Here is a 453326-nt window from a genome sequence, read left to right on the forward strand (position 1 = left end):
GCATCAAGTACGACCAGGACCTCGTGTTCGGCCACGGCGACCTCTACAACGCGTTCGCCCTCGTCGACCTGCTCGAGAACGGCAGCCCCCAGGGCGGCCCGACGTACGAGGGCCCGCGCCACTTCGACTACAAGCCCTCGCGCACTGAAGACGAGACCGGCGTGTGGGACTCGGCCAAGGCGAACATGGCGAACTACCTGATCCTCAAGGAGCGGGCGGCGGCATTCCGCGCAGACCCCGAGGTGCAGGAGGCGCTCGAGTCCGCGAAGGTGAACGAGCTCGGGCAGCCGACGCTCAACGAGGGCGAGAGCTACGACGACCTGCTCGCCGACCGCTCGGCGTTCGAGGACTTCGACGCCGACTCGTACCTGGGCGGCCACGGCTTCGGCTTCGTGCGCCTGCAGCAGCTCGCGACCGGGCACCTCCTCGGCGCTCGCAGTTAGCCGCATGACGCTCGTCGCCGGCGTCGACTCGTCGACGCAGTCCTGCAAGGTCGTGATCCGGGATGCCGCGACCGGAGCGCTCGTACGCTCCGGCCGCGCTGCCCACCCCGACGGCACCGAGGTCGACCCCGCCGCCTGGTGGGGAGCGCTGCTCTCGGCGCTCGCCGACGCGGGCGGGCTCGACGGGGTGGCGGCGATCTCGGTCGCCGGTCAGCAGCACGGCATGGTCGTGCTCGACGCCGAGGGTCGGGTCATCCGCGATGCCCTGCTCTGGAACGACACGCGTTCGGCGCAGGCGGCGCGCGACCTGATCGACGAGGTGGGCGCGGCCGAGTACGCGCGGCGCACTGGCGTGGTGCCGGTCGCGTCGTTCACGGCGACCAAGCTTCGGTGGCTGCGCGATGTCGAGCCGGATGCCGCCACGCGCGTCGCGGCGGTCGCCCTGCCGCACGACTGGCTCACGTGGCGGCTGCGCGGGTACGGCCCGGCGGGCGAGTCGCTGCTCGGCCCCGCGCTCGACGAGCTCACGACCGACCGCTCCGACGCGAGCGGCACGGCGTACTGGGGCGCGAGGGGCTACGACCGCGAGCTCCTCGTGCGCGCGCTCGGCCACGATGCGGTGCTGCCGCGGGTGCTCGAGCCCGGCGAGGCGGCGGGTCGCACGCCCGACGGCATCGTCGTGGGCCCCGGTGCGGGCGACAATGCGGGGGCGGCGCTCGGCCTCGATGCGGCATCCGGCGACGTCGTCGTCTCGATCGGCACGAGCGGCACGGTCTTCGCCGTGACGGATGCCCCCACCGCCGATGCCTCAGGCACGGTCGCGGGCTTCGCCGATGCCACGGGCCGCTACCTCCCGCTCATCGCGACGCTCAACGCCGCACGCGTGCTCGACGCGACCGCGGGCCTGCTCGGCGTCGACCACGCCGAGCTCGGCCGGCTCGCGCTCGAGGCCGAGCCCGGGGCATCCGGTGCCGTGCTCGTGCCGTACTTCGAGGGCGAGCGCACCCCGAACCTGCCCGACGCGACCGCCTCGTTCACCGGACTCACGCTCGCGAACACCACGCGACCCTCGATCGCCCGCGCGGCAATCGAGGGGATGCTGTGCGGCCTCGCCGACGGGCTCGATGCCGTGCGCGGCCAGGGCGTCGCGGCGCGGCGCCTGCTGCTCATCGGCGGGGCGGCGCTGAATCCGGCGGTGCAGGCCGTCGCGGCGCAGGTGTTCGACGTGCCCGTCACCGTGCCCGCGCCCGGCGAGTACGTCGCCGACGGCGCCGCGCGCCAGGCCGCGTGGGTACTCAGCGGCGAGCGGCCGACGTGGCCCGTCGACGCCGGGGCGCCGCTGGACGTCGACACCCGCCCGGAGATCCGCCGACAATACGCCGAGCGCGCGCGGGGTGCCTCCGCCTGAGACACCGCGGTTTCCGCGGTGTTCGCAATCAGGTGCGGAGGTGTGTCGCGGTCCACAGCAGCGGGCGAACTCGGCGACACGCCGGCGCGGTCCTGAATTGCTGACGGGGGCGGTGGCGGCAGGACCGCGGCCGGCGCACGACGAGCGCCGGCGAACCGCCGCGATCTCAGGGGCGTGGTGCACACTGGGAAGGTGATCGCGGACCAGGCACTCAGCTGGCGCCCGCGGCATCCGACCGATCTTCGACAGACGCTCTCGATGCTGCGGCGCGGACCGGGCGACCCGACGTTCCACGTCGACGCCGCCGGCGCGATCTGGCGCACGACGCTCACCGTCGAGGGCGCGGCCACCCTGCGGTTCGAGCATCGCTCGGCCGACGAGCTGCGCTGCAGCGGGTGGGGCCCGGGCGCGGCAACCGCTGTCGCGCAGGCGCCCGAGACGGCGGGCGAGCTCGATGACGCATCGCGATTCGAGCCCGGCCTGCAGCTGCTCGACGAGGCCCACCGCCGCAATCCCGGCCTGCGCATCCCGCGCACGGCGCGCGTGTTCGAGGCGCTCGTGCCCGCGATTCTCGAGCAGAAGGTCATCTCGCTGCAGGCGCACGCGTCGTGGCGGCACCTCGTGCGCGGGTTCGGCGCCCCGGCACCGGGGCCGACACCCGTGCCGATGCACGTGGTGCCGTCGCCCGACGGCTGGGCGTCGATCCCCACGTGGGAGTGGCACAAGTCAGGGGTCGATCCGCGGCGGGCGCGCACCATCGTGAACGCGGCCCGCTTCGCGCCGCGCCTCGAAGAAGCGGTCGGCATGAGCCCGACGGATGCCGCGGCTCGCCTCACCCTCATGCCCGGCGTCGGCGCCTGGACGGCGGCCGAGGTGGCGCAGCGCGCGCTCGGCGACGCCGACGCCCTCTCGGTCGGCGACTACCACCTCTCGAATTACGTCGGCCATGCCCTCGCCGGTCGAGACATGACCGACGACGAGATGCTCGAGACCCTCGCACCCTGGGCGGGGCACCGGTACCGGGTCGTGCGGCTGCTCGAGGCAGCCGGTGCCAAGGGTCGACCACGCCGTGGTCCTCGCATGTCGTTCGTCGACCATCGCGCGATCTGAGCGGGGTCCGCTCACGCCATTCCGTAACGTCGGCTGCGCGCCGTGACGCGAGTGGGATACTGTGGCCCGATCCATTGCGATCGCACAGCGAATCCATGAGATTGGTCGGTAGCGTCGCCGAGACGCGGCAGACGGCCGCCCCGAACCCCGAAGGAACCCATGTCGCAGTCCTCTCCCGCACGCCCCGCCATCAACCTGGCCCTCATCGGGCTCTGGGTCGTCACGGCCGTGGTCCTCGCCGTCGGCATCTGGCTCCTGCTGTCCTCCAACGGGCGCCAGGTCGAGCTCTACACCGGCCAGTCCGACGACTACGCGGCCTACCTCTCGGCTCAGGGCGGCACGACGCTCGGCGGGCTCCTCATCGGCGTCGGCGCGCTCGGCCTCCTCCTGTCGCTCGCGACGCAGGCCGTCATCAGCGCCGCCGCCCACCGCAACGCCGCCGTGCCGGCCGCGTACCACTTCGTCGACACCGACGAGTACGGCGATGACTTCGCCGACGAGTCGGTCGAGGTGCCCGCGCGAGCGGATGCCACGGCCGCCGTGCCGGCCGCGTCCGCCGCGCCGGTCGTGACTGAGGCGCCCGTTGCCGAAGCCCCCGCAAGCGAGCCCGTCGCGGCCCCGGCCGTCGACGGCGAGCCCGACGAGAAGTCGGCCCCCTCGAAGTAACAGCCCCGCGCTGACCGCGGCCGCGGTGCTCGCCATATCGGTGCGCACCGCGGCCGTTGTCGTCGGGGCGAGCGCCGAACCGCTGCGTCAGACCGCGCGGCGCCCGCGCCCCGCATCGTGCGCATGGCCCCACTCGACGAGCGGCTGCAGCAGTTCGATGAGCTGGAGTCCCTCGGTGCTCGGCGTGTAGGTGATCGTCACGGGCGTCGTGGCGCGCACGTGCCGCTCGATCACGCCCTCGTCTTCGAGCTCCTTGAGTCGTGCGGCGAGCAGGCGGTCGGAGATGCCCGTCACGGCGGCCCGGTACTCCGAGAAGCGCCGGGCACCGCGCACCCCGGCCAGCAGGATCGCCGCATTCCACTTGCGCCCCGCGAACTCGACGGTCGACTGGAACCGACGGCACGCGGCCTCATCGATGTGCCCGAGCTCGAGCAGCCGGGCGCGGTGCCGCTCGAGGTCGTCGGGCTGGTATTCACTCACCATGAGTAAGTAGCTTACCCGACACCGGCGTTCGCGGCATCCGTGCGTCACGATGGAGGCAACCCCCAACGAGCGATCGGAGCAGGATGTACTACGGCCACGAGCTGCAGTTCGGCACCTTCATCACGCCGAGGAACGACCCGCCGCAGGCGGCCGTGCGCCTGGCCGAACTCTCCGAGGCATCCGGCTACGACCTCGTGACGTTCCAGGACCACCCGTACCAGCCGGCGTTCCACGACACGCAGACGCTGCTCACGTGGGTCGCGGCGCGCACCGAGCGCATCCACCTCTCGGCGAACGTCGCGAACCTGCCGCTGCGGCCGCCGGCCGTGCTCGCACGTGCGGCCGCGAGCCTCGACCTGCTCTCGGGCGGCCGGTTCGAGCTCGGACTCGGAGCCGGCGGCTTCTGGGACGCGATCGACGCGATGGGCGGGCGGCGCCTCACTCCGGGCCAGGCGGTCGACGCGCTCTCAGAGGCCATCGACATCATTCGCGGCATCTGGAACCAGGGGGAGCGGGCGCGGTTCGAGGTCGACGGCGAGTACTACCGGGTCAGCGGCGCGAAGCGCGGGCCGGCGCCGGCGCACAACATCCCCATCTGGCTGGGGGCCTACAAGCCTCGCATGCTTCGGCTCACGGGCCGCAAGGCCGACGGGTGGCTGCCGTCGCTCGGATACATGAAGCCGGGCCAGTTCGCCGAGTCGAACGCGACGATCGATGAGGCCGCCGTTGCCGCCGGTCGCGACCCGCGCGAGATCCGGCGCATCGTGAACATCGGCGGGCGGTTCTCGGCGGGAGGCGGAGGCGGCGGATTCCTCGACGGCCCCGCCGCGCAGTGGGTCGAGCAGCTACTGCCGTACGTGCTCGACGACGGCGTCGGCACGTTCATCCTCGCGAGCGACGACCCAGGCACGATCCAGCACTTCGCCGAGGAGGTCGCGCCGGCCCTTCGTGAGGCGGTCGCCGGCGAGCTCAGGGGCACGGATGCCGCGGCATCCGCCGTACTGACCTACGCGGCGCCCGTTCGCAACACCGCGGTGCGGGCGAAGCGCCGCGACGGCATCGACTACGACGGGGTGCCCGCCGCACTCGCCACGGACGCGATCGAGCCGGGCGACGCCGGCTACGCGCGCGTGAAGTCGACCTACCTGCGGGGCGGTTGCCCCTGGGCTCGTGCTGCGGCCGGGAGACCCGGCCGAGGTCGCCGAGGCGGTCGCGTTCGCCCGTGCGCACCCCGGCTTGCCACTCGGCGTGCGCAGCGGCGGCCACGGCATCAGCGGCCGCTCGACGAACGACGGCGGCCTCGTGATCGACTTGTCGCGGCTGAACGCGATGCGCGTGCTCGACGAGCACCGCCGGCTCGTGCGCATCGAGGCCGGCGCGCGCTGGAAGGACGTCGCCGCGTTCCTCGCGCCGCACGGCTGGGCGCTCTCGTCGGGCGACTACGGCGGCGTCGGGGTCGGCGGCCTCGCGACGGCGGGTGGTGTCGGCTGGCTCGTGCGCGAGCACGGCCTGACGATCGACCATGTGCGCGCCGTCGAGCTCGTGCTGGCCGACGGCAGCATCGTGCGAGCGGATGCCACGGAGCATCCGGAGCTCTTCTGGGCCGTCCGCGGCGCCGGCGCCAACGTCGGCATCGTGACGGCGTTCGAGTTCGAGGTCGACGAGGTCGGTGACGTCGGATTCGCGCAGCTCGCCTTCGACGCGAGCGACACCGCCGGGTTCCTGCAGGCCTGGGGCGACTGGGTGGTCGATGCGCCGCGGGACCTCACGAGCTTCCTGATCCTCGGCGGCTCGCGGCCGGGTGAGCCGCCGGTCGCGCAGGTGATGGCGGTCATCGACTCGGATGACCCCGAGACGGTACTCGCACGACTGCAGCCGCTCGCCGAGGCGGCGCCGCTCGTCGCGCAGGACGTGCGCCTCATGAGCTACCGGGCGGTCATGGCGAACTCGGATGACGCGACCCACGCGGGCGATGGCGAGCCGACGTCGCGGTCAGGACTCATCGGTCGCATCACGCCCGAGTTCGCCCGCGACGCCGTGCGCTTCCTCGAGAGCGGCGCGACCTACTTCTTCCAGCTGCGCGCCATCGGCGGGGCGGTGCACGACGTGCGGGCGGATGCCACGGCCTTCGCCCACCGCGACGCGGAGTTCTCGGTGGTGGCGTTCGGCGCGAGCCGCCTGCGCACGAGTGCCCGCTGGGACGAGCTCATCGCCCCGCACACCGACGGCGCGTACCTGAGCTTCGACACCGAGCAGGGACCGGCGCAACTCGCCGCAGCGTTCCCGACGGCGACGCTCGAGCGGCTGCGCGCACTCAAGGCGGAGGTCGATCCCGGCAACCTGTTCCGCGACAACGCGAACATCGCGCCCGCGTAGCGCTCGCGTTTCGGCCCTGATCTCCGTTCGCCCCGCGGCCTACTGGTCAGTAGCGCACGGAATCGGGGTCGCTTTGCACGCACTACTGACCAGGTGAGGGCTGGCGCGGGTGAACAGGCGATGAGTTCCGCGTCTGCCGGGTATCGAAATCGCACGCGCACGCGTTGCATCGGGCATGACGAACCTCGCCCCCACCCACATCGGAATCATCGGCGCCGGCAACATCGGCGGCACGCTCGCACGGCAGCTCGTGGCGCTCGGTCACCAGGTGACGATCAGCAACTCGCGCGGCCCCGAAACGCTCGAGAGCCTCGTGGCCGAGCTCGGCCCGAACGCGACGGCCGGCACGCCGGAGGAGGCCGCCGAGGCGGGCGAGTTCGTCATCGTGTCGGTGCCCTTCGGCGCCTACCGCGACATCCCGGTCGCACCGCTCGCCGGCAAGGTCGTGATCGACACGAACAACTACTACTGGGAGCGCGACGGCCACGTCGCGGAGCTCGACGCGGGCCACGCGACGGTCTCAGGACTCCTGCAGGCGCACCTCCCCGAGTCGAAGGTCGCGAAGGGGTTCAACCACATCGCGGCGCCGGCGATCCTCACGGACGGCGCGCCCGCGGGCACGCCGAACCGCCGCGCGCTCGCCACGGCGAGCGACTTCGACGAGGCCAGTGCCCTCGTCTCGGCACTCTACGGCGACCTGGGCTTCGACGCGGTGAACATCGGGCCGCTGTCGGAGAGCTGGCGCGTCGAGCGCGACCAGCCCGCGTACGTCGTGGCGCAGACTCGACCCGAGCTCGAGGCGAACCTCGCGCGGGCCGAGCGCTCCGCTGCAGCCGCGTAGCGGCCAGCCGCAGCCGCAGCCGCAGCTACTCGAGCCACTCCGTCACGAACGTCGCGTTCGCGTGGATGTTCGTCGACACGAACGGCTCGGGACCGACGACCTCGAACTTGTGCGGCGTCAGTGCCGGCACCACGAGGATCTGGCCGCCGACCGCCTCGAGTCGCTCGTCGGCGACCGTGAAGATCGCGCGACCGTGGCGCACGACGAAGGTCTCGGAGTACGGATGCCGGTGCAGTCGCGGCCCCGCGCCCGTGCGCGATTCGTACTCGAGGATGATCGAGACGTCGGAGCCGATCTCGACGCCCTCGATGTTCTCGTTCCAGTCGACGTCGTCGCCGACCACCCCGGCGCGTTCATGCATCAAGACCATGTCGAAGCATCCTCCTCGTCGCGAACGCGGCAACGGTACCGCGCGACACGCGATGTGTCCACGGGGCGGCTCGGCGTTCGGCTCAGACCCCGGCGTCGAGCACGCCGTCGAGCACCGGGTGCAGGTGGCGAGTCGTGAGCACGGTCGCGGCGTGGCGGGCTCCGGCCGCGAGCGCGTCGGGCAGCGCCGCGCCGCCGAGGTGCGCGTCGAGCACGCCCGCCATGAACGCGTCGCCCGCGCCGTTCGTGTCGAGCACCTCGACGGGCTCGGCGGCGACCTCGACGCGCAGCATCCGCTCATCGATCGCGATCGCGCCGCGCTCGCCGAGAGTGCAGACGACGACGGATGCCCCGCCGTGCACGCACTCCTCCATGAAGGGCCACGGGTCGGCGCCGATGCGGTCGGCGTTCATGAAGATCCAGTCGGCCGCCTCGATGAACGGGCGGTGGAACTCGGCGCTCCCGTCGTAGTCGTGGATGTCGGTCCAGATGGGCCGCCCGACGGCGCGCGCCGCGGGGATGAGCCCGCGCGAACGCTCCGACAGGTCGAGCACGATCGCCGGGGCATCCGCCATCGCCTGCGACAGCTCGGGTGACGGCGGCGTGCCCGGGTCGGCGGCGGTCGAGAGGTACAGCGAGACGCGCTCGCCGGCCCGCGTCATGAGGTTCAGGTGGCGCTCGGTGCGGTCGGTGGGCGACTCGGAGAGGTCGATTCCGGATGCCTCGAGCGCGCGCCGCACGAGACGGCCGTCGGCGTCGTCGCCGAGCAGCGTGTGCAGCAGCACCGGTCGCCCCAGGCCGGCGAGCCCGAGTGCCTTGCCCGCGGAGGTGCCGCCGATCGTGTCGTAGTCGTCGAGCGCGAACTGCATATGCGGCACCGGCTCGGGGAGCCGGTCGAGGTAGATGATGCGGTTCCAGGTCGCCGGGCCGGAGATGACGATGTGCGAGGTCATGGTTCGCCAGCGTAGCGGCGACCGGCGACGACCGTTCCGGGTGGGCACTGATGCCGAGGCATCCATCACCGAGGAGACTGAGGGTGAGGAAAACTCAGGAAAGGGGTGCGCCATGTCGGTGACCATCGGCGGCGTCGACCTGTACATGGGGCCCACCTCGGTCGGCGGGCCCGACGACCTCGACCAGGCGATCCGCGACTTCATCGACGAGGCCGAGCACAGCCTCGCGATCGCGGTGCAGGAGATCGACTCCCGGGCGATCGCGAAGTCGATACTCGCGGCGAAGCTGCGCGGTGTGCGGGTGCGCGTCATCCTTGAGGGCGACTACCTCACCGAGGAGAAGGCGCTCGTCGACCCGTGGACGAGCCTCGGCGCACACGAGGAGAACCGCATCATCCAGGGCGCGCTGCTGAAGGCGAGGGTCGACGTCATCGCCGACCTGAATCCCAAGATCTTCCACCAGAAGTTCATCGTGCGCGACTCGGGCAAGCCGGGCGCCGCAGTGCTCACCGGGTCGACCAACTTCACGCTCACCGACACCGGCACCAACGCGACCACGGGCATCGGCGCGGGCCAGAACCTCAACCACGTCGTCGTGCTGCACGGCCAGCGCGCCGCCACCGAGTACCTGCGTGAGTTCGAGCGCATGCGCTCGGGCACCTTCGGCGACCTGCACGAGCGCGTCGAGCCGAAGCCGAAGGAGTTCGGCCTGCCAGAGGTGCGCGTGAAGCCGCTGTTCGCTCCGCGCCATGGCCCCGAGATGGAGATCATGAAGCAGATGCTGAAGGCGAAGGAGTCGATCGACTTCGCGATGTTCACGTTCGCCCAGTCATCCGGCATCGACGACACGATGATCCGCCTGCGCCCGCTCGTGCAGCGCATCCGCGGCGTGCTCGACCGCGACCAGGGCGCCGCGAAGTGGGCCGCCACCACCGACCTCGGCAACGGCGACGTCGAGCTCTTCGCCAACAAGCGCAACACCGGGGTGCGCAAGCTCCACCACAAGCTCATGGTGGTCGACGAGCGACTGCTCATCGTCGGCAGCTTCAACTACACCGCACCCGCGAACACCCTCAACGACGAGAACATCATCGTCATCGGCGACCTCGAGGAACCGGCCGGCAGCCCGGCGGATGTCGCGCAGCGGGCGCTCGCCGCCTACGCCCTCACCGAGATCGACCGCATCATCGCCGACCTCGCGTCGCCCGTGCCGGCTTGACCGCTGCGCCGCCCGTCGGAGTACGCTGAGCGCCTGTGCGCCCGCACGCCCCCGCCGAGCAGAAAGTCGCGCCGTGCCCCGTTTCGATGCCCCCGCCGCCGAAGTCCGCGAGTATCGACCGGAGGTGGCCGAGCCGGCCGACTTCGACGCGTTCTGGCGCTCGACCCTCGCCGAGTCCCGCGCGCTCGCCGCAGCCCCGCGGCTGACCCGGGTCGAGTCGCCGCTGACCTCGGTCGAGGTCTACGATGTCGAGTTCAGCGGGTTCGCCGGCGACCCCGTGCGGGGCTGGTTCATGGTGCCGGTCGGCACCGACGGGCCGTTGCCGACGATCGTGGAGTTCATCGGGTACGGCGGCGGGCGGGGCCTCCCGCACGAGCGGCTCCCGTGGGTGTCATCCGGCTACGCGTACTTCCTCATGGACACGCGCGGCCAGGGCAGCGCCTGGGGCACGGGCGGCGGCACGCCCGACCCCCACGGCACCGGCCCGTCGTTCCCGGGCTTCATGACGCGCGGCATCGAGCACCACGACGGCTACTACTACCGCCGGGTCTTCACCGACGCGGCGCTCGCGATCGACGCCCTGCGCTCGCTCGACCGGGTCGACGCCGACCGGGTCGCGGTGTGCGGCGGCAGCCAGGGCGGCGGCATCGCGATCGCCGCGGCCGGGCTCTCCAAGGGGCTCGTCGGGGTGATGCCCGACGTGCCGTTCCTCTGCAACTTCGAGCGAGCGGTCGGCATGACCGATCGCGACCCGTACTTCGAGATCGTGCGCTACCTGTCGGTGCACCGGGATGCCGCGGAGCGCGTGTTCGAGACGCTGTCGTACTTCGACGGGGTGAACTTCGCGAAGCGCGCCGTGGCGCCGGCCTTCTTCTCCGTCGCCATGATGGACCCGGTGTGCCCGCCGTCGACGGTCTACGCGGCGCGCAATCACTGGGGCGCATCCGCTGACATCGTCGAATACGCGTTCAACGAGCACGAGGGGGGCGCCGGCGTGCACTGGCCGCAGCAGGCGGCGTGGCTAGCCGAGCGGCTCGTGCCGCAGGCCGCCTGAGCGCTGAGCGCACGCGCTTCCGCAGGATGAGCGACCGCTCGGCCCCTCTGGGAGGTCATCGCGGCGCTCATCCTGCGGAACCGAGGCGGCTCAGCGCGCCTCGCGCACCAGGTAGGCCTCGAGGCGGTCGAAGCCGCCCACCCAGGCCATCGTCTCGAAGAAGTCGCGCACCTCGGGCGTCGGGAAGCCGGTCTGCTCGACCGTGACGAGGGTGCCGCCGTCGTTGGCCTCGAACGTGATGACGACGTGGGTCGTCATCGTGTTGCCGTCGGGCTCGCTGCCGATCGACTCGCTGACGAGCCGGTGCGGGCGGTCGATCTCGAGGAACGTCTGCTCCTCGCGGAAGAGCGTCTCGCGGTTCGGCCCCCACACGGCGAGCTGCTTGCCGCCGACCCGCAGATCGACCTCGATCTCGACGATGCCGGGCTCCTCGTCGAGGATCGAGAACCAGATCTTCTGCTTCTCGGCATCGGTGTAGGCGTCGAAGACCTCTTCGGGGGTGGCGGGCAACTGCCGCGTCAGCCGCAGTCCGATGGTCTCGTTCGTGTCGGTGTCGCTCATGATTCGGTGCCTTTCTTGAGAGTGAAGTAGGCCTCGAGACCGTCGAGCCGACGCTCCCAGAGCCGTTGATAGAAGGTGATCCATGCCATCGCGTCGTCCAAACGCTCGGTACCGAGCTGGACCTGCCGCACACGGCCGACCTTCTCGGTGGTGACGAGGCCGGCGGCCTCGAGCACGTCGACGTGCTTGCGGATGCCGGTGAGCGTCATGCCCGACGGCTCCGCGAGCTCGGTGATCGTCGCCGGCCCGTCGCCGAGCCGGGTCAGGATGCCGCGACGCGTCTCATCGGAGAGGGCCGCGAACGCCCGATCGAGTGCTTGTTGCTGAACCATGTGGTTCAGTGTATGACACTGAACCGAAAAGTTCAATAACCTCGTGCCCGAATTCGCGCGGCCATCGCAGTTCGGCAGTGCCGCATGAATAGACTTCGCGGATGGTGAGCACATGGAACGAGCGGGCCGCGCGGTATCTGCTCGCCACGACGATCTGTCCGCGGTGCGATGCCGAACTCGGCATCGCGTTGGTCTGCCCCGTGTGCGCAGCCGACTTGCGCGGGCCGGCCGGCGCGCTCGTGTGGCGCGCCTCGCAGCGGGCAGCCGACGCAGTGCTCGAGCGCGAGCGCGTGATCGCGGCGCTGCCGACGGCGGTCGCCGTGGCGAGTGCGCAGGCGGGCTCCGCTGCGGCGACGAGCGTGGCTCCCGCCGCCTCGTCGCCGGCATCCACCACGGCGGCGGTGCACGCGGATGCCGCATCCGACGCCACCTCTCAGGTCAGCGTGCAGTCGGTGCTCGCGGTCGCGGGTGCCGCGCTCTTCGCGATCGCCGCGATCGTGTTCACGTTCCTCAACCCCGACATCGACTTCGGCACGCGCACGACGGTGATCGCGGTCGTGACCGCGCTGTTCCTCGGTGGCGCGTGGATGCTGCGCCGGCGCGGCGTGCGGTTCTCGGCCGAGGCGATCGGCGCGCTCGGCATGGTGTTCCTCGCCCTCGATGTCTGGGCCCTTTCGGAGGCGGCGCCGGCCGCGGTGAGCGGCTGGGTCGTCGCGGCGGCCGGCACGCTCCTCGCCTCGCTCGCGATGCTGGCCGTCGCATGGGCGGCGCGCATCCGCACCTGGCTCTGGGCCTCGCTCGTCGGACTCGCGGTCGTTCCCGCGTTCCTCGGCTACGCGGGTGACGCGTGGGGTGCCATCTGGGGGCACGTCGGCGTCGCCGCGGTCGCGTTGGCCGGGCATGAGGTGGTGCGCCGCGCCACCGGCCGCTTCGAGAGCGACCTTCGCGCCGATCGCGTGACGCTCGCCGTGCTGCAGGTGCTGGCGACCGTCGTGGTGCTCGGGCAGCTGCTGTTCCTGCAGGTCACCGGTGCGTGGTCGTCGAACTCGGGCGAAGTGCTCGCGCGCGTCGCGATCCTCATCGTGCTCGCGGCGCTCGCCACCCTGTCGACGCGCAACGGGATGCCGCGGTTCTGGAGCTTCAGCGCCGGCGCCCTCGGCGTGACCGCGCTCGCGGTGCTTCCGCTCGCGTCGCCTGCCCTCGACCCGGCCTGGCTCGCCACCCTCCTGCCGCTCATGGCGGCGATCGGCGTCGCCGCGACCGGACTCGTCGGCGCTCGCGGCCTGCTGCGCGCCCGGCCGGTGCAGGCCGGCGCGCTCGTCGTCGCACTCGGCGTCACGCTGCCCGCCGTGATGATCGCGCTCGGCACACTCCTCGGCATCCTGATGGAGTTCGTCGCCGTCACCGCTCTCGCTGCACGCAACCTCGACGCCGAGCAGAGCGCGTTCAACCTCCCCATCGAGGCGGAACTCGCCGGCGTGCTCGGGCTGTTCGCCGCCGCGCTCGGTCTCGCGGCGCTCGCCGCAGCGACCCGTCGAGTGTCGTCGCCCGAGACACGAGGCGGCTTCCCCGTCGGTGTGCTCGGACTCGCGCTCTGGGTGAGCGCACTGGGCGCACTCGCCGCGATCGGGTGGAGCGGCATCGTGCCGCTCGCGCAGACGGGGATCGGCATCGCGGCAGCGCTGGCCGCGGGCGCCGCGGTGCTCGTGCCGTCGTCGCGCTTCACCCGGGCGCGCGGGAGCATCCGTGCCCCTTTCATCGTGTTCGCGCACGTCGCCCTCGTCGAGACCGCCTTCATCAGCTGGACGGATGCCGCGATCACCGTGCCGGTCGGTGCCGTGATCGTCGCCGCGGTGCTCGCGCTCGCGGCCACGGCACCAGCGGCCGCCCGCGCCGTCTACGTGGCCGCCGCCTACGCGTACGCCCTCGTGCTGTTCGCGACGGCGCTCGACCGCACGACGATCCTCGACACGATCGCGGTGCTCTGCCTCACGACCACGCTCGCGGCGCTGATCGCGCTCGCCGCGACGCTCGTTCGGCAGGTGAGCGCGCGTGCCTGGTACGCGATCCTCATCGTGACGGCCGTGCCGTTCCTGATCGGCATCGCCTCGGTGCTCAGCGAGCGCAGCGGCTGGACGGCGCTCTCGACCGGCGTCATCTTCCTGCTCGCCCTCGCGCTCGTGCTCACCCGACGGCCGGGACTGAACCGGCTCGTGCGCTCGGCCGCCGCCGCGCTGCTCGTGCCGGCGCTCGCCGTGGTCGTCGTGTGCCTCGGCGCGGAGCTCCTCGACGTGAGCGGCTCGCCGGTCGTGCTCCCGATCATCGCCGTGATCGTCGCGGTCGTGCTGCCATCGACGAAGCTCATCGAGGCGGCGTTGCTCGCTCGGGGACTGGGCACCGGCGACGCGGCATCCGTGCGCCTCTGGGTCGAGATCTCGTCGCTCGTGACGGCCGCCATCGCGGTCGTGCTCGCGCTCGTGCGTGACGCCGCCGGCCTCGGCACGGCGATCGCGGTGCTCGTCATCCTCGGCCTCGGCGCCGCAGCGACGAGCGTCTTCGCCGGTCGCCGCTACGGCTGGCCGCTCGCAGGCGCGACCTGGACCGGCGCGCTCTGGTGCGTGTGGGCGATGCTCGGGATCGAGGTCGTCGAGCCGTACACCCTGCCGCCCGCGCTCGGCGCGGCCGTGGTGGCGGCGATCCTCGTCGCGCGCGGTGGCCGCGGCGTGGCGCTCTTCACGAGCGGCCTCGCGTGCGCCATCGTGCCGTCGCTCGTGCTCCTCGCCGCCTGGGGGCCGGGCGACGTGGTGGCGTGGCGTACGACGGCGCTGCTCGCGGCATCCGCGGTGCTGCTCGCGCTCGGCTGGCTGCTCACCCGGCGCGGCCGCGACACGGGCACGAGCACGGGCATCCGAATGCTCCGCGCGCCGCTGCTCGCGGGCGCCCTCGTCGCGGCATCCGCCGGTCCCATCCAAGCGGTGCGCTACGGCCTCGAGCGCGACCCGCTCGCGCTCGCCGACCCCGATCTCGTGATACTCCCCGTGCTCGGCCTCACGCTCGTGAGCGTCGTGCTCGCTGGCGTCGCGGCGTCGTTGCTTCGCCGTGGCGCACGGGACGCCGCCGAGCCTTCGACGCTCGATCGGTGGCTCCTCGGCTCCCGGTGGCTGTACGCCCCGGCGCTGGTCTTCCTCGTGGTCGGCCCGATCGCCGCGATCCGCCGGGACTGGTTCGCGATCTGGACGCTCTGGGCCCTCATGGCGCTGCTCCTCGCGCTCGCACTCGCGATGGTGGCTCGCGCGCGCAGCACGAAGCCGGTGCTGCCGCCGTTCTGGTTCATCTACGCGCTCGCGTGGGTGACCGGCGTCGCGGGGTGGAGTGAGCGCGACCTTCGCGTCGAGGTGTTCTCGTTGCCGCTCGGCCTCGCGGTGCTCGCCGCCGGCATCATCGCGCTGCGCCCGGGCTCGCTGCCGACGCGGGCGACGCTCAACTCGTGGCCAATCGGGTTCCGCGGCTCGTGGCGGCTACTCGCACCGGGCATCGTGCTCACGTTCCTGCCGTCGGTGCTCGCGACGGGAACCGACCCCCAGCTCTACCGGCCGATCCTGGTCATCGGGCTGGCGCTCGTCGCGATCCTCGTCGGGTCGTCGCGCAAGCTCGCCGCCCCGTTCATCCTCGGGCTCGCCGTGCTGCCCATCGAGAACATCGTGGTCTTCTCCGCGCAGGTCGACCGCGCGGTCGGGGCGATGCCGTGGTGGATCACGCTCTCGACGGCCGGGGCGGTGCTGCTCGCGATCGCGGTCGGCTCCGAACGGCGCACCAACCAGGGGAGGGGCGTCGCCGCGCGACTGCGCGAGCTCGAGTGAGGCCGCCCGCCCCGATCACATCGTGTCGAGGATCCCCACGAGCTGCTCGAACGTCGTCTTCGGGTTGATGATCGCGAAGCGCGTGTTGGGTCGGCCCGCGTGCGAGCTCGGCGTCACGAACGCGCGCTGCTCGTCGAGCAGCCGGCTCGACCAGGCGGCGTAGTCATCGCGGGTCCAGCCCTCGTGCTCGAACACGACGACCGACAACTGCGGCTCGCGCACCAGGCTGAGGCGCGGACGGGACTCGATCTCGCGCGCAATGTCCTGTGCGAGCTGGATCGAGCTCGAGATCGCCTCACGGTAGGCGTTGCCGCCGTAGGTCGCGAGCGAGAACCAGAACGGCAGGCCGCGCGCACGCCGGGTGAGGTGCGCGGCGTAGTCGGACGGGCTCCACTCCGAGGTCTCGGTGAGCGTGTCGAGGTACTCGGCGTGCTGCGTGTGCGCGCGGCGTCCGGTCTCGGGGTCGCGGTAGATGAGGGCGCAAGCGTCGAACGGCGCGAAGAGCCACTTGTGCGGGTCGACGATCACCGAGTCGGCGTGCTCCACGCCCGCGAAGCGGTGCCGGGCGAGCGGCGAGAGCATCGCGGCGAGGCCGTAGGCGCCGTCGACGTGCAGCCAGAAGTCGAACTCGCTCTTCAATGCGGCGATCGAGGCCACGTCGTCGACGATGCCGAAGTTCGTCGAGCCGGCGGTCGCGACGACGGCGAAGACGGATGCCCCGTGCTCGTCGAGCGCCGCGCGCACGTCGGCGCCGCGCAGCATCCCGTCGTCGGCCGGGTGCACCGGCACGACCTCGACGTCCATGACTCGTGCCGCCGACGCGATGGACGAGTGCGCCTCGGCGCTGCAGACGACCTTCCACCTCGCCGGGGCATCCGTCCCCGACTGCTTCACCGCGAGGCGGGCGTGCTCGCGGGCCGCGACGAGCGCCGAGAGGTTGCCGAGCGTGCCGCCCTGCACGAAGACGCCGCCGGCCGTCGCCGGCAGCCCGAACTCACGGGAGAGCCAGGACAGCACCTCGTTCTCGGCGTAGACCGCGCCCGCGCCCTCGAGCCAGGAGCCGCCGTAGAGCGCGCTCGCCGAGACGACGAGGTCGAACGCGGTGGCCGCCTTCGTGGGCGCCGTCGGGATGAAAGAGAGGTACTGCGGGTGGTCGGTCGTGATGCAGGCCGGGGCGAGCACGTGCTCGAAGAGGGCCAGGGCCTTCGCCGCCCCGATGCCCTGCTCGTCGATCGTGCGGCCGGCGAGGCGTGCGAGCTCGAGCTCCGACAGCGGCTTGTCAAGCGGGGTGTCGTCGCTGAGGATCCGTCGGCGGGAGTACTCGAGCACGAGGTCGACGAGCTTCGTCGTCTCGTCTGAGGTCGAGTGCATGCGCGTTGCGGGCATGACGATTTCGTCGGGTGAATCCATAGGGGCATCCTCTCAGGCGGCGCACTGCTGCGGCGGTGGGCCTCAAGCAGGGTCGCACAGTACGGCGGATCCGCCAAAATCGCGCGCGCATCCACCATCCTGCGCAGGAATCGAGCGCCAGATCCCTCAGCCGCGCACGAACTCCCGCACGACGGCCTCGTCGACCGTGACCCCGAGGCCCGGACCGCTCGGCACCACGAACCCGCCGTCGGGCCGCACCTCGAGCGGTGTCGTGAGGATGCGGTTCGCGACGGGCAGCGTTAACGGCTGGTACTCGAACGCGAGCAGCGAGGGGGAGCTCGCGGCGACGTGCACGCCCGCGGCCATCGCGATGCCGAACGCCGCCGAGTGGTGCGGTGCGACCTGGGCGTGGAACGCGTCGGCGAGGGCGGCGATGGCGAGCCCCTCGGTGATGCCGGTGCGGCCGATGTCGGGCTGCGTCACGGATACGGCCCGCCGCGCCAGCCAGTCGGCGAACTCGAAGCGGCTGCGCATCGCCTCGCCGACCGCGACCGGCGTGTCGATCGCGGCGGCGAGGTCGTGGTGCCCCCCGACGTCTTCGGGCGCGAGCGGCGCCTCGAAGAACCAGGCGCGTCGCTCGTCGAGCTCGCGGCCCAGTGTCTTGGCCTGGCCGAGCCGATAGGTCCAGTGCGCGTCGAGCGCGAGGTCGAGGTCGGGATGCACGGCGGCGATCGCGTCGAAGGTCGCGAGGTCGGTCGCGACATCCGTGCCCAGGTGCAGCTTGATGCGCCGCACGCCGGCTTCGACGAGCTCGGCGGCGCGCTCGGCACGCTCGGCGTCATCGGCCCCGCGGATGCCCGAGACGTAGGCGGGGAGCACCTCTGCGTAGCGTCCGCCGGCGAGCTCGGACACCGAGAGGCCGGTGGTGTGCCCCCAGAGGTCCCAGAGTGCGATGTCGACGGCGGCCATCGCGTCGGCCTGGTGACCGGTGAGGTGCCCGCGTTCACGCATCGACTCCGACATCCGGTGCCAGAGCGTGCGAACCGACCTGGGATCCTCGCCGACGATGAGCGGGGTCAGCAGACGGTCGACGATCGCGGCGGCGACCTCTGGGGCGACCGGCGCGAGCGCCTCGCCCCAGCCGACGACCCCGTCATCGGTCTCGACCTTCACGATGAGCGTCTCGTAGCCGGGGGAGTACAGGCTCCGCCACGGCGGCTTCACCATGTACCCGCGGTGCTCCACGGCGGATTCACCCGCGTAGGAGTTGTCGGCGTCCTCCTTACTCAGGAACAGCGGGAAGGTCTGGACGCGCGCGATTCTCACAGGGGTCTCCAGTGACTGGTCGAGAGCAGAACCGCGACGGATGCCGCGGCAGGGGTCAGAGCGCGGCGAAGGCCGACGCGCTGTGCGACGGGCTGTACCCGAGCGAGACCGAGATCTCGTCGGCGGCCTCGATGACCTGGAGCGCGAGCTCCTGGTGCGGGGCCTGCAGGTCGAGCACGGAGAGCGGCCCGCTCGCCGAGAGGCCCGCGACGATGTCGCCGCCGCGGTTGCGGATGGGCGCGGCGATGCAGGCGCGTCCGAAGGCGAGCTCTTCGATCTCGGTCGCGTACCCGCGGCTCCGGGTCTCCTCGAGGGCGACCTCCATGGCGTCGCGGTCGACGATGGTGTGCGGGGTGAACCGCTGCGGGGCGTTGGCGAAGTACTCGTCGATGCGTTCTGACGGCATGCCCGACAGCAGGGCCTTGCCGAGCCCGGTCGCGTGCAGTGGGCCCGACCGGCCGGCCATCGAGAACGACTTCGGTGCGAGCGGTCCCTCGAAGTTGCAGAGGTAATAAAGGGTGAAGCCGCTGAGCTCGGCGACGTTCACGCCGATGCCGAGCTTCTGGGCGAGATTCTGGGCGATCTGGCGAGAGGCCCGGAAGGTGGGGGAGCCGTTGAGCGCGATGGTGCCGAGCGAGACGGCGGCCGGGCCGAGGCGGTAGAGGCCCGTGCGCTCGTCTTGGATGACGAACTTCATGCGGTCGAGCGCCGACATCATGCGCGACACCGTCGACTGGCCGAGCCCGGTCAGCGTGCACAGCTCCGAGACCCGCAGCTCACCGGACTCCTCGGTGAAGCACGCGAGGAGCGACATCGCCCGCTCGACCGTCTGGGTTCCCCCGACCGATTCCGATGCCATCTGGTGCTCCTTCTGCGTGCTGCCGCCGCGTTGCGCGGCAGGGTGGTCGTCGTCGCCCACTGCCGTCATCCTAATGAGGCGATTGCACACCGGCAACACAAATATGGGTGAGTTATGCATTTTGTGGATTTCGAATCCGCATTGTGGTTTACTCGTGGCACGTCAGCGTTGACGACTGTTACGACGACGTACGGTGCCCTCGGGCTGACACGACTCGGGAAGTGAACGCAATGCAGCAAGCCATCCTCGACCGGCCCCCGGCCTCGCCCCCGGTCGAGCCCGACCCGCCACGGCGATCGGGGCGTCGATCGACGCTCGGCGCGAAGGATCGCACCTTCGGTTTCATGATCGCACTCCCAGCGATCCTGCTCTTCCTCGTGATCGCGATCTTCCCGCTCGTCTCGAGCATCGGCACGAGCCTCTACGACCAGTCGCTCCTGCGACCCGAGCGGACCTTCGTCGGATTCGAGAACTACCTCGACGTGTGGGACGAATTCGTCGCCCGCGTCGGCACCACCCTCACCTTCGCGACGCTCGCGACGATCTTCCCGGTCGTGCTCGGGGTGAGCCTCGCGATCCTGCTCAACGCGCGCATTCGCGGCCGCAACCTCCTCCGCGGCGCCCTGATGCTGCCGTGGCTGCTGCCGGGTGTCGTGGTGTCGTTCCTCTGGGCGTGGATCTTCAACGACAGCTACGGCGTGCTGAACCACCTGCTGACCATGGTGGGCCTACCGGAAGTCAGCATGCTCGGCAATCCGACCGGTGCGATGGCCGCCGTCGTGATCGCGAAGACCTGGAACTCGTTCCCCTGGATCATGGTCGTCGCGCTCGCGGTGCTGCAGACGCTGCCGGCCGAGCAGATCGAAGCGGCCACGATCGACGGCGCGACGCGCTCGCAGCGGTTCCGCTACATCTCACTGCCGCACATCGTCGGCCCGGTCGCCCTCGTCGCGGTGCTCGAGTTCATCTACAACTTCGGCAACTTCGACACGATCTTCGTGATGACCGGAGGAGGGCCGGGCGACTCGACGACGACCCTGGCCGTGAGCCTCTACCAGCTCGCGTTCGGCAGCTACGAGCTCGGCAAGGCCTCCGCCATGGGTGTGCTCTGGCTCATCCTGCTCGCGATCATCTCGAGCGCCTACCTGCTCCTCAACCGACGACTGGAGAAGCGATGAGCCGCGGCCGCGACATCGGCGAGGCGATCGTCCGCCCGCGCCTGACCATCCCCGGGCGCATCACGCTCACGCTGCTCGCGCTCTTCGGCCTGCTCCCCGTGTACTGGCTCACCGCGACCGCGTTCATGAAGAAGGAGGACGTGTTCGCGGTCGACCGCCCCCTCTTCCCGGTCGACCCCACCCTCGAGAACATCACGGGCTTCTTCCAGAACCCGCTGCTGCTGCAGAACCTCGCGAACAGCGTCATCGTGTCGACCGGCACGGCAGTGCTCGCGGTGATCGTGGGCTCGCTCATGGCGTACTCGCTCTCGAAGTTCCGCTACCGCGGGCGCAGCCCGATCATGTTCATGTTCCTCATCGGACAGCTGATCCCGGGCGCGCTCCTGCTCATCTCGCTCTACCTGATGCTGAGCTCGGCCGGCCTCCTCTACACCTACACCGGGTTGATCATCTCGTTCACGACCTTCACGCTGCCGCTCACGGTGTTCCTCCTGAAGGGCATCATCGACGGGCTGCCCGACGACATCCTCGAGGCGGCGAAGGTCGACGGTCTCTCGCGGCTGAAGACGATGTTCCAGATCGTGTTCCCGCTCATCGTGCCCGGGCTCATCACGGCCGCCATGTTCGCCTTCATGCGCGGCTGGAGCGACCTCCTCTTCGCGCTCACGCTCGCCGGACCCGCCAAGCAGACCCTGCCCGCCGGCCTCACCCAGGCCTTCATCCACGAGGGCACCGCCGACTGGCCGGCGCTCATGGCGGCCTCGCTCATCACGTCGCTGCCGCTCGCGATCATCTTCATCCTCCTCCAGCGCTACTTCGTCTCCGGCCTCGCGTCGGGGGCGGTCAAGGGATAGCGCGACAGCTCCACCGAACCTCTCGAACCCAACGCCTCGACGAAGGAGCACTCCGATGAACACCCCCTCCCCGCAGCTCAGCCGCCGTGCCTTCCTCGGCGGCGGCACCGCCCTCGCCGCATTCGGTGCGCTCGCGCTCGCCGGCTGCGCCACCCCCGCTCCTCCCGGCGCCAGCGCGGGCGCGAACGGCGCCACCAAGGCGAAGACGATCAACTTCTACGGCAACTCCCTCGGCGAAGACGCCCAGAAGGTGGCCTGGCAGGCCGTCGTCGACGGGTACTCCGAAGAGTCGGGCGTGCAGGTCGCCCCCGTCATCTACCCCTACGACCAGGCGGCGACCCAGCTCGCACTGACCGGTCGCTCCGGCAACCTCATGGGCGTCGGCCAGTCGGGCGGATGGCAGGTGCTCACGCCGATGGACGTGCTCGCCGACCTCAGCGAACTCGCCGAAGGGCTCGGCATCCCGCAGGGCGTGCTCGACTCCTACACGATGGACGGCAAGCTCCTCGTGCTTCCGCTCACGGCCGCCGGCATCGGCATCATCGCGAACGGCGAGATCGCGAAGAGCGTCGGCATCAAGTCGGGCATGACGGTCGAGCAGTTCGCGACCGCCCTCGAGAAGATCAAGTCGCAGGATGCCTCGCTCATCCCCTACGCGGCCGTGACGAAGAACCCCGACCTGAAGGACGGCGCCCACTGGATGTGGGGCTTCGGCAGCGAGGTCGTGACCGACGACTTCGAGTGCACGATCGGCGACGCCGAGAGCGTCGAGGCGATCACCTGGTACAAGTCGCTGCAGGACGCCGGACTCACCCAGGCGAACGTCGCACGCAGCGACGCGCGCATCCTCTTCGCGAGCGGCCGCACCGCGCTCTACGACGACGCGCCCCTCGCGTCGACCTTCGTGAAGACGAACGGCGCCGCCCAGAACGTCATCGACAACATCAACGCGATCGCGCGACCGACCGCCAACGGCAACCCTTCCTACAACCGGGCGTGGGGCGGCGGCCTGTTCGCGACGGCCGGCGAGGGAGAGCTCTCGAGCCGTGACTTCATCACGTACGCGGCCACGAACGTCGAGGCTGCCACGGCGCTCTACGAGCAATCGGCGGTCGCACCCGCGGCGAAGTCGGTCGCCGACCAGATCCCGGCGCTCGCCGCCGACACGTTCCAGACCGCGTTCCGCACCGAGGTGTCGGAGCACGCGCGGGGCGCCGCATGGGACCGAGTCCCCGTCACCGCGCAGATCGACACGGCGATCGGCGCGGGTGTCGCGAACATCCTCGCCGGCCAGGTCGACGTGCAATCGGGCCTCAACTCGCTGAAGAAGGAAGTCCAGGACCTGCTGGACTCGAACTCGTAACGCCTCGGCGCCGACCGCCCGGACGGGACAGCCGGGCGGCCGGTGACCGGGGTGCCCTGAAGCATCCGCTGCACTGCAAGGAGGCAATGCCATGGCACTGAATCGATCGCTCCAGCCCACCCGTTCGCTCCGTCTCGGCGCGGCCACCGTCTTCGTGGCGGTCGGCGCCATGACCCTCGCCGCACCGGGCGTCGGGCACGCAGAGCCGGCGGATGCCCCAGCAGCCGCGGCGGACTTCCCGTCGAACGTGCCACCCGGCTACGAGCTCGCGTGGGCGGAGGAGTTCGGCGGCGTGAACGCCGACGGCACGGGCCTCGACGAGAGCGAGTGGTTCTACCGCGAGGGCGAGAAGGCGGTCTGCTCGAACCAGCCCGACAACGTCAGCGTCGGCGACGGGCTGCTGCACATCGCGATCAGGGCCGAGCAGGCCGAGGGCGAGGACTACACGTGCGGCGGCGTCGTCTCGAAGCGCTGGTTCGGCTACGGGTACTACGAGACCCGCGCGAAGCTCTGGGGTGACCAGGGCTTCCACTCCGCGTTCTGGACGACCGGACTGTCGGCGTACATCCCCGACGTCCCCGACTACCGGGGACCGCACAACCGCATCAACGAGATCGACGGCTTCGAGGTCGACTCGCACGCTCCCGACAAGCTCGCCTACCACTCGCACTGGTTCGTGCCCGAGCACGTCGGCAACCAGGGCAGCCTCGTGACGCAGGCCGACTCGTCGGCCGAGTACCACAACTACGGGTTCGAGTGGACGCCGACCGAGGTGCGCTTCTACACCGACGGCGTGCTCATGCGCACCCTGCCCAAGGCGGGGCCGCACGGCATCCAGAACATCTGGCTCACGACGCTCGGCTACACCTCGCCGGTCGACGAGACGAACCTGCCGGGCGAGACGACGTGGGACCACTTCCGCTACTTCGCCCCGATCGAGAGCGGTGCGGATGCCGCTGCCGCACAGGTCGTCGTCGACAACGGCGACCCCGGCTACGTCGAGCACGGCGCCTGGGCACCCGAGCTCACCGACGATCGGCGCGTGGCATTCGGCTTCCAGGACAAGGAGGTACGTCGCAGCGATGACCCCGGGGCCACCGCGAGCTGGAAGCCAAAGCTCAGGGCGGCGGGTTCGTACGAGGTGTACGTGTGGAACGCCAACGTGCTCCAGACCGGGCACTCGGCCGCACGCTACACGGTGCAGCACGACGGCGGGAGCACCGACGTCGTCATCGACCAGCGCAAGGCGGGGCAGCAGTGGGTGAGCCTCGGCGCGTTCGAGCTGACGCCGGACTCGGGCCAGCGGGTCACGATGGCCGGCGATGCCGCCGGCGCGGGCGTGCTGCGTGCCGACGCGGTGAAGTTCGTGCCAGCGATCGTCGTCGACAACGGCCAGCCGGGCTACACGGAGTCGGGTGCGTGGTCGGGTTCGGCGAGTATCACCGGCTGGCGCGGCGGTGACACGCGCTATGCGAGCGCGTCGAGCGCGAAGGCACGCTGGACCCCTGAGCTGACGGATGCCGGCACCTACGACGTCTACGCCTGGATCCCGCCGCGCGACGCGAACTCCGCCGCCGCGAGCTACACGGTCGTGTCGGCCGATGGCACCCACGAGGTGGCGGTCGACGCGTCGACGCCGACCGGCGAGTGGCTCCGCCTCGGCAACTTCGCGTTCGACGCCGGCACCGCCGGCCACGTCGAGCTCGGGAAGAAGTTCGGCGTGGTCGGCCTCCTGCGCGCCGACGCGGTCAAGTTCATCGCCGCCGACGCCGAGGCGGGCGCGCCGTCGGTGCCCGAGGGCCTCGAGGTCGAGGTCGAGCGCACGCCGCCGACGGGCGACGCCTGGTTCACCGCCGAGTGGGAGCGGGTCGCCGATGCCGACGTCGTGGGCTACCACGTCTACCTCGATGGGCAGCGCCTGACGTGGCAGCCGGTGCAGCGCGACACCTTCGACTTCCACGAGCTGCTCGGGGGTGAGACCTACGCGATCCAGGTGAGCGCCGTCGACCGGCTCGGCAACGAGTCGGCGCTCTCCTCGCCCGTCGACGCCGTGACCCCGGCCGACACCCGGGCGCCGCGGGCGCCGACCGGCCTGGTCGGCGAGGCCGCCAACGGTGAGGCGGTGCTCTACTGGGACCAGAGTCCCGAGCTCGACCTCGGCGGCTACAACGTCTACGCCGACGGCCGGCTGATCACGCCCGAGCCCTTCGGCAACACGAACGACCGGCACAACCGCGACCTCGGCTTCGAGGTGCCCGGGCTCGAGAACGGGGTGGCGCACACGCTCGAGGTCGCCGCGGTGGACTTCGTGGGCAACGAGTCCGATCGCTCGGCGGTGAGCGTGACGCCGCTGCCGATGTCGATCATCGGCGTCGAGGATGCCGGCTACACCGAGGTGGGCGCCTGGGCGCCCTCGAGCGTGGCCGGCTGGCTCGCGACGAAGACGCGCACGAGCAATCTCCGGGCCGCGAGCGCGGAGTGGCGCCCCGACCTTGCGACGGCGGGGACGTACGACGTGTACGCGTGGGTCCCGAACAACGCGAACTCCACGCCGGTGGCGCGCTATACGATCGCCTCGGCGAGCGGCACGACGGTCACCGAGCTCGACCAGCGCAGCGGCGGATCGAAGTGGGTGCTCCTCGGCACGGCGCAGTTCGACGCGGGTACCGCGGGCGCCGTCACCATCACGAACGGAGCGAGCGGATACCTCCGCACGAATGCGGTGAAGTTCGTGCCGACGGGCGGCTGACGGCCACCAGGGTGAACCTCCGGGAGCATGCCGCTTCGCACGACTGCGGCGTATGTCCCGATCCCTTCCCGCCCGGAATCGAGATGGCGGCGGGGAGACTGGCGTGCAATCCCGTTGACGCCGAAACTGATGTGTGACAAGGATGCATGATGGTCGTATCGGATTCCCGTGCTGAGTTGGCCCAGGCACGCTTGAGTGGTTCCAAGATCGCCGTGTCGTTGGTACTCGGTGTCGTCACGGGCGTCGTTGTCTACTACGTCATCGCGGTGGTCGCGACGGCGCAAGCCCCTGGGAACTTCACGGTCAATCCTCTGACCCTGGCGTTGATCGCCCTCGTCGGCGCCCTCGTGGTCGCCATTGCGTGGCGCTGGCCCGTAGTAGGCCTGACGGCCGGCGTTGTCATCGTCCTCGTGGTCGCCGCCGTTGTGGCAGCACGAATCGGATCGTCGGGGTTGGGTTCGGATTGGCTGAATCCGTTCAATGCGGTGGCCTTCGGCGCAGCGAGCGGCTACCCGGTACTCGTCGGCGCCGTGATGGCCAGCGTGTCCGCGTTGAGACTGCGCTCCCGACCCGCGTAACACCGAGCCACAGATCCTCAACATGGCCCCCGGTCGCCATGGGCGACCGGGGGCTACCATTTTGCCGTCGGCAGCGCCAAGGCCGGCGTGTGGGCCGAACGCCTCGAGCGGGTGCAATCCCTCGCCGCGGCGACCGATGACTTGGCGTGGGTCGCTTCGATCGACTCGACGATCGTGCCACGATCCCCGAACGCGCCGACCAGATCGCCCACCGCCGCAAGCGCCCGGGGCCGGCCCATCGATTTCGGTGACGAGCAACGCGAACGCTACCGAGGCCGCAACGTCGTCGAGCGCTGCTTCAACAGGCTCAAGCAGTGGCGCGGATCGCGATGCGCTCAGACAAGACCGCACGCAACGACCACTCCGCACTCTGCCTCGCCGCCGCCCTCCACTGGGTACAGACAGGGTTAGCAACACGCCCTAGTCCCGCGCGCCCTGCAGGAAGCCGGCGAAGTCGACGTGAGCTGGCCGACCTCGCCGCCCCCGTCGCTGATGGGGCGGCCCCAGTGGCACAGCACACCGTCGGCTGCCATGGACGCACGAGCCTCAGAGCCAGCGGCTGCGCAGCTCGGGCTTCAGCCAGGCCGCGGGGGAGGCGATCGAAAGCCCGCCGTCAACGGCGATCGTGACGCCGGTGACGAACGAGGCCGCGTCGGAGCCGAGGAACGCGACGACCGCGGCGACCTCGTCGGGTCGTCCGATGCGGCCGAGCGGATAGCCTTCGGACTCGCCGGTGTCGGTCGCCGAGATGCTCCCGGGCTCGACGGCGTTCACGCGGATGCCTCGTGGCCCGTACTCGAGGGCGAGCTGTCGCACGAGTCCTTCGACGCCGGCCTTCGCGGCCGCGTAGGCCGGGAGGCCGGGTGCGGCGAGCGACGCGTTGACGGAGGTGACCGCCACGATCGAGGAGCCGGACGCGAGTCGCGGCAACGCGGAACGCGCGACGAAGAACGCCGAGTCGAGGGTCGCGCCGAGTGCGGCCCGCCACTCGTCGTCGGTGGTCGAGGTCGCCGGCGCGACCGGCATGCGGGCGGCGGCGAGCACGACGACGTCGAGTCGCCCCAGCGTCGACGCCGCGTCGGCGACCGCGAGCTCCGCGGCATCCGCTCGGCTGCAGTCGGCGACGAGGTACCGTTCGAACACGGGGTCGTCGGATGCCTCGAGCCCGACCCCCACCACGGCGTCGCCGCGCGCGACGAAAGCCCGAGCGATCGCCACCCCGATGTCGGAGCTGCCGCCGATGAGGAGCACGCCGCGCCGGCTCATGCGCGCACCACCGTGGGAAGGCGAGGCACCTGGGGAAGCTCGAGTTCCGCGATCACGAGGTCGACCGCGGCGCGACTGCCCGCGTCGAGGCGCGCGGCGGGGTAACGCACGGTGGGGTGGTCGATGATGCCGCGTGCCACGAGCACCTCCTTGTGCACCGCCCAGGCGATGCCGCCCTGCAGACCGACGAGCACGAGGGGGAGCATACGGCGGAATCCGGCGCGCGCCTCCTCGACGCGCCCCTCGCCGAATTGCGCGAGCACGGGCGCGAGCAGGTCGGCGAACTCGCACGCGGGCATCGTGCCGACAGCGCCGCGCGCGTACTCCTCGAGGCAGAACTGCGCGTTCTGGCCGCCGAGCACGGCGAAGTCCGTGTCGCCGATCGCCTCGACGACCGCGCCCACCTTGGGGGCGGTCGGGGGTGCCTCGATCTTCACGGAGTCGACGCCGTCGAGCCGGGCGAGCTCGGCGATGAGCGTCGGAGGCATGGCGATGCCAGTGACGCCCGGGGCATCCTGCACCATGACCGAGAGCGACGTGGCTACTGCCACCTCGGCGTAGAAGTCGACCAGGGTCGCTGGCGGCGGCTTCACCATGAACGGCGGCAGCACCATGAGCGCGTCGGCGCCGCCCGCTTCGGCGGCGAGCGATTGCTCGATGGCGGTCGCGGTCGAGGTGCCGTTGACCCCCGCGATGACGGGCACGCGGCCGTCGACGAGCTCGACCACGTCGGCGAGGATGATGCGTCGCTCGGCGGTCGTGAGCGCGAACCCCTCGCTCGCCATGCCGAAGACCGCCACGCCGTCGACCCCCGAAGCGAGCTCGAACTCGACGAGCCGCCGCAGGCTCGGGCGGTCGAGCGCGCCGCCCTCGTCGAAGGGCGTGGCCAGGATCGGCATCAAGCCGTGGAGCGTCGCGGCCATCGGCCAGTCCTCACTTCAGCGTCGTTGCTCACGCACTCGCATTCGCAAGTGGCATTCATATTGTGAGACAGCCTGCCATATATCGGGTGACGCCACCACTCGATTCCGCCTCGGGACCCGAACACGCGTCAGAGATCCGTCGCGCGGCGGAGTCGCGGACCCCGCCCATCCGCCAGTCTTGCGTGGTGGATCTCGAACTCCTGACCGATGCCACCCTCACGGGGCCCGCCCTCCTCGGCGCCCTCGCACTGCTGGCACTCGTCGACTCGACGAGCTTCGGAACCCTGCTCATCCCGACCTGGCTCCTGCTCGCACCCGGCCGGCTGCGCCCTGGCCGGATCATCGCCTACCTCGCGACGGTCGCGGGCTTCTACCTCGTGATCGGCGTCGTGCTCCTCTCGATCGCCGCCGCGGCCCTGCCACAGCTCATGACGCTGGCGGCGACGCCCGCCTTCCTCTGGGCGCAACTCGTGGTCGGCGCCGCGCTCCTCGTCGGCTCCTTCTTCATCGGCGGCCGGCGTCGGCGCACCGGGCCCGGCCGATTCGCGCGCTGGCGCGAGCGGGCCGTCACCGATGTCGCCGACGAGGGCGGCAGCCTCCTGCCGCTCATGGGCCTCGCCGTCGCGGCTGCGGCCGTGGAGGTGGCCTCGATGCTCCCGTACCTCGTGGGCATCGGCCTGCTCTCGACCTCGGAGTTCGATCCTGGGGCCCGGCTGCTCGTGCTCGCCGGCTATTGCGTCGTGATGGTGCTGCCGGCGCTCGTGCTGCTCGCGTTGCGCGTCGCCGGCGCACGAACCATGGAGCGACCACTGGCCCGGCTTGGCGCATGGATGGAGCGCAACGCGGCCGAGACCACAGGCTGGATCGTCGGCATCCTCGGCTTCCTGCTCGCGCGCGCCGGCGCCGTCGAGCTCGGCGTCTTCGACGCCCTCGACGCCCTCGGGTAGCGCGGTGTCAGCCGGTCGTGGTCGACTCGGGGACATGGGTTTCGATGCGCTGTTCCTGGGGGTGGCGGCGCCGATGCCGCGAGTGGGCGAAGCGGATGCCGCGACATCCGCCGAGCACGACGCCGTCGTCTGCCTCGATTACGTGCATTTCTCGGTCGTGCTCGACACCGTGCGGCGCCTCGCGCGCGTCACCGGGGTGAACGTCGATGGCGCCGCGCTCCTCGAACTCGAGCGCGGCGACGACTGGCGTCTCGACGATCGAATCCCCGCCGACTGGCAGGCCGGCCCCGAGATCTACGCCGCGAACGACCTCGACCGCGGACACCTCGTGCGACGGCGCGACCCCGTCTGGGGCACCCGCGAGGTCGCGGCGCGCGCCAACGCCGACACGTTCCGCTATCCGAACGCGGCGCCGCAGGCATCCGACTTCAACCAGTCGACCGAACTCTGGCTCGGGCTCGAAGACCACGTGCTCGAGCACGCGCGGGCGCACGAGCAGCGGCTCAGCGTGTTCACCGCGCCGGTGCTCGCCCCCGGCGATCCGCCGTACCGCGGCATCCGCGTGCCCCTCCGCTTCTGGAAGGTGGTCGCGTGGCGCTCGGGCGACGGGCTGGCCACCACGGCCTTCGTCGTCGATCAGGCGCCGCTCGTCGACGTGAGCGAGGTGGTGGCTCCCGCGCCGGGCGAGGCGCCGCCGCTCGGCCCGTTCCGCACGTTCCAGGTGCCGGTGTCGGATGTCGCGGGGCTCACGGGCCTCGCGATGCCCGAGCTCGTCGCCGCCGACGTGCTGCCGCCCACGATCGCGGCGGGCGGATGGCGCCGGCTCGAGGCATCCGCCCAGATCATGCTCTGACGACCGCGAGATGCTCGGCTGACGCCGACCGGGGTTCTTCAGCCCTCGTCGGCGACGGCGGCCGCAGGGGCCGGGGCCGGCTTCGCACGCTGCGCCTTGCGGGCGGCCTTGTCGGCCTTGATCTCGGCGTCGTCTGCGGCCATCAAGACCTTCGTCTCGTCGAGATCGCCGAGGATCGGTCTCACCCAGAGCATCGACGGATGCGAATCGACGAGGAGCGCCCGCACGAGCAGTGTGAGCGGGATGGCGAGGATCGCCCCGATCGGCCCGATGATCACCGCCCAGAAGAGCACCGAGAAGAACGTGATCGTCTGGCTCAGTGACACGGCGTTGCCGACCACGCGGGGCTGCACGACCGACTGGGTGCCGGCGTTCACGATGCCGTAGACGACGATGACGGCGATGACGGTCGGCCAGCCGCCCACGAGGAAGCCGAAGATGATCGGCGGGATGATCGCGATGAAGTAGCCGACGTTCGGGATGAAGCTGCAGAGGAACGACAGCACTCCCCAGATGAATGCACCGGGCACGCCGAGCAGCACGAGGGCGAACCAGTTGATGAGGCCCTGTGCGAGTCCCAGCACGGTCGTGACGACCATGTAACGCCGCACGTTCGAACCGTAGTTCGAGAGGGCGTTGACGAGTAGCGGGCGGTAGGGCCGCATCTGCCGCAGCAGGGTGGGCAGGAACGCGGCGTCCATCGCCATGAGCAGCAGCATCGTGAAGATGATGACGCCCGCCGTGATCCAGCCTCCGACACTGCCGAGGAGACTGCCGAGGAAGGTGGCGAACGAGCTCGGGTCGATGTCGGAGGCAGCCTGCGAGATCTCGTTGGAGGTGATGCCGATCGAGTTGAGCCACGAGGCGATGTTCGTCGCTCCCGACTGGAGCTGGGACTCGTAGTCCGTGAGCAACGCCCCGAACTGCCCGAGCGCGACGAGCCCGAGGTACCCGAAGATGAGCAGCAGCAGGAACACGGCCACGATCACGGAGCCGGTGGCGAGTCCTCGCGAGATGCCCCTGCGCTCCATGGCCACGCGCAGCGGGTGCACGCAGATCGTGAGCACGAGTGCGAAGAAGACCGGAGCGAAGATCGAGGCGATCCCCATGAGTCCGACCGCCGCGAGCACCGCGCCGCCGATGCCCATGAGGATGAAGGCATTGCGATGCTCGCGGTCGGAGGCCTCGGGCGGTACCACGGTCGCCGGGTCCTTCACGGCGATCGGTGCCTGCTTCGGTCGTTTCCTGAACCACCCCATGAGGGACTCCCCGATCCGACGGGCCGGCCACGGCCCGAGTCATGCTCACCATAGCGAGCGGAACGGCACCAGCGCACCTACGACGCGAACATGATTCGCGCGCTGGATTCCGCCCGCTCGCAGTGCGACAGTGGAGCGGTGAGCGGTGCCGCCGGGACTCCCGCGACGATCAGCACCGACGTCCTCGTCGTGGGCGCCGGGCCGAGCGGGCTCATGCTCGCCGTCTGCCTCGCGAAGCTCGGCGTCGACGTCGTGATCGTCGACGGCAAGGAGGGCCCGACCCGCGAGTCCCGCGCGCTCGCGGTGCAGGCGCGCTCGATGGAGCTCTACGACCAGCTCGGGCTCGTCGACCGGGTGCTCGCGGAGCGCTCGTCGGCGACGGCGGTCGTGCCGGGGGCCGGAAGCCGCCCGTTCGGGCGAGTCGAGCTCCGCGGTCTCGGCGAGGGGGTGAGCCCCTTCATGGAGATCACGGTGTTCGAGCAGAGCCGGAACGAGCGGATGCTCGTCGCCGCGCTCGGCGACCTCGGCCGCGACGTGCGGTGGGGACACCGGCTCGAACGGCTGGAGGTGCTCGGGGCGACGTCGGGCGCAGGGGCATCCGTCATGGCGACGCTCACCGGACCCGACGGCAACGTCACCGCGCAGGCCCGGTACTGCGTCGGCGCCGACGGCTCGCACTCGCCCGTGCGCGAGTCGCTCGGCATCCCGTTCGAGGGCGTCACGAACGAGGCGAGCTTCTACGTCGCGGATGCCTCGGGGGTGACCGGCTTGGTCGAGGGCGCCGTGAACATCCGCGTGACCGCCGAGCACTTCCTGCTCGCGTTCCCCATGGGGCCGGCGCGGATGCGCCTGCTCGGGGTCGTGCGCGATCGCGATCGCGACGCCGACGGCGAACTCCGCGAGGCGAGCGTTCGCGCGCTCGTGCGACGAGAGTTCGGCGTCGAGTACACGGACTCGGGGTGGTTCGCGACCTACCGCCTGCATCACCGGCTCGCCGCGCGCTTTCGCGACGGGCCGTGCTTCCTCGTCGGCGACGCCGCGCACATCCACTCGCCGGTGGGTGCGCAAGGCATGAACACCGGGCTGCAGGAGGCGCACAACCTCGCGTGCGCGCTCGCCGACGTGCTCGTCGGCGGCATGCCCGATACGCGGCTCGACCGGTACCAGGCGGAGCGGCGACCGGTCGGCGAGACGCTGGTGGCGACCACCGACCGGGCGTTCGGCGTCGTCACGGCGGACTCCGCGCTCGCCCGGTTCATCCGTGGCCGCGTCGTGCCCGTGATCGGCCCGCTCGCGATCCGCCTGCTGCCGCGCGTCGTCGGCGGCCGGCGGGTGTTCGGCTACCTCTCGCAGACGCGCATCCACTACCGGATGTCGCGGCGCGAGTCGGCCGGTCGCCGCCGTGACCCGGTGGTCGGCCGCCGCCTGCCGTGGACGGGCGCCAACTTCGACGTGCTCCGTTCGATGACGTGGCAGGTGCACGGCTATGGCGTCTTCGAGCCGGAGGTGCAGGCGATCGCCGAGTCACTCGGCCTCGAGGCGCACGCCTTTCCGCCCGACCCGCACCGCAGGCTCCAACCCGGGCTCGTCTACCTCGTGCGGCCCGACGGGTTCGTCGCGGCCGCGGCATCCGCCCGCGCCGTGCCCGGGGGACCACCCGCCTTCCGCGAGCAGCTCGCCGGCTGAGGGGCGGACCGAGCGCGCAGACCGCGTATCGTCGAACGGTGACCCATGAGACCCCAGCGCAGACGGCGACAGAGGTCGCCGATCGTCGTCGCCGCTTCACGGGCGCCGCGACACAGCTCGGCACCGAGGTGTCGATCAACCTCGGCTCCTCGCTCGCCGGACTCGTGATCCCGATCGTGGGCTCGTTCGTCGTGGTCACCGTGCGGCAGCTCGTGATGCTCGTCGCGGTGCTCCCGTTCTACCGGCCGAAGCGCGCCGAGCTCACGTGGCGCCGGCTGTGGCCGGCACTCGCGCTCGGTGTCGTGCTCGCGGTCATGAACCTCGCGTTCTACGAGTCGGTGCACCTGCTCGGGCTGGGCATCGCGGCGACGATCGAGTTCCTCGGGCCGCTCGGCCTCGCGCTCGCGACGTCGCGGCGCCTGCTCGACGTGGTGTGTGCGCTCGCGGCGGGTGCCGGTGTCGTGCTGCTCATCGGTCCCGGGTCATCGGATGCCTCGGCCATCGACCCGTGGGGAGTGGCCCTCGCCCTCACGGCCGCCGTCGCGTGGGCGGCCTACATCGTGCTCACCCGGCGAGTCGCCGTGGGACTGCCGGGGCTCGAGGGCCTCACGGTCGCGAGCATCGTGAGCCTCGTGCTGCTCCTGCCGTTCGCGATCGCGACGTTCGACGCCGACGCGCTCGACTGGCGCGTGGTCTGGCTGCTCCTCGGCATCGGCGTGCTCTGCTCGGCCCTGCCCTACAGCCTCGACACGTTCATCCTGCGTCGCATCACGCCGAGGCTGTTCGCGGTCATCACGAGCTTCGGACCGGTGATCGCCGCGGTCTTCGGGTTCCTCGTGCTGTCGGAGACGTTCACGCCGACCGAGGTCATCGCGATCGCGATCGTGTGCGGCGCCGCCGGCACGGCCATCGCCACGCAGCGCGAGCGCCCGAAGTCCGACCTCGAGCACACTGCCGAGGGCATGGCGTAACGAGCCGCCGGCCATTCATTGCCGCCCGAATGCAACGACCGTATCGTTGGAGCACGCGGCACGCCGTCCTCGACGGCGGCCGTCGCAGCGCACGTCGACGACGTCGGGAGGGGCCATGGCCACCATCGCGTGGATCGGTCTGGGCAACATGGGCGGCCCGATGTCGGGCCACCTCGTCGCGGCGGGCCACGAGGTGCGGGGCGTCGACCCCGTGCCGGCGGCGCGGGAAGCCGCGGCCGAGCGGGGAGTGATCGTCGTGGCATCGGTCGCCGAAGCGGTCGCGGGCGCCGATGCGGTCTTCACGTCGTTGCCGCGCAACGAACACGTGCGCGAGGTGTACGGCGGCGAGGGCGGCATCTGGGCGACGGCGCCGAGCGCTGCGCTGCTGCTCGACACGTCGACCGTCGACGTCGCGACCTCGACGTTCTGCCACGAGGCATCCGCCGACCGTGGCTTCCGCTTCGTCGACTCGCCGGTGTCGGGGGGCATCGCCGGTGCCGAGGCGGGCACGCTCACGTTCATGCTCGGTGGCGGCGCGGCCGCGGTGCGCGAGGCGGCGGCGCTCGTCAAGCCGATGGCTGGGCACGTGTTCGAACTCGGCGGCCCGACGATGGGCATCGCCGCCAAGCTCGCGAACAACCTCATGCTCTTCGTGTCCCTGCTCGGGCTCGCCGAGGGGTCGCAGCTCGCCGCCGAACTCGGGCTCGACGCCGAGACGTTCTGGAAGGTGGCATCCGTCTCGTCGGGCGATTCGTGGCCGCTGCGGACCTGGTACCCGGTGCCGGGCGTGGTGCCGACGAGCCCGGCGAACCGGAACTTCGACGCGACCTTCACGACCGTGCTCGCCGAGAAGGACCTCTCGTTCGCGCTCGCCGCGGGCGAGGAGGCAGGCTTGCGGATGCCGGCGGCGCGCATCGCGCTCGAACAGTTCGGGCAGCTCATCGAGGAGGGCTACGGCGGCAAGGACTGCAGCCTCATCGTGAAGTACACGGCCCCCGACGGTCGCATCGCGGGCTTCGACCCCGAGGCGTGAAGCGCGCCTCGACGGGTCGGCTCAGCTCGAGCGCTGCACCGCCGCGATCACCTCGGTGAGGCGGTCGCGCAGCGCGCCCAGCTCGTCGAGGCTCATGCCGAGCCGGTCGACGACCTGCGGGGGGATCGCGAGCGCCTTCGCGCGCAGGGCGGTGCCGGCATCCGTCAGCGCGACATCGAGGGCGCGTTCGTCGCGGCTGCTGCGCTCGCGGGTGAGGTAGCCCTGCGTCTCGAGCCGCTTGAGCAACGGTGAGAGGGTCGCCGGCTCGAGCTGCAGTGCCTCGCCGAGGTCGCGCACGGTGCGCGGGCTGCGCTGCCAGAGGGCGAGCATCACAAGGTACTGGGGATGCGTGAGCCCGAGGGGCTCGAGGATCGGGCGATACATGCCGATGACCCCGCGCGCGGCGACGGCGAGGGCGAAGCAGACTTGGTTCTCGAGGGCGAGCAGGTCGACGGATGCCCCAGCGGATGCCTCGACCTCGGTGGATGTGGGAGCGCTCATGATGGTTCCAGTCTGTGGTGCTGGCTAATAGTTAGTACACTAATGATTATGACACGAAGAAAGCCGCTCGCCCAGACCGGCGCCCAGCGCGGGTACGCGGGCTTCATCGACCGGCTGAATGCGCGCCTGCTGCCGCTCATCGGCCCGCCCCCGCTCGGCCCGTACGACGAGGAGGCCGTTCCGGCGAAGCCGCCCACCTGCCCGCTGTGCGGCTCGCCGATGTCGGAGCACCGTATCGACCGCTCGGGGGAGCGCACGCAACTGCACTGCCCGTGAGCGCGTCAACCCCCTGGCTGCCGGGCCGGGAGGGCCATACCGTCGGGGTATGCAACCAGAGATGCGAGACGACGAGGACCCGATCCGCTCGGAGCCCGTGCGCATGGGACTGTACGTGGTCCTCGGCGCGGTGCTGACCGTGGTCGGACTCATCGGCATCGGCATCTACGCCTTCACGCCGCGCAACACTCCCGTCGAGGGCGATGGGCCCGCGGATGCCGCTTGGCAGTCGGCCGTGATCCTCGGCGCAGCCGTGTGCACGGGTGTCGGCGTGCTCCTGCTGCTGCTCGCCCTCGTGGCCTCGATGCACGCCCGCCGAGCGCAGCGCGAGCACCTCGAGCACTGACCCGGCCGCCGCCTCCGTCTCGACTCAGCTCCGGAGCGCGACCTGCCGGCTCACCCAACGGTCGTACTGCGCCCACGGATCGCTCACGCCCGCGCTGAGCGCGGCGATGTGCTCGAGCAGCGCATCGTGCACGGCGAACCACTCGGTACCGGGGAACCGGTGGGCTGCGAACTGGACGTGCCGTCGCTGCTCGAGCAGGCGGTCGCCGCGCTCGAAGGCGAGGACTTCGTCGTGCGGCAGGCTCGCGACCCGCACGCGCGGATTCGCGGAGGTGCCGATCTTGATCTGGTCGCGATAGCGAAGGTAGTAGACGACATCGACGCCGAGGTCGGCGACCGCGAGGTCTGGGATGTCGCCGACCCGCCACTCGCAGCGGGCGCAGATCGTGCCCGACGGGTAGCTCACGCCGACGCGTGAGCCGCAGGCCAGGCACGGATCGGGCAGCACGTCGGTGACTCCGACCTCGCGCGCCATCCAGTCGTAGGCGACGAGCAGGTGCGTGGTGCAGAGGTTGACGGGCGCACCATCGGCGGATGCCTCGGCACAGCGGCGTCGGTCAGCGAGCACGATGCCGCACTGCGGCGGGTCGGCCGCTCCGGCGCCCTCGGGAACGGCGTGCTCGCCGACGCCCACCCCGAACTCACCCGCCATCATGCAGGCATGCTACCCGGGGCATCCGACACCGTTCAGAGCCCCGCGCTAGGCTCGATCTCCGACGCCGAACGGCGGTGGACGGCGAGGTTCGGAGGCGAGACGACATGCCCTTCTGGCGCCGCAAGCGGGCGCGACGGCGATTCAAGCCGTTCGATCGCACCCTGCTGCCCCAACCGCCGGAGTCGACGTTCGAGCAGACCTTCGCCGAGGGCCTGCTGGTGTCGGAGTCCGCCGGTCGCATGGCGCTGAAGAACCGCATCATCGTCATGGCGCTCCGCGGTGAGGAGCCGTATGACGCCGACCGAGCCGCCGCGGCGGCTCGCGAGGTGCTCTTCGAGCTCACTCGGGAGATGGACCAGGTGGCCGAGTGGTCGGCGAGCGAGCGAGAGTCCGCCGCCCAGCGTGAGGGTCGTGCCGTCAACCAGCACGACTACCACCGCGCCGACACCCGTAACCTGCGCCTCCGCGAGCGAGTCAACGCCGCCGTCGCGAAGCGGCTCTGGGAGCTCCGCGACGACTCCGACTACCTCGCCGAGTTCGCCGAGCGTGCCCGCGAGGACGCCTGGGGCGAGATCGCAGCGGCGATCGACGCGCGACTCGACCGCGACTGGCCCCAGATCGAGGTCGACGAAACCTACGAGCGCGAACGCGACGAGCGGCTCCGCAACCTCTCGCTCGATCTCGATCGTGACCTCCGCGAGGCGGCGCGACGCCGCGAGGAGCGCGACGAGCTCGACGACGCGTTCGGGGCGTGGCCGGGCTGAGGCAGCCGCCGCCACGGCGGCGGCACCGTCGAGCCGACACAGCACCTGCCGGCCGCGCTAGCGTGGATCGATGAGCCAACCCGTTCGCGCCGATGCCGGCCCGTCGACGCGCCTGCGGCTCGCAGCCCTCTCCATCGGCCAGGTCGTCAGCTGGGGCATCCTCTACTACGCGATGATCGTCGCCGCACCCGAGGTCGCGCGCGAGACCGGTTGGCCGCTCGTCGCCATCACGGCCGCGTTCTCGGCGGGACTCGTCGTCTCGGCGCTCGCGGGCGTGGTGGCCGGCAGGCTGCTCGATCAACGCGGACCACGGGTCGTGATGACGGTCGGCTCCGCGGTCGGCGCCTCGGGCCTCGTGGTCGTCGCGCTCGCCCCGAACCTCATCGTGTTCGCCTCCGGCTGGCTCGTCTGCGGCCTCGCGCAGGCGGCGGTGCTCTACCAGGCCGCGTTCACCGTGATCACTCGCAGGTACGGCGAGCGGCGGCACACTCCGCTCACGGTGCTCACGCTCGCCGGCGGCTTCGCCTCGACGGTGTTCGCGCCCATCGTCGCCGTGCTGCTCACGGCCCTCGACTGGCGCTCGACCTTCCTCGTGCTCGCCGCGGTGCTCGCCGCCATCACGATTCCGCTGCATTGGGCGACGCTCGAGCGGTCGTGGCCGCAGGCGGACGAGCACCACCCGCACCCCGAGCACACCGTCTCGAGCGTCATCCGGACCCGCCGGTTCTGGATGCTCGAAATCACCATGATCGCGCTCACGGTGGCCCTCTTCAGCGCGACGCTCGCAGCCGTGCCGCTCTACATGGAGAAGGGCCTGACGTTCGAGTTCGCAGCCCTCGCGCTCGGGCTCATCGGCGCCGGGCAGGTCGTCGGGCGGGTGCTGTTCCTCGTGCTTCCGCACGGAACGCGGCCGTGGGTGCCGGTGGCGCTCGTCTGCGCGCTGGCCGCGATCACGCTCGCGCTCCTCGCGGTCGTGCCGGGTCCGCCGTGGCTGCTCGTCCTGATCGGCGTCGTCGCAGGAGCGGTGCGCGGCGCGCAGACGCTCGTGCAGGCATCCGCCGTCGCCGATCGCTGGGGCACCCGCAATTACGGGTCGATCAACGGCGCCTTCGCGGCGCCCATCACCATTGCGGCGGCGCTCACCCCGGCGATCGGCCCCGCCGTCGCGGCCGGCGCCGGTTCATTCGCGGCGATGGCCGCGATCATGGCCGGGCTGGCGTCCGTCGCCGCGTTCACGGCGCGGGCGACGTAGCGCTCATCGTCAGCCGCGCGGCGGCGTGGCGGGGACGAGCTCGGCGAGGAGTGCCTCGACACGGCCGCGGATGTCGTCGCGCACATGGCGCACGGTCTCGAGGTCCTTGCCGGCGGGGTCTTCGAGCTCCCAGTCCTCGTAGCGCTTGCCGGGGAAGATCGGGCAGGCATCGCCGCAGCCCATGGTGATCACGACGTCGGACTCGCGCACCGCGTCGATCGTGAGGATCTTCGGGGCGTTGCCCGCGATGTCGATGCCCTCTTCGGCCATCGCCTCGATCGCGACGGGGTTGATCCGGTCTTTCGGCTCGGAGCCGGCGGAGAGCACGTCGACGCGGCCGCCCGCCAGGTGGCGCAGGTAGCCGGCGGCCATCTGCGAACGGCCCGCGTTGTGCACGCAGACGAACAGGACGGAGGGCTTCTCGGACATGGTGCCTCCCTTTCGACACCGCTAAGCATAGATCATGATCTATGGATTGACGAGCGGTGTCACGCCGTCTTCTCGGTGAGCTCGCCGAGCAGCTCCCGCACACGCCCCTCGATGTCGTCGCGGATCTCGCGCACCCGCGCGATCGGCAACCCTGCAGGGTCGTCGAGCTCCCAGTCGAGGTACCGTCGCCCCGGATAGACGGGGCACGCGTCGCCGCAGCCCATGGTGATCACGACATCGGCTGCCCGCACCACTTCGTCGGTGAGCGGCTTGGGGAACTCACCGCCGATCGGCACGCCGATCTCGTCGAGCGCCGTGACGATGGTCGACCTGACCGAGCTCGCCGGCTCCGAGCCCGCCGTGCGCACCCGTACGCGATCACCCGCGAGGTGCTTGAGGATCGCCGCCGCGATCTGCGAGCGTCCCGCATTCTGCACACAGACGAAGAGGACCTCGGGCGCACCGCCGGCCGCCGTCGATCCCTGCTTCGCGAGCGCGTCGAGCCGCTCGGCGGCGAACCGTCCAGTGAGCGACGGCAGGTGGCGCGTGGTGCCCGAGCGCTCGGCGAGCAGGTCATGGCTCTCGCGCACGTAGCGGCCGACGGTCTCGGGCGAGAACACTCCGGCGAAGCGGTCGGCGAGGTCGGATGCCACGCGCGCGAGCACCTCTTCGGACGCGTGGGTCGGGGCATCCGCCTGCAGCACGTCGGCGACCCGGTCGGCCGCGGGCGGCGCGATCGAGTACCAGACCTGCCGCCCCTCGCGCTCGCGCTCGAGCACCCCGTCATCGAGGAGCGCCTTCACGTGGTGGCTCACCGTGGGCTGGGTGAGCCCGAGCTCGGTCGCGAGGCGGCCGACGAGCGCGCGACCGTCGGGGCTCTGCTCGATGAGCCGCAGAATGCGCAGCCGCGTCGGATCGGTGAGCAGCCGGATGCTTCGTGCGGCGTCGACCCCATCCATAGACCCGAGTCTATTCGGGACGCCTGGCCACGCGGCGGTGCTGCCTTGGGCCACCGCGGTTCTCGCCGGCGTTCTCGTCGCGGTCAGGAATCGGTTCCCAGATTCGATATGCCAGTTCCCCCTCATCGCTGAGGGGGAACTGGCATGCCCGATTCGAAGACTCGATGCGGTTGCGTGCTGACGCCGGGCCGGCAGGGCGCAGGGATCAGCTGCAGCAGCTCGCTCCACCGGCCGGCGCGGCATCCGTCGAGCACACGCCAGTGGCCGGCAGCACCAGCTCGACGTTGCGCGCCGAGGCCGAATCGCCCGCGAGCCACGCCGACACCGAGCGCACCTGCTCGTAGCCGGTGGCGAGCAGGAACGTCGGCGCACGGCCGTAGCTCTTCATGCCCACGATGAAGAAGTCGCGCTCGGGCTGGGTGAGCTCGGCGAACCCGTGCGGCTCGACCGTGCCGCACGAGTGCACGTTCGGGTCGATGAGCGGCGCGAGCCGGCGGGGCGCCTCGACGATGTCGTCGAGCTCGAGGCGGATCTCGCGGAGCATGTCGAGGTTCGGCCGGAATCCGGTGGCGTTCACGATGCGGTCGGCGGTGAGGGTCTCGAGCCCGTCGCCGCGGCGACCGGTGACGTGCACCGCGGATGCCTCGGCTCCGCCGGTGCGCGCGAGCCGCACGATCTCGAAGCGGTCGACGAGCTCGATGCGCCCCGCGGCGACGAGCGCGTCGACGCGGGTGCCGATGGATGCCCGCGCTCGGAGCTCGTCGTCGGGCGAGGTCGAGACGCGTGCGGCGGTGGCATTGCGGATGACCCAGGTGATACGGGTACCGGGCTCCTGCTCGGCGAGTGCCGCGAGGTTGAGCAGCGTGTTCGCGGCCGAGTGCCCCGCGCCGACGACGAGGGTGTGCCGGCCCGCGAACAGTGCGCGGTCACGGCCGAGCACATCGGGGAGCGCATGGCTCACGAGGTCGGCCACCTCGGGCAGGCCGAGCGGGTCGAGCCCCGACGAGCCGAGGCTGTTCGGGCTGCGGTAGGTGCCCGACGCGTCGACGACGGCACGGGCCGTGAGCTCCTCGATGCCGTCGGCGGTGCGGACCCGCAGCAGGAAGGGCGTCTGGGCGCGACCCTTGGTGCGGGTGCGGTCCATGCCTTCGCGCGTGACATCCGTGACCGTGACGCCGAGCCGCGTGCGGGTCGCGATGGCCGGCAGCGCGGCGAGCGGAGCGAGGAACGCCTCGACGAGCTCGCCGCCGGTCGGCAGCGAGTCGGCCGGCGGCGCCACCCAGCCGGTCTCGGCGAGGAGGCGCTGCGAGGCGGGGTCGACGAGGTGCTTCCAGGGTGAGAACAGCCGGATATGCCCCCATGCCTCGATGCTCGCCCCGACCCGGTCGCCCGATTCGAGGAGCACGAAGTCGATGCCGCGTTCGGCGAGGTTCGCGGCGGTCGCGAGCCCGATCGGGCCGGCGCCGATGATGGCGACCGGCAGGCCCTGCAGCCGGGCGGGGAGCGTCGTGGGGGCGGTGAGATCGATGAGGGTCATCCGGAGTCCTTCTTCATTCATTGAAGATTGTCGATATAGCGAGTGTGGCGACTATATCGACAGGTGTCAATATACGGCTAGACTCGTGCTGTGACCATCACCGACCTGCCGCTGCTCACCCGCGACGCGGCCGAAGCCGACGCCGTGGGAGCCGCGGGCGCTGCTCCGGCTGCGTGCTGCGGGCCGCTCACCCGCGAGACCATCACCACGGCCGACGCCGAGGTCTTCGCGCGCCGGCTCAAGGCGCTCGCCGATCCGGTGCGTCTGCGGCTCGTGTCGATCGTCGCGGCGTCCGAGGGGCAGGAGGCGTGCGTGTGCGACCTCACCGAACCCGTCGGGCTCAGCCAGCCCACCGTGTCGCACCACCTGAAGATCCTCACCGAGGCGGGCTACCTCTCGCGCTCGAAGCGCGGCACCTGGGCCTACTATCGCCTCGTGCCCGGCGCCCTCGAGGCGGTCGCCGCCCCACTCGTCTCCGTCTGACGCGGGGTCTGGCGCACCATCCACGTACTGTTGTAAGTATGTCCGAACTTAGTTACCCTTGACCGCGGAGGCGCATAGGAGCGCTCCACACGGTTGAGAGGACTTCTCGGTGATCCGAACTGCGAATGCGCCAGTGAGCTACGGCGTCTTCGGCCTGTCCCGTCCAGATCTCGTCCCATTGCCCGACGGCGAGCAACTCGCCGCCTGGGTTGCCGAGGCCGGCTACGAGGGCATCGATCTCGGACCGATCGGCCTCTTCGGCGATCGCGTCGAGCTGCCGCGCCTCCTCGAACGCCATGGACTCGCCCTCGCCGGTGGTTGGGTCGATTTTCCCTTCGCCGGCACCGACGAGCAGTTCGACCGGGCTCTCGCGGGGTACGCGCCAACGCTCGAACTGTTCGCAGCGGCCGGTGCCATCGCCCCCGATCGTGCTCCGAAGCCGACCCTCGCCGACTCCGGCTCGCCCGAGCGATCGGCGAGCCCCGGTGGTGCGCCCGAGCTCGAGCTCGACGACGCCCGCTGGGCGACCTTCGCCGCACGCGTGCAACGGGTGGCCGACGTCACTCGGGCGGCGGGACTCGAGCCCACATTCCACCACCACGCCAGCACCTACGTCGAGACGCCGCGGGAGATCGAGCGGTTCCTCGCCGACACCGACGTCGGCCTCACCTTCGACACCGGGCACCTCCTCGTCGGCGGCGGCGACCCGGTCTCCGACTTCCCCCGATGGGCCGACCGCATCAACCACGTGCACCTCAAGGACGCCGACCGTTCGGTGCTCGCCTCGGCGCGCGACTCGGCCGACCCCATGCGCGACATCTGGGAACGGCGCGTGTTCGTCGCCTTGGGCGAGGGCGACCTCGACGTCGACCGCATCGTCGACACGATCGTCGACTCGGGCTACGACGGCTGGATCGTCGTCGAGCAAGACGTGATCCTGCAGGACGCCGACGACGTCGCCAGGGCGCGCGCTGACCAGGTCGCGAACCGCGAGCGACTGCGGCGCTGGTTCGCGTGAGCGCGGACTCGAGCGCTCGAGAGCGCGTCCGGCTCGCGGTCATCGGCCTCGGCGCGATCAGCCAGAGCGTGCACCTCCCGCTCATCCGTCGCAACGCCGACCTCGTCGAGCTCACGGCCGTCGTCGACCTCTCTGCTTCACGGGCACGCCAGATCGCCGAGGCATCCGGTACCGGCGTCATCGCCTTCGACTCGATCGAGGCGATGATCGCCGCTGTCGCCGCCGGCGAGCTCCGCGTCGACGGTGCCGTGCTCGCGACATCCGGTTCCCATGCGCCCGACGTCGCGCGGCTGATCGATGCGGGCATTCGCGTGCTCGCCGAGAAGCCGCTCGCCTTCTCGGTCGCAGACATCGACGCACTTCGCGAGGTCGCCGCCGCACGGAAGGTGGACCTCGCCGACTGGGTGCGCGTCGGGTACATGAAAGAGCACGACCCCGCGTCGGCCGCCGCGAAGTCGCTGCTCGAGGGCGTCGAGGTTCGAGCCGTGAGCGTCGAGGTGCTGCATCCGGCCGACGGTGCGCAACTCGCCTTCGCGAACCTCCAGGCGGCACCGACGGATGTCCCAGCCGACCTGGTCTCGAGTCTGGTCGCAGCGACCGACGCGACGGTCGCCGCGGCGATCGGGCCCGTACCCGCCCCGCTCCCGAAGCTGTACACGAACGTCGTGCTCGGATCGATCGTGCATGACATCGGACTGCTCAGGCATCTCGTCGGCGGCATCGGCACCGTCGACCGTGCCCGTCACTGGGGTCACGAGTTCCCCGGCTCGCTGAGCCTCGGCGGTCACCTCGCCGAGCGCACCGAGGTTCCGTGGTCGATCGACTGGCATTTCATCCCCCGGTATCCCCAATACCGCGAGACAGTGACCTTCCACCACGAAACGGGCACGATCGCCCTCACGTTCGCGGTGCCCTACGTGCTCAACGCTCCGACCGTGCTCACCGTCATCGAGAACGCCGAACCCCTCGGGGCGCGGCGGTCGGAGACGCGATGGATGCAGGAGGAGGCGTTCGAGCAGGAGCTCCGGTCGTTCGCGGCACTGGCCGCGGGGCATCCGGAGCCCGGCCCCTCAGTCGACGAGGGGGCCGCCGACATCGTCGTCGGGCAACGGATGCTGCGCACCCTCGCCGACGCGATCGGCTCACCGATCGGCGCATCGACGGAGGCCGGAGCCTCCGAAGGTCGACCGGTCGCCGTTCCACCGCACCACGATCACCTATAGCTGGACCCCGTCGGCGTCACGCCCGGCGGGTGAATCGAGAGAGAGGTCGAAGATGATCAACCACAGCAGGCGCAGGACGCTGGCGGCGTTCGCCATCGCAACCGCCGGGGCGCTCGTCTTCGCCGGATGCGCCGGCGAAGCGCCAGAGGAGACGGAGGAGTCGGGTCCCGTCACCCTCACCATCACGGCCAACGCCATCACCGGTGGCAAGAACGCCGCAGAAGCCGACTGGATCACGGACTGGGTCATCCCCGAGTTCGAGGCGGCGATGGAGGAGGACGGCAAGGACGTCACCGTCGAGTTCGAGCCGCAGGGCGTCGACGACGAGAACTACAAGACGAAGATCGCGCTCGACCTGCAGTCAGGCGAAGGTGCCGACATCATCGGCATGGACGGCATCTGGGTGGGCGAGTTCGCCGAGGCCGGCTACATCAAGCCACTCTCCGAGGTCGGCGGCGACGCGGTCGACGACTGGGAGGGCTGGGAGCAGATCCCCGAGGCCGTGCAAGCGGCGCTGTCGTTCGATGACGCACGCTATGGCGTGCCCCAGGGCGCCGACGGCCGCGTGCTCTACTTCAACAAGGATCTCTTCGAGCAGGCCGGGCTCCCCGCCGACTGGCAGCCCGAGAGTTGGGACGACGTGCTCGACGCCGCTCGCGAGCTGAAGAAGCTCGACGGCGTCACGCCCATCCAACTCAACGCCGGCACGGCGATGGGCGAGGCGACCACGATGCAGGGCCTGCTGCCGATGCTCGTCGGCACCGGCGAGCAGGTCTACGAAGAGGAGCAGTGGGTCGGCGACACCGACGGCCTGAACGACGTGCTCGACCTCTACAAGACCATCTACGTCGACGAGGGCCTCGGCGACGCCGTGCTCCAGCAGGAGGCCGCTGGTCGCGACACCTCGTTCCAGCTGTTCGCGTCGAACCAGATCGGCATCCTCCTCGAGGGCGACTACTTCTGGCGCAGCGTCATCAACCCCGCCGAGGGTGTCGGCACGGCGCCGATGGCGAACCGTGACGAGGTCGTCGGGTACACGAAGATCCCCGCGATGGAGCCGGGCTCCGGCATCAACGGCCAGAACTTCGTGTCGATGTCGGGTGGCACGGGCCGGGTGCTGAACCCGAACAGCGACCACCCCGAGGTCGCGTGGGAGCTGCTCGCCTTCATGAACTCCGCCGACGCATACGAGGCACGGAACGCGGGCACGCTCGCCATCACGCCGCGCACCGACGTGAACGACGAGATGCTGGCCGATGACCCGATGCTCACCTATGTGAGCGAAGAGGTGCTGCCGATCACCGCCTACCGCCCACCGCTCGCCGCCTACCCGCAGGTGTCGACCGCGCTGCAGCAGGCCACACTCGACGTGGTCTCCGGCATGAGCGTCGCCGATGCGGCATCGGCGTACGCCGACGCCGTGAAGGACATCGCCGGAGACGACGCGGTCTCGGGCGGCTAAGTCATGACGACCGGCACCACCACGGCGCCGGCGGGGAGCGCGATCGCTCCCCGCCGGCGGCGGGCCGATGACGTTGCGGGTCTGGGCACCGCCCGCGCCGGGCTGTTCGTCGCTCCCGCACTCATCATCATCGGGCTGTTCCTGCTCTTCCCGGCCGTCTGGACCATCTGGCTCGGAATGACGGACTACCGGCTGACGGGGCTCCAGGCCGCGTCGCCCGAGTTCGTCGGGTTCGACAACTACACCGACGCGCTCACCGACCCGTCGTTCTGGAACTCGCTCTGGCTGACCCTCATCTTCGTGCTCTTCTCCGGAATCATCGGGCAGACGCTGATCGGGTTCGCGCTCGCGTGGTCGGTGCGCAACATCCACGGCTGGGCGAAGGCGCTCATCGAAGGCCTCGTGCTCGCGGCATGGGTCATCCCGGCATCCGTCGCGTCATTCCTCTGGCTCGTGCTGCTCGACCGCCGGTCGGGCACCGTCAACGGGCTGCTCGGCACCGAGGGAACGGCCTGGCTGATCGACCACCCCATGGAGTCGATCATCGTCTTCAACATCTGGGTCGGTACCGCCTTCTCGATGCAGCTGTTCTCCTCGGCCCTGAGCGCCGTTCCGCCATCGCAGATCGAGAGCGCCAAGATGGTCGGCGCCTCGGGCTGGCAGCAGCTGCGGGATGTGATCGTCCCGAACATCAAGGGCCACATCCTCACGAATACGCTGCTCATCACCCTGTGGACCTTCAACACGTTCACGCCGTACCTCGTGACGGCGGGCGGGCCGAACGGCAAGACGGAGATCCTCTCGGTCTACATCTACGAGACGGCGATCCCCGGTGGCCAGCTCGGCCTCGGCGCGGCGATCTCGCTCATCATGCTGCTCATCAATCTCGTCATCGCGCTCGGCTACGTGCGCGTCTCGAGGGGACGGAAGAAGCGATGACCACGACCTCGACTCCACCCTCGACCGAGACCTCCACGGCGCACGTGCAGAAGGTCGCCGCGAATGCCACCCTGCGCCACTACCTCTCGCGCGTCGCGTTCGCGATCATCATGACGCTCGTCGGCGTGCTCTTCGCGCTGCCGATGGTCTGGCTCGTGCTCGCGCCGTTCGATGCGACCCCGTCGCTCACGCTGTCGTGGCCCGACTGGACGCTCGACAACTTCGCGCGCCTGGCTGAGAACCCGTACGCGTTGCGATCGATCGGCAACTCGCTGCTGCTCGGCATCGGCACGATGATGATCGTCGTGGTGCTCGGCGCCCTGGCCGCCTACGCCATGTCGCGCATCCGCATCCCGGGGCGCGACGGCATCCTGTACGGGCTCCTGCTGCTCTCGTCGATCGTGACCGGCACGGCGGCCATGGTGCCGACCTTCCAGATCATCACACAGCTCGGCCTCATCAACTCCTACACCGGCGTGCTGCTCGTCATGGCCGGCGGCATCCTGCCGACCGTGATCTTCATCCTGAAGGACTTCATGGACTCGATCCCGAAGTCGTACGAGGAGTCGGCGCGGTTGTACGGGGCCGGCCCGTTCCGGATCCTCCGCGACGTCGTCGCACCCATCGCGAGGCCCGGCCTCGCGTTCATCGCGATCTGGACGGTCGTACAGGTGTGGGGCAACTTCCTCGTCCCGTTCATCCTGCTCCGGAGCCCCGACCTGCAACCCGCCGCCGTCGTGATGTACACCTTCTACACCGAGAGCGGACAGGCCGACCTCCGGTTGATCTCCGCGTTCGCACTGCTGTTCTCCGCCCCCGTCCTCATCATCTACTTCATCGTGAACCGTCGATACGGCTTCCGATTCCATGGAGGTATCAAGTCCTGATGGCCGGCATCACCGCCACGCAACTCGTCAAGGAGTACCCCGGAGGGGTGCGAGGCGTCGACGAGGTCGACGTCGAGATCATCGACGGCGAGTTCTTCGCCCTCCTCGGCCCGTCCGGCTGCGGCAAGACGACGCTCCTCCGCTCCATCGCCGGCCTCGAGGCGATCACCTCGGGATCGCTCGTCATCGGCGATCGCGACGTCACGAACGCCGAACCGGGGGTGCGCGGGGTCGCGATGGTCTTCCAGGACTACGCGCTGTTCCCGCACATGGACGTTGGCGACAACATCGCCTACCCGCTGCGCATCAAGCGCGTGAAGCGCGACGAGCGCCGGAGCACCGCCGAGCGCGTCGGCGACGGGCTCTCGCTCCACGGGCTCATCGAGCGCCGTCCCGGCCAGCTCTCGGGCGGACAGCAGCAGCGCGTGGCCCTGGCCCGGGCCGTGGCCACGCGGCCCGACGTGCTGCTCCTCGACGAGCCGCTCTCGAACCTCGACGCGCGCCTCCGGCTCGAGGCTCGCACGTTCCTGAAAGAGTTGCAGCGCGACCTCGGCGTCACGACCGTCTTCGTCACCCACGACCAGGCCGAGGCGCTCGCGCTCGCCGACCGCATCGCGGTGATGCGCGCGGGCAAGCTCCAGCAGATCGGCACCCCCCGCGAGGTCTTCCAGCGACCCAACAACACCTTCGTGGCCGGGTTCATCGGGTCGAACCCGATGAACCTCGTTCCGGCCACCGTCGACGCCGGCACGATCGGCATCGACCATGCGCGCGTGCCCGTGCCCGCCGGCACCGAGCAGCTCGTGCGCGATGGGCAGCAGGTCGTCTGGGGCATCCGGCCTGAGTACCTGAAGTGGGCCTCGACTCAGGAGCCGGGTAGCATCCCCGCCGAGGTGAGCGTGGTCGAGAACCTCGGTGCGAGCGTGCTCATCGCGGTCAACGCCGGCGGCCACAAGTTCCAGATCGTGGTGCCCGAGGACCGTGAGCCCGCCCCGGGCGACCACGGCTGGATCGTGCCGCAGGCGGCCAAGACCCTCCTCTTCGACGCTGAATCGACCGAGCGCATCGGTTGACGCGATGACGACGATCCGCCGCCGCATTCCCGTCACCGTCGACACGCAGAACGAGCACCGCTTCCTCCTCGTGCCCTTCGACGTGCCGACGGGGAGCGAATCCCTCGAGGTCGTGATCCGGTTCGACGGCTCGAACGCGGGCATCGACCTCGGTTGCGAGGGGCCCGACGGATGGCGCGGCTGGTCGGGCGGGGCGCGAACCGAGTACCTCATCCTTGCCGACGACGCGACGCCGGGCTACCTGCCGGGCGCGCCCGAGGCGGGCGAGTGGAACGTCGTGCTGGGCCTGCACCGCGTTCCTGCCGAGGGGGTCGAGGTCGAGATCGAGATCACGGTGCCTGCCTCGCGCGCGGTGCCGCCGGTTCCGGATGCCGCGCCGACGACCCGAATCGTGCGCGGGAGCGACCGGATGCTCCCGGCCGAGCCGGGGCTGACCTGGTTCGCCGGTGACTTCCATGCGCACACGATCCACTCCGACGGACGTCTGCCGATCGGTGGGCTCGCCGCACTCGGCGTCGCCTCGGGGCTCGACTTCATGGCGGTCACCGACCACAACACCGTGAGTCATCACGCGCACCTGCCCGCTGTTGGTGCCGAGCACGGCATCACGCTCCTCCCGGGTCAGGAGGTGACGACGCATCGGGGTCACGCGAACGCCTTCGGCGACATCGGCTGGATCGACTTCCGCGAGCCGGCGCAGCACTGGGTCGACGAGGTCGACCGCCGCGGCGGCATCCTGAGCATCAATCACCCGATCTCCGGCGACTGCAGCTGGGTGCAGCCGCTCGAGCGCCGACCCGCCGCGGTCGAGCTCTGGCATTCGACCTGGTTCGCCGAGCTCATCTCGACCGCGCCCTTCGCCTGGTTCCGCACGTGGCCGGTCGGCGCGACGCTGCTGGGTGGCAGCGACACGCACATGCTCGAGGAGCCGCAGCGACCGGGAACGCCCACGACCTGGGTCGCCGCCACCGACGACTCCGCCGAGGCCATCCTCGACGGCGTTCGCACCGGCCGTACCGCGATCACGGGCAGCGGCAGCTTCGACGGTACGACGCTGCGGCCCGAACTCATGCACGCCCCAGCGGTCGTCCGCGTCGGCGACGAGGTCGTCGCGGTCGACGCCGAGGGACTCATCCTCATCGACGGGTTGGGCCGGCGTCGGTCCGTGCGGTCGGCACGCGAGGCATTCCCGGCCGACCCGGCCGGCGGGCCGTTCCACCTCGTGCTCGCCGACCGCCGCATCATGGCGCTCTGCGCATAGACACCGACCATCACGACCGAACATCGAACACCGAACCGCCGAACCACCCGCTTTGGAGTGACCATGGATGCCCCCGACGAACTCGTGATCGTGCCGCACACGCACTGGGATCGCGAGTGGTACGAGCCGCGCGACGTCTTCCGGTTGCGCCTCGTGCACATGGTCGACCGGCTGCTCGACACCCTCGAAGCGAATCCAGGCTACCGGTTCACCCTCGATGGTCAGGCCGCGGCGATCGACGACTACCTCGAGATCAGGCCCGAGCAGCGTGAACGCGTCGTCGCGGCGGTCGGCCGCGGCCAGCTCGCGATCGGGCCGTTCCTGATCCTCCTCGACGAGTTCCTGTGCGACGGCGAGACGATCGTGCGCAACCTCGAGCTCGGACTGCGCTCGAGCCGGCGGGTCGGGCCCGAGATGCGGATCGGCTACCTTCCCGACATGTTCGGGCATGCGGCCCAGATGCCGCAGATCCTGAGGGGCTTCGGCCTGCGCGACGCCGCGCTCTGGCGAGGCGTCCCCGCGCGCGTCGAACGTCACGCCTTCGCCTGGACGGCGCCCGACGGGTCCACCGTGCGCACCGAATACCTGCTCGACGGCTACGGCAACGCCCTCGACCTCTTCGCCCTGCCGGGCCAGCTCGAGGCGCTCGTCGCCGAGTACGGGCGGTCGATCGCGAGCTGGTTCGGCTCCGACCCGATCCTCGGCATGCTCGGCACCGACCACAGTGCCCCGCCGGCCGATCTCATGCCTCTCGTCGACGCCGCGAACGCCGCAGCCGGCCACATCGGGCTCACCGTCGACACGATCGAGGGGTACGTGCGCCGGGCCGCACCGGAGTGGGCGGCGGGTGACGACGGGGCGCTCACCGAGCTGCCCGAGGTCATCGGCGAGCTGCGCTCGCACGCCCGCGGCAACCTGCTGCCCGGCGTCTTCTCCATCCGCACGAACCTCAAGCGCGCCATGTCCGACGCCGAGCGTCGACTCTCCACCGCCGAGCGGCTCGACGCGGCGTTCGGCGCCGACGACCACCGCGCCTTCTTCGATTCCGCCTGGTACCGGCTGGTCGAGAGCACGGCGCACGATTCCGTCACGGGGTGCGGCGTGGACGCCACCGCCGTCGAGGTCGAGGGCCGTCTCGCGACGGCGGGCCATGTCGCGCGCGGCGTGATCCTGCGCACGATGGAGCGGCTCGCGGCATCCGTCACGCCCGACAGCCATGTGGTCGCGAATCCCGCCGGGTTCGCCCGGCGCGCACACGTCGAGATCCGCCTCCACGATCCCGAGCGGCTCGAGCTCGGCGACGGCGTTCAGTTGCTCGATGCGTTGCCCGAGGTGCTCGGCGACGAGCAGCTCACGACGGCCGAGCTGCCGAAGCTGCTGAACCGCATCCACGGCCGCGAGCTGTTCGGCCAGCTGATCAATTCGTGGCGGTTCACCGACGACGGGTTGCGCTTCGAGGTGGCCGAGGCGCCGGTGGGCGAGTTCGACCTCGCCGCCTTCACCGAGGAGCTCGAGCGCCGCATCGCCGCGGATCCGTCGGGGGCGCGCCGATGGCACGTCGAGATCATCGCCGACCCCCGGCGGCGGGCCGTCGTCGGGGTCGACGTGGGCGGCCTCGGCGTCGCCTCCCTCGATCCGGCAACAGCCCGGGCGACGGATGACCCGGTCACGGTGTCGGGCCGAATGCTCACGAACCGCCAGCTCACCGTGACGGTCGACGACCACGGCGCCGTGCGCATCGAAGCCGCCGATGGAACGGTGCTCACCGACGTGCTGCGACTGGTCGACGAGGGCGATCGCGGTGACTCGTACAATTACGGGCCGGTCGACGCGACGACGGCGGTGACCGAACCGGCCTCGGTCGAGGTGTCGGTGATCGAGCCCGGGCCGATCCGCGGCCGGCTGCACGTGCGCCGCACGTACGTGGTACCCGGCGGGCTCGACTCCGCGGACCGCAACCGGCGGTTGTCGCCGGCTGTCGAGCTCGTCGTCGACACCGTGCTCGAGCTTCGCGAGGGCGAACCGATCCTCCGGGTGCGAATGGACCTCGTGAACCCGGCCACCGATCACCGACTGCGGGTGCTCGTGCCCACCGGCGTGGCCGACCTCGACGGCTCATCGGCGGCCGGGCAGTACGCCGTCACGAGGCGCGGGCGCATGGGCGAGGGCGGGCCGGTGGGCGAGTTCCCACTGCCCACCTACCCCGTCGCCCGATTCGTGCACGCCGGGCAGGCGAGCGTCATCGTCACGAAGCACTCGGAGTACGAGATCGTCGCCGACTCGCAGTCGGGCGTCGACGCGATCGCGCTCACCCTCGTGCGCGCCGTCGGCCTGATGAGCGTGAACGTGCATCCGCTGCGCGATGAGCCGGCGGGCGGCGAGTTCCCGGTTCCCGGAGCGCAGTACCTCGGCACACCGGTGGCCACCGAGTTCGCGATCCTCCCGTCGGCATCGGGCTGGGCGGCGTCTGGCACCGCGCGCTGGGCCGAACTCGTGAGGGTGGAGCCCGAGGTCGCCCGCGGTACGCAAGGCGGGCCGACGGTGGTCGGCGGGGTCGCCGGCGCCGGTGGTGCCGCTGAAGCCGCAGCGCTCTCCACGGCACCCGCCCTCGAAGTGGCGAGCGATGTCGTGCTGGAGTCGCTCCGCAGCGTGACGGATGCCGCGGGGCTCCCGGTGTCCGAGGCGCGGTTCGTGAACTACCGGGGCGAATCGCAGCGACTCCGCGCCGCGGCATCCGGAATCTGGGACCGCACCGACTTCGCCGGCGACGTGCTCGAGCCGGCGGTCGACCTCGAGTCCTACGTGATCGGAGCGGCGCGCATCGAGACGTTCCGCCGGCGCAACGACGACACGCCCTCCGATCTCGGGTAGGGCTGCGCCCCGCGACCAACGTCTACTGTCGGTACAACGAACAACTGGAGAAACCATGGCGCAGCTGGAGCAACGCCTCCCCGTCGAGTTGTTCCTCGACCTCGACCGATCGGGCCCGGTGCCCCTCTACTACCAGATCGCGAGTCGGCTCGAGCAGGCGATCATGGATCAGACGCTGCCTGCAGGCGCCCGGCTCGAGAACGAGGTGGCGCTCGCCACGCGTCTTGGGCTCTCACGCCCGACCATCCGGCGGGCGATCCAGGATCTCGTCGACAAGGGCCTGCTCGTGCGGCGACGAGGCATCGGCACGCAGGTCGTCCATGGCAAGGTGACGCGCAACGTCGAGCTCACGAGCCTCTACGAGGACCTCGAGCGCTCGGGGCAGAAGCCCGAGACGCGGGTGCTGTCGGTGGAGGTCGTGCCTGCCGACGAGACGGCTGCAGAAGCACTCGGGCTTCCGCTCGGCAGCTCGGTGCTGCACATGCAGCGCCTGCGCAGTGCCGACGGCGTGCCGCTCGCGATCCTCGACAACGTGCTGCCCGGACAGTTCGCCGACCTCGACCGCGAAGCGCTCGAGAAGCACGGGCTCTACCAACTGCTTCGTGCGCGCGGCGTCACCATGCGGGTCGCGAAGCAGCGCATCGGCGCACGAGCCGCCACGGCACACGAGGCCGAACTGCTCGACCTGTCGCGCGGCGCCCCCGTGCTCACGATGTCGCGCACCGCATTCGACAACTCGGGCGTCGCGGTGGAGTTCGGCCAGCACTGCTACCGCCCCGACCGCTATTCCTTCGAGGTCACGCTCGTCGATCGCTGAGCGCCTACCCGAGCAGCGGTCGCTGCCGCTCGCGCGCCGCGTCGTACTGCGAACGGGCGAGCCGCACACTCGGCGTCGCGGAGGTCTCGGCGACGGGCACATCCCACCAGCCGCCGCCATCCGGCCCGGGCAGCAGGGGGTCGCTCTCGATGTGGATGAGCGTCGAGGTCGGCGAGGCCTTCGCGGTCGCGACCGCGCGGCCGAGATCGGCGATCGCGTCGGGGCCGGGGGAGATCTCGATCACGTCGACCCCGTAGCTGCGTGCGTTGGCCGCGAGATCGACCGGCAGCGGGTCGCCGCCCTGGAAGTTGCGCGTGGCCGGGTCGTAGCGGCGATACCTGGTGCCGAAGCGCTGCCCGCCGACCGACTCGGAGAGATTGCCGATCGAGGCGTAGCCGTGGTTCTGCACGAGCACGACGATGAGCTTGTGCCCTTCGGCGACCGCCGTCACGAGTTCGGTGTGCAGCATCAGGTACGAGCCGTCTCCGACCATCACGATGACGTCGCGATCGGGCGAGGCGCGGCGCACGCCCAGGCCGCCCGCGATCTCGTAGCCCATGCACGAGAAGGCGTACTCGACGTGGTAGCCGAGCGGATCGCGCACCCGCCAGAGCCGGTGCAGGTCACCCGGCAACGAGCCGGCCGCCTGCACGACGACATCGCGGGGGGCGCTCGCCGCCTGCACGGCCCCGATGATCTCCGACTGCGCGGGGCGGTCGCGCCCAGACGGCAGGAACGCGGCATCGACGACGGCGTTCCACGACCGTCGCTCCGACGCGACCCGGTCGACGTGCTCCCGTGAAACGCGGTGTCCGGCGAGCTCGGCCTCGAGTGCCTCCAATGCGGTGCGCGCGTCGGCCACCACCGGCACGGGCGTCCCGTGCTTGTGCGCATCGATGGCGGCGACGTTGATGTTCACGAATGCGACATCGGGATGCTGGAACGCACTGCGGCTCGCGGTCGTGAAGTCGCTGTAGCGCGTACCGATGCCGATCACGACGTCGGCCTCCGCCGCGAGCCGATTCGCGGCGGTGGAGCCAGTGGCACCGACCCCGCCGAGCGAGGCTGGATGGTCCCAGGGGATCGATCCGCCGCCCGCCTGCGTCGTGGCGACCGGGATGCCGGTGGCGTCGGCGAAACGGCGCAGCGCCTCCTCGGCCCCCGAATAGATCACGCCGCCGCCGGCGATGATGACCGGCGCCCGTGCACCGCGAATGGCGGCCACAGCGCGGGCGAGCGGGCCGGGTTCGGGGAGCGGGCGGCGCACGTGCCACTCGCGATCGGCGAGGAATGCGAGCGGCACGTCGAGTGCCTCGGCCTGCACGTCTTCGGGGAGGGCGATGGTCACCGCCCCCGTCTCGACCGGATCCGTGAGCACGCGCATGGCGGACAAGGCGATGGAGAAGAACTGCTCCGGCCGCTCGACGCGTGCGAAGAACCGGGACAACGGGCGGAACGCGTCGGTGACCTGCAAGCTCGGGTCGTGCGGCAGCTCGAGTTGCTGCAGCACCGGGTCGGCGACGCGGGTCGCGAAGGTGTCGCTCGGCAGGAGCAGGGCCGGCAGTCGGTTGCTCGTCGCGAGCGCGGCTCCCGTGAGCATGTTCGCCGCCCCCGGACCGACCGACGCGGCGCTCGCGAAGGTCGCGCGGCGCCGGCGCATGCGGGCGAAGCCGACCGACTGGTGCACCATCGCCTGCTCATTGCGAGCCTGGTAGTAGGGCATGCGCTCAGGGTCGTCCGCGTTCGATTCCATGAGCGCCTGCCCGAGTCCCGCGACATTGCCGTGGCCGAAGATGCCGAACACCCCGGGGATCGTGCGCTCCCGGACCTCACCGTCGACGGTCCATTGGCAGGCGAGGAACTCGACGAGGGCCTGGCCGACGGTCATGCGCTTCGTTGCTTCGGTGCTCGAGGTCACGGTCGAGGTCCTTTCGTGTCGCCGGTGTACGGGAGGCGGGGGTCGACTGGTTCGGTCTCCCACGACGATCGCACCCAGGCGTGCCCCGGCTCGTCGGTGATGTGCCACACGCGTTCGCCCGGGCCCGCCATCACGTTGAGGTAGTACAGGTCGTTGCCCGGCGGCGCGACCGCGGGTCCGTGGTAGCCGCCCGGGATGAGCGCGACGTCGCCGCTCTGCACTCGTTCATCGAGGTCGATCTCGCTGACGGCCGACGATGAGGCGCTGAAGAGAGCGTAGGGCGACGACGCACTCGCCTCCCCCTCCGCCTCTGCGGCTGTGGGTTCCGCCACCTCGAAGTAGTAGATCTCCTCGAGCCGTGACTCCTCGCCCGCGCGCTCCTCGTCGTGCTTGTGCGGCGGATACGACGACCAGTTGCCCGCGGGGGTGATCACCTCGCACACGATCAAGCGCTCGGCGTCGAGCACCGCGGGGGTGCCGAGGTCGTGCACCTGCCGGCTCGCACGCCCACGCCCGCGAAGCTCGACAGGCGCCTCGTCTCGTCGGATGCGCCGAAGTGGATGCCGCGTGGTCGCCGGCGCCTCGGCCACGGCGATGCGCCCCGTGCCGGTGAGGGTCGCGCTCGTTCCCGGCGGGAGGAAGAGCGTGTCGGTGGGGCCGTCGAACACGGAGGCCCGCCCCTCGAGCTCGAGCACCTGCGGCGTGCCGCCTTCCTCGCGCACGTGCACGAGGCATCCACCGGTCAACGGCACGATGAGCCGTTCGACCGCGCCCGCCGGCAGCCGGAGCTCGCGCCCACCGAGTTCGGCGACGCGGAGGCCCGTGTACCGCCAGCCCCGGATCGAGGCGTCGACCACGACGTTCCAGCCGTCGCGGGAGAGGCTCGCCCGGGGGTGGAACCAGGGATCGGCGCCCGGATCGTTCCGGCTCGTGGTCGGGCGTTCGGTCACGGATGTCCCTTCGACTCGTCGCTGCCGCGAATCACTGCTCATGAACGAGGGCGGAGGCGGTGTCGACGGCGCGCTGCACGTTGCCGTCAGGAGGATAGATGAGCGCGCGCCCGACGACGAGACCGCGTACGCCGGGGAGCGTGAGCGCATGCTGCCAACTGGCGTACATCGCGTCGGAGTCGTCGGACCGTTCGCCGCCGAGGAGCAGCGTCGGCAGGGTCGTCGCCTCCATGACGCGTTCCATTCCGTCGACGACCGGCAGCTTCATCCAGGTGTACGCCGAGGTCGTGCCCAGACCGGAGGCGATCGCGACCGCGGTGATGACGGCATCGGCGGTGAGGTCATTGACGATGGCGCCGCCCCGATGCGAGCTCATGAACGGCTCGATCATGATCGGCACTCCGGCGGCGGCGGCGGCACTGACGGCGGCGGCGCAGGCCTCGATGGTCGCCGCCGATCTCGGGTCCTGCAGATTGATGCGCAACAGGGCCTTCGCGAAGTCGAGGCGGTCGCGCACGATGCCGTCGATGTCGTAACTCGTGAAGCGGTCGTCCATCTCGAAACTGGATCCCCGCAGCCCGCCGCGGTTCATCGAGCCGACGACGACCTTGTCGTCGAGCGCGCCGAGGAGCGCGAGATCGTCGATGATGTCGGGTGTCGCGAGCACGCCGTCGACGCCCGGGCGGCTGAGGGCGAGGGCGAGCCGATCGAGCAGTTCGTATCGGTGGGCCATCGCCATGGGCTCGTCGCCCACGCCGAGCGCGCCTCGCGCCGGATGGTCGGCGGCGATGATGAACAGCCGGCCGTTCTCGCCCAGCAGCGGCCGTCTCGTGCGGGCGGCGAGCGCGCCGGCGATGGCGCCGGGGTCATGGGCGCGCCGATCGCGTATGGCGGCGAAGCCATCGGCGTCGATGAATCGTCCGTTCGTCTCAGGATGCACCGGCGGCTCCTTCGTCACGCGCGCGCTCCGCTTCGGCGGCGAGCTCGGGTTCCGCGCTGCCGCGGCCGAGCTGCTCGACCTCTGCGGTCGTCGGCATCGCGGTCGAGCATTCCCGACGCGAGGCCACGATCGCGCCGGCGACGTTCGCGAAGGCGATCGTGCGCTCGAGGGTCCATCCGGCGAGCAGGCCGTGACAGAGGGCACCGCCGAATCCGTCGCCGGCACCGAGGCCGTTGACCACCTGTACGGGGAAGCTGGGCGATTCGATCGTCTCGTCGCGCGTCTTCGCAAGCACGCCGTGCGGCCCGCGCTTGACGACCGCGAGCTCGAGCCCACGGTCGAGCAGCGCGTCGGCTGCGCGATGCGGATCGCGCTCGCCGACGGCGACCTCGCACTCGTCGATGTTGCCGACGGCTATGGTCACCCCCTCGAGCGCCGTGGCGATCTCGTCGCGCGCCGCAGCGGCGGAGTCCCAGAACATCGGACGGTAGTCGAGGTCGAGCACTGTATGGCCCCGTCGGCCGCGTGCCGCCCAGGCTGCGTGATGGGCGGCACGGCTCGGCTCCTCGCTGAGCCCGGTCGTCGTCGACCAGTAGATGGCTGCAGAACGGATGTCGTCGAGCGGCAGTTCCGCAGGGGAGATCTCGAGGTCCGGTGCCTTCGGCTCGCGGTAGAAGGTCAGCGGGAAGTCGTCGGGCGGGAAGATCTCGCAGAACGTCAGCGGCGTCAGCAACTCGGGCACCACTTCGACGAAGCGCGGGTCGACGCCGAATCCCATGAGCTGCCGCCGGATGTATCGCCCGAACGCATCGTCGCCGGTGCGGGTGATCACGGCGCTGCGTCGCCCGTGACGTGCCGCGGCGATCGCGACGTTCGTCGGGCTCCCGCCGACCGACTTGCCGAACAGCTCGGCCTCGTCGAGGTGGACGCCGTTGCGCGTCGGATAGAGGTCGATGCCGACGCGACCGATCGTGATGAGGTCGAAGGGCGGTGCTGTCGATGTGGTCATACTGCGTCGTACAACTTTCTGCCGGTGCCGCGAACGGTACAAGCAGTCTACACAGAATGTCCTTACAAAGTGCGCTGATCACATCGCCCGCGCCGGTAGCGTGGAGCGCATGGAACGACAGCGCATCGACTGGGCAGCAGGGGTATGGACGCGGGAGCCCGCCACCACTCGTCTCGGCGACGACCTGGTGGCCGGGGCATCCGAGGGCAGTGACTTCTGGCGAACCACCCACTACGGGTTCATCCACGACGACGGCCATGCCCTGCTGGCCGAGTGGCCGACGGATGCCGCGGTCGAGGTGACCTTCGACGCGTCGAGCCTCACCGCGCTCTACGACCAGGCCGGCATCATGCTCTGGGCCGGACCCGAGCGGTGGATCAAGACGGGGCTGGAGCTCTCCGACGGCGTGCTGCACCTCGGTGCGGTCGTCACGAACGGCGTCTCCGACTGGTCGCTCGCGCCGGTGCCGGAGTGGGCCGGACAGCTCGTCACCGTGCGCGCGAGCCGCGGCGGGGTGGCGGGCGACTCGGTCGTGCTGCGGGCCCGCACCGCGACGAGCGGATGGCGCACGCTTCGCGTCGCCCCGTTCACGGCCGGCGAGGCATCGGCGGGACCGTTGATCTGCGCACCCATGCGCGGCGACCTGGAAGTGCGGTTCACCCGCTGGGAGCTGACGCCCGCCGACGTCGACCTGCACGAGGACCCGCCGCTCGCCTGAGGCTCCGAGCAGCCTCGACCGCGAGCTGCTCAGCTCGCCGGCCCGGTCCCGTCGGTTTCCGGATCCGGCGGCAGCAGGTGACGCGCGGTCGCGATCGCGACCGCCTGCTCCCGGTTCGACGCGCCGAGCTTGCGGTACAGGCTCTTGAGCTGGGTCTTCACCGTGTTCGTCGACACCGACAGCTCCGCGGCGATGGCAGAGGTGGAGGTCGAGCGCGCAAGCGCTCGTAGCACCACTTGCTCCCGCGGCGTGAGTGCCTGGGCGGCGGCACCATGCCGAATCACCGACACCAGTGGCCGCGGCGTGCACAATGCGGGGATCGCCTCGGTGAGTCGCTCGAGGTCCGCCGCTGGGATCAGTGTGAGCGGGAGCAACTGGCCCCGGTCGACGAGCAGCGCGGAGGCACGGTCGACCGCGGGCTTGGAATGGACCTCGCCGACGGTCCGGAGGAGCGCGACCGCCTCGAGTACCGCCGCTTCAGCGCTCACCTGCGACGACGGTGCCGATCGCCCCGCCTCCCGGGTCAACCGGAGTGCCTCAGCCGCTTGACCGGTGACGAGCGCGAGCCGTGCGCGGTCGACCATCGTGCGCGCGTCCGCGTCCGCGGCATCCCGGTGCAAGACGTCTCGCGCTGCCTCCACGTTGCCGAGCGCCAGATGGAGGAGCATGCGAACCGTGCTCAGCGCACGCCGCGCCCTCGGAGCGTGCCCGGAGCGACCGTGTTCGGCCACGGTCGAGTCCAGTCTCACGAGTCCGGTCGCCGCGGCTCCCGCCTGCAGCTCCACCATCGCCTCGACGCATGCCATGACGAGCCAATGCTCGCTCGTCGCCCGGTGCGGTGCGAAGACCTCCACATGACGCTGCGCCGCCTCCACATCGAGCTCCTCGAGGGCGATCACCGCCTCGGCGACGCGGTAGAAGGTGCCCTGGTACCCGTCGAGCAGCTCGTCTGGCCAACCGCCGGCGCGAACGAGTTCGACGAATCGACGGGCTTCGGGGATGTCGCCGTCCAGCGCATGGATGCCGGCGAGCATCGCAAGGCAGCTGAACCCCGCATCGCGCTGGCCGCTCTCCGCCAGCGCGAGCCCCATGCCCAGGACCTCGAGCGCGAGCGCGAGCTCACCGCCGTAGTAGAAGGTGATCCCGAGTTGCGCGTAGATGCGCGGCAATTGCTCGCGGTACTGCTCGGCCTCCTCGGTGGAGAGCCGGTCGACGGCCTCGAGCGCTCGCTGGGCCGGAGGGATGGCGCGCGTGTGGAATCCCAGCACGCGCAGGGCAGAACTCTCGGCGGCGCAGAGGAACACGCGGTCGCTCTGGGATATCTCGCCATTCGTCGACTTCGTGGCAGCGGCGGCGATCGCGAACAACTGCAGCCCGCGCACCCGTCGAACCCCCACTGCGTTGTAGCAGATCGCGAGCAACATGACGAGCAGTGGGTACGGGCGGAGCCGGCCGAGCGGCACCGAGCCGAGGATCTCGCGGACGCGCTCCCCGTGCTGCCTCAGCAGGGTGAACCAGCTGGACTTCACGACGTGGCTCGCGAGCATCAGGTCGCCGGTGACGACGGCGGATTCGAGCGCCGCGACCGGCATGCCGTTCTGCAGGCGCCAGTCTGCGACCGCGCGGTTCAGGCGGGGCAGTTCCTCGGGAAAGCGGCGGTGGAGCTCTCGTCGCAGCAGCTCTCGCGCGAGGGGGATGAACGTGAACACGCGGCTGCCCTCTTCGGACCAGCTGCCGAAACCGTAGTGGGCGGCAGCATCGAGGATGCCCCGCGCTTCGGCGCCTGGTGCGAGGTCTCGAGCCAGCTCCACGGTCAGCTCATCGGCGAGGCTCATTCGTGCCAGTGCATCGATGCTGCGCGGGTCGTATTCGGCCGCCTCGATTCGCACGCGCATGAATGCCTCCATGGCATCCGTCGCGACGGCCAGGAGGTCCGAGCGCGCAATGCCGGTGTTCGCGCGCGCCAGGGCGTGAGCGACGAGGGGAAGTCCGCCGGACAGCCGATGCACCTCTCTCGCCGTCGCCGGGTCGACCTGCAGCGCCGCTCCGAGCTCCTCCTCAGTGAACATGAGATCGATCGATGAGACCGTGACCCGGTCGACCAGGAATGCGAGGCCGGGCTCGTCGAGCCGGGTGGCCTCGTTCGCGGCGGCGATGACCCGAAGCGAGGGATGTCCGACCAGCACGTCGACGATGCCCCTGAGCGTCGAGTCATCCGCTCCGGCTGCCTTGTCGACGATGATCACGAGGGATTCGTCGATGGTCGAGAGCACGCCGGTCAATGTCTGCCACGGCTCACCGCCCGGCTGCGCCCCGTCGATCGCCGCCCGCGCCCGGTCGTCCGAGAGAAGCCCGCTCCGGGCGAGCCGCTGGAGCACCACCACGGTGAATCCCTCGGGCGACGACGCCTGCCGATCGATGTCGACCCAGATCACGTGCCGATCCGCATGATCGGCCCATTGTCTGAGCAACACGGTCTTCCCCGAACCGCCGATGCCGCGAACGACGGTCAGCGGTGCACCCGAATCGAGCAGGGAATACAGCCGGGGCCGTTCGAGCAACCCCGACGGAATGCGCGGAGCACCCGCGATCGTCGTCGACGATTCAGCGTCCCCCTGGCGCGTACTGCGCATGAGTCCCCAAACACCTCAGTACACGGTGCGGGTTGCGCAGTCCCCGACACCTCACCGGCCCAGCATGGCCTCGGTCCCACCCGATTGGGGCCACGCTACCCGAGAACTCCGGCCGAAGCCGTGGTTGTCGCCCGGTTCGACCGAAATGGGGTTCGCGTTCAGTCGACGCGCCGACGCCGCGGGTGCCCCTGAATCCCCGATGTCGTGAGTCGGTGTGCGAGCAGACCGGCGACGAGCACCGCGCCGATCTCACTCACGACCCGGGCGAGCAGTGTCAGGGCGACCATCGTGACAGTGAGATGCTCTGGCGAGAACACCGGCAGTGACACAGCGAAGAGGCCGACGCCGGCGAGTGCGGCAGCCGCGATGCGCGCGACGCGGGGTCGCCACCTTCCGAGCGCCCAGAGACCGGTGTCGAACACCAGTCCGCCGACCGTCAAGGGCACGATGACGAGAAACCCGACGACGCTGAACGATCCGGCGATGACCCCGGCGAAGAACCCGGTGAGGCTCGCGGTGCCGAAGGAGCCGAGCATCAGTCGAGCTGTGAAGGGCATGATGCTGTGGAACCCTGCAATGAGGGCATAGACGGGGGGTGCGAGCGCTGCGATGCCGGGCGTGATCGGCGACAACGAGATCACCATGAGCGCCTGCACCGCGCCGAACGCCGCGCAGATGAGCAGTGTGCGAGTGCTCAGCGTTTGCCGGCGGCTGGGCGGCATCGGCTCGGTCGGGACGGTCGGGGGCACGTCGGCAGCCTAGGCGGTCGAAGCGGCGCGGCCGTGTACGACATCGCCGGGCCCGTGATCCTCCGGGTCTGGAACGGGCCCGGCGATGGCTTTATCGCGCGCTGCCGGGTCGGCTGCGGCGGCGAGCGGCGAGCAGCAGCAGGCCGAGCAGCATGGCCAGCGCCGTGATCGCGAGCAGCGGCATGATGCCGTCGACGCCGGTCGTCGCCAGCGACAGCACGGATACCGCCGCGCACGAGGCATCCGAACCGTCGGTGCACGCGTGCTGCGCCTCGACCGCACGCCACGGACCGCCCGGGTTCGTGACGGTGGCCGTGTTGACGTACTCGCCGGTGGCCGCGTAGCGCACCGTGATCGTGAACGCAGCCGTGCCGCCGACCGGCAGCTCCGCGAGCAGCCACTCGGCGCGGGCGCCGTCGACCTTCGCGGCGGGGCCTGCACGCACGAAGCTCGCACCGGCCGGCAGGGTGTCGGTGACCGTGAGGTCTCTCGCATCGATCTGTCCCGTGTTGCGCACGGTCACCGTGTACGTCACGTCGTCGCCGATCGTCACCGTGCCGCGGTCGACGGTCTTGTCGAGGCTCAACTGACCGACATCGAAGCGGTTCGTGATCACCACGGTTGCCGGCTCCTGCTCGAGGACGGGATCGAGGATCGTCACGATGCCGCCGTCGGGATCGAGCGTCGTGTGCGTGGCGAGCCCGGCATCCGTCTCGGTGACCGTGCACTCTGCGCCGACGATGATGCCGGCGATGGCCGCACGGTAGTCGGAATCCTCGGAGAGGGCGACGAATCCGCCATCGGCGAGCGGAACCGTGAGGGTCTCGCCGTCTTTCTGCCAGGTGCAGACGACCTGCGCCTCGAACGGTCCGGTGCCGAATTCCTCCACGCCGTCGCCGATGCGCTCCTTGATGAGCTCGAGTCCGCCGACGCGGAAGTCGTTCGCCACGAGCGCGGTCACCGCGCCCACGGATTCGTCACCCTCGGGCCCGGCGATCACGATCGCCGGCGGGTTCTCGTGCTCGGTGGCGCCGCCCGTGAGTACCTCGTTCACCTCGCACACCGTGCCGACGGGGAAGACCTCGTCGACGAGTGTCGGCACATCAGGCACGATCGCAAGGCCGTCGTGGCGGTACACGGGCTGGTCGCCGTAGGTGCACTGCACCGCGGCGGTGAAGGGTCCGTCGCCGTAGTCGGCCGCGCCCTCGCCGGTCACCGTCTTGAGGATCGAGAGCGTGCCCGCCTCGAAGCGGTTCGTCACGGTGACCGCCGTCGCCGGTGCCACCGTGGCGAATGCGCTGCCCTCGCCGGCATCCGTCACGCCGTCGCCGGCATACGTGGTCGAGTCGGCTCCATCAGCGTCGGTCTCGTCGACGGTGCACTCCGCTCCGACCGGCAGGGTTCCGGGCGTCACGGTGTGGGTGGCACCCTCGACGAGGGTGAAGGTGCGGTCGGATGCCGCGAGCGCGACCTCCTCGCCCAGCAGCGTGGTGCACTGCAGCGTGAACGCGAACGGGCCGAACTCGCCGACGGTCGCCGCGGTGTCGACCGCCTTGGTGACGCTGAGCGAACCGAAGTCGTACACGTTGGTGACGACCGCGGTCTGGGCGGCGGGCACGGTGCCGCCGGCAGTCGTCTGCCGGATCTCGATGGTCGCCGGCGAGCCGGTGCGGGAGGTCTCGCCGAACTCGCCGACGGGGCCCTGCTCGGTGATCGTGCAGTCCGCGCCGAGCGGGATGCCCTCGACCGACGCGGTCCAGTCGCCCGACTCGGTCAGCGTCAGCGTGGCGCTGTCGCCGAGATCGAGGGTCTCGCCCGCGACCACGCAGACGAGGTCGATGAGCACCTCGTCGGGCGCGTACGCGATGGCGTCACCGGTGATGGCCTTGCGCACCTCGAGCGGTCCGCCGACGAGCGTGACGCCCGCCTTGACCGGCGCCCGCCGCAGTGTCGTGCGGTCGGTGAGCACGGCCTGGGTGCCGAACTGGTTCCACGCGAAGTTCCCCGTCACGGGCACATCCACGGGCGCCAACCCCGGGTCGGCATCGCTGGCCGGCGTGTTCACCGTCTGGTACCGCACCGTGACGTTGCCGCCGGGGGCGAGGGCGCCGCCCGCGGTGGTGCTGAAGTCGACGAGCACGCGCAGGCCCGTGACGTCCGCCCAGTCGCCGGTGAACGCCGTGCTGTCGGACCAGCTGTTGCCGGTGCAGGTCGGGTCCGCCGACCAGGTGCTCGATCCACCGCCGGTGCAGACTGCGGCATCGGTCGATACCTGCCAGCGCACGGTGGCGCCGTCGGGTGCGGCGATGTCGAGCCCGGCCGACCCGTCGAGGATGGGTCGGTACGTCGAACCCCGCGAACCACCGGTCGCGAGCATGCGGTCGCCCGTGAAGGGCAACGGCTCGACGAGCGTCATGGAGGTGTAGGGCAACGTCCCGCTGTTGATGGCTTCGAGCTTCCACGCGTCCGTCGCGCCGATGACGGTGTTCGCGGCGCACGGCGAGCGGTAGTAGCCCTCGGTGTCGGTGATGCAGGGCCCGCCCGGAGTCACGACGTTCACCGCGCCGTCGACGAGGCTGCCGTCGATCTCGCCCTTCACGCCCTTGAACGTCGCCAGCGAGGCGCCGGGGATCGGCTCGACGAAGTTCGTGGTGCCGCACTGGCTGGCGCCGAGGCCGGCGAGCACGCCTTGGCCGTTGCCCGAGGTGTTGGTGCAGGCTGCGAGCTGCTGCACGGTGGTCACGACGAACTGGTTCGTCGCCCGCTGGCCCTGCGAGAGGCCCGGCTTCAGCACGATTCCGAGGGTGATCTCGAAGGTCTCGCCGGGCGCCATTCGTCGGCCGCCATCCGGCCATGTGAAGGCGACGGCCCGCGTTTGCGAGTCGTAGCTGAAGTCCACATCCGTCGCGAGCGTTCCGCCGTTCGAGGTGCGGTACGCGGGCTCGACCCCGAAGTCGGGTTCGAGGCTCGTCGGCAGCGTGTCGACGAGCCGGTCGATCGTGAGGTAGCCGCTTCCCGAGTTGGTGAAGCGGAGGGTCCACGGCACGGTGGTGGCCGCTTCGACCGTGTGCACGTTGTCGGCCGGTGCCTTGGCGACGTCGAGTGCGTAGGTGCCGGTGCGCAGTTCCAGGTCGTCGGATGCGTCGGCCGTCGCCGCGGCGTACAGCTCGGCGTCGTCGCGCGACGACGTGGTGTCGATCGCGTTGTCGACGGAGCCGGGGAAGGGAACAGCGTCGCCGGTGCCACGCACGGCGTCGAGCAGCTGCACCGTGAACTCGGCAGTCGCCTGCCAGCCTGCGGGCGGCGCAGTGGTCGAGAAGACCGCTCCGTCGGCCCGGGCGAACACGAAGCGCAGGCCCGTGATCTCGGCGACATCGACGGCCGGCAGCGCGGCCGCCGGCGCCGGGGTGCCCTCGATCCACTCGTCTGCACCGCCGAGCTGCACGTCGACCCGCACGCGATCCGACCCGGCAGGCAGGTCCACCTGGCCGAGCGTGGTCAGCCGGAAACGGCTCCAGAACCCCGGGTCGGCGTCTTCGACGGTGACCTGCTGGGCCGCGACCGTCGCCTCGCCGTCGGTCGCCTCGAGGCGCACGGCGACGGGAGTCAGGCGGTCCTTCTCGAGGAGCGAGCCCGGAGTGATGGTCTTCTTCGCGGTCACGTCGAGCACGCCGTCGACGAGTTCGAGGTCCGCGTCGGCGTCGTCGTACGGCGCGTTCCCGGGGAACAGCACAGGATCGTACGACTGGGCGAAGGCGCCGTTCGCAACCACGACCGGCTCGATCACCGTCTGGGCGGAGCTGCGTTCGGTCACCCGCAGCTGCGCGCGCAGCGTCATGGCGAGCTTAGCACCGGTGCGGATCGTGCCACCGGTCGACGCCGGGTCGGCGCCCTGGTAGCGCACGCTCACGCCGACGACGTCGGCCAGCTGGGCCGCGGTGAATCCGTCGACCGCAGCGAGGCTCGCGACATCCGTCGTCATGGTGCCGTCAGACGCGAGACGCCAGAGCGTGACGAGGGATGCGTCGCGGTCGACGCCGGCGTTGGCGGGGATGCCGAACGTCACGTCGGTGAGGTTCATCCGTTCGAACGGGTTGGTGTCGGGATCGTACGTCGCTTCGGCGAACGGATCGGCGCCCCAGCCCGAGGGTGCGCTCGCGCACTCGGCGATGGTCGCGTCGGAGCACGGCATCGGATCGGTGACCCGCAGGTAGGAGGCGCGCGACGCGGAGTCGTTCACGGCCGTGACCCGGTAGTCGACCGACGGGTAGCCGTCGGCGGGGACCTCGCCCGCCACGGGGATCGGGACGACGGTGCGACTCACCTGCTTCTGCACCTTCACCGCAGGCTGCTGGTCGACGAGCGTGAGATCGTCGCGGTCGGTCGCGGGGCCCACGGGCGTGCCGCGAAGCACGCCGGAGACGCCGACCGTGTTCCAGATGGTCGCGGGGTCCGCGTCGTTGTAGCCGTGGGTCGCGGTGGCCCAGCGGCCGGCGGCGTCGGGAACCCGCACCGTGTTGCGCAGCTGCCAGACGAGATCGACCGTGCGCAGCTGACCGGCGGCGCTCGGGGCGACGCCGGATCCGGGCTGGGGGCGCAGCGGGTCCGAGCTCGCAGCGCGAGCCGCGTCGTTCGGCACGACGGTGATGCGCACGCCCGTCGTTGCGGCCGACTGCGCCGGGTTGAGCGTGTAGCCGGCGAAGCGGTCGCCGGTCATCCAGCTCCCGCCGGGCGCGGCGAGCTGCTGCCAGGTGCCGGCGGCGTACAGCTCGATGGAGGTGACGGTGTCCCATTTCCACTTGGCGTCGCTCGAGGCGGAGATGCGCTGCAGGTCGAACGCCTGGAAGACGGTCTCCTCGGGTGCCGACTCGCCGCCGTTCGGGTCGGCGATCGTCACGGAGTCATAGCCGCTGGTCATGACACCCCAGCCGAGGGTGCTCGTCGCGGTGGTGCCCGACTGCGAGCTCAGCACCGACGGGTTCCACGTCTTGCCGGCCACGAGGGAGCCGTCGCCCGCGTACGCGATGACGCGGGCGTCGGCGACATCCTGCACGTCATCGCTCGTGACGGGCGTGCCGCCGGCGACGACGCCGGTGGCACCGGCGACCGCGAGGTTCTCGTAGTCGCGTGCCGCGGCGTCGGCAACCGCCGTCGGGCCGCTGCCGTCACGCAGTTCGCTGCGGGCCTGGAAGACGGTGTTCGGGCTGACGGTCGTGCCGGCTGCGAAGCCGGTGGGGTGCTCGAAGGTGTAGCGGAGGCCGGTGATCGACGTGCCGTCGACGCCCGGAGCGAGATCGGCGAGATCGCCGGAGAACACCTCGGTCGGGCCGGCCGGCGCGAAGTGAGCGATCTGCTCCCAGTCGCCGTCGACGAGTGCTTCGACGGTCAGCGTCGAACCCGACAGCACCTGCGTGGGCGCGATCGCGACCGGGTTGAACGCGTTCCAGAAGTCGCCGGGCTCGTCGTCGCGCCAGGTGTCCTCGATCACGATGCGGTTCGGGGAGACGTAGGCCGAATCGGTTCCGGTGGTCGTCGGCAACTGCGCCACGACGGTACCGCCGGCGGTCACGGGCTGCGCCGGCGAGAGCTTCTTGTCGATGGCGAGCGAGATGTCGGGGATGAACACGTCGAGGGGTGCGGATGCCTCGGCGGACGCCGCTCCTGCCGGGTTCGTGCCCGTGACGTCGACGGTGTTCGTGGTGCGCTCGGGGCTGCCACTCTCGGACTCGACCAGGTCGGGGGCCGTGTCGATGGCGAACGACAGGTTCACGATCGCGCCCGGGGCGATGCTTCCGCCGTACTCGACCGCGAAGCCGGTGAGGTGGGCGCCGTCGGGCGCTGTCGGTGCGCCAGGTGTCTCGCCGGCGGCGACGGGCGCCTCGAGGCGTGTTCCGTCGCTGAACGTCCAGGTGAGGCTGGCATCGGTGGCGCCCTCGGGGAAGCTCAGCGGCGCGGTGAACCCGCCGAAGCGCAGGTCCTCGGTGAAGTAGTCGTCGTCGGCGACGACGAGTGAGGAGAGCGGGCCGTTCGAGGTGTTCTTCGCACCGACGGTCGCGGTCGCGGTCGTGCCCGCCGGGATGCGCGCGGGTGTGATCGACTTCGTCGCCTGGACCTGGACGTCGAGGCCGGTGATCGCATACGGGGCGGTGGCGGACTTCGTCACGGGGTCGGCACCGGAGACGTGCACGGTCGCATCGACCTCGTTGAGCGCCTGAGCCCCGAGCACGAGCGGTGCGTCGCTCACCCGATCGGTGGCGCGTTGCACGACTTCGAACGGCACGAGACCGGCGGTGCCGTCGGCCGTGATGGCGTCACCATCGGTGCTCGTGAAGGTCAGGCGCAGGCCGCCGACGTTCGCAGTATCAACGCCGTCGGGCAGCGCGATCTCGCCGGCGGGCGAGGGCGCACCGGAGATCCAGGTCCACGAACCCGCGTTGTAGACGTAGGCGTCGACGGTGACCGTGTCGGAGCCTGCGGGGGCGGTCACGTCGCCGAAGCCGGTGAAGTCGACGATGCGGAACGGGTTCGAGGCCTCGAGTTCGGTGGCGCCCTCGATGGCGGTGGCAGGGTCCTGGAGCACGAGCGACGCGGCGTGGACGTTGCTCGCGTTCCGCACGGCGAGTTCCACAGTCGACGGTACGCCCGGCTGGAACTGCTGGGCAGCGGGCGTCCAGGTCTTGCTGATCTCGACGTCGACCTGCCTCGCGATGTCGATCGTCACCTCGGCCGCGTCGGTGACCGTGTCGGCGGTGGTGGCCGTGGCCGTCGCCGTGTTCGGCACGGGTTGTCCATTGAATGCCCACGTCGGGGCCAGGTCCTGCGGCACCTTCAGGGTGAGCGTCAGCTGGTACGTGTCACCCGCGCGGATGCCGACGCCGCCGGCGTCGAGCGGCTGCTCGAACGTTGCACGGAGGGTGCAGTCGGCGCTCGCGACACCGTCGCAGCCATCGAGCTCGACCGTTGCGGGCTGGGAGCTCGGCCGCACCGAGGTGCCGAGGATCTCGAATCCCTCGAACGCGGCCGGCACCTCGTCGACGAGCTCGGCGTCGACGCAGTCGGTGTCGTCGCAGCCCACCGTGATCGTGTAGGTGAACTCGTCGCCGGGCACGTGGGTTGCAGTCTCGGCGCCGTCGACGACCTTCTGCACCGTGAGCGCGGCCTCCGCGGCGACGGCCGGAGTGGCGGTCATGAGACCGGCGAGGAGCGCGAGCACGATCGCGACGGCGACCGCACCGAGCCGCTGGTACCACGGCGCGCTGCGAGTGGTGCCCGAGCGAGCGGAAGCGAGATGCCGGGCACGGTGGGCGCGCGAATGACGTCGAGCAGATGTGAACACGGTGTAGCCCCCCGGATACACGAGCGCGGCCGCCGGCCTCGGATTCGGGCTCGGCAGCGCTTCGCGTGAGAAATTGACATGGATCGGCCGCGGTTCCGCCGAATGGGCGGCGCACAGCGCGACTCTTCGAACCTATGCGAGCTCGGTCGGCATTTTGGGGGACCGGGGCGTTAATTCACCCTCGAATTCACCCTCCGGCGTGCCGGACATTCAGCCGCAAATCGGAATCGTCTCAGCGCGAAACTCTCGAGGACCAGACAGCTGAGCGGATGCCCCACCGCCGGGGCATCCGCTCACCGTTGCTCAGTCGGTCGCCGGCGTGATGTTGTGGTTCTGCCGGAACACGTTGCCCGGGTCGAGCTGCGCCTTCACCCGGCGAAGCCGCTCGAGCGTGGCCGGCGGATACATCGCGGCGATGACCTCGTCGCCGCGTTCCATCGAGAAGTTGCCGTAGACGCCGCTCGTGAACGCGAGGGCCGCGTCGCTCGTGGCCTTGGCGGCTGCCAGCTGCTCGGGAGTCGAATCGGCCGGCAGCACGCCGTTGACGATCAGGAACGCCTCGGCATCGCGGTGGGCGATCGCCGTCGCGTCGGGTGCGATGCGCGAGAACTCGCCGCCGAGCCCGCGCAGCATGATCATCGTGGGGACCTCACGGGCGTAGGCCGCCGCGGCGGCATCGAGCGCCTCGTCGGAGAGTTCGGGCACGAAGCCGTTGCCGCCGACGAACAGGAATGGCGGCCGGCCGGGCGGCGCGTCTTCGAGCAGGTCGCCGTACTCGACCGGAGCGAGCGACACCTCGGTCACCGACGCGAGCGAGAGCAGCGGCTCGAGCAGTTCGCGCAGCTGCTGCTCGGTGCCCTGCAGCGCGACGCCGAGCTGGAGGCCGGCCGGCATCTCGGGTCCGAATGCCGGCATGGCCATGAGGGTCGAGTTGAGCTCGTCGGGGCCGGCGCGCATCACGTCGCGCCAGGCGCGCATGACGGCGGGCACGTCGGAGATGTCGAAACGCACGTGTCCGCCGACGAGGCCATCGGCAGGCGCCGCCTGGAAGACGAACCGAGTCACGACGCCGAAGTTGCCGTTGCCGCCGCGGAGCGCCCAGAACACCTCGGGGTGCTGCTCGGCGTTGACCGTGAGCACGTCGCCAGACGCGGTGACGAGCTCGGCCTCGCGGAGCCGGTCGATGGCGAGGCCCTGCCCGCGCACGAGCCAGCCGATGCCGCCGCCGAGCGCGAGGCCGCCGACCCCGACGTCGCGCGTGTCGCCGGAGCTGACGCCGAGAGCGTGCGGCGCGAGCGCGGCGGCGACGTCGCGCCAGCGTGCGCCGCCGCCGACGGCGACGAGGCCGTCGTCGCCGACCTCGACGGCGTTGAACTCCGCGAGGTCGATCACGAGGCCGTCTTCGACGGGGATGAGTCCGTGCCCGCCGCTGCGGACGGCGATCGGCAGGCCGGCCGCGGCCGCGAGGCGGACGGCGACCGCGACCTCGCCGATGGTGTGCGGGCGCACGACCGCTTCGGGGTCGCCGACCCCCGCGAAGACCGTGCGGCCGGCGTCGTATTCGGATGCACCGGGACCATGCGCCCGGCCTGGAACGAGTTCAGTCAGCTCGGAGAGGATCGACATTTCGCCAGTCTGGCAGCGGCTGCCGACATGCGGGACGTTGCTCGCTCAGCGCTGAATCGCTGCGTTTGCATACGTCTCGGCCGGATTCACTCGCCGCTCGGATGCGCTCCCGCCGCGTCGATCACCCATGCGTACGCGAACGCCCGCTCGCGCCACGCCGAGTATCGCCCCGAGACGCCGCCGTGCCCGGCCGCCATCTCGATCTTCAGCAGCGGGTCGGCGCCGACCTCGCGCAGGCGGGCCACCCACTTCGCCGGCTCCACGTAGAGCACCCGGGTGTCGTTGAGCGAGGTCACCGCCAAGATGCGCGGGTAGTGGTTCACGTGCACGTTCTCGAGGGGCGAGTACGACTTGATGTAGGAGTACACCTCCTCGTCGTCGAGCGGGTTGCCCCACTCGTCCCACTCGATGACCGTGAGCGGCAGCGACGGGTCGAGGATCGACGTGAGCGGGTCGACGAACGGCACTTCGGCGAGGAACCCCGAGAAGTACCTCGGCGCGAGGTTCGCGACGGCCCCGACGAGCAGGCCCCCGGCGCTCCCGCCCTGCGCGACGAGCCGGTCGGGGGAGGTGATGTCGTTGTCGATGAGATGGCGGGCCACCGCGATGAAGTCGGTGAAGGTGTTGCGCTTCTCGAGCTTCTTGCCATGCTCGTACCAGAGCCGGCCCATCTCGCCGCCTCCTCGCACGTGCGCCACCGCGAAGATCATCCCGCGGTCGAGGAGCGACAGCCGGGGGATGCCGAAGCCCGGGTCGATCGAGTGCTCGTACGACCCGTAGCCGTAGAGCACGGTCGGCGCCGGCTCGCCGAGGTTCACGAGGTCGTGCCGGTACACGAGCGAGACGGGAACCCGGGTGCCGTCGTCGGCCACCGCCCATTCGCGTCGCTGCGCATAGCGGGTGGCGTCGTAGTCGCCGAGTACCGGCTGGCGCTTGCGCAGCCGCCGCTCGCCCGTGGCGACCACGACGTCGTACACCGTCGAGGGCGTCACGAAGCTCGTGTACCCGATTCGCAGGGTCGGCTGCTGCCAGTCGGGATTGCTGCCCACGCCCACCGAGAAGAGTGCCTCATCGAACGCGAGCTCGTGCAGGGTGTCGTCGGGCGTCGCATCGGCGGGGATGCCCGCCGGCGGCACCTTCGCGATCGCGACCCGCGGCAGCCCCTCGCGTCGGTACTCGACGGCGACGAAGTCGCGGAACGCGTCGACGCCCTCGAGGCGCACATCGGGATTGTGGGGGAGGAGCATCCGTCGCGGGCCTTGCGGGTCGGATGCCGCGACGCTCACGAGCTCGAAGTTCACGGCGCCGTCGTTGTGCACGATCAGCAGCCGGTCCTTGCCGCCCGCGATCACGTGATCGACGTCGTACTCGACCCCGTCCTTGCGCGGCCACACGACGCGGAACTCGCCGGTCGGCTCGGCGGTGTCGAGCAGCCAGGTCTCGCTCGTGACGTTCGAGCCGGCCTCGACGAGCAGGAACCTGCGGCTGCGGGTGAGGCCCACGCCGAGCCAGAACCGCTCGTCGGGCTCGTGAAAGACCGAGACGTCGTCGGATGCCGCGGTGCCGACCTCGTGCCGCCAGATCGTGTCGGGCCGCCACGCCTCGTCGACCGTCGCATAGAAGAGGTATCGTCCGCTCGGGTCGAACACGGCGCCCGCCGCGGTGCCCACGATGACGTCGTCGTACTCGCGGCCCGAGCCGTCGATCGAGCGCAGGCGCAGGGTGTAGCGCTCGTCGCCCTCGACATCGGTGGCATAGAGCAGGGTGGAGCCGTCGGCGGTGACGTCGAAGCTGCCGAGCGAATAGAAGTCATGCCCCTCGGCCTCGGCGTTGTCGTCGAGCAGCACCTGCTCGCCGGGCAGTGTCTCGTGGGAGGCATCCGTCAGCTCGTCGCCCGTGGTCTCGGGCAGCACCGGCGGCTCCCAGTCGTCGGGGTCGGCCGGCACTCGGCAGTGGATGCCGTACTGCTTGCCCTCGACGGTGCGGGTGAAGTACCACCAGTCGCCCTCGCGGGTCGGCACACTGAGGTCGGTCTCCTTCGTGCGTGCCTTGATCTCCTCGAAGAGCTGCTCCTGCAGGATCGTGAGGTGCTCGGTCTTCGCCCTCGTGTACGCGTTCTCCTCATGGAGGTGGGCGATGACGGCCGGATCGTCCTTCTCGCGGAGCCACTCGTAGTCGTCGATCACCACGTCGCCGTGGTGCACGCGTTCGGTCGGTCGCTTCTCGGTCTTCGGAGGAGTCAGCACGTGTCCACGCTACGCCTACCGTTGGATCTCGCGGATCTCCCATTCGTCGCCGCCGAGGTGCCGCAACACGCCGCGCACCCGCTCGCCGTCGCGCACCGCCGTGAAGCTCAGCGGCTGCAGCTCACCGCCGGAGATCCCCAGGCTGCCCTCGAAGGTCGGCGACTCGTAGCCGAGCTCGGCGAACACCGCGGCGCGCTGCTGCGTGTCCCAGATGCCCGAGAGCGTCCAGGTCATGGCGAGGCCCGTCAGCGCGGCGAACACGAACGCGACGTACCCGGCTTCACGCACGCGATCGGCGCCGCGCTGGCCGCCGTCGATGAGCAGCACGATGCCGACCGTGAGGACCATCGCGGGGAACGCGAGCGGCCACGGGTTCCATGCCGGGATCGTGACGATCGCCGTCGCGGGATCCATGGGTCAGCCCGTCTTGGTCCAGTCGAGGTTGATGACGTCTCCGATGTAGACCGTCTCGCCGAAGTCGTGGATCTGCGGATTCATTCGCAGCAACTGCTGCTGCGGCAGCTCGAAGCGCTGCGCGATGTCGAAGAAGTGGTCGCCCTCGACCACCGTGTAGCTCGACGGCACGCCGGCGCCGTCGAGCACGGGCGTGCCGGTCGCGCCCTCGCGCGGACCGGTGTCGTACGCGGGGCCCCACTCGACGACGGGTGCGGGCGCGTTCGGCACGGCTGGCGGCGGCGCGGGCTCGGCGGCGGGCGGCGCCGGCGGCGTCGACACCGGCGCGGGGGTCGGCGTTGCCGTGACCGTGGCGGTGATGGTCACGGGCGGCGGCGGGGGTGCGGCCTCGGGCACGCACCCGCTGAGCAGCAACGCTGCAAGTCCGACGGATGCCGCTGCCGCACCGCTGCTTCGCCTCACCGGGCCTCCTCACCGCCGAACGGCGCTCCGCTTCGGGCGCCGATCGGATCACCCTATCCGGTGAGCGTGGCCGGATCGAGGATCGCGGTACGGATGCGCGCGAGTCCCTCGGCCAACAGGGTGTCGCTCGTGCCGGCGTAGCCGAGCACGATGCCCGGCTCCTCCTCGCCGGGCACCGCCGAGTAGTCGGCGAGCGGTGCGACCGCGATGCCGTCAGCGGCGAGCCGGTCGACGAGCGCAGCGGATGCCTCGTGGCTCGGCAGCCGCACCACGGCGTGCAGCCCGCCGTCGAGTCCCGAGAGCGGCGCGCTCGGTATGCCGTCGAGGGCGTCGACCACGAGCCGTCGGCGGTGGGCGTAGTCGCGCCGGGTGACGGCGATGTGCCGGCGCACGGCGCCGCTCGCGAGCAGGGCGGCCGCGGCATCCTGTGCGACGCCCGGAACCGGGCAGCGCTCATCGGTGCGGATGAGCGCCATCGCCTCGCGCAGCCGCGGATTCGCGGGCAGCACGAGGTAGCCGAGCCGTAGCCACGGCGTGAGCACCTTCGAGAAGCTGCCGACGAGCACGACCCGTCCGTGGCCCGACGCGGGGTCGTCGAGTGAGGCGAATGCCGGCAGGGGCGGCCCGAGGTGACGGTACTCGCTGTCGTAGTCGTCTTCGAGCACGATCGCGTCGGCCGTGCGCGCCCAGTCGAGCAGCTCGAGGCGGGCCGCGACGGGCAGCCGTCCCCCGAGCGGGTACTGGTGGCTCGGCGTGACCATGACGGCGTCGGGCGGCCGGGGCATCCGTCGCAGTGCCTCGACGATGAGTCCATCGGCGTCGACCGGGGTCGGCACCGTGCGCACGCCGCGACGCTCGAGGGTGCGCCTCGCCGCGGGATAGCCCGGGTGCTCCACCGCGACGACCGCCTCGCGGCCGGTGAGCAGGGCGAGGGCGGATGCCGCGAGTGCGAGCGCCTCGCTCGTGCCCGCGGTGACCACCACGTCGTCGGCGGTGCAGGCGATGCCGCGGGCCTGGCGCAGGTGGTCGGCGATCTCGGAGCGCAGGCGCTCGACGCCGAACAGCGGCGGCGACTCCGACGGGATCTCGAGGGACGCTGCGTGGCGCCAGGCCGCGCGCCACGCGCGGGTGTCGATGCGCGCCGTCGAGGGTCGCCCCGGCAGCAGGTCGATGCGCGGTGGCGTCTGCTCTTCAGCCGCTCCGTCGAGTGGGCGATGTTGGCGGTCACCGCCGGCGCCGTCGCGCCAATTTCGCCCATTCGACGTGTATTGTCCAGTCGCGCCGCGTGGCTCGTTGAGCTCGGCGACACGGGTGGGCGCGCCCTGGCGCATCTCGAGGTAGCCCTCGCCCGCGAGTTGCTCGTAGGCCGCGACGACCGCGCTGCGTGAGACGCCGAGCTCCGACGCGAGCGCGCGAGTCGACGGCACCGTGTCGCCCGCCCGCAGCCTGCCGCCGAGGATGCCGCCACGCAGCCCTTCGACGAGCTGCACGCCCACGGGACCGCCGGCGTCGCGGTCGATGACGAGGATCGGGCCGTCCATGCGCACCTCCGCCGTGCTCAACTGGATTGCCGAGAATAGCAGGAACTGGACTGCGCGGCGAACCAGTGTTGTCGCGAGACTCTGAGTGTGACCCTGACGAACGCCACTTCCACCCGCCGGATCCGTCGCCTCGCCGAACGGCAGACGACCGATCGCGACGCCCTCTTCGAGCTCCTCGACGGCGAGCTCGTCGGCCACCTCGCCGCCGTCGTCGACGGCGCGCCCGTCGTCGTGCCCATGGGGTACGCGCGAGACGGCGAGCACGTGCTCGTGCACGGCTCGACCGGCGGCGGGTTCGCCCTGCGGGCGGCATCCGACCGCTCGACCGTGGCCTTCGCCGTCACGGCGCTCGACGGCCTCGTGTACGCACGCTCGCTCTTCGACAGTTCGATGAACTACCGCAGCGCGGTCGTCTACGGCGTGCTCGAGCCGGTGGAGGCGGAGGCGACGGATGCCGCGCTGCTCGCCCTCTCCGAGCGGCTCATGCCAGGCCGCGCCGCCGAGGTGCGACCGACGACGCGCAAGGAGGCCTCCGCGACCCGCGTGCTCCGGCTCGCACTCGACGACGTCGTGATGAAGCAGCGTGCGGCCGGGGCATCCGAAGCGCCCGATGACGGCGAGGACCACTCCACGTGGGCCGGCGTCGTGCCCCTCACCCGCACGTGGGGCACGCCGCAGGCGTCGCCCCTCACCCCAGCGCAGGCACCGGTGCCCGAATCGGTGGTCGCCCTGACGACACGCCCCGCGCCGAACCGCAGACTTCATTGAGGAAAGGGGGTGCCCCATGTTCGCAATGCTCGTTCTCGGCCTGCTGGCCGCATCGGCCGTCGCCGCTGCCGCCGTGCAGTTCACGCGCGACGGCTACCGCCGCACGCCGACGCTCCGGTTCTGAATTCTCGCCGACGTGACCGTCCCACGCTCGCGTCTGAGGTGCCCGGTGCCCGCGTCTGAGGTGCCCGGCTCGCGGACCCCGCCGAAATACGGCGATCGCCCGATGAGCCTGAGGTGCCTTAGCGAGCACGCTAGAGGCATCCGGTCGGAAGGGTCGGACGAATCCCAGGAGGAATCATGCAGTTCTCGGCAGACTTCGTGGCGATGCACTCGCACGAGGCGGACGTGCTCCGCGCCGAGCGGGAACTCGGCCTGCGGGCCGAGTCGAGGGAGCGTGGTTCGGGCGGCGAGGGACCGTCGCCCGAACCCGTCACCCGCCGGCATCACCGGGGCCACCGCGCCCTGCGCCTCGCGCTGCGGTGATCGCGGCGCTGTCCGCGTCGGCGGCGCACGCCAGGGCGATTCCGCCCGTGGCGATCACGGATGCCTCGACCGGCGCCGCTGTCGGTGGGGCGTGGCACGATGAGATCGTGACCATGTCAGCGCCGGCCATGATCGGCCGCGACGCAGACCTCGCGCGGCTCACTGAGCGACTCGACGAGGTGCGCGCCGGCGCGCCCTTCACCGTCATCGTCGGCGGCGAGGCGGGCATCGGCAAGACCCGTCTCATCCGCGAGTTCCAGCGTGGGCTGCCGAGCGATGTGCGACTCCTCGCGGGGCAGTGCGTCGACCTCGGCAGTGTTGCGGCCCCGTACGCGCCCGTGAAGGCAGCCCTGCGCACGCTCGTGGCAGACGTCGGGGCCGAACGCGTGCTCGAGGCCGCCGGCCCCGGGCGATCGGCGCTCGCCGCGCTGCTGCCCGAGCTCGCGGCATCCGATCACGACACCCCCACGGCCGCGCCCGCGGGCGTCGGCGCGGCCACCGGGCAGTTGCACGAGGGCATCGCGGTGCTCCTCGAGACCTTCTCGCGTGAGCGGCCCATCGTCTTCGTCATCGAAGACCTGCACTGGGTCGACGCGGCGACCCTCGCGCTGCTCCGCTTCCTCATGCGCGCGCTCGGGTCGAGCCGCGTGCTGACGGTGCTCACCTATCGCAGCGAAGACGTCACACGGGGGCATCCGCTTCGGGCGTTCCTCTCCGAGGCCGAGCGCGACCGGTGGGTCGAGCGCCGCGACCTCTCACGACTCTCGCGGGCGCAGGTGCGCAAGCTCACCAAGCTGCTCACGGGCGAGCCGCCCACCGACCAGGTCATCGAGACCGTCTTCCGTCGCAGCGACGGTGTGCCGTTCTTCGTCGAAGAGCTCGTCGGGCTCGACGGATGCCGCGACGAGAGCGACCTGCCCGACACGCTCCGCGAACTGCTGCTCGCCCGCTACGAGCGGCTCTCCGAAGGCGCCCAAGAGCTGCTTCGCGTCGTGTCGGTCGGCGGCGTGCGCATCTCGCACGGGCTGCTCGAGGCGGTGTTCGCCGGCACGCCCGACGAGCTCGACCTCGCGGCGCGCGAGAGCGTGCTCGCCGGAGTGCTGAACATCGACGGCGACGACTACGCCTTCCGGCACGCCCTCGTGCGCGAGGCGATCCTCGCCGACCTGCTGCCCGGCGAGCGGGCGCGGTTCCACGCGCGGTACGCCGAGGCGTACGAGGCGGCCGCCGAATCGGGCACCCGTCGGCTGGCCGCCGAGATCTCCTACCACTGGCTCGGCGCGCACGACGCGAGTCGCGCGTTCCCCGCGACGATCCAGGCAATGCGCGAGGCGCGCGCCGCCGCGGCCTACGCCACGGCCGCACAGCTGGGCGAACGCGCGCTCGGGCTCTGGGACGTCGTGCCCGACCCCGCCGGCGCGGCCGGCATGGGCAAGCTCGAGCTCATGGGCCGCACCGCCTCGCACCTGCGCAACGCCGGCGAGGGCGAGCGCGGGCTGGCCCTCGTCAAGGCCGCGCTCGCCGAGTGCCCTCGAGATGATCCGCAGTACCCGCGATTCCTCCGCGACAAGGCGATGTACCTCGCGAACGTCGGCCGGCCCGGGTCGATCCCCGTGCTCGAAGAGGCGCTCGAGGTGCTCGGTGACGACGGGTCGAGCGAGCTGCGCATGACCACGCTCACCGGGCTCGCCGGGCGGCTCATGATCGAGGGCCGGCTCGACGAGTCGGTCGAACGCGCACAGGCCGCGCTCGCCGTGGCGCTCGAGATCGACTCGCCGCGATACGCCTCGATCGCCACCAACATCGAGGCCGTCAGCCGTGCCAGCCGTGGCGAGGTCGAGCACGGGCTCGCCGGGCTGGAGCGTGCCCGCGAACTGTCCGAGGGCGACGGCGCCGCGATGCTGCGCTACTGGGTCAACGCGTCCGACCTCTACTACCTCGTGGGCGACCACCGTGAAGCCGTGCGCCTCGCCGAAGAGGGCCTCGAGCAGTCGCGCGCCCAGGGAGTCGAGCGCAGTTCCGGCGTCATCCTCGCATCGAATGCGGTCGACCCGCTCTTCGCGCTCGGCGAGTGGGATCGCGCGGCTGCGCTCATCGAGCGCGCCCTCGCCCTCGATCCGCCTGCCCCCTTCGCCGTCTACCTGCAGCGTGCACGCATCTGGGCCATCCTCTGGCTCGGCGAGCCGGCCCGTGCGGCAGAGGCCTTGCGCGGTGTCCGCTCGGCGATGGCCGACATCATGGAGGTCGAGACCCAGACACGACTCGGGGTGAGCCGAGTGACGGCAGAGGTGGCGCTCGCCAACGGAGACATCGGCGAAGCCTGGCGCGACGTACGCCGCGCCCTCGATGAGTCGACGGTGCCGCTGCCCGGCTACACGCTGCCGCTGCTCTGGGTGGCGGCGCGGGTCATCGCGGCGGCCCGGGCGACGCCGAATGAGCTCGGCGACGAGCTCGCCGCCGAGATCAGCGGTGCCGAGCCCGCGTTCCGAGCCCTGATCGGCCGCATGACAATGTGGCCGACCTTCCCGCTGTGGTCGTCGTTCTTCGAGGCCGAGCTCGCCGAAGGCCCCGATTCGGCTGCGGGTGCCGCCGGTTCGGATGTCGCGGCCTGGCGTGCTGCGGCGAAGGCTGCTGCGGCGCCGGTGGCACCCGGCTACCTCGCCGCCTACGCGCTGCTCCGCCAGGGTGAGGCCGAACTCGGCGCGGGCGATCGCGCGGCTGCCAGGGTCACGCTGCAGAGCGCGCTCGATCTCGCGCTCACGGGCGGCGTCGGGGCGGTGCGTGACCGGGTGATGCAGGTGGCCACGGCGGCAGGGCTCACCCTCGACAGCGCCATGGGCGCCGGTGTCAGTCGCAGCCGTTCAGCGAGTGGCACCGACACTCCCGGCATTGCGGGGGGCGCGGCATCCGGTGCCGAAGCCGATGCCGCGGCCACCGCCGAGCTCACGGCCCGCGAACGTCAGGTGCTCGAGCTCATCGCCGAAGGCCTCAGCAACCGGCAGATCGGCGAGCGGCTCTTCATCAGCGGCAAGACCGCGAGCGTGCACGTCTCGGCGATCCTCCGCAAGCTCGGCGCCGCGACCCGCACCGAGGCGGCCTACCGGGCGGGCGCACTGCGGTAGCTCTCGTGGTGGCGGGCCTGCCCCGGCCCATCCACACGGCGGAGCGACCACGCTCGCGTGGAGGCACTGAATTCGGTCACGCCGCCGCAACGTTGCTGCTCCACGGCGGAACTGGGTCGGCGGCGCGCCGTGGCCGAGCTGCAGGCCACGTGTTCGTCACCACGGCGCCGTTCGAGGCGATCGCGGCGGCATAGGCTCGACTCTCATGGGGTCACAGCGAGCAGCGGATGACGCCGGCCGACGGCCGAGCATCGCCGCCGTCGCGGCCCTCGCCGGCGTCTCGCCCACGACGGTGTCGCACGCGTTGAGCGGAACGAGGGCGGTGCGCGCCGAGACGCGCGAGCGTGTCATCCGTGCCGCCGCCCAGCTCGGCTACACCCCGAATCGCCTCGCGAGCGGTCTCCGCCTGCAGCGCACCGGCGTGATCGGGCTCGCGAGCGATCGCATCGCGACGACGGCGTTCGCGGGCCGGATCGTGCAGGGTGCGCAAGAGGCGGCGCGCGAGCGCGACGCCGTGCTGATGATCGTCGACTCCGAGGGCGACGCCGAACTCGAGGCGCGGCAGCTGCGCTCGCTCCTCGACCACCGCGTCGACGGCATCCTCCTCGCCCGCATGTTCCACCAGCAGGTTGCGCGGCCTGAAGCCCTCGGCAGCACGCCTGTCGTGCTCGTCGACGCGACGCCCGCCGACGGATGGCGCGTGCCCGCCATCGCGCCCGACGAGCACGCCATCGCCGTGACCGCCGTGGCGCACCTCCTCGCTGCGGGTCACCGGCGCATCGCGTTCGCGACGACGACGGATGACGCACCGGCGAGCGGTGGGCGGGAGGCGGGCTTCCGCACGGCGCTCAAGGACGCCGGACTCGACGGATCCCGGGCACTCGTCGAGCGCGGGTCATCCGACTCGCACGGAGGACGCACCGCCGGGCGCCGCCTCCTCGACCGGCCCGAGGCAGAGCGGCCGACCGCCGTGTTCTGCTTCAACGACCAGATGGCCATGGGCGTGTACCAGGCGGCGGCGGGGCTGGGCCTCGACGTGCCGCGCGACTGCTCGGTGGTCGGCGTCGACGATCTCGACCTCGTCGCCGGGGCGCTCGATCCGGCCCTCACGACGATCGCGCTGCCGCATCGTGAGATGGGCCGCTGGGGCATGACCACGCTCCTCGACCTGATCGACGCCTCGGGTCACGGGCGGTCACGGGCGACGGATGTCTCAGCGCCGGTGCATCTCCGCTGCAAGCTCGTCGAACGGGGCTCGGTGATGCCGCCTCGACCCTGAGCACGCTGGTCAGCGTTCGGCGGGAGCCCGCCCGGGCGCGCGCTCGACGGGCGCGACAGCGAGGGGTGCGAGCCGAACCGAGCGGAGCTCGGTGGAACCGCCGACCGACTCCACCGAGAGGCCGTTCGCACCGGGCGCGCCGAATGCGAGGTTCGAGAGCACCGACTCGCCGCCGTTGACGAAGACCTCGATCGAGCCGGCGTCGACGATGAGGTCGAGGGTGACGATGCCGTCGCGCGGTGGCGCCGGTGCCGTGCGCACCTCGCGGTAGACCGGCGGCATCGTGGCGGCGACGGCATCGTGGTCGCGAGCGACGAATGCGACGCCCGCCGCGAAGTCGACGCCGACGGTGGCGAACGCGCCGTCGCCCTCCTTGACGCGGAAGCGCACCTCCGCTGCGGGGTCGTCCGGGTCGGGCGCGACCTCGACGCGCAGCCGGTAGGCGTCGGAGTGCGGTTGGGGGAGCGGGGTGCTCGCGGCATCCGTCACCCGCAGGTCCTCGGACGTCTGGGCTTCGCCCTCGAGCGCAGCGAGCGCGTCGACCGGCGCCGACACGAGCGTCGGCCTGCCATCGACGGTGCGAAGCCTGAGCTCGCGCACAGCCGAGTCGGCACCGCCGTGCCAGTCGGTGGTCGGCAGCTCGCCCGCGTAGGCCCAATTGTTCAGCCACCCGATCGCATACCGCGAGGCGAGCCGGTCGGCGGGGGACTCGCGAGGGTCGTCCCAGGTGACCGCGGCGTAGAAGTCGGCGCCGCGGTCGAGCCAGGCCACGACGGGGTCGGTGGCGGTGAAGGTCTCGCCGCTCCAGTCGCCGGTCCAGTAGGCGGTGCCGGTGGTCATGCCCTGCGAGGCACCGTTGACCCCGGCCGCGAGCACCCAGGTGGTCTTCGACGGATCGCCGTCGAGGGACATCCGGAACAGGTCCGGGCACTCGAGGATGCCGAGGTCGCCGGGCTCGAAGCTCGAGCGATACGTCCACGCCTTCAGGTCGGGGGAGGTGTAGAAGCCGAGCCTGTGCCCCTCGGCGAGCACCATGAGCCACTCGCCGTGCGCGTCGTCCCAGATGATCTTGGGGTCGCGCCAGTGCGCCTCACCCGGGTTGTCCATGACGGGGTTGCCGTCGTACGCCTCGAACCGGTACCCGCCGTCAGTCGAGACGAAGAGCGACTGCCGCTGCACCCCCTCGTGCTGCTGGGTCATGATCGCGATGACCGCGCCGGCGCCGAAGCCGGCCGTGTTCTCGGTGTCGACCACTGCGCTGCCGGTCTCGATGTCGCCCAGGCCGTTCGCGTACTTCTCGATGGCGACGCCCTCGTCGCGCCAGTGCACGAGGTCGGTCGACGTCGCGTGGTACCACTCGGTGCCGTTCCCCTCGGGGTAGTCGGCGTTGTAGAGGTAGTAGTAGTGCCAGCGGCCGTCGTTCCAGAACGGGCGCTGCGGGTCGTTCATCCAGCGCTCGGCCGGGGTCAGGTGCACGGCGGGGCGGTAGGGCGACCAGTCGGGGGGTCGCATGTAGTCGGGCGCGGCGGCCGGCGAGGTCGGCGCGGGCGCCGCCGTGGCGTTCGGATGCTCCGGAGCCCGGCTGCCCGGCGCGAGCACGAGCGCGGCGACGACGGTCACGGCAACGGCCACCGCGGTCGCGACGATGATGATGACCGCGCGCGGGGCGACGCCCGGGCGTCGCCATGGGCCCGAGCGCGCACGCGTCACCGTGCCGTCCGGCACGTCAGGTGGGTGTGTTCGGTTCATGATCCTCCGTGGTGGTTCGCACACCGCCGTGCCGTCAGACCCGCCTTGCGCGGTGGTCGTCGGAACCGGCGATGCACCTTCGCAGCTGTCTGTGGGGAGGAGCGCAAGCGCCACTCGAGGAATCGTCGGCCACGCTAACGGCTACCAAATCGATTTGCAAACTTCACCAATACGATCGCCACCGTGGAAGCGCGACCATCGTCGGTACACCGCTGATCTGGGAATTTGCATGCGAACGCACGCATCGCATCAACTGGCCGGCCCACTTGACAACGTTGTCAGTCTCGGCATAGGTTCCTGTGTCGGGGGAGCACAAGCGTCGCGGTTTCGAGGAAGTACCTCATCCACGAAAGGCGACGAACATGTCAACATCCATCGGGCGCATCAGGCGCCCACTCATCGGCGGGATGGTCGCGGCCGGCGCGCTGGTCGCGACCCTCTTCACCGGCACGGCGGGAGCCGTCGCCGCGCCCGAGGACCTGCAGCCGGGCCCTGAGCCGACCCTGCACACGCAGGAGGCCTACGCGCCAGAGGACGACTTCACCGCGAAGTGGACCCGCGCCGACGCACGCCAGCTGAAGCGCCTGTCGGACCCGGCCGCGCCGTCGCGCGAGAACTCGATGCCGGCCGCGCTCACCATGCCGACGGTGCCGCAGGACTTCCCCGACATGTCGAACGGCGAGGTCTGGGTCTGGGACACCTGGCCGCTGACCGATGAGGCCGGCAACCAGTACAGCGTCAACGGCCAGGAGATCATCTTCTCGCTCGTGGCGGACCGCAGCCTCGGCTTTGACGACCGGCACGTCTTCGCGAAGATCGGGTACTTCTTCCGCCCGGCCGGCGTCCCCGCCGACGAGCGGCCGGAGAACGGCGGCTGGACGTACGGCGGCCTCGTCTTCGACGAGGGCGTGACCGGCCAGATCTTCGAGGACCAGTCGTACAGCCACCAGACCCAGTGGTCGGGCTCGGCACGCATCATGAAGGGCGGCGAGATCAAGCTCTTCTTCACGGATGTCGCGTTCTACCGTGACGCCGCGGGCAACAACATCAAGCCCTACGACCCGCGCATCGCGCTGAGCGTCGGACACGTCCACGCCAACAAGAACGGCGTGAAGTTCACCGGCTTCGACAAGGTCACGAGCCTGCTCGAGGCCGACGGCACGTACTACCAGACCGGCGAGCAGAACGAGTTCTTCAACTTCCGCGACCCCTTCACCTTCGAGGACCCGAACCACCCGGGCGAGACGTACATGGTGTTCGAGGGCAACTCGGCCATGCCGCGCGAGTCTGCCCAGTGCACCGAGGAGGACCTCGGCTACCGCGAGGGCGACCCCTATGCCGAGTCGGTCGACGCGGTCAACGCCTCGGGCGCGACTTACCAGATCGGCAACATCGGACTCGCGAAGGCGAAGAACGACGACCTCACCGAGTGGGAGTTCCTGCCGCCGATCCTCTCGGCGAACTGCGTCACCGACCAGACCGAGCGGCCGCAGTTCGTGTTCCAGGACGGCAAGGCGTACCTCTTCACGATCAGCCACCGCGGCACCTTCGCGAACGGCATCGACGGCCCCGAGGGCGTCTACGGCTTCGTCGGCGACGGCATCCGCAGCGACTTCCAGCCGCTGAACGGCGGATCGGGCCTCGCGCTCGGCAACCCGACGAACCTGAACTTCGCCGGCGGCCAGCCGTTCGCGCCCGACTACAACCAGCACCCGGGTCACTTCCAGGCGTACTCGCACTACGTGATGCCCGGCGGACTGGTGCAGTCGTTCATCGACACCATCGGCACCCACGATGACTTCGTGCGCGGCGGCACGCTCGCCCCGACCGTGAAGATCGACCTCGATGGCGCCGACAGCGCCGTCGACTACACCTACGGCAACGGCGGGCTGGGCGGCTGGGCCGACATCCCGGCGAACCTCGACGTCAATTCCGGCGGCAAGGTGCAGTAAGCGGTTCGAACGACGGATGCCCCGGGGATGCGATCCCCGGGGCATCCGCTCGTGTACCGCGCCGCGATACGGCGGCGGGAGGCGAGCGCGGTCTACAGCGCGTGGGCGGGGATGGCTCCCATCAGGCCCACGGCGAGCACCGCGAGCACCGCGAGCGCGCTCATTGCGGCCGCTGCACCGGCGGTGCGCCAGTGTGATTTCGTCGTCATGGTCGGTCTTGCCCTTCATGGGTCACGATGTCAGGTGACATCGTTGTCAGTCAGGCGGCGATGTTACACACCATGCCGAGTGGCCGCAAGAGGACATCGGACGTTTGCCAGCGCGGCCCGTGCTCGGCATCGTCCACAGCGGGTGGGATGCGACGGTCAGCAACGCCGCATCCCACCCGCACCGCTCAGCCGGCGACCCGCACGAGGAGCTCACCCGCGCGCGTGACGCCGGCCGAGTTCTCGAGCTCGACCGTGTAGCGGTGCTCGCCGGGTGCGGCATCCGTCACCGCGAAGGCGAGCGTGCGTTCCGAGGCCGCCGTCCGGAACATCCGATCGATGACGCGGCCGTCTTCGAGCAGTCGCACCACCGTGGTCACCCCGCCCTTGCCGACCTTGACCTTGATCCCGAAGTCACCGTCGGCATCGGGCCCCTTCCGCGGTCCGGTGAGCGCCGTGACCTCGGCAGCCGGGGGAGCGGCCGTTGCGTCGTCGACGCCCGCCTCCTTGTACATCGCGCCGTGCATCGGCGTCACCGTGAGCGACTCGAGCGTCGCGCCCTCGCCGTCGGCCCAGAGCCCGATCGCGTCGGCGCCCGCGTTCGGGAACACCTGGTCGGTGATCGTCGTGCGCCCGTCGGCCGTGAACACCTCGACCGATGAGCGGTCGACGTACACCGTCAATGCCAGGCGCCCGTCGTCGAGGGCCACCGGGGCATCGTCGAGCGAGGCGAACGCCGGGTGGAACCCCGTGCTCCCCGAGTCGCGGCGGTCGACGAACAGGCGGCCGGATGCCGCGTCGTACCCGATGCGCGTCGCCGACTCGTCGTCGCCCAGCACGCTGAGCCCGACCGCATCGGCATCGCCGGGCGCGATCACCGCGTCGATGCGCACGACGTCACCCGAGACGGACAGCGTCTCGGAGCCCGCCGCGATCGGCCGCGCGGCATCCGTGTACGCCCGATCGCTCTGCTCGAGCTCGGCGAACTCGGGGACGACCTCCTGCACGAGTCGCGGCCCGCGCTCGGTCGTCACGAGTGACACGTCCCGCGGCAGCGCCATCGCGCTGCGCCACGAGCCCGTCGGGATGTCGTTGGCGTAGTCCCAGTTGTTCATCCAGCCGAGCATCACGCGGCGGCCGTCGGGCGCGTTGCTGAACGACACGGTCGCGTAGTAGTCGCGCCCCCAGTCGAGCCAGTCGTAGCCCTCGAGGCGCGGTGCGGCCGCGGCATCCGAGAACATCACCTGGTCGACGAGCACGTGACCCCAGCCGAACCGGTTGTTGTCGATGATGCGAACGGATGCCTCCTGCCCGGCGAACTCGGCCACGTTCCAGTTCACCCAGTCGAGGTTCTCGCTGTTGCGGCCCGTGGCCGAGCGAACGATCTCGCCGTCGACGACGAGGTTGACGCTCGTCTCCTCCGAGCGTGCCTGCGCCGGCTCCGCGCCCAGCACGAGGTGGTCGAGCGTGAGGTGGCCCCAGCCGCCCGTGGCGTCGTCGTGCACCTGGACGCGTGCGTCACGCCCGGCGAACTCCGAGACCTCCCACGACTGCCAGTTCAGCTGTCCTGCCTCGGGGCCGGTGGCGGTGCGCACGACCTCGCCGTCGACGAGGAGCCGCAGCTCGAGCGTGCCGTTGAATCGCTTGCCGCCGCCGAGGAGGAAGGAGAGATGGTGCTCGTCGGCGCCGATCGTGAACGCGGGCGAGGTGAGGTCGCCCCGGTTGGTGTCGCCGAACGGGCCGGCCTCGAAGGTGTTGATGCGCTTCTGACCGAGGTAGTAGTCGCCGCCCTGCGTCGACGGGCTGCGGCTCGGGTCGATCGCGAGGTCACCCGTCGCCTCCCAGCCGGTGTCGGCCAGCGTCGTGCCGTCGGGGAACTCGAAGCCCTCGAAGAGCAGCCGGCCGGGGGGTGGCTCGTTGCCGAGCTGCGTGCCGTCGACGTGCGGATGGTTGCCGCCGCCGACGAGGAGGTTCACGAACGGGCGATCGATGGTGAACGTCGACGACTCGAGCGTGCCGACGGGCCAGTCGCCGTCGTTGAAGCCGTTCACCAGGCCGCCACCGATGAAGCCCGACACGGCGTTCTGCCCGGGCAGCGTTCCCCCGGCCGGGGCGTCGCCCCACGGTCCGTTCTTCCAGTTGCCGGGTTCGTTGCCGACGGCCCAGTCGCCGTACGTGCCGTCGTCGAACCCCTCGAAGAGGTCGCCGGCCGGCACCGCGGCATCCGACACCGTGCTCTCGGAGGTGAAGGTGGTGCCGTCGAACTCGCCGACGAAGTACTGCCCGCCGGAACCGCCGGCGACAGAGCCGGGGTTGAGGTTCACGACGAGCACCCACTTCGTGTTCGCCGGGTCGCCGTCGACCGGGAGCGGGAAGAGGTCGGGGCACTCCCAGATGCCGCCGGTCGCGTTCGCAGGCCCGAAGTCGCTGAGGTGCGTCCAGTTCTTGAGGTCGTCGCTGCGGTACAGCACCACCTTGTACTGCAGTGCCTCCACGGCGACCATGACCCAGTACGACTCGCCCGTCTCGGGGTCGGTGTACCGCACGACCTTCGGGTCGCGGAAGTTCGCGGAATCGCGGTCGAGCACGGGGTTGCCCTCGTACTTGGTCCACGTCTGCCCGTCGTCGAGGCTGTAGGCGAGCGACTGGGCCTGCTCGCCTGCGTGCGTCGGGTGCGACGGCGTGTACGCGCTCGTGTAGATCGCGACCATCGGCGGGTTCTCGGCGGTGCCCAGACCGCTCGCGTTCTCGTCGTCGACGACGACCGAGCCCGAGAAGATGTCCTCGATCGCGACACCCTGCTCGTCGAACGTCTGGGGGATCGCGACCGGCTGCTCCTCCCAGTGCACGAGGTCGGCGGAGGTCGCGTGGCCCCAGCTCATGTTGCCCCAGCGCGTGCCGTGCGGGTTGTGCTGGAAGAACAGGTGCCACGTGCCGTCGTGGTAGACGAGGCCGTTCGGGTCGTTCATCCAGTTGCGTTCGGGCGAGAAGTGCAGGTACGGCCGGTACTGCTCTGTCGCCGGGTCGGGACCGTCGTCGGCCATCGCTGGCACGGCGGGCACGGCGCCCAGCATGCCGAGCGCGAGTGCGGCGGCGGCGGCCGTCGCTGCGGCCCTGCGCCCTAATGATTTCGTCGTCATCGTTCCATTCGCCCTTCATCGCGCGAGTCTCGATGCCCTAGTGACATCGTTGTCAGTCAATGTCGGCGATGTTACGGAGTGTCCGGCGGACATTGCAAGGGGCTCGGCGGATGCACCTGCGCCCACCCGGCCCGTACCCTCGATGCATGCACCACGCGCGCATCCGTCCCGCCGTGATCGCCGACGCTCCCGGCATCGCCCGCGTGCACTGGGACAGCCACCAGACCACCTACGTCGAGCCCGGCCGTGTCGCCCGCGACCGGGTCGAGGCGTGGACCATGTCCGATCGGGTCGCGCGGTGGACCGCCAACCTCGCCATCGCGAACGACGTCTACCCGGCGCCCGAGGGCTTCCACCGCATGGCGATCTGGGTGGCCGTGGTGGACGGCGGCGGGGGCGGCGACCGCGATGGCGGCGACGGCCAGGTCGTCGGCTGGGCGAACACGAGCGCCGGCCGCGACCCCGACGGCCCGCGCGACCTCGAGCTCGAGGGGCTCTACGTGCTCGACGCGAACCACGGCACCGGCGTCGGCCAAGCGCTGCTCGACGTGGCGATCGGCGACCGCCCCGCCTACCTCTGGGCACTCGCCGACAACCCCCGCGCCCACGCGTTCTACCGGCGCAACGGCTTCGTCGCCGACGGCACCGAGAAGGTCGACCCGTTCTGGGAGATCACCGAGGTGCGCTTCGTGCGCTGAGCGGAGCGCCCCCGGGCTGTGCGCCTCACGCCGCCGTGACGACCTCACACGAGCGACAGCACGAACGACAGGACGAATCCGGCAGCCGTGCTGATCGCCACGGCCGGCCCGCCGTGCTCGTAGGCCTCGGGCATGAGCGTGTCGGCGAGGGAGGCGATCACCGCGCCGGCGGCGAATGCCAACGGCAGCGAGACGGTCTCCGGATCGGTGTTCGCGAGCGGGCCTGCGCCCACGACCACGGCGACGACGAGGAGTACCGCGCAGATGGACCACATCACGATCACGCTGGCGACCGATCGCCCTTGGCTCCGCATCGAGGATGCCCCGACGAGCGCCTCCGGCAGGTTGGACACGAAGATGGCCGCGAGGAGCGCGAGCCCTCCGGTGCCCTCACCGAGCGACACACCCAGGGCGATGTTCTCGGGAACGCCGTCGAGGGTCACGGCGGCGAGGAGGGCCGTGCCCGCAGCGCCGCGGGTCGAGGCGGCGGTGGGCGACCGCTCCGAGGCCGCGGCATCGGTGTCGAGCTTCGCGCTGCCCCGGTACTCGTCGGCCGGCTTCTCGGACGATGAGGGCTGGGCCCAGCGATCGAGCAGCGCGCTCAGCACGGTGAACGCGACCGCACCGATGAGCAGGCCGATGGCGGCACGCCAGATGCCGCCGCGCTCGTAGGCGTCCTCGAACAGCTCGAAGGTGAGCGCCGTGATCAGCGCACCGGCGGCGAACGAGAGGAGGATCGCGAGCGCGCGTTTCGGGAGCTGGAAGCGGACACCGATGAATGCGCCGACCAGCAATGCGCTGGACGCCACGACTCCGAACAGCACCGCCGTGCCCACGCCGTCAGTATCGAACGCAGTGCGGTGTGTCGGAAGCGGCTTGCGAAACGGCTCTGGTGTGCGTCAGCGCGGGCGGTGCCTCAGCGCGGCGTGCCGCTCTCGGCGTGCCTCAGCTCGGGAGCGCGGCCTCGGTGGCGGCCTCGGCGTGCGGCATCCGCAGCAGTGCTCCCTCGTGGCGCACCGTGGCCGCCGCGATCACCATCGCCTCGTGGAGGGCATGCGCCCACGCCTTGCCGGTCGTCGGCAGCCCGTCGGCGGCGATGCGCCGCACGATCGCGGCGAGGGTCGCGTCGCCGGCGCCCATGGTGTCGACGACCGGGCCGGGGAGGGGCACGATGCGGGCCTCGACCGTGCGGTCGCCGAAGTGCAGGGTGGCGCCGTTGCGTCCGGCTGTCGCGAGCACCGCCCCTGCCCCGGCACTACGAAGGCGCTCGACGAACGCGTCGAGCGAGTCGCCGAGGAGCAGCGCGGCGTCTTCGTCGCCGACCTTCGCGAGCAGCGCCCGCGAGGCGAAGTCCTCGAAGTTGGCCAAGAACACCGCCGTGTCGGCGAGCATGCCCGCACGCGGGTTGCCGTCGACGATGACTCGCAGCCCAGGTCGGTCGATCGCGGCGACGAGCCCGGCGTACTGCCCGGCGTCGTCGAACGGGAAGCAGCTCACGACCACGAGATCGGCCTCGTCGATCGCGGCGCGAGTCGCCTCGTCGAACCGGATGCCACGCCGCCGCGCGGCCTCGTTGAACTCGTAGCGCGGCTCGCCGTCGCGGCGGTCGGAGACGGCACGCGCTGTGCCGAGGGGCGACGGACTCTCGACGAGCCGAACGCCGTAGTCGCGCAGGTAGGAGCGGATGCGCCCGGCGGGCTCGTCGTCGCCGAGCATGGCGACGAGCGTCACCTGCTCGCCGAGGCGGGCGAGCCCGACCGCCACGTTCAGCGCGGCGCCGCCGACGAACTCGCGCGAGCCGTCGGGGTCGCGGAGCTCGTCGATGAGCGCGTCGCCGATGACGGTGATACGGCGCGACGGCGGTGCGTGCTGCGGGAGCAGCTGATGCTGCGGCATCCGCTCAGCCCTGCCCACGCGGTGCGATCTCGCCGCTGCCGCGTTCGATCAGCCGCGTCGGCACGACCGTGCGGGCAGCGGGGGAGACGTCGCCGTCGAGGCGCGCGAACACGCGTTCGGCGGCGGTGCGCCCGATCTGCTGCGGGTCCTGCGCGACGACGGTGATGCCCGGTTCGAGGAGGTCGGCGAGGGGGAGGTCGTCGAAGCCCACGAGCGCGATGTCGCGGTGGCGACCGAGCTCGCGCAACGCGTGGACGACGCCGAGGGTGACGAGGTTCTGGCTCGAGAAGATCGCGGTCGGCGGATTCGGGGTCTCGAAGAGCGCGAGGGTCGCGGCGCGTGCGGACTCCGCGTCGTGCAGGTCCTCGATGATCGGCACGTCGCGCGTCGCGACCCCGGCACGGCCGAGCTCTTCGAGAAAGCCGCGGCGGCGTTCGCGGGCGGTCTGGATCAGGGGTCGGTCGCCGAGGTAGGCCACCCGCCGGTGCCCGCGTTCGAGCAGGTGTCGCGTGGCGAGGGCGGCGCCGTCGGCGTTGTCGCTGACGACGGAGTCGGAGGTGATGCCGGCAGGCTCGCGGTCGACGAAGACGACGGGAGTGCCCCGGCGAAGCTCGGGGGCGAGGTAGGCCTGGCTCTCGGTGACCGTCGTCAGGATGAGCCCGTCGACACGGCGACGGAGGAAGGCCGACACCGCTTCCTGCTCGCGGGCCGGGTCGTCGTCGAGGCTCGAGGCGAAGACGGCGACGCCGCGGGCGAGCGCGGCATCTTCGACGGCTCGGTGCACGGCGCCCGCGAACGGGTTGTCGACGCTGCCGACGAGGAGCCCGAGGGTGCGGGTGCGCCCGTCGGCTCGGCGCAGGTTTCCGGCGTGCAGGTCGGGCTGGTAGTCGAGGGTGCGCGCCGCGGCGTTCACCTTGGCGATCGTCGCGGCCGAGACGTTCGGCTCGCCGTTGATGACGCGGGAGACGGTCTTCACGCCGACCCCGGCGAGGGCGGCGACATGCCGCATCGTGGGGCGGGAGCGTGCGCCCTCCGGTGCGGAACTTGTGTCTGACAACGGTGTCACGATTTGCTCTCCAATGTGCAAGTTGGACTTGACTATACACACCGACATGGTCTAGACCTAACGTTGACATCGTTGTCAGGGAGACAACGGTCCCCCACACCAGAGGAGATTCATCGATGAATCGCACGGCACCGGCGACACTCCGTCGCCGCATCATCATGGCCGGGTCGCTCACCGCGGCTGCGGCCCTCGCCTTCACCGGCTGCGCTTCGGGCGCCTCCGGCTCCGGCGACGACTCGAACGGCGGCGAGACGATCGGCGTCTCGCTCATCGTCAAGACGACCACCAACCCCTTCTTCGTCGCCATGCAGGACGGCGCCGAGGCGGCCGCCGATGAGCTCGGCGTCGACCTCACCCTGGCGGCAGGCAAGGAGGACGGCGACGAGGACACCCAGATCCAGGCCGTGGAGAACGCCATCTCGAAGGGCGACGCGGGCATCCTGATCACCCCCAACGGCCCGGGCGTCGAAGACGCGCTCATCAAGGCGCGTGACGCCGGCCTGTTCGTCATCGCGCTCGACACGCCGCCCGCCGACCCCGAGGCCGTCGACATCACCTTCGCGACCGACAACTTCCTCGCCGGCCAGGAGATCGGCAAGTGGACCGCCGCGAAGCTCGCGGGCGAGAAGGCGACGATCGCACTCGTCGACCTCTTCGACGACAAGATCGTGTCGGTCGACTACAACCGCGACCAGGGCTTCCTCGACGGCATGGGCATCGACACCGCCGACGCGGCGGTGAACGGCGACGAAGAGGCCACCGGCACGTACAGCGGCGGCGACTACGAGATCGTCGGCAATGAGGCATCCGGCGGCGCTGAAGACGGCGGACGCACGGCGGCCGAGACCCTGCTCTCGAAGAACCCCGACATCAACGTGGTCTACACGATCAACGAGCCCGCCGCCTACGGCGCATACGAGGCGTTCAAGGCTGCCGGTAAGACCGAGGGCCTCATCGTCGTGTCGATCGACGGCGGCTGCGCCGGAGTCGACCAGGTGAAGGAGGGCATCATCGGCGCAACGAGCCAGCAGTACCCGGTCAAGATGGCCGAGCTCGGCGTGAAGGCGATCCATGACCTCGTGAAGACCGGCGACAAGCCAGAGAACACCGAGGGCCTCGACTTCTACAACACCGGCGTCGCCCTCGTGACGGATGACCCGCAAGACGGCGTCGAGTCGATCGACACCGCCGAAGCTGCCGAGATCTGCTGGGGCTGAGCCCCGGCACCGCACCGTGAGGGGTGCGGGTCGGTGACGGATGCCGCACGCACGTGCTCGTGGCATCCCACGCATCCCGGCCCGCACCACCTCACCCACACATCGGAGTACCAACGTGAGTCAGCAGACCACCACCGAGCCGCCGACCTCGGCGCTCGACCTGGCCGAGGAGTTCCTCGACCGCACCACCCCGCTCAGCCGCATCCGCAATACCCTGCACCGCTACCCGGCCATCAGCCCGGCGATCGTGCTCGTGCTCGCCGTCATCGTGTTCGGCCTGCTCAACGATCGATTCCTCAACCCGGCGAACCTCTCGCTCATCACGCAGCAGGTGGCCGTCGTCGGCACCCTCGCGATCGCACAGACGCTCATCATCCTGACCGCCGGCATCGACCTCTCGGTCGGCGCCGTCATGGTGCTGAGCTCGATGGTGATCGCCCAGTCCACCGTGCAGCTCGGCCTGCCGGCCGTGCTCGGCCTGTTCCTCGGCCTCGTCGTCGGCCTCGGCGCCGGGGCGCTCAACGGATTCCTCGTCACGCGCCTGAAGCTGCCGCCGTTCATCGTGACGCTCGGCACGCTCAACATCTTCGTCGCGCTCACGCTGCTGTACTCGGGCGGCGCCACGATCCGCGGCGCCGAGATGCCCGACCTGCTCACCTGGACGGGCACGACCTTCAGCCTCGGCGGCGTGAACATCACGGTCGGCGTGCTCATGATGCTCCTGCTGTATGTGGCGATCGCGTTCATCCTGCAGAAGACCGCGTGGGGCCGGCACGTGTACGCGGTCGGCGACGACCCCGAGTCGGCACGCCTCGCGGGCATCCGGGTGAACCGCGTGCTCATGAGCGTCTACCTCGCGGCCGGGGCGATCCTCGCCGTCGGCGCGTGGATCCAGATCGGTCGCACCAACGCCGCCTCGCCGAACGCGGGCGTCGACCTCAACCTCGACTCGATCACCGCCGTCGTCATCGGCGGCACGAGCCTCTTCGGCGGCCGCGGCACCGTGTGGGGCACCCTCCTCGGCGCCCTCATCGTGGGCGTGTTCCGCAACGGGCTCTCACTCGCCGGGCTCGACGTGCTCTGGCAGACCTTCGCCGTCGGCGTGCTCATCGTCGTCGCCGTCTCGGTCGACCAGTGGATCCGAAAGGTACGCAAATGACCATCGCAACGGATGCCGCGGGCGCCACGCCCGCGGTCGAGACTCGCAGCCCGATCCTCAGCGCGCGACGCCTCGTGAAGACGTTCGGCCGCGTCGTCGGCCTCGACGGGGTGAGCCTCGAGCTCTACCCGGGAGAGGTGCTCGCCATCATCGGCGACAACGGCGCCGGCAAGTCCACGCTCATCAAGTGCCTCACGGGCGCCGAGATCCCCGACGAGGGCGAGATCTTCCTCGACGGCAAGCCGGTGCACTTCAAGCGCCCGCAGGACGCCCGGGCGGCCGGCATCGAGACCGTGTACCAGAACCTCGCCGTCTCGCCGGCCCTCGACGTGGCCGCGAACCTCTTCCTCGGCCGCGAGGAGCGTAAGCCGGGCATCCTCGGCTCGGTCTTCCGCATCGTCGACCAGAAGGGCATGCGCGACAAGGCCCGCGCCGAGCTGAAGTCGCTCGGCATCTCGACGCTGCAGGACGTCACGGTGCCGGTCGAGAACCTGTCGGGCGGGCAGCGCCAGGCGGTCGCGGTCGCGCGCGCCGCGGCGTTCGGGTCGAAGGTCGTCGTGCTCGACGAGCCGACCGCCGCACTCGGCGTGCGCGAGTCGAACCAAGTGCTCGAGCTCATCCGCAACCTGCGCGAGCGCGGCATCCCCGTGATCCTCATCTCGCACAACATGCCGCACGTGTTCGACGTCGCCGACCGCATCCACATCCAGCGGCTCGGCAAGCGCGCCGCGACGATCACGCCCGAGTCGCACACGATGACCGACGCCGTCGCGATCATGACGGGCGCGCTGCGCCCGTGAGCCGGGCGAGCGCCGACGAACGCGTCGAGCTCGTCGCCGAGTTCACGGCGGTCGCGGGCCGCGAGGAGGAGGTCGAGCGCCTCCTCCTCGCGCTGGCCGCCGAAGTGCGCCGCGAGCCCGGATGCCTCGACTTCTCGCCGCACCGCGTCGCCGCTCCGCCGGCGGGGTCGGCGGCGACGGCCGGGCCGGCCCCGATCGGCACCCGCTTCGTCGTGACCGAGGCCTACCGCGACGCGTCCGCGTTCGCCGCGCATCTCGCCGCGCCCTACGGTGCCCCCTTCAACGCGGCGCTCGTCCCGCTCATCGTGGAGGACGGCTCGGTGCTCACGTTCCTGCGCCCGCTCGCCTGACGGGAACCGCGGCCGCACCCGCGCCCACTCGAGCTGAGGCGGGCGGGTATGGCCGGGCACGGGGGAGGGAACGGGATCGGCTACCGTGGGGAGGACCCCGAGGAGCTCCATGAAACCCGGACCCAGGCGCAGCATCAGCCAGGCCGACATCGTCGACGCCGCGTTCGAGATCCTCGAGCAGAAAGGCTTCGCCGCCGTCTCGGTGCGCGGTGTCGCCGCCGCCCTGAGCCTGACGCCGACGGCGATGTACACGTACTTCCCGTCGAAGAACGCGCTGCTGCGGGCCATGGTCGAGCAGGTGCTGTCGACGCTCGACCTCGACGCGGCATCCGACCCCGCCGTCCCGTGGCGCGATCGCGTGCAGGCGCTCGCCGCCGGGCTGCGCGCCCGGCTCGCCGAGCATACGGGTGCCATGGTGCTCGTCACGAGCGGACCGCTCGACGGTCCACACGCGCTCGCGCTCGACGAGGTGCTCATCGCCGGCTTCCGGAGCGAGCGGATGCCGCTCGCCGACGCCGCTCACGCCGCCCGCGCCGTGCGCGCCCAGGTGCTCGGGGCCGCGGCCCTCGACGCCGCCGAACGCGCGGGCGGGGCATCCGCCGATGCCGACCGCGCCGCCCTCTGGAGCGACGCCACCGCATACCCGCTCACCGAGGCCGCTGCCGCACTCGAGCTCGACGACGACGCCGGCTTCACGTGGGCGCTCGACCGGCTCCTCGACGGGTTCGCGTCGGTCTCGACGCGCTGAGCGCACCCACGACGCGGCGAGGCGCCGACCCCCGAAGGAGCCGACGCCTCGTCGGTGCGTTGCCGTCGATCAGCCCGCTGCGGGCGGGGTGATCTCGATCAGCGCGGCTTCGTTGCCCTTGAAGGCCTTCTTCACCGAGATGACGGTGCCGTAGCCCACTCCGGAGTCGGCCGGGTTGCCCGAGCCGAACGGCCCGAGTCCGACGTCGAGACCGTCATACGCCGGGAGGCGGTTGCCCTCGAGGTCGTACAGCGGCGTCGTGTAGAGCGAGTTGCCCACCGACGGGACGACCACGGAGGCATCCCGGTCACGGTAGAACAGCGCGCCGTCGGACTCGCGGAGGGCGAATCCAGGCACCCAGCCCTGGTCGTCGGTGAAGGTGCTCACCGCAGGCAGAGCCGGCACATCGGTGCAGTACTCGGTCGTCAGCTCAGCACCCGTGAAGCACTCCGTGAAGGGGTACGTCGACGTGAGGCCGAATGCGGCGTTCGAGGACTGGGCACGCGACGGCATCACGTTCAGCGTCGACGGGTCGGCAGCTGCCGCGTCGCCGGTGCGCTGCAGCGGGTTGAAGTGGCTGTCCACGATGAGCAGGCCGCCCTTCGCACCGTAGCTCGGCAGCGCGGTCTCGTTGGCCGTGATCTGGTTCGAGTTGCCGTACGTCGTGTCGCGGTACCACACGAGCGCACCGGGCGCGTTGTACGCGAGCTTCTCGACCTTCCACGCACCGTCTTGGTACACGCTGTTGTAGCCGTACTTCAGGCCCTCGTCGAAGCCGTCGAAGTTGCGCCACTCGACCAGGTAGTACTGCGCCTTGACCGAGGTGCCGGTGTCGTGACGCCAGCCGGGGCCGGTCGTCGTCGTGAAGGAGGCAACCTCAGGCGTCCAGCCGGCGTCGCCGTTCTCGACATCGTCGCTCCAGACCGTCGTCGCTCCGCTCGTGAGGGCGAAGTCGTCGGCGAACCAGCCGCGCTCCTGGAACGCGGCATCGGTTGCGAGACGCAGGCGAAGCTTCACCGTCTGGCCCGCGTACGACGTGAGGTCGACGTAGTCGTGGCGCCAGCCGTGCGAGTCGCCCGTGAGGCCGTACTTCTTGTCGACGCCGCCGCCGAAGTCGGCCATGCGGCCGTTCGGGTCGGAGTAGCCGTCGGGCGTGGAGACCTCGGTGCCGCCTTCGGCGAACACCTTCTGCTCCGACCACGTCGTGCCGCCGTCGGTCGAGACCTCGACGAAGCCGTAGTCCCAGTCGGCCTCGATCACGAAGTTGTTCCACATCCAGAACTTCGCGTCGGCGGGCACCTCGATGGTGCGGCCGAGCCGGAGGTCGGCCCAGTCCTGGTCAGCGCCCGTGTACCACATCTCCTCGCCGCTGTGCGGCTCGGCGAGCGTGATCGTCTTGTCGGGCAGGTTGACCTTGACGCCGTCCTGCGTGCCCTTCTTGGGCCGCGAGGTCTGGCCGACCTTCAGGGTCTGCACGTCGGAGCCGGCTTCCACGACGACGGGGTCGACCCAGCCGAGCACCCACTTGTCCCAGATGCCCATGTGCGTCGGCATCGACTGGAAGATCGGCCCGGAGTGCGAACCCGAGGACATGAGGTCCCAGAAGTCGACGTCGGAGCTGGCGACATTCGAGGTGTCGTAGAGGTCGGGCAGGCCGAGGTCGTGGCCGTACTCGTGCGCGAACACGCCGACACCCGAGTCTTCGGGCTGCACGATGTAGTTCGAGAGCATGAGGTCGGTGCCGGGGATCGCCGCACCGCCGGCCACAGCCGACGAGTGCGCCCAGAGGGCGTAGGTGCCCTGCTCGCCGCCGCCGCCGGACTTGTCCTCACCGGCGTGCACGAGCACGACGTGGTCGATGACGCCGTCGGGCTCGAGCACGTTGCCGTCGCCGTCACGGTCGCCTTGGTCTTCGATGTCGTAGTCGGCCCACGGGAAGTCGGGCTGCGCGTCGGCGAGAGCCGCGACCGCGTCGATGGGCAGCTGGCCCGGGCCGAGCGGGTTGTCGGGGTGACCCTGCATGTCCTGCATGGGGCCGGCCTCGTAGACGCCGTCAGCGTTGAGGTGGCAGACCGTGGCGCCGTAGTACGCCTCGGAGTGCGGAACCGTGATCCACGGCGTCGCCGAACCGGTGACGGTGTAGGCGCCGCGCGACATCTCCTCGTACATCGCCTTCATGGTGTAGCCGGAGATGTCGAAGCCGGGCTGGCCGTCGGGGCCGGTGAGGTCGGTGCGCACGCGCTCCGTGATGCCTTCATCGGTGAAGAGCATCCTGTTGAAGTGCTCCGACGAGAAGTCGGGCACCCACATCGAGTTGTTGTCTTCGAGCTCGTAGTCGGCCGGGTTCGGGATGTTGTTGTGGAGGGGTCCGCTCTGCACATCGCCGGGCTTGCAGGTGGTCGCGCCGAACTCGGTCGGGACCTGGAGGTCGGAGAAGTCGTCGGCGGCGTTCTCGTCGAACTCGACGAGGATCGTGAGGAGCTTGGCCTCTTGCGTGCTCTTGGCACCCTTGAGGTTCTTGGGGCTCTTGCCGGTCTTGATCGACTTGTCCTCGAACTTCGCGAGACCGCGCGCGGCCTGCGGGTTGCCCTTGGCGTACTTCGTGTCGACCGACTTCGCGAGCTCGATCGCTGCCGAGGCGTCGAGCGACCCGGTCTTCTTGCCGTGGACGTCGACGACTGCTTCGTCGTCGGTGCCGAAGGCGCTCTCCGCGCGGGGTGCGACGTAGTTCATGTAATACTCGTCGTCGCCGATCACTGGCGATGCGACGTGCGATGGCGCAGCTGATGCCGTCGTCGCTCCCATGGTCGCCAAACCGGCGGCCGCGAGTGCGAGTACGGGAATCGTCGCCACCACGCGCCTGCGAGCGCGAGTGGTGTTTCCGAACATGCTTCTCCCTCCGAATGCGACGGGATGGTTACCCGTCACATGAAACAACGTCCGTCGGTGGGCGGACGTAAACGGCATCCTGCCCCGAAGGAGGGTCGTTGGGGAAGACCCACAACGCAAAATCCGCGTCGCATCCGGCGAAGACGCCGGTTCCCGTCGCGCGCGCGGCGGCGCACGCCCGGAATCGGCGCGGAGCGAGAAGGCGGCGTCAGCGGACGAGCAGGTTGCGGAGGGAGAGGTCCGCGTCAGCCGACGAGCAGGTTGCGGAGCTGGTCGGCGGAGTGCACGATCGCCATCGCGTCGGCGGCCTCAGCGGGGGAGCCGTAGCCCCACTCGACCAGGATGGTCGGCACGCCGTTGGCGGCCGCGCCGAGGGTGTCGTAGCCGCGGTCTCCGACCATCACGGAGTGTGTCGTGTCGATGCCCTGGGCCTGCAGGCGGCGCAGCGCCTCGGCGACGACGTCGGCCTTGGTGCTGCGCTCCTCATCGTCGCTCGCGCCGGCGATCTCGGTGAAGTACCTCGTGAGCCCGGCGTGCTCGAGCACGCGGCGGGCCATCGACTCGGGCTTGGAAGTTGCGAGGGCGATCGGGATGCCTGCGGCGTGCACACGCTCGAGCACGCCGGCGACGCCCGGGAAGACCGGCGAGTTCAGCACGTGGTCGACGTAGTGGTCGCGGTAGACGTTGAGCGCCGCCCACGCCTCGGCGTCGTCGAAGCCGGCCGTGAGGCGCAGGCTGTCGAGCAGCGGCGGACCGACGTACGAGCGGAGCACCTCGTCGGAGGGGACGTCGAGCCCGAGTTCCGTGAACATGTGGGCGAGCGACGCCGTGATGTCGGCGGCCGAGTCGACGATGGTGCCGTCGAGGTCGAACAGCACTGCCGACCACGTGCGCGCGGGCGCGATGGTCTGAATGGGCGTCGGGGAAGTCACCGTGACATCCTACGGGTACCAAGCCTGAGTGATTCTCAGGAATGCGCTGGGAATTGGGCCGACGAATGCCTCAGAAGAGGCGCGACCCGCTGTCGTCGAGCCCGCGCATCGCGTCGTAGTCGAGCACCACGCACCGGATGCCGCGGTCCTCGGCGAGCGTGCGCGCCTGCGGCTTGATCTCCTGCGCGGCGAACACGCCCCGCACCGGGGCGAGGTGCGGATCGCGGTTCATGAGCTCGAGGTAGCGGGTGAGCTGCTCGACACCGTCGATGTCGCCGCGGCGCTTGAGCTCGACGGCCACGGATGCGCCCGAGGCATCGGTCGCCAGGATGTCGACCGGGCCGATCGCCGTCATGTACTCACGGCGCACGAGCCGGTGACCCTCCCCCAGGAGCTCGATCTGCTCGGCGAGGAGCTTCTGCAGGTGCGCCTCGACCCCGTCTTTCTGGAGGCCGGGGTCGGCGCCGAGCTCGTGCGCCGAGTCGTGCAGCACCTCGTGGATCGACACGATGAGCTGGTCGGCGGTCTTCTGGTGGGTGACCTTCCACAGCTCGACGATGCCCGCGGCCTGCTGCTCGGCGTCGGGCTCGAGCGTCGAGAGCGTGCACGGCGGGCTCATCCAGTTGAGCGGCTTGTAGCTGCCGCCGTCGGAGTGCACGAGGAGGCTGCCGTCGCCCTTCACCATCAGCAGTCGCGTGGCGAGTGGCAGGTGGGCTGAGAGCCGGCCCGCGTAGTCGACGGAGCAGCGGGCGATGACGAGACGCACCTGTCGAGTGTACGGCGACCGGATGACGCCGGCGCGCGTCAGCCGTGCCGGCCCGACCGTTCGCGGGCCGCCGGCGCGGCCAGCGCCGAGAGCACCAGCAGCCCGAGGATCACGAGCAGCGCGTTCAGGATGCTGAAGTGCTGGCCGATGAAGCCGAGCACCGGCGGCCCGACGAGGAACGCGCAGTAGCCGATCATGGCCACGGCGCTCACCCGTGCTGCCGCGTGCTGCGTGTCGTCGGCGGCCGCCGACATGCCGACGGGGAAGCCGAGCGAGCAGCCGATGCCCCAGAGCACGGTGCCGAGGATGAGCATCCACGGTTCGGTTCCCCAGATGAAGAGGGAGAGCCCGATGATGCCGAGCACCGAGAGTGTGCGCAGCACCGGCACCCGTCCGTAGCGGTCGAGCACGGGGCCGCCGAGCACTCGGGCCGCGGTGATCGCGACCGTGAACACGCCGAACATGACGGCGCCCGTTGTCTCGTCGAAACCGTGCCCGTCGACGACGGCGAGCGCGAGCCAGTCGTTCGCCGATCCCTCGGCGAACGACATGCCGAGCATGATGACGCCGATGAGTAGGAGGCGGACGTCGGCCCAGACCGCGAGGTTGGTGCGGAGCCGTTCGCGCCACGGCGGCCGCGGGGCATCCGTGTGCAGGTCGTCGCCCACCTCGGCGCGCAGCGGCACGTAGCGCACCGCCACCAGGACGGCGACGGCGATGAGCACGGCGATGATGCCGAGGTGCACCGAGACCGAGAGGGAGATGGCGGATGCCGCGGCCGCGAGCCCCGCGCCGGCGACCGTGCCGAAGCTGAAGAAGGCGTGCATGAGGGGCATCACCGTCTTGCCGATCTCGCGCTCGGCCTCGGCTCCCTCGACATTCATCATCACGTCGACCGCGCCGTTGCCGAAGCCGAAGAGGGCGAGGCCGATGACGACGAGGGGAACGGAGGGCAGCACCGAGCCGCCGAGGCCGACCAGCACGAGCCCGAGCGACACGGTGATGAGCGAGCCGATCATGCCGTTGCGGGCGCCGAACCGCGCCATGAGCCACGGCGCGACGACGAGGCCGAGCACGGAGGCGATCGAGCCGCTCAGGATGACGAGCCCGACGCCCTGCGTGTTGAGCCCGGTGTCGTCGCGGATGGCGGGAATGCGAGCCACCCAGCTCGCGAGGCTCAGCCCGCTGAGGAAGAAGATGGCGAAGATCGCATTGCGCCACGCCGTGAGCTCGTGCGTCGGGCGGCCGGTCTGCGCCGTCTGGCGGGGCGTATCAGTCATCGTCTCTGCTTCTTCGTCTTCCGTTCGGCTTGGGGGTCGAATCGATTCGACCCACCCGATCTGTGAACCATATCGATCACTCGGAGTGAGCGCAACCGGGGCGTCGACGCGTGTGCCGAGTCCCGAGACGGGGGTCTTGCGCGAGGCCAGGTGCTCGGGCTATCTTCACCTGCTAAACGATTAACACGTCGTTTCACCCGTACCTCGAACTCCCGCCAGAAGGAGAACCATGCTGCACAGCACCCGAACCGGCCGCACCGTCGCGGCCCTCGCCGCGTCGGCCGCGGCCTTGGTCGTACTCAGCTCCTGCGCCTCGGGCGCCGACGCCGGGGCATCCGATGAGGTGACCATCACGTACGGCATCTGGGATGCGAACCAGGAGCCCGCGATGGAGGAGATCGCCGCCGCGTTCACCGAGGCGCACCCGAACGTCACCGTCGACATCCAACTCACGCCGTACAAGGAGTACTTCACGAAGCTGCAGACGTCGGTCTCGGGCGGCGCAGCCCCCGACGTCTTCTGGATGAACGGCCCGAACTTCCAGCTCTACGCCTCGAACGGCGTGCTCGCGCCCCTCGACGACGAGGGCATCGAGGCATCCGACTACCCGCAGGGCCTCATCGACCTGTACACCTTCGACGGCAGCCTCTACGGCGCACCGAAGGACTTCGACACGGTGGCCCTCTGGTACAACACCGAGCTCTTCGACGCGGCGGGCGTCGAGTACCCGAACGCCGACTGGACCTGGGACGACTTCAGCGCCGCCGCCGCCGCGCTCACCGACCCTGCCGCGGGCATCTACGGCATCACCGCGAGCCAGTACGGCCAGGAGAACTTCTACAACTCCATCGCCCAGGCGGGCGGCGAGGTCATCGACGCCGAGGGCACCGAGAGCGGCTACGGCAGCCCCGAGGCCCTCGAGGGCGTGACGCTCTGGACCGACCTGATCGCCGCCGGCTCCTCGCCGACCGCGCAGCAGATGACGGACACGAACCCCGAGGACTTCTTCCTCTCGGGCAAGTCGGCGATGTTCCAGAACGGGTCATGGGCCGCCGTCGCCTACGCGGGCAACCCCGACATCGCCGAGAAGGTGAACGTCGCGCCGTTGCCCGCGGGCGCCGAGGGCAACCAGAGCGTGATCCACGGCATCGGCAACGTCGCGAACGCGAAGAGCGAGCACCTCGACGTCGCGAAGCAGTTCGCCGCCTTCGCGAGCGGCGAGGACGCGGCGAGGATCCAGGCCGCGACCGGCACCGTGATCCCCGCCTTCAACGGCACGCAGGACGCCTGGGTCGACGCCCTCCCGCAGTACGACCTGCAGGTCTACATCGATGCCCTCGCCACCGCCGTGCCGTACCCCGTGTCGAAGAACACCGCGGCGTGGACCGCGATCGAGAGCGAGGTGCTCTCGCAGGTCTGGGCCGGCACGCTGACGCCCGAGGACGGCCTGCAGCAACTCGCCGACGAGATGCAGGCCGCACTCGACGCGGAGTCGGAGTAACCGCATGACCGACCTGATCGCGCAGCGCACCGCGGCGCCGATCGCCGAGCTCGACGGGGGGCGGCCGGCCGCGGCCGCCCCCGCGCCCCGGCCTGCGCCACGCCGCCGTCGCGGCCCGGGGCAGTCGGGGTGGTGGGCCCTCCTCTTCATCGGGCCCACCGCCGCCGGCCTCCTCGCGTTCTATCTCTGGCCGACCGTCCGCACGCTGATCCTCTCGTTCACGAAGTCGGGCCCGTTCGGCGGCTCCGAGTTCGTGGGCTTCGACAACTACGCCGCCCTCGTCGAAGACCCCGAGCTCATCGGCGCGCTCCGGAACACCGCGGTGTACACCGTCATCGTGCTCATCGGCATCCCGCTCGCCGTCGGCATCGCCGCGCTCCTGAACACCGCGAACCTTCGCGGCCGCGGCATCTACCGCACCCTCTACTTCATCCCGGTGGTCACGATGCCCGCGGCCATCGCGCTCGTCTGGCGCATGATCTACAACGGCGACTACGGCGTGCTCAATGAGACGCTCGGCGTGTTCGGCATTCAGGGCAGGAGCTGGCTGACCGACCCGGGCACCGCACTCGTCGCCATTGCGGTGGTCGGCATCTGGGCCGGACTGGGCACGAACATCGTGATCTTCCTCGCGGGCCTGCAGGGCATCCCCGACACGATCATGGAGGCCGCCGACCTCGACGGCGCCGGCCCGGTGCGCAAGTTCTTCTCGGTGACGATTCCGCTGCTCTCGCCCAGCATCTTCTTCGTGAGCGTGATCAGCGTCATCGGCGCACTGCAGGTCTTCGACCTCGTGTACATGATGCTCGGACGCAACAACCCCGCCATGCCGAACACCCGCACGATCGTCTACCTCTTCTACCAGGCGGGGTTCCTCGACAACGAGCGGGGGTACGCAGCGGCGATCGCGTTCCTGCTGCTGCTGATCATCCTCGTGCTGACCGTCGTGCAGTTCCGGCTGCAGAAGAAGTGGGTGCACTATGAGTGACCTGAGCGTGCGACGCCGCCACCGCGGGCACTGGCTCGTGCACCTGCTGCTCGCCGCGGGCGCCGTGATCATGGTGTTCCCGTTCGTCTGGCAGACGCTCACCGCGTTCAAGACCTTCCAGGACTCCGTGGAGGTGCCGCCCGTGATCATCCCCGATCCCTGGGTGTTCACGAACTTCGCCGAGGTGTTCGACTCGATGCCGTTCGGGCAGATGTTCCTGAACTCGGTGGTGCTCACGATCGGCCGCACGGTCGGCCAGGTCGTGCTCTGCACGATGGCGGGCTACGCCTTCGCGCGCATCCCGTTCAGGGGCCGGAACGTCGTGTTCGTGGTGTTCCTCTCGGTGCTCATGGTGCCCTCGCAGCTGTACCTGCTGCCGCAGTACGAGATCATCCAGTCGCTCGGCTGGCTGAACACCTTGCAGGCGCTCATCGTGCCCGGCATCTTCAGCGCCTTCGGCACGTTCCTCATGCGGCAGTTCTTCATGTCGATGCCGTCGGAGCTCGAGGAGGCCGCCCGCATCGACGGCGCGAACCCGTGGCAGACGTTCTGGCGCATCATGGTCCCGCTCGCGAGGCCCGGCATCATCGCGCTCGTCGTGTTCACGGTGCTGTGGTCGTGGAACGACCTGCTCTGGCCGCTGGTCGTGACGACCGACCCCGAGAAGATGCCGCTCTCGGTCGGCTTGTCGCAGCTCGTGGGCCTGCACGGCACTGATTACCCTGTGCTCATGGCCGGCGCCCTGCTCGCGACGCTGCCGATGCTGATCACGTTCATGATCCTGCAGAAGCAGTTCATCCAGGGCATCGCGTTCTCGGGAACGAAGGGATGACGCGATGACGCACGTGCAGGAACCTGATGAGCGGGCGGCCGCGCGCCGCCGCCGGCCGACGCTGCGGATGGTCGCCGAGCTCGCCGGAGTCTCGACGGCGACGGTGTCGTACGTGTTCTCGGGTCGGAACGGCGGCGACTCGGGGGTCGCCGAGCCCACCGCCAAGCGGGTGCTCGAGGCGGCCGAGCAGCTGAACTACCGGCCGAACCGCGCCGCCCGCACCATGCGCACGGGGCGCAGCGACACCGTGCAGCTCTCGTTGCACATGCTGAGCGACCCCTGGTCGCTCGCCGTCGCCGCGGCCGTGAACGAGGAGGCGAACCGGCACGGCCTCACGACGCTGATCCTCGCCGACGGCGACTGGTATGCCGCGCTCGACCGGGTCGAAAGCGACGTCGCCTACCTCGATGGGGTCGGCACGACGGATGACGCGAGGCGGAAGCTCCGAGAGCTCGCCCGTCGTGGCCAGCGCCTCGTCGTCTTCTCGGAGACGCTCGAGCCCGACGGCTACGACGTCATCCGCTCCGACGCGCTCCCCGGCTGCTACCTCGCGATGGATCACCTGCTCGAACGGCATACGGCGGTCGGATGCCTCGTGGCCGAGGGCGCCGTGCGCTCGCCCGAGCCCTCGCGGTACACGCCGTACCTCGAGCGCATGCGCGAGCGCGGGTTGCCCATCGACCCGGCGCACACCGCGACCTACGCCGAGACGCAGGCGAGCGCCTTCACCGCGGCGGTCGAGCTGCTGTCGCAGGAGCACCGGCCGACCGCGGTCTATGCGACCACCGACTTCGCCGCCATCGCCGCGATCAACGCGGCGCACATGCTCGGGCTCCGCGTGCCGCACGACGTCGCCGTCATCGGCGTCGGCAACACGCCAGACGCACAAGCCGTGGCACCGACGCTCACGACGGTCGGCCCGACCGACTTCTACGAGCGCCAGGCCGAGATCATCGTCGGCCGCGCCCTCGAACCCGAGGCCGACGAGCCACGGCTCCACGACTTCGCGTGGTCGCTGTTCCCCGGCGGTTCGACCGACCTCGACTCGCCGGCGCGCGCCGCTCGCGCGCCCGAGCTTCCGTAACCCCCTGAAGGAGAATCACCCCTTGGACCTCAACATCGGCATCGTCGGCTTCGGCGCGCGCTCCTCGCTCTGGAAGGAGACGCACCGGCCCGGGCGGGGCTCCCGCGTCGTCGCGGTGTGCGACGTCTCGGAGCGATCGCGGGCCGAGGCGCGAGCGGCGCTGCCCGAGGCATCCGTCACCGGCTCCCTCGACGAGCTGCTCGCGGCCGGCATCGACGCGGTCATGGTGCTGACGCCCGACCACCAGCACGCGCCAGTCGCGATCGCCGCACTCGACGCCGGTGTGCCGGTCTTCTGCGAGAAGCCGCTCGCGGTGACCATCGACGACGCCGATGCCATCCTCGAGACAGCGCGCCGCACCGGCACACGCCTCTACGTCGGCCACAACATGCGGCACATGCCCATGGTCGTGCTCATGCGCCGGCTCATCCTCGAGGGACGCATCGGTGAGGTGAAGGCAGTGTGGTGCCGGCACTTCGTCGGCAACGGCGGCGACTACTACTTCAAGGACTGGCACGCCGAACGCGCGAAGACCACCGGGCTGCTCCTGCAGAAGGGCGCCCACGACCTCGACGTGATCCACTGGCTCGCGGGCGCGTACAGCACCGAGGTGCAGGCGATGGGCTCCCTGAGCGTCTACGGCGACATCGACGACCGGCGCGACCGCTCCCACGAGCGCATGCGCGACTGGTTCAGCCTCGACAACTGGCCGCCCACCGCGCAGACCGGCCTCAACCCGATCGTCGACGTCGAGGACATCTCGATGGTGAACCTGCGGCTCGGCAACGGCGTGCTCGCGAGCTACCAGCAGTGCCACTTCACGCCCGATTACTGGCGCAACTACACCGTCATCGGCACCGAGGGGCGCATCGAGAACTTCGGCGACGTCGCGGGCTCCGAGGTGCGGCTGTGGAACCGGCGGCACCACGGCGCCGCGCCCGCCGACGAGACATTCATGGTGCCCGAGACCGACGAGGAGGCCGGGCACGACGGCGCCGACGCGCTGCTCGTCGCCGAGTTCCTGCGCTTCGTGCGCGACGGGGGCACGACCGACACGTCGCCCGTCGCCGCGCGAGAGGCAGTGGCCACCGGCATCCGGGCGACCGAGTCCCTGCGCGGCGGCGGCGGCACGCTCGCCGTGCCGCAGCTCGACGACGGGCTCGTCGCGTACTTCGAGGCAGGGCAGGACGCGGCATCCGTCTCATCGACCTCACCACTCCTCGCCCCAACCGACGCCGAGAGTGCGCTTCGCGTCGGGATGGCCGCGGAATAGCGACACGACCCGCACTCTCGACGCGTGGACCGGGGGGCGAGGCCTCACGGTGACGGATGCCGCGGCATCCGTGGCTACCATGAACTGACTGGCGCTCGAGGCATCCGGACACGACCCGGCAGCCCCGACCCAGAGCCGCACACCCCCGGCTCGAGTACCAGAGAACAATGAGGTTATCGATGAAGGCCCTCTACAAACCTGCCCCCGGCGCCGGCCTGGAGTACGTCGACCGGCCTGAGCCGGTCATCGGCCCGGGCGACGTGAAGATCCGGGTGCTGCGCACGGGCATCTGCGGCACCGACCTGCACATCGAGAAGTGGGACGACTGGGCCGCGTCGACGATCGCCGCGCCGCTCATCCCGGGCCACGAGTTCTACGGCGAGGTCGTCGAGGTCGGGCCGCTCGTGCACGACGTCGCGATCGGCGACCGGGTCTCGGGCGAGGGCCACATCGTGTGCGGCATGTGCCGCAACTGCCGGGCGGGGCGCCGCCAGATGTGCATCCGCACGAAGGGCGTGGGCCTGCACCGCGACGGCGCGTTCGCCGAGTTCATCGTGATGCCCGGCGAGAACGTCTGGGTGCACCACGCCGACATCGAGCCAGAGGTCGGCGCGATCTTCGACCCCTTCGGCAATGCGGTGCACACCGCGCTCGCGTTCTCGGTCGTCGGCGAGGACGTACTCGTCACGGGCTGCGGCCCCATCGGCCTGATGTCGATCGCGGTGGCGCGCCACGTCGGCGCGCGGTTCGTGGTGGCGACGGATGTCTCGCCCGCACGCCTTGCGCTCGCGCTCGAGATGGGGGCGGATGCCGCGGTCGACGTGCGCACCGAGAACCTGCACGACGTGCAGCGCCGCCTCGGCATGCGCGAGGGCTTCGACGTCGGGTTCGAGATGAGCGGAGCGCCGAGCGCGCTGCCCCAGATGATCGAGAACATGAACCACGGCGGCCGGATGGCGCTCCTCGGCCTGCCGGCCGAGCCGTTCGCCGTCGACTGGGGCAAGGTCGTCACCCACATGCTGACCATGAAGGGCATCTACGGGCGCGAGATGTTCGAGACGTGGAACTCGATGAGCGCCATGCTGCAGACGAGCGCCGAGCTGCGCTCACGGGTGGCGTCGATCATCTCCGATCGCTACCCGGCACGCGAGTGGCGCACGGCGTTCGACGCGGCCGCCTCGGGCGGCGTCGGCAAGGTCATCCTCGATTGGACGGAACTCTGATGTACGGAACGATTCGCGAACAACTCCGCACCGAACTCGACGAGATCGAGTCGGCCGGGCTCACCAAGCGCGAGCGCGGCATCCACGGCCCGCAGTCCTCCGAGATCGAGGTCGCGGGGCGCGAGGTGCTGAACTTCTGCGCCAACAACTACCTCGGGCTCGCGAACGACCCACGCATCGTCGAGGCGGCGCACCGCGGCCTCGACGAGTGGGGCTACGGGCTCGCGAGCGTGCGGTTCATCTGCGGCACGCAAGAGCTGCACCTCGAGCTCGAGCGCCGGGTGTCGTCGTTCCTCGGCTACGACGACACGATCCTCTTCTCCTCGTGCTTCGACGCGAACGGCGGCGTCTTCGAGGTGCTCTTCGGGCCGGATGACGCGATCATCTCCGATGAGCTCAACCACGCGTCGATCATCGACGGCATCCGCCTGTCGAAGGCGAGCCGCTACCGCTACAAGAACCGCGACATGGCCGACCTCGAGGCGCAGCTCGTCGCGGCATCCGATGCCCGTCGCCGCGTGATCGTGACCGACGGCGTCTTCTCGATGGACGGCTACATCGCGCCGCTGCAGGAGATCTGCGACCTCGCCGATCGGTACGACGCGCTCGTGTTCGTCGACGACTCGCACGCGGTCGGGTTCGTCGGAGCTCATGGGCGCGGCACGCCCGAGTACTGCGGCGTCGAGGGCCGGGTCGACATCACGACCGGCACCTTCGGCAAGGCGCTCGGCGGGGCATCCGGCGGCTACGTCGCCGCCCGCCAGGAGATCGTCGACCTGCTGCGCCAGCGCGCACGCCCGTACCTCTTCTCGAACACGCTCGCGCCGGCGATCGTCGCCGGCACACTGCAGGCGCTCGAGCTGCTCGCATCGTCGGGCGAGCTGCGCGAGACGCTGAAGTCGAACGCGGCGCTGTTCCGATCGCTCATGACGGATGCCGGCTTCGAGCTGCTGCCCGGCGAGCACCCGATCGTGCCCGTGATGTTCGGCGACGCCGCCCTCACCGGGCGCATCGCCGCCGCGCTCCAGGAGCGCGGGATGTTCGTCACGGCGTTCAGCTTCCCGGTGGTGCCGCGCGGCGCCGCGCGCATCCGCGTGCAGTTGTCGGCGGCGCACTCCGAGGAGGAGATCCGTCGCTGCGTGGCGGCGTTCGCTGCGGCCCGCGATGAGGTGCGCGCAGGGGGCTGAGCGCGGCGCCGGGGCATTCGCTCGCCTCGTGGTTGCGCAGGATGAGCGGCGATACGGCCGGAGATCGTGGTCAGCGCGCGGCTCATCCTGCCGTGGTGCTCGCGTTGTGCACGTTACTGTCCGCCTCGAATCGATTCGGCTTAGAATCGGCGTGTCGGCGCACCGCCGACGACCCGCCGATCGAGGAGCCCATGCAGCAGCCCGATCTCGCCTCGCGACCCACGCTCGCGGATGTCGCCGCGAAAGCCGGCGTCTCCGCGTCGACGGCGTCGCTCGCCTTCAGCGGTTCCGGACCGGTTTCGGATGCCACGCGAGAGCGCGTGCGCGCCGCCGCCGTCGAGCTCGGCTACGCGGGCCCCGACCCTCGTGCCAGGTCGCTTCGCCGCGGCCGGTCGGGCATCGTCGGCGTGGTGCTCGAGGAGCGCATCCGCGCGGCGTTCCTCGACCCCGTGAAGATCCAGATGCTCGACGGCATCACCGAGGGCATCGCGCCGCTCGGCGCCGGACTGCTGCTGCTCACCGATACGGGCGAAGAGGGCGGCAACGCCGTCGGCATCGAGAGCGCGCCCGTCGACGCGGTCGTGCTCATCGGCTGCAGCCCGCGCCTCGGCGTCTCGATCGAGGCGCTCCGCCGTCGCGGCATCCCGGCGGTCGCCATCGAGGGCGTCACCGGCGAGGACATCCCCGAGATCTCGATCGACAACCTGCAGGCGACCCGGCGGGGCGCCGACTACCTGCGTCAGCTCGGCCACACCGAGGTCGCGATCGTCACGCTGCCCTTCGACGCCGAGCGCACGCGCGGGCCGATCACGTCCGAGCTCCTCGACGCGAGCACCGCCGACACCGCGAGCCAGCGACTCGCCGGAGCCCGTGAGGTCTTCCCGAACGCGACCGGACGCGTCGCCGGCGCGAGCTCTATCGAAGAGGGCCTCGAGGCGGCGCGTGCGCTGCTCGCCGACCCCGCGACCCGGCCCACGGCGATCATCGCGCAGAGCGACCTCCTCGCCGCCGGCGTCATCCAGGCGGCTGAAGAGCTGGGCATCCGCGTGCCCGGCGAGCTCAGCGTGCTCGGGTTCGACGGCATCCGCGTCGACGGACTGCAGCACGACCTCACGACCCTCGTGCAGCCGTCGGTCGCGAAGGGCCGCGCCGCGGGCGAGGCGATCGTGCGGATGCTCTCGGGCGAGCCGCCCGAGTCGCGGTGCTTCACGAGCACCCTGCACGTGGGCGACACGACGGCGCCGCCGCCCGAGCGGTGAGCCGAGGCGGGCGACCGGATGCCACGGCGAGCGCATGCCGCGGGCGAGCGGATGCCCCGTCCTAGGCTGGCGGCATGAGCCTCGACCTGCACGCGGTCTACCGCGACCTGCACGCCAATCCCGAGCTGTCGTTCCAGGAGCATCGCACCGCCGGAATCGTCACCGAGGCGCTCCGGGGCCTCGGCTTCGCCGTGACGACCGGCATCGGGGGCACCGGCGTCGTCGGCGTGCTCGAGAACGGCGAGGGCCCCACCGTGCTGCTCCGCGCCGACATGGACGGGCTCCCGGTGCTCGAGGCGACCGGCCTGGCATATGCCAGCACCGCCCGCGGAACCGATCCCGACGGCAACGACGTGCCGGTCATGCACGCGTGCGGGCACGACGTGCACGTGACATGCCTCCTGGGCGCGAGCGAACGGCTCGCCGCCGACCGCGATTCGTGGGCGGGCACGCTCGTGGTGCTGTTCCAGCCGGCCGAGGAGTGGGGCGGCGGCGCCCAGGCGATGGTCGACGACGGACTGTTCGACCGCGTGCCCACGCCCGACATCGTGCTGGGCCAGCATGTCGCACCGTTCCCCGCCGGCATCGCGGGGGTTCATGCCGGCGTGGCGATGGCGGCCGCCGACTCGCTCACCGTGCGCCTGCACGGCACCGGCGGCCACGGGTCCCGCCCCGAGACGACGGTCGACCCGGTGTACCTCGCCGCCTCCACGACGGTGCGGCTTCAGGGCCATCGTCGCGCGGGAGGTGGCAGCGACGGATGCCGCAGTGGTCACGGTCGGGCAGATCCACGCCGGCACGAAGCACAACATCATCCCATCCGAGGCGATGCTCGGCCTCAGTGTGCGGAGCTTCGACGAGCAGGTGCGCGCGAAGGTGCTCGCCTCGATCGAGCGGGTCGTCACAGCGGAGGCGGCGGCATCCGGTGCGCCTCGCGAGCCCGACGTCATCTCCGACGAGCGCTTCCCGCTCACCGTGAACGACGAGGCTGCCACGGAGCGCACCGCCGCCGCCCTTCGCCGTGCGATCGGCGACGACCGGGTCATCGACCCCGGGCCCGTCTCGGGCAGCGAAGACGTGGGCGTGCTGGCGACGGCGGCCGGCGTGCCGCTCGTCTACTGGTTCCTCGGCGGCAGCGATCCGTCGCTCTTCGGCGACGGGCTGGCGACGGGTCGCATGCCCGAGGACGTGCCGTCGAATCACTCTCCGCACTTCGCGCCGCTCATCGAGCCGACGCTCGGCGCCGGCGTGGCCGCACTGGTGGCGGCGGCCCGGGAATGGCTCGCGGCGCCCTGACGCGGATGCTGGGCGTGGCGACTCAGCGCCCGGCGCCCACGACCATCCACGCCGAACCGCGGGCCCGCAGTGCAAGGGTGACCGCCCGCGCCGCGAGGTACCCGATGGCGAACGCCGCCATCAGCCATGCGGGCCCGGCGGCGCCGGCGGGGGCGACCGCGACCACGCCGAGCGCGAGCGGCACGAACGCTGCGAGGTTCACGAGTCCGGTCCAGGCGAGGTAGCGCGCGTCGCCGGCGCCGATGAGCACGCCGTCGAGCACGAACACGAGTCCGCCGAGCGGAGCCGAGAGGCCGAGCACGACGAGTGTCGGCGGCAGCAGCGCCGCCACCTCGGCCGAGCTCGTGAAGAGCCCGGGCAGCACCCACGCCGAGGCGATGAGCACTGCGCCCACGACCGCGCCGCTGCCGACGCCCCACTGCAGGCACCGCCGCAGAACCGCTCGCACGGCGGCGAGATCGCCCGCGCCGAGGCCGCGCCCGACGAGCGCCTGGGCGGCGATCGCGAGGGCGTCGAGGGCGAACCCGATCGTGAAGTAGATGGTCATCGCGACCTGGAACGCGGCGAGCTCATCGGAGCCGAGCGAGGTCGCCGCCCACGTCGCGAGCAGCAGGGCGAGTCGCAGACTCACGGTGCGCAGGAACAGCCAGCCGCCCGACGTCGCCCCGCGCAGCACGCCGGCGTGGTGCGGCCACGGGCTCGCGCCGACCCGCGCAGCATGCCGCGCGATCACCACGAGGTACACGAGGACCATGCCCCACTGCGCGATCACGGTGCCGACGGCCGAGCCCGCGATGCCCCAGCCGGCGACATAGATGAACACGTAGTTCAGCGCGATGTTCACGGCGAAGCCGATGCCCGCGACCCAGAGCGGGGTACGCGTGTCCTGCAGGCCGCGCAGGAGGCCGGTCGCCGCGAACACGACGAGCATGGCCGGCAGCCCCGCCATCGAGATCGACAGGTACACGGATGCCTCGGCCGTCACTGCGGCGCTCGCCCCGAACGCGCCCACCAGCATGGGCGCGGCCCACCACCCGGCCACCGCGAGCACGGTGCCGAGCCCGAGCGCGAGCCAGAGGCCGTCGATGCCCGACGCCACGGCCCCGCGTTCGTCGCCGAGGCCGACGCGCCGCGCCACCGCGGGCGTGGTCGCGTAGGCGAGGAACACCATGAGCCCGATGATCGTCTGCAGCACCGCGCTCGCGAGCCCGAGGCCGGCGAGCGGCGTGGCTCCAAGGTGCCCGACCATCGCCGTGTCGGCGAGCAGGAACAGCGGTTCGGCGATGAGCGCGCCGAGCGCAGGCACGGCGAGGCGCAGGATGTCGCGGTCGACGGATCGTGGGGTCGTGATGTCAGCGCTCATGAACCCGTCGAGCCTATGCCGCGCTGCCGACACGGTGCACGGGGCATCCGCTCACCGGAGCCGGCGAGCACGATGTGGTCTCGCTCCCCGCCGCTTAGGCTGGGGGAATGACCGACGTCACACTGCCCTCCGGAATCGCGCAGGACGAGCTCGATGCGGGCATCAGGCCGCAAGACGACCTCTTCCGCCACGTCAACGGCAAGTGGATCGAGCGCACCGACATCCCGTCCGACAAGGCGCGCTACGGCTCCTTCCTCGTGCTGCACGAAGAGGCCGAGCAGGCCGTGCGCGAGATCATCGAAGAGGCGCAGACCGCCGAGCCCGGCACCGAGGCCCGCAAGGTCGGCGACCTCTACGCGAGCTTCATGAACGAGCAGCACGCGAACCTGCTCGGCGCGACGCCCATCGCGGGCCAGCTCGTCGAGGTCTCGCTCATCGCCTCGATCGACACCCTGCTCGAGACCCTGGGGCGCCTCGAGCGTCAGGGCGTCTCGGGCTTCGCGCAGCTCTACGTCGACAACGACCCGGGCGACCCCGAGCGCTACCTCGTCTTCGTCGAGCAGGGCGGCATCGGCCTGCCCGACGAGAGCTACTTCCGCGAAGAGCGCTTCGCGAGCGTGCGCACCGCCTACAACGCACATCTCGAGCGCATGTTCACCCTCGCCCAGCTCGACGACCCGGCCGACCGCGCCGTGCGCGTCTTCGACCTCGAGACCGACATCGCCAAGGCGCACTGGAACAATGTCCAGACGCGCGACAGCGAGAAGACGTACAACCTGTTCGAGTGGGCGGATGCCGCCGCCGCGGCATCCGTCGACCTGCAGGTGTGGCGCGACGCCATGGGCGTGCCCGCGGGTGCATTCGACGAGCTCGTGCTTCGCGAGCCGAGCTTCATCGAGGGGCTCGGCGCCCTCCTCACCGAGGAGCGCCTGCCCGCCTGGAAGGACTGGCTCGCCTGGCAGGTCATCCGCTCGAGCGCCGCCTACCTCTCCGACGACTTCGTCGAGGCGAACTTCGACTTCTACGGCCGCACGCTCACCGGCACCCCGCAGCTGCGGGAGCGGTGGAAGCGCGGCGTCTCGCTCGTCGAGGGCGCCATGGGCGAGGCGGTGGGCCACATCTACGTCGAGCGGCACTTCCCGCCCACCGCGAAGGCCGCGATGGACGACCTCGTCGCGAACCTCGTCGAGGCGTACCGGCAGTCGATCACCGCACTCGACTGGATGGGCGACGCGACGCGCGCGAAGGCCCTCGACAAGCTCGCGAAGTTCACGCCGAAGATCGGCTTCCCCGTGAAGTGGCGCGACTACTCCGCCCTCGAGATCGGAGACGAGCTCGTCGCCAACGTGCGCGCGACCGCGGAGTTCGAGTTCAACCGCGAGCTCGGCAAGATCGGCAAGCCGATCGACCGCGACGAATGGTTCATGACCCCGCAGACGATCAACGCGTACTACAACCCCGGCTTCAACGAGATCGTGTTCCCCGCGGCGATCCTGCAGTACCCCTTCTTCACCGCCGATCGGGACGCCGCAGCGAACTACGGCGCGATCGGCGCCGTCATCGGGCACGAGATCGGCCACGGGTTCGACGACCAGGGTTCGAAGTACGACGGCGACGGACGCCTCACCGACTGGTGGACCGAGGCCGACCGAGCCGCGTTCGAGGAGCGCACCAAGGCGCTCATCGACCAGTACGACGCGTTGAAGCCGGCGCAGCTCGACGGCGACGACCACCATGTGAACGGCGCCCTCACGATCGGTGAGAACATCGGCGACCTCGGCGGACTCGCCATCGCGTGGCGGGCCTACGTGCTGTCGCTCGACGGCGCCGAGCCGCCCGTCATCGATGGGCTCACGGGCGCGCAGCGCTTCTTCCTCTCGTGGGCGCAGGCGTGGCAGATGAAGGGTCGCGACGAGGAGGTCGTGCGCCTGCTCGCGATCGATCCGCACTCGCCGAACGAGTTCCGCTGCAACCAGATCGTGCGGAACATCGACGAGTTCTACACTGGCTTCGGAGTGACCGCCGATGACGCCCTCTGGCTCGATCCCGCCGAGCGGGTGACGATCTGGTAGTCGACTTCTCGCAACCGTCCAGTCCACACATCTCGAGCGCGCCGCAGACCGCGGTGGGGGAGCGCCGACCGCCAGAGGAAGAGCGTGCAAGCACCGTGGTGACGTCGTCGCAGGGTTCCGAGCGACGAGCGCGGCATGCCAGTTTCCGGCGCGGCAAGCACCGCACCGAAGAGCCGCCCGAGAACTTCGCGAGGGGCTTCAACGCGCTCGGCGACCTCGCGCTCGCCGGGGTGCAGGTCTCGGCCAGGGCGACCGATCTCGCCACGGGCAAGGTGCTCTTCTCGGTCGACGACCACGTGGTGATGCCCACGGCGTCGATCGGCAAGGTCCTGCTGCTCGTCGAGGTGGCCTCGCGCCTCGTCGGCTCGAGCGCCGAGGCGTTCACCGTGCTCGACCGCGCCCCGCGCGACTCGGTCGGCGACTCCGGCATCTGGCAGCACATGCAGTCGCCGTCGCTGCCGCTCGCCGACCTCGCGGCCCTCATCGGCGCCACGAGCGACAACCTCGCCACCAACGTGCTCATCCGCTACGTCGGCCTCGAAGCGGTGCGCGCCCGCACCGAGGCGCTCGGCCTCACGCGCACCGCGCTGCTCGACCTCGTGCGCGACCACCGCGGCCCCGACGACGCGCCGCAGCTCTCGATCGGCTCCGCGAAAGAGCTGACGTGGCTGTTCGCCTCGCTCGCCCGCGGCGAGGTCGTGAGCCCCGAGGTCTCGCAGCGCGTCGTGGGCTGGCTCTCGCTCAACGCCGACCTCTCCATGGTCGCGAGCGCGTTCGGGCTCGACCCGCTCGCGCACCGCATGCCCGACCACAGCGTGCTGCTCATGAACAAGACCGGCACCGACGGCGGTGTTCGCAGCGAGGTCGGCGTGCTCCGCGGCCCTCGCGCGAGCGTGTCCTACGCGGTGTCGATGTACTACGCCGACACGATGCTGTCGTCGCGCCTCGCAGTGCTCGACGGCATGCGCCAGGTCGGGCTCGACCTGCTGGAGTACGTGCACTGAGACGGATGCCGCGGCTCGCGGCATCCGTCACCTCGGCGCCGTGCCCAGCGAGCGAGCGCGCGCCACGGCCCCGGACGTAAATCCGCCCGGGGCCGTGAACGTCTCGCTACTTCACCGTGCAGTCAGCACCGTTCACCGTGAAGGCGTCGGGCTCCGGGTTCCCGCCCCCGTTCACCCTGCCGTTGAACGAGAGCCCGACCGACTCGCCCGGTGCGATGGTGCCGTTCCACGGGAGGTTGTTCGCGGTGACCGTCGTGCCCTCCTGCTGCCACCACGCGTCGGCCCCGTGGTGCACCGTCTGGGAGCCCGGGAACTCGAACCCGAGCTCCCACGCCGTGTACCACGCGTCACCCGTGTTCGTGATCGTGAGGTCGGCCGAGAACGCCTTCTTCGACTTCCCGTTGATCACGTAGCTCACCTCGCAGCGCGGTTGCAGTTCCTCGGGCGGCAGCACCTCGAGGTCGACCTCGGCGGGCACCTTCGACGTCGCGCCCGTCGCCACGATGCGGTGGTCGCCGACCGGGAGGCCGTCGGGGATCTCGAACTCGAACTGCAGCGCTCCGAGACGGTCGACCGTGACCGTGCCGATCGGGTCGGAACCGACCTCGATCCGGACCTCCTCGTCGGGTGCGAAGCCCTCGCCCGTGAGCGACACGAGGTCGCCGGGGCGACCGGTCGTCGCGTTCGAGTGCAGCACCGGCGTGTACACCGGGTCGACCACCGGCGGCAGCACCTGCACCGTGTCGGTCGCCGGCATCGCCGACTTCGCTCCGGTGGCCACGACCGCGTACATGCCGGGCTCGGTGCCGGCCGGCACCGTGAGCGTCGACGACACCCGCCCCTCGCCGTCGGCGTCGACCGTGCGCTCGACCTCGGTCGGCGTCTGCAGCACGAGGCTGACGGACTCACCCGGCGCGAAGCCCTCTCCCGCGACCTCGATGTCGCCGCCCGCGAGGACGCCGTCTTCGGGAGTCGCCGACAGGCTCGTCTCGTAGATGGGCTCCGGCTCCTCGATCGTCGCCGTGAGTTCGAGCTGTTCCGTGCGGGCGCCGGTCGCCACCGTCACGGAGACCGTGTACGTTCCGGGGGCTGCGTAGACGTGGCTCCCCGATGCGAGCACCTCGCCCGCATCACCCTCGGCGAGCGTCGCGTCCTCCGTCACCGAGGTGTCGCCCCACTGCACTCGCACGATCGGGGCGGGCGCGGTGGCATCCGTCGGCACGATCGAGGCGAGGTCGACCGCGAGCTCGTCGCCCACGAGCCCCTGCACGTCCGCACCGGCCGTCGCGGTGAACTCGAGGCTCGGCGGGGTGGCGCCGTTGCTCGCGATCGCGAACACGTGCACTCGGCCCTCGACGCCGGGATCACCCGGCTGCACGGGCATCGTGATGCTCTCGACGACCTTGCCCTCGGGGATCGTGTAGGGCACGGTCGAGAAGAAGAACGACGCCGTGTTGCTCGGCGACGCGCCGACGAGCCGGTAGCTCGACTTCACCACCTCGATGTTGCCGTACGGCGCCGTGGCGTTCGCGTTGCCGCCCTTGGTCCAGTCGGAGAACCGCAGCGGGCTCGTCGCGCTCGTGCCGTCGGTGAAGTTCACGGTGACGCTCGTGTCCTGGTTCCGCTCGGTCGCGGCACCGATGAACGAGAGCTTCGTGGCACCGGCGCCGAGATCGAGGTTGATCGTCTGGCCTCGACCCGTGGCGTTGTCGGGCTGTCCCGCGGGAATCACCGGCACGGTGAAGCGCAGGTCGGTTCCCGGCACGCCGTGCTCGACGCCGGCCTCGAGCCCGCCTGCCTTCAAGCCGGCACGCGGGTACGAGATCCCCTTCGCGTCGCAGTTCGCCCCGACCCCGTCGTCTCCGATGCAGACGCTGTCGAAGGCTGCCCGAAGGCTCAGGGGCTCGATGTGCGCGACCGTGAAGACCACCGGCACCGTCGAGGACGCATCGCCGTCGGTGACGCTCACCGCGCCGCGGTAGACACCCGCCTCCGCGAACGTGTGCGTCGCGGAGACCGGGAAGTTGCCGACCTTGGGGTCACCGATGTTCGCGGCACTGGGTTCGCTGCCGTCGCCCCACTCGACCGACGTCGTGTAGCCGTCGGACGACCCTCCCGAGAGGATGCCGAGCGTGAAGCGGCGCTCGACTCCCGACTCTGCCACCAGGCCTGCGGCCGGGCTGAACGTCAGCTCGGATGCCTCCGAGCCGGCGCCGTCGGTCAGCAGCTCCACCTCGCTGAGCGAGATCGTGGGCGCCCCACCGGTGATCGTGAGCCGGAACTGCCGGTACGACCCCGGATTCGCGACCTTGAACGGAGTGGTCTGCCCGCGGTTGGCGAAGACGACCTCCGAGCGCGAATCGACCGTGGTCCACGTCACGCCGTCGTCACTGCCCTCGAGCGTCCAGGCGGACGGGTCGCCGGGCGCGGCTCCCGCGGTCAGGGTGTAGAACGTCGGCCGCTGCTTCGCGCCGGCATAGGTGAACGTGAGCTGCGGCGTTGCCGTGGCGAACGTCACGATGGACGACGACGTGTTGTCGACGAGCGGGGCGAGGTTCTCACCGCCCGAGCTGCTGACTGCGGCGATCACGGGGTCCGTCGTGTCGACGAGCGGCTTGGCGACCTCGTCGCCGGTCGTGAGCGACGGCGGCGCGTCATCCGCTCCCGTGCCCCAGGCCGAGGGCTCGGCGCCCATCACGAAGTCGAGCGTCGTGCCGTCGGTGAGCACGTTCGAGTCGATCGAGGTGCTCGTCCACGGCTCGCCGTCGACCGCGAGCGACTGCACGTAGACGTTCTCCGAGCTGTTGCCCTGTGCATTGATGACGAGGTCGGCACCGTCGGCGAGGTGCACCGTCGCCTTGTCGAACAGCGGCGACCCGATCACGAGGTCGGTGGAGCCGACCTGCAGCGGGTAGAGGCCGAGCGCGCTCAGGATGTACCAGGCGCTCATCTCGCCGTTGTCCTCGTCGCCCGCGTAGCCCTGGCCGATGGTGGAGCCGGCGAAGGAGCGCTGCAGCGCTTCGCGCACGATCTGCTGCGCCTTGGCCGGCGCACCCGCGGCGTTGTACATGAAGGGGATGTGGTGGCTCACCTGGTTGCTGACCCCCCACTGTCCGAAGCGTCCGTCACGAGCCTCAACCTCCTCGTGGATCGTGCCGAGGGAGGTCTCGGGCGTCGCGAAGAACTCGTCGAGCTTCTGCTCGAGCCCCTCATCGCCGCCGTAGAGGTTCGCGAGGCCCTGCGGGTCCTGCGGGGCGTGGAAGGCGAAGTTCCAGCCGTTCGTCTCGGTGTACGGCCCCCACCAGGCCTTCGGGTTGTATTGATCGGCGGGCGTCACGAATGAGCCGTCGGAATTCCGCGCCTGGAAGAAGTCGATGGCCGGGTCGAACATGTTGACGTAGTTCGTGGCCCGGTCGAGGTAGTACTCGGCCTCCTCCCGGAGCGTGGCGCGACGGGACTCGGGCGTCGCGGGGTCGTCGGCGAGCGCCGCCGCCATGTTGCCGATGCCGTAGTCGTTGATGTATCCCTCGGTGGCCCACGACACGCTCTCACCCTGCGAGGCGGGCGTGTACCCGAGGAAGGTCGAGGTGTTCAGGCTCTTGCGCCCGACGTTGGCGTTGCTCGACGGCGTCGACGCGTTCTTCACCGCGGCGTCGTACGTCTCGAGCGCGTCGGGCAGTTCGACGCCGCGCAGGTGCGCGTCGGCGAACGACACGTCGGAGCTCGTGCCCGTCATGATGTTCGCGTAACCGGGCGAGGACCAGCGAGCGATCCAGCCGCCATCGCGGTACTGCTCCGTGAAGCCGTCGATGAGTTCGGCTGCCACCTCGGGGTAGAGGAGCGAGTACGCGGGCCACGTCGTGCGGTAGGTGTCCCAGAACCCGTTGTTGACGTACATCTTGCCGGAGACGATCTTCGCGGCGGTGGTCGTCGGGGTGTCGGTGCCGGTCTCGGGCGAGACCGGGCTCGCGTACTTGTAGTCGGGAGATTCCGGGGTGCCCGTGTTCTCGAACTGGGCGTTCGGATAGACGTTCAGGCGGTAGAGGTTGCCGTAGAGCGTGCGCAGCTCGGTCTCGGACGCCCCGTCGACCTCCATGACGCCGAGGCGCTCGTTCCAGAGGTCGCGTGCCTCCGCTCGCACCGAGTCGAACGAGCGATCGCCGACCTCCTGGTCGAAGTTCTTCCCGGCCTGGTCGAGGCTGATGAGCGAGGTTGCGAGGCGCAGCGTGACGGTCTTGTCGGAGCCGAGCGCGAATCGGGCGTACTCGGTGAGCGGCCGTCCGCCCGCGGCGGTGCCCGTGGCGACCGGAGTGGCGTCGAAGCGGCCGGACACGAACATCCGGCTCTGCCCCGCCACGAAGCCCGACCCCTTGTCGATCCAGCCGGTCACCCGGCCGGTCGCGGCGTCGATCGTGAAGTCGCCGTCACCGGTGGGCGAGTCGAGCACGACGCTGCCCGAGGCATCCGCGTCACGGAATGTGAAGCGCATGATCATGCCGCGATTCGTCGGAGTCATCTCGGCGCGGACGCCGCTGTCGGTCGTCACGCCGTAGTAGTCGGGTTGCGCGGTCTCGTTGTCGTGGCTGAAGGTGAGGGCACGTGTGTGCGGATTGCCGCTCGGGGCGCCCGCGCCGGCGACCGGCATGGCCGAGAACTGGTTGCGGTCGCCCATCCACGGGCTCGGCTGGTGCGAGATGCCGAGTCCCTCGAAGCGCGTGCGGTTCTGCTCGTCGTTCTCCTGCTGGTAGGAGTACTCGCGCGACGTGGCGAGGGCGTTCGTCACCGGCACGAGGAAGTTGAAGCCGTTCGGCACCGAGGTGATCGCCTCGTTCGAGCCGCGCGAGAAGGCGCTCGACGAGTTCGTGCCGCGGCGTGTGTCGACGAAGTTGGTGAGGCTCGAGCCGTCGATGCGTTCGGGCTGGGCGACCACCGAGATGTCGTCGAGCCAGCCCTGGAAGGCCGTCGCGTCGGTGCCGCCAGGGTTGTCGTACGCGACGAGGATGCCCTCGATCGTCTTTCCCGCGGCCACCGGCCCCAGGTCGATCTCGACGTGGTTCCACTGGTTCGGGTACAGGATCTTGCCGGTGCCCTGCCCTTCGGCGGTCGCCGAGATGTCGTACACGTCCCGAGGCGCGAGGTCGGAGAGGAAGCTGCCGTCGGTGAACTTCAGGTCGACGGCCGAGTAGGTCGACGGGTACTGGAGGTCGTTCGCCGTCAGCTCGGGGAAGACCAGGTACGACAGTCGGGTGTCGGCGCCCACCGGGATCTCGACGTCGAAGAGGCGGTTCGTCGCGAACGCCTCGCCGTCAGCCGAGTGCTCGCCGCCGAAGCGAAGCGAGTGCGTGCCCGTGAACCCGACCCGCGCCTTCATGTTGTAGCCGCGCGAGGGGCCGGACCCCACGAGCGACGTCATCGGGGCATCGCCGGCTTCGGGATCGACCGCCTGGAGGAGGTCGAAGTCGGCGAGCTGGATGATGCCGCCCGAGTGGTTCGCCTGGATCTCGAGCCGGTACCTCGAATACGGGGCGGCGCCGGTCACCTCGAAGCTCTTCTTGGTCCGACGCTCGGCGGCGGTCCAATCCTGGTTGGTGCGCGTGTCGATCGTCGTCCACGTGGTGCCGTCGTTCGAGCCCTGCACGATCCAGTTCTTCGGGTCGCGTTCGGGCGCATCGTCTCCGGAGGTGATCGAGTACGAGGCGATCGCGACGGTCTGCGAGAGCTCGTACCGGAGCCAGGCGCTCGACGAGAAGACCAGCCATTTGGTGCCCGAGTCCCCGTCGGCGGCGCGGATCGCCGCTTCGCCCGCCCCGTTCTCGCCGCTCGCGCTCACCGCAGTGACCGACGAGAGCACGCTGCCGCCCGACGGCCCGGCCACGTTCTGCTGCAGCGGGACGCCATCGCGCTCCTCGACGAGGTCCGCGTAGGGCTTCAGCGTCTCGTCGCTTTCGAAGGAGGTCGAGAAGTCGGATGCCTCCGCCGCGAAGGCGGTGGACGCGGCGCCGAGTGGGAGCAGGCCGAGGAGGAGCGCGGTGCCGGCGAGCGCGGCGAGCGAGCGGCGCATCGGGCTCTGCATGCCTGACGGGCGGGAGGACGGGTACGCGGACATGCGGGCCTTTCGACTGTGAACGGCGAGAGCGACTCGGCTCTGCATCGGTGAACGACCGATACCGAACCAGACGCTAGCCGTCGAACCGTTCGTATGTCAACGTTGACTTAGTAGGATGACCGCAAAATGCGCGAGTTCGCTGCACGCTTTCGGTGGGCGTGGCCGGGGTCGGGCTTTCGAGCGCTGGACATTTCGGTCAACGATGACAGGCGGCCCGAACACATCGGCTCGGACGCTAAGGTGTCAGCCATGACGCCCCGCCCGGCCAGCCGGACCCGCCCCACCATGAACGATGTCGCGCGGGCGGCCGGCGTGAGTGCGAAGACCGTGTCCCGGGTCGTGAACGGCGTCGACTACGTGAGCGCGGAAACCCTCGAGCTCGTGCACTCCGCCATCGAGTCGCTCGGGTTCCGGCGCAACGAGTTCGCCCGGCAGCTTCGACAGGGCACGACGGCGACGATCGGGCTCGTCCTGGAGGACATCGGCGACCCCTTCTACTCAGTCCTCAGCCGGGCCGTGGAAGACGTCGCATTCGCCCGCGGCTACACCCTGCTCGCGGCGTCGTCCGCAGAGGATCCCGACCGATTCCGGCGGCTCATCGAATCATTCACCTCGCGCGGAGTCGACGGACTCATCATCGTGCCGGCCGGTGGTACCGACGCGAACCTGCTCCGAGCCGAGATGGACGCCGGATGCACCATGGTCTTCGTCGACCGGCCCGCCGACGACCTCGAGGCCGACACCGTCCTCGTCGACAACCGGGGCGGTGCGAAGCACGGCACCGCCCACCTCATCGCGCACGGGCATCGGCGCATCGCCTACTTCGGAGACGACGAGCGCGTGTTCACGGCGGGCGAGCGACGCGACGGATACCTCGACGCCTTCGTCGCCGCGGGGATTCGGCCTGCTCCAGAGCTCATCGTCATGTCGAACCCGAATCGCGATGCGGCGGCAGACGACGTCGGGCGCATCCTCGAGGCCGACGATCCGCCGACGGCGGTGATGACCGGCAACAACCGTTGGAGCGTGCAGGTGCTGCGTACCCTCCGTGCCAGGGATGCCTCGCCCACGGCCTTCGTGGGATTCGACGACTTCGAGTTCGCCGACCTTCTCACCCCCGGTGCGACCGTCGTCGCACAGGACCCGGCCGCGATGGGTCGCACCGCTGCGGAGCTGCTGCTCCGGCGCATCGAGGGCGACACCGAGAGTCCACGACAGCACGTTCGACTCGCCACCGCCCTCATCCAGCGCGGATCCGGCGAGCTGCCCGGGCCGTACAGGCTCGGCTGAAGCTCCCGGTCTTCAGCGGACGTTTCAGCTGCGCGCCCGGGAGATCAGCGTGGCGATCGAGCTCGACTCGTCGACGCCCGGAAGGAGCGCTGCACCCGCCAAGGGGTCGGCGTCGGCGGTCTCGATCTCCGCATCGGGTACCAGCATGCGGAGTGCGCCCGCGAACTCGGCCAGCAGGAGCTCCGACCGGAAGACGCCACCCGCCACTCGAACGCGCGGGCGAGGCACACGGTCCTCCTCCACCCGACGCAGCCCGGTGTAGGCCGACAGGGCGAGCTCCTGTGCCGCTCGGGAGATGATCCTCCGGGCGACGCCGTCGACGTCCGCGAGTGCGGACACGCCGGGCGCGAATCGCGCGATCCGCTCGACCCGGGCGGGGTCCACCTGGAGTTCGATGTAGGCGGTCTCGACGTCGGGAAACTCCTCTGCGACGACTTCGGTGAGCGCGGTCGCAGGACCACGACCGTCGTGGGCGCGCATCACGGCGTCGAGTGCCTCGCGCCCGAGCCAGAACGCACTTCCGGCATCACCGATCACGTTGCCCCAACCGTCGATCCGGGCGACGCGCCTGGCCCCGACGGCGAACGCCACAGCTCCCGTTCCCGACGCGATCGCGACGCCGCGATCAGCTCCGAGAGCGCCGAGGTACGCGGTGACCGAGTCGTGGGCGAGCGTGACCGAGGTCGCTCCGAGGGCAGGCGCTGCCGCCCTGAACAGGGGTTCGGCATCGAACTCGTGTCGGGTCAACCCGGAGACGCCGATGCCGACGGCTTCGGCATGGGCGCCGCGCGAGGCGGCCTCGTCGATGACCCCGATGAGCTGTGGAAGGAGCGGAAGGTCGGTGCGGATCGCGGGGCTCGTCCATTCGCGGCGGGCACCTGCACCCTGATGTCGCACCTTGATGCCCGACTGCCCTGCATCGATCGCGAGGAGCTGTGGGCCGTCGGCGTCCGCACGCGCGGACAGCCGTGCTTGGGCGACCATATTCCTCCTCGCACTCGCTACGTTTGAGGTGTCGCACGTTGGACACCGGTTTCCATCGGGGAAGCGGGGGTCATGTTACGCGGGCCGGTACGCGCCAGTCAATCCGGCATGTCAACGATGTACTCTTGAGGGAATGGAGCGAGGATGAGCGCGAAGTCGCGTCGATCCGGAGAATTCGGGGGCTCGGTGTTCGCGGCGACATCGCGTTTCACGCACCGAGGTTCAACGATGACATGTCACGGGGGCGACCGATGAAAATCCAGTCTCGGGCCACCTTGGAGGATGTCGCGCGTCTTGCCGGGGTCAGCGCCAAGACAGTCTCACGTGTGTACAGCAATTCACCGAGAGTGCTGCCCGAGACCCGAGAGCGCATCCTCGACGCGGCGAAGCGGCTGCGTTTCCGCCCCAACACCCTTGCCCGGAGTCTGCGCCAGGGCGGCAAGACTGATACGGTCGCGTTCGTCATCGGCGACATCCGCAACCCGTTCTACTTCCACGTGGCAGCCGGTATCGAGCAGGAACTGGCGAAACGGGGCTTCACGATGCTGCTCGCCAGCACCGGCGATTCGCCCGAAAGCGAGCCGGTCGTCGTCAATGCCCTGCTCGGCCAGCTCGTGCGGGCGCTCCTGCTGATCCCGATCGCCGGCGACCAGTCCTACCTCGAGGGCGAACGCCAGCTCGGGACGCCGGTCATCGCGGTCGACCGGCCGGCGACCGATCTCGTGGCCGACAGCGTGGTCCTCGCGAACCGGGCGGGCATGGCCGACGCGGTCCGTTCCCTGACCGCGCTCGGCCACCGCAAAGTCGGGTTCGTCAGCAACCCGTCCGAGATGTACACGCTCGCCGAGCGACTGGCCGGCTACCGGCAGGCGCTCCGAGAAGTCGGAGTCCTCGAGACGACAACGTGGGAACGGCTCGACAACGATCCGCAGATCACCCCGGAATCCCAGGTCAGGTCGCTCCTCGACTCATCAGACCCCCCGACCGCGATCGTCACGGGAAACAACCGCGCGACCATGGGAGCGCTGCGCGAGCTTCGCGAGCGGAATGATCAGGTCGCCCTCATCGGCTTCGACGACTTCGAACTCGCTGACATGCTCGGCATCTCGGTCGTCGCCCACGATCCCGTCGAGCTGGGCAGGGCCGCGGGGCGACTGGCCCTGGAACGCATCGAATCCCCGTCCGGGCCCACCCGGACCATCGAGATCGCGACGCGCATCGTGGCACGAGGCTCGGGCGAGATCCCGCCTTCCCGCTGAGCAGACACGCTGCGCCGTTGAGGCGCTGAGCGCGCCTGCTGCGCCTCGTGCTCGGGTGACCGAATCGTGATCAACGAACCGCCACGGTGAGTTGACGGCGGCGTTGGTATGTGCAACTCTGCCATGACAACGCTGACATGCAAGGATTCGAAGGAAACGATGGAGTTCACCCGCACGCGGTACGCAGGGGCGGCGATCACATGAGCGAGCAACCGCCCATCCTCGAGATGCGCTCGATCACGAAGGAGTTCCCGGGCGTCAAGGCGCTGTCCGACGTCTCCCTCACGGTGCGAGCCAACGAGATCCACGCCATCTGCGGCGAGAACGGTGCCGGCAAGTCCACGCTCATGAAGGTGCTCTCGGGCGTGTACCCGGCGGGTTCCTACGACGGCCAGATCTGGTTCGGCGGCGAGCTCGTCGAGTTCAGGGACATTCGAGCCTCCGAGCACGCCGGCATCGCGATCATCCATCAGGAGCTCGCCCTCATCCCCGAGCTGTCGATCACCGAGAACATCTTCCTCGGCAACGAGATCGCCAAGGCGGGCAGGATCGACTGGGTACAGGCGACGCGCGAGGCGACCGCCCTCCTCGCACGGGTCGGGCTCGACGAGAATCCCGACACGCAGATCAAGCATCTCGGTGTCGGCAAGCAGCAGCTCGTCGAGATCGCCAAGGCACTCTCGAAGCGCGTGAAGCTGCTGATCCTCGATGAGCCGACCGCCGCGCTCAACGAAGACGACTCCCAGCATCTCCTCGACCTCATCCGCGGGCTGAAGAGCAAGGGCATCGCCTCGATCATGATCAGCCACAAGCTGAATGAGATCGAGCAGATCGCCGATTCGATCACGATCATCCGCGACGGCCACGCCATCGAGACGCTCGATGTGCACGCCGGCGGCGTCGATGAGGACCGCATCATCCGCGGCATGGTGGGCCGCTCCCTCGAGAGCCGGTTCCCCCCGCGCACGCCGCAGATCGGCGAGGTCTTCTTCGAGGTACGGGATTGGACGATCCAGCACCCGCAGGTGCCGGAGCGGCTCGTGGCGCGCGGAGCCCACCTCAACGTGCGGCGCGGGGAGATCGTCGGCCTGGCCGGACTCATGGGCGCCGGGCGGACCGAGCTCGCCATGAGCCTGTTCGGCAGGTCGTACGGCAACTACGTCTCGGGCACGATCACGAAGGACGGCGAGAACCTCGTCCTGAAAGACGTCGAGTCCGCGATCGCGCACGGGCTCGCATACGTCAGCGAGGACCGAAAGGCCCTCGGGCTGAACCTGCTCGACTCGATCAAGCGGTCGATCGTCGCCGCCAAGCTCTCGAGGATCGCGCGCCGGGGAGTCATCGACAGCTTCGAGGAACACCGAACGGCCGAGGAATACCGCAAGCGCCTCCGCATCAAGACGCCGACCGTGGAGGCGGGTGTGGCGAAGCTCTCGGGCGGCAACCAGCAGAAGGTCGTCCTCGCCAAGTGGATGTTCACGGATCCCGATCTGCTGATCCTCGATGAGCCCACGCGTGGCATCGACGTCGGAGCCAAGTACGAGATCTACGCGATCATCCAGGAGCTGGCGGCACAGGGCAAGGGCGTCATCCTCATCTCGAGCGAGCTGCCCGAGCTCCTCGGCATGGCCGACCGCATCTACACGGTGTTCGAGGGGCGGATCACGGATGTGGTCTCCGCATCCGACACGACGCCGGAGCACCTCATGCGGAGCATGACCTCAGACAGGAAGAAGGCACAGCAATGACGAGCGTGAAGGACACGACGAGCAAGGGCGGCGGGCTCCGCGACATCCGCAAGGTGTTCGGCAGCGGCCAGTCGACCGTGCGTCAGTTCGGCATCCTCGGCTCCCTGATCGTGATCGTCCTGCTCTTCCAGGTGCTCACCGACGGCTTGACGCTCTCTCCCACGAACCTCATCAACGTGGCGAACCAGTACTCCTACATCCTGATCCTCGCGATCGGCATGGTGATGGTGATCATCATGGGTCACATCGACCTGTCCGTGGGCTCCGTCGCCGCGTTCGTCGGGATCGTGGTGGCGAAGGCGATGGCCGAGTGGAACATCCCGTGGCCGCTCGCCATCGTGCTCGGGCTCGTCGTCGGTGCACTCATCGGCGCGTGGCACGGGTTCTGGGTCGCCTACATCGGGGTGCCCGCGTTCATCGTGACGTTGGCGGGCATGCTCATCTTCCGAGGCGGCAACCAGTTCATCGGGCAGTCGACCACGATCGCGGTGCCGCAGGAGTTCGGAGTCATCGGAGCCGGCTACCTGCCAGAGCTGGCCGTGCCGCTGCCGTTCAACGTGCTCACGATGGTGCTCGGGCTGATCGGGGCCGCCTGGGTCGTCTGGAATGAGGTGCACCTGCGCCGCCAGCAGCGGCGAACCGGCTCCGAGCCGGCGCCCGTCTGGGTCTCGACGGTGAAGGTCGTCGTCGTCGGCGGCGCCATTCTGTGGGCCGCGTGGTTGTTCGCCACCGGCCGGCCGGGCACGAGCTTCCCGATCTCGGGCCTCATCCTCGTCGTGCTCGTGATCATCTACTCCTTCATCACGAACAACACCGTGTTCGGCCGGCACATCTACGCCGTCGGCGGCAACCGGCTCGCAGCTTCCCTCTCCGGGGTGAAGGATCGACGCGTCGACTTCTTCGTCATGATGAACATGTCGGTACTCGCGGCACTCGCCGGGATGATCTTCGTCGCCCGCTCCACGGCGTCCGGACCGCAGGACGGCAACGGCTGGGAGCTCGACGCGATCGCGGCGGTGTTCATCGGCGGCGCCGCCGTCTCCGGCGGCATCGGCACCGTCATCGGGTCCATCATCGGTGGCCTCGTGATGGCATTCCTCAACAACGGACTCCAGCTGCTCGGCGTCGGCGCCGACCTCGTGTCGATCATCAAGGGTCTCGTGCTCCTCATCGCCGTCGGAGTCGACGTGCTCAGCAAGCGCAGCGGCGGAGCATCCATCCTCGGAATCTGGTCGCGACGACGTGCCTCGCGACTCGAGACCGCACCCGAACCTCCCGCCGTCGTTCCGTCGGCCGGGACGAACGAGACGAGCCAGCCGGCGGACGTGATCCGTTGATGACCAGCGCCATCCGGCGTCGTCTCACCTCCACTCAATAGAAAGTGACTGATCAATGAAGAGAATCGCTCTGACCTCGGTGGCCTTGGCCGCCGTCGCAGCGCTGGCGCTCACGGGCTGCTCGTCCGAGCGCGGTGGCACCGAAGGCGCCAGCACCGAAGCCGCCGGCTTCGCCGCCGACGCCGCCATCGGCGTCGCACTGCCCGACAAGACCTCCGAGAACTGGGTGCTCGCGGGCGGCCTCTTCGAGGATGGTCTCGCCGAGGCCGGCTTCGAGGCCGACGTGCAGTACGCCCCGGCGTCCAACACGGTGGCCGAGCAGCAGAACCAGATCTCGGCCATGATCACCAACGGCGCCAAGGTCATCGTGATCGGCGCGAAGGACGGCAAGCAGCTCGGCACCCAGCTCCAGCAGGCGGCTGACGCCGGCGTGAAGGTCATCGCCTATGACCGCCTGATCGAGAACACCGAGAACGTCGACTACTACGTCGCATTCGACAACTTCGAGGTCGGACGACTCCAGGGCCAGGCGCTGCTCGACGGGCTCGCCGAGCGCAGCGGCCACGAGGCGCCCTGGAACATCGAGCTCTTCTCGGGCTCGCCCGACGACGCCAACTCGGCAGTCTTCTTCAACGGTGCGATGGAGGTGCTGCAGCCGAAGATCGACGACGGCACCCTCGTCGTCGCGTCCGGCCAGACCGAGATCGGCCAGACCGCGACCCAGGGCTGGGAGGCCGAGAACGCGCAGAGCCGGATGGACTCGCTGCTGACCTCCACCTATGGTTCGCAGGAGGTCGACGGCGTGCTGTCGCCCAACGACACGCTCGGTCGCGCGATCATCACCTCGATCAAGCAGGCCGGCAAGGACATCTCGAAGATCACCGTGACCGGCCAGGACTCCGAGGTCGAGTCCGTCAAGTCGATCATGGCCGGCGAGCAGTACTCGACGATCAACAAGGACACCGCGATCCTCGTCGCGGAGACCATCACGATGATCCAGGCGCTGCAGCAGGGCGAAGAGCCCGAGGTGAACGACACCGAGCAGTACGACAATGGCGTGAAGGTGGTTCCCGCCTACCTCATCCCGCCGGTCATCGTCACCAAGGAGAATGCCGCGGACGCGTACGCCAGCAACCCGAACCTTCTCGAGATCGTGAACGCCTCCAAGTAGGCCGTATCCACGACGCGAGGTCCCCGCGCCATTGGTGCGGGGACCTCACGTCGTGCACGTCGTAGCTCGGCGCAAGTTGCTCGCGTCGGCGCAGGTCCCTCCCTGCGCCCGGGCGACGAACGTGCGCCGAAGTGGGGAAGTGCCGCCGCATGGCACGGGCGCGGCAGCACAGCCCGCGCGGGATAGCTCATGTCGTTCGCCTTGCCGCCGCGCCGCTGGCCGGCGATCACCACGCCGGCCCACTCCGGCACCAGGGCGTCGTTCGGCTGCGGGCCACCCGCGAGCGGCGCCCCGGTGAGCGTGGCGATGAGCGGCGCGAGCCCGGCGACCGGCACGTGGCGCTCGTCGAGCGGCGGCTCGGGAGCCGAGGCGGAGCGGGGGTCGTCATGCTCGTCCGGCCGTCTCGGCGTCGGCTGCGTCGCCTGCATCTTCCGCATCCACCGCGGTGAGCAGCGCGACGGCATCGCGCACCGCGAGCAGCGTCTCGCGTGCGCCGAGCACGCGGAAGTGCCCGGCGACCGGCACCCGGATGTTCGTGGCGCCGTCGAGCGCGCTGCCGTCGGGGATGTGCGGGTCGAACGTGCCGAACACCGAGACGATGCGGGCGTTGACCGAGGTCGCGCTGCCGAGCATCACGATCGTCTCGTCGCCCGGCAATAGCGCGCGGATGCTCGGGTCGGTGAAGAGTCGTGCCCGCCGTGCGCCGGCGAACGGCGTGCACACGGCGACGACGCCGCGGATGCCGAGTGCGTCGGCGTGCTCGTCGAGCAGCAGGTGCTTGCCGATGAGCCCGCCCTTGCTGTGCGCCACGAGGACCCGTCCGGCCTCGGGCACCCGCACCCGGCCGAGCGCCCGCGCGATGCGCAGCGAGGTGTCGGCGATCGCCCGGCGGTTGACGCCCATGCCGTGCACCGCGAGCACCCGATGCCCATCGGCGTTGAGTGCATCGCCGAGCGGGCGCAGGAACGACCAGTGCTCGTACACGCCGGGCAGCAGCACCACTTGCGGCTTGGCGGAGTCGCCCGTGCGCCAGCGCGCCGGCGGACGGCGCCCCTCGGTGAGGAACGCGAGCTGGCGCAGGACCGCGTAGACGTAGTCGAGCGCCCAGAAGCCGAGGGCGCTCGGCCAGCTCAGCTGCATCGCCTTCATGGGTTCGGCAGGCTGCGACACGACACGGCCGGCCGGCCGGCCGTGGGCGTGCCGGGCGATGAGCTCGCCGACCTCGCGGACGCCCGCCAGCATCGTGTCGTGGCCGTGTCCGGGAACCTCGACGTAGCGCCCCTTCGGTACGAGCGCTGCGATCTCCTCAGCCCAGTACCGCGGCACGATGCGGTCGTGCTCACCGCGGATGACGAGCGTGTCGGCGGCGATCTGCGGGAGGACGCGTTCGAGGCGGTGCTCGATCATCGGGCGGAGGTTCGCGACGAACCACTTCGGTCCCGCTTCCGAGTACTGCGCGAGCCCGACCGCCGCGACCTTCGGGTTGATGACGGCGACGTCCTGCAGGAAGCGCAGCGACTGCTGCATGATGGTGCGCTCGCGAGGGTTCACCGTCGGCCCGATGAGCACGAGCCGATCGACGAGCTCCGGATGCCGCGCCGCCGTCTCGGATGCGACTTGGGCACCGGTCGAGTGGCCGACGAGCACGGCGCGGTCGATCCCCTCGGCGACGAGCAGCTCGGCGAGGAGCTCGCCGGCGGCCTCCATGCTGAGCGGTTCGCGCGGCTGCGGGGCGTCGCCGAAGCCGGGCAGGTCGAGCGCGTACACGGTGCCCGTAGCATCGAGCCGCTCGGCGAGGTCGCTCCAGTACTCATGGGCCATGCCGAGGCCATGCACGAGCACGTAGTCGGGCCCGTCGGCTCGGCCCGACTCCCGGAGGACGATGACGTGCTCGCCACTCCGGAACTCGCGGGTGGTCGCCATGCCCGCAGTCTATGTGCGCGTCAGTCGATGAGGCCGTATGCCGCGAGCCGCGTGAGCACCTCGGCGCCGGCGGGCGGGCAGCGGTGGGTCTCGTCCGTCGTCACCCAGTGCAGGCTGCCGACCTCGGCGGAGGCGAAGGGCGCGGCATCCGTCTCGGCACGGAAGACCCGCATGCGCACGAGCCGCCCGTCGGGCTCGCCGTGCGCCTGCACGACGACCTCGAAGAGCTCGTCGAGCTCGGCCGGGTCGAGCACGAGCGCGACCTCCTCGAGCGCCTCGCGGGCGGCGGCCTCGGCGGCGGTCTCGCCGGCGTCGATCTTGCCGCCGGGCATGTAGTACACCTCGCGGTCGCGTGCGGTGACCATGAGCACGCGCCGGTCTCGCACGAGGGCGATCGCGGCGACGAGGAGGTCGGGCAGCTGGGACATCCGTTCCACCCTAAGCGGTGCATCCGGCCTCCCGTCCGCCTCCTCGGGCGTGCCCCGCGCGACTACGCTGGCTCGCACGCGCCGATCGCGAGGGAGCGACCACATGAGCGACAACCGCGGATTCGCCCGTGACGTGCAGTCGGAGGTGTACCGGGCCGGCCTCTCGGGCATGCGGCCTGCCGTGCCGGTCGACGGCGCCGCGCTCGAGCGCGCCGCGCGCAAGGCCCTGTCGGCCGAGGCGTTCAGCTACCTCGCGGGCGGGGCCGGCGCCGAGGCGCGGGCGCTCGACCACGGCGTCGACGGCCTCGTCGTCTCGAACCACGGCGGCCGCCAGGTCGACGGCGCCGTCGCGACGCTCGATGCGCTGCCGGGCGTCGTCGAACGGGTTGCCGGGCGGGTAGCCGTGCTGCTCGACAGCGGGGTGCGCGGCGGAGCCGACGCGTTCATCGCGCTCGCGCTCGGGGCGACGGCGGTGGGTATCGGGCGGCCGTATGCGTACGGGCTCGCCGTCGCCGGCGCCGATGGCGTGCGCGAAGTGGTGCGCAACCACATCGCGGAGCTCGACCTCACGATGGGGCTGGCCGGGCATCGTTCAGTCGCCGACATCGGACCGGAGTCCCTCCGGGTCTCCTGAAACGGGCCCCGACGATGGGGCCCGATGCCGCGCCCTGGATGCGGTGAGTTCGTTGCGCTCTCGGCCGACAGTTGTACCACACGAACTCGTAACGGTGGCCCATTGCGTTCGACTTACGTCGGCGTTAGGTTGTCTTTTATCGCACCAATCGGCGGAAGCCCTCGGGTCCCCCGCCGACCCGCGCATCCGACGCCGGCATCCGCCGGCGTCGTGCCTGCCTGTCAACGTCGACGGAGGAGCTCTATGACGTCATCACCGCCGATGACCGCACCCCCGGCCACCGAGGGCCTGCTTCCCGTGCCGCGCGACGCGGCGGCGCTGCTGAGGCACGACGTCGAGGCGTTCGGTGCCGTTGCCCCGGCCGTCACCGCGGCACATTGGGATCGTGCCCGCGCCCGGTGCGCCGACGCCGGACCCGCGGTGCGACGGCTCCTCGACGAGGCGGAGGCCTCGGACGGCGGCAAGCACCTCCGACCGCGGTTGGTGGCAGCCGCCTACCTCGGGTTCGGCGGGGCCGACCGGAGCCTGCTCGGCGACGTCGCCGGCGCGCAGCAGATCCTCCACCTCGGACTCTGCATGCACGACGACCTCATCGACGGCGACCGCACGCGGCACGGGCTCGGCGAATCTCATCGCCCGCTACCGGGAGGGCGACCGCGCGGCCGGCGTCGCGGATGCCGCGGCGGAGCGCCAGGCGATGGCCGCGGGGCTGCTCGCGGGCGATCTCGCCCTGAACGCGGCACTCCTCGCACTCCTCATGGCACCGGCTCCGGTGCCGGTGCGGCACCGGTTGGCGCTCGAGGCCGCCTCCGCCCTCGAACGCACGATCGCGGGCGAGCTGCTCGACGTGCGGTCCGAGCTGCTGCGGCCCGACCTGGCCGAACCCGAGCGCGTCGCCGAGCTGAAGACCGCCGTCTACAGCGTCTCGCTTCCGCTCAGGCTGGGGGCGATCGCGGCGGGCCTGACATCCGCGGACCTCATCGACGTCCTCGACCGTGCCGGCATCGCGTTCGGCATCGCCTACCAGCTCGCCGACGACGACCTCGGCCTGTTCGGATCCGAGGCGCAGACCGGCAAGTCGGTGCTCTCCGACGTGCAACAGGGCAAACGCACCGAGCACGTGCGCCTGGCGTATGCGCGTGCCGAGACCGCCGACCGCGACACGCTCGACGCGGTGCTCGGCATGCCGACCGCGACCGAGGGCGACGCCGACCTGGTGCGCGACATCGTGCTGCGCACTGGCGCGCGCGACGACGTGACGAAGGCGATCGACGACCACGTCGCCCGCGGCATCCGGCTCGCCGCCGCCGAACTGCCCGCCCCCCTCGCGACCTACCTCGCCGAACTCGCTCGCTCGATGCGAAGCCGAACCCGATGACCGCAACACCCTGGAGGAACCACGTGACCATGCTCGACACCGCATCCACCTTCAATGAACCGACGCTCGACACCGCGGCGTCCACGAACCCCGCGTCGACCGGATGGGCTCACGGGCGTGTCGGCGTCTGGCTCATCGGCGCGCGCGGATCGGTGGCCACCGCCGTGGCTGTCGGACTGAACGCGCTCGCCACCGGGCTCGCAGCACCCATCGGGTGTGCGACCGCCGGCCCCGAGTTCGCGGGCGTGCCGCTGCCTGGCTACGGCGACTTCGTGCTCGGCGGGCACGACGTCAGCACGACGCCGCTGCCGCGTCGCGCGCAGATGCTCGCCGACACCGGCATGATCCCCCAGGCCTACGTGACGGGGGCGCTCGCGGCGCTCGAACGCGCCGACGCCGAGATCCGGCCCGGCTACGATCCGGCCACGAACACCGGTAGCCAGGCCGAGGCAGCCCGACGTCTCGCCGACGACATCACGGCCTTCCGCGACCGCAACGGCCTCGACCGCGTCGTGGTCATCGACGTCTCGTCGACCGAGCCCCTCATCGGCGATCGTCCCGAGTTCCACGATGCGGAGCAGCTCTCGGCTGCGATCGAGGAGACGGAGTCGCAGCTGCTGCCGGCGAGCTCGATCGCCGCGCTGGCGGCGATCCACTCCGGCAGCGCGTACACGTGCTTCACGCCGTCGACCGGCCTCGCACTGCCCGCCCTCGTCGAGCTGGCCGACCGGCGCGGCATCCCGTTCGGCGGACAGGACGGCAAGACCGGTGAGACCCTCATCCGCACCGCCCTCGCGCCGATGTTCGGCGCGCGCGGCATGCACGTGCACTCCTGGGCGGGCGCGAACCTGCTCGGCGGCGGCGACGGCGCCACCCTGGCCGACCCCGAAGCGGTGCAGAGCAAGCTCGTGTCGAAGACCCGCGGCCTACGCAGCCTCGTCGGCGAGCACGTCGTGGCGCCCCTGCACATCGACAACGTGCCCGACCTCGGCGACATCAAGACGGCGTGGGATCACATCCACGCCGAGGGATTCCTCGGCACGCGCATCACGTTGCAGACGACGTGGAGCGCCTACGACTCCATGCTCGCCGCCCCGCTCGTGCTCGACCTCGCCCGCCTGCTCGGCCTCGCCGACGCGGCCGGTGCTCGGGGCGTCGTGCCGGAGCTCGGCTTCTTCTTCAAGGATCCGTGGGGCAGCGATGTGCACGACTTCGGACGGCAGACCGCCGCACTGATCGAGTGGGCGCAGGCGACCGGCGCCCGCCTGTCGGCGGAGGCACGGTCCGTCGGGACCGCACGTTGACCACCGTCGGCGACGTGCTCGAGCTCGTGCGCGCGCCCGCGGCGCTCACGGTCCTCGGCGACACGATGGCGGGCGGGTACGCCGGCGGCGGCCGGCTGCGCCGTCGGCAGTGGCTGCTGCCCGTGGCATCCGTCTTCCTGTACAGCGGCGGCATGGCCCTGAACGACTACGCCGACCGCACGCTCGACGCCGTCGAACGGCCGGAGCGGCCCATCCCCTCGGGGCGGATCGCGCCGCGCCGGGCGCTCGGCATCGCCGTGGCCTGCATGGCGGTGGGGCTCGGCCTCGCCGCCGGCGGGGGAGGGCGTCGCGCCCTCACGGTCGCGGTGCCGCTCGTCGGCGCGATCGTGTCGTACAACACGGTCTTCAAGGACACCGTCATCGGCCCCGTGAGCATGGCGGCATGTCGTGGACTCGACGTCATGATGGGCGCCGGCGGCGCTCGCGCGGCAGTGCCCGCTGCGGCCGCAGTGGCCCTGCACACGGCCGGTGTCACCGCCCAGTCGCGCGGGGAGGTGCACGGCGGTTCGACCCGGGTCGCGGCCGCCGGCCTCACCGTGACCAGTGCCACGACGATCGCGTCCGTCGCCGGCGGCGTGCACAGCCCGATCGCGGTGGCCGGCGCGCTGGCCGGCGGCGCCGCCTATGCGGGCGCCGTGCTGCCGAGCCAACTCGCGGCACTCGACGACCCCTCGGCCGGCAACGTCCGTACTGCGACACGAGCCGGCATCGGCGCGATGATCCCGCTGCAGGCGACGCTCGTCGCACGAACGGGCGCGCACCTTCCCGCGATGGCACTCGGGGCCGTCGACCTCCTCCGCCGCCGGCTCGCGGCACGGCGCCGGGCAGGTGACGTGACATGACGATCGCGCTCGGCGACACCGCGCACGCCGCGGGCCCGCTGCCCGGAGCGGGCTTCGTACTCGGGTACGGCACCAACGGATTCACCGACCACCCCCTCGACGCCGCACTCCGGGTGCTGGAGTCGACGGGCTACGGCGCACTGGCGCTCACGCTCGGGCACCCGCACCTCGACCCGTTCGCCGAGGATGCCGACCACCGGGCGGCGCTCCTGCGGGAACGACTCGACGAGCTGGGATGGCGGGTCGTGGTCGAGACCGGCACCCGCTACCTGCTCGACCCGTATGCCAAGCACCGGCCGACCCTCGTCGACGAGTACGCGGCAGCGCGGATGCGCTTCCTGCGCCGCGCCATCGACCTCGCGGTGACGCTGCGTGCCGACTGCGTCTCGCTCTGGTCGGGTGTCCTTCCCGAGGGGGTCGGCCCCGAAGAGGGCTGGCGCCGGCTGCTGCCGCGCATGCGCGAGATCGTCGCGTACGCCGAGGCCTCCGGTGTCACGCTCGGCGTCGAACCCGAGCCCGGCATGCTCATCGAGACCGTCGACGACGCCCTTCGACTCCGCGAGGAGCTCGGCTCGCCCGACGTGCTCGGCATCACCGTCGACCTCGGGCACTGCGTCCTCGTCGAACCCGAGGGGGTCGTGGGGGCCCTTCGCGCCGCGGGCCCGCTGCTCGTCAACGTGCAGGTCGACGACATGATGCCCGACGCCCACGAGCACTTGGAACTCGGCCGGGGCCGGCTCGACCTCGCCGCCGCGCTCGCGACGCTCCACGAGATCGGCTTCCACGGCGTGGCGGCGATGGAGCTGCCGCGGCACGCCCACGATGCGCCCCGGGTCGCCGCGCGGAGCATGCGGGCCATCCACGACGCATGGAGGGAACGATGACGAACCAGTGGACCGTGACGGCCGTGAGCGAGGTGGCCGCCGAACCGCAGCGCATCGTCGTGCTGTTCCCGGCGGCGGGGCGCGCCGTCGGGCGTGCTCCGATCGACCCGGTCGCCGACCCGCTCGGCGTGCGTCACGGCACCGTCGACGACCGCGCCCGCGCCGAGCTCGTGTGCGCGCTGCTCGCTGCGCTGCCGGCAGCCCCTGCGGCAGCGCAGCTCGCCGACCTCTACCGATACGGCGACGACGCCGAGCGCCGCGGCGTGCTGTGCGGGCTGAACGAGTCGTCGAACGTGCCGCCCGACGTCGCGGCCGTCGGCGTCGAGCTCGTGGCCGACGCACTGCGCACGAACGACCCGCGCCTCGTCGCGGCCGCCCTCGGGCCGTTCGCCGTCGGGCACCTCGACCAGCACGGGTGGCGGCACGGCGTGCTCAAGGCGCTCTTCATGGGCATCCCCCTCGACGTCGTCGCCGACCTCGAGCGTCGCGCCGACCCCGAACTCGCCCGCATGGCGGCCGCCCTGATCACCGAGCGGCAGGCCGCCGGGCGCACGGTGAGCGACGACATGACGAGGCTCGCGACGATCACCACGACCACCACGACGCCTGGAGGCTGAACATGCGCATCTTCGATCCCCACATCCACATGAGCGCCCGCACGACCGACGACTACGTCGCGATGTACGAATCCGGAGTGCGGGCCGTCGTCGAGCCGTCGTTCTGGCTCGGCCAGCCGCGCACGAGCGTCGGGAGCTTCGTCGACTACTTCGACGCCCTCATCGGGTGGGAGCGATTCCGTGCTGCCCAGTACGGCATCCGCCATCACTGCACGATCGGCCTGAACCCGAAGGAGGCGAACGACCCGCGCTGCCGCGAAGCGCTCGCGGTGCTGCCGCGCTACCTCGCCAAGGACGGCGTCGTGGCCGTGGGCGAGCTCGGCTACGACTCGATGACGCCCGAAGAGGATGAGGTGTTCGTCACGCAGCTCGCACTCGCCCGCGACGTCGGGCTGCCCGCGGTCGTGCACACGCCGCACCGCGACAAGGCCGCCGGCACGACGCGCACGCTCGACGTCGTGCGTGCATCCGGCATCGGCCCCGAGCGCGTGGTCGTCGATCACCTCAACGAGACGACGGTCCGCGAGGTCGCGGAGTCCGGCGCCTGGATGGGCTTCTCGATCTACCCAGACACCAAGATGGACGAGCGCCGCATGGTCGCGATCCTGCGCGAGTACGGCACCGAGCGGATGCTCGTGAACTCGGCGGCCGACTGGGGCCAGTCCGACCCCCTGAAGACCCGCAAGACCGGGCAGGCCATGCTCGACGCGGGCTTCTCGGAGCACGACGTCGACGTCGTGCTCTGGCAGAACCCGGTGGCGTTCTACGGCCAGAGCGGGCGCCTGCACCTCGATCCGGTGCCCGGCTTCGCCGAAGACGAACCGGTCGCCCCGGCGACCTTCGAGGGCAACTCGGTGCTGCGAGGGGCGCGAGCCTGATGGAGCTGTCGTACTGCACCAACGTGCACCCCGCCGAAGACCTCGACGGTGTGCTCGAACAGCTCGACGCCTTCTCGGGGCCCGTGCGGCGGGCGGCGGGGCTCGATCAGCTCGGCGTGGGGCTGTGGCTCCCGGCCGACCTCGCCTCGCGCCTGGCCGCGAGCGCGGAGGATCGCGACCGGCTGCGCGCGCGGCTCGACGCGAACGGGCTCGTCCTGCGAACCATCAACGCCTTTCCGTACCGCGCGTTCCACGCCGAGGTCGTGAAGCTCGACGTCTACCGGCCGGACTGGACCGACGCCCGCCGGGTCGCGCACACCATCGATTGCGCCACGGTGCTCGCCGACCTCCTCCCCGAGGGCGGCGCGGGCAGCATCTCGACGCTCCCGCTCGGATGGCGGGACCCGTGGACGGCCGACGACGACTGGCAGGCCACCGCGTCGCTCGCGAGGGTGTCGCGCGTGCTGCGCGCACTCCGCGACGACACCGGCCGCACGGTGCGGCTCGCAATCGAGCCCGAACCCGGCTGCGTGCTCGACACCGTGCACGACGTGGTCGAGTGGCTCGGCGCGCGCACGCGCTCGGGCGAGATCGATCCCGAGTTCGTCGGCGTCTGCCTCGACACCTGCCACCTCGCCGTGTCGTTCGCGGACCCGGCCGACGCGGTCCGCGGCATCGCCGACGCCGGACTCCGGGTCGTGAAGGTGCAGGCCTCGGCGGCGCTGCACGTCGAGGACCCGTCCGACTCGCGAAGCCGCGACGCGATCGCGGCGTTCGTCGAACCGCGCTACCTCCACCAGACGCGCGAGCAGGGTCGTGACGGCACCGTGCTCGCCACGGACGACCTCGCGGACGCCCTCGACCGGCTGCCCGCCGAGGGGCCGTGGCGGGTGCACTTCCATGTCCCGCTCCACCTGACGCCGCGCGCCCCGCTGACCGCGACGACCGACGTGCTCGTGGCCGCGCTCGACGCGGTCCGTGGCATCCCGCACGGTGACGAGGCCCACGTCGATGTCGAGACCTACACCTGGACCGTGCTTCCCGAGCCCGTCGACGACCTCGTGGCCGGCATCGCCGGTGAGGTGCGGTGGGCGGCCGACCTGCTGCTCGACAGCGACGCGCGGCATCCGTCGTCCGCCGTGCTCGCACCCTCGGAGGTGAACGCGTGACATCCGTGCTCCTGCTCGACGTCGTCGGCATGACCCCGCGCACGCTGGCGCACATGCCGCGGCTCAGTGCCCTCGCGGCATCCGGAGTCCAGACCGGCCTCGGCACGGTGCTGCCCGCGGTGACCTGCAGCGTGCAGTCGACCATGCTCACGGGCCGCACCCCGGCCGGGCACGGCATCGTGGGCAACGGCTGGTACTTCCGGGACCAGGGCGAGGTGCACCTCTGGCGCCAGCACAACGCGCTCGTGCAGGGGGAGAAGGTCTGGGAGACCGCACGGCGGCAGCGGCCGGACTTCACGGCGGCGAACATCGGCTGGTGGTACGCGATGGGGGCGAGCACCGACATCACCGTCACCCCTCGGCCCGTCTACCATGCCGACGGGCGCAAGTCGCCCGACGCCTATGTGCGACCCCCGGCGCTGCACGACGAGCTGACCGGTGCGCTCGGCGAGTTCCCGCTCTTCCAGTACTGGGGGCCGACGGCGTCCATCGCGTCGACCCGGTGGATGGTCGAGGCGACCCGCATCATCATGCGCGAGCAGCAGTCGGACCTCGTGATGGCGTACCTGCCGCACCTCGACTACGACCTCCAGCGCTTCGGGCCCGAGTCGGTCGAAGCCGATCGGGCGGCCGCGGAGCTCGACGTGGTGATCACGCCGCTGCTCGACGACGCGCAGGCCGCAGGCGCCACCGTGATCGCGGTCGCGGAGTACGGCATCGAGACCGCGAACCGGCCGGTCGACATCAACCGCGTCCTCCGCGCCGAGGGCCTCCTCGAGGTCTACGAGCAGCAGGGGCGCGAGCAACTCGATCCGTGGACGTCCCGCGCATTCGCCGTGGCCGACCACCAGGTCGCGCACGTCTACGTGGTCGACCCCGCCGACGTCGACCGGGTGCGCGACCTGCTGGGGCAGGTGCCGGGCGTCGACGAGGTGCTCGACCGCTCGGCCCAGCAGCGGTACGGGCTCGACCATGAGCGATCGGGCGAGCTCGTCGTGATCGCCGAGCCGGGCGCGTGGTTCACCTACTATTACTGGCTCGACGACGATCGCGCGCCCGAGTTCGCGCGCGGCGTCGACATCCACCGCAAGCCCGGTTACGATCCGGCCGAGCTCTTCTTCGACCCGGCCGACCGGTTCGCGAAGGCCCGTGCGGGCCTCGGCCTCCTGCGCAAGAAGGTCGGGCTCCGGTACGCGATGAATGTCGTGCCGCTCGACCCCTCGTGGGTTCGGGGCACGCACGGCCGTCTCCCCGATTCGAAGGCGGACTCCCCGCTCCTGCTCTGCTCGGATGCCGCATTGCCGTTCTGGGACGGCGCCCGTGACACGGTGCCCGCGGCCCGGGTGCGCGACCTCGTGCTGCAGGCGGCCGGGGTCGGCGCATCGGTGGCGACGACGTGACCGTGGCCCTCCCGGTCGAGGAGGTCGAGCCGGTCGAGCAGGTGGAGCAGGTGGTGCTCCTCGACGCCGACGGCGTCCCCGTCGGCGCGATGGACAAGGCGAGGGTCCACGGCACCGAGACGCCGCTGCACCTCGCGTTCTCCTGCTACGGCTTCGACCGCGACGGCCGGATGCTGCTGACGCGGCGTTCGCTCGGCAAGCAGACCTGGCCCGGGGTGTGGACCAACACGTGCTGCGGTCATCCGTCGCCCGGGGAGGATCTCGAGTCGGCGATCCGCCGCCGGCTGCGATCCGAGCTGGGCGTCGAGCCCACCTCGCTCCGGCCGGTGCTGCCCGACTTCCGCTACCGCGCGGTGGCGCCCGACGGGATCGTCGAGAACGAGGTGTGCCCCGTGTACTTCGCGGAGCTGCCGGCCGATCCGGATCCGGCGGCCGACGAGGTCATGGACTGGCGCTGGGTCGACCCGGCAGACTTCTTCCGGGTCGTCGACGCCATGCCGTCGCTCCTCAGCCCATGGAGCGTGTTGCAGGCCGGGGAACTGCGCGCGGAGGGGGTGCTCCGCGTTGAATCGTGATAACGAAAGAGGGGTGCCCTTGCGACTGAGCACCCGGAACTTTGACCACGAATTGTGGAAGAATGGACACATGACCGACATAAGTCGCACCGACCAGGACCGGCATATCACCGCCCTCGGTTCCTCCGTGGCGAGCGACCTCTTCCAGATCCTGCGCGACGGGCGCCCACGCACGCGAACCGAGCTCTCGGCGATGACGGGCCTCGCCCGATCCACCGTCGCCCTGCGCATCGACGCCCTCATGAAATTGGGCCTCGTGGGGCCCGTCGGCGACGCCGTCTCGACGGGCGGTCGCCCGTCGTCGCAGTTCGCGATCGCGGCCAGCGGGCGGGTGGTGCTCGGCGTCGACGTCGGCGCCTCGCACGTGCGCATCGCCGTGAGCGATCTGACCGGTCGTATCCAGGCCGAGACCAGTGAGCGCATTCGCGTCGCCGAAGGACCCGAGGCGGTGCTGACCTGGGTCTCGGGTGCCGCACACGACCTCCTCGACCAGCTGGGGCGGGCACCCGCCGACCTGCTCGCGATCGGCATCGGGCTCCCCGGTCCCGTCGAGCACAGCAGCGGACGCCCCATCAATCCGCCGATCATGCCCGGCTGGGACCGGTTCGACGTGCCCGGCTGGTTCCGCGGCACCTTCGACGCGCCCGTGCTCGTCGACAACGACGTGAACATCATGGCGCTCGGCGAGCGCGAGCTCTCGTGGCCCGAAGTCGACCACCTCATCTTCGTGAAGGTCGCGACCGGCATCGGCTCCGGCGTCATCTCGGGCGGCATCCTGCAGCGGGGTGCGCAGGGCACAGCCGGCGACATCGGCCACGTCCACGTGGCGCGCGGCGCCGACGTCCCCTGCCAGTGCGGCAACCGCGGCTGCCTCGAGGCGCTCGCCTCCGGTCCCGCGCTCGGGCGCGAACTCCGCGACCTGGCGGGCGCGACGGGCATGTCGGGCATGGCGCCCGAGTCGAGCCAAGACGTGGTGGAGCTCGTCAAGGGCGGTAACATCACCGCGATCCAGGCCGTTCGCCAGGCCGGCCGCGACATCGGCGAGGTCCTCACGACATGTGTGAGCCTCATCAATCCGTCGGTGATCGTCATCGGCGGCTCGCTCGCCCAGGCCGGCGAGCACCTCATCGCCGGCGTTCGCGAGATCGTCTACACCCGGTCGATGCCGCTCGCCACCGAGCACCTGCAGATCACCCAGTCCAAGGCCGGTGCCGACGCCGCCGTGCTCGGCGCCTGCATGCTCGCCATCCACCACGCGCTGTCGCCGTCGAACATCGAGGAGATGGTCATCGGGGCGCCGACGGCGGCGAAGGTCTGACCCGTTTCGCAGAGACAGATGACGGATGCCCCGGGGTCGGCCCCGGGGCATCCGTCATCGTGCGGTGTGTGAGAGTCGGCGCTACTCGGCCTTCGTGCTGAAGGCGGCGTCGAACGCTGCGTCGGGAGCGTCGAACGCGAGCCTGCGCACGAACTCGAGCGCCTCGGGCGCGCCGAGCAGGCGGTCCATGCCGGCATCCTCCCACTCGATCGAGATGGGGCCCTGGTAGCCGATCGTGTTCAGCATGCGGAACGCGTCCTCCCAGGGCACGTCGCCGTGCCCGGTCGAGATGAAGTCCCATCCGCGACGCGGGTCGGCCCAGGCCAGGTGGGAGCCGAGCCGCCCGTTGCGGCCGTTGACCATGCGCTTGCGCGTGTCCTTGCAGTCGACGTGGTAGATGCGCTCGCGGAAGTCCCAGAGGAAGCCGACCGGGTCGAGGTCCTGCCACACCATGTGGCTGGGGTCCCAGTTCAGGCCGAACGCCGGACGGTTCCCGATGGCCTCGAGGGTGCGCATCGTCGTCCAGTAGTCGTAGGCGATCTCGGATGGGTGCACCTCGTGGGCGAAGCGCACGCCGACCTCGTCGAAGACGTCGAGGATGGGGTTCCACCGGTCGGCGAAGTCCTGGTAGCCGGCGTCGATGACCTCTTGTGAGACCGGCGGGAACATCGCGATGTACTTCCAGATCGCGGAACCCGTGAAGCCGACGACCGTGTCGACCCCGAGCCGCGCGGCGAGACGGGCGGTGTTCTGCATCTCCTCGGCAGCTCGCTGGCGCACGCCCTCGGGGTCACCGTCGCCCCAGACGCGGTCGCGGAGGATGCCCTGGTGCCGCGCGTCGATGGGATCGTCGCAGACGGCCTGCCCGGTGAGATGGTTCGAGATCGCCCACACCTTGAGGCCGTGGCGCTCGAGCAGCGCGAGCCGATCGGCGATGTAGTCGTCGTCGTCCCAGCGCCACGGGTCGAGGTGGTCGCCCCAGCACGCCAGCTCGAGGCCGTCGTACCCCCATGATGAGGCCAGGCGGGCGACCTCCTCGAGGGGAAGGTCGGCCCACTGGCCGGTGAACAGGGTGATCGGTCGAGTCACGGGATCCTCCTTGATGCGTGAGTGCGTCGGTGCGGTGGCGTTTCAGTCGGTGGTGGTCCAGATGCCGCGGGCGCCGGAGCTCTGCTCGACGGCGCCGAGGACGCGCTGCACCTGGAGGCCATCGGCGAACGAGGGCGTCGGTTGCGCACCAGCGGCGATCGCCTCGACGAAGTCCTTGGCCTGGTGTGCGAACCCGTGCTCGTAGCCGAGCATATGGCCGGCCGGCCACCAGGCGGCGATGTACGGGTGCTGCGGCTCGGTCACCAGGATCTTCGTGAAGCCCCTGCGATCGGCCGGTGCGGTGTCGTCGTAGTACCCCAGCGAGTTCATGTCCTCGAGGTCGAAGGCGATCGCTCCTCGCGATCCCGACACCTCGATGCGGAGCGCGTTCTTGCGGCCGGTGCTCATGCGAGACGCCACGAAGGCGCCGAGGGCGCCCTGCTCGAATCGCCCGCTGAACAGGGCGACGTCGTCGACGGTGACCGCTCCGTAGCCGGCGCCGGCCGTGCCGGAGAGTCCGCTGCCCTCGGCGAGCAGCGGGCGCTCGGCGACCACCGTGTCGATGGTGCCTGCGACGCTGGTGAGGCGCTGGCCGGTGATGAATTGGGCGAGGTCGATGGCGTGCGCTCCGATGTCCCCGAGAGCGCCGGAGCCGGCGTGCTCCTTCTGCAGCCGCCACGCGAGGGGAACGGTCTCATCGACGAGCCAGTCCTGCAGGTATTCGGCGCGCACGCTGCGCACCTCGCCGATGGCACCGTCGGCGACGAGCCGGCGCGCGAACGTGGCGGCCGGCACCCGGCGGTAGGTGAACCCGACCATCGCGAGGACGCCGCGCGCGGCGGCGCGTTCGGCGGCGGCGGCCATCTGCTCCGCCTCGGCGACGGAGTTGGCGAGTGGCTTCTCGCACAGCACGTGCTTGCCCGCATCGAGGGCGGCGATCGCGATCTCCGCGTGAGAGTCGCCGGGAGTGACGATGTCGATGACGTCGATGTCGTCGCGGGCGATCGCCTCACGCCAGTCGCTGGAGGTCTCGGCCCAGCCCCATTTCTGGGCAGCGGATGCCACGGACCCGCCATTGCGGCCGACGAGCAGCGTCATCTCGGGCGTCGCCGGCAGATCGAAGAACCGCGGCGCGACGCGCCAGCCCTGCGAGTGCGCGGCGCCCATGAATCCGTAGCCGATCATGGCTACGCGCATCGAGGTCATCGTTCTCTCTCTCATCGGCCTCGACGGGCCGTTCGGGCGGACGCCCGCGTCGCGAGTGGCGACGCGGGCGTCCGCGAGGGGTGAGCGCGGATCCCGGGCGATGGCCGCCTGGGATCCGCGCGTCAGGAGGTGAAGGCGGTCGGCAGGTACTCGTCGACGTTGTCGGCGGTGACGACGGGTGCGAAGAGCACGATGCGCGAGGGCACATCCTGCTCGACGATGTCGCCGAGCGCCTTGCCCTGGGCCACGAGGCGGGCGAGTGCGATGCCGTCGGCGCCCTGGGTCGACGGGTAGATGACCGTCGCCTCGAGCACGCTGTCACCGGACTTGATGGCCTCCATGGCGTTCTTCGAGCCGGCGCCGCCGACCATGAAGAACTCGTCGCGGCCCGCGGCGTCGATGGCCGCGAGCACGCCGACGCCCTGGTCGTCGTCGTGGTTCCAGATCGCGTCGATCTGCGGGGCGGCGGCCAGCAGCTGCGAGGCGGCGGCCTCACCGCCCTGGACGGTGAAGTCGGCGGCGACGCGGTTGCTCACCTCGAGCCCGCAGTCCTCGAGCGCGTCGGCGAAGCCCTCCGACCGGTCCTGCGTGAGCGGGAGCGAGTCGATGCCGGCGATCTCGGCGACCACGGCGTCGGGGTTGTCGCCGAGCTGCTCGCAGATGTACGTGCCGGCGCTGACGCCCATGCCGTAGTTGTCACCGAGGATGGTGGCGCGTGCGGCGAACGTGCTCGAGAACTCGCGGTCGACGTTGATGACGGGGATGCCGGCCTCCATCGCCTTGATGGCGACTTCTGTGAGGGCCGCACCATCGGTGGGGAGGAGCACGATCGCATCGACGCCGTCGTTGATGAAGGTCTCGACCTGGCTGATCTGCAGGTTGGCGTCGTTCGTGCCCTCGGCCACGACGAGCTCGACGTCGTCGTACTTCTCGGCCTCGGCGATGGCGGCCGAGTTGATCGCGCCGAGCCAGCCGTGGTCGGCTGCCGGTCCGGAGAAGCCGATCGTGACCGTCTCGCCGGCCTCGGTGTTGTTCGCGTTGTTCGTGGGGCCGGTGTTCTCGGTCTCGCCGCCGGCGGTGCAGCCGGTCACGAGACCGGCGATGGCGATGGCGCCGGCTACGGCGAACATGCGCCGTTGGGTGCGCGCTGTGCGCATGTGTCCTCCAAGTGTGAGTGATTCGCAGACGTGCCGACGAGGACTTCGACCGGCACGGCTGCCCCCGGAGGGGAAGCTCAGCCGCAGTCCACGCTGACATCGTCACCGTAGCATAAGTGGTGCATGATTTGGCAACTTAAGTTTGTTCATCGTCATAAACGAATTCGGCCTCGTCTGTGGGGTCCCCATTCCCGAGGACGCCGAATCGCACCTCCTTTCACTGCACGAAGGCTGGCCGACCCCGTGGTGCATCTGTTATGTTCGTCGCATGATCAAAGGTGATAATCCAGCGTCATTACTTTCGATGCGCGGGATCACGAAGGCATTCGCCGGAGTTCCCGCCCTTCGTGGCGTCGATCTCGACGTGGTCGCGGGTGAGGTGCACTGCGTCCTCGGGCAGAACGGCGCGGGCAAGTCGACGCTGATCAAGGTCCTCGCCGGGGCGCACCAGCCCGACGGCGGCGAGATCATCTGGCAGGGCGAGCGGCGCGACATCCCGAACCCCGTCGCCGCCATCGACATGGGCGTCGCCACCATGTACCAGGAGCTTGACGTCGTCGACGGGCTGACCATCGCGGAGAACATCTTCCTCGGCCACGAGCTCGCGACCGGCGGTGTGCTCCACCAGGCCGCCGCCGCCAAGACCACCCGAGAACTGCTCAAACGACTCGGGCACGGCGACCTCTCGCCGCACCGTGAAGTCGGCACGCTCTCCGCCGCGCACAAGCAGATCGTGAGCATGGCGCGAGCGCTCTCGCACGATGCGAAGCTCATCATCATGGACGAGCCGAGCGCCGTGCTCGATGCCGAAGAGGTGAAGAACCTCTTCCGAGTCGTGCACGAACTCACCGGGCAGGGCATCGCCATCATCTACATCTCCCACCGGCTCGAGGAGATCCGCCAGATCGGCGATCGCATCACCGTCATCAAAGACGGCGCGAGCATGGCCAGCGGACTCGCGGTCGCCGACACTCCCACGCAAGAGCTCATCCGCCTCATGACCGGGCGCAACGTCGAGTTCGTGTTCCCGCCGCGCCGCGACCTCCCCGCCGATGCGCCCCTTGTGCTCGAGGTCGAGAGCCTCGGGTTGCGCGGCACCTTCTCGGACGTCACCTTCGGCGTGCGCGCCGGAGAGGTCGTCGGTCTCGCGGGCCTCGTCGGTTCCGGCCGCTCCGAGATCCTCGAGACGATCTACGGCGCCCGTCGCCCGACCTCCGGCACCGTCGTGGTCAGCGGCAAGCGCCTTCGCCCGGGCTCCGTGAACGCGGCCGTCGCCGCGAGCGTCGGCCTCTCGCCCGAAGAGCGCAAGAGTCAGGGGCTGCTGCTCGAGGAGCCGATCTTCAAGAACGTGACCCTCTCGTCCTTCGCTCGGTTCGCACAGGGGGGAATGCTCAACGAGCGCCGCGAACGCGTCGTCACGCGCGAGCAGATCGACGCCCTCGAACTCCGCCCCGCCGACCCCGATCGCATCACGGGCACGCTCTCCGGCGGCAACCAGCAGAAGATCATGCTCGCGCGCTGGCTCGTGCACGGCACGTCCGTGCTGCTCCTCGATGAGCCGACCCGTGGCGTCGATGTCGGCGCCCGCGCCGAGATCTACGCCCTCATCCGGCGCCTCGCCGATGCCGGCACCGCGATCGTCGTGGTGTCGAGCGAGATCGAAGAGGTGCTCGGACTCTCCGACCGCGTGCTCGTCATCGGCGACGGACGCGTCCTCCACATCACACCCGCCACCGAGATCGATGAGCACGGCGTGCTCGACCTCGTCATGAAAGGAACCGCCGCGTGAGCGAGCAATCCCCTGCACCCGCACCTGCGACCACGGTCATCGAACCGAGCGAGAAGCCGTCGGGAGGTGTCGTGCAACGCGTGCTCAGCGGCCCGGCCGGGCGCAACCTCGGTCTCATCATCGCGCTGCTCGTGCTCGTAGCCGTCGGATGGATCACCGCGGGCCCGACGTTCATGAACGTCGACAACATGCTGACGATCATCCGCTATGCCTCGATCATCGGCGTCATCAGCATCGGCATGACCTTCGTCATCACCGCCGGTGGCATCGACCTCTCGGTCGGTTCGGTGATGGGCCTCGCCAGCGTCGTCGCCTCGCTCTCCTGGATCCAGGCGGCGGCCGACCAGACAAGCTGGCTGCTCATGGTCGCGGTCGCCGTCGCGGTCGGTGGCGCCGCAGGCCTCATCAACGGCATCGTGATCGCCTACGGCAAGGTCGTGCCGTTCATGGCCACCCTCGCCATGCTCGTCGCAGCCCGAGGGCTCGCCGAATTGCTCTCCAACCGGCAGACGCAGATCGTCAGCGTCACCGGCTTCCTCGACTTCTTCCGCGGCGACTTCCTCGGCATCTCATGGCTCATCTGGATCTTCGTGCTCGCCACGGTGGCCGGCTGGTTCCTCCTCGCCCGCACCACGTTCGGCCGGCGCACGGTCGCGATCGGCGGCAACTTCGAGGCCACGCGCCTCGCGGGTATCCGCGTGAAGCGTCACCTCGTGTCGCTCTACGTGCTCACCGGCCTCGCGGCCGGCATCGCCGCCGTCATGATGCTCGGCCGCACGACCGCGGGCACGTCGACCCATGGCACGCTCTGGGAGCTCGACGCCATCGCGGCCGTTGTGGTCGGCGGCACGCTGCTCGTCGGCGGTCGGGGCACGATCGTCGGCACCGTGCTCGGCGTGCTCATCTTCGCGACGCTCACGAACGTCTTCACGCAGAACAACCTGTCCACCTCGGTGCAGAACATCGTGAAGGGCGTCATCATCGTCGTGGCGGTGCTGCTGCAGCAGCGCTTCGCGTCACGCCCGGGTCGCTCGAGTTAGACACGACCGCACCACGACCCTGCGCCCCGATGATCCGTGATCGTCGGGGCGCAGTCGTGTGCCCGGCATCGCCCGCGGGGCCCCCAATCCACGGGGCATTCGGCGCCTGAGCCGAGGGTCGGCAGAGGCCCCGGTGCTACCCTGAGGCGCCTGCCTTTTCGGAAGAGGGGTGGCGCAGCGTTCCGGGTCGTGCGTTACGGGTGCGACCCGGAACGCGCCGTTTCCCGGGCAGGCGGCTCGCTGGGAACTCGCTCACGCCGCCCGGCCCTCGGGCCCGACGCCGATCGCTCTCGCCTCGAGCACGGGCCCGACGGCACGCGGCACGGTGCATCCGCCGATCTCCTGACCCGGCGTTGCGGCGCGCCGCTGGACGGGAGCCCGGTGGCCCCGACGCCGGCCGAGGAGCGCCGAACCGCCACCGCCCGGGGCCGACCGCAGATATGCGAGAGCCCCGGCCCGCCCGATGGGCGAACCGGGGCTCCCGGATCTCAGCGCCGAACGGCGCTACTGGAGGTCGGCGATCACCGCCTCCGCCGCCCGGACGACGAGCGCCGCCGCCTCAGCGTCGGTGCGGATCCGCTTGGGGACCTGCGCCACGATGGACTCGAGCTTGCTGATCGCCGTGGCGGTGTCGCCGGCGGCGAGGGCCGCGTCGATCTCCGCCAGCGTGTCACCGAACGAGGTCGCAGCACCGTGAGTGATGCGGTTGTCGTCGTCGAGGCCCTCGAGCAACGCACGGATGTCGCCGGTCGACGTGGTGAACTCGAGCTGGTCGAGATCGACGCCGCCGGTGCTCGTCACGTAGAGCCGGTCGGTTCCCACAGGCACGGTCACGAGCGGTGCGGATGCCTCCTGCCACTCGGCCGCGGCACTCGCCACGTCGATCGTCAGGAACGGTGCGGCGTCGGCGCTGCCCCAGCGGAGCGAGAGGGAGCCGGTGCCCGTCGCGCGTGCCTCCACACCCGTGATCCCGATGAGGTTGACCGGGTCGTAGGCCAGCCAGTCGCCGGCCTCGAACGAGGTGACCTTGCGGGCTGCGTGGGCGGTCGCGTCGTCGACGGTCGAGGTTCCGCTCGAGGCGTCGGCGTGCTCGGCCTGCAGCTCGCGCGGGTTGAGGAGCGTCACGTCGTCGCTCGCCAGCGCCGGAGCGGTGGCACTGCCGCCATCCGTGTACGAGGCGCCGATCTGGGCGTAGATATTCTCGGTCTCGCCGTGGCCGGCCTCCTCCTGCATCTCGATCTCAGCGGTGCAGCCGCTTCCACTGAACAGCGGGTGGGCGTGCGTGTTGTCGTGGCCGAGAGCATAGGTCCAGAGGACTCGCGAGCAGTCGATCACGGTGTCTTCAGGGTCGGTGACCTTGACCTCGAAGGCGACGGTGTCACCCCAGTCGGCGAAGGAGCCGTTCTCGGGCGTCACGATCTCGATGGTCGGCGCGGTGTTGCCGACCGTGATCACGACCGACGAGAGGCTGACCCGGCCGCTGGAGTCGGTGACCCGGACGCGAGCCGTGTACTGGCCGTCGGCCGTGTACGTGTGGCTCACCTCTGCCGGGCCGGGCGTGAACGTGCCCGAACCCTCGAGGTCCCACGCGAAGCTGAGCGCGAGGCCATCGGGATGGGTGCTCTCGGCGGCCGAGAAGTCGACCTCGAGCGGACCCTGGCCCGACGTCACCGACGCCGAGAGCTCGACGCGCGGGCCCTTGGTGCCCTCGACGTAGTCGACCCGGTAGAGGCCGGCGTCGGGGTTCGGCCGGAAGAAGCCGTCACCGTAGTCGAGCACGTAGAGCGATCCGTCAGGACCGAACTCGAAGTCGATCACGTTGTCCCACGGGGGCATGCCCGCCGCGTTGAGCGAGGCGTTCGGAAGGAAGTCCTCGATCTTCGTGACCTCGCCGTCGGGGTCTTCCTGGCTGAAGGCGAAGATGCGATCGCGTGAGAACTCGGCCATGAACGCCTTGCCGTCCCAGTACTCGGGGAACTTCGTCGTCGATTCGTTCTCCTCGTCGTACCGGTAGGTCGGGCCGCCCATGGGGGCCTGCCCGCCTGCGCCGAGCTCAGGCCACGGCTGGTGCGTGGGCTGGTCGCCGTACCAGATCTGCGGTGCGGTTGCCGGTGACAGCTGCGTGAGACCGGTGTTGTGGCGCGAGGTGTTGATCGGGCCTGCAGCGCAGTCGAACCAGTCGCCCTGGGTGAGTGTCTCGTAGTCCCAGTCGTTGTAGTTCGCGTTCGGTCCGTGGCAGTAGGGCCAGCCGCCGTTCATCGGCTTCGTCGTGCTCTGCCATTCCACGTAGCCCATCGGGCCACGGAGGTCGCTCGCCGTGCCCGCGTCGGGGCCGTAGTCGCCCCACGTGAGTGCGCTCGTCTCGGGGTCGTAGTCGATGCGGAACGGGTTGCGAAGGCCCGTGACGTAGATCTCGGGGCGGGTCTTCTCGGTTCCCGGGGCGAAGAGGTTGCCGGAGGGAATCGTGTAGGAGCCGTCTGCCTGCACGTCGATCCTCAGGATCTTGCCGCGGAGGTCGTTCGAGTTGCCCGCGCCACGACGCGAGTCGAAACCGGGGTTGAATCCGGCCCGGTCGTTGTTCGGGGCGTAGCCGTTGGCGCCCGGCGTGCTCGCGGGCGTGTTGTCGCCCGTGGCGAGCAGCAGGTTGCCGTCGTTGTCGAAGGCGATGTCACCCGCGACGTGGCAGCACTGGCCGCGCTGCACCTCGACCTTGATGATCACCTGTTCACTCGCGAGGTCGAGCGAGTTCGTCTCGGCGTTCCAGTGGAATCGGCTGAGCTGGTTGTAGCCCTTCCACTGGTTCCAGTACGACTCGTCGGCGCCCGCCGGCAGGGAGTTCGGCGCTGATCCGGTCGGCGTCGTCGCCGGGTAGGGGGCCGTCATCGTGCGGGGCGCGTAGTAGAGGTAGACCCAGCCGTTGTCCTCGAACGCGGGGTCGAGCGCGATCGTCTGCAGGCCGTCTTCGGAGTTCGCGTAGACGTCGATCGTGTTGACGGTCGCCGTCGTGCCCTGGGCGGGGTCGGTGAGGCGCACCTGTCCGTTGCGCGTCGTGTGCAGCACGCGCGAGTCGGGGAGCACTGCGAGGTCGATCGGCTCGCCGACGTTCTTCGTCAGCGTCACGCGCTCGTAGTTGGCCCAGGTCGTGGCGCTGACCTCGTCGCCGTGGTCATGACCATCGTGTGCGAAGGCTGCGGCCCCGGCGCTCACTGTGAGCGAAGTGACCGCCAGCAGTCCGCTGAGCACGAGCGCGCCCAATCGGATTCTGGATTTGGACATGGATGTCTCCTTGGAAGAGGGGTGTCGTGGATGTGGAAATGCCCCGGGCCGGGTTACGGCCTGGCCCGGGGCAATGTGCGACTAACCGCGGAGTGCGGCCATGCCGTCGTAGGCGACCTGTGCGAACGCCAGCGACTGGCCGGGGTTCGCGCTTCCACCGGGTGCCGTGTCCTGCTCCCACATCGAGTTGTGGTAGCCCTTGGCGCCGATGCGCTGGAAGAACGTCGTGTAGTCGATGTCTCCCTGCCCGAAGGGCACCATGTCGTAGCCGTTCGGCGTGGCGGTGTTGATGCGGCCGTCCTTCGTGTGGAACAGCGGGAACCGGGTGGTCTGCGCCGCCACGACCCCCGCGGGGTCGAAGAGGCTCTCGACGACGGTGCCGTCGGGCGCCGTGAAGCTGCGGTGCTTGTACTGCGCCACGTGCGCCCAGTAGATGTCCATCTCGAGGTACACGTAGCTCGGGTCGGTGTTCTGGAGGAAGTGCTCCAGGCGACGGATGCCGCTGGAACGCGTCGGCCGGCCGAGCGCGTCGAGCGGGCCGCTGTCGAGCAGGAAGCTGTACGCGATGTCGTGGTTGTGCGTGTACAGCTTCAGCCCGTGCGACGCCGCACGCTCACCGAAGAAGTTCCACCGGTCGGCTGCGAGATCCCAGTCGGCGACGAACGCGCTGTTCGTCGGGTCGTTGCCGGTTCCGATGTGCCCGAAGCCGAGGATGTTCGCGATCTCGCACTGGGCGTCGAACGCGGCGATCGTCGCGTCGCTGATCGTCGACGGGATCGAGCCGTGGTTGCCCTCGGCCTCGAGTCCGTATTCGTCGAGCCACGTGCGGAGCAGCTGGGCGCCGGCGACGTTGTTGACGTTGCCGCCCTCGGCGTTCGCGTGCTGGTTGTATCCGGCGAACTCGATCTGCTTGTAGCCGATGCGGGAGAGCTCCCGGAAGACCTCGCGGAAGCCGGACGCCAGGTCGGTCGTGTTCGGATCGCGCGAGATGGCGTCGCGGACCGTGTAGAGGATGATGCCGCGCTTGCCGGGTGGCAGGAGCGTGCCGTTCGCCGCCTTCACGGCACCGGATGCCGCGGCGGAGCGCGCCGCCGTGCGAGTCGCGGCGTGGGCGGGGCCACCGCCGAACGCGGCGGCACTGAGCGCGGCGGCTGCGGCCATGCCCGTGGTCGCGGCGAGCAGCTGCCGCCTGGAGAGTCCGAGGCTGCGGCCCAGCTCGGGGTTGTCGTCGCGATCGATGAGATCGTCCATGATGCTCCTTTGCATGAAGAGGGGTGTCGAGACCCGCTCTGACGCCACATCGCGTCGCACCGGACCGAGTCTCGGAACGGGTGCCCGAAGCCTGATTCACACCGGTCTTCGTGCTCCCAGCCCGCTTGGAGGCCAGGCCACCCTGCGTGCTTCCTCGAACGCTACGGTACAAATTGCGAATTGGTCAAGCGAAAGCCGGGAGAACGACATTAATCTTTAGTCAGTCGCTCGTCATAAGTCGAGGCGCGCCCAAAACGCCGGATCATGAGAGCGCGATCACCGCGCGGCGGGCTCCTCGGCCGGCACCCCATCAGCCGCTGCGGCCGTGGAGTCGTCGCGGATCTCGGTCTTCAGGATCTTCATCGACTGGCCGAGCGAGCGTGCAAGCTGTGGGATCTTCGGTGCCCCGAAGAGCAGCAGGATGACGGCGAGGATGATGACGGCGTGCCAGCCGTTGAGGTTCGCGAACATGGTTCCTCCGTTGAGTGCAGGCTGAACGCCTTCGGCGCCCTTGACCCGCCAGACTAATCACATGTGACGGCGGAAGTCGAACGTTCGGCTCCGAGCTTCGGCCGATTCGAAAAGATAGCGGGGCTACTTCGAGAGCGTCCGCACGAGCGCGACCGCCTCCTGCGGGGAGACTTCGGGCAAGTACGCCTTGCCGATCGCGAGGCCGATGGCCGGCAACGCGAGCGTGTCGGGGTACGCCATCGAGATGGTCTCGTACTCGGGGTTGAACTTCGCCTTGAAGCGGAACAGCGAGGAGAAACCGTACGCGGGCTCGAGGGTGCCGGCGAGGAAGTCGAGCAGCCGCGTCATGGCCGTCGGCTCGGGCGCCTCCTCGCCGGGGCCCAGGGGCTTCGTCGCGAGCGGCGCACCCGAGAGGCTCAGCACCTCGGCGCCGGCTTCCTTCATGTGCAGCGCCGCCGACGCGATGAGGAACTCCATCACGCCGTTCATGCTCCCGTCGGTGCGTCGCATGAAGTCGATCGTCCAGCCGGTCACCTCGCCGTCGCGGTACACCGGCAGCCAGCTCGTGACCGCCTGCAGGCGTCCGTCGGCGCCGACCGCGAGCATCAGGCGCACGTCGGGGTCCTTCAGCTCCTCCATGCCGCCGAGCGTGAAGCCCATCTCGGGCAGCTCCTTCTCGGCGACCCATTCCTCGGAGATGGCGTTGATCTCGGCGATCGTCGCGAGCGGCAGCTCGTCCCAGCTCGTCCAGACCGTGGTCAGACCCTCCTTGATGCCGCGGTTGAGCGCCTGTCGCACCTTCTGCCATGGCTTGCCGGTGAGCTCGAGGCCCCTGGTGCGCACGAGGGTCTCCTCGCCGACCGGGGTGTCCTGCCATCCGAGCTCCTCGAACACCGGCAGGTACCGCGGGTGCACGCTGTAGAACACGGGCACCCAGCTGTTGGCGTCGCAGAAGGCGGCGAACTCGCGGATGACCCTTCCATCGTTCTCCGGCGCGCAGATCGGGTCGGACATGGTGATCGCGATGCCGTTGATCACCCGGTAGGCGACCGCGGACTCGCCGTCGTCGCTGAACCAGGAGACGTTGCCCGGCCACGTGGCCATGAAACCGAGGGTGCCGCCGCCGTTGCGGCGCAGGAGTGCGCGGAGGCGCGCGGCATCCGCGCTCCTCGTTCCGGCGTCGGAGCGTGACATGAGCCAGAGCGCGGCGACGATGAAGATGCCCCAGAACAGCGGGCCGACGAACTGGTACAGCGCGCTCGTGAGGTCGTGGCCGGGAAGCACGATCGGGTCGACCACGGCGAGGAAATGCGGCGGCACGAAGCGCTTGAACGTGTCGAGCAGGAGATCCCAGGGCGACGCCGCCGGCCAGTATTCGCCGAGGGTCACGAGTCCGACGACGAAGTACAGCGCCGCGAGTGCGAGGAAGGACGTCGCGACGATGACCACGAACCTCGTGTACGCGGGTCGAGGCGCCCTGATCTGGAAGTGCCGGCGCGTGACGAACAGCATGACGATGATGCCGATCGGCAGGGCGAGCACCGCGAGGATCCACACGATGGCCTCTCCGATGTCGAACACCGACCAGAGCCCGGCTTCCACGTCGGCGGTCGTGATCGTCACGTCGAGCGCGCTGCGGGCGAAGAGGAGGATCGCGACGTTGACGGCGATCGCGAGCCAGCGTGCGAAACGGCGTCCGCTGCGAAGCCCCCATGCGGCGACGAGCAGGAGCAGCACCGGCACGAACGAGAGCAGGAACATCCCGAATCCCTGCGCACTCATGAGTGCGAGCAGCTTCACGCACGCGTCGCCGAGCGCGGTCGAGCCCGCCTGCCCACCGCACTGCGCCACGACCGCGTCGAGGGCGAGCGGCTCGTCCGCGTAGAGGTAGGAGCCGAACCCGAACGGGGTGAGGTCGCTGCGGTTCACGAATGCCACGATCGGGCCGATCGCGGTGACGGCGACGACGGATGCCACGAGCGTGCGGATCTCTCGGTGCGAGCTGCGTCGTGCCCTGAGTGTCGAGGCGTCCCGAGTGAGGATCGCGCCGAGGAAGTAGCCCGCGACCGCGGCGATGAGCCGGTAGACGTTCGAGGAGTCGCCGTCGTAGAGCACGAACACGAGGATGAACGCGAGCGTCACGACCCGGATGCGGCGACGCCACAGCACCCCCATGAACGCGGTCGCGGTGATCAGCGCGCCCACGATCCCGGTGAGCGGGTCGAGGGTCAGGTCGGCGGATGTCCCAGTGGCCCACCATTCGCCGGCGAGCGAGCCGATCCACTGCACCCATGTGCCCAGGCCGACGCCCACGACGCCCGTGACGAAGAAGGCGACGATCGCCCGCCAGGTGCCCATGCGTCGCTCCGCGACGCCGAGCAGGAGGATCGCGGCGATGACGCCGGCGACGAGCTGGAAGGGGTCGAAGGGGATCACGAGCGCGCTCACGACCGTCCACCACCGGGCGCCGTCGAATGTCGTGGTGACGCCGGCAGCCCACGTCTCCGAAGTCGCTTGCGGCGCGCTGCCGAACAACGTGCCGGTCACGACAGCCGTCGCGATGAGCACGACGGCGAGGGCGATGCTGAACGGGATGCGGCGGACGAACCCACCGAGCGTCTCGGCGGTCGAGTGCAGCCGGCCCTTCGGCTCTGCGTCCGTGACGGCGCCGCTCATGGTGCCGAGAGTCCCAGTCGTGGGTACAGCACGTCGAAGCCAGCCTCGAGGCCCCCGTTCAGGGCCGAGACGCCGTGGTCGGCGCCACCCACCACGGCGAACGTCGTCTTCATGCCGGCGGCGGTCGCGGCATCCGCCAGTCGTTCGGTACCCGGCGCGAATGCACCGTCGTCCTCGCCGACCGTGAAGATCGCCGTCGTGTCGGGATACGGCGTCTTCGACGCCATGATACTCACCGGCTTCACGGCGTCGTAGGCCGCCTGGTCGCCCTGGAAGATCGACGACCGCACCTCGTCGGGCTGCTCGGCCCCCGCGAACTCGACGGGGGAGATCGCGAGGAGGTTGGCGAACACCTCGGGGTACTTCGACCCGAAGTAGGCCGCGCACCCGCCGCCGTTGGAGTACCCGGCGACGGTCGTGTACCTGGGGCCCTGCAACACGTTCAGGTTGGCCTTCGCCCACGGCACGACGTCCTGCATGACATACGCCTCGGCCATGCCGAGCTCGGTGTCGAGGCACAGGGGATCCTCCGACGGATCGCCCAGCTGGTCGACCACGAGGGCGATGGGGGCCAGCCCGCCGTGCTCGGCGGCGTACTCGTCGAGCACGGCGCCGATGAAGCTCGCGTCGGGGTCGCCGGGCTGCCCCATCATCATGATGACCAGGGGCAGGCGCGGGGCATCCGCCACCAGGGCGGCCGGCGGCAGGTAGAGCTGGGCCGGTCGCGCGGGGAAGCCCGAGACGGCGTTCGGCACGCCGGCCTCGACGGTGCCGATTCGGCCCTTCGCGGGCAGGTCGGGCGGCGGGGTCCAGGTCGCGTAGAGCGGTTCGGCCGGGTCCGTGGCCTGGTCGGGGTCGGGGGGCGGGATGTCGATCGGGTCGGCCGTCGAGATGTGCAGCATCGACCCGAGGGTCGGGCTCAGGCCATAGGAGGCGTTGACGCCGATGGCGGCGGTCGCGGCGAACAACGGGATCGCCAGGACCGCGATGAGCTTGCGCCACCAGCGGGAGTACCAGAGGTTCCAGATCGCGAGCGTGCTGCCGGCGAACGCTGCGGGCACCCACCACCAGGTCGCCTCGTCGACCGGACCGCCGAACGTGTCGAGCAGGTTGACGGCGATCCAGAGCAGCGCGGCACCGACGATCGCCCCGACGATGAGCAGCACGATCACGGTGAGCACCCAGGCCCAGCCGGGCCCCCGGCCGAGCAGGTAGATGAACACCGCCGCGGCGAGGGCATACAGCGCGATGACGAACGGACCGTCGACCACGTTCAGCTCGAGCACGAGATCCCACACGGTCGCCCCCTCGCCCCCGGTTGTGCTGGGCACAGCGTAACTCCCCCGACCGAGCGCCCGTAGGATGGTGGAACCGTGTCGATTTCCGGGCATTCCCCGATCCCAGGACCATTGGAGCCACCGTGGCCGCACCCAGCCGTCTCGAATCCGTCATCGCCCTCGCCCAGCATCGGGGGTTCGTCTTCCAGGCCGGCGAGATCTACGGCGGGTCCCGATCTGCGTGGGACTACGGCCCCCTCGGCGTGGAGCTGAAGGAGAACATCAAGCGCCAGTGGTGGCGCTACATGGTCACCGGCCGTGACGATGTCGTCGGCCTCGACTCGAGCGTCATCCTGCCCAAGCAGGTGTGGGTGGCATCCGGTCACGTCGGTGTCTTCACCGACCCGCTCGTCGAGTGCCTGCACTGCCACAAGCGCTTCCGCGAAGACCACCTGCTCGAGGCCTTCGAGGAGAAGAAGGGCCGTGCGCCCGAGAACGGCATGGCCGACATCGCCTGCCCCAACTGCGGCACCCGCGGCCAGTGGACCCCGCCGCGCGACTTCAACATGATGCTGCAGACCTACCTGGGCCCCGTCCAAGACGAGTCGGGGCTGCACTACCTCCGTCCCGAGACCGCACAGGGCATCTTCACGAACTTCGCGAACGTGCTGCAGGCGGCGCGCATGAAGCCGCCGTTCGGCATCGGCCAGATCGGCAAGTCGTTCCGCAACGAGATCACGCCGGGCAACTTCATCTTCCGCACGCGGGAGTTCGAGCAGATGGAGCTCGAGTACTTCGTCGAGCCGGGCACCGACGACCACTGGTTCGAGTACTGGCTCGACTACCGGTGGAACTGGTACGTCGACCTGGGCGTCGATCCCGAGAACCTGCGCCGCTTCGAGCACCCCCAAGACAAGCTGTCGCACTACTCGAAGCGCACCGTCGACATCGAGTACCGCTTCGGCTTCACCGGTGGTGAGTGGGGCGAGCTCGAGGGCGTCGCCAACCGCACCGACTTCGACCTCAGCACCCACTCCGAGCACTCGGGCAAAGACCTCTCGTACTTCGACCAGTCCAAGAACGAGCGGTGGACCCCGTACGTGATCGAGCCGGCGGCGGGTCTCACACGCTCGCTCATGGCGTTCCTCGTCGACGCGTACGACGTCGAAGAGGTGCCGAACGCGAAGGGCGGCGTCGACACCCGCACGGTGCTGCGCCTCGATCCGCGCCTCGCACCGGTGAAGGCCGCGGTGCTGCCGCTGAGCCGCAACGAGCGGTTGTCGCCGCTCGCCCGCGAGGTCGCGGCGTCCCTTCGCAAGCACTGGAACGTCGACTTCGACGATGCCGGCGCCATCGGCCGTCGCTACCGCCGCCAAGACGAGATCGGCACGCCGTTCTGCATCACCGTCGACTTCGACTCGCTCGACGACAACGCGGTGACCGTGCGCGAGCGCGACAGCATGGAGCAGGTGCGGGTGCCGCTCGCCGAGCTCGAGGGGTATCTGGCCGCGCGCCTCATCGGGGCGTAGCCACGGCACGAGCAGCTGGGCTGCGGCGCCGGGGCCGGTTGCGGCTCAGCTGCCGGCCGTGCCCCGCCGGGCCGCCCACTCTCGGCGGAGCACTCCGTAGATCGCGGTGTCCTGCCACTCGCCGTCGTTGTACTCCTCTTCGAGGATCGTCGCCTCGCGACGCATGCCGAGGCGCTCGCAGAGGGCAGCGGATGCCGCATTGCGCGCGTCGAGAAAGGCCTGCACGCGGTGCGGATTCAGTGTCTCGAACACGAAGTCGAGCACCGCGCCTGCGGCCTCGGCGGCGTACCCCAGCCCCTGGAAGTCGGGGTGCAGCACCCAGCCGAGTTCGAGTTGCGCATGCTTCGCGCTCGAGACGCGGATCATGAAATCGCCGATGACGCGATCGCGCCGCGGATCGTCGACCGACCGTGTGCCCGGCAGCTCGGCGGCCAGCACGACGAAGTCGTCGTCGACCACGAGCAGGCGCCCGGCGGCGCGCTTCGCCGTGTGGGCGTAGCCCTCGGTGCGGTCGCGTTCGGGCCACGGCAGGTAGCGGAGCACCTCGGGGATGCGCTGGTACTCGTAGACGTCGGCGGCGTCGGATGCCTCGAGCGGGCGCAGCACGAGGCGCTCGGTGCGCAGCGGATGCTCCGTGAGCGCCGTCGCGTCGTACGGGAAGCGGAGCGCGGGCGGACCGTCGGCTGCCGCGAGCTCGGCGCGAGTGGCGCCGCTGTTCTGGGTGGCGGAGTCAGGCATCGTCAGGCAGCGTAGCGCGATCGGGCGACATCGGCCCGTCGCGCCGGGGCGTGCAGAGCGGACGGCTCAGGCTGAGGCGGCGCCACCGGTCGCGCGTTCGCCCGCGGCATCGGCGGAGCTCGCGGCCGGGGCGTCCGGAGTCACACCGAACACGGCGGCGACCCCGTCGACCCACGCGCGTTGTTCGCCCGCGCGGGCGTGCTCGCGCGAGCGCACCATGGGGGTGTGCAGCAGCACGCCGGCCATGTGGCGGAGGGCGGCCTCGGTGCGTCCGTCGTCGTCGCCGCGCGCCTGGGCGCGGGCGATCTCGGCGTCGAGGATGTCGAACACGTGTCGGCGCAGGGCCACGACGGCCGGTGCGACGTCGAGCTCTTCGCGGGTCTCGCCGAAGACACGCGCCGCCTGGCCGACGATCTCGCGCGCGGCATCGGTGGCTCCGAGCTCTTCGAGGGGCGCGTGGATGCGGATGGTCTCGAGGTCGAGCAGCTCGACGCCCGACACGAGGGTGACATCGGGCGAGACGTTGCGCGGCAGGCCGAGGTCGATCACGAGCTGGCGGGCGGCGGGGGTGGAGCTCGGCTCGGGCACGGTGGTGATCGCGGCCGGCGCCGACACCGCAGCCGAGGCGCCGGATGCCCCGAGCTCAGCGCGCCCGGCCTCGATGAGCGCCCGGTCGACCACATGGTGCTCGACCGTCGTGCACGTGACGATCACGTCGGCGCTCGCCGCAGCCGCGGCGTAGTCGGCCTTGGCAACGGCCTCGATCGAGTGGTTCGCGGCGAACCTCGAGGCGCGGCCCGACGGGGAGTACACGCGCACGTCGCTCGCACCGCGGTCGCGGAGCGCGGCGAGCGAGGCGCCCGCGAAGCGGCCGGTGCCGACGAGCAGCACGCGCGTGCCGGCCCAGTCGGTGATGCGGCTCTCGGCGAGGTCGAGGGCGAGGCGCACGAGCGAGCGCCCTTCGCCGCCGATGCCGGTCTCGTTCTTCACGCGGCGCGAGGTCTGCGAGGCGCGCTGGAAGAGCCGCTCGAGGTCGGGAGTCGTGGTGCCTTCGGCGCGGGCGCGCTCGAGTGAACGTCGCACCTGCCCGGCGATCTCGCCCTCGCCGATGACGACGGACTCGAGGCCGGAGGCCACGGCGAACAGGTGCCCGGCCACCGCGTTGCCGTGCACGAACCCGAACGTCGTGCGCAGTTCGTCGGGCTCGAGGCCGGCGACCGTGCCGACCGCGCGGATCGCCTCGTGCACGGCGGGCACGGGCGAGTCGCCCGAGTGCGCATCGAGGTCGAGGTCGAGGTAGGCCTCGAAGCGGTTGCAGGTGGCGACGACGACGGCGCCCTGGAGGGCGTCGTGGCCGTCGACGATGCGCGTCGCCGCCGTCTCCGCGTTCGCCGAAAGACGCTCGAGCATGTCGAACTCGGCGTTCTTGTGACTCGCGGTGAGACAGATGAGCACGAGTGGATTCTACCCGCCGTCGAATGGAGGTTCGCCCAGTGCCGACACTGAGCAAACTCAGTTTCGCACGTTCAGGTCGCCTCGAGCGCTCACCGGGCATCAGCGCCCGGTCAGCACCCGGCCCTGGCGGATGATCGGGATCGGCGCCGTCAACGGCGGAAGCTCGAGACCCGCGGACGCCAGCGCCGCGCGGTGCTTCGCCTTCCAGCTGCGCACCACGGCGAAGAACGGCGCATCCGACAGCGCGAACCGCCCCGGCCGCTCGTCGGCGAGGATGATCGGCAGTTCGACGCTCACGCGGCCGCGTCGCACGCGCAGCACGAGCACCGACACGACCGAGGTGCCCGCGACGACGGTGTCGCTGCGGATGCCCCGCACTTCCCGCCACGGGAAGTACGCGGCGCGGCGGGGCCGGCGGCCACCGTTCCAGAGCGAGACGCCGAGCTCGTCCGCCACGAGCGAGTAGCGGGCCGCGAGCCTCGTCGGCCGCGAGGCATCCGTCAGCTCGGTGAGGCTCGAGACGAGTACACGGCTCCGGATGCCGCAGCTCACCTCGCCGCGCACCGACGCCTCGAGGGCGCGCCGACGGGCGCGGGCCCTGGCGAGCTCGCCGAGGCGCACGAACATCCAGATGACGGTCGCAAGCACCGCGAGCACCGAGCTCACCACGGCGATGCGTTCGGCCGCAGGAACCGGCGGAAGGCGCACGACGATGCGCTCGAGGGAGCCGGAGCCGGCGATCAGCGTGGCGATGACGAGGGTCGCCGCGATCGCGACGAGCACGGTGATGCCGCCGCGATGCGGGGCAGCGTCGTTCATCGTCGGCCTCGCGGGGTCTGCGCGGAGAGGGGACACAGCGATGTGAGGGACATGGGTTCTCCGTGGGGTGCGGAGGCGCGCGAGCGGGGTAACACGCACGTCGTCGTGCTCGGGGGGCGCACAACGTCTCGACCTTAGCGCCGGGCGCCGCCTCAATGTAAGCCTTCCTTTCAAACTCGCATGCTGCGCTCGCGCAGCGCCGGGTGCTCGCCGACACGGAACCCCCAGCCCGATACGCGACAATGTCCTGCGTGATCCTCTCCCCGCAGCACCCGCTCTCCGCCGGCCTCACGTCTGACTCGCGACTCGTGCGCGCCTATAGAGGAGAGCGCTCCGACACGACGCCCGTCTGGTTCATGCGGCAGGCGGGGCGGTCGCTGCCCGAGTACCGCGACCTGCGCGTCGGCACGCGCATGCTCGACGCGTGCCTCGACCCGGCCATGGCGAGCGAGATCACACTGCAGCCGGTGCGCCGGCACCGGGTCGACGCGGGCATCTTCTTCAGCGACATCGTGGTGCCGCTGAAGCTCGTGGGCGTCGACGTCGAGATCCAGCCGGGTCGCGGCCCGGTCTTCGGCACGGGCTATGCCGATGCTGCGGCCGTCGCCGAGCTCACGGCGATCGACCCTGCACGGCTCGACGAGGCATCCGCCCCCATCACCGAAGCGGTTCAGCGCACCATCGCGGAGCTCGCGACGACCGACAACGGCTCGGGCACGCCGACCCCGCTCATCGGCTTCGCGGGCGCCCCGTTCACCCTCGCCGCATACCTCACGGAAGGCGGCCCCTCGAAGGACCACCTCGCCGCGCGCACCCTCATGCACGCCGACGCCGGCGCCTGGCGCGCGCTCATGGAGTGGACCGCCGAGCTCACCGGACGCTTCCTGCGCACGCAGGTGCTGGCCGGGGCATCCGCCGCCCAGCTCTTCGACTCGTGGGCGGGCGCGCTCTCGCTCGCCGACTACGAACGGCACGTGGCGCCTGCCTCGGCGACGGCGCTGTCGTTCGTGCACGACCTCGCCTACGAGACGACGGATGCCTCGGGCACCGCCCTCACCCGCCAGGTGCCGGTGGTGCACTTCGGCGTCGGCACCGGCGAGCTGCTCGGTGCCATGCACGGCATCGGCGTCGACACGGTCGGCGTCGACTACCGCGTGCCGCTCGATGTCGCATCGGCGCGCGTCGGCGCCGACGTGCCGCTGCAGGGCAACCTCGATCCGGCACTCCTCGCCGCGCCGTGGCCGGTGCTCGAGGCGGCGGTACGCGAGGTGCTCCGGCAGGGGGAGGTCGCCCCGGCGCACGTCTTCAACCTCGGCCACGGCGTGCCGCCCGAGACCGACCCGACGGTGCTCACCCGGGTGGTCGAGCTCGTGCACGAGGCCGCCGCATGACCGACGCACCCCGTGCCGACGCGGCGGCGCGCGACCCGCAGCATGCGGCGGTCGACGTGGTCGTCGTGGGCGGCGGCGTCGCGGGGCTCGTCGCCGCACTCGAGTGCGCGAAGGTCGGATTGAAGGTCACCCTGCTCGAGCGCCGCGCTGAGCTCGGCGGATGCGTCGGTCGCATCGAACTCGACGGCCTCACGCTCGACAGCGGCGCCGAGTCCTTCGCGACGCGAGGTGGCACGGTCGCCGAGCTGCTCACGACCCTCGGGCTCGACGGCGACGTCGTCGACCCGAACCGCGCCGGTGCGTGGCTTGCGATGCCGGGGTCGAACGGCAAGGCCGGCGGCGTCGCCGCAGCCCCGCTCCCGAAGACCGGCATGCTCGGCATCCCCGCGAACCCGCTCGGCGACGACGTGCGCCGCATCATCGGGTGGCGCGGCGCGATCCGCGCCTATGCCGACCGGATCATGCCGATCCTCCGCATCGGGCGCGCTCACAGCCTCGGCGAGCTCGTGCGCAAGCGGATGGGTGCCGCCGTGCTCGACCGGCTCGTGACCCCGATCTCGGCGGGCGTCTACTCGGCCGATCCGGATGAGCTCGACCTCGATGTCGTCGCACCGGGCCTCAACGAGGCGATGACCCGCATGGGCTCGCTCTCGGGCGGCGTCGGCCAGCTCGTCGAGGAACGCAAGGCCGGCAGCGCCGTGCGCGGACTGCGCGGCGGGATGCACCGACTCGTCGACACGCTCGCCGCCGAGCTGCGGCGATTCGACGTCACCGTCACCACGTCGGCCGAGGTGCGCGACCTCGAGCGCCTTCGAGCGCGGGCCGCCGGAGCCGGCGACGCCGATGCCGGCGGCGCCGACATCCCCGAGTGGCGTGTCGCCGCCACCACCGCCGACGGCGACCTCCTCGTCGACACCCGCTTCGTGATCCTCGCGGCGCCCGCGCAGTCCTCACGGCGGCTCCTCGTCGAGGCCGTCGACGGGTGGACGGATGCCGCCGATTGGCCGGCCGCGGCATCCGTCGACCTCGTCACGCTCGTGCTCGACGCACCGGCGCTCGACGCGGTGCCCCGCGGAACGGGCGTGCTGGTCGCGGCGGGCACCGAGGGAGTCACCGCGAAGGCGCTCACGCACTCGACCGCGAAGTGGCAGTGGCTGGCCGAGGCGGCGGGCCGCCGGCACGTCGTGCGTCTCTCCTACGGCCGGGCCGGGGCATCCAACCCGCTCGACGGGCTCGCCGACGACGCGGTCGCCCGCATCGCGCTCGCCGACGCCTCGGCGCTGCTCGACGTGCACCTCGATGAGCGGATGCTCCGCGCCTCGGGTCGCACGGCCTGGCGCGACGCCCTCTCGCACGCGAGCCTCGGACAACAGCATCGCGTGCGCGAACTCGAGGACGCCCTCGCCGCCGAACCCTCCATCGAGGCGACCGGGTCCTGGATCGCGGGCACGGGCCTCGCATCGGTCGTGCCGCACGCCCTCGAGGTCGCGCACCGCGTGCGCCACCGCGCCCTGCACCTCGACGGCATCGCATAGCCGGAACGGAATATTCCGGCGCAACCCCCTTGCGCGGCCCGCGTCGGGGTCTACGCTGGAGAAGTCCGCTTGAGTGATCCACAGGGGAGATGGGGTGCACATGAGGGGCAAGATCCTCTTCGTCGCCGGGCTCGGCGTCGGCTACGTGCTGGGCACGCGCGCCGGCCGCGAGCGCTACGAACAGATCCGCAAGGCCGCCGAGAGCGTCTGGAACGCACCGACGGTGCAGCAGGGCGTCGGCACGGTGAAGGAATTCGCGTCGGCACGCATCGGCGACGTCTCCGACACGGTCCTCGACGGCGTGAAATCGCTCATCGGCAATGCGACGCGCGGCTCCGGGGCATCAAAGAGCAATGTCTCGAGCGCCGCCAAGTCGGCCAAGGCGGGCGTCTCGAAGAGCGCGCAGGCTGCGAGATCGGCGGTCGATGCGGCCGCAGATGCGATCGACGACGTCATCGACGAGGCCGCGAAGACGGCGTCGGCCGCGGCATCCGCGTCGAAGTCCTCGACGTCTGCGTCCAAGCCGGCGCGAAAGCCGGCATCCGGCGGCACGTCGAACTCACGCGGCACGACCTCGTCATCCAACTCCTGACCCACCGGAGGTGACCTCGCGATGGCCGTACCGACGAACGACGAACGCTCGCTCTTCACGCTGATCGGCGAACTGCCAGACACCGTCTCGACGCTCGTTCGCGCCGAGATCGACCAGATCAAGGCCGAGATCTCCTACAAGATCAAGCACTTCGGCATCGGCTCCGGCCTGGTCGCGGGTGCCGCGGTCGTCGGCATCTTCCTGCTCTTCACCCTCATCGTCGCCGCCATCTTCGCGCTTGCGCTCGTGATGCCGGGCTGGGCCGCCGCGCTCGTCGTCTCGGGCGTGCTGCTGCTGATCATCGCCATCCTGCTCTGGATCGCGTACGTCAACTTCAAGCGAGGCGCCGAGCCTCTCGAGACGATCGAAAGCCTGCGGGCCGATCTCGACGTGCTGAAGGGAACCGGTGACTATGACCGTCGCGACTGACGTGCCCGCCTCGAAGCGCACCGCCGCCGAGCGTGAACGCAACCTCACGCGAGTGCAGGCCCGCATCGCATCGCAGCAGGCACGCGCCGACTTCGCCGCGACGCTCGACGCGCTCGAAGACAAGCTCAACGTGCCGAAGCAGGTGAGTCGCAAGGTCCAGAGAGCCCAGCGGAGGTTCCGCCGCTTCGCCGACGAGCGGCCTGTCGCGGCGATCGCCGCCGCGGTCGGGGTCGCCGCCGCCGTCGGCGTGACGGTGTGGCTCGTCGTGCGAGCCAACCTCGACCGGTAACGAGCAGCAGCGAGCGGATGCACCGATGCCCGTGTCACCGCTTCGCGAATTCGAGTCCCAGGGTCCCGGGTCCACTCCCGCGCCGACCGCGGTCGACCGGGTCGCGGCAGCCGTTCGCACCGACATCCTGAGCGGCGCCCTCGCGCCCGGCACGCCGCTTCGCGAGGAGTCGGCGTCGGCGCGTTACGGCGTCTCCCGGCACACGGTGCGCGCGGCGTTCCAGCGACTCGTGAGCGAGCGGCTCGCCGTCGCCGAGCCCTACCGCGGTGTTCGCGTCACGAGCTTCGACCGAGCGCATGTGATCGCGCTGCAGCAGCTGCGCGCCGCGCTCGAGGTCGAGGCGGTCCGCATCGCCGGCGAGCGGTACGGCGATGAGTGGCCAGAGGCCGCGCTCGCGCCCGCCCGCGACGCGCTCGGCGCGCTCGGCGAGCTCGACGAGCTCGACGAGCCCGTCGACTGGCTCGAGGTCGAGCGCATCCACGCGGACTTCCACCGGGCGCTCGTCGCGGCATCCGAGAGCCCGCGCATCATCGAGTCGCACGCGGCGCTCGGGAGCGAGCTGCTGCTGTTCCTCTTGCACGTGCGCCCGCACTACACCCTCGCAAGCCTCATCGCCGAGCACCGTGCGCTGCTCGACGAGATCCCGGTGCGGGGTCCCGAGGCGCTGCGCGAGCACCTCGAGCATTCGACCCGGCTGCTCGTCGGCAGCTGACGCGGCCACGACCGCCGAACGGAAGGAGCCGACGATGACGTCGGAAGAGCAGGCCCAAGGCAACGCTCCGGGCGCCGGTCCCGGCGCCGGGACAGAGGCCGTCACGGCCTTCGCCGACCGGATCTTCGCGTCGGCCCTCGGCAGCCTCGAGATGCTCAGCGTCTACCTCGGCGACCGTCTCGGCTGGTACCGGGCGCTCGCCGAGGGCGAGCCGCTCGACGCTCCGACGCTCGCCGAGCGCACGGGCACCCACGAGCGCTACGCGAGGGAGTGGCTCGAGCACCAGGCGGTGAGCGGCATCCTCACCGTCGATGATCCGGATGCCGCGGCATCCGCACGCCGGTTCTCCCTGCCTGCGGCGCACGCCGAGGTGCTCACGAACGCCGCCTCGCTCGACTACCTCGCACCGCTCGGACGGTTCGTGGCCGCCACGGCCGGGCAGCTCCCGGCGCTGCTCGACGCGTATCGAACGGGAGGCGGGGTGGCCTGGGCGCAGCTCGGCGAAGACGCCCGCGACGCGCAGGGGGACATCAACCGACCATGGTTCCAGCAGCGACTCGCGCCGGCACTCGCCGGCGTGCCTTCACTGCACGCCGTCCTGTCGCGTCCCGCGGCCCGCATCGCGGATGTCGGCAGCGGCCATGGTTGGTCGGCCATCGCGATCGCACAGGCGTATCCCGATGCCCGCGTCGAGGGGTTCGACGTCGACGGCCCCTCCGTGGCGGCCGCCCGTCGGCACGCGGCAGCGTCGGGCGTCGGTGACCGCGTGCGCTTCCACCACGTGGCGGGCGAAGCGCTGCCCGAGGAGGGCGTCTTCGACGCGGCGTTCATCTTCGAGGCGCTGCACGACATGCCCTTTCCGGTCGAGGTGCTCGCCGCCATCCGGCGCGCGGTCAAGCCCGACGGGGCGGTGGTCGTCATGGACGAGGCGGTCGCGCCCGCATTCGCCCCCGACGGCGACGACGTCGAGCGCGTCATGTACGGCTACAGCTTGCTCCTGTGCCTCCCCGACAGCCTCGCGACGCCCGGATCGGTCGGCACCGGCACCGTCATGCGCCAGTCGACCCTCGAACGCTACGCCCGAGAGGCGGGGTTCGACGCCATCGAGGAGCTGCCGATCGAGGACTTCGCGTTCTTCCGCTTCACGCGGCTCCTGCACTGAGCGACGTCACCGACGCCGAGGTCCACGACGAGGCCGCTCAGACCTGAGGCGGTGGCGCCGGCGCCCGCTCCCACGAGGCGATCGGGCCGTCGACCACGATGAAGAGCGGATGCGGCTCGGCCGTCGCGATGTCCGCCCAGCGATCGGCGATCGCCGGGCTCCGCACTGCGAGCCTCTGCCGCAGGTGCCACCACTCGAGGTCGAGCTGTCCGCTCGTCACCTCGAGGCGCCGAGTCGGGTCGCCGCGGCGGTGCACCTTGCTGCGGTCGAAGCGGTACCCGCGGCTGCTCGCCTCGTCGGCGACGACGGCCAGGTAGTCGCCGATCGCCTCGCGCGGGTCGGGCTCGGCCCGGAACCGTTCGAGCTGCGGATGCCTCGTGTACCCGCGCGTGCCGCCCTCGAGCACCGCCTGCGCCAGCAGGGCCTCGCGCCATGCCGCCGTGAGGCCCTGACGATCGAGGTAGCGCGGGTGCAGCGACCAGATCCTCATCCAACGAGCGTACGTCCAGCCCCCCGACCCACTTTTGGCCGTTCAGCGGGGAAGGGGGAGACTAGGGGTATGTCTTCCCCCGCTGCCGAAGCGGCAGCCGACGCGCTCCAGAACGATTCCGACGCCGAGCCGACTCCTGAGGGGTACACGGTCTTCGCCGTACTCCGCCGGGACCCGGCGAACCCCGACGACTACGACGGCCACGATGTCGCCCGCGTCGTGCACGAGCTCGACGACGTCATCTCCCTCGTCGAGGACGAAGACGTCACCCTGCGCGGCATCTACGATGTCTCGGGGCTCCGCGCCGAGGCCGACGTGATGCTGTGGCTGCACGGACCCACCGCCGAGGGCCTGCAGTGGGCACTCCGCGAGCTTCGCCGTGCGCGACTGCTGAAGAGCCTGCTCCCCACGTGGAACGCCATGGGCGTGCACCGCGACGCCGAGTTCAACAAGTCGCACGTGCCCGGGTTCCTCCGCGGCGCCGAGCCGAAGGGCTGGCTCACGGTCTACCCGTTCGTGCGCAGCTACGAGTGGTACCTCCTCGCGCCCGAAGAGCGCGGGCGCATGCTCTCCGAGCACGGTCGCAAGGGCGCCGCGTTCCGCGGCGTCATCGCGAACACCGTGTCCTCCTTCGCCCTCGGCGACTACGAGTGGCTGCTGCCGCTCGAATCCGACGAGCTCACCGACCTCGTCGACCTCATGCGCGACCTCCGGGCCACCGACGCCCGCCGGCACGTGCGCGAAGAGGTGCCGTTCTACACCGGGCGACGCATCACCACCGCCGAGCTCGTCGAGGTGCTGCAGTAATGGCAGCGGTCAACCTCGGCTCGACCGGCGCTGGGCAGCCTGCGGCGACGGGGTGCCCCGGCCACCGCCCATCGCGGCCACAAGCCGCTGCCCGCGGCATCCGCCCCCTGCGCACCTGGCGCGGTCGTGCCGGGCGCGACGCCCGCCGCCCAGCAGGGGCCCGAGCACGTGACCGAGCCCACGGCATACGACGGCATCCTCCTCGCCGGATTCGGCGGGCCCGAGGGTCAAGACGACGTGATCCCGTTCCTCCGCAACGTCACGAGCGGTCGCGGCATCCCCGACGAGCGGCTCGAGGAGGTCGCACACCACTACCGCCACTTCGGCGGCGTGAGCCCGATCAACGAGCACAACCGCGAGCTGAAGGCCGCGCTCGAGGCGGAGCTCGCGAGCCGCGGCATCGACCTGCCCGTGTTCTGGGGCAACCGCAACTGGCAGCCGTACCTCAACGACGCGCTGGGCGAGGCGCACGCGGCGGGCGCCACGAAGCTCATCGCCATCGCCACGAGCGCCTACAGCTCGTACTCGAGCTGCCGCCAGTACCGTGAAGACTTCGCCGACGCGATCGCCGACGTCGACGCGGTCGACGGTGCCGAGGCGATCCAGATCGACAAGGTGCGCCAGTTCTTCGATCACCCCGGGTTCGTGCAGCCCTTCATCGAGGGCGTGCGCGACGGCATCGCCGAGCTCGAGGCATCCGTGTCGGGCCTCGACCGCACCACCGAGGTCGAGGTGCTGTTCGCGACGCACTCGATCCCGTCGACGGATGCCGCGAAGTCGGGCCCGGCCGAGCGCGGGTTCGGCGATGGCGGCGCGTACGCGGCGCAGCACCTGGCGGTCGCCGAGGTCGTCATGCGCGAGGCCGGGGCATCCGACGTGCCGTGGCAGCTCGTGTACCAGTCGCGCAGCGGCCCCCCGTCGATGCCGTGGCTCGAGCCCGACATCAACGACGCCATCGAGCAGCTTCCGGCCGCCGGCCGCAAGGCCATCGTCATCGTGCCGCTCGGCTTCGTGAGCGACCACATGGAGGTGCTCTGGGACCTCGACAACGAGGCGCTCGAGACCGCCGGGCAGCAAGGGCTCGCCGCCGTGCGCGTGCCGACGCCCGGCACGCATCCCGCCTACGTCGCGGGGCTCGTCGACCTCGTGCTCGAGCGCGTCGAGGGCACGCCCGTCGCGGCGCGGCCGGCCGTGACCGGACTCGGTCCCTGGTACGACGTGTGCCGCCCCGGATGCTGCGAGAACGTGCGCCTCGGCTTCCGCCCGGCGCTCGCCGGAGTGGCGCCGTGAGCGCCGCGGGCAACGGCGCCGGCGGCGTCATCCGCATCGGCACCCGGGGCAGCGCTCTCGCCATGGCGCAGACGCGGCAGATCGCCGACCGGCTCGCCTCGGCCGCCAAGGCCGAGGTGGAGCTCGTGCCGATCACGACCCAGGGCGACACCTCCCGTGCCTCGCTCGCCACGATCGGCGGCACCGGCGTGTTCGCCGCGGCGCTGCGCGAGGCGCTCCTCGCCGGTGAGTGCGATGTCGTCGTGCATTCGCTGAAAGACCTGCCCACCGCCGATCACCCCCAGCTGCGACTCGGAGCGGTGCCGAAGCGCGCCGACGCCCGTGACGCGCTGTGCGCGCGCGACGGCTTCACGCTCGCGACCCTCCCCGTCGGTGCGCGGGTGGGCACCGGCTCGCCCCGCCGCATCGCGCAGCTCGGCGCAGCCCGCCCCGACCTGGTCGCGGTCGACCTCCGCGGCAACGTCGACACCCGCCTCGGCAAGGTCGAATCCGGCGAGCTCGACGCCGTGGTGCTCGCCGCCGCCGGGCTCGGCCGGCTCGGTCGCGGCGACGCCGTCACCGACCTGCTCGAGCTCGCCGACTGGCCGACCGCACCCGGGCAGGGCGCACTCGCGATCGAGGTACGTCGCGAGCGCGGCGAACGGGCGCTCGAGCGCGCGCTCGAGGCGGTCGACCACGGCGTGACGCGCGCGATGGTGTTCGCCGAGCGACTCGTGCTCGCCGGGCTCGAGGCGGGCTGTTCCGCCCCGGTCGGCGCCACTGCGTTCCTCGACGACGAACTTCTGTTCCTGACGGCGAGCGTGTACAGTGCCGACGGGACCCGGCAGCTGACCAGCTCGCACGCGGCCACCCCCGACAGCCGCTCGGCCGCCGACCTGGCGGATGCGGCACGCGACGTCGCCGAACGCGTCGTCGCTGAACTCCTCGGCAACGGCGCCGCCGAACTTGCACCACCTGAGGAGTCGCAGTGAGCGAATTCGAGATGACGGGTGCGATCGGCTTGCCTGTCCACGACGGCAAGCCGCTCGCGGGCTGGCGCGTGCTCGTTCCCCGCGGCGGGCCCTGGGGCGACGGTGTCGCCGCCGCGCTCCGTGCCCGCGGCGCGACGCCCGTGGTCGCGCCGATGATCAACTTCGCCCCCACCGACGACCAGCCCGCCCTCGAGGCGGCGCTCGCGAAGCTGGCCGCCGGCGGGTTCGACTGGCTCACCGTGACGAGCGCGACCACGGTCGACGTGCTCGCGTCGTACGGCGCCGTGATACCCGAGACGACGAAGGTCGCCGCGGTCGGCGAGACCACCGCTGCCGCGCTCGTCGCCGCCGGGTACCACGCCGACATCGTGCCCTCCGAAGACAACTCCGCGCGCGGCCTCCTCGAGGAATGGGAGGCCGCGACCGACGGACAGCGCGGGCTGCGGATCCTCGCCCTCCGCTCGGCCATCGCCAAGCAGGTCCTCTCCATCGGGCTCGCCCGCGCCGGGCACCACGTCGAGGCGGTCGTCGCCTACCGCACCATCGGCGTGCCGGTGTCGCCCAAGGTCGCCGCCGATGTGCGCGCCGGGCGGGTCAACGCGGTGCTCGTGACATCCGGAAGCGTCGCCGAGCAGGTGCAGCAGCAGCTCGGCCCGATCCCCGAGACGACCCTCGTCGCCGCCATCGGCCCGCAGACCAAGCAGGACGCCGCCGCGGTCGGTCTCCGCGTCGACGTGATCGCGCGCGAGCGCACCGCCGAATCGCTCATCGACGCGGTCGTCGAAGCCGCGAGCGCGCACGCCTGACGCCTGCTCGACCGAGCATCGAGCGCGTCACTTCCCGCCACGCGGGCCGTGCTTCGGACGATTCCTGTCGCAAATCGACGCGCTCGAGCGCCGACGGCCAGCACCTCCCGCGGCGCGGGCCTCCGGGCAGACAGGAACCGCACATCCGGGCGCCACGTAGGCTGGTCGGGTGAACTCCACGCCCGCTCCCCGTGTTCGCCCACGCCGTCTCCGCGAGACGCCGGCGCTGCGCCGGCTCGTCGCCGAGACCCGCCTCGACCCCGCCGACCTCGTGCTGCCGGTGTTCGTCCGCGAGGGCGCGAGCGCTCCGGTGCCGATCAGCTCGATGCCGGGCGTCGTGCAGCACTCCCTCGAGAGCCTGCCGCAGGCGGTGGCGGATGCGGCGGCGGCGGGTGTCGGCGGCGTGATGCTGTTCGGCGTGCCGGAGGTGCGCGACGCACGCGGCTCGGGAGCCACCGACCCCGGCGGCATCCTGAACGTGGCGACACGGGTCGCCGCCGAGGCATCCGAGGGCCGTCTCGTGGTGCAGACCGACCTGTGCCTCGACGAGTTCACCGACCACGGCCACTGCGGCGTGCTCGACCCGCTCGGCCGGGTCGACAACGACGCGACCCTCGAGCGGTACCGCGAGATGGCGCTCGTTCAGGCGGCATCCGGATCGCAGCTGCTCGGCCTCTCGGGCATGATGGACGGCCAGGTCGCCGCCGTGCGCGACGCGCTCGACGAGTCGGGCTTCTCGGGCACCGCGATCCTCGCCTACTCGGCGAAGTACGCGAGTGCGTTCTACGGTCCGTTCCGCGACGCCGTCGAATCGACGCTCGAGGGAGACCGCCGCACGTACCAGCTCGACCCCGGCAACCGTCGCGAAGGGTTGCGCGAGGCGATGATCGACATCGACGAGGGCGCCGACATCGTCATGGTGAAGCCCGCTGGCAGCTACCTCGACGTGCTCGCCGACGTCTCCGCTGCGAGCGAGGTGCCGGTCTGGGCCTACCAGGTGTCGGGCGAGTACGCGATGATCGAGGCCGCCGCCGCCCATGGCTGGATCGACCGAAAGCGCGCCGTGGTCGAGTCGGTGCGCGGCATCCGCCGTGCCGGTGCCGATGCCGTGCTCACCTACTGGGCCGTCGAGCTCGCCGAGTGGATCCGCAAGGGCGACGCCGCGTGAGCGCCGCGCAGGGCGCTCCCACGAACGCCGAGCTCTTCCTCCGCGCCGAAGCCGCGATCCCCGGCGGCGTGAACTCGCCCGTCCGGGCGTTCCGCTCGGTCGGTGGCACGCCGCGCTTCCTCGTCTCGGCTCGTGGGCCCTACGTCACCGACGCCGAGGGACGCGAGTACGTCGACCTCGTCGCCGGCTGGGGTCCGGCGATCCTGGGCCACGCCGATCCGCGGGTGGTCGAAGCGGTGACGGATGCCGCAGCGCGCGGCCTCTCGTTCGGCTCGTCGACGCCCGCCGAGACCGAGCTCGCCGAGCTCGTCGAGGCCCGCATCGCGCCGGTCGACAAGCTCCGCCTCGTGTCGACGGGCACGGAGGCGACCATGAGCGCCATCCGCCTCGCGCGCGGCTTCACCGGCCGCGACCTGCTCGTGAAGTTCTCGGGCCACTACCACGGCCATTCCGACGGACTCCTCGCCGAGGCCGGTTCGGGCCTCGCGACCTTCGCCCTCCCGGGCTCCGCCGGCGTTCCGGCGGGCATCGCCGCGCTCACGCTCGTGGTGCCGTACAACGACCTCGATGCCCTGCGTGCGGTGTTCGCCGAGCACGGCGACCGCATCGCCGCGGTCATCACCGAGGCGGCCGCCGCGAACATGGGCGTCGTGCGCCCCGAGCCGGGCTTCAATCGCGCACTCGTCGAGCTCGCGCACGCGCACGGCGCCCTCGTCATCTCCGACGAGGTGCTCACGGGCTTCCGCGTCTCGGCGGCCGGCTGGTGGGGCCTCGAGGCGGCTACCGACGACGCATACACGCCCGACCTGATGACGTTCGGCAAGGTCATCGGCGGCGGCATGCCCGTCGCGGCCCTCGGCGGTCGCGCCGAGATCATGGACCAGCTCGCCCCGAACGGCCCCGTCTACCAGGCGGGCACGCTCTCGGGAAACCCCGTGGCGGTCGCCGCGGGCATCGCGACGCTCAGGGCAGCGGATGCCGCGGTGTACGAGCGGCTCGACGCCGTCGCCGCGACGATCAGCACGGCGGTCTCCGACGCCCTGTCGGCCGAGGGCGTCGCCCATCGGGTGCAACACGCGGGCAACCTCTTCAGCTTCGTGTTCGGCGACCCCGGCGAGGTGCGCGACTACGCGACGGTGCTGCGGCAGGAGTCCTGGCGCTACTCGCCGTTGTTCCACGCGATGCTCGACGCCGGGGTCTCGTTGCCGCCGTCGGTGTTCGAGGCGTGGTTCGTCACCGCCGCGCACGACGACTCGGCGATCGCCCGGGTGCTCGACGCGCTGCCGGGCGCCGCGCGAGCTGCGGCATCCGCTCGCCCGGCGTGATCACGGCGGCACGCCACGTAACCGGCTGAGCCGGTACGTGCGGAACCGTGCAGGAAACGTTACGTCGTTTGTGGGGCGTCGACACGCGAAGTGACGGTGGACTCGGGCAGGATGGAAGCATGGCGAAGCTCCGCGTGCACACCGACCGGATCGAGGTTCACCTCACCCCGGCCGAGAAGTCGCTCGCGTTCCGTGCCGACGATCTCGTGGTGCAGCGCGACGACATCCGATCGGCCACCATCACCGACGACCCCTGGGTCTGGATCCGCGGCATCCGCCGCCGCGGCAGCGAGATCCCGCTCATCGTCGCCGTCGGCGTGTGGAAGTACCACGGCGGCACCGACTTCGTCATCGTCAAGGGCAAGCGCCAGGCCGTCGTGCTCGAGCTCGCGGCCGGCGAGTTCACCCGCATCATCCTGAGCACCAACCACTCGGCCGCGCTCATCGACCGGCTGAAGCTCTCGGTTCCGCCCACCGCGGCCGACGCCGACTGAGCGGGCACGCCGGTCGTTCGAGCCTGCTCCGGAACGGGCGGCTGACGCCCGAAATGGGGGCAGCGCGCGCGCCCGTCAACGAGTACAACTATGGGTACCCGACAACTGAGTAAATCTCGCACAATGTGGGATCCCCTCCGTTTCAGCTCGACCAGTTTCGCCCCCATCGCCCAGGTGGCCGCGGAGCACCACCCAGTGCGCCGTCCCCACAACATCCCATCCCCCTTCAGGACATTCGTTGCCCGAGCGAATCAGCCGAGGAAATCTTCGGCAACCCCATCCGCCGTACCTGCGCCGTACGAAGTCGTCGGTACTCGCGGTACTCGTCGCGCTCGCCGTCGGCGTCATGGCAAGCATCGTCGCACCGCCGGCGCCCGCGGCGGCGGCGTGCGCCAACGAGGTCGCCTGCGAGAACGCGAAGCCCGGTGCCGCCCCCGGAGAGTGGGACGTCGCCGGCGACGGCGATGCCGACATCCAGGGGTTCGCCACGGACATCAGCGTCGACCGGGGCAACCGCATCGACTTCAAGGTCGATACCGACGCCCGCGCCTACTCGATCACCGTCTACCGCACCGGCTGGTACCAGGGGCTCGGGGCACGGAAGATCACCACGATCTCGCCGAGCGCGCCGTTGCCGCAGCTCCAGCCGACCTGCCGTTCGGATGCCTCGACCCAGCTCTTCGACTGCGGCAACTGGGGCGTCTCGGCTACCTGGAACGTGCCCGCGACCGCAGTCTCCGGAGTGTATGTCGCGCTGCTCCAGCGAGCCGACACGGGCGGGCGCAGCCACATCATCTTCGTCGTCCGCGATGACGACAGTGACTCCGAGGTCCTGCTCCAGACGGCTGACACGACGTGGCAGGCCTACAACGGATACGGAGGCTCGAGCTTCTACTTCGGCGGCCAGAACGGGCGCTCCTACGAAGCGAGCTACAACCGGCCCTTCTCGACCCGCGCCGACAACAACGGTCGCGACTTCTACTTCTCGAGCGAGTACGCGCAGGTGCGCTTCCTCGAGCGCAACGGCTACGACGTCTCCTACCTCGCCGGCGTCGACACCGACCGGTTCGGTGAGCTCCTGCTGAACCACCAGGTGTTCATCTCCGTCGGACACGACGAGTACTGGTCGGGCCGGCAGCGTGCCAACATCGAGGCTGCACGCGACGCCGGAGTGCACCTGCAGTTCCTCGGGGGCAACGACGGCTACTGGCGCACCCGCTACGCCCCCTCGATCGACGCGAGCGCCACCGCCTACCGCACCCTCGTCTGCTACAAGGAGACCAGGTCGAACGCGAAGATCGACCCGTCGACCGAGTGGACCGGCACCTGGAGGGACCCCCGCTTCGCACCGACCTCGGCCGGTGCGAACCGCCCCGAGAACGCCCTCATCGGCACGCTCTACGTGGCCAACCACAACGACCTCGCGGTGACCGTCTCGTCGGACGAGGGCAAGCTTCGCCTGTGGCGGGGCACGTCGCTCACGAACCTCGCGGCCGGGTCGAGCGCCCAGCTCGCGCCGCACACCATCGGCTACGAGTCCAACGAGGACCTCGACAACGGGTGGCGCCCGCCGGGGCTCATCCGGCTGTCGACGACCACCGGTCCGACCCCCGAGTACCTGCAGGACTACGGCAACACCGTGCGGCCGGGCACGACCACCCACCACCTCACCCTCTACCGTGCGGCGAGCGGTGCGCTCGTCTTCTCGGCCGGATCCATCCAGTGGCCCTGGGGACTCGACCAGGAGCACGACGGCGCGGGCGCTCCAGCCGACGCGCGCATGCAACAGGCTCAGGTGAACCTGCTCGCCGACATGGGGGCACTCGCCACAACGCTGCAGGGCGGCCTCGTCGCCGCCACGCCGAGCACCGATCACACCGCGGCCTCCGCCGTCATCAACGCCCCTGCCGCCGGCGCGCAGATCCCGAACGGCGCGACGGTCGACGTCACCGGCACCGCCAGCGACGTCGGCGGCAGGGTCGCCGGGGTCGAGGTCTCGACCGACGGGGGCGCATCGTGGCACCCCGCGACCGGCACCACGAACTGGAGCTACCGCTACGTGCAGCACGGACGCGGGACATCCGACATCCGGGTGCGTGCCATCGATGACAGCGCGAACATCCCCGCCCAGCCGGCGACGGTGGCGACGACCGTCATCGGCCCGTTCTCGGTGTTCGGCGAGCAGGTGCCCGCGATCGTCGACTCGGGTGACACCTCAGGGGTCGAGCTCGGGTTGCGATTCACGCCCACCGACGACGGCTACGTGTCGGGGGTGCGCTTCTACAAGTCGAGCCTGAACACGGGCGCGCACGTCGGATCCCTCTGGTCACCGCAGGGCGAGCGCCTCGCGAGTGTCGCCTTCGCCGACGAGACGGCGAGCGGATGGCAGCGGGCGGTCTTCAACCCGGCGGTCGCCGTCTCGGCCGGCTCGAGGTACACGATCTCCTACACGGCGCCGAGGGGCCACTACTCGGTGCAGGGCAACGCCTTCTGGTCGGCCGGCATCGGATACGACCCGCTCCTCGTCGACGGCGGCTTCGGCGCGCCGCCCGCGGCGGTCTACGGCGCGCCCGGGGCGTTCCCGTCGAACTCCTTCGGGAGCAGCAACTACTTCGTGGACGCGATCTTCGAGAGCACCGACTCCACGCCCCTCGCCGCAACGAACCTGCGGCCGCCCGGGGGCTCCACGAGCGTGCCCCTGCACACGACGATCGGCGCCACGTTCCTGAAGAACGTCGTCTCGGCGTCCGTGACGTTCAACGTTGCCGACGACGTCGGCGCCGCAGTCGCCGGCACGACGAGCTACGACCCGACCACGCGTACGGCCGCCTTCACCCCGAACGCGCCGTTGCGCGAATTCGTCGCCTACTCGGTCACGCTCAGCGCCACCCCGGCCGGCTCGACCTCGCCGCCCGCGCAGGTCGCGGCGTGGGGCTTCACCACGGTGAGGCCGACCCCGGCGCCCGGCGCCTGCCCCTGCCGCCTCTTCAACGACTCCACGACGCCCGCCGTGCTCGAGGTCGCGGACTCGGCGGCCGTGACCCTCGGCGTGCGATTCACGCCCTCCGTCGACGGGACCGTCACCGGGGTCGCGTTCTACAAGGGAGCCGGCAACACCGGCCAGCACGTCGGAACGCTGTGGTCGGCCACCGGTGCGCAGCTCGCGACCGCGACGTTCAGCGGCGAGAGCACGAGTGGATGGCAGACCGTCGACTTCGCCGAGCCGATCGACGTGACCGCTGGCACGTCGTACGTCGCTGCCTATCGCACGACCGTCGGCAAGTACTCGGCGACCCCTGGGGCGTTCTCGGGCAGCGGCGTGAGCTACGGCCCGCTGAGTGCCGGCACCCAGGCCGGCGCGTACACCTATGGCACGGGCTTCCCGGGCAACGCGAGCACCACGAGCTACCTCGTCGACGTCGTCTTCGAGAAGGGCGCCGATCCCATCGCGATCGTCTCCACGACGCCCGCCGCCGGCGCGATGGGGGTCGACCGGGCGAGCGCGATCTCGGCGACGCTCTCCGTGCCGATCACGAGCGGATACGAACTCGCCGTGTCGAGCCGGGGCACCGCGATCGCGGGCGCCACCGCACTCTCCGCCGACCGCACGACCGTGACGTTCACGCCGGCCGCGCCGCTGCCGAACGGCGCGACGATCAACGTCGCCCTGACCGGCGTGCGCTCGGATTCGGGCTCGGTGCTCGCGACGAAGCGCTGGTCGTTCGCCACGGTCGACTCGACGGGCGCGACCACCGCGTACTCGCTCTTCGGCAGCGCCACTCCGGCGACACCCGCGACCGACGACGGATCCTCGGTCGAGCTCGCCGTCGCCTTCCAGGCGTCGCAGCCCGGCGAGATCACCGCCATCCGCTTCTACAAGGGAGCGGGGAACGGCGGCACGCACACCGGGTCCCTCTGGAACGACGCCGGCGACCGGATCGCGTCGGTGACGTTCGCGAACGAGACCGAGACGGGATGGCAGACCGCCCTGCTCGAGAGCCCCGTCGTGCTCGAGGCCGGCCAGGTGGTCGTCGTCTCGTACCTGGCCCCGCAGGGGCGCTACGCCGCAACCGGTGGATACTTCCAGAACCCCGCCGCGAACGGACCGCTCGTCGCGCCCGCCGAGGGGAACGGCCGATACCGGTACGGCGCGGGCGGCACGCTTCCGACGTCGACGTGGAACCGAACGAACTACTTCGTCGACGTCCTCTTCACCACCAGCACGCTCGCGCCGGTGACGGTGACCTCGACCAGCCCCACCTCGGGGCAACAAGACGCCGCGACGGGGGAGCGGGTATCAGCCCAGTTGTCCGCCACCCCCGTCGCGGCCCCAACCCTCGTCGTGACCGGCCCGGCCGGCGCCGTCGCGGGACAGACGGCGTGGGACGCCCCGACGAACACCGTGTCGTTCACCCCGGACGCCCCGCTCGCCTGGTCGACGCCCTACACGGCGACGGTCGGTGTGGGCGGCCAGACGCCACCCGGCGGAACCTGGGACTTCACCACCCGCGCAGAGCCGCAGGCGGTCTCGATCTTCTCCGCCACGGCCGGGCCCGCCCGCACCGACTGGGACGACGCGACCGGCATCCAGCTCGGCGTTCGCTTCACGTCCTCCGTGGCCGGCGTCGTCAGCGGCATCCGATTCTTCAAGGTCGCCGGCGATGCGAACACGCACACCGTGCGCCTCTGGGCGGGCAGCGGCGGCACCGCGCTCGCCACCGCCACGTCGATCGGCGAGACCGCGAGCGGATGGCAGACCGTGTACTTCGCCGCTCCGGTGCCGATCGACGCGAACACGGAGTACCGGGCGAGCTACTTCACCCCGCGCGGACGGTACGCCGCCGACCCCGGTGCTCTCGCCGAGGCGGTCGTCGCCGCACCGCTTTCGACGCTGCCCGTCGGCGGGGTCTACCTCTACGGCACGGGATTCCCGAGCGGGACCGCGCCGCACAACTACTGGGCGGATGTCATGTTCACGCCCGGCGAATGACCGTGACGCGAGCGGCGAGATCGTGGAGAGGGAGTGCACATGGACCGGCTGGGCGTCGCGGTGATCGGTGCCGGCTACTGGGGTCCGAACCTCAGCCGAAACTTCCGGGCGAGCGAGGACTGGCGTGTCGCGGCGATCTGCGACCTCGACCTCGAGCGGGCGAGACGTGTGGCGGAGGCCATCGGCGGCACGCGGATCACGAGTTCGGTCGATGAGGTGCTCTCCGACCCGCTCGTCGATGCGGTCGCCATCGCCACCCCGGCCCGCACGCACCACGGCCTCGCCCTCGCCGCGCTCCGCGCGGGCAAGCACGTGCTCGTCGAGAAGCCGCTCGCCGACAGCTCAGAGCACGGCAGCTCGATGATCGCCACGGCGCAGGCCGCGGGGCTCGTGCTCATGGCCGACCACACGTACTGCTACACGCCCGCGGTCCTGAAGATCCGCGAGCTCATCGCCGAGGACGCGCTCGGCGACATCCTGTTCATCGACTCGGTGCGCATCAACCTCGGGCTCGTCCAGCCCGACGTCGACGTCTTCTGGGATCTCGCGCCGCACGACCTGTCGATCATCGACTTCGTGCTCCCCGGCGGACTCCGCGCCGAGGGCGTCGCCGCGCAGGGCGCCGACCCGCTCGGCGCCGGCAAGTCGTGCATCGGCTACCTCGCCGTGCCGCTCGCGCACGGCGCGATGGCGCACGTGCACGTCAACTGGCTGAGCCCGACCAAGATCCGCCACATCGTCATCGGCGGCACCCGGCGCACCCTCGTCTGGGACGACCTCAACCCGCAGCAGCGGCTGAGCGTCTACGACCGCGGCGTTGACCTCGGCACCCAGAGCGGCTCGGGGGATCGCACGGCGTCGACCATCTCCTACCGGCTCGGCGACACGTGGTCGCCCGCGCTCCCCGAGCGGGAGGCGCTCGGCTCGATGGTCGGGGAGTTCGCCGCGAGCATTCGCGAAGGGCGACCCTCGCGCACCGACGGGTACGCGGCGCTGCGGGTGCTGCGGGTGCTCGAGGCGGCGACGCGCAGCATCGCGGATGCCGGGAGCCTCACACGCGTCGAACGCGACCCGATCCCGGCCGCGCGTCCCGCCGCCGGCGTCGTCACGACTGAACTGGAGGGTGCCCGATGACCGGCCTGACCGGCGCGAACGTGCTCGTCACGGGCGGTGCCGGGATGATCGGGTCGACGATCGTCGACCAGCTCGTCGACGCCGACGCCGCATCCGTCGAGGTCCTCGACAACCTCGTGCGCGGACGCACGGAGAATCTCGCCAACGCGCTCGAATCGGGGCGGGTGATCCTCGTCGAGGGCGACATCCGGGATCGCGGCCTCGTGGACCGGATGACCCGTGGCAAGGACCTCGTCTTCCACCAGGCGGCGATCCGCATCACGCAGTGCGCCGAGGAACCGCGGCTCGCGCTCGAGGTGCTGGTCGACGGCACGTTCAACGTGCTGGAGGCGGCGGCGCACCACCGGGTCGAGAAGGTCGTGCTCGCCTCGAGTGCCTCGGTCTACGGTCTGGCCGAGGAGTTCCCGACACCCGAACGGCACCACCACCACGCCAACGACACGTTCTACGGCGCCGCGAAGTCATTCGATGAAGGCATGCTCCGCAGCTTCCACTCGATGTACGGGCTCCCGTACGTCGCCCTTCGCTACTTCAACGTCTATGGCCCGCGCATGGACGTGCACGGCCTCTACACCGAGGTGCTCGTGCGCTGGATGGAGCGGATCGAAGACGGGCGGGCTCCGCTCGTCTTCGGCGACGGCGCCCAGACCATGGACTTCGTGCACACGAGAGACGTCGCGCGGGCCAACCTCCTCGCCGCCGCGAGCGGCGTGACCGCGGGCGTGTACAACGTGGCGAGCGGCCGGGAGACGAGCCTGCTCGAATTGGCCGAGGCGCTGCTCGCCGCGATGGACTCGGAGGCCGGCGTGCAGCACGGCCCGGAACGAGCCGTGAACGGGGTGGTACGGCGACTCGGCGACACGAGGGCCGCACGCCGGGATCTCGGCTTCGAGGCCCGCGTCGGCCTCGAGGAGGGGCTCCGCGAGCTCGTCGACTGGTGGCGCCCGCTGCGAGAGCGGATCGCCGCGTCGAGGTCGGTGGCGACGTGAGCGTGCGGGCCGTCGGCACTCCAGGCCGCATCGACGTGATGCGGCCGTGGCTCGGAACCGAGGAGGCCGAGGCCGTCGCTGACGTCATCGCCTCGGGCTGGGTGGCGCAGGGACCGCGGGTCGCCGCGTTCGAGCACGCGTTCGCCGCACGGATGGCAGTCGGCCATGCGGTGGCCACCTCCAGCTGCACGACGGCATTGCACCTGGCGCTCGTCGTCGCCGGAATCGGTCGGGGCGACGATGTCGTCGTGCCATCATTCTCCTTCATCGCCACGGCGAACGCCCCGGTCTACGTGGGTGCGCGCCCCGTCTTCGCCGATGTCGAGGGCGACACCGGCAACGTGAGCGCGGCGACGATCGCGGCGGCCCTCACGCCAGCGACCCGGGCGGTCATCGTCGTCGACCAGGGCGGGATGCCGGTCGACCTCGCGCCGATCCGCGCGCTCTGCGATCCGCGCGGCATCGCCGTCATCGAGGACGCCGCCTGCGGCGTCGGCTCGGAGTACCGTGGTGCACCCGTCGGTGCAGGGGCGGATGTCGCGGTGTGGTCGTTCCATCCGCGGAAGCTCCTCACGACGGGCGAGGGCGGCATGCTGACCACCTCGAATGCGGAGTGGGCCGATCGCGCCCGCCGGCTTCGCGAACACGCGATGAGCGTCTCCGCCGCAGACCGGCACGCGAGCCTGCTGGCCCCACCCGAGGAGTACGGCGAGGTCGGGTTCAACTACCGCATGACGGACCTGCAGGCTGCGATCGGCCTCGTGCAGCTCGGCAGGCTCGGCGCGATCGTCGGACGACGGCGAGAGTTCGCGGCGCGATATGCATCAGGGCTCGCCGGCGTCGGAGGCATCCGCGTCATCGGCGATCCGCCGCACGGCCGGAGCAACTTCCAGTCGTACTGGATCGAGGTGCTGGCCGAGTACCCGCTCGATCGCGAGGGGCTCCTCGCCCGGCTCGCCGAGGCCGGCGTCTCGGCGCGCCGGGGCATCATGGCGTCGCACCGGCAGCCGGCGCACCGGTCGCGGGACACCGGTTCGGCGACCCTCGCGACGACCGATCGGCTGACGACGGGCACGCTGATCCTCCCGCTCCACCACGCGCTCGACGGCGACGACCTCGATCGCGTGGTCGACGTCATCCGGACCGCCGCATCGGAGACGTGACATGGGCCTGCTCATCCCGATGGTCGGTGGTGGTGCCGTCGCGACGCCGGGCGTGCCCGCCATCCCCGGCTCGACGGGGCCGGGCTCATGAGGCTGCGCCGGGAGCGGCCCGACGATGCCCGCCCCGGCGTCACCGTCGTCATCCCGTGCTACCGCTACGGACGGTTCCTCGTGGACGCCGTGGCGGCGGTGCTCGACCAGCACGACGTGGAGGCGCGCGTCGTCATCGTCGACGACGCGTCGCCCGACGACTCGGCCGCCGTGGCCCGGCGGATCGCGGACGCGGATCCCCGCGTGAGCGTCATCGTGCACGCCGCGAACGCCGGACACATCGCGACCTACAACGACGGGCTCGCCGCGGTCACCACGGAGTTCGTCTCCCTCGTCTCCGCCGACGACCTCGTCGCCCCGGGCGCGCTCGGGCGCGCCGCGCGCCTCATGCTCGCCGAACCCCGGGTCGGCATGGTCTACGGACTGCCGCTCGAGTTCGGCGGCGAGGGCGCTCCGCCGCCGGTGCCCCGGTCGCGGCGGTCGACGTGGACGATCTGGCCCGGCCAGGAGTGGATCGGACTCTCGTGCCGCCGCGGTCGAAGCTTCATCCTCTCGCCGGAGGTCGTGATGCGCACCGAGGCGATGCGCTCGGTGGGTCCGTACAACCCGGCACTCCCGCACTCGGGCGACCTCGAGTACTGGCTTCGCACGGCCGCGCGCTGGGATGTCGGGCGCGTCAACGGTCCCGTCCAGGCCCTGTATCGCGTGCACTCGGCGAACATGCACCTCACCTCCTTCGCGACGATGGAGCTCGACCTCCTCCACCGCGCGCTCGCGTTCCGCACGCTCGGGGCCCCGGGCACGCGTGAGGCGCTCGCCGATGCCGGCGCGATGGTCGCGCGAGCGCACCGTGCGATCGCACGAGAGGCGCTGTTGCTCGCGCAGCGTGAACTCGATCGCGGCGGCGACCCCGCGGCCGCCTGCGGGCTCTTCCGCGTGGCCGGCGAGGTCCGCCGCTCGTCGCTGCGCGGTCGCCGAGGTCGTGCGGTCGTGCGTCGGCTCCGCAGGGCCGAGGTGGGCGGCGAGCCCGCGATCGCACAGCGCAGCCTCGAGGCCGGGCGGCGACAGCTCGACCGGATCCGCTGGACCGTGTGGCGGTATGCGGGGGTCTCATGAGCGACGCCGAGGTGATGACGGCCGCGCTCGCCGGGCGGGTCCGACGCGGCGCCCTCTGGGGAGCCGTGAACGTCGGGGCATCCCGAATCCTGAGCTTCGCCTCGATGATCATCGTCGCGCGCCTGCTCGCGCCCGAGCACTTCGGCGCGCTGGCCGTCGCGCTCGTCGTGCAGACGATCGCACTCAACATCGCCGAGCTCGGCGCGACCGCCGCACTCGGCCGCGGCGACCGGGATCCCGACGCGATCGCCCCGACCGTCTTCACGATCGCGCTCATCACGAGCGGCGCGCTGACCGCTGCGATGGTGATGTCGGCGCCCTGGCTCGCCGCCGCCCTCGGCGACCCCGCCGCGGCCGACGTGATCCGCGTGCTCTCGATCACGGTCGCGCTCGCCGGCCTCTCCTCGGTGCCGACCGCGATGGTCTGGCGCGACTTCCTCCAGGGCCGTCGCATCGCGGTGGACCTCGCCAACATCCTCGTGACCCTCGCGCTGGTCGTGCCGATGGCGACGTGGGGATGGGGCGCCATGGCGCTCGCCTGGTCGCGAGTCGGCGCGGGCAGCTCGTCGCCGCGATCGGGTTCTGGATCGTCACCCCCCGCAGGTACCTCCCCGGGTGGAACCGCCGTGAGGCCGGAGGCATCCTGCGGCTCGGCCTGCCGCTCGCTGCCTCGAACCTCGTCGTCTTCGCGACCCTCAACCTCGACTATGTCGTCGTCGGGCGGCTCCTCGATCCTGTCGCGCTCGGCCTGTACCTCATGGCGTTCAACCTCGCGAGCCTGCCGAGCACCGTCGTCAACTCGATCGTGCGCACCGTCGCGGTGCCGGCATTCGGCCGGCTGCACGCGGTGGGCCGGCTCCCGATGCAGGCGGTGCGCGTGGTGCGGGGACTCTCGTTCGCCGCCTTCCCCCTCTCGGCGTTGCTCATCGGTCTCGCCGTGCCGCTCATGGTGACGCTCTTCGGCGAACGGTGGGCGCCCGCCGCGGCCGCGATGCTCGGGCTCGGCGTGTTCGGCATGGCCAGGATCCTCACCGAGCTGTTCGCCGATCTCTGCGTCGGCGCCGGGCGCACGGGCGGCCTGTTCTGGGTCCAGGTGGTGTGGTTCGCCGCGCTTGCACCGGCGTTGTGGGTGGGCGTCTCCCTCTGGGGGATCGCAGGCGCGGGATACGCACACGCGGCGGTGGCGTGGTTCGTCGTCGTCCCGGTGTACCTCCTGCTCGTGCGCCGCGGCGTCGGCGCCTCGCCCGCCCTCATCCTGCGAGCGTGCGTTCCGCCGGCGCTCGGTGCCCTCGTCTGCGCCGTGGTCGCGGCCGCGGTGGCGGCGACGATCGCCGTGCCGATCCTCGCGGTGCTCGCCGGCGGCGCGGCCGGAGTGCTCGCCTACCTTGTCGCAACCCTTCCGATCGGCGCGGGATACCTGCTCGCCCGGCGCACGCGAACCCGCGAGACGGCTGCCTCGCGACCGCACGAGGAGGTCGCGACATGATGACCGTGCCGTTCAGCGATCTCGTGGCCCAGCAGCACGAGATCGATGGAGAGGTGCGCTCCGCGATGCGCGAGGTGTTCGAGTCCGGCGCGTTCATCGGCGGACCGGCGGTCGCGGCGTTCGAGCACGAGTACGCCGCGTACACCGGGACCCGCCACTGCGTCGGCATGGGCAACGGCACCGACGCACTCGAAGCGGCGCTCCGTGCGGTGGGCGTCGGGCGGGGCGACGAGGTCGTGATCCCCGCCAACACGTTCATCGCTACTGCGGAGGCGGTGCTCCGCGCGGGTGCGACGCCCGTGCTGGTCGACGTCGACGAGCACGCCCTCCTCATCGATCCCGCCGCCGCCGCCGCCGCGGTCGGCCCCGCCACCCGGGCGATCGTGGCCGTGCACCTGTACGGCCAGCCGGCGCCCGTCGAACGGCTCGAACCGATCGCCAGGAGTGCCGGGGCGGTGATCGTCGAGGACGCCGCGCAGTCGCACGGGGCACGGCGTCACGGCGGGGCATCCGGCGGTCTCGCCTCCATCGCGGCGACGAGCTTCTACCCGGGCAAGAACCTGGGCGCCGCCGGCGATGCGGGCGCGGTGACCACGGATGACCCGGAGCTCGCGCGCACCGTGAGAATGCTCGGGTCGCATGGCAGCGAGCGCAGGTACGCGCACGAGCTGCTCGGCTTCAACTCGCGGCTCGACGCCGTGCAGGCGGTCGTGCTGTCGGCGAAGCTCCGCCGACTGGAGGACTGGAACGTGCGGCGACGCGCCATCGCCGTCGCCTATGGAGCGCTCCTGCACGATCTCGACGAGCTGACCCTGCCGGTCGTTGCAGAGGGCAACGAGCACGTCTGGCACCTCTACGTCGTCCGCGTCCGCGATCGCGAACGAGTCGCCGCCGAGCTCGCCGAGGCGGGAGTGGCGACCGGCATCCACTATCCGGTTCCGCTGCACCGTTCGCCGGCGCTCGTCGACCAGACGATACGGCGCACCGACTGCCCGGTGACGGATGCCGCCGCCGGCGAGATCCTCAGCCTGCCGATGTTCCCGCACATGACGGCGTCGCAGGTCGTTGCGGTCACGCAGGCGCTTCGGACTGCCGTGCACGCGCCGGCGCTTCCGGCCGAGCGCGTGGTGATTCCAGCTCTCGAGCGGAGCGGCTCGTGGCCGGCCGGGTGACCGCCGCCGAGCTCGTGGCTCGGCTCCGCCGCGAGGGCGTGCGCGGGGTGGTGCGTCGTGCCGCCTTCGAGCTCTCCCGGCGCACGGGTGCCGAGGTGCTCGAGGCGACGATCGCCGAGGAGGATCTCGCCGACCCGCTCGACGCCCGCAGACTTCCGGGTCCGCTCGGGCGCCGGCCGCGGCGCGGAGGCGGTGCCGATGACGGGGGCGGTGGCGTTGCCGCGATCAGGGCCGGGTGGGTGAGCACCGCGCCCGGCCCCGGGTCGGGCGGGCACACGACGCTCTTCCGCATGATCTCCGGCGCCTCGGAACGCGGTCTCGATTCGACCCTCTTCATCTACGACCCGCGCGGCGGAGACGTCCGCCGTCACGAGCGGGTGATCCGCGAGCACTGGCCATGGCTCGACGTCCGGGTGCGGGATGCCGCCGACGGCATCGAAGGGGTGGATGCCGCGGTCGCGAGCTCGTGGGAGACGGCGCATGTGCTCGCGGTCCGCGGGACCGCCCCGATGGCGCGTCTCTACTTCGTGCAGGACTTCGAGCCGCTCTTCTACCCGCAGGGGTCGCTGCGCGCGCTCGCCGAGGACAGCTACCGCTTCGGCTTCCGCACGATCGCGCTCGGCGAGATGGTGCAGGCCGAGCTCGCCGGTCTCGGCGTCGCGTCCGAACTCGCACCGTTCGGCCGCGATGGAGACGCGTACCGGCTGCTTCCGGGCAGGCGCCCCCGCAGCGGCGTCGTGTTCTATGCCAAGCGGGGCAATGATCGACGCGGATACCTGCTCGGCAAGCTGGCGATGTATGCCTTCCACGGCATGCATCCCGAGCAGGAGATCCACGTCGTCGGCGACCACGTTCGCGACTGGACCATCCCGGTGACGTCGCACGGGCACGTGCCGCCGGAGGGGCTGAACGAGCTCTACAACCGGGTGATCGGCGGCATCGCGCTCTCGTTCACGAACATCACGCTCGTCGTGGAGGAGATGCTCGCTGCCGGGGCGATCCCGGTGCTGAACGACACGGGGCACGCACGGGCGGTGCTGCGCCATCCTGATGCCGTGTGGTCCCCGGCGAGCCCGGGCGCGCTTGCCGCCGCGCTCTCCGAGGTCGTCGAGGCCGGCGACCTCCCGGAACGTGCCGAGCGCGCCGCGTCCCACAGCGCCCGCCTCGGGATCGGATGGGACCGGGCGCAGGACGTCGTCGCGTCGACGATCGTCGACGCCGTCGAACGAGCGGCCGAGCGCCCCGCGGCATCCACCGGCCGAACGGACCCACGATGAGCGGGCGTGCCCTGTCGATGACGATCATCACCCCGAGCTACGCGCCCGACCTGGAGCTCTGCCGCGACCTGCGCGCCTCCCTTCAACAGTGTGCGCCTGGGGTCGGGCATCGCATCATCGTGCCCCATGCCGACCTCGCGGCCTTCGCCGTGCTGGCTCGCGGCAACGCGACCGTCGAGGACGTGAACTCGGTCATGCCCGCCGGTTTTCGCAAGGTCCCGTTCCTCAACGCGTGGGTGAGCCTTCGCTCCCCGCTTCCGCCGGTTCGCGGCTGGATCGCACAGCAGATCGTGAAGCTCGCGGCCGTGGCGAGGGCCCGGACCGACATCGCGCTCGTCGTCGACTCCGACGTCGCGTTCCTGAGGCCCTTCGACGCGGCGACCTTCGCCCCACACGGCCGCCTGCCGCTCTACCGCATTCCCGGCGCCGTCACCCCGGCGCTGCCGAGGCACATGATCTGGCACCGGGTCGCGCGGCAGCTCCTCGGCCTGCCGCCCACGAGCTCCACCGCCCTGCCCGACTACATCTGCTGGCCGTGCGCCTGGTCGCCGGCGGTGGTGCGAGCCATGCTGGAGCGGGTGCAGGGCGTCACCGGGCGCCACTGGGCCGCGGCCATCGGCCGCGAACTGCACTTCTCCGAGATGATCCTGTACGGCGTCTACGTCGACGAGGTGCTCGGGGCGGATCCGCGCGACGCCACGCGTGACATGCGGTGCCCGAGCCATCCGGATGAGATCCCCCTCGATCGCAGCGGCTTCGACGAATTCCTCCGCGGCGTCCGGGAGACGGATGTCGCGGTCATGGTCTCCGCGAAGTCGGGCACCGCGCTTGAGGTACGACGCGCGGCGCTCGCCGAGTTCGTCGCGGCGATGCGTTGAGCCCGCCCATTCCCGCGCAATCCCGCGTACTTCACCCCGCGCGTTTCCTTCCGATCCGCGGAAGCTCGTCATCACCGGGTTCGGGATCGTCGACACGCGAGCCGGGCGCAGCCGCGGCCGCGGCCTGCAGCGCCCGTCGAGCCCGCACGGCGTCGACGCCGCGCCCGATCGAGACAGCGCCGAAGACGAGGATGACGCCGCCGATGAGCACGACGATGACCGATCGCAGGCGGCTCGCGAACTGCTCCGTCGCCCGATCGGGCTGTGCGACGACGATCGAGGTGAAGAGGAACCGTTCGTCGGCGCCGTTCACGGTCTGGATCGTCTGCAGTTCGCTCTCGAACATCTCACCGAGCGTGCGCGAGGTGGCGAGCGATTGCGCCCGGGAGGAGCCGACGCCGGTGATCTGCACGATGAAGCCGCTGCCCCCGACGCCCGGCGAGACCTCGTAGTCGCTGCTCAGCCCGACGTCCTCGAGGTACTCGCCGGTCGCAGGTGCGTTCAGTCGCGTGATCACCACGTTCGCGACGAGATTCGGGTCCGTCGAGCGCAGGTAGGGGTTGTCGCCGTTCAACTGCGCGAGGCCCGGATCGCGCTCGATGTCGGCCTCGGTCGGGACATCCGGATTCACGAGGGCGTAGCTGATCGTCGACTCGTACGCCCTCGGACCGAGCATGAACACGTAGAGCGCCACGCCGATTGTGATGAGCACCGCCGGCAGCACGTACCAGCGGTATCGCCACAGGGATTTCAGGACCGCCGTCGGATCCATCAGCCGACCTCCTTCGCCGTCGGGGCGGGTGCGCGAGCCATCATGGCGCCCCTCGCCGTCGCTGCATTCTCGTCGTCGCGCAGGTCGGCCTCCCGGCGCACCATGCGCCAGACGCCTCCGGCGAGGCCGACGAGTGCCGGGTACAGGAGCGCGAACACCGGGAACGAGAGCGAGTCGAACGTCATCGAGCACACCGCCGCGACGAGTGCGCCGGCCGCGACTGCGCCCGCAAGGCCGCGGAGTGCCGGGTGCACAGCCGCTCGCGCCGCGAGGACTCCGGCGATGCCCGGCAGGAGGAAGTACGCCAAGGTCGCGAGGAGACCGACGATGCCGAGGGTCACGAGCGAGCCGAGGTACTGGTTGTCGAGGATGCGCAGTGCGTCGGGCGGCGTGTAGTTGCCCGGGCCGGACCCGAGGATCGGGTGGGAGTCGAGCAGCTGCACGACCCGTGGGTAGTTGTTCACGCGGGTCGCGATCGACGGGTCGGAGGTATCGGCGCCGAGCGCCGAGGCGATCGTGCCGACGAACCCCGGCACGATGAGGAACACCCCGGCGACGACGAACGGTGCCGACAGCAGCAGCCCCCGGCGTACGAGGCGCGGCAGGAACGGTACGAAGACGAGGAGCGCGACCACGAGGCCGAGGATGCCCGAGCGCGAGACGGTCGTGGTGACGGCGAACACGAGGAGCGCCGTCTGGGCCCAGTGGAACCATCGGCGGCCGCGCGGGTCGGTCAGCGACCGCCAGATCGACAACGGGATGAGCATCGCGGCGACCACTCCGAGCTCGATCGAGTGGAACGTGCTCCCCGCGACGCGCATGAGCGAGCCGCGGATCTGGAACGGCGTGTCCCCGCCGTTGTAGGTGAAACCGGGCATGGCCGCCTGGATCCATTCCATCGGGTTCACGCGGAACACGAACTGCGCGACGCCGACGAGGCAGCAGAAGAACGCGCCCGCGAGTAGCGCTCGCACGAGCTGCAGCGCGTCGGCCATGGTACGGATCACTTCCGCGGTGACGAGCACGAGCGCCGCGCTCGCCGCGAGCAGCAGCAGCCAGCGGTCGGCGGAGGCGCGCGTCATCTCCGTGCTCCCACCCGTCCAGCCGGCGTAGAGGGCGGCGTACGACGCGATGCTCGCGAGAAGGAGCAGCGAGATCGCGAGCCGTCCCGGGTGCCGCACCGGGATCGGGTCGTGCAGGCCCCACAACCACGAGGCGAGCCAGGCGAGCAGGAGCACGAGGCAGAGGAGGGTGGGCACGGTGCCCGACGCGCCGAGCGGCTCGATGACCATGGTCGCCGGGAAGAAGAAGATCGCGAAGAGCGTGAACCGCAGCAGGAGCGGCGTACGGCCGCGGGACACGGGGGAGAGGTCGAGCCCGCCGTCGGCGGCTCGCGGCTCACGGATGGTCGTCTCAGAGTCCACAGCTGCCCCCGTCGAGTCGGTAGAGGTGCACGGCGTCGCCGTCGGCGAACTCATCACTGAATCGGCCGTCCGTCACGGGGATCGATCGATCCTCGCCGAGCACGTCCGCGGTCGCCGCGTCCCGGCATCCACTCGTGAACTCCACCTGCTGCAAATCCTGCCGGGTCGATCCTGCGATCACGGTGAAGCCGCCGTCGTGCAGCTTGACCGCCACGTCCGCGTCGCCGCCGACTTCCACGAGTCCGTCGACGAACGGTGCGTTCAAGGTCGGAGCGAGCTCGGTGAGCTGCGCGTTCAACGCCGTGACCTCCGATCGCACCTCGTCGCCGCATGCGTCGCGCAGCACGTTCTCCGAGGCGCAGCCGCCGCCGAAGCTGTGGTTGAAGTAGACGACCCCGCGGGCGCCGTGAATGATCCCGCTCCACACCGCTGCGCGGATCTGGGGGCCCGTCACGGCGGGTCGGCCGCTGTCGCCGAACGGCTGCCCGACCTCGACGAAGCTCCAGACCGGCTTCGACCCGGGCGGCTCGACGAGCGAGCGCACGTGCTCGACGGTCCACCCGTAGTTCGCCGCGAGCCGGCACGCCTGCTCGGACATCGCCTCGCCGTCGCCCGGCCCCCAGCCGCCCTCGGTCGCGCCGCAGATGTTCGGGTCGGTGAACCAGTAGGTGTCGGCCGAGACGACGTCGGTGTACTCGAGGAACGGCCGTGCCTCGGCATCCGTCTCCCAGAACGCGACGCCCTTGCCGAAGTTGGCCACCGTCATGGTGCCGGAGGCCACTCGGCCGGTGAGCTCCGCCATGATCGAGTAGCCGCACGCGACATCGGCCAGGCACACGTCGCCCTCTCCGGGATACGCGCCGGTCCACACGCCATCGCCCGGGCCGGCCCACATGTCGACCTCGTCGGCGACGAGGAGGCCCGCCGCTCCCTCGGCGGGAACGCTCGGGATCGCGTGCATGCCGGCGTGGGTGATGAGCGACACGTCGGAGTTCGCCGTGAGCTCGACGTAGGCGTTGATGCCGGTGCGCGCATCCGCCCGCACGTCGGCGCGCGAGGTGACGCTCGCGAACCAGACGGCGATGGGGAAGAAGCCCGGCGAGGCCGGCAGGCCGCCCTCGAACCGGGCGAAGAAGTCCGCGCCGCCGTCGACCTCGCGGACGGTGACGCCCACCATCGCCGACGAGCCCGGCCCGGGCGCCCCGGTGACGGCCGGACCGGTTCGCGGCTGCGCCGACGGAGACCCCGGCGTCAGCGCGATCGTGATCGCGACGATCGCCACCGCACCGGCGACCGCAGCCGCGATGCCGGTGCCGAGCGCGCGCCGCGTCATGACTCCCGCTCCTGCTCCGCGTCGCGGGGATCATCCTCGTGCGTGCTCTCCTCGACGAGATGGAGGAGCGTCGCGGCGCTTCGCGCGCTGTTGAACCGTCGGCTGACGTGGTCGCGTGCGCGGAGCCCGAGTCCGATCGCGATCTCGGGGCGATCGAGCAGATGAGCGATCTCCGTGGCGAAGGTCCACGGCGCGTGCGCGTTGGCGAGGATCCCAGTCACCCGGTCCTCGACGAGCTCACGAACGCCGCCCTCCGCGGTGACGACGACGGGCACGCTCATCGCCATCGCCTCCATGATGGCGACGCCGAGCGGCTCCGCATGGCTCGCGAGCGCGAACACGTGGGCCCGGCCGAGCTCGGCTCGAACGGCGTCCTCCGAGACGGCACCGAGCAGGATGACACGATCCGCGACGCCGGATGCCGCGATGAACGCCTCGAGCCACTGGCGGTAGCCGGTGCCCCCGTCGTCGTCCTCGCCGGCGATCACGAGTTCGACGTCGCGGCCCTCCGCGACGAGCAGCGCCAGCGCTCGCACCAGGTCGTCGTGCCCCTTGCTCGGGTTCAGCCGGCCGCAGCTGAGGATCCGTGCCGTCGTCCCGGCAGTCCACGGCCGGTACGGAAGGCGCCGCATGAAATGCTCGGGATCGATGCCCATCGGCGCGATCGCGAGGTCGGGGGGCACGTTCCCCTCGAGCTCCGCCTCGATCTCGTCGCGCAGACGGGTCGTGATGGCGAGCCCGAACCCGGCGTGCGACCACTTCGCGTCCTGGCCGCCGCCGTAGTCGCCGAGCGGGCCGTGCGCCGTCAGGCTGTAACGCAGGCCCGTCAACAGGTGGGCGAACAACGCGACCCAGGCCGAGTCGGCGCACGAGTGCACGTGCACGTGGCACCATCCGCCGCGCCGGGCGACGACCGCCAGCTCGGCGCCGGCCAGTCCGAGCCCGATGAGGCGGGCGCGACTCTCATGGGAGGTGGAGTGCGCCTGCTCGATCTCCCGGAACAGCGGACCGGCGCGACCGCGCACCGCTGTGGAGAGGAGCAGCGCCGCGGCTGAGAGCACGACCCCGGGTGAGCCCGGGAAGAGGTACTGCGCCTCTGCCGCCGCTGCCTCCGCCCACGCATGCGTCCGCAACGCGCGCGGGGGCTTGCGGGTCGAGATGAGGTGCGGCGTGGCGCCGAGGTGCCGCAACGCGGTGATCTCGCGCCAGAAGAACGCGTGCGTCTGGCCAGGGAACTCCGGCACGAGGTACCCGAAGGTCGTGCCCGACGACGGCACGTTCGGAGCCGGCGCGCCGTGCCCGGGTGCGTGCGGCAGTTCCGACCAACGGGCCGTGCTGAGCACGACCCCGAGGGTTCCGGCGTTCTGGGGCCGCCCGAGGCGCAGCGCCTCGGCGAGGACGGTGATCGCCCGGAACGCCGCCGCGTACCTCGGTGAGCGGAACTTCTGTGCGTAGCGGATGCGGTTCACCGCCGAGAGCGCGTTCAGCCGGGGGGAGAACCCCGACGCGCCCTGCAGGTGCGTCACCTCGGCCGCCGGCTCGTACCAGACGGAGGCGCCCGCCGTCCGGAGCCGCCGGAGGTAGTCGGTCTCCTCGGAGAACAGGAAGTACCGCTCGTCCCACGGTCCGATGCGATCGGCGAGCTTCGCGTCGACCATGAGCGCCGCACCGGTCGCCCACTCGATCGGATGCGGATGCCGGTAGGCGGATGCCTCGAAGACCGTCTCGGAGAGGCGGCCGGGCCGACCCCGCATCCGCGCTCCGCAGAGGGCGTCGCCGAGTGTTGCGAGCAGGGTCGGCTCCCGACGGATCGAGGGCGAGACGCTGCCGTCCCCGCTGCGGATGCGAGGCACGACCGCTCCCGCGCCGCTTCGATCGAGCCGGTCCAGCATCGCTCCGACGCTTCCCGGCTCGATGACGGCGTCGGGGTTCAGGATGAGGATCGCGCGAGCGGCACCGACGAGGGCGGATGCGATATTGATCGCTCCGGCGTAGCCGAGGTTGCCGCCGGTGCCGATGGCGAAGACGTCAGGATGCCGCCCGAGCACTCGCGAGAGCGTGCCGTCGCACGAGGCGTTGTCCGCGACGATCGCGCGGATCGAATGCCCCGCGGTCTCCGCTCGGAGCGAATCGAGGATGCCGTCGATGCATTCGCGGCTCTCGTAGGTCACGATGATCGCCGCCACGTCGACACGCTCATCCGGCCCGGCGAACGCCGGGGTGCGCACCGGTGCGACTGCGGCCGCCGGTTCGTGCGGGGTGCGATCGATCGTCGGCGGCCGCCACGCTGCAAGAGGTGTTGCGGTGCGCACGATGCGGGCCGAGTCGTCGCGTTCCCACGCCCGGTCGGATCGACCGGACCGTCGGCCGCGACCGGGGCGTCGCGATGCGGCGCTCAGCACGGCGTAGACGACGGCGTCGAACGCCGAGGCGGGCCCGCGGATCGACCCGAGCAGCGCCCGCGCCGTCGATCGGGTGGTCGTGGCCGGTCCGAGGGCGAGCTCGCCGGAGCCCCGGGACTGTCGGCGCAGCACCGCCATCAGGCTCCGCGCCCGCCGGGGGGTGTGCACGGGAACGGGGGTCGTCGGCACCGACCGCTTCTCGGATGCCCGGAACTGCCGATCGACGAAGAGGTCGTCGGCGGTCACCGCCGGGAAGGTGCCGAATCGGGCATGACCCTCGGCGCCGAGTGCGAACGCGCCGGCCCCCCACAACCCGCTGCGGGTTCCGGGCAGGCGGTCGCGCGCGCGGTAGTACGACCGCACGAGCGCGGAGGCCGAGTCGGTCACGTAGCGGAACTCCGGCCGCGCGGCCAGCGCCTCACCACGGGCGACGGTGTCGAGCACCTCGAGCGCGGCCTCCGGCGAGATCTCGATGTCGGCGTCCAGGTAGAGGCGAGGCCAGTGCGAGGCCGTGGCATCCGCGGCGTTCAAGGCCGCCGTCTTCATGGGCACGTCGGTCTCGATCACCCGGACTCCGGCGACGGATGCCGCGAGCTCGGCCGTGCGGTCGGTGCAGCCGTTGCACGCGACGACGACCTCGGCGAGCCCGTTCTCGAGCAACGGCTGCACCGCGTGGAGCGTGCGGAGGATCACCGCCTCCTCGTCGTGCGCGGGGATCACGATCGTGCCCCGCGGCACCGCGCGGGTGCTCGGCGGCGGTGGGGTCGTCGTACGAACCTCGGCGAGCGTCATCCGACGGCCCGCCCTTCCGCGCCGACGGCCCGCCTGCGCTCGATCGCCGGGGCGATCGAGCGGCGCAGGGTGAGGTACGCCGACGGCCCGTCGACCAGGTACCGGTGGGCGAGGCGCCGGGGCTCGAGCGCGAGGCGCCAGGCCCACTCGAGGCCGTGACCGGCGACCCAGCCGGGGGCTCGGCTCACGCGACCGGCGAGGAAGTCGACCACTGCCCCGAACGCGAGGAGCACGTGCGCCCCCGTACGGGGCCCGTAGCGCTCGATCCAGAGCTCCTGGCGAGGCTTGCCGAGGCACACGACCAGCACGTCGGTACCGTGCACGGAGATGTCCTCGGCGATCTGCAGGGAGGCGTCGTCGTCGGTGAGTTCACTGCGATCGGGCGACCAGGAGCCCGCGACACGCAGCGCCGGGTGTCGCTCGGGTAGGCGCTGCGCGAGCATGTCGTGCGCCTCGTGCGATCCGCCGAGGAATCCGACCGAGACGTGGGCGGCCTCGGCTCGATCGAGCAGCGCGTCGATGAGGTCGCTGCCGGCGAGCCGAGGCCAGTCGGCACGGGTGATCCGGCGGGCCGCCGCAGCGATCGGCGCGCCGTCGACGAGGTTGAGCCACTCCACCGGAGCGGCCTCGCCCGAGTGCAACGGCTGCCCGGCGCCGCCGCGTGCGTCGCCGAAGTGGTGGATGTGGTCGAGGTTGATCGAGGCGACGCCGAGGGGCCGGCGCGAGGCATCCGTGAACCTCGCCGAGATCTCGCCGATCGCCTCGTCCAATCGGATGAGGTCGACGGGAACGCCGCCGAGGCGGAGACGGGTCGTGGTGTCGGTGCGCGCAGTCACGTCGGTCGCCGCCTCAATACGCCCCGACGGGGTGGAGCACGACGTGCATCGTGCGCCAGAGCAGCATGAGGTCGCCGACGAGCGACCAGTTCTCGATGTAGTGCAGGTCGAGCCGAACGCTCTCCTCCCAATCGAGGTCGGATCGCCCGCTCACCTGCCACGGGCCGGTGAGGCCCGGCTTCAGGTAGAGACGCCGGCGCACGTGGGCTTCGTAGCCCGCGACCTCGCTCGCGAGCGGCGGCCTCGGGCCGACGAGGCTCATGTCGCCGACGAGGACGTTCCAGAGCTGCGGCAGCTCGTCGAGCGAGTACTTGCGCAGCACGTGGCCGACGCGCGTGATGCGCGGATCGTCGTGCAACTTGAACAGCACGCCGCTGCCCTCGTTCCGTTCGAGCAGCGCCGCGAGTTCTTGCTCGGCGGTCGCGTTCATCGAACGGAACTTCAGGAGCGTGAAGACACGCCCGTTGCGGCCGATCCGCTCCTGTCGGAAGATCGCACCACCGGGGCTGTCGAGCCGGACGGTGAGGGCGATCGCGAGGAGCAGCGGCGCAAGCGCGACCAGGCCGATGGCGGCGCCCGCGATGTCGAGCCCGCGCTTGGCGACGTGCTTGCCGCCTTCGAAGCGCGGGATGTCGACGTGCATGAGTGGGAGGTCGTCGATGATCTGGAAGTGGATGCGGGGGCCCGCGACCTCGGTCAGGCGGGTTGCGAGCACGAGCTCCATCGACGTGCCCTCGAGCTGCCAGCCGAGCCGCTTCACGAAGGCGCAGTCTCCGGATGTCCCGCCGGCCACGATCACTGCCCGGGCGCCGATCCGGTCGGCTTCGGCGACGACTCCCGCCGGAGGCCCGAGGATCGGGAACGAACGCTGGCCGGCACGAAGGAACGTGCCCTGGTCCGGCGCCTCGATCGCGACCCCGGCCACGGCGTACACGACCGGACCCCGGTTCATCCGCGTGATGACCTCCGCCACGTCGTCGGCGTCGCCGACGACGACGGCGCTCGGCAGCGCCCTGCCCTCCTGACGCTCGTGGTTCAGCCATCGGCGCCAGCCCCATCGTTCGAGCAGCAGGAGCGGCACGCCGAGGGTCCAGGCCACGAGGAGGTAGGGTCTGGGCGCCGTGACCTCGAGGCTCAGGACGGCGATGGCCATGATGCCGATCGCGATCGTGCTCGCGCTGAGCATGCGCTTGTACTCGCCGGCGCCGACCGCGAAGAGGCGCTCGTCGCGAGTGCGGAAGACCGCGAGCGAGGAGAGCCACACCGCGGCCGCGAGCGCCGCCGGTGCCGTCATCGTGGCGGCCACCGACGGTTCGGCGGTGAGGAGGAGCGCCGCCTGGAACGCGCCGATCGCGGTCGCCACGACCACCAGCACGTCGCAGACGATGAGTCGGGCGCGATAACGCGACGCCCACGCGCGGTTCGAGACGACCGCGGATCCGTCATCCGGCGTGACCAGCCTCAGGTGGGTCCGTGCGCGGCGAGGCGGCAGAGCCGGGGGGCCGAACTCCACCGCCTCAGTCACGGTGCTCACCGCCGCAGGAAGCGGACGTCGTCGGTATCGGGCAAATGGACGCACGCGCGGGTACGCGTGCGCCGGGCGTCGCTGAAGCGACGCGCGCTGGGGGCGCGGTCATGGGGGAGCCTCGGGTGCGCAGCCCTCACGGGCAGGATGGAACGGTCGGGGACCGGCCGTGTACAGCCCAGTCGCGACGCTCGGGTGCGTCGCTTCGTGCAGCCCAGTCGCGACGCTCGGGTGCGTCGCGTCGCGAATTCTCGCGCGTTCGTGTCGTGCATTGGATTCTCGCAGGCCACGGAGCCCAGTTCCGAGACCGACGAGAGAGTCCACTGCGAAGGTACCGCCGCAGCGGCCGGTGAGCTAGAGCCCCATTCGGGGGGAGTTGAGAATCGCTCACAACGGACGCCGAGGTGGAGAGGCCGTGACGCCGCCGCGCGAGGGTCACGCCGGAACGAGCACGCCGACCGTCTCGACGGCGTCCGTGCCATCAGGCGAGCGCGAACAGCACGAAGCCGATGAGCGGCAGCGTGCCCTGGATGAGGGCCGGCCTCAGGTAGCCGCGCCCGGTCGTGGTGAGCACGAGCGCCGCGAGCACCATGCATGCCGTCGTGAAGAGCACGAGCGTCTTGCCCGCGTCGGTCTCGCCGGCCCAGTAGAGCACCAGCCCGACGGCCGCGCCGAGGCCGAGGAACAGGTTGTAGAAGCCCTGGTTGTACGCCATCGGCTTCGTCGTGTCGGCTGCGGCCTGGTCGGCGACGCCGAAGCGCTTCCACGTCGCGGGGCGGGTCCACCACACGCTCTCCATGAGGAAGATGTAGCCGTGCAGCAGTGCGGCAAGGGCGACGACGATGCTTCCGATGACTGCCATGCCGCGATCGTACGGCCTCATCCGGATACACGGCAGCCGGCTGGTGGGCGACCGGGCCGCGAGGGCGCCCCGTCAGGGCCCGTTCGGCGCGTCCCGCTCGACCGTGACGGGCTCGCCGAGAAATCGCTCGACGTCGGCGACGGATGCCGCGAGCGCACGATCCTCGCTCGGCGTGAACGGTCGCCACGGCACGATGCGCACCACGGCTCGCCGGCCTTGCGTGATCGGCGCCCAACGACCCGCCATCACCCCGTCGACCATCAGCGCGTGGAGCGCGGTCTCGGCGTGCACCGTGTCGAGAGCGGCCGGGAGCAGGTACGCGCGGGGCGCGGCGTACCCCATGATGTACTCGTCGTACGCCTGCAGCAGGTCGACGACCTCCGAGCCGCCGGCACTCGAGTCGCCCGCGAGAGGCTCACCCCGCCCGGCGTCCGCCGCCAGCGCCGCGTCGAGCCAGTGCACGACTCCGTCGACCTCGATCGGCTCGATGCGACCGTCGCTCGCCGCTGCGGCATCCGCGAACGCCTGCCGGGTGTCGCCGAGGGTGAAGCTCGACCACGCCGAGAAGTCGCGGTCGGTCACGGGGCTCCGGGAGGCGATGAACCGCGCCGCGAGATCGGCGAGTGCCTCGTCGCGCGGCTTCGGCGCCGACGGCGGAACGCGCTCGTCGAACGCCGCGTACGTGCGCTGCTTGCCGGAGTTGGCGCCGCTGATCGCGACCCGCTCGAGCTCGGCGAGCATCATGAGGTACGTGAACGCGAGCCCGGCCGAGGGCATCCCGCCGGCGTCGAGGTCCGCGACGAGCTCGGCTCGTGTGCGATGCCCGCCCGCGAGCGCGGCGGCGACGAGATCGAGGCCCTTCGCGGCATCCGGCCCCTCGATGCCGGTGCGCCGGTAGTACGTCCCGTTCGCGCGGTGCACCCGCTCCGCGGAGAGTTCGAGCACCCACCGGGCGTCGGCGGGGTGCAGGAAATGCCACGTCGGGCGCAGCACGTGCGTGCGGAGGATCTCGCCGGCGTCGAGCGAGGCGGCGATGGATGCCGCATCCGGCCGTGACCCGCGCGGCACCCGCGCGGCGAGCCCCCACTGCGCGGGCAGGAACTCCTGTGCCTGGACCGCCACGAATCGGCGCACGACCTCGGGGGCGGACTCGTCGAACGGCGCACGGAGTCCCTGCACCCGCAGGCGCAGCTGCCGCAGCTCCGCGAGCTCCACCGTTACGACACGTCCCGCCGCCAGGTGGTCGCTCCGCCGATGACGGTCGCGACGACCGCGATGCCGAGCAGCACGAGGCCGCCCTGCCACCACTCGAGCGTCACCGCGCCTCCGGTTGCGGCGATGTTGTAGAACGACGCCCCGACGAGTGCGTCACTCGCCGCCCCTGGGAGGAACTTGCCGATGTTCGCCGTGATGTCACTCAACGAAGACGCGACGCGCAGGATCGGCTCGACGAACTGCGTGAACGCGATGACGATGACGATCGCAGCGACCTGGTTGGTCACGAGCGTGCCGAGCCCCACGCCGATCGCGCCCCAGAGCGCCATGGCGAGGATGCCGCGGCCGACGAGCGCCCAGATGTCGCTCGAGTCGAGGCCCGTGTCGAGCCCGAAGCCCGCGAGCGCCGCGGCGCCCGCGCCGACGGACACCGCGAAGGCGATGACGCCGAGCCCGGCTCCGACGACGAGCTGCGACAGGAACTTCGCCGAGAGCACGGAGGTGCGGTGCGGCTCGGCGAGGAAGGTGGGCGTGAGCGTCTTGTGCCGGAACTCGCCGGTGACCGCGAGGGCGCCGAGGAGCACCGGGAACACGTACCCGATCGATGAGGCGAAGCTGTAGATCAGGGGGGCGAGGTCGAGGCCGGGGGGCAGGGAGGTGTTTCCGCCGGCGGATGCCGCTGCATCCGGATTCGCGCTCGCCCAGCCGAAGAACGCGCCCAGCCCGCCCGCCATGAGTGCGACGTACGCAGCGAGCAGGATGGCGATGAGCCACCACATGCGGGTCGTGAAGACCTTCTGGAACTCGGCACCGATCGCGCGGACGAACGCCATCACTCCTCACCCCCGTTGACGAGCGAGAGGAACGACTCTTCAAGGCCGGATTTCAGCCGATGCAGGGCGCTCAACTCGACCGCGCCGAGGAAGGCGGCGTGCCCGACGCGTGCGGGGTCGGGCTCGGCGACGATGAAGCCGTTGCGGCCCTCGGTGTACTCGAGGCCCGCCTCGTCGAGGGCGGCCGAGAGCGACTCGCGATCTGGCGAGTCGACGATCGTGCGGGGCGCCGAGTCGAGTTCGAGGCTCGCGAGGGTGCCGCTCTTCACGAGTCGCCCCTTCGAGATGATGATGACCTCGTCGACGCTCTGCTGCACCTCGCTGAGCAGGTGCGAGCTCACGAGCACCGTGCGTCCTTCACGGGCGAGGCTCTGCAGGAAGCCGCGGATCCACTTGATCCCTTCGGGATCGAGGCCGTTGATCGGCTCGTCGAGCACGAACACGCCCGGATCGCCGAGCAGCGTGTACGCGAGCGCGAGCCGCTGCCGCATGCCGAGCGAGTAGCCGCCGACGCGGCGGTCGGCGAACTCGGCGATGCCCACCTGGTCGAGCACGATCGGCACCCGCGCCTTCGACAGGCCGGCCGCCGTCGCGTAGACCTTCAGGTGGTCGCGCGCCGTGCGGCCCGGGTGGAAGTTCGCGTCGAGCGCCGCGCCGACGGTCTCGATCGGTCGTTCGAGCGAGGCGTAGAGCGTGCCGCCGAACGTCGCGGTGCCGGCGCTCGCGTGCACGAGTCCGAGCAGCACGCGCAGCGTCGTGGTCTTGCCGGCGCCGTTCGGTCCGAGGAATCCGGTGACCCGTCCGGGCTGCACCGTGAAGCTGAGGTCTTCCACGGCGGTGACCGGTCCGAAGTGCTTGCTCAGGCCCGTGATCTCGATGGGAATGCCGCTCGGCATGCCTGCTCCTCCCGTCGGGGGCGAACTCGGCCGCACTCGGCCGCACCCCCGCACGGCCCGGCGACCGGAGCCGCCACGCTCACCATAGCGAGGGTGAGCGCCGCGGGGCATCCTTCGCGCGGGGGATTCGCGCAATGCCGCCCGCGCGATCAGTTGAGCGGTCGGATGCCGCGAGGCAGTCTTCCACCGGCGTAGAGCTCGGCCGCGACATCCTGCAGGGCGCCGAGCGCCACCCGCTGGGTGGCCGGGCCGTATGAGACGCGGGCGACACCGAGCTCCTGCAGGCGTGACGGCAGGGGGATGTCGCCGATGCCGATCACGCTGACGCGCCGTTCGCCGATGCCGGCGACGAGCTCGTCGATCTCGTCGTCGCCGAAGCTGCCGGGCACGAAGACGCAGGTCGCGCCGGCGTCGAGGAAGGCACGGCCGCGCTCGATGGCGTCGGCGATCCAGACCTCGCGGGGGCGCTCGTTGCCGCGCAGCCACGCGTCGGTGCGGGCGTTCAGCGCGAACGGGACGCCCTCGGCGTCGGCCGCGGCGACGGCGGCGGCGACCGCGGCGACGGAGTCGGCGAGCGGCTTCAGCTGGTCTTCGAGGTTGGCTCCGGCGATGCCCTCGCCGATCGCCCGGCGGATCGTCTCGCCCGGGTCGCCGTAGCCGGCCTCGAGGTCGGCGCTCACCGGCACCTCGACGGATCGTGCGATGCGCCCGCACATGTCGAGCATCAGCTCGACGGGGATCTGCTCGCCGTCGGCGTAGCCGAAGGTGGCGGCGATCGAGTGACTCGCCGTCGCGATGGCGCGGGTCTCGGGGAGCGCGGCGATCGCCTTGGCGCTCGCGACGTCCCACACGTTCACCACCTGGAGCAGCTCGGGCGCGGTGTGCAGGCGGCGGAGTTCGGCGGCAGTCTCAGCGAGGGTCATCCGTTCAGCCTAGGAGGAGCCGACGACGTCGACGCATGCCCCGGCGCTCGAGGTCGGGATCCCGCGGCCTCAGGCGCCCAGCGCCTCCGCGAGCCCGTCGAGCAGGCGCTCGACGTCGTCGGCGTTCGTGTACGGCGCGAGGCCGACGCGCAGGCCGCCGGCATCGCCGAGGCCGAGGTGGCGCGACGCCTCGAGGGCGTAGAAGTTGCCGCTCGGCGCGAGCACCTTGCGTGCGGCGAGGTGCTTCGTGAGGTCGGATGCCTCGTGGCCGGCGAACGTCGCGAGGAGCGTGGGGGTGCGCCGCGCCGCGCGCGACCACACGGTCGCGCCCGGAAGCTCGGCGAGCGGCGACTCGATGCGTGCGCGTAGCTCCTCCTCGTGCACGTGCAACGCGCCGTACGACGTCGCGAGCTTCGCGCGGCGCGAGCTGGCGGCATCCGTCGCCCCGGTTGCGAGCCCCGCGAGCACGTCGACGGCCGCGGTGACGCCCGCGAGCACCTCGTAGGGCAGCGTGCCGAACTCGAACCGCTCGGGCACGGCGTTCGTGGCGGGCAGGAGCTTGTCGGGCGCGATCGTCTCGAGCAGCTCGGGCATCGCGGCGAGCACCCCGCAGTGCGGACCGAGGAACTTGTAGGGCGAGCACGTGAAGAAGTCGGCGCCGAGCGTGGCGACGTCGGGCAGCTCGTGCGCGGTGAAGTGCACGCCGTCGACGTACACGAGGGCGCCGGCGTCGTGTGCCGCTGCGGCGATCGCGGCAACGTCGGGCATCGTGCCGATGAGGTTCGACGCCGCCGTCACGGCGACGAGGCGCGTGCGCTCAGAGAGGACGGCGGTCACGGCATCCGTCGTCAGCTCGCCCGTGGCCGGGTCGAAGTCGGCCCAGCGAACCGTCGCGCCCGCGCGCTCCGCCGCCTGCACCCACGGCCGCACGTTCGCGTCGTGGTCGAGCCGGGTGACGACCACCTCGTCACCCGGGCCCCAGTTCTTCGAGAGGTGCCGTGAGAAGTCGTAGGTGAGCTGGGTGGCGCTGCGTCCGTGCACGATGCCGCGGGGGTGCCCGTTCACGAGGTCGGCCATCGCGAGCCGGAACCCGTGCACCGCCGCCTCGGCGCGCTCCTCGGACTCGCCGATCGTTCCGCGGTTCGAGAGCGGCCCGGTGAGCACGGATGCCACGGCCTCGCCCACCGCCCGCGGCGTCTGCGTGCCGCCAGGCCCGTCGAACTGCGCCCACCCGCTCTCGAGCGAGGGGAACTCCGACCGGATGCTGGCGACGTCGTAGGCCATGCAGCGAGACTAGCGAGTCCTGCTCCGCGTTGACGGGTCGCGTGAACCGTGACAGACTCTCGCCGGACGGGAAGGGAAAGCGCTATCCGTCTTCCAGCAGTTGAAACGTTCCACCATTTTGGTGAGATTCGTGTCAGTTCCACGTCGACGATGACAGGAGAAACGATTGTCACGACAGCAGGCCCGTTCGGGCCCACCATCCGAGGAAAGCGCCGCCGCGCGGGTGCCCCTGCTCCGGCGCCAAGCCCGGCGGGGTGTCATCGCCGTCGCGCTCACGGCCGCGATGATGGGCACTCCGATGGCCGCGGTCGGCGCCCACGCCGCCGAGCCGGAGCTGCTCTGGCGGTTCGACTTCGGCACCGCGAGCTCGCCGGTGGAGTCCGGATGGACGGGCATGACTCGCCAGGTGCTCTACACCCCTGAGCGCGGCTACGGGCTGAAGGATGCCACGGGCATGATCGATCGCGACCGCGGCAGCGCGGTCGACGCAGTGATGCGCGACTTCGTGCTGTATCAGGGCGGCACCTACGAGGTCCTGGTCGACGTCGAGCCGGGCTATTACACGGTCGGCGCCGTGATCGGCGACTGGATCGGCTCGGCGAACACGATCCTCACCCTCGAGGGCGCCGTGCAGGAGCGCGTGACCACCAGCCGCGAGGGCTTCGCCACGCCGTCGTATCCCGGCATCCGCGTGGTCGACGGCCAGCTCAATGTCGTGGTCGGCGGCAACACCGCCCACCTGAACGGGCTCACGGTCGCGAAGGAGGACCTCGTGGTCCCGCCCGCCGTGAGCGGGCTGGCCGTCGGGCAGGTCGCGCTCGATGCGGAGCCGCCGAGCGTCGAGCTCACCTGGAACCCGGCGGAGGGCGCGACCGCCTACCGGGTCTATCGGGCACTCGAGGGCGAGGCACCCGAGCTGCTCGCCGAGGTGACCGGAAGCTCGCACGTCGACGTCACGGCAGAGCTCACGAAACGCTACAGCTATCTGGTCACGTGGGTGAACGCCGACGGTCTCGAGTCCGTGCCGTCGCAGAGCGTCGACGTCACGATGGTCGACCCGACGATCCCGGTGCCCGCGCAACCCGAAGGGCTCGCGGTCGACCAGATCGAGAAGTCCCGGCTCGTCGTCACCTGGGACGCCGTGGAGGGGGCGAGGCAGTACCGCATCCACCGGGCGAACAGCGCAGAGGGCCCGTTCGAACTGGCGGGCACGACCGCCGGTCTCTCATTCGAGGACACCGACGTGCTCACCGCGGTGCCGTACTTCTACACGGTGACGGCGCTCAACGCCGGCGGCGTATCGGAGGCGTCGTCGGTGCTCGAGACCCCCGCGGTCGTCGTTCGCCAGGCCGAGTACCTCGACCGGGGCAGCGTGGCCGTGCGCACCGAAGCGGGTGTCTTCCTGAGCTGGCGACTGCTCGGCAGCGACCCGAGCGACATCGCCTTCCACGTCTTCCGTGACGGCGATCGCATCACGACGTCGCCGGTCACCGGCGCGACGAACTTCGTCGATGCCTCGGGCAGCGACACCTCGACCTACCGGATCTCCGCCCTCGACGTCGACCCGAACGGCGTCGAGACGTGGGCGGGCGCCGAGTTCGCGGTCTGGGGCCGGCAGTACACCTCGATCCCGCTCGACGTGCCCGAGCCCGACTACTCGTACATCAGCCCCAGCTCCGAGTACTCCTACTCGGCGAACGACGCCAGTGTCGGCGACCTCGACGGCGACGGCGAGTACGAGATCGTGCTGAAGTGGGACCCGAGCAACTCGAAGGACAACGCCTCGGGCGGCACCACGGGTCCGGTCATCATCGACGCCTACAAGCTCGACGGCACCCGACTCTGGCGGGTGAACCTCGGCGGCAACATCCGCGCCGGCGCCCACTACACGCAGTTCCTCGTCTACGACTTCGACGGCAACGGCCGTGCCGAACTGATGGCCAAGACCGCCGATGGCACGCGCGACGGGCTGGGCACCGTGATCGGCGATCCGGATGTCTCGTACCGCGAGGGCGGCCGCATCCTCAAGGGCCCCGAGTTCCTCACTGTCTTCGACGGCGTCACCGGCGCCGCGGTCGACACGGTCGACTACAGCCCCGAACGCGGAGACCCAGCGAGCTGGGGCGACTCACGCGGCAACCGGGTCGATCGGTTCCTCGCCGCCGTGGCCTACCTCGACGGCGAGAAGCCGAGCGCGGTGTTCGCCCGCGGCTACTACTCGAAGGCAGAGCTCACCGCCTACGACTTCGACGGCACCGACCTCACGCGGCGGTGGGAATTCTCTTCGGCCGACGACGGCAACTCGGCGTACGGCGGCCAGGGCAACCACAACCTCGCGGTGGCCGACGTCGACGCCGACGGCAAGGACGAGATCGTCTACGGCTCCGCGACGATCGACGACGACGGCACGGGCCTCTATTCGACTCGTCTTCGTCACGGCGACGCGCTGCACGTGAGCGACTTCGACCCGGCGAGGCCGGGATACGAGGTGTTCGCCGCCCATGAGGACATCGGCGAGAACGGCGGCATCGGGGCGACCTTCCGCGATGCCCGCACCGGGGAGGTCATCTGGAACATGAAGGCGAAGGTTGACGTGGGCCGGGGGGCCGCGGGCGACATCGACCCGCGGCATCCGGGAGCCGAAGGCTGGGCCGTGAACAAGACCGGCGAGTGGAACAGCCGTGAGGGCGAGCTTCGCTCGGCATCGGGCGAGCTCATCTCGAATGACATCCCGGCACCGAACTTCCTCACCTGGTGGGACGGCGACCTGCTCCGGGAGATCACCGACCACGACTTCGACGAGACGACGAAGCGCGGTGTCGGAACGATCTCGAAGTGGGACTGGGAGGCTCACGACGAGGTCGAGATCTTCCGCGCCGAGGGCACGCTGACGAACAACTCCACGAAAGGCAACGCCGTGGTGCAGGCCGACCTGCTGGGCGACTGGCGTGAGGAGCTCGTCTACCGCACCGAGGACTCGAGCGAGCTGCGCCTGTACACGACGGTCGACCCGACCGAGCACCGGATCCCCACGCTGATGCACGACCCCGTGTATCGACTGGGCGTCGCCTGGCAGAACATCGGCTACAACCAGCCGCCGCACACGAGCTTCTTCCTCGGTGACGGCATGGCGCCGGCGCCGCATCCCCGTGCGACCTTCATCGGGGCGCCGGATGGGCTCGGCGAACCCGTGCCGGGCGATGCAGCAGCGGCGCCGGCTCGCGGGAAGCTCTCCGACGACAATGGCTGGGACACCGGGCTCGATGACGGCGCCTATACCGTGTCGATGAACCTGTGGTGGGGCGACAATGCGACGGCCTACCGCCTGTTCGAGAACGGCGTGCTCATTCACGAGCAGCTGTTGTCCGACCGCACGCCGAACGCGCAGCGGGCCGACGTGTCGGTCACCCGGCGTGCCAACGGCGAGTACGTCTACACGTGCGAGCTCACCAATCAGCACGGCACCACGAGGTGCGGCGAGCACACGGTCAGCGTGACGGATGCGGGACCCGGCCGGCCCGCGCTGTCGTCCGACAATCCCGACGGCGACGGCACCTACTCCGTGACGATGAACCTCTGGTGGGGCACGAACGGGTCGACGTACCGGCTCTACGAGGACGGCGTGCTCATCGACACGCAGAGGCTCGTCGAAGCGACCCCGGGTGCGCAGTCGGCGACGACGAGCCTGACGGGCCGCGCTCCCGGCGTGCATGTCTACCGCGCCGAGCTCGAGAACGCCCTCGGCGTCACCGAATCGAGGCAACTCGAGGTGCGCGTGCGCTGAGCACGCCCCATGACGGATGGTCCGGATGTCGCATCCGGGCCATCCGCGCTCTCACCGCACGCCGTATCCCCGCCGCGCCGGGCAGGGCTAGCATGCAGACATGGGCGAGGTGGGCGCCGAGGCATCCCAGGCAGGTGAAGCACCCGAGGCGCCGCAGGCGCGGCGGTTCTCGGTCAACGCGCTCGTCGACGGCTTCTTCTTCGTGTTCGCCGGCCTGGCGTCAGTGTGGCTCGCGTGGCTCGTGCTCACAGAGTCGTTCTCGTTCGGCTGGTGGGGCATTGCGTTCTTCGTGCTGTTCTGGGTGGTGCTCGCCTATCTCGTGCTGCCGCGGTTGCACCGCATCCTCACCGCGATCTACGTGCCCGACTACTTCATCGGCCGCGCCCGCACGAGCGACGGACTGCTCGGTGATCCCGTGAACCTCGCGCTCGACGGCGACGAGGCGTCGCTGCACGCCGCCCTCCGCACGGCGGGCTGGACGCGGGCCGACGACGTCGGGGCGGTCTCGAGCTGGCGCATCATCGCCTCCACCGTCACGCGCCGCAGCTACGACGAGGCCCCGGTGAGTCCGCTGTTCCTGTTCGGGCGGCAGCAGGACTTCGCCTACCAGCAGGAGGTCGAGGGCAACCCCGCGCGCCGCCATCACGTGCGGTTCTGGCGCACGCCCGAAGGCTGGCTCCTGCCCGGTGGCCGTCGGGTCGACTGGCTCGCGGCGGGAACGTTCGATCGCGCCGTGGGGTTCTCGCTCTTCACGCTGCAGATCACCCACAAGATCGACGCCGACACCGACGTCGAGCGCGACCACATCGTGACGACGGTGCTCGCGGCGAATGCCACCGCGCGCGTCGACGTGCTCGCCGACTTCTCCACGGGCTATCACTCCCGAAACGGCGGCGGTGATTCGATCCGCACCGACGGTGACCTGCCGGTGCTCGACCTGCGCCGCGTGCCGGCCGGGACGATCACGGCGATGGATGCCCCGGCGCATCCGCTTCCCGCCGATGCCGAGGTGACATCGTGACGGTCGAGAAGCGTCCCGCGTTCGAGCCGCCGGCCGCGCTCATCCGACCAGAGCCGACACCGCCGACGATGCACCGACCGGCTGCGACCGCTTTCGGTGCGCTCCTCGTCGTGGCGCGCGTGCTCGCGGGCGTGGCCTGGCTGGTCTCGCTGTGGCTGTCATGGCCCCGGCTCGTCGCCGAGGAACTCGAGATCACGATCGACTCGGTGCCGGCCGAAGAGGCGTCGAACATCGTCCTCGCGGTGATCCTCGTCGGCGGTGCGGTCGTTCTCGGTGTCGAGCTCGTGCTGGCCCTGCTCGTCTACCGAGGCAGCAACTGGGCGCGCATCACGGTAATGGTGTTCGCGACACTCAGCGTCTCGTTGGCCGCGATCGACTACTCCACGGGCGAGACCGAGATCTCCCTGCGCACCACCCTCTTCACGCTCGCGCTCGACATCCTCGTGCTACTCGCCCTCTCGAGCCGCAACGCTCGGGCATACGCGAGGCGTCCTCGGGTTTCGCGCCACGCTCGGCCCGCGAGGAGCACCCTGAGCGCGTGACTCGTGCGACCGCGATCGTCATGTGGACGCTCCTCTTCTGGCTCATCACGATCGTCCTCGTGTTCGCGGGCATCCGGGTGGGAACCGATGGGCCGCTCATCGTGACCGGCATCCCAGCAGAGGGCGACACCTTCGAGCGTCGCTACGTCGAGAATGCGTGGCTCGCCTACCTGCACATCGTGCCGGGCGTGCTCTACGTCGTCGGCGCGCCGCTCCAGCTGTGGCGGCGCTTCCGTGAGCGTCACTTCACGTTCCATCGCCGGTTCGGTCGGGTACGCTCGCTTCGCTCGCTACTCGACCGCCGATGGCGCGTGCGCGGGACACGTCGCGTCGGTGCAGCGATCGCAGCGGACGAATTCGGCGTCGCACGAGGCATTCGCGCAATTGGCGGTTCGGTTCGTCGCAGTACCGCACGCGACGCACGCGCCGATGACGGCCGCGTGGTCGCTGAAGTCGACCGAGCCGCGCCGGTCGAAGACGTAGAGCGAGCCTTCCCAGAGTCCGTCGTCGCCGAAGCGCTCGCCGTAGCGGGCGATGCCGCCCTCGAGCTGGTAGACCTCGCGGAACCCGCGGCTCGTCATGAGGCTCGAGAGCACTTCGCAGCGGATGCCGCCTGTGCAGTAGGTCACGACCGGCTTGCCCTTGAGCTCGTCGTACCGGCCCGAGTCGAGCTCCGCCACGAAGTCGCGGGTCGTCTCGACGTCGGGCACGACCGCATCACGGAACCGGCCGATCGCCGCCTCGAGCGCGTTGCGCCCGTCGAAGAACACGACATCGTCGCCCCGCTCGGCGATGAGCTCGTGCAGCGCCTCCGGCGTGAGCTTCGTGCCACCGCCGACGACGCCGGCCACGTCGACCGCGAGCTCGCCCGGTGCGCCGAAGCTCACGATCTCGTCGCGCACCTTCACGCTGAGCTTCGGGAAGTCGAGGCTCGCGCCGGTCGCGTCGAGCCCGCCGCCGGTACTCCACTTGAAGTCGATGTGCTTGAACGCCGGGTAGTCGCGGGTCTTGCGGACGTACCGCTTCAGCGCGCCCATCTCGCCGCCCAGCGTGCCGTTCAGTCCGTCCTTCGAGATGAGGATGCGGCCGCGAAGGCCCAGCGACCCGGCGAGGTCGCGCTGCCACAGCCGCACGGCATCAGGGTCGGCGAGCGGGGTGAAGACGTAGTAGAGGAGGATCTTGGCGACGGCCACCCCGAGATTGTACGGGGCCCATCCTGCACGCGCCCGGAATAGGCTGGCCTCATGCTCGACTACGACCCCTACGAGGCGCTGCAGGCGCTGAAGCCGATGGGCTCGTTCACGCTCGAGAGCTCGGACTTCCGCGACGGTGAGCCGCTGCCGTTGCCGCTCCGCGCCTCGGGGGTAGGCGCGGGCGATCGCTCGCCGCAACTCTCGTGGTCGGGATTCCCGGCCGACACCCGCGGCTTCGCGGTGACGTGCTTCGACCCCGACGCCCCGACCGCCTCGGGCTGGTGGCACTGGGCGGTGGCGAACCTGCCTGCCACGGTGACGAGCCTCGAGGCCGACGCCGGCGAGCCGGGCGGCCTGAAGCTGCCGAGCGGCGCGCTCGTGCTCGCGAACGACGACGGCGAGCGCCGGTACGTGGGCTCTTCACCGCCGCCGGGCACCGGTGTGCACCGCTACTTCTTCGTCGTGCACGCGCTCGACGTGCCGCGCCTCGACCTCTCGGCGGATGCCACGCCCGCGACCCTCGGCACGAAGTGCTTCTTCCACGGCCTCGGCCGCGGCATCCTCATCGGCACGGCGACCGCCGACTGAACCCGCTGCACCGGTTGCGTGAGGCGCTTCGCGCGTCGAAAACCACACCTGGCACGCCGGTCGGGCCACCGGCGTTTGCTTCCGATTTTCGGCATGCCAGTTCCCCCTCATCGATGAGGGGGAACTGGCATACGCGATTCGGGAACACAGATCGCGGCGGCGCGATGCGGGCAGTGACGGTGGCGCGGCGGTGACGATAGGGCAGCGGTGGCGATGGCGAGAGGGCGGCGAACGCGGCGTACGTGTTCTACTCGGGTTCGGGGAATCCGGTCAGGTCTGCCGCGTCGGACGCGGTGCGGCCACGCTGGCCCTTACGACCGGCACGATGGCGATGCGGCGCACGAGAGGCGATGGCGGGATGGATCGGCGCGCGATGGAACACGGTGCCGTAACGGTGATCCCAGAGGCGGTAGAGCTCGCCGACCGCGTCGTCGAGGCGCTCGAGGAAGGTCTCGTCGAGACGGTACAGCCGCGACTGGGGGAGCGCCTCGTCGGGCTGCACGACCACCACGCCCTGGTCACGGAGAATGCGCAGGTGGTGGGACACCGCCGAACGGGAGATCGAGAACTCCGCCGCGATCACCTCGTTCAGCGTGCCGACCGCGTGATCGCCCACCGCGAGCACTTCGATGATGCGACGCCGCACGGGCTCGGCCGCGATCTCGAACGGATGCATCATCCCGGCAGGCTAGACGCCGCACGGCGAACGCCGTCGCGCCCATCCACAGCCGAGTACGCGCCGCTCAGTGCTTGTTACCGCTCAGCGCGAGCACGCCGCCGAGCCCGATCATCATGACGCCGCCAGTCGCGGCGAGACCCGACGCTCGCTTCGGCGAACGCGCGAACCAGTTGCGCGCGGCGCCCGCGGCGAGCGCCCAGATCGAATCGCAGACGAGCGCGAGCAGGATGAACAGCACCCCGAGCTCGAACAGCTGCAGCGGGATGGATCCGGCGGTGAAGTCCACGAACTGGGGGAGCACCGCGACGAAGAACGCGATCGTCTTCGGGTTCGTCACGCCGACGACGAAACCCTCGCCCAGCTGCCGCCAGTGCGAGCGCGGCGCCACCTCGCCATTGGCTGCAGCTGCGGCATCCGCTCGGTGCCTGATCGCCTGGATGCCGAGGTAGACGAGGTAGAGCGCGCCCGCGAACTTGATGATCGTGAAGAGGAGCACCGACTGCGCGACGAGCGCGCCCACGCCGAGGGCGACGGCCGTGACGAGCGGCACCATGCCCATGGCATTGCCGACCACGCTGAGGAGGCCGCCGAGGCGGCCGAGCGCGAGCGTGCGGCCGATCACGAAGAGCACGCTGGGGCCGGGCATGAGGATGAGCACGACCGAGGCCACCAGGAAGGCGGCGAGGTTCTCGAGAGGCACCATCCGAGAATGCTAGCCCGGGCCGTGCTGGGCGACTACTCCTCGTCGGGTGGTGCCGAGATGGCCGCGGCGAGGTGCAGGCGCGTGCCGAACGGGTCGGTGATGAGTGCCGTGCGCTCACCCCAGGGCTGGTCGACCGGACCCTCGATCACGTTCGCGCCGTGCCCGGTGAGGTGCGTCGTCACGCGATCGACGTCGTCGACGTAGAACCAGAGCATGACGTTGCCCGGCGGCAGTGGCGATTCGGTCAGGCCGATGCCCATCGACGTGGCGCCCGTCGAGAGCGAAACGTAGACCGGTTCGCCCTCGCCGTCGGGCGGGTACGAGTAGACGACCACCCCGCCGAGCGCGTCACGGTAGAACGCGAGGGCCCGCTGCATGTCGGCGACCTCGAGAATTGGGAACGTGGATTCGATCATGACCCCTCCTCGAAGGGGAGGCTACGCCGCCCGACGCGATGCCGCTACGGTGTCAGTCGTGAGCGAGCACATCTCCGCGAGCGTCGCCGACGGTGTCGGCCACGTGACGCTCGACCGCCCCCAGGCGCTCAACGCCCTGAGCTACGAGATGATCCGCGAGCTCACCGACGTGTTCGACGCGTGGCGCGACGACTCCGAGGTCGGGCTCGTCGTCATCGACGGCGCGGGCGAGCGCGGCTTCTGCGCCGGCGGCGACATCCGTGAGCTCTACGGGTATGCGACGAACGGCAACGCGCACGAGGCGCGCGCGTTCTTCCGGGCGGAGTACCGGCTCGACGCCGCCATCGCGCGCTACCCGAAGCCCGTCGTCGCGATCATGGACGGCATCACGATGGGCGGCGGCATCGGCCTCGCCGGGCACGCGTCGATCCGCATCGTCACCGAACGCTCACGCGTCGCGATGCCCGAGACGCGCATCGGGTTCACGCCCGACGTCGGCGGCTCCTGGCTGCTCGCGAAGGCGCCCGGCGAGCTCGGCGTGCACCTCGCCCTGAACTCGCGCACCATGGACGCCGCCGACGCCCTGCACGCCGGCTTCGCCGACGCCTTCGTTCCCTCCGAGAACCTCCCGCACCTGCTGCAGGCCCTCGCCGAGCGCGCCGACCCGGGCAGCCCCGCCGAGATCGTCATGCTGTTCGACGAGACCCCGGGTCCGTCGGCGCTCGCGCTCGCCCGCGACTGGGTCGACGCGTGCTACTCCGCGCCGACGGTCCACGGCATCATCGAGCGCCTGCGAGCCTTCGCCGACGGCCGAGCCGATGCCTCGGCCAGCGCGTTCCCGAAGCATCCACTCGACCCGGCGGCATCCGCCTACGCCGCCGCCGCTGCCGACGAGCTCGAGACCCTCTCGCCCACCGCGCTCACCGTGACGCTCGAGTCGGTGCGCCGCGCTCGCACGCTGCCCCGGCTCGAGGACGCCCTCGAGCAGGAGTTCCGTCTCGTGTCGTGGTTCATCGAGCAGCACGACCTGCGCGAGGGCATTCGCGCCCAGGTCATCGACAAGGACCGCTCACCGAGGTGGAACCCGTCGACGCTCGCGGGCGTCGACCCCGAGCTCGCGGCGCGGGTGATCGACGCGCAGGTGCACGACCCGGTCTGGCCCGCGGCCGGCGCTCCGGCGCATCCATCAGCCGACTTCGATAGCGTTGAGGCGTGAAGACCCACCACCTGCGCACCCACCGGAGTGACGAGAACCTGGCTCGAGAGGGTCAACTCGCCTGGCAGCTCGCGGCCGTCGCGACCGACCCCGTCGAGCTCGACGACGACGTCGTCGACATGGTCGTGAACCGCGTCATCGACAACGCCGCCGTCGCGGCGGCCTCGATCGCACGCAAGCCGGTGGTCTCGGCCCGCAGCCAGGCGCTGTCGCACCCCGTGTCGATCGGCGGCGACGGCGCGACCGTCTTCGGGGCGGATGCCGCCCGCCACACCTCGCCCGAATGGGCCGCCTGGGCCAACGGCGTCGCCGTGCGCGAGCTCGACTTCCACGACACCTTCCTCGCCGCGGAGTACTCGCATCCCGGCGACAACATCCCGCCGATCATCGCCGTGGCCCAGCACCTCGCCGCCACCCGTGGCCTCGGCGGCCGCGATGTCGTGCGGGGCATCGCGACCGGTTACGAGATCCAGATCGACCTCGTGAAGGCCATCTCGCTGCACGAGCACAAGATCGACCACGTGGCGCACCTCGGGCCGTCGGCCGCCGCGGGCATCGGCACCCTGCTCGGCCTCGACCAGGAGACGATCTTCCAGTCGATCGGGCAGGCGCTGCACACGACCACCGCGACCCGGCAGTCCCGCAAGGGCGAGATCTCATCGTGGAAGGCGCACGCCCCCGCCTTCGCCGGAAAGATGGCCGTCGAGGCGGTCGACCGTGCGATGCGCGGCGAGACGAGCCCCGTGCCCATCTACGAGGGCGAAGACGGCGTGATCGCCTGGCTCCTCGGCGGACCCGAGGCCTCCTACGAGGTGCCGATGCCCGAAGAGGGCGAGTCGAAGCGCGCCATCCTCGACTCGTACACGAAGGAGCACTCGGCCGAGTACCAGGCGCAGGCGTGGATCGACCTCGCCCGCAAGCTCCACGACGAGTACCCGCTGATCCTCGACGACCCCGACCGCATCGAGTCGATCACGCTGCACACCTCGCACCACACGCACTACGTCATCGGCTCGGGCGCGAACGACCCGCAGAAGTACGATCCCGATGCCTCGCGCGAGACGCTCGACCACTCGATCCCGTACATCTTCACCGTCGCACTCCAAGACGGGTCGTGGCACCACGCCGACTCGTACTCGCCCGAGCGCGCGCACCGCGACGACACCGTCGCGCTCTGGAAGAAGGTGTCCACCGTCGAAGACCCCGAGTGGACCCGCCGCTACCACTCGAACGACATCGCCGAGAAGGCGTTCGGCGGCCGCGTGGTCATCAAGCTCAGCGACGGCGGCGAGATCGTCGACGAGATCGCGGTGGCCGACGCGCACCCGCTCGGTGCCCGGCCGTTCGCGCGCGAGCAGTACGTGCAGAAGTTCCGCACCCTCTCCGAGTGGGTGCTCGAGGAGGCCGAGATCGAGCGCTTCCTCGACCTCGCGCAGCGCCTGCCCGAGCTCGGCCCCGACGAGCTCGGCGGCCTCACGTTCACCGCGGCGCCCGGGGCGCTCGTCGGCGTCGACATCCCCACCGGGCTCTTCTGAGACACCGGCCTCCTCTGAGAGAAGGCAGCACCATGCTCTATGCCCAGACCCCGCCTGCCGAGAAGCGCCGGCTCTTCCGCGAGCGGCTCGCGAGCGGCGAGATCCTGCGCTTCCCTGGCGCGTTCAACCCGCTGAGCGCACGCCTCATCGAGCAGAAGGGCTTCGACGGGGTCTACATCTCGGGCGCCGTGCTCTCGGCCGACCTGGGCCTGCCCGACATCGGCCTCACGACCCTCACCGAAGTGGCCGGTCGCGGCAAGCAGATCGCCCGGATGACCGAGCTGCCCGCCATCATCGACGCCGACACCGGGTTCGGCGAGCCCATGAACGTCGCTCGCACCGTGCAGGAGATGGAGGATGCCGGCCTCGCCGGCCTCCACATCGAAGACCAGGTGAACCCGAAGCGCTGCGGCCACCTCGACGGCAAGCAGGTCGTCGACGAATCCACCGCGCTGCAGCGCATCCGCGCCGCCGTCGATGCCCGCCGCGACCCGAACTTCCTGATCATGGCGCGCACCGACATCCGTGCCGTCGACGGCCTGCCCGCCGCGGTCGACCGCGCGAAGAAGCTCGTCGACGCGGGCGCCGACGCGATCTTCCCCGAGGCGATGGCCTCGCTCGAGGAGTTCGCCGCGATCCGTGCCGCCGTCGACGTGCCGTTGCTCGCCAACATGACCGAGTTCGGCAAGAGCGAGCTCTTCACGGTCGAACAGCTCGCGGAGGTCGGCATGAACCTCGTGATCTGGCCCGTGTCGCTGCTGCGGCTCGCCATGGGCTCGGCCGTGCGCGGACTCGACGAGCTCGAGGCATCCGGATCGCTCAACGGCATGCTCGGCATGATGCAGCACCGTGCCGACCTCTACGAGCTCATCGACTACGAGGGCTACAACCACTTCGACACCTCGATCTTCAACTTCCGCGTCGCCCGCTGACGCGGCGGCGCCCGCCCCCGTCGGCGACAAGCCGTCGCACGCAGGCTCTAGGCTGGGGGAGCGGTCGCGCCGCAGCGCCCGCACCGAGCCGCGAGGAGCACGATGAGCGATCAGCAGCAGGGGGCAGCCCCGGTCATCTACAAGGGTCTGGCAGGTGTGCCGGTCGACTACACGGCCATCTCGAAGGTCAACCCCGAGACCAATTCGCTGCTCTATCGCGGCTACCCGGTGCAGGAGCTTGCGGCATCCGTCACCTTCGAAGAGGTCGCCCACCTGCTCTGGTACGGCGAGCTGCCCGATGACTCGCAGCTGGCCGCGTTCGAAGAGCGCGAGCGCTCGCTGCGCGGCCTCGACCACGAGGTGAAGCACATCATCGACGAGCTTCCGCTCAGCGCCCATCCCATGGATGTCGTGCGCACCGCCGTGAGCGTCATCGGCGCGAGCGACCCGGCCACGCCCGACGACAGCCCCGAGGCGAACCTCGACAAGGCGATCCGGCTGTTCGCGAAGCTGCCGTCGATCGTCACCTACGACCAGCGCCGCCGCCACGAGCTCGAGTTCGTCGAGCCGCGCGACGACCTCGGCTACTCCGCGAACTTCCTCTGGCAGGCGTTCGGCGAGGCACCCGAACTCGAGGTCGTCACCGCGTTCGACGTGTCGATGATCCTGTACGCCGAGCACTCCTTCAATGCCTCGACCTTCACTGCGAGGGTCATCACGTCGACCCTGGCCGACCTGTACTCGGCGGTGGTCGGCGCCATCGGCGCGCTGAAGGGCCCGCTCCACGGCGGCGCGAACGAGGCCGTCATGCACGCCTTCGACGAGATCGGCACGGCCGATGCCGCAGCGGCGTGGCTCGATGCCGCGCTCGCCGAGAAGCGCAAGATCATGGGCTTCGGTCACCGCGTCTACAAGAACGGCGACTCGCGCGTTCCCACCATGCGCGACTCGCTCGAGCGCATGGTCGAGCACTACGACCGGCCCGACCTGCTCGAGCTCTACGTCGCCCTCGAGACCGCGATGGCCGAGCGCAAGGGCATCAAGCCGAACCTCGACTACCCCTCCGGTCCGGCCTATCACCTCATGGGCTTCGACACGCTCACGTTCACCCCGCTCTTCGCGGCGAGCCGGGTCACCGGGTGGACGGCGCACATCATGGAGCAGTCGGCCGCGAACGCGCTCATCCGCCCCCTCTCGGTGTACAACGGCCCCGAAGAGCGGCACGTCCCCGCGAAGGCCTGACCGGTGTCGCACGTCTTCCTCGAGATGACGATGACGCTCGACGGCTTCACGGCCGCCCCGGGCGTGAGCCTCGAGCATCCGCTCGGCATCGACGGGGAGCGCGTGCGCGACTGGGACCGCGGGGTGCAGGGCCCGACCGACGTCGATGGGCTCGGTACCGAGGGCGCAGCGGATGCCTCGCCTGACGAGATCGATCGCAACGTCGCCGCGCGCATGTTCGAGACCACGGGCGCATTCGTCATCGGCCGCCGCACCTTCGACGTCGGCGAGGCGCAATGGGACGACGAGCGCGTGTTCGAGCGGCGCCCCGTCTTCGTCGTCACGACGCGCGAGCGCGAGCCGTTCGAGCGCGGCGGCTCAACGTACGAGTTCGTCACCGGCGGCATCGCCGCGGCGGTCGCGCGTGCGAGCGAGGCGGCGCGTGCGGCATCCGTCTGCATCATGGGCGGGGCGGATGTCGCGCGGCAGGCCCTCGCGGCCGGCCTCGTGCACGAGGCGCGCCTGCATCTCGTGCCCGTGCTGCTCGGGGGCGGGTCGCGCCTGTTCCCCGACGCGGCGGCGCGACGCGTCGAGCTCGAGCCGCTCGGCGTCGAGCAGGGCGCTCGGGCGACCCACTTGCGATACCGGGTGCTGCGGGAGGATTGAGCATGGCGTCCTCTCAGCGGCATGCGCCGACCGCGTCCCCCGCTTCCTCCGCGGGGCCGGCTCCGACGGCCGGCTCGACGGGGTCTGGCGACAAGCAACCCGTGTCCGCCCGCCGCTTCCGCTGGCTGCGCGCCGCGAGCGACCGCGTGCCGACGAAGTGGTTCGCGAGCATCGCGACGGCGCTGTTCCTCGCGGCGACGGCGGCGTTCGGCGGTCTGGCCACGGCGGCGGCCGAGGGTCCGGTCGAACTCGACGCGGGCGAGGAGCACCGCAACGACCAACTCGCGATCACGGTGCAGCGTGCGGTGCTGATCGACGACCTCGCCGAGGCCGGAGTGACGATCGAGCCCGGACAGCGGGTGCTCGCGGTCGTCGTCGAGGTCGAGAACCGATGGACGCGGGCGCTGCCCACGACCCCGGGCAACAGCGTGTCGTCATCGGTCGTGCTCGCCGAGGGACCGGGATTGGGGCGGGAACCCGGCGGTGTCGCGCATTACGACGACTCGACCGCCCTGCCGTGGTTGCAGCCGGGTGTTCCGACGACGGTCGTGCTCGCGTGGGCGGTCGATCAATCCGACTACGCCGACGGCGAAGAGCTGCACCTGGTGCTGAACGACGAGACCCTGTTCACGGGCAGCTTCGTCGTGAGCGGCCAGTCGTGGGAGGATCCCGAGCCGGCAGCGATCGTGACGGTGCGCATCACGGATGTCGGCGAAGGCCGCGACACCGAGACCGACGCCGACGACGAGGGGACCGACGGGTGACGCGCTGGCTACCCGCACTGGCGGGTGCGGCGCTCGTCGTCGCGGCGTGGGGGGTGGCGGCCGTCACCCCCGGCGACGAGGCCGCTGAACAGCCGTTCGCCGTTGCGGCGACGGTGGGCGAGCGGGCGGCCGGCCGCAACCTCGCCGCGACCATCACGGGCCTTCGCGGCGCCGAGGCCGTCACGAACGACGGATGGCGCGCCGAAGGGTCGTGGCTCCTCGTCGACCTCGAGGCGGAGGCCGTGCTGAGTGAGAGGGGGACCCTGCTCTCGCTCGCGACCCTCGACGTCGGCGGACGCAGCTACCGCGCGAGCGAGCGCCCGCCCGCGAGTCTCTTCCGTTCGTCGCTCGCGATCGGGCTGCCGCATTCGGGCACGCTCGCCTTCGAACTGCCCGCGGGTGCGTTCACCGCGAGCGAGGGCGACGATGCCGTGCTGCGCCTCGGTCTCCACGAGGACCCCCGCCTCGACTCGGTCATCGAGTTGCGCCTCGATCTCGCCGAGGTCGAGGTCGACGACGAGGCCGAGCTCGCCCCGGTCGTGTGGGTCGGTCGATGACGGGCGTCGCGCGCGGGTGGTGGCGTCGCAACGCCTGGCCGCTCGCGGCGGTCGCGGCGCTGGTGCCGGTCACGTTCGGCGTCATCGGCTGGCAGGAGTGGGACGACTACTTCTCGGGGCATCCGTCGCGGGCGATCGTCGCCCAGCCACGCACGAGCATCGACTACGCCGGCGCCGCCTGGGGCCCGGTCGAGGTGGTCGAGCTCGCTCCGCTCGAGGGATTCGAGGCACCGGCGGGCTCCCGTACCCTCGAGGTCACCGTGCCCGTCGATCCGGGATCTGAGCCCGTCACGTGCCTCGCACCGACGCTGCACGAGGTGGGCGGCGCCGAGCGCCAGTGGGACGAGCGCACCTACGACCTCGGGGAGGCATACGACCGCGGCACCTGGAACTCATGCGCCGGCAGCGGGACCGAGCCGTTCGCGATCGTGGTGCCCTTCGTCGTCCCTGACGACGCCGTCGGCCCGTTCGCCCTCGACGTCGTCGTCGACGGGCGGCTTCCCGAATTCCTTCGCCTGCCCGTCGGTCCCTGAGTCAGCCGCAGGCAGCGCCGTCGAGACGAGCCGACTGAGCGTGGCGTCGTAGGCACTCGCCACGAGGCTCACCCGAAGCGGCTCGATGACGAGCGGAACCAGGAGCAGGACCACCGTGTCGGCGACCAGCCAGAACGAATACAGGTCGTGCGGCCCGATGATCCGGGTGAGGGCGAGACGCAGCAGTTGCTCGAGACCGAGCACGACCGTGTAGAGCAGGATGTACCCGCCGATCAGCACGGGACCCGCGCGCCACATGAGCACGATCGCCTCGCCGATGGGGCGGAACCGCGACACGAGCTCGGCCCAGAAATCCCCGAGGCGGCGCCGCATGGCCTGCGGCAGGCTCGAGTACCGCATGTGCACGCGGTCGACGAGTTGCCCGCGGACCCGCGGCGCCTCGGGGGCGACGGCCTGGCCGTAGATCACGCCCGCGATCGCGAGCCAGGCGATGGGCAGCAGCATGATGCCGCCCGCTTCGCCGAGGAACCACTCGACGGCCTCCCAGGTCCACGCGATCGGTTCGAGGTGCGCACCGATCCAGGTGCGAGCATCGGCGAGCCAGACCATGGCCTGCCGCGACTGCACCCACGCGCTCACGGAGCCGAACAGTTGCGAGATGAGCATCACCGTGAGGAAAACCCAGACGGCCTCGAGGTAGACGGCGCCGATCGAGAGTGCTCTCGGCAGCCGTTCCCGATAGCGCTTCCAGGCCCAGCGCCCGGCGAAGGCGACGACGATGAGCGCGATCGTGACGGGTTCGAACTCGAGCCGGTCGATGGTGCCCTCGAAGCTCAACGCCTCCTCGCCGGCGGCGATCGCCGCCAGGTCCAGCCCGCTCTGCACCTCGAGCGCACGCGCCGAGTACGCGGCCATGTCGTCGCGCAAGTACCCCCACGCCGCGTAGAACGCGAAGAACGGCAGGATGCCACCGAGCACGGCGTCGATGAACGCGCGCCGGCGCTCGGCGGCCCCGTGCGGCAGCGGCGCGATCATCCCGAGTCGGAACATCCCGTCGCGCAGCACGAGGAACATCGCGACGAAGGCGACGAGCCGGGCGAGGATCGCGAGCGGCATGAGCAGCAGCCCACCAAGCGCCGACGACGCCCCGACGTACCCCGCGAGCTCGATGACGAGATAGCGGGCGAGGACGCCGCCGAGGAACCACGCGATGAGCGCCGGCCAGTGCGAGAGGAGGAGCCTCCCGGTCATCGCGATCACGTCACCACGGTAGCGGGTGCCGACAACGACGCGGCGGGGCATCCGCGATTCGTCTGTGCCGACGCGCAAAGAATGCGCCGTCTCGCGGCGTCCGGCCTACGCTCGGCAGTTATGCACATGTTCTTCCGCACCCTGCTCCACGTGCTGTTCCTCGCGCGCCGCAAGCCCGACCTGCGACACGACGACGTCGCCCGCACCGACTTCATCACGCTGCCGACGGACCTCGACATCAACCGCCACATGAACAACGGCGTGTACTTCTCGATCATGGACGTCGCTCGTTTCGACATGCTCGTGCGCAACGGCGTCTGGAAGGCGTTCCGCGACAAGGGCTGGTACCCCGTCGTGGCGAGCGAGACGATCACGTTCCGCAAGTCGTTGAGCCTCTGGCAGCGCTTCACGATCGAGTCGCGGCTCGTCGGCCACGACGAGAAGGCCGTCTACATGGAGCAGCGCTTCGTGCGGCCCGGCGCCGACGGCGAACCCGAGGTCTATGCGCAGGGGTTCATCCGTGCCCGGTTCCTCAAGAAGTCGGGCGGAACCGTTCCCATGGCGGAGATCATCGAGGCGCTCGGCGTGACCGAGGCGCACGGGATCCCCGAGTGGCTCGAGCGATGGGGCGAGGATGTCGCGCTGCCGCCCACGCGCGCCGCGGCGCCGTCGGTCTGGCGCTGATGGCTGAGGGGTTGCTGCGGCGTGCGCTCGCTAGGAGCGCGCCTTCCTCGGCACGACCACTTCCTTGATGATGAGCAGGATGCCGGCAGCCACCGGGATGGCGACGAGCGCACCCGGCAGGCCCCCGAGCGTGCCACCCGCGAGCGCGGCGATGAGCACGATGGAGCCCGGCACCTGCACCGCCTTGCTCATGACCTTCGGTGTCAGGATGTACGCCTCGACCTGCATGTAGACGAGCATCGCGACGAGCACGATGAGGGCCGCGACGGGCGACGTGAAGAGGGCGAGCGCGGTCATGACGACGGTCGTCAGCACGGTTCCGACGAGCGGGATGAGCGTGATGAAGAACGCGGCCACCGAGATCACGAGCGCGTACGGAACGCGGACGATCGAGAGCAGGATCAGGCTGTACAGGGCGTTGAAGAACGCGAGCACCACCATGCCACTGAGGTAGCGGCCGACGTTCAGCATGATGCGCTCGGCGTAGCCCACGACGCGCTCGCGGTGCGACGCGGAGATGAGCGTGTAGATGGCGGCCTTCGACGGCTCGAGAGTCGCCGTGAAGTAGATCGTCAGGATGAAGATGAAGAAGCCGCTCGAGATGCCCGCGACGATCGCGATGCCGACGTTCAGTGCGCCACCGCCGATCGTCGCCCAGAAGTTCGGGTCGCTGAGCACGTCGGTCACCCACGTGTAGATCGTGCCGAGCACGCCGCCCGAGCCCGACGAGGCCTCCTGGAACCACTCCTGCGACTGCAGCTCGGCGAGCATCGACGGCAGCGACCGGATGAACATCGTGGCCTGCGAGATGACGAGCGGCAGCACGAGCCAGAGCATGCCGGCGATCACGAGCACGAACATGACGATCACCGTCAGGATCGCGAGCCCGCGCTTCATGCCGTGACCCTCGAACCAGCGCACGAGCGGGTCGAGGCCGAGCGTGATGAACGCCGCGGCGAACACCGAGAACACGACGCCCGAGATGCTCGCGACGGCAGCGGCGATGGCCAGGGCGACGAGCACCCCCAGCGTTGCGATGAACGCCCACGCGAACGGCTGGTTCGCCATCATGCCGGCGTAGCGGGAACTGCGGCTCTGAGTGGCGTCCGCGTCGCGGGCGCGCCGCTCGATGGTCTTCACGCGTGAAGTCTAGGGTCGCGGATGCCCCGCCACGGGGCGGCTCACCACGCCACGCCGTGGGCGCGCCCGATGCTCAGTGCCGAGCGGCGTCGGGGACCGAGAGTTCGCGGTAGTGCGGTGCGAACGCCGGGTAGTACTGCTCCCACACGGGCAGTTCGTGGCCGGCGCGCGCTGCCGCGAGCCGATCGAGGTAGAAGTCCCAGCCGGGGCCCATGGTCGCGGCATCCGCCGGGTTCTGCAGTCGTTGGCCGAAGGTGAGCGTCGTCATGCCGCCGCCCTCGACGAGGTGGCAGAACACGCGGAGTCCGTTCGGGCCGGGACCCGAATCGGCGAGGAACCGGTGTGGCGGGGCGCACTCGAGGATGCTCACGTTCTGCCACTCATCGCCCTCTTCGAAGGTCATCTTGAACCGCACGCCGCCGGTGGCCGGGCTGCCGGTGTAGGTGCCGACCCACGCCTGCATGGCAGTGGGATTCGTGAGGTGATACCAGACGTCTTCTATGGGCGCGTAGAACAATCGATCGAATTGGAGATACAGCCCATCGGGCTTCAACGCGTAGTGCCCCGTCGGTCTCGCGGTCATCATCGCCCCCCGCCAATCGCTCGTGGCTTCAGGCTAATCCCGCCGTCTCCCAAGCGCCAGAGCGGCCCGCCGCCCACTAGAGTGTGCGCATGGGATCCAGTGGTGGACGCAAGCGCGCGTCACGGGGGCACACATCATCGAGTGGCAAGGCATCGTCGGGCGGCAACGCATCGGCCAGCCGTGAGCAGACGTTGGACATCGATCCAGAGCACAACAAGTCGGGGCTCTGGGGCGGGCTCGCCGGCCTGATCGTCGCCGCGATCATCGCAGTGCCGCTCTCGGCGGCGTTCGCGTTCGCGACGAATCCAGGCACGCAGCAGCTCTTCGCCGGGCGGCTCGAAGAGGCGACCCGGGGCGGCTACCAGGCCTTCTGGTGGATCGTCACGCTGCTCCTGCTCTCGCTTCCGTTCCTCGTGGGTTTCGGCGTGGCCAAGCTCTCGGTGAAATCGCTCACGATCGTCGGCGCGATCGTGGCGTTGTTCATCATCGCGATCATGGTGATGGGGCAGCTCTTCATCTTCTGATGCGGCGCCGGCCGTCGCGCTTGACTTGTCCTCCACAGGCGGGTGATGCGGTCGTTCTCCACAGTGAATACCGCCTCTGGCCTGCGGTTTTGTGCCCCGCGAATGTCGCGGGTGGTGGTTGACTGATCGCATGACCAGCCCGCCAGAGCCGACCTCCCGGTTGGCGCTGCACGCCGAGCTGGCGCGAATCGTCGAGCTCGATCAGGCGATCAGGGCCGCGCAGGCCGAGCAGCTCCGGCGCATCGAGGCGGCTCGGGCCCTGGCCGCTTCGCTCGACGGGCTGACCGAGCTGAGCGGGTCGAGCGAGCGTGAGTTCGCGACCCGCTCGTTCGTCGCCGAGCTCGCGACGACGCTCACGATGCATGAAGTGACGGCGGGGCGGCTGGTCGGTGACGCCGGCCGGCTGGTCGATCTGTTCCCATCGACGCTCGATGCCCTCGCCGAGGGAGCGATCTGTCTCGGCAAGGCGCGTACCGTGCTCGAACTTGCGAGCACCCTGCCCGTCGACGTGGCGCCCGAGTTCGAGCGGGCCGCGCTCGGGCATCGCCGGGTCGAGACGCCGTCGGCCTTCCGGCGTCGACTGCGAGGGTTGCGCGAGCGGATGCATCCCGAGTCCCTCGCCGAGCGCGGGGAGCGTGGCCGCGCCGCTCGGCGCGTGTGCCTCGACCCGGCTGAAGACGGCATGGCGTGGTTGAGCCTGTACCTCGAGGCCGAACGCGGTGTCGCAATCATGGCCTCTCTCGACGGTCTCGTCGAGTCCGAGCGACGGGCGGTGGCCGCCGGCCCAGGCGCGGCTGCAGCCGATGCCCGCACCCGCGAGCAGCTTCGGCTCGATGTCGCGGCGGGCCTCCTCCTCGGTGGCCTCGACGCTGCCGATGCCTCGCCCACGGGCATCGTCACTCCGAAGACCTACGTGACCGTGCCGGTGCTCTCCCTCCTCGGTCACTCCGACGAACCCGCCGAGCTCGACGGATACGGTCCCATCGACGCCGAGACGGCACGCCGACTCGCTGCACATGCCCCCTCGTTCCGGCGCATCCTGACGCACCCCGAGACCGGCGCCCACCTCTCCTACGGGCGCGACAAGTGGGCATCACATCGAGGGCAGCTCGACGATGTGACGGCCGCGTGAGACGTGCTGGTTGGTGAGGCGTGCCCTCGGGCCGCCAGCATGGGCACGCGTAGCCATACCATGCGGTATGGTATGGAGATGCACGACGAGCGACCCGAGCGAGGTGCGAGATGACGGCGCTTCCTGACCCGATCTGGCCGGTCATCGTGCTCGCGGCGATCCAGTTCGTCGACGGGCTCCTGAGCTGGAAGCCCGTGCCGTTCGTCGCGCGGTGCTTCGACAATGTCGGCTTCCCGCGCCGGTGGTGGTGGATCTTCACGCCCATCAAGTTCGCCGCGGCGGCCGGCCTCATCGCCGGCATCCGGGTGCCGTACCTGGGCGCCATCACGTGCGGGGCGCTCGTCGCCTACTTTCTCGTGGCGATCGGCATGCACATCGCGGCACGCGACTTCGGGCGCAACCTGTTCGTGAATGCAACGGGGATGCTGGTCGTCTGCGTGGCGACCGGGCTCTGGACTTTCGTGCTCTGAAACGCGGCACGGGCCTACGCGTCGGGCGACCCGGGCACCGCCTCGAGCAGGAGCTCGTAGACCCGCCGCAGCTCGTCGGCTGCGATCGGGGGCACCGTCACCGCCGCGCCGAGTGCGACGAGGTACGGCACGAGCGCGGCCGTTCGCGCCGCGGCATCCGTCGCGACGACCGGCCGCCACGTCGCCTGGAGCGCGTCGATCACCGCGGCGTCGATGCGGGCTTGCACGGCCCGCGCGGCAGCATCGGATGACGCCCACGCCCGCACCGCGAGATCGAGCTCGGCACGGCGGATGCCACCGGACTCGCTCGTGGCGAGGTCGGTCAGCCAGGCGAGCGTCGCGCGGGTGCCGGTGCCCTGACGCGCCCCGATCGCGTCGGTGAGCGCCCCGAGCGTGAGCTGCTCATAGTGCTCGAGCAGCGCCGCGCGGTAGCCCGCTGCACCGCCGAAGTGGTGGAAGAACGAGCCCTTGGTGAGTCCGAGTCGGACGGCCAGCCGGTCGATGCGCAGCCCCGTGGCGCCTTCGTCGGCGAGCACGGCGAGACCCTCATCGAGCCATCGCTGCCGGGTTGCGGACATACCGCAACCGTACCCGCAGGTATGGTCCGAGCGCGAACCGCTCAGGCGTCGGATGCCTCGAGCACCGCCATCGCCGCATTGTGCCCGCCGATGCCGCTCACGGCCCCGCCGCGGACGGCGCCCGCGCCGCAGACGAGGATCCGCGGATGCCGCGTCGCCACGCCCCATCGCTCGGCGGGGGTCGCGAGCGACGCACCGGGCTCGGCCCACGGCCACGACAGCGGCCCGTGGAAGATGTTGCCGCCCGGCATGCGGAGCGCTTCCTCGAGGTCGAGCGTCGTCTTCGTCTCGATGCACGGCCGCCCCGCGGCATCGGTTGCGATCAGCTGCTCGATCGGCTCGGCGAGCACCGAGTTCAGCGACTCGAGCACGGCGGCCTGCAGCTGCTCGCGCAACTCGTCGTTGGTGAAGCGCTCGAGCAGCCGGTGCGGCACGTGCAGGCCGAAGACCGTGAGCGTGTGCGCCCCGGATGCGGCGAGCTCGGGCGAGAGGATCGACGGGTCGCTCAGGGTGTGGCAGTAGATCTCGCAGGGCAGCGGCGACGGGATGCGTCCGCGCGCGGCCGCGCTGTACGCGGCAGCGAGTTGCGTCTCGAGCTCGTTGATGTGGAACGTGCCGGCGAACGCCGCCTCGGGTGCCACGTCGGCGTCGCGCAGTCTCGGGAGCCGGGTGAGGAGGAGGTTGACCTTCACCTGGGCACCCTCGGGCGCCGCCAGCTGGCGGAGCCGCTCGCGAACGACGGGCGGCACGTCGATCGGGCCGTCGGGCGAGAACGGGTGCTCGGAGCGGGGAGCGATCGGCGCGCCGTCGGCGTCGGCGTGCGACGCGGAGAGCGCCGCAACGCGCGCCGAGGCATCCGTCGCCCCTGCCTCGAGCAGTCGCTCGAGCACCGCGGGCGCGACGTTCGCGAGCAGCGTGCCGGCGGTGACCGTGTGCTCGGCGTCGTCGTGGCGGTAGCGAACTCGGCCGTCGGGGTCGACGGCGAGCACCTCGGCACCCGTGACGAGCTCGGCGCCCGCCGCACGTGCGGCGCGGGCGAGCTCGCCGCTCACGGCGCCCATGCCGCCGACCGGCACGTCCCAGTCGCCGGTTCCCCCGCCGATCACGTGGTAGAGGAAACAGCGGTTCGCATCGAGCGCCGGATCGTCGAGGTCGGTGAAGGTGCCGATGAGTCCGTCGGTCGCGACGACGCCCCGGACGAGGTCGTGCTCGAAGCGCGCGTCGATGGTCGCGCCCAACGGCTGCTCGATGAACTCGTGCCAGACGCGGTCGTCGCCGACGAGCGCGCGGGCCTCATCGCGCGTGGGCAGCGGTTCGGTCAGCGTGGGGAAGAGCCGCTCGGCGAGGCGCACGGTCTCGGAGTAGAAGTCGTTCCAGGCGTCGGCGTCGTCCACGGCGCCGACTCGGGCGAAGGCGTCGGATGCACCGGCGCCCGCCTCCCGATCGATCAGGAGTCCCCGTTCGGGGTTCGCGGGGTCGGGCGTGTACGACGAGTAGCGGCGGCGCACGAGCCGCACGTCGAGGCCGAGGTCGTCGATGATGCGCTGCGGCAGCAGGCTCACGAGGTACGAGTAGCGCGAGAGGCGAGCGTCGACCCCCTCGAATGCCTCGGCCGAGACCGCGGCGCCGCCGAGGTGGTCGTCGCGCTCGAGCAGGAGTACGCCGAGTCCGGCACGGGCGAGGTAGGCGGCGGCAGTGAGGCCGTTGTGTCCGCCGCCGATGATCACGACGTCGTGGGGCATCCATCGAGCGTAAACGATGCGGTGCCGCGGATCGCGCGGAGGAGAGCGGATGCCTCGACCCACGCGCGAGGCGCCGGGCCGAGGCATCCGCTGCTCGTGGTCGTGGTCAGCGCGCCCGCTTCATCGCCCGCACGCCCACCACGATGCCGACGGCGCACGTCGCGACCGCGGCGATGATGCCGCCGACCACGGCCGGGGCGCCGAAGTCACCCGCGAGGAGTGCCCGCTCGGCACCGACGAGGTAGCTCAGCGGGTTCACGGCGGCGGCGACCTGCATCCAGTCGGGTCCGTCCTCGAGGGGCAGCAGCATGCCCGAGAGGATCATCAGCGGGAACAGCAGCGTCTGGTGCACCATCCAGAACATCCAGTCCCGGTTGCGGCAGGCGAGCGCGAGCGTATAGCTCAGCGCGCCGAAGCCGATGCCGAAGACCGCGAGCACCGCGAGGCCGGCGACGAGGCCGCCCACGTCGAGCGAGAACCCGAACGGCACGGCGACGAGCACCACGATGGTGCCCTGGATGACGAGCGGCACGACCTCCTTGAGGGCTCGTCCGACGAGGAGGGCGCTGCGCGAGAGCGGTGCGACGAGCGTGCGCTCATGCGAACCCGTCTGCATCTCGAAGAGCAGGTTCGCGCCCGTCGAAGCGGTGCCGAAGAGAGCGACCATCACGAGAATGCCCGGCACGAACCACTGCAGGGTGCCCGCGACGTCGCCGCCGGCCGCACCGACGAGCAGTGGGCCGAACAGCCCGAGGAAGACGAGCGGCTGCACGAGCGAGAAGATGACGCTGAACGGGTCGCGCACGAGCGGGCGGGATTCGCGAACGAAGACCGCGGCGGTGTCGTGCACGAAGCCGGTGGGACGAGCGGATGCCGCGTGGCGGTCGCGGATGGCGGCGCGCTCGGCGGTCGGGGAGATCGTGTTCATGGGGATGCCTTTCTGGTTTTGCCGGTCAGACGGCGACGGGCTGGGCGGAGTCGGTTGCGTTGGTCGCATCGGCCGGCTCGGCCTCGGGCGGTCCGGCGTGGGCGGCCTCTTCGCGGAGGCTCCGGCCGGTGAGGGCGAGGAACACGTCGTCGAGCGTGGGCTGCCGGTGGGTGGCCGCCACGACGTCGAGCCCTGCGTCCGACAGCGAGCGGATGTAGCGGGGGAGCGCGCGGTCTCCGCCGGGCGCCGTGACGGTGACGACGCGTGCATCGGCCCCGTGGACCTCGCCGCCGATGCGGGCGGCTGCTGCTGCGGCATCCGTCGCCGAGTCGAAGGAGAGGGTCACGAGGTCGCCCGCGAGCGACTCCTTGAGCGCCCACGCGGTGTCATCGGCGATGACGGCGCCGTGGTCCATGACCATGACGCGCTCGGCGAGCTGGTCGGCCTCGTCGAGGTAGTGGGTCGTCAGGAAGATCGTCGTTCCGGTCGCCCGGCGGAGGTCGACGATGTGCTCCCACAGGTTCGCGCGGCTGTGCGGGTCGAGGCCCGTCGAGGGCTCGTCGAGGAAGAGCAGCTCGGGCCGGTGGATGAGTCCGAGCGCGATGTCGAGCCGGCGCTTCTGGCCGCCGGAGAGCTGCTGCACCGGTCGGTTCGCGACCTGGCCGAGCTCGAGCGACTCGATGAGCTCCGCGGCCCGCGCCCGGGTCTCGCGGCGGCCGATGCCGTAGAACGCGCCCTGCGCGTGCAGCTCGTCGCGCACGCGCTGGGTGTGCCCTCCTGAATTGCCCTGGCCGACGTAGCCGATGCGACGGCGCACGCCGGCGGGATCGCGCCGGATGTCGCAGCCGGCCACCGTGGCCTCACCCGACGTCGGCGGCAGCAGGGTCGTGAGCATGCGGAGCGTCGTCGACTTGCCGGCGCCGTTCGGGCCGAGGAAGGCGACGAGCTCTCCTTCTCCAACGGAGAGGTCGACTGAGCGGACGGCCTCGACGGTCTGCCCCTTGGAGCGGAACGTCTTCGTGAGGCCTCGAGCGGTGATCATGTGGTTCGTCATATCGACAGTCTTCCGAGGCATCCGGTCACTTTCTGTCCTGATGAGGAAGAGAATGAAGACATGGCGGCCACGACCTCGAGAACCCTCGAACTCCTCTCCCTGCTGCAGAGCCACCGGCACTGGTCGGCGCGCGAGCTCGTCGACCGGCTCGGCGTCTCGGATCGCACGCTGCGCCGCGACGTCGAGCGGCTGCGCGAGCTCGGCTACGGCATCGAGTCGGCGCGGGGGAGCGCCGGCGGCTATCGCCTCGAGGCCGGCACCGGGCTGCCGCCGCTGCTGCTCACCGACGACGAGGGCGTCGCGATCGCCGTCGGGCTGCGCTCGCAGGCGACGGCCGGGCTGCGCGGGGCCGAGCACACCACGCTGAGCGCGCTCGCGAAGATCGAGCAGGTGCTGCCGCCGGCGCTGCGCCGCCGCATCGACGCGTTGCAGTCGCATGCGGCCGTCGGCGCCGGTGGGCGCGAGGCCTCGGGGCGGCCGGCGCCCGAGGTCGACGCCGAGCTGCTCGGCCTGCTCGCACTCGGCTGCCGCGACAGCGAGCGGCTGCGATTCAAGTACACGGATGCGGCGGGCGAGGCGTCATCTCGCGTGGTCGAGCCCTACCGGCTCGTGCCCGTCGCTCGGCGCTGGTACCTCCTCGCCTGGGATCGGGAACGCGACGACTGGCGCACCTTCCGCCTCGATCGCATGAGCGACGTCTTCCAGACCCGCGTGCACTTCGAGCCGCAGCCGATGACCGACGACGATGCCCGGACGCGCGTCGAGACGGCGCTCCGGTGGCGGAGCCGCAACGTGACGGCGCGCGTGATCGCCGACCTGCCGCATCCCGAGCTCGCCGAGTATCTCGGCTGGTATGGCCGCGAGGTGGTCGCCCTCGGTGCGAGCCAGAGCGTCTGGCCGCTCGAGGCAGAGACGGTCGAGGGTATCGTGATGGCGCTCATGTGGATGCCGCGCGGCGTGCGCTACCGCGTCGATGGTCCGCCCGAGGTGCTCGAGTTCCTCTCGGCGCAGGCTGAGCGGTTCGCGGTGGCATCCGTTCGCGACTGAGGCGCGTACTGGCAGCGAGCAGGGCGATTGCGGCGCCAACCCTGCGTTGGATCGGCGTGACATGCGCACAGCGTGGCCCGGGCCCGGGCCCGAGCCCGAGCCCGAACCCGATCAGCGGTCGGCAGGCGTGGCGGTCGCCTCGGCGGCACGCCTCAGGGCGTCTCGGCAGGCGACGACGGCGGGCCGTGCGGCAGCGGCGTGCCGGGTCGACGTGAAGACCTCGCGCTCCGGATGCCCCGGCAGGTCGACGAGCGTCACGCTCGGCGCCTCGCCCGCCCACACGAGATCGGGCAACAGGCCGACCGCGTTGCCCGAGCGGATGAGCCGGATGTGCGCCATCAGGTCGGCGGTCTCGAAGCGCACATCGGGTTCGAAGCCCGCGTCGCGGCAGAGCTGCTCGGCCCAGTCGCGTGAGGCGGTGCCCGCCGGCTCGAGCACCCACGGCAGGTCGGATGCGGCCCGGAGCGGGCCCGACCCCGCTCCACCGCGCTCGCCACCGCGCTCGCCACCGCTCCGAGAGTGCTCATCCGGTCGCTTCGTGGCATCGATTCCCACCGTTCGCGCACTCTCGGCGCCCGCTCCGCTGCCGCGGGCGCTGCCGCGACGTGACGCCGGATGCGGCGGCAGCGCGAGCCGGATGGCGTCGGCGGCGAGGTGCACCCGGTCGAGCTCCTCGCGGTGCGCGCGGGTGTGGCCGGGATACTGCTCGGCGATCACGAGGTCGAAGTCACGCGCCGAGACTTCGAAGAGCCCGACGTCGGGCTCGCGCTCGGTGACCTCGACTCGCAGGTCGGGGTGCTCGGTGCGGAGCAGCGTCAGCGCCTGCGGCACCACGGCGTGCGCCGCCGACTGGAACACCGCGATGCGCACCGTGCCACCGACGGCGGTGAGCGAGCGCGCGACATCCGACTCGGCCTCCTCGAGCCGGTCGAGCACCGCCCGCGCGTGACCGACCAGCAGCTCGGCTTGCGGCGTCAGCTGCACGCGCCGCCCGACCTGCACGAGCAGCGGCACGCCCGCCTCGCGCTCGAGCAGGCTGAGCTGCTGCGAGACCGACGAAGGGCTGTACGAGAGCGCGTCGGCGACCGCAGCGAGGGTGCCGCGGTCGCGGAGTTCCACGAGCAGTCGCAGTCGTCGCACGTCGAGCATCGGTTCCTCCGGGGTCATCCGCCGATCATTCGGTTCTACTGAACAGTATCGTTCAGATTCATTCGCTGTACCGAATGGATGCCCGCAGCGCACACTTAACTCGACAGGCGCGCGGTACCCGGTGCGCCCGAAGCAAAGGACACTACCCTCGTGACCATGTCGAACGCCGCCACCGACGCACGGCCGAACACCGACCACGTGATCGCCCTCGTGCGGCGGTGGCTCGCCGAGAGCGCCGATCACCCCGTCGATCCCGCCGCCGAGCGCCTCGCCGGCGTGCTGAAGGACCCCAACGGCCTCGCGTTCACCGTCGGCTTCGTCGACGGGGTCATGCGACCCGAAGACCTCGGCGTCGCCGGGCGCAACCTCGAGCAGGTCGCGAAGCTCACGCCGAAGTTCCTGCCCTGGTACCTTCGTGCCGCGATCCGCGTCGGCGGCGTCGTCGCGCCAGTCCTCCCGTGGGTCGTCATCCCCATCGCTCGTCGCGTCCTCCGCAGCATGGTCGGCCACCTCGTGCTCGACGCCACGCCCGCGAAGCTCGGCCCCGCCATCGCCACGCTCCGCGAGTCGGGCAACCGCCTGAACCTGAACCTGCTCGGCGAGGCCGTGCTCGGTGAAGACGAGGCGCACCGGCGCCTGCGCGGCACGTACGAGTTCCTCGCCCGCGACGACGTCGACTACGTGTCCATCAAGGTCTCGAGCGTCGTCAGCCAGCTCTCGATGTGGTCGTTCGACGAGGCCGTCGCCAAGGTCGTCGCAAAGCTCACCCCGCTCTACGAGCTCGCCGCGAAGAGCCCCACGCCGAAGTTCATCAACCTCGACATGGAGGAATACCGTGACCTCGACCTGACGATCGCGGTGTTCACGACGCTCCTCGACCAGCCGCAGTTGCGCGGCCTCGAGGCCGGCATCGTGCTGCAGACCTACCTGCCCGACGCGCTCGGCGCGATGCAGGAGCTCACCGCGTGGGCCACCGCCCGCCGCGCCGCGGGTGGCGCGCCCATCAAGGTGCGCGTCGTGAAGGGCGCGAACCTCGCCATGGAGCACGTCGACGCGGCGATCCACGGCTGGCCGGTCGCGACCTACTCCACGAAGCAGGACTCGGACACGAACTACAAGCGCGTGCTGCGCTGGTCGATGACGCCCGAGCACACCCACGCCGTGAAGCTCGGCGTCGCCGGCCACAACCTCTTCGACGTCGCCGACGCCTGGCTCACCGCGAAGCAGCGCGGTGTCGACGACCGTGTCGACTTCGAGATGCTGCTCGGCATGGCGACCGGCCAGGCCGAGGCCGTGCGCGGCGACGTCGGCAACCTCCTGCTCTACACGCCCGTCGTGAACCCGAGCGAGTTCGACGTCGCGATCGCCTACCTGATCCGGCGGCTCGAAGAGAACGCCAGCGACGACAACTTCATGTCGGCCGTCTTCGAGCTCGCCGGCAACGAGCGGCTCTTCGAACGCGAGCAGACACGCTACCTTCGCTCGATCGCCGCCCTCGAGGCTGGTTCCGGCGCCGTGCCCACCCCGAACCGCACGCAGAACCGTCGCACCGAGTGGGACGACGAGTCGCTCGCCGCGGCGATGGCCGTCCCCGACGCTCCGGCCCCCGGCACCGAGCACGAAGACGAGTCGCTCACGAGCGTGGTGCTCGGCATCACGCGCGGAGCCGACGGCGAGGCCATCGGCGTCTTCGATGCGACGGATGCCGCGGCATCCGCTGCCCGTACCGCCGTGGCGCCCGCCGGCCCCGGCGCGACCCCTGGCTTCAGCAACGAACCCGACACCGACCCCGCGCTCGCCGCGAACCGCGAGTGGGGACGACGCGTCCTCGCCCGCGTGCCCGGCTCGCGCCTCGGCGCCGACACCATCGCCGCCGCCCGCGTCGACGACGCGGCGACCCTCGAGACCATCGTGCAGACCGTCGCCGCGCGCGGCCGCGCCTGGGGCGAACTGCCGGGCGCCGAGCGCGCCGCGGTGCTGCACCGCGCGGGCATCGCCCTCGCCGCGAACCGTGACCGCCTCATCGAGGTCATGGCCGCCGAGACCGGCAAGACCATCGCCGAGGCCGACCCCGAGATCAGCGAGGCGATCGACTTCGCGCACTACTACGCCGAGCGGGCGCGCGAGCTCGATCACGTGCAGGGTGCCGTCTTCGTGCCGCCCAAGCTCACCGTGGTCACGCCGCCGTGGAACTTCCCCGTCGCCATTCCCGCCGGCGGAGTGCTCGCCGCGCTCGCCGCGGGCTCGGGCGTCATCATCAAGCCCGCGAAGCTCGCCCAGCGCTCGGGCGCGGTCATGGTCGAGGCGCTCTGGGAGGCGGGCATCCCGCGCGAACTGCTCGCCCTCGTCGACATCGGCGAGCGTGAGCTCGGCAAGGAGCTCATCTCGCACCCGGCGGTCGACCGCGTGATCCTCACCGGCGCCTACGAGACGGCGCAGCTGTTCCGCTCGTTCCGGAAGGACCTGCCGCTGCTCGCCGAGACGAGCGGCAAGAACGCGATCATCGTGACGCCGTCGGCCGACCTCGACCTCGCGGCATCCGATGTCGTGAAGAGCGCCTTCGGCCACGCCGGCCAGAAGTGCTCGGCTGCGTCGCTCGTGATCCTCGTCGGCTCGGTCGCGAAGTCCGAGCGGTTCCGTCGCCAGCTCGTCGACGCCGCGACCTCCCTCCACGTCGGGTGGCCCGAGCAGGCGACGAGCCAGATGGGCCCGATCATCGAGCCCGCGAACGGCAAGCTGCTGCACGCCCTCACGCAGCTCGGCATCGGCGAGGAGTGGCTCGTCGAGCCGAAGCAGCTCGACGCCACCGGGCGACTCTGGTCACCCGGCATCCGCGACGGCGTCGCCGCCGGGTCGTACTTCCACCTCACCGAGTTCTTCGGACCCGTGCTCGGCGTCATGCACGCGAAAGACCTCGACGAGGCGATCCGCATGCAGAACGCCGTCGACTACGGGCTCACCGCAGGGCTCCACTCGCTCGATCCCGACGAGGTCGCGACCTGGCTCGACCACGTCGAGGCCGGCAACCTCTACGTGAACCGCGGCATCACCGGAGCGATCGTGCAGCGCCAGCCGTTCGGCGGCTGGAAGCGGTCGGCGGTCGGCGCGGGCGCGAAGGCGGGCGGGCCGAACTACCTCTTCGGCCTCGGCGAATGGATGCCGCAGCACGGCGCCTCGTCGAGCACGCTGCACCTGCGCGGACTCGAGAAGCGCGTGACCGAGCTCATCGAGGCGTCGCAGTCGGCACTCGACTACGAGTCGTTCGACCTGCTGCGCCGTTCGGCGCTCTCCGACGAGCTCGTCTGGGCCGAGGAGTACGGCGTCGTGAAGGACGTCTCCGGCGTCGGCGTCGAGCGCAACCTCTTCCGCTACCGCCCGCTGCCCGTGACCATCCGCATCGGCGAGCAGGCGACCCTCGCCGAGGGCCTCCGCGTCATCGCCGCGGGCGTCCTCGCCAAGTCGCGGTTCGCCGTGTCCACCGCCATCGAGCTGCCGAAGGGCGTGCGCAGCGTGCTCGCCGCACGCGACGTGCGCGTGGTGCATGAGGGCGACGCCGCATGGATCGGCCGGGCCGCGAAGGGCGGCATCACGACGCCGCGTGTGCGACTCGTCGGCGGCGGGGCATCCGCGCTCGCCGAAGCCCTCGACGGAACGCCCGATGTCGCGGTGTGGTCGCACCCCGTGACGCCCTCTGGCCGCGTCGAGCTGCTGCCGTTCCTGCACGAGCAGGCGATCTCGATCACGAACCACCGCTTCGGCAACCCGACGACGATCTCCGACGGCGTCATCTGAACCTGGTCCGGCGCGGTGCGGATCAGCCGCGCGAGGCCTCGACTCCGTCGCGGCCGCGGTTGCGGCGACGGATGTCGCGCGGCGCGCGTCCTCCCGCGAAGGAGCGCGCCGAGTCGACGAGAAAGCCCTGGCGCAGGGCCTCGCGGCCGATGAGCATGCGGAAGCCCATCTCGTCGCGGTTCGTGAGCGTCACCTCGGCGGTGACGGCGTGCCCGAGCAGCACGACATCCATGAGCACGACGATGCGTTCCTCGGTATGCCCCGAGGAGCTCCGCACGGAGCGGCGATCGTGCACGGGGCATTCGACGACGACCGCGTCGTGATCCGAGCCCTGCCACGGATGCACGGTGAACCGCACGGTCGGCACGTCGCCGCGGCGGTGCTCCTCGAGGTCGAAAGCGTGCAGCGAAGACGTGCGCGCACCCGTGTCGAGCTTCGCCTTGATCCACGGAACGCCGGCCCCCGGCAGGCTGACCCACTCGCGCCACCCGGCGATGGTGTTTGAATGAGGGGGCTCTTTCACCCGACCATCTTCGCAGGGGTACCACGATGAAACTGGCGATTCTCTCGCGCGCGCCTCAGGCGTACTCCACGCAGCGACTGCGCACGGCCGCCGAGCAGCGCGGCCACGAGGTGAAGGTGCTCGACACCCTGCGGTTCGCGATCGACCTGTCGGGCACCGAACCCGACCTGCAGTACCGCGGGCGGCGGCTCTCCGACTACGACGCGATCCTGCCCCGCATCGGCAACTCGGTCACGTACTTCGGCACCGCCGTGGTGCGCCAGTTCGAGCAGATGGACGTCTACACGCCGAACACCGCGAACGGCATCACGAACTCTCGCGACAAGCTGCGCGCGAACCAGATCCTCTCGCGGCACAACATCGGCATGCCCGCCACCGCGTTCGTGCGAAATCGCGCCGACGTGCGACCCGCGATCGAGCGCGTCGGCGGCGCCCCCGTCGTGATCAAGCTGCTCGAGGGCACCCAGGGCATCGGCGTCATCCTCGCGCCAGAGGTGAAGGTCGCCGAGGCGATCATCGAGACCCTCCACTCCACGAAGCAGAACGTGCTGATCCAGCGCTTCATCAAGGAGAGCCGCGGCCGCGACATCCGGGCTCTCGTGGTCGGCGACCGCGTGGTGGCGGCCATGCGGCGCAGCGCGAGCGGCGACGAGTTCCGCTCGAACGTGCACCGCGGCGGCACCGTCGAGGCGGTCGAGCTCTCGCCGGAGTACGAGCAGGCGGCCGTGCGATCGGCACAGATCATGGGCCTGCGCGTGGCGGGCGTCGACATGCTCGAGGGCGACGAGGGTCCCCTCGTCATGGAGGTCAACTCCTCGCCGGGGCTCGAAGGCATCGAGTCCGCGACGAAACTCGACGTCGCGGGCGCGATCATCGACCACATCGCCAACCAGGTCGCCTTTCCCGAGATCGACGTGCGGCAGCGCCTCACGGTGTCGACCGGGTACGGCGTCGCCGAGCTCCTCGTGCACGGCAGCGCCGACCTCGTCGGCAAGACGCTCGGCGATTCCGGGCTCTGGGAGCGGGATATCACGGTGCTCACGCTGCACCGCGGCACGAGCGTCATCCCGAATCCGCGCAAGGGCGTGGAGCTCGAGGCCGAAGACCGGCTCCTCTGCTTCGGCAGGCTCGAGGAGATGCGCTCGATGATCCCCGAACGGCGCCGTCGGCGCGCGAAGGTGCGCAAGCTCCCGAAGCAGCCCATCCCCGAGGCCTGAGGCGACCGAGCGCCCGGTCGATCAGCCCCGTGGCCGGAGGGCGGCCTGCACGATCTCGAGCGCTCGCGCGGCGTCGAGCCCGAGCTGGGCGATGCGGTCGGCGTAGGCGGATGCCGCGAGCTGCGCCTGCTGCTCGGTGGGGTCGCCCGTCGCCGAGACGAACGAGCCGTTGCGGCCGCGCGTCTCGATGACCCCGTCGCGCTCGAGCTCGCGGTAGGCGCGGGCCACCGTGTTCGCGGCGAGCCCGAGCTCGGTCGCGAGGGTGCGCACGGGCGGGAGCCGCACACCGGCCACGAGTGCTCCGGCTCGCACGGCATCGATCACCTGTACGCGGATCTGCTCGTACGGCGCAGGCGTCGTGCCGCCGTGTGCGTCGACGCGGATGAGGGCGCTCACCGGGACCTGAGGTTCCACCGCTGATCAGTCCTGCTGGGCACGCGGCCCATGCGTCTTCTCGTCGCGGACGGAGCCGTCGGGGTGGTATCGCCGCCACAGGCCGACCTTCGCGCCATGGTCGTACTCGCCGTCGTCCATGGGCTGCCCGGTGGCGTGCCAGCGCTTCCATCGCCCGTGCTGCTCGTTGCGGACGAACGCGCCCTCCTGCATGGGGGCGCCGTTCTCGCGCCACCACTGCCAGAACCCGTCGAGCGTGTCGTCGAGCCGCACGCCGATCGCCTTCAGCCGGCCGTTGCGATACCAGTAGCGCCAGAGCCCCTGCTGCACCCCGTGTTCGTACGTGCCCTCGGCAGAGACCGTTCCGCTGGCGAAGTGCTCCTGCCAGGGGCCGTGCTTGCGGCCTGCGTCGTCGAGGGCGTTCGGGGCGGGCGTTTCGCTCGGAGCGGAGCTCGCGGCATCCGTCATCGTCAGTCCCGGTTGCGGTTCACGAGGCGTGAGAGCACGATGGCACTGCGCGTGTGGTCGACGTTCGGGGCGACGCGCACGCGCTCGAGCGCCTCTTCGAGGCTCGTGATGTCGCGGGCCCGCATGTGCACGATGGCGTCGGCGCTGCCCGTGACCGTGCCGGCGTAGACGACCTCTGGCACGCCCTGGAGGATGCGCTGGAGCTCGTCGGGGGCGACGGTGCCGCGACAGAAGAGCTCGACGTACGCCTCGGTGCTCATGCCGTCGACCGTCGGGTCGACCTGGATGGTGAACGAACGGATGACACCGTCGGCGACGAGCCGGTCGACGCGCCGCTTGACTGCGGAGGCGGAGAGGCCGACCGACGATCCGATGTCGCCGTAACCGGCACGCGAGTTCTGCCGGAGGAGATCGAGGATGGCTCGGTCGAGGTTATCCATTCGGCCAGTCTAGGTTGATCCGTTGCGTGCGGACAGGGCTTGACGCAGGTTTCCTGCGCGGCTAGCCGACCTCGGTGCGGCTCCGCCTCGAAACACGCCCGTGACATCCCGCCCGTAGGCTTGGCGCATGCCCCTCGATTCCCCCGTGCGTCTGGGCGTGCAGGTACAGCCCGAGCACGCCCACTACCCGGCGATCCGCGACGCGGTGCTGCGCCTCGAAGAGCTCGGGGCTGACATCGTCTTCAACTGGGATCACTTCTTCCCCCTGCACGGCGACCGCGACGGCCTGCACTTCGAGGCCTGGACCATGCTCGGTGCGTGGGCCGAGCAGACCGAGCGCATCGAGTTCGGCACGCTCGTGAGCTGCAACTCGTACCGCAACGCCGACCTGCAGGCCGACATGGCCCGCACGCTCGACCACATCAGCGCGAAGGGCGACGGGCCCGGCCGATTCATCTTCGGCACGGGCGCCGGTTGGTTCGAGCGCGACTACGACGAGTACGGCTACGAGTTCGGCACTCCGGGATCCCGCCTGCGAGACCTCGCCGATGCCATGCCCCGCATCCGCGCCCGCTGGTCGAAGCTGAACCCGGCGCCCACGCGCGAGATCCCCGTGATGATCGGAGGCAAGGGCGAGCAGAAGACGCTGCGCATCGTTGCCGAGCACGCCGACATCTGGCACTCGTTCGTCGCGCCGGCAGAGCTCGCGCACAAGCTCGACGTGCTCGCGAGGTGGGGTGACGAGGTCGGGCGGGATGCCTCGGAGATCACGGTCTCGAACGAACTCGACCGTCGCGGCCTCGATGTGGAGCACGCCGACGCGCTCCACGCGGCGGGCGTTCGGCTCTTCACGGTCAGCGTCGACGGCCCGGAGTACGACCTCGGTGCCGTGCAGCGCTGGCTGGCCTGGCGCGACGCGAAGAACGGCTGACTACTCGCCGGGTGGGGCTCCGGTGATGACGCCGATCTGGAGCGAGCCGTCCGGGCGCCAGGTGGCGTCGACCGATTCGGTGCCGCTACTGCCAGAGCCGCTGAGTCGCAGGCCCTCGTTCGGGAAACGTCCGCCCCGCGTGCACGTGCCACTGGCGGTGACGCCCTCGGGGCCGGAGACCGGGGTGACGTAGAAGAGGCACAGCTCGTCGACGTCGCGCGCGGCGAAGAACCGGATGCCGTCGGCACGGGTGGCGAGCAGGCGGAACTCACGCGGGCCGTTGCCGGGAACCATCCCCGCGCCTTCGCGCAGGCCGGGGAGGTCGGGCCGGTCCTCTGGCACGGCCGCCCGGAGGAACACGCGCGCCGCCAGGGTCTCCGCGGCCACGGGCATGGCCGCGAGCGCGTCGGCCTGCAGGCGGGGGCCGGCGCTCTCGGTCGGCGCGGTGAGTGCGTCGGCATCCGCCACGTCGCCACCGTCCAGTTGTGAGAGCTGCCATCCTGCCACGATGCCGAGGACGAGGGCCGCCGCGCCCCCGGCCACCCCGACGCGGATGGCGAGCCGTCGGCCGAAGCCCGCCTCGGCGCCCGGCGCCGGCGGATCGTCGACGTCTGCCGTCGGCGACGACGCAGCGGCGTGCGCGGGCGTCGCCCCGCCGTCGGTGCTCCCGGTGCCCCCGGCGGAATCGGCAATGTCGGCCGAGCCCGGGGACGGGCGCGCCGCGGCATCCGTCGCCTGTGCCAGTTCGTGCAGTTCCTCTGCCGCTCGGCGGCGCTCGTCAGCCGTCGAGTCGGCTCCGTAGACGAGACGTTGCAGGCGGGCGACCTCATCGTCGCGGTGGTTCATGGCGTCCTCGGTTCTGCCTCAGTCGCCTCAGCATGCATCACGCCGGCCCGCGCGCCAAGCCCCTTGCGGGACGCGTGCGATGTGGCATCCGGTCGCACAACGGCGCACGGATGCCGCGAATCGATGGCGAAGGAGCACGATAGTTGCGCGAGAGGCAGCCAACCGCACCGCATTTGCGTTCACACTTGAGGGAGTCGCCTCGACGGCGGCGCAATCCGAACGTCGTCGTCGAGGCCCGCAAGCGCACCGCAGAGCACGCGCCGCGCCGACACCACAGAGCGACGAGTCGACGACCCCACCGGGCGGCGGCATCCGAGCACCCCTCAAGGAGCCAGATGACCCTCATCGAAACCGAAGGCCAGCCCGGAACCCGGCCCGAGCGCCGCCCGTCCGGGCGGAGCGTGCTCATGTGCCGCCCCGAGCACTTCACCGTCGTCTACCGCATCAACCCGTGGATGAATCCCGCGGAGCCCACCGACACGGCCCTCGCGCTGCGGCAGTGGCAGGCGCTGCATGACACCTATGTGGGCCTCGGCTACGACATCCACCTCATCGACCCGATCGCGGGCCTGCCCGACATGGTGTACGCCGCGAACGGCGGCTTCGTCGTCGACGGCATCGCCTACGGCGCGAAGTTCACCCACCCCGAACGGCAGCCCGAGGGCCCGGCCTACATGGAGTGGTTCCGCAAGGCCGGCCTCGACGTGCGGGAACCCGAGGAGGTCAACGAAGGCGAAGGCGACTTCCTGCTCGTCGGCGACACGATCCTCGCCGGCACCGGGTTCCGTTCCGACTCGACGAGCCACGAAGAGCTCGTGCGCATCTACGGCCGCGAGGTCGTCACGCTCCGGCTCGTGAACCCGAGCTTCTACCACCTCGACACGGCGATCGCGGTGCTCGACCCGACGCCCGGCCAGGAGCACATCGCCTACCTTCCGAGCGCGTTCGACGAGGCATCCGTCGCCCTCCTGCAACAGCGCTACCCCGATGCGATCATCGTGAGCGAGGCGGATGCCGCGGTGCTCGGCCTCAACTCGTTCAGCGACGGCTACAACGTGGTCATCGCCTCGCGGGCCGCCGACTTCGAACGGCAGCTGCGCGAGCACGGCTACCACCCGATCGGCGTCGACCTGTCCGAGCTGCTGCTCGGCGGCGGCGGCGTGAAGTGCTGCACTCTCGAGCTGCGCCGATGACCGCCGAGACGACCGCGAGCGCCCCCGCCGCCGTCGGCGAGCGCACGGCGGCATTCATCCATGCTGAGGAGGAGCACGCCGCCCACAACTACCACCCGCTGCCCGTCGTCGTCGCGTCGGGCGAGGGTGCCTGGGTGACGGATGTCGACGGTCGCCGGTATCTCGACTGCCTCGCCGCCTATTCGGCCGTGAACTTCGGGCACGGCAACGAGCGCCTCGTCGAGGCGGCGCGCGATCAGCTCGGCCGCATCACGCTGACGAGTCGTGCGTTCCACAACGACCAGCTCGGCCCGTTCGTCACCGAGCTCGCCGCGCTCTGCCGCAAAGAGCTCGTGCTGCCCATGAACACCGGCGCCGAGGCGGTCGAGTCGGGCATCAAGCTCGCCCGCGCGTGGGGCTACCGCGTCAAGGGGGTGCCGGCGGATGCCGCGAACATCGTCGTCATGGCGGGCAACTTCCACGGCCGCACGACGACGATCATCTCGTTCAGCGACGACGCCGACGCGCGCGACGACTTCGGGCCGTACACGCCCGGATTCCGCACCGTGCCCTACGGCGACGCGGCAGCGGTCGAGGCGGCCATCGACGAGAACACGGTCGCAGTGCTGGTCGAGCCCATCCAGGGCGAGTCGGGCATCGTGGTGCCTCCGGCCTCGTTCCTGCCCGAGGTGCGCCGCATCACCCGTGAGCGCAACGTGCTCATGATCGCCGACGAGATCCAGTCGGGCCTCGGTCGGGTGGGTGCGACCTTCGCGTGCGACCTCGTGGGGGTCGTGCCCGATCTCTACCTGCTGGGCAAGGCGCTCGGCGGTGGCATCGTGCCCGTGTCGGCCGTCGTCGGCGATCGCGATGTGCTCGGCGTGCTCCAGCCCGGCCAGCACGGCTCGACGTTCGGCGGCAATCCGCTCGCCGCGGCCGTCGGGCTCGAGGTCGTGCGCATGCTCGCGAGCGGTGAGCCGCAGCAGCGCGCCCAGCTGCTCGGCGCGCACCTGCACCAGCGGTTGCAACCCCTCGTCGGACATGGGGTCGTCGCGCTGCGCGGCGCCGGTCTGTGGGCGGGCATCGACATCGATCCCGAGCTCGCCACCGGGCGCGCGGTGTGCGAGGCGCTCATGCGGCGCGGCGTGCTCGCGAAGGACACGCACGGATCGACCATCCGGCTCGCCCCACCCATCGTGGTCGAGCAGGAGGACCTCGACTGGGCGGTCGAGCAGCTCGAGGCGGTGCTGCTCGAGCTCGCCGCGTAGACGACGCGCTCGAGCCGAGCGCGTCACGCCGACACGACGTCGATGAGCTCTCCAGCACGAACGTGTAGTCGACGGTGCAGTTGCGCCGCAGCTGCCGAGGGTGAGCATTCCGTCGCTTACGTCGTGGGTGCTTCGACCATAGCCACGACGCCGAGCACGCCGCCGTGGGGAAACCCCCGGATGACGGAGCCGTCACGGTGGGCGGATGCCGCCGCCGCGGCATCCGCCCACCGACGCGCTACTTCGCGAGGAAGGCGAGCAGTGCCTCGTTGACCTCGTCGGCGTGGGTCCAGAGCATCCCGTGCGGTGCGCCCTCGATCTCGACGTAGTCGGCGTTGGGGAGTCGCTTCGTGAACTCGCGCGCAGTGGCGTCGATCGGCAGGATGCGGTCGGCGGTGCCGTGCAGGATGAGGGCCGGCACGTCGATCTTCTCGATATCGGCGCGGAAGTCGGTGAGCCACGACTGCACGACCGCCGAGGAGGCGAACCAGGACGCGCCGGCTGCGACGTTCCAGCTGCCACGCACGGCGGCCTCGCTGATGCGCGAGCCCAGGTTCTCGTCGAGGTTGTAGAAGTTCTGGTAGAAGTCGTCGAACCACGCGTAGCGGTCCGCCTTGGCGGCCTGCTCGATGCCCTCGAAGACGGAGGCGGGAACGCCGGTCGCGTTGTCGTCGGTCTGCAGCAGGAACGGCTCGAGCGACGCGAGGAACGCGGCCTTCGCCACCCGCTCGCTGCCGTAGGTGCTCAGGTAGCGACCGACCTCACCGGTGCCCATCGAGAAGCCGACGAGCAAGGCATCCCGCACGTCGAGGGTCTCGAGCACCGTGTTCAGGTCGGCGGCGAACGTGTCGTAGTCGTAGCCGGTGGTCGGCTGGCTGGAGTTGCCGAACCCTCGGCGGTCATAGGTGATGACCCGGTAACCGGCTTCGAGGAGGGCCGCCGACTGCTTCTCCCACGAGCGGCCATCGAGCGGGTAGCCGTGGATGAGCACGACCGGCTGGCCGGTTCCGTGATCTTCGTAGTGCAGCTCGATGGGGGTGCTGTTCTCGGTTCCGACGGTGATGGTCGACATGTTCCTGCTCCTCGTGGTTCGAAGTACCTAACCGGACTGGTTCGGCGTATTGGTTACAACGTCACCATAGCGAGATCATTCCAACCTGTCTAGTGCGTTATACTGGTTATAACCAACCGTTCAGAAAACCAACCGTTCAGAAATGAGTGCCCATGTCCGCCTCGCTGCTGCTCGATCTCGTGAACTCACGGCTCGTGCTGGCCTCCGGGGTCAGCGACGAGCTGGGCGACGACGCGGCTGCCTCCGCATGGCTGCGAGCTCATGGTGCGGCCGGCACGCCCGCCGAGGTCGCCGATGCGCGGGCGGTGCGCGAGGCGCTCGTCCCCTTCCTGCGAGGCGAGACGGATGCCGCCGTGCTCGAGCCGTGGGCCGGCGCGATGCGCAAGCGTGCCCGGCTCCACGCGACCGGCCTCGAGTGGGTCGACGACGTCGACCCCGCACACGTCATCGGTGCGAGGGCGATCGACGAGTGGAGCGGGCTGCAGGGCGAGCAGGGCTCCCGCATCCGCCCCTGCGCGGCCGACGACTGCCAGCACTTCCTCATCGACGAGAGCCGGGCGAACGCCCGCAAGTGGCACTCGATGGAGACCTGCGGCAATCGCGCCAAGGCGCGCCGGCACTACGCCAAGGCGAAGCTCGGCTCTGCGGCCGGCTGAGCCTCAGCCGCGCGGCTCGAGCAGGTATCCGCGCACGAACTCGTCGAACGCGGCCGTCATGTCGACGGACTCGTCGAGCAGCCACTGCTGCTGCAGGCCGTCCATCACTGCTGCGATGAGGCGTGCCGCATGAGCGGTGTCGATGTCGGCGCGGATCAGGCCGTCGCGCTGCGCGTCGGCGAGCACGTCGCGGGTCGACGTGGCGTTCTCGGCGTAGCGCCGCGCGAACTCGTCATGGGCTGGATGCTCGCTGTCGGTCGCCTCGGCCGAGATGACGGTGTAGAGCGAGGTGAGGCCGCGGGTGGTCTGGTTGTAGGCGACGACCTTTCGCACCTGCTCGAGGAGGGTGAACTCCGAGACGTCGCCGGCGGCGCCCTGCACGCGGGCGTCTCGCTGGCGGAGCACCTCGGTGAAGAGCTCCTCCTTGCCCGAGAAGTGATGCATGAGGCCCGCAGGCGTGAGATTCACGCGCTTGGCGATCTCCCGCAGGGATCCGCTGTGGAACCCGCTCCGGCCGAAGACGACGAGGGCCGCGTCGACGATCTCCTGGCGCTTGGCCTGGCCTTTCGCGTAGCTGCCACGGGCGCCGCGCGGGGGTCGGGTGCCGGTGGCCTCGCCATCGGGCGCGACGCTCGCGGCATCCGTCTCGTGCTGTTCCATGGTGTGAATCTATCGCACCCAGTTACAAAACCTAGCGGTCGTATGGTTTTGGAAGGACCCGCGGCCACCCGAACTCCTGCGAGTTCGAGTGGCCGCGAGATGGCGTTCCAGGGACGTGTCGACGCGTCAGCGCACGTCGTACGCCCGCGAGACGGTCTGCGTCACGGTGTTGCCGTTGCTGTCGGTGAGCTCGACCCGGAGACTCACCTGCTGACCCGACGCGCCATCGTGGTCGACGACCGCGATCCACCTGCCGTCGTCGTCGCGCGTCTCGGCGTCGACCCAGGTGACGCCGTCGTAGGAGTAGGCCACCTCGGCGGTGGTGATCGCCCCGGGCGTGTAGCCGGCGTGGCCCGTGACGTCGAGCACGAGTTGCTGGCCGGCCTCGGCCGCGAGGGTCTTCACGCCGTCTTCCGGAAGGTCGATGCGCGGGAACATGATCGGCAGGCCGCGCGAGTAGACGTTCTCCTCGAGATGCGAGCGGAACTTCCAGACCGTGATCACCTCTGAGGAGCGCTTCCAGGTCTTGAGCTGCCCGCCGATCTTCGCGGTGTACAGCTGCAACTCGTACTCCGAGTCCTCGGCCGGCACCTCGAAGACTCCGAAGGTGTACGGGCTCTCGCCGATCAGCTCGCCGTTACGACGCAGCATCAGGTTGCCGATGTCGCCGAACGAACCGCCGCCCGACCAGTGGCCCGAGCTGTCGCCCCAGATGCCGCTGGCGAACCCGATCAGGTCGCCCTGCCGCTCAGCGGCCAGCTGCACCTCGCCGGTGAAGGACTCCGCCGCTGCGGGTGAGATGACACCGTCGTACCACGTGTCGGTGCGCTCGCTGCCGGGCTCGTAGCTTCGCGCCTGGTCGACCATCACTTCGCCCCAGGGGAAGGAGCCGAGGACGGCGGCCTGCCAGTGGATATCGCCGGCCGAGTAGAGCTCGGTGCGCTGCGAGGGTGCGTGCACCGGCTCGAACTGGCCGATGGCGATGCCGTTGCCCGACGAGTCCAGTGCCGCGAGCAGGTCGATGTAGTCGGTCGCCACTCCCATCGCCCGGTACGTCGCCTCGGTGCGCCCGAGCTTGTGGTCGTGAACGACGAATTCGCGGGGATCGGTGAAGGGCGTGTGCTGCGTGAATCCGAGGTTGTAGACGAACGGACTCGATGCGGTCGCGGTCCAGCGCAGCTCGACCGGGCCGGCGACGAGCCGCTCGGTGAGCCCGGCCGCTTCGTCGGACGGGATCGCGTACGCCGGCAGCCCGCCGCCCAGCGTGCCCGCGCGGGGCTGCCAGCGCCCGCTCGCCTCGTGATACAGCAGGACCGCCGTGGCGCCGGCCTGCCGGGCGTCGAAGAGCTGGCCGGCCACCCAGCTGGTGTCGTCGGCGATGCGGATGATCGCGATCTTGCCGGCAACGCCGGCGGCGACGAGCTCGGCGCTCGTGCCCGTGCCCGCATCGACGACGGGCAGCTGGCCGGTTCCGTCGAGGTTGGGGAAGGAGTAGCTCACGGGGGTGGGGTGCAGGGTGCCGCCGCCGACCACTGACAGGTCCTCGATGAGCGGCGCGTACTTGCGCCAGTAGTGCCCGAACTCGAACTCGCCGTCGCGGGCCTTGCCCTGTAGCGTCCGCGTAGATCGACCTGACGGTGGGGCCCATCGTGACGGTGCCGGAGTGTCCCCAGACGTCGTCCCAGCTGCGGACGAACGAGAGGGTGGTGCTCCGGGTCTCGCTGCGACGATCGGTCTTGACGGTGATCGGGTCGGCGTCGCGGGCATCGAGCACGAGGGTCACGTCCTTCGAGACCGACAGCTCGGGTCGCGCGACGTAGCTGACCGATTCCACCAGCGGAGCGTTGCCCGCACGGTCGGGCGTGGCCACGAAGCTCGACACGAAGTAGCGACCGGGCCGCACGTCGGCGACCTGTTCGGCGGAGCCGTCGTTGTACCAGCGGTTGCCGGTGCTCGTGTCGGTGTTGACGATGTCGACGGAGGACGCCCCCGCAGCGGGCTGGCCGTTGCGGTCGATCATCTTGATGGTCACGCGCACCGTCTCGGGCTGCACGTACAGCGAGAACGGCGTCGAGACGGTGGCGCCGCCGGTGGCCAGGATGCGGCCGGAGACGTCGCCGTACTGCGCTGCCGCGAGGGTCGCTGCCGGATTGATCCGCAGCGGGACGGTCGCGGTGGCACCCGGTGCGATCGTGATCGCCTTCCGGCCGAGCGTCGCGATCTTCGACTTCACCCGCGAACCGTCGTTGCCGGTGACCCCTGCGACCTCGAGCTGCAGGGTGACCGGCTGATCGGAGGCGTTCGTGTAGGGGACCTCGATCGTGACGGCCTCGTCGCCGGCGTGCGGCCAGTCGAACGTGCCGGCCTGCAGGGCCGGCGAACCCGTCACCGTCTGGTTGATGGCCGTGCTCACGTCGAGCAGACCACCACCCGTCTCGCGGACATCGCCCGGGATGTCGGTCTCCGCCGACGAGACGAGCGCGGCCTTGATCTGCTCACCGGTCCACTCGGGGTGACGCTGCTTGACGATCGCGGCCGCTCCTGCGACGTGCGGGGTCGCCATCGACGTGCCGGACATGGACCGGTAGGCGTAGACGCCGCGTCCGCCGGTCGCGGCAGCGGAGATGCCCACGCCGGGCGCGGTGATCTCGGGCTTCAGCACGTGGGTGCCGGCGACGGGGCCGCGGCTGGAGAAGAGCGCGGTGGTGTCGTCGCGATCGACCGCGCCGACCGTGAGCGCCGCCGGAGCGCATCCCGGGGTCGACACCGTGTTGTCGGCCGGGCCGTCGTTGCCTGCGGCGATCACGAAGAGGCTGTCGCTGGTCTCGGAGAGCGACTGGGTGGCCATGGCCATCGGGTCGACGCATCCGTCGACCGGCCCGGTGCTTCCGAGGCTCATGGACACGACGTCGGCGCCCTGCGCGACCGCCCACTCCATGCCCGCGATGATCCCGGAGGTGGATCCGGAGCCACCGTCGGTGAGCACCTTGCCGACGAGCAGGTCGGCGCGCGGAGCGACGCCCTGGTTCGCCCCGTCGCTGGCCCGACCTGATCCGCCCACGGTGGACGCGACGTGCGTTCCGTGGCCGTTGCCGTCGTTCCACGACCCGAACCCGGTGAAGTCCTCGCCCGCGATGATGCGGCCCTGAAGGTCGGGGTGCTCGGCGTCGGCGCCGGTGTCGAGGATCGCGACGGTGGCACCCGCGCCGTCGAAGCCGGCCGACCAGGCGTCGGGCGCATTCACCTGTGCGGTCGACTGGTCGAGGGTCGCCTCGACCTTGCGGTCGAGCCAGATCTTCTCGATCGAGCCCGCAGCCCGGCTGCGCGGATCGGTGAGGTCTGCCCAGAAGGCCGAGGCGTTCGCCTTGTCCTCGTTGAGCGCGACGCTGCCGATCGACTCGAGCACGACCCCGGTCTCGGCACCGCGAGGCGCCACGGTGGGTGTGGCGGGGTCGGCGTACTGCGCGATGAGGGGAATCGTGGAGCTGTTGGCGTCGTCGTATCCCTGACGCACGAGGCCGGTGACGTTGAAGAGCTCCTCGTCGACCTTGCCGGCTGACAGTGCGGCGGCGGCATCGGCCGGGTAGACGTACACGTCGTCGCCGACCCGGCGCGTCTCCACGAGCGGCTGGGACCCGTCGTGGCGGGGGAGCATCGTGACGGTGGTGCCGTTCGTGACGAGCACCCGGTCGCCATTGACCAGGGTCACCGTGACGGGGCGATCGGCAGGCTTGCCGAGCCACGCGGCACTGCCGACGATCGGTGGAGTGTCTCCGGCGTCGCCCTGCTCGACGGCGACGGATGGGCTTGCTGTTGCCGCCAGGACGGCGACGGTGGCCGCCGTGATGGTGCTACGCCAGATGGGGCGCATCGGGGTTCCTTCCCGCTGATGAATGAAGAGACGACAGCCGGAAGGCGTCCGTCGAAGGGGTAGGTTGTCAGGCTCGCAGACGGGCGGCCGGAACGGGAGAATGTCGAAGGCGGGAGTCCGCCGTGGCCGTTACCCGCCACGGCACGGGTCGAACTCCCTCGACCGAGGGAGTTCGACATGCTGTCAGCCATCGGGCTGGATGAAGCCGAGGAGACGGTCTACCGGTTGCTCGTCACGCTCGGCGCCGCCGATCTCAGTGACCTCACCCGGCGACTCGAGATGGACGAGCGTGAGATCGGGCGCTGGCTCCGCGCGCTCGAACAGCGCGGGCTCGCGACGCAGTCCTCGGCGCAGTCCGGAGAGCGCTGGGTCGCCGCGCCGCCGGGGGTGGCCTTGCGCCCGCTCCTGATCCAGCAGCGGCACGAGCTCGAGCAAGCCGAGCTGGCGGCCGCAGCACTCGCCGAGGACTACCGGGCCGAGGCTGTCGAATCCGACGCCCGCGATCTCGTGGAGGTGGTCGTCGGCGCGGCCGCGGTCACGCACCGGTTCCTGCAACTGCAGCTCGGTGCCGAGCAGGAGATCATGGCATTCGTCACCGATAACCCGGTCGCCGTCTCGGGACGGGAGAACGAGGCGGAGGGGGTCGCGATCGCACGGGGCGTCAGCTACCGGATCGTCATCGAGCGCTCGGTGCTCGCCTCTCCCGAGGACTTCGCAGAGGTCTCGGCCTCGCTCGGTCAGGACGTCAATGTCCGAGTGGTCGACCGGGTACCGACGAAGCTGATCATCTCCGACCGATCGCTCGCGATGGTGCCGCTCAACGGGAAGGGTTCCGAGCCGGCGGCGCTCGTGATCCATGCGAGCGGGTTACTCGACTCGCTCTCCGGCCTCTTCGAGTCGGTGTGGCGCGAGGCCACGCCGCTGATCCTGCTCACCCCGGGCTCCGACACCGTGGTCGAGGTGGGCGCAGGCCCCGACGCGCACGACCTCCAGGTGCTCTCGTTGCTCCTCGGCGGATTCACGGACGCGAGCATCGCCGAGCAGCTCGACATCGGCCTGCGCACCGTCCAGCGGCGCGTGCAGGGACTCATGCAGCTCGCGGGCGTGACGACACGGCTCCAGCTCGGCTGGCACGCCCACGACCAGGGCTGGCTCGCCGATCGCTGATCCACCCAAAACCTACCGGATGTAAGGTTTTTGGGTTAGGGTGGACGAGCGCGGAGCAAACCGCCGCGCGCACCCGAGAGGCAAGACCGCTCGGCTCGAGCGGACAGCGACCAATGGAGGCCGACCGATGAATCGATGGAGATCACACCGAGGGCTGCGACGAGTGGCGACGGCCGGCGCCGTCCTGACGGTCGGCGCACTCATGCTGACCGCATGCGGACGTGGCGACGGAGGCGGAGGCGGCGAAGGCCCCGACAGCATGGGCTCGATCAACGATGAGCCCGCGAGCGGCACCGTCGAGATCTGGGCCATGGGCAACGAGGGCGAAGTGCTCGGCGAGCTTGCCGCGCAGTTCGAAGAGGAGAATCCCGACGTCACGATCGACGTCACCGCCGTGCCGTGGGAGAGCGCGCACGACCGCATCGCCACGGCGATCGCGGGAGGGGAGACGCCCGACATCTCGATGCTCGGCACGACCTGGGTCGGCGAGTTCGCCGCGACCGGCGCGTTCGAGCCCACCCCCGACGGCCTCGTCGACGAGGGCAGCTTCTTCGAGGGCTCGTGGAACACCACGGTCGTCGACGATGTGGCCTACGGCATCCCGTGGTACGTCGACACGCGCGTGCTCTACTACCGCACCGACCTCGCCGAGGCGGCCGGCGTCGAGGCGCCCGAGACGTGGGACGAGTACAAGGAGTTCGCCAAGGCGCTGCAGTCGCAAGGCGCGGTCTCCGGCGTCTCGCTCCCGCCTGGCGGCTTCGACTCCTGGCAGTACGTCGCGCCGCTCGCCTGGCAGCAGGGCGGCGACATCCTCGACGCCGACGGCGAGACGTTCACGCTCGACAGTCCCGAGTGGCAGGAGGCGTTCGAGTTCTACGCGAGCTTCTTCGAGGAGGGCATCTCCGAGCCCGTGCGACTCGAGGGCGGCGAGATCGAGCAGAAGTTCATCTCCGGTGAGGTCGGCTCGTTCTACAGCGGTCCGTATCACGTGAGCCTCCTGCTCGAGCAGGGTGGCGAGGAGTTCGCCGACAAGTTCGCGGTCGCCATGGTGCCCGGCGCCGACAGCCGCACGAGCTTCACCGGCGGCGGCAACCTCGCCGTCTTCAACGACAGCGACAACCGCGACGCGTCGTGGAAGTTCGTGCGCTGGCTCGCCCAGCCCGAGACCCAGGTGCAGTGGTACGACATCTCGACCGATCTGCCGAGCGTCGAGGCCGCCTGGGACGACCAGGTCTTCTCGGATGACCCGTACCTCAGCGTCTTCGGCGAGCAGCTGACCGACTCCAAGGCGCCGCCGGCGATTCCGACGTGGGCGCAGGTCTCGGCCGTGATCGACCAGGAGCTCGAGAAGGTCACGCGGGGCGAGACGAGCGTCGAAGATGCGCTCGCCGCCGTGCAGCAGCAGGCCGAGTCGATCGGCACCGGCCAGTAGCGCGATGGTCGCCCTCACTCCGTCGGCTCCGACGCCCGCCCGGGCATCCGCCCGTGCGTCGCGTCGGAGCCGGCGCGCCACTCTGGTCGCGTGGGGCTTCGCCGCGCCCTTCGTGATCCTGTTCCTCGTCTTCATGGCGGGCCCGATCGTCGCATCGCTCGTCATGAGCTTCACCGACCTGACCACGCGCGACCTGCAGACCCCGTTCAACGTGAACTTCGTCGCGTTCGAGAACTACGCGAGGCTCTTCGACGACCCGCGGTTCCTGCGCTCGCTCGTGAACACGTCGATCTTCGTGATCGTCGGCGTGCCGCTCACGATGGCGCTCGCGCTCGCCGTGGCGCTCGCGCTGAACACCGGCATCGAGAAGTTCCGCACGGTGTTCCGCGTCGGCTACTACGCACCCGTCGTGACGAGCATCGTGGCGATCGCGATCGTGTGGCGGTTCATCCTGCAGCCCGACGGCCTGCTGAACGCCTTCCTCGCCTGGTTCGGCATCCAGGGGCCCGACTGGCTGCAGTCCACGACGTGGGCACTGCCGTCGCTGATCCTGATGGCGGTGTGGCGCAACATCGGCACCCTCATGGTGATCTTCCTCGCGGGCCTCCAGGGCGTGCCGAAGGAGCATCACGAGGCGGCCATGGTCGACGGAGCCAACGCCTTCCAGCGCTTCGGCAACATCACGATCCCGGCCATGCGTCCGACGCTGCTCTTCGCCGCGGTGATCACCGGCATCGGCTTCCTGCAGTTCTTCGAGGAGCCGTTCGTGATGACCCGCGGTGGGCCGCTCGACGCCACGCTGTCGACCGCGATGTACACGTACAACCAGTTCGGGTTCGGCAACTACTCGTTCGCGTCGGCGGCGAGCTACGTGCTGTTCCTCGCGATCGTCGCGCTGTCGCTGATCCAGTTCCGCGTGCTCGGAAAGAAGGACTGACCGATGTCGACGATCACGGATGGCACCCAGATGACGGATGCCGCGGGCGGAGGGGCATCCGCTGCCTCGACGGTGACCGGCACGTCGCGTCGGCGTCGTCGCCCCCGGCCGCGCTGGTGGCTCTACGTCGTGCTCACGCTCGGGCTCATCGCGATGGTGATGCCGTTCGTCTGGATGATCCTCAGCTCGTTCAAGACGAACGCCGAGATCCGCCAGTACCCGACCAACTTCTGGCCCATCGAGCCGACGGTCGACAACTACACGCAGCTGTTCGGGCGGCTCGACTTCGCGACGTTCTTCACGAACAGCGTCGTCGTGGCGTTCTTCGTCACCCTGGGCAACATCGTGTTCTCGTCGATGGTGGGCTACGCCCTCGCGAAGCTCGAGTTCCGGGGCAAGCGCGTGCTCTTCCTGCTCGTGCTCGGAACGCTCATGGTGCCGGGCGTCGTCACGTTCGTGCCGCTCTTCGTGCTCACCGCGAACCTCGGGCTCGTGAACTCGTACCCGGGACTCATCCTGCCGTTCCTGATCACTCCGCTCGGCGTGTTCCTGATGCGGCAGTTCATGCTGAGCCTGCCCGACGACATCATCGAGGCGGCGCGCATCGACGGTGCGGGTGAGTGGCGCATCTTCCTCCAGGTGATCATGCCGCTCTGCGGGCCGGCGGTCGCGACGCTCACGATCCTCACGTTCCTCGCGAGCTGGAACAACTTCCTCTGGCCGCTCGTCGTGGCCACGACGGAAGACAAGTACACGCTGCCGGTGGCGCTCGCGCTCTACTCGGTCGGCCAGAACGCCGCCCAGTACGGCCTCATGATGGCGGGCGCCGTCGTCGTGGTCGTGCCGGTGCTGCTGCTGTTCGTGGTGCTGCAGCGGTACTTCGTGCAGGGCATCGCCCTCACCGGAATCAAGTAAGGCCGAACCGATCATGAAAGAGGGCTGGATGACCGACATCCGCTTCCCCGACGATTTCCTCTGGGGCGCGTCGACCGCCGCCCACCAGGTGGAGGGCAACAACGTGAACTCCGACTGGTGGCAGCGGGAGCACGGGCACCTGCCCGGCGCTCCCGTCGAGACGCCGTCGGGCGACGCCGCCGACAGCTTCCACCGGTATCCCGACGACATGGCGCTCCTCGCCGGGGCAGGCCTGAACGCCTACCGGTTCAGCGTCGAGTGGGCGCGCATCGAGCCCGAGCAGGGCTTCGTCTCACGGGCGATGATCGACCACTACCGGCGCATGGTCGACACCGCTCGTGAGCTCGGACTCGAGCCGATGATCACGCTGCACCACTTCACGAACCCGGCGTGGTTCGCGCGCGACGGCGGCTGGCAGACGGATGCCTCGGTCGACGCGTTCGCCCGCTACGTCGAGGCCGCACTCCCGATCCTCGACGGGGTCGACCTCGTGTGCACGATCAACGAGCCGAACATGGTGTCGGTGCTCGCCGATCCCGAGGTGGGTTTCCCGTCGATCGGGCTGCCGCCGGGGGTGCCGCACGTGACCGAGCGGCTCATCGACGCGCACAAGCGGGCCGTCGAACTCGTGCGCGGCGTGGGCAGCCGCGCGGGGTGGTCGATCGCAACGCAGGCGTACCAGCCCGAGCCCGGCGCCGAGCAGGTCGCGGCCGAGTACGGGCGCTCGCGCGAAGACGTGTTCCTCGACGCGGCATCCGGCGACGACTGGGTGGGCGTGCAGGCGTACACGCGCACGAAGATCGGGCCCGAGGGGCCGTTGCCGATCCCGTATGCCGCGGAGCGCACGCTCACCGGCTGGGAGTACTACCCGCCGGCCATCGGCGACGGCATCCGCAACTCATGGGCGCGCAACGGCGTGCCGGTCTACGTCACCGAGAACGGCATCGCGACGGCCGACGACTCGCGTCGCATCGACTACACGCGCGGCGCGCTCGCTGCGGTCGCGTCGGCGATGGCCGACGGCATCGACGTGCGCGGCTACCTGCACTGGAGCGCGCTCGACAACTACGAGTGGGGCAGCTTCAGGCCGACGTTCGGCCTCATCGGGTGGGATCCGCAGACGTTCGAGCGGCTGCCGAAGCCGAGCCTGGGCTGGCTCGGCGAGGTCGCGCGCACGGGGGCCGTCTCGGCGCCCTGACCCGACCTGCCGGCACACCGCGGCGGTGATGCCACTCGCCGCCATGGTCGCCCTCGCGGGGCGGGAGTAGGGTGTGCCCCATGGGCAAGGTCACCGATCCTGCCCCGGGGGAGTACGGGCCGCCTGAGCCCGCGATCGGCGTCGAGCCGGTCGAGCGCGACACCCGGGGCGACCACGGCTTCTTCGGGCAGCCGCGAGCACTCGTCCACATCTTCGGCGTCGAGATGTGGGAGCGCTTCAGCTTCTACGGCATGCAGGGCATCCTGCTCATCTACCTCTACTACTCCGTGGCCGAGGGCGGCCTCGACATGGACCAGACCGCCGCGGCCGGCATCGTGGGCGCGTACGGCGGCGGGGTGTACCTCTCGACGATCCTCGGCGCGTGGATCGCCGACCGGCTGCTCGGCTCCGAACGGGTGCTGTTCATCAGCGCGAGCATCATCATGGCCGGGCACATCGCGCTCGCGCTGCTCCCCGGATTCATCGGTGTCGGCGTCGGCCTCGTGCTCGTCGCGTTCGGCTCGGGCGGGCTGAAGGCGAACGCCACGAGCGTCGTCGGCACGCTCTACTCCGAGCGCGATCCGAGACGGGATGCCGGGTTCTCGATCTTCTACCTCGGCATCAACCTCGGCGCATTCCTCGGTCCGCTGCTCACGGGCCTCCTCGCGTCGACCCTCGGCTTCCACTGGGGCTTCGGGCTCGCCGCGGTCGGCATGGCGTTCGGGCTGATCCAGTACTCGTTCGGCCGCAAGAACCTGCCGCGCGAGGCATCCGTCGTCCCGAATCCGTTGCCGCGTGAGCGCATCGGCCTCGTGATCGGCATCGCCGTGGCCGCGGTGATCCTCATCGCGGCCCTCGTGGTCTTCGGCGCGATCACCTCGACGAACCTCGTAACCTGGGTCATCGGCGGCACCGTCGTGGCGGCGGTCGCCTACTTCGTGGTGATCCTCTCGAGCCACCGCATCACGGCGGTCGAGCGCAGCCGCGTCTACGGATTCATCCCGCTGTTCATCGCGAGCGTCGCCTTCTGGTCGCTCTACCAGCAGCAGTTCACCGTGCTGACGATCTATTCCGACGAGCAACTGAACCGCGACCTGTTCGGCTGGGAGATGCCGGTCTCGTGGGTGCAGTCGATCAACCCGGTCTTCATCATCGTGCTGTCGGGGGTCTTCGCGGCCATCTGGACGAAGCTCGGCGAGCGGCAGCCGTCGACGCCGATCAAGTTCGCACTCGGCACCGCCATCATGGGCGTCGCGTTCCTGCTGTTCATCCCGTTCGCCGGCGGCGGTGCGAACTCGACGCCGCTGCTCGCGATCGTCGGCATCCTGTTCGTCTTCACGGTCGCCGAGCTGCTGCTCTCCCCGGTCGGCCTGTCGGTCACGACGAAGCTCGCGCCGAAGGTCTTCCACACGCAGATGGTGGCGCTGTTCTTCCTCTCGGTCGCGCTCGGCACGGCGATCTCCGGCCAGCTCGCGGAGTTCTACTCGTCCGACAACGAGGTGGCGTACTTCGGGGTGCTCGGCGTGATCGCGATCGTGCTCGGCGGCGCGCTCGCGCTCGCCACCCGCCCCGTGCTGCGGCTCATGGCGGGGGTGCGCTGAGCGGGGCATCCGCCCGCCCCTGAATCGCGGCGTCGCGCGGACGGATACGATTACCCGAGCGCACTCGCGAGGGAGGAGTCGGATGTCGCGACCCCTCGTGGTGATTCCCACGTACAACGAGCGTGAGAATCTCGCCGCCATCGTGGCGCGCGTTCGTGCGGTGGTGCCGGTCGCGCGCGTGCTCGTGGTCGACGACGGCTCGCCCGACGGCACGGGGGCGCTCGCCGACGAGCTCGCGGCCGCCGACGCGGCGGTGCTCACCCTGCACCGCGCCGCCAAGGAGGGGCTCGGCGCCGCCTACCTCGCGGCGTTCGAGTGGGCGCTCGAGCGGGGGTTCGACCCGATCGTGCAGCTCGACGCCGACGGTTCGCATCTGCCCGAGCAGCTCCCGTCGCTGCTCGAGGCGCTCGAGGGCACGGATGCCGCAGGCGAGCCCGTCGACCTCGTGATCGGGTCGCGCTGGGTCGCCGGCGGCGCCATCGAGAACTGGCCGAGGCATCGTGAATGGCTCTCCCGGGCCGGCAGCGCCTACGCGCGGTGGCTGCTGCGGCTGCCCACCCGCGACGCGACCGCGGGCTACCGGGCGTTCCGCGCCGAGGCGCTGCGCCGCATCCGCCTCGAAGACGTGCACACCCGCGGCTACGGATTCCAGGTCGACATGCTCTGGCATGCCCGCGAAGCCGGGCTCACGATCGTCGAGGTGCCGGTCACGTTCGTCGAACGCGTGCGCGGACGATCGAAGATGAGCGCCGGCATCGTGATCGAGGCGATGCTGCGCGTGACCGGGTGGGGCATCCGCAGCTGGTTCGGCCATGGCGTGCCCAGGCCGGCCGATGATCACGGCTCGGCGTCGAAGCGCTCGCACGCCTGATCGCGGCCGATGCCGGTTCCGGAGGAACGGTCGGGTCGTGGCGACGATCGGTCGGGTGCCCAGCGGGCGCTGACGAGAGGCTTGGGGCAGACCCCAAGGAGCACCATGTCAACGAACACGCTCTCGACCGCGGCAGTGACCGCCCCAGAGACACCCGCACCCATTCGACCGACCGCGTGGCTCGCGGTCGTCTCGCTCGGCCTCGGCATCTTCACGCTCGTGGCGAGCGAGTTCCTGCCGGCGAGCCTCCTCTCGCCGATCGCCGCCGATGTCGGCATCACCGAGGGCACCGCCGGGCAGCTCGTCACGGCGACGAGTCTCATCGGCATCATCGGCGGCCCGCTCGTCGTCTCGGCGCTGCCGCGCGTGAACCGCCGCTGGGTGATGGCGGGCCTCACGACGCTCGCGATCGCGTCGAACGTGCTCGTCGCGCTCGCGCCGGTCTTCGGGCTCATGCTCGCCTCGCGCCTGCTGCTCGGCATCGCGATCTCGGGATTCTGGGCGATGTCATTGGCCGTCACGGCGCAGATCGTGCCCGCCGACCACCTCGGGCGCGCGATGACGATCGTGAACGCCGGCGTCTCGCTCGCGACGATCGCGGCCGTGCCTGCGGGGGCCTACTTCGGCGAGCTGCTCGGCTGGCGCGCCGTGTTCCTCCTCGCCGCGGGAGCCGGCGTGGTGACCCTCGCCGCGCAACTGGCGACGCTGCCGTCGATCCCGCCGACGGGTGCCCCGGGCTTCCGCACGCTCGTGCAGACCGCGCGCACGCCGGTCGTGGCCCTCGGCATCCTCGCGATCGTGCTGATCGCCGGAGGTCACTTCATGGGCTTCACCTACCTGCGACCGGCCTTCGAGACGATCGAGGGGCTCACCCCGGCACTCCTCGCGATCCTGCTCGTCGTCTACGGCGTCGCGAGCTTCGTCGGCAACCTCGTGGCCGGACCGCTCGCGGACCGGCGACTGCAGGTGCTCGTGATCGGGGCGCCCGTCGCCATCGGGGTGTCCACGGTGCTCTTCGCGCTCGTCGGCACGAACCTGACCCTCGCGTTCGTGACGGTGTTCGTCTGGGGTGTCGGGTTCGGCGCCGTGCCGACGATGGTGCAGACGTGGATCGCCCGGGTCGCCCCCGAGCGGCTCGAGAGCGCGGGTGGACTCGTCGTCGCCGCCTTCCAGATCGCCATCACGATCGGGGCCGCGGTCGGCGGGCTCCTCGTCGACTCGGTCGGCGTGCAGACCGCGCTCATCGGCGGCGGGATCGCGGTGGTGCTCGGCGCGGGCGTACTGAGCTCCGCCCGCGTGCGGTCGCCGCGCTGAGCGCTCCCGAGCGCGCCGGGCGCGGCTACGCCACGCTCGTGACGGAGGTCCGGCGCCACAGGCTCGGCGAGACACCGGTGTGGCGTCGGAACGCCCGGCTGAAGCCGGCGTCGCTCTCGTAGCCGAGCTGGAAGGCGATGTCGGTGACGGATGCCCCGGCGCGAAGCATCCGCTCGGCTCGCTCCATGCGCACCCTCGTGAGGTACCGGGCGGGCGTGTCGCCGACGGCGTCGCGGAACTGCTCCGCGAACTGCGAGCGCGACGCGCGCGCCAGGCGGGCGAGCGACTCGACGGTCCACGGCGACCCCGGATCCTCGTGGATCGCGTCGAGTGCGCGGCCGAGGTGCGGGTCGCGAGCGGCGGCGAGCCACTCGCGCGCGTCGCCGCAGCCCTGCTCGAGCCAGATGCGAACGGCGGCGGATGCCACGACGTCGGCCAGTCGCTCGATCACCGATCCGCTTCCGGCGCGACCGCCGGAGGCTTCGCGGTGCATCGTGTCGAGCAGGGAGGCGAAGATCGGCTCGTGCACGCGGAAGCCGCACGTGAAGAGCACCGCCGGCATCGAGCGGGGTGAGATCGCGTCGGCGCCGTTGAGGGCGAGCGAGCCGCTGAGGAGCACCGAATCGCGTGACGCGTGCAGCTCGACCCTGCCGGGATGCGGCATCATGACGAAGTCGCCCGCCTGCATGACGAGCGGGTCATCGCCGCTGCGACGGAGCTCGACGGCGCCCGTCGCGACATAGTCGAACCGGATGCCGCCACCGTCGTCGAGCCGTGTCGAACCGGCCGGCAGCTCGCGGTGGCCGAACTCGAGCACGCTCCAGTGCAGGCGTTCGAGCACGGCGTCGATGCTTCGCTCGGCGTCGTCGACCGCCGCGGGGCGTGGGCGTGCGTCGATCGCGCTCATGTCAGGTGCAAGCGTGTGGGGCGGCGGATCATTCCTCGGACCGGCGCATGCGCGATGGGGACGTGGCTCAGCCGGCGAGCAGGAACGGCTCCGACACCAGGCGTTCGCGCGCCTGCCGGCGGGCGCCGGCGAGCGCCGAGTCGGTGCCGGCCCGCGCCGCCGCGACCGCCGGGATCGTCGCGAGCGCGCCACTGCCGAGCGTCGGGCGGTTCGACCGGAACGCGCTCTCGATGTCGCCGATGAGCGAAGCCCAGTAGCCGCCGACGACGATGACGGCGGGGTCGAGCGCGGGCACCACGATCTGGAGGGTCCGGCCGATCCAGAGGGCCGCGTCGAGCCACGACCAGCGCGCCCGGTCGTCGGCGGCTTCGATGCGGGCGACGAGCTCCGCGAGCGCCGTCTGCTGCCCGTGTGCGGCGGCGAAGTCGCCGAGGCCCGCCCGTTCGAGCACGAGCGCCGGGGCAGCGACCGTGGCGAGGCATCCGCGCTGGCCGCACTCGCACCGCACCCCGTCGGGCACGACGGGCAGGTGCGCGAACATCGCGGCGAGGCCGTGCGCCCCGAGCATCGGACGCCCGCTCGAGATGACGGCGCCCATGACGCTCGTGTCGCCCGAAAGGTAGAGCAGGTCGCCGACGCCCGAGAGTGCTGCGTGCTCGGCCATCGCTGCCGCGACGGCGAGCGGCGTGAGCGAGATCGGGAGCGGCAGGGCGGCCTCGACCTCGTCGAGGGCGGGGGTGCGCGCCCGGAGCTCGCCGATGACATCGATGGGTTCGACCCCGAGTCGACCGTCGGCGACGGCGACCGGCGGACGACCGGCGACCGAACCTTCGACGAGCACGCTGACATCGGCGATCGGATGACCCGATCGGTCGGCGCGTGCGAGCGCACGCCCGAGCACGACCGCGAGCAGCTCGATCGGCGTGGGCAGGTGCGACTCGCCGCCCTCGTGCAGCTCGGCGACGGCCGAGAGCGGTGCCGTGAACCGCGCGAACTCCTCGCCGCCGAGGGTCGAGATCGTCGCGATCGCGTCGTCGGCGCCGAGCAGCGCGGTGACGAGCACGTGGTCGGCCGCCGCGAGCGTGAGCGGTGCGGTTCGGCCGTCGCCCGAGGCATCCGCCGTCGTGGCTCGCAGCACCCCCGCATCGAGCAGTCGTGCGGTGAGGCCCGCGATGGCGCCGCGGCCGAGGCCTGTGGCCGTCGCGAGTTCACTTCGGGTGGCGGGGCCGTGCGTCACGAGGTGCTCGAGCACGCGTGCGGACTGCTCGCGATGCACCTCGCCAAGTGGGCCGGTCGTGGTGGGAACGGATGTCTCGCCGACCTCGGTCATGTCTGAAGCATGGTGCCCGCGGGTCGTTCGGTCAGTCCCCCGTTCGGGGGGTATTTTCACGGGTTGCCCCGCGTCGACCGGTCGGGCGGCGCCTTCCCGGTCAGCCGGCGAGCAGCGGGCGAACGCTCGCGTAGCCGCCGCCGGCCACGGTCGGTGGCACGTCGTAGACGCGGATGTCGCTCGAGGCATCCGTGAATCGCGGCCAGCGCGGGTCGCCCTCGCGCAGGAACGCGACGGCGGCGCGGTGCACCTCGTCGGCGAGCTGCTGCGGCGGGTCGTCGCCCGCGAGCGCGTCGACGCGCTCGGAGTCGAGGCAGTCGAAGAAGAACGGCACGTCGAGGCAATGCACCGACCGGCCGTACTTCGATGAACGCCACGAGAAGCGGTAGAGCCACGTGGGCGCGTCGCGGCGGGCGAGTGCGACGCGCAGGGCGAGGGTGCGGAACAGCCGGTCGGTGAGGTAGCGCCCCATGACGGCTGCGGTGCCGCGCTTCGCGACGTCGCGATTGGCGGCAAGGTACGCTGATCGCTCCGTGGCACGGAGCCCAGCCTTTCCGAGGAGGAACGAGGCCGGCACGAAGCGGAGCTTGCCCCTGGCGCGGTCGAAGACCATCGAGAACTCGTCGTCGGCGGTGCCGAGCACGAGCGGCTTGTCAGCACCGATGCCCGCGGCGATGGCGTCGACCGTCGCCATCGTCACCAGCTCGCCGTCGACCACCGGACCGAGTGCGAGGCCATCGCCGATGACGCCGCGCAGCTCGACGATCGGACTGCCGCCGGCCGCCGGCTCGAGCAGCTGCTTCTGCAGTTCGAGCACCCGCTGTTCGCTCAGGCTCGAGAACCCGGCGCGGGTCGGCTCCACCCCCGCCGCCGCGGCGAGCCGCCGCCCGAACGCCTCGGCCCGTTCGCGAGAGACATCCGCCGCCGCCCCCGACATGCTGTATGCCGCCGCGAAGAGCGGCTGCGCGCGTGGCATGCCGAGGAGCGCCAGCACCGCCCCGCCGCCCGCCGACTGACCGGTGATCGTGACCCGCGACGGGTCGCCGCCGAACGCCGCGACGTTGTCGCGCACCCACTCGAGGGCGAGGAGCCAGTCGAGCACGCCGCGGTTCGGCGGGGCATCCGCGATCCAGCCGAAGCCGTCGAAGCCGAGCCGGTAGGAGATCGTCACGGTGACGATGCCGTCGCGATTGAATGCGCGGCCGTCGTACCACGGGCTCGCGGGCGAGCCGGCGAGGTAGCCGCCACCGTGGATGTAGACGAGCACCGGCAGCGCGGCATCCGTCGCCGGCGAAGGCGTGAACACGTTCACGTTGAGCGTCGACGCACCCGGCACCGACGGCTCGGGGATCAGGGTCACGCCCGCTTCGCCGCGGTGTGCCGTCGCACCGTACTCGAGCGCGTCGCGTACGCCCGCCCATGGCCGATGCCGCACGGGCGCCGCGAAGCGCAGGTCGCCGACCGGCGGCTCGGCGAACGGGATGCCGAGGAATGCAGCGGATGCCCCGGGCTCGCCCGGCTCGCCGCGCCATGCTCCGCGCACACGACCGGCGCTCGTCTCGACCTCGACGCGGGCGTCGGTGGTGTTGGATGACATGCGTGCAATCTACGGCAGCCGTGACGAGCGCGGCAGGCGAGAGGAACTTCCCATGGACGTGATGCTCCGCGAGATCGACGACGAGAACCGCGACGCCGTGCTGGCCCTCAGCGTGGCGCCCGGCCAGCGCCGGTTCGTCGGCACCGTGCAGGGCGCGCTCGACGATGCGGCCGCCTACCCGCACGCCAACCCCTGGTATCGGGCGGTGTACGCGGGTGGCGAGCCCGTCGGCTTCGTGATGCTCAGCTGGGACGTCGAGCCCCAGCCGCCCGACCTCATCGGCCCGTGGTTCCTGTGGAAGCTCATCATCGACGAGTCCCGCCAGCGGCTCGGGTACGGCGCGCAAGCGGTGCGCCTCGTCGCCGAACTCGTGCAACGTGAGGGCGCCGCCGAGCTCCTCACGAGCTACGTCGACGCCGACGACGGTCCGGCCGGGTTCTACGCCCGACTCGGCTTCGAGCCGACGGGTGAGGTCGACGGCGACGGCGAGATCATCGTGCGCCTGCCCCTGACGCCGGGCTCCCGGCAACCCCGTTGACGCGCGGCGGCGGCGCACGTAGACCGAGGAGTGCGCGGCCGCCATCCACGCCGCGCACCGACCGGGAGGAGACCGACATGACGGTGAAGCTCAACCAGACCGGCCTTCGGCACGCTCGTTCGCTCGTGCGCGACGGCAAGGTCGTGCGCGACGAACGCGACGACTGGAGCGAGCACGCCCCCAGCACCGACGATGAGAACGAGTTCATCGCCGAGCACAGCTGGGCGGAGTACGGCAAGTGGCACCTCGGCGTCGACGACGACGAGGACCGCGAGACGAAGGCGCACTACAAGTTCCCGTACGGCGACTTCACCAAGGTGCACCGTTGCGGGGTGATCTCGCTCGAGAGCCGCGCCGGCCAGTTCGACCACGACGAGATCCGCGACGAGTCCAAGAAGCTGCTGGAGCTCATCGACAAGGACTGAGCAGCCATCGGCGTGGCACACTCGAAGCCCAGCACCCCGGAGGTCGAGATGTCCGTTGCCACGCCGTCAGGATCCACCCCGCCCCCTCCGCCCACCGCGGCGGTCGCCGACGCCGCCCTGCGGCTCGGAGTCGAGGCGCGCCTCGCACCCGTGCAGCTGCGACCGCTGCTGCCGACGGCGCCGATCGCCGGGCGCGCACGCCCGGTGACGCACCTCGGCAGCGTCGACGTGCTGCTCGAGACGATCGACGACGCGTCGCCCGGCGACGTCATCGTGATCGACAACGGCGGCCGACTCGACGAGGCCTGCATCGGCGATCTCATGGTGCTCGAGGCAGAGCGGGCCGGCCTCGCCGGCATGGTCGTCTGGGGACTCCACCGTGACACGGCGCAGCTGCGTGAGATCGGGCTCCCCGTCTTCAGCCTCGGAGCGTGCCCATACGGGCCGCGCCGGGTCCCGCCGGCCGGCCGGCGAATGCGCAGCGCGTTCCTCGACGGCATCGCCGTGAGCGAGGGCGACCACGTCTTCGCCGACGACGACGGCGTGCTCGTCGTGGCATCCGATCGGATCGAGGAGGTCATCGAGCTCGCACTGACGATCCAGCACACCGAGACGGCGCAGGCCGAGCGGATGCGCGGTGGCGAGAGCCTGCGAGCACAGCTCGACTTCTCGGGGTATCGCGAGCGCCAGACATCCGACCCCGACCTCACCCTGCGTCGCCACCTGCAGGAACGGGGCGGCGCCATCGAGGTCTGACGCGCTCGGCAACCCCGCGAACGTCAGCCGCTTGCGGCGGGCGCCGGCAGCAGGCCGGCCACGAGTGCGTCGATGACCTCGTCGGTCGACGTGTCGGGATCGATCGGGGTGGTGAGCCGGTCGAGCACGAGTCCGTCGATCGCGTAGTGGAACGCGGCGATCTCGCGGGCGCCGCCGGGGAGGCCGGCGGCCGTGTTGAACCCGACATCCGCTGCGAACGCCGTTCGCTGCCACTCGCGGAGCACGGCGGCGACCTCTGGGCGCCGCGTGCTCTCGAGCCGGAGCTCGAAGAGCGCGAGCGTGACGTCGCGCTCGCCCGTGAGTCGCCGGACGATGTCGCGCAGGTAGTCGGCGAACAGCGCGCGACTCGGTGGCTCGCCGGCGCGCTCGGCGAGGTCGTCGGGGGTGGGGCCCAGCCGCTCGCCGATGCGGTCGACGAGTCCGGCGATGAGGTCGGCGCGGCTCGCGAAGTAGTTCGAGCTCGTGCCCTGCGGAACGTCGGCCGCCCGATCGACGGCGCGGTGCGTCAGGCCGCGCGCGCCTTCGCGAGCGAGCACTTCGATCGCGGCGTCGGCGAGCAGCCTCCGGCGTTCGTCGTTTCGGGCCATGCGGCGAGTGTAGCGCGAACCACTACACCTGTGGTACCTTCTTGACCACTACATCAGTCGTGGATTGGATTCAATGCGAAACCTCGTGTACTACGTTGCCGTCAGCCTCGACGGCTACATCGCCGGCCCCGCAGGGGAGTACGACGCCCTTCTCGCCGAGGGCGACCACATGGACGCCGTCTTCGCCCGGTATCCCGATGCCCTGCCCACCGCGGCCGCGGCGGGCCTCGGCATCGAGCAACGGGCGACCACGTTCGACACGGTCGTGATGGGCTGGAACACCTACGCGGTCGGCCTGCCGTTCGGCATGACGAGTCCCTACTCGCACCTGCGGCAGCTGGTGTTCTCCCGAGCACGCGGCGCCGACAGCGTCGGCGAGGGCGTGACCGTCAGTGCCGCCGATCCGGTCGAGGTCGTGCGGCAGCTGAAGACCGAAGACGGCGCCGACATCTGGCTGTGCGGCGGCGGCAGCCTCGCTGCCGCGCTCGTGGGCGAGATCGACCGGCTCGTGCTCAAGGTCAGCCCGGTGGTCTTCGGCGCCGGCATCCCGCTCTTCGCCGGCGACGGCTACGAGCCGCGCGCGTTCGACCTCGTCGACAGCACCGCGTACGGCTCAGGGGTCATCATCACCGAGTACGCTCGCGGCGCGAGCTGACCCTCGCCCCCCGGTCGGCCGGCTGCAGGCGGGCTAGCCGACCGGGTGCCCGGGGTCAACCGCTGGGCTCGCAGCGCGGGCGGTGGCACACTGGCGAGCGAACCCGGATCGGAGGATGTCATGGCGAAGACGAAGACCCGTACGCCTCGCGCCGAGCGACGTGAGGCCCGCAAGGCCGTGGCGGAGGCGAAGCGCGCCGACAAGCAGGCACGGAAGCTGGCGAAGACGCTCTCGCTCGAGGCCCGCGAGAAGTTCCAGGCCAAGACCGCGGGCGCCCACGATGGGATTCGTGCCGCGCGCGACGAGGTACGCGTCCGTCCAGCACGCGCGAAGCGGATGGCCCGCAAGGCCGCAGCCCAGCTCGAGCGCGCCTCGATCGTGGCGACCTCGTCGGGCGATGCCCGCCGGCGTGCGCTGGCCGAGACCGACGCGAAGAAGCGCGCCAAGACGATCAAGCAGCGCAATGCCCAGGCGAAGCAGGCCAACAAGATGGTGAAGCACATCGCGCTGCACACGGTCGTGACCTCGGTGACCACGCCGACCGACAAGGAGCACGTCGAGCATCGCGTGAAGCAGGCGCGCCAGCGCGCCAGCAAGGTCGTCTGACACCAGTTCGCGGTTCTTGCCCGCTGCAGGGCGCAGGGGTACCGTGACCCGTAGCCGGCGGATGCCACGTGCATCGGGCCGGCGGGAGGCCCCATGAGCTCCGAAGCCCTCGATCGCGGTCGCGCGGCGTTCGCCGCGCACCAGTGGCTCGACGCGTTCGCAGCGCTGTCGGAGGCCGACCTCGACGGGCGGCTCGAGGCCGCGGATCTCGAGCAGCTCTCCACCGCGGCGCTGCTGCTCGGCCGCGACACTGAAGGAATCGACCTCGCGACGCGAGCGCATGAGGCGTTCCTCGAGGTCGACGACGCAGCGGGCGCAGCCCGATCCGCCGCCTGGATCGGCATCTACCTCACGAGCAAGGGCGACCTCGCGCGCGGCGGCGGCTGGCTCGCGCGCGCGACGCGGGTGGCGGAGGGCGGAGCCGGGGCTGAATCGGCGGAGGGCCTCGCGCGCATCCCCGCCGCCCTGGGGGCGCTCTACGGCGGCGACGTGGCGGGCGCGGCACGTGCGTTCGCCGAGGCGTTCGCGATCGGCGAACGGTTCCGCGATCGCGATGTCATGGCCTTGGCGCACCTCGGACTCGGGCAGGCCGAGATCATGCTCGGCCGGGCCGACGACGGCCTCGCGCTCCTCGACGAGGTGATGGTCGCGGTCACCGCGGGGGAGATCTCGCCCGTGGCATCCGGGATCGTGTACTGCGAGGTCATCGGCAGCTGCCACCTCGCGTTCGACGTGCGCCGAGCCCAGGAATGGACGGTCGCGCTCGACCACTGGTGCGGCGCACGACCCGGCATGGTCATGTTCAGCGGCATGTGCCAGGCGCACCGCGCCGAGCTGTACCGCCTGCACGGCGCGTGGACCGACGCCCTCGAGGCGGCGCGGGTGGCGGTGGGCCTCGCGAGCCACGGCGACTGGAACGCCGAGTTCTCGGGCTGGTACCTGCAGGGCGACGTGCACCGCCTTTGCGGCGAGGTCGGCGAGGCCGAAGCGGCGTACCAGCGTGCGGCCGAGACCGGGTGGCCGCCACAGCCTGGGCTGGCACTGCTCCGGCTCGCGCAGGGCAACGTTCGGCTCGCGCGATCGCTGATCGGTCCGGCCGCTGAGCAGGCCGACCTGGCGACTCGCCACCAGCTCCTGCCCGCCGTCGTCGAGATCGAGCTCGCCGCCGGCGACGTCGCGGCAGCGCGCCGTGCCGCCGACGAGCTCGCGGCGGCGACCCCGCCCGATGCGAAGCCGGTGCGGCGAGCGGTCGCGGCAGGATGCGATGGTGCGGTGCGGCTCGCCGAGGGCGACGCTCGAGGCGCGCTCGGCCCGCTGCGCACCGCGTGGACGAGCTGGCAGGAGGTCGACGCGCCGTACGAGGCGGCACGGTGCCGCGTGCTCACGGCGTGCGCGTGGCGTGCGCTCGGCGACGAGGCCTCCGCGTCGATGGAACTGGATGCCGCGCGGGCGGCGTTCCTCGAGCTCGGCGCCGCACCCGACGTGCTGCGCGTCGACGCGCTCGCGCGCGCCGGATCGCCCGCCCGGTTCGGCCCGCTCACCCCTCGTGAGGTCGAGGTCGTGCGACTCGTGGCCGAGGGCAGGACGAACCGGGCCATCGCGGGCCAGCTCTACCTCAGCGAGAAGACGGTCGACCGGCACCTCAGCAACGTCTTCGCGAAGCTCGGCGTCTCATCGCGCGCGGCGGCGACGGCCTACGCCTACGAGCACGCCCTGATCTGAGGCAGGGGCAGCCGACGCCGGATGGAGCGGTGAACGGCTCCATGCGGCATCCGCGAATGGGTGATTCTCCGGATGCCGCGGCGAACGCCGGTTCGTACCGTCGGGTGCATGGAACTCGCCGTGCTCGCCGGCATCCTCTCGACCGGCCTCTTCGCCATGAGCTACCTGCCCATGCTGGTGAAGGCCGCGCGCACGAAGGACCTGTCGTCGTACAGCTTCGGAAACCTCGCGATCACGAACGTCGGCAACGCCGTGCACTCCGTCTACGTCTTCAGCCTGCCGCTCGGGCCGATCTGGTTCCTGCACACCTTCTACCTCGTGGCGTCGGCGCTCATGCTGGCCTGGTTCCTGCGGTACCGCACAGCGGGTCGGCGCGCCGATCGGGCACCGAGCCCGTCGTCACCGACGGCTTCGGAACCCGGCTCGTACCCGATGAGCGCGGTCAGCTGATCGCCTTGCGGACGAGCTCGGTGACGGTCTGCTCGACTTCGGGCGACCAGGTGCGAAGCGCGAAGCCGACCGACCACATGTCCCCGTCGTCGAGGTTCGCCTTGTCCTCGAAGCCGAGGGTCGCGTAGCGCGTGTTGAACTTCTTGGCCGGCTGGATGAAGACGACCATCTTGCCGTCGCCGTTCGCGTAGCCGGGCATGCCGTAGTACGTCTTGGGAACGAGGTCGGGCGCGACCTCGGTGACGACCTTGCGGAGTCCCTCGGCGAGCACCTTGTCTTCGGGCTCCAGCCCATCGATGACGTCTTGGAGCGCCTTCTCACCCGCCGCGCGGTTCTTGCCCGCCTTCTCCTGCTCGCGGAGTTCCTTGGCGCGTTGCTTGACCGCGTCGCGTTCCTCCGCGCTCAGCCCTCCGGTCGTGTCGGTCTTGGCCATCGTGGTGTCTCCTTCCGGGGTTCCCCATCTTGGACGCCGCACCCGTCGAGGCGTCGATGTCAGGCTATGCGGGTGCGCTCGTCGCGCGCTTCTCCGATCCTGCTCCGATGGTCGCCGTCACCGCCGGTCGCGAATGGGTCACCCGCTGTCGTCGTGCGGGACTCAGGGCCCGCACTGATCCGCTCGGTGCTGCGACCCAATATGCTGCGACGATGACGCCTCTTCGATTGAGCGCCCTTCCGGTCATGTTGGTTGCCGCCCTCGCCCTCGCCGGCTGCGTCCGCCCCCGCACCGACCCCGACACCGACACCGACAGCCTCTCCGCCCGCCACGCCGACGGAATCCCCCTCTGCAGAGCCCACAACCGAGCCGAGCGAGGCGCCGGCCGCAACCTGCGACACCGTGCTCACGCCCGACGGCTACGCGAAGCTCACTGCCGACGGGCTCGAGCCGCTGGAGCCCGTCGCCGTCGACCACCTGGCCACCTACTTCCCAATCGCCGCGCAGATGGTCGAAGCGGGCGGTCTCGCTTGCGGCTGGGGCAAGCCGCAGACCGACTTCGGCCTCAGCGTCACTCAGCTCTCCGCAGCCGATCCGGCCGTATGGGAGCCAGCGCTCGCAGACGCCGGTTTCGTCGAGTCGAACGATCCCGTTCCGGGTGCGTACACCGGGCCGGTCGACGCGGGCTCCGGCAGGAGCCCCGTCGTCATCGTCGCCGGCGACACCTTGACGTTCGTCAGCGCCGCGACATTCGCGGGCTGGATCGCCCCCACGTCGTAGGCCCTTGTCAGGTGGGCCGGCTCAGCCGCAGCGGCGCCGCCTACTTCGCGAGCGAGCTCCGCGACGTGGGCTTCGACGCAGCCTTGGCGGAAGCCGTCTTCGTCGTGGCCGCCTTCGCTGCTGCGGCCGACCGCGGCGAGCGCACGGTCTTCGGCTTCGACGACACGGCGGCCTCTGCGGCATCCGCCACCGGCTTCGCGATCGGGATGAGCCGGGCCAGCTGGGTGACGTGCTGCGGGCCGAGCTCGTCGATCGTGGCGACCTCGAGGAGCGTCATCGTGCGCACGATCTCATTGCTGAGAATCTCGATGGTCTTGTCGACGCCGCGGCGCCCGCCGGCCATCAGACCGTACAGGTAGGCGCGGCCCACGAGCGTGAACCGTGCGCCGAGGGCGATGGATGCCACGATGTCGGCGCCCGACATGATGCCGGTGTCGAGGTGCACCTCGAGGTCGGTGCCGACCTCGCGCGCGACGTGCGGGAGCAGGTGGAACGGGATCGGTGCACGGTCGAGCTGACGGCCGCCATGGTTCGAGAGCACGATGCCGTCGACGCCGCGGTCGGCGAGGAGCTTCGCGTCTTCGACGGTCTGCACGCCCTTGACCACGATCTTGCCGGGCCAGATGCCACGGATGACGTCGAGGTCGTCGAACGAGATGGTCGGGTCCATCGCCGAGTTGAGCAGGTCGGCGACGGTTCCACCGGTCGAGGAGAGCGAGGCGAACTCGAGCTTCGGGGTGGTGAGGAAGTTGATCCACCACGCGGGGCGCGGAAGCGTGTCGAGCACGGTGCCGACGGTGAGCTGCGGAGGGATCGAGAAGCCGTTGCGCTTGTCGCGCAGGCGGGCGCCGGCGACCGGGGTGTCGACCGTGAAGAAGAGCGTGTCGAAGCCGGCCGCCGCGGCACGGCGGGCGAGCTCGTACGAGATCTCACGCTCGCGCATGACGTAGAGCTGGAACCAGTTGCGACCGTTCGGGTTCGCCGCCTTCACCTCTTCGATCGACGTCGTGCCGAGCGTCGAGAGGGTGAACGGGATGCCGGCCGCGGCGGCGGCACCCGCGCCGGCGACCTCGCCCTCGGTCTGCATCATGCGGGTGAAGCCCGTGGGCGCGATGCCGAACGGCAGGGCGCTCGGCCCGCCGAGCACCTCGACGCTCGTGTCGACGACCGGCACGTTGCGCAGGATCGACGGGTGGAACTCGATGTCCTGGAACGCCTGCCGCGCGCGCGCGAGCGACAGCTCGCCCTCGGCGGCGCCCTCGGTGTAGTCGAAGGGCGCCTTCGGGGTGCGGCGCTTCGCGATCGCGCGGAGGTCGGCGATCGTGAGCGCCTTCTCGAGCCGGCGGTCGGTGGGGTTGAGCGTCGCCTTCTTGAACTGCATGAGTTCGGTGAGCTCGCGGGGGTTCGGGAACTGGCGCTTGACCATGGGGCTGCTGCTCTGCTTTCAGTTGGTGGGGATGCTGGCGGGTTCGATGAAGGTCTCGGCGTAGTACCCCGAGATGTGGTCGTGGATGCGGGTGCGGGCGGTCGGGGCATCCGCTGCCCTGATGGCCTCGACGATGCCGCGGTGCTCGCGCCGGAGGCGGGCGGAGGTCGCGGGCCAGTCGGTGATCGTGGACAGCCCCGCGAGTGCGTAGCCCTCGATGCCGCTGCGGAGCCCCGCCATGGTCGCGGTGATGACCTGGTTGCCGGATGCCTCGGCGAGCGCCAGGTGGAAGGCCGCGTCGAGCGCGAGGAACTCCGACGGCGTGAGCTCGGGGGAGTCCATGGCGTCGAGCAGGCGCTCGGCCGCCGACAGGTCGGCGTGCGGGTCGGCCTCGGCCAGGTCGCCCGCGACGGATGACTCGAGGATCAGCCGCGTGCGCACGATGTCGGCGACGGGGAATCCGCGAGCCGCCACCTGCAGCCGCATCAGGGCGCTCATGCCGCCGCCCGGCGTGGCGATGATGATGGCGCCCGCGCTCGGACCCGAGCCCGATTGCGTGCGGATGAGCCCGAGCACCTCGAGCACGCGCAATGCCTCGCGCACGCTGGAGCGGCCGACGCCGAGCTCGGCCGAGAGCGCGCGCTCGCCGGGGAGGCGGTCGCCGGGAGCGAGGGTGCCGTCGAGCAGGTGCGCTTCGACGTGCTCGAGCACGCTCTGCCAGGCACGGGGAGCTTCGGATGCCGCGGCGCTGCTTGCCGCCATGTGCTCGCCCTTTCGCTCGCGCCGATGTGGTCAGACCACAGTATCATGTGTGGTCAGACCACACCGTGCTCGGAGTCGCCTTGCCGCGATAACCGCACCGATCGGTTGCTGCAACCCCCTGCCGAGATCGAGTGGCGCGACGAAGACTTGGGGAGACGACGCCGCCGGCGTCGAGAGTGGAGCACCCGGATGTCCGACATCAACACCCCCTCGTCCCGTCAGCACCCCGAGGAGCCGGCGGAGGGACCCGACGACGAGAGCGCCGAGCCCAATCGAACCGCCGACGCCGACTCCGACGCCGACACCGACGACTTCGCGCCGGACGAGGACATGTCGTCGTACAACATCCAGCCGCCGCCCACGGAGGACTCCGCGGTGCCGGGCGTTCCCGATGCGAGCGATGCGCTCCAAGGGCAGGAGTCCGACGAACCGGGCGCCAACGCGACCGGGGTGGGTATCTGAGCCGAGCCGCCTCAGTCCTTCTTCGGGCGGATGCGGATGCGGTTGCCGGCCTCGTCGAGCTCGACGACGCCGGCTCGCGACTTGATGAAGTCGGAGAACGAGCCGAAGCCGAGTCGGCGTTCCTGGAAGCTCGGGTCCATGCGGAGCATCTGGTTCTTCACCGCGCCGCTCGCCTGCCACTCCTGGTCGTTCTTGACGCGCAGCAGTTCCATGGCCTTCAGCAGCAGGCGGCCCGGGTTGCGCGTACCCGTCGCCGGGGCGTCATCGGTGTCGTCGCGTGACGCCCCCGGTGGCATGAACACGGCCATCGCAGGCGCGCGTTCCGCCGGCGTCGGCTCGGCCGGCGGCTCGGCCGCGGCAGCTTCGGCTGGGCTCGCCTCGGCTGCGGCATCCGCGGGCTTGCGCCCCCTAGATGCGCGGCGAGCGCGCGTCGGCGGTGCGGCGGCGGGTTCAGCGGACGCCGTGGCATCGCTCGTGCCGGCCTCGTCGTCGGCGACCGCGGCGTCCGTCGACAGCAACGCGTCGTAGTCGGCGAACTCGTCGCACGACGCCGTGAGCGCGCGGCTCGTGCCGCCGGCCACGCCGATGCCGACGACGTAGCGGCCGAGTCGCTTGCACTTCTGGGCGAGCGCGACGTAGTCGGAGTCGCCCGCGACGATCACGATGTGCGTGAGGTCTTCGATGCGGAACATGTCTTCGACCGCATCGACGGCGAGGCGGATGTCGGCGCCGTTCTTCGTCGCCGAAAGGGGGAACAGCTGCACGAGGTCGACCGCCCGGTCGATGAGCTGGCCGCGATAGCTCGCGTTGATGGGCGTCGACCAGTCGGCATACGCGCGCGCGATGGCGATCGTGCCGAACGTCGCGGCGAAGTCGAGCACGGCGTCGATGTCGACCGTGGCCTGGGCGAGCTTCTGCACCGTCTGAGGCGCGGGCGCCTTGCCGCGCGCGGTGTCCTTGCGGTAGGCGAAGTCGCCGTGCAACTGGTCGTAGCGCGAGATGACGATGTTGTCGAAGTCGAAGTAGAGGGCTACGCGGGGTTCTGCCGAGGCGGGCATGTCGACCTTCCGTCGGTTGGCGTCACCTCCGATCGTAGGACGTCAGGATGCGCAACGCATGGGAGGCGGGGCATCCGCCGGTCGTTCAGGCGGCGGCGACCGCGTTGTGCAGCTCGTCGGCGTCGGCCCCGAGGCGGGTGAAGCCGCCGCCGATGTTGGTGAGCAGCACGAAGCAGACGTCGCGCGAGGGCGTGATCCAGAACTCGGCTCCGGCCCAGCCGCCGTGGCCGTACGTGTCGCGGGCGAGGAGGCCCTGCGCCGAGTGCCGCAGGTTCCACGTGAAGCCCCAGTCCTGACCGCGGCTCTCGCGGTAGGGCTCGAGCTTCGGGAGCCCCGCGGTGAGCGGCCGCAGCATCGCCTCGACCGTCACCGGCGAGACGATCGAGCCGTCGTTGCGCAGCAGGGCGCTGCCGACGGCGAGCAGGTCCTCGGCGCGTCCGAGGAGCCCGGCGCCCGGATGCCGCAACGACGCGAACTTCTCGTAGTCGAGCCCCTGCCCGGCCGCATCGACGACCTCGTGGTGGCTCGCCTCGGCGTCGAGGGTGAAGCCGGTCGCGCCGACCCGCTCGCCCACCGCCGCGACCGCCTGCCCCCACGGTGTACCGCCCGCATGCTCGATGAGCGCGGCGACGCCCTCGAACGCGATCGTCGAGTACCGTGACACGGTGCCCGCGGCGAAGTCGCGGCCGGGTGCGACGAGCAACGACCGCAGTCCTGGAGTGTCCATGGGCGGCTCGATGATGCCCGAGGTGTGGCTCACGAGGTGCCTGAGCCGCACGACGTCGTCGCGGTCGGCGCCGAACTCGGGTACCGCCCGGGCGAGCGGCGTCTCGGCGGTGAGCCGACCCTGCTCGATGAGCTGCAGCGCGGAGAGGCCCACCATGGGCTTCGTCACCGAGAACAGCGGGTAGTGATCGTCGACGGATGCCCCGCCGAACGCGTCGAGGGCCACGACGCCCTCGGCCGTCGCGATGCCGAGCACGGCGGTCGGCAGGACGCCCGCGTCGACGTGGCGGCGGACCCAGTCGAAGGCGTGGTCGTAGGCGGGCATGCTGTCCTCTCGATGGTGTGCGGGGTGGGGCGCGTCGGAACCGCTCAGCTGCGGAGCACGACGTTGAGCGGTTCCTCGCCGCGGAGCATCCGCTCGATCTGCGTTCGCAGCAGCCGCGCCATGCGGGGCATCATCGCGGTCGACGCGCCGCCGACGTGCGGCGAGATGAGCACGTGCGGCAGGGCGAACAGCGGATGCCCGCTGGGGAGCGGCTCGGGGTCGGTGACGTCGAGGGCGAAGCGCAGACGTCCGCGGGTGGCGTGGTCGAGGATCGCGTCGGTGTCGGCGACGCGGCCCCTCGCGATGTTCACGAGGAGGGCGCCGTCGGGCATCGCGCTGAGGAACGCATCGTCGACGAGGCCCGTCGTCGCGTCGCTGAGCGGCACGCCGACGATCACGATGTCGGCGGTCGGCAGCAGCTCGGGCAGCTCGTCGATGCCGTGGACGTGGCCGGTCTCGTCGTCGCGCGCCCGCGAAGCGACGCGCACGAGCTGGACCTCGAACGGCGCGAGCCGCGCCTCGATCGCACGGCCGACCCCGCCGTAGCCGAGCAGCAGCACCCGCCGGTCGGCGAGGCTCTCGTGTCGCGCGGGCGCCCATCGGCCCTCGGCGGCGGCGCGCACGAAGTCGGGGATGCCGCGCTGCGCGGCGAGCACGAGCGCGAGGGTGAGCTCGGCGGTGGAGGTCTCGTGCACGCTCGCGGCGTTCGCGAAGACATGCCCGGGCGGGAGGGCCGCGGGGACGTCGTCGTAGCCGATCGACTGCGACTGCACGAGCCGGGTCGTGACGGCCGCGAGCGCTCCGAGTCGGGCCGAGGCGCCCATGTACGGCGGCACGACGAGGTCGAGGTGCGCTGCGGGCGGCGGCGACTCGAAGTCCCACACGACGACCTCGGCACCCGCGGGAACAGGGCCGAGCGCATCGAGTGCGTCGCGCAGCGTGGCGCCGGGCACGGAGACGAGCAATGGGGCATCCGTCATGGGTCAATCCTTCCAGAGCGGATGCCGCACGGCCGGCCGTCGGGTCGGCGCGCGACGCTGCGCGTCACAGCAGCTGCTCCACCTGCCCGCGGCATCCGTGCCGCTGCCGGTGCCCGCCTGAGCCTCGAGTCACGGTGCCCCGACGTCGCCCCACCGGTTCGCAGCCCACGGCCGTCTCGTCACAGCACCTTCGACAGGAACTGACGGGTTCGCTCCTGCCGCGGTGCCGTGAAGACCTGCTCGGGATCGCCCGACTCGATGATCCGGCCGCCGTCCATCACGATCACCCGGTCGGCGACTTCCCGCGTGAACCCCATCTCGTGGCTCACGACGATCATCGTCATGCCGGCAGCCGCCAGGTCGCGCATCACCGCGAGGACCTCACCGACCATCTCGGGGTCGAGCGCGCTCGTCGGCTCGTCGAAGAGCATCAACGCGGGGCGCATCGCGAGTGCGCGGGCGATCGCCACGCGCTGCTGCTGGCCACCCGACAGTGAGCGAGGGCGTACGTGCGCCTTCTCGGCGAGGCCGACGCGAGCGAGCAGCTCGTTCGCGTAGGCGACGGCGGCCGCCTTCGGCTCGTGCTTGACGTGCACGGGCGCGTGCCAGATGTTCTCGAGCACGGTCATGTTCGGGAACAGGTTGAAGTGCTGGAAGACGAATCCGATCTCGGCGCGCTGCTGCGCGAGCTCGCGCACGGATCGCTCGACAAGTCGGCCGCGCTGGTTCGTGCGCTGGCCGATGCGTTCGCCGCGCACCGCGATCTCGCCCGCGTCGATCGCCTCGAGTCGGTTCAGGGTTCGCAGGAACGTCGTCTTGCCGGCACCGGATGGTCCGACGAGCACGACGACCTCCCCGCGTGCGACCTCGAGGTCGACGCCGGTCAGGATGTGCTTGTCGCCGAAGGACTTGTGCACGCCGACGGCACGCACGATGGGCTCGACGTCGATCGCGTTGGGTGCGGTGTACAGGGTCATTGCTCGCTCCTCACGCGGCGTCGACGGGCTGGAGGACCGGGGCGGCCACGACAGCGGCTCTCCGGCTGCGGAGTCCGAAGAGCCGCTTCAGCACGGGTTCCGCTCGGGGGAGGCCGGCTTGGGCGTTGAGCATGTTCTCGATTCCGGTCTGCGCCAATGTCCACACGGTCGTGAGGAGCAGGTAGTAGAGCGCGACGACGATGTAGATCTCGAACACCTTGAACGTCGAAGCGCTCATGGTGCTGCCGATCTGGAACATCTCTGCCACGCCGATGATCGACAGGATCGAGGTGCTCTTCATGAGGCCGTTGAAGGAGTTGCCGAGCGGCGGCACCATCACGCGGATCGCCTGCGGCACGATGATGCGGCGCATCGCGCCGAGCGGGGTCATCCCGAGTGAGAGCGCGGCCTCGTTCTGCCCACGGTCGACCGATTCGAGACCCGAGCGGACGATCTCGGAGATGTACGCGCTCTCGTTCAGCATCAGCCCGACGATCGCCGCCTGCACGGCACCCTTGATGAGCGCGCCGAAGAGGTCGACGTCCTCGAAGCGGAACAGCCCGGCGGCGGCGAATCCGGTGTAGATGATCACGAGCTGCACGAGGAGCGGCGTGCCGCGGATCACCCAGATGTACAGGCTCGCGAAGATGCGCAACGGCAGGAACCGACTGCGGCCCATGAGGGCGATGAGCAGGCCGAGCACGAGAGCGAGCGCCATCGCCACCACCGAGACGATGACGGTCAGCGCGAGTCCGTTGAGGAACTGCGGACTCGGCGTGAGCAGGCTCTGCCAGAAGTACGTCCAGTCGAACGCCATGGGGGCTCCTTCGGAGGTCAGCGTGCGGATTCCGGAACGGCTATGCGCCCGCGGTGATGTCGGCGCTCTGCACGCCCCACTGCTCGAGGATCTCGTGGTAACGGCCGTCGTCGAGCAGCACCTGGAACGCCTCGTCGAGCGCCTCATTGAGGGCGGCGTTGTTCTTCAGCGTCGCCGCGCCGATCTCGATCTTGCCGAACGGCTCTCCGGTCATCTCGAAGTCTCCGTCGGACTCGCGGTGGTAGAAGTCGACGATCTCCGAGGTGTCGATGAAGGCGTCGGCCTGGCCGGCGAGCACCTGCTGGATCGCGTGCGTGCCTTCGTCCACGAGCGTGATCTCGATCGGCGCCTCGCCGGAATCGGCGCACTCCTTCGATCGGTTCTCGGCCTCGACGGCACCGGTTGCACCGGTGATGGCGACGACCTTGGTGCCGCAGAGCGACTCGTCGAACCCACTGACGTCCTTCGGGTTCGCCTTGGCCACGCCGACCGCTGTTCCGGAGTACAGGTACGGGACGAAGTTCGCGATCTCCTCGCGCTCCGGCTTGATGTAGAGCGAGCCCATGATCACATCGCACTGTTGTGCCTGCAGTGCCGGGATGAGGCCGGCGAACGCGTACTCGGAGAGCTTGAGCTCCAGGTCTAGCTCGCTGGCCAGCGCATCCGCGATGTCGATCTCGACGCCCGTCAGCTCGTTGTTCTCGTCGTAGAAGATGTTCGGCGGTGAATCACCGGTGCAGATCGTCAGGGCGCCGGGGGAGACGAGCTCGATCGAGTCCGCCGACGAATCGGTCGATCCCGTTCCGGACGCACCGGACCCTGCGCATGCGGCGAGGGAGAGGGCGACGGCAAGGGTCGCGGTGATGCCGGCGGAACGGCGGAGAAAGAACGAATCGGCCACGATCACTCCTGAAGTTGTGGGGGTCACTACGCTGTGCTCGGAGAGTTTGACAGCTGGTAGGACCAACTGTCAATCTGTTCATTGGGGTTCCGTCGCCGTCACGTGACAGGCACTCCCGCTCAGGCATCCAACGAAGGAGCGCGACATGGAATGGGCATCGCTGCGGAGATCGGAATCGCTCTCCGTGCCCGATCGACTCTCCGTCGACCTCGAACGACTGATCATCGACGGCCAGCTCAAGCCCGGTGACCGGCTGCCGCCCGAGCGGGAGCTCGGTGAGCTCCTCGGGGTCTCTCGGGTGTCGATTCGCCAGGCGCTCCACGAACTCGAGAGCAGAGGCCTCATCGACCGCCGTCCCGGACGGGGCACGATCGTCGTCTCCGCCGCATCCCGCGGGGGTCACGCCGGTGACGCACTCTCCGCGCTCCTCGACGCGACGGCTGCCGGCAACACCGAGCTCTCACGCATCATGGAGTTACGCGCGGTGATCGAGCCGCCCATCGCGGCGCTCGCCGCGACCCGGGTCACCTCCCGCGACATCGCACAGCTCCGTGCGCTCGTCGAGGAGATGGAGGTCGAGACCGATCTCGAGCGGTACGCCGTGCTCGATCGCGCCTTCCACCAGACGATCTCCCAGTACACGCACAACCCCTTGCTCGCCCAACTCACCGAACTCATCGCATCCGAGATCGCGCCGAGCCGGCGACGGGCCCTGCAGACCCCCGAGCGACGCATCGCATCGAGTGCCGCGCACCGCCGCATCTTCGAGGCGATCGCAGCACACGACGGGCCGAAGGCGGAACTGGAGGCGCGAGCACACGTCGAGTCCGTCCTCTTGTCGGCATTGCGCGCGTCATCTGCGGACCCCGAGATCGCCGCATCCTCCGCGGCGACCGAGTCGACGCCCGCATGACGACGATGAACGCCGTGCGCGGCGCAGTGGCGACGTCCCACTACCTCGCCACCGAGGCCGGCGCCGAGGCGATGCGCAGCGGTGGCAACGCGATCGATGCGGCGATCGCGGCGGCGGCGATGCTCTGCGTCGTGTACCCGAACAACGTCGCCCTCGGCGGAGACCTCGTCGCGCTCGTCCGCAGCCCCGACGGAGTCGTGCGCTTCGTGAACGCGACGGGCCGTGCGCCCTCGGGAACGAGCCTCGCCGAGCTTCGCGAACGTCACGGAACCGCGCTGCCCGCACGTGGGATCGACACCGTCACCGTGCCGGGGGGCGTGCGTGGCTGGCAGGCGCTCGCCGAGTCGGGCGGCCGGCTGAGCTGGGCGCAGCGGCTCGGCCGCGCCGAAGCGGCCGCTCGCGATGGTGTTCCGGTCGCGCGGTCGGTGGCACGCGCCGCACGCATCGACCGCCGAGACCTGGCGGCCGATGCGGGCTGCCGAGCCCTCTTCCTCCCCGACGGCTCGCCGCTCGACGAGGGTGACACCCTCCGCCAGCCCGCGCTCGCCCGCACGATCGAACGGCTTGCCGAGCACGGTCCCGACGAGTTCTACACCGGACGTATCGCGTCGAAGTGGGTCGCCGGTCTCCGCGCCCTCGGCAGCCGTATCAGCGAGGCGGATGCCGCCGGCTACCGCGCCGCCATCGAACAGCCCATCTCGATCGAGGCCCTCGGCGTCGAAGTGCTCACGAGCCCGCCGAACACGCAGGGCTTCTCGCTGCTCCGTACCCTGCGCTTCCTCGCACAGGACGGCATCTCCGAACCGCTCGGCGCCGACGCCGGCCGACTCGCGGCCGTCTTCGCCGAGAACAACCGAGTCCGCGCACGCTGGCTCACCGACCCCGATGCCTCGGCGGTCGGCGCCGAAGCGCTCGTCAGCATGGATGCCCCAGAGCTCAGCGGTGCCGACGTGCGACCGGCGTCCGGCGACACGGTCGGCCTGACCGCCGTGAGCGCCGACGGCTGGGCGGTCTCGCTCGTGCAGTCGGTGTACTGGGCCTTCGGGGCCTGTGTGCTCGAGCCCCAGACCGGCATCCTCTTCCAGAACCGTGGAACGTCGTTCTCACTCGATGCCGCGCATCCCGCGGTCTATGCGCCCGGCCGCCGGCCGCCGCACACGCTCATGCCCGTCCTGGTCCAACGCGACGGCGAGCTCGTCCTCGCGGCGGCGACGATGGGCGGGCAGGCGCAGCCGCAGATCCACGCCCATCTCCTGCTCAACTCGCTCGCCGGGGCATCCGCGATCGAGGCGACGAGCGCACCGCGCTGGGTCGTCGGCGTGCAGGACGACGGCGACACCGTACGCACGGTCACGGTCGAGGCGGACGTGCCGAGGCAGGCGCAGGAGGCCCTTCGGGCGAGCGGGCTCCACGTGAAGACCGTGCAGCCTCGCGACGAGGGGCTCGGCCATTCCAACCTGATCCGCGTTCTGCCGTCGGGCTACGACGCCGCCAGCGATCCGCGCTCCGACGGATCCGCGGCGATCGTCGGCGGCTGACGGCACCGTGCCGAAGACACTTGAACCGACGAGCCGACGAACCGACGAACCGAGATCTGAAGATGACGCGTGACCTCGAATCCAACACCACCCCGGCCGATGCCGCACGGCACTCCGCCGTCGCGCTGATCGCGCTCGGCCTTGCGGCGGGCTATCTCTCCGGGCTGTTCGGCGTCGGCGGCGGCATCGTCGTCGTCCCGGCGCTCATGCTGCTCGGCTTCTCCCAACGCCTCGCCGCCGGCACCTCGGTCGCGGCCATCCTGCCGACGGCGGTGGTCGGAGCGGTCAGCTACGCCCTGTCGGGCAACGTCGACTGGATCGCCGGTGCGCTGCTCGCCGTCGGGGTCGTGGGCGGTGCGCAGATCGGAACCTACCTGCTCGCCAGGATCCCCAAGACGCCGCTCTTCTGGTCGTTCATCGCGTTCCTCGTCATCACGGTCGTGAGCCTCTGGATCGTGGTGCCGCAGCGCGACGACGTCATCGCGCTCAACCCGCTGACGGCGGTGGCCCTCTGCATCGTCGGCGTGATCACGGGCGTGCTGTCGGGTCTCCTCGGCGTCGGCGGCGGCATCGTCGTCGTGCCGGTGCTGATGTTCTTCTTCGGTGCGAGCGACCTCGTCGCGAAGGGCACGTCCCTGCTCATGATGGTGCCGGGCTCGGTCTCCGCGACCGTGGGAAACGCCCGACGTCGGAACATCGACGTGCGAGCCGCAGCGTTCGTCGGCATCACCGCGTGCGTGGCGTCCCCGCTCGGATTGCTGACCGCGACGGCAATCACGCCGTTCTGGTCGAACGTCGCGTTCTCGGTGCTCATCACGGGCGTCGCCATCCAGCTGCTCGTGAAGCACCGGAAGAGCCGGCGCCCGTCGGCCTGAGCGGTCATCCCGGGGTCGTTGGCGCCCGCCCCGGTTCAGCGCTCGCCGGGCTGGAAGCGCCGCGGGGTGAAGGCCGCCGACACGAGCGCCCGCAGTGACTCGAGGTCGCCGCTCGCGAAGCCCTGCGCGCGCGCCTGCACGAGCACGTTGCCGATCGCGGTCGCCTCGACCGGCCCGGCGAGCACCGGAATGCCCGAACGGTCGGCGGTGCGCTGGCAGAGCAGTTCGTTCAAGGCGCCACCGCCAACCACGTGGATCGTCTCGACGTCGACGCCCGAGAGGATCGACGCGGTGCGCACGGCACCGGCGAACGCCTCTGCGAGGCTCTCGATGATCGACCGGGCGAACTCGGCGCGGCTGGCCGGTGCGGCGAGGCCCTGCTCGACGCACCACTCGGCGATGCGAGCGGGCATGTCGCCGGGAGTCAGGAACCGCGGGTCGTTCGCGTCGAAGACCGCAACCGGCGAGGTGACGGATGCCGCCGCCGCGAGGAGCCCGGGCAGGTCGATCGTCTCGCCGTCACGCTCCCACCAGCGCACCGACTCGGAGAGCAGCCACAGCCCCATGACGTTGTGCAGGAAGCGCACGCGCCCGTCGACGCCGCCCTCGTTCGTGAAGTTCGCCTCGCGCGCGGCATCCTTCAGCACCGGACGCTCGAGCTCGACACCCACGAGGCCCCACGTGCCGCACGAGATGTATGCGGCCGCCTCGGCGCGCATCGGCACGGCGACGACCGCCGAGGCGGTGTCGTGCGATCCGACGGCGACGACCTCGATGCCCGCAGGTGCGCCGAGCTCGGCGGCCACGGCGGCGCGGAGGCGACCGAGCGAGTCGCCCGGTGAGACCAGCGGTGCGAAGACGGATGCCGGGAACCCGAGCTGCTCGATGAGCTCGTCGTCCCACTCGCCCGACTCCACGCCGACGAGTCCGGTCGTCGACGCGTTCGTACGCTCGGCCACCTTCGAGCCCGTGAGCTGGAACCCGATGAGGTCGGGCACGAGCAGGAGCGAGTCGGCGAGGTCGAGCCATCCGCTCGCCCCGTCGCGCTCGGCCGCGAGCTGGTACACCGTGTTGAACGGGAGGAACTGCAGCCCGCTGCGGCGGTAGAGCTCGTCGAAGGGAACGGTCGCGTGCACGGCGTCGACACCGGCCGCGGTGCGCTCGTCGCGGTAGTGGAACGGCTCACCCAGAACGCGGCCGCCGCGCAGCAGTGCGTAGTCGACGGCCCACGAGTCGACGCCGATCGACGAGACCGCAGGGTCGCGCCGGAATGCCTCGGCGAGTCCGCCGGTGAGGTCGCGGTAGAGGCCCGTGAGGTCCCAGTGCAGGCCCGACGCGAGCCGCACCGGCCCGTTCGGGAACCGGGCGACGTGATCGAGCTCGAGCGTGCCGGCGCGCTGGTCGACGCGGCCGAGGATGACACGTCCGCTCGTCGCGCCGAGGTCGACCGCCGCGACGGTTCCCGCGGCGGCGGTGCCCGCCCCGCTCACGTCGCCACCCCGCTCGCCCGCGTCGAGAGGGCGCAAACGGTCGCTTCCGCGCCGGAATTCCGACACGTTGCGCCCTCTCGGTGCGCGGCGGGGCGTGGCGCCGCGGGGCGCGACGCCGCTCGGCGCGGGGAGGCGGGGTGCGCGCTCATCGCAGGAAGGCCGCCGCGACGCCCGCGTCGACCGGGATGTGCAGGCCCGTCGTGTGCGAGAGCTCGGGCCCGGTGAGCACGATCACCGCGTTCGCGACGTTCTCGGGGAGCACCTCGCGCTTCAGGATCGTGCGCTGCGCGTAGAACTTGCCGAGGTCCTCCTCCTCGATGCCGTAGGTCTTGGCGCGGTTCGCGCCCCAGCCCGAGGCGAAGATGCCCGAGCCGCGCACGACGCCGTCGGGGTTGATGCCGTTGACCTTGATGCCGTACTCGCCGAGCTCGACGGCGAGGAGTCGCACCTGGTGCGCCTGGTCCGCCTTCGTCGCCGAGTACGCGATGTTGTTCGGGCCGGCGAAGACGGAGTTCTTCGAGGAGATGTAGATGATGTCGCCGCCGAGCCCCTGGTCGATGAGCACGCGTGCCGCGGCCTTGGAGACGAGGAACGAGCCCTTCGCCATGACGTCGTGCTGCAGGTCCCAGTCGGCCTCGGTGGTGTCGAGCAGCGGCTTCGAGAGCGAGAGGCCCGCGTTGTTGACGACGAGGTCGAGGCCGCCGAAGGCGAGCACCGCGTCGTCGATCGCGCGCTGCACCGCCGAGGCATCCGTCACGTTCGCCTGCACGCCGATCGCGACATCGCTGTTGCCGATCTCGGATGCCGCCGCCTGCGCCTTCTCGAGGTCGAGGTCGGCGATGACGACGCAGGCGCCCTCGGCCGCGAGCCGCGTGGCGATCGCCTTGCCGATGCCGGATGCCGCGCCGGTGACGAGTGCGACGCGCGTGGCGTGCTGCTTCGGCTTCGGCATGCGCTGGAGCTTCGCCTCCTCGAGCGCCCAGTACTCGATGCGGAACTTCTCGGCATCGCTGATGGGGGAGTAGGTCGAGAGCGCCTCGGCGCCCCGCATCACGTTGATGGCGTTGACGTAGAACTCGCCGGCCACACGCGCGGTCTGCTTGTTCGCGCCGTAACTGAACATGCCGACGCCCGGGATGAGCACGATGAGCGGGTCGGCGCCGCGGATCGCCGGGCTGTCGGGCGTCGCGTGGGCGTCGTAGTACGCCTGGTAGTCGGCGCGGTAGGCCTCGTGCAGCTCCTTCAGGCGGGCCACGGATGCCTCGACGTCGGCGTCGGCCGGCAGGTCGAGCACCAGCGGCTTCACTTTGGTGCGCAGGAAGTGGTCGGGGCAGCTCGTGCCGAGCGCGGCGAGCCGGGGGTGCTCGGCCCGGGCGAGGAAGTCGAGCACTTCGGGGGCATCCGTGAAGTGGCCGACCATCGGGCGGTCATGGCTCGCGATGCCGCGAATGGTCGCGGCGAGCGCTGCCGCCTTGGCCCGGCGCTCGGATGCCTCGAGCGGCGCGTAGCCCTCGAGCTCGGCGCCGAACGGGTCGGCCGTGCCGTGCTCGGCGATGTACGCGGCGGCCGTGTCGATGATCCACAGCGAGTTGCGCTCGGATTCCTCCGAGGTGTCGCCCCAGGCCGTGATGCCGTGACCGCCGAGGATGCAGCCGACGGCCTGCGGGTTCTTCGCCTTGATCTCGGCGATGTCGAGTCCGAGCTGGAAGCCAGGGCGACGCCACGGCACCCACACCACCCTGTCGCCGAAGATCTTCGCGGTGAGCTCTTCGCCGTCGGCCGCGGTCGCGATCGCGATGCCGGAGTCGGGGTGCAGGTGGTCGACGTGCGCCGCGTCGACGAGGCCGTGCATCGCCGTGTCGATCGACGGCGCCGCGCCGCCCTTGCCGTGCAGCGTGTAGTCGAACGCGGCGACCATCTCGTCTTCCCGCTCGACGCCCGGGTAGACGTCGACGAGCGCGCGCAGCCGGTCGAGCCGCAGCACCGCGAGGCCCTGCTCGGTGAGGGTGCCGAGGTCGCCGCCCGAGCCCTTCACCCACATGAGCTCGACGGGCTCGCCCGTGACCGGGTCGGTCTCGGTGCCCTTCGCCGACGTGTTGCCGCCCGCGTAGTTCGTGTTCTTCGGGTCGGCGCCGAGGCGGTTCGACCGCGCGATGAGGTCGGCTGCTGCCTGGTTCGTCATGAGGAGCTTCCTTCGGTGGTGCGGAGGGTGGTCAGGGTGCCGATCCAGCGCACGACGCGCTCGATCGAGTCGGATGCCGCCGGCTCGCCGGGCCGGTTGAGGTGGCCGTGCTCGGTGCCGGGCTCGACGACGAGCTCGAGCGGCACGCCGGCCTCGACGAGGGTCGCGGCGAACGCCTCGCCCGAGACGCGCAGCTCGTCGGCCTCGTCGTTGATCATGAGCACCGGGGGGAAGCCCGCGAGCTCGGATGCCGCGGCGCGGCCGGGCACCGCCGCAAGGGGCGCGTCGTCGACGGGGCCGCCGAGGTACCCCTCGTACATCGCACGCACGTTCGCCGGGCCGAAGCGGTCGGCGGCGGGGTCCGCGTCGAGCAGCGCGCGGAGCGCGGCATCCGGTGCCGGCTGCACGGCGAGGAGCGTCGGGTAGGCGAGGAAGACGCCTGCCGGCAGTGGCGTCGAGACGGCCTCGGCCAGCAGGCGCAGCACGGCGCCCGTGACGAGGTTGGCGCCGGCGCTCGCCCCGCCGATCGCGGTGCGAGCCGGGTCGATGCCGAGCTCGCCGGCGTTGTCGAGGGTCCAGCGCCAGGCGGCGAGCACGTCGTCGGACGGCGCCGGGTAGCGGCATCCGTCGCCGACGAGGCGGTAGTCGATCGAAACGACCGTGATGCCGCGGGCGGCGAGGGTGCGCGCAACCCAATCGGCCTCGGGCATGTCGAGGTCGCCCGCGACGAAACCGCCGCCGTGCGCCCACACGAGCCCAGGGGTCGGGCCCGTCGTCGGGGCATCCGTCGCCGCATCGCCCGCGCTCGCCGTGTACACCCGCACGAGCCCGTCTGCTGCCGCGTACGGCTCGCTCAACCGAGACATCCGCTCAGGCGCCCCAGCCCGCCTGCACGCCACCGACACGGTCGGCGGCGATCTTCGCAAGGTAGCCGGATGCCGCGAACGCCGCCATCGGGTCGGCGGGCAGGCCGCGCGACTCGCGCCACTCCGCGAGGGCGGGGCGCACGTCGGTGTAGAACGCGTCCATGAAGATGCGGTTGGCCTCGAGCACGTCGCCCGACACCTGCGCCGCGCGCAGCGCCTCGGTGTCGACGAGGAGCGCACGCGCCGTCATCTCCTGCACGTTCAGCACCGAGCGGATCTGGCCCGGGATCTTGTCCTCGACGTTGTGGCACTGGTCGAGCATGAACGCGACGTCGGGGTGGTTGAAGCCGCCGCCACGGATCACCTCGAAGATGATGCGGAACAGCTGGAACGGGTCGGCGGCGCCGACGATGAGGTCGTCGTCGGCGTAGAAGCGCGAATTGAAGTCGAACGAGCCGAGCTTGCCGAGGCGCAGCAGCTGCATGACGATGAACTCGATGTTCGTGCCGGGCGCGTGGTGGCCGGTGTCGAGGCAGACCATCGCCTTGTCGCCGAGGGCCGCGACCTGTGCGTACGACGTGCCCCAGTCGGGCACATCCGTGTGATAGAACGCCGGCTCGAAGAACTTGTACTCGAGCACGAGGCGCTGGTCGTCGCCGAGGCGCTCGTAGATGGTGGCGAGCGACTCGTGCAGGCGGTCTTGACGACCGCGCAGGTCGGCCTGGCCGGGGTAGTTCGATCCTTCGGCGAGCCAGATCTTCAGGTCGCGGCTGCCCGTCTTGTGCATGATGTCGATGCACTCGAAGTGGTGGTCGATCGCCTTGCGGCGCACCGCAGGGTCTTCGTGGGTGAGGGCGCCGAACTTGTAGTCGTCATCCTGGAAGGTGTTGGAGTTGATGGTGCCGAGCGCCACTCCGTGGTCTTCGGCGTGCGTGCGCAGCACGTCGTAGTCGTCGACCTTGTCCCACGGGATGTGCAGCGCCACCGTCGGCGCGAGCGCCGTGTACCGGTGCACCTGCGCGGCATCCGCGATCTTCTCGAACGGGTCGCGCGGGGTGCCCGGCGTCGTGAACACCTTGAAGCGGGTGCCCGAGTTGCCGAACGCCCAGGAGGGCAGCTCGATCGACTGCAGCTCCAGCTCGGACAGGATGTCGGTGGGAATGGTGCTCACGAGTCTCTGCTTTCTGTGTTGGTGACGGATGCCGCGTCGGCCTCGAGCGCGGCGAGCTGGTCTTCGAGGTGGAACACCTCGGCGAGGCGCGGGGCCCCCTGGTCGGGGCGTGTCCCATCGAGGGAGACGAAGAACTCGGCCATCTCGGCCTCCCATGCGGCGGTGCGCGGGTCGTCCTCGAGCGCGACCTGGGATGCCGCGTCGTCGTCGGTCTCGTAGTAGCCGATGAGGAGCCCGTCGTCGCGGAGGAACAGCGAGTAGTTGCGGCGGCCGGATGCCTCGATGGCCCGCAGCATGTCGGGCCACACCGCGGCGTGGCGCTCGCGGTACTCGTCGAGCCGAGCGGGGTGCACCTGCAGTTGGAAGCACACCCGTTCGGTCGTGCCTGTGCTCATCTTCGAGCTCTCCATTCCGTCATGAATCGTTTCAAAGATACGACACGATGCGTGACTTCGCAACTGGAAGACGCTTTCCCGCTGTCCGATACTCTCAATTCCGTAGACTCCCACGGGGAGGGCAGCAGATGGCAGTAAGTGTCCGCGAAGTCGCGGCCGCCGCATCCGTTTCGGTCGGCACGGTCTCCAACGTGCTCAACCGGCCCGACAAGGTCGCCCCGGCGACGGTCGAGCGAGTGCTCGCCGCCATCGAGCAGCTCGGCTTCGTGCGCAACGACGCGGCACGGCAGTTGCGCGCTGGTCGCAGCCGGAGCATCGGACTCGTCGTGCTCGACGTGCGCAACCCCTTCTTCACCGAGGTCGCCCGAGGCGCCGAAGACCGCGCAGCCGAAGAGGGCATGACGATCCTGCTCGGCAACAGCGACGAGAACGGCGAACGCGAGCGCGCCTATCTCGACCTCTTCGAGGAGCAACGGGTGCACGGCGTGCTGATCTCTCCGCTCGCCGACGACCAGACGCGCCTGCAGCGGCTCCGCGAACGTGGCACGCCCATCGTGCTCGTCGACCGCACCTCCGAGAACGGCACCCTCTCGTCGGTCGCGGTCGACGATGTCGTGGGCGGCGAGCTCGCCGTGAGTCATCTCCTCGCCACCGGTCGGCGCCGCATCGCCTTCATCGGCGGGCCGGCGAGCATCCGCCAGGTCGCCGATCGGCTCGAGGGGGCGCGCCGGGCCGTGGCCGAGACTCCCGGCGCGACCCTCGAGGTCATCGACACCGAGTCGCTCACCGTGCTGCAGGGCCGGGCGGCGGGCGAGGCGATTCGAGAGCGCGAGGCATCCGCTCGGCCCGATGCCGTGTTCGCGGCCAACGACCTGCTCGCGATGGGCGTGCTCCAGGCGCTCGTCATGCAGGGTGCGGCCGTGCGCGTGCCCGACGACATCGCGCTCATCGGGTACGACGACATCGACTTCGCCGCCGCAGCCGTCGTGCCGCTGTCGTCGATCCGCCAGCCCGCGTCGCTGATCGGCTACACCGCCGTCGACCTCCTCCTCAAGGAGGCGGCGTCGCGCGACGGGTCCAGCCCCGAGCAGGTCGTGTTCCAGCCCGAGCTCGTCGTGCGCGAGTCGACCCGCGTCTCAGAAGCCTGACGCGAGTCGACCCGCCTGCGAGGCCCGCGGCGGATCGGTTGAGCGACGGACCACGAGTTCCGGCAGGAAGACGGTCTGGCGCGGAATGAGTTCGGGGTCGGAGGTCTCTTCGAGCAGGATCCGCAGCGCCGTGCGGCCGATGACCCCGCTCGGCTGCCGCATCGACGACAGCGGCACGGCCGCCGCCGACGCGAACGAGATGTCGTCGAATCCGATGAGCGCGATCTCGTCGGGCACGAGCATCCGGCCGTCGACGATGAGCGCCTGCAGCAGCCCGAGCGCCAGGAGGTCGTTCGCGGCGAAGATCGCGTCGGGCCACTCGCGTCGCGGACGAGCGAGGATGCGAGCGCCGGCGGCGGCCCCTTCTGCGACGGTGAGCGCGGTCGTCGCCACCACCTCGATGCCGACCGGTTCGGCGCTGTTCTCGGCCGCGACGCGGGCGCCGGCCAGGCGATCAGTGACCTGGCGGATCTCGAACGGCCCACCGACGAAGGCGATGCGGCGCCGACCGGTCTCGATGAGGTGCTCGGCCGCCATCCTCCCGCCGACGACGCTGTCGACCGAGACCGAGCTGAACCGCCCGTCGGCGCTCAGCCGGTCGACGAGCACGGCGGGGATGCCGCGAGCACGAAGCCGCTCGAGCCTCGGGTTGATGTCGCTGTAGGGGGAGATCAGGACCCCGCGCACCTGCTGCTCCTCGAACAGGTCGAGGTACAGGCGCTCGCGGGCGACGTCCTCGTCGGTGTTGCCGGAGAGGATCGCGATGCCGTGCCGGGTGGCCTCGTCTTCGGCGCCGCGCACCACGTCGCCGAAGAAGGGATTCTGGCCGTCGAGCACGACGAAGCCGACCGTGGTGCTGGTGCCCGCGCGCAGCTTGCGTGCCGCGTCGTTGCGCACGTAGCCGAGCTCCTCGATCGCCTCCTGCACGCGCCGCACCGATTCGGGCGACACCTCGTCGGGCCGATTGAGCACGTTAGAGACCGTTCCGACCGAGAGCCCGGCGCGCTGCGCGACGTCGCGGATGCTCGTGGTTGCCATCGGGCTCCTTCTTCGTCGACAGTGCTGAGGCGAGACTTCGAGGGCTGGGCCCAGACTCCGGCTTGACCCGCGGTCACGTGCTCCATAGAGTAACCCTGAATCACTTCTGAATCGATTCATTCAGTTTTCACCTCAAGGAGGAGGACCCGCCGGTGCCTCAGGACGAATCCCCCGCGCAGCCAGCGCTCGAACTGTCGAAGGTGGTCAAGTCCTTCGGCGCGGTCGTCGCCCTGCGCTCGGGCACCATCACCCTCCACCACGGGTCCATCCACGCGCTCATCGGTGAGAACGGCGCCGGCAAGTCGACGCTCGTCAAGATCATCGCCGGCCTCTACCGTCGGGATGCCGGCACCTTCCGCCTCGCCGGCGAAGACGTCGACTTCCACAGCACGGCGCAGTCGAAGGCCGCGGGCATCGCGGTGATCTACCAGGAGCCGACGCTCTTCCCCGACCTCTCGGTCACCGAGAACATCTTCATGGGGCGCCAGCCCACGAACCGCTTCGGGCGCATCGACCGCAAGGCGATGCGCGCCGAGGCCCAGGCGATCTTCGCTCGGCTGGGGGTCGCGATCGACCCCGACCGCGTCACCGAGGGGCTCTCGATCGCCGACCAGCAGATCATCGAGATCGCCAAGGCGATCTCCCTCGACGCTCGCGTGCTCATCATGGACGAGCCGACGGCCGCCCTCAGCGGCGTCGAGGTCGAGCGGCTCTTCGCGGTGGCTCGCAGCCTTCGCGACGAGGGCCGCGCGCTGATGTTCATCTCGCACCGCTTCGACGAGGTGTTCGCCCTCTGCGACACCGTCACCGTGATGCGTGACGGCAGTTACATCGCCACCACGCCGATCAGCGAGTCGAGCGTCGACGAGCTCGTGCGCCAGATGGTCGGCCGCGACGTCGCGGAGCTCTTCCCGAAGCTGCCGGCCGAGATCGGCGATGACCTCCTCGTCGTCGACGGCCTCACGCGCGCCGGCGTCTTCCACGACATCAGCTTCACGGTGCGCGCGGGCGAGATCGTCGGGCTCGCGGGCCTCGTGGGCGCGGGTCGCAGTGAGGTCGCACGGGCGATCTTCGGCGTCGACCCGTACGAGTCGGGATCCGTGCACCTCGGCGGACGGCAGCTCCCCAAGGGGAATCCGCGAGTCGCGATGGCCCGCGGCCTTGCGCTCGTCCCCGAAGACCGCCGAAAGCAGGGCCTCGTGCTCGACGAGAGCGTGACCCGCAACATCACCCTCGCCATCCGCTCGTCGCTCGCGAAGGGCGGCCTGCTCTGGAGCCGGCCCGAGAACGAGGCCGCCGCCCTGTGGGCGAGCCGACTCGAGGTCAAGACCGCGGCGCTCGACGCCGAGACCGGCACCCTGAGCGGCGGCAACCAGCAGAAGGTCGTGCTCGGCAAGTGGCTCGCGACCGAGCCCAAGGTGCTGATCGTCGACGAGCCCACGCGCGGCATCGACGTCGGCACGAAGGCCGAGGTGCACCGCCTCCTCTCCGAACTCGCACAGCAGGGAATCGCCATCCTCATGATCTCGTCCGAACTGCCCGAGGTGCTCGGCATGGCCGATCGCGTGCTCGTCATGCGCGAGGGCCACCTGACCGGGGAGTTCGACCGAGCGGATGCCACGCCCGAGGCCGTCATGTTCGCCGCGACCGCCGAGAAGGAGGGCGCACTGTGACCGCGACGTCGACGGCACCGACCACCGCGCACCCCGTCACGCGGGCAGCCGGACGCGTCTTCAAGGCCCGCGAGACGGGCATCCTCCTCGCCCTGCTCCTCGTCATCGTCGTGGCGACGGCGCGCAACCCGAGCTTCCTCTTCTCGAGCGACGGCTTCCGCGATCTCCTCCTCACGCCGTCGCTGCTGATGCTCGTGGCCGTCGGGCAGGCGATCGTCATCATCACTCGCAACGTCGACCTCTCGGTCGGTTCGATCCTCGGCCTCACGGCCTACCTGACCGGCCGCCTCTTCATCGACGTGCCCGGCATCCCGCTCATCGTGGTCTTCCTCGCGGGCGTCGGCCTCGGCGCGTTCCTCGGCCTCATCAACGGCGCACTCGTCGCCTTCGCCAAGGTCCCCGCGCTCGTCATCACGCTGGGCACCCTGTACATCTATCGCGGCATCAACGTCGCGTGGACCGGCAGCGACCGCATCAACGCCTCCGACCTGCCGGCCGACTTCCGCGGACTCGGCACCGGCCAGTTGCTCGGCATCCCGATCCTCGCGATCATCGCCGCGATCGTGCTCGTCGTCGCCGCCTGGTACCTCCGCAACCTCCGGAGCGGACGTGAGCTGTACGCGATCGGGTCCGACCCCGCCGCGGCGCATCTCTACGGACTTCGCGTGACCCGGCGCATCCTCGCGGCCTTCCTCGTGAGCGGCGCCCTCGCCGGACTCGCCGGTGTGCTGTACGCCGCGCGCTACGGCACCGTCAGCTCCGGCGCGGGCACCGGATGGGAACTCCAGGCGATCGGCGCCGCCGTCATCGGCGGCGTCGCCATCTCGGGTGGCGTCGGCACCGTGTGGGGCGCCGCGATCGGCGCGTACCTGCTGCTCACCATCAACCGCGCCCTGCCGATCCTCGGCATCGAGGACTTCTGGCAGCGTGCGGTCGTCGGTGCCCTCATCATCGGCGCCATCGTGCTCGACCGGTTGCTCGCCCTCCGACAATCTCGCAAGCTCCTCGAAGCCAGGGAGGTATCACGATGACCGCCACGGCATCCGAGACCCGCGCCACGCGCACCTACACCGCACACGCCCAGCCGGCGTGGCGGCGCGCGCTCCTCACTCGCGAGACCGCCGTGATCGTCCTGCTCATGATCGTGATCGCGGTCGCCCTCGCAGTCGTGCCGAACTTCGACAGCCCCCTCACGGTCACGTACCTGCTCCGTGACATCGCACCCATCCTGCTGATCGCGCTGCCGATGACGCTCATCATCATCACCGAGGAGATCGATCTCTCGGTAGCGAGCATCGTCGGACTCAGCAGCGTGATGACCGGCATCCTGACGGAGGCCGGATGGCCCTTCGCCGTCGCCGCGATCACGGCGGTGCTCGTCGGCGCCGTCGCCGGCGCCATCAACGGGTTCCTCATCACGGTCGTCGGGCTCCCGTCGCTCGCCGTGACGATCGGCACGCTCGCGCTCTTCCGCGGCATCGCGGTGGGCCTGCTCGGCACCACGGCGATCACCGAGTTCCCCGAGTTCTGGACCGACCTCGCGAAGGACAACATCCCGGGCACCCCGATCCCGGGGATCATGATCCCGTTCATGGTGCTCGCGGTCGCGTTCGGGGTGCTGCTGCACTTCACCCCGTTCGGGCGCTCGCTCTACGCCATCGGCCTCAACAAGGAGGCGGCCGCGTTCTCGGGCATCGACGTGGGGCGCACCAAGTTCCTGCTGTTCTTGATGAGCGGCACGGTCTCCGGCTTCGCGGGGGTCTACTTCACCCTCCTGTACAGCAACGCCCGTGGTGACAACGCCACCGGCATGGAGCTGTCGGTGATCGCGGCGGTGCTCCTCGGCGGCGTCTCGATCTTCGGCGGACGAGGGGCGCTGCATGGCGTCATCGCCGGTGTGCTGCTCATCGGGATCCTGGGCAGCGCGCTGCGTCTGGCCGGCATCACGTCGGACATCATCAACGTCATCACCGGAGTGCTGCTCGTGCTCTCGGTGGTGTCGGCAAGCTTGCTGGCCTGGCTCCGCCGGAGGCGGATCTCGGCCATCGGGAAGAAGAAGGGGCGCAGTGCGACGCCAGTCGAATCGCCCTGATCGCACCGCCTGTCATCACAGTCCGGTCACCGGCACCATGAAAGGAAACAATGATGTTCAGCCATGATCGAAAGCGCCGCCCCCTGGGTGTCGGCCTCACGGCACTCGCCATCAGCGCCGCACTCGCCCTCACGGGCTGCGCGGCCAACGGCGGGGGTGACGGCGGCGACGGAGAGGGCGACGGCGACGGCGGCAACCTCGCCATCACCTTCCTGCCGAAGAACCTCGGCAATCCGTACTTCGACACTTCCAACGCCGGCGGCGAGGAGGCCATCGAGGAGTTCGGCGGCACGTACGCCGAGGTCGGCCCCTCTGAGGCCAGCCCGACGTCGCAGGTGAGCTTCATCCAGACCGCCGCCCAGCAGGGGGTCGGAGGGCTCGTCGTCTCGGCGAACGACCCCGAGGCGATCTGCGACGCGCTCAACGAGGCACGCGATGCGGGCGTGAAGGTCGTCACCTTCGACTCCGACACCAACCCCGAGTGCCGCGACCTGTTCATCAACCAGGCGACGGCGGAGGGCATCGCCAAGTCGCAGGTCGACCTGATCGCCGAGCAGATCGGCGACGAGGGCCAGATCGCGATCCTCTCGGCATCCGCCAACGCGACGAACCAGAACGCCTGGATCGAGCTCATGGAGGAGGACCTCGCAGCGAACCACCCGAACATCGAGCTCGTCGAGACCGTCTACGGCGACGATGACGACCAGACCTCGTTCGACAAGACCGCTGCCCTCCTGCAGACCTACCCGGAGCTGAAGGGCATCATCTCGCCGACGACGGTCGGCATCGCGGCCGCTGCGCGCTACCTCTCGACGTCGGAGTACAAGGGACAGGTCGCACTGACCGGACTCGGGACCCCGAACCAGATGCGCGAGTACGTCGAGGACGGCACCGTCACGGCGTTCGCCCTGTGGAACCCGGCCGACCTGGGCTACCTCGCCGCGTTCGCGACGAAGGCGCTCATCGAGGGTGAGATCACCGGCGAGGAAGGCGACTCGTTCGACGCCGGAAAGCTCGGCGAGTACGAGGTCGGCGCCGACGGCGTCGTGCTCCTCGGCGACCCGTTCGTCTTCGACGCGGAGAACATCGGGGACTTCGACTTCTAGGAGTCACCCTGCACCGAGGGGCCTGGCCCGGAGCGGATGCTCCGGCCGGGCCCTTCGGCGTTCGGGAGCGCGCCGCGCGTCAGCTCGAGGCGACCTGACGCGGGAGCGGCCCGGTCATCGGCGTGCTGCCCGGGCGGCGGGTCGCGGACGCCGCGCCCTCACGGTGCTCGGGCTTCGGCAGCGCGATCGGCGAGGTGAGCGCGACCTGCTCCGAGAAGTCGGCGGGCACGAGGCGATCGTTCGGCACGGCCGGCACCAGCTCGCCGTCGCTGCGACGGTCCCGCACGACGTGCACGGGCCGCGTGGCGACGACGGCGATGGCCGCGGTCGGGGCATCCGCGAATCGCACGACCGGCCGCCACGTGAATCGCGGATGCCGCGCGAGGTGCATTCCCCGGGCGAACACGAGCCAGCCGAGGCCGATGAGCGCGGCGACCGCTGCGACGACGGCCGCGAGCCCGAGCGCCCAGCGCGGGCCCATGCCGTCGGCGACGGCGCCCACGACGGGCGCGCCGATCGGCGTGCCGCCGACCAGGATCGCCATGTACAGCGCCATCACGCGGCCGCGCAGCTCAGGCTCGGTCGTGGTCTGCACGTAGCCGTTCGCGGTGGTGAGCAGGGTCACCGCAGCGAACCCGATGAGCATCGTCGAGGCGGCGAAGGTCCAGTACGTCGGCATGAACGCGGCGGTGAGCGCGGCGACGCCGAAGAACCCCGAGGCGAGGATGATGATGCGCATGCGCGCCCGCTCGCGGCGGGCGGCGAGCAGCGCACCGGTGAGCGAGCCGATCGCGAGGATCGACGAGAGCAGGCCGTACTCGCCGGCGCCGCGGCCGAACTCGACCGCCATCGTCGAGGAGAAGATCGGGAAGTTCATGCCGAACGCACCGATGAGGAACACGATGACGAACACGATCATGAGGTCGGGGCGGCGGCTGACGTAGCGGAAGCCGGCGACGAACTGGCCGCGGGCACGTGGGGCTCGGGGCATCCGCTGCAATTGCCTGCCTCGCAGCATGGCGAGCGCGATGAGCACGCCGAGGAAGGTCACCGCGTTGATGACGAACACCCAGCCCGAGCCGACGAGCACGATGAGGAAGCCGGCGACGGCGGGGCCGATCATGCGGGCGGTGTTGAACGAGGCCGAGTTCAGGGCGACGGCGTTCGACATGTCGGAGCTCGACACGAGGTCGGAGACGAACGTCTGCCGGGCCGGGTTGTCGACGGCGTTCACGAGGCCGAGCGCGAGGGCGAAGCCGTAGAGGTGCCACAGCTCGGCGTGGCCGAGGATGAGCAGGAGGCCGAGCGCAAGGCCGAGCAGCATGAGGGCGCTCTGCGTGACCATGAGGATCTTGCGGCGATCGAAGCGATCGGCGATCAGGCCGGTGATGGGCACGAGCAGCAGCTGCGGCGCGAACTGCAGGGCCATGGTGATGCCGACGGCGAAGGCGTCGTTGTCGGTCAGCTCGGTGAGCACGACCCAGTTCTGGGCGGTGGCCTGCATCCAGGCGCCCACGTTGGAGACGAGGGCCCCGATGAACCAGATGCGGTAGTTGCGGTGGGCGAGGGATCGGAACATGGCGCTCACTGGGTTGCGAAACCTCCCATCAGTTCTGCGGCTCGGGCGAGGGTGGCGCGGTCCTCCTTCGACAGCTCGCGGAGGCGCGTGGTGAGCCACGCGTCGCGCTTGGAGATGGTCGCCTTCACGACGTCGCGCCCGTCGTCGGTGAGGGTGATGTTGCTCTTGCGGCGATCGACCTCGTCGGCCGTGCGCACGAGGTAGCCGCTCTCTTCGAGGCAGTCGACGGTGCGGTTCATCGACGGCGCGGAGACCCGCTCGGCCTCGGCGAGCTGGGTGAGCGTGCGGGCGCCCTCGCGATAGAGCACGCCGAGCACGGCGAACTGCCCGTCGGAGAGGCCCTGATCGGCCTTCTGCGCGCGGATGCGGCGGGCCAGCCGGAAGGTCGCGAGACGGAGCTCGGTGCTCTGCTCTGCGATCGTGGCCATAGGGTTGTTAGCTTAGCTCATTAGCCTTGCTAAGTAAAGTCCTGAGGGTGCGGATGTCTCGTGCGAGAAGGGGCCCGGCCGCCGATCGGCGGCCGGGCCCCTGTTGCTTCAGCGGGCGCTCACTCGCAGGTGAACCGCGCGTCACCCCACACGCCGTGCGCGCCGTTGATGCTGCCCGGTGCCTCGACGATCAGGTCGACGTACTGCACGCCCGTCAGGTCGACGCTCACCGACTCGGGCGCGAAGCCCGGAGTGAACGTGCGCGACTGGTAGCGGTTGGCCCCGTCGGCGTCGACCTTGAAGATCACGTTGCCGCCGAACCCGTACTCGAGTCCGACCTGCGCGGTGAACGCCGAGCAGGCGCCGCCGACGAAATAGGTGATCTTCGACTGGGCGTGCACGCCGAGCCCCTTCGCGTACACCGGCGACTGGCCCGTCGCGGGGTCGACGTAATTGACCTTCAGCGGCAGGTCGGGCGAGTTCGCGGCGTCCTTGTTCGCCACGTCCTTGCCGATGACACCCCAGCCGTTCGTGGCGCTCAGCCACGGCAGGTCCGACGCCCACGCCGACGCCGTCGGTGCCGGCGGCAGCGGCTGCGAGACGACCTTCCAGTCGAAGATCTTCAGGCGGCTCTCGGTCGGCAGCAGCACCGAGGCGAGTTCCTTCGCCGGGTTCAGCCGGACGAGGTTCGAGTACACCTGGTAGGTGTAGGTCGGGTACTCGTAGACGTTCGGGTTCGTCGCGCTGTTGCGCCCCAATGACTTGATCGCCACGGTCGCGCCCCCGAGCCCGGATGCCTGCGGCAGCCAGTTCGGGAAGAACACCGACTGCTTGCTGACGGTCCCATCGGTGTAGGTGAGCGTCAGCTCCGGGTTCACCCCCGAGCCCGACGCCGCCGATGCGAGGATCGCGAGGTGCGTGCCCTGCCCGCCGAGCGCGATCGTCTGGCCGGCCGGCGCGACCGAGTTCGGCGCACCGACGGGCTCGGGCCAGCGGTAGGCGATCGCCGCGTCACCGGTGCCCACCGTCACGGTCCCGCCCGGGGTCGCTCCCGCCGTGGCGAGCGCCTCGGCCGCGAACGAGGCGCCGCCGCCGTCGAAGTTGCCGGCCGCCGCCGTCGCTCGATCGGTGATCGACACGGCGTTGTACGCTCCCGCGAGCGAGCCGTAGGCGACGTACAACTGGTTCGCGCCCGAGACCGATCGCGGCTGCGAGCCGGACTCGTAGGCCGCGGTGACGGTTACGGTCTGCAGGTCGGCGGCGGCGGCATCCGTGACCTCGAAGACGAACTCGGCGGTCGCCGAATCGCCCTTCTTCACCGTGCCCACCTGGTCGCCCGACGCCGACACGAGCGCCCAGCCCTCGGGTGCGGTCGGCGTGAGCACGACGTCGTCCTTGGCCTTCGTACCGGTGTTCGTGAACGTCGCGGTGACCGTCGCCTGCTCGCCCTGGAAGACGCGGTCGGGGAGTTCGACGGTGACGGATGCCGCGGCGGCATCCGCTTCCTGTCCGCCGACGCCGCTCGTGTCGGTGAGGGTGAGGCGTGCCGACGTGTCGGACGCGATCGCGCCGGTCGCGATGACGACCACGCCGCCAGCCTGCTCGGGCAGGTAGGTCCAACCGCCGGAGGCTTCGAGCTCGGTCACCTCATCGACGCGGGGGAGCGTGCGATTGCCGAGCTTCACGAGCTTGGGCTCCGAGCCGGTGTGCGCCTCCACCAGGTATGGCCGAGCCTCGGCCTTGCCGTCGTAGTCGCCCTCCCGCTCGCCGAGCTCGATCTTCACCGTGCCCTGCTTGCCGGCCTTCGGTGCGTCGACCGCGAGGACCTGGGCACTGTGCTCGCCCTCGGCGTAGGCGCGGGTGACCTCGTCGTCCTCGTACAGCGTGAACTCCGACTCGCCCTGGGGGTAGACCGAGAGGGTGATCGGGGCGTCCTCGGGAACGAGCGAGGCGTTGCGCGCCGTGATGCCCTGCGGCACCAGTGCTCCGGCCCGCACGAAGATCGGCAGCTTGTCGAGGGGTGCCGGATGTCCGTTCAGCACCTGTCCGCCTTCGTGCAGTGCCCCCGTCCAGTAGTCGACCCATTGCGTGCCGGCGGGCAGGTAGATGCCGTTGCGCACGTCGGAATCGGTGAACACCGGGGCGACGAGGTAGTCGCTGCCGAGCAGGAACTCGGTGTTCGCCTCGGCGCTGTACGCGCCGGGGTCATCCGGGTACTCGAGCGCGATCGAGCGCATCATCGGGACGCCCGTGCGGTGCGATTCCGCTGCGAGCGTGTAGATGTAGGGCATCAGTCGCTGGCGCAGCTGGAGGTAGGCACGGTTGATCTCGGTCGCCTCCGCGCCGTAGAGCCACGGGCGCTTGTCGGTTCTCGCCCAGCCGCTCATCGAGTACAGCGCTGGTGCGAACGCCTTCCACTGCAGGTCGCGCACGTAGCTCTCGGTCGAGCCGCCGAAGATGCCGTCGACGTCGCCGGTCGTGAAGGCGAGCCCCGAGTTGCCGGCGCCGGTCAGCGCCGAGACCTGCCAGCGCACGGCATCGAGGTTGCCGGAGTGATCGCCCGTCCACTGCATGCCGCAGCGCTGCGATCCCGCCCAGCCCTCGACCATGAGGGAGGTGCCACGGGCGTCGGAGTACTGCTCGATGCCACCGTGGGCGGCCTCGCAGCCGGTGAGCGCCTGCCGGTATCCCGAGCCGACCCACGCCACGTCGAGCTTGCGGAGCCGGATGCCGGCCTCGCCGACCTCGTACTCCTGGTTCGTGAGCGAGCGCTGCGTCCAGAGCCCCGTCTGCAGGCCGGTCTGCTCGGCGATCGCCTCGACCGTCGCGGGAAGCTCCTGGTACTCGCATCCGTACCCGTCGTTCACGAGCATCCAGCCCGCGGGCATGTCGTGCTGGACGAACTGCTTCGCGACGTTCAGGGCCTGCGGCGTGCGCTGCTTCGTGTTCTCGGGATCGCCGAAGCCCGACGAGCTGTAGCCCGGGTTCGACCGGTTGTAGCAGTCGGCGTCGCCGTACTCGAGCGCGTACACCGGCGGCATCATCGGCCGGCCCGTGAGCTGGGTGTACGACTCGAGCGACTGCTTGTAGTCGCCGACGAAGTAGTACGCGTCGAAGCGCCGTTCCTCGTGGGTCGTCGTATGGGCGGCGAAGTCGTAACTGCCTCGGGCGAAGGTGTTGCGGAGCACGCCGTACCCGCTCGACGACATGTAATACGGCACCGCGTTCGGGTAGCCGTCGTCGTCCCAGTCGAAGTTCCTCGCGATGTTCACCGTCGCTCCGGTGTGCACCGACCGGCCGTTCTGCATGCCGCCGCCGATGAACTGCTCGCCGTCCACCGCGGCGAGGTGCTGCGTGGTCGAGCTCGAGCCGAACGTCACGGGAGCGGTCTCCGACCAGATGGGCGTGCCGTCGGCGCGGGCGGCGCTGACACGGCCCGTCGCACGCTCGACGGCGAGGATGATGTCGCCGGTCGCGATCGTGATGACGTCGCCCTCGGTGAGGCTGACGGACGCGCCGTCGAACGTCTCGGTGCCGACGACGATGTCGGCGGTGCGGGCGGGGTCGCCCTCCGGGGTGTTCGCGGGGTCGGTGAACTCGCCGCTCGGGTCGGCTTCGAGCCGGAAGGTGCTCGCGTCGAGGAATGTGGCTCGCATCGCGCCGTGCTCGGCCGTGAGGGTGACCTGGTCGCCGTCGACGGCCACGTCGGTGATCGCGCCCAGGGTGACCCCGGCGCCATCGACGGGTACCTCGGGGTTGACCTGCTTGACGGGGATGGGCGTGGTCGTCGCCGTGGAGCCGGCGGCGCTCGCGGTCGCCGGGGTCGCCGGCGCGGCATGCGTCGACGCGAAGGCCGGCGTGACGCCCACGCCCACCATCGAGAGGACGGCCGCGACCCCGATGGCGCACGTGCGCACGAGGCGCGGCGCTGGGGGTGTTCGGTGATGATTCATCGGTTGCTCGCTTTCGCTGACTGATCGAATCTGATTTGAAGTAGGTAGAAACGTTCACATAGAATCAGTCTGGTTTCACCGCGGTCAAGTGTTTTCGCGGATTTCAGTGACGAATCGAGCCCGGATCGGCGAATCGCCCGCCGAACGCCCCGGCGCGATCGGCGGCGCGCGGATGGCCACCGTGCGAGATCACCCGACCTCCCGGCCGGGCCGGCTGCCACAATGGCCGCATGCCGACCTACACCGACGCGCACGGCGTCCGCATCCACTACGAGTCCTGGCGCGTCGCCGACGCGACCGCGGTCGTGCAGCTCGTGCACGGGGTCGGCGAGCACATCGGGCGTTACCGCGAGCTCATCGAGGCGCTCAACAGCGCCGGTTACTCGGTGTGGGCCGATGACCATCGGGGCCACGGTCAGACGGGGTTCGAGCAGCACGGCGGCGACCTCACGCGCATCGGTCGGCTGGGTCCGGGCGGGCTGCGCGCCACGATCGAGTCGGTGCACCAGTTCACGGGGGTCATCCGCGCGACCGAGGGTGAGCTGCCGCTCGTGCTGCTCGGTCATTCGTGGGGTTCCTTCATGGCGCAGATCATCGTGAACCAGCACGCCGGCGACTACGACGGCGTGGTGCTCAGCGGTACGGCGTACCGCACGCTCCTCGACATGGACGCGGGCGACCTGAACCGCCGCCACCGTCACCTCGGATCGACGCCGGTCGAGTGGCTGAGCCGCGACCCCGACGTGGCGGCGGCGTTCATGGCCGATCCGTACACGACCGAGACGCCGCTCCGGAAGCTCTTCGGCACGATCGACGCGCTGCGGCTCCTGGGCCGCCCGGTGCGCGGGCTTCCACCCGAGCTGCCGCTGCTCATCATGGTCGGCTCCGATGACACCGTGGGCGGTGAGCAGAGCGCGGTGAAGCTCGCGAATGCCTATGCTCGCCGCTCCGGGCTCGTCGACGTGGAGCTCATCGTCTACGAGGGCGCGCGTCACGAGATCTTCAACGAGACGAATCGCGACGAGGTGCGAGCCGACCTCGTGCGGTGGCTCGACGAGCGGTTCGCCGTCGACTGAGTCGGTCGTCCGCGAACACTTGACACGCACGCGCGGGCAGAGCAATGTGACCATGAGAGCGCTCTCACCGCCACGGGTCAGCACCGGTCGAACGGCGCTCTCGCCCAATCGCCACCGCCGTCGACCACGGTCGACGCAGATCCGGAGGAACCGATGTCGCTTCCCTCTTCCACCCGCAGCCGTACGGTCGCCGTCACAGCGCTCCTCATCGCCGCATTCACCGGAGCCGGCGCCGCCACCGCCGCGGTCGCCGATGCCGGCCACGTGCCGGCGCCACCGCCCGGCCACGCGATCGACGACGTGCTCGCGCCCGGGGTGCCGCTCTGGACCAACCCCGACAGCACGACCATCGAGGCCGCCGCCGGCCTCGACGGGCAATCCCGCGCCGATGCGCTCCTGCTCGGCTCCTTCCCGAGTGCCAGCTGGATCAACGGCGGCACGCCGAACGAGGCGAAGCGGGACGTCTCACGCATCGTCACCGCGGCGCACGCCGCCGGCGAGGTGCCCGTGCTCGTCGCCTACAACGTGCCGTTCCGCGATTGCGCCCAGTACTCCGCCGGCGGTGCCACGAGCCTCACCGAGTACGAGGCCTGGGTCGACGGCTTCGCCAAGGGCATCGGCAACAAGCGCGCCGTCGTGATCCTCGAGCCCGATGGGCTCGGCATCATCCCGTGGTACACCTCGAACCAGGGCGTGGCGGAGTGGTGCCAGCCTGCCGAGGCAGACGCCGCCACCGCGGCATCCGAACGGTTCGCGATGCTGAATCACGCCGTCGACGCGTTCGCCGCCCTGCCGAACACCGCCGTCTACCTCGACGGCACGCACAGCGGGTGGCTCAGTGTCGGCGACATCACCGACCGGCTGCTGAGCGCCGGCGTCGAGCGGGCCGACGGATTCTTCCTGAACGCCTCGAACTACGTCGAGACCGAACGGCTGGCATCGTACGGCAACTGGATCTCCGACTGCATCCTTCTCGAGACGGAGGTGCCGTGGTGGGACGCCGGCTGGTGCGCCAGCCAGTACTACCCGGCGAACCCGGCCGACTTCTCGACGTGGCACCTCACCGACGAGAAGTACGACGCCGACCTCGCCGGCGCCGGCCTCACCCGCGACCCCGCCGCGCAGACGCACTTCGTGATCGACACGAGCCGCAACGGCCAGGGCCCGTGGTCTGCGCCCGCCGACTGGCCGGGCGACGCCGAGGTGTGGTGCAACCCGCCCGACCGCGGCGCCGGGGTTCGCCCGACGACCGACACCGGCGACGCGCTCATCGACGCGTTCCTCTGGATCAAGGTGCCCGGCGAGTCCGACGGCAAGTGCTTCCGTGGCACCGCCGGCCCGCTCGACCCGATCCGCGGCATCGAGGACCCGGCCGCGGGCCAGTGGTTCCCCGAGCAGGCGCGAGAGCTCGTGGAGTTCGCGGTCCCGTCGTTCGGCTGACGCGAAGCCACGCGGCATCCGCTCGGCCTCAGCGAACCGCCACCGGCGGAACGTTGAGGCCGAGCAGCCGCGCGCGCGCCGGCCCCGCCGAATCGCCCTGCCATGGGAACTCGAGCTGCAGCAGCGCGCAGTTCTCGACCACGGGGAACACGTCGCGGTACTGGTCGGGGTCGATGCCGACGAGCTCGCAGACGAGCAGTCGCATGAGCGTGGCGTGCATGACCACGAGCACGCGGGCGTCGGCGAACTCGGTCGCGAGCTCGACGAGCGCGGGCATCGCCCGGGCGATGCCGTCGACGCCGGGTTCGCCTCCGGGCAGCGGATGCCGCGCCGGCCGCCGCTCGAACCCCGCCCAGTCATCGGGGTAGGTGCTCGCGAGCTCGCCGGGCGACATCCCCTCGCCGGCCCCGAAGTCGATCTCGACGAGACGTGCGTCGATGCGCAGCGGGAGTCCGGCCGCCGCAGCGGCGGGTTCGGCGCTCCGGCGCGCCCGGCTGAGCGGCGACGCGACGATCGCCGACAGCCCGGCCGTCGGCGCCCACTCGGCGAGCACGGCGGCCTGGTCGAGCCCGTGCGCGGTGAGCGGCACATCGGACGAACCGGCGTAGCGATGCTCCGCGTGCCATTCCGTCTCGCCGTGGCGGGCAAGGTACAACGTCGTCATGGGCGATCCCCTCTCGTCCTCCTGCGATCGTAGGCGCACCCCGCCGCATCCGCGTCGGGGTCCGTAGGCTGTACCGCATGCACGGTGAATACAAGGTCCCCGGTGGCAAGCTCGTCGTGGTCGACTTCGATGTCGACGACGGGGTCATCCGCCACCCACGTGTCGCCGGCGACTTCTTCCTCGAGCCCGACGAGGCGCTCGAAGACATCGACCGTGCGCTCGACGGGCTGCCGGCGGCATCCGATGCCAAGCAGATCTCGGCCGCGATCACGGCGGCGCTGCGCCCGGGGGCGGTGATGCTCGGCTTCTCGGCCGATGCCGTCGCGGTGGCGGTGCGGCGGGCGATGACGGATGCCACGAGCTGGTCGAACTACGAGTGGGAGATCGTGCACGACCCCGCCGTACCCCCGCGCACGCACCTCGCCCTCGACGAGGTGCTCGCCACCCGGGTCGGCGAGGGTCGCCGCAAGCCGACCCTGCGCTTCTGGGAGTGGAACGAGTCGGCGGTCGTCATCGGCAGCTTCCAGTCGGTGAAGAACGAGGTCGACCCAGAGGGCGCCGCGAAGTACGGCTTCGAGGTCGTGCGCCGCATCTCGGGCGGCGGCGCGATGATGATGGAGCGCGGCAACGTCGTGACGTACTCGCTCTACGTGCCGGGCGAGCTCGTGCAGGGCATGAGCTTCGCCGACTCCTACGCGTACCTCGACGACTGGGTGCTGCAGGGCCTGCGCGGCATCGGCATCGAGGCGACCCACCAGCCGCTCAACGACATCGCGAGCCCACTCGGCAAGATCGGCGGCGCCGCGCAGAAGCGCCTCGGCTCGGGCGGCGTGCTCCACCACGTCACGATGGCCTACGATCTCGACAACGAGAAGATGCTCGAGGTGCTGCGCATCGGCCGCGAGAAGATCAGCGACAAGGGCATCGCATCGGCCGCCAAGCGCGTCGACCCGCTGCGCTCGCAGACGGGCCTGAGCCGCGCAGCGATCATCGAGAGCCTCAAGCAGACCTTCGTGTCGCTCTACGGCGCGACGCCCGGCAGCGTGACGGCAGACGAGCTCGCCGAGGCCGAGTCGCTCGTGGAGTCGAAGTTCGCCACCCGTGACTGGCTGTACCGGGTGCCCTGAGCCGCCGACGAGGAACGCCCAGCGATCCCCGTTAGAATCGCCGGATGGACTGGTGGATCTGGCTCGGCATCGCCCTGCTCGTCGTCGCCTTCGTGGTGTTCGCCGTGCGGCGGAACTGGATCGACCTCTCCGACAAGACCAAGCGCGGTGGCGGCGGTGGCGGCGTCATGATGATCGGCGACGAGGTCTTCGCTCCCCGCAAGCACGAGGCGCAGGTCGAGCTCGACCGGCAGAGCCGGCTCCCCGCCCCCGCACCCGTGCCGGGTGACGGCGACCAGGGCATCTCCTTCGCGTCCGCCGACGCCGACGACGACGACCCCGACCGCTTCCGCGGCCGCATCCGTCTCGACATCGACCGCCGCTGACCTGGGCTCAGGCCTGCTCGCGCGCGTCGTCGGGCCAGCGCCAGCGCCGCGGACGATCCGCGATGCGTTCACCCTGCAGGCGCCGGTCGATGTAGCGCATCACGAGTCCGGCCGCGATGAGCGCCGCACCGAGCGGCGGGAGCACCGCCCGCGCGACCTGCACGAGGACGTCCATCGTCATGATGGCCGACTGCCACTGCTCCGTGTTGGGGGGCACCATGACGTACATCGCCATGGGAGTCAGCACGATGACCAGCGCGCCGCCGACGGCCGTGCCGGCGCCCCACCAGATCACCGTGGTCGGCATGGTCTCCGTCGACATCGCTGCTCCCTCGCACGTCCCGGTCGGATGTTCAGCCTACGGCCGGTATCCGGCAACGGGGGAGTGCACTGGCAGACTGGTGCCCGTGGCATCCGACGAACTGAACCGCATCATCCATGCGGACAACCTCGCGGTGCTGCCGACCCTGCCAGACGGGGGCTTCACGCTCGTGTACCTCGATCCGCCGTTCAACACCGGCCGCATGCAGTCCCGGCGGCCGACGCGCCACGTGCGGCTTGCGGCGACGGATGACCCCGAGCCCGCGGCATCCGGAACCATCACGGGGTTCGCGGGCAAGCGCTACGAGCGCATCCGCGGCGACCTGCTGCGCTACGACGATCGCTTCGACGACTACTGGGGATTCCTCGAGCCGAGGCTCGTCGAGGCATGGCGGCTGCTCGCCGACGACGGCACCCTGTACCTGCACCTCGACTACCGCGAGGCGCACTACGCGAAGGTGCTGCTCGACGCGCTCTTCGGGCGCGAGTGCTTCCTCAACGAGCTCATCTGGGCCTACGACTACGGCGCCAAGGCCAAGCGCAAGTGGCCGACGAAGCACGACACGATCCTCGTGTACGTCAAGAACCCGGCGAGGTACTGGTTCGACTCGACCGCCGTCGACCGCGAGCCCTACATGGCACCCGGCCTCGTGACGCCCGAGAAGGCCGAGCTCGGCAAGCTGCCCACCGACGTGTGGTGGCACACGATCGTCTCGCCCACGGGCCGCGAGAAGACCGGCTATCCCACGCAGAAGCCCGAGGGGATCCTGCGCCGCATCGTGCAGGCGTCGACGCGCGAGGGCGACTGGGTGCTCGACTTCTTCGCGGGCTCGGGCACGACGGGCGCGGTCGCGGCGACCCTCGGCCGGCGCTTCGTGCTCATCGACGAGAACGCCGAGGCGATCGCCGTGATGAGGGGCCGGTTCACGGATGTCTCGGGCGTCGTGTTCGAGCAGGGCATCGCGCCGGCTGACGCCTAAGCCGAGGCGCGACGCACGAGGTGCGTGGACATGATGTTGCGCCGCGGCACGTCGGCGTCGCCGGAGAGGCGCCGCAGCAGCAGGTCGGCCATCTCGAACCCCATCTGCTCGGACGGCTGGTGCACCGTCGTGAGCGGGATCGCCGAGGCGGTGGCGGCGGGGCTGTCGTCGAAGCCGACGACGGCGACGTGGCCGGGCACGCTCCGTCCGCGCTCGCGGAGCACGGCGAGCGTCCCCGTGGCCATGAGGTCGCTCGCCACGAAGATGGCGTCGAGGTCGGGCACCCGGTCGAGCAGCCGCCGGGTCGCGCTCACGGCTCCGGCCACGGTGAAGTCGGCGTTCTCGACGGCGTCGGCCGGCATGCCCGCGGTCTCCATCGCCCGGCGGAAGCCCTCGAGGCGGTCGACGCCGGCGGGCATGTCGAGCGGCCCGGCGATGGTGCCGATGCGCCGCCGGCCGATGCTCGTGAGGTGCTGGGTGCCGATGAAGCCGCCCTCGACGTTGTCGACGTCGACGAAGATATGGTCGCCGGGCCGCGACGGCCGGCCGCCGAACACGATGGGGAGGGCCTCGTCGGCGACGCGCTGCAGGTCGTCGCCCTCGTGGTGGGAGACCACGAGGGCGCCGTCGATGACGCCGGAACGCAGGTAGCGCATCGTCTTGTGGGTCGGATCGCTCGAGGCGACGAGCAGGTTGAGCAGGTACTCGCTCTCGTCGAGCCGCCTGGTGATGCCCTGCACGATCGCCGCGAAGTACGGATCGCCGAAGAAGCGCGTGATGTCTTCGGGAACCACGAGTGCGACGGCGCCCGACGTGCGGCTGGCGAGTGAACGCGCGGCACGATTCGGCACGTAGTTCAGCTTCGCGATGGCGGCGTTCACGGCGGTGACGACCTCTGGGCTCACCTTCGGCGAGCCGTTCACCACGCGACTGACGGTCGCGCGGGAGACGTTCGCCTCTCGCGCGACCGCCTCGAGCGTCGGCGCCGAGGGTCGTGCGCGAACCCCACCCGCATGCATAACGGCCAGTCTATTTCCGTGTCGTCGTGATCGGTGGACGCCGCTCAGTGGGCCGGAAGTGCGCGTTCCCGGATGATGGCGGCGTAGGCGAGTCCGCTGTCCTTCACGGTCCGCTCCTGCGTCTCGTAGTCGACACGCACGAGGCCGAACCGCTTGTCGTAGCCCCACGCCCACTCGAAGTTGTCCATGACCGACCAGTAGAAGTAGCCGTGCACGGGCACGCCCTCGCCGACGGCGTCGAGGATCGCGCCGAGGTGCGACTCGAGGAACTCCGTGCGCTCGCCGTCGTGGACGCCGCCGTCGGCCGCCACGCGGTCGTCGTAGGCGGCACCGTTCTCGGTGACGTAGAGACGAACGCCGGCGGATGCCGCGTACTCCTCGTGCACGCGAACGAGCAGTTCGCGCAGGCCGTCGGGCTGCACCTCCCAATCCATCGCCGTGAGCGGCAGGTTCTGCGGGTGGTTGAAGACGCCGTCGGCCGCCGGGTACGGCGACCTCGTGGGACGATCCGTCGGCGCGCTCCCGAGGAGCGGGTGCTCGGCCGGCCGGTCGCTCACCGACTCGCCGTGGTAGTAGTTCACGCCGAGTGCGTCGATGGGGGTCGAGATCACCGCGAGGTCGCCGTCGAGCACGACGTCGTCGAGCCCGAGGTGGCCCACGTCGGCGCGCAGGTCGTCGGCGTACTCGCCCCGGAAGATCGGGTCGAGGAAGAACCGGTTGAACTGCCCGTCGATGCGGCGGGCGGCGTCGACGTCGCCGGGGCTCGCCGGGTCGACCGGCTTGGCCACCGTGAGGTTCAGGGTGATGCCGAGCTCGAGCCCGGGATCGCGTTCGCGCAGCGCCTGCACCGCGAGCCCGTGGGCGAGCAGCAGGTGGTGGCCCGCCGCGAGGCCGGCCGCGACATCCTGCCGGCCTGGTGCGTGCGCGCCGGCCGTGTAGCTGAGGAACGACGAGCACCACGGCTCGTTGAGCGTCGTCCACACATCGACCCGGTCGCCGAGCGCCTCGTGCATGTCGAGTGCGTAGTCGCGGAACCGGAACGCGGTGTCGCGGTTCGTCCACCCGCCCTGCTCCTCGAGCGCCTGCGGCAGGTCCCAATGGTAGAGGGTCAGCCAGGGCTTGATTCCGGCCCCCAGCAGTTCGTCGACGAGGCGCGAGTAGAAGTCGATGCCGTGCGGGTTCACCGGTCCGCCGTCGGGGCGAACGCGCGCCCACGAGGTGGAGAACCGATAGGTCTGCAGTCCGAGCTGCTTCATGAGCGCGACATCGTCGCGGTAGCGGTGGTAGTGGTCGCACGCGACGTCGCCGTTGTCGGCGTTGATGACGGCGCCCGGCACCCTGCTGAACGCGTCCCAGATCGAGTCGGTGCGGCCGTCCTCGTGGCTCGCCCCCTCGATCTGGTACGCGGCGGTCGCAGCCCCGAAGAGGAAGTCGGCCGGGAACCGGCGGGTCGCGACGGAGGAAGCGGTGGTGGCGATGGTGTCGGTCATGATCTTGCGGTGGTCTCCGAGGTCGATGGTCATCCCTTCACAGCTCCCGCCATGATGCCGCTCACGAGCTGCTTGCCGGCGAAGACGAAGAGCAGGAGCAGCGGCAGCGTCGACAGCAGCACACCGGCGAGCACGATCGAGTAGTCCACGAAGTGGTTGGACTGCAGGAGCGAGAGCGCGACCGGAAGGGTCGGGTCGCTGCGGTCGAGCACGATGAAGGGCCAGAAGAAGTTGTTCCAGGCCGTGACGAACGTGAACAGGCCGAGCATCGCGGCAGCGGGGCGTGCGGCGACCACGCCGATGGTCCAGAAGGTGCGGATCATCGACGCGCCGTCGACGCGTGCCGCCTCGATGAGCTCGTCGGGCACCGACTGCTGCAGGTACTGGGTCATCCAGAACACGCCGAACGCGCTCGTCAGCGCCGGGATGATGATCGCCCCGATGTTGCCGGTCCAGCCGAGGTCGGCGAACAGGATGTAGAGCGGGACGACGCCGAGCTGCAGGGGCACGGCCATCGTCGCCACGACGAAGACGAGGAGCGGCTTGCTCCCGGGGAAGCGGAGCTTGGCGAACGCCCAGCCGGCGAGCGTGGAGGTCGCGACGACGGATGCCGCGATCAGCGCCGAGCTCAGGATCGAGTTCCACAGCGCCCGCCAGAAGTTCACCGCCGGGTCGTTCACGACCGTGGCCGCGTTCTCGAGGAAGTTGCCGCCGGGGATCCACGACATGTTCGGGTCGTTGATCGTCGAGGCGTCGCCCGACCCGATGAGGAACGACCAGTAGAAGGGGAAGAGCGACCCGATCAGGACGACCCCGAGGCCGACGTAGACCCAGAAGCCGGCGCGCACGCCGCGGATGCGGGTCGTGCGCTGGCGCCGACGGTCGTCGCGTTGTCGGGGCATCCGCCCCAGTGCGAGTTCCTCGGCGTAGTTCGCCGGGGGAGTGCCGAGTGCGGTCATGGCTACCGCCGCCCTTCGTCGCGGACGAGTCGTCTCGTCACGAGCAGATTGATGAGGCCGATGATCAGGATGATCAGGAACAGGATCCAGGCGAGGGCCGCCGCTCGTCCGAAGTTCCACTGACCCCAGCCGATGTCGTAGAGGTAGAGCGTGATCGTGAGCCACTGCTGTGCGGCGCCCCCGCGCCCGAACTGGTCGAACATGCGGGGCTCGTCGAAGATCTGCAGGCCGCCGATGGTGGAGGTGATGATCACGAAGATGAGCGTCGGCTTCAGTGACGGCAGCGTGATGCTGCGGAACTGGCGGAAGGCGCCGGCGCCGTCGACCGTCGCGGCCTCGTAGTAGTCGCGCGGCACCGCCTGCATCGCCGCGAGGAGGATGAGCGTGTTGTAGCCGGTCCAGCGGAAGTTCACCATCGTGGAGATCGCCACGTGGCTCCAGAACGCGTCCTTGTGCCACTGGATCGCCGGCAGCCCGAGGTCGGTCAGGACGCTGTTCACGAGGCCGTGGTTGTCGCCGAACATGTTGCTGAAGATGAGGGCGACGGCGACGGGCGCCATCACGAACGGCACGAGCACGCCCATGCGCCAGAAGGTCTTCGATCGGATGTTCCGGTCGAGCATCGCGGCGATGAAGACCGCGGCGATGAGCTGCGGCACGCTCGAGAGCAGGAAGATGCTGAAGGTGTTGCGGAGGGCGGTCCAGAACTGGGGCTGGCCGAGGATCCAGACGTACTGGTCGAACCCGACGAACTCGCCCGAGTTGCGGACGAGGTCCCAGTCCATGAAGGAGATCACCGCGGTGAACGCGATGGGGAAGATGCCGACCACCAGGAACATGATGAAGAACGGCGAGATGTAGAGGTACGGCGAGACCTTGAGGTCCCATCGGCTGAGGCGCTGGCTGAACGAGATGACGCGCGGCGCCCGTCCGGGGTTCGGTTTCGGCGGCGCGGACTCGTCGACGCGTGTCGCGGTGGCGGTCACGGTGGTGCTCCCTTGGGGGTGGACGGCGGGTCGGGTGGAGGCACGGGCCGCGCCCGGAGGCGCGACCCGTGCCGTTCGGTCAGAAGGCGCTGACCTCGGTGACCCACGTGTTCCACGAGGTCGTCTGGTCTTCGACGCCGTCGAAGACTCGGGTGACCGCGTTCTGGAGCGCGTCGTGGAACTGGAAGAACTGCGCACCCTTGTACGTCGCGACCGTCACGGCCTCGGCGCGCTTGACGCCGATCTCGCCGGTCGGTGCGTTGTTGAAGTACTCGTTGGTGAAGGCGGTGAGGCCCTCATCCTCGTAGGCGTCGGACTGGCTCGGGAAGGTGCCCGCGTTGACGAACGCCTTGACCTGCTGCTCGGGAGCGGTCAGCCAGTCGGCGAGCTTGAGCGCCTCGTCGACGTTCTTGCCGTTGGCCGGCACCGTGAGGTACGAGCCGCCCCAGTTGCCGCCGCCGCCGGGGAAGACGTCGGCGACGTCCCAGCCGGTGACCTCGGGAGCGTTGCCGGAGATGACACCGTGCATCCAGCCCGGGCAGAGCATCGCGGCGAACTCGCCGTTCGCCATCGAGGCGAACCAGTCGTCGCTCCACTGGCCCGCGTAGGCAGAGATCGGCACGGCGCGCTCGACGACCGTGTTGTAGGCGTCTTCGATGTCGGGGTTCTCGGTCGCGACAATGGTGCCGTCGGGCTCCTCGTAGGCGGTCTCGAGCTGGTTCACGAGGCCCTGGAGCACCGAGTTGGCCGAGTCGATGAACGGCTTGCCCGTCGCGGCCTTGTACTGGTCGGCCACGTTGAAGAAGTTGTCCCAGTCGCCCTCGAGGAGTGCTGCGACCTCTGCACGGTCGGTGGGCAGGCCGGCGGCTGCGAACAGGTCGGAGCGGTAGCACACGCCCTGCGGGCCGATGTCGGTCCCGAAGCCGACGAGGCGCCCGTCGCCGTCGGTCGCCGCGGCTTCCTTCCAGTCGAGCCAGCGGCCCTTCGCGTCGGCGGGCACCTCGGCGAGCAGGTCGGAGTACTGCATCGCCTCGGTGAACCAGTCGACCTCGACGGCCTCGATGTCGGCGAGCCCCTCCTTGCCGAGCTTCTGGAAGTAGTTGGCGCGTGCGTCGTTCGACGTGGCGGCCCGGTTGTGGACGATCGTGACGTTCGGGTTCTCGTCCATGTACTCCTGGAGGAGCTCGTCGGTGTAGCCGAAGTCGTTGAAGGTGGCGAGGCTGAGTTCGACCTTGCCCCCTTCTTCACCGGAGTCGGAACTCGGCGAACAACCGGTGGCGATGATGGCGATGGATGCGGCGCCTGCGATGGCGGCGATCGCCTTGGTGCGTCGTGAAATCTTCACGGTCACTCCCTTGTGTGCGTGGTGTCGGAATGGTCACGTGAGGACGCGCCGACCCACTGGTGAGAGCGCTCTCACGATGCAGACCCGATGCTAGTGAGCCGCCGATGACCGTGTCAAGAGAGCGCTCTCACAGCGGCGTTTCGTTACCGAGCCGTGATCGAGCCACGAGCTTCGGCGCACGCCGCAGCCGCCGCGCCCCCCGGCGCCGACGGCGCCGGGCGTACACTCGAACGGTGTCTGCAAGCGAGCGCCGAGAGCTGTCCGACCAGGTCCAGCGCCGTCGTCTCGTCATCGCCGCCTCGCTCAGCGTCGCGCTCATCGCCGGCAGCGTCGCGGTGGTCGGCGCGGTCGTGGGCGCCGAGGCGAGCGGCGGGGCGGCATCCTCGCCGGCCGGGGGCGAGGGCGCCGAGGGTGCAGCCGGCCCCGAGTCCGCGCGCCCGGCCCCTGACACCGCACCGCCGCCCGCGACGGTCGAGACCTTCGACCGCGCGGCGCACTCGATCGACGACCCGGCGAGCATCTGGGTCGTGGTCGACAAGCTGCGTCCCCTGAACCCGCAGGACTATGAGCCGGTCGACCTCGTCGACGTGCCCGTCGAGCACACCTGGGAGCCGCTGCTTCGGCAGGAGGCATCCGACGCCGTCGTCGCGATGTTTCAGGCCGCGCTCGACGAGGCCGGGCTCGAACTCGCGTCGAACAGCGCCTTCCGCTCCTACTCCGCGCAGGAGTCGATCTACGACGGCGACGACCTGTTGACGGCGCGACCGGGTTTCAGCGAGCACCAGACGGGCCTCGCGATCGACATCGGGGCAGCCTCGGGCGAGTGCTCGCTCGCCGCGTGCTTCGGCGACATCGCCGAGGGCGTCTGGCTGCGCGACAACGCCTGGCGATTCGGCTTCATCCTCCGCTACCCGGCCGACAAGACGCCCGTCACCGGCTACGAGTTCGAGCCGTGGCACTACCGCTACGTCGGCGTCGAGCTCGCGACCGAGATGCGGGAGACCGGCATCACCACGCTCGAGGAGTTCTTCGGCCTCCCTGCAGCACCCGAATACGGCTGAGCGGATGCCGCGCCGAGTCGTCTCCCCGTCGCGTCGCGGCCTCTCGCTCGGCGTGCTCATCGTCAACCAGCTGCTCGCGGGCGTGGGCGTGGCCTCGGGCATGGCGCTGGCCGCGATCCTCGTCGCCGACCTGACCGGCGTCGTCGCGATGGGCGGGCTCGCGCAGTCGTCGAGCGTGCTCGGGGCGGCGCTCGTCGCGATTCCGCTGGCGCGGCTCGCGGTGCGTTCCGGCCGCCACGTGGCACTCGCGGTGGGCTATGGGTTCGCGTTCCTCGGCGCAGTGCTCGTGATCGTCGCGGCCACGAGCGGATGGCCGGTGCTCGTCTTCCTCGGGCTGGCGGCGTTCGGAGCGGGCAACGCGGCGGGCCTCCAGTCGCGGTTCGCCGCGACCGAGATCGCCGCACCCGGATTCGCGGCGCGCTCGATGTCGCTCGTGCTGTGGGCGACGACGATCGGCTCGGTGGCAGGCCCGCTCCTCTCCGAGGTCGGCGATGAGCTCGGCCGCTCGCTCGGCATGCCGCCGCTCGTCGGCCCGTTCCTGTTCTCGGCGACGGCGTTCGCGGTCTCGTCGGTCCTCGTCGCGACACTGCTCCGCACCCCGGGCGCGGGCTACCTCGCGTCGGCGACCTCGGAGCAGCCCGCCGGCGCCGAAGACGAGTTCGCGCCCGACCACGTCGCCGACCCGTCTGGATCGGCCGCCGCACCGCCTCGCGTCGGCGCCTGGACCGCGCTGCGAACCGCCGCTCGCAAACCGGCGGCGCTCGTCGCGATCCTCGCGATCGTCTGCTCGCACACCGTGATGGTCGGCGTCATGGTCATGACGCCCGTGCACATGGTCCAGCACGGACTCTCGATCTCGCTCGTGGGCATCGTGATCAGCATCCACATCCTCGGCATGTTCGGCGCGAGCCCGCTCATGGGCTGGCTCGCCGACCGCATCGGCTCGTTCCGCGTCATCCTCATGGGCGCGAGCATCCTCATCACCGCCACCCTGATCGGCATCCTGGCCCCGGGCGACGACATGCTGCTGGTCACGCTCGCGCTCGGGCTGCTCGGACTCGGCTGGTCGGCCGGGATGATCGGCGGGTCGACGCTGCTCACGACCTCGGTCGACGAGCGGCTCCGCGTGCCGTTGCAGGGAGCGACGGATGCCGCGATGAACGTCGCGGCGGCGGCATCCGCTGCATTCTCGGGTCTCGTGCTCGGCACCGGTGGGTTCCCGGGCGTCAACCTGGTCGCGATCCTCGTGCTCTCGCCCCTCGCGGTGGCGGTGCTCCGCCTCGTCCGTCGTGCGCCGGCGCGCCACCGCCTGACGCCCCCTGAGTGCCCATCCCGCGCGGCCGCGCGGTGAGCGCGCTCTCACGGACTTCCCAGTCTTTGGGAAGGATCCTCACAAAATCGCATGATGGGCTGTCGTGTCCCCCCTTCTGCCGACACGGAATCCTTCGCTGTGCCCACACCCCCTGAATTGCCAGAACTCCCTGCCCTCCGCCGCTCGACGTTCCGCGCCCCCACGAGTGCATCGACGCAGCACGAGACACCGGCGCCGCCCGAGACCGCCGTCGCGCCGATCCCTCCGGCATCCGACGAGCGGCAGCCCCGGCACCGCGCCGACCACGCGCGCAATCGCCGCGCCACGGCCGGCATGTTCCGCCGTTCGGTCGCGCTCGGCTGCGCCACGGCGATCATGGGCGTGAGCGCGTTCGGTGCGGTCGCGGCATCCGCGACGGCCGGCTCGTCGGTCGCATCGCCGGCCGCACCCGCCGAGAGCACCACCGTGACGGCCGACACCATCACCCCGAGCATCGAGGCCCCGGTCGCGCACGACGTGGAGCCCGCCGTCACGGGTGAGCTCTCGGTCGCGTCGGCACCATTCACGGGTGGCACGCAGGTCACGGTCACCGGCAAGGACCTCGACGAAGTGGCCGGCGTCACCGTCGGCGGTACACCCGCCGCCATCGTCGCGGTCGACGAGCAGCAGGTCACCTTCGCGGTGCCCGCCGTCGCCGACACCGCGCTCGGCACGTCCGCCGAGGTGCGATTCGCGGATGCCGCCGGCCAAGCCGTCGACGTCGAGCAGCCGGCGTCGCCGGCCGCCGCGGGCACGCTGTTGCTGCATCCGCTCGAGCAGGAGCTCACCGTCGCGGCGGAGCCGCCGGTGCCGGCGACGCCTCGCACCCTCACGATGACGTACACGAGCGACCCCGCGATCGACGCGCAGCTCGACTACGTGCTCACCTACTGGAGCAGCTACAACTCCGGCCAGTACCCCGTGCTGCATGGCGTCGACTGCGCGAACTTCGCGAGCCAGTCCCTCATCGCCCGCGGCTGGGCGATGGACGCCGGTTGGTACGTCGGTGGCGCGGGCGGGGGGATGTCGCCGAGCTGGGCCAGCTCGACCGCACTGCGCGACTACCTCAACACGCGCACCGACGGTGCGACGCCCCTCGACGACTCGCAGCGCGCGCTCGTGAAGGTCGGCGACATCGCGCAGTTCGACTGGGACGGCTCAGGCGACCGCGACCACACGGCCGTCGTCACCCGGGTCGAGCGCACGGCCGCCGGCACGAAGGTCTGGGTCGGCGGGCACACGAAGGACGCCGACTTCTGGGATGTCGACACGGCGCTCGCGACCGGCGGCGGCACCGTCAGCTACTTCTCGCTGCGGTAACCAGCTCAGCCGGCTGCGGCACCGAGGGCGTCGCCGACGATGCGTTGCGCCTCGGCCTGCACCGCCCGGAGGTGCTCTGGTCCCTTGAACGACTCGGCGTAGATCTTGTAGACGTCTTCGGTGCCGCTCGGCCGCGCCGCGAACCAGGCATCGGCCGTCTGCACCTTCACGCCGCCGACGGCCGCGTCGTTGCCGGGGGCGTGCGAGAGCTTCGCGGTGATCGGCTCGCCCGCGAGCTCGGACGCCGTGATGGCGTCGCCGTCGAGCCTGCCGAGCGCGGCCTTCTGCGCGGGGGATGCCGCGGCATCCGTGCGCTCGTACGCCGGGTCGCCGAAGCGCTCGACGAGCTTGCGATAGAGCTCCGACGGTGACTCGCCAGTGACCGCGCGGATCTCGGAGGCGAGCAGGCACAGCAGGATCCCGTCTTTGTCGGTGGTCCACACGGTGCCGTCGAAACGCAGGAACGACGCGCCCGCGCTCTCTTCACCGCCGAAGCCGACCGAGCCGTCGAGCAGCCCGGGCACGAACCACTTGAAGCCGACCGGCACCTCCCAGAGGCGCCTCCCGAGCGAGGCTGCAACGCGGTCGATCATCGAGCTCGAGACGAGGGTCTTGCCGACCGCGGCATCGGCCCCCCACTTCGGCCGGTGGGCGAAGAGGTACTCGATCGCCACCGCCAGGTAGTGGTTGGGGTTCATGAGGCCGCCGTCGGGCGTGACGATGCCGTGCCGGTCGGCGTCGGCGTCGTTGCCGGTGACGATGTCGTAGTCGCCGGCGTGCTCGAGCACCGAGGCCATGGCGCTCGGCGAAGAGGGATCCATGCGGATCTTGCCGTCCCAGTCGAGCGTCATGAACGACCAGGTCGGGTCGACCCGCCCGTTGACCACCGTCAGGTCGAGGTCGTAGCGTTCGGCGATCGCGGCCCAGTAGTGCGCGGATGCCCCGCCGAGCGGGTCGGCGCCGATGCGGATGCCCGACTGGCGGATCGCGTCGAAGTCGATGATGTGGTGGAGGTCGTCGACGTAGTTGCCGCGGAAGTCGTACGTCTCGACGCCGCTCGGCTCCGCCTGCCGCACCTCGGCGAGGCCGCCCGCGATGAGCTCGTTGGCGCGGTCGGCGATCCACTTCGTGGCATCCGAGTCGGCGGGTCCGCCGTGCGGCGGGTTGTACTTGAAGCCGCCGTCTTGCGGCGGGTTGTGCGACGGGGTGATCACGATGCCGTCGGCCTCGCCCTCGGCGCGCCTGGCCGGGTCGTTGTTCCACTTCAGGATCGCGTGCGAGAGCGCGGGCGTCGGCACGTAGTCGTCGAACTCGTCGGTGAGCACGCGCACCCGGTTGGCGACGAGCACGTCGAGGGCGGTCGTCTGTGCCGGGGCGCTCAGCGCGTGCGTGTCGGCGCCGATGAACAGGGGGCCGGTGATGCCCTGCGCGGTGCGGTAGTCGACGATCGCCTGGGTCGTCGCGAGGATGTGGTGCTCGTTGAAGCTCGTCGTGAGCGAGGAGCCGCGATGGCCCGAGGTGCCGAACGCGACGCGCTGCTCGGGCACGGAGGCGTCGGGTCTGCGCTCGTAGTAGGCCCGGACGAGGGCCTCCACGTCGATGAGGTCGGATTCGGTCGCCGGGGTTCCCGCTCGCTCATGCATCCCACCAGTCTGCCGCGCCCTCGCTTCGTGCGACACCCCCACGGCGGTCGGAGGGCGCGCGGCCTGAGGGTCACCGGGTCTAGAGGAGGGTCTGCATGGCGGTCGCGATCGTGAAGATCGCGAGCCCGGCGAGCGCGCCCACGACGGTGCCGTTGATGCGGATGAACTGCAGGTCGCGCCCGACCTGCAGCTCGAGCTTCTCGGTGGTCTCGCGGGGGTCCCAGCGCTCGACGGTCTCGGTGATGACCCCGGCGATCTCGTGGCGGTAGTTGCGCACGACGTAGGCCGCGGCATCCGTCACCCACTCGTCGACCTTCGCGGCGAGGTCCTCGTCGGCGACCAGTCGCGCGCCCACCTCGACCACGGCCGCCCGGAGACCCGCGCGCAGCTCGCTCGACGGATCGGCGAGCGCGATCTCGAGCGTCTCCTTGATGCTGGCCCAGGCCTCGCCGGCGAACTCCCGCACGCGAGGGCTCGCGAGCAGCTCGGCCTTGAGCGTCTCGACGCGCTCGATCATCGCCGGGTCGTGCTGCAGCGCCTCGGCGAGCTCGGCGAGGTACTGGTCGATCGCGAGGCGCAGCGGATGCTCGGGGTCGAGGCGCACCGCTTGCGCGAACGCGAGCACCTCGCGAGCGGCGCGGTCGTCGACGAACCGGTCGACGAAGCCGGGCACCCACCGCGGCAGCCGCTCGGAGACCATGTTGCCGAACGCCTCGGGGTGCGCCGCGAGCCACTCCTCGGCCTTCTCGAGCACGACGTCGACGGCGGCGCGCTGCTGGTCGGCGGCGACGAGGCGCGCTCCGAGCCGTCCGATGGCCGGGCCCCACTCGGGCTCGAAGAGGTGGCGACGCGCGAGCCGCTCGATGACGTCCTCCACGTCGTCGTCGCCGAGCAGGGTGAGGATGCCGCGGGCCGCGACGGATGCCTCGGCCGTGAGGCGGTCGGCGTGCCCGGGCGTCGCGAGCCAGCCGCCGAGCCGGCGTGCGATGCCGATCGACCGGAGCTTGCCGAGCACGACGTCGTCGGAGAGGAACTCGTGCTCGACGAATGCCCCGAGCGTCGCCCCGATCTCGTTCTTGCGCGTCGGGATGATCGCCGTGTGCGGGATCGGGATCCCGAGCGGATGCCGGAACAGCGCGGTCACCGCGAACCAGTCGGCGATCGCTCCGACCATCGCGCCCTCGGCGGCGGCGCGCACGTACGCGAGCCACGGCACCTGCTCCTGCAGGGCGAACGACACCGCGAACACGACCGCGGCGACGACGAGCAGCCCGGCCGCGACGCGCTTCATCCTGCGGAGCGCGACGAGCCGCTCGGCATCGGTCGGCACGGCGCCCCACCCGGTCGTCGATGTCCCGCGCTGCTCGTCGATCGTGGTCATGAGTCGCTCCTCACGCTCCGCCCGTTGCGCCCGGTGTCGACGCTAGCCGCTCGCCCTGAGTGCGGTGGCTAGGCTGGCCTGCATGACGGATGCCGCGCCCACACCCCCCGAGGAGACCTACTCCTACCTGGGTCCGGCCGGCACCTTCACCGAGGCCGCGCTGAAGCAGGTGCCCGAGGCATCCGGCAAGCACTGGCGCTCGGTGAACAACGTCGGCGAGGCGCTGGCGGATGTCACGACCGGGCGTTCGATCGCCGCGATGATCGCGATCGAGAACTCCATCGAGGGCGGGGTGAGTGCCACTCAAGACGCGCTCGCCACGGTGCCGGGCCTGCGCATCATCGGCGAGTACCTCGTTCCGGTGAACTTCGTGCTCGTCGCCCGGCGCGGCACGGCGCTCGCCGACGTGCAGGTCGTGAACGCGCATCCGGTCGCCTATGCGCAGTCGCGCGGCTGGCTCGAGCGCGAGCTCCCCGACCACGGCCACCTCCCGGCCACGAGCAACGTGCAGGCCGCGTCCTCCCTCTTCGACGCCGACAGCAACGCGGATGCCGCCGTCGCGCCGCCCGGCATCACCGACCACCTCGACGTGGAGGTGCTCGCCCGCGACATCGGCGACAACCCCAACGCCGTCACCCGCTTCGTGCTCGTGAGCCGCTCGCGCGTGCTGCCGCCGCCGACCGGCGCCGACAAGACGAGCCTCATCGTCGAGCTGCCCGACGACGAGCCCGGCTCGCTCCTCGCGATGCTCGAGCAGTTCTCGACGCGGGGCGTGAACCTCTCGCTCCTCGAGTCACGGCCGATCGGCGACTCCCTCGGCCGCTACCGCTTCGTCGTCGACCTCGACGGGCACATCGGCGACGAACGCGTCGCCGACGCCCTCCTCGGCCTGCGGCGCACGAGCCCGAACGTGATCTTCCTCGGCTCGTACCCGCGGGCCGACAAGCGTGAGATCGAGTACCACTCCAAGTACGATGACGGCATCTTCATCGAGGCCCGTGATTGGCTGCGCGGCCTCTTGAGCGGCGAGCCCGACTGACCCGGCGCGCCCGAGCCGAGGAGCAGGCGTGAGCGATTCGAGCACCAAGGGCGTCGATCCCAGATTCGATCCGCGATTCCAGCGGGGATACACGGGTGCCGACGAGGCGAACACCCCGGTGGGGCCTCCGAGCCCGTACCCGCCACGGGTGCCGGGCGCGGAGCAGACGAGGCCCGCGGCCGGAGATGCCACCGCTCGGCTGCTCGAGGCGATGCAGCGCACGGCGCCACCGAGGCCCATCGTCCCGCCCGCAAGCGCAGCGCCGCCGGGCGCAGACGACGACACGAGTGCGACCGCCCTGGCCGACCTCCGAAGGCTCGCGCCGGAACCGCAACCGCAACCGGAACCCGCATCCGGGTCCGGCGATCAGCACGCACGCCCTTGGTTCATCGCCGGATGGGTGCTCTCGGCCGCCCTCCTCGCGATCGGCACGTGGTGGGCATGGGCGGCAAACTCCGACCCCACCTACTACATGGGCGTTGGCGGCATCGACATGGCGTTCCGGCAGTTGGGCTGGAGCCTCGGCGCACCACTATTGCAGGCCGGCGCCCTCGGCGTCGTGCTCGTCACGTCCTTCGCTGCCGCGCGCCAGCTCGACCAGTCCGGTGCGCTGCGGCGAACGGCCGGCGACAACCCGATCGCCCGGGGCCCGGAGTTCTGGCGAACGCCCGGCGTCGTCGCTCTCGTCGCCATCGTCGCGGTCTTGGCCGTCGTCGTGATCTGGCTCGTCCGGCAGGTCACCGAAGGCTCCGTCTTCGGGTTCGGCCCCGAACCGAGCGACGAGGAGATCACGCGAATGGCGCTCTCGCAGTTCGCGTCGACGGCCATCGGCCCGCTCGCGTTCGCCGCCTTCGGCGCCGTGTTCGGCATCATCCTGCTCGGTGCGCGTCACGCGCGACACCTCGCAAACGCCGGCGACGCCGGCGACGTCAGCGAGCCACGCGCACGATGAGCGCCGCGGGGTCGACGCTGAAGCGCGCCGAGGTCACGGATCCGAACCCGTCTCCGTCGATCTCGAACTCCTCGGGGTCGCCCTCGATGTCGAGCTGCACGACGCGGCCGCGGGAGTAGACGATCTCGCGGCGCCGGTTGCCACCCGTCAGGTCGACGAACTGCCGGCCGAGCGCGGTCTTGCGGAGCACGCGGTTCTCCCACGCCACCCGGCGCCAGATGAACAGCCATCCGAGCGCGTTGCTGGGTTGCAGCACGACGACGTCGAGCTTTCCGTCGTCGATCTCGGCATCGGGGATCAGCTCGAGGTTGCCGGGCAGGTAGCCGAGGTTCGCCACGAGGATGCTCGAGACCCGCGAGCGATGGTGACGCCCCGCGTCGAGCCGGTGGTCGACGCGGAACGGCTTCGACACCGGTATCGCCCGGAGCCCGGCGTCGACGTAGGCGAGCCAGCCGAGCCGCTTCTTCAGCTCTGGGTTCGTGTTCGAGATCATCGCCGCGTCGATGCCGATGCCGGCCATCACGAGCGAGACGTGCGACTCGGTGCGCCCGCCGGGCCTCGTGACGTCGGCGACGATGACGTCGACCGCCCGGTCGTAGCCGGAGAAGGCGAGCACGATCGCATCGCGCTGGTCGTTCACGGGAATGCCGAGATTGCGTGCGAAGAGGTTGCCGGTGCCGAGCGGCACGAGTCCGAGCGGCACCCCGGTGCCCCGAAGTGCCGCAGCGACCGAGCGCACGGTGCCATCGCCGCCGGCCGCGATGACGAGGTCGACGCCGGCCTCGACCGCGTCGCGCGCCATGCCCTTGCCCGGGTCGTCGGCGGCGGTCTCGATCCAGAGCGAGGGGGCGAACTGCTGGCGGGCCTCGGCCTGCGCCACGACCGTGCGCAACTCGGCGTAGCCCTGCTTGGTGGGGTTGAAGATCACGGCTGCGCGCGGACGCCGGCTCGCGGCATCCGTCGCTCCCAGCCCCTGAACCTCCGCCACGCAGCCCACGGTATTGCATGCACCCTGCGATCGGCCCGGGAGCGGGACACTCACCGCCCGAGGGCGACGGATGCCCCGGCTAGACTTGCTCGCGTGATCGACCCCGTGCTGCTCCGCGAGAACCCAGACCTGATCAAGCGTTCACAAGAGCTTCGAGGCGAGTCCGTGGCGTTCGTCGATGAGGCCGTCGAGGCCGATGCCGCCCGCCGCAACGCGATCACGGTGTTCGAGGCGTTGCGCGCCGAGCAGAACGTCTTCGGCAAGCAGGTCGCCCAGGCGCCGAAGGAGGCGAAGGCGGCCCTCGTCGCCGAGGCGCAGCAGCTCGCCGGCCGGGTGAAGGCGGCGAGCCAGGCCGTCGGCGATGCCGAGTCCGAGTTCACGCGCGCCGTGCAGCGGCTCGGCAACATCGTGCTCGACGGCGTGCCTGCCGGTGGCGAAGACGACTACGTGGTGATTCGCGAGGTCGGCGAGATCCCCGCGTTCGGGTTCGAGCCGCGCGACCATCTCGAGATCGGCGAGCTCCTCGACGCCATCGACATGCAGCGCGGGGCGAAGGTGTCGGGCGCCCGCTTCTCGTACCTCAAGGGCGTCGGCGCGCGGCTCGAGCTCGCCATCATGAACATGGGCCTCGACCGGGCGCTCGCCGCCGGGTTCACGCCGCTGATCACGCCCACGCTCGTGCGCCCCGAGATCATGCAGGGCACCGGCTTCCTCGGCGCTCACGCCGAAGACATCTACTACCTGCCCGACGACGAGCTCTACCTCACCGGCACGAGCGAGGTCGCCCTCGCCGGCTACCACGCCGACGAGATCCTCGACCTCTCGAACGGCCCGATCCGCTATGCCGGCTGGTCGACGTGCTACCGCCGCGAGGCCGGGAGCCACGGAAAGGACACCCGGGGAATCATCCGCGTGCACCAGTTCAACAAGCTCGAGATGTTCAGCTACGTCGACCCGGCCGATGCCGCGGCCGAGCACGAGCGGCTCCTCGGGTGGCAGGAGGGCATGCTCCAAGACCTGGGCCTCTCCTACCGTGTCATCGACACCGCAGCGGGCGACCTCGGGTCGAGTGCCGCGCGCAAGTACGACGTCGAGGCCTGGGTGCCCACGCAAGAGGCCTATCGCGAGCTCACCTCCACCTCGAACTGCACGACGTTCCAGGCGCGCCGCCTCGACATCCGCCACCGCACCGAGAGCGGCAAGACGACGCCCGTCGCGACGCTGAACGGCACCCTCGCCACCACCCGCTGGATCGTCGCCATCCTCGAGACCCACCAGCAGGCCGACGGCTCGGTCGTCGTGCCCCAGGCGCTTCGCGGGTACCTCGGCGGCCTCGAGGTGCTCGAGCCCGTGATGCGATAGGCCGGCGGATGTCGCAGCCCGTGTTCGATGAGCGCAGCGCGCCGTCCGGGGCATCCGGTGCGTTCGAACCGTGGTTCGTGGCCCTCGACATCGACGGCACGATCATGCACGAAGACGAGTCGATCGACCCGGTCGTGGCCGACGCCGTGGCATCGGCTCGCGACCGGGGTCACGTCGTGACCCTCGCGACCGGCCGCTCGTGGGCGACGACCGCGCCCGTGCTCGAACGGCTCGGCCTCGAGCCCGAGTACGTCGTCTGCGCGAACGGCGCCATCACGATGCGCCGCGACGACAGCTCCGAGGGCGGCTACGTGCGCGAGCACGTCGAGACGTTCGACCCGACCCCGGTGCTCGAACGCATCCGCTCGTTCCTGCCGGCCGGCAAGTTCATGGTCGAGCTGCCCGACGGCTTCCGCCTCTACACGACCGGCATGACTGAGTGGAACCTCGACAACGCGCGAGAGGTCGTCTTCGAGGAGCTGCTCGACCATCGCGCGACCCGCGTCGTGGTCACCTCGCTCGAGCACGGCCTCGACGAGTTCTTCGAGATCGTCGAGCGCATGGGCCTGCACCACGTGAGCTACGCCATCGGCTGGACCGCGTGGCTCGACATCGCGCCCGACGGAGTCAACAAGGCCACCGCACTCGAACGCGTTCGCGGCTGGCTCGACCTGCCGAGCGACCGGGTGCTCGCCGTCGGCGACGGCCGCAACGACCTCGAGATGTTCGCCTGGGCTGGTGCGGCCGGCCGCTCCATCGCCATGGGGCAGGCGCCCGACGAGGTGCGCGCTGCAGCGCTCGAGGTCGGCGCGTCGATCGACGAGGCCGGGCTCGCCGGCGTGCTCGACTCGCTGCCCTGACATCTCGGCGAATTCGCGGAGACCGTCGGTAGGATCGGCGCAGCGAGGGGATGCGGTGACGGGGCACATGGGCAACGACATGACGGTCGACACGACCTCTGCTCCGCGGCACGGGCGGATGCCGCGGCACGGCGCCCTGCGCTCGTACCTGAAGCTCGCGGCATCCGTCATCGCGGTGCTCGCCGTGAGCGCCGCCGGCGTGGCCGCCTACGCTGCATTCGACCTCGTCGGCTCGCTGGACTCCTCGCTCGAGCTCGAGAACGAGGAGATGCTCGACGCCGTGCCCGACATCGGGGCGATGGAGGGCGGCCTGACGTTCCTGCTGGTCGGCAGCGACAAGCGGCCCGAGAGCGGCGCGTTCGGCGATCCGGAAGAGGAGTCGGGCGAGCTCAACGACGTCACGATGCTGCTGCACATCTCGCAGGACCACTCGCACGTCGAGGTCGTGAGCTTCCCGCGAGACATGCTCGTGCCGGTCCCCGAATGCCCCGACCCCGAAGACCCCGAGGGCGAGCCCCTCTCGGCCATGTCGGAGGTGAAGCTCAACTCGGTGCTCTCCCACGGCGGGTTCGGCTGCGTGGCCTCCACGATCAAGCAACTGACGGGCGTCATGATCCCCACGGGCGGCATCGTGCAGTTCGATGGCGTCGCGGCGCTCGCGACCGCGGTCGGGGGCGTCGAGGTCTGCCTCGCCGAGCCCATCGTCGACGACTACGCCGGCCTGCATCTCGACGCGGGCACCCACAGCATCTCGGGCTACGACGCCCTCGCCTTCCTCCGGTCTCGGCATGGTGTGGGAAACGGCAGCGACCTCGGGCGCATCTCGAACCAGCAGATCTTCCTCGCCTCGCTCATGCGGACGGTGCAGGCCGACGGCACGCTCGAGGACCCGGTGAAGCTGTACTCGATCGCGAAGGCCGTCACCTCCAACATGCAGCTGACGTCGGCGCTGCAGGATCCGGCGAGGCTCATCTCGATCGCGAAGGCATTGCAGGACGTGGACCTGTCGAAGGTCGCGTTCATCCAGTACCCGACGGCATACACCGAGGACTTCTCGGCAGTGGTGCCCGTGGAATCGGCTGAGCTCGTCAATGCGGCGCTCCAGGCCGACCTGCCCGTCCAGCTCGATCCCGCCGCGAGCGACAACGCCGAGCTCGGCACCGTCGCCGATCCCGCCGCGCCGCCCCCCGCCGATGGGGCGCCGTCGGAGTCGACCGAGACGGCCGCGCCCACGACCCCTGTCGAGTCGCTTCCCCCGGATGTCCCGGGGCAGCGGGGTGACGAGGTCAGGTGTTCGACGGCGAACGACGGCTGATCCGCGGCTCGGCACGGAGCATCCGCTTCAGGACCCTCTCAGGGTGGCCTGCGAGGCTCGTTCGAATGCGTTTCGGCTAGAATCGGGCCTGCCTGCACGATCCGCGGTTCTCCGCGGCATCGCACGGGCGAGGAGGGCTGTCCGAGCGGCCGATGGAGCTGGTCTTGAAAACCAGTGGGCAGCAATGCCTCGTGGGTTCGAATCCCACGCCCTCCGCACGAACCGACGACACGAGAGGACCCCGGTGAACGAAGAGTTGCGTCACAGCTCGCGTCGCGCAGCGAAGAGCCCCTCCGTGGCCCGCCACGGTCGACTGAAGCGTCACAGCGGCTGGAAGACCGCGGCGAAGATCACGGCATCCGTGGCAGCCGTGACCCTGGTCTCCGGCTCGGCGGTCGCCGCCTACGCAGCGTGGGATCTCGCAAAGACGGCGCAGCCGACCATCACGCTGGGAAACGAAGACGTGCTCGAGGGCGTGCCCGACGTCGGCGCGATGGAGGGCGGCGTCAACCTGCTCATCATCGGCAGCGACAGCCGTGAAGGCCAGGGTGAGGCCTTCGGCGACCCCGACGAAGAGACGGCCGTGCTCAACGATGTGACGATGCTCATGCACATCTCCGAAGACCACACGAACGCCTCGGTCGTGAGCTTTCCCCGCGACATGCTCGTCGACGTGCCCGAGTGCACCGATCCCGAAGACCCGGCCGGTGACCCGCTCTACGAGCAAGACGATGTGAAGATCAATTCGGTGCTCTCCTACGGCGGCATGCCGTGCGTCGTGAAGACGGTCGAGCAGCTCACCGGGGTCACGATTCCGTTCGCGGGCATCGTGCAGTTCATGGGCGTCGCGGGGCTGTCCGAGGCCGTCGGCGGCGTCGACGTCTGCGTCGCCGAACCGATCGAAGACGAGTACACGGGCACCTTCCTCGAGCCCGGCACGCATACGTTGTCGGGCGTCGCGGCCCTGCAGTTCCTTCGCACGCGCCACGGCGTCGGCGACGGCAGCGACCTTGCACGCATCTCGAACCAGCAGGTCTTCCTCTCCTCGCTCGCTCGCACGCTGCAGTCGAGCGGCACGCTCGGCGACCCGGTGAAGCTCTACTCGATCGCCAAGGCGGCGCTCGCGAACATGCAGCTGTCCGACAGCCTCATGGACCCGACGCGCATGATCTCGATCGCCAAGGCCCTCAAAGACACCGACCTCAACAAGATCGCCTTCGTGCAGTATCCGACCGCCTACGTCGAGGGCGGTGGTGCCGTCGCGCCGACCGACTCGGCCGAGCTCGTGAACGTCGCCCTGCAGAGCGACCTCCCGGTCGGCTTCGACCCGGCGGCGCTCGAGTCCGACTTCGCGTCCGCGGGCGATCCCGCCGCGGTCGCAGCACCTCCGGCCGAGGCACCGGCCGAGGCGCCGGCCGAAGAAGTGCCGGCTGAAGAAGCGCCTGTCGATCCTGCGGAACCCGCCCCGCCGGCTCCCACCACCGAGGTGCTGCCGAGCGACGTCACCGGTCAGACCGCGGCCGAGACGCGGTGCTCATCCGGCCGCACGCTCGACGACCAGTAGCAGCGCCGGGCCGAATCGTCATCCGCGGCATACGCGGGTTATGATGGCTTTCGCGTGTGCGCGCCAGCGTTCACGAGGAGACGTCGCATAGTCCGGCCGAGTGCACCACCCTGCTAAGGTGGAGTCCCCGTAAGGGGACCGCGGGTTCAAATCCCGCCGTCTCCGCCAGTGTTTGCAAGGCATGTAGCCCCACAGGTTGACACGGAATACAGAACCGTTGACACAGGGGCTACGCTGAGCGGCATGGCGAGCATTCGAAAGCGCACCCAGAAGACGGGCGCGGTCTCGTTCGCGGTCCTCTGGCGCGACCAGGACACCGGCAAACAGACGAGCATGACGTTCCCCACGGACGCCGAGGCCGCCACGCTGAAGCGGCTCCTCGACGCGAACGGACAGTCGTTCTCCCTCGCTGAGAAGGTGCTCGCACAGGCCGCCTCGAAAGCGCCGACCGTCGCCGACATGCTCGACCATCACCTGTCGATGCTGACCAAGGCCAGCGAGGGGACCATCGCCGGGTACCGCTCCATCATCGAGAACCACCTGCTCGAGCCTCTCGGTGCGCTCCCTCTCGACGTCGTCGGCGAGGAGCACATCGCGGGCTGGGTGAAGCGCGAGGTGAAGGCCGGTGCGGCGCGCAAGTCGATCGCGAACGCCATGGGGCTGCTGTCGTCGGCGTTCAAGCGGGCGGTACGGAAGGGCTGGTGCACGGAGAACCCGTGCGAGCTCGTGCCGCTGCCGAACGAGAAGCGGGCCGGCCGCCGGGCGACCTTCCTCACGCGAGACGAATACGAGCTGCTCCTCGCCGCGATGCCCGAGCGGCACCAGCTGCTCGTGAAGGTGCTCGTCGGCACCGGGATGCGGTTCTCCGAGGCGACCGCGCTCACATGGTCGGACCTGCACCTGAACGCGAAGGTGCCGATCATCCAGGTCGACAAGGCGTGGAAGAGCGACGAGCGCCGGCACTTCTATCTCGGGTCGCTGAAGACCGAGGAGAGCGACCGGGACGTGTCCATCACCCGCGCTCTCGCCGACGACCTCGCCGCTGCGGAGCGCCCGCATGACCTCGTGTTCCCGAACACGCACGGCGGGCAGTTGACGAACACGACGTTCCACCAGCACGGGTGGCAGGCGGCCGTCACCGAGGCGAAGGCGAGCGGGCTGAGGAAGACGCCCCGCCCGCACGACCTGCGGCACTCGCACGCCTCATGGCTACTGCAGGAGGGCCTACCCCTCTTCGTGGTGTCCCGTCGTCTCGGGCACCGCTCGATCGCGACGACGACGAAGCTCTACGGGCACATCATGCCCGAAGCGCACCGCGATGCAGCTGCCGCAATGGAGCGGGCGCTCGGGGAAGCCGCCGCCTAGATCCACCCCTGAACCGGGGGTGTCTGCGCCTCTGTTGGCAGCGCTATGGTCGCGAACATGAAGAGGCTCCTCCCCGTTGTGCTGTTGGTCCTCGCGTCGAGTGGCTGCGCGGCGGCGCCTGAGGCGATTCCGGCCGAGGTGTACCACGAGCTCGCGGGCGAGTACTTCACCGAGTCGTCGACTGAAAACCTTGACAGGTACGCGGAGGAGATCTGCACTGTCATGGAGGGCGGCGATATGGAGACGTCATGGCTGTACGGCGTGAAGTACCTCACTGACGCGGGCATGGATGCCGGGGAAGCGGGGAAGTACCTCGTCTATGCGGCGTCGTACTCGTGCCCTGAGATGCTCGAGCGGTTCCCTGAGGGCTGACGGGTGTCGGCGGCGAGCGGCTAGGCTCTGGTGCCAGCCGCGCCAGGCGGCGAGCTTCCGAGAGAGGACCGTGGATGCTGGCTGGATTCACCGGATGGCATGTGCTGATCATCCTGTTCATGGTTCTCGTGCTCGCAGGGTTGGTGGCGGTCGTCATCATCATCGTGCGCGGCGCGGCAAAGTCGGGCGCGGCTGCCATTGAGCCTTCGGCCGCGCCGGCCAGCCCGGATCGACGGCTTGACGAACTCGAGCGCCTCGTCGCCGCTGGGAAGGTCACTGCGGCCGAGTACGCCGAGAAGCGAGCCGAGATCCTCGGGCTGCTCTGATCTTGGACGACGACCTGATCGCCACCGAGCCGGACTGCCCGAACTGTGGCACCCGTTGCGTCGTGATTCGTGGGCACTACGCCTGCCGGACATGCAAGGTCGCCGTTCTGGAAGTGTCAGCGGCGGGCTCGTAGAATCGTCGTGCGCGGGCCGGCGCGCTCCCCGAGAGGAGCAGCATGGCCCGTGATGACCGCCCGCGGTGGCATCCGTTCTTCGCCGCTGAGGAGCGCACACCGGGGACATGGACGCTCGTTGACTCGACCGGCCGCGACTACGGCATGGTTCGCATCGTCCGCATCGGTGATCAGGTCGGCTACGTCGGCGAGTTGCGCGGCGAACCCGTCGGTCGGTACTTGACCTTCCGTGCCGCGCTCGAGGCGGTGCACGCTGTGTTCATCCGCGCGCACGCACCGGGAGGGTTCGCGCCAAGCCCGTGGCCGAGCACGCAGAAGAGCGCCCCGCCCACCATCCGAGGATGATGCGCGGGGCGCCCGATGTGCGTGCTTACGCCAGCGCGGCGGCCACGATCTGTGCGAACCGCGCGTTCTCGACCTGAATTGCGAGAGCAACCATGTTCTGCACCTCCGTCCAAGCGGCACCCGAGACAACCCGGGCCGGGCCGTACGCCTGCTCCCACAGGGCTCCCTGGCCGCCGTCGTTCAGCTGACCTGACTGGAAGAACGTGCGACCGACGAGGCCATAACGGAACCCGCCACCATCCTGAAGCTTGATTACCTGCATTTTGTCCGACTCTCCTTCAATCAGCGGGGGTTCCGTGATCACAACATCTGAATATTCCGGGTACGCGTACAGCACCAGGCTCGACCAAGGGCGTGAATAGCTGGTCACTGTTGTCTGTGTATACGGCAATGTGCCGGGGGTGTTGCCCTCGATGGTTTGCGCGACGCCGCCATTGACGGACTCCACAATGCCGATGTGGTAGATGTCGTACCGCGTTCCGTCATACGAGTAGAAGATCAACGCCCCCGCGCGAGGGGTTGTTCCGACTCGACCTCGAGCAGCGTAGTAGTCGTAGACAGCGGTCGATGATGCCGACTTGGCGCCATTCTGGTCCCGAATCAGCCAGCTTGCGAACATCGCGCACCAGTTCGTAGAAAGCCCGGCAAAGTAGTCCTGCCATGGGCTACCGGCCAATCGCTCACCGAGATGCGCGCGTGCCTCGGCCACTACCTGTGACACGGTCCGCATAGTCGCCGCGTGAGCGGGCGTTGCTTGGAGCGGCGACGAAAGCGCTATCGCTCCGAAGCCGGCAAGTGCGAGCGCTGTGCGCCTGTTCAGAACCAGACCCCTCAGTGCGCCTGAGGGGTCTGGGGGTGGGTCTGGTAATTGATTCACCACTATCCAATCGTCTTTGACAAGGAGACCAATCCTAGAGTCGTGTGCGGCAACTGATCGGCCGCGTCAGGTTCGCCTGTGGACAATTCCCTCCAAGAGCCACATGCCGCCTGGCGGGGCTGGCACCAAACCGATATACCCCCGGAGCACGAGAAAGAGCCCGCCCACCATCCGAGGATGATGAGCGGGCGCGGGCGCGGGCGCGGAACGGTCAGGCGCGGTGCTTCGGTTCGAGGTCGCTGAGCGGGATCTCGAGGGATGCGCCGCCGTCGTCGGGTGGCGGGTTCAACACCGAGACGAGCGCGGCCAACGCAGTGAGTCCGAGCGACAGTCCGGTGAGGAGGTTCGTGGATACCCTCTCGTCGAAGAACCCGAGCGCGGCGGCCGCGGGTGCCACAGCTGCAGCGAGGCTGTAGATCACGCCGCGGCCGACGGTCGTGAACCATGTTCCGGCGGCCGCGGGCGACAGGTTCAGCAGCGACAGGAGCCCAGCGAAGCCCTGCAGGGCCGCCGCGGTGATCACGAGGACGTGCTGCACCTGGTCGCCGGTGATGATGCCGAGGGTCACGAGGACGGGGGCGGCCGCGACGACGAATCCTTGGATGGCGCGGCGCCGAGCGAGCGTGAACCACACGCGAACGCGGTTGATGAGGCGGGTCATGGTGATGCTCCTTATCTGGGTAGACCGTCGGGCCATTCGGGCGGCGGCGGCGGGAGTTCGTCGTAGATGTGCGCGCGCAACGTGTGCGCGTAGTCGCGGTAGCCGTCGACGAGCATCCCGAGGCGTTCCATGCGGACGTCCTGAGCGGTCATCCGCTCGTCCTGCGCGGTCGACCGTGCAGTCTGCGCGTCACGGTGGATCTTGAGCTCCTCTTGGAGCTGATCGATCAGGGCTTGTGCGTCGGTCTTGTCGGATACCGCGGCGACCGCTGCTGCCTGGGTCGTTGCGGCTGCCGCTGTGGCGGCGGCCTGGGTGGCGGCGGCGGCCTTCGTGGTCTTCGCCACGATGAGGTAGCCCACGACTCCGCCGAGGACGACGAGCGCCGTCCCGGCGAGCCCAAGAAGCGGGCCCACCCACTCCGGACTCATCCGCGGGCACTCTCTGAAATGGTCGGGTAGGGGGCCATGGTGAGGGTCCTCTCAGGGGTAGCACCTATTGCCTTTGTCGGCGGGCGGCGGTTAACTGCGGACATGAGCAAGCTGGGGGACGCACTACAGAACGGCAAGATCGTCGGCTGGACCGTCATCGGCGCGATCGTCGTCACCGGCGGCGGCTTGGGCGCTGTCGCCCTCACAAGCGCGAACGCCTCACCGGCTGCCGTGGTCGTTGTCGAGACCGCCGAGCCGATCGACTACACGACGCTCCCTGCTTCGTACGGGGTCGCCGCCGAGCAGGAAGCGGATGCCGCTGCGGCAGTTGCGGCCGAGCAGGCACGCATCGCGGAAGCCGCCGCCGCTGAGGCTGCCCGCATCGCGGCCGAACAGGCTGCAGCCGCCGAAGCCCAGCGTGTCGCCGACGAGCAGGCCGCCGCACAGGTGGCGGACGAGGCTGACCCTGAAGACCCCGGCACACCCGACCCGGGCCCGAGCGGCCTGCCTTCAGGCGCCGTGCCACCGAACGTGGCAGGTACCGACCAGCCCGACTCGACCGCGTGTGCTTCGAGCACCCTCACGTGGGATGGCACCCAGTCGGTCTGCGCCTAGATCCCGGCGGCTTCGAGTCGTAGTTCGATGCTCTGCGCCCAGCTGAGCAGTATGAGGCAGATCCGCTCGTACTTCACTCCGAACGGGATCGACTCCACCTCTCCCTGGAATGGGACGGGCACCCGCGCGCCCTTCTCGGTGTAGCGGACCTCGTAGTCGACGAGCCAGTGGTAGCCGAGCTCGAACAACTCCTCCGCGATCAGGCCCAACTCCTGCTCAGCCTCGTCGCCGAGGTTCTCGACGGCGGCGATGTAGCGGAACGTGACGACGCGGAGGTAGGAGACGATCGACGGGTCGAACTTCCACTCCTCGATGTCTTGCTTGAACTGCCGCGACGAGGGGACGTAGCCCTGGTTGCCATCGATGTGGATGTACTGGTTCTTGTAGCCGCCGCCGTAGGTCAGGAGGCGGTTGTAGACGTCGACGGAGTTGATCCCGCCGGGGAAGGTGGCGTGGTTGCCGCTGACTTCGCCAGTTGCGGACACTGCGCCCGCGACGACGGTACCGCCGACAGTCATGCTGCCCGCGATGCTCGCCGCACCAGTGGACACGAGACCGCCGCCCTGGACGTTCGCGGGGGTGCTGATCGTGTCGCCTGCAGCGATCGTCGTCGCCGCAGTAAGCGAATTCGCGGAGAATGCGCCGCCGGGGAGATCGATGGTGCCGGGTGCTTCGACCCTGATGGACCCGCCGTCTTTCACGACGAGACCGCCGGCACCGATGGTCGTCTTCTCGGCGGAGCGCGCGGCGGCCTGCTCCTGGCCGGCGCGCTCGAGGTCGCGGGCGCGGCGGACTTGATCGTCTTCAGCAGGGGGGAGAGCTGGCAGTGCCATGTTCGCTTCGCTCCTAGGTGAGGTCGCCGCCGGCGAGGATCGGTGTGATGATCGCTGTGCCCTGTGGCTTTAGTTCCCAGCCGACGGCACGAGCGGTGCCGGAGATGCCGTTTGGGAATGCGGGGGCTGTGATCTGGTAGCCGATGTCGTCGCCGATGAACCAGTCGACGTCGAGCTGCGGCGCCTTGTCGGCGATGGCTGAGAGCTCGAGCGTGACCGTGCCGTCCTTCAACGTCGCTGCCTTTCCCTCGGCGTGGGCGTTGAGGGTGTCGATCTCCTTGATCGAAGTTGAGGGTGTGAACCTGTGCTCGAATGTGGGGCGCAGCAGGTCCGGTGTGACGACGAGTCCCGATTCGGGGCGTTCGTCACCTTGGCCCGACGATGTTGCCATCACAGCGTTGGCTCCCTTACCGTTCGCGTACGACCGGTACCGCTGGAACTCACGGACCGGGCCGGGCATCTCGAACACTGCTGCTGCGGACAGGCCGGTGGTCACGGCCGTGCCGATGCGGTCGCCGACGTAGAGCACAGGTGTGATGCGCTCCGGGTTCGCCTGCCACTCACCTCCGACGGTCCATTCCGGGCCATCGATGACGCCCATGAGGTCTCGCAGCACTGAGTAGATCGTCTTGTCGTCCTTGTTCTTCCAGTCGGTGCGTGTGCGGAGCTTCCCATCACCGCCGTTGACGATCTGTACCCGGATAGGCAGGCCACCGTTGGGCCCGACGGCGATGTGGTTCTCGACCAGATCCTTCACGATGAGGTTCTGGCCCACGTTCACGTACTCGTCGTCGCCGACAAAGCGCTGGTCGAAGTACCACTCGATGCTCTGCATCGCGAACTTCAGCGAGTCGGCGTGCGTGCGGGGGTCGTCGATCAGCATGCCGCCCCACGCGGGGATGCCATGTGCGGGGTCGTCGGGGTTATCGCGGAGGAGCCAGAAGACGGTCGCACCGGGCGTCATAATCCGGTCCCAGTCCTCTGGCGCGCCGATGAGCGGAAGAGTCCCCGAGGCTGGCTCGTACCTGCCGAGGGACTTCTTCGTGCTCGGCACGTCGAACCTCGGGAGGTCCGCCAGGATGCGGCCCGTCTTGGCCTCCGTCGCGACCCAAGAGAAGGCAGGCGCACGAGTCATCTGCTTCTCCTTCGAAGGGCTGTGATGCCGCAGGCGTGGGCTGGGAGTGGACGATGCAGTGGTCAGGCCTGCGACAGAAGGTTGTCGCGCTCACGGACGCTGATGCTGATGGACGCCGCACCCCGGTCGGCCAGTTCGGCCACCGTTCGCACGTCGGTGAGGGCCGTCAGACGGCCGCCGCTGAGCGTGTAGATAGTGCCGTTGCCCTCGGGCACGTACACGATCAGCGGAAGCGCCTGCGACTTGGCGAGAGCGGCCCGGATGCGGTGATGCATCACCTTTGGGACGCCCACGACCGGGGCGCCAGTGGTCTGCCCGACCTCTTCCGGGGTTGCGAACGGGATCACGTGGCCGTCGACGACGAGATCCTGCCCGCCGGCACTGCTGAGAATGAAAGGCATGTCGTCCTCCAGACGATCGATGTTGGGTGTTCCGTCGGCGCCGGCTGGCGTCGACCCGCCCGCGCCCGCCGGCGTTGAGCCGAAGAAGTTCCACGGGTTGTACCGGTTGGTTGAGCCCCATTCGTCGCGGTACCAAGCGCCGATGCGGTGCCAGTGCACGTGCGGCTGGCCCGGCGCGCCTGAGTCGCCCGAGAAGCCGACGAGCTCGCCCTTCTTGGTGTCGCCGACGCTGCCGTCGCCGAACCGCGAGAAGTGCATGAACTCGTCGACCCAGCCGTCACCGAAGGCCATCCGCAGCGTGTTGCCGCCCGACCCGTTGTTGGGGATGCGGGTGACGAAGCAGTCGTCCGGGGCGTAGATCGGCGTCCCGATCGGGGCGACACAGTCGACACCGCCGAGGCTCGCAGGTCGTCTGGAGCGATGGCTCGCCCATGAGGCGGCCGGGTCGCGGTTGTCCGCGGCGATGACCCTGAACCCGTTCACGTTGCTGTACATGCGTGGTCCCGCCTTTCGGATTAGCTCGTGGACGCGGCTTGATATCGGAACGACCCCGACACCGTGTCGCCAGTGGTGAACGGGATGAGGGTGTTCGCCATCGGCACGAGCGTGGTTACTCCCGAGCCCGACGTGGCGTAGAACTTCGCCACTGTGGACGACGACTCGGCGACGATGACGCCTGGCACGGTGCCAGGTGCGCCGGCCGACGAATCGGCCGCAATCACGACACCCAGCGCGAAGTACTTCGCGACGCCCGCGTACTTCGCAATCCCCGCGAACGGGAAACTGATGCCGAACGCGCCGGCGGCCGACGTTGTGGTGCCCCAACCGATCGAGAACTCCACGTCGACGCAGTCGCCGTCGCGGCGGTACCTCGCATCGATGGTGCCGTTGCCGATCGTGATGCCCTGCAGCGTCGGCGTGAACGACACCCACCCGTTCGACCGAGACCGCCAACCAACGGCGTCCCGAAGTTCCGTCGCATCGGTGTCGAGACGTTGCACTTCGTCACCCTGCGACCACGTGCTCGTGAGGTCGCGTTGCGCCGCATCCTTCACACGCACGGTCGCGCCGGCGGCGGCCATGTACGGTGCCACCCACGTGACAGCGGGGGCGCCGCCGCCGGATATGGGCACGTTCAGGTGTGCGATCACGAACGACCGGGCCGGTGTGGTCGGCGGGATGCCTGACCCTGCCGTGCCGGCGAGGTACTTCCGGGTCGCGGCGGGCACGCTTGAACCGTCAGCCTCCGCGGGGTCGTCGATCTGCACGTAGATGATGTCGATGCGGGTGAGTGACGCGTGCGCTGCGGTGACAGCACCTGTCGCGACGGCGTCGAACGCGAACTGATACGGTCCGGCCTCGACGGCGGTGTGAAGATCCGCGGCCCCCGCGAACGGCTGCACCGTCCACAGCGAGGATGTCGCAGTGACCGTCGTCGGGGAGGTGCCAGGTCGCACACCGGTGCGCGCGCCGAGAGGTCGCGCGGATGTGGCGCCGGCGAACGCTGGAGCACCCGTCTGCCGCAGCTTCCGCCCGGTGTACGACGGCGCGCCCGTGACAGCGTTGACCGGCCAAATGTTGTCGACCATGAGAGTCCTTACTTGTCGGCGGGAGTCGCGTAGACGGTGAGCAGGGATGCGGCGTTGTAGACCGCCGCGGTGAACGCCCACGTGTTGCCGCCACGCTCGAAACCAGACCAGCCAGCCGACGTGACGTACATGCGACGGTTCGCCTGCCCGTTCGCGAGGACGGTCCTCGCGTCCATGTCGATGTCGAGCCACTCGCCCGCGGTGAGCACCAGCGACGAGGCGAACACGAGCGAGCGCCCCGAGCTGACGTGGGTGACCACAGGACCCGTGCAAGGGCCGTCGATGCGCAACCGCACCGGACCAACCTCATTGCCGGTGTTCGTCAGGGACACTTGACCGGCGACCTGAGTCGCCTCGATCGCGAACGGCACCGTGAACGGGAGCGTGAGCCCGCCAGAGCTCGACGGGAGGGCGGTCGAAGCGCTGAGCTCAGTGCCACGCTTGCGGCCGTCGAGGGCGACGACCTGGAGCGCGTACCGCGCGATCCAGTCATTCTCCTTCGGCGAGCGAACCTCGTCGGCACGTCGCACGTTCAACCACCGCGTGCCGCGCGCAGACGTGACCGTGAACGGCCGGTCGTCGAGCGCGACGGTATCGTTCAGCCGGTCGATCGCGCCGTCGAGCAGGATCGGTGATGGCGCGATAATCAGGCCACGGACGGCCATGTAGCGGGGCGTGAGGAAACTCTCGCCGGCCCAACCCCAGTTGTCTCGAGGGTTCTGCACGACGTCGAGGGTGGGTGCGGATGAACCGTCCCACCCCTCGAAACCGCCCTTCTCGATGCGCCACCGAACACCGTCAGCGTCGGTCGCGCCAAAGACGATGGCGCCGTCATAGTCGATCGTGGTAGCCATCAGCCCCCCAGTTGGTTCTGCCGGTTCGCGAACTGCTGGGAGAGCTGCATGCCGTCGTGGGACGTCACGTGCCAGTGGTGGATGTGGGTGACACCCTGCTGCCCGGGCGCTTGCACTGTGCCGGCGTCCATGCCGCGGGCTACGCCGGCGGGCAGCGTCGGGGCGACCACCCCGGCGTTGATCTGCTTCAAGAGGCCTCGATGACGGTCCGCCTGCCCGAACACGTTCGAGGTGATCTCTTCACGGTTGGCGAGGCGGAACAGGCCCGCCGTGTCGCTCCCGGCCGTGCCGGGCCCGAACACCGTGCCGCCCGAGCCGCCGCCGGCGAGACCCGGGATGGTCCCGCCCATCGCGACACCGGGCCGGCCGGAACCGGACACGGCGCCGTTGAGGTCGGGCATCGTCGCCCGTACTTGGATGGTGGCGATGCGGGAGTTCACGTTCGCGATGAAGGCCGCTACCTGAGCCTTCGCGTGCTCGGTGTTGACTTCGAGCTGTGTCGGGGGGAGTGACGCGGGGACCTTGTACAGCTCCTCGACGTACCTCGTGACCTCGTCACGATTCATGCCGTTCGCGACCGCGTTGTCGATGATCGCCTGCCGCTGCTCGAGCATCTTCGCCCTGGTCTCCTCAGCGGAGAGCCCCTGATCGCGGAACGCCTGCGCCGACACCTGCGACGACTCGATGAGGCCGAGAAGGCTGCCACGGTTCGTCACCGCGGTGTCGGACATGCCCGAGAGCGATGCGCCAGCCGTGTCGAGCGCACCGGTGGCTTCGTCGAGGTAGTCGGGCAGGTTCACGAGCTGCTGCTCGAACTGGTTCTGCGCCTGAGCCGCGTCGATCTGCTTCCCGTTGAGGAGGTCGAGGGCCTGCTTCAAGAGCCCGGCCGCGTCGTTCTGCAGGTACATCTGCGCGGTGGCCTTCTCCGTCTGAGACGCCATGTCCCCCTGTGACTGATCGACCGCTGAGTACGCTTCCACGGAGACGCCGGCGGCCGCGGCAGCAGTCTCGAGGGCGTTGCGCTGGTACTCCGTCTGCACGGTTGCCTTGCCGGTCGCTGCATCCAGCTCCGCCTGCGCGTCGACCGCGCCCTTGATGCCGAGCGCATTGCCGGCGATCGCGTCACGGAGCAGGTCCACCTCTTGGGCGGAGACCTTCGAGATGGTGCCCGCGGCGTCTTGCTTCCCGTAGTACTCGTCGAGGCGTTCGTTCACCCGGGCGAGGGCCTCAGAGTTGCCGAGGGTCGCGTTCGTGACGTCCTCGACCGAGACCTTCAGGAGCTTCGCGGTCGCGAGCACACCGGACTCTTGCAGCTTCTGGGCGGCCTTCAGTCGCACGTTCTCGCCCACAGCACCGTTGTCGGCCTGCACCGCGGTGGTGTAGTCGCGCATCGCGGCCGTGGCGCCCTGCTGGCTGGCCGTTGCGAGCACGAAGATGGACGCGAGCGCCGCCACACCAGCGATGATCCAGCCGATCGGGCCCGTGGCGATTGTCGTCGCGACCCCCACGGCACCCATCGCGGCCGCCACTCCCGAGAGCATCGGGGCGATGAAACCCCATGCCTTGAACGCGATCGCACCCCACGTGATCATGCCGATGAGGGTGCCGAGGAGCTCCACAGGGATGGAGGAGATCGCGTTCGCGACACCGGTGAGCACGGCCATGCCGATAGCACCGAGAGGGGCGAGCGCCTGGAGCACGTGCATGACCATCGTCCCGAGCGCCCCGAGCAGATCCACGACCTGCGGAAGCGCACCGAGCGCGTACGACGCGAACCGCTCGAGGCCACCGTTCGACGTCCACCGCTCGAACCCGACGGACAGATGCTCCACCCACACAGCCGCGGTCATCATCAGCGGGTTCAGCACCCGCAGCGACGTGAGGATGCCCGTGAAGAAGTTCGCACCCGACCGGCCGAGGAGCTGCGAGAACGTGCCCACCTGCTGGTTCAGGAACGGCAGGTCGTCGTTCGTCTCCGCGACGACACGGCGGAACGAGGACAGCATGTTCAGGGCCGCCGTCGACGAGAGCTGCGACAAAGCGCCCTTCATCGACGTGACACCTTCGGCGTACTGCTTGCCGAGCTCGGTGCCCTGGTCCATCTCCCGGTTGATGCCGACGAGCGCGAACACACCTGCAGCGCCCATGCCGAGGAACGCGGCGCCGATGCCGATCGCACCAGCCGCGACGGGGGCGAGGAGAGGCAGAAGCACCGCGACGGCCGTGGTGATCATCCCGAGACGGGTGACGTGCGTGCGGTTCGCCTCGTTCGCCTTGATCGTCTCCGACGTCGTGCGACGGGTCTGCTGCTCGTGCTCCTGCGACTTCTGCGTCACTGTCTCCGTCGCAGCGGCGACGTCGTCGAGGTCGGCGATGACATCCTTCGCGTTCGAGTTCAGGTCGATGCGGGTGTCGCCAGCTTCGAGCGCCCGCATGTCGGCGAAGGTCGCGGCCATGCCCCGCTCCCAGTCGGAGCGGTCCATCTTCATCTTGCCGACGATCGAACCTGCGGTCGTGGGGCCGTCACCTGCCATCGTCGGCCTCCGGCTTTTCAGGCCCGACCGGGTGGTCGGGGTCGGGTGCGAAGAATCGCGCGAGCAGCGAGTCAGGGTCCGAGAGAAGACCGCGCACCCGGGTGGCGAACCAGCGCCAGGACTTCGCCCGCCACACGTCTTCGAGGTCTATGCCGAGCACTGCATGGAAGCAGTATTCGAGGAGCGACCACTGCCCGATCAGCGCAGGCCATGTGACCGGTTCACCGGTCGTGGCAACGCTCTTCGGGAGGTCGTACCACTCGTACAGGCCAGTCAGGGGGTCTTTCTCGCCGCGGCCGTACTCTTCGATCGCCGCGAGGCCCTGTTGCCGTGCTGGCTGGCCATCAGCTCCGCCGCCGCTTTTGGGTTGAGACCTGCCTCCCACGTCGCGACCGCGTACTCGCGGCCGTACTGGAAGTCGTTCATGGCCACCATGCCGGCGCGCATCGCAGCGTTCAGGGGCACACCGTCGGCGATCATCTCGTCCCAGACGGGGCCGAGGAGCAGCTTGTACAGCTCAACGGCGGGCAGGTCCTGCTCGGCCTCGCCTGTGGCGATGTTGTTGAGGCGCAGCCCGAGCGGGATGCTGACCTCGGGGGCCGTGTAGACCTTCCCGCCGATCGGGAACTCGAGCGGGCCGTCGGCGAACTCGTTGTACTCGCGAAGCTGCGTCATGAGGATGTCCTTTCGTTGGGGATGGACCCTGACCGCCCGCATCCCCACGGGCGGTCAGGGGGCTTGCTACGCGCCCCGGGTGTAGGGGAACGCGGGCGTCGACGCGCCGGCGGCGTTGGTGACGACGATGTTGCCGACACCTGCCGAACCGGCGGGCATGACCGCGACGATGGTGTTGTCGGAGACGACCGACCACGACGTCGCGTTGACGGAGTTGAACTTCACGCCCGTGGTGGGGACGGTGCCGATGAAGCCGGTGCCCGTGATGGTGACGAGCTGGCCGACGGAAGCGCCCGAGGGGGTGGCGGCGAGCACGACGGGCACGGCGGCCGCGGCATACGGGTTCGTGATGGCGGTGAGAATGCCGTCACCCGTGAACGTCATCGTGGCCTCGTCGAGGTCCGCGACGCCGGTCTTCGACGGCACGAACCCGCAGATCGCGATGCCCTGGTACGCCTCGGGGGCGCCGAAGCGGTCGTACCAGCGGATGTTGAGCCGGGCGAGGTCGCCGAACTGGAGGTTCGCGAGTCGCACGAGCTCCTGACCCGGGTCGAACACGCCTGCGTTGGTGGCTCGCCGGGCCTTCGCCGTCACGACCCAGCCCTGCATGGTCTTCTCGAACGAGTTGAACCCGTTCGAGTCGTAGTCGTCGGCAGCCTGCAGGGTCGGGGAGACGGGAGTCGCGAGGTCGTTGATCCCCTTGAGGTTGACCCACGAGGTGGGTGCCGCGATGGTCGACAGGTCGACCTTGAAGCGGCGTGCGAGAGCGGTGGTCATGATGAGCCTCCTCAGGCTGATCGGGGGGTGAGCCCCGCGGCACAGGCCGAGGGGGCGAAGCGCTGGCGGTTACCAGCTACCGCCTTGCGGGCGGTTGATCGTTGGGGGCACGTCCACGTCGAGGTAGTACTGATCGGCGCGTTCCCACCGCTTCGAGGCGTCGTCCATGCCCATCGGGGCGACAACACGGCGGTTCATCTGCACGACGGTGACGCCGCCGAACACGAGGCTCGTCGCCCCGTGGAGCAGGTCGCTGATGGGGTCGAGGAGGTCGTCGACGTCGAGTGGTCGATTCGGGATGCCGCGGCCGCGGATCTGCACCATGGGCTGTGAGCTCGGCATGGTGATGTCGTCGCCCGCCCATACGCAGTTGAGGGTGACGACCCGGTCGGGCGACTGCGGCATGATCTTCATGAAGATGCCCGTCTGCCCGACCGGGTACGTGCCTGCGGGGTTCCATGCGATGCCGAGGCCGGCGCCTGCGATCATCGCGGCGAGGCCGGTGAGGAGCGTGGTCGTGTTGCTCACTGGAACGCCCCTCCGAGGGTGTCGGCGACGATGCCGAGCGCGGTATCCGCTTCGGTGCGCATGGGCTGCTCGAGGTACAGCGCCTGGCCGACGGTGTGTTTCCACGTCAGCTCGTAGTGTTGCCGCCGCGCGTACGGACCGGGATAGGTCAGCTGTGCCTCGTCGCCTTCGACGGTGACGCCGGCGCCGGCGCGAAGGTTGCCGTCCCGCTCGGGGGTGAGTGTGACTGCGACGCCGCGGATGTGCTCCATGCCGCGGGCGAGCGCGATGGGCATGAGCTCGTCAATGCCCTCGTCGACTCGCTCGAGCACGACGCGGAGGTCTTCGTCGTCAGCCATCGTTGGGCTCCGGTACGGCGTCGCCGCGGAAGTTGGTGAGACCACGGACGCCGAGCGGGTTCCGCGTCTTCCCGCCGTGCTTCGCGTTCGCTTCGGTCATGCGCTGGATCTGGAAGTCGATCGGCAGGTCGGTCATCGACGCGAGGTACTGGCCGATCGCGAGGCCGAGGAACGCCATGCCTTCGACGCTCGAGGTCTTGGCGAGCTTGTCGTAGCTCTTGTCGTCGAGGATCATGCGCACGTCGACGTCGCGGTACTCGCCGCGCTCGGCGGCGGTGCCAACGAGGAACACTCCATAGCCGAGATGGCGGAATGCCTCGGCGAGGGGCTGGCATGCGAGGTCGAGGAGGAACATCTGGCGGGGCGAGAACGCGCTCATGATGCTCCTCAGGTGAGGTTGATGACGACGTGGTCGGGGAGGTCGAGGTCGCCCGACTCGAACGGGGCGGTGACGATGACGCGGGAGACGGTGCCGTTGATCGTGACGCGCGAGCTCGGGGCGAAGAGTGCCGCGTTGGCCGGGTACGTGTACACCGTGGTCTCGGAGACGACCTGCTCGCCCGTGGAGGACCGCACGAGGCGCCGCTTCGGTTCGATGAAGCACCCAGTCGGCGGCGTCAGAACGACGGGTGCGGCGAAGATGTCCTCGCCGTAGCCGTTCGTGCCTTGGAACGTCTCGACAGTGAGGGCGTGGACGTAGAACTCGTCGAGCTCGGAAGCGCTCACGAGTGCGCCACCTCGGCGCTAAGCAGACCGCGCTGCCAGAGGTACTTGGCTGCCTCGGGCACGAGGTCGGAGTAGGCCGCGGAGCGCGCGGCCGCGGCTGCCGCGGTATCGCCGTACTCTATGACAGCCGTACCGAGCTCCTTACGCTTTTTCGTCGCCTGGACGATCGCGCCGCCCGTTGCCGGGTCGATCTTCAGCGCCACCCACGCCGCTGCCTGGATGCAGGTCGCGTCGCGGAGGGCATTATTCACGTCCTCATCGGTCGCGAGGCCCGTCGCAGGGTCGGTGTCGTAGATCGCGGTCTTCGTCGCGTCGAGCACGAGAGTCGTGCACGAGCGGAGCGTCTGGGTGATCTTCGGCGGGTCGGTCGTCTCTCCGGTCCACGCCTTGTAGTCCGCCGCGGAGGCGAGAGTCGTCGGTACAACGAACATGCGTCGCCTCCTCGAGCGGGTGAGTCTGGGGTGGTTCCCGGAGCGCCCCCCATGTGAACGCTCCGGGAACCGGGGTGTTGCCCTACCTCGAGGGCTTCGGCGTAGCCTTGGCGGCTTCCGCTGCCTTCTCCGCCTCGGCGGCTGCGAGAGCTGCCTCTTCGGCTGCTGCCTGCTCGGCTGCGATGCGCTCGGCTTCCGCTTCCTCAGCCGCGGCGAGCTCGGCTTCGGTCACTTCGATGTCGTACCCGCGGCGTTCGAAGTACGCGAGCGCGATGGGGTCGTCGGTCTCACCGGTGCCGTTCGCGAACGAGACGCCCGCGACGATGCCGGTGAAGCCCTTGACGGGCGTGTTGATCTTCGGTGCCATGGTGCGGGCCTCCTACTGGACCTTGATGTTGCGGAACACGGCGGCCGCCTTCGTCGCCTTGAGCGCGATGGACACGGGGCCCATCTCGACCTCGCCTTTCTTCACGGCGCCGGAGGTCGTGAAGTCGGGGAGCCACGTGTCGACGAGCTGGCCGCCGACGGTGGAGACGCCGTGGAAGCCGTCGAGGCCCACCCGGTAGGCGTACAGGTCCGTCAAGCCCGTGGTCGAGACGCCGACGGTGCGGGTCTCGATCGGGATGATCGGCGTGCTGGCCCCTGCCTGGTCGCCGGCGTCGGCGAACAGGATGCCGCCGTACTCCTCGCGGGTGATGGGGCGTCCGTCCTGACCGACGAGACCGTCGATCGGGTTGCGGACGTACATGCCCGTGCGGCGGACGATCGCGCGAACCCGAGCGAGGGCCTTCTTGTTGCCGACGATCACCGTGGGGGTGCCGTCGAGCAGCGAGAGGAACTCGTCGAGTGCGTCGAGCGCCTTGAACTTCACCGACTGGTCGGTGTCGAAGTCGGTCCAGTTCGACACGACGGTGGCGTTGAACTCCGTCGCCGAGCCGGTGAGGGCCTTGTCGAGACCGTCGAAGCCGTTCGCGTTCACGGCGGTGTCGCCGTTGATGACCTCGTCCTGGAAGCGAGTCCGGGTGGACTTGATCTTCTCGGCAAGGTTGATCGACACGGCGCTCGAGGCGGCGGGGCCGATCTTCGCGACGACACGGTCGACCTGGAACGCGCCACCGAGCGGCTTGAGCTCGGTCGTGTAGTGCTGGGTCGTGATCTCGCCGGGCGTGTACTCGGCGTTGATCGCACGGAAGTCGGCGCCGGACTGGGTGATCTGGCGACGGTAGCCGTACGTGAGAGTCGCGCCGCCGCCGGCGGGGTTGACGGCGTCGTCGAAGACGAGCGTGTCGAGGATGACGGATTCCTTGCGGAACTCGTCGATCACCGCCACGTTCAGGTCGGTCTGGGCGTTGAGCTTGCCCTCTGCGAGTGAGGTGGTCATTTCATCTCCTTGGGAGGTGGGTTAGCCCCCGAGCGCCTTCTTCACAGCGCCGTCGAGGGTCATGGGTGTTGCGGGGGTTCCTCCGCCCTGGTGGCCGCCGCCGCTCGTCGGGGGCAGTCCGGGGCCGGACTTGAAGGCCGCGTTCCTCTCGATCGCGTCTTCGATCGCCTTCTTGACGTCGTCCTCTTTCGAGAGGTCGACGTCGGCGAAGCTCTTCATGAAGTTGCTCGAGTCGAGCAGCAGGTCGGCGCGTGCGCCGAACTTGGGGGCGGCGAGCAGCAGCGCGTTCTCGCGCTTGTACTGGTCTCGCTCGGCAGCAGCGGCGTCGCGCTCCTGCTGGGTGGTGGTGTGCGCGGCCTGCTCCTGCTCGAGCTTGAGGCGGCGCTCCTTGGCTTCCTCTCGGAGCTCGCGCACGTGCTCGTCGGGGTCGCCGCGGTGATGCACGGGCGGGGCTGGTGCCGGGGGAGCGGGCGGGGCGGGTGCGGGTGCGGGTGCCGGAGGAGCCGGTGCAGGCGGGGCGGGCGGCGCCGGCGGATCGGCAGGCGGGGGCGTGTTGCCGCCCGGGTCGGTGTTGTACCGGATGCCGCGCAGATCGTTGGCGGTGCGGCCGATGACGGCCATGCCGTCGCGGTCGCGGAGGGTGGGGAATGCGGTGATGCTGTGCTTGTGCACGATGAGCCTCCAGCTCAGTAGGTCCGGCCTCTGCCGGCGTCCAGCCCTGCGCTGGGACGTGTGGTCCTGCGCCGCCGCCGATGCAGGGGGCAGCGACGACGCAGGAGTCTGTGGGCCTCAGTAGGCTCGTCGCACTACTGAAAGGAGTCCCGAATGGACTTGTGGAACATGGCCTATGACGCGTTGCCGGCGAAGCACGAGATCACGACGGTCGACCAGAGGATCGCCGCCGCCAACGTTCTCGCGATCCTGGCTGTCGGGCAGCACCTGAGCCGCATCAATGAGGGCGAATCGACCTTCGCTGAGGCCGTCGTCGACCTCGCCCGACACTTCGAGCCGGACGCCGGAAAGACCGACTGGCACCAGTAGTGAGTGTTCCCGGCGGCGGCAGGTCTACTTGCTGCCCGAAAGGCGGGGCGTCATGAGCAGCCTTCGAGGGAAGTCAGGCTCGTTGACCGCCGCCGGGAATGGGAAGAGCCCCGTGCTATCAGCTACGGGGCTCGAGTGGCGGTGCGCTCAGTCGACGAGGAAGCGGTCGCTCGGGTTGCGCAACACGATGAGGTTCGCCTGCGCCTCGGCCTCGTCGTAGCCGAGCTCGAGGTAGGCAGCGATGATCTCCGCGTCGGTCGCGGTCGCGACGTTCTCGACGGGCACGATCACAGCAGCAGCCCCTTCTCGCGGAACATGGCGTCGATCGCGTCGGCGATCGGCTCAAACTCCGTACTACCCCATTGCCGGGCGCGCGTCCACTCATCCTTGCGTTCCCGCCACCACTCGACGCCGAGGCTCAGCGCTTCGTCGCCAGACCGGACCGCGATCCATTGCGAGTACGCGCGGGCGAACATCTCGGATGGCGTCAGCAGGTAGCGGATGTGAGTTTCGAGGTCCGGGTCGTCGTCCGCGCCGGCGAGAATCTCCTGCAGCCGTCGCACCTCGGGGGAGTCCTGCACGACACGCAGCCACCTGAGCGTCGAACGGGACGTGGGCAGCTTCGTCTCGAGGAACGTCGTCGACTGGCCGAGTACTCGGTGATCGATGTAGTGCCCGATCTCGTGTGCGACGGTGAGCTGCACCGCGGGACCCTGCGAGCGGATCTCGATCAGGGATCGCATCGGCGAGTACTTCCCGAGCTCCGCCATGTTCGCATCGTCGGTGATCTTCACCGGGCGGACGGTGTCGGGTACCGTGTGCACCTTCTCGATCGCACGGCGCGCCTGGCGAACCTGCGCGCCGACCATGCTGCGCTCCGACACGCTTACTTCGAACGCAGGGCCGGGCACGCGGTCTGACGGGGGACCGAACGGTCGCGGCGGCGTGGGTGGCGGCTCCTGGGCGTGAGGTGGGTTCCAGTTCGGGCCGCGGTCGTCGGTGAGGTGCACCTGCTCGCGTCGCGATTGGCGGGTGAACCCGGTGTCGCGGACGAACACCCGCATGCGGGCCTGCTGCCGTCGGACCTTCTGGGTGGCGTCGGTGCGTGCCTCGGGGGTGAGTGCGAAGTTGAACTGTTGCTTCGCCTTCCGGATGTCGCGCTCGATGGCTCGCTGCCGTTGCGTGAGCGTGTACTCGCGCTGCATCTGGTCGGTCCACACGCCCGGTTCGAGCTTCGTGATGCCCGGGTAGACGGGGATGAGCGTGTGCCGACAGTTCGGGTGGAACAGCCCCGTGGCCGTGGCCTGCTCGATCGTGCCCGCGACGGGGATGACCGGGTTCTCGATCGGCTCGGCGGTGATGACGCGCCCCTGCCATGGGAAGCAGAGCGGGCAGGGGTGGCCCGATGCTGGGACGGTGAAGTACTCGATCCCGACCGCGCGCATCCGAGCGAGGTGCGAGGCGTTGTACGCCCTCTGCGACGCCGTGCGCACCGCCATCTCGACGTAGGAGGACAGAGCCCAGTCTCGGCCGCTCCTATCGGTGAATCCGGTGACGCCCTGAGAGACGAACACCTGCCACGCCATAGCCTGCGCCTGCGCGGGCGTGACGTCGTTCGCGAGCACCTGATAGGTGGCGCCGTGCGGGGCGATCATCTTGTAGATGTCGTCGGGGAGACGGGTGATGCGGCGGCGCACGTCCTTGAGCTCGGACGTGATGTCGTCGCGGATGGCCTGCGCTGCCCGGTCGCCGTGGGGCATGGACAGGTCGAAGAATCCGTCGTCGGGGAGCTCGAGGTCACGACCGGGCGGGCGGCCGTCGCCGGGACCGCGCGAGCCGCCACGGGAGTCGGTGCCGGGTGCCGCAGCGAGGACCGCGCGGAGGTCGCGCGTCTGTCGGCGTGCCTCGCGTGCTCCCTCCGCTACCGACGTCGACACCATGGCCGCAGCGAGGTCGTCGCCGCCGGCGAGGTAGTCGAGCCAGCGACGAACGAGCCGGCGCAGCGGCCCGAGCACCGCGTACGAGGTCAGCCCGGTGCCGGCCATTTGGCGGACGATGCTGGTGAATCCCTGCAGGAGTTCACGCTCGGCGAGGAGGTACATCGCGATGAGCGCGGTCTCGTGCTGCGCCGCGGTGGGCTCAGGCTTCGGGGTTGTCGCCATCCTCGTCGTCTCCGGGGTTCTCGTCGAACGGCGGCATGCGCGGGTCGGCCAGGCTGTCGTCCTGCTCCTCTGAGCGGATCTTCGCGACCTCCACGTCGACCTGCTCGTCGTCCCAGTCGGGATTCGCGCGGCGCACCTTCTGCTCGGTGGAGATCGCCCCCGCGGCGTCGAGGAGCGACAGCGTACGTGCCAGCTTCTCCGGGTCCTCCTGCGACACGTCGGGGAACTCGACGATCGGCAGCTCGAACCGGCCGCCGCCCTTTCCGGGGAACAGCTTCCCGTCGAGCTCGAGCGCCACGGACACCTGCCGGGAGATGGCCTGCTTGTCGTAGAGGGCCTTCTTGTCGCGGGTGCGCTCGGACGCCTTGTCGCGGTCCTCGACCTCGGTGGCGGTCTGCTGCTTCTCCGAGCCGTAGTCGCCCCACGCCGACTGCGAGTAGCCGGCGGCGCGGAGGATCTCACGGTAGATTGCGTGCGCGGTCTTCTCGTGATCGTCGACACGGATCGCGAACTGCACCTGGTCGAGCTTCATCTTGTCCGGGTCGCCTGGGGCGTTCAGTCCGACGAACGCCTCCTGCCCAGCGTCGAAGTACGAACCTGCGCCGGGCCCGAGCGACTGCAGCACCGACTCTGGGACGAGGATCTTTCCCGCGCCGAGCTTCAGGTCTCGCATCCACGATGACCACGTCTCGTCGAGCGCATCGAACAGCGGGTGCAGCTCGGCGAAGTCGGAACGGCCCGTGTACGCGAGCTCGCCCTTCTTCCGCCACGCCCGCGTCGGCATGTTCGGGTTGTACGACACCGTGAGCCGGTCGATCCCGGTCTCGATCACCGAGTCGGCGTTGATCACCTTCGCGAGATACTCCGTCTCGGTGCGCTCCGTCAGGGGCACACGGCGGCCGATGTTCGTCTCGGTGCCCTCGTATAGCGCGTGCTCGATCGAACCGATCTCGTGGCGCTCGAGGTGCCGCCAGAACACGTTGTCCTGCCGGTACTCGGTCCACATGGTGCAGGCGATGAGCTTGCCCTTGCGGAACTCGGGGATGATCACGTCAGCGGCGGACGCTTCGAGCCAGACGTGGTCGGCGACGTCGGTGTCCCAGACGGTCGTGAGCACCGCCGCGCCGAGCGCGGCCTTCAGTTCACCCATCTGGTTGAACATCGCGTGCACGTCGTCGGAGTTCGCGATCAGGTCGAGACGAGACTTCGTCTTCTCCGCCACGTTCTCCTCGGTGAGCTTCACCTCGGGCGGCTCGGAGAACAGCAGATCGCTGGACAAGGTCGCGAGGTCCGCCGGCGCAGGAATGTGGATGCGCGTGCGCGACTGGCCGGCAGGGACCGGCCGGCCCCAGAACATGCGGGTCGCTGCGCCGACGATGCCGCCCCGCATCGGCTGCCCGTTGCGGACGTAGTCGGGGCGGGTGCGCTGCTCCTCGCGTCGGTAGATGCGCTCGAGCGCATCTGTGTCGCCGAGGTACCACGCCTCGTTCTCTGCGTACACGCGGTACGCGTAGTCCCACGGGGCGGGCGGCCACGCTGTGTTCGGGAGGGGCAGCGGCACGGTAGCTCCTCTCACGCGGCTGGAGCGAGCTCGCCCTGCCAGTACGTCTTCGTCGAATGGGTGATGTACCGGCCGGCGTCGAGCCAGTGGTCGTGCTCTTTCACGACCTCGTCGTCGCCCTTTTCGGTGGCCTTGTCGGACCACTGGTACTCGGACACTTCGCCTTGGAACCGTTCGCACCGGTCGGTGACGAGCAGCTGGTCGTTGTCGAGCAGGTTGCCCATCGTGGCGATGCCCTTGAGCACGTCGTGATCGGCTGCCCACGGGGAGAGGCCGGTGCCACGGAGGTCCTGGTGCAGCTGTGTGCGGAACGAGGCGGCGGCCGGGTCGAGCATGATGAACCGCGGCTGCAGCCCGTTCGGCTCGGGCGAGTGTGGCTTCGGCAGCCACGCCCGGAACCGCTTGGAGAGCTCGGCGTCGGTGAGGCGAACACCGTGGTTCGCGTCGTCGGAGGGGTCGTAGCCCCACTCGTCCATGAACACGAGCCGCGGCTTCTGCTCGTCCGTGAGGCCGAGCATCATCGCCGTGGTGGGGTTCGTGGTGCCGTAGTCCATGCCGATGCCGAGGATGTCCTGCAGGCGCGGCATCTGGTCGAAGGGGATGACGTGGCGGGTCGGGTCCCACATCGGGTAGACCGCGCCCGCGGCGTTCGTCCACTCGCCTCGGATCATCCGGTCGTAGAACACGCCCGAGAACGAAGCCTCCATGTCGGCGATGTACTCGGCCGAGAGGTTCGGGTTGTCCTTCATCGTGAAGTGGAACGAGACGAGGTTCTTCTCGCCGGCGGGGAGAATCCACTTCTTCCTGATCCAGTGATTCCGTGACGCGGGGTTCATCGTCGCAAGGAGTCGGGCGCCGTCGACGCGGAGACGGGACACGAGCATGTTCCAGAACTCTTCAGGCATCAGCGCCGCCTCGTCGGCGTACGCCAACGCGATCGTGGCGCCTTGGATGCGGCCGACAGCCTTCGCGTCCTTCGCACCGACGAGGAGTACTTCACGGCCGAGGATGACCGCTGAGGTCGCGCCGGGCGTGTAGTGGATCTGCGACGAGATCACCGAGCCGAAGATGCTGGTGTTCTGGAACAGCACGAACACGTTCTGGTAGATCGTCTGCAGCGAGGCGCCCGCGATGACGATCATGCCCGTCTTCGGAGCCACCATGACCGCGAGAAGGAACGCGAACAGCGACGCAACCGTCTTCCCTGCCGACACCGACCCGTACCAGAGCGCGAGCTTCCGGTTCATCGCATCGACGATCGAGAGGATCTGCGCCTTCGAGACGAGCCGCTCGATGTCACTCAGGTTCATCGGTGCCCTCAGGCGGCGTCTCCGCACGGTAGTGGACGGCCGCGGCCTTGAACCCGTCAGCGAGAGCGTCGAGCACACCGACCGCCTGGTCGAGGCCGCCGTTGTCCTTCTCGACGATGCGGGTCGCCTTGTCGAACGCGATGCCCGCAGCGGTGAGAGCTTCACGACGCATCGACATCGGCGCCCGCTCGAGCTCGTGCTCGGTGAACGTGTTGTCCTTGCCGCCGATGTTGTACACCGTCACCTTGCCGCGGATCTCTCGCAGAGCCTCGCGGCCGGCTGCCATCATCTCCTCAGCGAGAAGCAGGCGCTCAGCGGCCAGGTCGACCTTGTGCGCCTCGACCGCCGCAGCAGTCTGCGCCCGGTCGAATTTCAGACCTTCACGCTCAGCCCACCGCGACACCGTCGACGGCGAGCACTTCAGCTTCTTCGCGATCGCACGACACGAGAGGCCCTCATCGAAGAGCCGCTGCGCCTCTGCGCGTTTGCTGTCGAACGTCCCGTTGCGCGCCATGGTCGTTCACCTCTTCGGGCCTCTTGCCCTGTATGGGTGTCTAGCCGTCGTCGGCTTGGAGTGGGAGTGTGTGGGGATGAGCGACGTGGAAGAGACGAGCGAGGATGCCGAGAGTATCGAGATCCCGCGGGCTGGAAGGTCGATACTCACCTGCCCCCGATGCGGCGTGCCCGCGCAACAGGTTTGGGCGACGCTGTGGCAGAACCGAGCCGACAACGTAGGTTGGGTGCAGCTTCATGACGAGCCCGAATCAGAGCGAAGCTGGAACGGTCTCCTGATAGGCGGCGTGGTCTGGCAATCCGCCCACTGTCAAGCGTGTGACCGTCGGTCGATTTGGCGCGGGGATTCGATCGCATACCCAATCACTTCGGGTGGCCCCGCCCCTCACAGGATGATGCCTGCGGACGTTCGCGAATTGTATGACGAGGCCAGCGAGGTGTTCGGCCTCTCACGTAAGGCCGGGGCGGCCTTGATCCGTGCTGCCCTTGAGAAGCTGATCCGGCAGCTCGACGACGGAGGCACTGAGAAGGACCGACTGCACGACCGTATCGCTCGGTTGAAGGGACGCGTGAGCGCGCCCCTCGGGCAGCTGCTCGACGTTGTGAGGTATCTCGGAAATGAGTCACTCCACGGAGTCGGTGAGGACGAACTCGTCTATCTGTACCTTCACGACGACACGAGCGGTGTTGGCGAGATGCTCTTCGATGCGGTGAACGATCTCGTCGATGAGTTGATCGCTCGTCCCGCTGCGATCGATGGAGCTTGGAAGAGACTCCCCGAAGGCGTCCGCGATTCGATTGACCGCAAGCGTCGCAGCGCGGATGGCGCCGTTACACCTTGACGTTGCCCTTGCGACAGTTCGGGCAGTTCGAGCGAGTGCAGCGGGTGTCGCAGTGCTTGCAGGAAGTCACGCCGCCTCGGCGGGCGGTCTTCGCTGTGCCGCAGATGCAGACGAGGTGCGCAGGGACAGGCATGGTCAGTCACCGCGTGCGAAGAGCCAGACGAGCCACGGCCAGCCGAGCTTCCCCCAGAGGACAACGACCGTGGCGCCGATGACGAGGCCGAACGAGTACCAGAGACCTGAGCGCATGACCTTGCCCTCTCAGGTGAGGATGCTCCAGAGGATCACCGCTGCTGTGCCGAGAGCTGCAAGGCAGATGACGACCTGTCGGGCGAGCATCGCTGCCTCCCGGGGTACACGAAAAGGCCCCCGCGTGAGCGAGGGCCTTCCGGAAGTTGACGCACTGATGCTGTGCGATGACTACGTTACAGCATTCGAACTACAGCGGTGTAATTCTCTGGCGTGTCGTTGCCGCAAATTCTAGTCGCTGTCGGAGAGGGCGTCGGCATTTCGGCGCTGCGCTCACGGCGAACAGCGGCCCATGTGGGGGATGCCGCGGTTAGCGTTGCCAGTACGGCAATCGCCCAGACGACGAGAGCCCCGACCCTTTCGGGCGGAGCTCTTGTCTTCGATCTGATGAACACCATGCCGCGAGTTGGCGCTCGCGGGGAGTAGGAGACTGCCAGAAATGACAGCCGCAATCCCGATGTACTCGAACCATCGTATTACATATTCGCTAGGTGTCCACCTCTCCGGTCATTGGACCGTGCGGGTGGACTGGGGCGGATGCCTCCGATCGATCCTCACGACGCTCGACGAGCTCGTGCAGATCAGCCTGCGGGCCGCACCGCTGTGGGTCCCGATGGTGGTGGTGCTACTGCGCGGCTAGGGTGACGGGCGGGGGTACCGATCGTCCCCGCCTGCACGCCCGTCTCCGAAATCGTCGCTGACCTCGCGCGCATCGCCGTCCCACTTGCCGTCGCTGAGCATGTGCAGGTAGGCGGCGAACGCCGCCGGCTCCTCGCCGGGCTGGATGTCGTGCTCGGCGCAGTACTCCTCGAAGGACGGCTGCCGGTCCGCGTTCACGAACTCATTCTGACCCTTGGCGTGTGATTCCGCGGCGATTCGTTCCATACCGCTAGCGTTCGGCCATGCGCGACATCGACTGGTCCGATGCCACCACGTTTGACTGGGTGGTCGAGTTATGGATACCGCTCGCACTTGGTATCGCGACGGTGGTCGTTGCCGTGGCAGCTGTGCGCGCTAGCAGCCGCGCCGGTCAACTCGCCGAGAAGGTCGAGATGGTGCGGATTGAGGAGGAGTCCCGCAGGGTCGATGAGAATCGTCGGCAGCGTGTCCTCGACATGGCGCAGACGGAGGCGCGTCTCCTCTGGACATGGTTCGACCTCGAGCTCAGCTCATTCTGGCGGTTCCAGCGCCCGACTCCTGAGCCCGAGCGCGATCCTGCGATCGCCAAACGCGCTGCTCAGGCTGCGCTTGCACATAGCTTTGTGCCAGGCGCTCGGGCGATGTTCGAGATCACAGAGTTCGACATCAGGAACCGCCACGCAGATCTTCCTGCCGATGAAGTAGACGAATTCGGCACGGAACATGCTTCGCCGGAAGCTGAAGCCATCACGCAAACTCGAGACGAGCGAACTCTGGGGCGCATCCACGACTGGGCGCTTGACCCGTTCGAGGCAGCTGGGCGCGTCGAGGCGGAGCTCGAGATGACCCGAATGCAGCCGGCGTTCTACCTCGCCTCCGCGGGTAGGTGACGTACATCATCGGGCTCAGGCACGGTCGGTCTCCGCCTCGTCGGGGTGCTCTTCGAGGTCCCACGCGAACCCGCGCACCCCGGAGGAGCCGACGACGCGGTACCCGCAGCAGCCGCACTCCACCGCGGAGCGCTCGAGGCCGCCGCGGCCGTCGGGCCGGTACGTCGCGGTGAGGGCGATGCGCTTCTCCCGGTCGTACCAGCGCTTCGGGGGCCGGCTGCCGGGGATCGGTCCGGAGTTGAGGATCTGCTCGAACCAGTCCATGCCGCACTCGGGGCAGTCGTACGGCTTGCGGGTGTGCGTGTCGATGAGTTCGAGCACGATCGGCGGGTGCAGTTTCGCGTTGATGGTGTGCTCCCACGGGCTCCACACCTTCCGCCAGAACTCAGCCTCATCGGCGGTGAGCGTTGGGTTGACGACCCTGTACCAGGCGCGCAGGTTAGCCTCGGGGGTGAGGTGCGGCATGAGGTCGGTGTCGGTGCGGAGCTGGTGCAGAATGATCCCGTCGAGGCGGTCGTACTGCTCGAGGGCGTCCGAGTCGAATGGGACGCTCGAGGTCGATGCGGCGAGACCGTTCCCGCCGGTTCGGTTGGAGGCGATCGCTTCGCGGAGCTGACCGATGAGCGGGTCGCGGCGCACCCACCGGGAGCGGCCGTCGATGATCGCACGGTACGGGTGCTCGATGGTGAGGCGGTCGATGACGTCGAGGAGCTCGTCGCGGTCGGTGGTGGTGTTCATCGGGTCTCCTTCGGGTGGCAGTGGCAGGCGGGGTTGGCGCACCCGAAGCCGGGTGTCTTGCAGCACGCGCAGCACGGCTGGGCAGGCGTGCGGTCGCGGGTCGGCGGCGGGGCGTACGAGGGGCGGGTCACGGCTCGCGCTCCACACGAACCTCGGGAAGGCCATCGCCCTCGTCGTGGATGCCGAATCGGGCGACCTCAGCCTTCTCATCAGCGGACAACTCAGGGGCGGTCACGAGAGAAGCTCCTCAGCTGCCAGCACCTTCTGGAACAGCTCGGCCGAGCCGCCCGTGTCCGGGTGTGCCGTGCGCTTTGCCGCGCGCATGACGGCGCGCGGGCCCATGCCGTCGAGGTCCGCATCTCCAAGCAAGTCCATGATGAACAGCTCGGCGGCGGACACAGTCGCGAAGCCGGCGAATGTCGGCGTCGGCGCCTCGAGGGCGAGGAACCCGCGGTACTGCTCGCCGCGCGTTGTCACCCCGTACCGGTCGACTGCGCGCAGCTTCTCGAGGGAGAGCGCGATCGCACGGAGGTTGTCCTGCCAGGTGGTGAACGTGTCACACGGGTACGAGAGCGCCCCGTGCCGGGAGTCGAACGACAGGATCACTCCGGGATGCTCCGCCTTCGCCTGAGCGCGCGGCTTGCCGTCCTGACGGAAATCCTGAGGCGCGATCGCGACCAGCATCTCGGCGTTCTTCGCGCCGATCATCCGCAGTTCACGGTCGAGGATCTCGAGCGTGTTCGAGAGGGGCGTCGAGCGGCGGCTGTAGCCGTCGTATCCGGCCGTCTTGAACTTCGACCGCTCGCGCCGGCCGGCGGGCGTCAGCTCGCCGGGCCACTCTCGGATCGGTCCCAGCGTGAGGCCATCGGGCCATTCGCTCATGATGCTTTCCTTCCGTTGGTGCGGGGCCGTCCCCGCTTCGTTTCGAACCCGAGATCGCGCACGGTTGCGGCGACCCGGTGGGCGTCGAGCTGGAGGGTGTTGCTGATGTCAGCCACGGACCGGTGGAGAACTCGGAGGTCGCGGATCATGGTCCGCAGTTTCGGGTCCGGGATCGGGCTGACGAACCGCCTGGGTGTCTTCGGCGGCTCGACGATGCGGTGCACGCCGTCTGCGATGAGGTCAGCGACCTTGACGCCCTTCTCGTCGGCGATGCTCGCGAGACGTGCCCACACTCGGTCTGGCAGCGTCACGGTGACATTCATGCTGCGAGTCCTCCCTCGTCGATGTGCTGCTGGACCTCGAGCGGCGACTGCGAGATCGCACGCGCCACGTACCGTTGCGGCCACTTCAGGTCGCCCTTCGACTTCGCCAGCAGATGACGGGCGATGCCGACTGCGACGTCGGGGGTGACGTCGCGCTGCGTCCACTTCCGGATCTGCTCGACGACCGCGGGGACGCTCGTGATGCCCGCCTGCGAAGCGAGGGCCTGCATTGCCGGTGACAGATCACCCGAGTCAGTCGAGACGCTCGCGTCTACTTCTGGACGTGACTCGTTAGTCAGAGTCAAGTCACTGGGACTGGGACTGGGACTGGGGGACTCCGTGACAGGTGCGTTAGTAACGCCGTTATCCGAGGCGTGACGCTCCCGCCACGCCTTCTGCCGTGCCGCGTTCTTCGCCCGCGCCCGGTCGATCCGTTCCTTCTCCACCGACGCTTCGTCGTTGCCCGCCTGCTGCTTCCAGTCGTGGAACCGATAGCCTCCGTCGATGACGACCCATAGGCCCGCCTTCACGAGTCGATCTGCGAGTCTCTTCGTCCCCAGGCTCAGCACCATCTCGGTCGACACTTCGCCGCCGGTGGCGTACTTCTTGCAGAGGGCGCCGGCGCGAGCCCAGAGGCCCATCGCCTCGTTGCCGGCGGCGAGCACCTTCGGGTGGAAGGGCATGTCGTCGTCCACAGGGAAGTACGGCATCAGGTCCCCTCGCAGTCGCACGGCTTGAGTAGCCAGCACTCGGTGCAGACCTCGCGCTTCGCGTCACGGTCGAGCTCGGTCGCCGCGGCCGTGACCCCATCGCAGTCGTCGTGCACGACCGACTCGCCCTCGTACCGCACGCGATCGCCCGGCGAGATGTGCTCGCCACAGGAACCGCAGCGGCCGTGGTACCTCGCCTCGAAGCTCACTCGGTCCACCCCATCGAGGTCATGCGCTCGCGCGCGTCGTTCTCACTGATCCCGGCCCACTTGCCGGCGTCGTCGTAGATGACCCACACGAGCTCGAGGTAGCTGAGCCGGGAGAGCACCCAACGCCGTGCGGGCCACTCGCGCCAGTCGCCCCAACCGGGCACACCCCAGCCGTCCTCTACAGCTGAGAGCGGATGCTCGGACTTCCACGCGTGGCAGCCGAGGCCGAGCACCTGCAGGTTCGAGGGGACGGTCCAGCCGCCCTGTGAGCGGTTGCGACGGTGGTCCCGCGCCGTGGGCCCGCAGTCACGCCGGCATCGCTGGCAGCTATCGAGGTCGCGGACCGTGGCGAGGTCGTAGGCGTCCCGCTCCTCCGCCTTCGTCGGCGGGGTCAGCTTCGGGCCGATCATGCTGCGCCCGCAGAAACTGAGAGTTTCCTGTGAATCCATGGGAAGATAGAAACCCAGCCCAGCAAGAGGAAGGTCACCCCATGACACGCCCCCTGAACGAGATCGCGGAAGCGCTCGAGAACCTCGCCGTCACCCCGACCACCGCGACCGCGGCGACCCTCCGTCGGCTCGCCGCCGAGATCCGTGAGCACGATGACTCGGACTTCTTCGACATCATCCCCGGTCCGTCTCGACCGTTCGTTCTCTAGAGCGCTCATGCCGCCACCGCCTGCCCGTTGAGGAACTCAGCCACGGCGTAGCCGAGGTCCCGCGCGGCGGGCGGCGTGACTGCGTTGCCCGCCTGCTTGACCTGCTCGCGCTTCGTGCCGAGTAGGACGTAGTCCGTCTCGAAGGCCATGCCCCGTTTGATCTCGTCGGGGGTGAGCATCCGGAACAGGACGTCGTCGACGTCGAGCGAGAGTTCGGACTCGACGAGCCCGTACCGGTCGTTCGTGGTGAGCGTCCCGTGCGGGTCGGACGTGGGCTTCGCTGACTCGCTCGCGCCGTAGTAGGGCGTGAGGAGCGACTGGTGACCGCCCGTCGTGAGCGTCCGCAGCGTCTCGGTTACCGGCGTCGACATCTCCGCGCCGCCCTCGTTGTTCCGCATGACGAGCGCGTGGTGGTTGCCGTTCGCCGACACTGTGTCGATCGGGTGCTCGGCAGGCTTCGCGACACCGTGGTTGCGGAGCGGGATGACGAGCGCCGTCTCGTTCCGCGTCGACTGCGTCCGCATCGGGCCGTCGACGGGCGCTGCGACCTTCCCGTCGCGACCCTCGACGGGCACCATGAGCGGCGAGTATGCCAGGCCCTTCGTCTGCGCCGTGGTCTGCGTCAGCATCGGGTCGCCGGCTGATTGCACCGTCCCGTCGCCGTGGATGCCGTCGGTGATGAGGGCGTGGCCCGCGCCGTCGGCGACGAGCGTCGTCAGCGGGTCGATGGACGGATCGAGAGTGCGCTCGCGCTCGCGGAACTGCGTGAGGAACGGCGGCAGCACCGCGAGACCTTCACTCGCCGTCGTGTGCTGCGTCGGCATGACGTCGTCGACCGGACGCGCCCGCAGGTACTTCGAGCCCGTCGTGATGCCGTCGTACGTGTTCCCCGCCGCGGTCACGAGCAGCGGTCGCCAGTAGCGGTCGATGCCCTTCGCGATGCGAGCGCGGGTCTTCTCCGCGAGCGGCTTCTTCTTGTCGCCGATGCGTTCGCCCGGGATGGTCCAGTCGATCGCGGATGCCGCGGGGAGCCACGCGGGCTCGATGATGGCCGCGCACTTCGGGCAGCGGTAGAGGTACTGCGCGCGGTAGCGGCCCCACTCCTCGGCCTTCTTAAACGCCTGCACGGCCTGAACCTGCCCGTGCTCGGCGCAGAACGCTGTCGGGCGGGTCCACTTGCCGGTGTTCGGGCGCGGCATCCGCTTCGACACGAGATCCTTGCGCCAGAACACCACGTACATGCGGTCGCGCGACTGCGGCGCCGGGAGCCCGCCGACCTGCGCGTGCATCGAGTTGAGCCACACGATCTGGTGCTCGTACCCGTAGGCCTCCATCACGGACAGCCACTGCTGGAACGGCACCCACCGGAACGCGTCGACGACGTTCTCGATGATGATCGCCTTGTACCGGTGATACTCGGCAAACCGGGGCACGTCCCACATGGTGGCGCGCGAGCGGTTCGCGGCGTCATCGGGCAGCGGCCGCGTACCGTCGAAGTCGAACAGCGCGGCGTCCTCGGCCCGTTGGCGCTTGACGCCCTTCGCGACCGAGTGGTTCGTGCACTCCGGCGACGCCCACAGGATGTCCGTGCGGGGGAAGTAGCTCGGCGTCACCTGCGAGATATCCGCGCTCGAGTGATCGGTCTCCGGGTGATTGAGCTGGTGCGATTCGATCGCCTTAGCCCAGTGGTTCGCGGCGATGACCACCTTGTAGCCCGCGGCGACGAGACCCGAGGACGAGCCGCCGGCGCCGCAGAAGAGGTCGGTGACGGTGAGGCCGTTCCATGTGACGTCGGGCTGGCGGTAGCCGACGCGCTCGAGCGTCGCGGTCATGCGGCACTTCCTTCGATGTCGAGGAGTTCGAACAGGGTCGGCACCGACGCGCGTGCGTCGTGCCGCCGGAGGTAGACGAGGCTGTCGGCGACGGATGCCGGGTTCAGCTCCGACGAGTACGCGCGGCGGCCGGCCTCGACGGCGCAGAGCGCGGTCGAGCCGATGCCGCCGAAGGGGTCATAGACGAGCTCGCCTGGCATGGAGTACTCCGCGATGAGCCGGCGCGGGATGCCGAGGGGGAACGGGCAGATGTGGTTCTCGACGTTGCGGCGCTTCTGCTCGGAGTTGAGCGTGTCGATGCGGAGGATGTCGTGCCACACGTCGGGCCGCCACGACCCGGGCACAAGCGACGCGAACGTGCCAGGGAGCGCGTGCCGCTCCGCGAGCTGCTCGGCGAGGCGCACGTGCTCCTCGTAGTCGTAGACGTGCGCGAGGGACTGCTTCGTGAACAGCCGCGAGCGGGACTCAGGGTCGAGCTGCGCGAGCTCGTCGACGGTGAGGAGCCGGTCGCCTGACTCGCGCCAGTCTGCCGCGGCGTCGATCTGCCACCGGCCGACGGAGTACTCGCCGCGGTCCTTCACGATCCGCTCGTCAGCCCAACCCTTCGAGCGGTCCGACTGCGGCTTGTGGAACAGCAGCACATACTCGGGGGAGCCCACGCCCATCGGCGAGTGGTCCTTCAGCATCTTCGAGTACGAGAGCCGGTACGTCTGGTTGTTCTCGCGCACGACGTCGGTGGTGACGGTGATCATGCCGTAGTAGTCGAACCCGTGACCCGTGTAGTGCGCGATCGCCTCAGCGTGGAACGGCGCCACCGTGTAGACGCCGCGGCCGGTGACTGACCCGAACAGCTGCCGGTCCTTCACGTGCACGGCCATGAGCCGGCCCGGCTGCAGCACCCTCATCAGCGACGGGGTGAGGTAGTCCATCTGCCACCAGAAGTGGTCGTTGTCGTCGGTGTGACCCATGTCGGCGTAGTTCGGCGAGTACTCGTAGTGGTTGCCGAACGGGATCGACGTGACAATCAGGCCGACGCTGTCGGCGGCGAGGTGGTCGCGGGCCTCGACGACAGAGTCGTTCAGCGCGACCGTCCATGCCTCGCCGGAGTACTCGACGCGCTCGACGCGCCATCGCTCGCTGCAGTTCGGCGCTGATGTTCGCCGGGTTCAGCCCGTGCTCACGGATGACGTCCGACATCGTGTCGGTGAGGGCGTCGTGCTCCTGCCACTTCGCCTCGAGCACCGCGCGGACTTCGGTCTCCGACTCGGCATAGATCAGGTGGGCGACGACCTGCCGCTCCTGGCCGAACCGTTGCACCCGGTGCACGGCCTGAATGGTCTGCTCGAACTTGTGCGTCACGCCGACGAACACGACGGTGTTGCACTGCTGCAGGTTCATGCCCTGCCCGAGCATCACGGGCTTGCCGATGAGCGCGTACGTCTCGCCGGCGCGCCACGCGTCGAGGCGACGCTCGCCCTCGTCGTCGGAGAGGGAGCCGTGCACCGAGGAGAACGTGATTCCGAGCTCGGCGAGCGTCTTCTCGATCTCGGCCTGTTCGTCGTTCAGATCGCACCAGAGGATGATCTGGCCGCGCTCGTCGACGTCGCCCCAGTGATTCACGACGATCTGCCGGAGCCGCGCGACGCGCTCGCTCAGGGTCTGGCGCTTCTCGCGCGCTGCGTCGACGATGCCGAGGGCGCCGCCGCGCACGAGCACGCCCTGCCCGTCGCGCTCGACGACGCTCGACTGCATGTCGACGGCGACCTCATGCCACTGGACGTCGAGTGCCGGGAGAACGTACCCCTCATCGGAGTAGCCGAGGTCGGACGGCGCCTGCAGGAAGCACGCCCACGTGTTCAGCCACAGCCAGAACTCGCGCTCCTTGTGCGGGTACAGCGTGAGGTTCCCCGCCTGCGACGAGTCGCGCTGGAAGAACCGCGTGAGCGCCGCGCCGGTGTCCATGATGCCGAGGAACCCGGCGTAGTGGATCAGCTCCTTGTGCCGGTTCGGCGACGGCGTCGCGGTCGCGACGAACCGGAACGGCACGTCGGCGAAGAGGCCGAGGAACTCCTGATACGTCTTCGACCCGAACGACCGGAGCACGGCCGCCTCGTCGAGCGACACCGCGTCGAACTGGTCGACGGCGAGCTTCCCGTCGCGCACGGACTCGTAGTTCGTCACGTAGATGCCCGACCACGCCGGGTCGACTTCTGCAGTGCGTCGGACGAACCGCACCTCGAGGCCGAGCAGGTCGCGGCCGTCGCGGACGAACTCGCCGCGCACGCCGAGCGGCGCGACGATCAGTGCCCGACTGCCGCCGCCGAGACGTTCGAGGATCAGCCGCAGGATCTCCAGCTGCATGACCGACTTGCCGAGGCCGAACTTCGCGAAGATCGCGCGCCGGCCGCCGGCGACGGCCCAGCGGACGATGTCGGCCTGGTGCGGCTTGAGGATGGGGTTAACGGCCGTCGGCTCGACCTCGAATCCGAAGCGGCGGTCGAACGCGACCTTCTCGCGCAGGAACTCGTCGTACGGCATCGCGCCCGTGTTGCCGGTGGCGAGCGTCAGGGGGCTCATGCGGGCAGCTCCGTCACGGTGAACTCGAAGTGCGGCGTGCAGCCCTTCTCGTACCGGATCTCCGGCATGTGCTTCACCATGAACTCGCGGGTGTCGTCCTCGACGACCTCAGCGTCGACGAGGCCGTCGCAGAGAGGCTTGAGTGTGGCGACGATGTTCTCGTCGTCGCGGCGCCGGCGGGTGCTCACGAACCAGACGAGACGCACCTCGCAGCGTCCGAGGTCGGGAATGTGCCTCGCCGCGGCGTGCATGAGGGAGCGCAACTCGGCGGTGAGCTTCGCCTTGACGATGTGGTGCATGCGGTCGTTCATAGAGAGCGGCGCCTTCGCCCACTCGAAGGTGAACGTCGTCGAGAACGGTGCGGCGGGCTCTTGCACGGTCGCGGGCTCCGCGCCGTCGGGTACGCCAAGATGGGATGACATTTCGTTCCTTCGCAAGGGGTTCGGGGTGTGAAGGGGGCTCAGCGGGCCGGAATCCTGCTGAGCCCCCGGTTGGGGCCTGTGCCGTGCATCTCGTGGTGCTCGCGGGTGGTCCCGCTCGGACGGCTCAGCCCGGTCTCATCTACGGGCGGCCGTAGAAGATCGGCACGTCTCCGATGCCGTCGTGCTCGCGCGTCTCGACCTTGTCGACCGTGACGGTCTTGCCGTCGCGGATCTCGGTGACGATGTCGGAGAACGCGGCTTCGAGGATGTTCTCGGGCCGCTCGAGCGCGTACCCGAGGAGGAGCCCGTTGCCGCTGATGCGGTACCGGAACTGCGCCGTCAGGTAGTAGATCGGCCCGCCGATGTACGGGCGTAGCGCGAGGCGGAACACCTTCGGGATCTCGAGGGTGCCCTTCTGGCCGGCCTTCGCCGCGACGGTCTCCGTGTAGGCGAACTGCACCGCGCCCGAGTCGGTGCGCACGGCCGACGCGAAGTCGGCCTTCTGCTTCGCCTCGAACGTCGTCGCGATGTCGATGAGCGCACCGTGGTCGGGCTCGACAACGTCGAGTGCCCGGTCCTCGATGAACTCGGCGAACTCCTGCTGCCCGAACCAGCCGCGAGGGTTCTGGCCGAGGTCGTGCTCGACCCACGCCCGCCACGCCTTGGTGTGTTCGAGCGACAGGTCGAGCTTGTGGCTCTGCCAGCCGGGCTCGCCGGCGCCACCCTCGTGCGAGTCGATGACCGCTCGCACCGTGGAGTTGGGCGTGTCGGCGTAGACCTCGGTGCCCGCGGTGACGTGGCGGTTCACGTAGGCGACGAACGATGCCGCGTCGAGCACCACGCGCTTCCCCTGGGGGCGGCGCGGAGTCTCGGCGTACTGATCGGTGTCCGCGATGCGGACTCCGCCGTGCCCGTCGGGCAGGGCGTAGACCTCGCCGAGGTCGAGCCCCGACGGTGCGATCGCCTGCTGAGCGAGGTCTGCCACGACCCCCGCCTCCGTGGTGGCCGCAACAGCTTCGAGTTCGATGCTCATGCGTTCGGTGCCTCCTTGATCTCGCCGGTCGACAGGTCGAGCCCGGCTTCTCGGATGTCGTCGTCGAAGAGCGGCATCGCCGACGGGTCGGTGCGCTGCAGCCGATTCCCCTCGCCGATGTACGCCATCGACCCTTCGCGGTTCTTCTCGGGCGCACGGACCGTGATCGCGTCGTTCACGATCACCGCAGAGCCGCTCGCGTCGACGGGCTTCACCTCGAACTTGACGCTGAGGGTGCCCTTCTTCCCGGTGACCTTGACGTCCTCGATGAGCTGCGACAGCTTCTCCGCGAGTTCGACATCGGTCTTCGGCCGGATCGTGGCGAGCACGGCGGCGAAGCTGCCGGGCCCTCCTTCGGCCTTCTTGTCTCCCATGAGATCTCCTTCTCTGTGGTGGGTCATCGGGGGCCGAATCCCATCTGCGCGGTCATGCGCTTGCCGATGTTCATCAGCCCGAAGCTCCGGTTCTGCAACGCCTTCTGCATCTCCTCGGCGTAGCGGAGCTTCTCCTTCGCGAGGTTCAGCTCGTGCAGCTCGGTCTTGGTCTTCGCGTGCGCGTACTGGCGGGCCATTTGCGAGCCCGACTTCTCGTGCATGGTCATGTAGTCGGCGAACTGGCCCTGGTAGGTCTCCTCGGCGCGGTGCACGTCCTCGTAGAGGAGGACGACGACCTTCGCGACGTGCTCGATGACGTCGGCGAGCTCGGTGATCATCAGGTCGATCTCGGGGCCGCCCATCGGCGGGCCGTAGACGCCTGAGGGGATCGCGAGCATGGCGCGCACGGCCGTCTCCGCGGGGGAGAGGCGCAGCTCGCCGGTGCGCCCGTCGACGAGGTCGGTCACGGCTGCACCTCATCCTCAGGCTCGGCCTCGAAGGCCGCCGCGGCGGCATCCGCGATCGCGGCTTCGTCGCGCTCGACGTCCTCCTCGGCGGCCTCGACCACCTCGGCATCGACGACGTCCTCCTCACGGGCGAGGAACCCAGCCCGCGCGAGCCATGCCGTGCGGAGCTTGTCTGTGCCTTCACCGGAGGACGAGAGGCGGGCCGCGATGTCGTCGAGCGCCTCACGCGTCTCTGCCGCCGCGATCTGGCCGGCCCAATCTTCCGAGGGCTCGGGGTCCGGAGCGGCGACCGGCAGCGAGGGGCCGCCGTCGGTGAGCTCCTCAGTCGAGTAGAGGCCGAACGTGACGTCGGAGAACCCGAAGCGCGAGACCTCGGAGATCGCACGCCACACGGGCATGACCTCGGCGTATGCTTCCCACGGCTTGATGCCGCCCTTCGACGATCGCGCCCGCACCTCCCAGACGCCCTGGGCGTTCTGCTTGTACGAGTCGACGAGGCCAGCACGGATCGCGCGGGCGATGTCCCACGTCGCAGAGAACTCCTCGCCCGTCGCGGCGATCGTGCCAACGACTGTGACGGAGTAGTCGCCGGTCGGGATGCTGCCCGTCTTGCGGATCTCGAGGCGGTTGCCAGCCTTGCGGATCAGCGCGGCGATGAGCTGCGCGGAGAGGGTTGCGCGGCCCTCGACGACGTTGATCGACTGCAGCGCGGCGGCGGGGTGGAGGCCGAGCATGGCGCCGGTCTCGATGACGAGCAGCACCTTCCCCGGAGACGGGGCAGGTGGGATGATCTTGCCGTCGGGGCCGGGCCGGGCCTCGGACCACAGGCCCTTCGGGATGAGGTCACCCGCGGCGGCGAGGGTCTGGGCGTACTCGCGACGCTCGGTGAGCGAGGCAGCTTCGTATGCGACGACTGCGGTGGACATCAGAACGGTGCTCCTTCGAGGACGGGGACCGCGCCGAGCGCGGCGAGGACGTCGTGCGCGATCGGCACGATCAGGCACGTGGCGGCGACGATGGCCGGGTGGGTGCGGTGGAAGACGAGCGTCTGCGGGTCGCGGCGCAGCGTCCACTCGCCGTCACGCTGGATTAGTTCGCCCCAGATCCACTCGGCGTGGTCGGCCTCGGGGATGGTGAAGAGCTGCCAAGCGAGCTGGCGGACCTCGTAGGGCGTCGGCCCGGTGACGACCTTGTTGTGCTTCGCCTTCGTCTCCACGATCGCGAAGCCCTCGCCAACGCGACGGGTGCCGTCGACGGTCGCGCCGAAGCGCTCGTTGTCGGGGTGGTGAATGAGCAGGCTGTTCGGGTCGGCGCCCGCCCAGGCGAGCAGCATCGGCTCCCACCGGTTCCCGGATTCGGTCGAGGCGTTGCCGTGGAAGGTGCGCGGTTCGAGGATCTGGCGGACGTACGTCTCGACCGAGCTCGCCTTGGCGAACTTCCCGGCCGTCGACGAGCCGATGACCTTGTCGTGCACGTTCAGCCACGACTCGCGGTCGGCGGAGTCCGCGAGAGTCCGGCCCAGCGCAGCGAGGGCGCTCACGAGCGCACCTCGCCGTCTTCGATGACGAACCCGACGCCGCCGGTCTCGTCGACGACCTCGATCCACACCTGATACTCGTGCTCGGCCGCGAGCGCAGCGATCGTCTCGAGCGACGCCGAGTCGAGTAGCGACCCGTCGAGGATGCGGAGCACCCGCAGCGTCGGGTTCGCGGCCATGGCGAGCGCCACTGACACGCGAAGCTGCTCGGCGGCGGACGCCTGCGCGAACGGGATGCCGTTGTACGTCACGCCGCTGTCGTCGAACGAGAGGCCGGGGACGGGGAACTCGACGGCCGCGAGAGCGTCGGCCTTGCGCTTCTCGATGGCCATTAGCGCGAGGGTGTGCTGCGCTGCCTGCCCCTTCCGCTCGGCGAGCTCGGAGGCGACAGCCACGCGGTGCTGCTGCTGACGGATGCGGGCGTTCGTGGCCTCGATGTTCGCGAGGCGCTCATCGAACGGCGCGAGGTCCACGGGCTGGTCGAGCTGGAGCGCGGCAGCCTGCAGGAGCGCGAGGTCGCTCATCTTCTCGCGCAGCTTCTCCTCGAGCTCGTCGACCTCGGCGAGCAGCCGCTTCTCGGCGGCGGTCGCCCGGTCGTACATCTCGTTGTTGGCGCGCGCCCGCTCGCGCTCGGCGAGCACGTCGGCCACCGACTCCTCGGCATCCGGCAGCGACGGGTCGGCGCTCGGGTATCCGGCGAGCTGGCCTTCGAGCTTCGCGACCTCGCGGCTGATCTCGGTGCGTCGGTCGAAGACGCCCTTTCGTTCCCGCTCGAGCTCGTCCGGGTCGAAGGGCAGGTCGACGGTGGAGACGAGCGTCGCGACCTGGTCCCTCGCCGACTGCCGAGTGAACGCGAGCGGGTCGAACGCGCGTGCACCGATCAGCTGGTCAAGCACCTTCTGCGGCGACGAGTACCTCGCGCCGTCTGCCGCTTCCACGATGAGCGTGCCCGAGTCGTCCTTCGTCCACCGGCGGGTGACCTTCATGTCGCCGAGGTCGAGCGAGACGACGGCGCTGTCCTGGCCGTCGCGGATCGGCTGCTGCGTCGCGCGGGAAGCTTCCCCGCCGGCGAGCGCCGCCCAGATCGCGTCGAGCACGGACGTCTTGCCCTGCGCGTTGCGCCCGCCGATGAAGACGACGTTGCCCTCAGGGGTGATGTCGACGGCTCGGAGCCGCTTGTAGTTCTCCGCCTTCAGATTGAGTACTTGGAGAGCCATGGGGGCTCAGTCCTTTCGGTTGTCGGTGTTGTCGAGCAGGGTGGGGAGCCACTGCGGGGCCTTGTAGCCCTCGATCAGCTCCTCAGGGTCGTAGGCGTCGATGTCGTCGAACGACGCGTCGCGCGGGCTCATGACGTCCCGGCCTTGTGCTCGAGCTCCCACGACATGACCGCGGCGCGGGCGGCCCCGTCGCGACCCTCCGATTCGAACGAGTCACCGCACGCGCAGACCGACTCGATCGATGCGGCGTGGCCGACCCGGGTGAAGCTGTGCACGGTCGCCTTCTCGGCGAGCTGGTCGACGGCCGCGGTGAACCCTGCGGGCGCGGGCCCGGCGAGGTCGCCGAGCTCGAGGTCGATGATCGGGATGCCGTCGGGGGAGAGGGTGATGTTCATGAGCGGTGGTCTTCCTGCTTGGCGCCCATGAAGAGCGTGACGATGAACGGCACGACGACCAGCCAGGCGCCGGCGAGCATGAGCCACGCCTGCCCGCTGTGGCCGCCGAGAGCGCCGATGCCGCCGATGATGAACAGCACGCCGCCGATGACGAGGAGGATGAGCAGGATCTCGGCTCGCCCCGACTCCGCGTCGGAGAGGGCGAACGGCGACACGATCACGTCGGAGAGCAGGTACGTCGCGGTGAAGTAGTCCCGCTCGAAGACGAGCTCTTCCCAGTCGGGCGTGTTCGCGATCGTCACCGTGCGGTCGGTCATTGCGACGAGCCAGCCGTCGAGTTCACTGATGTCGGAGTCGTCGCCCCGGCGGATGAACTCAGTGATGACGACCCGGTCGCCGCGGGCGAGGGCGCTCATGCCGCACCCCACACGGCGAGGAAGAGCGCGAGGCCAACGAGGGCGAACATCGCGGTGATCCCGGCGCCCGTCCACAGGTCGGGGCGGCGGTGACGGATTGGGAGGATCGACGGCATCCCACCGGCGACCTCGAGCGACGACCGCGCGGAGACCGGCGTGTCCGGGTGCACGTGCACCTCGACGCCCATGTCGGCGGACTCCGCGAACTCGATGAAAGGGTTCGCCGGGTGGCCCTCGGCACGCTCTGCGGGGTTCACGCTGCTGCCGCTTCGGTGAGGCGCATCACGCGCTGACCCTCACGAGTCGCGAACTGCGGCTTGCCGCCCCGCTGCGTGCCCACACGGATCGGCTCGATCGAGCCGAAGTCATGCTCGAGCTCCGTCATGCGACGGCGGATCTCCTGCAGGTCCGCCTCGGGCAGACTCTCGATGTCGAGACGCTGCAGGGTGTAACGGTCAAGCACCTCCGAAGGAGTGCCAGGGCCATGGGTTGCCAAGACAGCGACGATCGCGCCGTACAGCAGAGACTTCTTCGTGCCCGTCGAGGCTCGCTCTGCGGCTTCGTGCGACGTGTGAGGGTCATCCCGGTGCGACATCCGCCGGATATCGAGGGGTGTTGGTGTAGCGTTGGTCGTGGACATAGGAATTGTTCCTTTCTCGATTCGCCCCGGTTGCCGCCGGGGCGTTTCTCTTCGGTTCAGACGGCGCGAAGCAGTTTCGTGACGCGCTCGCGGCGTGCGTGAGCGTCAGAGCGTGAAGCCTTCGCCGGCTCGTGGTGCAGCATCTCGACGACACGGTCGATGTCGGACTGCTGCATGCGTCGGTTCCGAGGGCTGAACTTCGTGTGGGGCCAGCGGCCCGCGTACACGTTGTCTCGGACGATGTCGTAGTCGAGCTTCAGCTTCTCGGCGACCTCGGCGAGCGTGAAGAACTCGTCCATCATGCGACCGCCGGTTCGGATGCCAACTCCGCGACGTTGAGGCGAAGCGCTCGCGTGATGCGGATCAGTTCGTCGAGGGTGAGGTTGTCAGGCCGCTGGTTCAGCTTGCGTCGGAGCGTGGGGTAGGGAATGCCCGTCTCTTCGGCGAGCCAACGCTCACTGCGACCATCCCCCTCACGCGCTTCCCGGATGCGCTTCGCTACATCCTCGGGGTTCAGTCGGTGAGTCATATGAGTAATCTAGTGGCTCATGTGACTCAGTGCAAGCCCTTAGATGATCCATTTGAGCTATCGGATAACTCGCATGGGTAGTACTGTGGTTCACATGAACGATCGAGACGACGCGCTGGAACGCGCGTATGCAGTCCAGATCCAGGCCGAACTCATCGACCGGGGCAGCAACGTCAAGGCCTTGGCCGCTGAGCTCGGCATCGCGTACTCAGCCCTGCGGAACTACCTGTTCCTCGGCCCCGTGCGCCGTTCAATGTCCCTCGACACGCTCATCGACGTCTGCCGAGTGCTCGGAATCTCACTGGCTACGCTCGATGAGCGCGCACGCCAACGGCTCGAATAACCAGCTCAACCAGCGATGTCTCTGACCGCAGGGCTTCTTCAATTGCCTCAGCCAAGGTCGAGTTGCTGGTCAGTGCCATCGAAGGACTCCTCTTCGTAGGGAAAACGGCGTCCGCGAGTTGGCGCCGAAGGGTAGGAGGTCAGGGTGATCTTCCGTATATGGAATCCGACGCAAACGCGAGTCCGCGGTGCTGCTCCGTCGGTAACGTGCCGACGTGCCAGGGGTCCTGAATCGCGCGCTCGCGCGCATCCTGTTCGCCCAGATGCAAGAGTCATCAATGACACAGACCGAGCTGGCCCGGAAGGTGGGACTAGCGCCGTCGACGGTGTCGCGGGCGCTGCACTGCAAGACGCCCATGACTGTCGACCAGCTCGAGGCGTTCTGCAAGGCACTCCGGTTGGACCCATCCGCGGTGATCGCGGAGGCCTCGAGGTAGCCGGTTCCCATGCCGCTGACTGTAGGCCGAACCCACCGTCATTTCTGAGGCCGTTCCAGCGAGGTTCCGCGGAAGTTCGCGGGCTTGTCCCCCGAACTGGGGGACAAAGAAACCGGGTCCAGTCCTCCCTTTTGGGGACGCGATCGAAGGTCGGTGGAACGGTTAACGTTCCACCCTGGGGGGCTGCCTGATGCCGGGGTCAACACTCCGCTGGCTGCGCCAGTTGACGGGCGAGACGTCCACACGCGAGATCGGTAAGCACCTCGGTAGGTCCCACGCGACAATACAGCGGTGGGCGAAGTATGGAATACCGCCACGCGCGGTCCTTCAGCTGGTCGCTGAACACGGGATCGACCTCTACGACACGCTGGAGGCGCTCGGATGGCTGTCTTCGGAAGACCGGGCGAAGATCGCGCCACACGCAGAGCAACTGCCCACCGAGGTACTGGCCGCGGAGGTCCATCGCCTGGCCGGCGTGGTGCACGAGCGCGTGACGGATCACGAGGACGAGTGTTGACGGCGTCAACGCATCGTCCCTGTTCGTCCTGACTGGTGCCTATTCCCGAGAGCGACTACCCGCGTAATTCCGGGCCACACGCACAGCCGTGCGGTGTTCGGGCGGGTTCAAATCCCGCCGTCTCCGCGAGAGCGAGTCGCCATCTGCCCCGAGATTTCGGGGCAGATGGCGACTTTCTTTTGGTGACCAAAAGGCTATGGACGCGGTTTGGACACACTTGCAGCCGCAACGGCCTGATCGAGGCGGTCTGAAACCGCATCGAGGTCATCGTCGAAGAGGTCGCTGTAGACGTCCAGAGTCATTGCTGCGGAGGCATGTCCGAGCATCCGCTGGACGGCTTTCACGTTCGCGCCAGAGCTGACGGCGAGCGAGGCCGCAGTGTGCCGAAGGTCGTGGATGGTCATCGGCTCGAGCGAGGCGTTCCGAAGCGCAGTCTTGAACCAGGACTTCGACCCGGTGCTAGTTCTTGTCCGGCGCATGTAATCGCCATTGGTGCCAGGGAACAGGAGCTCGTCACGTTCCCGGCCACTCATCTGATCCTTGAGGTAGGGGTGGAGGAACCGCGGCGTTGGGACGGCGCGGGTCTTGTAGGTTTTCGGCGACCCGACGTGAATCACCCCTCCGACTTCGACAGCGTTCTCAGTGACGTTGATGCGCCGGCGTTCGAAGTCAACGCTTCTGACACGAAGGGCAGCTACCTCACCCCATCTCAGGCCGGTATAGGCGAGAGTCAACACCAGGGCCGCGCGTGGACCGGCCTCGGTCGCGAGCTGGTGGACCTGCTCGTGTGTGAGATACGTGTGTGCCTTGCGCTCTTTGCGCGGCAATGTGGTTCCTCGCGCCGGATTAGAGAGTATGCGCCGATCGCGCACGGCGACATCGAGGATCGCGGCCAACACCCCGAAGCTGCGAATTACCACCGTCGGGGATCGGGAGGCGGAGAGCTCTGACACCCACGCCTGCACGTCACTGTGCTGGATGGCGGAGACCGGATATCGCCCCCACCGAGGGTCAACCCGAAGGCGCCACGCGTCAGCTACGGTGCGATAGGTCGAGGGCTTTAGGTGTGTTTGAGTCGACAGCCAAGCCTGCCCCAGCTCGGCTATCGTCGCGCGCGCCGCGCCATGTTCGACAAACTCGCCACGCGCCTTCGAGATCTCGATCGACGCAAGGTACAGCTCGGCCTCCCGCTTGGTGCGGAAGCCTCGTTTTGCACCTTGGGAATGGTCAGGTTTGCGATAGCGCACCCGATAGCGCTTCCCTGTCTTCGTCGAATAAGTCTCGATGCTTGCCATCTCGCTAGAAACCACCCAATTCGTCGCTCAAGCCCTACTGCACAGATGCGTCAATCGTAGAGATTTGGATCGATAGTGCTCAGGCGACCCTTCGATTTTCAGTCGGCGCCGACGCCGCACAATCTCGCCCTTCGGAACGGACCGCCTCGTAACATGCGCCCTCTGCCACCAACGTGATCATCCTCCGTGCTGTTCGGTGGGGGGCACTTGTGGGCAAATCGTGGGCACGGCGAATCGATGGACCCCACGCACGTCGTACTCGGAACCGGCGGCCGAACGGATCGATCTGTTGCGGTTGGGACGCCCCCTGCGGGCACTTCACCGGGCGGGGCATGTGGGAATCACGAAGTTGCGACGCCATGAGAGTGAGGCCGGCCCGTACCCATTCCGCATGAGGACCGCCTATCGGGCCGCCCCGGGCGCCATGCGATGATTTTGGGATGCACCCGCTTCCACCGCCGCACGAGGGCGCAGCACCCGGTTGGTACGCCGACCCGTTGGCGGCCGACATGCTCCGGTGGTGGGACGGGACAGACTGGTCGGAGACGGACTTCAGACTGGCTCGGCCGTTACTGACGACTGAAATGCAGCGCGACCTGCTCCTCGGCCCGGTTGGTCGCCGCGGTTCCGTGATCAACGTGGCGGTCTGCAGTGGGCTCATCATCTTCGGGATCGTGTTTGCGCTGAACGTTCATCCGGCTGGATGGGGTATCGCAGGCGTCGCCGGCGTCCTCGACGTGGTCTTCATCACCGTCGCTGTCGTGGTCCATCGGTATCGCGTCGCGAGCACGCTTCGGGCTCTGCTGTGGCCCAGTCGGGAACACTGAGGGATCGTCGATCGGACAAGCGTTCATCGTTGCCGATTAGCGTGTGGGCATGGCGAGCGAACAGGTAAGCGAGAGTAACCACCTCCCAACGCTGGAATGGTGGCCCGACTACGGCGGCGATCTCCTCTGGTTGCGCTCCGGCGCAGGTGGATCTCGGATCGCCATCAGCGATGTCGGCCTCTCGACCGCATTCCACGATGCCGTTCAACCATGGCTTGCAAAGTACGACGATGGGCGGCTTCCGATCGACGGCCCGGGTGACATTAGGTGGATCGAGCAAGGCATCCGATTGCTCGCGGCCGCTCGTTCTGAAGTGGCGGGCCGCTACATCATCGTGGTCTCCGAGGAGTGGTGGGGCGAGCCAGCCAGCGACTCTTGACCGTCTCACTCGGCGACCGGCAATCGGGCCGCCGGGCGCCAAAGGTCAGCCGAGACGGTATGGCGTTTCGAGGATCGCCCAGGCGAAGTTACGCTCCCTCAAGTCTCCAGAGGGCGCGATTTCCCGGCAGGCTGAGATACTCGTCCCACCAGGCGGCAGCAAGGTCTTCGGATGACTGCGGCCTGTAACCAGGATGACGCTTCGCCTCCCGAGCCCGCCTTTGCTCCACCCCCACGAACGCGGCCCAAGACGAGTGCGCGTCCTCGATCAAGCGCCCCGCAAGATCGAGTTGCTCCGGCGTCCAGGTCCCGGGCGAGGCGCCAGTGGCCGTGCAGAGGAGCGCGAACGTCCGAGTGAACCCGAAAGGCCGGAATCGCTCCACCGCGCTCGAGAGATTCGTGACGCGACGCTGTACTGGCTCGCTCGCATCGCCGACCACGCGCAAGTGTGTTCGGAGGTTGGACACCCAAGCAGTCTCCCAGAGTCGCCGCCCGTTGCGGGAAAGCTGCGCTGGGGGATCCATCCCCGGGCAGTGTTGCGCCCGACCGATCATCTGCGAGGCTTTGCCGCATGGGATCTTTCGAGGCTTACGTCTTTGTCGACGGGCGGTGGTCGTCGCACGAGGCGAGTCGCGGCCCCTTTCTCGCAGTTTCGCTTCACGACAGCGACATCGCGACGGTGACATATGCCCCTGGCCCACAACACGGCGGGCTGGCCTACCTGGGCTTTCAACCCCGCGACTACTTCGAAGACCCGACTGCGAGCGATGAGGTCAATCTCGACGAGCAGGCCGCCGGACTGTCGGTGTGGGCGCGCGACGTGCTTTCCGCGGAAGTCGACCCAGCGCGCGTGCGGTCGTTGCTGGCCGAATCCGGAATCGAAGAGCCAATGGATGACTTCGTCGAGGACACTGTGCGTCGCTTGATAACGGTGCTCGGGCTTCCGCTGCCGGATGATCTCGCAGCCGCTTAGTGCGAGTCACGCTGCCGAGTTTCACTACGGTGTGGGGATCGCTCTGCGGTGCGCCGCCGCATCGCGGGATGCGCGGATTCATCAGCGGGCCCGCGACACGAGCCATGATGTTCCCATGCCACACTCCGTCGAACCGGCGCTTCGTTCCGAGATGATGCGTCGCATGAACGACGGGTGGGTCCTCCATGGTGATCGGACCAGCACAGAGATGACGATGCGGCACATCGTTCTGCCGCCCGCGTGGCGACTCGCCGTTGACCTCATCAATCCTTTTGCATGGCTGTTCGGTGTGACCTGGACGCCGGCGAACCGCACTCTCACAGTCGCGGTCGACGAGGAAGGCCGCCTCCACCGCCGCACCACGGGAAAGATTCCCAAGAGATGGCCCCAGCACTATTCATGGGAAGTGCCGGACGGTCCGATCGACCCGCAGGGTGAAACGCGACACCGCCGCTAGAGGATGTAGTCGCGGACGCCCGCAAGACGATCCGGCTGCGGTACGCGCCTATGGCGCCCACACGATCAGCGGCGCATCGCCAAGCACGTAGAGCGGATGCTGCGGGTTTCCCTTCTTAGTGACCCCCAAGGCGAGGAGCGGCGGCAGGAGCGCCACCACCTGGGCCACGCGCGCCGGATCGGCGTTGTTGCCCCACCCCGCGACGACGGTACCGGTGACGCCTGCGAGCATGCGATCGTTCTCCGGTCCGACCGGATCAGTCGCGGCCTTCATCACTTTCGGGGACTTCGTGCGGAATGCGTACAGGTTGAGAATCACCATGCCGCCGTACCCCTCACGCTTCGCGAAACTGACGCACCGGCGCAGTGTCGGATCGAGCTGCTGCGCGTCGGCGGTGCTCGGGTTGAGCAGCACGTACGTGATCGTCGGCAGCGCTTCGTCCCAGACGCGGGTCAGCGAGTAGCGATAGTCGCCACGGATGTCCGCGGTGGTGGAAACGAACTCAGTCATCGGGCAGCCTCCTCCGGCCAGATCATATTGCCCTCTGGCGACATCGGGTCATGCTCCGAGTCGGGCCATCCCGGAGGCAGCTTCGCTGGCTCGTGCTTCTACGTCCACTCGGGCAGCACCTCGTGCCAGCCGTGTCCGTCGGGCAACCTGACACGGGCATCCAGCGCCAACTCGCGCAGTCTCGGCGGCAGCAGCACCGGCGCTTTGCTCTCGTCGACCAGCAGCAGATCCCAGCGGTCCTCGTAGTGCGCGAAGATCTCGACGGGGATGCGCGATCGATCCACGCCGGCGCTGCGCTGACCGGCGGGCACGCCGGGTTCGGTCAGCCAGTCCATGTGCACGATCCACGCGGCCGCAGCGAGATGCGCGCGCGGCACGATGAAGTACCGCGGCGGCGATGCATCGTCGGTTGGCACCGCGACGAGCACGAAGTACTCGCGCTCGTGCTGGCTGGGGCCCTGGGCTTTGAGTCCGAGCGGCCAGCTGAACTTCGAGCCGAGCGGGTGCCTGGTCGTCTTGACCTGGACCTCGATGAGTCGGCGCTGGTCGCCCACAGTCAGGACAGCGAGGATGTCGGTCCGCTCGAGGCCGTCGCGAGTGAACGCCGGCGCCCAGCCTCTCCGGGCGAGCTCTGCTGCGGCGTAATGCTCGCCGATCGTCTTCGTCTGCTTGGTGTCGACCATGAGCCTGAACGTAGCGTGGATCACGCTGCATTGCGTGTGCATCACTGAATGCAACACTGCTCGGGTTCAGTACTTCGGTCGTGCACAGGTGCAGTACTTGGGTCGTGCACAGCACCTGTGACGGGATCGGTGAGCGCGCAGCTTGGCTTCGCAGTCGTGAGCAAGTATGTTCCCGAACGTGACGATGAAATGGCTCACCCGTGAACGGGCATCGGGCTCGCTCGATGACGACGAATGGGATGAGCGTTGGAGGAAGTATCTAGCCCACAACGCCGAAGTGCTACCGCGACTGACCAATGGTGCAGAGCGATTGGCCCAGGAGATCAACCTGCACGACGCACAGATCCACTCCTTCGAGTACCGTCCCAACGATGTCCTGGTGATCCGCGCTCTGATAGGTGACCTGCAGATTGGTTATCAGTTCGTCGAACTGAGCTTCCTCGACTCGGAAATTCGCTTGGAACCGGGATCGACCATTGACTCACTGTGCCTGCATGAAGCCCAGACAGAGATCATCTACGACGAAGTCGACCTCGAAGCTGACGGGCGATCCGTGCATCGCGTCCTCCTCTGGCCGCAGGGCGAGTACGAGGTGGTATTCACCAACCTCACGGAGCGCCGCGAGCTAGCGAGCCCCAGCGACCGCCGCTGAAGCCGGCCAAGTGCGCGCTGACCGATCCCCAGCGGGAACTCACGCTGAACGCTCGAGCGTGACCCATTGCTCGTCGACGATGTAGCCGACGCTCCGGTTGGTTGCCAGGCTCGCGGCGTTGTCGGCTGATCCGCCTGTGCGGAAGATCTCGACTCCGACGTTCATGAGCGCGAGCACGGATGTCGCCTTGACCGCCGCACCGAGCCCCAACCCTCGCTGCGCTCCATCGACCACGGTGAAGTCGGTCTCAGCGCACGGCCCGCTGATATCGATGTACGTGACCGCCAGGGCTCGCCCGGCACGGTCGAACAAGCCGAATCCGCGACGCTCGGCAGATACGCGAGCACGCTCCACCGTCAGCCGGTCGTGGCGGGTAGCGATTCCACCTGGGTAGTCATCGACCGTAGCGGCATCGAGGGCGAGGATCGCGTCAACGTCCCGCACGCCGACCTCGCGGAGATCCCCGCGATCCCCGACGCGCTCAACCAGTCCTCGAAGGCGACTCGGATCCACCTCGGAGGCCGTGAGCTGAGCCGCCCACGAGCGAGCGATGACCACCCACCCGTCTGCCTCGAGGTCAGCCCGTCGCGGATCGTCAGCGCGAAGGACGACCTGATCGTGATGCACCCACTCAGTCTGACGCACTCAACCCGACGGCGTGGCATCACCGGACATCGCGATGAGGGATCGACCTATGGTGCAGTTCATGTCGCATCGGCTCGGGTGGCCGATTGCGCACCGTGGTCAGGGCGCGGCGGGCGGGCGTGCGTCGCCGCTAATGTCGTCGTCATGTGCCCCGCCGTCCGAGGCATCTGCGAGGAGCAGTTCCGTTTGAACCCGACGGTAGCGGGCCATGGCGGCTGAGGCCTTCGTCGCCGAGATGAGGAACACGATCAGGCAGACGACCGCAGTGAGTAGCGCGAGTGCAAAGACCAGCCAGATGACGCCGTAGATGGCGCCGAAGTTGAAGAGTTCGTACATCCGTCGAACCTATCGTTCCCATGAGACCCGCACGGATACAGGCGGATCGCCGACGTGGAATCTTGTCTCACCTACGGGCATCCGCTCGATAGGGTGCATGGACGGCTCTCGATCTCGATGTCGGGCGTCATCCCTACCTGACACCGATCGAATGGAGTGCCGTGGGCGTCTGGCGCCGATGGATCTGGCCCGTACTGAAGTCGATCGTGGTCCTCGTCATCGCGGTCGCGCTCGTGAAGCTCGCGTTCTTTCCCGATCATCCGAGCGACGAGGCGGCGATCTCGCCGACGGGCGCGGTGCAGCAGCCGCAGGTGCCCGTCAGAGTGGACACGATCAAGAACGACGTGGTGTTGACCGGCACCGTGAACGCGGATGCCGCGGTGCCGGTGAAGGCGACGGCGGCCGGTGCCGTTGACGAGGTGTTCGTCGCGGCGGGCGCGCAGGTCGTCGCGGGCGACGTGCTCTTCGACATCAAGGTCGAGAACCCGGTCGAGCCGGTCGAGTCGGCCGGGCCTGACGGGTTCCCGATCACCACCGTTCCGAAGCCCACCTATCGATTCGAGAAGGTGGTCGCCCCCGCGGCGGGTACACTCGCGGCGCTCGACGTGATCGCGGGCCAGGTCGTTGCAACCGGAGAGGAGGCCGGCCAGGTCGCGCCGCCATCGTTCAACGTCAGTGCGACCCTCAGCCCCGAGCAGCAGTACCGGCTCACCACGAAGCCCACCGAGGCGGTCATCGCGATCACGGGCGGCCCCGCCGCCTTCACCTGCACCGGCCTGACGGTGACGACGCCGCTGAACGGGCAGACGCCCGATGACTCTGGCGCGCCGCCCACGTCGGGGACGACCGTGCGGTGTGCCGTGCCGGCCGGTGTCACCGTGTTTGCGGGCCTGTCGGCCGAGATGACGATCGCGGCGGGGTCGGCCGCGGATGTGCTCGTGGTTCCGACGACAGCGGTCAAGGGTGGTGCCGAGTCGGGGGTGGTGTTCAAGGTCGGCGAGGCCGGTGAGCCGGTGGAGCATCCGGTGACCCTCGGTCTCACCGACGGTCGCAGCGTGCAGATCGTCGACGGGCTCGCTGAAGGCGACCTGATCCTCGAGTTCGTGCCAGGAGCGCCGGCGCCGGTCGTCGGTCCCGACGGGTGCGTCACGAACCCCAACGGCTCGGTCGAGTGCGTCGCGGTGGGCGGATGACGCGCGGCTCTGCTCCGATAGTCGCTGCGCGCGGTGTCGGGCGCAGCGTCGTACTGCCTGAGGGCGACACGCTCACGATCCTCGACGGCATCGACCTCGACGTGTACGACGGCGACCGGGTGTCGGTCGTTGGCCGCTCCGGGTCGGGCAAGTCGACGCTGCTGAACCTGCTCGGTCTCATCGACACCCCCTCCGCCGGCGACCTCCGGTTCCTCGGCGAGGATGTGCGCACAATGCGCGGCGGCCGTCGCGACCGGCTGCGCGGGGAGGAGGTCGGGTTCGTGTTTCAGCAGTTCAACCTGCTGCCTGGGCGCACGGCCCTTGAGAACGTGCAGACGCCTATGCTGTACGCGCCCGGTCGCAGCTTCTGGCGGCGCGAACGGATCGCCCGCGAGATGCTCGAGCGGGTCGGCCTCGGCGAGCGGCTCGCGACAATGCCGGAGCGCCTCTCGGGCGGCGAGCAGCAGCGGGTAGCGATCGCCCGCGCTCTCGTGCGTCGGCCGCGGCTGATCCTCGCGGACGAACCGACCGGCGCCCTCGATCTGCAGACCGGCGCCACGGTGATGCACCTCATCGAGGAGGTCGCACGTGAGACGGATGCCGCGCTCGTCACGATCACGCACGATCCGACCATCGCGGCACGATCCAGCCGCCATCTGCGACTTGACGCGGGCCGGCTCGTCGACAAGATCGAAGTCCCGGCGTGAGGGGGATCTCGCAGGCCTTCACGGCGATCGTCAGCACTATCGTCGAAGCACGCGAGGAGCTGAGGATCCACCGCGGACGCGTGCTGCTTTCCCTAATCGGCGTCGCGGTGGCCGTGCTCGCCCTGACGACCGTCGTCGCAGCTGGGGCGGTGACCGAACAGGTGAGCCGCGAAGCGAATGAACGTAGCGCTGGACGGCCAGCGACACTCACCGTGTACATCGGTGCTGCGTACGATCCACAAACCGGCATGCCCGCGAGTGACGCTCCCGCCGTGTCCGCAACGGATGCCGCGTGGGCCGAGGCGATGCAGCGCTACGGCATCGAGTACCACTCCCGCGTGCTGAATCAGCCGATGCGCGTGCAGTTCACTGACGGCGTGGTCGATGCGAACGCCCGGGCGGTCGACGTCGCCTTCGGCGAGATGCACCGCGTGGCCCTAGTCGAGGGTGCCTGGTTTGTCGACGGCGACCGCGACCGGTTCGCGCCCGCACTGGTCGTCAACGAAGCGTTCTGGGACCGGCTCGGACGACCGCCCGTTGCCGCGAACCCGGTGATCGAGATCGTCGCCGACCGCCCTGTCACCGGCGTCATCATCGGTGTGACTCCGCGGCAGTCGGAGTACGACGCTCCAGAGGCGACACTGCTCATCGAGTCGCTGCCGTCGGTCGCGACGACGGAGAGCGACGTCATCGGCGGACCGCAGGGAGCCCAGTATGAGGCCTGGGTCCCCGAGTCCGAAGCCGATGCGCTCACGGCGGCGTTGCAGTCCGACCTGCGCTCTGCGATCGGGGAGGACGCCGAGATCTCGGTCAACCGGAATGATTGGGGCGCATGGCCGTTCGACCCGTTCCTCGCCCTGAAGCTACTCGTCGGCGGCGTCGCCGGCGTCATCCTGCTGCTCGGCGCGCTGGGACTGGTGAACATCGCACTCGTCACCGTACGCACCCGGATCCGAGAGATCGGCATCCGTCGGAGCTTCGGCGCGACAAGCGGCCGCATCTTCTTCGCGGTGCTGATGGAGAGCGTGGTCGCCACATTCCTGGCCGGTGCCGTCGGCGTCGGCATCTCGATCGCGCTGGTGCGCAGCCCGCTCCTACAGCTCGCGTTCGGCACAGCGCTCGACGACGCACCCGCGTTCCCGATCGACGCGGCGATCATCGGCCTCGTCGCCGCGACCGCGGTCGGCGCGATCGCGGGCCTCCTGCCAGCAGTCGCTGCAGTTCGGGTGCGCGTCATCGACGCCATCCGGTTCTGAAGGACCACGGAGCGGGGCCGAGCGGTCCGTTACTTGTAGGTCCTCCGCTCCGGGATCTGGAAGATCCTGCGTGGCCTGTTCGCGAGCTGGGAAATGCACGTCGAGAGAGAAATCCGCGACAAATGACAATTTTGCCATCTAGATGCCAAGTGTCGCGGAATTTGCCATCTTCGCGCGGAACCTACAACCGGCTGTAGCTTCTCGCGTCGAGATGGCATCCGGGGCCACGATTCCACGGTATTTGTCTGGATCGAGAGCTCGGATTCCGAGCGAATCGGCGGATTCCCACACCGGCTCAGTGAGGCTCGCGTCCGGATCCTCAGACCCGACACTGGGGGAACGAATGCCCGCTAGGGATCTTCAACGGAAGGCCTCGCCTAGGGACGGAATCATCGCTGCAACGCGTCGACCGAACACCTTTGCTGTGCACGCCGAACGTGCCACCGAACACGCCGAACAAGTTCAAGCAACTCGACGCCGGCTCACACCGAGTTTCGCAACTTGGCTCGGTAAACCCGGCTGAGCCCAAAGAGGAAATAGACCCCCATGCCTACGATTCCGACTAGGAGAATCACGGCGCTGGCGACGCGAGAGGTGTGTCCGACTGAGCGGTCTGCTTCTACAGGCTCGGCCATCATCGCGGTACCGTCAGCCGCCGTTTGTCGAGAAGATCGCGAGCTCGGAGAAGTTCGATGCGCACGCTTCGAACACCGGCAGCGAAGCCTCTACAAAAGCCGGAGTGGACGGAGCGAACCTGGCCCCGGTGGCGGTGTCAGGGTGTGCCTCGATGTACTTCGGATCGATTCCCGACGCCCACTGAGTAACGGGGCTTGAACCCGTTACTCACCGCGCGACCGATTCCCGCAGGAGGATCGGCTAGCGGGCACACCGGAGGCGATTGTGGTCGTACAGTGCTCGACCAATACGGGCCTCCAAGTGCGTTCACTTCGAGACTGCCCATTGCTTTAGCCCAGTAGCGTGTTGCGTGACCGTTTAGAGCACCGAGCCGCACCCAGGAGCACCCCCGATGACGCTTGCCCCCACTGATCAGCGCCGCCTCAGTCAGCGGGAGCTCGAGCAAGCCCTTTGGAGTGCTGCGAACGCGCTGCGTGGTCCAGTCGATCCGGGCGACTTCAAGGCCTATGTGTTCCCGGTGCTGTTCTACAAGTGGATCAGCGACGTCTACGACTACCACCACCAGCAGGCCGTCAGGGACCTCGAAGAGGACTGGTCGCAGGAGATCGAGGATGAGGACTACCAGACGTTCTTCATCCCCGAGGGCACCCACTGGGACTCGACGTTCGAAGTGACAAAGAACCCCGGAGCGGCCCTCAACAAGGCCCTTGTCGCAATCCAGGAAGCGAACCCGGGCAAGCTCGCAGGCGTTTTCGGAGACGTCAACTGGGCGAACACGGAACGCATCCCCGAGTCCGCGCTGCGCGCACTCATGGGTGTGTTTGACAAGCTCACCCTCGACCCCGCCCACGTGTCCGGGGACATGCTCGGCTCTGCGTACGAATACCTTCTCCGAGAGTTCGCCGAGGCCAGCGGCAGGAAGGCCGGGGAGTTTTACACGCCCCGCCACGTCGTCCACCTGCTGGTCAGGATTCTCCGCCCGGAGCCCGGCGACTCGATCTGCGACCCCGCCTGCGGCTCCGCAGGGATGCTCGTCGAGACTGTTGAGGAGGTAAAGGCCGCTGGCGGCAGCGCCGAGTCACTGCTGCTGTACGGGCAGGAGCAGAACCTCACCACCGCCGGGATCGCGCGAATGAACCTGTACTTACACGGGGTGGAGGACTTCGAAATCAAGCGCGGCGACACATTCCGGGAGCCGAAGCTGCTCGATGAGCAGGGCCGACTCCGGAAGTTCGACATCGTCATCGCCAACCCGCCGTTCTCTCTGGAGAACTGGCCGTCGGCGACCTGGGCGAAAGACCCGCACAAGCGCGCACTCGGCGGGATCGTCCCACCGGCGAAGAGCGCCGACTGGGCGTGGATCCAGCACATGCTCTCCACCATGAAGGAGGGCACAGGCCGCGTCGGTGTTGTCATGCCCCACGGTGTGCTGTTTCGAGGCGGCCGCGAAGCCGAAATGCGCCAGTACGCCATCGAGAACGAGCTGCTCGAGGCAGTGATCGGACTTCCGAACAACCTGTTCTATTCCACCAGCATCCCCGTCTGCCTGCTCATCTTCCGGGCTACCAAGCCACAGGCGCGTGAGGGCCAGGTTCTGGTCGTGGACGCACGAGCCCGTTTCAAACCCGGCCGCAACCAGAACAGCCTCGACGACGACGACGTCAAGGCGATCGCCGGCGCATACGAGAGGGGAGTGGACCCCGACGATGACGACCGTATCAACGTGCGCCTCGTCCCGAAGGACGAGATAACCGGCAACGGCTACGACCTCAACATTGGCCGCTATATCCAGACCGAAACCAAGGCGGAAGCCGACGTCGACGCCGCACTCGCTGCGCTCCGTGAAGCGCAGGAACGCATGGACACCGCCCGTGCCGCTCTCGACCTGCGACTGAAGGAGGCGGGCTTCGATGCGTGACGGATGGCAGCAGGTAACTCTCGGAGAGCTGTTCGAGCCCAGCAACGAGCGTCTCGGCGACCACGACGCGGAGCCGACCGTCTTCTCCATCTCGAAGCACGACGGGGTCATGCCAGCGGATGAGTTCTTCGAGAAGCGAGTGGCCTCGTCAAAGCTTCACGACTACAAAGTCTTGCCGAATGACGCGTGGGTCTACTCGACGATCCATATTGACGAAGGTTCGATCGCGCGAAACTCCACCGGCGTAGCGGGAGTGGTGAGCCCTATGTATACAGTGATGCGCTGGGTCTCGGAGCGCGACGATGCGATGTACGGTGAGCTCCTACTGCGGTCGGCCAAAATGATGGCGACGTACTCCGACAACGCTCGCGGGTCGATCAACCGTCGGCGGAGCTTGCCATGGAGCGTGTTCCGAGATATCTCGATCGCGCTCCCTCCGCTTCACGAGCAGCACCGGATCGTGGACCTCATCTCCGCCGTCGACCACGCCACCAAGACTGCTGAAGAGGAAGCACGTTCGTGTGCCGCCCTGCGAAGGGACGCAATCGACTCTCTCATCAACGCGCACGACTCCGGGGAACGAGTGAGTCTCGGTCAATTGGGTACTTTCGAGCGCGGGAAACGCTTCACCAAGAAGGATTATGTGCCTGATGGGCTCGGTTGCATTCACTACGGACAGATCTACACAAGCTACGGCGCCACAGCTACGGAAACCATCTCGTTTCTTCCTGAGTCATTCCGCGCCAAGGCGCGACTGGCGCGATCGGGCGACCTTGTGATCGCCGGCACAGGCGAGAACGTTGAGGACATTGGCAAGGCTGTCGCCTGGCTCGGCGAAGATGACGTTGCAGTTCACGATGATGCATACATTTATCGCCACAGCTTGGATCCGGCGTACGCGTCGGCGCTGTTTGCGTCAACAGCGGTTCGTAGTCAGCGTGCCCCGTCCGACTCGAAGGTTGCGCGCCTCTCATCGAGTGTCCTCGCGAGTATTTCCGTACCAGTAGTGGGCGTAGATGCTCAGCGCCAGATCGGCGCGCTGATGGGCTCGCTAGACGACGCCGCCGTCGCTGCTCGCACCGCCGCCGCTTTGCGCCGCGATCTCCGGTCGAACCTGTTGACGGTGCTGCTGTCGGGTGAGCACGAGATCCCGCCGTCTTATGACAAACTCCTGGGGGAGGTCGCCGCGTGAGCGTCGGGTACACGGAGAAGGCCACGGTGCAGGCCGCGCTCGTGCAACTGCTGGTCGATGCCGGTTGGACGTACATCCCCGGGAAAGACCTGCCCCGGACCACACAGCAGGTGTTCATCGAGTCGGACCTTCGGGCGGCGATCGAGCGCCTCAACCCTGCTCTGGTCGGCCGGACCGATGCGGTTCTCGCCGATCTGCGGCGGGTCGCGGTGTCCGCAGCGTCAGAGGGGCTGATGGCCGCGAACCAGGCGTTCACGCGCCTGCTGCGCGGCGGCGGTACAGTGCTGATGCCGGACACAAACCACGACGAGCCGTACCTGGTGATCGACTTCACGGACGCGGCCGCCAACACGCTGATCGTTTCGGATGAGGTCACCTATCAGGGTGCTCGGTTCGACGTCGTCCTGTTCGTGAACGGGATTCCCGTGGTCGTCGGAGAGACGAAGACGCCGGTGTCGACGTCGGTGTCGTGGATGCACGGCGCGAAGGACATCCACACCGCCTACGAGGCAAATCAGCCGGCGTTCTTCACCCCGAACCTGCTGTCGTTCGCGACCGAGGGGAAGGACTTCCGGTACGCGGGCGTGCGGACGCCGCTGGATCACTGGGAACGGTGGGGCTCCAGCGAGGTGCCCGCCACCGTCTCCGGTTGGGACCGGGTGGTCATGTCGGTGACTGGGCTACTGAAGCCCACAGTGATCGTGAACCTGATCGAGCACTACGCGATGTTCGACCAGCAGAACGACGACGGCGCGGTGCGCATGATCAAGCTGCTGCCCCGATACTTCCAGTACGAGGCGGTTGAGAAGATCGTCGCCAGGGCCACCAGCGAGACGGGGACGCGAGGGCTGATCTATCACACGCAGGGGTCTGGAAAGACGTTGACGATGTCGTGGGTCGCGACCCGGCTGTACTTCGACCCGCGGATGCATAACCCGACGATCGTGGCCGTGGCCGACCGCACTCAGTTGGTGACACAGACGTTCGCGCAGTTCGCGTCAGCCGGTGTACCGGCGCCGGTAAAGTCAACCTCTCTCGTGTCACTTCAGGCCGCGTTGCGCAACGACGAGCGCGGGATCATCGCCACAACGGTGCACAAATTCGCTGGCGCAGGCGTTCTGACTGACCGGAACAATATCGTCTTGCTCGTCGACGAAGCCCACCGCACGCAGGAAGGTTCCTTGGGCGCCGACATGCGGGCCGCCCTCCCCAACGCGCACCTGTACGGGTTCACCGGTACACCGATCGCGGACCTCGACCGGAACACGTACCAACTGTTCGGTGACGAGAGGGACCACCGCTGGGCGCTGGGCACATACGACTCCGACCGGTCCATCGCAGACGGCACGACGGTGCCGATGCGGGTGATCCCGAGGCCGGTGCAGTTCGACATCGCGAAGGAGGACCTCGACGACGCGTTCGACGCCCTCGCCGACGAGGATGGACTCTCCGACGGTCAGAAGGAGGCGTTTTCCCGACGCGTCGCGAATGCCCGTGCAATCTTCCATAACCCGGACCGGATCGCTGCGGTCGCGGCTGACATCGTCGATCACTTCTACAGGTCAATCGACCCGCTCGGCATGAAGGCACAAGTTGTCGTCGCAGACCAGGAGCTCTGCATCCTGTACGACGCCGCGCTCCGCGGCGCGCTGGCTGCCGCCGGCCGAGACGACGAAGTGGCGGTAGTGATCTCGGCGACGGGCAAGGCGGATTTCGAACCGTACAAGCTCTCCGAAGGTGAAGAAGAGGCAGTTCTGGACCGGTTCCGCGACGCCGCCGATTCGCTGAAGTTCCTCGTCGTCACCGCGAAGCTCGGGACCGGCTTCAACGCCCCAATCGAAGGCGTACTGTACCTCGACAAGCCGATGAAGCTGCACACGCTGTTCCAGACGATTACGCGCACGAATCGTCCGTGGCGGAACCGAGACACCGGGTTCATGAAGGCATACGGCACGATCGTCGACTACATCGGGCTCGGGGACGGGTTCGCCCGCGCAATCGCCCCGTCGAGCCCAGAGCACGCGCAGCGACAGATCGACACGGAAGGCCTGGTCGGCACGCTCGAGCAGGCACTGAAGGAGATGCGTCGCCGGTTCGTCGGCGTCGCTCGGGACGACTCCATGGGCTCGCTGCAAGCCGCGCTCGAACGGGTTCCGGCGGACACCGAGGACCGGCAGGAGTTCCGTACCGAGTTCCAGCTCGCGCAAGGCCTGTGGGAGACGATCTTCCCGGACGCCGCCCTTGACGACTGGACTGACGACTACCGCTGGTACGCGCAGGTCTATGCCGCTATCCCCACCGAGACCGACGACAGCGATCTGTTGTGGGAACGTCTCGGCCCGAAGACGCGCGAGCTTGTCCACGCGCACATGCGCAACGTCCGCGTCGATGATCGCAACATCGCCGTCGTCATCGCGGACGCCGAGACTATCCGCAGGATGTCGGAGTCAGGCCAATTGCCGCCCGTCCCGATGGAGTATGACGGGCAGTCCGCGCAGGAGATTCTCGACTCCTTGACCGAGCGAATCCGGCGGCGGCTGGAAAGCGACGCCGACGGAACCGCACGGTACTCGTCGATCGCAGAACGTCTTGAGCAACTCCGCCAGCGGGTAATCGCGACAGCCGAAGACTCGATCGACTTCCTCACCACACTCTTCGGAGTCGCGACCGATCTCACGGACGCGGAGGGGGAGGACGGCTACGGTGTCCTCGCAGACCTTCCCGACCCAAACGTTGGAATGCTTACGCGCATTTTTGAGGAGCACAAGCCCGTCGGGATGACCGTGCTCGTGAGCGAAGTAGTTGCCGAGGTAGATGCCCTGGTCCGACACGCGGTCCACCCCAACTGGACTTCCAAGGACGCCTCGAAGAAGGAGATCCGCCGACAGCTTCGGCAGCTGTTCCGGAGGTACAAGCTTCCTGTCACCGGCGAGCCGTTCGACTCGGCCTGGGCGTACATCCTTAGGCACTACTGATCGTCGAGACGACCTCAGGCCTCTGCATCGTTGATCTGTCGAAAAAGGCGGTTCGGGTCGAGGTCGGGGCGGTGGACTTATCGGCAAAGTGTGCAGCATCGCATTGGATCTCTTGTTGCACGCCAGGGTGTGTGCGGAAACGCATGACGCGGACGATCTTCATTGCGGAGTAACTCCCGCGCACGGATGCTCGGGGTTGGTGAGGGCTCGTCCAGTGTCCCGTCAAGGACGAATTCGATGCGATGCGACAGGCCCGACGGTGAACGAACTTTGTGCTACGGGGCTTGGCGCCGACAATTTGGCAGCGGGGAGAGCGCCTGAATCGCAGACCTTAACCAAGGTCGAGGCACGCTTCAAGCATTTGTTTCGAAGCCCGAGGTCCTGAGGAGCTGGGAGAGCTCATTGGCACGTGCTTGCAGCGCACGGATTCGGGTAAGCGCGGGGCTATCCCCGTTGGCGTCCCGGCTGTCGCGCTCGCTTCCTTCGAGAGCCGCGACAACGTTCAACCGGTCGATCTCCCGGAGCAGCGAGAAGAGCTCTCGATACGCGTCGAGATTCTCCCGATCATTTCGTTCCGCGGTCGATGAGGGCCGGTGCGCTCCGGTTGAGGCTCCGGAAAACCAGGCGTCGAATTCGGCGGCGCTCAGGCCCTGAAGGTCGTCGGTGATGTTCTGCAGGTCGAGGTGCGCCGAGGGTCGGACGAGGGGAGCGAGCAAGTAGCTCGGAGGCACTCGAAGGGCGTACGCGATGCTGAGGAATTGGCCGAGGGTCAGGTCGGCTTTGCGTCCTGACTCGATGTTCTCGAGGACTGATTCAGTGATCTTCGTGCCCGTCAGGGTCTCCGCCAGTTCACGGGTTGTTCGGTAGCCGCGGTCGCGACGGGCGGCGCGGATGCGTGCCCCAATGCTGGCTTCCCCGCGGTAGTCCGTCATTTCGACAGGTTACCGCTTTCGCTGTTGTCAGGTCGAAGGCAGCCTGCTACCGTGAATATGACAACGACGACATCAGCGAGTTGTCATTACGAAGGGAAACGTGATGGATAAGGAGTTCATTCAGCCGGAAGCGGTGTCCGAAATCACCGGGCTGTCCGTGGGCGCGCTTGCACAGCTGCGGTACACGGGTCAGGGGCCACGGTTCTACAAGCCGACGAAGCGGACAGTGCTGTACAAGCGACAGGAGGTGGTCGAGTGGGTCGAGTCCACGGCACGCACGCGAACGGGCGTGGAGTCGTTCGCGTAAGCCTGGCGTCGTCCGACCATCAGGGGGTTGTTTGCCATGGGCCTGTATGCCGCGAAGGGTGCAGTGATCCTGGCGGCCCGACTTCAGCTGGGCAATGCGGCGACCCGCTTGCTTCTACATATGGCGCTCGAGTGCTGGGATGGGGAGGCGCCAGATGGGCGCCTCCCGCGGCGGTACTTCGGCGGCCGGGAGATGGCGGCGATCGCGCTTGGGTACATGGCGCCGGACAATGCGTCGCCGGCGGCCCGACAGGCGGTGAAGCGCGCGATCTCGGAATTGACCGGCAAGGGCGCGATTGTGCGCGTCCGCACTGGCGGGCGTGGCCTGCCTGCGGAGTACGAGCTGCTCGTGGCAAGCGCGCGACCGGTGGGTGGTCGGAGGGCTGTGGATAACGCGGTGGTGTTGCCGTTCCATGGTCGGGGCCAGGGGGACGCTGGCCGTACCCCTCAGGGGGTCGCTCGCCGTACCCCTTAGAGGGTCAGTCTCCGTACCTGCCAGGGGGACGGTGGTCGTACCCCTTAGAAGAAGGAAGAGAACAGGAATGAACACTAATGAATCAGTACGCGCGCGAACCGCGGACAATTGGAGCGTCAAATGAGTCGAGAACCCCGGCGGTCGGCCAAGAATGAGACTGGCCCATCGCAACTTCGTTCGGCGTCGCGGCCACTCCGGATCTTTCTGGGATGGCTCATCGCCGCCGCGGGTGCGCTCGCGATCTTCATGTCCTGGGGTGCACTGCACGACTTGGCGTTGCACGTTGGCGGCATGCCACCGGACCGGGCGATCGTGTTTCCCATCGTGGTCGACCTTCCCGCGTTGGCGGCGATGCTGATCGCCCTCCTGGTACCGGCTCCATCAGAATTCCTGCGGGCGCTGCCGTGGTTCACGTTCGCCCTGTTCAGCGCGCTCACGGTCGCCGGCAATGCAGCTGCCGTCGCGATCGCCGACCCGAGCACGATGATTCTTGGGCAGGCGCCGGCCGTGATCGTGAACGCGGTTCCGGCGATCGCGTTGCTGCTGACAACCCACCTCGCCGCCGCCACGGTGTACCGGCGCGATGACCGGTCGGCACGCGGCCCCCGGCGGCCGGGTGCGATCGATCGTCCGGGTTCGACTATTAGGGGGAAGGACACTCCGACTAAGACTCCCGTTCAAGCGGCGTCCGGTGCGGTCACTTCGAGCACACCACCTGAGCATGGGGTCGGCGAGTTCGAGGATCGAACCGCGAAGCGAGTCGAGGTGCTCGAGCTAGTCGGTACGGGCGCCACTGTGCGGAGCGCGGCACGCACCGCCGGGGTTGCACCCACCACCGCCCAGCGCTGGGTTGAACGAGCGCGCCTCGATGGCGTGCTCGTAGACAGGGCGACCGTCGATGCATAGTCACATTGCCGGCCTTGACGCCGCCATCGAGGATCGAGACATCCTCGTGTGCCGTTCTCCCGGCGTGTTACCCCCGTTTGGGGGTGACACTGCCGGTTGTATGGGCGTGCGCTTGGGTGTTCACCCGGCGCGAATAGGTGAACGAACGGTTCACCCGGTTCTTTCCCTGTCCTGCTGCCCCTGCCGCGCTTCGCGCGCTTCCCAACCTCCCGCACTCATCCTTCGGAGTTCCTGAGGGAGGTTGGGAAGTAAAGCAGGGGCAGCAGGACAGGGAAAGAACAACAACAAGAGACAAACCATGGGTGCGGCGGCGGTCGTGAGCAGGGCGTTGGGCGCGTGGGTAGAGGGGTGGAGTGGGGCTGATGGTGCAGTTGACGAGTCGTGATGAGGCGATGCTCGAGTGGTTGGGCGTGGTCCGGATGGCGGACGTGGAAGCGATTCGGTGGGCTTTGTCGGGGCTTGCGGGGGATCATTTCGGGGTCGCCGGTGAGCCGTCGGAAGGCGCAGCAGTGGGTTGCCCGGTTGGCGGGCGTCGGCTTGGTGGATCGGGCGCGGCCGAACTTCCAGGACGGGCAGGTGGTGTGGGCGACGCACCAGGCGATCGGCCGGTCCGCGCCGAACCTGTACCGTCAGACCGCGCGCCACGAGGTCGCGGTCGCGGCCGCGTCGGCCCGGTACCTGGCCCGCGGGTACGCGTGGTACCGGGATCGGCGACCCGCGTCGACCCAGGACCACCAGGTCGATGGGGTCGCAGTGCGGGGGGAGCGGATCGAGCTCGTGGAGGTGGAGCTGACCCCGAAGACGCTGCACCGGTATAAGGCGATCCACACGAACCATGCGACCCGGATGACAACGACCGGGGTGACCCGGGTGGTGTACCTGTGCACCGCCGACGCGGCGCGGGTCGTCGCCCGCGAGGCGGACCGGTTCATCTTCCGCACCGAACGGGACCGGCTGGTGACCCTCCCGGTGCTGGACGCCCGGGGCAAATGGGTTGGCGACGACTCTGGGCTGTGGGACGACGCACCGGCACCGGTGACAGGTAACCCGACGGTGACGCCGGAGCTGTGGGAGCGGGTCGGATGAGCCTCGAGCAGAGCACCGCGGCCGCTCCAGAGTCGGATGGGCTGAGCGACGCGATCGAAGCGATCCTCGGCGCATGCCTGCTCGCCGTCGCGGGGTTAGTTGCCCTGCCCCTGCTCGTGCCCGTCCTAGTCGCGCGGGTGGCGGGGGACGGGATCGCGACGAAGGCATTGTTCTGGAAGGTGCGGCGGGGTCACTGGATCGTGAACACGATTGGCGCGATCGCGGTCACGCTGCTCCTCGCCACCGAGGCGGTGCTCTTGGGGGAGTGGGTCGCATCGGGCGGTGCGGAGCAGTTCTTTGCCGGCGACTGGGTGGGACAGCTTGCACCAACGTTCGGGCCATGGACGATGGTGAACCTGCTCGCCGGGGCGCTCCTGCTGCCCCTGACCTGGTCCATTCGCCGTCGCCAGATTGCGGAGCGGGTCCGAGCGCGCCGGATCGAGGACGTGCTCCGGCAGGAACGGATCGAAGTGGCCCGCAAGCGCGCCGCGGACGCGGCGACCGCGGACCGGATCGGGATCCGCCTTGACCCGCAGACGGGTCGAATCACCGGCGTTCGCGAGGGTGCGGTGACCGTGCCGCACACCGTTGACGGGCAAGAGGCGTTCGGGTTCGTGACCCGCTCCACCGTCCGGAGCGTGGCTGACCGGTTCCACGACGCCCGACAGGTCCGCGACTGGGTCGACCCGACCGGACGCTACCTCCTCATGCCGGGCAGTTCATCTGCGGCTAGGGCGTTGATCATTGCGGAGTCCGGCAGCGGCAAGACCGTGCTGATCAACGGCCTCGTGCTCTGCGCGCTCGAGTACGGCTGGCCGGTGTTCGTGATCGACGCGAAGGGCGACCCGGCCGACGCCCGATCCATGGTCGCCCTGGCCCACGCCGCTGGCCGCACCGCGACGATCGGCGGCCAGTGGAACCTGTTCTCAGGGCCGGCGGAGCAGGTCACCGCGAAGCTGATGCGACTCATGCCCGTTCCCGACGGTGCGAACCAGCACTACCTCGACGAGATCCGTGGTGTGCTCCAAGCCGTGCAAACTGCGGCACCGATCCGGTCCGCCGCTGACCTCCGTGATCGGCTCATGAACCCAGGCCCGCACGTTCGTGACCAGTTCGACCTCACGCTCGTGAACCAGACCGTCGACCGCAACGGTGCCACCGCCGGAAGTCGGGCGCTCCAGAGCCTCGCGGTCGCGCTCCGGCCGCTCGAACGATGGATCGCAGAAGACGGCTGGTCCTACGCGGCACCCCCGGCAGACCTCACCGTGGTCCCAGTTTCCCCTGTCGACGACGCTCAGGCGCGACTCGGCGATCTCCTGTTGCTGGACTTGCGGAACTTTCTCTCCGCGAGGCTCGAGGCGGGGGACAAGTCACCGGTCCTGGTCATCGTCGACGAGTTTCCCCAGCTCGTCACCGGGGCACAGGACCCCGGGGACACCGCAGGCAGCCTGTTCGAGACAGCTCGCTCCGCCGGTGTTGGCCTCGTGCTCGCCACCCAAAGCCCCGCCGGCCTCTCAAACGACGACATCCGCCGTCGTCGTGCCCTAACCAGCGGGGCGGCGCTCATCTTCGGACGTTCGAAGGATCCCGAAGAAATCGTCCAGTACGCCGGAACGATGATGCGCATGGAAGCGTCAGGACAGGCTGCAGGCGACCGGCTGGGCTCCGCCAGAGCCCAACATACGTTCGTGGTGCCGCCTCAGGATGTCCGTGAAGCTGCCGACGGAGCATTCTGGCTCGTCCAAGGTGGCGCAATCGCGGCGTTCCGAGCGCTGCCGCAGCCAACGTAGATCGCCCAGCGACGGACGATCGACTCTGGCCGCAGTTGCTCCCGGACTCCACGAGCCCAGGCCCGCCTGGGCTTGAGGCGCTCGCTATCAGGCCGACTACCGAGCGAGGTTGAGCTCACCGGGCGCTAGCGGGTGCCGCAAGGGCGAAAGGCTCGGCAACCTTCGGGCTAGTGCGGGAGCGAGACGCGGGCGCCGGATCCCATGACCACAGCTGACGTTCGCTGGACCACCATGACTCATTGGAACTCGGCGGTACAGAGAGCACGCTTTCGCTCCCCCGTGCATGAAGGCGGGATAGGCGTGAAGCGTGCTATCCGCAGGTCGCCTGGCCAGAATGCTTCGGCTCGTATCCAAGGTGCCTTGTGACTCTCGTCCGCTCGTGTAGCTGACGTGCCGTAAGGCGACGAAACCAAAGCGATTCCTCTCGTGATCAATCTGTGACCGAAAGCCCCCCGAATTGGGGGTATGGAAACCAGGCGTAGCGAAGCCGCTCTGCCTTCCGGCTGGGTACATTCGCTCTACGAGCACACTGCCGTCTCACGGTTGGGCTCACCCCCGCCCTACCGAGGAGTTCCGTGCCCCGTTTTGCCGCGTCGTCGCGCCCTGTTCACATGAGCGTGCGTCGAGTCGTCGATGCCTTCTTGGCTGTCCTACTGTCACTGGTACTTGTGGGCGCGGTCATCCAGCCCGCCTATGCGGAGGAAACTTCTGCCTCTGATACGCCGGCCGATATCGCGCCCCTTCTCCCGGAGGAGTCGGAGGAGGTTGTCGAACCGCTGGGTGAGAAGCCGGTGGAAGCAGATTTCAGCAACCCGCCGGCTGAGGCGCCAATTCCTACCGAAGCGCCTGCACCGGTGGAGTCGGAGCCGTCCGAACCGGCGATGAAGTCGTTGAAGGACTTCAAGAAGGACGGCGCAGAGGTGGTCGACCGGGAAGAGTACTGGCAGACCTACAAGGGGCCGGATGGGACCCGTGTCACCGAGTCCTCGAACACCCCTCTGAACGTGCGCGTCGAGGGGGAGTGGAAGCCCGTCTCCACCGAGCTGCGAGGGCGTGGGCCGTTCGCGACGCTCGGGCGCGGCGGTGCCGAGGTCACCCAGCACCCGTTGCAGCCAGTGTTCGCCGAGAACGCGAACGAGGCACGACTGCTCACGTTGACGGAAGGCAAGCACGAGCTGTCCTTCTCGCTCGTCGGCGCGTCATCTTCCCTGATGCAGCGAGATCTCTCACCGTGGTCTTCGACCAAGCACCGGTTGGAGTATCCCGACGTGATGCCGGACACCGATCTCGTGTACGAGGTCGAGGCCGGCAGCGTGAAGGAGCTGTTCGTGCTGGCTTCGAAGCCCGGCCGCGACGGCAGGTCGGAATGGCAGTGGCGGATCGCCACTGACGGCCTCAACCTGCGAGTCGACGAGAAGACGGGCGAGGTGCTCTTCGAGGATTCGAAGGGCACCCCGAAGCTGGTGATGCCGCGTCCCACGATGTGGGACTCCGCTGGCAGCGAAGGAGACCATGCGAACGCGGTAGGAGACGTCACCGCGACAGTTGAACGCGATGGCGACGAGTGGCTGCTCACGTTGACCGCGGACAGGAATTGGCTGAACGATCCGGCGCGGATCTACCCAGTATCGGTGGATCCCGAGGTTTGGGGCGGCGCGAGCGAATTCCACTCGTATAAGTCCAACGGCCAGTACAACCACAACTACGGCATCCAGGTGGGCAACACGAACGAGAGCGGGATCTGGCGCACGATGGCGCTCGCGGACTGGCCGGGTATCGCAGGCAAGCAGGTCATCGATACGCAGATCGTGATGAGCGCGCGAACGGAGGGGACGGCCAACACCGTGCCCGGCCTGCTCTTCATGTCAAACAATTTCCAGTACGACAGCCTCGGCACCTATCTCGGCCCAATCACCTACGCAGACGGCAGCGCCAGTGTCTACAACAGCACGTTGACCCAAGCTGTCGCGAACTGGGTGCGGGGCGGGTCTACGAGGACGTGGCTGACTTTCACGGGTGACGAGGGCCGGCCCGCTTACACGTACAAGGTCTACAAGGCGTTCCAGACGTATACGTGGTGGAAGGAGTACCCGACGCCCGGCACGCTCGCCGCTCCGTCGCCGCCGAACGGGTCAGCGAACGCATCACTGACGCCGACCTTGAAGGTCGCGGGCTACACGTTCCCCGCAGGGACGACGGGATACCACTGGTTCAAGGTCAGTGAGAACCCGAACCCCGATGTCAACACGCTGTGGGAGACGGGGTACCAAGGATCGGACACGGTCCAGGTGCCGCAGACCAAGCTCCTGCCCGGCCGGACCTACTACTGGAAAGCGTGGGTGCGCGACAACCACAACGGGACGTGGGGGACTTCCACCGAGCGAGGCTCCGCCGTGTGGAGCTTCACCACCGCGACCATTCCGACGGTGGATGTGGCTACCTTGTCGCCGCCGGATCGTGGTGTGGTCGTGTCGACCGAGCCGTTGCTGCAGGCGACCGCACCCGCGAATCCAAACAACCGCACGTTGAAGTATTGGTTCCGGGTCGCGACTGGCTCGGACACGAGGACCGGTGGAGTGCTGAACTCGGGCTGGCTCGCGTCGCCGTCGTGGCAGGTGCCCTCGGGGTCGTTGCAGGACGGCACCACGTATTCGTGGACGGTGCTGACCCGAGACGAGGGCTACGGGGTGGAATCATCCCCGCCGTGGGTGGCGAAGTTCACGGTGAACAAACGTCTCGGCGCGACGAGTGTGTCGCCGACGGATGCTGCGGGACCGGTATCGGTGAACCTCGCATCGGGCAACGTAAGCCTGAGCTTCGCATCGCCCACCGTTTCCACGGTGGGCGGGCCGATGGGCGTGTCGTTCAGTTACAACTCTCAGGCCGACTCGAACAAGGGGCTGAAGGGCGAGTACTTCGACGCAACCCCGAAACCCGGACAGCCACAGTCGTGGAACATCGCCGATGCTAAGCGGGTGCTTGCGCGCACGGACACACAGATCTCATTCAACTGGGCGGCCGAATCGCCCGGCCCGGGCGTGCCCGTAGACAAATTCCTCGCTCGTTGGAGCGGATTCATCACCCCGGACCAGGCTGGCGACTACACGTTCGGCACGCTGCATGACGACGGAGTCGTGCTGACCGTGGGCGATACGAAGCTGATCGATAAGTGGATGCCGTCGGGCAACGGCCTGGTGCAGTGGGCAGCATCAACGAAGCAACTGCCCGCCTCGCCGACGAAGTTCAAGTTCGAATTCATGGAGGATGCCGGCGCCGCCACGGTGCAGCTGTGGGCGAAGCTCGGCGCGAACGGTACCCCGTTCATCGTGCCCGCGTCGTGGTTCACCAAGTCGCAGGAGATACTGCCCGACGGGTGGGCGTCCTCGACGATCCTCGCCGGCGACCTCGGCACCTACACGAAGGCTCGGGTCGAAGAGGGATCGATTACCCTGACCGATGCGATGGGCGGAACCCATTCGTTCACGAAGATTCCGGCCGGCGGATACAAGCCCCCCGCTGGTGAGTCCGGCGTCATGGCGATCGGTGGCGACGGGCGGGTCACGTTCACGGACGGCGCTGGAGTGGTGAACGTGTTCCGTGCCGACGGACTGATCGATCAGGTTGTCAGCCCGGTCGACGTGAAGAAGCCAGCTGCGCCGGGAGTGGAGTACACCGCGGCGGGTCTGGTGAAGCGTGTGTTTGATCGTCTTGCGACGTCAACTGCGCCTCGGGAGGTGCAGTTCTACTACGGCGGTGACGATGTCGCCGCCCCGCTGACGACAGCTGACACCGGAGGATCGTCCAAAGCATGCCCAGCCGTCAGCGGCAGCGTCGAAGCCCCAGTCGGCATGTTGTGCCGAATCGTGTACCCGGGCCACCAGCCTGGCACCACCGACACGACCCGCCTGTTCTATGACGCTGACAAGCGGCTGATCGGAATCCAGGACCCCGGTGGAGACGAAGTCGGGTTTGCCTACGACAATGCCCGACGCCTGACAGGCGTACATGACGCCCTTCAGACCGATTGGCTCCGGGCCGACTCGGCACGAGTTCCCGCCGAAACAAACCGCACTACGATCCAGTACGACGCGCAGGGCCGCGCCACCAAGGTCACCCTTGCTGCTCCCGACGGTCTCGATCCCGCGGCGCAGCCATTGCACGAGTACGTCTACGAGCAGGGTGCGACGACCGTGAAGGCCGCGGGGCAGGACGCGACCATCGGACACATCCGAAAGGTGACATGGGACTCTGCGTGGCGGGCAACATCCGGCTCCTCACCGTCCGGCCTGACCGCGATGACCGTGTGGAATGCCAAAGACCAAGTGCTCTCCCGCACTGACCCACTCAGCCGGACATCGACCACGATCTACGACCAGTCCGACCGATCAACTGACGAGTACGGCCCCGCACCGAGCGCCTGTTTCGGCTCCGACCGGCGCCCCATCCCAACCTGTCCGATCACGCCAGCTCACTCGAGCACGGCGTATGACGAGGGCTTGGTCGGCTTGAACGCGACCTGGTACGACAACGCTCATCTGTCCGGCCTTCCGAAGGCGATCACGCTCGGAATCCCAGCTGTGCTGGCCGGCAACGAGGGTCAGATCACCAAGGACTGGGCCGGAACCGCACCTTTGACAGGCATCCCGGCGACGAACTGGTCTGCACGGTTCGCAGGCACGATTACTTTCCCCGCAGCTGGCAAGTATGAGTTCAAGACGTACTCAGACGATGGATCCCAGGTCTTCATCGATGACAACCGGACCGTCGACTTCTGGCGGGGGGGAACATGGGCTCCATCACCTCCAGGGGAAGTCGATGTGAAGACTGACGGGCAGGTCTCCCGTGTCCGGGTGGAGTATTTCCAGCTCACCGGGCCGTCCGCAATTACATTCCTGTGGAAGAAGCCTGGCGAAACGACGTTCACTCCGGTGCCAGGCAGTGCTCTGAAACCGGCTTACGACCTCGCCACTTCAACGACCACGGATGATTCCGTGCCAGCTGGCACACATGCTCAGGCGAGCGCGCCCTCCCTCCGGACCTCGACGTCATATGGCGCTGAGCCGTGGCTGGGGCTTGCCTCCCAGTCCACCGTCGACCCGCAGGGATTGAACCTGCGCACGGTTACCACCTACAGCGACACCTACAACCGGCGAACCTCACGGATGCTCCCTGCGGGCGTCGCGGCCGGAGCCACTGTCGCTGACAGCGGCACCGTCTACGCCTACTACGGCGACACGCAGACGATCGCTGACGCGTGGTCGAGCGATCCCGAGGTCACGGATGTGGACGCGACACTCTGTGGCGTGCCCGAGTCGACAGCCCAATTCGGTGCCCTGCAGAAGGCGACCCCGCCCGCAGGCGCCAACGGTGGACGAGTGGTCACCCAGGCGATCTACGACCTCATGGGCCGGCAGGTCGGCGCCAAGCGCACCGGCGACGCCGCATGGACCTGCACGACGTTCGACGCGCGCGGCCGCACCAGCAAGGTGGAGTACCCCGCCTACGGCGACCCCGCCAACGGCGGCAGTCCGAAGCGCACAGCCGACTTCGACTTCACGGTCGGAGGCAACCCACTAATCTCGGCGGCGAAGGACCCAGCAGGGACGATCACCACTGTGACTGACCTGCTCGGCCGGGTCGTCAGTTACACCGACGTATGGGGCACCGTATCGAGCTCGGAATACAACCTCCTCGGCCAGGCCACCACAACAACGGTGACCCCGCCCGGTGGCACGGCATCGACAACGGCCTTGACGTACAACGTGGACGGGCAGGTCGAGACCGTCACGGTCGACGATGCCCTCGTAGCCGATCCGTCCTACAGCCAAGGTCAGCTCACCGGGGTTGCTTACGCAAACGGCTCCGCACTGGCCGAGCTGCAACGCAACCCTGCCGGCGCATTGATGGGAATGACCTGGTTGTTCCCGAACGCGCAGGCCTCAGTCACGGATGCGGTGGTTCGTTCGCAGTCGGGCCGGATCATCGCTAACACCCTCACCGACAGCTCCGCGCAACCGTTGAACTCGGCCTACAAGTTCGACGCCGCGAGCCGGCTCACGCAGGCGGTGATCCCGGGGCATACACTCACCTACGAATTCGCCTCCACTGGCGGGTGCGGAACGAACACCGGTGCGGGGTTGAATGGGAACCGCACGAGCTCGGTCGACCTCCCAGATGGTGGCACCCCAGTGTCCACGTCGTACTGCTACGACCGCGCCGACCGGCTCACCTCGACCACGGTCACCGGCACCCCGCCAGGCCCAGGCTTGTCCCCCGTCGCATCGGCAATCCCGGCATCCCGGCTCGTCTACGACCTGCACGGGAACACCGCAACCCTCGCCGACCAGACCCTCTCCTACGACGTGTCCGACCAGCACCTGAAGACGACACTCACCGACGGCACCGTGGTGGAGTATCTGCGAGATGTCACCGGCCGGATCATCCAGCGCACGGAGACGCCGACTGGGCAGAACCCCTCGGTCGTCCGGTATGGATTCACGGGCGGCGGCGAAGCCGCCGCAATGATCCTCGACGGACAAAACAGTCTGCTGCAGAAGGTGCTCGGCCTGCCGGGCGGAGCCACGGTGACCAAGTCCGGTGAGACGGCGTCGTGGTCGTATCCGAACATCCACGGTGACGTGACCGTGATCGCCGATGCCGCGGGAGCTCGAAGCCAGGGCGTGTACCACTACGACCCGTTCGGTCAGCCGGTGGACCCGGTCACCGCGCAGATCGGCACCTTGACCGCAGACGATGCGCTCCCCGACACGGTGTCTGACGGCGCAGACTGGGGCTGGCTCGGCACCCATCGGAAGCTGACCGAGCACGCAGGCTCGATCCACACCATCGAGATGGGCGCCCGCCAGTACGTACCCGCCCTCGGTCGATTCCTTGAAGTGGACCCTGTCGAAGGCGGTGTTACCAACAACTACGACTACCCTGCCGACCCTGTTAACGGCTTCGACCTCACGGGCCAGCGACAGGACTGCGGTGCATGTTCCCGGGGATCGATCACGTCGATCTCTGCTTACAACACTGCTGTCATGGCTAGAAGAGTCGCAGCTGCGGCGCTTGTAGCCTCGCTGGTGATCGCGGAGAGGGCACAACAAGTGGCGCGGAAGATGGGGGCGGATGTGCGAGTGATCCGAAACATCCCAGCCAGCACGGTCGGGATGGGCATCGCCGCGATGTCAGGCGCGAAATGCCAGATGGCGCCCAACGGTTTGAACGTTTGCGGCGGCGCTGCCTGGGGATACGGCGGTGGCGGCACGGCGTTCGGTGAGGTATTCATCACCCCGGTTCATGCCTCCGAAGCGATCCGGGACGCACCGCTGATGCGGCATGAACAGGCCCACTCGGTGCAGTACGCGGCAATGGGCAACGACGTGTTCGCGATTCTGTACTTCGGTAATATGTGGCTGGCCGGAGGGAAACAATGCAGCAACGTGTTCGAGGCAGGTGCCGGCTTCGAGGACGGGAATTATCCATGCGGGTGAACGGCGGGCGCGGTGTAGCGCTCGGAGCTGTCGTGATCTCTGTCGGAGTCCTGATGTCTGGCTGCGGACCGATTCGACTTGAACCGCCAATGGCCGTCGCAATACGGCACGACGGGACTGATCTCGAGGTCGCAGTGTGCGAAGGCATCGAAGCGAGCCGTATCTACGTTGGTGCACGAAACTCGGAGACCGACGGCGAATGGGTGACCCTTAGCGAGCTTCAGGGATCGGAGTTGATTGAGCCCGGGTTGGTTTTCCGCGTGGGAGACGAGCTCCCGGGGATGACCGCTGTTACTTCCGCTTCGCATCGAACGCCAGTGGAAGGGGAGGACGTCAATGTCAACATCCAAAACAGCAGTGACGCTATGACCGTCTTCTTTGCCGCTGTACCTTGGGACGATCTCGACGGAGACTGGTTCTTCACCGATGGGGAGAGTTCGGCGGAACCGTGCGGGCACTACCAGGAATGGATATCGACGCACTGATGCTTCGATAGCGTCGCTGGAACAGGATCTCGCCGTGGACCCGTCTTCGCAGCACTGCTGACTACCTCGCCGGTCGCCGCTCCCTGAGGAACACGGTCGCCTTGTCCAGCTGCGAGAACCGCCGATCGAACCGGCGGAGCGCGGAAAGGTAGAGGTTGCGGGTCGCGTCAGGGTACGCGAACGGGCCGACCTTCAGCATGCGGGGGTCGAGAACACCGACGAGCCCGGAGTCCGACATCGACCGAATATCGCCTGAGCTCACCACCATCGGGCGGGCTCGCCCTTCGCCCTGCTCATCGCGGTGCGGGCCGTCGGGATCAGTTCAGCTCATCTTGGCGCGTTGTCGTACTGGATCCCCTCGATGACGATCATGCAGGTTGCGATCGCCGCCAGAACCAAGCGTGCACGACGGGTGCTCCGCGCCGTCCTTCCCGCCGTTGGCGGTTCAGCACTCACAGTCACTGAAGGAGTGACCCTACGAACAGTATGGCGGCCAAGACCGGCCGGCGCGATGGCGATGGTAGCGCCCCGCATCACGGTCGCAGCCCTTAGCGCGAGCTCCTCAACGCCGGGTGCGACCCCAGAAGCTACCACCCAACCACGGTCGGCCATCGAGGTTGCGAACTCGAGTGTCGCCTGCCGCGTTTCGCGAGACGGGTGACAAGGGCCGACGATGGCGGCAGCCTCCTCCGCGAGGACTGTCTCCGCGCCTCGGACCCAGAGCAGCAGCGGCGCTGCGTCCCCGAGCGCGTCCAGCCCCCGCGGCCAGCTTTCGTGTTCCGGGGAGATCAGGGTCAAGCCCAACCGGTCGGTCGTCGCGATCACGCCGTCCACCCGAGAGCCGTGCGCCTGGGAGGCGATGGGCCCAAACGGGCCGACCGCGTCGACGTCGGTGCCTGACTGCGCGTGATCTAGCATCTCAGCGGCGCCGCCCAGGCGGCGGATGGCTGCGCCTACGACTGGGTCGCCGGAGAGCCCGGCGCAGACCAGTGCGACCCGCGCGCGGATCTCTTCGTTAGTGCGGATGGTGGTGGGAGCGGTACGTGGGGCGGTCCAGGTCACGGCAGTGAATGTCCTCTCGGATCGATCATTTTGTTTGCCTTCCGGCAAGAGAGATCGATTGCGAAGGGACAAGGTGCAGTGCCCTGATTGTCGGGCGAAATAAGCCCTCCGGGCGCGTCCGGCAATCTGGGAACGAAACCGCGGTCACGAGCTACGATCGCCAGCCGGAATGGCCAAACAAACCACCAGGGCAGTGCCGCATCGCGGCTCCAATTTCAACGCTCTTCAGTCGCGCCTGCTCCGTCAGGCGCCGCCCGCCGCGGTCGCGGCGGGGAACAGCATCGTGGTGCCGCTTCGCGGCGCTGCCTTCTTGGTAGTTCGCCCTGTCTGGCCGTTCATCGTAGTTCGCTCCGCCCGCTCCGACCCGGCCGTCCGCTATTTGCAGACTGCGCCGCTTCGCGGCTCCGCTTAGCAACCGCTCCCGACCGGGCGGTCCGCCGGCTCCCGCTCACAATCGATTTCTCTCGCCAGCCAGGCCAAACAAACGGTTGGCGGGAGGAGGCACCGAGATGGTGCAGACCACGATCCGGCCCACGACGGACGCGGCATCCGTTACCGAGACGAACCGCGCCGAGGCGGCCGCGTTCTTCCTGCGGATGCGTCGCATGGTGGCGCTCGGCCAGTTCAAGCGGGTCGCCCGCGAGGCGATGCTCGAGCCCCGGCTGCTGATGGCAATGCGGGAGATGCTCGTATGGAGCAAGCCCCGGCAACAGACCCGAAATGAACGTGAAGCTCGCGAACGCGATGCCCGCGCGGCGGCGCACGCGCACTTCCTCGCGCACCGCCGTGACTACATCGACCCGCAAACCAGGCCGCAGATGCCGCCGGTGCGGATCGGTGCCGAGCACCGCACCGAGCAGCGCATCGCCCGCAACAACGAGAACGCACTCGCGTGGGCCCGCCGCGTCGCGGCCGCCCCCGAGAAAGTGCTCGCCCGCCATGCCTCCCACACCCCATACAACCGGTGGGCCGTGCTCCGCCCCGAGTACGGGCCGGTCCGGAACCCGGACGAGTTCTGGGAGGCGCGGGTGAACCGTGACGTCCGCGCGGTGCGCCGTCGCGCCGAACACCGCAACTCGATCCGCCCCGCCGGGATGACCCTCGACCGTGCGCTCGCGATCGCACGGGACGTGCTCGACGCCCACAGCGGCAAGTTCCCCAAGCCCGATTTGCTCCCCGACTTCCTGTAGGCGAACCGGCCGGGGCCCGCGAGGCCCCGGCCGGTGAGGGGCGATCCCCTCACACACCCCGAAACTGGCGAACTCTCCACATTCGCGGTTTGGAACTGCCCGTCGCGTCCAGCGCTGCACCAGTGTCAGACCGTATTCACCACGAGAGCGGGGGCAGAGGAAATGGCGCGCTTCATCAGGATCGCGGTCACCGACATGAACGGAGACGGTGAACCGCTCCCGTCAGACCGCGACGAGTGGATCAACTTGGACCAAGTCACCAGCGTGCGCGGCATGCTCAGCCACAACCTCGTACGTCGGCACCGCCTGAACGGTGCCATCCCGCGCGAGTTCTACCCGTTGCTCGAGCTCCGAACTGCCGACCGGCAGACACGGCTGATCTCCCTCGGCAGCTACCCCGACGCACCCACCGGGATGGCGGCGCTGAACGCGTTCCTTCCCGCGATCACTGCACCGGCAATCCGGGATCTTGACGCCGAGCTCGCAGCACTCGTGCTGACGTCCGGCCTCGACGAGGACCGACAAGCCTGATCTAACACCCCTGCGGACGCCGGCACGTGCCGGCGCGATTGCATCCAGTGGAGCGGCGCGGCCGCGCCATTCTTGTGGGGTTCTCGTCCTGCCTGGCCGTTCATCGTAGTTCGCTCCGCCGACTGCGCACCCTGCGGTCGCTCTTTGCAGACTCCGCGCCTGCGCTTCGCTCCGGTGCTGCGCTTAGCAACCGCTTCCTGCGGGTGCTCCGCCGGCTCCCGCTCACTATCGATTTCTCTCGCCAGCCAGGCCAAGAACACAGTCAACGAAGGAGCAGCCAATGACTATGACTACCAGCATCGGCACCGGTTCGCGGGTGGAGCACGTCCACCCCGACGCGATCCTGATCGAGGACAACATCCGCGAAGCGGTCCACCTCGACGACGGCTTCGTCGCGAGCATCCGCGAGCACGGTGTCATCCAGCCGGTGCTTGCGGTGCGCAACACGGACGGCACGCTGTCGGTGCGCGACGGTCAGCGCCGCACCCTCGGCGCCCGCGCCGCAGGCATTTCAAGCATCCCCGCGTACGTGGTGGACGCCGGGGATGACCGGGCGCTGCGGATCATTCAGCAGATCATCGCGAACGACCAGCGCGCCGCGATCACCGAAGCCGAACGCGTAGAAGCATTCCACCAACTAGCCCTCGAAGGCCTCAGCGTCGCCGCGATCGCCAAGCGCACCGGGCACAGCAAAGACCGGATCAAGGCCAGCGTCACCATCGCCGCTAGCAACACTGCGACCGAAGCTCTCGCCAATAGTGCCGTCACACTCGACGCAGCGCTACTCCTCGCCGAGTTCGACGGCGACCACGACGCCACCGCATACCTCCTCGATGTCGCCACCGACCGCCCGCACCAGCTCGTCCACGCCGCGCAACGCCTCCGCGACGACCGGGCCCGCAGCGCGATTGTCGCCCGAGCCGTCGCCGCGCTCCACGAGCAGGGCACGCCCACGGCCGTGGAAGGAGACGAGTACCAGCGCCTCACCGCGCTCACCGACGCCGCCGACGATGCGGAGACCCGGCCGGAACTCGACGTACACGCACACGGCGGATGCGACGGCCACGCCGTCCTCGTCACTGCACCGTGGAACGGAAGCGGCGATCCCATCCTCACCCCGGTCTGCACTCAACCGGACAAGCACCGGCAGCGCTGGGCGGGCTCGGTGCGGCAGCCTCAAAGCGGGCCGATGACCGAAGAACAGAAGGCCGAGCGGCGTGAAGTCATCGCGAGCAACAAGGCATGGGACTCCGCCGAGACGGTACGCCGCGAGTGGCTGACCACACTGCTCAGCCGCAAGACCCTGCCCAAGGACGCCACCCAGTTCGCGGCCCGCGTCGCCGCGACCAGCGGCGCGGACCTCGACAAAGGCCGGGCGCTCGCGCACACGTTCCTCGGCGCTGAAGCCCCCACCAGCTTTCACGGCAACGCGCTCCCCAGCCTCGCCAGCGCGCAGGCCAAGGCCGGGCACGTGCTGCTCGCGCTCGCCCTCGCGGCGGTCGAGCAGGGCACCGGTCGCCATACCTGGCGCAACCCACACGACGGCCTCACTCGTGACTACTTCACCCGCATCGCCGCCTGGGGCTACACGCTCTCCGACATCGAGCAAACCGTGGCCAGAACTGATCACTGATGAACGCAGCTGAGTGGGCAGGGCCCGTCGCTCTGCCCGCTCGGTGTGCGGGCGAGGGGCATGCCCCTCGCGCTCCCCGCAAAGCGCTACACGACGAACGGCTACCGGAGAATCCAGGCCACCAGCGCAGTGAGGTCATCGGTCAACGCATGCCGGCTCGCGGTATACCGGACCCGCTGCCCTCTCCGGGGTGCATCGATATCGCCCACGACGTAACCCAGCGACTCGAGCTCCGCCAGAGCAGCGCGCACACCCCCAGCGCTCACGCCGGTGCCAGACACGATCTCCGGGCGCTTCGAACCAGGATGATCGAGGAGATATCGAATCACGCTCAACCGGGCATGACCTGCTACCGCTTCATGGGCAGCGGCAGCGCGAACGGGCATCCCCGCCAGATCCACGCGCTTGGGCATGCAGCCAATCATGCCCCACACGCAGCGCTTGCGGCCCGATTCTTCGATGTCAAAGAATGCTATTGAGTAGCAATGCGGACAACTGGCGCGATACAGTCGGTGCCATCCGTTACCCTCACTTGGGGGACAGGGATCTGGTGACTGAGGGGCTGCCATGACTGAGATTTTCTCGCCGTCGAAGACTGAGGTACTTGAAGGAACGACGTGTCCGGGGTGCGGGTCGAGACAGGTCGGCGCGAAATTCTGCACCCAATGCGGGGCAAGCTTGCTCCAAGACCAATCTGCCAATGAACCGCAAGCCTCGAGCAACGAAACTCCCAGTCAGCGGGAAGCGCCTGCGACCATCGGACCGTTCCCGGGCGCGCACCGAGCCACTGGATACGTCGAGGACCCACACACGATCCACGGCCAGGAACTGCGCGCCGTGCGGGACGCGGCCGCGGCAATCGCCGTCGACGCGGAGCCTGCGGAGATCGACGAGGCGCCGGCTGAGACCGTCGAGATCCCGCCGGTACGCTCGCGCGGAGAGATGCCGCCGCTGCCGAGTGAGCCCACCACCGTTCCGGCGTCCCAGCCGTTCGCGCCAGCCGCTTCGCCGGCCCACCTGCTGTCGGAGCCATTCAGCGAGCTTTCCACAGCGACCACGGCAGACAAGCCGGCAGTGGCAACGAAGGGCATCCGTGGCGCGCTGTCGCGCATCGGGATCCCCATGGCACCAGGTACGGCCGAGGCCGCGGAACTGAAGGCGGAGGGGGAGCGGCAGCGCTACGAACAGACGATCCGACAAGCGACGTGGACACGTGCCGTATCTGTGCTTGTCGCTAACCCCAAGGGCGGCACCGGCAAGACCCCGTGCGCTCTTCTGCTGGGCGGCGTGCTCGCCGCGGTGCGCGGCGGCTCCGTCGCGATCATGGAGGTTTCCGACGACCCGGGCGCACTCACCTTCCGCGCCGAAGGGAACCCGCCGCGCGGCATCGGCGAGCTTGTGCGCGACGTCGCGGAGATCCGCACCGCTGGCCAGCTTGCCGGCTACACGGCCCCGCAGACATCGTTTGCGTCAGTCATCGGCACCACAGGCCGCCGCGATCGTCTCACCCGTGAAAACGTGCGCGACGTAGCGGCCGTCGTGGACGAGTTCTACGGCATCCGCGTGATGGACTCCGGGAACCAGCCGAGCTCATCAGCGTTCCAGGGCGCGATCGAGACGGCCGACGCGCTCGTGGTGCCCGTCATGAACGCCGGCGATGCCGTGCTCGAGGCGGTGGCACTGCTCGACGTACTCCGAGCCGCAGGCGGAAAGGCCGCGGCCTTGGCAGACAACGCGAGCATCGTCCGACTCACCGACGGCCGACCCGAGCACCCGCAAGTGGTCGAGCGCGTGAACCGGATCATCGCCAGCGCAAACGTGCGCCAGGTGTTCGACGTTCCCTACGACACGCACATCGCCGAGCGCGGGCAGCTTACCCTCGACTCTCTCGAGCCGGCCACACGGCAGGCGTTCACCGCCGCCGCCGCAGGCGTCGTCTCCTGCCTGCAGCAGAGCATCCGCTAACCACCAACAGAAAGAGCAGCCATGCGCGAAACCGTCATCCGGGCCGCGATCGACAATCCGCTCGACGGCATCATTCCCGACTTCTCCATCTTCGGAGCCGAGTTCACCCAGCTCTGGCAGAAGCTGCTCGCCGGGCTCTGGGGCATCGGCATCATTCTCGCGATCGTCTTTCTGATCATCGGCATTGTGAAGATGGCCAGCGCCTCGAGCAGCGGCAACCCGAACGAGTACAAGACCGCACGCACTCAGGCGATGTGGGCCGGAATCTCGCTGGGCGTGCTCGCCGCCCTCGCCGTAATCGTGGGCGCGATCCTCGCCCTGTTCGGATAGGCCCGCGTGATGCGAGCCGAAACGCGACCGCCGCGACGGAAATGGCCCTGGATCGTCTCCGGTGCCGCCCTCGCAGCTCTTCTCGTTGTGGGAGGTGTCTGGTTCAGCGCGAACCTCACGGACAAGCCTCCGATAGTCACCGGAAGCCCGGGCACGGTCACACCGCCGCCGAGCAACGAGGACGTCGTTCCGACCGGATGTCTGGGTGGCGAAGCGCGCGACGCTGCAATGGTGCTCGCGGCGCAGGAGGCAGCACCGCACACCAGCAATGGAGCCGTCGAGTTCGCAACGGCTCTCATGCGTTGGATGCACCAGTACCCCGTGCCGGTTCCTGAGGATGTCGCCGCAGTCGAAGCGTCCGTCATCGCGTTAGGCTCGCCCTACGACCTCACCGCCGCCTACGCGGGCGACCCGAACACGTCCGGCGCGCTCGTGCCTGACGGAACGCCGTTCTATCTCTCGACGGTTCCGGGATTCTGGAACCTAGAGAGCTATGCCGACGACACTGCCACCGTCACGGTGGGAGCCGGGGTCGTAATCAACGGCGAGCTGCACCCCACCTTCCGCATGGCTAAGACGTTCACGCTCGACTGGGAGGCCGGGCATTGGACATTCGACCAGGCGAGCCTAGATCGCACTACTGAGGAGCTCTTCTCGATCGGGACGCCGTACACAGGGGGCTGCTGATGGGGAAGCAGGAACCATGCAACGATCCGCTGTGCGTTGTCAACGGCATCGGTGAGCAGATCGGCGGAGCCGTCAACTACTGGCAGGATCCGTTCGGCAACACCTTCCAAGCGTTGAAGGATGCCGCGGCCGGCTTGGCCAAAGATGTGCTGCCGGCGCTCACCGAGGCGACGCTGCCGGATCTCACCGCCGGGTGGTTCCTGAGCGCCTACGCGATCGCGTTTGCAACCGCGATAATGGCCGCCATCGTGCTGCTTATTCCGCAGTTCGTACGAACGGCGCGCGGCGCCATGGCGGGTCGCGATCTCTTGGAGTCGATCGGGCTCTACTTCCCGCTGTTCCTTGTGGGCGCGATGTTCGGGCCGATGTTCGGCTACATCCTCGTCAACTTTTTCCACTCGCTCTCGAACGTGTTTATCGAGTGGGGCATCTCAGGGTCGTACTCCGAAGTCATCACCCGCATGGAATCCCTCATCGACACGACCGATCCCGTGACGCTCACCGGTGGTGTGTTCATCGCGTGCGTGCTCATGCTGCTCATGGTTATCGGCCTGTTCTTGGTCGTGCTCATGCTCATCGTGCAGCTGGTCACGCTTTACTTCACGGGCGTGCTCATTCCGCTCGGCATCGTCTGGATCATCGACCCCACGAAGCGCAGCTTCGGTCTCCGTCTAGTGCAGCTCTGGCTCGGGATCCTCGCGGCGCATGCGCTGCTCTTTTTTCCTGCTCGGCTTCGCGTTCAACATGATGGCCGGCGCCATCGTGACACTCGGTGAGAACGCTCCACTGCAAACGCTCGTGACGTTCCTTGTCGCGATCGTCGCTCTGTTCATCGCGGTGGGCTCGCCGCTGCTGCTGCTGAAGTTCGCACCGGTCATTCCTACGGGGATGGGTGGCACAAATGGGCCGGCGCTCAGCGGGAGCACGATCGGTTCCAACAATATGACGGACGCTGGCAGCAGGTACGGCCAGAGCAGCGACAGCGGCTCGAGGACGTCGAGCTCGTCGACCACGAGCACGAGCGACGCAGAGCCCGCGACCGTCCAAAGCGGCGGCGGTGGACTCTCTGAGGTCGCCGCATCGCGCGCTGGAGAGGGCGCAGCGGGGGAGGCGGCCGCGGCCGGTGGTGCTGGTGCCGGGGGAGGGGCGGGCGCAGCTGGAGCCGAAGGGCTCGCCGCTGCGGGCGCGGCCGAGTCCGCTACGGGAGTCGGAGCCGCAATCGGCGTGCCGACGCTCATTGCTGCGGCCGCGGTTGGCGCGGCCGAGAAGGCACGAGAGGTCGGCGAGGCAGCCTCGAATCAGGCGGTCGCTGCGATGGATGACCAGGGCTCGAACATCGGGGGAGATCGGCCATGAGCCAGACACAGACGCGCGCGATCGCGCGGCACCTGGGTGGAGAGTCCGGGCACCGGTCGTTCTTTGGTGGCACGCACTCGAAGACGCGAATTGCCCTGATTATCGGGTTCGTCGTCGCCGGCATGATCGTGACGATTCTCGCCGGCTGGCCGGGTCTATTGATCGGCCTGGGCGGTGTCGGTGTGACCATGCTGGTTACCGCGAAGACGCACCGCGGCACGATCATGGAGCGCAGCCGCCAGCGTCGACGCTGGAAGGCCCGTGTGGCTGCCGGCACCGACGCATTCGAGCCGTACGCCGTCGCGGCCTGGGATCAGGCCGAGCAGGCCGTGCACGCGGCCAAGGGCCGCACTGAGAAGTGGGCGGCGCAGCGCGAGCTCGCCGCGATGCGCGCAAACCCCGACGGTGCCGACGGTATGGGCTGGCTCGAATGCGGCCGCGGCGTGCCTGGGATCCAGTGGCACGCACCCATCGGTGAGCGAAGCTACCTAGCCGTTACCTTCTCCGTGACGGGCCAGCTGCGGGGCATCGAATCAACGTCGGTCATGACCCGCGCCGCGGAGGGCTGGGGCGCGTTCCTCGCCTCGCGTGCGGTGCCGTCCGTGCTCGTTGAGGACGTGCAGACGATGACGCGGGTTCTGCCCGCCGACACGGCCCTGCAAGAGTTCTGGGTGCTCAACAGCCTCGACGCCGACGCGCCCGCCGACGCGATCAAGTCCTATGAGGAAGTGCTGCGCCGAACCGGCGACGGGGCGATGGTGCAACGGCACTTCATCACGATCAAGTGGCCGCTGTCCCCAGCGTTCTACGACGCCGCACGCAAGTACGGCGATGGCCGCGACGGCTGGCGCGCACTCATGCGCGAGGAGATCGCTTCCGCGCACCGCGGACTGACCGAGGCCCGCATGGGCCAGGTCGACGTGCTCTCCGCACGTCAGATCGCAGCGGTGATGCTGCACCAGCAGAACCCCTCGCGGCCGATCGATTACGTCGTGGACTTGCACCCGTCGCGGCTCGGAGTGCGATCGCACGATGAGTTCTCCGCGCACGTCGTGGAGGGCATCGACCCGCTCACCGGCGAGCCCGTCGAGTGGTGGCACCGCACCGCGAAGATCACCGCCGATGCTCTCGCAACAGCACCGCGCACGCAGCTGTGGGCGCTGGATCTCCTCATCGGTCGAGACGTCCAGTTCATCCGCTCGGTGAGCTTCCACATTCACCTGGTGCCGGCAGGCGAGGCGAAGGCCGCGGCGCAGCGAGATCTCGTGCGCGACCAGGCCGAGGCAATCTCCAAGAGCGAGGCCGGTTCCGTCGACCTTGACGAGACCGGAACCGCCATGAGCGCATCGAAGCGCCGCCGGATAGATCTTCGCGCCGGCACCGGTCACCACGGCGCGGCGTGGGTCGGCTACGTGACGATCTCGACGCGATCGCGCGACGAGCTCGCACGGGCATCCCGTCAGCTCGAGGAGACGTGCGCGACCGGACTCGGGATCGAATATCTCGACTGGCAGGACTCATTCCAGGCCGCGGCATCCGGCACGACGTGGCCGATCGGTCGCGGCATCACGGCGCACGATTCGTCGTTCTCCGCGCGGATCTACCGCGCGTTGGCCGGCAAGTCGGAGAAGGAGGCGATCTCGTGAGCGAGCACAAGGCAGACAAGGGCAAGGGGATCTGGGCGCTGCCCGTCTTCCGTGCGTTCGCGCCACCCGTCGAGACGCCGCCCGAGGAGCGGGAGAAGAGCTCGAGCGAGATCGTGCCGTGGGATCTCCCCGGCACACCGTTGCGCACCAAGGCGTCGAAGGCGGCACGCGGGTTCTACGCGCCGGCGGGCGTTGGAGCGCCGACGACGACCAGGCAAGCGGAGATCCTCAACACTGCACTGATCGGACCGCCGACGGGCACCAAGGGCGTGGTGAACGGCCGCGACGTGCTCTCGCGCACATCGATCTCACATGACCCCGTGACGGCCTACAACTCGTCGCCACGCGAGGTGTCCAGCCCGAACACGGTTGTCATGGGCGACGTCGGCGCCGGAAAGTCCAGCTTCGTCAAGACGGTGTGTGTGCTCCGGCCTCTGCTGCTGCAGAACCGTCGCGCAGTCATTTTCGACAAGAAAGACCAGGCCGGCGAAGGCGAGTACTCCAACGTAGTGCGCCGCTACGGATACGAGCCCATCCGGTTCACCGCTGACGGCACCGGCACCCGGCTCAACCTCATGGATCCGATGATCGCGCGGGGCACGGGCGTGAAGGGCCAAGCCCGACTGCTCAACATCATCACCCGGCTCGGCCGCGGCGACCAGAGCCTCAACGAGTGGGAGGAAGAAGCGCTGCGCGCGGCTCTCCTCATGACGCTCAACCGGTTCGAAGGAGGCCGCACGCCCGTGCTGGCCGACGTCCTGCCGAACCTGGGCGTCGTGGATCCCGAGCGATACGAGAGCCTGTCGCCCGACGCACGCGACAAGCTGCACCAGGCCGGCCTCTCAGTGCGTTGGACGCTGAACGGGCTGCTCGATGAGTACGCCGGCCTGCTGGACGGCGAGACGTCATCCGAGGTCGACCTGACCGGCAAGCTCACGAGCTTTGATATCTCGCAGCTTCCCGACGACGGACCGGCCGTGCCGGTCGTTATGGCGATCGGCAACATGTGGATGCTGGGCCGGCTCCGGAACGAACGCGGCTGGGCAACCACCGTCGTGTACGAGGAGGGCTGGCACATGATCGGCGGGCCCAGCGCCCAGCTGATCAAGTCGAACCAGAAGCTCTCCCGCGGGCTCGGGATTTCCAACGTGTTCGTGATGCACAAAGGCACCGACATCCCACGGGACTCTCCCGGCATCACGATCGTCCAAGAGGCGCAGAGCATCTACACGTTCCGACAGGGCCGGCCCGAAGATGCCCAGTGGGCGCAGGAGACGTTCGGGTTCGCCCCCGAGACCGCGCAGACGATCGAGAAGCTGCGCGATGGTTACTACATCTTCAAGTACGGATCGCACCCCGAGACGCACGTGCAGCACATTCGCTCGCAGTGGGAAATCGATGTGACCAACACCGACGAGGCGTTGGCCGCGGCCGCGGGCCGCGAGTAGCGGCATGGGAGCGGGCAAGATCGCACTGGCCGCCGGCGTGGCACTCCTGCTCACGCTCGGCGGGGCAGTCGCGATCAGTTCGGCATCCGCCAGCTGCGGCGGCGGCTCGGTGAACCTCGCAAGCGTCGGCACCAGCGCGCCGGTCGCCGGCTACTCGGGTGACCAACTCACGATCGCCGGCACGATCATCAACGCCGCGGCCGAGCTGGGGCTCGACAGCCGCGCTGCCGTGATCGCGGTGATGACCAGCATGGGCGAGTCGAGCCTCCGGAACCTGAACCACGGCGATGCCGTCGATAACATGACCATCGGCGTGTTCCAGCAGGGCGAGAGCTATGGCCCGCGGGCCGATCGGCTCGACCCGAAGAAGGCCGCGACGGCGTTTCTGACGCGGCTTGTGCAGGTTCCCGGCTGGGCGACGATGCCGCCCTCGCTGGCCGCTCATGAGGTTCAGATCAACCAGGATCCCGACCACTACACGAAGTTCTACCCCGCGGCGGTCGAGGTCGTCGGCGCGCTCACGAGCAGCGCCGGGGGCGGCTCGTGCAGTGTCGGCGGGGACTCCCAGGCGCTCGCGCAGGAGCTCATAGCCGCGGCCGGCAACGGCCAGCTGCGCGTGCTCGAGCCGCGCTACCTCTCCCAGATCGAGGCTGTGGCAGCCGGGCAGAACATGCCCGACTGCGGAATCGACGCTGGCATCCTCCAGATCATGGTGCTCGCCGTGCGATCGTTCGAGACGGTCGGCGTCAGCGACATCAACCGCAAGTGCACCGGCTCACTACTCGGAGCCGGAACCGGATCATCCCACTGGATCAACGGCGGCGGCGCAGCCGTCGACTTCTACGCGCTCGACGGGCGGACACTTACGGGCGCGGATCCCCAATCGATCCGGCTCGTCTCGATGCTCGACCCGATCATGCCCGAAGGCGCACGCGTCGGGCAGTCGCAATGCCGCGACCAGGCCACCATCTCACTCGCGCTTCGCAACCTCCGAGAGTTCCCGGACGACTGCAATCACCTGCACGTCGACATCGCCTTTGCGAAAGGGCCGCTGAACGTCGGCGGCTGAGGGAAGGACCCACAGGCCTAGTCGGTCAACATTGCCCGCAAAGTGCGGCGTGCCGTGAGTCCGTAGGTGATCGTTTCCTTTGCCCTTCCCGCTCTCCGACCGTAGCTCGCTCCGTCGGCTGCGTGCTCTCCGCTCGCTATTCGCAGACTCCGCCCTCCGCTGCGCTCCGGGCTGCGCTTAGCAACCGCTCCCTGCGAGCACTCCGCCGTCTCCGCTCCCTCTCGATCTCCACGCCGGAAGGGCAAAGGAAACGATCACCAAGGAGAGAGCATGGCCAGCACGACGTTCGACATTCAGGTCATCAAGACCACCATCTCGACTCAGGCCCCGGTGCATATCGTCAGTGAGAAGCTGGCTTCGCGCCGTGTGGATCTGCAGGGTTTCGGCCAGCACGGCTACGAGCTCGTCTCGACGCTCAAGCTCGAGGGTCAGGGCTTCGTCACCCTCGTGGACACCATCCAGCGGCCGGTCTCAACGGAGTAGCTGGAACCACTGGGGCGGCCGCGGCCGCCCCAGCTTCGCGCGGTGCGGGCGTCGGCTCCCAGCTGCGCAGCTGCGGCTCGGTCGACCACCAGTGCTCCGCGAAACTCGCTGGCATCTGTAGAAGCTCACCCATGCGGGGAGCGTAGCGCTGGCCGCTGCCCGGAAGCCTGAGTTTTCCACACCGGCGGTGTGGTGGTGCTCAGCTATCCGGTTCAGCTCCAAGCTATGGGCAGAAGGCGAGGATGCAGTGCGGCTCAGTGCACGACTTCTCAGGGATCCTGACGGCCGCGGCGCAAGTTTGGGGCGTGATCACACTCGACCTCGGCGTCGACACAACCACGCCTGCCGGGAAGCTTGTCGCCAACGTGATGGCAGCAGTTGCCGAATGGGAGCGAGACATGATCGCTCTTCGTGCGAAGGAAGGCCTAGCTGCAGCGCGAGCTAAGGGCGTTCGCCTTGGCCGACCTCAGAGCCAGGACCCTGGTGTCGTTCGTCGCATCGCGCTGGCACAAGGCCGGCCTGACCTACCGCTCTATCGCCGAACGATTGAATGACAATTCGGTACCCCTACCCGGAACCGGGAATCGCTGGCACCCCCGGCTCGGTGCGGGCCATTGTAATGAGATCTACCCGTCGTTGATCTCCGCGAGCGAGCCGCGAACGAACCTATCCATTTGCTTTCTGAACGTCTCGCGAGAGACCCGAACCTTCATCAGATCGAACTCACCTCGAAGGGCATCCACGTCAACAGGCACCGCATCGTCGAGTGCCTGCCTGGTCGCTGTCTCCATCCGCTCGGCATCACGAACCGTCAACGACAGCTCACGATTGCGAGGGTCGGAGTCCGCCGCACGTTCGGCCTGGTTCCGCGAAACTACGGCGTCGGCGTAATCCATGAGCAGTTCGAGCCGCGCGTTCCGCTGACGCCTCTCCAGCCCGTCGAGTGCATCGTGACCGCGAGCGTGAATGCCCCCGACGATCACAGCTACGATCGGCCCCAAGACGACCTCGAACACATCCATTGTGGCGGACAGTAGAGGGTCCATCGCCGGGAACAGGATTAGAAGGAGGGAACTATAGACCAGCAGAAAGGCGACGATTCTTGGGGAGAGACTCTCTTCGTTGATCAGCGCTGCCAGGCCACTCGTAAGCGAGACAAGCAGCGAGACCAGCACAGAGAGGTAGGCGACGGATGTGAGCCAACGGCGAAAACGTTGCTTGAAGAAGCGTTTCTTGCTCCATCGCACTGCCAGACGGCGTGCCTCGATTACCAGCGTAAGTAGAAGGACGGCGGAAATCTGGGCGACAGTCGACCAGAATGCGGTTTCCTGAGCCTCGGTCACGAATCGAAGCGTACCGTTCCATTTCCGCGATGATGCGTCCCACAATTTGGACTCGCCATGACTTCGCGAAAGTCTGCGGCACAGCGCAGATCAGCAGCCTGCCTAGAACGGCGTTTCGTCCGGGTTCAAGATGTTTTGACCGCCCTTTGCAACCCACGAGTCCGGTTGGGGCGGCCGCTTCTCCCACCCCGCAACACGTACGTATTCGTGGTGCTTTTCGCCGTCGTCGTCATACCAAGTCACGTCGAGAGTGCCGCCGCCTTGACGCGCGCTTGGGCTGAACTCGGCGCGGAAATCGCCTGATGCTTTGCCCGACAGGTCCTCGAAGTGGCCTCCTTCGAGGATCGTCGCGACGCCGTTCGGTTCACCGTTGTAGTCGTGGCTGTCGTCCACGCGGACCTCACGTGCGACGCTCCGTTCGACGCTGTTGATGAGCGTGAAGGTGTCGGAATGCTCGTCCGATTCCACTCGTTGGATGTGCCATCGCGGTGCCGGCAGAGGGATCATTTTCGAGGAGGAAGCCGCCGCGGCGACCGTACCGTTGACTCGACGTTGTGCAATCTTCTGTGCGATGTCCGTCATGGCGCGTGCGTACTCGGCTTTCGCGTCCTCCAGCATCTTCGAGCTCGCGATCTCTTCCCGGGCGATCTCCCTGCTCTGCTCCAGGATCGGCGCGATCAAGGATTTCATTACTCGCTCGATGTCTCGGCGGTGCCGACGAAGGCTGACAGGGCGGCTATCCCACAACCACTTCGCCAGACGTCCCACCCATCCCCAAATTGAAACCCTCCACGCCTTGATGATGAACGTCATCACGAACAGGACGAAGGCGATGCCGATACCGGTGCCGACGAGGTATGCCCACCACGGAAGCTGGCTTTCGGCCGCCCACTCATCGAGCGCCCTGGTGATCGGCCAACCGAGGATGGCACCAAGCACGGCACCGATCAGGAGCTCGACAGACGTGCTCATGCGACGCCTCGACGGCGGATTCTCGGTCACCCTTGAAGGCTATCGAACGGCCGCGATAGAGTGCGCTCGCGCGGGCACCGGCACGCCCGCTCAGGCACTGAGGGCACCGGCGCGATAGTCGATATCGCCGGTGCTCTCGATGCGTCAGATGCGCTTCTACGCCGCGACCTTCACTCGTTCCAACAGCTCGACCAGTTCGACATTGGCATCACTTTCCGCGATGAACGCGGCTCGCCGCGTGGAGTGGAAGAATCGGCGGCTGTCCGAGTCCTGTGCACCGGAGTTGCGGCAGGTGTGAGTGAACCGGAAGACCGCTTCGACCGCGTCCGCTGGGCCGTCTCCGAGATAGACCGCCCTGACCCACTCGCGGTCGCTGATCGTGTCGGCCTTACGCGCGAAGGTCTCGGCAGCGAACGTCAGAGTTCGATGCGCGCAGCCGTCTCGGCCTGGCGCGGTTCGCGTTGCAGACATACTCGGTCCCTTCCGAACGATGCCGCTTGAACGAAGGAAGGCCAGAGCATCGCTCGGCCTCCCTTTACTGAGGTGATTCCCTCTGCGCGAGGGGTGACTACAGACCGTCTGGTCGTTGCGTAATCTTGTTGACGCTTGGCCTCCGACTCGACCGAAGCGGGTCTGCATAGGCCTCGCGGACGCGAAATGGACACAACCGTCGTCAATTTCCGTCGATCCGATGTGATTGGCCGTCATTCAGGATGACCGGAATTCTGCCGAACATCGCCGCCTAGTGCGTGGTCCCAAGGCCGACCACCGGGTTCAAATCCCGCCGTCTCCGCACTGCAAATCCCCGATCACGGCTTCCTTCATCGGCGTGAGAGCGTGTCATGCCCTACGACCGCACCGGCCGGTAGGTGATGTGCGTGACGAGTGATGCCGCCCGCACCGATACCCGCTCGAGCGCCTGTGTCGGCACGCCGTCGAACACGCGCTCGCCCGCGCCGAGGATGCAGGCGGTGACGTGCAGTCGCAGCTCGTCGATGAGGCCGGCGGCGAGGTACTGGTTCACCGTCGTGGCGCCGCCCGCAATCGAGATGTTCCGGTCGCCGGCCGCAGCGCGCGCCTGCTCCATGGCGGAGTGGATGCCGTCGGTGACGAAGTGGAACGTCGTGCCGCCCTCCATCTCGATGGGGTCGTGCGAGAAGTGCGTGAGCACGAAGACGGGCCCGTGATACGGGGGGTTCGGCCCCCACCAGCCGCGCCAGTCGCGGTCCCACTCGCCGCGGACCGGGCCGAACATGTTGCGGCCCATGATGGTCGCGCCCGAGTCGACGATCGCGTCGACCTCGGCACGGTTCTCGTCGTACGTGTCGAACATCCAGCCGTGCAACCAGTTCTCGTCGATGTCGCCGAACGGCGCCTCCTCGCGCTGGTTCATTCCCGTGGCGAAGCCGTCGGCCGAGACCGCGAGGTCGCTGAACACCGTGCCCATGATCTGACTCCCTTAACCAGTTGTGAATTGCAACTGGTGGCAGGCTAACCCAACCAGTTGTAGACTGCAAGTGGTTTTTCACGAGTTCTCCAGGAGGTGGAGATGGAGCATCGCTCGGGCTGTCCGATCAACCTCTCACTCGAGGTGTTCGGCGACAGGTGGTCGCTCATCGTGATCCGCGACATGATGTTCGGCAACCGGCGGCACTTCAACGAGCTGCTCGCGGGCTCCGACGAGGGCATCGCCTCGAACGTGCTCGCAGACCGCCTCCAGCGGCTCGTCGCCCTCGGGATGATCTCGCGCGCGCCCGACCCCAGCCACAAGCAGAAGGTGCTGTACAGCCTCTGCGAGCCGGCCATCGAGCTCGTCCCGGTGTTCGCCCAGCTCGGAGCGTGGGGGCGGCGCCATCTGCCGGTGAGCCGGGAGCTGTCGGTCCGCGCCGAGCTGCTGGAGCGTGGCGGTCCCGAGTTCTGGGATCGCTTCATGGACGAGCTGCGCGAGCAGCACCTCGGCGTTCCGCGCCCCGCCGGAACTTCGTCGGCCTTCGAGGAGCTGAGGTCCGTCTACGAGGCGGAGCTGGCGCGCGCGTGATGGACGCCCCGGTCACGGTCCGCTCCGCCCGACTGGAGGATGTCGGGGCCATGGCGCGGGTCCTCGTCCGATCGTGGCAGGAGACGTACCGCGGCCTGATGCCCGACCGCGTGCTCGACGATCCGAGTCTCGTCGACGCCCGCGAACGGTTCTGGATCGCCGCCCTCGTCGACGAGCGCTACCGCGCGAACCGGGTCGCGGTGGCTGAATGCGACGGGGCCGTCATGGGAGTCGCGATGGCCGGACCGCCGGAGGCTCCGGAGCCGGGATGGAGCGTGCATCTCTACGTGCTGTACGTCTTGGCCGCCCATCACGGAACGGGCGCCGGGTCGGCCCTGCTGGACGCCGTCGTCGGCTCTCACGAGTCGGCGGCCCTGTGGGTCGCCGACCCCAATCCGCGGGCGCAGGCGTTCTACCGGAAGCACGGGTTCATCCCCGACGGCACGATGCAGGTGGAGGACGGGGTTCGGGAGATCCGAATGGTGCGCACCTCCCGCACGTGATGAATCGAGCCTGAGCCGCGCGGCAGCTGCCGGGTGCACGGCCGGGTTCTCGCTCCGTTCGCGCGCCGGCCTGGTTTCGTTCACCCGGCTCGGGGAGCATCGGCGTGCCCCCGAAGGAGTCACCATGCCCTCACGCCCCGGCATCCGCCGTCTCATCGTGGCCGTCGCCATCGCAATCGCCGCGACGGCATCGGCGATGCTGCCCTCGCTGTCCGCGGCCGCGCACGGGTTCTCGACCGTCGTCTACGTCGACGCGAGCGCCCCATCGGATGACACGGTGAGAACGGAGCTCGGGCTCGAGTACGACCTGCTCGTCGTCTCCGTCGCTGACCAGGAGGATGCCCCGCAGTTCTTCGAGGACGGCATGGACGTCTTCCAGACGGGCGATGAGGCATCCGCCCTCAATGCACATGCTGACGAGATCGTGCAGTACGTCACCGAGCGCTTCGCTGTCAGCGCGGGCGGGAGGCCGTGCGAGCCGACCCCAGTCGGGGAGATCGGCGTGACACAGCGCAAGGGCGTGCCCTATGCGGTGCTCACGCTTGACCACTCCTGCGCTGGCAGCTCCGCGCACGAGATCCGGAGCGAGTTGTTCCCCGATTCCGAAGAGTACGTGACGGGCACCGTGACGGTCGTCGAGTACGATCTTGACGGCGCGAGCGGCAGCGCAGCGCTCGACCGCGATGCGCCGGTCTTCACCACCGAGCAGCCCCTGCTCGAGCGGTTCGGCCACTTCTTCGTGCTCGGTGCCGAGCACCTGCTGTTCGGCATCGACCACATCCTGTTCCTGCTCGCCCTCATCGTCGGCTCGCGCCGACTGCGCGACGTCGTGCTCGCCGCGACCTCGTTCACGGTGGCGCACTCGGTCACGTTCATCCTCGCCGCACTCGGTATCGTGTCGGCGCCGGCGGCGATCGTCGAGCCGATCATCGCGCTCTCGATCGCCGTCGTCGCCATGTGGTACCTGTGGCGCATCCGGCACGACCGGCGCACGCACGAGCCGGAGCGGCCCGGCAGGTTCGGACTGACCCGGGCCGACTGGGGTCGGCTCGCGGTCGTGTTCGGCTTCGGGCTCATGCACGGGCTCGGCTTCGCCGGGGCGTTCGGGATCGATGAACCATTCTCGTGGCAGCTGCTCTCGTCGCTGCTCGTCTTCAATGTCGGCATCGAGGCGGTGCAGATCGCGATCATCGCCGCGGTCTTCCCGCTGCTCGCGCTCCTCCGTCGGCGTGAGCCGATGCTTGCGCTCGGTGTGGGCGGCCTCGTCGCCGCCGGCGTTGCGGTGACGGGCCTGGTCTGGTTCGTGCAGCGGGTGCTCGGCGTGTGAGCGAACCGCTCAGTCGGGCCAGATCTCGACACCGGTTTGCCGCTCAGCACGCTCGCGACACCCGCGCGCCGCGGCCGATCGAGACATGGCCGGGCGTGCCACTGGCGGTGTCGGACGCGCTCGCTAGACTCTGCGAGTACCAAGATCAGGTTGGGTACCACGACCAGGGGGTTTTGCCCATGCAGAAAATCATGACGTCCACAGCACTCCTCTTCGCCGGCGCGCTGCTCCTCACGGGCTGTGCCGCAGGTGGGGGCGGCGCTGAGGCGAGCGCCTCAGCCGACCCGTGCGAGGCGGTGCGCGTCGAGGTGCGCGACATCTCGAACGGTGCGCAGAACGCGCTCACGGCCGGCGGCGAGCCTGCCGACGTGCAGGCATCGCTCGAGGGCTACAGCGAGCGTGTCGACGCGCTCGACGAGTCGGCCGGCGACGACGAGGCGGTCTCCGACGCCCTCGAGGCACTCGGTGAGAAGATCGACGACGCCGCCGAGTTCGCTGCGACGCTGCCCGCCGCCCCCGAGGCGGAGGTCGACGCCGATGCGGTGGCCGAGCACCAGACGGCCATTCAGGAGTCGGCTGCTGAAGTGACGTCGGCCTGCGGCGCAGAGTAACGCGCCGCTCCGGCACCTGACCGGCGCGTGGCATCCGATCGACGGATGCCACGCGCCGTCGTCATGAGGCGGCCTTCTTCTTCGGCGACGCCTTCTTCTCGTCGCTCGACGATGCCTTCTTCTTCGCGGGTGCCTTCTTCTCCCCCGTGCCCGCCTTCGATCCGCCCGACCCGGATTTCGAGCCCGTTCCGCCCTTCGCCCCATCGCCGCGCTTCGCCGCGATCGACTGCCGCAGCGCCTCCATCAGGTCGATGACCTCGCCGCCCGCCTCTTCCTCGGGCTGCTCGCCGAAGGTGGCCGCGGTGTCGAGGCCCTCGCCCTGCTCGAGCTTCGCCTTGATGAGGGTGCGCAGTTCCTCCTGGTACTCGTCGACGTACTGCTCGGGCTCGAAGTCCGAGACGAGGCTCTCGACGAGCTGCTTCGAGAGGTCGAGCTCCTTGGCCGAGATCTTCACGGGCTCGTCGAGCGACTTGAACTCCGCCGCGCGCACCTCGTCGCTCCACAGCAGGGTCTGCACGACGAGCACGTCGCCATGCACCCGCAGGGCGGCCAGGCGGGACTTCTGGCGCAGCGCCATCTGCACGATCGCCGTTCGGTCGGTGGATTCGAGCGTGCGCCGCAGCAGCACGTAGGCCTTCGACGAGGCGGAGTCCGGTTCGAGGTAGTAACTGCGGTCGAACATGATCGGATCGATCTGCTCGTTCGGCACGAACTCGAGCACCTCGATCTCGCGACTGCGCTCGGCGGGCAGCGACTTCAGGTCTTCGTCGGTGATGACCACGGTCTGCTCACCGTCGTCGTAGGCCTTGTCGATGTTCTTGTAGTCGACGACCTTGCCGCAGACCTCGCACTTGCGCTGGTAGCGGATGCGCCCACCATCTTCGTCGTGCACCTGGTGCAGGGACACGTCGTGGTCCTCGGTGGCGCTGTACAACTTGACGGGCACATTGACAAGGCCGAATGTGACCGCCCCCTTCCAGACGGCTCGCATGCCTCAAGTACACACCCCTTCCGCCGCTCCAAGCTAGCCCGATGCCAAGATGGGGACATGGCTGAGGGCTCGCGGCACCTCGTCGAGGTCGATGGTCGGAGACTCCGGCTGACGAATCTCGACAAGGTCATGTATCCCGAGACGGGCATGACCAAGGGCGAGGTGATCTCCTACTACGCGGAGGTCGCCGACGTCATGGTGCCGCTCGTCGCCGGTCGGCCGGTGACGCGCAAGCGGTGGGTCCACGGCGTCGGCACGGCGGATGCCCCTGGCCAGGTCTTCTTCGAGAAGGCACTCGCCGAGCACGCGCCCGACTGGGTGCGGCGCGGGGTCATCGAGCATTCCGACGGTCCCAAGACGTACCCGATCGCCGACAATCGTGCCACGCTCGTGTGGCTCGCGCAGCAGGCGTCGCTCGAGGTGCACGTGCCCCAGTGGCGGTTCCGGCCCGACGGATCGCGCGGGAACCCCGATCGCATGGTGTTCGACCTCGACCCCGGTGAGGGCATGGGCCTCGTGGAGTGCGCCGAAGTGGCACGGCTCGTGCGCGTCATCCTCGAGGGCATGGGCCTCGAGGCCTTCCCGGTGACGAGCGGCAGCAAGGGCCTCCACCTGTACGCGCCGCTCGACGGGTCGCAGACCTCCCAGCAGGCCTCGGAGATCGCGCACGAGCTCGCGAAGGCGCTGGAGGCCGACCACCCCGAGCTCATCGTGTCGAGCATGCGCAAGACGCTCCGCGAACGACGGGTGCTCATCGACTGGAGCCAGAACAACCAGAACAAGACCACGATCGCGCCCTACTCCCTGCGAGGGCGGTCGCGTCCGACGGTGGCCGCGCCCCGCACGTGGGAGGAACTCGACGATCCCGGGCTTCGCCATCTCGACGCAAACGACGTGCTCGCACGGCTCACCGACGGCCTCGACCCCACGGCCCCGCTCGCCGGCTCGGGCGGTGGCGCGGCGGGCCCGCTCGGCACCTACCTCTCGATGCGCACGAGCGGCGTCACCCCCGAGCCCATGCCCGGCTCCAGCTGGGGCGAACCGGGCGAGGGCCCGCCGCGGTTCGTGATCCAGGAGCACCATGCGAGGCGCCTGCACTTCGACCTCCGGCTCGAGCGCGACGGCGTGCTGAAGAGCTGGGCGGTGCCCAAGGGCGTGCCCGAGACATCCGGCGTCAACCACCTCGCCGTGCAGACCGAAGACCATCCGATGGAGTACGCGACGTTCGAGGGCACGATCCCGGCTGGGGAGTACGGTGCAGGGTCGATGACCATCTGGGACGACGGCACGTATGCGACCGAGAAGTGGCGCGACGACGAGATCATCATCGACGTCGACGGGCGGCCCGGTGGGCCCCTCGGCGGCACCGTGCGCCTCGCGCTCATCCGCACCGACGGCCGCGGCGAGAAGAGCAGCTGGCTGCTGCACCGCATGAAGGACCAGCGGCCAGGGCACTGGAGCCCGAAGGCGCGGCGAGCGGCGAACGCAGAGGTGGAGCCGATCCGTGAACGTCCGATGCTCGCCACGACCGGCACGCTCGGCCTGCTCGCCGGGGAGGAGTGGGCGCTCGAGTGGAAGTGGGACGGCATCCGGGTGCTCGCGAGAGCCGGCGGCGGCGGCATCCGGCTGCTGAGCCGCAACGGCATCGACATCACTGCCCGGTATCCCGAGTTCGCGGCGCTGCCCGCGGTGCTCGAGGCGGATGCCCTCGTCGACGGCGAGATCGTCGCGCTCGACGATGCAGGGCGCCCGAGCTTCGGCCTGCTCCAGCAGCGCATGGGCCTCACGAAGCCTCGCGAGATCGAGCGGGTGGCGGCGACCGTGCCGGCACGGCTCGTGCTGTTCGACGTGCTCGAGGTCGGCGGCGAGTCGGTCATCGAAGCGCCGTACCTCGAACGCCGGACCCGCCTCGAACGGCTCGTGCGGCGCACGGGCGGCGTGCCCATCGAGGTGCCGGGCCCCGCCGAGGGAACCCCGGCCGAAGCGCTCGCGGAGAGCCGGCTACTCGGCCTCGAGGGCATCGTCGCGAAGCGGCCCCACGCTCGCTACCGCCCGGGCGTGCGCTCCGACGACTGGGTGAAGCTGAAGGTCACCCGAACGCAGGAGGTCGTCATCGGGGGGTATCGCCGCGGTACCGGAACCCGCGCGGGCCGCATCCGCTCGCTGCTGCTCGGAATCCCGGGAGCGCAGGGCCTCGAGTACGTGGGCCGGGTCGGCTCCGGATTCCGCGAGATCGAGCTCGACCGCCTCCTCGCGGCGCTGCGCCCGCTCGAGCAGCCGGCGTCGGCGTTCGTGGAGGTGCCGCCGGCCGATGCCCCCGACGCCGTGTGGGTGAGGCCCGAACTGGTCGGCGAGATCGAGCTCAGCGACTGGACCACGACGGGCGTCGCCCGCCACCCGCGGTGGCGGGGCCTCCGCCCCGACAAATCGCCCGATGACGTGCAGCGCGAGGAGCCCGAATGAGCGATCCCGAGGTGAAAGACGAGGAGCACCGCGACGACCGCGATGCGGGGAGCGACACCGAGCGCGACGTCGAGGAGCGTCGACACGGTGTGAAGCGGGTCGTCGGCCTGCTCGGGCCCGGACTCATCACCGGCGCCTCCGACGACGATCCGTCGGGCATCGCGACGTACGCGCAGGCGGGTGCGATCTACGGGTACGGCACGCTCTGGACGGTGCCCGTCGTGCTCCCGCTCATGATCGCCGTGCAGGAGATCTGCGACCGCACCGCCTCCGCCACCGGCAAGAGCCTCGGCGCGCTGGCGCGGGAGCGGTTCACGGGCGGCTGGCGCATCGTGATCCTGCTGCTCGTGGTCGCGCTGTTCGCCGCGAACGGGCTGAACGCCGCCGCCGACCTGCTCGCCGTCGGCGAGGGCATGGAGCTGCTGCACGCCGGTCCAGCCCAGCTCTGGAGCGCGGTCGCCGGCCTCGGCATCGGCGTGATGCTGTTCTTCGGCTCCTTCACCATCGTGGCCAAGATCATCCGCTGGCTCTGTCTCAGCCTGTTCGCCTACGTCGGTGTGCTCGTCGTGGCGAACGTCGACTGGGTCGACGTTCTGAAGGGGCTCGCCGGCTTCGGCTTCGAGCTGACACCCGCGTACCTTGCCATGATCGTGGCCATTCTCGGCACGAGCCTCTCTCCGTACCTGTTCTTCTGGCAGAGCGAGGACCGCATCGAGGAGATGCGGGTGGCCCCCGAGGGCGGCGACGAACCGGTGCCGCTCGTGCGGCGCGGACGCAAGCGGGCTCGACGGCAGCTGCTCGAGACCCGCATCGACGTGGTCATCGGCATGGCCTTCTCCGTACTCGTCATGTTCGCGATCATCGTCGCGACCGCGGCGACGCTCGGCGCCGAGGGCGAGAAGGTCGAGACCGCAGCGGATGCCGCGAGGGCCCTCGAGCCGATCGCCGGCCCCGGGGCATCCGTGCTCTTCGCCCTCGGCTTCATCGGGTCGGGCCTGCTCGCCGTGCCCGTGCTCGTCACCGCGGGATCCGCCGCGCTCGCAGCCCTCCTCGGCAGGGACTGGAGCCTCGCCGCGAGCCCGCGCCGCGACCCGTTCTTCTACACGCTCGTGGGGGTCGGCACGGTCGGCGGCGTGGTCCTCAGCCTCGTGTCGGCGAACGCCGTGCAGCTGCTCGTGTTCAGCGCGCTGATCAATGGGATCGTGGCCGCGCCGTTCCTCATCCTCGTCATGATCATCGCCCGCGACCGGAAGGTGATGGGCGCATTCCGGGCGGGCCCGCTCGCGGCGTCCGTCGGGTGGCTCGCGGCGGGCGTGATGACCGTGGCGAGTGTGCTGGGCGTCGTGCTGACCATCGCCGCCATCTTCGGCGGGTGAGCCCTCAGGAATCCGCGTCGCCGGTGAGCAGGTCGAGCAGGCTGGCCTCGCGGTTGCCCAGGCGCGAGACGACTCGTCCCGCCTCGTAGGCCTCGATCACCCGAGGATCGACGTAGCTGCCGCGAGCGATCGCCGGCGTGTTGCCGAGCACCCGTGCGGCCTCCTCGATCGCCTCGCGGACGGCGCGGGACCGCGCGCGGGCGGTCGTCTCCACTCCGAGCGCGGCCAAATGGTCGGCCGCCACGATCGTGCCCCGCAGTGTGCGGAAGTCCTTCGCCGTGAAGTCGCCACCGGTTCTCGCCCGGATGTCCTCGTTCACATCGACCGGCCCGACCGCGCGCATCGCTCGCCCCGCCGACCAGGCGAAGAGCCGTGCAGCGGCCGAACGCTGAGCTGCACGCCCGACGAACGCCGCGAGCGCGGCATCCGAGACTCGCAGGTCCTGGGTGATGCCACCCTTCGCGCGGAATCGCAGCCGAACCGTCTCGGCGTCGTCGAGCGAGGCATTGCGCACGAGCAGCGTCGTGAGGCCGCGGCTCCGGAAGCCCGCGAGGGACTCCTCTGAGCCGATGCGGATCGCGCCGAGGTCGAGCGTGCGGAACGCGGCCGCGAGCACGCGCTCTCGAGGCAGCTCGTCGAGCGCGAGGTCGCGTCGCACCGTTCGGCGGGCGAGCGGGAGCGACGCGGCGAGCGCGGTCATGCGGAGGAACTTCTCTGCGTCCTGGCGCTCGCGCCACGCCGGGTGGTACAGGTACTGGCGACGGCCGGCCGCGTCGACGCCGACGGCGAGGATGTGCGCGTTCGCGGCATCCGCGATCCAGACGTCCTCCCACGCCGGTGGGATCGCGAGGTCGGCGATGCGGGCGCGCTCGGCGCGGCCGGCGACACCGCCGTCGCTGTGCACGTACGCGAAACCGCGCCCCCGTCTCACCCGTGCGAATCCGGGTGAGACGTAGGGCTCGACCCGTTTGAGGCGCGGCATCCGGGGTCAGTGGTTGCGGAGGGCCGAGATGAGTTCGGACTTGCGCTTCCCGCTGTACCCGGTGATGCCGAGCTCCTTCGCGCGCTTCTTCAGTGCGTCGACGGTCCAGTCGTCGTAGTCGCCGTGCTTGCCGCCCTTGCGGCCGACGGCGCTCCGGCCCTGCTTGGCTGCGGCGTTCGAGATGCGAGCGGCCTTCTCCTTCGACGCTCCGTCATCGCGGAGCTCCTCGTAGAGCTTCGGATCCTTCAGCGACGAGTTCTTGCGTCCCGGCATGGTGTGTTCCTTTCCTTACAGGGCGCGGCCGCCGGTGACCGGCAGCACCGCGCCAGACACGTACGACGCGTCGTCGGACGCGAGGTACACGTAGGCGCCCGCGAGCTCGGCGGGCTGTCCCGCCCGGCCGAGCGGGGTGTTGCGACCGAACTCGGGCAGCTTGTCGGGCCAGCCCGTAGCCGGGATGAGCGGCGTCCAGATCGGACCTGGAGCGACCGCATTGACCCGGATGCCCCGTGGCCCGAGCTCTTCGGCGAGCGCCTTGGTGAACGCGACGAGCGCGGCCTTCGTCATCGCGTAGTCGACGAGTGTCGACGACGGGTCGAATCCCTGGATCGACGTCGTCGTGATGATGCTGGAGCCCGCCTCCATCAGGGGCACCGCTGCGCGCGCGAGGAAGACCGGCGCGAAGAGGTTCACTCGCATCACGGCCTCGAAGTCGTCGGTCGGGATCTCGTCGATGCCGCTGCGGTTGCGCTGGTGCGCCGCGTTCAGCACGAGCAGGTCGACGCCGCCGAAGGCCTGGTCGGTGTGCTCCACGAGTTCCTTGCAGTGCGCCTCGTCGCGCAGGTCGCCCGGCAGCAGCAGCGGATCGGCTCCGGCATCCCGGATCCAGTGCGCCGTCTCGTCGGCGTCGGCCTGCTCGCTCGGCAGGAAGGCGATCGCGACCTGCGCGCCCTCGCGCGCGAAGGCGATCGCGACGGCACGGCCGATGCCGGAGTCGCCGCCCGTGATGAGTGCCCTGCGTCCCTCGAGGCGTCGGCTCCCGCGATAGCTCTGCTCGCCGTGGTCGGGCAGTGGCGACATCCGTTCGGTGAGACCCGGCGGTTGCTGTTCTTGTCGAGGGAACGGGTCGGTGGTGTGCTTGGTTGTCGGATCGATCAACTGATCGTTGGTCATGACGCCTCCTCGGATCGCGAGCCACGGTACGCGGGGCCCGGCGGCCATGGCAGGGGTTGACAGGGGCCTCCGGATGCCTCTCGATCGGCGCGGATTCGCGGTTCGGCGGGTAGCACGCGCCGAGAACGGCGGTCAACCCCTAGCCGCGCGGCTCAGCGCGGCCGTAACGTCGATGTCACGAGGCGCACCACGCCTCCAGGTTCGGCCGAACGGCCGGAACCGTCTATCCGCCTCACACTCACGAGCGCGGAACATGTGAAGGAGAGATCATGAACATCCTCGTCGCCATCATCGCCATCGCCGCCGTTGTGCTGCTCATCACGGGTGGAGTCGTGCCCACGTTGAACTTCCTGCTGTGGGTGGGGCTCGCACTGGCGATCATCGCGGTCATCGTGTTCCTCGTTCGTTACCTCGGCGGGAACCGAACCGTCTGATCAGCGAAGCAGCGGAACGGGCGGCCTTCGGGCCGCCCGTTCCGTATGTCCAGCCTGCTGCGGGGACCGACTGATCGGATGCCGGGTCGCCGTTCGTCCTCGGAATGGGCCACCTCGACCGACACGCCGTATGCTGAGTGGCGTGGGAACCCTGTATTACGGCGATTCCGGCACCCCGATCGGCATCGAGGACCGAGCGCTCGCGCACCTGAAGATCGCCATCACAACGAAACTGCGCCGAGGAGAGAGCTTCACGCTCTCGTGGCGCCACGCCGAAGACCAGCCCCGCGGGCGCAGCACGCTCTGGCTGCACGCATCGATCCCCCTTCGTTTCGTCTTCGACGAGCCCGAGGCCCCCGAGCTCAGCCGGCAGTGGATCGAAGACCTCATGAGGTCGGCGAACAGCACGGGCGGAATCCAGCTCATTCCCGAGCAGCTCGACACCGACCCGATCCCGACGCTCCCCGAGCAGCCGGTACAGGTCGGCGTCGATGTGCAAGAGGTCGACGCCGCGAAGAACGCGCAGACCGCCTAGGCGGCCTGCGCTCGACTTCGCTGAACGCTGCTTAGATCCGCAGGTCGGGGTCGGTGCCGGACGTGGTTTCGCCGCCGTGGATCTCACCGCGCCATGCGCCGCTCGAGCGTTCGCGGTCCTCGATGAAGTCCTTGAATCGCGCCAGGTCCTTCTTCACCTGCATGTCGTCGAGCTGCAGCGCGGCACCAGCCTGCTCGACGAATCCCTCGGGCTCCCATTCGATCTCGAGGTCGATGCGCGTGGAGTCGGGACTCAGCGGCGTGAAGCGGACGCGGCCGTGGTGGACGACCTCGCCGATGCTGCGCCATGCCACGTGGTCGTCGGGCACCTGGTCGCCGATCTCGGCGTCGAACTCGCGCTTGACTCCGGCGATCGAGACGGTCCAGTGCGTCAACGTGTCGCCGATCTGCTCAACCGAGTCGACGCCGCCGAGGAACTCGGGGAACGACTCGAACTGGGTCCACTGGTTGTAGGCGACACGGACGGGCACATCCACATCGGTCGACGCGGTCACTGTCGTGCTCATGATGGTCTCCTCCTGTCCGGGGCAGCCGATCGGGGCCCCGTCAGCCACGGTAGGCAGCATGGTCACCGTGCCGCGAGGGGCTTGTCTCCCCGGGTGACGGCTGCTAGACGGGAGGTGGGGATGACGAGGGTAAGGAGTCGGCCATGAGTGCCAACGAGGAACGAGCCAGCGACACCATGAGCGTCGAGCGCTGGTGGCCGCATCTGTCGATCGCGTCGAAGCACCGGTTGCTCGCCGATCTCGACGGACCGATCGACGACGACACCGCGGCGGAGATCGAGGCGGTGCATGGCACCGCGCCGCCGGAGCGCCTCACCCGGGCCGCGCGGGACTTCATCCGCACGCAGATCGAGGCGGTCGACTGAGTCGCGCGGCGGGGCTACTCGGCCTCGAACGGCTCGGTCTGCTCGGGCTCGGGCATGAAGTGGAGCCCGGCGGTGCTGTTGGCCGCGAGCAGCATCTGCTCGACCCAGAGGCGGTTGAGCGCGGGCGGTCGGTTGCCGCTGAACACGAACTGCAGGGGGATCGACTCGTGCAACCAGATGGTCGTGCGTCCGCTGCCGTTCTCGACGCCGTGCTCCCACGTCATGGCGAAGCTCTCGGACCGGCGCAGCTTGTTGAGGATCGCGACTCGCAGGTGGGCAAGCGTGCGATCGTCGATCTCGATCTCACGCGATGACGAGTTGTAGATGAACTTGCCCATGTCGGCACTCTAGTCGGCAGGACGCCGCTCGCGCATGGCGTGTTCCACGCGTCCGGGGGTGTCAAGCCCCTGCCTGCGGGAGGGCCGCGCGAGTAGGAACAGACCATGAGAGCAGTCACCTGGCACTCGGCGCGTTCCGTCGCCGTCGACGACGTCCCTGACCCCGTCCTGATCGAACCCACCGACGCCCTGATCAGGGTCACCGCGACCGCGATCTGCGGCTCGGACCTCCATCTCTACGACGTGTTCGGCCCGTTCATGCACCGCGGCGACATCCTCGGCCATGAGGCGATGGGAGTGGTGGAATCAGTCGGCTCCGCCGTGCGGAAGGTCGCGGTCGACGACCGGGTCATCGTTCCCTTCGTCATCGCCTGCGGCACCTGCTACATGTGTGCGAGGGGGCTGAGCACGCAATGCGAGCTCACCCAGAACACCGAGCACCGCACGGGAGCGGCCCTCTACGGCTACACCGAGTTGTACGGCCGGGTCCCGGGCGGGCAGGCGGAGTACCTGCGGGTGCGACTCGCCGACGCCAATGCGCTCGTCGTCGGCCGTGACCTGCCGGACGAGCGCTACCTCTTCCTCACCGACGTGCTGCCGACGGCCTGGCAGGCCGTGCGCTACGCGAACGTCAGCCCGGGAGGCACCATGGCGGTGATCGGCCTCGGCCCGGTCGGGCAGATGGTCGTCCGCGTCGCCCGCCACGAGGGCGTGGCCGTGTTCGCGGTCGACCCCGTCGTCGAGCGCCGCCTCATGGCCGAGCGGTACGGGGCGACCACGTTCGATCTGGACGACGGTGTCGCCGAGTTGATCCGCGATGCCACGAACGGACGCGGCGCCGACGCGGCGATCGACGCCGTCGGGCTCGAGGCCCACGGCAATCCGGGCACCGCGTTCGCGCAGAACGCCGTCGGTGCGCTGCCGAGCGGACTCGCCAAGCAGGTCATGACGCGTGCCGGCGTCGACCGTCTCGCCGCCCTGCACCTCGCCGTCGAGGTCGTGCGCCGTGGTGGCACCGTGTCGGTCGTCGGCGTCTACGCCGGCAACCTCGACCCGATGCCGATGATGACGATCTTCGACAAGCAACTCGCGATGCGGTTCGGCCAGGCGAACGTGCAGCACTGGCTCCCCGACCTCCTGCCGCTCGCCGAGGCGCCCGGCGACCCGCTCGGGCTCGAGGACCTCGCCACGCACCGCGTGCCGCTCGCCCGTGCACCGGAGATGTACGAGCTGTTCAAGCAGAAGTCGGCCGGCTGCATCAAGGTCGTACTCAAGCCGTGAACCGGCGCGTCGGGCCGACTCGCCGGGAGAAGCGCTTCTGTCAAGCCCTATCTGGTGGTGCGTCGAGCGACTTACCGTGACCGTGTCATCCGGTCACGAGCCGGGTCGATCGAGATGGAGGTTCGACCATGTACCGACTCCGATGGGGCATCACCTGCGCGGGTGCCGCAGTCGTCGCGATCGCGCTCGGCGGGTGCGCCGTGGGCACCGGCGGCGGCGGAGCGGCCGACGATGCCGAGTACGATTCCGGAGCCGAGCTCGGCGGTGAGCTGTCGGTCATGGGCTTCTCGGGCGTCGATGAGGTGGCCACGTCGCGCGTCGAGTTCGCGGAGGCCGAGCTCGGCGATGTCGAGGTCGAGCTCATCGAGGGCGACCTCGACATCCAGCAGTTCCTCTCAGCCGTGGCATCCGGTGAGCCGCCGGAGCTGCTCTATGCCGATCGCGACCAGATCGGATCGCTCGCCGCTCGCGGCGCGATCATCCCGCTCGAACGTTGCATCGAGGGCGAGGAGATCGACATGGACCAGTTCCGGGAGTCGGCCGTCGAGCAGGTGACGCTCGACGGCCAGGTCTACGGCATCCCGGAGTTCAACCAGGTGCAGGTCACGATGGCCAACGCCGACCTCCTCGCCGCCGCCGGCGTGTCGATCGAGGACGTCAACGGTTCCGACCGCGAGGCCATGACCCAGGCCAACCTCGCACTCACGAAGAGCGATGGGGGCTCGCTCTCGGTCATCGGCGTCGATTCCAAGCTGCCGGAGTTCCTCCCGCTGTGGGTGGCTGCGGCGGGCGGATCCATCCTGTCCGAAGACGGACGCACGGCGGCGCTCGATTCCCAGGAGGCCATCGACGCACTCACCTGGGCGGTCGGCATCTACGACGACCAGGGCGGCTTCAGCGCGGTGAAGGCGTTCCGCGACTCCGCCGACTTCTTCGGCGAGGGCAACCAGTTCGCCACGAGCACGCTCGGGGCCATGCCGATGGAGCAGTGGTACATCAATGTGCTCAACGAGGTCTCGCCCGACGCCCCGATGGCGTTCGACACCGTGCGCACCACGGAGGGCGAGCCGATCGCCTTCGCCGGCGGTTCGGCGTGGGCGATCCCGTCGGGGACCGAGAACTCCGAGGCCGCGTGCCGGTGGGCGAGGGCGATGACCTCGGTCGAGGCCTGGCAGGCCGCCGCCGACGCCCGGCTGGCCGTCCGCGAGGAGGAGGGGAAGCCCTTCACCGGCATCCTCACCGGCAACTCCGTCGCCGATGAGGAGATCCGCGGCATGGTGACCTCTGGCGGTGAACCCTGGGACTCCGGCATCGAGGCGATGTACGAGGCCAACGACAACACGGTCTCGCTTCCCGCGAACCCCGCCGACGCCGAGTTCGAGCAGGCGATGCAGGATGCCGTGAACAGCGTGCTGAACGGGGAGGCGACGCCCGAGGAGGCGCTCGCCGAGGCCCAGGAGACCGCCCAGCAGGCCCTCGACGAGGGCTGGGAGAAGCTCGAGAGCCGCGAGGAATGACGAGCACCGCCGTCCGTGCGGGCGGTGGAGCGCAGCATGAGCGCTTCATCGCCCCGCAGGAGCGGGAACGGAACCGAAAGCGAGCCAGCCGGCGCAACCTGGGCTCCGCGCTCCTCTTCCTCAGTCCATGGATCGTCGGCTTCGTGGTGTTCACGGCATGGCCGATGATCTACAGCGCCTACCTCTCGCTCACCGACTACGACGTGATCAACGATCCCGAGTTCGTCGGCTTCGCGAACTACGCCGAGATGGCGTCCGACCCGAAGGTGCTCCTCGCGCTCGGCAACACGGCGTTCTTCACGTTCGTCCAGGTGCCGCTCTACGTCATCGTGTCGCTCGTCCTGGCGCTCCTGCTCGATCGGGCGGGGCGCGCCTCCGGGTTCTTCCGCACCGTCTTCTTCCTGCCGAAGATGACGCCACCGGTCGCCGTGGGCGTGCTCTTCCTCCTCCTCTTCAACGGGCAGAACGGACTCATCAACATGGTGCTCGGCTGGTTCGGCATCGACGGCCCCTCGTGGACGACCGACCCCGCGTGGGTGAAGCCGGGACTCATCATCATGTCGTTGTGGACGGTCGGGGCATCCGTCATCATCCTCCTCGCGGCACTGCGCAACGTGCCAGAGACGCTCTACGAGTCGGCGAAGCTCGACGGCGCCGGCTTCTGGCGCACCGCCGTCAGCGTGACGCTGCCGATGATCAGCCCCGCGCTGTTCTTCATCATCATCGTGAACACCATCGCGGGCCTGCAGACCTTCGACGAGGCGTACACCGCGTTCTTCGGCGCCGGGAACACGACGTACAGCAACGACGCCGCATTGTTCTACGTCATCTACCTGTTCCAGCAGGCGTTCGAGTTCCTGCACATGGGTTACGCCTCGGCACTGGCATGGGGGCTCTTCCTCGTGATCATGGTCGTCACCGCGATTCAGCTGGTCGTGTCGCGCCGGCTCGTCTACTACGAGGGGGAACGATGACCGACCTCGACGTCGACCTGCCGGCCGGAGGAGTGGCTGCGCCCACCCCCAGGCGAGATGCGGCACTGCCCGCGGCGGTGACGGCGGTGCCGTCGACGAACATCGACGACCTGCGCAAGGGACGCCGACGCCCGGCGAAGGCGACGCGCGTGTTCGCCTGGATCGCGCTCGCGCTGCTCGGCGTCGTCTTCATCTACCCCTTCATCTGGCTCGTGAGCGCGTCGTTCAAGCCACGGAGCGAGGTGTTCGACAACCGGCTCATTCCCGAGACGTTCACCTTCGACAACTATGTCGAGGTCTGGCAGGAGGCGCCGCTCGCACTGTGGCTCCTGAACACCGTCATCGTCACGGTGCTCGCCGCCGTCACCGTGACGCTCTCGAGCGCCATGGTCGCGTGGGGGTTCGCGTACTTCCGGTTCCGCGGCCGGAGCGCATTGTTCGCCCTCGTGCTCGCCACCATGATGCTGCCCCGGGCGCGGTGACGATGATCCCGGTCTTCCTGATCTGGAACGGGCTCGGCCAGGTGGGAACGCTCACACCCCTCTGGGCCGGCAACCTCTTCGGAAGCGCGTTCTACATCTTCCTGCTCCGCCAGTTCTTCATGACCCTCCCGCGCGACCTGTTCGAGGCCGCGCGGGTCGACGGGGCGAGCCAGTGGGGGGTCTTCTGGCGCATCGCGCTGCCGCTCTGCAAGCCCGCGCTCGCCGTGACCCTCGTGTTCGAGGTGCAGGCGGTGTGGACCGACCTGATGCGCGCCCTGATCTACCTGCGCGACTCCGACACGTTCACCGTGCCGAGGGGGCTCAAATCGCTCGTCGACGCGTTCGGCTTCGGCGGCGAGTGGCACTGGGAGATCATCGTCACGGCGAGCGTCATCACGACGATTCCGATGATCATCGTGTTCTTCCTCGCCCAGCGTCAGATCATCGACGGCGTCGCGTCGACGGGCTTGAAGGGCTGACCGGTCAGTCCACGTGGCCGTCCGGGTCGAGCGGATCGTTCCGCGGCGGCCCCGGCTTGTGCTGGTCGAGCGGATCCTCACCGCGTCGGATCGCGGCATCCTGATCGCTCAGTGCCGTTCCCTCACCGCTCTGCGGTGGCAGGTCGCGCATGCGCCGCTGCTGTTCGGCTCGGCGCAGGTCCTCGATCTCGGAGCTCGGGTCGGCGCCGGCATCGGCGCCATCGGGTTGGTCGTCGGGATTCGTCAGGGTCTCGGGGCTTCGCCCGAGCGGGTGGCCCATGATGTGTTCCTTTCGTGCAGTACGGAATGCCTGGGCATCCGTTTCCCCCAAGCTAGGCCGGTCGGGAGGCGGCGGCGAGGGGATTGACGCGTGCGGCAGAAGTGCTCAACTCAGGCGCCGGTCTCGTGGTGCGGTGTGGCCACGGGCTTGGATTCGGGTGAGCCGCGCTGCCTGAGGTAGACGGATGCCCCGACGATCGCCGCGACCGCGAGGAACTCGCTCTGCCAGTTCTGCATCGACTCGAACCAGAACTGCGAGGTGCCGAGGAACTCGATCGTGCTGACCGCCGGCAGCCCGTGCTCGAGCTGCTCCTCGGAGTACGCCTCGGCTCCGCCGACCGCGTGGAACCAGAACGAGAGCCCGAACAGCACGAAGAAGAAGATGGCGAGCGAGTTCTCGTAGAGCACGAGCACGAGGCCGCCCCGACGCACCGGCCATGGGGTGTCGGGCCCGACCTCCGCGTGGCGGGGATCGTCGTCCTGCTCGGTGTGCTTGCCGATCGGCTTCGACTCCGACGAGCCCTTCTGGAACAAGAAGACGGTGAGTACGACGTACGCGCCCATCTGGAGGAACTCCGACTCCCAGTTCTCGAAGGTCGCCTCGATGAAGTGCCCCGACGAGAGGTAGTCGCCGAACGGGATGGGAGCGGTGGCGTGCGAGGACTGTTCCTCGTTGTAGACCAGGAACCCGCTCACCGCCATGCCGGCCAGGCAGAGGAGGAAGATCGCCATGCAGACGAGGAAGAGCGCATGCTCATGAAGCCAACGCCCGAAGGCCGTTCGCGTTTCGGTGCGGTCTTCGTCGGTCTTGGTCATCTCGCCTCCGGCTCAGTCGTTGTCGATGCAGGGCCGCCTGCTGATCTCGATATTCGACCGCGTCGTCGGGCGCAGGCAAGCCCTTGACACCGGGCCTCGAGGCGGTGTCCGTCCGCTGTCGAGTTCTTGCACCCAGTCCCGTAGCATTGCGGGCATGTCGAGGAGACTGGCGGATGTCGCGCGCAAGGTCGGTGTCAGCGAGGCGACCGTCAGTCGCGTGCTGAACGGCAAGCCCGGGGTGTCGGCGTCGACGCGCGACGCGGTGCTCACGGCGCTCGACGTGCTGGGGTACGAGCGGCCCACCAAGCTGCGGGGCGAACGGGCGCGGCTCGTGGGCCTCGTGATGCCCGAGCTGCAGAATCCGATCTTCCCTGCCCTCGCCGAGGCGATCGGCGGCGGGCTCGCCCAGAACGGCTATACGCCGGTGCTGTGCATCCAGACGGCGGGCGGCATCTCCGAGGCCGACTACGTCGAGCTGCTCCTGCACCAGCAGGTGTCGGGAGTGATCTTCGCCGGCGGCGCCTACGCGCAGGCCGACGTGAACCACGATCACTACGCCCGGCTGGTCGAGCTGAAACTGCCGACCGTGCTCGTGAACGCACCGATCGACGACCTCGGCTTCGCCACCGTGTCGTGCGACGACGCGGCTTCGGTCGAGCAGGCCTTCGGTCACCTCGTGCAGCTCGGTCATGAGCGCATCGGCATTCTCCTGGGGCCGAGCGACCACATGCCGTCGCGCCGCAAGCACGAGGCGGCCCTGCGAATGGCGGAGCGCCACGGCCTCGAGCTCGGCGACGACCGGGTCGTGCACTCGCTGTACTCGCTCGAGTCGGGCCAGACGGCGGCGACCAAGCTCCTCGCGGCGGGCGTCACGGGCATCGTCTGCGCGAGCGACCCGATGGCGCTCGGCGCCATCCGCGCCGTTCGCCGGGCCGGGCTCCGCGTGCCCGACGACGTGTCGGTCATCGGGTACGACGACTCGGCCCTGATGAATTGCACGGAACCACCGCTCACGACGGTGCGCCAGCCGATCGAGTCGATGGGCAAGATGATCATCGAGTTGCTGATGCGCCAGATGTCGAGTGAGCGCACGATCGGCGACGAGGTGTTCTTCGCTCCCGAGCTCGTGGTGCGGGCCTCGACGTCGCCCGTCCGACGCTGAGCACGACGACGACCGATCCGCCGCAGTTGCATGAAATCTGCCAATCGCTGTCGCAAATTACTGCAAGCGAGCGCAAGTGACTGCTGGATTGTTGGATAGTTGCGTCATTCTGTTGCTCTCATTACGTTGAGGGTCATGACGCCGCGGTCTCCACCCGACGCGGCGCGCCGCCCGTCGACACGAGGAGAAACGCAGCGTGACCATGCCACTCGCGGACCCAGCAACGGTGCCCCCGGCCCTCGTCGGTGATCCGCTCTGGTGGCGCAGCGCCGTCATCTACCAGGTGTACGTGCGCAGCTTCGCCGACTCCGACGGAGACGGCACCGGCGACCTCCGCGGGGTGCGCAGCCGTCTCGGCTACCTCAAGGAGCTCGGCGTCGACGCGCTCTGGTTCAACCCGTGGTACCCGTCCCCGCTCGCCGATGGCGGCTACGACGTCAGCGACTACCGCGACATCCACCCGAGCTTCGGCACGCTCGAAGACGCCGAACTGCTCATCAGCGAGGCGCTCGAGCTCGGCATCCGCACGATCATCGACATCGTCCCGAACCACGTCTCGAGCGAGCACGCCTGGTTCCGGGCAGCGCTCGCGGCGGGCCCGGGCTCACCCGAGCGCGAGCGCTTCTGGTTCCACCCGGGCAAGGGGCCGAACGGCGACGAGATGCCCACCGGCTGGGTCTCGAACTTCCAGGGCGACACGTGGACCCGTACCACGAACCCCGACGGCACGCCGGGGGAGTGGTACCTCCACCTCTTCACCCCCGAGCAGCCCGACCTGAACTGGAACCACCCCGACGTGCGCCGTGAGCACGAGGAGATCCTGCGCTTCTGGTTCGATCGAGGCGTCGCCGGCGTGCGCATCGACTCGGCGGGCCTGCTCATCAAGGATCCGGCCCTGCCAGAGGTGCCCGAGGTCGTCGAACCGGGCGGCCACCCCACCGAAGACCGCGACGAGGTGCACGAGGTGTACCGGGCATGGCGAGGCATCGCCGACTCCTACGCGGGAACCCGCGTGCTCGTCGGCGAGGTCTGGGTTCCGGATGCCGCCCGCTTCGCGGCGTACCTCCGCCCCGACGAGATGCACACGGCGTTCAACTTCGACTTCATGGCACGGCCGTGGGATGCCGCAGAGCTCCGTGCCTCGATCGACCTGATGCTCGCGGCACACGCACCCGTGGGCGCCCCGAGCACCTGGGTGCTCTCGAACCACGACGTCACCCGCCCGGTGACGCGCTACGGCCGCGAGGACTCCTCGTTCGCATTCGTGCGCAAGCGCTTCGGCACGCCGACCGACCTCGAGCTCGGCACTCGCCGGGCGCGCGCCGCGGCGCTGCTCACGGCGGCGCTGCCCGGCTCGCTCTACCTCTATCAGGGCGACGAACTCGGCCTCCCCGAGGCCGAGCTGCCGCGCGAGGTTCTTGAGGATCCGATGCATTTCCGCTCGGGCGGGGTCGACCCGGGCCGTGACGGATGCCGCGTGCCGCTGCCGTGGCGCGGAACGCGCGAGCCGTTCGGGTTCAGCCCCGACGGACCAGGTCCTGATGGCGACGCCGCAGCACCCTGGCTGCCGCAGCCCGCCGAGTGGGCGGCGCTCACCGTGCAGGCGCAGCAGGCCGACCCGGGTTCGATGCTCTGGCTCTACCGGCAGGCGCTGCGCATCCGCAAGCGCGAGGCGGCGCTCGGCGACGGGTCGCTCACCTGGCTCGAGAGCGAGCCGGACGCGCTCGTGTTCCAGCGCGGCGACGACATCGTGAACGTCACGAACCTCGGCGATCGCCCGATCGCACTGCCCGATCACGAGAGCATCCTGCTCTCGAGCACCCCGCTCGTCGGCGGGCTGCTCCCTCCCGACTCCACGGCCTGGCTCCACCGATCCGCCTGACCGTCGAGGCCGCGGGCTCGCCCGCTGCACGCACCCTCACCACCCTCACCACACCTGAACACAGCACCGAAAGGACTGGACAATGAAGTCACCAAGAACAGTCGCGATCGCCGGCCTCGCCGCGGTCGCGATGGTGGGCGCTCTCGCCGCCTGCAGCTCGGGCGGCAGCGACAGCGGCAAGACGGAGCTTCGCGTCGCGACGTTCCCGCCCGGCGCCGACGCCGCCGCCTACGAGGCGTTCGAAGAGCAGGAGGCGCAGTTCGAGGAGGCCAACCCCGACATCGACGTCATCGGCGTCGAGTACGAGTGGGAAGGCCCGACGTTCGCCGTGCAGCTCGCCGGCGGCAGCCTCCCCGACGTCTTCACCGTGCCCTTCACCGACTCCAAGACCCTGCTCGAGAACGGCCAGCTCATGGACGTCACCGACGAGGTGAAGGAGCTCGGCTATGCCGACAAGTTCAACCCCGTGATCCTCGAGGGCGTGACCGACTCCGACGGCCGCATCTTCGGCTTCCCGCGCCAGGCGTACGCCATGGGCCTGCACTACAACCGCACGCTCTTCGAGCAGGCCGGTCTCGACCCCGACAACCCGCCCGCGACGTGGGACGAGGTGCGCGAGGCCGCGAAGACGATCTCCGAGCAGACCGGCAAGGCGGGCTTCATGGAGATGACGCAGAGCAACACCGGCGGCTGGCAGCTCACGGCGGCCACGGTCGCCCGCGGCGGCTCGATCCAGGAGGACCACGGCGACGGCACGTACACGTCGACGATCGCGAACGACGCCACGAAGGCGGCGCTCGAGTTCCTCCAGGCCCTGCGCTGGGAGGACAACTCGCTCGGGTCCAACTTCCTGCTGGACTGGGGCACGATCAACCAGGAGTTCGCGGCCGGCAACATCGGCATGTACTCCTCGGGCTCCGACGTGTACACGGCTCTCGTGCGTGACTTCTCGCTGAACCCCGACGACTACGGCCTCACCGTCGTGCCCGTCGAGAATGGCGGCGGCACGCTCGGCGGCGGTGACATCGCGGTCGTGAGCCCCACGGTCGACGAGACCACGAAGGCCGCGGCGGTCACCTGGATCGACTGGTACTACATGCAGAAGCTCCTGAACGAGGATGCCGCCGTCAAGGACGCCGAGACCCTCGCCGCGAGCGACCAGGCCGTCGGCACTCCGCTCCTTCCGGTGCTGAACCGTGAGACGTACGAGGAATCGCTGACCTGGATCGAGCCGTACATCAACGTGCCGCGCGACCAGATGACGCCGTTCATCGACGGCGTCTGGGACCAGACTCCCGTGGGCGAGCCGAAGGGCAAGACGCAGGAGATCTACGCCCTGCTCGACGTCGTCGTGCAGGCCGTGCTCACCGACCAGAACGCCGACATCGACGCGCTCCTCGCGCAGGCCGACGCCGACGCGCAGGCCCTGCTCGACGAGTAAGGCCCGTCAGAGTCCAGCGGATGCCGCAGCGCACGCCCTCACGTGGCGCTGCGGCATCCGCCCCACCCGAAGGAACCCGATGACCCTCACCGCGAAGCCGCCCGCCGCGGCACCGCCGGGCGACGAGCGCGGCCATGCCGTGGCATCCGTCAGCCCGAGACGCCCGAGGAACCTCCGCAGCTGGGTGCGCGGGGGCGGGCTCTCGACGCTCGCCTTCCTCGCGCCGATGCTCCTCGTCTTCACGATCTTCAGCTGGTCGCCGATCGTGCAGTCGGTCATCATGAGCCTCCAGAAGACGAACCTCCTCGACCCGCCGACGTGGGTCGGCCTCGACAACTTCGTACACGTGCTGAACGATCCGCTGCTCGGCACGGCGGTCATGAACACCCTCTCCTTCGCGCTGCTCGCGCTCGTCTTCGGGTTCCCGCTGCCGATCCTCGTCGCCGTGCTCATGAGCGAGGTGCGCCGGGCGAAGGGTTTCTACAGCGCGCTCGCGTACCTGCCGGTCGTCGTTCCGCCCGTGGTGGCGGTGCTCCTCTGGAAGGTCTTCTACGACGCGAGCCCGACGGGCCTGTTCAACACGATCCTCGGATGGGTCGGCATCCCGCCGCAGCCGTGGCTGCAGTCGTCGGCGACCGCGATGCCCTCGCTCGTGCTCGAGGCGACCTGGGCCGGTGCCGGCGGGGCGATCATCATCTACCTCGCGGCGCTGCTCAGCGTGCCACCGGAGCTCTACGACGCGGCCGAGGTCGACGGCGCCTCGATCTGGAACAAGATCTGGCACGTCACGCTGCCGCAGATGCGGGGCATCCTCTTCATCATGCTGATCCTGCAGGTCATCGCGACCGCACAGGTCTTCCTCGAGCCGTTCCTCTTCACGGGCGGAGGGCCGAACAACGCGACGGTCACGATCCTGCTGCTCATCTATCGCTCTGCCTTCCAGAACAGTCTCGGCGGCGACTACGGGGAGGCGACCGCGCTCTCGGTCATGCTCGCGATCGTGCTCGCCCTCCTCAGCTGGCTGTACTTCAAGCTCACCGAACGCTGGAGCACCTCATGACCACCACGCAGACCCCGGTGTTCGAGGAGGTCGCGGCGCCACGGGGCGTTCGCGGTGTCGTCGCCCGACGCCGCGCCGCGCGTCGTGAAGACGACCACGGCGATCGCGCGATCGTCTCCGGCTACGACCGCAAGAAGCCGAGCGTCAAGCTCGGCATGAGCGGGGTGCACCTCTTCCTCTTCGTGGGGCTCGTGGTGGCCGGCCTCGGGCCGCTGCTCTGGCTCGCGAAGTCGGCGATCACCCCGACGCAGGACACGCTGCGCCAGCCGCTCGCGCTCTGGCCCAACGGCGTCGACTGGGCCAACATCCCCCAAGCGTGGAACGACGTGCACATCGACCAGTTCTTCTGGAACACGATCGTGATCGCGGCGGGCTCGTGGTTCTTCCAGCTGCTCATCGCGACCACCGCCGGCTACGCGCTCTCGGTGCTGCGGCCGAGGTACGCGCCGATCCTGAACGGCGCGATCCTCGCGACGCTCTTCATCCCGGCGGTCGTGCTGCTCGTGCCGCTCTACCTCACGATCGTGAACCCGCCGCTCCTCGGCGACGTCTCGCTGCTCAACAACTACCTCGCGGTGTGGCTGCCGGCGGCGGCGAACGCGTTCAACATCCTGCTCGTGAAGCGCTTCTTCGACGCACTGCCGCGCGAGGTGTTCGAGGCGGCTCGCACCGACGGGGCCGGGCCGTTCCGCCTCTTCTGGTCGATCGTGCTTCCGATGTCGAAGCCGATCCTCGGCGTCGTCTCGGTGTTCGCGATCATCGCCGCGTGGAAGGACTTCCTCTGGCCGATGCTCGTGCTGCCCGATCCGGCGGTGCAGCCGCTCTCGGTGCGGCTGCCCGCGGTGCAGCAGTCGATCGAGCTCGACGTGTTCCTCGCGGCGCTCGCCATCTCGTCGCTCATCCCGGTCGCGCTGTTCCTCGTGTTCCAGGGGGTGTTCCTGCGCTCGGCCGGCCTCGGCGGTGCGGTGAAGGGGTGAGTGCAGGCTGGGCGACGGATGCCTCGCGCTTGCGTAAGCTGGCCGGCGTGGGTCATCCGCAGGTCGTCGATCCGGCGCATCCGCTCATCGAACGCGTGCGCCGCATCTGCTTCGAGCTGCCCGAGGTGGTCGAGGTCGAGGCGTGGGGAAGACCCACGTTCCGCGCGGCGAAGCCGATCTTCGTCCATGTCGCCGCGACCGCCGAGAACCCGTTCTCGATCGTCGTGAAGACCGACCCCGACGAGCATCTCGCGCTCATCGAAGACGGCCGGTTCTTCGGCGTGCCGTACTACGACCGCGCTCGCTGGCTCGGTACCGACCTCGACGCACCCGATGTCGACTGGCAGCTGCTCGCCGAGCTCATCGAGACCTCCTACCGGCAGGTGGCGAACGTGCGCCAACGCCGGGCGCTCGACCTGCTGCGGCCTTCGCGCACCGGTGAGGAGACGTCCGTCCCGCCCGTCATTCCGGCCGCGCCACCCGTCGCCCGTCGATTGGCGAGATCGAGACACGTGCGTTAGAGTTACGTGGTTGCCTGATCGCCGATGAAGCGCGGGCGACATCCCATGCGCCCGTAGCTCAACGGATAGAGCATCTGACTACGGATCAGAAGGTTGGGGGTTCGAATCCCTCCGGGCGCACACTGGTTGAGACAGTAGCTCTGTTCATCAGAGGCGTGGCGGCTCGCGAAAGCGGGCCGTTTTCGTTTTTCCGCCGTGCGTTCGCTCGACCGCGTGCACTGAGATTGTGCCGCGCATCTGCTCGTGCGAATCGGTCACACGGTGACGCGGGCGCTCGCGAGAGGGTAGGCTCGGCTCACATCTGATTCCCGTGATCGAGAGTTCGGATATGAGGGGTGCGCGCGTCGGGTTCGTCCCGACAACGCAGGACCGGGTGGGCTCCCTGCGACAGCGCAGCAGGAAAGTTCCCGGTACCGCCGACCGTGGGGGGCACGTTCGGCCGTCGGGCGCGCTCGAACGCGGGCGCTCCACGATGCGACGCGTCTACGCCTCGCTCATCGCGGTCGCCGTCACCATCGTGCTGTTCCGGGTCCTCGCACCGCAATCGGCGCTCGCCGGGGCGACGGTCACGGTCGAGCTGCTCTGGGCGCTGCCGGCGGTGCTGGGCGGCGCGGCCGTCGGCATGACGCTCGTCGTGGCATCCGCCTCACGAGCAGGTCTGGCGGGCATGGCGCGCTTCGGGCTGCCCGACTTCGGCACATCCGGACGGGCGCTGTCGAACGCCCTCGCCTGGGCGACGATCGGCGTGCTCGCGGTGCACTTCACGGCAGCCGCCTTCGAGCTGCTGCCCGGCGGGCACCGCGCCGTTGCCGCGATCATCGGCGGCTCGCTCGGAGTCGGCACGTATCACCTGCATCGTCACGCCATCGAGCACGACGCGTACCGGACGTTCAACCTCGTGGCCATGCTCCTCGCCTCGGGGAGCCTTGCCAGCATGAGCATCACGCCGACCGGCGAATGGTGGACCCGGAACTTCAGCACGCTCGGCACCTCCGACGACATTGCTGCGGCCTGCTTCAACATCGCGATCATCGTGTCGGGCGCGGGCATGGCGCTCCTGTCCGGGGGACTGACGCGGGCGCTCGTCTCCGACGCCTACCGCGTGCGGCGGGGGCGCCTCGTCACGATGCGCGCGCTCATCGTACTGATCGGGCTCGGTCTCGCGGGGGTCGGCATGGTACCGATCGACGGCGACACCGTGCTGCACAACGTGTTCGCCGCTTCGGCCGCAGGGGCGTTCGCGTTCCTCTGCCTCAGCATGGTGATCTGGGCGGCGAGGATGCCTCGCGCCCTCGTCGCCTTCTCGTACGGCGCATTGGGGCTCGAGCTGTTCGCATTGTTCGCGTACGACGTGCTGGGCCTGTTCAACCTGACGGTGTTCGAGATCATCGCCTTCACGCTCGTGTTCGCGTGGCTCATCGCACTCGTCGCGACGACCGCCGGCCATGCGCACGCGGTGGGGCTCCACCACGACTTGGCGGCCCGCCGGCATGCCGTCACCGCAGGCCTCGGCACCCGACGCGGCCAGTCGGGGTCGAGCAGTCCCGACTCGCGCCCAGTGGAGCGAGCGCCGCATCGGCAGCGGCGCTCCGCTTGGACGAGCGCACGCGTGCGACGCGCGACGCGTCGCGTCCAGCAACCGCGCCACCAGCAACGCGTGAGGTGGCGACGCGACGGTCACGCCGACGACCCTCCCGACGTCGTAGCCTTCGCGCAGTGATGCGTCGGACATCGGTCCGTTCGCTCGCGGCGCACATCGCGCCGGAATCGTGGACGGCGTGCCGCGTTACCTTCGGTATGGAGTCGAGTCGTCCGGGCTCGACATCTGCACACCAACAGGAGGACGCGATGGCACGCGCATTCGAGCTGGTCGAGCTGATCGAGCTGGTCGAGCTGTGACCGACGACACGACGACCCACGACACCGTCGACATCGTCCGCAACGATGCCGGCCGGCGGTACGAATTGACCGTCGACGGGGCGCTGGCCGGGTACGCGCAGTTCCGAACCGGCCCCGACACCATCGTCTTCACGCACACGGTGGTGAAGCCCGCATTCGAAGGCCGTGGCCTCGGCAGCCGACTCGCGAAGTTCGTGCTCGACGACGCGGTCGCGAAGGGCGAGACGATCGTGCCAGAGTGCCCGTTCATCGCCGCGTATCTGCGGCGGCACACCGAGTACGAGGCATCCGTCGACTGGCCTTGACGCGATGGGTCGGACGTGGGCGCGAACCCCCTGTTCGGGGCGGTGCGCATGTTCTGGCCGGCCGATACGATTCGAGCAAACCCGAGCCGGACCCGAACCGGCAGGCTTGTCGTGCGTCGACAAGCGAGGCGATCGGATGTCCCGCCGACCGCCCGGGCGCGTGCTCGCCGAGCTCAGTTCGGGTCGCTTGGCGGGAAAGGGGTCTCCTCGGAGGCCGCGATGGGGTGGGAGGTAGGGTTCCCGCCCCATCGTCATGCCTGCGACACCTGGCGGCCCGCCTGTCAAGGGGTTTCTGCGCCCGGAGCCGGAGCGTAGAACTGAGAAACGGGATCGCTTGAACCCGAAGGCAGGCCGGGGCGATGTCTGCGTGAGATCGACACGCGCCCCCCAATGACATCGGCCTCGGCCTGCCGCACTCGATGAGGAGGCCAGGGTGTCGACATCAACAGCTGGTTCCACGATCGACGACATGGTCGAACTCGTGCCCCTCGATGCGATGAGCTGGCGCGTGTGCGATGCGCGGTACGCCGACGGCGGGCGCCGCACCATCCTCGGGTACCTCCGGGAGACCGGGGGCGAGTTCGAGATGATGTGGATGCGGCCGCGACCCGGTGTCTGCTACCGGTACGCCACCTTCGACGACGCGCTTCGCGCGGTTCGGCTGCGGGTGCATCACCTGCGGTGACGCCGGCGGAGGGCGTCGGTCAGGCGTCGGTCAGTCGTCGCTGACGCCGGCGCTGTCGGGCGTTTCGCCGACCGAGACACGGAGCCGATTGCAGAGCTCGGTGAGCGTGCGGAGCTCGTCGTCGTCGAGGCCCTGCCCGACGTGTCGGTCGATGGCCTCCATGTGCGTGATCGCGACCCGGCGGAAGAGCGCGAACCCCTCGTTGGTGATGGCGACGACCGTGCCGCGGCCGTCGTTCGGGTCGTGCGTCTTCGCGACGAGTCCGCGCGCGACGAGGCGGTCGACGAGCCGGCTCACGCTCGGCTGGGTGATGAGCACGTTGCGGTTCAGGTCTTTCAGTCGCAGCCGACGACCCGGCGCACGTGTGATGTTGAAGAGCACGTCGTACTCGTTCAGCGAGATGACCTCGCTCGGGAACTCGGCGGCGAGTGCTCGCATGATGGTGACCTGCGTGCGGAACAGCGACTCCCACGCGGCGACCGTGATCGCGCGATCGCTCATGCCGGCTCCCTTCGATGATCGGACTCATCCAACAATAGGGAACCGCAGGTGGAATCGGTTGAGGGCCGGTCGTAGAGGCTGACGACCGGCCCTCTCCCTTGCACCAAGAGTGTCCTGCAATCACATTCCACACCGACCGCCACAGCAAACAGTCGGTGCACTTCCGAATATATAACGGATCGGTAACGGGCGCTAGTTATCGTTCTGTGATTTTTCGAGATGTGTCGCTGTGGCTCGAGCGAGGCGGGCCGGAGCGCTCGCGCCGAGGCCTAGAAGACGTCGGGGCTCGGCGTCGAAGCCTGGCGGATCGAGACATCCGCGTGGCGGTCGAATCGGTATCCGACGCCGCGGACGGTGCGCACGATGTCCTGGTAGTGGGCGAGCTTCGAGCGCAGGCGGCGCACGTGCACGTCGATCGTGCGCTCGCTCGGTGCCTCGTCGTCGGCATCCCAGAGGCGCTCGATGAGTTCGTGGCGGTCGATCGTGCGGCCCTCGCGCAGCACGAGGTACTGCAGCAGCTCGAACTCCTTGTAGGTGAGGCCGGCCGCCTCGCCGTCGAGCAGCACACGCTTGCGGGAGATGTCGATGATCACACCATTGGGGTGACGGTCGGCGTCATCGCGGGTCCCCTGTCCCTCGCGCTGCTTGGCGAGCGCGGCTGGGTCCTGCAGGGCGAGACGCACGACGTCGACATCGCGTCCACCGGCCCCCTCCGGGGCGAGGGCGACCGCGGCGTAGGTCTCGGCCGAGGGCGCGACCTCGGCGGTGAGCGTGCGGAGCGCCTCCACGATGCGGTGCAGCGTCGTGCCGTCGGCCAGGGCCTTGGCTTCGTCGATGCCGACGTACAGCACGAAGCCGCGGGCTTCGGTGCCTTCGGGGACCGCACGGACGCGCGGCGCCGCGGGAGCAGGGGTGGCCGGTGCCTCGATCGCCGGCGTGATGGCGTGCTGGGCGGGGACCGAGCGGAGCGGAGCCGGCGACTGGGGTGCCGGGAGCGAGGGTGCCGTCCGGGCCTGGACGGGGCGGGCAGAGGTGGTGGTGCGAGCGGGTGCGAAAGCGAGAGACATGACGAGGTTCCTTGCGTGAAGGGTGCAACAGCAGACCCCGATGGGAGGGTCTGGGCGAATGGCCGTGCGGCCTGGCGAACCCCCGAGATACGGCGGGTTCAAAGGAGTCAATGCCGATCGGGGTGCGGATCGGCAGCGGGACTCGGCGGTCGGGTCGCGGTCAGCGGCACATTCGACAACACATCGACGCACGCGCCGGCATCATCATGCCGGTCGTCCTGAGGGCCTCGGGGGCGATCAGGGAGCGTGCGCTGTCAGTCATGGGCGCCAGTCAAACCCATACCCGAGCGTGTGTCAATTCATGACCGTCTGATGACGGGGTGTGACATCGCACGCGGTGCGCGGCGCCTCGAGGCATCCGGCAGGATCAGGCATCCCGATGGCCAAGTTGAAAGAATCTGCGACACAACGTAGTTCTAAAAAATCTTCCGCAGTCATCCTGCGGCACTGCGGGGCCCGGTCCGAAGATCCTTCGGTGATGGGTGCTCCGGCCGGCGCTTATACCGTGCCGTAGAGGCGATCGCCGGCGTCGCCGAGCCCGGGAACGATGTAGCCCAGCTCGTTGAGTCGCTCGTCGAGCGCCCCGAGCACGATCGTCACGTCACGCCCGTGCAGGGCGCGCTCGACCGCGGCGAGGCCCTCGGGCGCCGCGAGAATGCAGATCGCCGTGACATCCGTCGCACCGCGATCGAAGAGGTACTGGATGGCGGCCGTGAGCGACCCGCCGGTGGCGAGCATCGGGTCGAGCACGAAGCACTGGCGGTCGGAGAGGTCGTCGGGAAGGCGCTCGGCGTAGGTGGTGGGCTCGAGCGTCTCTTCATTGCGGGCCATGCCGAGGAAGCCGACCTCGGCGGTCGGCACGAGCTTCACCATGCCCTCGAGCATTCCGAGGCCGGCGCGCAGGATCGGCACGATGAGCGGCTTCGGATCGGCGATGCGCACGCCGGTGGTGGGTGCGACGGGGGTGACGATGTCGACCGGCTCGACCCGCACGCCGCGGGTGCCCTCGTAGGCGAGGAGCGTCATCAGCTCTTCGACGAGCGAGCGGAACACCGGGGACGGCGTCTTCACGTCGCGGAGCACCGTCAGCTTGTGCGTGATGAGCGGGTGGTCGGCAACGTGGACTCGCATGGCCTCGAGTCTACTGAGCGGGGGCACGGCGCGTCGGCGCGCGCCCGAGGCGAAGCCGGCTGCGAAGCACGGCGGTACGATACCGGGAGCCGGTGGACGGGAGGCCCATGTCGACGAGTGACCTCACGCACCACCGCGAGTGGATGCGGCTCGCGCTCGCCGAGGCCGAGCAAGCGCCGGCCACACGCGACGTCCCCGTCGGCGCCATCGTCGTCGACCGCGACGGCGTTGTCATCGCCGCCCGGCGCAACGAGCGTGAGCTGATCGGCGACCCGACGGCGCACGCCGAACTGCTCGCCCTCCGAACCGCCGCCGAGGCCACCGGCGACTGGCGCCTCACCGACTGCACGCTCGTGGTCACCCTCGAGCCGTGCGTCATGTGCGCGGGGGCGATCCTCGCAGCGCGCGTGCCGAGGGTCGTGTTCGGTGCGTGGGACGAGAAGGCCGGCGCGGCGGGCTCGCTCTACGACGTGCTGCGCGACCGGCGGCTGAACCACCGCGTCGAGGTGTTCGCGGGGGTCGAGGCCGAGGCATCCGCTCGCCTGCTGCTCGAGTTCTTCGACGATCCGCTGCGCCGTCCGCCGGCGCGCTGACCGCACGAACTCACGGCCGCGTCTGCAGGATGAGCGCGACCATCATCCGCCCAGCGCACGCATGCGGCGTCTCATCCTGCATTCGAGCGCGTGGCCGTATTCGACCCGGTCAAGCGGAGCGACGCGCGGCTCCGCGGGCGGCGAGCCCCTCGAGGTACTCGCCGAGCAGGGCCGCGGATGCCGCGTTGGCGGCCGGCCCGAAGGCGACGCGCTCGTCGCGCAGCCGTTCGCGCGAGAGGCCGTACTCGGGCAGTTCGTCGCCCCACGCGCGCAGCCACTCCTCGTGGATCTCGTCGGTGACCTCGGGGTGGAACTGCACCGCGAGGAGCCACTCGCCGATGCCGAACGCCTGGTTCTCGTACTGCGGCGAGGTCGCGAGGCGTTCGACGCCGTCGGGAAGCTCGAACGAGTCACCGTGCCACTGCACGGTGGGCACGCCCGCGAAGTGCCGCACGGGCGAGACCGCGCCCGCCTCGGTCGGCTCGACCTCGAGCCAGCCGACCTCTTTACGCGGGCCCTGGTAGACCCGGGCGCCGAGGGTCTTCGCCAGCAGCTGCGCGCCGAGGCAGACGCCGAAGATCGGCGCCTCGGCGGCGACGCGCATCTCGAGCAGCCGGATCTCGTCGGCGAGGTACGGGTAGCGGTCGGTCTCGTAGGCGGCCTCGTCGCCGCCGAGCACCACGACGAGGTCGGGGGCGAGGGCATCGAGCGCCGAGACATCCGTCGACGGAGCATCGACCGTGAC

General features: G+C 69.7%; 417 protein-coding genes, 3 tRNA genes and 7 pseudogenes (2 of these 427 only partly in view). 232 read left to right on the top strand and 195 right to left on the bottom strand.

Translation table 11 applies throughout. The annotated features are described in order from the left end of the window. The 4 genes from xylA to QFZ26_RS08510 all read left to right on the top strand — a co-directional run. On the top strand, nt 1-443 hold the end of the coding sequence (gene xylA, locus QFZ26_RS08495) for a xylose isomerase (protein WP_307041126.1). The gene continues 751 nt to the left of window position 1, outside the view; 443 of the gene's 1194 nt are visible here — the last part of the coding sequence; its start codon lies beyond the left edge, outside the window; the stop codon is at nt 441-443. Between the two features lie 4 nt (nt 444-447). After that, nucleotides 448-1851, top strand: coding sequence for a xylulokinase (locus tag QFZ26_RS08500; protein WP_307041128.1), 1404 nt, complete (start codon nt 448-450; stop codon nt 1849-1851). A 192-nt stretch (nt 1852-2043) separates the two neighbouring features. Next, on the top strand, nt 2044-2961 hold the full coding sequence (locus QFZ26_RS08505) for a DNA-3-methyladenine glycosylase family protein (protein WP_307041131.1): 918 nt from the start codon (nt 2044-2046) through the stop codon (nt 2959-2961). 159 nt (nt 2962-3120) lie between these two features. Beyond that, nucleotides 3121-3627, top strand: coding sequence for a hypothetical protein (locus QFZ26_RS08510; RefSeq protein WP_307041133.1), 507 nt, complete (start codon nt 3121-3123; stop codon nt 3625-3627). An 87-nt stretch (nt 3628-3714) separates the two neighbouring features. Here QFZ26_RS08510 and QFZ26_RS08515 read toward each other — a convergent pair whose 3' ends face one another. Continuing rightward, nucleotides 3715-4110: a winged helix-turn-helix transcriptional regulator gene (locus QFZ26_RS08515; protein ID WP_307041135.1), complete on the bottom strand. Its 396-nt coding sequence runs from the start codon at nt 4108-4110 to the stop codon at nt 3715-3717. 83 nt (nt 4111-4193) lie between these two features. Here QFZ26_RS08515 and QFZ26_RS08520 point away from each other — a divergent pair. The 4 genes and pseudogenes from QFZ26_RS08520 to QFZ26_RS08535 all read left to right on the top strand — a co-directional run. Next, nucleotides 4194-4820 (top strand): annotated as a pseudogene (locus tag QFZ26_RS08520) (LLM class flavin-dependent oxidoreductase); the annotation flags it as partial. 460 nt (nt 4821-5280) lie between these two features. Then, nucleotides 5281-5622, top strand: a pseudogene (locus QFZ26_RS08525) (FAD-binding oxidoreductase); the annotation flags it as partial. 12 nt (nt 5623-5634) lie between these two features. Further along, the gene (locus QFZ26_RS08530) at nt 5635-6486 is read left to right on the top strand and encodes an FAD-binding oxidoreductase (protein WP_307045003.1); all 852 of its coding nucleotides are present in this window, start codon (nt 5635-5637) and stop codon (nt 6484-6486) included. A gap of 175 nt (nt 6487-6661) precedes the next feature. Continuing rightward, nucleotides 6662-7327 carry an NADPH-dependent F420 reductase gene (locus tag QFZ26_RS08535; RefSeq protein WP_307041137.1) on the top strand — a complete coding sequence of 222 codons (666 nt, stop codon included), beginning with the start codon at nt 6662-6664 and terminating at the stop codon, nt 7325-7327. A gap of 25 nt (nt 7328-7352) precedes the next feature. Here QFZ26_RS08535 and QFZ26_RS08540 read toward each other — a convergent pair whose 3' ends face one another. Further along, nucleotides 7353-7697: a cupin domain-containing protein gene (locus tag QFZ26_RS08540; RefSeq protein ID WP_307041139.1), complete on the bottom strand. Its 345-nt coding sequence runs from the start codon at nt 7695-7697 to the stop codon at nt 7353-7355. 82 nt (nt 7698-7779) lie between these two features. Beyond that, nucleotides 7780-8649 (bottom strand): carbohydrate kinase family protein, encoded by an 870-nt coding sequence (locus QFZ26_RS08545; RefSeq protein ID WP_307041140.1) that lies wholly within the window; start codon nt 8647-8649, stop codon nt 7780-7782. A gap of 112 nt (nt 8650-8761) precedes the next feature. On the opposite strand from QFZ26_RS08545, the gene QFZ26_RS08550 reads away from it, so the two are divergent. Then, entirely contained in the window at nt 8762-9868 is a 1107-nt protein-coding gene (locus QFZ26_RS08550; RefSeq protein ID WP_307041142.1) for a phospholipase D-like domain-containing protein, read from the top strand. A gap of 73 nt (nt 9869-9941) precedes the next feature. Then, the gene (locus QFZ26_RS08555; RefSeq protein ID WP_307041143.1) at nt 9942-10922 is read left to right on the top strand and encodes an acetylxylan esterase; all 981 of its coding nucleotides are present in this window, start codon (nt 9942-9944) and stop codon (nt 10920-10922) included. A gap of 90 nt (nt 10923-11012) precedes the next feature. Here QFZ26_RS08555 and QFZ26_RS08560 read toward each other — a convergent pair whose 3' ends face one another. Both QFZ26_RS08560 and QFZ26_RS08565 read right to left on the bottom strand, forming a co-directional pair. After that, nucleotides 11013-11483, bottom strand: coding sequence for an SRPBCC family protein (locus QFZ26_RS08560; RefSeq protein WP_307041145.1), 471 nt, complete (start codon nt 11481-11483; stop codon nt 11013-11015). Next, nucleotides 11480-11815: an ArsR/SmtB family transcription factor gene (locus QFZ26_RS08565; protein ID WP_307041148.1), complete on the bottom strand. Its 336-nt coding sequence runs from the start codon at nt 11813-11815 to the stop codon at nt 11480-11482. The genes QFZ26_RS08560 and QFZ26_RS08565 overlap by 4 nt, the downstream gene beginning before the upstream one ends. A 101-nt stretch (nt 11816-11916) precedes the next feature. Between QFZ26_RS08565 and QFZ26_RS08570 the strand changes: the two genes are divergently transcribed. Further along, nucleotides 11917-15675: an SCO7613 C-terminal domain-containing membrane protein gene (locus QFZ26_RS08570; RefSeq protein WP_307041150.1), complete on the top strand. Its 3759-nt coding sequence runs from the start codon at nt 11917-11919 to the stop codon at nt 15673-15675. Nucleotides 15676-15690: 15 nt separating this feature from the next. Here the strand turns inward: QFZ26_RS08570 and QFZ26_RS08575 are convergent, their stop codons facing one another. From QFZ26_RS08575 to QFZ26_RS08585, 3 genes are all read right to left on the bottom strand, one after another. Beyond that, nucleotides 15691-17085: a pyridoxal phosphate-dependent decarboxylase family protein gene (locus QFZ26_RS08575; RefSeq protein WP_307041152.1), complete on the bottom strand. Its 1395-nt coding sequence runs from the start codon at nt 17083-17085 to the stop codon at nt 15691-15693. Nucleotides 17086-17211: 126 nt separating this feature from the next. Continuing rightward, nucleotides 17212-18372, bottom strand: coding sequence for a mandelate racemase/muconate lactonizing enzyme family protein (locus tag QFZ26_RS08580; protein WP_307041154.1), 1161 nt, complete (start codon nt 18370-18372; stop codon nt 17212-17214). 55 nt (nt 18373-18427) lie between these two features. Further along, nucleotides 18428-19300, bottom strand: a complete 873-nt coding sequence (locus QFZ26_RS08585; RefSeq protein ID WP_307041156.1) for an IclR family transcriptional regulator — start codon at nt 19298-19300, stop codon at nt 18428-18430. A 275-nt stretch (nt 19301-19575) separates the two neighbouring features. Between QFZ26_RS08585 and QFZ26_RS08590 the strand changes: the two genes are divergently transcribed. From QFZ26_RS08590 to QFZ26_RS08610, 5 genes are all read left to right on the top strand, one after another. Beyond that, on the top strand, nt 19576-20409 hold the full coding sequence (locus QFZ26_RS08590) for a carbohydrate ABC transporter permease (RefSeq protein ID WP_307041158.1): 834 nt from the start codon (nt 19576-19578) through the stop codon (nt 20407-20409). Beyond that, nucleotides 20406-21263, top strand: a complete 858-nt coding sequence (locus QFZ26_RS08595) for a carbohydrate ABC transporter permease (protein WP_307041160.1) — start codon at nt 20406-20408, stop codon at nt 21261-21263. The genes QFZ26_RS08590 and QFZ26_RS08595 overlap by 4 nt, the downstream gene beginning before the upstream one ends. A gap of 55 nt (nt 21264-21318) precedes the next feature. Next, nucleotides 21319-22626: an ABC transporter substrate-binding protein gene (locus QFZ26_RS08600; protein ID WP_307041163.1), complete on the top strand. Its 1308-nt coding sequence runs from the start codon at nt 21319-21321 to the stop codon at nt 22624-22626. Nucleotides 22627-22717: 91 nt separating this feature from the next. Beyond that, nucleotides 22718-25375 (top strand): golvesin C-terminal-like domain-containing protein, encoded by a 2658-nt coding sequence (locus QFZ26_RS08605; protein ID WP_307041165.1) that lies wholly within the window; start codon nt 22718-22720, stop codon nt 25373-25375. Nucleotides 25376-25521: 146 nt separating this feature from the next. Continuing rightward, a complete protein-coding gene (locus QFZ26_RS08610; protein ID WP_307041166.1) occupies nt 25522-25953 on the top strand; it encodes a hypothetical protein in 432 nt (143 codons plus the stop codon). A gap of 546 nt (nt 25954-26499) precedes the next feature. On the opposite strand, the gene QFZ26_RS08615 is transcribed toward QFZ26_RS08610, so the two are convergent. Both QFZ26_RS08615 and QFZ26_RS08620 read right to left on the bottom strand, forming a co-directional pair. Beyond that, on the bottom strand, nt 26500-27219 hold the full coding sequence (locus tag QFZ26_RS08615; protein ID WP_307041168.1) for an SDR family NAD(P)-dependent oxidoreductase: 720 nt from the start codon (nt 27217-27219) through the stop codon (nt 26500-26502). Beyond that, nucleotides 27216-28142 (bottom strand): dihydrodipicolinate synthase family protein, encoded by a 927-nt coding sequence (locus QFZ26_RS08620; protein WP_307041170.1) that lies wholly within the window; start codon nt 28140-28142, stop codon nt 27216-27218. The genes QFZ26_RS08615 and QFZ26_RS08620 overlap by 4 nt, the downstream gene beginning before the upstream one ends. Before the next feature lie 185 nt (nt 28143-28327). On the opposite strand from QFZ26_RS08620, the gene QFZ26_RS08625 reads away from it, so the two are divergent. After that, nucleotides 28328-29089 carry a GAP family protein gene (locus QFZ26_RS08625; protein ID WP_307041172.1) on the top strand — a complete coding sequence of 254 codons (762 nt, stop codon included), beginning with the start codon at nt 28328-28330 and terminating at the stop codon, nt 29087-29089. Nucleotides 29090-29123: 34 nt separating this feature from the next. Further along, nucleotides 29124-29942, top strand: a complete 819-nt coding sequence (locus QFZ26_RS08630) for a DNA/RNA non-specific endonuclease (RefSeq protein ID WP_307041174.1) — start codon at nt 29124-29126, stop codon at nt 29940-29942. 38 nt (nt 29943-29980) lie between these two features. On the opposite strand, the gene QFZ26_RS08635 is transcribed toward QFZ26_RS08630, so the two are convergent. Continuing rightward, nucleotides 29981-31201, bottom strand: a complete 1221-nt coding sequence (locus QFZ26_RS08635) for an AI-2E family transporter (RefSeq protein ID WP_307041176.1) — start codon at nt 31199-31201, stop codon at nt 29981-29983. A gap of 138 nt (nt 31202-31339) precedes the next feature. On the opposite strand from QFZ26_RS08635, the gene QFZ26_RS08640 reads away from it, so the two are divergent. The 3 genes from QFZ26_RS08640 (at nt 31340) to QFZ26_RS08650 (ending at nt 34891) form a co-directional block, all read left to right on the top strand. Further along, on the top strand, nt 31340-32887 hold the full coding sequence (locus QFZ26_RS08640) for an FAD-dependent monooxygenase (RefSeq protein ID WP_307041177.1): 1548 nt from the start codon (nt 31340-31342) through the stop codon (nt 32885-32887). Nucleotides 32888-32925: 38 nt separating this feature from the next. Then, nucleotides 32926-33858: an EamA family transporter gene (locus tag QFZ26_RS08645; protein ID WP_307041179.1), complete on the top strand. Its 933-nt coding sequence runs from the start codon at nt 32926-32928 to the stop codon at nt 33856-33858. Nucleotides 33859-33973: 115 nt separating this feature from the next. Continuing rightward, nucleotides 33974-34891 carry an NAD(P)-dependent oxidoreductase gene (locus QFZ26_RS08650; protein WP_307041181.1) on the top strand — a complete coding sequence of 306 codons (918 nt, stop codon included), beginning with the start codon at nt 33974-33976 and terminating at the stop codon, nt 34889-34891. Nucleotides 34892-34912: 21 nt separating this feature from the next. On the opposite strand, the gene QFZ26_RS08655 is transcribed toward QFZ26_RS08650, so the two are convergent. Continuing rightward, complete coding sequence (locus QFZ26_RS08655) at nt 34913-35392, bottom strand: MarR family winged helix-turn-helix transcriptional regulator (protein WP_307041182.1); 480 nt, start codon at nt 35390-35392, stop codon at nt 34913-34915. A 48-nt stretch (nt 35393-35440) separates the two neighbouring features. On the opposite strand from QFZ26_RS08655, the gene QFZ26_RS08660 reads away from it, so the two are divergent. Beyond that, on the top strand, nt 35441-35668 hold the full coding sequence (locus tag QFZ26_RS08660; RefSeq protein WP_307041184.1) for a hypothetical protein: 228 nt from the start codon (nt 35441-35443) through the stop codon (nt 35666-35668). Between the two features lie 49 nt (nt 35669-35717). Continuing rightward, on the top strand, nt 35718-36014 hold the full coding sequence (locus QFZ26_RS08665; RefSeq protein WP_307041186.1) for a hypothetical protein: 297 nt from the start codon (nt 35718-35720) through the stop codon (nt 36012-36014). 24 nt (nt 36015-36038) lie between these two features. Here QFZ26_RS08665 and QFZ26_RS08670 read toward each other — a convergent pair whose 3' ends face one another. Further along, entirely contained in the window at nt 36039-36668 is a 630-nt protein-coding gene (locus tag QFZ26_RS08670; protein ID WP_307041188.1) for a GIY-YIG nuclease family protein, read from the bottom strand. A gap of 104 nt (nt 36669-36772) precedes the next feature. Here QFZ26_RS08670 and QFZ26_RS08675 point away from each other — a divergent pair, with 104 nt between their 5' ends. Further along, nucleotides 36773-37432, top strand: coding sequence for a hypothetical protein (locus QFZ26_RS08675; RefSeq protein ID WP_307041190.1), 660 nt, complete (start codon nt 36773-36775; stop codon nt 37430-37432). Nucleotides 37433-37502: 70 nt separating this feature from the next. Continuing rightward, a complete protein-coding gene (locus QFZ26_RS08680; RefSeq protein WP_307041192.1) occupies nt 37503-38684 on the top strand; it encodes an MFS transporter in 1182 nt (393 codons plus the stop codon). Nucleotides 38685-38693: 9 nt separating this feature from the next. Here the strand turns inward: QFZ26_RS08680 and QFZ26_RS08685 are convergent, their stop codons facing one another. The 3 genes from QFZ26_RS08685 to QFZ26_RS08695 all read right to left on the bottom strand — a co-directional run bounded on the left by QFZ26_RS08685 (nt 38694) and on the right by QFZ26_RS08695 (nt 41609). Further along, a complete protein-coding gene (locus tag QFZ26_RS08685; RefSeq protein ID WP_307041194.1) occupies nt 38694-39113 on the bottom strand; it encodes an arsenate reductase ArsC in 420 nt (139 codons plus the stop codon). Between the two features lie 59 nt (nt 39114-39172). Then, on the bottom strand, nt 39173-40072 hold the full coding sequence (locus tag QFZ26_RS08690; protein WP_307041196.1) for a metalloregulator ArsR/SmtB family transcription factor: 900 nt from the start codon (nt 40070-40072) through the stop codon (nt 39173-39175). 205 nt (nt 40073-40277) lie between these two features. Next, the gene (locus QFZ26_RS08695) at nt 40278-41609 is read right to left on the bottom strand and encodes an FAD-dependent oxidoreductase (RefSeq protein ID WP_307041198.1); all 1332 of its coding nucleotides are present in this window, start codon (nt 41607-41609) and stop codon (nt 40278-40280) included. A 144-nt stretch (nt 41610-41753) separates the two neighbouring features. On the opposite strand from QFZ26_RS08695, the gene QFZ26_RS08700 reads away from it, so the two are divergent. The 10 genes from QFZ26_RS08700 (at nt 41754) to QFZ26_RS08745 (ending at nt 53643) form a co-directional block, all read left to right on the top strand. Beyond that, the gene (locus tag QFZ26_RS08700) at nt 41754-42092 is read left to right on the top strand and encodes an ArsR/SmtB family transcription factor (RefSeq protein ID WP_307045005.1); all 339 of its coding nucleotides are present in this window, start codon (nt 41754-41756) and stop codon (nt 42090-42092) included. Between the two features lie 109 nt (nt 42093-42201). Next, nucleotides 42202-43110, top strand: coding sequence for a TIM barrel protein (locus QFZ26_RS08705; RefSeq protein ID WP_307041200.1), 909 nt, complete (start codon nt 42202-42204; stop codon nt 43108-43110). Next, complete coding sequence (locus tag QFZ26_RS08710) at nt 43107-44333, top strand: Gfo/Idh/MocA family protein (RefSeq protein ID WP_307041202.1); 1227 nt, start codon at nt 43107-43109, stop codon at nt 44331-44333. Before QFZ26_RS08705 ends, QFZ26_RS08710 begins: the two co-directional genes overlap by 4 nt. A gap of 52 nt (nt 44334-44385) precedes the next feature. Next, entirely contained in the window at nt 44386-45795 is a 1410-nt protein-coding gene (locus QFZ26_RS08715; RefSeq protein ID WP_307041204.1) for an extracellular solute-binding protein, read from the top strand. A gap of 3 nt (nt 45796-45798) precedes the next feature. Further along, nucleotides 45799-46734 (top strand): carbohydrate ABC transporter permease, encoded by a 936-nt coding sequence (locus QFZ26_RS08720; protein WP_307041206.1) that lies wholly within the window; start codon nt 45799-45801, stop codon nt 46732-46734. Next, on the top strand, nt 46731-47621 hold the full coding sequence (locus QFZ26_RS08725) for a carbohydrate ABC transporter permease (RefSeq protein ID WP_307041207.1): 891 nt from the start codon (nt 46731-46733) through the stop codon (nt 47619-47621). The genes QFZ26_RS08720 and QFZ26_RS08725 overlap by 4 nt, the downstream gene beginning before the upstream one ends. Beyond that, nucleotides 47621-48694, top strand: a complete 1074-nt coding sequence (locus tag QFZ26_RS08730) for an ABC transporter ATP-binding protein (protein WP_307041209.1) — start codon at nt 47621-47623, stop codon at nt 48692-48694. The genes QFZ26_RS08725 and QFZ26_RS08730 overlap by 1 nt, the downstream gene beginning before the upstream one ends. A gap of 4 nt (nt 48695-48698) precedes the next feature. Then, on the top strand, nt 48699-49955 hold the full coding sequence (locus QFZ26_RS08735; RefSeq protein ID WP_307041212.1) for a CehA/McbA family metallohydrolase: 1257 nt from the start codon (nt 48699-48701) through the stop codon (nt 49953-49955). A 63-nt stretch (nt 49956-50018) separates the two neighbouring features. Continuing rightward, nucleotides 50019-52826, top strand: a complete 2808-nt coding sequence (locus QFZ26_RS08740; protein WP_307041213.1) for a glycoside hydrolase family 38 N-terminal domain-containing protein — start codon at nt 50019-50021, stop codon at nt 52824-52826. 55 nt (nt 52827-52881) lie between these two features. Then, the gene (locus QFZ26_RS08745) at nt 52882-53643 is read left to right on the top strand and encodes a GntR family transcriptional regulator (protein WP_307041215.1); all 762 of its coding nucleotides are present in this window, start codon (nt 52882-52884) and stop codon (nt 53641-53643) included. A gap of 4 nt (nt 53644-53647) precedes the next feature. Here the strand turns inward: QFZ26_RS08745 and iolD are convergent, their stop codons facing one another. Genes iolD through iolC form a run of 4 tightly spaced genes read right to left on the bottom strand, consistent with a single transcriptional unit; the run spans nt 53648 to nt 58460 of the window. After that, nucleotides 53648-55531 carry a 3D-(3,5/4)-trihydroxycyclohexane-1,2-dione acylhydrolase (decyclizing) gene (gene iolD, locus QFZ26_RS08750; RefSeq protein WP_307045007.1) on the bottom strand — a complete coding sequence of 628 codons (1884 nt, stop codon included), beginning with the start codon at nt 55529-55531 and terminating at the stop codon, nt 53648-53650. 26 nt (nt 55532-55557) lie between these two features. Further along, nucleotides 55558-56511 (bottom strand): 5-deoxy-glucuronate isomerase, encoded by a 954-nt coding sequence (gene iolB, locus QFZ26_RS08755; RefSeq protein ID WP_307041217.1) that lies wholly within the window; start codon nt 56509-56511, stop codon nt 55558-55560. Nucleotides 56512-56542: 31 nt separating this feature from the next. Next, nucleotides 56543-57424, bottom strand: a complete 882-nt coding sequence (locus tag QFZ26_RS08760; protein ID WP_444876245.1) for a class I fructose-bisphosphate aldolase — start codon at nt 57422-57424, stop codon at nt 56543-56545. A gap of 16 nt (nt 57425-57440) precedes the next feature. Further along, nucleotides 57441-58460: a 5-dehydro-2-deoxygluconokinase gene (gene iolC / locus QFZ26_RS08765; RefSeq protein WP_307041222.1), complete on the bottom strand. Its 1020-nt coding sequence runs from the start codon at nt 58458-58460 to the stop codon at nt 57441-57443. Between the two features lie 109 nt (nt 58461-58569). Between iolC and QFZ26_RS08770 the strand changes: the two genes are divergently transcribed. Next, nucleotides 58570-59178: a DUF1349 domain-containing protein gene (locus QFZ26_RS08770; protein ID WP_307041224.1), complete on the top strand. Its 609-nt coding sequence runs from the start codon at nt 58570-58572 to the stop codon at nt 59176-59178. Between the two features lie 29 nt (nt 59179-59207). Here QFZ26_RS08770 and QFZ26_RS08775 read toward each other — a convergent pair whose 3' ends face one another. The 8 genes from QFZ26_RS08775 to pdxR all read right to left on the bottom strand — a co-directional run bounded on the left by QFZ26_RS08775 (nt 59208) and on the right by pdxR (nt 76185). Then, entirely contained in the window at nt 59208-61613 is a 2406-nt protein-coding gene (locus QFZ26_RS08775; RefSeq protein ID WP_307041226.1) for a helix-turn-helix transcriptional regulator, read from the bottom strand. A 356-nt stretch (nt 61614-61969) separates the two neighbouring features. Further along, nucleotides 61970-62560, bottom strand: coding sequence for a hypothetical protein (locus QFZ26_RS08780; protein ID WP_307041228.1), 591 nt, complete (start codon nt 62558-62560; stop codon nt 61970-61972). Between the two features lie 91 nt (nt 62561-62651). Further along, the gene (locus tag QFZ26_RS08785) at nt 62652-69896 is read right to left on the bottom strand and encodes a DUF5979 domain-containing protein (protein WP_307041230.1); all 7245 of its coding nucleotides are present in this window, start codon (nt 69894-69896) and stop codon (nt 62652-62654) included. A gap of 303 nt (nt 69897-70199) precedes the next feature. Next, nucleotides 70200-71522, bottom strand: a complete 1323-nt coding sequence (locus tag QFZ26_RS08790) for an FAD-binding oxidoreductase (RefSeq protein WP_307041232.1) — start codon at nt 71520-71522, stop codon at nt 70200-70202. An 86-nt stretch (nt 71523-71608) separates the two neighbouring features. Continuing rightward, complete coding sequence (locus QFZ26_RS08795; protein WP_307041234.1) at nt 71609-73768, bottom strand: S9 family peptidase; 2160 nt, start codon at nt 73766-73768, stop codon at nt 71609-71611. A gap of 15 nt (nt 73769-73783) precedes the next feature. Further along, nucleotides 73784-74182 (bottom strand): hypothetical protein, encoded by a 399-nt coding sequence (locus QFZ26_RS08800; protein ID WP_307041236.1) that lies wholly within the window; start codon nt 74180-74182, stop codon nt 73784-73786. A gap of 3 nt (nt 74183-74185) precedes the next feature. Further along, nucleotides 74186-74644 (bottom strand): LysM peptidoglycan-binding domain-containing protein, encoded by a 459-nt coding sequence (locus QFZ26_RS08805; protein WP_307041238.1) that lies wholly within the window; start codon nt 74642-74644, stop codon nt 74186-74188. A gap of 53 nt (nt 74645-74697) precedes the next feature. Continuing rightward, nucleotides 74698-76185 carry a MocR-like pyridoxine biosynthesis transcription factor PdxR gene (pdxR, locus tag QFZ26_RS08810; RefSeq protein ID WP_307041240.1) on the bottom strand — a complete coding sequence of 496 codons (1488 nt, stop codon included), beginning with the start codon at nt 76183-76185 and terminating at the stop codon, nt 74698-74700. A gap of 87 nt (nt 76186-76272) precedes the next feature. Between pdxR and QFZ26_RS08815 the strand changes: the two genes are divergently transcribed. The 4 genes from QFZ26_RS08815 (at nt 76273) to QFZ26_RS08830 (ending at nt 81840) form a co-directional block, all read left to right on the top strand. After that, nucleotides 76273-76953 (top strand): pyridoxamine 5'-phosphate oxidase family protein, encoded by a 681-nt coding sequence (locus QFZ26_RS08815; protein ID WP_307041243.1) that lies wholly within the window; start codon nt 76273-76275, stop codon nt 76951-76953. A 300-nt stretch (nt 76954-77253) separates the two neighbouring features. After that, on the top strand, nt 77254-77439 hold the full coding sequence (locus QFZ26_RS08820) for a hypothetical protein (protein WP_307041245.1): 186 nt from the start codon (nt 77254-77256) through the stop codon (nt 77437-77439). Between the two features lie 113 nt (nt 77440-77552). Further along, nucleotides 77553-80561: a helix-turn-helix transcriptional regulator gene (locus QFZ26_RS08825; protein WP_307045009.1), complete on the top strand. Its 3009-nt coding sequence runs from the start codon at nt 77553-77555 to the stop codon at nt 80559-80561. Between the two features lie 205 nt (nt 80562-80766). Next, the gene (locus QFZ26_RS08830; RefSeq protein ID WP_307041247.1) at nt 80767-81840 is read left to right on the top strand and encodes a LacI family DNA-binding transcriptional regulator; all 1074 of its coding nucleotides are present in this window, start codon (nt 80767-80769) and stop codon (nt 81838-81840) included. 9 nt (nt 81841-81849) lie between these two features. On the opposite strand, the gene QFZ26_RS08835 is transcribed toward QFZ26_RS08830, so the two are convergent. After that, a complete protein-coding gene (locus QFZ26_RS08835) occupies nt 81850-83589 on the bottom strand; it encodes a glycoside hydrolase family 32 protein (protein WP_307041249.1) in 1740 nt (579 codons plus the stop codon). A gap of 362 nt (nt 83590-83951) precedes the next feature. Between QFZ26_RS08835 and QFZ26_RS08840 the strand changes: the two genes are divergently transcribed. After that, on the top strand, nt 83952-85541 hold the full coding sequence (locus QFZ26_RS08840) for a glycoside hydrolase family 68 protein (RefSeq protein WP_307041251.1): 1590 nt from the start codon (nt 83952-83954) through the stop codon (nt 85539-85541). A 394-nt stretch (nt 85542-85935) separates the two neighbouring features. On the opposite strand, the gene QFZ26_RS08845 is transcribed toward QFZ26_RS08840, so the two are convergent. Further along, complete coding sequence (locus QFZ26_RS08845; RefSeq protein ID WP_373460701.1) at nt 85936-88887, bottom strand: GH32 C-terminal domain-containing protein; 2952 nt, start codon at nt 88885-88887, stop codon at nt 85936-85938. A 146-nt stretch (nt 88888-89033) separates the two neighbouring features. On the opposite strand from QFZ26_RS08845, the gene QFZ26_RS08850 reads away from it, so the two are divergent. Further along, the gene (locus QFZ26_RS08850) at nt 89034-89585 is read left to right on the top strand and encodes a GNAT family N-acetyltransferase (protein WP_307041253.1); all 552 of its coding nucleotides are present in this window, start codon (nt 89034-89036) and stop codon (nt 89583-89585) included. Nucleotides 89586-89629: 44 nt separating this feature from the next. Here the strand turns inward: QFZ26_RS08850 and QFZ26_RS08855 are convergent, their stop codons facing one another. The 3 genes from QFZ26_RS08855 to QFZ26_RS08865 all read right to left on the bottom strand — a co-directional run bounded on the left by QFZ26_RS08855 (nt 89630) and on the right by QFZ26_RS08865 (nt 92490). Beyond that, on the bottom strand, nt 89630-90421 hold the full coding sequence (locus tag QFZ26_RS08855) for a ZIP family metal transporter (protein WP_307041255.1): 792 nt from the start codon (nt 90419-90421) through the stop codon (nt 89630-89632). Nucleotides 90422-90530: 109 nt separating this feature from the next. Next, nucleotides 90531-91481, bottom strand: coding sequence for a carbohydrate kinase family protein (locus QFZ26_RS08860; RefSeq protein ID WP_307041257.1), 951 nt, complete (start codon nt 91479-91481; stop codon nt 90531-90533). Nucleotides 91482-91485: 4 nt separating this feature from the next. Beyond that, on the bottom strand, nt 91486-92490 hold the full coding sequence (locus QFZ26_RS08865) for a LacI family DNA-binding transcriptional regulator (RefSeq protein ID WP_307045013.1): 1005 nt from the start codon (nt 92488-92490) through the stop codon (nt 91486-91488). A gap of 173 nt (nt 92491-92663) precedes the next feature. Here QFZ26_RS08865 and QFZ26_RS08870 point away from each other — a divergent pair, with 173 nt between their 5' ends. From QFZ26_RS08870 to QFZ26_RS08890, 5 genes are all read left to right on the top strand, one after another. Beyond that, on the top strand, nt 92664-93764 hold the full coding sequence (locus tag QFZ26_RS08870) for a substrate-binding domain-containing protein (RefSeq protein ID WP_307041259.1): 1101 nt from the start codon (nt 92664-92666) through the stop codon (nt 93762-93764). A gap of 115 nt (nt 93765-93879) precedes the next feature. Continuing rightward, nucleotides 93880-94923, top strand: a complete 1044-nt coding sequence (locus tag QFZ26_RS08875) for an ABC transporter permease (protein WP_307041261.1) — start codon at nt 93880-93882, stop codon at nt 94921-94923. Then, complete coding sequence (locus tag QFZ26_RS08880; RefSeq protein WP_307041262.1) at nt 94920-95723, top strand: ATP-binding cassette domain-containing protein; 804 nt, start codon at nt 94920-94922, stop codon at nt 95721-95723. The genes QFZ26_RS08875 and QFZ26_RS08880 overlap by 4 nt, the downstream gene beginning before the upstream one ends. Beyond that, complete coding sequence (locus QFZ26_RS08885; RefSeq protein WP_307041264.1) at nt 95720-96073, top strand: putative quinol monooxygenase; 354 nt, start codon at nt 95720-95722, stop codon at nt 96071-96073. The genes QFZ26_RS08880 and QFZ26_RS08885 overlap by 4 nt, the downstream gene beginning before the upstream one ends. 109 nt (nt 96074-96182) lie before the next feature. Continuing rightward, nucleotides 96183-96821 (top strand): TetR/AcrR family transcriptional regulator, encoded by a 639-nt coding sequence (locus QFZ26_RS08890; protein ID WP_307041266.1) that lies wholly within the window; start codon nt 96183-96185, stop codon nt 96819-96821. Between the two features lie 69 nt (nt 96822-96890). Here QFZ26_RS08890 and QFZ26_RS08895 read toward each other — a convergent pair whose 3' ends face one another. The 4 genes from QFZ26_RS08895 to QFZ26_RS08910 all read right to left on the bottom strand — a co-directional run bounded on the left by QFZ26_RS08895 (nt 96891) and on the right by QFZ26_RS08910 (nt 102688). Continuing rightward, a complete protein-coding gene (locus QFZ26_RS08895) occupies nt 96891-99710 on the bottom strand; it encodes an immune inhibitor A domain-containing protein (protein ID WP_307041268.1) in 2820 nt (939 codons plus the stop codon). Between the two features lie 245 nt (nt 99711-99955). Continuing rightward, nucleotides 99956-100642, bottom strand: coding sequence for an HAD hydrolase-like protein (locus QFZ26_RS08900; protein ID WP_307041270.1), 687 nt, complete (start codon nt 100640-100642; stop codon nt 99956-99958). A 70-nt stretch (nt 100643-100712) separates the two neighbouring features. Beyond that, nucleotides 100713-101408 (bottom strand): endonuclease NucS, encoded by a 696-nt coding sequence (nucS, locus tag QFZ26_RS08905; RefSeq protein ID WP_307041272.1) that lies wholly within the window; start codon nt 101406-101408, stop codon nt 100713-100715. 38 nt (nt 101409-101446) lie between these two features. Beyond that, nucleotides 101447-102688: an MFS transporter gene (locus tag QFZ26_RS08910; protein ID WP_307041273.1), complete on the bottom strand. Its 1242-nt coding sequence runs from the start codon at nt 102686-102688 to the stop codon at nt 101447-101449. Nucleotides 102689-102917: 229 nt separating this feature from the next. On the opposite strand from QFZ26_RS08910, the gene QFZ26_RS08915 reads away from it, so the two are divergent. From QFZ26_RS08915 to QFZ26_RS08955, 9 genes and pseudogenes are all read left to right on the top strand, one after another. After that, nucleotides 102918-104189: an ABC transporter substrate-binding protein gene (locus QFZ26_RS08915; protein ID WP_307041275.1), complete on the top strand. Its 1272-nt coding sequence runs from the start codon at nt 102918-102920 to the stop codon at nt 104187-104189. Nucleotides 104190-104193: 4 nt separating this feature from the next. Further along, nucleotides 104194-105177 (top strand): carbohydrate ABC transporter permease, encoded by a 984-nt coding sequence (locus QFZ26_RS08920; RefSeq protein WP_307041278.1) that lies wholly within the window; start codon nt 104194-104196, stop codon nt 105175-105177. Continuing rightward, nucleotides 105170-106009, top strand: a complete 840-nt coding sequence (locus QFZ26_RS08925) for a carbohydrate ABC transporter permease (protein ID WP_307041280.1) — start codon at nt 105170-105172, stop codon at nt 106007-106009. Before QFZ26_RS08920 ends, QFZ26_RS08925 begins: the two co-directional genes overlap by 8 nt. Before the next feature lie 4 nt (nt 106010-106013). Further along, nucleotides 106014-107093 (top strand): LacI family DNA-binding transcriptional regulator, encoded by a 1080-nt coding sequence (locus tag QFZ26_RS08930; RefSeq protein ID WP_307041281.1) that lies wholly within the window; start codon nt 106014-106016, stop codon nt 107091-107093. Between the two features lie 22 nt (nt 107094-107115). Continuing rightward, nucleotides 107116-108366, top strand: coding sequence for a Gfo/Idh/MocA family protein (locus QFZ26_RS08935; protein ID WP_307041283.1), 1251 nt, complete (start codon nt 107116-107118; stop codon nt 108364-108366). A 179-nt stretch (nt 108367-108545) separates the two neighbouring features. Continuing rightward, the gene (tdh, locus tag QFZ26_RS08940; RefSeq protein WP_307041285.1) at nt 108546-109589 is read left to right on the top strand and encodes an L-threonine 3-dehydrogenase; all 1044 of its coding nucleotides are present in this window, start codon (nt 108546-108548) and stop codon (nt 109587-109589) included. Continuing rightward, nucleotides 109589-110776: a glycine C-acetyltransferase gene (locus tag QFZ26_RS08945; protein ID WP_307041287.1), complete on the top strand. Its 1188-nt coding sequence runs from the start codon at nt 109589-109591 to the stop codon at nt 110774-110776. The genes tdh and QFZ26_RS08945 overlap by 1 nt, the downstream gene beginning before the upstream one ends. Before the next feature lie 191 nt (nt 110777-110967). Further along, nucleotides 110968-112035, top strand: a complete 1068-nt coding sequence (locus QFZ26_RS08950) for a LacI family DNA-binding transcriptional regulator (protein ID WP_307041289.1) — start codon at nt 110968-110970, stop codon at nt 112033-112035. Between the two features lie 74 nt (nt 112036-112109). Next, nucleotides 112110-113331, top strand: a pseudogene (locus QFZ26_RS08955) (amidohydrolase). A gap of 22 nt (nt 113332-113353) precedes the next feature. Here QFZ26_RS08955 and QFZ26_RS08960 read toward each other — a convergent pair. Next, a complete protein-coding gene (locus QFZ26_RS08960; protein ID WP_307041290.1) occupies nt 113354-114694 on the bottom strand; it encodes an MATE family efflux transporter in 1341 nt (446 codons plus the stop codon). Nucleotides 114695-114801: 107 nt separating this feature from the next. Here QFZ26_RS08960 and QFZ26_RS08965 point away from each other — a divergent pair, with 107 nt between their 5' ends. Then, nucleotides 114802-116766 carry a M13 family metallopeptidase gene (locus QFZ26_RS08965; protein WP_307041292.1) on the top strand — a complete coding sequence of 655 codons (1965 nt, stop codon included), beginning with the start codon at nt 114802-114804 and terminating at the stop codon, nt 116764-116766. A gap of 98 nt (nt 116767-116864) precedes the next feature. Then, nucleotides 116865-117770, top strand: a complete 906-nt coding sequence (locus QFZ26_RS08970) for a serine hydrolase (protein WP_373460704.1) — start codon at nt 116865-116867, stop codon at nt 117768-117770. 106 nt (nt 117771-117876) lie between these two features. On the opposite strand, the gene QFZ26_RS08975 is transcribed toward QFZ26_RS08970, so the two are convergent. Beyond that, entirely contained in the window at nt 117877-123876 is a 6000-nt protein-coding gene (locus QFZ26_RS08975) for a GH92 family glycosyl hydrolase (protein ID WP_307041296.1), read from the bottom strand. A 249-nt stretch (nt 123877-124125) separates the two neighbouring features. On the opposite strand from QFZ26_RS08975, the gene QFZ26_RS08980 reads away from it, so the two are divergent. Beyond that, on the top strand, nt 124126-125166 hold the full coding sequence (locus QFZ26_RS08980) for a LacI family DNA-binding transcriptional regulator (RefSeq protein ID WP_307041298.1): 1041 nt from the start codon (nt 124126-124128) through the stop codon (nt 125164-125166). A 24-nt stretch (nt 125167-125190) separates the two neighbouring features. Here the strand turns inward: QFZ26_RS08980 and QFZ26_RS08985 are convergent, their stop codons facing one another. Then, nucleotides 125191-126150 (bottom strand): N-acetylglucosamine kinase, encoded by a 960-nt coding sequence (locus tag QFZ26_RS08985; protein ID WP_307041301.1) that lies wholly within the window; start codon nt 126148-126150, stop codon nt 125191-125193. Nucleotides 126151-126188: 38 nt separating this feature from the next. Between QFZ26_RS08985 and QFZ26_RS08990 the strand changes: the two genes are divergently transcribed. The 4 genes from QFZ26_RS08990 to QFZ26_RS09005 all read left to right on the top strand — a co-directional run bounded on the left by QFZ26_RS08990 (nt 126189) and on the right by QFZ26_RS09005 (nt 131665). Then, nucleotides 126189-127409 carry a LacI family DNA-binding transcriptional regulator gene (locus QFZ26_RS08990; RefSeq protein WP_307041303.1) on the top strand — a complete coding sequence of 407 codons (1221 nt, stop codon included), beginning with the start codon at nt 126189-126191 and terminating at the stop codon, nt 127407-127409. A 200-nt stretch (nt 127410-127609) separates the two neighbouring features. Then, nucleotides 127610-129157: a multiple monosaccharide ABC transporter ATP-binding protein gene (mmsA, locus tag QFZ26_RS08995; RefSeq protein ID WP_307041305.1), complete on the top strand. Its 1548-nt coding sequence runs from the start codon at nt 127610-127612 to the stop codon at nt 129155-129157. Beyond that, the gene (mmsB, locus tag QFZ26_RS09000) at nt 129154-130494 is read left to right on the top strand and encodes a multiple monosaccharide ABC transporter permease (RefSeq protein WP_307041307.1); all 1341 of its coding nucleotides are present in this window, start codon (nt 129154-129156) and stop codon (nt 130492-130494) included. The genes mmsA and mmsB overlap by 4 nt, the downstream gene beginning before the upstream one ends. A gap of 55 nt (nt 130495-130549) precedes the next feature. Then, nucleotides 130550-131665, top strand: a complete 1116-nt coding sequence (locus QFZ26_RS09005) for a substrate-binding domain-containing protein (RefSeq protein ID WP_307041310.1) — start codon at nt 130550-130552, stop codon at nt 131663-131665. A 384-nt stretch (nt 131666-132049) separates the two neighbouring features. On the opposite strand, the gene QFZ26_RS09010 is transcribed toward QFZ26_RS09005, so the two are convergent. After that, nucleotides 132050-133588, bottom strand: a complete 1539-nt coding sequence (locus QFZ26_RS09010) for an alpha/beta hydrolase (RefSeq protein ID WP_307041311.1) — start codon at nt 133586-133588, stop codon at nt 132050-132052. Nucleotides 133589-133608: 20 nt separating this feature from the next. Beyond that, the gene (locus tag QFZ26_RS09015; protein WP_307041313.1) at nt 133609-134016 is read right to left on the bottom strand and encodes an NUDIX domain-containing protein; all 408 of its coding nucleotides are present in this window, start codon (nt 134014-134016) and stop codon (nt 133609-133611) included. Nucleotides 134017-134119: 103 nt separating this feature from the next. Here QFZ26_RS09015 and QFZ26_RS09020 point away from each other — a divergent pair, with 103 nt between their 5' ends. Further along, complete coding sequence (locus QFZ26_RS09020; protein WP_307041315.1) at nt 134120-134650, top strand: alpha-hydroxy-acid oxidizing protein; 531 nt, start codon at nt 134120-134122, stop codon at nt 134648-134650. Between the two features lie 252 nt (nt 134651-134902). On the opposite strand, the gene QFZ26_RS09025 is transcribed toward QFZ26_RS09020, so the two are convergent. Further along, on the bottom strand, nt 134903-135283 hold the full coding sequence (locus QFZ26_RS09025; RefSeq protein ID WP_307041317.1) for a hypothetical protein: 381 nt from the start codon (nt 135281-135283) through the stop codon (nt 134903-134905). A 64-nt stretch (nt 135284-135347) separates the two neighbouring features. Between QFZ26_RS09025 and QFZ26_RS09030 the strand changes: the two genes are divergently transcribed. The 10 genes from QFZ26_RS09030 to QFZ26_RS09075 all read left to right on the top strand — a co-directional run bounded on the left by QFZ26_RS09030 (nt 135348) and on the right by QFZ26_RS09075 (nt 145036). Continuing rightward, the gene (locus QFZ26_RS09030; RefSeq protein WP_307041319.1) at nt 135348-136028 is read left to right on the top strand and encodes a polyprenyl synthetase family protein; all 681 of its coding nucleotides are present in this window, start codon (nt 135348-135350) and stop codon (nt 136026-136028) included. Beyond that, entirely contained in the window at nt 136025-137332 is a 1308-nt protein-coding gene (locus QFZ26_RS09035) for an inositol-3-phosphate synthase (protein WP_307041321.1), read from the top strand. Before QFZ26_RS09030 ends, QFZ26_RS09035 begins: the two co-directional genes overlap by 4 nt. Continuing rightward, complete coding sequence (locus tag QFZ26_RS09040) at nt 137329-138195, top strand: SCO3242 family prenyltransferase (RefSeq protein ID WP_307041323.1); 867 nt, start codon at nt 137329-137331, stop codon at nt 138193-138195. Before QFZ26_RS09035 ends, QFZ26_RS09040 begins: the two co-directional genes overlap by 4 nt. Further along, entirely contained in the window at nt 138192-139079 is an 888-nt protein-coding gene (locus tag QFZ26_RS09045) for a sugar phosphate isomerase/epimerase family protein (protein WP_307041325.1), read from the top strand. Before QFZ26_RS09040 ends, QFZ26_RS09045 begins: the two co-directional genes overlap by 4 nt. Then, nucleotides 139076-139696: an EboA domain-containing protein gene (locus QFZ26_RS09050; RefSeq protein ID WP_307041327.1), complete on the top strand. Its 621-nt coding sequence runs from the start codon at nt 139076-139078 to the stop codon at nt 139694-139696. Before QFZ26_RS09045 ends, QFZ26_RS09050 begins: the two co-directional genes overlap by 4 nt. A gap of 2 nt (nt 139697-139698) precedes the next feature. Further along, nucleotides 139699-140574 carry a TatD family hydrolase gene (locus QFZ26_RS09055; RefSeq protein ID WP_307041329.1) on the top strand — a complete coding sequence of 292 codons (876 nt, stop codon included), beginning with the start codon at nt 139699-139701 and terminating at the stop codon, nt 140572-140574. Then, complete coding sequence (gene eboE / locus QFZ26_RS09060) at nt 140574-141743, top strand: metabolite traffic protein EboE (RefSeq protein ID WP_307041331.1); 1170 nt, start codon at nt 140574-140576, stop codon at nt 141741-141743. Before QFZ26_RS09055 ends, eboE begins: the two co-directional genes overlap by 1 nt. Beyond that, nucleotides 141740-143143 carry an alkaline phosphatase family protein gene (locus tag QFZ26_RS09065; protein ID WP_307041333.1) on the top strand — a complete coding sequence of 468 codons (1404 nt, stop codon included), beginning with the start codon at nt 141740-141742 and terminating at the stop codon, nt 143141-143143. Before eboE ends, QFZ26_RS09065 begins: the two co-directional genes overlap by 4 nt. After that, nucleotides 143140-143718: an isopentenyl-diphosphate Delta-isomerase gene (idi, locus tag QFZ26_RS09070; RefSeq protein ID WP_307041335.1), complete on the top strand. Its 579-nt coding sequence runs from the start codon at nt 143140-143142 to the stop codon at nt 143716-143718. Before QFZ26_RS09065 ends, idi begins: the two co-directional genes overlap by 4 nt. A gap of 70 nt (nt 143719-143788) precedes the next feature. After that, a complete protein-coding gene (locus QFZ26_RS09075; RefSeq protein ID WP_307041336.1) occupies nt 143789-145036 on the top strand; it encodes an ROK family transcriptional regulator in 1248 nt (415 codons plus the stop codon). A gap of 81 nt (nt 145037-145117) precedes the next feature. On the opposite strand, the gene QFZ26_RS09080 is transcribed toward QFZ26_RS09075, so the two are convergent. The 3 genes from QFZ26_RS09080 to QFZ26_RS09090 form a co-directional block, all read right to left on the bottom strand. Further along, nucleotides 145118-146125, bottom strand: coding sequence for a sugar phosphate isomerase/epimerase family protein (locus QFZ26_RS09080; RefSeq protein ID WP_307041338.1), 1008 nt, complete (start codon nt 146123-146125; stop codon nt 145118-145120). Nucleotides 146126-146167: 42 nt separating this feature from the next. After that, nucleotides 146168-147331, bottom strand: coding sequence for a Gfo/Idh/MocA family protein (locus tag QFZ26_RS09085; RefSeq protein WP_307041339.1), 1164 nt, complete (start codon nt 147329-147331; stop codon nt 146168-146170). A 122-nt stretch (nt 147332-147453) separates the two neighbouring features. Beyond that, the gene (locus QFZ26_RS09090) at nt 147454-148488 is read right to left on the bottom strand and encodes a substrate-binding domain-containing protein (protein WP_307041341.1); all 1035 of its coding nucleotides are present in this window, start codon (nt 148486-148488) and stop codon (nt 147454-147456) included. A 268-nt stretch (nt 148489-148756) separates the two neighbouring features. Here QFZ26_RS09090 and QFZ26_RS09095 point away from each other — a divergent pair, with 268 nt between their 5' ends. Both QFZ26_RS09095 and QFZ26_RS09100 read left to right on the top strand, forming a co-directional pair. Further along, nucleotides 148757-150277 carry a sugar ABC transporter ATP-binding protein gene (locus QFZ26_RS09095; protein ID WP_307041342.1) on the top strand — a complete coding sequence of 507 codons (1521 nt, stop codon included), beginning with the start codon at nt 148757-148759 and terminating at the stop codon, nt 150275-150277. Beyond that, a complete protein-coding gene (locus QFZ26_RS09100; RefSeq protein WP_373460705.1) occupies nt 150274-151317 on the top strand; it encodes an ABC transporter permease in 1044 nt (347 codons plus the stop codon). Before QFZ26_RS09095 ends, QFZ26_RS09100 begins: the two co-directional genes overlap by 4 nt. Nucleotides 151318-151821: 504 nt before the next feature. Here QFZ26_RS09100 and QFZ26_RS09105 read toward each other — a convergent pair. The 5 genes from QFZ26_RS09105 to QFZ26_RS09125 all read right to left on the bottom strand — a co-directional run bounded on the left by QFZ26_RS09105 (nt 151822) and on the right by QFZ26_RS09125 (nt 160322). After that, nucleotides 151822-154593, bottom strand: a complete 2772-nt coding sequence (locus QFZ26_RS09105) for a PQQ-dependent sugar dehydrogenase (RefSeq protein WP_307041344.1) — start codon at nt 154591-154593, stop codon at nt 151822-151824. Nucleotides 154594-154674: 81 nt separating this feature from the next. Next, nucleotides 154675-155844 (bottom strand): sugar phosphate isomerase/epimerase family protein, encoded by a 1170-nt coding sequence (locus QFZ26_RS09110; RefSeq protein WP_307041346.1) that lies wholly within the window; start codon nt 155842-155844, stop codon nt 154675-154677. A gap of 276 nt (nt 155845-156120) precedes the next feature. Continuing rightward, entirely contained in the window at nt 156121-156315 is a 195-nt protein-coding gene (gene tatA / locus QFZ26_RS09115) for a twin-arginine translocase TatA/TatE family subunit (RefSeq protein ID WP_307041348.1), read from the bottom strand. Nucleotides 156316-156438: 123 nt separating this feature from the next. Then, nucleotides 156439-158991 carry a bifunctional lysylphosphatidylglycerol flippase/synthetase MprF gene (locus QFZ26_RS09120; RefSeq protein ID WP_307041349.1) on the bottom strand — a complete coding sequence of 851 codons (2553 nt, stop codon included), beginning with the start codon at nt 158989-158991 and terminating at the stop codon, nt 156439-156441. Further along, a complete protein-coding gene (locus QFZ26_RS09125) occupies nt 158988-160322 on the bottom strand; it encodes an alpha/beta hydrolase (protein ID WP_307041351.1) in 1335 nt (444 codons plus the stop codon). The genes QFZ26_RS09120 and QFZ26_RS09125 overlap by 4 nt, the downstream gene beginning before the upstream one ends. Nucleotides 160323-160411: 89 nt before the next feature. Here QFZ26_RS09125 and QFZ26_RS09130 point away from each other — a divergent pair, with 89 nt between their 5' ends. Beyond that, nucleotides 160412-161797, top strand: a complete 1386-nt coding sequence (locus QFZ26_RS09130) for a glycine--tRNA ligase (protein ID WP_307041352.1) — start codon at nt 160412-160414, stop codon at nt 161795-161797. 45 nt (nt 161798-161842) lie between these two features. On the opposite strand, the gene QFZ26_RS09135 is transcribed toward QFZ26_RS09130, so the two are convergent. The 3 genes from QFZ26_RS09135 to QFZ26_RS09145 form a co-directional block, all read right to left on the bottom strand. Then, the gene (locus QFZ26_RS09135; protein ID WP_307041353.1) at nt 161843-162535 is read right to left on the bottom strand and encodes a GNAT family N-acetyltransferase; all 693 of its coding nucleotides are present in this window, start codon (nt 162533-162535) and stop codon (nt 161843-161845) included. Between the two features lie 66 nt (nt 162536-162601). After that, nucleotides 162602-163990, bottom strand: coding sequence for a glutamyl-tRNA reductase (locus QFZ26_RS09140; RefSeq protein WP_307041355.1), 1389 nt, complete (start codon nt 163988-163990; stop codon nt 162602-162604). A 99-nt stretch (nt 163991-164089) separates the two neighbouring features. Then, a complete protein-coding gene (locus QFZ26_RS09145; protein WP_307041357.1) occupies nt 164090-164809 on the bottom strand; it encodes a hypothetical protein in 720 nt (239 codons plus the stop codon). A 242-nt stretch (nt 164810-165051) separates the two neighbouring features. Between QFZ26_RS09145 and hemE the strand changes: the two genes are divergently transcribed. From hemE to QFZ26_RS09180, 7 genes are all read left to right on the top strand, one after another. Continuing rightward, on the top strand, nt 165052-166200 hold the full coding sequence (gene hemE, locus QFZ26_RS09150) for a uroporphyrinogen decarboxylase (RefSeq protein ID WP_307041359.1): 1149 nt from the start codon (nt 165052-165054) through the stop codon (nt 166198-166200). After that, a complete protein-coding gene (gene hemG / locus QFZ26_RS09155; protein ID WP_307041361.1) occupies nt 166197-167735 on the top strand; it encodes a protoporphyrinogen oxidase in 1539 nt (512 codons plus the stop codon). Before hemE ends, hemG begins: the two co-directional genes overlap by 4 nt. 100 nt (nt 167736-167835) lie before the next feature. Beyond that, entirely contained in the window at nt 167836-168327 is a 492-nt protein-coding gene (locus QFZ26_RS09160; RefSeq protein ID WP_307041363.1) for a hypothetical protein, read from the top strand. Between the two features lie 21 nt (nt 168328-168348). Then, nucleotides 168349-168756: a phage holin family protein gene (locus tag QFZ26_RS09165; protein ID WP_307041364.1), complete on the top strand. Its 408-nt coding sequence runs from the start codon at nt 168349-168351 to the stop codon at nt 168754-168756. After that, complete coding sequence (locus QFZ26_RS09170; RefSeq protein WP_307041366.1) at nt 168740-169045, top strand: DUF3618 domain-containing protein; 306 nt, start codon at nt 168740-168742, stop codon at nt 169043-169045. Before QFZ26_RS09165 ends, QFZ26_RS09170 begins: the two co-directional genes overlap by 17 nt. Nucleotides 169046-169070: 25 nt before the next feature. After that, on the top strand, nt 169071-169757 hold the full coding sequence (locus QFZ26_RS09175; RefSeq protein WP_307041368.1) for a GntR family transcriptional regulator: 687 nt from the start codon (nt 169071-169073) through the stop codon (nt 169755-169757). 34 nt (nt 169758-169791) lie between these two features. After that, the gene (locus QFZ26_RS09180) at nt 169792-170919 is read left to right on the top strand and encodes a class I SAM-dependent methyltransferase (protein WP_307041370.1); all 1128 of its coding nucleotides are present in this window, start codon (nt 169792-169794) and stop codon (nt 170917-170919) included. A gap of 37 nt (nt 170920-170956) precedes the next feature. On the opposite strand, the gene QFZ26_RS09185 is transcribed toward QFZ26_RS09180, so the two are convergent. Next, entirely contained in the window at nt 170957-171409 is a 453-nt protein-coding gene (locus QFZ26_RS09185) for a pyrimidine dimer DNA glycosylase/endonuclease V (RefSeq protein WP_307041372.1), read from the bottom strand. 69 nt (nt 171410-171478) lie between these two features. Between QFZ26_RS09185 and hemQ the strand changes: the two genes are divergently transcribed. From hemQ to QFZ26_RS09265, 17 genes and pseudogenes are all read left to right on the top strand, one after another. Further along, nucleotides 171479-172216 carry a hydrogen peroxide-dependent heme synthase gene (gene hemQ, locus QFZ26_RS09190; protein WP_307041374.1) on the top strand — a complete coding sequence of 246 codons (738 nt, stop codon included), beginning with the start codon at nt 171479-171481 and terminating at the stop codon, nt 172214-172216. A gap of 87 nt (nt 172217-172303) precedes the next feature. After that, nucleotides 172304-173506: a ferrochelatase gene (locus QFZ26_RS09195; RefSeq protein WP_307045018.1), complete on the top strand. Its 1203-nt coding sequence runs from the start codon at nt 172304-172306 to the stop codon at nt 173504-173506. Beyond that, nucleotides 173503-174477 carry a hydroxymethylbilane synthase gene (gene hemC / locus QFZ26_RS09200; RefSeq protein ID WP_307041376.1) on the top strand — a complete coding sequence of 325 codons (975 nt, stop codon included), beginning with the start codon at nt 173503-173505 and terminating at the stop codon, nt 174475-174477. Before QFZ26_RS09195 ends, hemC begins: the two co-directional genes overlap by 4 nt. 11 nt (nt 174478-174488) lie before the next feature. After that, the gene (locus QFZ26_RS09205; RefSeq protein ID WP_307045019.1) at nt 174489-175283 is read left to right on the top strand and encodes a uroporphyrinogen-III synthase; all 795 of its coding nucleotides are present in this window, start codon (nt 174489-174491) and stop codon (nt 175281-175283) included. A 169-nt stretch (nt 175284-175452) separates the two neighbouring features. Continuing rightward, the gene (gene hemB / locus QFZ26_RS09210; RefSeq protein WP_307041378.1) at nt 175453-176451 is read left to right on the top strand and encodes a porphobilinogen synthase; all 999 of its coding nucleotides are present in this window, start codon (nt 175453-175455) and stop codon (nt 176449-176451) included. Further along, nucleotides 176448-177776, top strand: coding sequence for a glutamate-1-semialdehyde 2,1-aminomutase (hemL, locus tag QFZ26_RS09215; protein ID WP_307041381.1), 1329 nt, complete (start codon nt 176448-176450; stop codon nt 177774-177776). Before hemB ends, hemL begins: the two co-directional genes overlap by 4 nt. A gap of 119 nt (nt 177777-177895) precedes the next feature. Beyond that, nucleotides 177896-178270, top strand: coding sequence for a hypothetical protein (locus QFZ26_RS09220; RefSeq protein WP_307041383.1), 375 nt, complete (start codon nt 177896-177898; stop codon nt 178268-178270). Nucleotides 178271-178616: 346 nt separating this feature from the next. Continuing rightward, the gene (locus tag QFZ26_RS09225) at nt 178617-183260 is read left to right on the top strand and encodes a DUF4082 domain-containing protein (RefSeq protein WP_307041385.1); all 4644 of its coding nucleotides are present in this window, start codon (nt 178617-178619) and stop codon (nt 183258-183260) included. 39 nt (nt 183261-183299) lie between these two features. Then, nucleotides 183300-184394, top strand: a complete 1095-nt coding sequence (locus tag QFZ26_RS09230; RefSeq protein WP_307041387.1) for a Gfo/Idh/MocA family protein — start codon at nt 183300-183302, stop codon at nt 184392-184394. After that, a complete protein-coding gene (locus QFZ26_RS09235; RefSeq protein ID WP_307041389.1) occupies nt 184391-185383 on the top strand; it encodes an NAD-dependent epimerase/dehydratase family protein in 993 nt (330 codons plus the stop codon). The genes QFZ26_RS09230 and QFZ26_RS09235 overlap by 4 nt, the downstream gene beginning before the upstream one ends. A gap of 38 nt (nt 185384-185421) precedes the next feature. Next, the gene (locus QFZ26_RS09240; RefSeq protein ID WP_307045022.1) at nt 185422-186546 is read left to right on the top strand and encodes a DegT/DnrJ/EryC1/StrS family aminotransferase; all 1125 of its coding nucleotides are present in this window, start codon (nt 185422-185424) and stop codon (nt 186544-186546) included. A gap of 87 nt (nt 186547-186633) precedes the next feature. Continuing rightward, entirely contained in the window at nt 186634-187713 is a 1080-nt protein-coding gene (locus tag QFZ26_RS09245) for a glycosyltransferase family 2 protein (protein WP_307041391.1), read from the top strand. 14 nt (nt 187714-187727) lie between these two features. After that, nucleotides 187728-188204, top strand: a pseudogene (locus QFZ26_RS18860) (oligosaccharide flippase family protein); the annotation flags it as partial. A 26-nt stretch (nt 188205-188230) separates the two neighbouring features. Then, complete coding sequence (locus tag QFZ26_RS09250) at nt 188231-189199, top strand: oligosaccharide flippase family protein (RefSeq protein WP_307041393.1); 969 nt, start codon at nt 188231-188233, stop codon at nt 189197-189199. Then, complete coding sequence (locus QFZ26_RS09255; RefSeq protein ID WP_307041395.1) at nt 189196-190371, top strand: DegT/DnrJ/EryC1/StrS family aminotransferase; 1176 nt, start codon at nt 189196-189198, stop codon at nt 190369-190371. Before QFZ26_RS09250 ends, QFZ26_RS09255 begins: the two co-directional genes overlap by 4 nt. Next, nucleotides 190356-191648, top strand: a complete 1293-nt coding sequence (locus tag QFZ26_RS09260; RefSeq protein ID WP_307041397.1) for a glycosyltransferase family 1 protein — start codon at nt 190356-190358, stop codon at nt 191646-191648. Before QFZ26_RS09255 ends, QFZ26_RS09260 begins: the two co-directional genes overlap by 16 nt. Continuing rightward, the gene (locus tag QFZ26_RS09265) at nt 191645-192526 is read left to right on the top strand and encodes a DUF6492 family protein (RefSeq protein ID WP_307041399.1); all 882 of its coding nucleotides are present in this window, start codon (nt 191645-191647) and stop codon (nt 192524-192526) included. Before QFZ26_RS09260 ends, QFZ26_RS09265 begins: the two co-directional genes overlap by 4 nt. Nucleotides 192527-192557: 31 nt before the next feature. On the opposite strand, the gene QFZ26_RS09270 is transcribed toward QFZ26_RS09265, so the two are convergent. The 12 genes from QFZ26_RS09270 to QFZ26_RS09325 all read right to left on the bottom strand — a co-directional run bounded on the left by QFZ26_RS09270 (nt 192558) and on the right by QFZ26_RS09325 (nt 207623). Then, a complete protein-coding gene (locus QFZ26_RS09270) occupies nt 192558-193298 on the bottom strand; it encodes a chain-length determining protein (protein WP_307041401.1) in 741 nt (246 codons plus the stop codon). Beyond that, nucleotides 193298-194722, bottom strand: a complete 1425-nt coding sequence (locus tag QFZ26_RS09275) for an O-antigen ligase family protein (RefSeq protein ID WP_307041403.1) — start codon at nt 194720-194722, stop codon at nt 193298-193300. Before QFZ26_RS09275 ends, QFZ26_RS09270 begins: the two co-directional genes overlap by 1 nt. Further along, complete coding sequence (locus tag QFZ26_RS09280; RefSeq protein ID WP_307041404.1) at nt 194712-196055, bottom strand: hypothetical protein; 1344 nt, start codon at nt 196053-196055, stop codon at nt 194712-194714. The genes QFZ26_RS09275 and QFZ26_RS09280 overlap by 11 nt, the downstream gene beginning before the upstream one ends. Next, on the bottom strand, nt 196052-199249 hold the full coding sequence (gene epsE / locus QFZ26_RS09285) for an exopolysaccharide biosynthesis GT4 family glycosyltransferase EpsE (protein WP_307041406.1): 3198 nt from the start codon (nt 199247-199249) through the stop codon (nt 196052-196054). Before epsE ends, QFZ26_RS09280 begins: the two co-directional genes overlap by 4 nt. After that, nucleotides 199246-200085: a WecB/TagA/CpsF family glycosyltransferase gene (locus QFZ26_RS09290; RefSeq protein WP_307041408.1), complete on the bottom strand. Its 840-nt coding sequence runs from the start codon at nt 200083-200085 to the stop codon at nt 199246-199248. Before QFZ26_RS09290 ends, epsE begins: the two co-directional genes overlap by 4 nt. A 13-nt stretch (nt 200086-200098) precedes the next feature. Further along, nucleotides 200099-201619, bottom strand: a complete 1521-nt coding sequence (locus tag QFZ26_RS09295) for a sugar transferase (protein ID WP_307041410.1) — start codon at nt 201617-201619, stop codon at nt 200099-200101. A 472-nt stretch (nt 201620-202091) separates the two neighbouring features. Continuing rightward, the gene (locus QFZ26_RS09300) at nt 202092-202472 is read right to left on the bottom strand and encodes a DUF1304 domain-containing protein (RefSeq protein ID WP_307041412.1); all 381 of its coding nucleotides are present in this window, start codon (nt 202470-202472) and stop codon (nt 202092-202094) included. Between the two features lie 72 nt (nt 202473-202544). Beyond that, entirely contained in the window at nt 202545-203687 is a 1143-nt protein-coding gene (locus QFZ26_RS09305; protein ID WP_307041414.1) for a winged helix DNA-binding domain-containing protein, read from the bottom strand. A 2-nt stretch (nt 203688-203689) separates the two neighbouring features. After that, nucleotides 203690-204520: an ABC transporter permease gene (locus QFZ26_RS09310; protein WP_307041416.1), complete on the bottom strand. Its 831-nt coding sequence runs from the start codon at nt 204518-204520 to the stop codon at nt 203690-203692. Beyond that, nucleotides 204520-205416 (bottom strand): ABC transporter ATP-binding protein, encoded by an 897-nt coding sequence (locus QFZ26_RS09315; protein WP_307041418.1) that lies wholly within the window; start codon nt 205414-205416, stop codon nt 204520-204522. The genes QFZ26_RS09310 and QFZ26_RS09315 overlap by 1 nt, the downstream gene beginning before the upstream one ends. A gap of 149 nt (nt 205417-205565) precedes the next feature. Continuing rightward, on the bottom strand, nt 205566-206339 hold the full coding sequence (locus QFZ26_RS09320) for an isocitrate lyase/PEP mutase family protein (RefSeq protein WP_307041420.1): 774 nt from the start codon (nt 206337-206339) through the stop codon (nt 205566-205568). 69 nt (nt 206340-206408) lie between these two features. Next, on the bottom strand, nt 206409-207623 hold the full coding sequence (locus QFZ26_RS09325) for a cysteine desulfurase-like protein (RefSeq protein WP_307041422.1): 1215 nt from the start codon (nt 207621-207623) through the stop codon (nt 206409-206411). A gap of 166 nt (nt 207624-207789) precedes the next feature. Here QFZ26_RS09325 and QFZ26_RS09330 point away from each other — a divergent pair, with 166 nt between their 5' ends. The 3 genes from QFZ26_RS09330 to QFZ26_RS09340 all read left to right on the top strand — a co-directional run bounded on the left by QFZ26_RS09330 (nt 207790) and on the right by QFZ26_RS09340 (nt 212970). Beyond that, the gene (locus tag QFZ26_RS09330) at nt 207790-211407 is read left to right on the top strand and encodes a rhamnogalacturonan lyase family protein (RefSeq protein ID WP_307041424.1); all 3618 of its coding nucleotides are present in this window, start codon (nt 207790-207792) and stop codon (nt 211405-211407) included. A gap of 100 nt (nt 211408-211507) precedes the next feature. Further along, on the top strand, nt 211508-212428 hold the full coding sequence (locus tag QFZ26_RS09335; protein ID WP_307041425.1) for an LssY C-terminal domain-containing protein: 921 nt from the start codon (nt 211508-211510) through the stop codon (nt 212426-212428). Then, a complete protein-coding gene (locus tag QFZ26_RS09340; protein ID WP_307041427.1) occupies nt 212425-212970 on the top strand; it encodes a hypothetical protein in 546 nt (181 codons plus the stop codon). Before QFZ26_RS09335 ends, QFZ26_RS09340 begins: the two co-directional genes overlap by 4 nt. Before the next feature lie 290 nt (nt 212971-213260). Here QFZ26_RS09340 and trhO read toward each other — a convergent pair whose 3' ends face one another. Beyond that, a complete protein-coding gene (gene trhO / locus QFZ26_RS09345) occupies nt 213261-214163 on the bottom strand; it encodes an oxygen-dependent tRNA uridine(34) hydroxylase TrhO (protein ID WP_307041429.1) in 903 nt (300 codons plus the stop codon). Between the two features lie 51 nt (nt 214164-214214). On the opposite strand from trhO, the gene QFZ26_RS09350 reads away from it, so the two are divergent. Then, entirely contained in the window at nt 214215-214751 is a 537-nt protein-coding gene (locus tag QFZ26_RS09350; RefSeq protein WP_307041431.1) for a YbhB/YbcL family Raf kinase inhibitor-like protein, read from the top strand. A gap of 247 nt (nt 214752-214998) precedes the next feature. On the opposite strand, the gene QFZ26_RS09355 is transcribed toward QFZ26_RS09350, so the two are convergent. The 3 genes from QFZ26_RS09355 to QFZ26_RS09365 form a co-directional block, all read right to left on the bottom strand. Further along, nucleotides 214999-215430, bottom strand: coding sequence for an ArsR/SmtB family transcription factor (locus tag QFZ26_RS09355; RefSeq protein ID WP_307041433.1), 432 nt, complete (start codon nt 215428-215430; stop codon nt 214999-215001). A 64-nt stretch (nt 215431-215494) separates the two neighbouring features. Next, nucleotides 215495-216133: a LysE family translocator gene (locus tag QFZ26_RS09360; protein WP_307041434.1), complete on the bottom strand. Its 639-nt coding sequence runs from the start codon at nt 216131-216133 to the stop codon at nt 215495-215497. 32 nt (nt 216134-216165) lie between these two features. Further along, nucleotides 216166-216549 carry a VOC family protein gene (locus tag QFZ26_RS09365; protein ID WP_307041436.1) on the bottom strand — a complete coding sequence of 128 codons (384 nt, stop codon included), beginning with the start codon at nt 216547-216549 and terminating at the stop codon, nt 216166-216168. Nucleotides 216550-216607: 58 nt separating this feature from the next. Here QFZ26_RS09365 and QFZ26_RS09370 point away from each other — a divergent pair, with 58 nt between their 5' ends. From QFZ26_RS09370 to QFZ26_RS09400, 7 genes are all read left to right on the top strand, one after another. Beyond that, entirely contained in the window at nt 216608-217765 is a 1158-nt protein-coding gene (locus QFZ26_RS09370; protein WP_307041438.1) for an enoyl-CoA hydratase/isomerase family protein, read from the top strand. Further along, the gene (locus tag QFZ26_RS09375) at nt 217762-219300 is read left to right on the top strand and encodes an MmgE/PrpD family protein (RefSeq protein WP_307041441.1); all 1539 of its coding nucleotides are present in this window, start codon (nt 217762-217764) and stop codon (nt 219298-219300) included. Before QFZ26_RS09370 ends, QFZ26_RS09375 begins: the two co-directional genes overlap by 4 nt. A gap of 32 nt (nt 219301-219332) precedes the next feature. Beyond that, the gene (gene prpB, locus QFZ26_RS09380; RefSeq protein WP_307041443.1) at nt 219333-220232 is read left to right on the top strand and encodes a methylisocitrate lyase; all 900 of its coding nucleotides are present in this window, start codon (nt 219333-219335) and stop codon (nt 220230-220232) included. Nucleotides 220233-220334: 102 nt separating this feature from the next. Beyond that, a complete protein-coding gene (locus QFZ26_RS09385) occupies nt 220335-221474 on the top strand; it encodes a bifunctional 2-methylcitrate synthase/citrate synthase (protein ID WP_307041445.1) in 1140 nt (379 codons plus the stop codon). 3 nt (nt 221475-221477) lie between these two features. Continuing rightward, complete coding sequence (locus QFZ26_RS09390) at nt 221478-222119, top strand: dihydrofolate reductase family protein (RefSeq protein ID WP_307041447.1); 642 nt, start codon at nt 221478-221480, stop codon at nt 222117-222119. 101 nt (nt 222120-222220) lie between these two features. Beyond that, nucleotides 222221-222883 carry a hypothetical protein gene (locus QFZ26_RS09395; RefSeq protein ID WP_307041448.1) on the top strand — a complete coding sequence of 221 codons (663 nt, stop codon included), beginning with the start codon at nt 222221-222223 and terminating at the stop codon, nt 222881-222883. Then, complete coding sequence (locus QFZ26_RS09400; RefSeq protein WP_307041450.1) at nt 222880-223440, top strand: hypothetical protein; 561 nt, start codon at nt 222880-222882, stop codon at nt 223438-223440. Before QFZ26_RS09395 ends, QFZ26_RS09400 begins: the two co-directional genes overlap by 4 nt. 392 nt (nt 223441-223832) lie before the next feature. Here QFZ26_RS09400 and QFZ26_RS09405 read toward each other — a convergent pair whose 3' ends face one another. Further along, nucleotides 223833-225236 carry a hypothetical protein gene (locus QFZ26_RS09405; RefSeq protein WP_307041451.1) on the bottom strand — a complete coding sequence of 468 codons (1404 nt, stop codon included), beginning with the start codon at nt 225234-225236 and terminating at the stop codon, nt 223833-223835. A gap of 75 nt (nt 225237-225311) precedes the next feature. Between QFZ26_RS09405 and QFZ26_RS09410 the strand changes: the two genes are divergently transcribed. Continuing rightward, nucleotides 225312-225869, top strand: a complete 558-nt coding sequence (locus tag QFZ26_RS09410) for an acyl-CoA thioesterase (RefSeq protein ID WP_307041453.1) — start codon at nt 225312-225314, stop codon at nt 225867-225869. Between the two features lie 30 nt (nt 225870-225899). Here QFZ26_RS09410 and QFZ26_RS09415 read toward each other — a convergent pair whose 3' ends face one another. Continuing rightward, nucleotides 225900-227009, bottom strand: a complete 1110-nt coding sequence (locus tag QFZ26_RS09415) for an AI-2E family transporter (protein WP_307041456.1) — start codon at nt 227007-227009, stop codon at nt 225900-225902. Between the two features lie 73 nt (nt 227010-227082). Then, entirely contained in the window at nt 227083-227595 is a 513-nt protein-coding gene (locus QFZ26_RS09420) for an SRPBCC domain-containing protein (RefSeq protein ID WP_307041458.1), read from the bottom strand. 188 nt (nt 227596-227783) lie between these two features. Between QFZ26_RS09420 and QFZ26_RS09425 the strand changes: the two genes are divergently transcribed. From QFZ26_RS09425 to QFZ26_RS09435, 3 genes are all read left to right on the top strand, one after another. After that, on the top strand, nt 227784-228116 hold the full coding sequence (locus QFZ26_RS09425; protein ID WP_307041460.1) for a hypothetical protein: 333 nt from the start codon (nt 227784-227786) through the stop codon (nt 228114-228116). Nucleotides 228117-228246: 130 nt separating this feature from the next. Continuing rightward, nucleotides 228247-229248, top strand: coding sequence for a DUF222 domain-containing protein (locus QFZ26_RS09430; RefSeq protein WP_307041462.1), 1002 nt, complete (start codon nt 228247-228249; stop codon nt 229246-229248). Between the two features lie 110 nt (nt 229249-229358). Beyond that, nucleotides 229359-229718, top strand: coding sequence for a DoxX family protein (locus tag QFZ26_RS09435; RefSeq protein ID WP_307041463.1), 360 nt, complete (start codon nt 229359-229361; stop codon nt 229716-229718). A 14-nt stretch (nt 229719-229732) separates the two neighbouring features. Here QFZ26_RS09435 and QFZ26_RS09440 read toward each other — a convergent pair whose 3' ends face one another. The 4 genes from QFZ26_RS09440 to QFZ26_RS09455 form a co-directional block, all read right to left on the bottom strand. Next, a complete protein-coding gene (locus QFZ26_RS09440; RefSeq protein ID WP_307041465.1) occupies nt 229733-230296 on the bottom strand; it encodes a TetR/AcrR family transcriptional regulator in 564 nt (187 codons plus the stop codon). Between the two features lie 41 nt (nt 230297-230337). Further along, nucleotides 230338-232038: a phytoene desaturase family protein gene (locus tag QFZ26_RS09445; RefSeq protein ID WP_307041467.1), complete on the bottom strand. Its 1701-nt coding sequence runs from the start codon at nt 232036-232038 to the stop codon at nt 230338-230340. 106 nt (nt 232039-232144) lie between these two features. Then, nucleotides 232145-232966 carry an ABC transporter permease gene (locus QFZ26_RS09450; protein WP_307041468.1) on the bottom strand — a complete coding sequence of 274 codons (822 nt, stop codon included), beginning with the start codon at nt 232964-232966 and terminating at the stop codon, nt 232145-232147. A 25-nt stretch (nt 232967-232991) separates the two neighbouring features. Beyond that, the gene (locus QFZ26_RS09455) at nt 232992-234020 is read right to left on the bottom strand and encodes an ATP-binding cassette domain-containing protein (RefSeq protein WP_307041471.1); all 1029 of its coding nucleotides are present in this window, start codon (nt 234018-234020) and stop codon (nt 232992-232994) included. Between the two features lie 60 nt (nt 234021-234080). On the opposite strand from QFZ26_RS09455, the gene QFZ26_RS09460 reads away from it, so the two are divergent. Next, nucleotides 234081-235067: a helix-turn-helix transcriptional regulator gene (locus tag QFZ26_RS09460; protein ID WP_307041473.1), complete on the top strand. Its 987-nt coding sequence runs from the start codon at nt 234081-234083 to the stop codon at nt 235065-235067. Nucleotides 235068-235178: 111 nt separating this feature from the next. On the opposite strand, the gene QFZ26_RS09465 is transcribed toward QFZ26_RS09460, so the two are convergent. Next, nucleotides 235179-236216, bottom strand: coding sequence for a LysR family transcriptional regulator (locus QFZ26_RS09465; protein ID WP_307045023.1), 1038 nt, complete (start codon nt 236214-236216; stop codon nt 235179-235181). A 156-nt stretch (nt 236217-236372) separates the two neighbouring features. Here QFZ26_RS09465 and QFZ26_RS09470 point away from each other — a divergent pair, with 156 nt between their 5' ends. Further along, entirely contained in the window at nt 236373-240008 is a 3636-nt protein-coding gene (locus QFZ26_RS09470; protein WP_307041475.1) for a bifunctional proline dehydrogenase/L-glutamate gamma-semialdehyde dehydrogenase, read from the top strand. A 22-nt stretch (nt 240009-240030) separates the two neighbouring features. Here the strand turns inward: QFZ26_RS09470 and QFZ26_RS09475 are convergent, their stop codons facing one another. After that, entirely contained in the window at nt 240031-240531 is a 501-nt protein-coding gene (locus QFZ26_RS09475; protein WP_307041477.1) for an ATP-dependent zinc protease family protein, read from the bottom strand. 26 nt (nt 240532-240557) lie between these two features. Here QFZ26_RS09475 and QFZ26_RS09480 point away from each other — a divergent pair, with 26 nt between their 5' ends. Beyond that, entirely contained in the window at nt 240558-241748 is a 1191-nt protein-coding gene (locus QFZ26_RS09480; RefSeq protein WP_307041479.1) for a RimK family alpha-L-glutamate ligase, read from the top strand. Nucleotides 241749-241769: 21 nt separating this feature from the next. Here the strand turns inward: QFZ26_RS09480 and QFZ26_RS09485 are convergent, their stop codons facing one another. Genes QFZ26_RS09485 through QFZ26_RS09495 form a run of 3 tightly spaced genes read right to left on the bottom strand, consistent with a single transcriptional unit; the run spans nt 241770 to nt 243049 of the window. Further along, the gene (locus QFZ26_RS09485; protein ID WP_307041481.1) at nt 241770-242144 is read right to left on the bottom strand and encodes a GntR family transcriptional regulator; all 375 of its coding nucleotides are present in this window, start codon (nt 242142-242144) and stop codon (nt 241770-241772) included. A gap of 24 nt (nt 242145-242168) precedes the next feature. Beyond that, complete coding sequence (locus QFZ26_RS09490; RefSeq protein WP_307041483.1) at nt 242169-242609, bottom strand: toxin-antitoxin system YwqK family antitoxin; 441 nt, start codon at nt 242607-242609, stop codon at nt 242169-242171. A gap of 2 nt (nt 242610-242611) precedes the next feature. Beyond that, nucleotides 242612-243049 (bottom strand): Lrp/AsnC family transcriptional regulator, encoded by a 438-nt coding sequence (locus QFZ26_RS09495; RefSeq protein ID WP_307041485.1) that lies wholly within the window; start codon nt 243047-243049, stop codon nt 242612-242614. Between the two features lie 127 nt (nt 243050-243176). Here QFZ26_RS09495 and QFZ26_RS09500 point away from each other — a divergent pair, with 127 nt between their 5' ends. Then, entirely contained in the window at nt 243177-243980 is an 804-nt protein-coding gene (locus QFZ26_RS09500) for an LLM class F420-dependent oxidoreductase (RefSeq protein WP_307041488.1), read from the top strand. On the opposite strand, the gene QFZ26_RS09505 is transcribed toward QFZ26_RS09500, so the two are convergent. Next, on the bottom strand, nt 243981-244826 hold the full coding sequence (locus QFZ26_RS09505) for a hypothetical protein (RefSeq protein WP_307041490.1): 846 nt from the start codon (nt 244824-244826) through the stop codon (nt 243981-243983). A 335-nt stretch (nt 244827-245161) separates the two neighbouring features. On the opposite strand from QFZ26_RS09505, the gene ddaH reads away from it, so the two are divergent. Together ddaH and rocD are read left to right on the top strand one after the other, a co-directional pair. Next, nucleotides 245162-246019, top strand: a complete 858-nt coding sequence (gene ddaH, locus QFZ26_RS09510; RefSeq protein ID WP_307041492.1) for a dimethylargininase — start codon at nt 245162-245164, stop codon at nt 246017-246019. Next, nucleotides 246016-247266 carry an ornithine--oxo-acid transaminase gene (gene rocD, locus QFZ26_RS09515; protein WP_307041494.1) on the top strand — a complete coding sequence of 417 codons (1251 nt, stop codon included), beginning with the start codon at nt 246016-246018 and terminating at the stop codon, nt 247264-247266. The genes ddaH and rocD overlap by 4 nt, the downstream gene beginning before the upstream one ends. A 238-nt stretch (nt 247267-247504) precedes the next feature. Here rocD and QFZ26_RS09520 read toward each other — a convergent pair whose 3' ends face one another. Beyond that, nucleotides 247505-248338, bottom strand: a complete 834-nt coding sequence (locus QFZ26_RS09520; RefSeq protein WP_307041496.1) for an alpha/beta fold hydrolase — start codon at nt 248336-248338, stop codon at nt 247505-247507. A gap of 152 nt (nt 248339-248490) precedes the next feature. On the opposite strand from QFZ26_RS09520, the gene QFZ26_RS09525 reads away from it, so the two are divergent. Beyond that, nucleotides 248491-248994, top strand: coding sequence for a CGNR zinc finger domain-containing protein (locus QFZ26_RS09525; protein WP_307041498.1), 504 nt, complete (start codon nt 248491-248493; stop codon nt 248992-248994). Nucleotides 248995-248997: 3 nt separating this feature from the next. Here QFZ26_RS09525 and QFZ26_RS09530 read toward each other — a convergent pair whose 3' ends face one another. From QFZ26_RS09530 to QFZ26_RS09540, 3 genes are all read right to left on the bottom strand, one after another. After that, nucleotides 248998-249654, bottom strand: coding sequence for a TetR/AcrR family transcriptional regulator (locus QFZ26_RS09530; RefSeq protein ID WP_307041500.1), 657 nt, complete (start codon nt 249652-249654; stop codon nt 248998-249000). A 126-nt stretch (nt 249655-249780) separates the two neighbouring features. After that, a complete protein-coding gene (locus QFZ26_RS09535) occupies nt 249781-250521 on the bottom strand; it encodes a hypothetical protein (protein ID WP_307041501.1) in 741 nt (246 codons plus the stop codon). Continuing rightward, nucleotides 250403-253525 carry a S8 family peptidase gene (locus tag QFZ26_RS09540; RefSeq protein WP_307041503.1) on the bottom strand — a complete coding sequence of 1041 codons (3123 nt, stop codon included), beginning with the start codon at nt 253523-253525 and terminating at the stop codon, nt 250403-250405. The genes QFZ26_RS09535 and QFZ26_RS09540 overlap by 119 nt, the downstream gene beginning before the upstream one ends. 177 nt (nt 253526-253702) lie before the next feature. Here QFZ26_RS09540 and QFZ26_RS09545 point away from each other — a divergent pair, with 177 nt between their 5' ends. From QFZ26_RS09545 to QFZ26_RS09580, 8 genes are all read left to right on the top strand, one after another. Then, nucleotides 253703-254692 carry a helix-turn-helix domain-containing protein gene (locus QFZ26_RS09545; RefSeq protein WP_307041505.1) on the top strand — a complete coding sequence of 330 codons (990 nt, stop codon included), beginning with the start codon at nt 253703-253705 and terminating at the stop codon, nt 254690-254692. 259 nt (nt 254693-254951) lie between these two features. Continuing rightward, nucleotides 254952-256124, top strand: coding sequence for a sugar ABC transporter substrate-binding protein (locus QFZ26_RS09550; RefSeq protein WP_307041506.1), 1173 nt, complete (start codon nt 254952-254954; stop codon nt 256122-256124). Nucleotides 256125-256128: 4 nt separating this feature from the next. Continuing rightward, nucleotides 256129-257061, top strand: coding sequence for a carbohydrate ABC transporter permease (locus QFZ26_RS09555; RefSeq protein WP_307041508.1), 933 nt, complete (start codon nt 256129-256131; stop codon nt 257059-257061). A 3-nt stretch (nt 257062-257064) separates the two neighbouring features. Continuing rightward, on the top strand, nt 257065-257976 hold the full coding sequence (locus QFZ26_RS09560; protein ID WP_307041510.1) for a carbohydrate ABC transporter permease: 912 nt from the start codon (nt 257065-257067) through the stop codon (nt 257974-257976). 28 nt (nt 257977-258004) lie between these two features. Beyond that, nucleotides 258005-259174, top strand: a complete 1170-nt coding sequence (locus tag QFZ26_RS09565) for a glycoside hydrolase family 1 protein (protein WP_307041511.1) — start codon at nt 258005-258007, stop codon at nt 259172-259174. An 80-nt stretch (nt 259175-259254) separates the two neighbouring features. Continuing rightward, on the top strand, nt 259255-260775 hold the full coding sequence (locus tag QFZ26_RS09570) for a peptide MFS transporter (RefSeq protein ID WP_373460708.1): 1521 nt from the start codon (nt 259255-259257) through the stop codon (nt 260773-260775). A gap of 82 nt (nt 260776-260857) precedes the next feature. After that, complete coding sequence (locus QFZ26_RS09575) at nt 260858-261646, top strand: polyprenol monophosphomannose synthase (protein WP_307041513.1); 789 nt, start codon at nt 260858-260860, stop codon at nt 261644-261646. Nucleotides 261647-261751: 105 nt separating this feature from the next. Beyond that, on the top strand, nt 261752-262960 hold the full coding sequence (locus QFZ26_RS09580) for an MFS transporter (protein ID WP_307041515.1): 1209 nt from the start codon (nt 261752-261754) through the stop codon (nt 262958-262960). 25 nt (nt 262961-262985) lie between these two features. Here QFZ26_RS09580 and QFZ26_RS09585 read toward each other — a convergent pair whose 3' ends face one another. The 3 genes from QFZ26_RS09585 to QFZ26_RS09595 all read right to left on the bottom strand — a co-directional run bounded on the left by QFZ26_RS09585 (nt 262986) and on the right by QFZ26_RS09595 (nt 266794). Then, the gene (locus QFZ26_RS09585; protein ID WP_307041517.1) at nt 262986-263867 is read right to left on the bottom strand and encodes an AraC family transcriptional regulator; all 882 of its coding nucleotides are present in this window, start codon (nt 263865-263867) and stop codon (nt 262986-262988) included. 67 nt (nt 263868-263934) lie between these two features. Then, a complete protein-coding gene (locus tag QFZ26_RS09590; RefSeq protein ID WP_307041519.1) occupies nt 263935-265197 on the bottom strand; it encodes an ROK family transcriptional regulator in 1263 nt (420 codons plus the stop codon). A 100-nt stretch (nt 265198-265297) separates the two neighbouring features. Then, nucleotides 265298-266794: a carboxylesterase/lipase family protein gene (locus QFZ26_RS09595; protein ID WP_307041521.1), complete on the bottom strand. Its 1497-nt coding sequence runs from the start codon at nt 266792-266794 to the stop codon at nt 265298-265300. 52 nt (nt 266795-266846) lie between these two features. Here QFZ26_RS09595 and QFZ26_RS09600 point away from each other — a divergent pair, with 52 nt between their 5' ends. From QFZ26_RS09600 to QFZ26_RS09610, 3 genes are all read left to right on the top strand, one after another. After that, nucleotides 266847-267332 (top strand): GNAT family N-acetyltransferase, encoded by a 486-nt coding sequence (locus QFZ26_RS09600; protein WP_307041523.1) that lies wholly within the window; start codon nt 266847-266849, stop codon nt 267330-267332. Nucleotides 267333-267409: 77 nt separating this feature from the next. Further along, nucleotides 267410-267757, top strand: coding sequence for a hypothetical protein (locus QFZ26_RS09605; protein WP_307041525.1), 348 nt, complete (start codon nt 267410-267412; stop codon nt 267755-267757). 12 nt (nt 267758-267769) lie between these two features. After that, the gene (locus QFZ26_RS09610; RefSeq protein ID WP_307041528.1) at nt 267770-268513 is read left to right on the top strand and encodes an RraA family protein; all 744 of its coding nucleotides are present in this window, start codon (nt 267770-267772) and stop codon (nt 268511-268513) included. A 23-nt stretch (nt 268514-268536) separates the two neighbouring features. Here QFZ26_RS09610 and QFZ26_RS09615 read toward each other — a convergent pair whose 3' ends face one another. Continuing rightward, entirely contained in the window at nt 268537-269121 is a 585-nt protein-coding gene (locus tag QFZ26_RS09615; RefSeq protein ID WP_307041529.1) for a TetR/AcrR family transcriptional regulator, read from the bottom strand. 73 nt (nt 269122-269194) lie between these two features. On the opposite strand from QFZ26_RS09615, the gene QFZ26_RS09620 reads away from it, so the two are divergent. The 4 genes from QFZ26_RS09620 to QFZ26_RS09635 all read left to right on the top strand — a co-directional run bounded on the left by QFZ26_RS09620 (nt 269195) and on the right by QFZ26_RS09635 (nt 272554). Next, nucleotides 269195-269776 carry a dihydrofolate reductase family protein gene (locus QFZ26_RS09620; RefSeq protein ID WP_307041531.1) on the top strand — a complete coding sequence of 194 codons (582 nt, stop codon included), beginning with the start codon at nt 269195-269197 and terminating at the stop codon, nt 269774-269776. A gap of 120 nt (nt 269777-269896) precedes the next feature. Then, on the top strand, nt 269897-270382 hold the full coding sequence (locus QFZ26_RS09625; RefSeq protein WP_307041533.1) for a hypothetical protein: 486 nt from the start codon (nt 269897-269899) through the stop codon (nt 270380-270382). Nucleotides 270383-270475: 93 nt separating this feature from the next. Beyond that, nucleotides 270476-272104 (top strand): helix-turn-helix domain-containing protein, encoded by a 1629-nt coding sequence (locus QFZ26_RS09630; protein WP_307041535.1) that lies wholly within the window; start codon nt 270476-270478, stop codon nt 272102-272104. A 108-nt stretch (nt 272105-272212) separates the two neighbouring features. Then, nucleotides 272213-272554: a hypothetical protein gene (locus QFZ26_RS09635; RefSeq protein WP_307041536.1), complete on the top strand. Its 342-nt coding sequence runs from the start codon at nt 272213-272215 to the stop codon at nt 272552-272554. On the opposite strand, the gene QFZ26_RS09640 is transcribed toward QFZ26_RS09635, so the two are convergent. After that, nucleotides 272547-272987 (bottom strand): iron chaperone, encoded by a 441-nt coding sequence (locus QFZ26_RS09640; protein ID WP_307041538.1) that lies wholly within the window; start codon nt 272985-272987, stop codon nt 272547-272549. The two genes, QFZ26_RS09635 and QFZ26_RS09640, sit on opposite strands and share 8 nt — an antisense overlap. Nucleotides 272988-273389: 402 nt before the next feature. On the opposite strand from QFZ26_RS09640, the gene QFZ26_RS09645 reads away from it, so the two are divergent. After that, the gene (locus QFZ26_RS09645) at nt 273390-273767 is read left to right on the top strand and encodes a hypothetical protein (RefSeq protein WP_307041539.1); all 378 of its coding nucleotides are present in this window, start codon (nt 273390-273392) and stop codon (nt 273765-273767) included. A gap of 40 nt (nt 273768-273807) precedes the next feature. Here the strand turns inward: QFZ26_RS09645 and QFZ26_RS09650 are convergent, their stop codons facing one another. Both QFZ26_RS09650 and QFZ26_RS09655 read right to left on the bottom strand, forming a co-directional pair. Further along, entirely contained in the window at nt 273808-275193 is a 1386-nt protein-coding gene (locus tag QFZ26_RS09650) for an alpha-hydroxy acid oxidase (RefSeq protein WP_307041541.1), read from the bottom strand. Between the two features lie 18 nt (nt 275194-275211). Continuing rightward, the gene (locus tag QFZ26_RS09655) at nt 275212-275955 is read right to left on the bottom strand and encodes a FadR/GntR family transcriptional regulator (RefSeq protein WP_307041542.1); all 744 of its coding nucleotides are present in this window, start codon (nt 275953-275955) and stop codon (nt 275212-275214) included. Nucleotides 275956-276144: 189 nt separating this feature from the next. On the opposite strand from QFZ26_RS09655, the gene QFZ26_RS09660 reads away from it, so the two are divergent. Further along, entirely contained in the window at nt 276145-276417 is a 273-nt protein-coding gene (locus QFZ26_RS09660; RefSeq protein ID WP_307041543.1) for a hypothetical protein, read from the top strand. Nucleotides 276418-276428: 11 nt separating this feature from the next. On the opposite strand, the gene QFZ26_RS09665 is transcribed toward QFZ26_RS09660, so the two are convergent. The 3 genes from QFZ26_RS09665 to QFZ26_RS09675 form a co-directional block, all read right to left on the bottom strand. Continuing rightward, complete coding sequence (locus QFZ26_RS09665; RefSeq protein ID WP_307041545.1) at nt 276429-277475, bottom strand: NYN domain-containing protein; 1047 nt, start codon at nt 277473-277475, stop codon at nt 276429-276431. An 85-nt stretch (nt 277476-277560) separates the two neighbouring features. After that, complete coding sequence (locus tag QFZ26_RS09670; RefSeq protein ID WP_307041547.1) at nt 277561-278526, bottom strand: serine hydrolase domain-containing protein; 966 nt, start codon at nt 278524-278526, stop codon at nt 277561-277563. Nucleotides 278527-278570: 44 nt separating this feature from the next. Further along, nucleotides 278571-279506 (bottom strand): 2-hydroxyacid dehydrogenase, encoded by a 936-nt coding sequence (locus QFZ26_RS09675; protein WP_307041549.1) that lies wholly within the window; start codon nt 279504-279506, stop codon nt 278571-278573. Here QFZ26_RS09675 and QFZ26_RS09680 point away from each other — a divergent pair. Beyond that, nucleotides 279505-279627, top strand: a complete 123-nt coding sequence (locus QFZ26_RS09680) for a hypothetical protein (RefSeq protein WP_307041551.1) — start codon at nt 279505-279507, stop codon at nt 279625-279627. The two genes, QFZ26_RS09675 and QFZ26_RS09680, sit on opposite strands and share 2 nt — an antisense overlap. A gap of 58 nt (nt 279628-279685) precedes the next feature. On the opposite strand, the gene QFZ26_RS09685 is transcribed toward QFZ26_RS09680, so the two are convergent. The 3 genes from QFZ26_RS09685 to QFZ26_RS09695 are packed head-to-tail and all read right to left on the bottom strand — an operon-like array spanning nt 279686 to nt 282201. Next, on the bottom strand, nt 279686-280483 hold the full coding sequence (locus QFZ26_RS09685; RefSeq protein WP_307041554.1) for an amino acid ABC transporter ATP-binding protein: 798 nt from the start codon (nt 280481-280483) through the stop codon (nt 279686-279688). Nucleotides 280484-280493: 10 nt separating this feature from the next. Further along, nucleotides 280494-281300: an amino acid ABC transporter permease gene (locus tag QFZ26_RS09690; protein ID WP_307041556.1), complete on the bottom strand. Its 807-nt coding sequence runs from the start codon at nt 281298-281300 to the stop codon at nt 280494-280496. A gap of 40 nt (nt 281301-281340) precedes the next feature. Beyond that, complete coding sequence (locus QFZ26_RS09695; RefSeq protein ID WP_307041558.1) at nt 281341-282201, bottom strand: ABC transporter substrate-binding protein; 861 nt, start codon at nt 282199-282201, stop codon at nt 281341-281343. 145 nt (nt 282202-282346) lie between these two features. Here QFZ26_RS09695 and QFZ26_RS09700 point away from each other — a divergent pair, with 145 nt between their 5' ends. The 3 genes from QFZ26_RS09700 (at nt 282347) to QFZ26_RS09710 (ending at nt 285527) form a co-directional block, all read left to right on the top strand. Further along, the gene (locus QFZ26_RS09700; RefSeq protein WP_307041560.1) at nt 282347-283114 is read left to right on the top strand and encodes a FadR/GntR family transcriptional regulator; all 768 of its coding nucleotides are present in this window, start codon (nt 282347-282349) and stop codon (nt 283112-283114) included. Next, nucleotides 283111-284652 carry a gamma-glutamyltransferase family protein gene (locus QFZ26_RS09705; RefSeq protein WP_307041562.1) on the top strand — a complete coding sequence of 514 codons (1542 nt, stop codon included), beginning with the start codon at nt 283111-283113 and terminating at the stop codon, nt 284650-284652. The genes QFZ26_RS09700 and QFZ26_RS09705 overlap by 4 nt, the downstream gene beginning before the upstream one ends. A 62-nt stretch (nt 284653-284714) precedes the next feature. Continuing rightward, the gene (locus QFZ26_RS09710; RefSeq protein WP_307041564.1) at nt 284715-285527 is read left to right on the top strand and encodes a sulfite exporter TauE/SafE family protein; all 813 of its coding nucleotides are present in this window, start codon (nt 284715-284717) and stop codon (nt 285525-285527) included. A gap of 35 nt (nt 285528-285562) precedes the next feature. Here QFZ26_RS09710 and QFZ26_RS09715 read toward each other — a convergent pair whose 3' ends face one another. The 5 genes from QFZ26_RS09715 to QFZ26_RS09735 form a co-directional block, all read right to left on the bottom strand. Then, nucleotides 285563-287017, bottom strand: coding sequence for a rhamnulokinase (locus QFZ26_RS09715; RefSeq protein ID WP_307041567.1), 1455 nt, complete (start codon nt 287015-287017; stop codon nt 285563-285565). A 145-nt stretch (nt 287018-287162) separates the two neighbouring features. Continuing rightward, nucleotides 287163-289199, bottom strand: coding sequence for a bifunctional aldolase/short-chain dehydrogenase (locus QFZ26_RS09720; RefSeq protein ID WP_307041569.1), 2037 nt, complete (start codon nt 289197-289199; stop codon nt 287163-287165). Continuing rightward, complete coding sequence (locus tag QFZ26_RS09725) at nt 289196-290065, bottom strand: alpha/beta hydrolase (RefSeq protein WP_307041571.1); 870 nt, start codon at nt 290063-290065, stop codon at nt 289196-289198. Before QFZ26_RS09725 ends, QFZ26_RS09720 begins: the two co-directional genes overlap by 4 nt. Nucleotides 290066-290069: 4 nt before the next feature. After that, nucleotides 290070-291227, bottom strand: a complete 1158-nt coding sequence (gene rhaI, locus QFZ26_RS09730; RefSeq protein WP_373460755.1) for an L-rhamnose isomerase — start codon at nt 291225-291227, stop codon at nt 290070-290072. Nucleotides 291228-291232: 5 nt separating this feature from the next. Then, a complete protein-coding gene (locus QFZ26_RS09735) occupies nt 291233-291631 on the bottom strand; it encodes an L-rhamnose mutarotase (RefSeq protein WP_307041574.1) in 399 nt (132 codons plus the stop codon). A 128-nt stretch (nt 291632-291759) separates the two neighbouring features. On the opposite strand from QFZ26_RS09735, the gene QFZ26_RS09740 reads away from it, so the two are divergent. Continuing rightward, entirely contained in the window at nt 291760-292779 is a 1020-nt protein-coding gene (locus QFZ26_RS09740; protein ID WP_307041576.1) for a LacI family DNA-binding transcriptional regulator, read from the top strand. Here the strand turns inward: QFZ26_RS09740 and QFZ26_RS09745 are convergent. Continuing rightward, complete coding sequence (locus QFZ26_RS09745) at nt 292768-293817, bottom strand: LacI family DNA-binding transcriptional regulator (protein ID WP_307041578.1); 1050 nt, start codon at nt 293815-293817, stop codon at nt 292768-292770. The genes QFZ26_RS09740 and QFZ26_RS09745 overlap by 12 nt on opposite strands. A gap of 152 nt (nt 293818-293969) precedes the next feature. Between QFZ26_RS09745 and QFZ26_RS09750 the strand changes: the two genes are divergently transcribed. The 4 genes from QFZ26_RS09750 to rhaS are packed head-to-tail and all read left to right on the top strand — an operon-like array spanning nt 293970 to nt 298688. Next, nucleotides 293970-295490, top strand: a complete 1521-nt coding sequence (locus tag QFZ26_RS09750; protein WP_307041580.1) for a sugar ABC transporter ATP-binding protein — start codon at nt 293970-293972, stop codon at nt 295488-295490. After that, nucleotides 295487-296521 (top strand): ABC transporter permease, encoded by a 1035-nt coding sequence (locus tag QFZ26_RS09755; protein WP_307041582.1) that lies wholly within the window; start codon nt 295487-295489, stop codon nt 296519-296521. The genes QFZ26_RS09750 and QFZ26_RS09755 overlap by 4 nt, the downstream gene beginning before the upstream one ends. Continuing rightward, complete coding sequence (locus tag QFZ26_RS09760) at nt 296518-297582, top strand: ABC transporter permease (RefSeq protein ID WP_307041584.1); 1065 nt, start codon at nt 296518-296520, stop codon at nt 297580-297582. Before QFZ26_RS09755 ends, QFZ26_RS09760 begins: the two co-directional genes overlap by 4 nt. Before the next feature lie 53 nt (nt 297583-297635). Further along, nucleotides 297636-298688, top strand: a complete 1053-nt coding sequence (rhaS, locus tag QFZ26_RS09765) for a rhamnose ABC transporter substrate-binding protein (RefSeq protein WP_307041586.1) — start codon at nt 297636-297638, stop codon at nt 298686-298688. A 79-nt stretch (nt 298689-298767) separates the two neighbouring features. Here the strand turns inward: rhaS and QFZ26_RS09770 are convergent, their stop codons facing one another. From QFZ26_RS09770 to QFZ26_RS09780, 3 genes are all read right to left on the bottom strand, one after another. After that, complete coding sequence (locus QFZ26_RS09770) at nt 298768-300267, bottom strand: MFS transporter (RefSeq protein WP_307045027.1); 1500 nt, start codon at nt 300265-300267, stop codon at nt 298768-298770. A gap of 5 nt (nt 300268-300272) precedes the next feature. After that, on the bottom strand, nt 300273-300695 hold the full coding sequence (locus QFZ26_RS09775; RefSeq protein ID WP_307041588.1) for a MarR family winged helix-turn-helix transcriptional regulator: 423 nt from the start codon (nt 300693-300695) through the stop codon (nt 300273-300275). A 119-nt stretch (nt 300696-300814) separates the two neighbouring features. Next, the gene (locus QFZ26_RS09780; RefSeq protein ID WP_307041590.1) at nt 300815-304648 is read right to left on the bottom strand and encodes an NPCBM/NEW2 domain-containing protein; all 3834 of its coding nucleotides are present in this window, start codon (nt 304646-304648) and stop codon (nt 300815-300817) included. A gap of 230 nt (nt 304649-304878) precedes the next feature. On the opposite strand from QFZ26_RS09780, the gene QFZ26_RS09785 reads away from it, so the two are divergent. Both QFZ26_RS09785 and QFZ26_RS09790 read left to right on the top strand, forming a co-directional pair. Continuing rightward, a complete protein-coding gene (locus QFZ26_RS09785; RefSeq protein WP_307041592.1) occupies nt 304879-305724 on the top strand; it encodes an alpha/beta fold hydrolase in 846 nt (281 codons plus the stop codon). 153 nt (nt 305725-305877) lie between these two features. Further along, complete coding sequence (locus tag QFZ26_RS09790) at nt 305878-307164, top strand: glycoside hydrolase family 6 protein (RefSeq protein ID WP_307041594.1); 1287 nt, start codon at nt 305878-305880, stop codon at nt 307162-307164. 28 nt (nt 307165-307192) lie between these two features. Here the strand turns inward: QFZ26_RS09790 and QFZ26_RS09795 are convergent, their stop codons facing one another. Beyond that, entirely contained in the window at nt 307193-307828 is a 636-nt protein-coding gene (locus QFZ26_RS09795) for a histidine phosphatase family protein (protein WP_307041596.1), read from the bottom strand. Nucleotides 307829-307905: 77 nt separating this feature from the next. Here QFZ26_RS09795 and QFZ26_RS09800 point away from each other — a divergent pair, with 77 nt between their 5' ends. Further along, entirely contained in the window at nt 307906-308955 is a 1050-nt protein-coding gene (locus tag QFZ26_RS09800; RefSeq protein WP_307041598.1) for a lipoate--protein ligase family protein, read from the top strand. 44 nt (nt 308956-308999) lie between these two features. Beyond that, nucleotides 309000-309320: a hypothetical protein gene (locus QFZ26_RS09805; protein ID WP_307041600.1), complete on the top strand. Its 321-nt coding sequence runs from the start codon at nt 309000-309002 to the stop codon at nt 309318-309320. Between the two features lie 7 nt (nt 309321-309327). Here the strand turns inward: QFZ26_RS09805 and QFZ26_RS09810 are convergent, their stop codons facing one another. Further along, entirely contained in the window at nt 309328-309642 is a 315-nt protein-coding gene (locus tag QFZ26_RS09810; protein ID WP_307041602.1) for a hypothetical protein, read from the bottom strand. An 85-nt stretch (nt 309643-309727) separates the two neighbouring features. Between QFZ26_RS09810 and QFZ26_RS09815 the strand changes: the two genes are divergently transcribed. After that, complete coding sequence (locus tag QFZ26_RS09815; RefSeq protein WP_307041604.1) at nt 309728-310621, top strand: DNA-methyltransferase; 894 nt, start codon at nt 309728-309730, stop codon at nt 310619-310621. Here the strand turns inward: QFZ26_RS09815 and QFZ26_RS09820 are convergent. The 5 genes from QFZ26_RS09820 to QFZ26_RS09840 form a co-directional block, all read right to left on the bottom strand. Beyond that, complete coding sequence (locus QFZ26_RS09820; RefSeq protein WP_307041606.1) at nt 310618-311640, bottom strand: LacI family DNA-binding transcriptional regulator; 1023 nt, start codon at nt 311638-311640, stop codon at nt 310618-310620. The genes QFZ26_RS09815 and QFZ26_RS09820 overlap by 4 nt on opposite strands. Nucleotides 311641-311684: 44 nt before the next feature. Continuing rightward, nucleotides 311685-313130, bottom strand: a complete 1446-nt coding sequence (locus tag QFZ26_RS09825) for a GH1 family beta-glucosidase (RefSeq protein WP_307045029.1) — start codon at nt 313128-313130, stop codon at nt 311685-311687. 29 nt (nt 313131-313159) lie between these two features. Then, nucleotides 313160-314032 (bottom strand): carbohydrate ABC transporter permease, encoded by an 873-nt coding sequence (locus QFZ26_RS09830; RefSeq protein WP_307045031.1) that lies wholly within the window; start codon nt 314030-314032, stop codon nt 313160-313162. Nucleotides 314033-314091: 59 nt separating this feature from the next. Then, on the bottom strand, nt 314092-315075 hold the full coding sequence (locus tag QFZ26_RS09835; protein ID WP_373460710.1) for a carbohydrate ABC transporter permease: 984 nt from the start codon (nt 315073-315075) through the stop codon (nt 314092-314094). Between the two features lie 79 nt (nt 315076-315154). Beyond that, entirely contained in the window at nt 315155-316414 is a 1260-nt protein-coding gene (locus QFZ26_RS09840; protein ID WP_373460756.1) for an ABC transporter substrate-binding protein, read from the bottom strand. A 239-nt stretch (nt 316415-316653) separates the two neighbouring features. Between QFZ26_RS09840 and QFZ26_RS09845 the strand changes: the two genes are divergently transcribed. The 3 genes from QFZ26_RS09845 (at nt 316654) to QFZ26_RS09855 (ending at nt 320152) form a co-directional block, all read left to right on the top strand. Then, nucleotides 316654-317481: a M15 family metallopeptidase gene (locus QFZ26_RS09845; protein WP_307041611.1), complete on the top strand. Its 828-nt coding sequence runs from the start codon at nt 316654-316656 to the stop codon at nt 317479-317481. 4 nt (nt 317482-317485) lie between these two features. Continuing rightward, entirely contained in the window at nt 317486-318832 is a 1347-nt protein-coding gene (locus tag QFZ26_RS09850; protein ID WP_307041612.1) for an MFS transporter, read from the top strand. Between the two features lie 117 nt (nt 318833-318949). Beyond that, entirely contained in the window at nt 318950-320152 is a 1203-nt protein-coding gene (locus QFZ26_RS09855) for an amidase domain-containing protein (protein WP_307041614.1), read from the top strand. A gap of 5 nt (nt 320153-320157) precedes the next feature. Here QFZ26_RS09855 and pgm read toward each other — a convergent pair whose 3' ends face one another. Both pgm and QFZ26_RS09865 read right to left on the bottom strand, forming a co-directional pair. Continuing rightward, nucleotides 320158-321795 (bottom strand): phosphoglucomutase (alpha-D-glucose-1,6-bisphosphate-dependent), encoded by a 1638-nt coding sequence (gene pgm, locus QFZ26_RS09860; protein ID WP_307041616.1) that lies wholly within the window; start codon nt 321793-321795, stop codon nt 320158-320160. A gap of 79 nt (nt 321796-321874) precedes the next feature. Beyond that, nucleotides 321875-323176, bottom strand: a complete 1302-nt coding sequence (locus QFZ26_RS09865) for a DUF445 domain-containing protein (protein ID WP_307041618.1) — start codon at nt 323174-323176, stop codon at nt 321875-321877. Between the two features lie 82 nt (nt 323177-323258). Here QFZ26_RS09865 and pheA point away from each other — a divergent pair, with 82 nt between their 5' ends. Then, a complete protein-coding gene (gene pheA / locus QFZ26_RS09870) occupies nt 323259-324215 on the top strand; it encodes a prephenate dehydratase (RefSeq protein ID WP_307041619.1) in 957 nt (318 codons plus the stop codon). Nucleotides 324216-324243: 28 nt separating this feature from the next. Continuing rightward, complete coding sequence (locus QFZ26_RS09875; RefSeq protein WP_307041621.1) at nt 324244-325167, top strand: hypothetical protein; 924 nt, start codon at nt 324244-324246, stop codon at nt 325165-325167. On the opposite strand, the gene QFZ26_RS09880 is transcribed toward QFZ26_RS09875, so the two are convergent. After that, nucleotides 325145-326155, bottom strand: coding sequence for a diacylglycerol/lipid kinase family protein (locus tag QFZ26_RS09880; RefSeq protein WP_307041623.1), 1011 nt, complete (start codon nt 326153-326155; stop codon nt 325145-325147). The two genes, QFZ26_RS09875 and QFZ26_RS09880, sit on opposite strands and share 23 nt — an antisense overlap. Before the next feature lie 93 nt (nt 326156-326248). On the opposite strand from QFZ26_RS09880, the gene serS reads away from it, so the two are divergent. The 10 genes from serS (at nt 326249) to QFZ26_RS09930 (ending at nt 333798) form a co-directional block, all read left to right on the top strand. Further along, complete coding sequence (serS, locus tag QFZ26_RS09885) at nt 326249-327517, top strand: serine--tRNA ligase (protein ID WP_307041626.1); 1269 nt, start codon at nt 326249-326251, stop codon at nt 327515-327517. A gap of 8 nt (nt 327518-327525) precedes the next feature. Next, a complete protein-coding gene (locus QFZ26_RS09890) occupies nt 327526-328377 on the top strand; it encodes an HAD family hydrolase (protein WP_307041628.1) in 852 nt (283 codons plus the stop codon). A gap of 55 nt (nt 328378-328432) precedes the next feature. Next, nucleotides 328433-329692, top strand: coding sequence for an LCP family protein (locus tag QFZ26_RS09895; protein ID WP_307041629.1), 1260 nt, complete (start codon nt 328433-328435; stop codon nt 329690-329692). A 131-nt stretch (nt 329693-329823) separates the two neighbouring features. Then, nucleotides 329824-329908 (top strand) — tRNA-Ser (locus QFZ26_RS09900). 79 nt (nt 329909-329987) lie between these two features. Beyond that, nucleotides 329988-331256, top strand: a complete 1269-nt coding sequence (locus QFZ26_RS09905; RefSeq protein ID WP_307041632.1) for an LCP family protein — start codon at nt 329988-329990, stop codon at nt 331254-331256. 76 nt (nt 331257-331332) lie between these two features. Next, nucleotides 331333-331424: transfer RNA gene (locus QFZ26_RS09910), tRNA-Ser, on the top strand. Nucleotides 331425-331499: 75 nt separating this feature from the next. Next, nucleotides 331500-332621: a tyrosine-type recombinase/integrase gene (locus QFZ26_RS09915; RefSeq protein WP_307041634.1), complete on the top strand. Its 1122-nt coding sequence runs from the start codon at nt 331500-331502 to the stop codon at nt 332619-332621. 57 nt (nt 332622-332678) lie between these two features. Further along, complete coding sequence (locus tag QFZ26_RS09920; RefSeq protein WP_307041635.1) at nt 332679-332993, top strand: hypothetical protein; 315 nt, start codon at nt 332679-332681, stop codon at nt 332991-332993. Nucleotides 332994-333067: 74 nt separating this feature from the next. Further along, the gene (locus QFZ26_RS09925) at nt 333068-333319 is read left to right on the top strand and encodes a hypothetical protein (RefSeq protein ID WP_307041637.1); all 252 of its coding nucleotides are present in this window, start codon (nt 333068-333070) and stop codon (nt 333317-333319) included. Between the two features lie 176 nt (nt 333320-333495). Next, a complete protein-coding gene (locus QFZ26_RS09930) occupies nt 333496-333798 on the top strand; it encodes a hypothetical protein (protein ID WP_307041639.1) in 303 nt (100 codons plus the stop codon). Nucleotides 333799-333823: 25 nt separating this feature from the next. On the opposite strand, the gene QFZ26_RS09935 is transcribed toward QFZ26_RS09930, so the two are convergent. The 3 genes from QFZ26_RS09935 to QFZ26_RS09945 form a co-directional block, all read right to left on the bottom strand. Then, nucleotides 333824-334519, bottom strand: coding sequence for a CHAP domain-containing protein (locus tag QFZ26_RS09935; protein ID WP_307041641.1), 696 nt, complete (start codon nt 334517-334519; stop codon nt 333824-333826). Between the two features lie 367 nt (nt 334520-334886). After that, the gene (locus QFZ26_RS09940) at nt 334887-335336 is read right to left on the bottom strand and encodes a hypothetical protein (RefSeq protein WP_307041643.1); all 450 of its coding nucleotides are present in this window, start codon (nt 335334-335336) and stop codon (nt 334887-334889) included. An 11-nt stretch (nt 335337-335347) separates the two neighbouring features. After that, entirely contained in the window at nt 335348-335764 is a 417-nt protein-coding gene (locus QFZ26_RS09945; RefSeq protein ID WP_307041644.1) for a hypothetical protein, read from the bottom strand. A gap of 102 nt (nt 335765-335866) precedes the next feature. Here QFZ26_RS09945 and QFZ26_RS09950 point away from each other — a divergent pair, with 102 nt between their 5' ends. Then, complete coding sequence (locus QFZ26_RS09950; RefSeq protein WP_307041646.1) at nt 335867-336379, top strand: hypothetical protein; 513 nt, start codon at nt 335867-335869, stop codon at nt 336377-336379. On the opposite strand, the gene QFZ26_RS09955 is transcribed toward QFZ26_RS09950, so the two are convergent. The 17 genes from QFZ26_RS09955 to QFZ26_RS10035 form a co-directional block, all read right to left on the bottom strand. Further along, on the bottom strand, nt 336376-337212 hold the full coding sequence (locus tag QFZ26_RS09955; protein ID WP_307041648.1) for a tail fiber domain-containing protein: 837 nt from the start codon (nt 337210-337212) through the stop codon (nt 336376-336378). The two genes, QFZ26_RS09950 and QFZ26_RS09955, sit on opposite strands and share 4 nt — an antisense overlap. A 13-nt stretch (nt 337213-337225) precedes the next feature. Next, entirely contained in the window at nt 337226-338347 is a 1122-nt protein-coding gene (locus QFZ26_RS09960) for a hypothetical protein (protein WP_307041649.1), read from the bottom strand. Between the two features lie 62 nt (nt 338348-338409). Then, a complete protein-coding gene (locus tag QFZ26_RS09965) occupies nt 338410-339243 on the bottom strand; it encodes a M23 family metallopeptidase (RefSeq protein ID WP_307041651.1) in 834 nt (277 codons plus the stop codon). Nucleotides 339244-339263: 20 nt separating this feature from the next. Then, entirely contained in the window at nt 339264-340337 is a 1074-nt protein-coding gene (locus QFZ26_RS09970; protein ID WP_307041653.1) for a hypothetical protein, read from the bottom strand. A gap of 8 nt (nt 340338-340345) precedes the next feature. Then, on the bottom strand, nt 340346-341191 hold the full coding sequence (locus tag QFZ26_RS09975) for a phage distal tail protein (protein ID WP_307041655.1): 846 nt from the start codon (nt 341189-341191) through the stop codon (nt 340346-340348). After that, a complete protein-coding gene (locus QFZ26_RS09980; protein ID WP_307041657.1) occupies nt 341191-343725 on the bottom strand; it encodes a hypothetical protein in 2535 nt (844 codons plus the stop codon). The genes QFZ26_RS09975 and QFZ26_RS09980 overlap by 1 nt, the downstream gene beginning before the upstream one ends. Beyond that, a complete protein-coding gene (locus tag QFZ26_RS09985) occupies nt 343715-343885 on the bottom strand; it encodes a hypothetical protein (RefSeq protein WP_307041659.1) in 171 nt (56 codons plus the stop codon). The genes QFZ26_RS09980 and QFZ26_RS09985 overlap by 11 nt, the downstream gene beginning before the upstream one ends. Nucleotides 343886-343998: 113 nt before the next feature. Continuing rightward, complete coding sequence (locus QFZ26_RS09990) at nt 343999-344400, bottom strand: DUF7426 family protein (RefSeq protein ID WP_307041662.1); 402 nt, start codon at nt 344398-344400, stop codon at nt 343999-344001. A 66-nt stretch (nt 344401-344466) separates the two neighbouring features. Next, nucleotides 344467-345177: a phage tail tube protein gene (locus QFZ26_RS09995; protein ID WP_307041664.1), complete on the bottom strand. Its 711-nt coding sequence runs from the start codon at nt 345175-345177 to the stop codon at nt 344467-344469. Between the two features lie 69 nt (nt 345178-345246). Then, nucleotides 345247-345705 (bottom strand): phage tail terminator protein, encoded by a 459-nt coding sequence (locus QFZ26_RS10000; protein ID WP_307041665.1) that lies wholly within the window; start codon nt 345703-345705, stop codon nt 345247-345249. Continuing rightward, on the bottom strand, nt 345702-346043 hold the full coding sequence (locus QFZ26_RS10005; protein ID WP_307041666.1) for a hypothetical protein: 342 nt from the start codon (nt 346041-346043) through the stop codon (nt 345702-345704). The genes QFZ26_RS10000 and QFZ26_RS10005 overlap by 4 nt, the downstream gene beginning before the upstream one ends. After that, entirely contained in the window at nt 346036-346422 is a 387-nt protein-coding gene (locus QFZ26_RS10010; protein WP_307041668.1) for a hypothetical protein, read from the bottom strand. The genes QFZ26_RS10005 and QFZ26_RS10010 overlap by 8 nt, the downstream gene beginning before the upstream one ends. An 8-nt stretch (nt 346423-346430) precedes the next feature. Next, entirely contained in the window at nt 346431-346769 is a 339-nt protein-coding gene (locus QFZ26_RS10015; RefSeq protein WP_307041670.1) for a hypothetical protein, read from the bottom strand. Then, nucleotides 346766-347200, bottom strand: a complete 435-nt coding sequence (locus QFZ26_RS10020; protein ID WP_307041672.1) for a hypothetical protein — start codon at nt 347198-347200, stop codon at nt 346766-346768. Before QFZ26_RS10020 ends, QFZ26_RS10015 begins: the two co-directional genes overlap by 4 nt. Before the next feature lie 82 nt (nt 347201-347282). Next, the gene (locus QFZ26_RS10025; RefSeq protein ID WP_307041674.1) at nt 347283-347567 is read right to left on the bottom strand and encodes a hypothetical protein; all 285 of its coding nucleotides are present in this window, start codon (nt 347565-347567) and stop codon (nt 347283-347285) included. Nucleotides 347568-347579: 12 nt separating this feature from the next. Then, nucleotides 347580-348581: a major capsid protein gene (locus tag QFZ26_RS10030; RefSeq protein WP_307041676.1), complete on the bottom strand. Its 1002-nt coding sequence runs from the start codon at nt 348579-348581 to the stop codon at nt 347580-347582. 21 nt (nt 348582-348602) lie between these two features. After that, complete coding sequence (locus tag QFZ26_RS10035) at nt 348603-349253, bottom strand: hypothetical protein (RefSeq protein WP_307041679.1); 651 nt, start codon at nt 349251-349253, stop codon at nt 348603-348605. A gap of 168 nt (nt 349254-349421) precedes the next feature. Here QFZ26_RS10035 and QFZ26_RS10040 point away from each other — a divergent pair, with 168 nt between their 5' ends. Beyond that, on the top strand, nt 349422-349622 hold the full coding sequence (locus QFZ26_RS10040; RefSeq protein WP_307041680.1) for a hypothetical protein: 201 nt from the start codon (nt 349422-349424) through the stop codon (nt 349620-349622). Between the two features lie 147 nt (nt 349623-349769). Here QFZ26_RS10040 and QFZ26_RS10045 read toward each other — a convergent pair whose 3' ends face one another. Genes QFZ26_RS10045 through QFZ26_RS10065 form a run of 5 tightly spaced genes read right to left on the bottom strand, consistent with a single transcriptional unit; the run spans nt 349770 to nt 355169 of the window. Continuing rightward, the gene (locus tag QFZ26_RS10045; RefSeq protein WP_307041682.1) at nt 349770-349913 is read right to left on the bottom strand and encodes a hypothetical protein; all 144 of its coding nucleotides are present in this window, start codon (nt 349911-349913) and stop codon (nt 349770-349772) included. After that, a complete protein-coding gene (locus tag QFZ26_RS10050; protein ID WP_307041684.1) occupies nt 349910-351784 on the bottom strand; it encodes a phage minor capsid protein in 1875 nt (624 codons plus the stop codon). The genes QFZ26_RS10045 and QFZ26_RS10050 overlap by 4 nt, the downstream gene beginning before the upstream one ends. Beyond that, the gene (locus tag QFZ26_RS10055) at nt 351762-353345 is read right to left on the bottom strand and encodes a phage portal protein (RefSeq protein WP_307041686.1); all 1584 of its coding nucleotides are present in this window, start codon (nt 353343-353345) and stop codon (nt 351762-351764) included. Before QFZ26_RS10055 ends, QFZ26_RS10050 begins: the two co-directional genes overlap by 23 nt. A gap of 11 nt (nt 353346-353356) precedes the next feature. Beyond that, nucleotides 353357-354655, bottom strand: coding sequence for a PBSX family phage terminase large subunit (locus QFZ26_RS10060; protein ID WP_307041687.1), 1299 nt, complete (start codon nt 354653-354655; stop codon nt 353357-353359). After that, nucleotides 354642-355169, bottom strand: a complete 528-nt coding sequence (locus QFZ26_RS10065) for a helix-turn-helix domain-containing protein (protein WP_307041690.1) — start codon at nt 355167-355169, stop codon at nt 354642-354644. The genes QFZ26_RS10060 and QFZ26_RS10065 overlap by 14 nt, the downstream gene beginning before the upstream one ends. Between QFZ26_RS10065 and QFZ26_RS10070 the strand changes: the two genes are divergently transcribed. Beyond that, entirely contained in the window at nt 355168-356010 is an 843-nt protein-coding gene (locus QFZ26_RS10070) for a DUF4145 domain-containing protein (protein ID WP_307041692.1), read from the top strand. The genes QFZ26_RS10065 and QFZ26_RS10070 overlap by 2 nt on opposite strands. A gap of 688 nt (nt 356011-356698) precedes the next feature. After that, the gene (locus QFZ26_RS10075) at nt 356699-356899 is read left to right on the top strand and encodes a hypothetical protein (protein ID WP_307041694.1); all 201 of its coding nucleotides are present in this window, start codon (nt 356699-356701) and stop codon (nt 356897-356899) included. Here the strand turns inward: QFZ26_RS10075 and QFZ26_RS10080 are convergent. Beyond that, complete coding sequence (locus QFZ26_RS10080) at nt 356896-357096, bottom strand: hypothetical protein (protein ID WP_307041696.1); 201 nt, start codon at nt 357094-357096, stop codon at nt 356896-356898. The genes QFZ26_RS10075 and QFZ26_RS10080 overlap by 4 nt on opposite strands. A 65-nt stretch (nt 357097-357161) precedes the next feature. On the opposite strand from QFZ26_RS10080, the gene QFZ26_RS10085 reads away from it, so the two are divergent. Continuing rightward, nucleotides 357162-357788, top strand: a complete 627-nt coding sequence (locus QFZ26_RS10085) for a hypothetical protein (protein WP_307041697.1) — start codon at nt 357162-357164, stop codon at nt 357786-357788. A gap of 15 nt (nt 357789-357803) precedes the next feature. Here the strand turns inward: QFZ26_RS10085 and QFZ26_RS10090 are convergent, their stop codons facing one another. The 6 genes from QFZ26_RS10090 to QFZ26_RS10115 form a co-directional block, all read right to left on the bottom strand. Beyond that, a complete protein-coding gene (locus tag QFZ26_RS10090) occupies nt 357804-358526 on the bottom strand; it encodes a hypothetical protein (protein ID WP_307041699.1) in 723 nt (240 codons plus the stop codon). 231 nt (nt 358527-358757) lie between these two features. Next, nucleotides 358758-359408: a hypothetical protein gene (locus QFZ26_RS10095; RefSeq protein WP_307041700.1), complete on the bottom strand. Its 651-nt coding sequence runs from the start codon at nt 359406-359408 to the stop codon at nt 358758-358760. Next, nucleotides 359405-359731, bottom strand: coding sequence for a hypothetical protein (locus QFZ26_RS10100; protein WP_307041702.1), 327 nt, complete (start codon nt 359729-359731; stop codon nt 359405-359407). The genes QFZ26_RS10095 and QFZ26_RS10100 overlap by 4 nt, the downstream gene beginning before the upstream one ends. Further along, nucleotides 359728-360441, bottom strand: a complete 714-nt coding sequence (locus tag QFZ26_RS10105; RefSeq protein ID WP_307041703.1) for a hypothetical protein — start codon at nt 360439-360441, stop codon at nt 359728-359730. The genes QFZ26_RS10100 and QFZ26_RS10105 overlap by 4 nt, the downstream gene beginning before the upstream one ends. After that, nucleotides 360441-360659: a hypothetical protein gene (locus QFZ26_RS10110; protein ID WP_307041705.1), complete on the bottom strand. Its 219-nt coding sequence runs from the start codon at nt 360657-360659 to the stop codon at nt 360441-360443. The genes QFZ26_RS10105 and QFZ26_RS10110 overlap by 1 nt, the downstream gene beginning before the upstream one ends. After that, entirely contained in the window at nt 360647-361060 is a 414-nt protein-coding gene (locus QFZ26_RS10115) for an HNH endonuclease (protein WP_307041706.1), read from the bottom strand. Before QFZ26_RS10115 ends, QFZ26_RS10110 begins: the two co-directional genes overlap by 13 nt. A gap of 80 nt (nt 361061-361140) precedes the next feature. On the opposite strand from QFZ26_RS10115, the gene QFZ26_RS10120 reads away from it, so the two are divergent. Beyond that, complete coding sequence (locus QFZ26_RS10120; RefSeq protein WP_307041708.1) at nt 361141-361308, top strand: hypothetical protein; 168 nt, start codon at nt 361141-361143, stop codon at nt 361306-361308. A 5-nt stretch (nt 361309-361313) separates the two neighbouring features. Here QFZ26_RS10120 and QFZ26_RS10125 read toward each other — a convergent pair whose 3' ends face one another. The 17 genes and pseudogenes from QFZ26_RS10125 to QFZ26_RS10205 form a co-directional block, all read right to left on the bottom strand. Beyond that, nucleotides 361314-363140, bottom strand: coding sequence for a DNA cytosine methyltransferase (locus QFZ26_RS10125; RefSeq protein WP_307041710.1), 1827 nt, complete (start codon nt 363138-363140; stop codon nt 361314-361316). Continuing rightward, nucleotides 363137-364222, bottom strand: coding sequence for a DNA methyltransferase (locus QFZ26_RS10130; RefSeq protein ID WP_307045035.1), 1086 nt, complete (start codon nt 364220-364222; stop codon nt 363137-363139). The genes QFZ26_RS10125 and QFZ26_RS10130 overlap by 4 nt, the downstream gene beginning before the upstream one ends. A 232-nt stretch (nt 364223-364454) precedes the next feature. Then, a pseudogene (locus tag QFZ26_RS10135) lies at nt 364455-365717 on the bottom strand (helicase-related protein); the annotation flags it as partial. Next, nucleotides 365714-366139 carry a hypothetical protein gene (locus tag QFZ26_RS10140; protein WP_307041712.1) on the bottom strand — a complete coding sequence of 142 codons (426 nt, stop codon included), beginning with the start codon at nt 366137-366139 and terminating at the stop codon, nt 365714-365716. The gene QFZ26_RS10140 and the pseudogene QFZ26_RS10135, both read right to left, overlap by 4 nt. Nucleotides 366140-366278: 139 nt before the next feature. Further along, the gene (locus tag QFZ26_RS10145) at nt 366279-367172 is read right to left on the bottom strand and encodes a DUF2303 family protein (RefSeq protein WP_307041713.1); all 894 of its coding nucleotides are present in this window, start codon (nt 367170-367172) and stop codon (nt 366279-366281) included. Then, the gene (locus QFZ26_RS10150; protein ID WP_307041715.1) at nt 367169-367546 is read right to left on the bottom strand and encodes a hypothetical protein; all 378 of its coding nucleotides are present in this window, start codon (nt 367544-367546) and stop codon (nt 367169-367171) included. Before QFZ26_RS10150 ends, QFZ26_RS10145 begins: the two co-directional genes overlap by 4 nt. A 23-nt stretch (nt 367547-367569) precedes the next feature. After that, a complete protein-coding gene (locus tag QFZ26_RS10155) occupies nt 367570-368013 on the bottom strand; it encodes a hypothetical protein (RefSeq protein ID WP_307041716.1) in 444 nt (147 codons plus the stop codon). Beyond that, complete coding sequence (locus tag QFZ26_RS10160; RefSeq protein ID WP_307041718.1) at nt 368010-368939, bottom strand: hypothetical protein; 930 nt, start codon at nt 368937-368939, stop codon at nt 368010-368012. The genes QFZ26_RS10155 and QFZ26_RS10160 overlap by 4 nt, the downstream gene beginning before the upstream one ends. Further along, nucleotides 368939-369553 carry a hypothetical protein gene (locus tag QFZ26_RS10165; protein ID WP_307041719.1) on the bottom strand — a complete coding sequence of 205 codons (615 nt, stop codon included), beginning with the start codon at nt 369551-369553 and terminating at the stop codon, nt 368939-368941. The genes QFZ26_RS10160 and QFZ26_RS10165 overlap by 1 nt, the downstream gene beginning before the upstream one ends. Next, nucleotides 369550-370767, bottom strand: a complete 1218-nt coding sequence (locus QFZ26_RS10170; RefSeq protein WP_307041721.1) for an ATP-binding protein — start codon at nt 370765-370767, stop codon at nt 369550-369552. Before QFZ26_RS10170 ends, QFZ26_RS10165 begins: the two co-directional genes overlap by 4 nt. A 6-nt stretch (nt 370768-370773) precedes the next feature. Continuing rightward, nucleotides 370774-370899 (bottom strand): hypothetical protein, encoded by a 126-nt coding sequence (locus QFZ26_RS10175; protein WP_307041723.1) that lies wholly within the window; start codon nt 370897-370899, stop codon nt 370774-370776. Further along, entirely contained in the window at nt 370896-371162 is a 267-nt protein-coding gene (locus tag QFZ26_RS10180) for a hypothetical protein (RefSeq protein ID WP_307041724.1), read from the bottom strand. Before QFZ26_RS10180 ends, QFZ26_RS10175 begins: the two co-directional genes overlap by 4 nt. Continuing rightward, complete coding sequence (locus QFZ26_RS10185) at nt 371159-371578, bottom strand: hypothetical protein (protein ID WP_307041727.1); 420 nt, start codon at nt 371576-371578, stop codon at nt 371159-371161. Before QFZ26_RS10185 ends, QFZ26_RS10180 begins: the two co-directional genes overlap by 4 nt. Beyond that, nucleotides 371575-371835, bottom strand: a complete 261-nt coding sequence (locus QFZ26_RS10190) for a hypothetical protein (RefSeq protein ID WP_307041729.1) — start codon at nt 371833-371835, stop codon at nt 371575-371577. Before QFZ26_RS10190 ends, QFZ26_RS10185 begins: the two co-directional genes overlap by 4 nt. Further along, nucleotides 371832-372218, bottom strand: coding sequence for a hypothetical protein (locus QFZ26_RS10195; protein ID WP_307041731.1), 387 nt, complete (start codon nt 372216-372218; stop codon nt 371832-371834). The genes QFZ26_RS10190 and QFZ26_RS10195 overlap by 4 nt, the downstream gene beginning before the upstream one ends. A 56-nt stretch (nt 372219-372274) precedes the next feature. After that, complete coding sequence (locus QFZ26_RS10200) at nt 372275-372520, bottom strand: hypothetical protein (RefSeq protein WP_307041732.1); 246 nt, start codon at nt 372518-372520, stop codon at nt 372275-372277. Next, a complete protein-coding gene (locus tag QFZ26_RS10205) occupies nt 372517-372747 on the bottom strand; it encodes a helix-turn-helix domain-containing protein (protein WP_307041734.1) in 231 nt (76 codons plus the stop codon). The genes QFZ26_RS10200 and QFZ26_RS10205 overlap by 4 nt, the downstream gene beginning before the upstream one ends. A gap of 94 nt (nt 372748-372841) precedes the next feature. Here QFZ26_RS10205 and QFZ26_RS10210 point away from each other — a divergent pair, with 94 nt between their 5' ends. Together QFZ26_RS10210 and QFZ26_RS18865 are read left to right on the top strand one after the other, a co-directional pair. Next, on the top strand, nt 372842-373090 hold the full coding sequence (locus QFZ26_RS10210; RefSeq protein WP_307041736.1) for a helix-turn-helix domain-containing protein: 249 nt from the start codon (nt 372842-372844) through the stop codon (nt 373088-373090). Between the two features lie 214 nt (nt 373091-373304). Continuing rightward, on the top strand, nt 373305-373526 hold the full coding sequence (locus QFZ26_RS18865) for a helix-turn-helix domain-containing protein (RefSeq protein WP_373460711.1): 222 nt from the start codon (nt 373305-373307) through the stop codon (nt 373524-373526). A 711-nt stretch (nt 373527-374237) separates the two neighbouring features. On the opposite strand, the gene QFZ26_RS10215 is transcribed toward QFZ26_RS18865, so the two are convergent. Continuing rightward, nucleotides 374238-375338, bottom strand: a complete 1101-nt coding sequence (locus QFZ26_RS10215; RefSeq protein WP_307041737.1) for a tyrosine-type recombinase/integrase — start codon at nt 375336-375338, stop codon at nt 374238-374240. 440 nt (nt 375339-375778) lie between these two features. On the opposite strand from QFZ26_RS10215, the pseudogene QFZ26_RS18870 reads away from it, so the two are divergent. Then, nucleotides 375779-375877 (top strand): annotated as a pseudogene (locus QFZ26_RS18870) (DUF2510 domain-containing protein); the annotation flags it as partial. A gap of 30 nt (nt 375878-375907) precedes the next feature. Here the strand turns inward: QFZ26_RS18870 and QFZ26_RS10220 are convergent. Then, on the bottom strand, nt 375908-376108 hold the full coding sequence (locus QFZ26_RS10220) for a hypothetical protein (RefSeq protein WP_307041739.1): 201 nt from the start codon (nt 376106-376108) through the stop codon (nt 375908-375910). A gap of 106 nt (nt 376109-376214) precedes the next feature. On the opposite strand from QFZ26_RS10220, the gene QFZ26_RS10225 reads away from it, so the two are divergent. The 3 genes from QFZ26_RS10225 to QFZ26_RS10235 all read left to right on the top strand — a co-directional run bounded on the left by QFZ26_RS10225 (nt 376215) and on the right by QFZ26_RS10235 (nt 377973). After that, entirely contained in the window at nt 376215-376544 is a 330-nt protein-coding gene (locus QFZ26_RS10225) for a hypothetical protein (RefSeq protein ID WP_307041740.1), read from the top strand. 570 nt (nt 376545-377114) lie between these two features. After that, the gene (locus tag QFZ26_RS10230; protein ID WP_307041743.1) at nt 377115-377516 is read left to right on the top strand and encodes a hypothetical protein; all 402 of its coding nucleotides are present in this window, start codon (nt 377115-377117) and stop codon (nt 377514-377516) included. A gap of 115 nt (nt 377517-377631) precedes the next feature. After that, nucleotides 377632-377973, top strand: coding sequence for a hypothetical protein (locus QFZ26_RS10235; RefSeq protein WP_307041745.1), 342 nt, complete (start codon nt 377632-377634; stop codon nt 377971-377973). Between the two features lie 48 nt (nt 377974-378021). Here QFZ26_RS10235 and QFZ26_RS10240 read toward each other — a convergent pair whose 3' ends face one another. Both QFZ26_RS10240 and QFZ26_RS10245 read right to left on the bottom strand, forming a co-directional pair. After that, nucleotides 378022-378483 carry a DUF1643 domain-containing protein gene (locus tag QFZ26_RS10240; RefSeq protein ID WP_307041747.1) on the bottom strand — a complete coding sequence of 154 codons (462 nt, stop codon included), beginning with the start codon at nt 378481-378483 and terminating at the stop codon, nt 378022-378024. Between the two features lie 98 nt (nt 378484-378581). Further along, on the bottom strand, nt 378582-379166 hold the full coding sequence (locus QFZ26_RS10245; RefSeq protein WP_307041749.1) for a hypothetical protein: 585 nt from the start codon (nt 379164-379166) through the stop codon (nt 378582-378584). A gap of 178 nt (nt 379167-379344) precedes the next feature. Between QFZ26_RS10245 and QFZ26_RS10250 the strand changes: the two genes are divergently transcribed. After that, a complete protein-coding gene (locus QFZ26_RS10250; protein WP_307041751.1) occupies nt 379345-379818 on the top strand; it encodes a hypothetical protein in 474 nt (157 codons plus the stop codon). 39 nt (nt 379819-379857) lie between these two features. On the opposite strand, the gene QFZ26_RS10255 is transcribed toward QFZ26_RS10250, so the two are convergent. Both QFZ26_RS10255 and QFZ26_RS10260 read right to left on the bottom strand, forming a co-directional pair. Then, nucleotides 379858-380130 (bottom strand): hypothetical protein, encoded by a 273-nt coding sequence (locus QFZ26_RS10255; protein WP_307041753.1) that lies wholly within the window; start codon nt 380128-380130, stop codon nt 379858-379860. 432 nt (nt 380131-380562) lie between these two features. Further along, nucleotides 380563-380799, bottom strand: coding sequence for a hypothetical protein (locus QFZ26_RS10260; protein WP_307041755.1), 237 nt, complete (start codon nt 380797-380799; stop codon nt 380563-380565). A 161-nt stretch (nt 380800-380960) separates the two neighbouring features. Here QFZ26_RS10260 and QFZ26_RS10265 point away from each other — a divergent pair, with 161 nt between their 5' ends. The 6 genes from QFZ26_RS10265 (at nt 380961) to QFZ26_RS10290 (ending at nt 390676) form a co-directional block, all read left to right on the top strand. Then, nucleotides 380961-381992 (top strand): efflux RND transporter periplasmic adaptor subunit, encoded by a 1032-nt coding sequence (locus QFZ26_RS10265; RefSeq protein ID WP_307041757.1) that lies wholly within the window; start codon nt 380961-380963, stop codon nt 381990-381992. Then, nucleotides 381989-382699 carry an ABC transporter ATP-binding protein gene (locus QFZ26_RS10270; RefSeq protein WP_307041759.1) on the top strand — a complete coding sequence of 237 codons (711 nt, stop codon included), beginning with the start codon at nt 381989-381991 and terminating at the stop codon, nt 382697-382699. Before QFZ26_RS10265 ends, QFZ26_RS10270 begins: the two co-directional genes overlap by 4 nt. Nucleotides 382700-382779: 80 nt before the next feature. Further along, the gene (locus tag QFZ26_RS10275; RefSeq protein WP_373460712.1) at nt 382780-383955 is read left to right on the top strand and encodes an ABC transporter permease; all 1176 of its coding nucleotides are present in this window, start codon (nt 382780-382782) and stop codon (nt 383953-383955) included. A gap of 1027 nt (nt 383956-384982) precedes the next feature. Next, nucleotides 384983-386509, top strand: a complete 1527-nt coding sequence (locus QFZ26_RS10280) for a type I restriction-modification system subunit M (protein WP_307041763.1) — start codon at nt 384983-384985, stop codon at nt 386507-386509. Continuing rightward, a complete protein-coding gene (locus QFZ26_RS10285; protein ID WP_307041765.1) occupies nt 386502-387701 on the top strand; it encodes a restriction endonuclease subunit S in 1200 nt (399 codons plus the stop codon). Before QFZ26_RS10280 ends, QFZ26_RS10285 begins: the two co-directional genes overlap by 8 nt. Beyond that, nucleotides 387698-390676: a type I restriction endonuclease subunit R gene (locus tag QFZ26_RS10290; RefSeq protein WP_307041767.1), complete on the top strand. Its 2979-nt coding sequence runs from the start codon at nt 387698-387700 to the stop codon at nt 390674-390676. Before QFZ26_RS10285 ends, QFZ26_RS10290 begins: the two co-directional genes overlap by 4 nt. A 353-nt stretch (nt 390677-391029) precedes the next feature. Here QFZ26_RS10290 and QFZ26_RS10295 read toward each other — a convergent pair whose 3' ends face one another. Continuing rightward, a complete protein-coding gene (locus QFZ26_RS10295; RefSeq protein ID WP_307041769.1) occupies nt 391030-391608 on the bottom strand; it encodes a helix-turn-helix domain-containing protein in 579 nt (192 codons plus the stop codon). Nucleotides 391609-391711: 103 nt separating this feature from the next. On the opposite strand from QFZ26_RS10295, the gene QFZ26_RS10300 reads away from it, so the two are divergent. The 6 genes from QFZ26_RS10300 (at nt 391712) to QFZ26_RS10325 (ending at nt 404152) form a co-directional block, all read left to right on the top strand. Further along, nucleotides 391712-391915: a helix-turn-helix transcriptional regulator gene (locus tag QFZ26_RS10300; protein WP_129519402.1), complete on the top strand. Its 204-nt coding sequence runs from the start codon at nt 391712-391714 to the stop codon at nt 391913-391915. Between the two features lie 594 nt (nt 391916-392509). Next, complete coding sequence (locus QFZ26_RS10305) at nt 392510-393295, top strand: DUF2637 domain-containing protein (RefSeq protein WP_307041772.1); 786 nt, start codon at nt 392510-392512, stop codon at nt 393293-393295. Nucleotides 393296-393781: 486 nt separating this feature from the next. Then, entirely contained in the window at nt 393782-394381 is a 600-nt protein-coding gene (locus tag QFZ26_RS10310; RefSeq protein WP_307041774.1) for a hypothetical protein, read from the top strand. Further along, nucleotides 394378-396171, top strand: a complete 1794-nt coding sequence (locus tag QFZ26_RS10315) for a hypothetical protein (RefSeq protein WP_307041776.1) — start codon at nt 394378-394380, stop codon at nt 396169-396171. The genes QFZ26_RS10310 and QFZ26_RS10315 overlap by 4 nt, the downstream gene beginning before the upstream one ends. 611 nt (nt 396172-396782) lie before the next feature. After that, nucleotides 396783-403667 (top strand): PA14 domain-containing protein, encoded by a 6885-nt coding sequence (locus QFZ26_RS10320; protein ID WP_307041778.1) that lies wholly within the window; start codon nt 396783-396785, stop codon nt 403665-403667. After that, on the top strand, nt 403658-404152 hold the full coding sequence (locus tag QFZ26_RS10325) for a hypothetical protein (protein WP_307041780.1): 495 nt from the start codon (nt 403658-403660) through the stop codon (nt 404150-404152). Before QFZ26_RS10320 ends, QFZ26_RS10325 begins: the two co-directional genes overlap by 10 nt. Nucleotides 404153-404213: 61 nt before the next feature. Here the strand turns inward: QFZ26_RS10325 and QFZ26_RS10330 are convergent, their stop codons facing one another. Further along, on the bottom strand, nt 404214-404390 hold the full coding sequence (locus QFZ26_RS10330) for a hypothetical protein (RefSeq protein ID WP_307041782.1): 177 nt from the start codon (nt 404388-404390) through the stop codon (nt 404214-404216). 89 nt (nt 404391-404479) lie between these two features. Continuing rightward, nucleotides 404480-405214: a DNA-processing protein DprA gene (locus tag QFZ26_RS10335; RefSeq protein ID WP_307041784.1), complete on the bottom strand. Its 735-nt coding sequence runs from the start codon at nt 405212-405214 to the stop codon at nt 404480-404482. 509 nt (nt 405215-405723) lie between these two features. Between QFZ26_RS10335 and QFZ26_RS10340 the strand changes: the two genes are divergently transcribed. From QFZ26_RS10340 to QFZ26_RS10350, 3 genes are all read left to right on the top strand, one after another. Then, nucleotides 405724-406404 (top strand): hypothetical protein, encoded by a 681-nt coding sequence (locus tag QFZ26_RS10340; RefSeq protein WP_307041786.1) that lies wholly within the window; start codon nt 405724-405726, stop codon nt 406402-406404. Between the two features lie 246 nt (nt 406405-406650). Next, nucleotides 406651-406935, top strand: a complete 285-nt coding sequence (locus QFZ26_RS10345) for a hypothetical protein (RefSeq protein ID WP_307041788.1) — start codon at nt 406651-406653, stop codon at nt 406933-406935. Between the two features lie 286 nt (nt 406936-407221). Next, nucleotides 407222-408568 carry a ParB/RepB/Spo0J family partition protein gene (locus QFZ26_RS10350; RefSeq protein WP_307041790.1) on the top strand — a complete coding sequence of 449 codons (1347 nt, stop codon included), beginning with the start codon at nt 407222-407224 and terminating at the stop codon, nt 408566-408568. Between the two features lie 101 nt (nt 408569-408669). Here QFZ26_RS10350 and QFZ26_RS10355 read toward each other — a convergent pair whose 3' ends face one another. Continuing rightward, on the bottom strand, nt 408670-408981 hold the full coding sequence (locus tag QFZ26_RS10355; RefSeq protein ID WP_307041792.1) for a winged helix-turn-helix transcriptional regulator: 312 nt from the start codon (nt 408979-408981) through the stop codon (nt 408670-408672). A gap of 154 nt (nt 408982-409135) precedes the next feature. Here QFZ26_RS10355 and QFZ26_RS10360 point away from each other — a divergent pair, with 154 nt between their 5' ends. The 10 genes from QFZ26_RS10360 (at nt 409136) to QFZ26_RS18875 (ending at nt 418106) form a co-directional block, all read left to right on the top strand. Beyond that, complete coding sequence (locus QFZ26_RS10360) at nt 409136-410533, top strand: hypothetical protein (protein WP_307041794.1); 1398 nt, start codon at nt 409136-409138, stop codon at nt 410531-410533. 21 nt (nt 410534-410554) lie between these two features. Further along, complete coding sequence (locus QFZ26_RS10365) at nt 410555-410863, top strand: hypothetical protein (RefSeq protein WP_307041796.1); 309 nt, start codon at nt 410555-410557, stop codon at nt 410861-410863. 6 nt (nt 410864-410869) lie between these two features. Next, a complete protein-coding gene (locus QFZ26_RS10370; protein ID WP_307041798.1) occupies nt 410870-411550 on the top strand; it encodes a hypothetical protein in 681 nt (226 codons plus the stop codon). Further along, nucleotides 411550-412326, top strand: coding sequence for a hypothetical protein (locus tag QFZ26_RS10375; RefSeq protein WP_307041801.1), 777 nt, complete (start codon nt 411550-411552; stop codon nt 412324-412326). The genes QFZ26_RS10370 and QFZ26_RS10375 overlap by 1 nt, the downstream gene beginning before the upstream one ends. Beyond that, nucleotides 412295-412906, top strand: a complete 612-nt coding sequence (locus QFZ26_RS10380; RefSeq protein ID WP_307041802.1) for a hypothetical protein — start codon at nt 412295-412297, stop codon at nt 412904-412906. The genes QFZ26_RS10375 and QFZ26_RS10380 overlap by 32 nt, the downstream gene beginning before the upstream one ends. Then, on the top strand, nt 412903-414552 hold the full coding sequence (locus QFZ26_RS10385; protein WP_307041804.1) for a hypothetical protein: 1650 nt from the start codon (nt 412903-412905) through the stop codon (nt 414550-414552). Before QFZ26_RS10380 ends, QFZ26_RS10385 begins: the two co-directional genes overlap by 4 nt. Further along, nucleotides 414549-416000, top strand: coding sequence for an ATP/GTP-binding protein (locus tag QFZ26_RS10390; protein WP_307041806.1), 1452 nt, complete (start codon nt 414549-414551; stop codon nt 415998-416000). Before QFZ26_RS10385 ends, QFZ26_RS10390 begins: the two co-directional genes overlap by 4 nt. 4 nt (nt 416001-416004) lie before the next feature. Further along, nucleotides 416005-417069 carry a hypothetical protein gene (locus tag QFZ26_RS10395; RefSeq protein WP_307041807.1) on the top strand — a complete coding sequence of 355 codons (1065 nt, stop codon included), beginning with the start codon at nt 416005-416007 and terminating at the stop codon, nt 417067-417069. Nucleotides 417070-417339: 270 nt separating this feature from the next. Continuing rightward, nucleotides 417340-417552: a hypothetical protein gene (locus QFZ26_RS10400; RefSeq protein ID WP_307041809.1), complete on the top strand. Its 213-nt coding sequence runs from the start codon at nt 417340-417342 to the stop codon at nt 417550-417552. Nucleotides 417553-417794: 242 nt separating this feature from the next. After that, nucleotides 417795-418106: a recombinase family protein gene (locus QFZ26_RS18875; protein WP_373460713.1), complete on the top strand. Its 312-nt coding sequence runs from the start codon at nt 417795-417797 to the stop codon at nt 418104-418106. A 72-nt stretch (nt 418107-418178) separates the two neighbouring features. Here QFZ26_RS18875 and QFZ26_RS10405 read toward each other — a convergent pair whose 3' ends face one another. The 4 genes from QFZ26_RS10405 to QFZ26_RS10420 form a co-directional block, all read right to left on the bottom strand. Continuing rightward, a complete protein-coding gene (locus QFZ26_RS10405; protein ID WP_307041811.1) occupies nt 418179-418895 on the bottom strand; it encodes a hypothetical protein in 717 nt (238 codons plus the stop codon). Nucleotides 418896-418997: 102 nt separating this feature from the next. After that, the gene (locus tag QFZ26_RS10410) at nt 418998-419897 is read right to left on the bottom strand and encodes a hypothetical protein (protein ID WP_307041812.1); all 900 of its coding nucleotides are present in this window, start codon (nt 419895-419897) and stop codon (nt 418998-419000) included. Nucleotides 419898-420023: 126 nt separating this feature from the next. After that, nucleotides 420024-420338: a hypothetical protein gene (locus tag QFZ26_RS10415; protein ID WP_307041814.1), complete on the bottom strand. Its 315-nt coding sequence runs from the start codon at nt 420336-420338 to the stop codon at nt 420024-420026. A 376-nt stretch (nt 420339-420714) separates the two neighbouring features. Beyond that, on the bottom strand, nt 420715-421314 hold the full coding sequence (locus QFZ26_RS10420) for a dihydrofolate reductase family protein (protein ID WP_307041816.1): 600 nt from the start codon (nt 421312-421314) through the stop codon (nt 420715-420717). A gap of 102 nt (nt 421315-421416) precedes the next feature. Here QFZ26_RS10420 and QFZ26_RS10425 point away from each other — a divergent pair, with 102 nt between their 5' ends. The 4 genes from QFZ26_RS10425 (at nt 421417) to QFZ26_RS10440 (ending at nt 424346) form a co-directional block, all read left to right on the top strand. Beyond that, nucleotides 421417-421905 carry a winged helix-turn-helix transcriptional regulator gene (locus QFZ26_RS10425; protein WP_307041819.1) on the top strand — a complete coding sequence of 163 codons (489 nt, stop codon included), beginning with the start codon at nt 421417-421419 and terminating at the stop codon, nt 421903-421905. Nucleotides 421906-421955: 50 nt separating this feature from the next. Beyond that, entirely contained in the window at nt 421956-422408 is a 453-nt protein-coding gene (locus QFZ26_RS10430) for a GNAT family N-acetyltransferase (RefSeq protein WP_307041821.1), read from the top strand. A gap of 124 nt (nt 422409-422532) precedes the next feature. After that, complete coding sequence (locus QFZ26_RS10435) at nt 422533-423735, top strand: HupE/UreJ family protein (protein WP_307041823.1); 1203 nt, start codon at nt 422533-422535, stop codon at nt 423733-423735. A 191-nt stretch (nt 423736-423926) separates the two neighbouring features. Next, entirely contained in the window at nt 423927-424346 is a 420-nt protein-coding gene (locus tag QFZ26_RS10440) for a hypothetical protein (RefSeq protein WP_307041824.1), read from the top strand. Between the two features lie 61 nt (nt 424347-424407). On the opposite strand, the gene ku is transcribed toward QFZ26_RS10440, so the two are convergent. Continuing rightward, nucleotides 424408-425337, bottom strand: coding sequence for a non-homologous end joining protein Ku (gene ku, locus QFZ26_RS10445; RefSeq protein WP_307041826.1), 930 nt, complete (start codon nt 425335-425337; stop codon nt 424408-424410). A 57-nt stretch (nt 425338-425394) separates the two neighbouring features. On the opposite strand from ku, the gene QFZ26_RS10450 reads away from it, so the two are divergent. Continuing rightward, a complete protein-coding gene (locus QFZ26_RS10450) occupies nt 425395-427800 on the top strand; it encodes an ATP-dependent DNA ligase (protein WP_307041828.1) in 2406 nt (801 codons plus the stop codon). Continuing rightward, nucleotides 427797-429176 (top strand): NRAMP family divalent metal transporter, encoded by a 1380-nt coding sequence (locus tag QFZ26_RS10455; protein ID WP_307041830.1) that lies wholly within the window; start codon nt 427797-427799, stop codon nt 429174-429176. The genes QFZ26_RS10450 and QFZ26_RS10455 overlap by 4 nt, the downstream gene beginning before the upstream one ends. A gap of 4 nt (nt 429177-429180) precedes the next feature. Here the strand turns inward: QFZ26_RS10455 and QFZ26_RS10460 are convergent, their stop codons facing one another. The 3 genes from QFZ26_RS10460 to QFZ26_RS10470 are packed head-to-tail and all read right to left on the bottom strand — an operon-like array spanning nt 429181 to nt 431331. Beyond that, the gene (locus tag QFZ26_RS10460; RefSeq protein ID WP_307041831.1) at nt 429181-430158 is read right to left on the bottom strand and encodes a DNA topoisomerase IB; all 978 of its coding nucleotides are present in this window, start codon (nt 430156-430158) and stop codon (nt 429181-429183) included. A gap of 6 nt (nt 430159-430164) precedes the next feature. Further along, complete coding sequence (locus QFZ26_RS10465) at nt 430165-430431, bottom strand: DUF7218 family protein (RefSeq protein ID WP_307041833.1); 267 nt, start codon at nt 430429-430431, stop codon at nt 430165-430167. A 15-nt stretch (nt 430432-430446) separates the two neighbouring features. Next, nucleotides 430447-431331 (bottom strand): SDR family oxidoreductase, encoded by an 885-nt coding sequence (locus QFZ26_RS10470; protein WP_307041835.1) that lies wholly within the window; start codon nt 431329-431331, stop codon nt 430447-430449. A gap of 269 nt (nt 431332-431600) precedes the next feature. Here QFZ26_RS10470 and QFZ26_RS10475 point away from each other — a divergent pair, with 269 nt between their 5' ends. Together QFZ26_RS10475 and QFZ26_RS10480 are read left to right on the top strand one after the other, a co-directional pair. Next, a complete protein-coding gene (locus QFZ26_RS10475; RefSeq protein WP_307041837.1) occupies nt 431601-431765 on the top strand; it encodes a hypothetical protein in 165 nt (54 codons plus the stop codon). Between the two features lie 142 nt (nt 431766-431907). Beyond that, nucleotides 431908-432300, top strand: coding sequence for a DUF7882 family protein (locus QFZ26_RS10480; RefSeq protein ID WP_307041838.1), 393 nt, complete (start codon nt 431908-431910; stop codon nt 432298-432300). A gap of 31 nt (nt 432301-432331) precedes the next feature. Here the strand turns inward: QFZ26_RS10480 and QFZ26_RS10485 are convergent, their stop codons facing one another. Then, complete coding sequence (locus QFZ26_RS10485; RefSeq protein ID WP_307041839.1) at nt 432332-432826, bottom strand: SRPBCC family protein; 495 nt, start codon at nt 432824-432826, stop codon at nt 432332-432334. A gap of 176 nt (nt 432827-433002) precedes the next feature. On the opposite strand from QFZ26_RS10485, the gene QFZ26_RS10490 reads away from it, so the two are divergent. Further along, on the top strand, nt 433003-433191 hold the full coding sequence (locus QFZ26_RS10490) for a hypothetical protein (protein WP_307041841.1): 189 nt from the start codon (nt 433003-433005) through the stop codon (nt 433189-433191). A 14-nt stretch (nt 433192-433205) separates the two neighbouring features. On the opposite strand, the gene QFZ26_RS10495 is transcribed toward QFZ26_RS10490, so the two are convergent. Next, complete coding sequence (locus QFZ26_RS10495; RefSeq protein ID WP_307041843.1) at nt 433206-433529, bottom strand: DUF7882 family protein; 324 nt, start codon at nt 433527-433529, stop codon at nt 433206-433208. Nucleotides 433530-433634: 105 nt separating this feature from the next. Between QFZ26_RS10495 and QFZ26_RS10500 the strand changes: the two genes are divergently transcribed. The 4 genes and pseudogenes from QFZ26_RS10500 (at nt 433635) to QFZ26_RS18880 (ending at nt 438262) form a co-directional block, all read left to right on the top strand. Beyond that, nucleotides 433635-434810 (top strand): alcohol dehydrogenase catalytic domain-containing protein, encoded by a 1176-nt coding sequence (locus QFZ26_RS10500; protein ID WP_307041845.1) that lies wholly within the window; start codon nt 433635-433637, stop codon nt 434808-434810. A gap of 128 nt (nt 434811-434938) precedes the next feature. Further along, on the top strand, nt 434939-436327 hold the full coding sequence (locus QFZ26_RS10505) for an extracellular solute-binding protein (RefSeq protein WP_307041847.1): 1389 nt from the start codon (nt 434939-434941) through the stop codon (nt 436325-436327). Next, nucleotides 436324-437301: a carbohydrate ABC transporter permease gene (locus QFZ26_RS10510; RefSeq protein ID WP_307041849.1), complete on the top strand. Its 978-nt coding sequence runs from the start codon at nt 436324-436326 to the stop codon at nt 437299-437301. The genes QFZ26_RS10505 and QFZ26_RS10510 overlap by 4 nt, the downstream gene beginning before the upstream one ends. Continuing rightward, a pseudogene (locus tag QFZ26_RS18880) lies at nt 437298-438262 on the top strand (carbohydrate ABC transporter permease). Before QFZ26_RS10510 ends, QFZ26_RS18880 begins: the two are co-directional and overlap by 4 nt. A 4-nt stretch (nt 438263-438266) precedes the next feature. On the opposite strand, the gene QFZ26_RS10525 reads toward QFZ26_RS18880, so the two are convergent. Next, nucleotides 438267-438542, bottom strand: coding sequence for a hypothetical protein (locus QFZ26_RS10525; protein ID WP_307041853.1), 276 nt, complete (start codon nt 438540-438542; stop codon nt 438267-438269). Nucleotides 438543-438652: 110 nt separating this feature from the next. Continuing rightward, nucleotides 438653-439357, bottom strand: coding sequence for a DUF6766 family protein (locus QFZ26_RS10530; RefSeq protein ID WP_307041855.1), 705 nt, complete (start codon nt 439355-439357; stop codon nt 438653-438655). Between the two features lie 154 nt (nt 439358-439511). Here QFZ26_RS10530 and QFZ26_RS10535 point away from each other — a divergent pair, with 154 nt between their 5' ends. From QFZ26_RS10535 to QFZ26_RS10585, 11 genes are all read left to right on the top strand, one after another. Beyond that, nucleotides 439512-440519 (top strand): LacI family DNA-binding transcriptional regulator, encoded by a 1008-nt coding sequence (locus QFZ26_RS10535; RefSeq protein WP_307041858.1) that lies wholly within the window; start codon nt 439512-439514, stop codon nt 440517-440519. Nucleotides 440520-440721: 202 nt separating this feature from the next. Then, complete coding sequence (locus tag QFZ26_RS10540) at nt 440722-442401, top strand: glycoside hydrolase family 13 protein (RefSeq protein ID WP_307045039.1); 1680 nt, start codon at nt 440722-440724, stop codon at nt 442399-442401. A gap of 82 nt (nt 442402-442483) precedes the next feature. Further along, a complete protein-coding gene (locus QFZ26_RS10545; RefSeq protein ID WP_307041860.1) occupies nt 442484-443842 on the top strand; it encodes an ABC transporter substrate-binding protein in 1359 nt (452 codons plus the stop codon). Between the two features lie 79 nt (nt 443843-443921). After that, on the top strand, nt 443922-444902 hold the full coding sequence (locus QFZ26_RS10550) for a carbohydrate ABC transporter permease (RefSeq protein ID WP_307041862.1): 981 nt from the start codon (nt 443922-443924) through the stop codon (nt 444900-444902). Continuing rightward, nucleotides 444899-445879: a carbohydrate ABC transporter permease gene (locus tag QFZ26_RS10555; RefSeq protein WP_307041864.1), complete on the top strand. Its 981-nt coding sequence runs from the start codon at nt 444899-444901 to the stop codon at nt 445877-445879. The genes QFZ26_RS10550 and QFZ26_RS10555 overlap by 4 nt, the downstream gene beginning before the upstream one ends. A 47-nt stretch (nt 445880-445926) precedes the next feature. Then, nucleotides 445927-446400, top strand: a complete 474-nt coding sequence (locus QFZ26_RS10560; RefSeq protein ID WP_307041866.1) for an MmcQ/YjbR family DNA-binding protein — start codon at nt 445927-445929, stop codon at nt 446398-446400. Between the two features lie 47 nt (nt 446401-446447). Next, a tRNA-Arg gene (locus QFZ26_RS10565) sits at nt 446448-446520 on the top strand. 352 nt (nt 446521-446872) lie between these two features. Beyond that, the gene (locus QFZ26_RS10570; RefSeq protein WP_307041868.1) at nt 446873-448120 is read left to right on the top strand and encodes a hypothetical protein; all 1248 of its coding nucleotides are present in this window, start codon (nt 446873-446875) and stop codon (nt 448118-448120) included. Then, complete coding sequence (locus QFZ26_RS10575; RefSeq protein WP_307041870.1) at nt 448117-448299, top strand: hypothetical protein; 183 nt, start codon at nt 448117-448119, stop codon at nt 448297-448299. Before QFZ26_RS10570 ends, QFZ26_RS10575 begins: the two co-directional genes overlap by 4 nt. Further along, a complete protein-coding gene (locus tag QFZ26_RS10580) occupies nt 448296-448604 on the top strand; it encodes a GNAT family N-acetyltransferase (protein ID WP_307041871.1) in 309 nt (102 codons plus the stop codon). Before QFZ26_RS10575 ends, QFZ26_RS10580 begins: the two co-directional genes overlap by 4 nt. 433 nt (nt 448605-449037) lie before the next feature. Next, on the top strand, nt 449038-449289 hold the full coding sequence (locus QFZ26_RS10585) for a hypothetical protein (RefSeq protein WP_307041873.1): 252 nt from the start codon (nt 449038-449040) through the stop codon (nt 449287-449289). A 30-nt stretch (nt 449290-449319) separates the two neighbouring features. On the opposite strand, the gene QFZ26_RS10590 is transcribed toward QFZ26_RS10585, so the two are convergent. From QFZ26_RS10590 to upp, 3 genes are all read right to left on the bottom strand, one after another. After that, nucleotides 449320-449790: a MarR family winged helix-turn-helix transcriptional regulator gene (locus QFZ26_RS10590; RefSeq protein ID WP_307041875.1), complete on the bottom strand. Its 471-nt coding sequence runs from the start codon at nt 449788-449790 to the stop codon at nt 449320-449322. 269 nt (nt 449791-450059) lie between these two features. Continuing rightward, nucleotides 450060-450857, bottom strand: coding sequence for a winged helix-turn-helix domain-containing protein (locus QFZ26_RS10595; RefSeq protein ID WP_307041877.1), 798 nt, complete (start codon nt 450855-450857; stop codon nt 450060-450062). Nucleotides 450858-451355: 498 nt separating this feature from the next. Next, nucleotides 451356-451988 carry a uracil phosphoribosyltransferase gene (upp, locus tag QFZ26_RS10600; protein WP_307041879.1) on the bottom strand — a complete coding sequence of 211 codons (633 nt, stop codon included), beginning with the start codon at nt 451986-451988 and terminating at the stop codon, nt 451356-451358. Between the two features lie 107 nt (nt 451989-452095). On the opposite strand from upp, the gene tadA reads away from it, so the two are divergent. Then, nucleotides 452096-452581 carry a tRNA adenosine(34) deaminase TadA gene (gene tadA, locus QFZ26_RS10605; RefSeq protein ID WP_307041881.1) on the top strand — a complete coding sequence of 162 codons (486 nt, stop codon included), beginning with the start codon at nt 452096-452098 and terminating at the stop codon, nt 452579-452581. Nucleotides 452582-452690: 109 nt separating this feature from the next. Here the strand turns inward: tadA and QFZ26_RS10610 are convergent, their stop codons facing one another. After that, nucleotides 452691-453326, bottom strand: the 3' portion of a protein-coding gene (locus tag QFZ26_RS10610) for a glutamine amidotransferase-related protein (protein ID WP_307041882.1). It continues 147 nt past the right edge of the window; the window shows 636 of its 783 coding nt (coding positions 148-783); its start codon lies beyond the right edge, outside the window — the gene reads right to left on this strand; it ends in the stop codon at nt 452691-452693.

The sequence above is a fragment of the Agromyces ramosus genome, from assembly GCF_030817175.1.
GTDB classification, from domain to species: domain Bacteria; phylum Actinomycetota; class Actinomycetes; order Actinomycetales; family Microbacteriaceae; genus Agromyces; species Agromyces ramosus_A.

Excerpts from the sequence above, each read along its gene's own strand:
- QFZ26_RS10420 (WP_307041816.1), bottom strand. The coding sequence starts at position 421,314 with ATGGGCACGGTGTTCAGCGACCTCGCGGTCTCGGCCGACGGCTTCGCC.
- QFZ26_RS09650 (WP_307041541.1), bottom strand. The coding sequence starts at position 275,193 with ATGGTCAAGCGCCAGTTCCCGAACCCCCGCGAGCTCACCGAACTCATG.
- QFZ26_RS09720 (WP_307041569.1), bottom strand. The coding sequence starts at position 289,199 with ATGACGAACCAGGCAGCAGCCGACCTCATCGCGCGGTCGAACCGCCTC.
- QFZ26_RS08675 (WP_307041190.1), top strand. The coding sequence starts at position 36,773 with ATGCCCTTCTGGCGCCGCAAGCGGGCGCGACGGCGATTCAAGCCGTTC.
- QFZ26_RS08665 (WP_307041186.1), top strand. The coding sequence starts at position 35,718 with ATGCAACCAGAGATGCGAGACGACGAGGACCCGATCCGCTCGGAGCCC.
- upp (WP_307041879.1), bottom strand. The coding sequence starts at position 451,988 with ATGCGAGTCCACGTTGCCGACCACCCGCTCATCACGCACAAGCTGACG.
- QFZ26_RS09455 (WP_307041471.1), bottom strand. The coding sequence starts at position 234,020 with ATGACGAACCACATGATCACCGCTCGAGGCCTCACGAAGACGTTCCGC.
- QFZ26_RS10505 (WP_307041847.1), top strand. The coding sequence starts at position 434,939 with ATGTACCGACTCCGATGGGGCATCACCTGCGCGGGTGCCGCAGTCGTC.
- QFZ26_RS10340 (WP_307041786.1), top strand. The coding sequence starts at position 405,724 with ATGGTGCAGACCACGATCCGGCCCACGACGGACGCGGCATCCGTTACC.
- QFZ26_RS09335 (WP_307041425.1), top strand. The coding sequence starts at position 211,508 with ATGGGCGAGGTGGGCGCCGAGGCATCCCAGGCAGGTGAAGCACCCGAG.
- ddaH (WP_307041492.1), top strand. The coding sequence starts at position 245,162 with ATGACCCTCATCGAAACCGAAGGCCAGCCCGGAACCCGGCCCGAGCGC.
- QFZ26_RS09030 (WP_307041319.1), top strand. The coding sequence starts at position 135,348 with ATGGCCGCGGGGCTGCTCGCGGGCGATCTCGCCCTGAACGCGGCACTC.
- QFZ26_RS08510 (WP_307041133.1), top strand. The coding sequence starts at position 3,121 with ATGTCGCAGTCCTCTCCCGCACGCCCCGCCATCAACCTGGCCCTCATC.
- QFZ26_RS10555 (WP_307041864.1), top strand. The coding sequence starts at position 444,899 with ATGACCACCACGCAGACCCCGGTGTTCGAGGAGGTCGCGGCGCCACGG.
- QFZ26_RS18875 (WP_373460713.1), top strand. The coding sequence starts at position 417,795 with ATGCAGTGCGGCTCAGTGCACGACTTCTCAGGGATCCTGACGGCCGCG.
- QFZ26_RS08800 (WP_307041236.1), bottom strand. The coding sequence starts at position 74,182 with ATGGATCCCGCGACGGCGATCGTCACGATCCCGGCATGGAACCCGTGG.
- QFZ26_RS10115 (WP_307041706.1), bottom strand. The coding sequence starts at position 361,060 with ATGATCGGCCCGAAGCTGACCCCGCCGACGAAGGCGGAGGAGCGGGAC.
- QFZ26_RS09565 (WP_307041511.1), top strand. The coding sequence starts at position 258,005 with ATGACCGACATCCGCTTCCCCGACGATTTCCTCTGGGGCGCGTCGACC.
- QFZ26_RS09865 (WP_307041618.1), bottom strand. The coding sequence starts at position 323,176 with ATGACCACGATCGACGAGCAGCGCGGGACATCGACGACCGGGTGGGGC.
- QFZ26_RS08550 (WP_307041142.1), top strand. The coding sequence starts at position 8,762 with ATGTCGGTGACCATCGGCGGCGTCGACCTGTACATGGGGCCCACCTCG.
- QFZ26_RS08685 (WP_307041194.1), bottom strand. The coding sequence starts at position 39,113 with ATGTCCGAGAAGCCCTCCGTCCTGTTCGTCTGCGTGCACAACGCGGGC.
- QFZ26_RS08585 (WP_307041156.1), bottom strand. The coding sequence starts at position 19,300 with ATGACGGCAGTGGGCGACGACGACCACCCTGCCGCGCAACGCGGCGGC.
- QFZ26_RS10270 (WP_307041759.1), top strand. The coding sequence starts at position 381,989 with ATGACGCGCGGCTCTGCTCCGATAGTCGCTGCGCGCGGTGTCGGGCGC.
- QFZ26_RS08790 (WP_307041232.1), bottom strand. The coding sequence starts at position 71,522 with ATGTCGATCCTCTCCGAGCTGACTGAACTCGTTCCAGGCCGGGCGCAT.
- QFZ26_RS09410 (WP_307041453.1), top strand. The coding sequence starts at position 225,312 with ATGTTCTTCCGCACCCTGCTCCACGTGCTGTTCCTCGCGCGCCGCAAG.
- QFZ26_RS08545 (WP_307041140.1), bottom strand. The coding sequence starts at position 8,649 with ATGACCTCGCACATCGTCATCTCCGGCCCGGCGACCTGGAACCGCATC.
- QFZ26_RS10455 (WP_307041830.1), top strand. The coding sequence starts at position 427,797 with ATGAGCGATCCCGAGGTGAAAGACGAGGAGCACCGCGACGACCGCGAT.
- QFZ26_RS10375 (WP_307041801.1), top strand. The coding sequence starts at position 411,550 with ATGGGGAAGCAGGAACCATGCAACGATCCGCTGTGCGTTGTCAACGGC.
- QFZ26_RS09890 (WP_307041628.1), top strand. The coding sequence starts at position 327,526 with ATGTCGCAGCCCGTGTTCGATGAGCGCAGCGCGCCGTCCGGGGCATCC.
- QFZ26_RS10230 (WP_307041743.1), top strand. The coding sequence starts at position 377,115 with ATGGGATCTTTCGAGGCTTACGTCTTTGTCGACGGGCGGTGGTCGTCG.
- QFZ26_RS09805 (WP_307041600.1), top strand. The coding sequence starts at position 309,000 with ATGGACTGGTGGATCTGGCTCGGCATCGCCCTGCTCGTCGTCGCCTTC.
- iolC (WP_307041222.1), bottom strand. The coding sequence starts at position 58,460 with ATGACCACATCGACAGCACCGCCCTTCGACCTCATCACGATCGGTCGC.
- QFZ26_RS08540 (WP_307041139.1), bottom strand. The coding sequence starts at position 7,697 with ATGGTCTTGATGCATGAACGCGCCGGGGTGGTCGGCGACGACGTCGAC.
- QFZ26_RS08610 (WP_307041166.1), top strand. The coding sequence starts at position 25,522 with ATGATGGTCGTATCGGATTCCCGTGCTGAGTTGGCCCAGGCACGCTTG.
- QFZ26_RS10010 (WP_307041668.1), bottom strand. The coding sequence starts at position 346,422 with ATGAGCGCGTTCTCGCCCCGCCAGATGTTCCTCCTCGACCTCGCATGC.
- QFZ26_RS09430 (WP_307041462.1), top strand. The coding sequence starts at position 228,247 with ATGACCAGCCCGCCAGAGCCGACCTCCCGGTTGGCGCTGCACGCCGAG.
- QFZ26_RS09020 (WP_307041315.1), top strand. The coding sequence starts at position 134,120 with ATGAGCGACAACCGCGGATTCGCCCGTGACGTGCAGTCGGAGGTGTAC.
- QFZ26_RS08840 (WP_307041251.1), top strand. The coding sequence starts at position 83,952 with ATGTCAACATCCATCGGGCGCATCAGGCGCCCACTCATCGGCGGGATG.
- QFZ26_RS10170 (WP_307041721.1), bottom strand. The coding sequence starts at position 370,767 with ATGGCTCTCCAAGTACTCAATCTGAAGGCGGAGAACTACAAGCGGCTC.
- QFZ26_RS10485 (WP_307041839.1), bottom strand. The coding sequence starts at position 432,826 with ATGAGCACGACAGTGACCGCGTCGACCGATGTGGATGTGCCCGTCCGT.
- QFZ26_RS09350 (WP_307041431.1), top strand. The coding sequence starts at position 214,215 with ATGCTCGACTACGACCCCTACGAGGCGCTGCAGGCGCTGAAGCCGATG.
- QFZ26_RS10435 (WP_307041823.1), top strand. The coding sequence starts at position 422,533 with ATGCCCTCACGCCCCGGCATCCGCCGTCTCATCGTGGCCGTCGCCATC.
- QFZ26_RS09205 (WP_307045019.1), top strand. The coding sequence starts at position 174,489 with ATGACGGGTGCGATCGGCTTGCCTGTCCACGACGGCAAGCCGCTCGCG.
- QFZ26_RS10395 (WP_307041807.1), top strand. The coding sequence starts at position 416,005 with ATGGGAGCGGGCAAGATCGCACTGGCCGCCGGCGTGGCACTCCTGCTC.
- QFZ26_RS09450 (WP_307041468.1), bottom strand. The coding sequence starts at position 232,966 with ATGAACACGATCTCCCCGACCGCCGAGCGCGCCGCCATCCGCGACCGC.
- QFZ26_RS10095 (WP_307041700.1), bottom strand. The coding sequence starts at position 359,408 with ATGAGCGAATGGCCCGATGGCCTCACGCTGGGACCGATCCGAGAGTGG.
- QFZ26_RS09385 (WP_307041445.1), top strand. The coding sequence starts at position 220,335 with ATGAGCGATCAGCAGCAGGGGGCAGCCCCGGTCATCTACAAGGGTCTG.
- QFZ26_RS09495 (WP_307041485.1), bottom strand. The coding sequence starts at position 243,049 with ATGGATAACCTCGACCGAGCCATCCTCGATCTCCTCCGGCAGAACTCG.
- QFZ26_RS10380 (WP_307041802.1), top strand. The coding sequence starts at position 412,295 with ATGATGGCCGGCGCCATCGTGACACTCGGTGAGAACGCTCCACTGCAA.
- QFZ26_RS10595 (WP_307041877.1), bottom strand. The coding sequence starts at position 450,857 with ATGTCTCTCGCTTTCGCACCCGCTCGCACCACCACCTCTGCCCGCCCC.
- QFZ26_RS10180 (WP_307041724.1), bottom strand. The coding sequence starts at position 371,162 with ATGAACATCACCCTCTCCCCCGACGGCATCCCGATCATCGACCTCGAG.
- QFZ26_RS09655 (WP_307041542.1), bottom strand. The coding sequence starts at position 275,955 with ATGGCGGCAAGCAGCGCCGCGGCATCCGAAGCTCCCCGTGCCTGGCAG.
- QFZ26_RS10030 (WP_307041676.1), bottom strand. The coding sequence starts at position 348,581 with ATGACCACCTCACTCGCAGAGGGCAAGCTCAACGCCCAGACCGACCTG.
- ku (WP_307041826.1), bottom strand. The coding sequence starts at position 425,337 with ATGCGAGCCGTCTGGAAGGGGGCGGTCACATTCGGCCTTGTCAATGTG.
- QFZ26_RS10205 (WP_307041734.1), bottom strand. The coding sequence starts at position 372,747 with ATGACTCACCGACTGAACCCCGAGGATGTAGCGAAGCGCATCCGGGAA.
- QFZ26_RS09175 (WP_307041368.1), top strand. The coding sequence starts at position 169,071 with ATGCCCGTGTCACCGCTTCGCGAATTCGAGTCCCAGGGTCCCGGGTCC.
- QFZ26_RS08870 (WP_307041259.1), top strand. The coding sequence starts at position 92,664 with ATGAATCGCACGGCACCGGCGACACTCCGTCGCCGCATCATCATGGCC.
- QFZ26_RS10360 (WP_307041794.1), top strand. The coding sequence starts at position 409,136 with ATGACTGAGATTTTCTCGCCGTCGAAGACTGAGGTACTTGAAGGAACG.
- QFZ26_RS10385 (WP_307041804.1), top strand. The coding sequence starts at position 412,903 with ATGAGCCAGACACAGACGCGCGCGATCGCGCGGCACCTGGGTGGAGAG.
- hemG (WP_307041361.1), top strand. The coding sequence starts at position 166,197 with ATGACCGACGCACCCCGTGCCGACGCGGCGGCGCGCGACCCGCAGCAT.
- QFZ26_RS09165 (WP_307041364.1), top strand. The coding sequence starts at position 168,349 with ATGGCCGTACCGACGAACGACGAACGCTCGCTCTTCACGCTGATCGGC.
- QFZ26_RS08740 (WP_307041213.1), top strand. The coding sequence starts at position 50,019 with ATGGATGCCCCCGACGAACTCGTGATCGTGCCGCACACGCACTGGGAT.
- QFZ26_RS10550 (WP_307041862.1), top strand. The coding sequence starts at position 443,922 with ATGACCCTCACCGCGAAGCCGCCCGCCGCGGCACCGCCGGGCGACGAG.
- QFZ26_RS09635 (WP_307041536.1), top strand. The coding sequence starts at position 272,213 with ATGGAACTCGCCGTGCTCGCCGGCATCCTCTCGACCGGCCTCTTCGCC.
- QFZ26_RS09135 (WP_307041353.1), bottom strand. The coding sequence starts at position 162,535 with ATGCCTGACTCCGCCACCCAGAACAGCGGCGCCACTCGCGCCGAGCTC.
- QFZ26_RS09740 (WP_307041576.1), top strand. The coding sequence starts at position 291,760 with ATGGCAGTAAGTGTCCGCGAAGTCGCGGCCGCCGCATCCGTTTCGGTC.
- QFZ26_RS10490 (WP_307041841.1), top strand. The coding sequence starts at position 433,003 with ATGAGCGTCGAGCGCTGGTGGCCGCATCTGTCGATCGCGTCGAAGCAC.
- QFZ26_RS09700 (WP_307041560.1), top strand. The coding sequence starts at position 282,347 with ATGGAATGGGCATCGCTGCGGAGATCGGAATCGCTCTCCGTGCCCGAT.
- QFZ26_RS08615 (WP_307041168.1), bottom strand. The coding sequence starts at position 27,219 with ATGAGCCGGCGCGGCGTGCTCCTCATCGGCGGCAGCTCCGACATCGGG.
- QFZ26_RS10475 (WP_307041837.1), top strand. The coding sequence starts at position 431,601 with ATGAACATCCTCGTCGCCATCATCGCCATCGCCGCCGTTGTGCTGCTC.
- QFZ26_RS08515 (WP_307041135.1), bottom strand. The coding sequence starts at position 4,110 with ATGGTGAGTGAATACCAGCCCGACGACCTCGAGCGGCACCGCGCCCGG.
- QFZ26_RS08680 (WP_307041192.1), top strand. The coding sequence starts at position 37,503 with ATGAGCCAACCCGTTCGCGCCGATGCCGGCCCGTCGACGCGCCTGCGG.
- QFZ26_RS09525 (WP_307041498.1), top strand. The coding sequence starts at position 248,491 with ATGTCCGCCTCGCTGCTGCTCGATCTCGTGAACTCACGGCTCGTGCTG.
- QFZ26_RS09580 (WP_307041515.1), top strand. The coding sequence starts at position 261,752 with ATGTCAACGAACACGCTCTCGACCGCGGCAGTGACCGCCCCAGAGACA.
- QFZ26_RS10470 (WP_307041835.1), bottom strand. The coding sequence starts at position 431,331 with ATGACCAACGATCAGTTGATCGATCCGACAACCAAGCACACCACCGAC.
- QFZ26_RS09300 (WP_307041412.1), bottom strand. The coding sequence starts at position 202,472 with ATGGCAGTCATCGGAAGCATCGTCGTCGCCCTTGCCGCACTGCTGCAC.
- QFZ26_RS08650 (WP_307041181.1), top strand. The coding sequence starts at position 33,974 with ATGGCCACCATCGCGTGGATCGGTCTGGGCAACATGGGCGGCCCGATG.
- mmsB (WP_307041307.1), top strand. The coding sequence starts at position 129,154 with ATGACGAGCGTGAAGGACACGACGAGCAAGGGCGGCGGGCTCCGCGAC.
- QFZ26_RS10425 (WP_307041819.1), top strand. The coding sequence starts at position 421,417 with ATGGAGCATCGCTCGGGCTGTCCGATCAACCTCTCACTCGAGGTGTTC.
- QFZ26_RS08730 (WP_307041209.1), top strand. The coding sequence starts at position 47,621 with ATGGCCGGCATCACCGCCACGCAACTCGTCAAGGAGTACCCCGGAGGG.
- QFZ26_RS09240 (WP_307045022.1), top strand. The coding sequence starts at position 185,422 with ATGCGGCCGTGGCTCGGAACCGAGGAGGCCGAGGCCGTCGCTGACGTC.
- QFZ26_RS08500 (WP_307041128.1), top strand. The coding sequence starts at position 448 with ATGACGCTCGTCGCCGGCGTCGACTCGTCGACGCAGTCCTGCAAGGTC.
- QFZ26_RS09505 (WP_307041490.1), bottom strand. The coding sequence starts at position 244,826 with ATGAACCACCGCGACGATGAGGTCGCCCGCCTGCAACGTCTCGTCTAC.
- QFZ26_RS09110 (WP_307041346.1), bottom strand. The coding sequence starts at position 155,844 with ATGGACGATCTCATCGATCGCGACGACAACCCCGAGCTGGGCCGCAGC.
- QFZ26_RS09710 (WP_307041564.1), top strand. The coding sequence starts at position 284,715 with ATGACGCGTGACCTCGAATCCAACACCACCCCGGCCGATGCCGCACGG.
- QFZ26_RS09185 (WP_307041372.1), bottom strand. The coding sequence starts at position 171,409 with ATGAGGATCTGGTCGCTGCACCCGCGCTACCTCGATCGTCAGGGCCTC.
- QFZ26_RS10235 (WP_307041745.1), top strand. The coding sequence starts at position 377,632 with ATGCCACACTCCGTCGAACCGGCGCTTCGTTCCGAGATGATGCGTCGC.
- QFZ26_RS08745 (WP_307041215.1), top strand. The coding sequence starts at position 52,882 with ATGGCGCAGCTGGAGCAACGCCTCCCCGTCGAGTTGTTCCTCGACCTC.
- hemE (WP_307041359.1), top strand. The coding sequence starts at position 165,052 with ATGTCCTGCGTGATCCTCTCCCCGCAGCACCCGCTCTCCGCCGGCCTC.
- QFZ26_RS09570 (WP_373460708.1), top strand. The coding sequence starts at position 259,255 with ATGGGCAAGGTCACCGATCCTGCCCCGGGGGAGTACGGGCCGCCTGAG.
- QFZ26_RS09665 (WP_307041545.1), bottom strand. The coding sequence starts at position 277,475 with ATGCCCGCCTCGGCAGAACCCCGCGTAGCCCTCTACTTCGACTTCGAC.
- QFZ26_RS08620 (WP_307041170.1), bottom strand. The coding sequence starts at position 28,142 with ATGGCCGCGACGCTCCACGGCTTGATGCCGATCCTGGCCACGCCCTTC.
- QFZ26_RS08860 (WP_307041257.1), bottom strand. The coding sequence starts at position 91,481 with ATGCCGCAGCATCAGCTGCTCCCGCAGCACGCACCGCCGTCGCGCCGT.
- QFZ26_RS10590 (WP_307041875.1), bottom strand. The coding sequence starts at position 449,790 with ATGAGCGATCGCGCGATCACGGTCGCCGCGTGGGAGTCGCTGTTCCGC.
- QFZ26_RS10545 (WP_307041860.1), top strand. The coding sequence starts at position 442,484 with ATGAAGTCACCAAGAACAGTCGCGATCGCCGGCCTCGCCGCGGTCGCG.
- tdh (WP_307041285.1), top strand. The coding sequence starts at position 108,546 with ATGAAGGCCCTCTACAAACCTGCCCCCGGCGCCGGCCTGGAGTACGTC.
- rhaS (WP_307041586.1), top strand. The coding sequence starts at position 297,636 with ATGTTCAGCCATGATCGAAAGCGCCGCCCCCTGGGTGTCGGCCTCACG.
- QFZ26_RS08725 (WP_307041207.1), top strand. The coding sequence starts at position 46,731 with ATGACCACGACCTCGACTCCACCCTCGACCGAGACCTCCACGGCGCAC.
- QFZ26_RS08690 (WP_307041196.1), bottom strand. The coding sequence starts at position 40,072 with ATGGATGGGGTCGACGCCGCACGAAGCATCCGGCTGCTCACCGATCCG.
- QFZ26_RS10215 (WP_307041737.1), bottom strand. The coding sequence starts at position 375,338 with ATGGCAAGCATCGAGACTTATTCGACGAAGACAGGGAAGCGCTATCGG.
- QFZ26_RS10430 (WP_307041821.1), top strand. The coding sequence starts at position 421,956 with ATGGCGCGGGTCCTCGTCCGATCGTGGCAGGAGACGTACCGCGGCCTG.
- QFZ26_RS09460 (WP_307041473.1), top strand. The coding sequence starts at position 234,081 with ATGGCGGCCACGACCTCGAGAACCCTCGAACTCCTCTCCCTGCTGCAG.
- tadA (WP_307041881.1), top strand. The coding sequence starts at position 452,096 with ATGTCGACGAGTGACCTCACGCACCACCGCGAGTGGATGCGGCTCGCG.
- QFZ26_RS08895 (WP_307041268.1), bottom strand. The coding sequence starts at position 99,710 with ATGTTCGGAAACACCACTCGCGCTCGCAGGCGCGTGGTGGCGACGATT.
- QFZ26_RS09955 (WP_307041648.1), bottom strand. The coding sequence starts at position 337,212 with ATGGCACTGCCAGCTCTCCCCCCTGCTGAAGACGATCAAGTCCGCCGC.
- QFZ26_RS08930 (WP_307041281.1), top strand. The coding sequence starts at position 106,014 with ATGACGCACGTGCAGGAACCTGATGAGCGGGCGGCCGCGCGCCGCCGC.
- QFZ26_RS09355 (WP_307041433.1), bottom strand. The coding sequence starts at position 215,430 with ATGATGCATCCGTTCGAGATCGCGGCCGAGCCCGTGCGGCGTCGCATC.
- QFZ26_RS09225 (WP_307041385.1), top strand. The coding sequence starts at position 178,617 with ATGGCAAGCATCGTCGCACCGCCGGCGCCCGCGGCGGCGGCGTGCGCC.
- QFZ26_RS10105 (WP_307041703.1), bottom strand. The coding sequence starts at position 360,441 with ATGCCGTACTTCCCTGTGGACGACGACATGCCCTTCCACCCGAAGGTG.
- QFZ26_RS09085 (WP_307041339.1), bottom strand. The coding sequence starts at position 147,331 with ATGACCTCGATGCGCGTAGCCATGATCGGCTACGGATTCATGGGCGCC.
- QFZ26_RS08845 (WP_373460701.1), bottom strand. The coding sequence starts at position 88,887 with ATGACGACGAAATCATTAGGGCGCAGGGCCGCAGCGACGGCCGCCGCC.
- QFZ26_RS09825 (WP_307045029.1), bottom strand. The coding sequence starts at position 313,130 with ATGACCGACACCATCGCCACCACCGCTTCCTCCGTCGCGACCCGCCGG.
- QFZ26_RS09940 (WP_307041643.1), bottom strand. The coding sequence starts at position 335,336 with ATGACCCGCCTCATCAACCGCGTTCGCGTGTGGTTCACGCTCGCTCGG.
- QFZ26_RS09560 (WP_307041510.1), top strand. The coding sequence starts at position 257,065 with ATGTCGACGATCACGGATGGCACCCAGATGACGGATGCCGCGGGCGGA.
- QFZ26_RS09500 (WP_307041488.1), top strand. The coding sequence starts at position 243,177 with ATGCCCCTCGATTCCCCCGTGCGTCTGGGCGTGCAGGTACAGCCCGAG.
- QFZ26_RS09005 (WP_307041310.1), top strand. The coding sequence starts at position 130,550 with ATGAAGAGAATCGCTCTGACCTCGGTGGCCTTGGCCGCCGTCGCAGCG.
- QFZ26_RS09025 (WP_307041317.1), bottom strand. The coding sequence starts at position 135,283 with ATGAGATTCGCCGAGCCCGTGCCGCGTGCGGTCGCCGTCGATGAGGTC.
- QFZ26_RS09770 (WP_307045027.1), bottom strand. The coding sequence starts at position 300,267 with ATGTTCCGATCCCTCGCCCACCGCAACTACCGCATCTGGTTCATCGGG.
- QFZ26_RS09035 (WP_307041321.1), top strand. The coding sequence starts at position 136,025 with ATGACCGCAACACCCTGGAGGAACCACGTGACCATGCTCGACACCGCA.
- hemQ (WP_307041374.1), top strand. The coding sequence starts at position 171,479 with ATGTCTTCCCCCGCTGCCGAAGCGGCAGCCGACGCGCTCCAGAACGAT.
- QFZ26_RS08720 (WP_307041206.1), top strand. The coding sequence starts at position 45,799 with ATGACGACCGGCACCACCACGGCGCCGGCGGGGAGCGCGATCGCTCCC.
- rocD (WP_307041494.1), top strand. The coding sequence starts at position 246,016 with ATGACCGCCGAGACGACCGCGAGCGCCCCCGCCGCCGTCGGCGAGCGC.
- QFZ26_RS09170 (WP_307041366.1), top strand. The coding sequence starts at position 168,740 with ATGACCGTCGCGACTGACGTGCCCGCCTCGAAGCGCACCGCCGCCGAG.
- QFZ26_RS10460 (WP_307041831.1), bottom strand. The coding sequence starts at position 430,158 with ATGCCGCGCCTCAAACGGGTCGAGCCCTACGTCTCACCCGGATTCGCA.
- QFZ26_RS08560 (WP_307041145.1), bottom strand. The coding sequence starts at position 11,483 with ATGAGCGACACCGACACGAACGAGACCATCGGACTGCGGCTGACGCGG.
- QFZ26_RS08655 (WP_307041182.1), bottom strand. The coding sequence starts at position 35,392 with ATGAGCGCTCCCACATCCACCGAGGTCGAGGCATCCGCTGGGGCATCC.
- QFZ26_RS09760 (WP_307041584.1), top strand. The coding sequence starts at position 296,518 with ATGACCGCCACGGCATCCGAGACCCGCGCCACGCGCACCTACACCGCA.
- QFZ26_RS09105 (WP_307041344.1), bottom strand. The coding sequence starts at position 154,593 with ATGTCCAAATCCAGAATCCGATTGGGCGCGCTCGTGCTCAGCGGACTG.
- QFZ26_RS10530 (WP_307041855.1), bottom strand. The coding sequence starts at position 439,357 with ATGACCAAGACCGACGAAGACCGCACCGAAACGCGAACGGCCTTCGGG.
- QFZ26_RS10495 (WP_307041843.1), bottom strand. The coding sequence starts at position 433,529 with ATGGGCAAGTTCATCTACAACTCGTCATCGCGTGAGATCGAGATCGAC.
- QFZ26_RS08590 (WP_307041158.1), top strand. The coding sequence starts at position 19,576 with ATGATCGCACTCCCAGCGATCCTGCTCTTCCTCGTGATCGCGATCTTC.
- QFZ26_RS08965 (WP_307041292.1), top strand. The coding sequence starts at position 114,802 with ATGACCGACGTCACACTGCCCTCCGGAATCGCGCAGGACGAGCTCGAT.
- QFZ26_RS09550 (WP_307041506.1), top strand. The coding sequence starts at position 254,952 with ATGGGCTCGATCAACGATGAGCCCGCGAGCGGCACCGTCGAGATCTGG.
- QFZ26_RS09640 (WP_307041538.1), bottom strand. The coding sequence starts at position 272,987 with ATGGCCAAGACCGACACGACCGGAGGGCTGAGCGCGGAGGAACGCGAC.
- QFZ26_RS08735 (WP_307041212.1), top strand. The coding sequence starts at position 48,699 with ATGACGACGATCCGCCGCCGCATTCCCGTCACCGTCGACACGCAGAAC.
- epsE (WP_307041406.1), bottom strand. The coding sequence starts at position 199,249 with ATGACGCTCGCCGAGGTTCGTACGACGACCCCACCGCCGCCGAGCACC.
- QFZ26_RS09775 (WP_307041588.1), bottom strand. The coding sequence starts at position 300,695 with ATGGCCACGATCGCAGAGCAGAGCACCGAGCTCCGTCTCGCGACCTTC.
- pdxR (WP_307041240.1), bottom strand. The coding sequence starts at position 76,185 with ATGGACGGCCCGATCCTCGTCATCGACCGCGACGCCGGCGGTCCCGTG.
- QFZ26_RS09120 (WP_307041349.1), bottom strand. The coding sequence starts at position 158,991 with ATGAGCGGCGCCGTCACGGACGCAGAGCCGAAGGGCCGGCTGCACTCG.
- QFZ26_RS09470 (WP_307041475.1), top strand. The coding sequence starts at position 236,373 with ATGTCGAACGCCGCCACCGACGCACGGCCGAACACCGACCACGTGATC.
- QFZ26_RS09970 (WP_307041653.1), bottom strand. The coding sequence starts at position 340,337 with ATGGTCGACAACATTTGGCCGGTCAACGCTGTCACGGGCGCGCCGTCG.
- QFZ26_RS08605 (WP_307041165.1), top strand. The coding sequence starts at position 22,718 with ATGGCACTGAATCGATCGCTCCAGCCCACCCGTTCGCTCCGTCTCGGC.
- QFZ26_RS09420 (WP_307041458.1), bottom strand. The coding sequence starts at position 227,595 with ATGATGACCGCGAGACCGACGGGGCACTACGCGTTGAAGCCCGATGGG.
- QFZ26_RS08570 (WP_307041150.1), top strand. The coding sequence starts at position 11,917 with ATGGTGAGCACATGGAACGAGCGGGCCGCGCGGTATCTGCTCGCCACG.
- QFZ26_RS09670 (WP_307041547.1), bottom strand. The coding sequence starts at position 278,526 with ATGCCCGCCTACGACCACGCCTTCGACTGGGTCCGCCGCCACGTCGAC.
- QFZ26_RS10260 (WP_307041755.1), bottom strand. The coding sequence starts at position 380,799 with ATGTACGAACTCTTCAACTTCGGCGCCATCTACGGCGTCATCTGGCTG.
- QFZ26_RS09990 (WP_307041662.1), bottom strand. The coding sequence starts at position 344,400 with ATGACGCAGCTTCGCGAGTACAACGAGTTCGCCGACGGCCCGCTCGAG.
- QFZ26_RS08920 (WP_307041278.1), top strand. The coding sequence starts at position 104,194 with ATGACCGACCTGATCGCGCAGCGCACCGCGGCGCCGATCGCCGAGCTC.
- QFZ26_RS09145 (WP_307041357.1), bottom strand. The coding sequence starts at position 164,809 with ATGAACGACGCTGCCCCGCATCGCGGCGGCATCACCGTGCTCGTCGCG.
- QFZ26_RS09160 (WP_307041363.1), top strand. The coding sequence starts at position 167,836 with ATGAGGGGCAAGATCCTCTTCGTCGCCGGGCTCGGCGTCGGCTACGTG.
- QFZ26_RS09325 (WP_307041422.1), bottom strand. The coding sequence starts at position 207,623 with ATGGCCTACGACGTCGCCAGCATCCGGTCGGAGTTCCCCTCGCTCGAG.
- QFZ26_RS10355 (WP_307041792.1), bottom strand. The coding sequence starts at position 408,981 with ATGCCCAAGCGCGTGGATCTGGCGGGGATGCCCGTTCGCGCTGCCGCT.
- QFZ26_RS09725 (WP_307041571.1), bottom strand. The coding sequence starts at position 290,065 with ATGTCTCGGTTGAGCGAGCCGTACGCGGCAGCAGACGGGCTCGTGCGG.
- QFZ26_RS08950 (WP_307041289.1), top strand. The coding sequence starts at position 110,968 with ATGCAGCAGCCCGATCTCGCCTCGCGACCCACGCTCGCGGATGTCGCC.
- QFZ26_RS09315 (WP_307041418.1), bottom strand. The coding sequence starts at position 205,416 with ATGCCGAGCGGCATTCCCATCGAGATCACGGGCCTGAGCAAGCACTTC.
- QFZ26_RS10140 (WP_307041712.1), bottom strand. The coding sequence starts at position 366,139 with ATGTCATCCCATCTTGGCGTACCCGACGGCGCGGAGCCCGCGACCGTG.
- QFZ26_RS10325 (WP_307041780.1), top strand. The coding sequence starts at position 403,658 with ATGCGGGTGAACGGCGGGCGCGGTGTAGCGCTCGGAGCTGTCGTGATC.
- QFZ26_RS10245 (WP_307041749.1), bottom strand. The coding sequence starts at position 379,166 with ATGGTCGACACCAAGCAGACGAAGACGATCGGCGAGCATTACGCCGCA.
- QFZ26_RS09620 (WP_307041531.1), top strand. The coding sequence starts at position 269,195 with ATGCGAAACCTCGTGTACTACGTTGCCGTCAGCCTCGACGGCTACATC.
- QFZ26_RS10220 (WP_307041739.1), bottom strand. The coding sequence starts at position 376,108 with ATGGACCACGACAGCGACGGTGATGAAGACCACGTCGAGGACGCCGGC.
- pheA (WP_307041619.1), top strand. The coding sequence starts at position 323,259 with ATGACGGATGCCGCGCCCACACCCCCCGAGGAGACCTACTCCTACCTG.
- QFZ26_RS09800 (WP_307041598.1), top strand. The coding sequence starts at position 307,906 with ATGCACGGTGAATACAAGGTCCCCGGTGGCAAGCTCGTCGTGGTCGAC.
- QFZ26_RS09575 (WP_307041513.1), top strand. The coding sequence starts at position 260,858 with ATGTCGCGACCCCTCGTGGTGATTCCCACGTACAACGAGCGTGAGAAT.
- QFZ26_RS08600 (WP_307041163.1), top strand. The coding sequence starts at position 21,319 with ATGAACACCCCCTCCCCGCAGCTCAGCCGCCGTGCCTTCCTCGGCGGC.
- QFZ26_RS09520 (WP_307041496.1), bottom strand. The coding sequence starts at position 248,338 with ATGTCGACCATCACCGTCGGAACCGAGAACAGCACCCCCATCGAGCTG.
- QFZ26_RS09675 (WP_307041549.1), bottom strand. The coding sequence starts at position 279,506 with ATGACGGATGCCCCATTGCTCGTCTCCGTGCCCGGCGCCACGCTGCGC.
- QFZ26_RS09220 (WP_307041383.1), top strand. The coding sequence starts at position 177,896 with ATGGCGAAGCTCCGCGTGCACACCGACCGGATCGAGGTTCACCTCACC.
- QFZ26_RS09050 (WP_307041327.1), top strand. The coding sequence starts at position 139,076 with ATGACGAACCAGTGGACCGTGACGGCCGTGAGCGAGGTGGCCGCCGAA.
- QFZ26_RS10320 (WP_307041778.1), top strand. The coding sequence starts at position 396,783 with ATGAGCGTGCGTCGAGTCGTCGATGCCTTCTTGGCTGTCCTACTGTCA.
- QFZ26_RS08820 (WP_307041245.1), top strand. The coding sequence starts at position 77,254 with ATGCAGTTCTCGGCAGACTTCGTGGCGATGCACTCGCACGAGGCGGAC.
- QFZ26_RS08830 (WP_307041247.1), top strand. The coding sequence starts at position 80,767 with ATGGGGTCACAGCGAGCAGCGGATGACGCCGGCCGACGGCCGAGCATC.
- QFZ26_RS08770 (WP_307041224.1), top strand. The coding sequence starts at position 58,570 with ATGGAACGACAGCGCATCGACTGGGCAGCAGGGGTATGGACGCGGGAG.
- QFZ26_RS09745 (WP_307041578.1), bottom strand. The coding sequence starts at position 293,817 with ATGGCAACCACGAGCATCCGCGACGTCGCGCAGCGCGCCGGGCTCTCG.
- QFZ26_RS09625 (WP_307041533.1), top strand. The coding sequence starts at position 269,897 with ATGGCGAAGACGAAGACCCGTACGCCTCGCGCCGAGCGACGTGAGGCC.
- QFZ26_RS08910 (WP_307041273.1), bottom strand. The coding sequence starts at position 102,688 with ATGACTGATACGCCCCGCCAGACGGCGCAGACCGGCCGCCCGACGCAC.
- QFZ26_RS08575 (WP_307041152.1), bottom strand. The coding sequence starts at position 17,085 with ATGGATTCACCCGACGAAATCGTCATGCCCGCAACGCGCATGCACTCG.
- QFZ26_RS08535 (WP_307041137.1), top strand. The coding sequence starts at position 6,662 with ATGACGAACCTCGCCCCCACCCACATCGGAATCATCGGCGCCGGCAAC.
- QFZ26_RS10540 (WP_307045039.1), top strand. The coding sequence starts at position 440,722 with ATGCCACTCGCGGACCCAGCAACGGTGCCCCCGGCCCTCGTCGGTGAT.
- QFZ26_RS09705 (WP_307041562.1), top strand. The coding sequence starts at position 283,111 with ATGACGACGATGAACGCCGTGCGCGGCGCAGTGGCGACGTCCCACTAC.
- QFZ26_RS10285 (WP_307041765.1), top strand. The coding sequence starts at position 386,502 with ATGCGTGACGGATGGCAGCAGGTAACTCTCGGAGAGCTGTTCGAGCCC.
- QFZ26_RS10570 (WP_307041868.1), top strand. The coding sequence starts at position 446,873 with ATGCGACGCGTCTACGCCTCGCTCATCGCGGTCGCCGTCACCATCGTG.
- QFZ26_RS09600 (WP_307041523.1), top strand. The coding sequence starts at position 266,847 with ATGGACGTGATGCTCCGCGAGATCGACGACGAGAACCGCGACGCCGTG.
- QFZ26_RS09660 (WP_307041543.1), top strand. The coding sequence starts at position 276,145 with ATGTCCGACATCAACACCCCCTCGTCCCGTCAGCACCCCGAGGAGCCG.
- QFZ26_RS09915 (WP_307041634.1), top strand. The coding sequence starts at position 331,500 with ATGGCGAGCATTCGAAAGCGCACCCAGAAGACGGGCGCGGTCTCGTTC.
- QFZ26_RS10075 (WP_307041694.1), top strand. The coding sequence starts at position 356,699 with ATGACAGCCGCAATCCCGATGTACTCGAACCATCGTATTACATATTCG.
- QFZ26_RS09540 (WP_307041503.1), bottom strand. The coding sequence starts at position 253,525 with ATGCGCCCCATCTGGCGTAGCACCATCACGGCGGCCACCGTCGCCGTC.
- QFZ26_RS08985 (WP_307041301.1), bottom strand. The coding sequence starts at position 126,150 with ATGGTCGCCCAAGCACGGCTGTCCGCGCGTGCGGACGCCGACGGCCCA.
- QFZ26_RS09365 (WP_307041436.1), bottom strand. The coding sequence starts at position 216,549 with ATGATCGAATCCACGTTCCCAATTCTCGAGGTCGCCGACATGCAGCGG.
- QFZ26_RS09095 (WP_307041342.1), top strand. The coding sequence starts at position 148,757 with ATGATCAAAGGTGATAATCCAGCGTCATTACTTTCGATGCGCGGGATC.
- QFZ26_RS09830 (WP_307045031.1), bottom strand. The coding sequence starts at position 314,032 with ATGCCCCGACAACGCGACGACCGTCGGCGCCAGCGCACGACCCGCATC.
- QFZ26_RS08670 (WP_307041188.1), bottom strand. The coding sequence starts at position 36,668 with ATGATGGCGGGTGAGTTCGGGGTGGGCGTCGGCGAGCACGCCGTTCCC.
- QFZ26_RS09790 (WP_307041594.1), top strand. The coding sequence starts at position 305,878 with ATGTCGCTTCCCTCTTCCACCCGCAGCCGTACGGTCGCCGTCACAGCG.
- QFZ26_RS09965 (WP_307041651.1), bottom strand. The coding sequence starts at position 339,243 with ATGTACAGCAACGTGAACGGGTTCAGGGTCATCGCCGCGGACAACCGC.
- QFZ26_RS10315 (WP_307041776.1), top strand. The coding sequence starts at position 394,378 with ATGAGCCTCGAGCAGAGCACCGCGGCCGCTCCAGAGTCGGATGGGCTG.
- QFZ26_RS09555 (WP_307041508.1), top strand. The coding sequence starts at position 256,129 with ATGGTCGCCCTCACTCCGTCGGCTCCGACGCCCGCCCGGGCATCCGCC.
- QFZ26_RS09255 (WP_307041395.1), top strand. The coding sequence starts at position 189,196 with ATGATGACCGTGCCGTTCAGCGATCTCGTGGCCCAGCAGCACGAGATC.
- QFZ26_RS10350 (WP_307041790.1), top strand. The coding sequence starts at position 407,222 with ATGACTACCAGCATCGGCACCGGTTCGCGGGTGGAGCACGTCCACCCC.
- QFZ26_RS10145 (WP_307041713.1), bottom strand. The coding sequence starts at position 367,172 with ATGAGCATCGAACTCGAAGCTGTTGCGGCCACCACGGAGGCGGGGGTC.
- pgm (WP_307041616.1), bottom strand. The coding sequence starts at position 321,795 with ATGCATGAGCGAGCGGGAACCCCGGCGACCGAATCCGACCTCATCGAC.
- QFZ26_RS10120 (WP_307041708.1), top strand. The coding sequence starts at position 361,141 with ATGACACGCCCCCTGAACGAGATCGCGGAAGCGCTCGAGAACCTCGCC.
- QFZ26_RS09810 (WP_307041602.1), bottom strand. The coding sequence starts at position 309,642 with ATGTCGACGGAGACCATGCCGACCACGGTGATCTGGTGGGGCGCCGGC.
- QFZ26_RS08890 (WP_307041266.1), top strand. The coding sequence starts at position 96,183 with ATGAAACCCGGACCCAGGCGCAGCATCAGCCAGGCCGACATCGTCGAC.
- QFZ26_RS08635 (WP_307041176.1), bottom strand. The coding sequence starts at position 31,201 with ATGGGGTGGTTCAGGAAACGACCGAAGCAGGCACCGATCGCCGTGAAG.
- QFZ26_RS09545 (WP_307041505.1), top strand. The coding sequence starts at position 253,703 with ATGCTGTCAGCCATCGGGCTGGATGAAGCCGAGGAGACGGTCTACCGG.
- QFZ26_RS10450 (WP_307041828.1), top strand. The coding sequence starts at position 425,395 with ATGGCTGAGGGCTCGCGGCACCTCGTCGAGGTCGATGGTCGGAGACTC.
- QFZ26_RS10125 (WP_307041710.1), bottom strand. The coding sequence starts at position 363,140 with ATGACCGCGACGCTCGAGCGCGTCGGCTACCGCCAGCCCGACGTCACA.
- QFZ26_RS09490 (WP_307041483.1), bottom strand. The coding sequence starts at position 242,609 with ATGACGGATGCCGCGAGCTCCGCTCCGAGCGAAACGCCCGCCCCGAAC.
- QFZ26_RS10240 (WP_307041747.1), bottom strand. The coding sequence starts at position 378,483 with ATGACTGAGTTCGTTTCCACCACCGCGGACATCCGTGGCGACTATCGC.
- QFZ26_RS10465 (WP_307041833.1), bottom strand. The coding sequence starts at position 430,431 with ATGCCGGGACGCAAGAACTCGTCGCTGAAGGATCCGAAGCTCTACGAG.
- QFZ26_RS09595 (WP_307041521.1), bottom strand. The coding sequence starts at position 266,794 with ATGTCATCCAACACCACCGACGCCCGCGTCGAGGTCGAGACGAGCGCC.
- QFZ26_RS10090 (WP_307041699.1), bottom strand. The coding sequence starts at position 358,526 with ATGAACACCACCACCGACCGCGACGAGCTCCTCGACGTCATCGACCGC.
- QFZ26_RS10085 (WP_307041697.1), top strand. The coding sequence starts at position 357,162 with ATGCGCGACATCGACTGGTCCGATGCCACCACGTTTGACTGGGTGGTC.
- tatA (WP_307041348.1), bottom strand. The coding sequence starts at position 156,315 with ATGTTCGCGAACCTCAACGGCTGGCACGCCGTCATCATCCTCGCCGTC.
- QFZ26_RS10025 (WP_307041674.1), bottom strand. The coding sequence starts at position 347,567 with ATGGCACCGAAGATCAACACGCCCGTCAAGGGCTTCACCGGCATCGTC.
- QFZ26_RS08715 (WP_307041204.1), top strand. The coding sequence starts at position 44,386 with ATGATCAACCACAGCAGGCGCAGGACGCTGGCGGCGTTCGCCATCGCA.
- QFZ26_RS09245 (WP_307041391.1), top strand. The coding sequence starts at position 186,634 with ATGAGGCTGCGCCGGGAGCGGCCCGACGATGCCCGCCCCGGCGTCACC.
- QFZ26_RS09975 (WP_307041655.1), bottom strand. The coding sequence starts at position 341,191 with ATGGCTACCACGATCGACTATGACGGCGCCATCGTCTTTGGCGCGACC.
- QFZ26_RS09920 (WP_307041635.1), top strand. The coding sequence starts at position 332,679 with ATGAAGAGGCTCCTCCCCGTTGTGCTGTTGGTCCTCGCGTCGAGTGGC.
- QFZ26_RS09680 (WP_307041551.1), top strand. The coding sequence starts at position 279,505 with ATGGGTCAATCCTTCCAGAGCGGATGCCGCACGGCCGGCCGTCGGGTC.
- QFZ26_RS09945 (WP_307041644.1), bottom strand. The coding sequence starts at position 335,764 with ATGAGTCCGGAGTGGGTGGGCCCGCTTCTTGGGCTCGCCGGGACGGCG.
- QFZ26_RS10200 (WP_307041732.1), bottom strand. The coding sequence starts at position 372,520 with ATGATGGACGAGTTCTTCACGCTCGCCGAGGTCGCCGAGAAGCTGAAG.
- QFZ26_RS10400 (WP_307041809.1), top strand. The coding sequence starts at position 417,340 with ATGGCCAGCACGACGTTCGACATTCAGGTCATCAAGACCACCATCTCG.
- QFZ26_RS10415 (WP_307041814.1), bottom strand. The coding sequence starts at position 420,338 with ATGTCTGCAACGCGAACCGCGCCAGGCCGAGACGGCTGCGCGCATCGA.
- QFZ26_RS08850 (WP_307041253.1), top strand. The coding sequence starts at position 89,034 with ATGCACCACGCGCGCATCCGTCCCGCCGTGATCGCCGACGCTCCCGGC.
- QFZ26_RS09045 (WP_307041325.1), top strand. The coding sequence starts at position 138,192 with ATGACGATCGCGCTCGGCGACACCGCGCACGCCGCGGGCCCGCTGCCC.
- QFZ26_RS09950 (WP_307041646.1), top strand. The coding sequence starts at position 335,867 with ATGAGCAAGCTGGGGGACGCACTACAGAACGGCAAGATCGTCGGCTGG.
- QFZ26_RS10280 (WP_307041763.1), top strand. The coding sequence starts at position 384,983 with ATGACGCTTGCCCCCACTGATCAGCGCCGCCTCAGTCAGCGGGAGCTC.
- QFZ26_RS08825 (WP_307045009.1), top strand. The coding sequence starts at position 77,553 with ATGTCAGCGCCGGCCATGATCGGCCGCGACGCAGACCTCGCGCGGCTC.
- QFZ26_RS09270 (WP_307041401.1), bottom strand. The coding sequence starts at position 193,298 with ATGGATCCGACGGCGGTCCTGAAATCCCTGTGGCGATACCGCTGGTAC.
- QFZ26_RS08960 (WP_307041290.1), bottom strand. The coding sequence starts at position 114,694 with ATGAGCGCTGACATCACGACCCCACGATCCGTCGACCGCGACATCCTG.
- QFZ26_RS09735 (WP_307041574.1), bottom strand. The coding sequence starts at position 291,631 with ATGAGCACAGGCACGACCGAACGGGTGTGCTTCCAACTGCAGGTGCAC.
- QFZ26_RS08975 (WP_307041296.1), bottom strand. The coding sequence starts at position 123,876 with ATGTCCGCGTACCCGTCCTCCCGCCCGTCAGGCATGCAGAGCCCGATG.
- QFZ26_RS08630 (WP_307041174.1), top strand. The coding sequence starts at position 29,124 with ATGGGTTTCGATGCGCTGTTCCTGGGGGTGGCGGCGCCGATGCCGCGA.
- QFZ26_RS10525 (WP_307041853.1), bottom strand. The coding sequence starts at position 438,542 with ATGGGCCACCCGCTCGGGCGAAGCCCCGAGACCCTGACGAATCCCGAC.
- iolD (WP_307045007.1), bottom strand. The coding sequence starts at position 55,531 with ATGACCGTCGGCCAGGCCCTCGTCGAGTTCCTCGCCTGCCAATGGACC.
- eboE (WP_307041331.1), top strand. The coding sequence starts at position 140,574 with ATGGAGCTGTCGTACTGCACCAACGTGCACCCCGCCGAAGACCTCGAC.
- QFZ26_RS09180 (WP_307041370.1), top strand. The coding sequence starts at position 169,792 with ATGACGTCGGAAGAGCAGGCCCAAGGCAACGCTCCGGGCGCCGGTCCC.
- QFZ26_RS09480 (WP_307041479.1), top strand. The coding sequence starts at position 240,558 with ATGAAACTGGCGATTCTCTCGCGCGCGCCTCAGGCGTACTCCACGCAG.
- QFZ26_RS09590 (WP_307041519.1), bottom strand. The coding sequence starts at position 265,197 with ATGACCGAGGTCGGCGAGACATCCGTTCCCACCACGACCGGCCCACTT.
- QFZ26_RS10005 (WP_307041666.1), bottom strand. The coding sequence starts at position 346,043 with ATGGCTGACGACGAAGACCTCCGCGTCGTGCTCGAGCGAGTCGACGAG.
- QFZ26_RS09530 (WP_307041500.1), bottom strand. The coding sequence starts at position 249,654 with ATGGAACAGCACGAGACGGATGCCGCGAGCGTCGCGCCCGATGGCGAG.
- QFZ26_RS08945 (WP_307041287.1), top strand. The coding sequence starts at position 109,589 with ATGTACGGAACGATTCGCGAACAACTCCGCACCGAACTCGACGAGATC.
- QFZ26_RS09445 (WP_307041467.1), bottom strand. The coding sequence starts at position 232,038 with ATGCCCCACGACGTCGTGATCATCGGCGGCGGACACAACGGCCTCACT.
- QFZ26_RS08835 (WP_307041249.1), bottom strand. The coding sequence starts at position 83,589 with ATGAACCGAACACACCCACCTGACGTGCCGGACGGCACGGTGACGCGT.
- QFZ26_RS09585 (WP_307041517.1), bottom strand. The coding sequence starts at position 263,867 with ATGAGCGCGATCGACGCACGCCCACGCCCCGCGGCGGTCGACGACGCC.
- QFZ26_RS10225 (WP_307041740.1), top strand. The coding sequence starts at position 376,215 with ATGGCGAGCGAACAGGTAAGCGAGAGTAACCACCTCCCAACGCTGGAA.
- QFZ26_RS10510 (WP_307041849.1), top strand. The coding sequence starts at position 436,324 with ATGACGAGCACCGCCGTCCGTGCGGGCGGTGGAGCGCAGCATGAGCGC.
- QFZ26_RS09785 (WP_307041592.1), top strand. The coding sequence starts at position 304,879 with ATGCCGACCTACACCGACGCGCACGGCGTCCGCATCCACTACGAGTCC.
- QFZ26_RS09435 (WP_307041463.1), top strand. The coding sequence starts at position 229,359 with ATGACGGCGCTTCCTGACCCGATCTGGCCGGTCATCGTGCTCGCGGCG.
- QFZ26_RS08915 (WP_307041275.1), top strand. The coding sequence starts at position 102,918 with ATGCTGCACAGCACCCGAACCGGCCGCACCGTCGCGGCCCTCGCCGCG.
- QFZ26_RS09360 (WP_307041434.1), bottom strand. The coding sequence starts at position 216,133 with ATGGTGCCTCTCGAGAACCTCGCCGCCTTCCTGGTGGCCTCGGTCGTG.
- QFZ26_RS10365 (WP_307041796.1), top strand. The coding sequence starts at position 410,555 with ATGCGCGAAACCGTCATCCGGGCCGCGATCGACAATCCGCTCGACGGC.
- QFZ26_RS09615 (WP_307041529.1), bottom strand. The coding sequence starts at position 269,121 with ATGGCCCGAAACGACGAACGCCGGAGGCTGCTCGCCGACGCCGCGATC.
- QFZ26_RS09075 (WP_307041336.1), top strand. The coding sequence starts at position 143,789 with ATGACCGACATAAGTCGCACCGACCAGGACCGGCATATCACCGCCCTC.
- QFZ26_RS09780 (WP_307041590.1), bottom strand. The coding sequence starts at position 304,648 with ATGAATCATCACCGAACACCCCCAGCGCCGCGCCTCGTGCGCACGTGC.
- QFZ26_RS09930 (WP_307041639.1), top strand. The coding sequence starts at position 333,496 with ATGGCCCGTGATGACCGCCCGCGGTGGCATCCGTTCTTCGCCGCTGAG.
- QFZ26_RS09015 (WP_307041313.1), bottom strand. The coding sequence starts at position 134,016 with ATGTCCCAGCTGCCCGACCTCCTCGTCGCCGCGATCGCCCTCGTGCGA.
- QFZ26_RS09535 (WP_307041501.1), bottom strand. The coding sequence starts at position 250,521 with ATGGTCGACCAGGCGCGAAGCTACGAGCCCGGCAGCGAGCGCACCGAC.
- QFZ26_RS10440 (WP_307041824.1), top strand. The coding sequence starts at position 423,927 with ATGACGTCCACAGCACTCCTCTTCGCCGGCGCGCTGCTCCTCACGGGC.
- QFZ26_RS08660 (WP_307041184.1), top strand. The coding sequence starts at position 35,441 with ATGACACGAAGAAAGCCGCTCGCCCAGACCGGCGCCCAGCGCGGGTAC.
- QFZ26_RS09235 (WP_307041389.1), top strand. The coding sequence starts at position 184,391 with ATGACCGGCCTGACCGGCGCGAACGTGCTCGTCACGGGCGGTGCCGGG.
- QFZ26_RS10020 (WP_307041672.1), bottom strand. The coding sequence starts at position 347,200 with ATGTTCGTTGTACCGACGACTCTCGCCTCCGCGGCGGACTACAAGGCG.
- QFZ26_RS08980 (WP_307041298.1), top strand. The coding sequence starts at position 124,126 with ATGACGCCCCGCCCGGCCAGCCGGACCCGCCCCACCATGAACGATGTC.
- QFZ26_RS10150 (WP_307041715.1), bottom strand. The coding sequence starts at position 367,546 with ATGGGAGACAAGAAGGCCGAAGGAGGGCCCGGCAGCTTCGCCGCCGTG.
- QFZ26_RS10175 (WP_307041723.1), bottom strand. The coding sequence starts at position 370,899 with ATGAGCCCGCGCGACGCGTCGTTCGACGACATCGACGCCTACGACCCT.
- QFZ26_RS09980 (WP_307041657.1), bottom strand. The coding sequence starts at position 343,725 with ATGGCAGGTGACGGCCCCACGACCGCAGGTTCGATCGTCGGCAAGATG.
- QFZ26_RS09820 (WP_307041606.1), bottom strand. The coding sequence starts at position 311,640 with ATGCATGCGGGTGGGGTTCGCGCACGACCCTCGGCGCCGACGCTCGAG.
- QFZ26_RS09850 (WP_307041612.1), top strand. The coding sequence starts at position 317,486 with ATGCCGCGCCGAGTCGTCTCCCCGTCGCGTCGCGGCCTCTCGCTCGGC.
- mmsA (WP_307041305.1), top strand. The coding sequence starts at position 127,610 with ATGAGCGAGCAACCGCCCATCCTCGAGATGCGCTCGATCACGAAGGAG.
- QFZ26_RS10195 (WP_307041731.1), bottom strand. The coding sequence starts at position 372,218 with ATGTCCACGACCAACGCTACACCAACACCCCTCGATATCCGGCGGATG.
- QFZ26_RS10295 (WP_307041769.1), bottom strand. The coding sequence starts at position 391,608 with ATGACGGACTACCGCGGGGAAGCCAGCATTGGGGCACGCATCCGCGCC.
- QFZ26_RS09630 (WP_307041535.1), top strand. The coding sequence starts at position 270,476 with ATGAGCTCCGAAGCCCTCGATCGCGGTCGCGCGGCGTTCGCCGCGCAC.
- QFZ26_RS09685 (WP_307041554.1), bottom strand. The coding sequence starts at position 280,483 with ATGACCCTGTACACCGCACCCAACGCGATCGACGTCGAGCCCATCGTG.
- prpB (WP_307041443.1), top strand. The coding sequence starts at position 219,333 with ATGCTCTATGCCCAGACCCCGCCTGCCGAGAAGCGCCGGCTCTTCCGC.
- QFZ26_RS09055 (WP_307041329.1), top strand. The coding sequence starts at position 139,699 with ATGCGCATCTTCGATCCCCACATCCACATGAGCGCCCGCACGACCGAC.
- QFZ26_RS08565 (WP_307041148.1), bottom strand. The coding sequence starts at position 11,815 with ATGGTTCAGCAACAAGCACTCGATCGGGCGTTCGCGGCCCTCTCCGAT.
- QFZ26_RS09320 (WP_307041420.1), bottom strand. The coding sequence starts at position 206,339 with ATGACCCTCGCTGAGACTGCCGCCGAACTCCGCCGCCTGCACACCGCG.
- QFZ26_RS09925 (WP_307041637.1), top strand. The coding sequence starts at position 333,068 with ATGCTGGCTGGATTCACCGGATGGCATGTGCTGATCATCCTGTTCATG.
- QFZ26_RS08925 (WP_307041280.1), top strand. The coding sequence starts at position 105,170 with ATGAGTGACCTGAGCGTGCGACGCCGCCACCGCGGGCACTGGCTCGTG.
- QFZ26_RS10100 (WP_307041702.1), bottom strand. The coding sequence starts at position 359,731 with ATGAATGTCACCGTGACGCTGCCAGACCGAGTGTGGGCACGTCTCGCG.
- QFZ26_RS10065 (WP_307041690.1), bottom strand. The coding sequence starts at position 355,169 with ATGGCGCGCAACGGGACGTTCGACAGCAAACGCGCAGAGGCGCAGCGG.
- QFZ26_RS10500 (WP_307041845.1), top strand. The coding sequence starts at position 433,635 with ATGAGAGCAGTCACCTGGCACTCGGCGCGTTCCGTCGCCGTCGACGAC.
- QFZ26_RS10330 (WP_307041782.1), bottom strand. The coding sequence starts at position 404,390 with ATGTCGGACTCCGGGCTCGTCGGTGTTCTCGACCCCCGCATGCTGAAG.
- QFZ26_RS10535 (WP_307041858.1), top strand. The coding sequence starts at position 439,512 with ATGTCGAGGAGACTGGCGGATGTCGCGCGCAAGGTCGGTGTCAGCGAG.
- QFZ26_RS09960 (WP_307041649.1), bottom strand. The coding sequence starts at position 338,347 with ATGACTCGTGCGCCTGCCTTCTCTTGGGTCGCGACGGAGGCCAAGACG.
- QFZ26_RS09690 (WP_307041556.1), bottom strand. The coding sequence starts at position 281,300 with ATGGCGTTCGACTGGACGTACTTCTGGCAGAGCCTGCTCACGCCGAGT.
- QFZ26_RS09230 (WP_307041387.1), top strand. The coding sequence starts at position 183,300 with ATGGACCGGCTGGGCGTCGCGGTGATCGGTGCCGGCTACTGGGGTCCG.
- QFZ26_RS10160 (WP_307041718.1), bottom strand. The coding sequence starts at position 368,939 with ATGTCCACCGCAGTCGTCGCATACGAAGCTGCCTCGCTCACCGAGCGT.
- QFZ26_RS10050 (WP_307041684.1), bottom strand. The coding sequence starts at position 351,784 with ATGGCGACAACCCCGAAGCCTGAGCCCACCGCGGCGCAGCACGAGACC.
- QFZ26_RS10305 (WP_307041772.1), top strand. The coding sequence starts at position 392,510 with ATGAGTCGAGAACCCCGGCGGTCGGCCAAGAATGAGACTGGCCCATCG.
- QFZ26_RS09795 (WP_307041596.1), bottom strand. The coding sequence starts at position 307,828 with ATGACGACGTTGTACCTTGCCCGCCACGGCGAGACGGAATGGCACGCG.
- QFZ26_RS09405 (WP_307041451.1), bottom strand. The coding sequence starts at position 225,236 with ATGCCCCGCCGCGTCGTTGTCGGCACCCGCTACCGTGGTGACGTGATC.
- QFZ26_RS09265 (WP_307041399.1), top strand. The coding sequence starts at position 191,645 with ATGAGCGGGCGTGCCCTGTCGATGACGATCATCACCCCGAGCTACGCG.
- QFZ26_RS10210 (WP_307041736.1), top strand. The coding sequence starts at position 372,842 with ATGAACGATCGAGACGACGCGCTGGAACGCGCGTATGCAGTCCAGATC.
- QFZ26_RS10185 (WP_307041727.1), bottom strand. The coding sequence starts at position 371,578 with ATGAGCGCCCTCGCCCGCGGCGACCGGGTCGTCATCACTGAGTTCATC.
- QFZ26_RS09995 (WP_307041664.1), bottom strand. The coding sequence starts at position 345,177 with ATGACCACCGCTCTCGCACGCCGCTTCAAGGTCGACCTGTCGACCATC.
- QFZ26_RS10070 (WP_307041692.1), top strand. The coding sequence starts at position 355,168 with ATGGTCGTTCACCTCTTCGGGCCTCTTGCCCTGTATGGGTGTCTAGCC.
- QFZ26_RS09605 (WP_307041525.1), top strand. The coding sequence starts at position 267,410 with ATGACGGTGAAGCTCAACCAGACCGGCCTTCGGCACGCTCGTTCGCTC.
- QFZ26_RS09010 (WP_307041311.1), bottom strand. The coding sequence starts at position 133,588 with ATGGCGACCACCCGCGAGTTCCGGAGTGGCGAGCACGTCATCGTCCTC.
- QFZ26_RS09250 (WP_307041393.1), top strand. The coding sequence starts at position 188,231 with ATGGGGCGCCATGGCGCTCGCCTGGTCGCGAGTCGGCGCGGGCAGCTC.
- QFZ26_RS09280 (WP_307041404.1), bottom strand. The coding sequence starts at position 196,055 with ATGACGCGGCGCGCGCTCGGCACCGGCATCGCGGCTGCGGTCGCCGGT.
- QFZ26_RS09090 (WP_307041341.1), bottom strand. The coding sequence starts at position 148,488 with ATGCGCACAGCGCGCACCCAACGGCGCATGTTCGCCGTAGCCGGCGCC.
- QFZ26_RS10300 (WP_129519402.1), top strand. The coding sequence starts at position 391,712 with ATGGATAAGGAGTTCATTCAGCCGGAAGCGGTGTCCGAAATCACCGGG.
- QFZ26_RS09310 (WP_307041416.1), bottom strand. The coding sequence starts at position 204,520 with ATGGCGTTCGTCCGCGCGATCGGTGCCGAGTTCCAGAAGGTCTTCACG.
- QFZ26_RS09465 (WP_307045023.1), bottom strand. The coding sequence starts at position 236,216 with ATGCTCGACGTGCGACGACTGCGACTGCTCGTGGAACTCCGCGACCGC.
- QFZ26_RS08695 (WP_307041198.1), bottom strand. The coding sequence starts at position 41,609 with ATGACCCTCATCGATCTCACCGCCCCCACGACGCTCCCCGCCCGGCTG.
- QFZ26_RS10060 (WP_307041687.1), bottom strand. The coding sequence starts at position 354,655 with ATGAACCTGAGTGACATCGAGCGGCTCGTCTCGAAGGCGCAGATCCTC.
- QFZ26_RS08880 (WP_307041262.1), top strand. The coding sequence starts at position 94,920 with ATGACCATCGCAACGGATGCCGCGGGCGCCACGCCCGCGGTCGAGACT.
- QFZ26_RS08865 (WP_307045013.1), bottom strand. The coding sequence starts at position 92,490 with ATGCGGCATGTCGCCGCCCTCGCCGGGGTCGGCGTGAAGACCGTCTCC.
- QFZ26_RS09440 (WP_307041465.1), bottom strand. The coding sequence starts at position 230,296 with ATGTCCGCAACCCGGCAGCGATGGCTCGATGAGGGTCTCGCCGTGCTC.
- QFZ26_RS08595 (WP_307041160.1), top strand. The coding sequence starts at position 20,406 with ATGAGCCGCGGCCGCGACATCGGCGAGGCGATCGTCCGCCCGCGCCTG.
- QFZ26_RS10040 (WP_307041680.1), top strand. The coding sequence starts at position 349,422 with ATGGCCTATGACGCGTTGCCGGCGAAGCACGAGATCACGACGGTCGAC.